This is a genomic window from Pseudomonas sp. IT-P260 (genome assembly GCF_949768395.1).
Taxonomy (GTDB): domain Bacteria; phylum Pseudomonadota; class Gammaproteobacteria; order Pseudomonadales; family Pseudomonadaceae; genus Aquipseudomonas; species Aquipseudomonas parakoreensis.
Window position 1 is genome coordinate 115,344 of the sequence record NZ_CATKPO010000022.1, and the last position, 457,238, is coordinate 572,581.

Below are 457,238 nucleotides of genomic sequence, written 5' to 3' on the forward strand. Positions count from 1 at the left end.
GCCTTGTTCGTGGTGGTGCTGACCTGGCTGCTGCTGAACAAGACCCGACTCGGCCTCAATGTCCGCGCGGTCACGCAGAACCGCAACATGGCCGCCTGCTGCGGCGTGCCCACCGGGCGCGTCGACATGCTCGCCTTTGGCCTCGGCTCGGGCATCGCCGGCCTCGGTGGCGTGGCGCTGAGCCAGATCGGCAACGTCGGCCCGGACCTGGGCCAGAGCTACATCATCGACTCGTTCCTGGTGGTGGTGCTGGGCGGTGTCGGCCAACTCGCCGGCAGCGTACTGGCGGCGTTCGGCCTGGGCATCGCCAACAAGATTCTCGAACCGCAGATCGGTGCGGTGCTCGGCAAGATCCTGATCCTCGCGCTGATCATTCTGTTCATCCAGAAACGTCCGCAAGGCCTCTTCGCACTGAAAGGACGGGTGATCGACTGATGAACCAGCCTCTACTTGTCACGGCCACGCAAAAAGCCGGGCCGAAAGTAACCCTTGCCATCGGCGCGGTGATCCTCGCGCTGTTGATCGCCCTGCCGTTGCTCTCGCTGTTGCCGGCGGACAGCGCGCTGCATGTCTCGGCCTACACCCTGACGCTGGTCGGCAAAATCCTCTGCTACGCCATCGTTGCGCTGGCGCTGGATCTGGTCTGGGGTTACGCCGGGCTGCTGTCGCTGGGCCACGGGCTGTTCTTCGCCCTCGGTGGTTATGCGATGGGCATGTACCTGATGCGCCAGGCCGCCGGTGACGGCTTGCCGGCGTTCATGACCTTTCTGTCGTGGACCGAATTGCCGTGGTACTGGAGCGGCACCAGCAGTTTTATCTGGTCGATGTGTCTGGTGGTGCTGGCGCCAGGTCTGCTGGCGCTGGTGTTCGGTTTCTTTGCCTTCCGCTCGCGGATCAAGGGCGTGTATTTCTCGATCATGACCCAGGCCCTGACTTTCGCCGGCATGCTCCTGTTTTTCCGCAACGAGACCGGCTTCGGCGGTAACAACGGCTTCACCAACTTCCGCACGATTCTCGGCTTCGGCATCACTGAACCGGGTACCCGCGCGGTGCTGTTTCTGGCCACCGTGCTGTTGCTGGTGGCGAGTCTGTTCATCGGCTGGCGTCTGGCGCAGAGCAAGTTCGGCCGGGTGCTGACCGCGCTGCGCGATGCGGAAAACCGCCTGATGTTCTGCGGCTACGACCCGCGCGGTTTCAAGCTGTTTGTCTGGGTCTTGAGCGCGGTGCTGTGCGGTCTGGCCGGGGCGTTGTACGTACCGCAAGTGGGGATCATCAACCCCAGCGAAATGTCGCCGACCAATTCGATCGAAGCGGCGGTGTGGGTCGCCCTTGGCGGACGCGGAACCTTGATCGGGCCGCTGCTCGGCGCCGGTGTGGTCAACGGCATGAAGAGCTGGTTCACCGTGGCTTTCCCCGAATACTGGCTGTTCTTCCTCGGCGCACTGTTCATCGTCGTGACCTTGTATTTGCCCAAAGGTGTGATCGGCCTGCTGAAGAAACGAGGTGAACAATGAGAGTCACTGCGAGTGCTGAATTCATGCTCGAACCGGCGTTTTTCCCCGTAGAACCGAACAAGGACGAAGGCACCAGCCGTGACTCGATCGGCCTCGGCCAACGCGTCGGCCCGGGCCTCGACACCCGCCACGGCACGATCCTGACCCTGGAAGATATCAGCGTCAGCTTCGACGGCTTTCGCGCGCTGAACAATCTGAACCTGTACATCGGTGTCGGCGAACTGCGCTGCATCATCGGCCCCAACGGCGCGGGCAAGACCACGCTGATGGACGTGATCACCGGCAAGACCCGCCCCAGTCACGGCAAAGCCTGGTTCGGCGAAACCCTCGACCTGACGCAGATGAGCGAAGTGCAGATCGCCCAGGCCGGGATCGGCCGCAAGTTTCAGAAACCGACGGTGTTCGAAGCCCTCAGCGTGTTCGAAAACCTGGAACTGGCGCAGAAAACCGACAAGTCGGTGTGGGCCAGTTTGCGTGCACGCCTGAGCGGCGAGCAGCGCGAGCGCATCAGCGAAGTGCTGGAAACCATTCGCCTGACCACCTCGGTCAATCGCCCGGCGGGCTTGCTCTCTCACGGCCAGAAGCAGTTTCTGGAGATCGGCATGTTGCTGATGCAAGACCCGCAACTGCTGCTGCTCGACGAACCGGTGGCGGGCATGACCGATGCCGAAACCGAATTCACCGCAGAGCTGTTCAAGTCGCTGGCCGGCAAGCATTCGCTGATGGTGGTGGAGCACGACATGGGCTTCGTGGGCTCGATTGCCGACCATGTGACGGTGCTGCATCAGGGCAGCGTGCTGGCGGAAGGGTCGCTGGAGCAGGTGCAGGAAAACGAGCGGGTGATCGAGGTCTACCTCGGCCGCTGATGATTGCGAATACAAAACCTGTGGGAGCGAGCCTGCTCGCGAAAGCGGTGCATCAGACGATGAACATGCTGAATGTCACACCGCATTCGCGAGCAGGCTCGCTCCCACAGGGTTCTGTGTGCAACAGAAGGAATTTGAGAATGCTGCAAGTCGACAAGCTGCACCAGTACTACGGCGGTAGCCACATCCTGCGCGGCCTGAGCTTTGACGTGAACGTCGGCGAAGTCACCTGCCTGCTTGGGCGCAACGGCGTGGGCAAGACCACCCTGCTCAAATGCCTGATGGGCCTGTTGCCGGCCAAGGAAGGCGTGGTGAACTGGGAGGGCAAGGCAATCACCACGCTCAAGCCGCACCAGCGCGTGCACGCCGGGATCGCCTATGTGCCACAGGGCCGGGAAATCTTCGGCCGGCTCACGGTGGAAGAGAATCTGCTGATGGGTTTGTCGCGGTTTCCCGGCAGTGAAGCGAAGGAAGTCCCAGATTTCATCTACGAATTGTTCCCAGTGCTGCTACAAATGAAGCAGCGCCGCGGCGGCGACCTCTCCGGCGGCCAGCAACAGCAGCTCGCTATCGGGCGCGCCCTGGCCAGTCGTCCGCGTTTGCTGATCCTCGACGAACCCACCGAAGGCATCCAGCCCTCGGTGATCAAGGAGATCGGCGCCGTAATCAAGAAGCTCGCGGCGCGGGGCGACATGGCCATTTTGCTGGTGGAGCAGTTCTACGATTTCGCTGCGGAGCTGGCCGATCAATACCTGGTGATGTCCCGGGGCGAGATCGTGCAACAGGGTCGCGGCGAAAATATGGAGGCCGAGGGTGTACGAGGTCTGGTAACAATTTAATCTGTAGCTTCCTAACGATAATCACAAACCATGAACTTACCGCTTCCCACTGCCCTGTTTACCCCGAGCTGGCACGCCGAGCTGGAACTGGCCTACGCCCGCTTCGGTGACTGCACGCGCCCGGTCAAGCGCCGGCATCTGGGACCGCTGCGGGTGCAGAAGCACCTGTACGCCGAAGGCCCCGAGGTCTGCCAACACATCATCGTCCACCCACCGGGCGGGATCGCCGGCGGAGATCGGCTGAACATCAGCGCCCGCGTCGAAGCAGACGCCTGGGCGCAGATCACCAGCCCCGGCGCCGCCAAGTGGTATCGCGCGGCAGGGCCGGCGTATCAACAGCTCGATCTGCAAGTCGCGGCCGGCGCCACTCTGGAGTGGCTGCCGCAGGAAACCATCGTCTACAGCGCCGCTCAGGCTGAACTCACCACTTCGATCGAGCTTGAGGGCGATGCGCGGCTGTTCTACTGGGACGTGGTGGCGCTGGGCCGACCGGCCAGTGGGGAGCGCTTCGACCTCGGACACTTTCAAGCGCATCTGGATATCCGCCGCGACGGGCGATTGCTCTGGCACGAGCGTCAGAGGATTACTGGCGGTGACGGTTTGCTGGATTCGCCCATCGGCCTGGATGGCCATCCGGTGTTCGCCACGCTGTTGGTCACCGGTGAAATCGACGCCGAGCTGCTGGAGCGCTGTCGTTCGCTGACGCATGCCGTGCGCGGGGATTTGACCCAGTTGCCGGGGCTGTTGGTTGCCCGCTGCCTGGCGAGCGAGGCACTGCTGGCCCGCGCCTGGCTGATCGACCTGTGGCGCCTGCTGCGCCCGGCCCTGCTCGGTCGCGAGGCCCAGCCACCACGAATCTGGAACACCTGAAATGCACTCCAATGTGGGAGCGAGCCTGCTCGCGAAAGCGCTTTATCTGTCACCTCAAATATTGAATGTGCCGGCGCCTTCGCGAGCAGGCTCGCTCCCACAGGGATCTGTGCCAACAGTCCCGACCCTTTTCAATCTGCCCTGATGGATACCCGCAATGGACCTGACCCCACGCGAAAAAGACAAGTTGCTGATCTTCACCGCCGGCCTCGTCGCCGAGCGCCGACTGGCCCGTGGTGTGAAGCTCAACTACCCGGAAGCGATGGCCTACATCTCCGCCGCGCTGCTCGAAGGCGCCCGTGACGGCCAGACCGTGGCCGAGCTGATGCACTACGGCACCACCCTGTTGAGCCGCGAGCAAGTGATGGAAGGCATTCCGGAAATGATCCCGGAGATCCAGGTCGAAGCGACGTTCCCCGACGGCACCAAACTGGTCACCGTCCACCAACCGATCGTATGAGGACTCGCCATGACCTACACCATTCGCGATGCCCTGCACGCCGACCTGCCGGCGATCCGTGACATCTACAACGACGCGGTGCTCAACACCACGGCGATCTGGAACGAGTCGGCGGTCGACCTCGGCAACCGCCAGGCGTGGTTCAGCGCCCGTCAGGCCCAGGCCTACCCGATTCTGGTGATCGTCGACGCCGACAACGTGGTGCTCGGCTACGCTTCCTTTGGCGACTGGCGGCCGTTCGACGGTTTCCGCCATACCGTCGAGCACTCGGTCTACGTCCGTAGTGACCAGCGCGGCAATGGCCTTGGCCCGCAACTGATGACTGCTTTGATCGAGCGGGCCAAAGCCTGCGACAAGCATGTGATGGTCGCCGCCATCGAAAGTGGCAATGCCGCTTCCATTCGTCTGCATGAACGCGCCGGTTTCAGCATCACCGGACAGATGCCGCAAGTCGGCACCAAGTTCGGTCGCTGGCTCGACCTGACCTTCATGCAACTGACCCTCAACCCTGGCGCGCAGCCGCCGGTCGCCAACAAGGAGTGACACGCGATGAACCCCGCCCAACTGCGACGCGTCAATGCGGAAAGTTTTGCGCACTATCGTCAGGGCCTGATTGATCTGCTGCTCGACGCCGTGGGTTATGGCGCCAGCGTCGGCTTCATGGCCGACCTCGATGCCGCGCAGGCCCGCGCCTATTTCGATGAAGTGCAGCAACAGGTGAACAAGGGCAGCGTGTTGCTCTGGGTGGTGGTCAAGGATGAAGAGGTGCAGGCCAGCGTGCAGTTGGGTCTGTGCCAGAAAGCCAACGGCCTCAATCGCGCTGAAGTGCAAAAACTGCTGGTGCGCGAACAGGCGCGGCGGCGAGGCCTCGGTCAGCAATTGATGAACGCGCTGGAACTCGAAGCGGCCAAGCACAAGCGCGGCATGCTCTACCTCGACACCGAGGCCGGCTCGCCCGCCGAAGAGTTCTACAAGGCCCTGGGCTACACCCGCGCCGGTGAAATTCCCGATTACGCCTGCGACCCGCACGGCACGTACCGTCCGACCGCCCTCTACTACAAGATTCTGCAAGGAGCCCGGCCATGATTCCCGGCCAGTACCAGATCCAGCCCGGCGACATCGAACTGAATGTCGGCCGCCGCACCCTCAGCCTGAAAGTCGCCAACAGCGGTGACCGGCCGATTCAGGTCGGTTCGCACTATCACTTTTTCGAAACCAACGATGCGCTGACCTTCGACCGCGCCGCCAGCCGTGGCATGCGCCTGAACATCCCCGCCGGCACCGCCGTGCGCTTCGAGCCGGGACAAAGCCGCGAGGTCGAGCTGGTGGAGTACGCCGGGCATCGGCGGGTGTTCGGCTTTGCCGGGCGGGTCATGGGTGATCTCTGAATTTTGCGGTGCCTCCATCGCGAGCAGGCTCGCTCCCACATTAAACCGAGTTCCTCCAGATGGAATCCGATCCCCTGTGGGAGCGAGCCTGCTCGCGAAAGTGAGCGCAGCGAACGATCTCAAAACCAATTGAATTCCAAGGCGAACACATGAAGATCTCGCGTCAAGCCTACGCCGACATGTTCGGCCCCACCGTCGGCGACAAGGTGCGCCTGGCGGACACCGAGTTGTGGATCGAAGTCGAAAAAGACTTCACCACCTACGGCGAAGAAGTGAAGTTCGGCGGCGGCAAAGTCATCCGTGACGGCCAGGGCCAGAGCCAGTTGCTCGCCGCCGAAGTGGTCGACACGTTGATCACCAATGCGCTGATCATCGACCACTGGGGCATCGTCAAAGCCGACGTCGGTCTCAAGGACGGGCGCATCGCCGCGATCGGCAAGGCCGGCAACCCGGACGTACAACCGAACGTGACCATCGCCATCGGCGCCAGCACCGAAGTGATCGCCGGTGAAGGCATGATCCTCACTGCCGGCGGCATCGACACGCACATCCACTTCATCTGCCCGCAGCAGATCGAAGAAGCGCTGATGAGCGGCGTCACCACCATGATCGGCGGCGGCACGGGGCCGGCGACCGGCACCAACGCCACCACCTGCACCTCCGGCCCGTGGCACCTGGCGCGGATGCTCCAGGCCGCCGACGCGTTCCCGATGAACATCGGCCTCACCGGCAAGGGCAACGCCAGCCTGCCGGAGCCGCTGATCGAGCAGGTCAAGGCCGGGGCCATCGGCCTCAAGCTGCACGAAGACTGGGGCACCACCCCGGCGAGCATCGACAATTGCCTGAGTGTCGCCGACCAGTACGACGTACAAGTGGCGATCCACACCGACACCCTCAACGAGTCCGGTTTCGTCGAAACCACCTTGGGCGCGTTCAAGGGCCGCACCATCCACACCTATCACACCGAAGGTGCCGGTGGCGGCCATGCACCGGACATCATCAAGGCCTGCGGTTTCCCTAACGTGCTGCCGAGCTCGACCAACCCGACCCGGCCGTTCACCCGCAACACCATCGACGAACACCTCGACATGCTGATGGTCTGCCACCACCTCGACCCGAGCATCGCCGAGGACGTGGCGTTCGCCGAAAGCCGTATCCGCCGCGAGACGATTGCCGCCGAAGACATCCTCCACGACCTCGGTGCGTTCTCGATGATCAGCTCCGACAGCCAGGCCATGGGCCGTGTCGGCGAAGTCATCACGCGCACCTGGCAGACCGCCGACAAGATGAAAAAGCAGCGCGGCCCGCTGCCCCAGGACGGCGAAGGCAACGACAACTTCCGCGCCAAGCGCTACATCGCCAAATACACGATCAACCCGGCGATCACCCACGGCATCAGCCATGAGGTGGGCTCGGTGGAGGTCGGCAAATGGGCCGACCTGGTGCTCTGGCGCCCGGCGTTCTTCGGCGTAAAACCGACGCTGATCCTCAAGGGCGGCGCCATCGCTGCCAGCCTGATGGGCGACGCCAATGCGTCGATCCCAACCCCGCAACCGGTGCACTACCGCCCGATGTTCGCCAGCTACGGCGGCTCGCTGCACGCCACCAGCCTGACGTTCATCAGCCAGGCCGCACAGGAGGCCGGGCTGCCCGAGGCATTGGGCCTGAAGAAGAAAATCGGCGTGGTCAAAGGCTGCCGCGATGTGCAGAAAACCGACCTGATCCACAACGATTACCTGCCGAACATCGACGTCGATCCGCAGACCTATCAGGTCAAGGCCGACGGTGTGCTGCTGTGGTGTGAACCGGCGGAAACCTTGCCGATGGCTCAGCGTTACTTCCTGTTCTGACACACGGCAAAAGGCCCCCGACCCGCATCTTGCGCACGGGCCGGGGGCCTTTTTCATGGGGCAGGAAAACCGATGTGCAAACGGTCGTGTATTTCCCGCCAAAGGGGCTAATATTCGATTCGCTCCGCCTATTTTCAGGAACTGCCCATGCGTCTTTCCGAGTTCATCCTGGCCAACATCGAGCCTATCGTCGATGAATGGGAACAGTTCGCCGCGACCATCACGCCGGCGGCCGACCATCTGGATTCCACTGCGCTGCGCGATCACGCCAGCGAGATTCTGCGGGCCGCCGCCCGTGACATGAGCAAGCCACAGAGCCCCGCCGAACAGGCTGCCAAAGCCAAGGGCGAGGGCCCGGAAAAGACCCCGAGTCTGGACGAGGCCGGCGCCAGCCATGGCGAACTGCGCCACACCGTCGGTTTCGATCTGGTGCAGATGACCAGCGAATTCCGCCATTTGCGCGCCTGTGTGATCCGCCTGTGGGTCCACAGCCTTGAGTCGCCGGACGTGACCTACTTCCAGGACATGATCCGCTTCAACGAAGCCATCGACGAAGCCCTCGCCGAATCCACTGCAGCCTACGCCGAGCAGGTCAACCGTTCGCGCGACATTTTCCTCGCCATTCTCGGCCATGACCTGCGAGCGCCGCTGCAGGCGGTGAGCATGTCCACCGAACGGCTGCTGCGCAAATCCAGCCTTGAGGGCGATGCGCTGGCCTGTGCCTTGCACATCAAGCGCGGTGCGCGGCACATGGCGGCGATGGTCAGCGACCTGCTGGAGCTGGTGCGCAGTCGCCTGGGCCGTAGCCTGCCGATCGAGCCGGCAGCGATGGACCTGGCCGTTGCGGCGCGGGCGGCGATTGCCGAAGCCTGCGCCGGTAATCCGCTATCCGATCCCAAGCTCACGGTGCACGGCGACACCCGTGGGGTGTGGGACGCCGGGCGAATCGACCAACTCCTGCAAAACCTCATCGGCAACGCCTTGCAGCACGGCACCAGCCAGCGCGACGTGACCCTTGATCTGCGTGGCGAGGGCGACAACGTGTACCTGTCGGTGCACAACTACGGCACACCGATTTCCGAAGAGGCGATCGGCACGATTTTCGACCCGCTGGTGCGCAGCGCCGACGAAGAACTCGGGCAGCCGTCGACCAGCCTCGGGTTGGGCTTGTTCATCGTCAAGGAAGTGGTGAGCGCCCATGGCGGGACGATCGACGTCAGCTCGAGCGAGGCTGACGGGACGTTGTTCAGTGTGGTGTTGCCGAGAAAGGTTTAAGCAGGCCAACCGCGTAATCGTTCTTCGCGAGCAGGCTCGCTCCCACAAGAGACCGCAGTCAACCTGCGGGAGCGAGCCTGCTCGCGAAGGAGCCGGCAAATACACCCATAAACAACGCTAAAACTACTCGACCACCAGCCGCCCCAAGCGCTGCCTGAGCATCCGGTTCTCCGCCCGCAACTCATGCACCTCCTCCAGCAGATTCAGGGCCAGGGCGACGCCCTCCCACTCCAGCTCCAGCTCGCGCCGCAACTTCGCGGCGCGCTTGGCCAGGCTCAGCTCGTAGTCGGTGAACCGCCATTCCCGGGGCTGCGCGCCCTGAGGTTCGAGGATGCCGTGTTCGACAATTTCGATCACGTAGACGTCCGACAGATCGGCCGCCTCACAGAATTCTGCCATGTCCAGTTGAACGATCAGGGGGCTGCTCATGATGGGCTACTCCGTCGTCGGATTCAGAAGTTCTCGCGTGGGTTGAACGCGGCTTTCTTCGCCAGTTCCTGCCACAGCGCCTTGACCTCGTCGTCCGAGGTTTTCGGCATCACGGCCTTGAGCTGCACGAACAGATAACCGCGCTCACCGGCCTTGTTTTTCAGACCATGCCCCTTGGCGCGCATGCGCTGGCCGTTCTGGCTGCCGGCCGGAACCTTGAGGTTGATCTTGCCGGTCAGGGTCGGCACGGCCACCTCGGTGCCCAGCGCCAGCTCCCACGGTGCCAATGGCAAGGTGATGATCAGGTTTTCGCCTTCGACATCGAATTTCGGGTGTGGCGCAAAGCGAATGGTCAGGTACAGATCGCCATTGGCGCCGCCACCGATGCCCGGCGCGCCCTGCCCCTTGAGGCGAATGCGCTCGCCGTCGGTCACGCCCGCCGGGATCTTCACGTTCAGGCTTTTGCTGGTGTTGCTGACGTGCTGACCATTGGCGTTGTATTGCGGGACCTGAAAGCTGACCTTCTTCGATTCGTTCGACAGCGTCTCCTCAAGGAAGATCGGCAGTTCCATTTCCACGTCTTGTCCCCGCCGTCCTGCACTGCGTTGCTGCCGACCTTCGCCGCCACCGAAACCGGCGCCGCGATTGCCGAAGATCGAACTGAAGAAGTCCGAGAAGTCGCCGGTGTCGCCACCACCGCCGCCAAAGCCACCACGGCTCTGCCAGCCCGGCGGGCCCTGGAACGGCTGACCATGCTGGCCATAACGGCGCAGGTCGTCGTACTCGGCGCGCTTGTCGGCGCTCTTCAGCGCTTCATAGGCTTCCGAGGCGTCCTTGAACTTGGCCTCGGCGTCTTTTTCCTTGCTGACATCGGGGTGGTATTTGCGCGCCAGCTTGCGATAGGCAGCCTTGATCGCCTTGTCGTCCGCTGTCGGCTCCACGCCGAGTATCTTGTAATAGTCTTTGAAGTCCATCGAAGGAATCACCATCCGTTATCGATTTCGCGCCGAGACCAGCATGCGCTCATTCGCACGTGCCGGGTTGACCGATCTCAACTTTGTGACCGGGTGGCGCAGCAGAAGTTTATCGGCAGTGGACGACGGTTCTTGCGACCGCCGGTATGTCTGCCGGCCCATGCCAGCAAGTTTGGGGCGAAGCTGCGACTTTCAAGAAGCTTAGTCGTGAAATAGCAGATGACCGGCCTTCGAATCTGCCGCGCACTGACATACACTGCGCGGCCGTTTTTTGACCGGAACCCGAAAGACATGAACAACGCCTCTCCAGCCCGTGCCTGCGGTATCGACTTCGGCACCTCCAACTCCACCGTCGGCTGGCTGCGCCCCGGCATGGAAACGATGATCGCGCTGGAAGACGACAAGATCACCCTGCCGTCGGTGGTCTTCTTCAACATCGAAGAGCGCCGTCCGGTGTACGGTCGCCTGGCGCTGCACGAGTACTTGGAAGGCTACGAAGGCCGGCTGATGCGCTCGCTCAAGAGCCTGCTGGGTTCCAAGCTGATCAAGCACGACACCAGCGTGCTCGGCACGGCGATGCCGTTCAAGGATCTGCTGGGGCTGTTCATCGGTCAGCTCAAGAGCCGTGCCGAAACGGCCGCCGGTCGCGAGTTCGAACAAGTGGTGCTCGGCCGCCCGGTGTTTTTCGTCGATGACGATCCACTGGCCGACCAGGAAGCCGAAGACACCCTGGTCGAAGTGGCCCGCAAGCTCGGCTTCAAGGACGTGTCGTTCCAGTACGAACCAATTGCCGCCGCCTTCGACTACGAGTCGACCATCGAAAAAGAAGAGCTGGTGCTGATCGTCGACATCGGCGGTGGTACCTCCGACTTCTCGTTGGTGCGCCTGTCGCCCGAGCGTCGCGGCATGGACAACCGTCACGATGACATCCTCGCCACCGGCGGCGTGCACATCGGCGGAACCGATTTCGACAAACAACTGAGCCTGCAAGGCCTGATGCCGCTGTTCGGTTACGGCAGCCGGATGAAGAGCGGCGCCTACATGCCGACCAGTCACCACATGAACCTGGCGACCTGGCACACCATCAACTCGGTGTACTCGCAAAAGTCCACCCTGGCGCTGGGCAGCATGCGCTACGACATCGAGGACACTGGCGGCATCGATCGCCTGTTCAAGCTGATCGAACAGCGCGCCGGGCACTGGCTGGCGATGGAAGTGGAAGAAACCAAGATCCAGCTGACCCACACCGACAGCCGCCATGTACCGCTGGACCGCATCGAGCCGGGCCTGAGCGTGGAGCTGAGCCGCGCCCTGTTCGAATCGTCGATCGACGCGCTGCTTGAGCGCGTGCGCGGCAGCGTCACGCAACTGTTGAACGATGCCAACGTCTCGGTGGGTCAGGTCGATACGGTGTTCTTCACTGGCGGCTCCAGCGGCATTCCGGCGCTGCGCAACAGCGTCTCGGCGATGCTGCCGAATGCGCGACATGTGGAAGGGAATATCTTTGGCAGCATTGGCAGCGGTCTGGCGATCGAGGCGATGAAGCGCTACGGCGCGACGGCCTGATCCAGAATCGGCAGTGCGCCATTCGCGAGCAGGCTCGCTCCCACAGTGGATCGCATTTCAACTGAAGGAATGCGCTCAAAATGTGGGAGCGAGCCTGCTCGCGAAGAGGCCAGCTCAAACACTAAAAATTCTGAATCAAACCATCCCGCCCAGCTTCAACTCACTCTTCAGATACGCGTAATAAATCGGCCCCGCCACCACCCCCGGCAGACCGAACGCGGCTTCGAACACCAGCATCGCCAGCAGTAATTCCCACGACTTGGCACTGATCTGCCCGCCGACAATGCGCGCGTTGAGGAAGTATTCGAGCTTGTGGATAAAAATCAGGTAACCCAGCGCCGCCACCGCCACCCAGATCGACAGCGACAGACCGACGATGGTGATCAGCGTGTTCGACATCAGGTTGCCGATCACCGGCAGCAGGCCGAGCAGGAAGGTCAGGACGATCAGGGTCTTGGTCAGCGGCAGCTTGATGCCCAGAAGCGGCAGAATCACCGCAAGGAAAATCGCGGTGAAGAAGGTGTTCAGCAGGGAAATCTTGATCTGCGCGAAGACGATGTTGCGGAAGGCTTGCACCAGCAAGTGCAGGCGATCAAACAGCGCGGCGGCCAGCGGCTTGCGCTTGGTCACATCCGGTATCCGCTGCAGGGCAATGATCGCGCCGAGGACCATGCCGATCAGCAGGGTGACGAACATGTGCGCCGCGTCCTTGCCCACCAGTTGCAGGTCAGCCAGGTGTTTGCTCGCCCACTCACCAATCGCCACGCGGAACTCCGCAGCACTGGCCGGCAGATAGGCATCGAGAAACGGCGGCAGTTGCCCGCGCGCGCGATCGACCACGCCCATGAATTTGTCGAGCGAGGCGCCCGGGTTTTCCGCTTCGTGCAGCAGGAAACTGATAGCACCGGCAAAGATCAGCGCCAGCACGCTGACCACCAGGGTGCCCAGCAGCGCCACCGCCAGCCAGCGCGCGCGCCGGCCTTCGATCAATCGTTGCAGTTGCGGGGTGAGCATGTTGACCAGCTCGAACACCAGCAGACCGGCCAGCAGGCTGGGCAACAAGCGCAGCGGCAATGCCAGCAGCAAACCGCCAAAAATAATGATGCAACTGACCCAAAACACAACATGACGCTCAGAAAACGTTGGCATACAGCCTCAAAACGAACGGCGTAAAAGGATTGGCAGTCTGCCAGCGATCCGGGGAGAGCACTAGGTATATGCAGGGGCACAGAGTCTTGTCGCGCTCAATGGCCCCTTCGCGAGCAGGCTCGCTCCCACAAGGGGTACGCATTTCAATGTGGGAGCGAGCCTGCTCGCGAAGAGGCCAGCCCGCTCACCACCAGACTCAAGTGATTACTTTTTCTTCAGGCAGTCACTCATGAAAGTCTTGCGCGCGTCGCCGGTCAGGGCCTTGGTTTTCGCGTCGGCGTTGCAGGTCTTCATTTTTTCCTGCTGCGGGGTCAGCACTTTGGCGTCGTTGGCGGCCGGTGCAGCCTTGAGGCAAGTGCTCATGAAAGTCTTGCGCTCATCGCCCTTGAGGTTCTTGGCGGTAGCGTCGGCATTGCAGGTGGTCATTTTGTTCTGTTGCGCCGTGGCGGCGAAACCCTGGGAACACAGGAGCAGACCGATCATCAACAAAGGGACACGCAACATCTTCATGGAGTTTTCTCCTTGTCGCCGCATCGATGGATGCGGCCTCCGCTGAAGTGTAGCCAAATCTTGTTACACCTTCCTGCCTTCCAGGTGGCTGCGCCGATACTGTTCCGGGGTACAACCGGCCTGACGGGCAAACATGGCGATGAAGGCCGAGCCACTGCTGTAACCCAGATCGAAGGCGATTTCCTGCACGCTCTTCGTGCTTTCCAGTGCCTCGATGGCAGCCAGGTAGCGCAGGCGCTGACGCCATTCACCGAAACTCATGCCCAACTCGCGCACGAACTGTCGGGCCAGCGTGCGCTCGCTGACGTGTACCTGCGCCGCCCAGTGCGCCAGCGGCTGGTTATTGCCGGGATCGGCCTGCAATGCATCGAGAATCGCCAGCAACCCGGGATGGCTCGCGTACGGCAGATAACATTCATGGACCGGCGCCTGTTGCAGCTGATCGACCAGCACCTGGGCCAGACGCTGATCGGCGTCGAGTTCGGGGATCTTCACGTCGCGGGCGGCGAAGTCCTTGAGAATCGCCTTGAGGATGTCGCTGATCGCCAGCGTGCAGGCGCGCTCCGGCAGATTGGCGCAGACCTTCGGATCGAGGCATACCGCGCGGTAGTTGACCGGTTGATGGCTGTAGAAACTGTGCTCGATCTGCGGCGGCACCCACACCGCGTATTGCGGCGGCGACATGAAACGGTTGCCGTCGACGTCCATGTGCAGCACGCCGTGGGCCGCGTACTCCAGCGTGCCCCACGGATGACGGTGCGGCGCCGCATATTCATGGGTGTTGAAATCGGCGTAGCGGAAGTACACCGCCGACGGCAGTTCGCTGAAATCCAGCAGATCGATATGTTTACTGTTCATGCTGTCCGGTTGCAGAGGCAGGTTGTCCGGTTCGCAGTATAGGGCTGCATCCAGACAGGGGATAATCACGGTTCATCAACGTTCTGGTTTTCACTCATGCAATACGCGTTTCCCCTGCTGGCGATTTTCATCTGGGCCGGCAATACCGTGATCAACAAACTGGCGGTCGGGGCGATCTTCCCCGCCGAGATCGGTTTCTACCGCTGGCTGCTCGCCGGCCTGCTGTTCACCCCGTTCATGCTCAAAGCGGTGATCGCCCACTGGCCGCAAATCCGCCCGAATCTGGGCAAGATCTTCGTTCTGGGCGTGCTGGGCATGGCGGTCTATCAAAGCCTGGCCTACTTCGCCGCGACCCTGACCAGCGCGACCAACATGGGCATCATCCTGTCGCTGATGCCGCTGATGTCGCTGGCCATGGCGATCATCAGCCTCGGTCAGCGCCTGACCGCCGGCGCACTGTTCGGCGCGGTGCTGTCGTTCGCCGGCGTGCTGGTGGTGGTGTCGTCCGGCAGCCTCGGCGCGCTGCTGCAACATGGAGTGAACCTGGGTGACGCGATGATGCTGATCGCCACCCTGGCCTACGCGATTTACAGCACCCTGCTGAAAAAATGGCAGCTGCGCCTGCCGCCGCTGGTGTTGTTGTACCTGCAGGTGCTGGTGGCGATTGTGGTGCTGTTTCCGCTTTATGCCGCTTCACCGAAAACCGGTTTCACCGCGCAAAATATTCCGCTGGTGCTGTACGCGTGCCTGCTGGCCTCGATGCTCGCGCCGCTGGCGTGGATGCAGGCGGTGCAGCGTCTAGGGCCGAGCCGGACCACGTTGTTCTTTAACTTGCTGCCGCTTATTACCGCGCTGATTGCAGCGGTGGTGTTGAAGGAAGAGTTGGCGATGTATCACCTGGTGGGTGGGGTGTTGACGTTGGGTGGGGTGATTCTTTCCGAGCGTTGGACCACCGTTCTAGGCCGCAACCTCAGCGTCGCCTGATCTTGCCTCTTCGCGAGCAGGCTCGCTCCCACAGTTGACCGTATTCCACCTGCATGAACTCGGTCGAATGTGGGAGCGAGCCTGCTCGCGAAGAACGATAACGCGGTGTAACTGACATTCACACGCCCGCAGCCTTCAGCCGCGCCGCATGCTCGACAAACAACCGCACCGGATCCGCGCCCTTGCCCACCAGCCCCAGCGACTGGTTGACGATATCGAAGTGATCCAGCGGATAGTCGTCGCCAATCACCGTGCCCAGGTGCGAGCTGTAGCGCCCGACCATCCCGTCACACTGCCCCGGCTCGCGCACGAAGGTTTTCGCGAACAATCGGCAGCTGCGGTTGGTGCCGTCGAACAGGTTGCCACCGCGGTCAGTCTTGCCCGGCTGCAATGTGCCTGACCACGAGTAATAACGCACGCCGTTGACCTCTTCCGGCCCATGCCCGCCCCAGGTTTCGGGCAGGCCCTGTGGATAACGCTGATTGAACAGCGCCACGCCCTCGCGGGTCAGCGATTGGTGCGAGGCGTGGATATCCACCGGCAGTTTCGGCCCGTGGTAACCGGTTTCCAGCAATGCCATCAGCCAGCCGACAACACGCAGCAGCGCTTCGAGCAGACGGCCCTTTGCAGTGTTCGCCGGGTAGTGTTTCTGGAGATAGTCGGCCAGTTCCGAACCGTGATTGGGCCCGGCCACCGACGTGACCGAAGCGACCAGATCCGGCCGTTTGGCAGCGGCATAACGGGCGGTCAGCGAGCCCTGGCTGTGGCCGAACAGATTGACCCTGGCCGCGCCGGTCTCGCGCAAAATCTCGTCGATCCGCGCCAGCAACTGCTCACCGCGCACCTCGGTGGAGTTGAGCGGCGACACCTGCACCGCAATCACCGTCGCCCCACCACGGCGCAACGCCTTGATGATCCCGTACCAGTACGGATACAGCAGCAGCCGGATAAACCCGAGCATGCCCGGCACCAGCACCAGTGGATAACGTGTCGCCGTACTTTGTGACATGGGCAAACATCCTTGTGGTCGTGAGTGGAGGCCTGACGTGCAAGACACCCGCCAAGCCTCCTCCATGATGATGACAACTGCACCCTCAGCCTACTTCAGGCCCACCACCCCCGCCACAATCAGCCCCACTGACAGCAGTTTGACCAGGGTCAGGCTCTCGCCGAGCAGGGCAAAACCGAGAAACACCGTGCCCAGCGAGCCGATCGCCGTCCAGATCGGGTAGGCAATGCTCACCGGCAACTCGCGCAGGGCCAGGGTCAGGAAGTAAACCCCGCCAATCGCCGCCACCACAGTGATCAGCGACGGCCACAAGCGGGTGAAGCCTTCGGCGTACTTCATGCCCATGGCGAAAGTCACCTCGAAGCCGGCGGCGATCAGCAGGAACAGCCAGGCCATCTAGAACCCCCGGGCGAGGTCGAGCAAACGCTGCTCGGCCTCAGCCACCGACACCGCGAAGGTGCGCTCGGCCGACTCTTCACCCTCGGCCGCGACCACCGTGACGTCGTTGATACCGATAAAGCCCAGCGCGGCGCGCAACCACGGATCGGCATGGTTCAACGCTTCCAGTTCGCCGCCGGGGCCGAAGCCGAACCCGCCGCGACTGGTGACAATCAACGCTTTCTTGCCCTGCAGCAGCGGGGTGTACTGGGCCACGCCGTTGTCGAGGGTGTGGTCGAACGTCAGGCCCAGGCGCACGATCTGATCGACCCAGGCCTTGAGGCCGCTGGGTACACTGAAGTTGTACATCGGCGTGGAAATCAGCAGCAGGTCGTGATCGAACAACTCGCCGACCAGTTGATCGCTGAGCGCCAGATCGGCTTGCATCGACAGTGGACGCGCCTCGGGCTCAGCATGAAACGCAGCAGCGACAAACGCCTCGTTGACTGGCGGGATCAGCGCGCGCCCGACTTCACGGCGGGTGACCTGCGCCTGCGGATGGCGCAATTGCCAGGCGCTGAGAAAGCTTTCCGCGAGGCGCCGTGAATGCGAACGGTCACCCCGTGGGCTGGCATGTATTGCAAGAATTTTGCTCATCTGTATTTCCTCCGGACTAGAATCAAACGGCTTGTGGCTTGCAGCTTGAATCGCGTGACCGCGTCCATTCAAATGAGCAAAAATCAGTCGGGATGAATTCATTTCATCCATGGAGTTTTCAATGTTCGCCTCGTTACCGCTGACCGCTCTGCGCGCCTTCGAATCCGCTTCGCGCCTGCTGAGTTTCAAGGCCGCCGCCGAAGAGCTGTCGGTCACGCCCACGGCAATCTCTCATCAGATCCGTACGCTGGAAGACTGGCTCGGCGTCGCCCTGTTCGAACGCTTGCCGCGTCAGGTGCGCCTGACCGAAGGTGGCGAGCGGCTGTTTCGCAGCCTGCACGGCGCGCTGCTGGAAGTGGCGCAAAGCGTCGATACCCTGCGCCCGCAACGCAGTGGCAGCAGCCTGACGCTGTCGACCACGGCCGCCTTCGCCGCGCTATGGCTGGTACCGCGCCTCGGGCGCTTTTATGCGCAGCACCCGAACATCAACGTGCGCCTCGATACCCACTGCGAAGTCATCGACTTGCATCAGGACGCCAGCGTCGATCTGGTGCTGCGCTACAGCCTTGACGACTACCCCAATCTTTACGGCTTGTGCCTGTTCGATGAGTCGTTCGGCGTGTACGGTTCACCGGAGCAGGTGGCGCTGGCCGCCCGGCGCACGCCGGCGCTGATCAGCGTGCGCTGGCACAACTCGAAGCTGTATGCCCACGGCTGGGAAGCGTGGTGCGCCCGCGCAGGTGAGAACTGGCTGAACCAGCATCCCGCAATGCGCGAATACGACGAAGAGCACTACGCCTTGCAAGCGGCAATTGCCGGGCAAGGCTTGGTCCTTGCGAGCAATATTCTGGTCTCGCAGAGCGTCGCCAGCGGTTTACTGGTGCCGTACAAGGGGCAGGTGCAGGTTGAGGGTGCCGGCTACAGCGCGCTGTGTGTGCCGGGACGGGAGCGCCATCCGCCGGTGCGGGCGTTTTTTGCCTGGTTGCAGGAGGAGGCCGTGTCGTCCGGACTGACGCCAAGATCGCAGCCTTCGGCAGCGCCTACAGGGGGGACGGCGCAAATCTCGTAAAACTTTTTGCATCGCGCAGGACTCACAACCAGGGTAAGCGATCACGCCTGTAGAGCGTGGCGCCCATTGGATTAGCCTCCTGGAGATCGAAATGAGCGATGACCTGCACTTGTCGGATGTCAAAACCCTGCGCGAACGTGCGCGGCAACACGTCGAGAACGGCGCGGTAACCGAAAGCTACAGTGCCAACCGTGAAGAGGTGCTGCGCCTGCTCAACGAATCGCTGGCCACCGAACTGGTCTGCGTGCTGCGCTACAAGCGTCACTACTTCATGGCCAACGGTCTGAAAGCCAATGTGGCCGCTGACGAATTTCTCGAACACGCCACCCAGGAAGCACAACACGCCGACCGTCTGGCCGAGCGCATCGTGCAACTGGGCGGCGAGCCGGAGTTCAACCCGGACCTGCTGTCGAAAATGTCCCACGCCCAATACGTGGCCGGGAACACCTTGAAGGAAATGGTCTATGAGGACCTGGTGGCCGAGCGGATCGCCATCGACAGCTACCGCGAGATCATTCAGTACATCGGCGAAAAAGACCCGACGACTCGGCGCATCTTCGAAGACATCCTCGCGCAGGAAGAAGAGCATGCCGATGATATGGCCGATATTCTGAAAGACTTGTAAGCCTTTCAAAACCGTCTTCGCGAGCAGGCTCGCTCCCACACTGGAATCCATTTCAAATGTGGGAGCGAGCCTGCTCGCGAAGGGGCCGCTACAGAAACAAAAAGATCGCAGCCTGGAATGGTCTTCCTGTAGGAGCTGCCGCAGGCTGCGATCTTTTGCTCTTGCCTTACTTGGTTGGCTTGACGGTCACGGGCGCCTTGCCCGCCTTCATCTGCTCAAGCAGCGGTGCACACTGGTTCGGCTCCCCGCCACTCGGCGCCACGAGCGCCAGCAGCCCCGCCGCCGGTGCAGCAATCACGCCCAACGCAACCATCCCCGCCCCGCGCAGCATCAACGGTACAGCCTTGACCCCGGCGTCCGGCTTGATGAACTTGCCGCGCACGTACAGCGGTGAACGCAGCGAAATCAGACGCCAGCCCTTGGATTCCGGGGTCACGGTCAGGTCCAGTTGCTCGGTGGCCATGTTCGCCGTGCCGTCGATATAGATGATCGCGTTCTCGGTATCGAACACAAACAACCGGGTGGTCGCCAGGCCGGTCTTGATATCAAAGTCCGCCGCCGCGCAGTTGATCTTCACTTCCTTGTCGCCAAAGATCTTGCCGACCACATAGTTACCGACGTTGAGCCCTGCCAGTTCCATCAGCTCGCGGCTGATTGCACCGTCGTTGATCAGCATTTTCAGGTTGCCGTTGGCGCCGCCTAGCAGCTTGGCCACCGAGTTGCCGCGGCCGCTGATATCGGCGTCGCCATTGAGCTCACCGAAACTGGTTTTCATCGGTTCGAAGGTCGGGAACAACTGCTTGAGCTTGAACCCGCGCGCGGTCAGTTTGGCCCGCCCTTCCAGCGGTTCGGCGCGACCGTTGAGGCGGATCTGCGCGTCCAGATTGCCGCCGGCCACGCCGAAGCGCAGCGGTTCCAGGCTGAGCTCGCCGTCGTTGAGTTTCAGGTGGGTATAAAGGTCGGTGAAGGGCAGTTTTTCGCTGTGCACGATGCGTTTGCCGGTGAACTCGACGTCGGCATCCATCGCGCGCCAGCGGTCGGTCTTGAACTCTTCAACCGGCAGCACTTTGTCGGTCGGCTGCTTGCTATCGCCGCCGCGGGCCTTTTGCTTGTCATTCGAGTCGGCGCCGATCAGCGGCGCGAGGTCGGCGAACAGCAGTTGATTGGACAGCAGCGCGCCACTGAGTTTTGGCCGAGGCTGACTGGCGACGTAGGTCAGATCGCCATGAATGTCACTGCCGCCGATCTTGCCGTTGAATTGCTCGTAGGTGAATTTCGCCCCGGCGGTGTCATGCAGTTTGGCGATCAGATGACCGTCGGTGGAATACGGCGGCGTGTCCGGCAGGGTCACGCCGGTTAGCGGGTAGAGGTTACCGAGGCTGGCACCGGCCAGTTTCAGCCGCAGATCGAGGGCACCGAGGTTGAGCGGGTCGGTCAACGTGCCGGCGAGTTCGAGGCTGGTGGCGCCGATCTTCGCCTGGGCCTGCAGCGGGAATGGTTTGTTCGCGTCCTGCAACGCCAGCAATCCACCGATTTTGCCCTGGCCGGTGAGACTCTGGCCGTGGTATTGGCCTTTGACCTTCAGCGCGAACGCATAGTCCTGCGGCGCGGTGCCTTTGTCCTGGGCCGTTTTCGCGGCTTTGTCACCGACGATTTCGCTGAACGGAATCGGTTTGCCCAGCGGGTCGATCACCACATCGAGATTGGTCTTCAGCGTCTGGTCGTCCAGCGTGACGTGGCCCTTGTCGAAACCGATGGCGCCGATGTCCACCACCCAGTTCGACGGTTCGGCGTGAGGGTCTTTCGGGTCGAACTTGAAGGTCCAGTTGGCGCGGCCATCGGCCAGGCGTTGCAGTTGCGCGTTGGGCTCGGTCAGGTCGATCCGCGGGATCGTCACCCGTTGCGCCAGCAGGGCCAGCGGCGAGATGCGCAGCTCCACGCGTTTGAGCGTGACCATCTGCGGCTGCTTCGACCAGTCCGGATTACCCAGCGTCAGGTCTTCAGCCACCACGTGCGGCCACGGCACCCAGGCCCGCCAGCCGCCCTCGTCCGGCTCGCGCTGCCAGATCACCGCGAGGTTGCCGTTGATGGCAAACGGTCGATGCAGTTCTTCCGAGACTTTGGCGTTGAGCGGCGGTTTGATCCGGTTCCAATCGAAGAACACGATGATCAGAACGAGTACCGCCAGCAGCAGTACGAGGATGGCGAAGGTCCAACTGAAGATTTTCCCGGTGCGCGTCATGCACAAAACTCCTGATGACGACCGCACGCCGACTTCGCGACGCACAGCTGAAACGGCGGGCCAAAGCGGCCCTCATGAATTCTACGACTGGCAAACAGTGCGCAGGTTTAATCGGAATATAGATTCCGTGGCAAAAAATCGCCCGAATGCTGACCGATTGGTCGAACAGCGTTACCGCCACCCGCACATTTGCGAGGCGCGAGTGAGTCGAAAATACCCACTGCGGTGCAAAACCGCCGCCCGCAAACGCCCGAGCTAGAGCGCCTCGGCAGAACAATCAATTCTGTTGATTATTACCATTGCGTTTATGAACTTTTATATCGACTTATCAAGAGTAGCATTGGCTTCGTACCCACTTTATCGCCCTCCCAAGGAGCAACCCATCATGAAACGCCAATTACTGCTCAGCCTTACCCTGTCGATGCTAGCCAGCACTGCTTTCGCCCTGCCCGCTGCCGATCAGGCTACCCCACAAGTGAAATCCAGCCACTCGGTGTTCAGCCAGACTGTGGCTGCTGATGGCGGCGACCGCACGCCACAAGGCCAGACCCTGGCTGAAAACGGCCGTAATCGTCTGGAAGAAAAAGGCCTGGTCCAAGACGGCTACGACAAGACGCCACAAGGCCAAGCTGTAGCAGAAGGCGGCCGTGATCGTCTGGAAGAGAAAGGTCTGGTGCAAGACGGCTATGACAAGACTCCACAAGGTCAGACCCTGGCTTCCGATGGCAGCGACCGCACTCCACAAGGCCAGACCCTCGCTGAAGGTGGTGGTGACCGCACCCCACAAGGCCAGACCCTTGCCGAAGACGGTTTCGACAAAACCCCACTGGGCCAAGCCGTTGCCGAAGGTGGTGGTGACCGTGTGATCGAACGCAACAGCGCTTTGAGCTAAGCCCATGGCGGCCTGGAAAAAAAGCCCAATCACCGGATTGGGCTTTTGACTTTTTCAGCACTGGCAATCTGCAAAACCCTTTTTTACCGCTGACATTCCCCCTGCCGTTCGACGCCAGCAAAGCCGATTTGCTAGAGTGCGGCGCTTGTCCCGCTCAAGAAAACGCCTTTGCGATGCTGCCCCGCGCCGAACAGAAACAACAGACCCGCAATGCCCTGATGGACGCTGCCCGCCATTTGATGGAAAGCGGCCGAGGATTCGGCAGCCTGAGCCTGCGCGAAGTGACCAAGACCGCCGGCATCGTGCCCACCGGTTTCTATCGGCACTTTGCCGACATGGACGAGCTGGGACTGGTGCTGGTCAGTGAAGTCGGCCAGACCTTCCGCGAGACCATCCGCCTGGTGCGCCACAACGAATTCGTCATGGGCGGCATCATCGATGCGTCGGTGCGGATCTTCCTCGACGTGGTCAGCGCCAACCGCTCGCAATTTCTGTTTCTCGCACGCGAGCAGTACGGCGGCTCGCTGCCGGTGCGTCAGGCGATCGGTCGTCTGCGCGAGAACATCAGCGCCGACCTCGCGGCCGACCTGACGCTGATGCCCAAGTTGCAACATCTGGATGCGGCCGGCCTGAGCGTGATCGCCGACCTGATCGTCAAATCGGTGTTCGCCACCCTGCCGGACATCATCGACCCGCCCGCCGAGGCCCTGCCGGAACATCTGACACCTCAGGCGAAGATCACCCAGCAATTGCGCTTCATCTTTATCGGCCTCAAGCACTGGCAAGGGCTGGGCAGTACCGAGTAATTCCCCTCCTATTACTGACACACCCTACTCCCCTGTGGGAGCGAGCCTGCTCGCGAAGGCGTCGTGTCAGCCAACTTCCAATTTACTGACCCACCGCTTTCGCGAGCAGGCTCGCTCCCACATTGGGTTCGGAGCCACGGCGCCGATTTGGTGCATGTAAAAATCTTCACGCACCAAAACCTTCCAAAATTCTGCAACATCTTGAAACATCCTCTACGCTCCGACAGTGATTTCCTACATCTCGGCCGGTTGGCAAGCCCCTTGCTCTAGCCCTCTCTACAGTCCACTGCTGGAAGCTTTCCGATGCTGGTGATTCATCGCAGAATCGACCCTCAACCTGTCTGGTCCGCCGAGTTGCACCTGACCTTCGAAGCGCGGAGCAAAAGCCGTCTGCGCTGTTTCAGTGCCGACGGCGAAGACGTCGGGTTGTTTCTGGAGCGCGGTCAGGCACCGTTATATGACGGCGAATGCCTGCAGGCCGAGGACGGCCGCATCGTTCGCGTCTGCGCCCGTCCCGAGCAACTGCTGCACGTCACCTGCGCCAATGCCTTCGAACTGACCCGCGCTGCCTATCACCTGGGCAACCGCCACGTCGCCTTGCAAGTCGGCGATGGCTGGCTGCGTCTGCTCGACGATTATGTGCTCAAGGCCATGCTCGAACAGCTCGGCGCGCAGGTCGAAGCGATTGAAGCGCCGTTCCAGCCGGAACACGGTGCCTACGGCGGCGGCCATCACCATTCGCGGCATGGCGACGAAGATTTCAACTACGCGCCCAAACTCCATCAGTTCGGCGTACGTCTGTGAATCCGGCCTGGGCGCTGCTGCGCCTGGCCAGTCCGCAACTGCCGATTGGCGGCTACAGCTATTCGCAAGGCCTGGAAATGGCGGTGGATAACGGCCGCGTGAATAACCCGGACAGCGCCCGCCGCTGGATCAGCGATCAACTGCTGCTCAACCTCGCCCGTTTCGAAGCGCCGCTGCTGCTCGCCCATTGTCAGGCTGCGGCCGAGGAAAACTGGCCCGAGTTGCTGCATCTCTGCGAAACCCACCGGGCCAGCCGCGAGACCCGCGAATTGCATCTGGAGAGCCGGCAGATGGGTTACTCGTTGCAGCAGTTGCTCAACGGTTTGCCGGAACTCGACGCGCCGGCCCGCCGCTTTCTTGAGCAATGCGCGGAACCGCATCTGGCCCTCGGCTGGGCACTCGCCGCCCGCGCCTGGGGCATCAGCCCGCAAGACGCCCTCGCCGCGTGGTTATGGAGCTGGTTGGAAAACCAGCTCGCGGTACTGATGAAAACCCTGCCGCTGGGCCAGCAAGCCGCCCAGCGCCTGACCAGCGAACTGCTGCCGCTGCTGCAACAGGCGCAGCAGGACGCCACGCGCATTAATCCCGAACACATCGGCAGCGCCGCGTTCGGCCTGTCCCTGGCGTGCATGGCGCATGAGCGCCAGTACAGCCGACTGTTTCGCTCTTAGGAGAACAAACCATGAACACACAACCCCTGCGCGTCGGCATCGGCGGCCCGGTCGGTTCCGGCAAAACCGCATTGACCCTGGCCCTGTGCCTGGCGCTGCGTGATCGCTACAACCTGGCCGTCGTCACCAACGACATCTACACCCGCGAAGACGCCGACTTTCTGGTGCGCAACGAAGCGCTGGCACCGGAGCGGATCATCGGCGTGGAAACCGGCGGCTGCCCGCACACGGCAATCCGCGAGGACGCCTCGATCAACCTCGAAGCCGTCGATCAGCTGAACCGACGCTTTCCGGGGCTGGACCTGATTCTGGTGGAATCCGGTGGCGACAACCTGTCGGCAACCTTCAGCCCGGAGCTGTCAGACCTGACCATTTACGTGATCGACGTCTCTGCCGGCGACAAGCTGCCACGCAAGGGCGGGCCGGGGATCTGCAAGTCCGATCTGCTGGTGATCAACAAGATCGATCTGGCGCCGCTGGTCGGCGCGTCGCTGGAAATGATGAACAGCGACACCCAGCGCATGCGCAACGGCAAGCCGTTCGTCTTCAGCAACCAGAAAACCGGCCAGGGCCTTGACGACATCATTGCCTTCATCGAACGCCAAGGCCTGCTGAACGCCGCCTGATTCATTGACCAACAAGGAAGCTTCTCCATGACACTCAAACGCATTCTCGGCGCCGTGGCGCTGCTGCTGACCCCAGCCCTCGCCTTCGCCCACCCCGGCCACGGCGACAGTGGGCTGGTCGCCGGTATCAGTCACCCGATCGGCGGCCTCGACCACTTGCTGGCGATGATTGCGGTCGGCCTGTGGGCGGCGCAGCAACAAGGTGCGGCGCGCTGGGCGCTGCCGTGCACCTTCGTCGGCACCATGCTGATCGGCGGCATGCTCGGTTTTGAAGGGCTGCAACTGCCGGCGCTGGAAAGCGGGATTGCTGCTTCGGTGCTGGCGCTGGGTCTGGCGGTAGCATTGGCGGTGCGTCCACCGCTGGTGATGGCGGTGGCGGCGACGGCGTTGTTTGCACTGTTCCATGGCGTGGCGCACGGCCTGGAGCTGCCGGACATGAGCAACCCGTGGGCGTATGCCGCCGGTTTTGTCGCGGCGACGGCAGCGCTGCATGCGGCGGGTTATGGCCTGGTGCGCGTGTTGCCTCAGGCGGCCGCGCCGCTGGTGCGACTGGCCGGTGCTGCTTCGGCGGTTACCGGCGCCTGGTTGCTGGCCGGTTGATTCTCCAGCGCCTGCCACTGGCCTCTTCGCGAGCAGGCTCGCTCCCACAGGTTTTGTGTACGCTGCAAATCCACTGTGGGAGCGAGCCTGCTCGCGAAGGCGGACTGACAGACACCGCGTCTCTAACGGGCGCCGCTCTGCTACCATGTCGCGCAATCGCCCCAGCCGTGACGACGTCCGCCAATGCCCCATGCTTGCCGCTCCACCTCCCTGCCCGAATTGACCGCCCTGTTCAGCGATGTGCAACAGCACTTTCTGAACGTGATCGTGCCGCTCTGGCAAGGCCCGGGCTGGAACGCCGACATGGCGCTGCCTTACGAGGCACTCGACGCGGCGCATCAACCCTTGCCACCGCAACGCTACCGGGCGATGGCCTGCGCACGGCAGCTGTACCTGTTTTCCAGCCTGATCGGGGTTGTGGATAACGCCGAGGTGCGCGCCGCCGCGCTGTTCCGCTCGCTGCAACGGCATTTCCACGATGCCGAGCACGGCGGCTGGTTCTACAGCATCGACGCGCAAGGCCAGCCGCTGGATCAGCGCAAAGACCTCTACACCCACGCCTTCATCCTGTTCGCCTGCGCCCATTACTGGGCCAAGTCCCGCGAGCCGTTGGTGGAATCCACGCTCAACGCTGCACTGGAAGTGATCGGCCAGCGCTTCGCCACTGGCGATGGCTTGTACGAAGCGTGCCTGGACCGCGACTGGAGCAACCTGCAAAGCGGTCCGCTGCAAAACCCGCTGATGCACCTGGCGGAAGCGTTCCTCGCCACCCTCGCCGTGCGCGAGAATGCGGCAACGCAGCACGCGCTCGTAGAGTTATGCACAGGCATGCAGCAACACTTCGTCGATCCACAGCACGGCGTGCTGATGGAGAAACCGCTGGGCGCTGTGGATAACTGGTACGAGCCGGGGCATCAGTTCGAATGGTATTTCCTGCTGGAGTCGTCATCACTGCTGCGCGGCTCGAAACTGCACGCGGCGCTGGACCGGGCGTTCGCTTTCACCGAGCAGTTCGGCGTTGAACACGCTTCGGGCGCGGTGCGGGCGATGCTCGATCTGCAACTGGATGGTCGCCCGAAAGATTCGACCCAGCGGATCTGGGCACAGGCAGAATATTTGCGCGCCCTGACCTTGCGTCCGGACAGCGAAGCCGCGGTGCTGCGCCAGTTGCAGGCGCTGCAGCAACGGTTTCTGCATGCGGGCGGGTGGCATGAGTGCCGGGATGAGCTGGGCGAGGTCAGCCGCAAGGACATGCCGTCGACCACGCCTTATCACTTGGCGACGTGCTATAGCGGGCTGGCTGAATACCTGAGCTAGCTGACTGAACTATCTGTGGCGAGGGAGCTTGCTCCCACTGGAGTGCGCAGCACTCACAAAAATCCGGGGCCGCTTCGCAGCCCAGCGCGAGCAAGCTCGCTCGCCACAGGAGCTTCAGCAACCCTGAATCAGGCAATCCACTTCTTGTCACCGGTGAAGCTGATGGTCAACCAGCGCGCCGCATCCGGCTCGCCCAACTGCGCCGAAATCTCCTCCCGCAACGCATCCAGTTGCCCAACGCTGTGCAACCGGTAATTCGCCGGCAGCACCACATGAATCTCGATAAACCGCGCCCGTCCGTGCTTCTGCACGTAGGTCACGTAATCGTCGAAACCGTGTTCGACCTTCGCCGCCTCCATGACCTGACGCACCTGGTCATCCAGCGTATCCGGGGCAATACCCAGCACATCGCGCAGCGCCGGGCCGAGGATCTTGAACGCCGGCGGCAACATGGTCAGCGCCAGGACGATCAGGATCAGCGGGTCGACAAACTTCGCCCACTCGTCGAAGCCCTGGGCCTTGAGCAGCAGCGCGGCGAGAAAACTGATCAACAGGCCGACCGAAAGCATCGCGTCCACCAGCCAGCTGATGTTGTCGAACTGGATCAGGCTGGACTTGAGTTTGCGATTGCGCCGACGCACGTAGAAGAAATAGGCGAATTCGACGACGGTAAACACCGCCGCATAAATGATCACCAGCCCCAACTCGATGTCGCGGCCGCCGTTGATGATGCCGAACACACCGTTAAGAAACGCATAGATGGCGATCAACAGCAGGAAACTGCCTTCGATCAGCAGCACCATCGGCTCCAGATGCCAGAAACCGAACTGGAAGCGATGATTGCTTTCTTTGGCGATCAGCCTGGCGGTGATCAACATCAGTACTTTGATGAACGTTGCGATCAGCGAGAAAAAACCATCGAAAAGGATGGATTGCGAACCTGAAACAAAACCGGTGACGATCCCGGCAATCGACACCGCGAACATCAGGATGGTCGATTGTTTGAGCAGCGACTGCTCACCTCGGTTACTCACTTTAACTCCTCGAAAACCTTGAAAACCGCGGGGTGCGGTGGGGTTATTGCGAGGGTAGTTTACCCTATCGTCCTGTTTTGGCCGATTTGACCTATTCGCGAGCAGGCTCGCTCCCACTTTGAAATGCATTCCAATGTGGGAGCGAGCCTGCTCGCGAAGAACGATGACGCGGTGTCAGGCTTTGTTACGCTCGATGGCGAACCCGGCCCAGGTCTGGCTCACCGGCATCAGCTCCAGGCTGTTGATGTTGATGTGTGCTGGCGCGTTGAGCACCCAGAAAATCGTTTCGGCGATATCCTGCGGCTGGATCGGCTCGGCACCGGCGTAAGTGGCGTTGTAGCGTTCCTGGTCACCGGCAAAGCGCACCAGCGAGAACTCGCTTTCGCACAGACCCGGCTCGATGTTGCTGACACGCACGCCGGTGCCCTGCAGGTCGCAGCGCAGGTTCAGCGAGAATTGCTTGACGAACGCCTTGGTCGCGCCATACACATGGCTGCCCGGGTACGGATAGTTACCGGCGATGGAGCCAAGGTTGACGATGCCGGCGCCACGGCCGTGAGCGATCAACCGTGGCAACAGCAGGCGGGTGCTGTACATCAGGCCTTTGACGTTGGTGTCGACCATGGTGTCCCAGTCGTCGAGGTCGCATTTCGGTGCCGGATCGACGCCCAGCGCCAGCCCGGCGTTGTTGATCAAGCCACGCAGCTTGGCGAACGACGGCGGCAGATTGGCAATTGCCTCTTCCATGGCCTTGCGGTCACGTACATCGAGTACCAGGCCATGCACTTCAGTCTGCTTCGACAGTTCGGCGCACAGGGCATTCAGACGCTCTGCACGACGACCGGTCAACACCAGTTTCCAGCCAGCCTCGGCGAAACGACGGGCACAGGCTTCACCAAAACCGGAGGTTGCGCCGGTAATAAACAGGGTGTTGGACATCGTGTTCTCCTTGCGTCGGCCGCCAGCGCAGCCATTGGAATAGAAAATCAGCAGCCAGCATGCCCGGCCCGGCATTTACGAGCAACACCCGCACCGGGACATATTCCGATCAAATTTTGATCAACCGTCGCTACGCCATACCTGCCGTGGCCTGTAGCCATGTGCACGCACGTTATCCACAATCCCTTCCACAGTTTCCGGGGGCAAGTAGAAACGCGCAAAGCCGCGCCACACAAGGCTTTGCGCGGGAAATAGAAAGTTTTTTGCTTGACCCTGAAGCCGCGGTTGTGCCGGAGATGGCATTTTGCACGACCGGCCGGTCAGTGCGGTGATTGCGCGAGGCCAGTAATTACGGCCCTCAGCGCGGTCTTTCCAGAGTTTAGTCACAGACTTATCCACAGGCTTGTTCACATGGAATTGCCTCTACTGCGCGGCCTAGAAAAAGGTTGACAACAGCGTCTACAGCTCCCGCAAAAACGCCTGATCAAAAAGCGATCACCCGCCTGCAAGCCACGTCAAACAAGGGCTTCAGCCAGCTACTCCCACGTTATTCACAGCCAGCTCCACAGCAAACGGGGACAAGTCAAAACTGTGGAAAAACAGCCATTTGCAGCGTCTATATGTCGCGCTTTGACAGCGATGGGAATTTGTTTTCCACAATTTCAGAATGTGCTTGATGTCCTGGCTTGATTCCATGTAGGAGCTGCCGAAGGCAGCGATCTTTTGATGTTGTTTTTCAGGATCAAAAGATCGCAGCCTTCGGCAGCTCCTACAGGGGGGATTTGTGTGGACTGGAGATGTAAAAAGCCCCGGGACTCGCGTCGCCGGGGCTGTGCATGACAACGGTTGGGTCAGTGCCCGCCCAGATAAGCGTTACGCACCTCCTCATTCACCAGCAGCTCTTTACCGGTACCGGTCAGGCGAATTTCGCCATTGACCATCACATACGCCCTGTCCGACAGCTTCAACGCATGGTTGGCGTTCTGCTCGACGAGGAAAATGGTCATGCCGGTTTTCGCCAGTTCACGCAGGGTGGCGAAGATCTGTTTCACCACGATCGGCGCCAGGCCCAGGCTCGGTTCATCGAGCAACAACAGCTTCGGCCGACTCATCAAGGCGCGGGCAATGGCGAGCATTTGCTGTTCGCCGCCGGACATGGTCATCGCCCGCTGAGTGCGGCGCTCTTCGAGCCGCGGGAACAGTTCGAACATGCGCTGCATGTCCTCTTTGGCGTACTTGTCGCCAATCGGGATGGTGCCCATCAGCAGGTTTTCCTCGACGGTCATGTCGGGGAACACCCGCCGCCCTTCCGGCGACTGCGCGATGCCGTTGGAGGCGATGTAGTGCGAGGACTTGTGGGTGATGTCGATGCCTTGATAGAGGATCTGTCCGCCCGCCGCCCGTGGCTGGCCGAAGATCGACATCAGCAGCGTCGATTTGCCCGCGCCGTTGGAGCCGATCAGGCTGACCGTCTCGCCTTCGTTGATCTCAAGCGACACGCCCTTGAGGGCCTGGATCGGGCCATAGAACACGTCCAGGTCTTTGAGTTCGAGGATCGGTTTGCTCATACCAGTTCCTCTTCGTCGGCGCCCAGGTAGGCGGCAATCACTTTTGGATCGTTGCGAATCGCATCGGGCCCACCCTCGGCGATGACCACGCCGTGATCCAGCACCACGATGTGGTCGGAAATGCTCATGACCATGCCCATGTCGTGTTCGATCAGCACCACGGTCAGATCATGCTCGTCGCGCAGCAGCCGGATCATCGCGCTCAGCGCTTCGGTTTCCTGAGGGTTGAGGCCGGCGGCCGGTTCGTCGAGGCAGATGATCTGCGGCCGCGTGCACATGGCCCGGGCGATCTCCAGACGACGTTGCTGACCGTAGGACAGCTCACCGGCCAGACGGTTGGCGCAGTCCAACAGATCGACCACTTCCAGCCAGTAGAACGCGCAGTCCAGCGCATCGCTTTCCGCTTTGCGGTAGCCCTTGGTGTTGAGGATGCCGGCGAGCATGTTGCGGTTGACCCACATGTGCTGCGCCACCAGCAGGTTTTCCAGCACCGACATTTCCTTGAACAGGCGAATGTTCTGGAAGGTCCGGGCCAGACCGGCGCGGTTCACCAGATGCGTGCCACCAAACATCTTGTAATACAGGCGACTGAGGAAGCTTTTCGGCGAGACGAAGTCGGTCGGTTTGAACGACTCGCCCAGCAACTGGATGACGTTGGTCTGCTTGCCGCGCACGTTGAGTTCGATCTTGCCGCCGGAGGCCTTGTAGAACCCGGTCAGGCAGTTGAACACCGTGGTTTTGCCGGCACCGTTCGGCCCGATCAGGGCAAAGATCGAGTTGCGTTTGACCTTGAGGCTGACATCGCTCAAGGCCTTGATGCCACCGAAGTGCATCATCAGTTTTTCCACAGAGAGTACGACTTCACTCATGGCGCAGTCCTCTCATAGTGAATGGCACCTTTGCGTGGAGTGACCCCGGTACGGCTGATGCGGATCAGCCCTCGAGGTCGCCAGATCATCATCAACACCATCAGGATGCCGAACAGCAGCACGCGATATTCAGCGAAGCCGCGCAGCAGTTCCGGAGCAACCGTGAGCACGAACGCTGCGATCACCACGCCGATGGTCGAACCCATGCCGCCGAGCACGACGATGGCGAGAATCAGCGCCGATTCGAAGAAGGTGAACGAGGTCGGGTTGACGAAGCCTTGATAGGTGGCGAAGAACACCCCGGCCAGACCTGCGGTCGACGCACCGATGGTGAACGCCGAGAGCTTGACCAGTACGTGGTTCAGGCCCATCGAGCGGCAGGCGATTTCATCTTCGCGCAAGGCTTCCCAGGCGCGACCCACCGGCATTTTCACCAGACGATGCTTGATGTACAGCACGGCCAGTACCACCAGGAACAACACCGTGTAGATGAAGTAATACTTCACGTCCGGGTTGTAGGCGATGCCGAAAAACTCATGGAACGGTACCCCGCCATCCTTGGCCCGCTTGCCGAATTCCAGGCCGAAGAACGTCGGTAAGGGCGCCGGCATGCCGTTCGGCCCGCCGGTCAGCGACAGCCAGTTGTTGAGGATCAGGCGGATGATTTCACCGAAGCCCAGGGTCACGATGGCCAGATAGTCACCGTGCAGACGCAGCACCGGAAAACCGAGGATGCAGCCGGCCAGGCCCGCGGTGATCGCCGCCAGCGGCAGAACAGTCCAGAAGCCCAGCCCGAGGTATTGATAACCGAGCGCCAGACCGTAGGCACCGATGGCGTAGAACGCCACGTAACCGAGGTCGAGCAGACCGGCCAGACCGACCACAATGTTCAGCCCCAGCCCCAGCAGCACGTAGATCAGCCCGAGGATGACCACGCCCAGCAGGTACGAGTTGGAGACAAACGGCACAATCACCGCCAGCACAATCAGCAGTGGAATGATCCAGCGCAGGCGTGATTTGTGATCGGCAGGCAGCACATGCACACCGGAACCGGTGCTCTCGAATCCGTCGAGGATCTTCAGGCCCTTGGGCGTCTGCAGAAACAGGCTCAAGGCAAAGCGGCCGATCATGACAATGCCGATGATCCAGGCCACGCGGGTTGGTTCGAGGTTGAAGCTGTAGCCGTCGAGCACGACACCGACAATCGGGCCGAACACGATCAAGGCAATAAGGCCGGCCAGAATCGCCTCAACCAGGCTTTTTTTGATATCGATGTTTTTTTGAGTGGTTGAAGACATCGCTTACACCTTCGACACAAGAGGACGGCCCAACAGGCCCTGAGGCCGGAAGACCAGAACAAGTACGAGCAGCGAGAAGCTGAACACGTCTTTGTAGTCGGAGTTGACCAGGCCCGAGAACAGCGACTCGGAGATCCCGAGAATGATCCCGCCGAGCATCGCGCCGGGCAGTGAGCCGATCCCGCCGAGCACTGCGGCGGTGAACGCCTTGATGCCGATGACGAAGCCTGCGTAGAAGTCGAACGTGCCGTAGTTCATGGTGATCAGCACGCCGGCCAGAGCCGCCATCGCTGCACCGATGATGAACACGTAGGAAATAACCCGGTCGGTGTTGATCCCCAGGATCGAGGCCATCTTGCGGTCTTGCTGGGTGGCGCGGCACATGCGGCCGAGCTTGGTGTACTTGATCACGTAGGTCAGCAGGCCCATGCCGACGAACGCGGCCACCAGAATGAAGATCTTGGTGTAGGTCAACTGGACGAAACCGCTGCCGACTTCGATGCGCCACGCACCGGTGAGCAGCGTTGGAACACCCTGTTGGCGGGCGCCCTGGCTGATCTGGGCATAGTTCTGCAGGATCAGGGAGATACCGATGGCGCTGATCAGCGGTGCCAGTCGGGTGGAGTTGCGCAGAGGTTTGTAGGCGACGCGTTCGATTACCCAGCCGTAGACGCCAGTGACGACGATGGTGAACACCAGCGTGCCGAGCATCAACAGCGGGAAGGATTCGATACCGAAGTAAGCCAGCAGAGCCAGACTGATTGCCGCCAGGTAAGCGGAAATCATGTAAACCTCGCCGTGGGCGAAGTTGATCATGCCGATGATGCCGTAGACCATTGTGTAGCCGATGGCGATCAGGCCATAGACCGACCCGAGGGTCAGGCCGTTGACCAGTTGCTGCAGGAAAATACCATCCATAACGCAATCTCACGCAATGAGAACCTGCCCGCCGGGGCGGGCGGTTCTTCTAGGAAAAATACAGATTTACGTCGGAGCAATGCAGATACGATCAGCCCATCCGACACCGTCCCTGTGGGAGCGAGCCTGCTCGCGAAAGCGGTCGATCATTCAACACATGTGTTGGCAGTCATTCCGTCTTCGCGAGCAGGCTCGCTCCCACATTGGATGAGTGGGGATCAACCGATCGCGTCAGCCCTTACTTCTGTTTTTCCAGCTGATGGTATTTGCCACTCGCGTCCCACTGGTAAACCACGTAGTCGGACACTTTCAGGTCGCCTTTCTTGTCCCAGGCCTTCTCACCCATCACGGTTTTCACCGGGTTGGCCTTGAGCCATTCGGCGGCTTTTTCGCCACTGTTGGATTTGGCGCCGTTGAAGGCGGCCGCCAGGGTCTGAACCGACGCGTAGGCGTACAGGGTGTAGCCTTCTGGTTCGGTGCCGGCCTTGCGGAACGCATCGACCACGGTCTTGCTGTCTGGCAGCAGACGTGGGTCGGCGCCGAAGGTCATCAGCACGCCGTCAACGTATTGCGGGCCACCGGCGGTGGTCACCAGTTCGTCGGTGACGATGCCGTCGTCAGACATGAACTTCACGTCTTTCAGGCCTTCGGTGCGCAGTTGCTTGACCAGCGGCCCGGCTTCCGGGTGCAGGCCGCCGAAGTAGACCACGTCGGCACCGGCCGCACGGATCTTGGTGACCACGGCGCTGAAGTCTTTCTCGCCACGCGTCAGGCCTTCATACAGCACCGGCTTCACGCCACGCTTTTCCAGTTGAGCCTTGGTCGCATCGGCCAGGCCCTGACCGTAGGTGTCCTTGTCGTGCAGCACGGCGACTTTCTTGCCCTTGAGCACATCGACAATGTAATCGCCCGCGACGATGCCTTGCTGGTCATCACGCCCGCACATACGGAACATGGCGCTCAGGCCGCGCTCGGTCACTTGCGGGTTGGTGGAACCCGGGGTGATCGCGATAACACCGGCTTCATCGTAGATTTCCGACGCTGGAATGGTGGAGGAAGAGCAGAAGTGACCGACCACACCGGCCACCTTCTGGTTGACCAGATCCTTCGCAACCGTTACTGCCTGTTTCGGTTCGCAGGCGTCATCGCCCTTGACCAGTACGATTTTCTCGCCGTTGACGCCACCCGCCGCGTTGACCGCGTCCGCCGCCGCCTGTGCACCCTTCATGTACTGCTCGCCAAATGCCGCGTTGGCGCCAGTCATTGGACCCGCTACACCGATTTTCACATCAGCTTGAGCAAACGCAGAAACACCCAACGCAGTAGCCACTGCGAGGGCCAGAAAGCCTTTCTTGTAAAACGTCTGGGACATGAGGTGGTGCTCCAAGGTTTTTTTTAGTTGGCACTGCGACTTCACTTCACTGAATGCTCTGAGCAAGCGCCGTGCCATCGGTTTTTTATTCTTCAAAAAGTCGCTGCTTTCTTGTTATTTCGACTGTTTCGTTCCCATTTTCATTGGGCGTGCAACCGTCTAAACCGCGGAAGGTGAAACCTTTTTAAATCTGAGGCGCAACCCGCTTGCGCCATCATTGCAACCGCGGCACCAAACGACGTGCAACCAGCCTGTAACAGCTCGCGTCACCGAACTGCACACTGCTGGTGCGGGACTGCTACAACCCGCACCATTACAGGCTAGTCGCTACGCGCAAAAGCGCCGTGTTACGCAACATATTTCAACACTCAGATGACGATGCGCAGGCACTGGCCCGCGTGATACAGCGAGAACCCGGCCTCGTACAGGCAACTGCGCAGGCCGACACCGGCCAGGGGCTGCATCGGTGCGAAGGGGATCGGCAAGGCTTGAGGATTTCCGTTACACAGATAGTCGGCGAAGGCTTTGCCGACCACAGTGCCAGTGGTCACGCCGCGACCGTTGTAACCGGTGACGGCCACCAGTCCCGGCGCCGGCTCGAACAGCCGCATCAGGTGATCGGGGGTAAAGGCAATGCGCCCGGTCCAGGTGCATTCCCATTCCACCGGTTTCAGGTTGGGGAAGTAATGCTGCTGCACCCGATCGGCCCAGGCCTTGAGGAACCACGTCGGTTTCTGGTTGCCGTTGCCCAGACTGCCGAGCAACAAGCGGCCGTCCTTGTCGCGACGGATACTGCTCAGCACCTGCCGCGTGTCCCACGAGCCCTGCCCGCCGGGGAGAATGTCATGGGCGGCGTCTTCGGTCAGCGGCACCGAGGCGACCTGATAGTAGTAACCGGGGAAGAAGTTGCGCTTGAGTTCGGTCCAGTCGCCCTCGGTGTAGGCGTTGGAGGCGATCACCACTTGTTCGGCGAGCACCGAACCGTGCTCGGTCTGCACTGACCATTGCTGGCCCACGCGCTCGAGACGGGTTACTGGCGAGTGATCGAACATCTGTCCGCCCAGGCCCTTCACCGCGTTGGCCAGTCCGGTGACGTAAGCCATCGGATTGAGCGTACCGGCGCGGCGGTCGAGCAGCGCGGCAGCGATCTTTTGCGTGCCGGTGGCTTGCTCGCAGGCCTTGCCGGTGAGCAACTCGACGGGCGCCCCGCGACGTTTCCATTGTTGCTCGCGACTGCGCAGATCCGCTTCGCCCTTGGCGTTGTGCGCCATGTGCAGGGTGCCTTCGCGGCGCAACTGGCAATCGATGTGGTATTTATCCACAAGGCTGAACACCAGCGCTGGCGCCGCCCCGAGCATGCGGTTGAGCTGACTGCCGACCGCTTCGCCGAACCCGGCCTCGATCTCGTCCGGCGGGATCCACATGCCGGCGTTGACCAGCCCGACGTTGCGCCCGGAGCCGCCGTGACCTGCGCGATGCGCTTCCAGCACGCAGACGCTTTTGCCTTTTTCCAACAGATGCAGCGCCGCCGACAACCCGGTAAACCCGGCGCCGATCACGCAGACATCGACTTTGACCTCGCCCCGTAGCGCGGCGTTATCCGGGCGCTGCGGCGTGAGTTTTTCCCACAGACATTCTTCGCGTAACGGCATTGCCAGACTCCAACAGAAACCTAACAAACACTGCATACCCTGTGGGAGCGAGCCTGCTCGCGAAAGCGGTATACCAGCCAACATCCATACCGACTGACACACCGCATTCGCGAGCAGGCTCGCTCCCACAGGGAAGATTTCCAGCACTCAGTCGAAGGTAATCCCCTGCGCCAGCGGCAACTCCAGCGAGTAGTTCACGGTATTGGTCTGCCGGCGCATGTACGCGCGCCAGGCGTCGGAACCCGACTCACGACCGCCACCGGTCTCTTTCTCGCCACCGAATGCGCCGCCGATTTCCGCGCCGCTCGGGCCGATGTTGACGTTGGCGATGCCGCAGTCGCTGCCGACCGCCGACATGAACTGCTCGGCCTCGCGCACGTCGGTGGTGAAGATGCACGACGACAGGCCTTGCGGCACCGCATTGTTCAAGCGCAGCGCTTCCTGGAAGTCGCTGTAGCCGACCACGTAGAGGATCGGCGCAAAGGTTTCGCTGCAGACCACATCGCTCTGCTCCGGCATTTCGACGATGGCCGGCGACACGTAGTAGGCGTTGGGGAACTGTTCTTCGAGCTGACGCTTGCCGCCGAATACCCGCCCGCCCTCGCTCAGTGCCTGTTCCAGCGCGTCCTGCATGTTTTCGAAGCTGTGTTTGTCGATCAGCGGGCCGACCAGATTGCCTTCCAGCGGATGGCCGATGCGCACCTTGGCGTACGCGGCTTTGAGGCGGGTGACGATTTCTTCCTTCACTGACTCATGGGCAATCAGCCGACGCAGGGTGGTGCAACGCTGACCGGCGGTGCCGACCGCGCTGAACAGGATGGCGCGCACGGCCATGTCCAGATCGGCGCTCGGGCCGAGGATCATCGCGTTGTTGCCGCCCAGCTCAAGAATGCTGCGGGCGAAACGCGCGGCGACTTTCGGTGCCACTTCGCGGCCCATGCGGGTGCTGCCGGTGGCGCTGATCAGCGCGACACGCGGGTCATCCACCAGCGCTTCGCCAGCGTCACGACCACCGATGATCACCTGGCACAGGTGCGCCGGCGCATCAGTGAAATTCTTCACCACGCGATCGAACAGTGCCTGACAGGCCAGTGCGGTCAGCGGGGTTTTCTCCGACGGTTTCCACACCACCGGGTTGCCGCAGACCAGCGCCAGCGTGGTGTTCCACGCCCACACTGCGACCGGGAAGTTGAACGCACTGATCACGCCGACCACGCCCAGCGGATGCCAGGTTTCACGCATGTGATGGCCCGGGCGCTCCGAGGCGATGGTCAAGCCGTACAGTTGACGCGACAGGCCGACGGCGAAGTCGCAGATGTCGATCATCTCCTGCACTTCACCGAGGCCTTCCTGAGTGATCTTGCCCGCTTCCCACGAGACCAGTTCGCCGAGGTCAGCCTTGTATTCGCGCAGCACCTCGCCGAACTGACGCACCAGCTCGCCGCGACGCGGGGCCGGCACCTTGCGCCACTGCTCGAACGCATGATCTGCGCGACTGATGTGCTGCTCGACTTCGGCCGGGCCTTCCCAGTTCACGGCGGCGATGCGGCTGCCGTCGATGGGCGAATGCACCGGCACTTTGCCGTTCTGGTACAGGGCCGGGTTCACACCAAGACGATCAAGCAATGCGGCAACCATGGGTCACTCCTCAAGCGAAAAACTGAATGTGTGCGGCCGAATGTTCACGACCGGGCAGGCCTTTAGTTGTAGCTTCCCGAAGGCAAGGCAACAAACGACCTTTACGCGAGATATCATTCCGTTTATTCATGCTGCGCATAGAAAGACAAGAAAAAGGACCACCCATGCTGAACAAACGCCACCTGCCGTCGATCACCGCGCTGCAGTGCTTCGAGGCCGTGACCCGGCACCTGAGCTTCACCCGGGCCGCCGAAGAACTGAACCTGACCCAGAGCGCCGTCAGCAAACAGGTCGCGCAGCTTGAGGAATTGTTGCAGCACTTGTTGTTCCGCCGAGTGCGTCGGCGTTTGCAGATGACTCCGGCCGGGGATTTGTACCTGGTGGAAGTCCGAAAAATCCTCACTCAGGTGGAAATGTCCACGCATTACCTGCGTTCCTACGGCGGCGAGACCGAAGTCCTGCGCGTCTCCACACCCTCGACCTTCGGTGCGCGCTGGCTGGTTCCGCGTCTGAAAGGCTGGCGTCTGCGCCACCCGTCGATCCATCTCGACCTGTGCAACGAGCAGGAGGCGGATGACTTGCTGCAGGGGCGCAGCGATCTGGCGTTCTATTTCGGCCAGGGTTCGCGCCCCGGCACCGAATGCCTGAAGCTGTTCGGCGAAGAGCTGGTGCCGGTCTGCGCGCCCGGCAGCCTGCCGGAAACGCCCTTCACCGATCCGACGCAACTGACCGATCTGGTGCTGCTGCAAAATGCCTCGCGGCCACAGGCCTGGCACGATTGGTTCGACAGTCAGGGTTACCACACCGAACACAGCTACCACGGGCCGCGTTTCGAAACCTTTTATATGTGCATCCGCGCCGCCCAGGTCGGCTGCGGCGTGGCGCTGCTGCCACGGTTTCTGGTGGAAGAGGAATTGGCCGACGGCAAACTGGTCATTCCCTGGCAGCATGCAATGCCCAGCTCCGACGCCTATTACCTGGCTTACCCGGAGCACGCGGCGGAAGTGCCGAAGGTGCGCGATTTTGTGAAGTGGATGCTGGAGCAGATCGATAGCCCGAATGCCTGACCCGATTGAAAACTGTGGGAGCGAGCCTGCTCGCGAAGAGGCCGGCACATTCAATATCAATGTCGACTGAAATGACGCCTTCGCGAGCAGGCTCGCTCCCACAAGGGTTCTGCGGTGATCTAAAAAATTGCTGGCAATCCCCACCGCTGATATGCGCCACTAGCACCATTGTTTGATACCGCGCCTTGCGCGGTGCACCTGGAGACCCCATTTATGAGCGAGAGTGTGTTTGCCGATCGCATCGTGCAGAACCTGCTCGACACCGACTTCTACAAACTGACGATGATGCAGGCGGTGCTGCACAACTACCCCAACGTCGAAGTCGAATGGGAGTTTCGTTGCCGTAACAGCGAGGATCTGCGGCCGTATCTGGCCGAGATCCGCTACCAGATCGAGCGTCTGGCCGAGCTGAGCCTGAGCGCCGACCAGTTGAGTTTTCTCGAGCGCATCACCTTCCTCAAGCCGGATTTCCTGCGCTTTCTCGGACTGTTCCGCTTCAACCTGCGCTACCTCCACACCGGCATCGAGAACGGCGAGTTGTTCATTCGTCTGCGCGGCCCGTGGCTGCATGTGATCCTTTACGAAGTGCCGCTGCTGGCGATCGTCAGCGAAGTGCGCAACCGCTATCGCTACCGCGAAATCGAACTGGTGCAGGCGCGTGAACAGCTCTATCGCAAGTTCGACTGGCTCAGCGCCAACGCCTCGGCCGACGAACTGGCGCAATTGCAGGTCGCCGATTTCGGCACCCGTCGGCGTTTTTCGTACCGCGTGCAGGAAGAAGTGGTGAACGTGCTCAAGCACGATTTCCCCGGACGCTTCGTCGGCACCAGCAACGTGCACTTGTCCCGCGAACTGGACATGAAACCGCTGGGCACCATGGCCCATGAATGGATCATGGCCCACCAGCAACTCGGCCCACGCTTGATCGACAGCCAGATCGCCGCGCTCGACTGCTGGGTGCGCGAATACCGTGGCCTGCTGGGGATTGCTCTCACCGATTGCATCACCACCGACGCCTTCCTCGGCGACTTCGACCTGTTCTTTGCCAAGCTCTTCGATGGTCTGCGCCACGACTCCGGGGATCCGGTGCAGTGGGGTGAAAAATGCATCGCCCACTACCACAAGCTCGGCATCGACCCGATGAGCAAGACCCTGGTGTTCTCCGACAGCCTGACCCTGCCCAAGTCGCTGGAGATCTTCCGCGCGCTGCACGGGCGGATCAACGTCAGCTTTGGCATCGGCACCAACCTGACCTGTGACATTCCGGGTGTCGAACCGATGAGCATCGTGCTTAAAATGACCGCCTGCAACGGCCAGCCGGTGGCGAAGATCTCCGACGAGCCCGGCAAGACTCACTGTAAAGACCCGAATTTCGTCGCCTATTTGCGACATGTGTTCCAGGTTCCTGCCGTTTCCAGTCTATCTAGCAAGGAGTGAATTCATGCAAGCCGTACAGCGTGAGATTGCTGAACAGCTCAAGGTGCAACCGCCATTCGCCGGGCATCAGGCCCTCGAAGCGGAAGTCGCCCGACGCATCACCTTTATCCAGGATTGCCTGGTCAATTCCGGCCTCAAGACCCTGGTGCTGGGCATCAGCGGCGGTGTCGACTCGCTGACCGCCGGTCTCTTGGCCCAGCGCGCCATGCGTGAGCTGCGCGAGCGCACCGGCGACAACGCCTACAAGTTCATCGCCGTGCGCCTGCCGTACGAAACCCAGTTCGATGAGCACGATGCGCAAGCGTCGGTGGATTTCATCGCCCCGGACGAACGCCACACCGTGAACATCGGCCCGGCGGTCAAATCCCTGGCCAGTGAAGTGGCGGCGTTCGAAGGCAAACACGCGGTGTCGGTGGATTTCGTGCTCGGCAACACCAAGGCGCGGATGCGCATGGTCGCCCAGTACACCATCGCCGGCGCGGCCCACGGGCTGGTGATCGGCACCGACCACGCGGCGGAAGCGGTGATGGGCTTCTTCACCAAGTTCGGTGACGGTGCCTGCGACCTGGCCCCGCTCAGCGGTCTGGTGAAAAACCAGGTTCGGGCGATTGCCCGCAGCTTCGGCGCGCCGGAATCGCTGGTGGAAAAAGTGCCGACCGCGGATCTGGAAGACCTGTCGCCGGGCAAACCGGACGAAGCGTCCCACGGCGTGACCTACGCCGAGATCGACGCCTTCCTGCACGGCGAGCCGGTGCGTCAGGAAGCGTTCGACATCATCGTCAACACCTACAACAAGACCCATCACAAACGGGTCATGCCGTTTGCGCCTTGATCGGCGACTGAATGAAAAAGCCCGCCGAGGAGCGATCCTCTGCGGGCTTTTCTTTGGCCATTGCATTCATTGATGCGGATGGCTTTTCGCGAGCAGGCTCGCTCCCACATTAACGGCGCAAACCTGTGGGAGCGAGCCTGCTCGCGAAGAACGATGACGCGGTGGCGTTGATTACTTAACAGTGATCGTGCCTTTCATCATCGAGATGTGGCCCGGGAACGAGCAGAAGAAGCCGTAGTCAGTGCCAGCGGTCAGCTTCGATACGTCGATGGTCAGCGAGTCTTTCTCGCCGGCACCGATGATTTTGGTGTGAGCGATAACGCGCTCGTCGCCGTCTTTCAGGTAGTTCTTGTCGATGCCAGCGGCCAGGCCATCGGTGGCGATCGGCTGCATGTCAGCGGTTTTGCTGACCACCAGGTTATGGCCCATGACGTTCTTCGGCAGGTTCCCGGAGTGGGTCAGTTCGACAGTGAAGGTCTTGCAGCTCTTGTCGATCACGATTTCCTTGGTGTTGAAGGACATCTGATCGGTGGAATCAACGGTGGTTTTGCACTCGGCAGCCATCAATTGGCTGCTGGCCAGCGCCAGCAGGGATACCGCAACAACTTTGGAAAACATGGTGAATCTCCAAGGCAGGGTTAACAAAAACACGAATGATGGAAAGACTGCCTGAAATCTTCGCAAGTTCCTATGACTTGAGTCAAAAATTGTATACAACTTTCAGGCTATGACACTCATCGAAACAATCTACCGGCCAGATTTCCCGGCCGGGCCTATGATCGGCGCATCTACTGAAACGGAGTGCCTGTCATGTTCTTTAACGGTCTGTTGTGCAGTTTGCTCGCCGCCTACGCCTGTGGCGCCAGCGGTACCTTTGAATCGCCAGAACGCGAAGTCTAGCCCTTGGATCGAGGCCTGCCAGCCATTACCCTGTGACGGATTGACCCAGGAGGAAGGCATGTCTCTCAAATCCGTTTGTGTATTTTGCGGTGCCAACGCCGGCACTGATCCGGCTTACACCGAAGCCGCCCAAGCCCTTGGCCGGGCCCTCGCCGAGCGCCAGCTGACGCTGGTTTACGGTGGTGGTGCCGTGGGATTGATGGGCCTTGTCGCCGACGCCGCCCTGGCCGCTGGCGGCGAAGTGATCGGGATCATTCCGCAAAGTCTGATGGACAAGGAGATCGGCCACAAAAGCCTGACGCGCCTAGAAGTGGTCGATGGCATGCACGCGCGCAAGGCGCGCATGGCCGAGCTGAGCGATGCCTTCATCGCGTTGCCCGGCGGCCTCGGCACGCTGGAAGAGCTGTTCGAAGTCTGGACCTGGGGTCAGCTCGGCTACCACGGCAAACCGCTGGGGTTGCTGGAAGTGAATGGTTTCTACAGCAAACTCACAGCTTTTCTCGACCATATCGTCGGCGAAGGCTTCGTTCGCGCGCCACACCGTGACATGCTGCAAGTGAGCGAATCGCCCCAAACCCTGCTCGACGCCCTCGATCAGTGGAAGCCGACCGTCACGCCCAAGTGGGTCGACCAAAAACCCGGCTAACCGCCAGGCACCGATACAGGGCAGAATACGCGCCGCTCAACCTCACCTTCGACCCCAGAGGATCGCCCATGGCCAAACCCAATTACTCCTTCGCCAAACGTCAACGAGACCTGGCAAAGGAGCAGAAGAAAGAGGAAAAGCTTCAGCGCAAGAAACAGATGGCTGAAGAAGCGGCACTGAACCCTGACGGGGAAGTGGCGACTGACAACGATGATGATGTTGATGCACCGAAAGACCAGGCGCCTGACGCCTGAGCCCCATCGGGTTTGATCATCGAATCAGACCCTGCGGATTTGTGACGGGGCTGGCGGTTCAGCCGCTGGCTCTCACAGCCCTCCCAAATACACCCAATTCCCATGTGGGAGCGAGCCTGCTCGCGAAAGCGGTGTATTAGCCACTTATATGCTGATTGACCTGACGCCTTCGCGAGCAGGCTCGCTCCCACCGCTGATCAGCGTTAGTCCAATGGCATCACGGTAACGCGGACCTCCGGGTCGTGAGACCCGCCCCCCAGAATCACCCCGCGCAACGGCGACACATCGGAAAAATCCCGGCCCCATGCCAGGGTGATGTGCTCCAGCGCCGGCTGCACGTTGTTGGTCGGATCGAAATCCACCCAGCCCGATACCGGACAGAACACCGACACCCACGCATGTGAAGCATCAGCGCCGATCAGCCGTGGCTGGCCCGGCGGCGGCTGGGTCAGCAGATAACCACTGATGTAGCGCGCTGCCAGCCCTCGCGAGCGCACGCAAGCGAGCATCAGATGCGCGAAGTCCTGACAAACGCCACGCCGGCGCTCCAGCACCTCGACCAGCGGTGTCGCCACTTGCGTCGCCTCGGCGTCGAAAGTGAACTCGCTGAAAATCTTCTGCATCAAAGCCTGCACGCCCAGCAACAAGGGTTTGCCCGGAGGAAAACAGCTTTCGGAGAATTCGACGAAGCTGCGCTTCAAATGCACGTAGGGCGACTGAAAGCGATAGCGACAAGCCTCCAGCATTTCGGCGGACAACGGCTGGCTGCTGTAGGTCAGCGCGTTGCGCGTCTGCTCCCACGCCGGGGACAGACTGAAATCCGCCAGTGGCCGCGCCAGCACCTCAACCGTGAGCCGGGCGTTGACCTGCAATTCGTCATGCGGGCGCTCGAAGGCCAGTCGGGTCAGCGGATTGCCGAACACATCCAGCTCATCCCGCCGCGTCGTCGGCTGCGGGCTGATCAGCAATCGCTGCTCGGTGCAGCGCTGCCATGCGCACTCACGCGGCCACAGGTGCGCCAATTGCTGTGCCAGCGACACCGGGCTGTCGTAGTGGTAACAGGTGTCGTGAAAGATCTGGTAGTGCGCGCTCATCAGACGGACACCGTGCGCTGGCTGACATCATCGACATGGGCAAAATGGCGCAGCGCCAGACGATCGGACACCTGAGCGCTGGCCTCGGCAATCGCTTGCAGCAGATCCGCCAGGCCATCGAGCGCCGCACGCACGCTGTTCTCCCCGAACAGCGGGTTCTCCAGACAGCCCAGATCGAACCGCGCCAGACGCTCGACCAATTGCGCCAGCCCGGCCTCGCGAGGCACACCGAAATCATCGTTCAAGCGTTTTAACGTGCGGGTTACCAGTTTCAACTGGAACAGCACCGCGTGCGGGTTCTGCTCATCCAGCAGCAACAGGTCGAGCACCGGAATCAACTGCGCCACCGCCAGATACCGCGAACGGTAGGTGATGCTGCTGTTGCCCAGTTCCAGCAGCCATTCCAGCCCGGCCTGATCGAACGCCCCGGCACCGCGCAGAAACGCTGCCAGACTGCTGCTGAGAAACTGCAAACGTTCGATGCGCCGGCCGATCATCAGAAAGCGCCAACCTTCGTCGCGGGTCATGTCGTCGAGGGCAAACCCGGACAACGCCGCCAGTGACATCACCAGCCGGTTGAGGAAATCCAGCAACTCGCCGAAGTCCGGCTCCTCGGTGTCCAGTTCCAGCGCCTCGCGCTGCAACTCGACCAACGCCTGCCAGTTCTCCCGCGAAAGCTTGCCGCGCACCTGCGAGGCCGCCCACTGCAAGCGCTGCAGGTTGGAGCGCAGGCTGAACGACCAGTCCTCGCCGAGCAGCGCCGCCAGCAGGCGCTCCGGCAACTCGCCCTCCTCCGGCAGCAACATCAGACGCTCGCCCAGCGCCACCGCTGCCTGCAAGGCTTGCGGATCATCACCATCGACATACCGCGCGAGCATGATCCGCAGCAGTCGCGCACTGTCGTCACAACGCTCGCAGTAACGTCCGAACCAGAACAGGTTCTCCACCACCCGCGAGGGCAGGTACGGATCGCGGCGCACCAGATCGTGCACGCCGACGTTGCGCTGGGTTTTCCATTGTTCGCCACTCGGCGCACGCTCGCCCAGCACCCAGGTGTCCTTGCTCGCGCCACCGCGCTGCATCGACACCACTTCGGCATCGGCCTCGGCGGCCACCCGGGTCAGGCCACCGGGCAGCACGCGATAGCCATCGCGACTGGCCACGGCGTACATGCGCATGCCGATGGCTCGCGGTTGCAACTGGCCGTCTTCGGCTTGCCAGATCGGCGCCTGCGACAACTGCGCCAGCTCTTGCGCGACATAAGCGTATGGCCGGGCCTGCATGCGCTCGGCGAGCGCCTGACGCTGTGGTTCACTCAGATCGCGGCCGAATACCGGCGCGAAGCTTTGTGAGGGGAATGCCGGTTTGATCAGCAGCTCCGGCAGTTTTTCCAGCGCCTGCGCCAGCACCGGCGCCTCGCCGCACCACCAGGTGGCGATGGACGGCAGCAGCAGTTCTTCGCCGAACAGGTACTGATTGATCTTCGGCAAAAATCCGAGCAATCCCGGCGACTCCAGCACGCCGCTGCCCAACGCATTGGCCACCAGCACCCGGCCCTGACGCACCGCTTCCAGTAAGCCGGGCACCCCGAGTGCCGAGTCGGTGCGCAGCTCCAGCGGGTCGCAGAAGTCATCGTCGAGCCGGCGCATGATCGCGTGCACTCGGCGCAGACCGCTGAGGGTTTTCAGGTACACCGTGGCGTCGCGCACCGTCAGGTCGCCGCCCTCCACCAGCGGATAACCGAGCTGACGCGCCAGATAAAGATGTTCGAAGTAGCTTTCGTTGAAGCGTCCCGGCGTGAGCAACACCACCAGCGGCGCGTCGTCAGCACATGGCGCCTGACGCGCGAGGGTTTCCTGCAGGGTGCGGAAGAACCCGGCCAGGTGCTGCACCTTCAGATCGCGGTACAACTCGGGAAACGCCCGTGAAACGATGGTGCGGTTTTCCAGCGCATAACCGGCGCCCGACGGCGCCTGGGTACGATCCGCCGTAACCCACCAGCGCCCGTCCGGCGTGCGCGCCAGGTCCACGGCATACAGATGCAGAAACGCCTCTTCCGGTGGCGCGATGCCCTGACAGGGCCAGAGAAAATTGTTGTGGCCGAACACCAGCTCCGCCGGCAACAGCCCTTCGCGGATCAGCCGCTGCGGCCCGTACAGATCCGCCAGTACCGCGTTGAGCAAACGCGCACGCTGGGCAATCCCTGCCGACAGGTGCTGCCATTCATCAGCAGCGATCACATGCGGCAGCAGGTCCAGCTCCCACGGGCGGTCTGCGCCCTTCGGATCGGCGTAGACGTTATAAGTGACCCCGTTTTCCTGAATCTGTCGGGCGAGCAACGCCTGCCGCTGCACGAGTTGCACCGGGGTGCTGCGCTGCAATTGATCGAACAGCCGCCGCCAGTGCGGGCGCACTTCCCCGCTGTCATCCAGCAGTTCGTGATAAGTGCCCGCAGTGCGCGGGTAGCGGTCTAGCAGGTCAGGCATGGAAAGCTCGGCAGACAGCAGGGAACGGTCAGACTAACGCAGGCACATGACGTGCGGATATACGAAAAATCCGCATGTCGTGCAGGACTTAGAAACGTCGTAAATCGAGCGTCATCGGCAACTCGTCGGAGATTGTCAGGTTGGGTATCGGAAGTTTTCCCGGCGTGTGTCCGATACGGAAAAACCGCGCCATGCGCCGGCTCTCCGCCTCGTTGGCGTTGACCGGCAACGTTTCGTAATTGCGCCCGCCCGGGTGCGCCACGTGGTACTGACAGCCCCCCAGCGAACGCTGCATCCAGGTGTCGAGCAGATCGAACACCAGCGGCGCGTGCACTGGGATGGTCGGTTGCAGACAGTTGGCCGGTTGCCAGGCCCGAAAGCGCACACCGGCGACGAACTCGCCGATGCGCCCGGTCGGTTGCAGCGGCACCGGGACGCCGTTGCAGGTCAGCAGATAACGCTGCGGCGGCAGGCCGTTGAGTTTGATCTGCAAACGCTCCAGCGACGAGTCGACATAACGCACCGTGCCGCCCGCCGTACCTTCCTCGCCCAGCACATGCCAAGGTTCCAGCGCCTGGCGCAGTTCCAGTTCGATGCCGTTGACGGCGTAATCGCCGACCTTGGGAAAACGGAACTCCAGATGCGCAGCGAACCACTCGGCGCGCAATGGATAACCGGCGTTGTTCAGTTCGACGATGACGTCGGCGAAATCCTGCTCGATAAAGTGCGGCAGCATGAAACGGTCGTGCAGCTCGGTGCCCCAGCGCGCCAGTTTTGGCGGCGCATACGGCTCGCGCCAGAAGCGTGCGACCAGCGCGCGCAGCAACAACTGCTGGGCCAGGCTCATGCGCGCGTGGGGCGGCATCTCGAACGCGCGCAGCTCCAGCAGACCAAGACGCCCGGTCGCGCCATCCGGCGAATACAATTTGTCGATGCAGAACTCGGCACGGTGAGTATTGCCGGTGACGTCGATCAGCAGATTGCGCAGCAGGCGATCCACCAGCCACGGCGCGCACTCTTGGCCCGGTTCAGGCATCTGCGCGAAGGCGATTTCCAGTTCGTACAAAGCGTCGTTGCGGGCCTCATCAACACGCGGCGCTTGCGAAGTCGGGCCGATGAACAACCCGGAAAACAGGTAGGACAGCGACGGGTGGTTATGCCAGTAGCTGATCAGGCTGCGCAGCAGATCCGGACGACGCAGGAACGGTGAGTCCGCCGGGGTCGCGCCACCGAGGACGAAATGGTTGCCGCCGCCGGTGCCGGTATGGCGCCCGTCGATCATGAATTTTTCGGTGGTCAGGCGGGTTTGCCGCGCTTGCTCATAGAGAAACTCGGTGCGTTCGACCAGTTCGTCCCACGTCGCGGACGGCTGCACGTTGACCTCGATCACCCCCGGATCCGGGGTGATGCGAAAGTTGCTCAGGCGCGGATCACTCGGCGGCTCGTATCCTTCCAGCAGCACCGGGCAACGCAGCTCTTCGGCGGTGGCTTCGATGGCCGCCACCAGTTCCAGATAGTCCTCGACCCGCTCCAGCGGCGGCATGAACAGATACAGACGCCCTTCGCGCGCTTCGGCGCAGAACGCGGTGCGGGTCAGCCAGTCGGCGGACTCGTCGATTGTAAGCGCACGTTCGTCGGTCGCGGCGGGTTCGGCATGACTGTTGAGCCGAATGGTGTCCGGCAGCTCGGGGAAGTCCTGATTCGGATCGTTGGGATGAATGAACGGATACTCGGCGGCCTTCACCCACGGCTGCGAACCGAGCGGCAGACGGTAACCCAGCGGCGAGTCCCCCGGCACCAATCGGCAATGCTCGTCGCGCAGATACCAGCGCCCGCTCTGCCATTGATCACCCTTGGCGGTGCGCGCCAGCGGCAGCACCTGACCGATCACTTTATCCAGGCCCTGATTGAAGACCTTGCGCAGACGTGCGCGCTCCAGCGGCTCTTCAAGTCGCGAATCTTCAGCGCTGACATTGCTCGGCAATGCGCCCTCGCGCCAGAGGTAATAAAAATTGTCTTCGTAGGCTGGAAACACGAAACGTGCAGGCAATTTCAGGCGTTCGGCAACACTCGCGAGAAAGCGACCGGCCAGCACGCCATCGGCGCCGTAGTCCTGCTGCTCATCGGCGATCAGCGCGCTGTTGTGCCAGATCGGCACGCCATCGCGGCGCCAATAGCAGTTGAGCGACCAGCGCGGCAATTGCTCGCCCGGGTACCACTTGCCCTGACCGAAATGCACCAGACCTTTCGGCGCATAGTGCTGGCGCATGCGCTGGAACAGTTCGGCGGAGAGGCGGCGCTTGTCCGGGCCCAGCGCGGCGGTGTTCCACTCGGCGCCGTCCGGGTCATCGATGGAGACGAAGGTCGGCTCGCCGCCCATGGTCAGGCGCACATCGCCTTCCAGCAAGTCGGCATCGATCTGCCGGCCCAGCGCCTGAATCGCCAGCCACTGCTCATCGGTGTAGGGCTTGGTCACCCGTGGCGCTTCCCAGATGCGCTCCACCGACATTTCGTGGCTGAACTGGCATTCGCACGGCTCGACCAGACCACTGATCGGCGCGGCTGAGGATGGATCAGGGCTGCAGGCCAGCGGGATATGTCCTTCACCGGCGAACAACCCGGACGTAGCATCCAGACCGATCCAGCCAGCGCCCGGCAAGTACACCTCGCACCACGCGTGCAGATCAGTGAAGTCCACTTCGGTACCGGACGGACCGTCGAGGCTCTTCACGTCGGCGGTCAGTTGAATCAGATAACCGGAGACGAACCGCGCGGCCAGCCCGAGGTTGCGCAGCAGTTGCACCAGCAGCCACGCCGAGTCGCGGCAGGAGCCGGACGCATGTTCGAGGGTGTGTTCCGGGGTCTGCACGCCCGGTTCCATGCGGATCAGGTAGCGGATGTCTTCGCTGAGGCGCTGGTTGAGCATCACCAGGAAATCCACAGCAGGCAGCGGCGTACGGTCGATCCCGTCCAGATAGGCTTTGAATGCCGGAGTCAGCGGCAGGGTTTCGAGGTACGGTGCCAGCTCTTTGCGCTCATCGGCCGCGTAATTGAAGGGGATTTTCTCGGCGTAGGGTTCGAGGAAGAAGTCGAACGGGTTGAACACCGCCATCTCGGCCAGCAGGTCGACCTCGATGCGCAACTCGTCGGTTTTCTCGGGGAACACCAGACGCGCGAGGTAGTTACCCTGCGGGTCTTGCTGCCAGTTGATGAAATGCTGCTCGGGCGAGACCTTCAGCGCATACGAAAGAATCCGCGTGCGGCTGTGGGCGGCCGGACGCAGGCGTACGATCTGCGGGCCGAGTTCGACAGCGCGGTCGTAGCGGTAATGCGTGACGTGATGCAATGCGACATGAATCGACACGGCGTGCCTCCTGCGAGCCTAAGCGTATTCGAAAGCGCGCAAGACTTATGCCATGCAGGGGCTTGGGCGCTTTCCCGGAATGCTCAGGGCAGTACAGCACCAAAATCGGGCGATGCGGGGAAATGGTTCGAGGAAGTTGCGCCTAAATGTGGCGAAGATCAAAAGATCGCAGCCTTCGGCAGCTCCTACAGGGAAACGCATGACCCGATGTAGGAGCTGCCGAAGGCTGCTATCTTTTGACCTTGAAAAAAAACGCCAACCCGAAGGTTGGCGTTTTCTGGTTTAGCGAGGAACGACGGGCTTGCGCGCCGGTTTCGGCCCCTTGCCCTTGGCCGCTTCCTTGCGCTCCTTGGCCGCCTGCTGGTTGCGGGCAAACGCCGCAGCCTTGGCTTGTTCACGCTTGTCCCAAGGATTGCCACCGTCACTGGCACGCGGCGGCAGGCCAGTATGCTGGGTGAGAATCTTGGTGGTCTTCTCTTTCGCGACCTTGTGACTGCCAGCCGGCGTCGAGTTCTTGCGACGGGCGCTCTGGTAGCTGTCGGTGGCCGGCTGATGCAGCGGGATCAACTGGTTCTTGCCCGGCCCGATCAGGTCGGCGCGGCCCATGCGGGTCAGCGCTTCGCGCAGCATCGGCCAGCCTTTCGGGTCGTGATAACGCAAGAACGCCTTGTGCAGACGACGCTGCTCCTCGCTCTTGACGATAGTCACACCGTCGCTCTTGTAGGTGACCTTGCGCAGCGGGTTCTTGCCCGAGTGGTACATCGCGGTGGCGGTGGCCATCGGCGACGGGTAGAACGCCTGCACCTGGTCGGCACGGAACCCGTTGCCCTTGAGCCACAGCGCCAGGTTCATCATGTCTTCATCGGTGGTGCCCGGGTGCGCGGCGATGAAGTACGGGATCAGGTACTGCTCTTTACCGGCTTCCTTGGTGTACTTCTCGAACATGCGCTTGAAGCGGTCGTAAGTACCGATCCCCGGTTTCATCATCTGGTTGAGCGGACCTTCCTCGGTGTGTTCCGGGGCGATCTTCAGGTAACCACCAACGTGGTGGGTCACCAGCTCTTTGACGTACTCCGGCGACTCGACCGCGAGGTCGTAACGCAGGCCGGAGGCAATCAGGATCTTCTTCACACCCGGCAAGGCACGGGCGCTGCGGTACAGCTGAATCAGCGACGAGTGGTCGGTGTTCAGGTTCGGGCAGATACCCGGGAACACGCAGGACGGCTTGCGGCACGCGGATTCGATTTCCGGGCTCTTGCAGGCGATGCGGTACATGTTCGCGGTCGGGCCGCCAAGGTCGGAGATCACGCCGGTGAAGCCAGGAACCTTGTCGCGGATCTCTTCGATTTCGCGAATGATCGACTCTTCGGAACGGTTCTGGATGATCCGGCCTTCGTGCTCGGTGATCGAGCAGAACGTGCAGCCGCCGAAGCAGCCACGCATGATGTTCACCGAGAAACGGATCATGTCGTAGGCCGGGATCTTTTCCTTGCCGTACGCCGGGTGCGGAACCCGTGCGTAAGGCATGCCGAACACGTAGTCCATTTCTTCAGTGGTCATCGGAATCGGTGGCGGGTTGAACCAGACGTCGATTTCGCCATGCTTCTGCACCAGCGCACGGGCGTTGCCCGGGTTGGTTTCCAGGTGCAGCACGCGGTTGGCGTGGGCGTACAGGACCGGGTCGTTACGCACTTTTTCCATCGATGGCAGGCGGATCACGGTCTTGTCGCGGGTCATCTTCGGGCTGGCCAGGATCTGCACGACCTTGGCTTCCTCGGGATCGTCCACCGGGCCTTTTTCCTGCTCGATGGCGCAGGCCTGGGTGTCCTGGGTGTTGACGTACGGGTTGATGATCTTGTCGATCTTGCCCGGACGGTCGATGCGCGTGGAGTCGACTTCGTACCAGCCTTGCGGCGTGTCACGGCGGATGAACGCGGTGCCGCGCACGTCGGTGATGTCTTCGATCTTGTGCCCGTAGGACAGGCGCTGGGCCACTTCGACAATGGCCCGCTCGGCGTTGCCGTACAGCAGAATGTCGGCGCTGGCGTCGATCAGGATCGAGTTGCGCACGCGATCCTGCCAGTAGTCGTAGTGGGCGATGCGGCGCAGGGAAGCTTCGATGCCGCCGAGGACGATCGGCACATGCTTGTAGGCTTCCTTACAGCGCTGGCTGTAGACCAGGCTCGCGCGGTCCGGACGTTTGCCCGCCATGCCACCCGGCGTGTAGGCGTCGTCGGAACGGATTTTCTTGTCCGCGGTGTAGCGGTTGATCATCGAGTCCATGTTGCCGGCCGCGACGCCGAAGAACAGGTTCGGCTCGCCGAGCTTCATGAAATCGTCTTTGGACTGCCAGTTCGGCTGAGCGATGATCCCGACGCGGAAGCCTTGGGACTCCAGCAGCCGGCCGATAATCGCCATGCCGAACGACGGGTGATCGACGTAGGCGTCACCGGTGACGATGATGATGTCGCAGGAATCCCAGCCAAGCTGATCCATCTCCTCCCTGCTCATCGGCAGGAATGGCGCTGGCCCGAAACATTCGGCCCAGTACTTTGGATAGTCAAATAACGGCTTGGCTGCTTGCATGTCGATAACCGGTGTTGGCTTTCATTGAATTTCGCGGGCGCGGAATATAGCACAAATTTTGACCAATTCCGACGGCCATGGTCGGAAATTGTGCTTTACCTGTGGCGAGGGAGCTTGCTCCCGCCGGGTTGCGAAGCAGCCCCCAGAATTCGACTGCTGCGCAGCCGATCGGGAGCAAGCTCCCTCGCCACAAGTGCTCGACGTTACTCGTCGTCGTCGAAGTTGTAACTGCCCGGCGCGAGGTTTTCGAAGCGGGTGTACTTACCGATAAACGCCAGGCGAATAAAGCCGATCGGGCCGTTCCGCTGCTTGCCGATGATGATTTCGGCGATGCCCTTGTGCTCGGTTTCCGGGTGATACACCTCGTCCCGGTACACGAACATGATGACGTCGGCGTCCTGCTCGATCGCTCCGGATTCCCGCAAGTCGGAGTTCACCGGACGCTTGTTGGGACGTTGTTCCAGGGAGCGGTTGAGCTGCGACAGCGCCACCACCGGGCAGTTGAATTCCTTGGCCAGGGCTTTCAGGGATCGCGAGATCTCGGAAATCTCGTTGGTCCGGTTGTCGCCGCTGGAGCCGGGAATCTGCATCAGTTGCAGGTAGTCGATCATGATCAGACCGATATCGCCATGCTCGCGAACCAGGCGCCGGGTTCGCGCACGCATTTCCGACGGGCTGATGCCGGCGGTATCGTCAATGAACAGCTTGCGGTCGTTGAGCAGATTGACCGCCGAGGTCAGGCGCGGCCAGTCGTCGTCTTCCAGCTGGCCGGAACGCACCTTGGTCTGATCGATACGCCCCAGGGACGAAAGCATACGCATGATCAGCGATTCGCCTGGCATCTCGAGGGAGTACACCAGCACCGCCTTGTCGCTGCGCAGTACAGCGTTTTCCACCAGGTTCATGGCGAAGGTGGTCTTACCCATCGACGGACGGCCGGCGACGATGATCAGGTCGGCCGGTTGCAGGCCGCTGGTCTTCTCGTCAAGGTCGGTATAACCGGTGGATAGACCGGTGATCGAGTCGGCGGTGTTGAACAGGGTGTCGATGCGATCGATGGCCTTGGTCAACAGTTCGTTGACGCCCACCGGCCCGCCGGTCTTGGGGCGCGCCTCGGCGATCTGGAAGATCTGCCGTTCGGCCTCATCGAGGATCTCTTCGGCGGTACGACCTTCCGGGTTGAACGCGGCATCGGCAATTTCGGTGCTGATGCCGATCAACTGACGCAACGTCGCCCGCTGGCGAACGATCTGCGCATAGGCCTTGATGTTGGCGACGGACGGCGTGTTTTTCGCCAGCTCGCCGAGGTAACCGAGGCCGCCGACCTGAGACGTCTGACCTTCCTTGTCCAGTTGCTCGGCAAGGGTCACGACGTCGATCGGCATGTTCTGATCGGCCAGTTTGGCGATCGCACGGAAGATCAGGCGGTGGTCATGCCGGTAGAAATCGCCGTCGGAGACTTGATCGAGCACGCGTTCCCAGGCGTTGTTGTCCAGCATCAGACCACCGAGTACAGCCTGTTCGGCCTCGATGGAATGCGGCGGCACTTTCAGCGCGGCGGTTTGCAGATCGTATTGCTCGGGAGCGGTGATTTCGTTCATGGCCACTTGGAGTCAGGGTTGAAAACGGGAGTACCAGAAAGACAAAGGGCACGACCTGTAAACAGGATCGTGCCCGATGTTACCGGCTAGCACCCGAGGGTGCCAGCCGACAAGTATTGCTTAAGCTGCTACCACGACAACGCGTACGGTGGCTTCAACTTCGGCGTGCAGGTGCACAGCCACGTCGAATTCACCCACGTTGCGGATGGTGCCGTTCGGCAGACGAACTTCGCTTTTCGCAACTTCAACGCCGGAGGCGGTCAGTGCGTCAGCGATGTCGTGAGTACCGATCGAACCGAACAGCTTGCCTTCGTCGCCAGCGGTGGCAGTGATGGTCACTTCCAGCTCGGCCAGTTGGGCAGCACGGCTTTCAGCCGATGCTTTACGGTCTGCGGCGGCTTTTTCCAGCTCAGCGCGACGCTCTTCGAACGCAGCCAGGTTGGCAGCGGTCGCAGCGGTAGCTTTGCCGAAAGGCAGCAGGTAGTTACGGCCGTAACCGGCCTTAACGTTTACTTTGTCGCCCAGGTTGCCCAGGTTGGCGATTTTTTCCAGAAGGATCAGTTGCATGTGGAAATCCTCTTAACTTTTAACCTTCACCGTTCGCGTTATCGGTGCCTTTCGACACGTGACGACCGCGAAAATCAATCAGGCTGTCGACAATGGCCAGAACCACGAGCAACGGATAGAGCAGCTGCATGAACAACAGCAGCGTGACGTACAACCCCACCAGCCAGAAACCGGCCAGTCGCTTCTGCCCGACCAGCCCGTGAATCAGGGCCAGTCCGGCGAACACCAGCGGTACGCTGCACAACGGCGTCAACATGGCCATCTGTGCACCGAGATTCGGGCCCAGAAGCATCAACGCCAGCAGCAACATCGCCGGCCCCAGCGGGATCCGGATGGCGCGAAACTCGCGACCAAAACCACCCGGGTTGTACAACAACGCCTGCCAATGACGCCCGACAATCAGGCTCAGCACGCTGACGATCTGCAACAAGGCCGCAATCAGCCCGGTCAGGACCGGTGCAATCAGGGACGCGAAACGCGCTTGCTCATCGACCGACAATTGCTTGTAGGTTTCACCAAGAAGCGCCGGCATGACCTTTATCAAGGCTTGCGCGAGCATCTCGATCTGGGCCGCAAACGCTGCCCCGAGCACCACAGAAAACACCACTCCAATCACTACGCTGACCAGCAGCGTACGGACCCAGGATTCGCTTGCGCGCAACACCAACGCAAGCCCCGAAGACCCCAGCAGCACCAGAAGTGCTCGCGGATCATCGGCATACAGCCACCAGATCAATGCCGGCAGCAGCCCCAGGGACAGGACGCCAATGGCGTCCGTCAGTCCGCGCCGCAGAAGCACCAGGCTCCCGGCGGCAGCACCCAACCAATACAACAACGGCAATGTTGCACACCCGGCCACTACGAGAGTGGCCTGCATACGGCCGCGCATGATGAACTCAGCTAAGGCACGCATGCATTCAATCCTTTGCTACTTGTCGACTGCCCGGTCTCAGCGGCCGTGGCTGTCGGTGTAGGCCAGCAGGGCCAGGAAGCGGGCGCGCTTGATAGCGGTGGCCAGCTGACGCTGATAACGAGCTTTGGTACCGGTGATGCGGCTTGGAACGATTTTGCCGGTCTCGGATACGTAGGCTTTCAGAGTGTTGAGATCTTTGTAATCGATCTCTTTCACGTCTTCAGCGGTGAAGCGGCAGAATTTACGACGACGGAAGAAACGTGCCATTTGATAGGCTCCTTAAAAGGTCCGTGGATTACTCGTCAGCGTTATCGCTGTTGTCGCTGTCATCACCCTCAACGCCATCAGCGTCGGAGTGCTCAGGACGGTCGCGACGCTCACGGCGCTCACTGCGGTTTTCTTCAGCCTTGAGCATCTCGGACTGGCCGGTAACGGCTTCGTCGCGACGGATGACCAGGTTACGGATCACAGCATCGTTGTAGCGGAAGTTGTCTTCCAGCTCGGCCAGGGCCTTGCCAGTGCACTCAACGTTCAGCATCACGTAGTGAGCCTTGTGAACATTGTTGATTGCGTAGGCCAGTTGACGACGGCCCCAGTCTTCCAGACGGTGGATTTTGCCGCCGTCTTCTTCGATCAGCTTGGTGTAACGCTCAACCATGCCGCCGACTTGCTCGCTCTGGTCAGGGTGGACCAGAAAGATGATTTCGTAATGACGCATGAATGCTCCTTACGGGTTGTAGCCTGCCGCTCAAAAACGGTCAGACAAGGAGTGAATGACACTTATGGACTTGCTGGCGCGGGGCACATGCGTGCCTGCCGTCACAGCAAGGGGCGCAATTGTAGAGAAGGGACTGCAGAGGTGCAAGGCAATTGGTGATTATTTGAACAATCACCGATCTTCGACCTGACACAAAACACTGTGGGAGCGAGCCTGCTCGCGAATGCGATATATCAGGCAACATTATTGTCGTCTGACACACCCCTTTCGCGAGCAGGCTCGCTCCCACATTTGAACCGATTTCAGCTCAAGACTACTTCTTCGCGGCAACTTTGGCCTTGGCGCCGCGTTGACGCTGCGCTTCGAACAGACACACACCGGTGGCCACGGACACGTTGAGGCTGCTGACGCTACCGGCCATCGGCAGGTTCACCAGATAGTCGCAGTGCTCGCGAGTCAGGCGACGCATGCCTTTGCCTTCGGCCCCCATGATCAGGATGGTCGGGCCGGTCAGGTCCTGGTCATAAATGCTGACCTCGGCCTCCCCCGCCGTGCCGACCACCCAAAGACCGCGCTGCTGGAGCTTTTCCAGAGTGCGCGCCAGGTTGGTCACTGCCACCAGCGGAATCACTTCCGCCGCGCCGCAGGCCACTTTACGCACCACGGGCGTCAGGGTTGCCGACTTGTCCTTGGGCACGATCACCGCCAGTGCGCCGGCAGCATCCGCCGAACGCAGGCAGGCGCCGAGGTTGTGCGGGTCGGTCACGCCGTCGAGCACCAGCAACAACGGTGCGCCTTCGGTGCGGTCGAGCAGTTCGTCGAGCATCGCCTCGCCCCAGACCTGGCTCGGGCTGACCTCAGCCACCACGCCCTGGTGCACGCCTTCAACCCAGGCGTCCATTTCGCGGCGCTCGGCCTGACCGATCTGCACACGATTTTCGTTGGCCAGCTCGATCAAGGTCTGCACGCGCGGATCATTGCGGCTTTCGGCCAGCCAGATCTGCTTGACGCGTTTCGGGTGGTGACGCAGCAACGCTTCTACCGCGTGAACGCCGTAGATTTTTTCCAACTGACTCATGACTTCGCCTTCGGTTTACGCGACCCGCCACTTTTGGCTGGAGCCGAACCCGCTTTTGGCGGGCCTTTACGGTGTTTGCTCGGTTTGGCTGGCTTGCCGCCGACGGCCTTGTCAGGCGCCGACCGCCCGGTCTTTCCCCCAGACGCCGCTTTACCACCGCTTTTGGCTTCGGCCAGCAAGGCCTTCTTCAATTCACGGCTTTTGCGCAGCTCGGCGTTTTTCGCCACGGCATCGCTCGGGCGATAGGCCTCGACGGCTTTCTCTTTGGCTGGACGACGGCTGGCGGTTTTCGCCGGAGCCTTGTCCTCCACAGCCTTGCTCGCAGGCGCTGCGGTATCGGCGCCACGTTTCTTGCGGCCGATCGGTGCGCTGATGGTTTTTTCGGCCATCTCGAAGTCGATCTTGCGCTCGTCGAGGTCGACGCGCATCACGCGCACTTCAACGGTATCGCCGAGACGGAAGCTGCGACCGGTGCGCTCGCCCGCCAGGCGGTGATGCACAGGATCGAAGTGGTAGTAATCGCCCGGCAGCGCGGTGACGTGCACCAAGCCTTCGACATAGATGTCGGTCAGCTCGACGAACAGACCAAAACCGGTCACCGCCGTGATCACGCCCGGGAACGATTCGCCGACGCGATCCTTCATGAACTCGCACTTGAGCCAGTTCACCACGTCGCGGGTGGCCTCGTCGGCACGGCGCTCGCTCATCGAGCACTGCTCGCCGAGTTGCTCCAGCGCCGCTTCGTCGTACGGATAGATGCGCGCCTTCGGAATGGTCATCGCCCCTGCGCGGCGAACGTGCGGCGTGTCCTGCTTCGAATGGATCACGCTGCGGATGGCGCGGTGCGTTAGCAGGTCCGGGTAACGACGGATCGGCGAGGTGAAGTGGGTATAGGCTTCGTAATTGAGGCCGAAGTGACCTTCGTTCTGGGCGCTGTACACCGCCTGGCTCAGGGAGCGCAGCATCACGGTTTGGATCAGATGGAAGTCCGGACGGTCCTTGATGCTCGCCAACAGGGCCTGATAGTCCTTCGGCGACGGTCCTTCCTTGCCTTTGTGCAGGGACAGGCCAAGCTCACCGAGGAAGGCGCGCAGCTTTTCCAGACGCTCCGGCGGCGGGCCGTCGTGGACACGGTACAGCGCAGGGATTTCGTGCTTCTTGAGGAATTCGGCAGTGGCCACGTTGGCCGCCAGCATGCATTCCTCGATCAGCTTGTGCGCATCGTTGCGGGTGGTCGGACGGATTTCGGCGATCTTGCGCTCGGAACCGAAGATGATCCGGGTTTCCTGCGTTTCGAAATCGATCGCGCCGCGCACGTGACGGGCAGCCAGCAACACTTTGTACAGCGCATAGAGCTGCTTGAGGTGCGGCACCACGTCGGTGTATTCGCCACGAAGCTTGCGTGCTTCGGTGGCTTTCGGGGTTTCCAGCATCGCGCTGACCTTGTTGTAGGTCAGACGGGCGTGGGAATGGATCACCGCTTCATAGAAGCAGTAGTCGGTCATTTCGCCGGACTTGGAGATGGTCATCTCGCAAACCATGGCCAGACGGTCGACGTGCGGGTTCAGCGAGCACAGGCCGTTGGACAGCTGCTCAGGCAGCATCGGCACCACGCGCTCGGGGAAGTACACCGAGTTGCCGCGCACCTGGGCTTCGTTGTCCAGCGCCGAACCGATTTTCACGTAGCTGGAAACGTCGGCAATTGCCACGTACAACTTCCAGCCGCCGGAGAACAGACGCAGTTTGCCCGGCTTGGCTTCGCAGTAGACCGCGTCGTCGAAGTCGCGGGCATCTTCGCCGTCGATGGTGACGAACGGCAGATGGCGCAGATCGACACGCTTCTCTTTGTCTTTCTCTTCGACTTCAGGCTTGAGCTTGGCGGCTTCTTTCAGCACCGCTTCAGGCCAGACGTGCGGAATGTCGTAGGTACGCAGCGCGACATCGATTTCCATGCCCGGCGCCATGTAGTTGCCGACCACTTCGATCACATCGCCTTGCGGCTGGAAGCGCGGCGTCGGCCAGTGGGTGATTTTCACCTCGACGAACTGACCGATTTGCGCGTTGGCGTTGCGACCTGAAGTCACCAGCACTTCCTGCTGAATCTTCGGATTGTCGGCCACGACGAAACCGATGCCGCCTTCTTCGAAGTAGCGACCAACGATGCTCTCGTGGGCACGGGACACCACTTCGACGATCACGCCTTCCCGGCGACCGCGACGGTCGAGACCGGAAACCCGAGCCAGGGCACGGTCACCGTCGAACACCAGACGCATTTGCGCCGGGCTCATGAACAGGTCGTCGCTGCCGTCGTCCGGCACCAGGAAGCCGAAGCCGTCACGGTGACCGCTGATGCGACCGAGGATCAGGTCGAGCTTGTCTACCGGTGCATAGGTGCCACGGCGGGTGTAGATCAGTTGAGCGTCGCGCTCCATGGCGCGCAGGCGGCGGCGCAGGGCTTCGATCTGGTCTTCTGTGGTCAGACCAAACTCTTCGACCAGTTGCTCGCGGGCAGCAGGCGAACCCCGATCAGCAAGGTGCTGAAGGATCAGTTCGCGGCTGGGAATAGGGTTTTCATATTTTTCCGCTTCACGAGCGGCCTCGGGATCGAGGGACTGCCAATCGGCCATTAGAGAGTTTTCACCTTGTCTATATGCGGGTTAGTTTGGCATAGGCGTCATCAAACGGGAAATTTCCGACTCTATAAGGCCCTTCTGAAGCCTTGTATCGACGCCTGAAAGCCCTTTTGAACACCGCCGGTAAAAAAAATCATTTTTTTTGCTGCCGGGGGTTTACAGTTAAAAAGGCGCTCCGTATAGTGCGCGCCATCGACGACGTACACACGTTGACGAGATGCCCAGGTGGTGAAATTGGTAGACACGCCAGCTTCAGGTGCTGGTGACCTTACGGTCGTGGAAGTTCGAGTCTTCTCCTGGGCACCAATTTCGAGTTTGAGACTAGAACAGTTTCAAGACTCACACAAAAACCCGCGAAAGCGGGTTTTTTGCATTCCGGGGAACGGTTTTGTCAAACCCGATTAATTAAAATTAAATCAGGGGTTTACAGATCAAAAAGCGCTCCGTATAGTGCGCCACATCAACAGCGGCAACGCTCGCGATGAATGCCCAGATGGTGAAATTGGTAGACACGCCAGCTTCAGGTGCTGGTGACCTTACGGTCGTGGAAGTTCGAGTCTTCTTCTGGGCACCAATTCAAACTCAAGGTTACGACGTTGAGTTCCCCAAAAACCCGCGAAAGCGGGTTTTTGCGTTTCTGGCGTTTGAAAACTTGCGCCCTGCCCCTGTAGGAGCTGCCGAAGGCTGCGATCTTTGCTTTTAAAAAAAGATCAAAAGATCGCAGCCTTCGGCAGCTCCTACATTTCTGCGAATACGCCGTACCAGAGCTGGCGGCAGCCCACAAGGCGCACTTGAGAAACAATATCGTTTATCATTGTTGCAAGTTTTTGCAATGCGACAGTGAGGAACCCTGCGAATGATGTTTCGAAATACCCTGCGCCGCGGCTTGACCTTCACCCTGCTCGGCCTGGCACTCGCCACTCCCCTCACCCAGGCAGCCGATGCGGTTTCCCTGACACTCTACAACGGTCAACACAAGGAAGTCGGCGATGCGATCGCCAAGGCTTTCGAGGCCAAGACCGGCATTCACGTCAACGTACGCAAGGGCAGCAGCAACCAGCTCGCCAGCCAGATCATCGAAGAAGGTGACCGCTCCCCCGCCGACGTGATCTACACCGAAGAATCCCCACCACTGAACAACCTCGGCGAGCAAGGCCTGCTGGCCAAGACCGATGACGCCACGCTGGCCGTGCTGCCGAAAGAATACGTTGCCGGCAACGGCACCTGGATCGGAGTCACCGCGCGGGTTCGCGTGGTTGCCTACAACCCGAAACTGGTCGACGAAAAAGATCTGCCGAAGTCGGTAATGGAATTCTCCGATCCGAAGTGGCAAGGCAAAGTCGGCTTCGTCCCGACCAGCGGCGCCTTTCAGGAACAGGCCGTGGCAATCATCAAGATGCACGGTCGCGACGCCGCCGAAGAATGGCTGACCGGCCTGCGCGCTTTCGGCAAGACCTACAGCAACAACATGGTCGCCCTCAAAGCCGTGGAAAATGGTGAGGTCGCCACCGTATTGGTGAACAACTACTACTGGTTCGCCCTGCAGCGCGAGAAAGGCAAACTCGACTCGAAACTGCATTACTTCACCGGCGGCGATGTCGGCGGACTGATCACCGTGTCCAGTGCTGCCGTACTGAAATCCAGCAAACATCCAAAAGAAGCTCAGCAATTCCTTGCCTACATGGCCAGCGAAGAAGGTCAGCGCGTGATCACCCAGACCACCGCCGAATACCCGCTGCACAAGGGCATGGAATCGGATCGCGGCCTCAAGCCATTCAGCGAACTGCAAGCGCCGAACGTGACCCCGGCCGATTTGGGCAACGCCGAGGAAGCCCTGGAGCTGGAACGTGAAGTTGGCCTGAACTGATGGCCGCATCGTTATCCGCCCCCGCCGCGCGCGGGGGTTACGTGCCACAACGCAAGCGGCCATCGATCTGGCTGGTGCTGCCGGTTTTATTACTAGTGGTGCTGAGCCTGTTGCCGCTGGCCTATGTGGGTCTGAAAGCCTGGCAGGCCGGTTGGGCCGAGGCGCTGCACTTGCTGTGGCGCCCCTATGTGTTTGGCCTGCTGCGCAACACGCTGGCGTTGATGGTTGGCGTGACACTGACGTGCGGCGTGATCGGCCTGTCACTGGCGTGGCTGCTGGAGCGCAGCAATCTGCCGGGACGACGCCTGTGGGGCGTGATTCTGTGCCTGCCCTTCGCGGTGCCGGCGTTCGTCAGCAGCTTTACCTGGGTGTCGTTGAGCGCGCAGTTCGAAGGCCTCGGCGGGGCGATTCTGGTGATGAGCCTGTCGAAGTATCCGTTGATCTTTCTGCCGGTCGCGGCAACCCTGCGCAACCTCGATCCATCCCTCGAAGAATCCGCCCGCACCTTGGGACAGAACCGCTGGGGCGTGTTTTTCCGCGTCACTCTGCCGTTGCTCTGGCCATCGCTGCTGGCCGGTTCGCTGCTGATTGCCCTGCACATGCTGGTCGAGTTCGGCGCGCTGTCGATCATCGGCCTGCAAACCTTCACCACCGCGATCTATCAGCAATTCGAACTGGAATTCAGCAACGCCAACGCGGCGATGCTTTCGGCGGTGCTGCTCGCGCTTTGTCTGATGCTGCTGTGGCTGGAGCTGCGTGTCCGCGGCAAGGGTCGCCATGTGCGCACTGGCCAGGGCGCGGCACGTCAGGCCGAACAAGTGCGATTGGGGCCGTGGGCTATTGTCGGTCAGTTGTATTGCCTGTTACTGGCGATTGTCGGCAGTGGAATTCCGCTGGGCATGCTCGCGTACTGGCTGGCGGTTGGCTCATCGGCAGCCTTCCCGGTCGCAGCGATCACTGAGGCGCTGCTGTCTTCGCTGGCCTTGTCGCTCGGTGGCGCGGCGCTGTGTCTGCTGCTGGCGGTGCCGGTCGGACTGCTGGTGGTGCGTTATAAGGGCCAACTGGCGATCTGGGCCGAGCGCCTGCCGTATCTGCTCCATGCCTTGCCGGGCCTGGTGATTGCGTTGACGCTGGTGTATTTCGCCCTGCATTACGTGCCGGCGTTGTACCAGACGTCGGCGCTGCTGCTGATCGCCTATGCGCTGCTGTTTCTGCCGCTGGCGCAGGCGCCAATTCGCACGGCACTGAACAAGGCTGCACCGCAGTTGGAAGAAGCGGCACGCACGCTGGGCGCATCGTCGTTCACCGCGTTTTGCCGGGTGACCCTGCCGATCATTTTCCCGGCACTGGGCGCGGCGTTTGCGCTGGTGTTTCTGGATGCGATGAAGGAACTGACGGCGACGCTGCTGCTGAGCCCTACCGGGCTTAACACGCTCGCGACCGAGGTCTGGGCGCATACCGCAAATGTCGAATTTGCGGCGGCGGCACCTTATGCGGCGCTGTTGATTGTGGTGTCGGGGTTGCCGGTGTATCTGCTGACGACGCGGATGTATCTGAGCCGCTGACACCGCTTTCGCGAGCAGGCTCGCTCCCACATTTTGATCGAGTCCCGCCAGAGGGATGCGATCGAATGTGGGAGCGAGCCTGCTCGCGAAGGGGGCAACATCAGGCCCTGAACTGTCCCAGGCTGGCCTTCAACTGCGCCGCCAACCCATCCAGCACCTTGCCGCTGGCCGTGGTTTCCACCACCGCTTGCGCCGCTTTCTCGGCCTGTGCATGGATCGTCTCGACCCGCCCGCGCACTGCCTGTGCGCCCTGCGCCTGATGCGCCGCCGCCTGCGTCGCCAGACCGATCGCCGCATGCACCTGCTCGACCGAAGCCTGCACCGACTGCTGCAACCGCGCACTGTCGCGCAACACCAGCAACCCTTCGCTGGCCTGCCGCCCGGCCTGACCAATCGCCTCGACCGCCTCACGCGCGCCTTGCTGCAACGCGACGATGTGCGCCTGGATATCGCCCGTGGAGCTTTGCGTCTTGCTCGCCAGGGCGCGCACTTCATCGGCGACCACCGCAAAACCGCGCCCGGTCTCACCGGCCCGCGCCGCTTCGATCGCCGCGTTCAAGGCCAACAGGTTGGTCTGCTCGGCGATGCCGTGAATCACCGTCAACACCACTTCAATCTGTTCGCTCTGCTGCGCCAGTCGCTCGATGACTTTCGCCCCGGTATCGACCTGCCCGGCCAGCGCCTCGATCAAACTGCCGACCTTCGCCGAGGTGCGAGTGTTTTCATCGGTGGCCTGGCGAATATCCACCACCTGCTTCAACGCCGCCTGCATGGCGTGGCTTTCCGATTGTGCCTCGTCGGCCATCTGCGACAGCGCGCGCAGGCTCTCCGCCACTTCATCACGCTGCATCCCGGCCGCGGCATCGGCACCGGCGTTGCGCAGGGTCATCGCACCGATTTCCACGCCGGTACGCTGGGCCACATCGCCCGCCTCGCGCACGATCGGCTGTAACTTATCCACAAAGCGATTGACTGCCGAGGCCATGTCGCCGATTTCGTCCTTGCTGTTGATCTGCACGCGCTTGGTCAGGTCGCCCTCGCCCGCCGCCAGATCGTCCATCGCTGCGTTGAGCATTTTCAGGCGATTGACCACTCGATGCCCGAGCACCACCGCCAGCAACAGCAACACGCCACAACCGACCAGCGCCAGGCCCATGCCGATCCGCCAGCGCAAGGTCGCGGCGGCATCCTGCACGGTGCTGCTGGTATTGGCTTTCATTTCGGCAGCGGTGGATTGCGCGGACTGCAGGCGTGCCTGCATGGCTGTCGCGCTGTCCGCTGCTGCGCCCTTGAGGCTGTCGCCCACCAGTTGATCGCTGCTGGCGATCAGCGCCGAGAAGCGCTGGTCGAGCGCCGCCAGATCGGTTTCCACCGACGCGGTCGAGACGCCCATCAGCACTTTGCCGATTTCCACGCCGTTAGGGTTGATCGACGCTTCGAGGTAGTAGACCGACGGATCGTTCTTCGCCGCATCCAGCACCTTGTCCAGCGCACGCTCGCCCTGGCCTTTTTCCAGCAGGGCTTTGTTGATCGGGTTTTCGCGATTGAGATAACGCGTCAGGTGTTGTCCGGTGGCGTCGTCGTAAACCACGAACAACACGTTGGGGTTACGCTGGGCGCGGCGGGCGAATTCCGACAGGGTTGGCACGTCGCTGTCCCACATGGCGCGCGGCGCCACTGAGGCCAGCAACTGGGCCATGTCATTGGCCGAATCCTTCAGGTCTTTTTCCAGCGTCGCACGCAGTTGTGCCTGCTCATCCTTCAGACGCGCGGACAGACCAGCGGTCAGACGTTGCCGGGTACTTGAGGAAAGGTTGTCGAGGCTGGAGGTGACTTCACGCCCGGCCTGCTCCAGCTCGCCCGAAAGCTTCTGGCTATCAGCACCCAGACGAGTGCCGAGATCGGCTTCCAGCGCCGTGACCGTGCTTCGTGTCAGGGCGACTGCCACCAGCACTTGCACCAAAAGGGCGATACCAAGGGTAACGAACACGGGCCGCAACAAACGGCTTTGTAACAGTGAGAGAACGGCCGACACTGTGAATCCCTCTACGTCTGACGCCATTAATTTGATGGCACTCTTGTAGGAAGATTTACAGCAAAGGTCATGCCGTCCAACAGGCACAAACGACAAAGGCCCCGATGAAGGGGCCTTTGTTATTTACATCAACGACTTATCAAGCGAACGGATGACGCAGAACGATGGTTTCGTTGCGATCCGGCCCCGTCGAAATAATGTCGATCGGCGCGCCGATCAACTCTTCAACGCGTTTGATGTAGGCACGAGCGTTAGCTGGCAGCTCTTCCAGGGTTTTGGCACCCACGGTCGATTCGGTCCAGCCCGGCACTTCTTCGTACACAGGCTGCAGGCCCACGTAGCTGTCAGCGTCGGTCGGCGCCACGGCATTGCCCTGCGCGTCCTTGTAGCCGGTGCAGATGTTGATGGTTTCCAGACCATCGAGAACGTCCAGCTTGGTCAGGCAGATGCCCGAGATGCTGTTCACATCGATAGCGCGACGCAGGATAACGGCGTCGAACCAGCCGCAACGACGGGCACGGCCGGTGGTCGCGCCGAACTCGTGACCTTGCTTGGCCAGGTGCGCGCCCACTTCGTCGAACAGCTCAGTCGGGAATGGACCCGAACCGACGCGAGTGGTGTAAGCCTTGGTAATGCCCAGGATGTAGTCGAGGAACATCGGGCCAACGCCCGAACCGGTCGCCACGCCACCGGCGGTGGTGTTGGAGCTGGTCACGTACGGGTAGGTACCGTGGTCGATGTCGAGCAACGAACCCTGGGCGCCTTCGAACATGATGTCCTTGCCGGCGCGACGCAGGTCGTGCAGCTCGGCAGTCACGTCGAGCATCAGCGGCTTGAGCAGCTCGGCGTATTCCTTGCACTCGGCCAGGGTCTTTTCGAACTCGATGGCCGGCTCTTTGTAGTAACCCACCAGCATGAAGTTGTGGTAATCCACCAGTTCACGCAGCTTGTCTTCGAAACGCGGCATGTTCAGCAGGTCGCCGACGCGCAGGCCACGGCGTGCAACCTTGTCTTCATAAGCCGGGCCGATGCCGCGACCGGTGGTACCGATCTTCAGCTCGCCACGGGCTTTTTCACGGGCCTGGTCCAGCGCCACGTGGAAGGACAGGATCAGCGGGCAGGACGGGCTGATACGCAGACGCTCGCGCACCGGTACGCCTTTCTCTTCCAGCTTGGTGATCTCACGCAGCAGGGCGTCAGGTGCAACCACCACGCCGTTGCCGATCAGGCACTGCACGCCTTCGCGCAGCACGCCCGACGGGATCAGGTGCAAGACGGTTTTCTCGCCGTCGATCACCAGGGTGTGGCCAGCGTTGTGGCCACCTTGGTAGCGCACTACGGCGGCAGCATGTTCGGTCAGCAGATCAACGATCTTGCCTTTGCCCTCATCACCCCATTGGGTGCCCAGGACTACGACATTCTTACCCATAACACTTGTCCTCATTCGCGCAAACTTGGTGCCGGCGATGGCCGGCAGGAAAACTCAAGAAGCCAGTGGCGATACTTGCCAAAGCCCGTTCTGCTGAATCAATTGCCGGTCGCAGTCCGCATCACGGGCGGCGGCCAAAGGTTGTCCAGGCAATGCCTGAACGACACGCTGACCCTCACTGCGCAACTGGCAAACCTGCTGCCAGAGTGCCGCATCCGTACTGTCAGGCATCCAGATACCGCCAGACGGTAGCTCGATCTCAGCACGCCCCAGGGTCACCAGGGTTTTCAAATCGGTAGAGAAGCCGGTCGCCGGACGGGCACGACCGAAGTCGGCGCCGATGTCGTCGTAACGACCGCCCTGAGCGATGGACTGACCCACGCCCGGGACAAACACCGCGAACACCACACCGGTGTGGTAGTGGTAGCCACGCAACTCGCCCAGATCGAAGTACAGCGGCAGATCCGGGAAACGCGTCGCCAGACGCTCGGCGATCGCCAGCAAATCTTCCAGCGCGGCCAGCACCGGCGCCGGCGCATTGGCCAGACGCTCACGGGCAGCGCTCAGTACTTCACGGCCACCACACAGGTCGACCAGCGCCCGCAGCATGCCGGACAGATCGGCCGGCAGGCCTTCGGTCAAGGTAATGACCTCGTCGATGGCCTTGCGTTGCAACGCATCGAACAACTGCTGCTCAACCTCACCGGACAAACCGGCGGCACGCGCCAGGCCACGGTAGATGCCGACATGGCCAAGGTCCATGTGCACATCCGGCACATCGGCCAGTTGCAGCATGGCCAGCATCAGGCTGATGACTTCCACGTCGCTGCTCGGGCTGGCATCGCCGTACAACTCGGCACCCAGTTGAATCGGGCTGCGCGAGGACGACAGCGCACGCGGCTGGGCATGCAGCACGCTGCCGGCGTAGCACAGGCGGCTAGGGCCTTCGCGACGCAGGGTGTGCGCATCGATGCGCGCCACTTGCGGCGTGATGTCGGCACGGAACCCCATCTGCCGACCCGACTGCGGGTCGATGACCTTGAAGGTACGCAGATCCAGGTCCTGGCCCGCACCGGTCAGCAGGGATTCCAGGTACTCGATATGGGGAGTCACGACAAACTCGTAACCCCAGCTCTGGAACAGATCCAACACCTGACGACGCGCGACTTCAATGCGCGCCGCTTCCGGTGGCAGTACTTCTTCGATGCCATCTGGCAGCAGCCAGCGGTCTACCGTTGCCATTACGCCATTCCCCTTTGATCCGGGCGGCCAGCCTGCGGGCGAGCCTTGAGTGAAGCAGAAAATGACCGAACCGTTCAAAACGCACGCGCATCAACGACGCGGCGAAAGGCCTGTTACCGGCTTCGCCCATCACTTTCCTCGAAAAACGCTCGGGCCATTCAACCCGATGCCTGCAACAAAAAACAGCAATCAAACGTGCAGACGCAAAAAAGCCGGGAATTTCCCGGCTGCCGCATCATACACACGTTTTCCCAAAGGATCACCCCGCCCGAGGTTTTAGCCGCCGGGCGGAATGATTCAGGTCAACGTCGTATCAAGGCTTGGACTTTTCCAGGTAACGGAAGAAGTCGCTGCTTGGGTCGAGAACCATGACGTCGGATTTGTTCGCGAAGCTTTCACGGTAGGCACGCAGGCTACGGTAGAAACCGTAGAACTCCTGATCCTGACCGTAGGCCTTGGAGTAGATCGCAGCGGCCTGGGCATCGCCATCACCGCGAATCTCTTCAGACTCACGATAGGCTTCAGCCAGCAGCACGCGGCGTTGACGATCGGCGTCGGCACGGATGCCTTCGGCCAGCTCGTTACCCTTGGCGCGGTGCTCGCGAGCTTCACGCTCACGCTCGGTGCTCATACGTTCGAACACGCTGCGGTTCACTTCTTTCGGCAGATCGATGGCCTTGACCCGGACATCGACGACTTCGATACCCAGCTCTTTTTCCGCCATCTTATTCAGCGACGCGGTGATGTCAGCCATCAGCGCATCACGCTCACCCGACACCACTTCGTGCAGGGTGCGCTTGCCGAACTGGTCACGCAGACCGGATTCCAGACGACGGGACAGACGCTCGTCGGCGATCTGCTTGAGGCCGGAAGTCGCGGTGTAGAAGCGCTCGGCATCTTTCACGCGCCACTTGGCGTAGGCATCGACCATCACGGCTTTCTTTTCCAGGGTCAGGAAGCGCTGTGTCGGTGCATCCAGCGTCATCAGACGTGCGTCGAATTTACGCACCTGGTTAACGTAAGGCACTTTCACATGCAGGCCCGGCTGGACATCGGCCTGAACCACACGACCGAATTGCAGCAGCACCGCGCGCTCGGTCTGAGCCACGATATAGAAGCAGTTCCAGCCCACCAGCACCACGACAACGCCAACGATCAGGGCGATCAGCGATTTATTGCTCATCAGCGGGCCTCCCTTGTACGTGCCTGCGGCAGGTCAGTGACATGCGGCGCGACGTCCGTGTTGTTGCTGGCGGCAGCCGAACCGGTCACCGGTGCATTGCTGCCCGAACTGTTCTGGATCATTTTGTCCAACGGCAGGTAAAGCAGGTTGCTCTGGCCGTTTTTGTTGCCGGTCACGAGTACCTTGCTGGTGTTGCTGAAGACTTCCTGCATGGTGTCCAGGTACAGACGCTGGCGGGTGACTTCAGGGGCCTTGCGATACTCGGCGACCAGTTTGGTGAAGCGGTCTGCCTCACCCTTGGCGCGCGAGACCGTTTCGTCACGGTAACCGTTGGCATCCTCGAGGATACGCTGGGCCTGACCACGGGCTTCCGGCACGACGCCGTTGGCGTAGGTTTCCGCCTGGTTGCGCGAACGCTGCTCGTCTTCCCGGGCGCGGATCACGTCGTCAAAGGCTTCCTGCACTTCGCGCGGTGCCGCTGCGCTCTGTACGTTGACCTGAGTGACGGTGATACCAGTGCGATAGGTATCGAGGAAACGTTGCAGACGCTCCTTGATTTCGCTGGCCATCAATTCACGACCTTCGGTCAGCACCTGGTCCATGGCGGTCGAACCCACCACGTGGCGCAGTGCGCTGTCGGTCGCATGCTGCAGGCTGATTTCCGGCTGATCGACGTTCAGCACGAAATCCTGCAGGTTGCTGATCTTGTACTGCACGGTCAGCGGCACTTCGACGATGTTTTCGTCTTCGGTCAGCATCTGGCCCTGCTTGGTGTAGGCACGCTCACGCGTGACGTTCTCCATGTATTTCTTGTCGATCGGCGGGAAGTAGATGTTCAGGCCGGGGCCGACAGTCTCATAGTACTTGCCGAAGCGCAGCACCACGGCTTGCTCCTGCTCGTCGACCACATAGACCGCGCTGTACAGCCAGACAGCCGCCAGCACGACAAGGCCGATGCCGAGCAGACCGCCGAAGCCGCCACCACTCCTGCCCGAACCACCGCCGTCATCACCACCGCGTTTCTTACCACCACCGAACAACCCGTTCAGGCTTTCCTGCAGCTTTCGGAAGGCCTCGTCGAGATCCGGTGGCCCCTTGCGGTCGCCGTTATTGCGGCGCTTGCCACCCCAGGGATCCTGATTATTCGAGTTGCCACCCGGCTCATTCCAAGCCATAGCGCTCTCCATCTGATAAAGCAAAGACGCACCCACGGCGCGCCGACCAATGCTACAGAATGCCTGCCGTTGCGGCACAACCGCTTTGTCAGGCTTTTATTGCAAAGTGTGTTGCTCGATGAATTCCATCGGCTGCAATCCTTCGCGGCTTACCAGTCGATTCAACTCGACCCGGGGCAAACGAACGGCCAGCAGGCAGATGCCTTCTTCGTCGTGTTCTTCTTTCTGTACAGCGCCGAGTTCGAAGAACTGCGCACGCAGTCGAGCGAACCGTTGCGGCAAGCGCAATGTGCCCACAAACAAATCACTGCCCAGCAACTCGGCAATGGCTTGCTCAAGCAATTCCAGACCCGTGCCATCACGCGCTGACAGCCAGACCCGTTGTGGCTTGCCATCGGCATCGCGCTGGATCTGTGGCTCAACGCCTTCAAGCAAATCGAGTTTGTTGTATACCTCGAGGATCGGCAAGTCCTGCGCCCCGATCTCGCCCAGCACCACCATCACCTGCTCGATCTGCAACATGCGATCCGGCTCGGCCGCGTCGATCACGTGCAACAGCAGGTCGGAGTTGCTCGACTCTTCGAGCGTAGACCGAAATGCCTCGACCAGCTTGTGCGGCAAGTGCCGAATGAATCCTACGGTGTCCGCGAGAACAATCGGTCCCAGGTCGTCCAGTTCCAGACGACGCAGGGTCGGGTCCAGCGTGGCGAACAACTGGTCGGCCGCGTACACCTCGGATTTGGTCACGTTATTGAACAGCGTGGATTTGCCGGCGTTGGTATAGCCCACCAGAGACACGGTAGGGATATCCGCACGGGAGCGGCCGCGTCGCGATTGCTCGCGCTGGCTGCGCACTTTTTCCAGACGACCCTTGATCTGACGCAGACGTACCCGCAGCAGACGCCGGTCGGTTTCGAGCTGGGTTTCACCCGGGCCGCGCATGCCGATACCGCCACCCTGACGCTCAAGGTGAGTCCAGCCGCGAACCAGGCGAGTGCTCATGTGATCAAGCTGGGCCAGTTCGACCTGGAGCTTGCCTTCATGGGTACGCGCGCGCTGGGCGAAGATATCGAGAATCAGACCGGTACGGTCGATCACGCGACACTCGAAAACACGTTCGAGGTTACGTTCCTGACTGGGCGTGAGAATGTGATTGAAAATCACCAGATCGGCCTTCTCGGCATGGACCAGGTCGCGTAACTCTTCGACCTTGCCGCTGCCAATCAGGAATTTGGCGGTTGGCCGATGACGCGGTACGTTAAAAAACGCAACGGTCTCGGCGCCCGCCGAATTAGCCAATTCCTGAAACTCCTGCGGATCTTCGCGCGCCTCAGGGTCCTGACCTTCCAAGTGAACGAGGATGACTCGCTCACCACCACCGTGGCGCTCAAAGAACAAAGGAGACTCCTATCAGGCGTTACCTGGCTCAGCGTCACCTGCATCGGATTCGGTTGCGCTAGGCAGACGAATTGGACGTACTGGCACGACTGTCGAGATAGCGTGTTTGTAAACCATCTGGCTGACGGTGTTTTTCAGCAGGATAACGAACTGGTCGAACGACTCGATCGTGCCTTGCAGTTTGATACCGTTGACCAGGTAGATGGAAACCCCAACTTTCTCTTTACGTAAAGTATTCAAGTAAGGGTCTTGTAGCGAATGCCCTTTTGACATGTGCCGCACTCCTTTAAGGATTCAATAATAAAAATAGGTAATTCAGATGGCTTTGGCCGCCACACCCCCAAGGATAGACGGCAATTGCAAGGACTCAGCTCAATATGGAGATGGTCCCAAGGTATTTCAAGGCGCGTGGCAGATTGTCGCAATCAAGACTGTCCAGCCAGTGCAGTTCTTCCCAGCTGCGCAGCCAGGTGAACTGGCGCTTGGCCAATTGACGCGTGGCAATGATGCCGCGTTCCTGCATTTCAGCTAACGACAGCTTGCCATCCAGGTAGTCCCAGACTTGGCGGTAGCCTACCGCACGTATAGACGGCAACCCGACATGCAGGTCACTTCTTTTACGCAGGGCTACGACCTCGTCGATGAATCCCTGTTCCAGCATATTTGTGAATCTTTGTTTAATGCGTTCGTGCAGTACCTGGCGATTTGCCGGAGCAATGGCCAAGTTCGCGACAGTATAGGGCAATTGTTGCCGTCCCGAAGCGGCTGCTTCAGTACTTTGCACAGATTGTTGCTGACGCAGGGCGGTCATGCTCTGGCCACTGACCCGATAAACCTCCAGCGCCCGACTCAGGCGCTGCGGATCGTTCGGGTGAATGCGTGCCGCCGACACCGGATCGATGATCGCCAGCTGCTCGTGCAGGGCTTGCCAGCCAAGGCGCGCAGCCTCTTCTTCGATCTGTGCGCGGACTTCGGGATCAGCCGCCGGCATGTCTGCCAGACCTTCAACCAACGCCTTGTAATAGAGCATGGTGCCGCCGACCAGCAGCGGAATTTTCCCGCGCGCGGTGATCTCGGCCATGGCTTGCAGGGCATCGCGACGAAAATCCGCAGCCGAATAGGCTTCAGCCGGATCGAGAATATCGATCAGCCGGTGCGGAAACTCGGCCAGCAATTCTTTGGAAGGCTTGGCGGTGCCGATGTCCATGCCGCGATAGACCAGCGCCGAGTCGACGCTGATCAGCTCGCACGGCAGGACCTTGGTCAGCTCGATGGCCAGGTCGGTCTTGCCCGCAGCGGTCGGGCCCATCAGGAAAATCGCTGGAGGGAGCTGGCTCATCAACGACCGCGCAGGAACAGTTTGTCCAGATCGTCCAGGCCCAGTTGGGTCCAGGTCGGTCGGCCATGGTTGCATTGACCGCTGCGCTCGGTGTTTTCCATGTCGCGCAGCAGGCCGTTCATTTCTGGCAGGGCCAGGCGCCGGTTGGCGCGGATCGCACCGTGGCAGGCCATGGTCCCGAGCAGTTCGTTCAGGTGTGCCTGAATCCGGTCGCTGGTGCCGTATTCCATCAGGTCCGACAACACGTCACCCACCAGCCGGTTGGCCTCGGCCTGCTTGAGCAGCGCCGGAATCTGCCGGATCGCCAACGTTTCCGGGCCCAGACGCTGCAGCTCGAAGCCCAGCTTCTGGAACCATGCAGCGTGCTCTTCGGCGCAATCGGCTTCACGCTGACTGACCGCCAGCGACTCCGGCACCAGCAGCGGCTGGCCACTGAGGCCTTCGCTGGCCATGGCGATCTTCAGGCGTTCGTACATGATCCGTTCGTGCGCGGCATGCATATCCACCAACACCAGACCCTGGGCGTTCTCGGACAGGATGTAGATGCCCTTGAGCTGCGCCAGTGCGTAACCAAGCGGCGGAATATCTTCCTGACCGGCCGGCAGCGCGTTGGCATTCGCTTCCGGCAACGGCGCGAAGAACTCGCGGTAAGCGGCTTGAGCCTCGGCGGCCGGCGGCATCGCCGACTGCGGACGTGGCGTGTACTGATACTGATAAGCGCCGCCAGCGCTGGCACCCGAAGATGTGCTGAACGCCGGTTGCGCCTGCGGTTGCTCGAGCAGCGCATTGGCTGCCAGACGCATTTCACCCTGTGGGCCGAACTCACCGGCCTCGATGCCCGTTGGCCGAACGACAGCGGTCGTCACGGAACCGGCCAATTGATCCTCGGGACGCACATCGCCCAGCGCACGGTGCAGCGTGCCGTAAAGGAAGTCATGCACCATGCGCCCGTCACGGAAGCGCACTTCGTGCTTGGTCGGGTGCACGTTGACGTCCACCGCCGCCGGATCAACCTCGAAAAACAGCGCAAACGTCGGATGACGACCGTTGAACAGCACATCGCGATAAGCCTGACGCACCGCGTGCGCCACCAGTTTGTCGCGTACCGCACGGCCGTTCACAAAAAAATACTGCAAGTCCGCCTGACTGCGGTTGAAAGTCGGCAACCCGACCCAGCCCCACAGGTGCAAGCCGTTGCGCTCGATCTCGATCGGCAGCGCCTGCTCCAAAAAGCCCGAACCGCAGATCGCCGCCACACGCCGGGCGCGGGCCGCATCATCGTGGGCCTCGTGCAGGCTGAGGATGGTCTTGCCGTTATGGCGCAGATGGAAGGCGACGTCGAAACGCGCCAGCGCCAGACGTTTGATCACTTCTTGCAGGTGATCGAATTCGGTTTTTTCGGTCTTGAGAAACTTGCGCCGCGCCGGCGTGTTGAAGAACAGGTCGCGCACTTCCACCGAGGTACCGACCGGATGCGCTGCCGGCTGTACCCGAGGCGTCATGTCGCGGCCTTCGGTTTCGACCTGCCACGCCTGATCGGCATCGCGGGTGCGCGAGGTCAGGGTCAGGCGCGCCACGGAACTGATCGACGCCAGTGCTTCACCACGGAAGCCCAGGCTCATCACCTGCTCCAGATCTTCGAGGTTGCGAATCTTGCTGGTGGCGTGACGGGCCAGCGCCAGCGGCAGGTCGTCGGCGGAAATGCCGCTGCCGTCGTCACGCACCCGCAGCAACTTGACACCGCCCTGCTCGACATCGACGTCGATGCGCCTGGCACCGGAGTCGAGGCTGTTTTCCAGCAACTCCTTGATCACCGAAGCCGGGCGTTCGACCACCTCACCGGCGGCGATCTGGTTCGCCAGCCGTGGGCTGAGCAGTTCAATGCGCGCGGCGTTCAACACCTGGTTCATTCTTTGGACGCCAGTTCGGTGCCAGGGATGGTCAGGTGCTGACCGACCTTCAGTTCATCACTGCTGAGGTTGTTGGCGCTGCGCAGCGTCGCGGGGGATACCTGATAACGCACCGCAATCATCGCCAGCGTCTCGCCCGGGCTTACGCGGTGATCACGCGGGCCTTGGGCGATCTTGCCGGAGTCACGCAGCCAGGCGATGTAGGTGCCCGGTGGCGGGTTCTGCTGGAAGAACTGGCGCACGCCGCTGCTGATCGAGCGGGCCAGCGCCTGCTGGTGGCTCGATGCCGAGAGTTTGTTCGCTTCGTTGGCGTTGGAGATAAATCCGGTTTCAACGAGGATCGACGGGATGTCCGGCGACTTCAGCACCATGAACCCGGCCTGCTCCACGCGCTGCTTGTGCAGCGGCGTCACGCGGCCGATGTTGGTCAGGACTTTCTGGCCGACGTTGAGGCTGGAAGTCAGCGAGGCGGTCATCGACAGGTCGAGCAACACACCGGCGAGCATGCGGTCCTTGTCGTCGAGGCTGACGTTGCCGGCACCACCGATCAGGTCGGAACGGTTTTCGCTGTCGGCCAGCCAACGGGCGGTCTCCGATGTCGCGCCGCGATCGGACAGGGCAAACACCGAGGCGCCGAAGGCTGCCGCGGACGGCGCGGCGTCGGCGTGGATCGAAACGAACAGGTCGGCGCCCTTCTTGCGAGCAATTTCGGTACGGCCGCGCAACGGGATGAAGTAGTCGCCGGTACGGGTCAGCTCGGCGCGGAAACCTTTCATGCCGTTGACCTGACGCTGCAGCTCGCGGGCGATCTGCAGCACCACGTCTTTCTCACGCTGGCCGCGCGAGCCGGACGCACCCGGGTCTTCGCCGCCGTGGCCGGCGTCGATCACCACAATGATGTCGCGCTTGCCGGCCGGGGCCGGTGGCAACTTGATCGCTGGTTCCGACGGTGTGACCGGCACGGCCGGCACGGTGGCGACCGATGGCGTCGGGGCTGGCGGCGGCGCCGCATCGGCCGGGTTATCGAACAGGTCGACCACCAGACGGTTACCGTATTGCGCGTTCGGCGCCAGCGAGAAACTCTTCGGGGTGACGGCTTTTTTCAGGTCGATGACCACCCGCAGGTCGGTCGGCGTACGCTGGGCCGAACGCATCGCGGTGATTGGCGTGTTGGCGGTCGAGACTTTCAGCGGCGCACCCAGGGTGGCGCCATTGATGTCGATCACCAGCCGATCCGGTGCGGTCAGGGTGAAGACGCTGTGCTGCACCGGGCCGCTCAGGTCGAAGACCAGTCGCGTGTTGTCCGGCGCCCGCCACAGGCGCACGCTGTTGACCTTTGTCTCGGCCACAGCGTTGACGGTCACTGCCATCAACATCAGTCCAACGGCAGCCACCAACGCGCGAAAGCGCATACCTAACCCCATCATTTAATTGGATTCCAATGCCAAAGCGGCACACCAGGCCTCGCCACGCGAGCCCTGGGATAAAATTTTCAGCGAACGCCCGCTGTCTTGCGGGCTAATGGTAATGGTCAGGTCAGGCTTTGGCAAAAAGCCTGCACCTTTATCGGGCCACTCGATCAAGCACAGCGCGTCATCTTCGAAATAGTCGCGGATGCCGAGAAACTCCAGCTCTTCCGGATCGACCAGGCGATACAGGTCGAAGTGGAAGGCGCGCACGTCACCGATTTCGTAGGGCTCGACCAGGGTGAAGGTCGGACTCTTTACCGCGCCAACGTGCCCCAGGCCACGAATGATGCCCCGCGACAGAGTGGTTTTGCCCATGCCCAGGTTGCCTTCGAGAAAAATCAGGCCGTGGCCCCCGGTAACGCGGGCGATCCGTGCGCCAAAGTCGCTCATGGCCTGTTCATCGGCCAGGTACAGGGTTACTTCAGACACGGTGCATGCTCCTCCAACAACTGACGAATGACTGGAATCAGATCACTGGCCGCCAGCCCACGGCCGAATTTACCTTGTTGCGCACCGGCATTGGCGTGCAGCCAGACCGCCAGACACGCGGCGTCGAAGCCGTCCATGCCCTGCGCCAGCAGCGCCCCGATCAAGCCGGCGAGTACGTCGCCCAGGCCGGCGGTGGCCATGGCCGGATGGCCTTGATGACACAGCGCCAGACGCCCATCGGGGTGGGCGATCAGGCTGCCGGCGCCTTTCAGCACGACGACGGCCGAGTATTTTTTGCTCAACGCCCGCGCGGCGGCCGGACGATCTGCCTGCACCTCAGCGGTACTGACGCCCAACAGGCGCGCCGCCTCTCCCGGATGCGGGGTGATCACACAATCCTCAGGCAGGCTGACAAATCCGCTCGCCAGCAGGTTCAACGCGTCGGCGTCCCAAATTTGTGGCAGCGGCGCATTGGCGGCCGCCGACAACAGCGCCCGCCCCCAGCTCGCCTGCCCGAGACCCGGGCCAACCACCAGCACCGAAACCTTTTCCAGCAGCCCCATCAACTGATTGGCTGACGACGTGCCGAGCACCATGACTTCCGGCATCCGCGTCAGTGCTGCCGGGACATGTTCCGCACGGGTTGCCAGCGACACCATCCCGGCGCCACTACGCAGCGCACTTTCGCTGCTGAGCAGAATCGCCCCGCCAAAACCCTGATCGCCACCGATCAGCAGCAAATGCCCGAAGCGCCCTTTGTGTGCAGCGGGCGCACGCGGGGCCAATCGTGGAAGATTAGCCGCCGAGAGACGCACAGCGCTGGCAGGAACGTCACGGTAGACGTCGGCGGCGGCTTGCAGATCGTTAAACACCAACGCCCCGACCTGATCCGCCGCATCACCGGTGAACAGGCCGAGCTTCAAGCCGATAAAGGTCACGGTAAGGTCGGCGCGAACCGCAACGCCGAGAACATGCCCGGTATCGGCAGACAGTCCGGAAGGAATATCCACCGCCACCACCGGCAGGCCACTGGCATTGATTGCCTTGATCGCGGCGACATACGGCTCGCGCACATCGCCGGTCAGCCCGGTGCCGAGCAAGGCATCGACAATCACCCCAAGCAGCTCGCTGTGCGCAGTCCAGCCCTGCACGGCGACACCATCGTTGATGGCCTGCGCATAAGCCTGCGCCGCGTCGCCCTGCAAGCGTTGCGGATCACCGACGGCCAGCACCCGCACCGCCCACCCGGCACGGTGCGCCAGCGCGGCGATCAGAAAACCATCACCGGCGTTGTTGCCATGCCCGGCAAGCACAGTCATTTGGTTCGCCGCAGGCCACTGTCGCACCAATGCGCGCCAGGTCGCATGAGCGGCGCGCTGCATCAATTCTAAGCCCGGCGTACCCGCAGCGATCAGCCGCGCATCGAGTGCTCGCACCTGCGCGGCGCCATACAGCGCGTCGGGTAATTCATCTTTCGTGTGCGGCATGCGTCTTCGGGCTCCGATGTCTGGCAGAATTATACGCACCTCAGCTCCGGTTTCTCTCGCCTCATGTCCGCCATCACCACAGATCTGCCCGCCCTCGCCCAATCGATCAAGGATTGGGGCCGCGAGCTGGGCTTCCAGCAAGTCGGCATCAGCGGTCTGGACCTGGCCGAGCACGAGCAGCATCTGCAGCGCTGGCTCGCCGCCGGCTACCACGGCGAAATGGATTACATGGGCGCCCACGGCAGCAAACGCTCGCATCCGGAGGAACTGGTTCCCGGCACATTGCGTGTGGTTTCGCTGCGCATGGACTACCTGCCCGGCGACACCCAAATGGCGCAAATGCTGGCGCAACCGGAGAAAGCTTACGTCTCGCGTTATGCCTTGGGCCGCGATTACCACAAATTGATCCGTAAACGTGTGCAGCAATTGGCCGACAAGATTCAGTCGCAGATCGGCCCGTTCGGTTTCCGTGCCTTCGTCGACAGCGCCCCGGTGCTGGAAAAAGCCATCGCCGAGCAGGCCGGGCTGGGCTGGATCGGTAAAAATACGCTCGTGCTGAACCGCAAGGCCGGCAGCTATTTCTTCTTGAGTGAACTGTTTGTCGATCTGCCGCTGCCCGTGGACGAACCGCACAGCAGCGAACATTGCGGGCGCTGCACCGCGTGTCTGGACATCTGCCCGACCAACGCCTTCGTCGGCCCCTACGTGCTGGACGCTCGGCGCTGCATCTCGTACCTGACCATCGAACTGAAAAACGCCATCCCCGAAGACCTGCGCCCGCTGATCGGCAATCGCGTGTTCGGCTGCGACGATTGCCAGATTGTCTGCCCGTGGAACCGCTTCGCCCGACCGTCCGGAGAAAGCGATTTCAAGCCGCGGCACAACCTGGACAACGCCGAACTGGCGGAGCTGTTCCTGTGGGACGAGGACAAATTTCTCAGCAGCACCGAAGGCTCACCGCTGCGCCGCGCCGGTTACGAGCGCTGGTTGCGCAATCTGGCGGTCGGCCTGGGCAACGCGCCATCGAGCATTCCGGTACTGGAAGCCTTGAAGGCGCGCCGTGACTACCCGTCCGATCTAGTCCGCGAACACGTCGAGTGGGCGCTGAAACAACACGGTCAATTGTAGGAGCTGCCGCAGGCTGCGATCTTTTGACTTTGATATTTAAAAGACAAGATCAAAGGATCGCAGCCTGCGGCAGCTCCTACAGGGGAATGCATTAATGCTCGTCGTTATAGACAAACTTGGGCATTTCCCAATGGAAACGGATGGCCAGCAACCGCAGCAGAAAACCGCCGAACAAGGTGATCAGGATCGCCTGTTCGCTCGGCACATTCAGGTACAGGCAGAGCATGTAGCACCACGCGGCGGCGAACGAGACGCTGGCGTACAGTTCGCGGCGGAAGATCAGCGGGATGTCGTTGCAGAAAATGTCGCGCAGGATGCCGCCGAACACTCCAGTGATCACGCCGCTGACCGACGCCACCAGCATGCCGTGGCCCATTTCCAGCGCAGTCATGCAGCCAATCAGGGTGAACGCCACCAGGCCGACCGCGTCGAGCACCAGAAACAGTGAGCGCAGGTGACGCATCCAGCGCGCGGTGAACACGGTGAGCATTGCGGCGGCCGAGGTCAGCACCAGATATTCCGGGTGCTTGACCCACGTCAGCGGATAGTGCCCGAGCAACACATCACGCACCGAACCGCCACCCAGCGCCGTGACACAGGCGATCAGCACCACCCCGAACCAGTCCATGCCGCGCCGTCCGGCAGACAGCGCGCCGGTCATGGCTTCGGCGGTAATGGCGATCAGATAGAGCATCAGCAACATGGTGGCGGTCCTGGCAGGAAGGCGCGCAGTCTAGCCATTTCAGCGCCGCACCAGAAGGGGGCGGTAAGCGCCCCCTCAAAACCTGTGGCGAGGGGATTCATCCCCGATGGAGCGCGAAGCGCTCCCCGCTACAGTTTCACCAAGTGGCCCGGTGCAACATCAGAACTTGATGAAATGCTTGCGGTAGTGCTGCAGCTCGGCGATCGATTCGCGGATGTCGTCCAGTGCCAGGTGCGTGCTGCCCTTCTTGAAGCTGTCGCGCACGTCCGGTGCCCAGCGTGCGGCCAGCTCCTTGAGCGTCGACACGTCGAGGTTGCGGTAGTGGAAGTAGCTTTCCAGCCCTTTCATGTGGGTATAAAGGAAGCGCCGATCCTGGCAGATGCTGTTGCCGCAGATCGGCGACTTGCCTTTCGGCACCCACTTTTCCAGGAAGGCGATGGTCTCGGCCTCGGCTTCGGCCATGCTGATGCGGCTGTCGCGTACGCGCTGGGTCAGGCCCGAGTTGCCGTGAGTGCGGGTGTTCCACTCGTCCATGCGGGCGAGCACTTCGTCACTGTGGTGAATGGCGATCACCGGGCCTTCGGCCAAGGTGTTCAGGTCACTGTCGGTGACGATGGTGGCCATTTCGATGATGACGTCGTTTTCCGGATCCAGACCGGTCATTTCCAGGTCGATCCAGATCAGGTTCTGCGGGTTTTGCATATTCGGGCTCCTAGGCAATGCTGCGCAGTTTAGCCTAGGCCGGTGCCCGGGCGTGCTAAACTCGCGGCCGTTTTACCTAATCGCTGCATTCTTCAGACGGAACACCCATGGCCAAACGCCAACTCAATCGTCGTCAAAACTGGCGCATCGAAAAGATTCAGGGCGAGCGCGCCGCCCGCGCTGCCAAACGCGAGTCCTCGGCGGTCGAAGCCCTCGAGGGCGGCGATCTGGGGCCTGAGCAACACGGCCTGGTGATCGCCCACTTCGGGGTGCAGGTCGAGGTCGAGGCCGTGGACGGCGAACTGGCCGGTCAGGTATTCCGTTGCCACCTGCGCGCCAACCTGCCGGCGCTGGTGACCGGTGATCGGGTGGTCTGGCGCGCCGGCAACCAGGGCATCGGCGTGATCGTCGCGCAACTGCCGCGCACCACCGAGCTCTGCCGCCCGGACAGCCGTGGCCAGCTCAAACCGGTGGCGGCCAACGTCGACATGATCGTCATCGTCTTCGCGCCACTGCCCGAGCCGCACGCCAACCTGATCGACCGTTATCTGGTCGCAGCGGAACATGCCGGCATCCGCCCGTTGCTGCTGCTGAACAAATTCGACCTGATCGACGAGCAGAACGCCCCGGCGCTCAATGCCCTGCTGGCGGTGTACCGCACGCTGGGTTATCCGGTGCTGGAAGTGTCCGCACATCACGGCAATGGCATGGAACAGTTGCAGAAGCAGCTCGACGGGCGCATCAGCGTATTCGTCGGCCAGTCCGGCGTCGGCAAGTCATCGCTGGTCAACAGCCTGTTGCCGGAAGTCGAGACCCGCGTCGGCCCGTTGTCGGAGCTGTCCGGTCAGGGCACGCACACCACGACCACCGCGCGCCTGTTCCACTTCCCGGGCGGCGGCGAGCTGATCGACTCCCCGGGTATTCGTGAGTTCGGCCTGGGCCACGTCAGCCGCGCTGATGTCGAAGCCGGCTTCATCGAGTTCAACGACCTGCTCGGCACCTGCCGCTTTCGCGACTGCAAGCATGACCGCGAACCCGGCTGTGCACTGCTCAAAGCCCTGGAAGATGGCCGCGTGCAGCAGCAGCGGATGAACAGCTACCGCTCGATCATCGCCAGCCTGCCGGAAAACGGCTACTAAACACCTGCACCGGCAGTCCCTCGCCCGGGGGCTGCCGGATGTCGGATCACGCCTGACAAATCCCCGATTCCGTTAAACGTCAGACTCTTCTGACGGACCCGCCCGCACCTGTTTGCAGGACATTTCTCTTTCACCGCCCAGCCCTTGTAGGCCCGCGTCAGATGCCTAGATTGGGGTCCTCCTTCGCACCTTCGCGACCTTCGAGGAACCCCATGCAGACTTACCATTTGTTCATCAGCCATTCGTGGAACTACGCCCACGCCCACGACAATCTGGTACGCCTGCTCGGCGCCAGACCGGATTTCAGTTTCAAGAATTTTTCCGTGCCGCCGCACAACCCGATCATGGGCGCGCAGACCGACAAGCAGCTCGAAGAAGCCATCGAAAACAAGATCCGTCCGTGCTCGGCGGTGCTGATCATGGCCGGGATGTATTCGACCTACAGCAAGTGGATCAACAAGGAAATCGAGATCGCCAAACGCATGGGCAAAGTGATCATCGCGATCAAGCCGTTCGGCGCCGAGCGCATTTCCACTGTCGTGCGTGAGGCGGCTCACGCCGAGTGCGCATGGAACACCAACAGCATCGTCAGTGCGATTCGTCTGCACACGGCGGTGTAACCATGCGCAAAGGACTGTTTATCGGCATCAACCACTACGACCACGTCTCACCCTTGAGCGGCTGTAACAACGACGCCATGGCCATGGCGTCGGTGCTCGAGCGTCACGCCAACGGGCGACCGAACTTCAGCAGCAAAGTGCTGACTTCCGCCGAAGAAAAACTTACGCTCGGCCACATGAAACAGCAGATCCAGAGCCTGTTCTCAGGCGACTGTGACGTGGCACTGCTGTACTTCGCCGGCCATGGTCAGTTCGACACCAGCATCGACGAAGGACTCCTGATCCCCCAGGACTATCAGCCTGGTGGAGACGGGATCCGCATCAGCGACATTCTGGAATGGGCCGACAAGGCCCCGCACATCAAGAACAAAATCATCATTCTCGATTGCTGCCAGGCCGGCGCAGCAGGCGCCATGCGCAATCTGCGTGGCGGCAGCAGTGTGATCGGCGAAGGCGTGACCATTCTCACGGCCTGCAAAAAAGAACAGTACGCCCTGGAAAGTCGCGGTCATGGCGTCTTCACGGATCTGTTGCTGCAAGCGCTGCACGGTGGCGCAGCCAACGTACTCGGCAAGGTCACCCCCGGTAGCGTTTATTCGTTTGTCGACAATGCGCTGGGCGCCTGGGAACAGCGCCCGGTGTTCAAGACCAATGTCTCGCAGTTCGTGCCGCTGCGCGAAGTCGCGCCGCTGATTGCCGAGGAAACCCTGCGCAAACTCAAAGACTGGTTCCCCGAGCCAAGTTTCGTCTTCCGGCTCGATCCCAGCTACGAGCCCACCGAAGCGCTGTTCGACCCCGAGCACGGCGACATCTTCAAGCAACTGCAAATGTGCAACCGCCACAGCCTGATCGAACCGGTGGATGCCGAACACATGTACTACGCCGCGCTTCACTCCACCGGCTGCCGCCTCACGGCGCTCGGCGCCTATTACCGCGAACTCGCCTTAAAAGGACACTTCTGATGCCCGTATTCATCAGCTACCGCCACATCGATCGTCCGCAAGCCATGGCGATCAATGCCCAATTGATGCAGGCCAACATCAAGACCTACCTCGACGTACTCGACCCGGAATCGCAGACCACCGACGACATCACCGGGGTGATCACCCGCAACATCACCGAGTGCACGCACCTGCTGGCGGTGGTTTCGGAGAAAACCGCACTGTCGTGGTGGGTGCCGTTCGAAATCGGCGAAGCGACGATCAGCAACCGGCGGATCTGCTCGTTCCGCACCGGACAAGCGCAGTTGCCGGAGTATCTGGACAAGTGGCCGAAGCTGAGCACAGCCAGTGATCTGAATTTCTTCATCGATGCCTATCGTGAAGAAGTGTCGAGCAAGCGTTCGATGACGCTGGATTCGAGCAACGAATCCTTCAGCGGCACCTATAAGCGCAATGCCGATCTGTTCCATGAACAACTGAAAAACCGGATTCGGCGCGGTTTCTGAGGCCAATCGACAGCCACAAAAAAGCCGACATCACTGTCGGCTTTTTTGTCGGTCACTGCTTCGGCGCGGGAGCCGGTGCAGCGGCTGGCGGAGCTGTTGGCGCTGGCGCCGCAGCCCCCGGCGCGGCCGGTTTCGGTGCGGCGTCGTCGAACAGGTTCAAGCGTTCGCGCAACTCGTGGGCCGGCACCGGTTGCTGGTCTGCCGGCAACGCGTTCGGATCGACCGGCGTCGCCGGAGCGGCGCCATTCTGACCTTCGGCGGCTGGCTTGGCCGCGTCGGCACCCTGCGAGCCTTCGATGGCTGCTTGCGCTTTTTTGGTCAGGACCACGATGTCGATGCGGCGGTTGACCGGGTTGAACGGGTTTTCCTTGTCGAACAGCGCCGACGAGGCATAACCGACGACCCGCGCCACCTGCGAATCCGGATAGCTGCCTGCCACCAGCGCACGCCGCGCGGCGTTGGCACGGTTGGCCGAGAGCTCCCAGTTACCGAAATCACCGGTGCCGGTGTACGGCTTGGCATCGGTGTGACCGCTGATGCTGATCTTGTTCGGCACCGCTTTGATGGTGTCGGCCATGGCCAGCAGGATGTCTTCGAAGTACGGCTTCAGACGTGCCGAGCCCGAGTCGAACATCGGCCGGTTTTCCGCGTCCATGATCTGGATGCGCAGGCCGTTCGGGGTGATCTCGAACAGGATCTGATCCTTGAACTTCTGCAGCTGCGGGTTCTCGTCGACCTTGTTCTGCAGTTCCTGCAGCAACAGTTCCAGGCGTTCTTTCTCGACCTGCTCGGCCATGCCTTCGACCTGCTCGGTGTCGACCGTGACCTTGTCCGGTTGCGGCTGCGATTTCACTTCAGGGTTGAGGGTATTTTCCGGCGCCAGGGTCGGCGTGCCGCCCAGATCAATGATGTACGGCGTGCCACTTTCGGAGAAGCCGACCGGATCCTTGAAGTAACCGGCGATGGCGATCTTCTGCTCAGGCGTTGCGGTGGACAGCAACCACAACACCAGGAAGAACGCCATCATCGCCGTGGCGAAGTCGGCGAAGGCGATTTTCCACGCCCCGCCGTGGTGCCCACCGGCTATGCGCTTGACGCGCTTGATGATTATCGGCTGATTATTTTCCATGGCTTAGCGACCGCGAACGGCTTGTTCCAGCTCGGCGAAGCTTGGACGGTGCGCCGGGTACAGAACCTTGCGCCCGAACTCCACCGCCAGCGATGGCGGCATGCCGGAAGCCGACGCCACCAGCGAAGCCTTGATGGCTTCATAGACGTTCAGCTCTTCCTTGGCATCGTGGGCCAGGGAATGCGCCAACGGGCCGAAGAAGCCGTAGGCCGCGAGAATACCGAAGAAGGTACCGACCAGAGCCGCACCCACGTGCAGACCGATGGATTTCTGATCGCCTTCGCCCAGGGACGCCATGGTCACCACGATACCCAGTACCGCCGCGACGATACCGAAACCGGGCATGGCGTCGGCGATGCCGTTCACCGCATGGGACGGGTGCTCAAGGTCTTCCTTGAGGCTGTAGAGCTCCATGTCGAACAGGCCTTCCAGCTCATGCGGAGCCATGTTGCCGGAGGACATGATGCGCAGGTAATCGCAGATGAACGCGGTCATGCGTTCGTCTTTGAGCACGGCCGGGTACTTGGCGAAGATCGGGCTCGCGGCAGCGTCTTCGATGTCGCCTTCGATGGCCATCATGCCTTCGCGGCGGCTCTTGTTGAGGATCTCGTAGATCAGGCCCAGCACTTCCAGATAGAACGTGTGGCTGAAGCGCGAACTGAACATGCTCAGGGATTTCTTGAGCACGTGCATCGTCATGTAACCGGGGTTGGCCTGGAGGAATGCACCGAGGGCCGCACCACCGATGATCATCACCTCGAAGGGCTGGATCAGGGCGGCAATTTTGCCGTGGGAGAGCACGTATCCGCCGAGCACGCTCGCGAATACGACGATGATGCCGATAATTTTAGCCATAGGTAGAAAGTACTTACTTAAGTCGGGTTCAAGGTCATATTCGGAAGTTAAAAAATCTCTTCTTCTACTTATCGGCAAAACTGCGCCAGACTATAGCCAGTTCAGGCGAAAAGCCAATTTAGCCCATGCCGGGCGCGTCTACAGTCAGTGAAGATCCCGTCCAGACATGGCTAATGAAACGAACGTCCCACACGTAAAACCGACCACCCTCGAAGGCTGGGTCAAGCTGCTCGACAGCGTCCGGCTGCCCGTGCCGCAAGAGGCTCACGACAAGGTGTGCCGCGCGATCCGTGACAACCGCAGTTCGCTGCGCGACATCGCCGACCTGATGCAGGACAGCCCGGCACTGGCCTTGAGCATCATCCGTGAGGCGAATCGTCACACCCACGGCACCCTGGCCGCACCGGCGGAAAATCTCGAGGTGGCGATCAACCGTCTGGGCCTGGCGCGTACCGAAGAATTGCTCGCGCGCCTGCCGGTCGAACCGCAGCTGCAGATCCCCAAGGCCCTGCGCCAGTTGCAAATGATCAGCCAGCACGCCACACAACAGGCCAACGGTTTTTTCGCCAGTCGCCTCGCGCGTCTGTGGCAGGACATTCATTGGGGCAGCCTGTTGTTTCTGTCACCATTATGGCCGCTGGCGCTGACGTTTCCCGAGTTGCTCGAAGAGTGGGAGCTGCGGGTGATCCACAAGGGCGAATCGGCGCTGGTGGTCGAGAAGCAATTGTTTGGCATCCGCCTGCTGAAGATCGCCGAAGCACTGGTACAGGTCTGGCACCTGCCGATCTGGGTGCAGCAGGGCTATAAACTGCTGCTCAGCGAACAGCGCGAACTGGTGAAAGTGCTGCGTATCGCCCGCGACAGCGAGCATCCGCTGCGCCAGCAGAATCGCCTCGATGACGATCCGACTTTGCGCCGCTGGCTCAATCAACCGGCCAACACCGTATTGCTGGCCAACGGTCTGGCGCTGTCGGCGCAACAGGCCTGGGACAGTCCGCACAGCGAGCGCTGGCAGTACCTGACCAGCCTTTATCTGCAAATCTCGATGGATGAAGTGCAGCAGCAGTTGCACCAGCAAGCCGCCAACAGTGCGCGCCAGCATGCCATGCCCGATCTGTGGCACCCGGCCGTTTCATTATTGTGGCCGTGGGGTACCCATCGCTTGCCGGCCGGGATGCTGCCAGCGGCCGCGCCGAATGCCGAGGACCTGACGCAATGGCGCCGACAATGCGCCGAACTGCTGGCCGAGCCGAGCCGTTTCACCAATGCCATGAGCCTGACCGTCGCCGCCCGCGATGCGCTGGTCGCCAGCGGCATGCGTCGGGTGATGATTCTGATGGCCGACCGCACGCAGTCCAATCTGCGCGTACACCAGACCTTCGGTTTGCCGAAGGAAGCCGCCGCGCTGAATTTTGTCGTCAGTCAGAGCAAAGTCCTGCAGCGGCTACTCGCGCAGCAGGCACAAGTGCGGATCAACCCCGAGAACAACGCACAGTTTTCCGCATTGTTGCCGCCGGGCCTGCGTTCGCTGTTCCGTGGCGAGCACCTGTTCCTGCGTTCACTGGTCAATAACGGCCGGGTGATCATGATCGTCGTGGCCGATCAGGGCGGCGGGCCATTCGCCGACATCACCGTGCAGGCATTCGGCAAAACTGCACAATGCATCGAGAAAGCCCTGCACAGCTTTAGCAGCCGTGGCCGATGAGGCTGCGCTACAATCCCCCCCTTTGTGCTCTGGAGACCTCACATGTCTGACTTCTCTGGCTTGCCGCTCGTCATCGAGCCGAGCGACCTGCTCCCGCGTCTCGATTCCCCTGAACTGATTCTGGTGGATCTGACCAGCCCTGCCCGCTATGCCGAAGGTCATCTTCCCGGCGCACGCTTTGTCGACCCGAAACGCACCCAGCTCGGCCAGCCGCCGGCGCCGGGACTGCTGCCGGCCAAAGCCGATCTGGAGGCGTTGTTCGGTGAGCTGGGGCATCGCCAGGATGCGGTCTACGTGGTCTACGACGACGAGGGCGGCGGTTGGGCCGGACGTTTCATCTGGCTCCTGGATGTGATCGGTCACGACAAATACCACTATGTCGACGGCGGTCTGCCGGCGTGGCTGGAAGCGGGCATGCCGATGTCGATCCAGGTGCCGCCTGCGGTGGGCGGCCCGGTGGCGCTGACCCTGCACGAAGGGCCGACCGCCACTCGCGAATACCTGCAAAGCCGTCTCGGCGCCGCCGATCTGGCGATCTGGGATGCGCGCGGACCGCTGGAGTTTTCGGGCGAGAAGGTGCTGGCCGCCAAAGGCGGACACATCCCCGGCGCGGTGAACTTCGAGTGGACCGCCGGCATGGACAAGGCGCGTCAGCTGCGGATCCGCACGGACATGCCGCAGATCCTCGAAGACCTCGGGATCACCAAGGACAAAGAAATCATTACCCACTGCCAGACCCATCACCGGTCGGGCTTCACTTATCTGGTGGCCAAGTCCCTCGGTTATCCGCGGGTCAAGGGCTACGCCGGTTCCTGGGGCGAATGGGGCAACCACCCTGATACGCCTGTCGAGATTCAAGGTTCTAAGGACAACTAATGAAAGAGCGTCTGTTTATCCTCAGCCAGTACCTGCTGCCTCATCACCTGCTGTCGCGTCTGGCCGGCTGCATTGCCGAGTGCCGCGTGCGCTGGTTCAAGAATGCCTTCACCCAGTGGTTCGCCAAGCGTTATCAGGTGGACATGTCGCAAGCGCTGGTCGAAGACCTGACCGCCTACGAGCACTTCAACGCGTTCTTCACCCGTGCCCTGAAAGACGGCGCGCGTCCACTGGACCAGACCCCGGGCGCGATCCTCAGCCCGGCCGACGGTGCGGTCAGCCAGCTCGGCCCGATCGAACACGGTCGCGTGTTCCAGGCCAAGGGCCACAGCTTCAGCGTGCTGGAACTGCTCGGCGGTGATGCGGCGAATGCCGCACCGTTCATGGGCGGCGACTTCGCCACCATTTACCTGTCGCCGAAGGATTACCACCGCGTGCACATGCCGCTGGCCGGCACCCTGCGCGAAATGGTCTACATCCCGGGCCGGATTTTCTCGGTCAACCAGACCACTGCGGAAAACGTGCCGGAACTGTTCGCCCGCAACGAACGTGTGGCGTGCATTTTCGACACCGAGCGCGGACCGATGGCTGTGGTGCTGGTGGGCGCGATGATCGTCGCTTCGATTGAAACCGTATGGGCCGGTCTGGTGACCCCGCCGAAGCGCGAGCTGAAAACCTTCCGCTACGACGAAGCTGCCCGTGCGCCGATTCATCTGGAAAAAGGTGCTGAACTGGGACGCTTCAAGCTGGGTTCGACCGCGATCGTGCTGTTTGGCCCGGACCAAGTGAAATGGGCTGAAGAGTTGGTCGCCGGTTCGCCAGTACAAATGGGCCAGGCTCTGGCACTGCCAAACGCCTGATACATCGGCGCCCCCTGTAGGAGCTGCCGAAGGCTGCGATCTTTTGACTTTGTTTTTAAAAACCAGGATCAAAAGATCGCAGCCTGCGGCAGCTCCCACCGGTTGAAGGCCGACATGCTCATTTGCTGCTATGGTTTTTGGCATGAGCCAGACCATCTCCCCCCCGCTGCTGAGCGCTCCGATTCCCACGCAGTCGCGCCTGTCGTTCTGCGAAGCCACCCCGCGCGACCTCAAGCGCTGGATCGCCGGCCTGCCCAAGGCGAACATCGGCGAAACCGCCCGCCAGTTGTACCAAGGCCTGGGCGAACTCAATCAATTGCTGACCCCTAGTGACAATCGCTTGCAACTGCTGGAGCTGTTGCGTCCCGAGGTGTATTTCGTCTGTCAGCATCTGGAGCGGCACTTCCTGCATCAGGCGATCATGCTCGATGACCGTTCGCGCAAGATCAGCAACCTGTGTCAGGCACTGCAAAGTCAGTTGGCCATCGGTTACAAACAGATCGTGCTGCGCATCGTGCCCAAATACCACAAGGATCGTGCGGCGCTGGTCAGTCAGGCCCTGCAACGCGCTGCGCATGCGCTCAAGGGACAACTGCTGCGCGCCGCGCAGCTGTATAGCCCGGCGCCGGAACAACTGTGGTTCGAGCTGCATCAGTTGTATCGCTGCGCCTGCGGCTTGCAACTGCAACAGCGTCGGGTGCACGACGACCTGGCGAGCCTGACCACCGAGCTGAGCCTGGAGCAGACCTACATCGCCACGCTGCTGCTGGGCAGCGCTCGTTGCAATCAACTGCGGCAGAACCAGATCGCCCGACTGGCTGAGGTGCTGGAGCCGTGGAGCGCCCTGCTCAGACTGCATCCCGGCAGCCCGGACGACGGGCTGTTCGCCATCAGCGCCGATCTGGACACCGGCCCGCGCTACCGCAGCATGTTTCGCCAAGAACAACAGGGCACACTGCTCGGCATCAATCCGCAGCCGCTGGTGAATGTCATCGAAGCGCATTTGCTGCATCAGGAAACATCGACGCCGCTGCCCGTCCCGTCGGGACTGAGCGTCGACACCCTGCAGCATCTGCACGCCAGTTGGGGCCAGACCGCCGAGCGCAGTTTTCAGCGCACCCCCGGCCAGGGCAACCTGACCGTGTGCGTAGGCATGAGCGCCCTGCACTTCTATTTGGGAGGCGAACGCACTTTCAGTGAGTTGCTCAAGCATCCCGGCGCCCGCGCGGCGAACTTCAGCCGCGCGGTGGCCAAGGGCGAAAAAGACAGTTGGAGCCAGGCGTTCGACGCCGCCCCGCAAAACAGCGCTGATGAATTTCTGCCGTACGAAGAGATTCAGTACGACCATATCGGCGAAGACGACAGCACAGCCGACCACACTCCGCACTACCCGACTTACACCTTGCCGGTGATCAACCATAGCCCCGGAGGTTATTGCCTGGGCTGGCCGAACGAGGTGCCCGCCGAGTTGCAGGCCGGGGAGATGGTCGGGATTCAGGACAGTTCGAATCAAGGCTGGAGCATTGCGGTGGTGCGCTGGATTCGTCAGGTACGCGGTGGCGGACCGCAAATGGGCATTGAGCTGGTGGCGCCGCACGCCGAGCCCTGCGGTTTGCAACTGGTGCGTTCGCGGGACGATCACAGCCACTACTTGCGAGGCCTGCTGCTGCCCGAGATCAGTGCCATCGACTTGCCCGCGACCTTGCTGGCCCCGCGCCTGCCGTTTCAGGAAGGCAATAAAGTGCTGATCAACACCCATGGCGAAGAACACCGCGCCGGGCTGGATCGACGAGTGGCGAGCACGCACAGTTTCAATCAGTTTGCCTATCGCTCGCTGGAGGCCGCACGCAATGGCGGGGGCGAGGAGGATTTCGACTCGTTGTGGAAATCGCTTTGAAAGCAAAAGATCGCAGCCTGCGGCAACTCCTACAGGAAAACGCGTATTCCAGTGTAGGAGCTGCCGAAGGCTGCGATCTTTTGATCTTTAATTACAACTGCCCGTCGCGATCGCGAAAGCCCAGCAGATACAGCACGCCATCCAGCCCCAGCGTGGAGATCGCCTGTTTGGCCGACTGCTTGACCAGCGGCTTGGCGCGGAATGCCACACCCAGACCGGCAATCGCCAGCATCGGCAGGTCATTCGCACCGTCGCCCACGGCGATGGTCTGCTCCAGACGCAAGCCTTCCTTGTGCGCCAGTTCTTTCAGCAGATCCGCCTTGCGCTGCGCATCGACGATCGGCTCGATCGCCACGCCAGTGCACTTGCCGTCGACCACTTCCAGTTCGTTGGCGAACACGTAGTCGATGCCGAGTTTGGCCTGCAACTGTTTGGCGAAGTACGTGAAGCCGCCGGACAGGATCGCGGTCTTGTAGCCCAGGCGTTTGAGCTCGGCGAACAGGGTTTCGGCACCTTCAGTCAGGCGCAGCGAGGCGCCAATCGAATCCAGTACGCTGACATCCAGGCCCTTGAGCAACGCCAGGCGTTCTTTGAAGCTGGCGCGGAAGTCCAGTTCGCCCGCCATCGCCCGCTCGGTAATGGCCGAGACTTGCTCGCCGACACCGGCAGCCTTGGCCAGCTCATCGATGACTTCGGCTTCGATCAGGGTCGAGTCCATGTCGAACACCGCCAGACGCCGGTTGCGCCGGAACAGCGAGTCTTCCTGAAAGGCGATGTCGACGTTCAGCTCCTGGGCGACGCTAAGGAATTCGGCACGCAGCGCCTGCGGATCAGCCGCTTCGCCACGCACGGAGAACTCGATGCAGCCTTTGCCCTTGTCCGCCGGCGTGTCCAGCGGCATGCGACCCGACAGACGGTCGATATGGTCGATGTTCAAGCCATATTTGGCGGTAATCGAGCTGACCGCCTGCAATTGGCCGGCGGTCACTTTGCGGGTCAACAGGGTGACGATGTGGCGTTTCTTGCCCTGATTGCCCACCCATTGCTGGTAGTCCTCTTCGGACACCGGGGTGAAACGCACCTGCTGGTCGAGCTCGTAGCCCTTGAACAGGATGTCCTTGAGCACGGCTTTGCCTTGCTCGGAGTCGGGAATCTCGACCAGGATGCCGAACGACAGGGTGTCGTGGATCACCGCCTGACCAATGTCGAGAATGTTCACACCACCTTGTGCCAGAACGCCAGTAATGGCCGCAGTCAGACCCGGACGGTCGACTCCCGTGATGTTAATCAGGACGATTTCGCGCAACGCGCACCCCCGCAACTGGAAAAAAACCGCATTCTACCCACTTTCAGTGACCATCGGGCACCGCGAGCGCTTTGCCGGTCTAGGGCCTGTCGCTATACTGCGCGTCAACTTCACGGACAAAAGAGCCGAGCTCAGTGAACCGGCCCACGCCAGTTAAAACCGATAACTTCTTCCTGCTGATCTTCCGTGCACTGCGTCATCGCCGTGTGCCGATTGCATTGCGCATTGCCAGCCATAACGTGATCCTGGTCGCTCTGGCCCTGGTGATCTATGCCGGGGTGATGGGCTTGCAGTTCAAGCAGGCCATGCACGAGCAGGCCGACGCGCTGGGCGAAAGCCTGACCACGCAGACTGCCACCTCCGCCACTGAGCTGTTGGTGTCCAACGACATCCTCAGCCTCAACGTGCTGCTCAACAACCTGACCAAGAACAAGCTGGTGGCCCACGCGGCCATCTATAGCGTGGACAACCGCATCCTCGCCGAATCCGGTCAGCGCCCCAAGCACAGCCTGTTGGGCGAAGCCGAAGGCATGTACGAGAGCAAGATCACCTTCCAGGACGTGACCGCCGGGCAACTGCGCATCAGCCTGGACATGGATCAGTTTCAGCAGCCGATGACCATCAGTCTGCAGAGCATGGGCATTCTCAGTGCGATCCTGTTGGCGCTGTCGCTGGCCCTGAGTCTGCGCATGGGCCGCTATCTGTCGACGCCCCTGCTGCAATTGCGCGTCTGGCTGCGCAACATCGACGAATACACCCCGGGCACCGACCGTCAGGACGAGATCGGCGATCTGGCGCGTCAGCTGCACGCCAACTTCGCCCCAGAGCCTGCGCCCAAACCCGAGCCCGAGCCGGAACCCGAGTTCGAAGAAGAGGATGAGCCAGAGTTCGAAGTGCGCAACCTGCGCGATCCGAGCTTTGACGAAACCCGCCCGATGGCTGCACAAAAACCTGCACCGCGCCATGTGGTCAGCACCGTTGAAGACGATGAAGACGACGACGCTTTTGCTGACCTGCGCGACGAATCGCTGGATGCAGCGCCGCAACCGATCACGCGCAAGGCCACGCCTAGCGTGCCCCAACACAGCGCGGTACTGGCCGTGCAACTGGGCTCGCAGGAACAACTGCGGCGCCTGCCGCGTGCCCGTCTGGAAGAGTTGCTGGAGCGCTACCGCGATTGCCTCGATCAGGCCGCTTCGCTGTATCAGGGCGAAATCGAAACCCTGAACGATGGCAGCACACTGATGCTGTTCCACACCGAAGACAGCGGTGACGACTACCTGACCAATGCGATCTGCTGCGGTGAATTGCTGCGGGCGCTGGGCCATCAATTGCAGATCGAAGTCGCCGACAGCGGCATCACCCTGCAATTGCAGTTGGGCCTGACCCTGGGTGAAGACCTGTTCGGTCTGAGCCAGATCGACCTGCTGCTGACCGATTCGGCCCAGGATGCCCTGGCCCTGTCGCAGCACAGCCGCAACCTGCTGCTGGTCGAGCGCAAGATCGGTGATGACGCGCTGATTCGCCAGCGTGCGCGGATCCGTCCGATCGCCAGCCCTGAGGGGGCCTGCTGTGTCGAGCGCTTGATGGAGCCGTATCCGTCGATGCTCGAGCGGCAACTGGCGCGGATGCATGAGCGCCGGGCGTAAGCCTTAGGCCAGATGCACAGAAGCCCGCAGACGAGTGATTATCTGCGGGCTTTTTTGTGGCCTGTTGAAAAGATCGCAGCCTGCGGCAGCTCCTACAGTGGATTGGCGTAAATCTCTGTAGGAGCTGCCGCAGGCTGCGATCTTTTGGCGTCTGTCCGGGCCTCTTCGCGCGCACTGACGGCAAAGATCTCCAGCCCCCAGACACAACAAAGCCCGCACAAGGCGGGCTCTGGTTTGACGCTGATTCAGCCTTAGAAGCGGAACACTTCCATATCGGTACGAATCGGCGAGGCCATCGGGATCTTTGGCTGTTTCTCGGCATCCGCTGCCGGCGCGGCCGGTTTTGGCGCCGCTTTGCGCGGTGCTTCGGCCACCGGCGGCTGGTTGGCCAATGGCTTGAGCGCCACCGACAACTGCTCGGCCAGACGCTGCAGCAGAATCCCCTGTGCTTGCACCTGCGAAGCCGTGGTCCCGGCATGCAACTCTTGCAGATGAACGATGCGGTTATCGCGTACCTGCCCACGACGGTCGATCAGACGCCATTGCGCATCGAGGATCGCCGGTTGTTTCTGACCGGAATCCAGTCGCGTGATGGTCAGCAATACCTGCACATCCGGCGTGAAGCCCAACGTCGCGGGTGCCAGCACCACACGCTGGCTGTCCAGATGACCCGCCACCTGTCGCATCAGCAATTGATCGATATCCGACGAAAGGCTGCCCGCCCAGCGACCATCGGTCGAGGCTTGCAGGCTGCCGTCGGGCTGACGCTGCAGCAGGGTTTCTCGTTGCAGGTAATCGGCCACGACGATCGGGCCCAACAAAACCGCCATGCCAGCGCTTTGCGCAGGCTGAACCGGACTTCCGCTGTCCAGTTGATACAGCGACACCGGCTGGTGAACGCTGCAGCCCGCCAGGCCCAAAACGCCAGCGAGCAGGAAAATAAGAGGGCGCAGAGCAGTCATCATCCCGTCCAGGTGGCCGCCACAAGGCTGACCACAGTGAAAATACTCAATAAATATGAAGAACGCTCGGCCACGCCGGCGCTTGGAAAGGCCATATCATCCGTGAATATGCGTTCCGACTCCAGCGCCAAAGCGTCGATCTACGCGTTAAATCGTAGTTCGACGCCTCTAGAGGGGCGTTTTCGCCTAATTGAGGTTTTCGACGAGCAGCGCATCCACCCGCTGAAAGCCCCTCGGGAGTTTATTCCCGCGACGTCCACGCTCACCTTTATAGTGTTCGAGATCGTCGGCCTTCAGCGACAGGGTCCGTTTTCCGGCCTGCAGCACCAAGGTAGCGCCTTCCGGAAGTACGGCGATGTCCGTGACGTATTCTTCGCGACTGGCCACACGCTCACCGGAAATACCGATGATCTTGTTGCCTTTGCCCTTCCCTAATTGTGGCAGATCGCTGATTTTGAAGATCAGCAGGCGACCTTCGGTCGTGACCGAGGCCAGCCAGTTCTGCTCACGATCGGCCACTGGGCGCGGCGCAATGACTTTGGCGTTGTTCGGCAGGCTCAACAGGGCTTTACCGGCCTTGTTTTTGGCTTGCAGGTCTTCACCCTTGACCACAAAACCGTAACCGGCATCGGAGGCGATCACGTACAACGCATCGTCTTCGGGCATCAGCACGCATTCGAATGTGGCGCCGGGCGGCGGAGTCAGACGACCGGTCAACGGCTCCCCCTGGCCTCGAGCCGACGGCAAGGTGTGCGCGGCCACCGAATAACTGCGACCGGTAGAATCGATAAACACCGCAAACTGGTTGGAGCGCCCCGCCGCCGAGGTCTTGAAGCCATCGCCAGCCTTGTACGACAGGCCGGTGGCGTCGATATCGTGGCCCTTGGCCGAGCGGATCCAGCCCTTCTCGGACAGCACGACGGTGACCTTCTCATTCGGCAGCAGATCGTGTTCAGTCAGCGCCTTGGCTTCGGCACGCTCGACGATCGGCGAACGACGATCATCACCGTAGGTTTCAGCGTCTTTCAGCAGCTCGGTACGCACCAGCTTCTTCAGCTTGGCTTCGCTGCCCAGCAAGGCTTGCAGCTTGGCCTGTTCCTTGAGCAGTTCGTCCTGCTCGTCGCGCAGTTTCATCTCTTCCAGGCGCGCCAACTGCCGCAACCGGGTGTCGAGGATGTAGTCGGCCTGGATTTCGCTGAGGGCGAAGCGCTCGATCAGCTTGGCTTTCGGATGCTCCTCGGTGCGGATGATGTGGATCACTTCATCCAGATTGAGGTAAGCGATCAACAAACCGTCCAACAGGTGCAGGCGGCGCTCGACCTTGTCGAGGCGGAATTGCAGGCGACGACGCACGGTCAGTACGCGGAATTCCAGCCATTCGACCAGCAATGCGCGCAGGTTCTTCAACTGCGGCTTGCCGTCCAGACCGATGATGTTGACGTTGACCCGGTAGGTCGACTCCAGCTCGGTACTGGCGAACAGGTGCTGCATCAGCGCTTCGTGATCGACGCGGCTGTTGACCGGAATGATCACGATGCGGCACGGGTTTTCGTGGTCGGATTCGTCACGCAGGTCGGCGATCTGCGGCGCTTTCGACGGCTTGGCCTGCATCAGCGCGGCGATCTGCTCCAGCACCTTGGCCCCGGAGACCTGATGCGGCAGCGCGGTGACGATGATGTCGCCGTCCTCGACGTGGTACACGGCGCGCATGCGCACCGAGCCCTTGCCGGTTTCGTACATTTTCAGCAGGTCGGCACGCGGCGTGATGATTTCCGCTTCGGTCGGATAGTCCGGGCCTTGAATGTGTTCGCAGAGCTGCTCTACCGTGGCTTTCGGCTCATCGAGCAGGCGCACGCAAGCAGTGGCGACTTCGCGCAGGTTGTGCGGCGGCACGTCGGTGGCCATGCCCACGGCGATACCGGTGGTGCCGTTGAGCAGGATGTTCGGCAAACGTGCCGGCAACACCAGTGGTTCCTGCAAGGTGCCGTCGAAGTTCGGCCCCCAGTCGGCCGTGCCCTGGCCCAACTCGCTGAGCAGCACTTCGGAATAGCGCGACAGGCGCGCTTCGGTATAACGCATGGCGGCGAAGGACTTCGGATCGTCCGGTGCACCCCAGTTACCCTGACCGTCGACCAGCGTGTAACGATAGCTGAACGGCTGAGCCATCAGCACCATCGCTTCGTAGCACGCCGAGTCGCCGTGCGGGTGGAACTTGCCGAGCACGTCACCGACGGTACGCGCCGATTTCTTGTGCTTGGAATCGGCGTCCAGCCCCAGCTCGCTCATGGCGTAGACGATACGCCGCTGTACCGGTTTCAGACCGTCGCCGATATGCGGCAGGGCACGGTCCATGATCACGTACATGGAGTAGTTGAGGTAGGCATTTTCGGTGAAGTCAGCCAGCGAGCGGCGTTCTACACCGTCCAGGCTGAGATCAAGGGAGTCGCTCATGCGGGCCTCATCGGTTCGTTGTCTGGCGCAGCAGCATGGTGCCACCGCGCTGGGTGAATTCAAGTTTGTTCAGAGCGCTCATGCCGAGCAGCACCTGATCGCCATGCAGCCCTGGCGCCACCAGTGCGCGGACGTCCCGCAGCACAATGTCGCCCAGCTGCAGGCGCTCGATCTTTGTCCGGTAGCCCTGGCTCAGGCCGTTGGCCGTGCTCAGGGTCACACCGAAACCTTCTTCCAGTTTCAAGCGTTTGGCCAGATCCGCCGGGATCGCCACATCGGTGGCGCCGGTGTCGAGCATGAACTCCACCGGCTCACCGTTGATCTGGCCACTGGCGACGAAATGCCCTTGGGCATTGCCCGCCAGTTTTACTTCGACCACGCCGTCATGCTGCTCGGACGTGACCACCACATTCGGATTCTGCTGACGCTCTTCCCACTGGCCGAAAAACCGTGTGGCCAGAAACAGTCCCGCGCACCAGGCCAGAATCATCAACACCCGGCCGGCGCGTTTGCCCGGCGGTTGCTGACTCACGGTTTGGCGCTCCAACCACCTTCAGGCGCGGCGAAGCGCCAGACGATCGGCCGAACCTCGCCGTCAGCCCGCGGGCCGAAATTATTGTCGACGCCGACCCACGCCCCCTCCGCATCAACGATCAGCGCCTCTTCCAACCCGAAGTTCTGCGAATAACGGCGGTTGGCCTGCAACAGTTCAGCAGCGTACGACCAGCAACGCTCGACCTTGGCGGTCTGCGCATCACGCCGACAAATCTGGAAGGCGTTGCGTTCAAGGGTAAACAATTTGCCGTTGAACAACGAAAGGTCGGAAAAGTCGCGGTCGACCGCTTTGGCGTGCGGGAACTGCGGCGGCTGCATTTCCTTGCCGCCCTCGCTGAGCAGCACGCAACGACCGTCGCAATCCCACACCGTCTGCTGACGCTTGATCAACAGCAAGCCACGGTTTTGCCGTTCGCCGGCCAGCCACATCTGATCGCCCGCCGGGTTGATCGCCAGACCTTCGAAGATCGCATTGAAATGCAGAAGCATGCCACTGGCCCGCGCTTCGCGAACCATCATCGGCGAGATCTTCAGCCAGTTGACCGGGCCGCTGACGGGTACTTGCAGGACCGCCGCGTGCCCCTCGCTGACGATGTAGCGATTGCCAGTGCTGTCGCAACTGATGCCTTCGAAATCCAGGTCGCCACCGCGCACGAACGACGCGGCCCAATTGCGCGAGCGCAATCCCCACGGCAAACCGGTCTCCGGCACTGGCGGCACGTCGATGTGCAAGGCTTCGGCCTGCCAGGCCTGATCGGCGGTATTGAGTCGGTAGATCTGATCGTCATCACGGTCCGACACCGCCCACAACTCGCTGCCACACATGGCCAGCCCCGACAGGTTGCCGCCGCGCATGCCGTCGACCGGGTGTTCGGAGAGCACCCGCAACTCCTGCAGCGGTTCGGCCGACACGCTCGTCGCACTCAGCAGCAAGGCACCCGCCAAGGCCCAGCCAAACCGCATCAGGCCAGCACCTCGGCGAGGTTGCCCTTGGATTCGAGCCAGGTCTTGCGGTCACCGGCGCGTTTCTTCGCCAGCAGCATGTCCATCATTTCCGAGGTTTGGGCAAAATCGTCGCCCAGTGTCAGCTGCACCAGACGCCGGGTGTTCGGGTCCATGGTGGTTTCGCGCAGCTGCGGCGGGTTCATTTCACCCAGGCCTTTGAATCGGGTGACCTGTGGCTTGCCGCGTTTCTTCTCGGCCACCAGACGGTCGAGAATCCCGTCGCGCTCGGCTTCGTCGAGGGCGTAGTAGATTTCCTTGCCGAGGTCGATGCGGTACAGCGGCGGCATCGCCACATAGACGTGACCGGCGTCCACCAGCGGGCGGAAATGCTGGACGAACAACGCGCACAGCAGCGTCGCGATGTGCAGACCGTCGGAGTCGGCGTCGGCGAGGATGCAGATTTTGCCGTAGCGCAGCTGGCTCATGTCCGTGGCGCCCGGATCGACACCGATGGCCACGGCAATGTTGTGCACTTCCTGGCTCGCCAGCACTTCGCTGCCGTCGACTTCCCAGGTGTTGAGGATCTTGCCGCGCAACGGCAGGATCGCCTGGAACTCCTTGTCCCGCGCTTGCTTGGCGGAACCACCGGCGGAATCACCTTCGACCAGGAACAGCTCGGAGCGCATCGGATCCTGACCCGCACAATCAGCCAGTTTGCCCGGCAGCGCAGGGCCTTGGGTGACGCGCTTGCGCTCAACTTTCTTGCTCGCCTTGAGGCGACGACCGGCGTTGTTGATCGCCAGTTCGGCCAGCGCCAGACCGGTTTCCGGATTGGCGTTGAGCCACAGGCTGAAAGCGTCCTTGACCACGCCGGAAACGAACGCCGCCGCTTCACGGGACGACAGACGCTCTTTGGTCTGGCCGGAGAATTGCGGTTCCTGCATCTTCATCGACAGCACGAAAGCGATGCGCTCCCAGACGTCTTCCGGCGCCAGCTTCACGCCGCGTGGCAGCAGGCTGCGGAATTCGCAGAATTCGCGCATCGCATCCAGCAGGCCCTGACGCAAACCGTTGACGTGGGTACCGCCCTGCGCCGTCGGGATCAGGTTGACGTAGCTTTCCTGCACCGCGTCGCCACCTTCCGGCAACCACAGCAGCGCCCAATCGACCGCTTCTTTATTACCGGCGAGGCTGCCGCAGAATGGCTCGTCCGGCAGGCGTTCGAATTCGCTGACCGCGTCTACCAGGTAGGAGCGCAGACCGTCTTCGTAATGCCACTCGACCTTTTCGCCGGTGCCCTTGTCTTCGAAGCTGACCAGCAGGCCCGGGCACAACACCGCCTTGGCTTTGAGCACGTGCTTGAGACGGCTGATGGAAAATTTCGGTGAATCGAAGTATTTCGGATCCGGCGCGAAGTACACGCTGGTGCCGGTGTTGCGCTTGCCAACGGTGCCGACGATTTCCAGCTCGGTGGCCTTGAAGCCATCCTTGAAGGTCATCTGGTATTCGTTGCCGTCACGCTTCACGCGCACCCGGACTTCGGTCGACAAGGCGTTGACCACGGAAATACCCACCCCGTGCAGACCGCCGGAGAACTGGTAGTTCTTGTTGGAAAACTTGCCGCCCGCATGCAGCTTGGTGAGGATCAGCTCGACACCCGACACGCCCTCTTCCGGGTGAATGTCGACCGGCATGCCGCGACCATCGTCGCTGACCTCCAGCGAGTGATCGGCGTGCAGAATGACCTGCACCGATTTGGCGTGGCCGGCCAGGGCTTCGTCGACACTGTTGTCGATGACTTCCTGGGCGAGGTGGTTCGGCCGACTGGTGTCGGTGTACATGCCGGGGCGTTTGCGCACCGGGTCGAGGCCCGAGAGGACTTCGATGGCGTCGGCGTTATAAGAGCTAGCGCTGGGAGTGGCCATAGGGTCTCGTCGTCAGTGATTCAATGAAAAAGGGGCAAGACTTCACAGTGCGGTGAAATCGATTGCCTGATACAAATCGGCGCCAATGCCGGCAAAACTCAACAACGCCGGCAATTGTCCGGCAAACCCTTGGAAGCCATGGTCGCCGCCGGCCTGAATGCGCAAGGCGCAGGCCCGGTAATACTGCTGGGCGAGGCGATAATCCAGTGTTTCATCGCCGGTCTGCAACCACACCTGATAGCGCTGCGCATCCACGGGTGCCGGCACTTCCAGCTCGGCCAGGGCCGTCACATGGTCGTGGGTCAATTCCCAGGTCTCATCGGTATACAGGTTTTTCTGCGTGCCCAGGTAGCCGTCGAACATCCGGTGCGGGCTGACCGCCGGGTTGACCAGCAGGGCTTTCAAGCCGTGGCGCTCAGCCAAGTGAGTCGCATAGTAGCCGCCGAGTGAGCTTCCCACCAGCAACGGCCGGCCCAGCTCGGCAATCGCCTGCTGCAACTGACCGATGGCTTCACGCGGGTGGTGATGCAGCGCCGGGACACGCAATTGCTCGCTCAAACCCAGCCGTTCCATCACCTCGACCAGCTGACAGGCCTTTTTCGAGGCCGGCGCGCTGTTGAAACCGTGGATATAGAGGATCGAACCGGACATTTGAGCTCCCTGAGTGTCGGCGAAAGATAGCGGAGTTTACAGGGAGTCGCGGTGGGATGGGCCATACAAATGATGTGCATGCCCTGCTGCAATGCTGCCCTCCCGGCCCCCGCTACCTCCTGTAGGAGCTGCCGAAGGCTGCGAGCTTTTGATCCTGTTTTTTAAAATCAAAAGATCGCAGCCTTCGGCAGCTCCTACAGGGAGTGTCAGTAACCGTTGGAGCCGTAATCGACGGTGAATTCGAAGTCGGTAACGCGCTCGACACCGGTTTCCAGCCGCCCGTCCGGCAGCAGCCGCAACCAGCGATAGCCCGGCGCCTGTTCGCCGACCTTGAAGTCGTGACTGCCCGGTTCGAACTGGATGCAGGTCGACGGTGAGGCCATCAGCCGTACGCCGTTGCGTTCGCGATCGATCTCCTGATGCACATGCCCCCACAGCACCGCGCGCGCCTGTGGAAAACGATCCAGCACGTCGAAGAATGCTTCGGGATTACGCAAGCCGATCGGCTCTGCCCAGGCACAACCCACCGGCACCGGATGATGATGGAAACACACCAGATGATGGCGCTCCGGCGCTTCGCTCAACGAACGGGCCAGCAGTTGCAGCTGATCGTCCTGCAGATAACCCGGCACCGAGCCCGGCACCGCCGAATCGAGCAAGGTCACGCGCCAGTTACCGACATCGACCACCGATTCCAGCAACGCACTTTGCACCGCGGCCTGAGCCATGATTTGCGGCTCATCGTGATTGCCGGGAATCCAGCGCGCCGGCGCATCGATCTGCGCGGTCATCTGGCGAAACAGTTGATACGACTCAAGTGTTCCGTCCTGTGACAAATCCCCCGTGGCCAGCATCAGGTCAATCCGCGGCTGCTGCTTGAGTACCTGCTCAATGACCTTTTGCAGACTCTCGCGGGTGTTCATGCCCAGCAGCGTGCCGTCCGCCTCGGCGAACAGGTGACTGTCGGATAACTGCACCAGCAACGCCGGATCGGCGGTGGTCAATGTGGATACGCTCGGCAAGGCGTTCTCCCAGGGCAAGAGCACGGAATCGGTTGAGTGCCGCAATTATGCTGGGGGATGGCGCAAAGGGGAAACCGGCGAACCGGACGCAGTTCACAACTAGCGTACGACTTCGTACTCGTGCCCCAGGGCCAGGCAATGGCTCAGCCATTCCCCCAGGAACAGATTGAGCTGGGCCTTTTCATCCGGCTGATGCATCGCGGCGTTCGGGTAAGGATAGATGCCGCGAAAGCGTCGTGCATGTTCGGCGCTGATCACCTCGGCCATACGCGCATCGTGATAGACCTGCACCTCCAGTTGCGGCACCGGCAACCACGGCAGACTGTGCTCCTGGCGCACCTGCAAAGTGGTGGTGTACGGGCAGGTCTGCAGCACTTCGAGGGCCAGCACGCCGAGCATCTGCTCGCCCTGAGTCACGGCGATGCGCCGCGCTTCGGGGTCGTTGCGCATGTCCGGCACCAGTCGCATCAGGCGCGCGTAGTTGGCCTCGCAGGCGGCTTGCAGGCCCGCAAGGTCAACTCGATAACGATCGCGCAGCTTGTTTACGACCATAACCCCCTCACTTCGGCGCGGTTCAGCGCCAGCCATTGCAAGGCGATGATGCTCGCCGCATTGGCAATGCGTCCGTCACGGACGGCCTGCAAGGCATCTTCAAAGGCCCAGACCGTAACGCGGATATCTTCTGCTTCTTCCTCCAGCCCGTGCAGGCCGCCTACGCCGTCGGTGCTGCAGTGCCCCAGGTACAAATGCACGAATTCGTTGCTGCCGCCCGGCGACGGAAAATATTTGGTCATCGGCCACAGGGCCTTGATGTCCAGTCCAGCTTCCTCCTGTGCCTCGCGGTGAGCAACTTCTTCCGGCACTTCAACTTTGTCGATCAGACCGGCGACCAGCTCAACCAGCCACGGGTTGTCGGTCTTGCCCATGGCCCCGACGCGAAACTGCTCGAGCAGCACCACTTCGTCACGCTGCGGATCATACGGCAGCAGGCACACGGCATCGTGGCGCACGAAGACTTCGCGGTTGATCTCGCGGCTCATGCCGCCGGCGAACAGCTCATGGCGCAGGTGCAAACGGTCGAGCTTGTAGAAGCCCTCGTAGCAGCGCTCGCGCTTTACGACGTCGACGTTGGCCGGAGTGGCGTTGGCAAAATCTGTCATGAGCATCCTCTCTTACTGCAAATCCCGATACGAGGTGCCTTGTGGTGACCGGCAACCTCGACTTCGCGCCATCCTAACGCGCCGGTGATGATTGATGCAGCCCCTTTACCGTCAGCGGGATGGACGGTGGCGGCGAAACCCACTCTAATTAGCTTAGTGGCGAACTGACTGCCTCGGCGAGAGTCGAAGCGGATAACTTTTTGCCTTCCCCTGTTTCAGAAAGGACGCCCATGTCGCTTTTCAAAATTGCCTCCGTGGCCGCCATCGCCCTGACCCTGGGTGCCTGCGCCAACCTGTTCCAGCCCAACTACCGCACGCCGCTGGAAACCACCCGCGACGCCTCGGAAACCCTGAAACCCGGCTGTTCCAACCCTGATTGTCCGCTGGTGAATATCGATACCGTGCACTTCGCGGCCGAGCCTGCACTGGACGGCATTATCGAAAAGCGCCTGCTGCAAATGACCCGCACCGAGCAGAACGCAGCGGTAGCGCCAACCCTGGCGGCCTATCGTGATCAATTCCTGCGCACCGCCGGCCCGCGCAACAGCAGCTATCTGCAGGCCAAGGTACGCGAGCAGCATGACGGCTTGGTGATCATCGAACTGTCGAGCTACCTCGACACCGGCGGCGCCCATGGCACCCCGGGGCGCGGCTTCATCAACTACTCGCGTCAGCAGCACAAGGTGCTGAACCTGTCGGACATGTTGCTGCCGGGTCAGGAAGACGCGTTCTGGAAGGCTGCGCAGGTGGCGCACAACAGTTGGCTGATCAGCACCAAGCTCGATCAGGAAGCGGATTTCGTGAAGAGCTGGCCGTTCGTGAAAACCCCGAACGTGGCGCTGACCTACGGTGGCGTGATCCTCAAGTACGACGTGAGCACCATCGCGCCTTACGCGCTGGGCCACGTCGAACTGAAGATTCCTTACCCGCGTCTGAACGGCATCCTCAAACCCGAGCTGTTTCCCGGCCGTAACTGAAAGCCCGGCCCAGCACCAGTTGCAACAGCCCTGCCAGCACCAGTGCCGGCAGGGTCGCGCCGACATCCGGATACAGATTCGCCAGCAAGTGGTAGGTGCTGATCCCGCCCAGCCACGCCAACAGCGCCGGCCAGCGCAATGCGGCTGACGCCACGTGGGCGCTGCGCTTGCGCAGAATGAAGTGATCCACCAGCACCACGCCGAACAGCGGCGCGAACACCGAGCCGATCAGCAACAGGAAGTTCTGGTACTGCGCCAAGGGCGCCAGCAGTGCAATCAGAGTGCAGATCACGCCGATGGCCAAGGCCAGATGCTCGACCTTCAAACGCAACAGAATCCCGCTGGAAACCGCTGCCGAATGAATGTCGGCGAAAGCGTTTTCCGACTCATCCAGCAGAATCAGCAACAGCGGAATGCCGAGACCGGCCCCGGCCAGTGCCAGCAGCAACGCATTGACCTCACCGCTTGGCGCAAACGCCAGGGTGTAGGCCACGCCGAGGCTCATCAACCAGAAGTTGCCGACGAAGAAACCGATCGCCGTGCCGCCGAATACGTTTTTCGCGCGCTTGCCGAAACGCGAGTAATCGGCGATCAGCGGCAGCCACGACAGCGGCATCGCGATGGCAATATCGAAGCCCACGGCAAACGGCATCGAACCGTCCCCGGCCCGCGCCCAGAGTGCCGCCAGATCCGCCTTGGCGAACAGATTCCAGGTCAGCCAGATGCACGCGGCGAGGATCAGCCAGATGCCCCACTTGCGCAGGATCTTGCGCACGAACGTCAGCGGCCCGCTGACCGCGAGCAGGGTCGCCAGCGCACCGAAGCACAAGGTCCAGAGCATCGGACTGGCCCACAGCGAACCCTCGCTGAACGCGCGAGTACCGAGCAGGCTGGCGGCGTCACGCATGACGATGATTTCGAACGAGCCCCAACCGATCAGTTGCAGCAGGTTGAGCAGCGCCGGCAGGCTTGCGCCTTTGCTACCGAGGCTCAGTTTCAGTGCGGCCATCGATGACAGGCCGGTGTCGCTGCCGATCACGCCGACGGCGGCCAGCAGCAACACGCCAACCAGCGTGCCAAGGAAGATCGCCAGCAGCGAGCCGGAGAGGCCCAGACCAGGCGCAAGCAAGGCGCCGGTCTGCAATACCATCAAGCCGATGCCGAGGGAGAACCACAGGGAAAACAGATCGCGACCGCCGAATACTCGCTTGTCGGCGGATACGGCGAGGTCGGGGGAATAAGTGCCGGGTTGAATGCTCAAGGTGTTATCTCAGAGGGACATTTGTTGTTGTGTGTGATCGCACACCATTCCTGTGGCGAGGGAGCTTGCTCCCGCCGGTCTGCGCAGCAGACCCAAAACCGGCCAACGCGTTCTTTCAATCAGAACGCGTTGGCCGGATTTACGACTGCTTCGCAGCCGGGCGGGAGCAAGCTCCCTCGCCACAGAGGCTCCGGTCATCCCAGAGCCTTTCAGGTCAGATCAAACCTTCTTGTACAGCTGACTGCCTTCCTTCTTGAACCGCTCGGCCTGTTCCGCCAGGCCTTGGGCGACGTCCACGTCGACCGCGTCGATCCGCTGGTTGGCCGCGTATTCGCGGACTTCCTGAGTGATCTTCATCGAGCAGAACTTCGGCCCGCACATCGAACAGAAATGCGCGACCTTGGCCGAGTCCTTCGGCAGGGTTTCGTCGTGATACGAACGCGCGGTGTCCGGGTCCAGACCGAGGTTGAACTGGTCTTCCCAACGGAATTCGAAACGCGCCTTGCTCAAGGCGTTGTCACGAATCTGCGCGCCCGGGTGTCCTTTGGCCAAGTCCGCTGCGTGGGCGGCGATCTTGTAGGTGATGATCCCGGTCTTCACGTCATCCTTGTTCGGCAGGCCCAAGTGCTCCTTCGGTGTCACGTAGCAGAGCATCGCGCAACCGAACCAGCCGATCATTGCCGCACCGATACCCGAGGTGATGTGGTCGTAACCCGGGGCGATGTCGGTGGTCAGCGGGCCGAGGGTGTAGAACGGCGCCTCGTCGCAGCACTCCAGCTGCTTGTCCATGTTTTCTTTGATCAACTGCATCGGCACGTGACCCGGGCCTTCGATCATGCATTGCACGTCATGTTTCCAGGCGATCTTGGTCAGCTCGCCGAGGGTTTCCAGTTCGCCGAATTGCGCTTCGTCGTTGGCGTCGGCAATCGAGCCCGGACGCAGGCCATCGCCCAGCGAGAAGCTGACGTCGTAGGCCTTCATGATTTCGCAGATTTCGTCGAAGTGGGTGTAGAGGAAGTTCTCTTTGTGGTGCGCCAGGCACCACTTGGCCATGATCGAACCACCACGGGACACGATGCCGGTCACGCGCTTGGCGGTCAGCGGCACGTAGCGCAACAGCACGCCGGCGTGGATGGTGAAGTAGTCGACGCCCTGCTCGGCCTGCTCGATCAGCGTGTCGCGGAACAGCTCCCAGGTCAGGTCTTCAGCGACGCCGTTGACCTTCTCCAGCGCCTGATAGATCGGCACGGTACCGATCGGCACCGGCGAGTTGCGAATGATCCACTCGCGGGTTTCGTGAATGTGTTTGCCGGTGGACAGGTCCATCACGGTGTCCGAACCCCAGCGAATGCCCCAGGTCAGTTTCGCCACTTCTTCTTCGATGGACGAACCCAGGGCGCTGTTGCCGATGTTGCCGTTGATCTTCACCAGGAAGTTGCGGCCGATGATCATCGGTTCCAGTTCGACGTGGTTGATGTTGGCCGGAATGATCGCGCGGCCGCGGGCGATTTCTTCGCGGACGAACTCAGGGGTGATTTCTTTCGGGATGCTCGCGCCGAAGCTGTGGCCGGCGTGTTGCTGAGTCAACAGGCCGGCAGCACGGGCCTCTTGCAGCTTCATGTTTTCGCGGATGGCGACGTATTCCATCTCGGCGGTGATGATGCCTTTGCGCGCGTAGTGCATCTGGCTGACGTTGGCCCCGGCCTTCGCGCGGCGCGGGTTGTTGACGTGGGCAAAACGCAGTTTGGTCAGCTCCGGATCGGCCAGGCGCTCCTGACCAAAGTTGGAGCTCAGGCCTGGCAGACGCTCGGTGTCGCCACGGTCGTCGATCCACGCCGAACGCACGTCGCCCAGACCTTTGCGCACGTCGATCACCACGTTCGGATCGGTGTACGGGCCCGAGGTGTCGTAGACGGTGACCGGCGCGTTGATTTCGCCGCCGAAGTCGGTCGGCGTCACATCGAGGGTGATTTCGCGCATCGGCACGCGGATGTCCGGGCGCGAGCCCTGAACGTAGACTTTTTGCGAACGGGTGAACGGCTGAACCGACTGCTCATCGACCTTGGCCGAGTCACTCAAGTTGATCGCGTTTTTAGATTTTGTAGTCATCACGGGCTCTCCAGACAGCATCCAGGCAGTGGATTGTCGGAGCAGAACCTGAAAGGCACGGACGCACCAGGACTGGTGCTGTGCATCGTCGTCGAGCGTTCGATTGTCGAACAATTTCCCGGACGAAGCACAAGAGGACTCGCCGGGTGACGAGAAATCTTGTTCCCTACGCAGGCGCTAACCTGATCAGGTTCAACGGGATCCGAAATTATTCGATCTCAGCCTCATAGCAAGGCACCCCGACAAGAACCCGGCCAGTCTAGACACAACCGGCAAAGAACGCCAACACCGCGGCAAACACCATGATGAATGGCGCAATTACCGGGACTTGCAGGATTGTTGCCGCACGTTTGCACAACTACACTCGCTTTGCCCTGCGCACCTTGACGCTGTCGGGGCCGCGCCGTAGCCTTGGCGCGCACATTATTTTCGTAATATTTTTGCTAGGGATCGCCTCATGCTGCGCAAACTTTCACTGGCTCTTGCCGTGTCTTGTGCGTCCAACGCAATGGCCTGGGCAGCAGAAGCGCCCTTGTCGACCAAGACCGATCTGGTCAGCGTCTATCAGGAAGCCGTCGACAACAACGCCGATCTGGCCGCCGCCCGCGCCCAGTACGGCGCGCAGAAAGAAGTGGTGCCACAGGCCCGTGCCGGCTTGCTGCCGAACCTGTCCGGCGGCGCCGAAGTGGCGGATGTGCGCACCTCGATCGACCAGCCTTCAGCCATTGCCAATCGCAGCGCACACTCCTATCAGGCGACCCTGGCCCAGCCCTTGTTCCGTGCCGACCGCTGGTTCCAGTACCAGGCCGCCAAGGACGTCAACGAACAGGCCGCCCTGCAACTCTCGGCCAGCGAACAGAACCTGATCCTGCAATCAGCCGAAAGCTACTTCAACGTGCTGCGCAGTCAGGACAACCTGGCTTCGACCAAGGCAGAAGAAGCCGCGTTCAAGCGTCAGCTCGACCAGTCCAACGAGCGCTTCGATGTCGGCCTGTCGGACAAGACCGACGTCCTGCAATCACAAGCCAGCTACGACACCGCGCGTGCCAACCGGATCGTTGCCCAGCGTCAGGTCGACGATGCCTTCGAAGCGCTGATCACCCTGACCAACCGTCAGTACAACTCGATTCAGGGCATCGTCCATACGTTGCCGATCCTGCCGCCGACACCCAACGACGCCAAGGCCTGGGTCGACACCGCCGCCAAACAGAACCTCAATCTGCTGGCGAGCAACTTTGCGGTCAGCTCCGCCGAACAGACCCTCAAGCAGCGCAAGGCCGGCCACTTGCCGACCCTCGACGCCGTGGCCAAATACGAAAAGGGTGACAACGACGCCCTCGGCTTCGCCAACCCTAACGCCTTCGGCACGCCGTACGGTGGCAACGTCGATCAACGCACGCTGGCGTTGCAACTGAACATTCCGATCTACAGCGGCGGGCTGACCAGTTCGCAAGTGCGCCAGTCCTATGCGCAACTGGATCAGAGCGAACAGCAGCGCGAAGCCCTGCGCCGGCAGATCGTCGAAAACACCCGCAACCTGCACCGCGCGGTGAACACCGATGTCGAGCAGGTACAGGCGCGGCGCCAGTCGATCATTTCCAACCAGAGCGCGGTGGAAGCCACGGAAATCGGTTATCAGGTGGGGACGCGCAACATCGTCGACGTGCTCGATGCTCAGCGTCAGCTGTACACCTCGGTGCGCAACTACAACAACACCCGTTACGACTACATCCTCGACAACCTGCGCTTGAAGCAGGCGGCGGGGACGTTGAATCCCGGTGATCTGGAAGACCTGCGACGTTATTTGAAGGCCGACTACAACCCGGACAAGGACTTCCTCCCGCCGGATCTGGCCAAGGCCGCCGAAGCACAGCTCAAGGCGCGGCCGTAAACAATCTGAATAAATCCCCTGTGGCGAGGGGATTTATCCCCGATTCGACTGCGCAGCAGTCGTAAACCCGGCTTACCCGATCTGACTGAATCACCGAGGTGAATGGTTTGGGGCTGCTGCGCAACCCATCGGGGATAAATCCCCTCGCCACAATGTTCCAGGCGACTATTTGATCAACCGGCCCAGCCCATCCAGCAGCCGCTGCAACGCTCCCTGATTACGCCGCATCACTGCCAGCCCGGCCTCGGCCATGCGCTGGGCATCGCGCGGCAATTCGAACAGGCGCTGCACTTCCACCGCCAGCCCTTCGGCATCATCCACTTCAGCCAATGCCCCGGCTTCACGCAATTGCGCGGCGATGTCGAGAAAGTTGAACAGGTGCGGGCCGCTGAGCACTGGTTTTGCCAGCGCCGCTGGCTCCAGCAGATTGTGTCCACCGTTCGGCACCAGACTGCCGCCAACGAAGGCGCTGTCCGCCAACGCGTAAAGAAACAGCAATTCGCCCATGGTGTCGCCGAGCAGCACCGCGGTGTTTGCCTCGACATTCGCACCGGTGGAACGACGCACCGTGGCAAAGCCTTCGCGCTGGCACAACTCGAACACCGAATTGAAACGCTCGGGATGACGCGGCACCAGAATCAGCAGCGCATTCGGGTAGTTCGCCAGCAGGCGACGATGGGCGTCGAGCACCACTTCGTCTTCGCCTTCGTGGGTGCTGGCGGCGATCCACACCGGGCGTTCCAGCGCCTGCCATTGGCCGCGCAACTCATGGGCGCGCTGCAGCAGTTGCGGGTCGATGGTCAGGTCGAACTTGATCGAACCGGTGACCTCGACCGTCTGCGGACGCGCGCCGAGATCTCGGAAGCGCTGGGCTTCAGCCTCGGTCTGCACCGCGAAAAAACTCATTTCAGCGAGCATCGGCGCGGTCAGCTTGCTGAAGCGCCCATAGCCCCGCGCCGAGCGCTCGGACAGACGACCGTTGGCCAACGCCACCGGAATCCCGCGTTTGGCACACTGATGAATGTGGTTGGGCCACAGTTCGGTTTCCATGATCACCGCGAGTTTCGGTTTGGCGTGATCAAGAAAACGCGCCGCTGCGCACGGCAAGTCGTATGGCAGATAGCAATGCTGGATGCGCGGCTCGTTGGCGAACAGCGCCTGTATCCGCTCCGATCCGGTCGGGGTCATGCAGGTCACGGTGATCGGCAGCTGTGGATAACGTTGCAGCAAGGCGCGAATCATCGGTGCAGCAGCGATGCTCTCTCCCACCGATACCGCATGCACCCAGATGCCTCCGGGTCGCAGTGACGGCATGCCATAAGAGAAGCGCTCGCCAATCCGTTTGGCATACGCCGGAGCCTTGCGCGAGCGCAGCCACAGCCGAATCGCCACCAATGGCAGCCCCAGGTAAAACAGCGCGGTGTAGAGAGTTCTATTCATGGCGGCGGAGTTTATCGACTTTTGTCGCCGATCGCCCGCAAGTGCACGGCAAAACGTTCCGCCAGCCAGCGCGCCGCAGGTCCAAGGGGTTCGTCGCGGCGCCAGACCAGTTCCACCACCAGCGCCGGCGGCGTCCATTCACAGTCCAGCTCAACCATCAGGCCCTGATAGGCCGAATACTGCACCACATGCCGGGGCAGCCACGCCCAGCCAAGATCCCGCACCAGCCATTCGGCCATCACATAGAAACTGTCGGCACGCCATACCTGCGGGCTGGCCGGTTCGTTGCCGGGATAGACGCTGGTTTGTGTCGACATCAGCAATTGCCGATGCTGCGCCAGCTGCTGACAGGTGACGTAGGACTGCGTCGCCAACGGATGATTGATGCCGCAGACGGTGACCATTTCCACCCGCCCCAAGACCCGACGCTCCAGCGCTTCGGGGATTTCATCGTGATAGAACAGCAGGCCCAGATCGGCCCGGCGCTCGACCAGTTTGCGCGCCACTTCGCCCTGAGCGGCGCTGGTCAGTTGCACTTCGAGGCTGGGAAATTGCCCGGCCAGCGCATCGAAGCTTTCCACCAGTGCCTGATAAGGCATGGCCTCGTCCTGGGCCACGCGCAACTGCGCCTCCTGACCGCGCATCATCGCCATCGCCCGACCGTTCAGACGCTCACATTGACGCAACACTTCTCGCGCCTCTTCGAGCAGCGCCTCGCCGGCTTCGGTGAGTCGGGGCTGGCGACCACTGCTACGCTCGAACAGGCTGACGCCCAGATCATCTTCCAGCAGGGCAATCGCGCTGCTGATCGCTGACTGCGCCTTGCGCTGCTGGCGTGCTACGGCGGAGAACGAGCGCTGTTCGGCGACGCTGACGAAGGCGCGCAGTTGTTCCAGATTCCACTGGGTATTCATCGGTCGACCCATCTTCAAAACAGATAGGTAATGACTTTACCGCATCTGGCGAATCACTAGAATGCCGCCTCAGCAAGCAACGTTTTACATGAGGATCTACACATGAACGCCTACGCCTTCCTGGCTATCGCCATCTGCGCCGAAGTGATTGCCACCGTTTCGATGAAAGCGGTCAAAGGCTTGAGCACTCCGCTGCCGCTGATCCTGGTGATCGTCGGCTACGGGATCGCCTTCTGGATGCTGACCCTCGTTGTCCGCACCGTGCCGGTGGGCGTCGCCTACGCCGTGTGGGCGGGTATGGGCATCGTCATGGTCAGCGTCGCGGCGCTGTTCATTTATGGACAAAAGCTGGACGTGCCAGCGATGCTCGGGATGGCGCTGATCGTGCTCGGCGTGGTGGTCATCCAGTTGTTCTCCAAGACCGCAGGGCATTGAAGAAAAAGATCGCAGCCTTCGGCAGCTCCTACAGGGATATGCATTTCAATGTAGGAGCTGCCGAAGGCTGCGATCTTTTTTCGCCTCTGAGCTCCGATCCCCGAGTCTGTATACTGCGCCCTCGTCTTGAACACTGAGGTCGTTGCATGCCATCCGTTATTTCCACCGACGTTCTGATTGTCGGCGCTGGTGTCGCCGGCCTCTGGCTGAACGCGCGTCTGCGCCGCCAGGGTTTTTCGACCGTGCTGGTGGAAAGCGCCAGCCTCGGCGGCGGGCAGAGTGTGAAGTCCCAGGGCATCATCCACGGCGGCGCCAAGTACGCGCTGCACGGTGCACTGACCGGCGCCTCGGAAGCCATCGCCGACATGCCGCGCCGCTGGCGTGAGGCGCTGGCCGGCAACGGCGAGCTGGACCTGTCCGGCGTGCGCGTGCTGTCCGAAGCGCATTACCTGTGGTCGCCCGGCACCCTCGCCGGCAACCTCACCAGTTTCTTCGCCAGTAAAGCCGTGCGTGGCCGAGTCGATCAGGTCAAGGGCGATCAACTGCCGCCGGCGCTGCAAGACAAGCGCTTCAAGGGCAAGGTCTATCGCCTCGCCGAGTTGGTGGTCGACGTGCCGAGCCTGATCCAGCGTCTGGCCGATCTGGCCGGTGACGGTCTGCTCGCCGGACAAACCATCGAGCCGCTGCTGGAGGCGGGCGTGCTGGTCGGCCTGAAGGTCGACGGCCGCGAGATTCGTGCCCAGCGCATCGTGCTCAGCGCAGGGGCCGGCACCGCGCAATTGCTGGAACATCTGGGCCTGACCCAACCAGCGATGCAACGCCGACCGCTGCACATGATCATCGCCAAAGGCCCAAGCCTGAAGCCGTTGTACGCCCATTGCCTGGGTGGCGGCACCAAGCCGCGCATCACCGTCACGACTCACCCGGCCGCTGATGGCAACTGGGTCTGGTACCTGGGCGGCGACATTGCCGAAAGCGATGGTGTGGCCCGCGAGCCTGCCGAACAGATCGCCACCGCGCAGAAAGAACTCGGCCAATTGCTGCCGTGGATCGACCTGAGCCAGGTGCAATGGGCGACCTTGCGGGTGGATCGCGCCGAACCGCTGCAAACCGGCCTGACCCGCCCGGACAACGCTTTCCTTGCCGAGCAGGGTCGCCTGCTTGTGGGCTGGCCGACCAAACTGGCGCTGGCACCGGACTTTGCCGACCGGGTCATCGCCTCACTGGAGCGCGACGGCATTCAGCCACAACCGACCGAACCACTGCCGACATTGCCAAAACCACCAATGGGCGTACCGGCCTGGGAGCAATTGTTGCCATGAGCGTAGCGACCCTGCACGAACTGCATCGCCCGCTGGGCAGCACCGGCCTGCTGGTGTCCCCGCTGGGCCTGGGCACAGTCAAACTGGGCCGCGACCAAGGCGTGAAATACCCCAACGGTTTCCAGATCCCCGACGATGACGCGGCACGCATGCTGCTCAATCAGGCCAAAGGTTTGGGCATCAACCTGATCGACACTGCCCCGGCTTATGGCCGCAGCGAAGAACGCCTCGGCCCGTTGCTGCGCGGCCAGCGACAGGACTGGGTGATCGTCAGCAAGGTCGGTGAAGAGTTTGCCGACGGCCTGTCGCGCCATGACTTCAGTGCGGCGCATACACGGATGTCGGTCGAGCGCAGCCTGCAACGTCTTGAAACCGATTTTATCGACCTGGTGCTGGTGCACTCCGACGGCAACGATCTGGCGATCCTTGAGCATGAAGAGGTCTACGCCACCCTTGCCGCACTCAAGGCCGAGGGCAAGATTCGCGGGTTCGGTTTCTCCGGCAAAACCGTCGAAGGCGGGCTCAAGGCGCTGGAGCAAGGGGACTGCGCGATGGTCACCTACAATCTGAACGAACAGCACGAGAAGGCAGTCATTGACTATGCTGCTGCCCACGGCAAAGCCATTCTGGTGAAGAAGGCCCTGGCCAGCGGCCATGTGTGCCTGAGCCCCGGCGTGGATCCGGTGCGCGCCAGCTTCGAGTTGTTGTTCCAGCAGCCCGGCGTGGCCAGTGCTATTGTCGGGACGATCAATCCGCTGCACCTCGCCCATAACGTTGCGACCGTTGCCCAGGTCCTTCGTGGTCACTGACGCCGCCCCGCGGCCTTAAGCAGGAGCCGACATGCCGCGTACGCTCATCAGAAAGAACCCGAGCAACTTCAAGACACTGCCGCTGTTCGTCGAGGCCACGCCCGAGGGTCTGACCTATCAGAGCGTCGGCATGCCGCTGAATTTCGCCCAGACCTTGCAGCGGCGCAAACCGGTGAGCGTGGCGGATGCCGAGCGCTTCGCGGTGGAACTGGCCAACCTCGGAGTCTCGGTGCGCCTGACCCTGCATTGGCAGAATCGCGACTACTGGGTGCTGGTGCGCCAGCGTCGGCAGGATCGCGGCGACGTGGTGCTCAAGCTGATTTCCGGTTACGTGCCAGCCCATGAGCTGAACATCCCGCTGCACACCGCGATTCAAGAGATTGCCGAAGAGTGCCTGCTGGAAACCCCGGAGGGCTGGCTCGGCGGGCGATTCAACGACACGTGGCTGCCCGCGCCCTACTCGTCCGCCCTGCATTATCGCGAAGCGCTGCCGTTTCGCCTGACGCCGTTGTCCGGCTCGGCGCGGCCGGTGCGCTGCGCCAATCTGCAATTGCTCGAACGGCCCCGGGCCTATGTGCATTTGCCCACCGCGTCGCTGCAACTGATCTACGACCTGCGCCTGGAAGTACCAAAAGAAGCCAAATCGCTGAGCCTGTTTCATGTCGATGAGCGGCTGGAGGGTGATCAACTGGTGGCGCGCCTGGACCGCAAGCGTCCGGATCTGTACCTGATGCCGTTGCAGGATGGTGAGCCGCTGGCCGAGCTGTACACCTTGAAGAAAGGTCAGCTGTCTCCGGCCGGCACGCGCGGTCTGTATCTGGCCGAAAGTTTTGCCAGACAGGATGGCTGGCTGGTGCGCGAGGAGCGGATTCGCTGGAAGGACTGGCTGCGCCAGCAAGGCCTGACGCCGCCGGAGAAACCCACGGGCCTGGCGCGGTTGCGCGGCAAGGCGAAGCAACTGCTGAAGAAGATCGTACCGCGCAAGAAAGTCAGTTCCTGAAACGCAAAAGATCGCCGCTTGCGGCACCTCCTACAATGGAATGCATTTCCCTGTAGGAGCTGCCGCAGGCTGCGATCTTTTGGCTTTATTGACCGCGAATTTTCTCCACGATCGCCGTGGTCGAGCTGTTTTCCACCAGCCCCAGCACTTTCACCGTGCCGCCGTACGCTTTGACGATGTCGGCGCCGACCACCTGGTCGATACCGTAATCACCACCCTTGACCAACACATCCGGCTTGACCTCGCGCAGCAGGTTTTCCGGGGTGCATTCCGGGAAGCTGATCACCCAGTCCACCGCGCCGAGGCCGGCGAGGACCGCCATGCGGCGGTCGACACTGTTGATCGGACGACCCGGCCCTTTCAGGCGGCTGACCGAGGCGTCATCGTTGATCGCCACGATCAGACGGTCGCCCTGGGCGCGCGCCTGCTCAAGGTAGGTCACGTGCCCGGCGTGCAGAATGTCAAAGCAGCCATTGGTGAAGACGATGCGCTCGTTATGCGCGCGAGCATCGGCCACTGCCAGTACCAGTTGCTCCAGCCCCAGCACACCGCGTTCCGAACCTTCTTCACGCTGGATCGCGCGACGCAGTTCCGGAGCGCTGATTGCTGCAGTACCGAGCTTGCCGACCACAATACCGGCGGCCAGGTTGGCCAGTGCCACCGCGTGCGGCAGTTCTTCACCGGCAGCAATTGCCGCCGCGAGGGTGGAAATCACCGTGTCACCGGCACCGGTCACATCGAACACTTCACGGGCACGGGCCGGCAGGTGCAACGCCGGATGCTCCGGACGCAGCAGGGTCATGCCGTGTTCGCCACGGGTGACCAGCAGCGCGCCGAGTTCGAGATCGTGCATCAGGGCGGCGCCCTTGCTCACCAGCTCGTGCTCATCGGCGCAACCACCGACGATGGCTTCGAATTCGCTGAGGTTCGGCGTGATCAGACTGGCGCCACGGTAGATCGAAAAATCCTTGCCCTTGGGATCGGCCAGCACCGGAATGCCTTTGGCCCGGGCCGCCTGAATCAAAGCCTGATGGTTTTTCAATGCACCTTTGCCGTAGTCCGACAGCACCAGCACCTTGATCCCTTCGAGCAGATCATCGACCTGCGAGGCCAGGGCCAGCGCATCGGTGGCAAACGGTTCTTCGAAGTCGATACGCAGCAATTGCTGGTGCCGGCTCATGACCCGCAGTTTGACGATGGTCGGCTGATGCGCGATGCGCTGGAACAGGGCACGCACGCCCGCGCCCTTGAGACTGTTGCTCAGGCTGTCGGCGGCTTCGTCATCACCGGTCACACCGACCAGCGACGCCGGCGCACCGAGCGCGGCAATGTTCAAGGCAACGTTGGCAGCACCGCCCGGACGGTCTTCGATTTGCTCGACTTTTACGACCGGAACCGGTGCCTCAGGGGAAATCCGTGAGGTTCCACCATGCCAGTAACGGTCGAGCATGACATCGCCGACCACCAAGACTGGGGCTTGATCGAATCGCGGCATGGACAACTTCATGGAGCAACCCACATACAAAATGAACAGGGGCGCGATATTAACACAGGGATGGCAAAGGCTCGCGCAGCGGCTGCAACAGGATGAAACAGAACGCTTTTGCGCTTGTTTTCTGTATGCCGCCGATCACTCGTAACCCAGCAAATCGTAATCGCGCTGGTAGATCCGCCGCACCAGCCTGCGCGTGCGTATTGTGCAGAATTCCCGGGCCGGCACGGCTCGACGCTGTTGCGAGCGATTGACGTGCGGCAGATTCACCGTTTGTCCAAGGTGTTCACACACCAGACTGAAATCACGCTGCAGATGCTCCTGATAACCGACGAAATCCAGCCCGAGACGCCCCAGCGAGTCAGTCAGGAAATCGGTTTGTGGCGCGAAGTGCAATTGCCGCGAGATCGTTTCGGGGTGCAGCCAGCGGGCGACAAAATCGTCGAAGTCGCGATAATGCCTGACCAGTTGCTGGGCGGCGTGATCACGCTCGCTCAACGCATTGCCACGCAAAAAGGCGTAGGCCGAATAGGCGCGCTCCAGCGGGTCGCGGACAAAGGCGAACTTGAAGGCGTTGGCGAACTGCTCGGGGAATTGCTCTTCGTACCAGTACAACGGCAAGTGCCCGGGACGCCAGCCGTCGAACAACGCCGTGCAAACGCTGCTGCCGGCACATTTCGGGACATGGATGAACAGGCAGGAGCGCTGCTGGAAGGGCTGGGGAAACGTCAGGTTGGCCGACATCGACTTGTTCACCACCTGCCGATCGACCACCGACAGGCGCCCGAGCAGAAAGGCTCGCTGCGGCTTGGGCAGCAGTTTCCAGAGATAGCGTTGCAACATGAAAGCACCCGCGCGACGGGGATGGCCCCCTCGATAAAAGTCAGAGTTCAGTGAGGAACCTTAACAAGCGCGGTGTCCGGATTTATTCCGGTTTGGTCAAGAAGAGTAAAGGTCTGGATACAAACGACTGTGGGAGCGAGCCTGCTCGCGATAGCGGGTGAACATGCGACACGGACGTCGTCTGTTGCAGTGCTTTCGCGAGCAGGCTCGCTCCCACAGGGCAGGGCCTGGAATCAGGCGATATCTTCGGCCGGCGCATCCAGGCCCATGGCGTTGAGGCGCGCGTAGTAACCATTTTGCGCCAGCAACTGATCATGGGTACCACGCTCGACAATCCGCCCCTGATCCATGACCAGAATCAGATCGGCCTTCTCGATGGTCGACAGACGGTGGGCGATCACCAGTGTGGTGCGACCCTTCATCACCTGATCCAGCGCGGCCTGAATATGCCGTTCGGATTCGGTGTCAAGCGCCGAGGTGGCCTCGTCGAGAATCAGCAGCGGCGCGTTCTTGAGCAGCGCGCGGGCAATTGCCAGACGCTGGCGCTGGCCACCGGAAAGCAAGACGCCGTTCTCGCCGACCTGGGTGTCCAGGCCTTGCGGCAGTTGCGAAATGAAATCCATCGCGTAGGCATCACGCGCGGCTTTCTCGATGTCTTCGCGTGGCGCACCGGCCAGATCGCCATAAGCGATGTTATTGGCCACGGTGTCGCTGAACAGGGTGACGTGCTGGGTCACCTGGGCGATATGACGGCGCAGATTGAGCAGCTTGTATTGCTCGATTTCCACATCGTCGATCAGGATTTCGCCCTTGTCGTGGTGATAGAAGCGTGGAATCAGGTTGGCCAGCGTTGACTTGCCGCTGCCGGAGCGGCCGACCAGCGCGACCATCTGTCCCGGCTGGACCGAGAAGCTGATGTCGTCGAGCACCTGACGCTCGGTGCCCGGGTAGGTGAAGCTCAGGTTGCGCACGTCCAGGCGACCGCTCACCGAATCGCGTTCGACCGTACCGGTATCGACTTCCGGCTCGACGTCCAGTTGTTCGAAAATGCTCTCGGCACCGGCCACGCCTTTCTGGATGGTCGAGCTGACTTCGGACAATTGACGGATCGGCTTGGGCAGCAGACCTGCCAGGGTGATGTAGGCGACCATGTCACCGGCCGAGGCGTCACCGCGCAGGAACAGCACGAGGAACATCAGCACCGCCATGGCGGTGTAGATCACCAGTTGCAGCATCGGCGTGTAGATCGCGCCGGTACGGGTCATGCGCAGTTGCTTGTCGGTGTTGCTCTGGCTGGCGTTGAGGAAGCGTTGCTCTTCGTAAGCCTCGCCACCGAAGCTGCGCACCACGCGATAACCCTGGATGGTTTCCGAGGCCACATGCGTGACATCACCCATCGCCAGCTGGATCTTCTTGCTCTGCTTGCGGAATTTCTTGCTCGCGGTGCGCACCATCACGGCGATCAGCGGCAGGATCGCGACCATCACCAGCGTCAGCTTCCAGTTCATGAACAGCAGCGAGGCAAACAGGAAGATCACCGTCATGCCTTCACGGATTACGACCTTGATCGCATCTGTTGCCGCCCCCGTGACCATGGTCACGTTGAAGGTGATACGCGAAATTAGATGACCGGAGTTATGCTTGTCGAAATAGCGGTTGGGCAGCACCAACAGGTTGTTGAACAGCTGCACACGCAAGTCATGCACCAGCCCAAGGGAAACCTTGGCCAGGAAATAGTTGCCCAGATAGGAACCCAACCCCTGCCACGCGGCGATCAGAATGATCAGCAGCGGTACGGCCTGCAGCAGTTGCAGGTCACGCAGGTAAGGCACGGAGGGAAACAGCACCGCTTCAGGATTGGACAGGCCATCGACAAAGTACTTGAGGATGTAGCCGAGCATCGGCTGCGTCGAGGCGAAAATCAGAAAGCCGACGATGCTAATCAGGAACAGACTGATGTACGGCCGGACGTAGCCGAGCAGGCGGAAGTAGATTTTCAAGCTCGAAGGGCTTGCGGCGGGACTGGAGTCGGTCATATCACGCGAAAGTCGATAAAAAGGACGCTGACTTTAGCACAGCTTCTTCAGGGTTCTGGCAATCGGCGAAAGGCTGTTATTGTTATGCACCTTTTCTGCATCAAATAGCCATCACTCGAATGGTCGATCAACCTCAGGAATGAATCTCACAGCATGCAACTTCGCGGCTTCAGCGGTACGTCCAATCGAGTTTTCGATTTCATTAGCCTGTGGATACTCCCCACCGGTTATTTCCTGCTCCTGTGCGCGCTGTTCTTTTTGCCCGGTCGAAGCCTGCATCACAAGTTGTTCTACGGACTGTTCAGCATCCCGACACTGATCGCACTGTGCCTGCGCCCGCGTGAGCTCAAGGAGCTGCTGCGCGAGCCGGTTTTCGTCGCGGTCCTGCTGTTCGCTGCGTGGGCGTTGCTCAGCCTCGCCTGGGGGCCGGGCGGGGAGCCGCTCGGCGGAATGTTCAAGCCGCCACTGCATACCTTGCTGCTGTTTGCCGGCTGCTACCTGCTGGTGCGCTACCGCAGCGACATCCTGCAACCCTTGCTGTTCGGCGCAGCGCTGGTCGCCCTGATTGCTACCACCATTTTCCTGTTCATGTTCGCCCGGATCTATGAACCGGGGATGCGCCTGATTGGCGGCGGCGCCTTCGATAACCCGCTGCTCAGCTCACACCTGTTCGGGTTCTTCAGCGCCTACTGGCTGAGCGTGACCATGACCTGCAAGCGCCGCCAGATGATGTGGCTCAGCGTCCCGGCGATGGCCGTCATGTTCATGGCGGTGATCGGCACCGGCTCCAGAACACCACTGGTGGCTCTGACCATGGCTGCGTTGTGGCTGTGTTTCATTTGCTGGAACCGACGCTCGGTAGGGTTACTGATCGCGCTGGTCCTGAGTGCCGCGACCGTTCTGACCCTGTTTGCGCAGATGATCATTGAACGTGGCGATTCCTACCGCCTGGAAATCTGGCAGAAAGTGCTGCACATGATTGCTGATCACCCCTGGATCGGCCATGGCTACAACGCCAGCCTGGCTGTCGACCCCGGCAATGGTGTCAGCTTTCAAGAGCCGCACAGTTTTGTCCTGGGGGTCCTGTATTACGTCGGCATCATCGGCCTGCTGCCATGGCTGTTCTTCCTGCTATGGGGCCTGCTGAGCAGTTGGCGTCAGCGTGTACAGCCCATGCTGATCATTGCTTCGACCTTGCTGATATTCGGTATCGGCGCAGGCCTGACGGAAGGTGGCGGGATCATTTCGCGGCCCAAGGAGCACTGGTTCCTGCTGTGGATCCCGCTGGCACTGATCGCGGCGCTGAGCATCAATCAACGCGCGCGTCGGCTGTTGACCCTGCCCGTGCAAAAGCTGTCGGTGACAGGCCTTGAGCAATTGAGCCGCGAGGCCCGGATCATCGAAGAAGACGGCCTGGGCCCGAAAGTCCTGTGCTTGAGCGATGGCAGCTTCCTCAAACTGTTCCGTCGCCGCCGCTGGTACACCTCCGGCAGTTTCAACCCCTACTCCGAGCGGTTCGCAGTCAACAGCGAACAACTGCGTCAGATGGGGATTCCCACCCCGCAAGTATTGAACGTTTACCGTCTCGATGATGGCAGCAGTGCCGTGCATTACGCACCGTTGCCTGGCCACACCCTGCGTCAGGTGCTGCAGAGCATTACCGCCCCGGCGGTGCGTCAGGCGTTGATCGAACGCTTCGGCAAATTCATGGCGCAATTGCATGAGAAAGGCGTGTACTTCCGCTCGCTGCACCTGGGCAACGTACTGGTACTGGAAGATGGCGAGTTCGGCTTGATTGATCTGGCCGACCTGCGCATCTACCCGACCCCGCTCAGCCTTTCGATGCGCCAACGCAATTTGCGTCATATGCAACGTTACACTGTCGACAAACGCTGGCTGTTCGAGGATCACCTCGATGCCCTGCTCCAGGGATACGCTGTGACGGCGTCCAAATCCGCAGTTGAAAACCTGCACAGGCAAGTGCTGGCCGGCAACGCCCCGGCCCGAGTTCAGTGATGATCGAAACCAATCCTCTTATTGCGCTGGCAGCCTACCTGCTGGCCATCGCCACCTCCGCCCTGCTGTTGCGCGCGGTGCCGAAAATTGCCCGGCACCTGCAGCATTCCGGCGAAAGCCGCTATGCGAGCATCGACGGTCTGCGCGGCTATCTGGCATTTGGTGTGTTCGTGCACCATTCGATCATTACCTGGATCTTCTTGCGCACCGGCGTGATCGACTTCCCCCCGAGCAACTTCTATTCGATGCTGGGCCAGGGCAGCGTCGCGCTGTTCTTCATGATCACCGGGTTCCTGTTCTGGAGCCGATTGCTCGCGCAAGGCCGCAAACATGACTGGCTGGCGTTCGGCGTCTCACGGGTATTTCGTCTGTACCCGCTGTACCTGCCATTGATGCTGCTGGTGTTCGTCTCGATCTTCCACTTGCAGAGCTGGCAATTGAAAGAGCCGGGGCTGGAAGTGCTCAAGCAGGTGCTCGCCTGGCTGACGTTCGACCGCCCGGACATCAACCAGTACCGACACTCCGGCATGCTGATATCCAACGTCACCTGGACGCTGGCCTATGAAGTGTTTTTCTACCTGGCACTGCCACTCGCCGGACTGGTGTTCATCTACCGCGGCAGTTGGTTGCAAGTGGTGCTGTGCCTGATCGGCATCTACGCGCTGTACCAGATCATCGGTTGGGAGCATTCGCTGAAGAAGCACTTTCTGGCGAGTTTCCTCGGCGGTATCGCCGCCGCGTACTGGATTCGTCGCCCGGCGCTCGTGGCATGGAGCCAGTCACGCCTGGCGAGCATCATCGCCGTGCTCGCGCTGGTGATTGCATTCACCGCGTTCAGTCGGGCGTTCAAGACTGCGCCGCTGTTTTTGCTGACGCTGTTTTTCGTGATCGTGGCGTCCGGCAACAGCCTGTTCGGCGCGCTGAAACCACGCAGCATTCGCTGGCTCGGCGAAATCAGCTACAGCACTTACCTGCTGCACGGTTTCGTCCTGTGGCTGATGGTGCAACGGCTGCCGCTGCTGCTGGATATCGATGCGCGGGAAGCTTCGGTGTACCTGCCTCTGGTGGCGGTCTGCACATTCCTGCTGATTCTGATCAGCAGCGTGACCTTCCTCTATATCGAGCAACCGGGCATGGCTGCCGGCAAGAAGGTTGTGCATTGGTTGCGCCAGCGCCAGAAGGGCGGAAAGCGCCTGCCGGAGAAAGTCGCTCGCTGAGTGCGAGCGACCATGACCTCAGTCCTTTTCCAGCGGAGAAAAGAGCAAACGCCCCAAGCCGCGCCAGGTCTTCTTGTTCCAGGCCTTGAACGGGATCTGCGCCAGCAGTTCGCGGGCCAGCTTGCGATTGCGGTTGGCGGTCTTGAGGAACATTGAGTTCAGCGCCTTGAAGCGTACTTCGTCATACAGCGGATGATCGCTGAACAGCGCATAGGTGCGCAGAATGTTCTCGATCATGAAGCGATGGTTCTTGTACGAGTTGGTGGCGTGCTTGCGGTAACGCGCCATCACCACGTTCAGACCATCGATGAAGTAACCGGCGCGGGTCACCTTCAGTTCGATGTACAGGTCTTCAAGACGAATCGTCGGATCGAACCCACCCACCTTGTCCAGCGCCTCACGGCGGATCATCAGTGTTGGCGCCGGTGGATACGGCTTGCGCTCAAGGAACATATCGTCGAAATCCAGACGGCGGAACGGCACGTCACGGCGTTGACGCTTCTCCGGGTAAAGGCTGCCATCGGCGTGCATCAATTCGATGTTGCCGGCGCAGATCCCGACTTCGGGCTTGCCGGCCATGTACGCCACCTGGGTGGCGATTCTCTCCGGGTACATGATGTCGTCGGAGCCGAATGGCACGATCAGGCTGCCCTTCGAACGGGCGATAGCGCCATTGAGGGTATTGGTCAGGCCCTGATTCTGCTGCACACGAAAATCGAAACCGTACTGCGCCTGCAACGCGCTGATGCGCTCGACACTGTCGTCCTTCGAACCGTCATCGACCACCAGCAGCTCGATGTTCTTGTAGGTCTGATTGAGGACGCTGAGGATGCTTTCCTCGATGTACGGGCCGTGGTTGTACGAGGCGATGATCACCGTAACGAGGGCGTTGGCTTCACTCATGGCTTGTACTTCGCTCACAACTGCTCCTTGCGGGCCTGTTCCAGGCCAGAATCGATCAGGTCCAGGTATTGCTGACGGAACACCTCGATGTCGTGTTGTTCCTGCAGGTAGCGATAAGCCTGCTCGCCCTTGGCCTTGAGTTCTTCATCCGATAACGCGAGATAGTTGTCCAGCGCGGCGACCAGACTCGGTACATCCTTGGGTGTAATCGCCAAGCCACCGGCGCCTTCGATCAGCGGCAACATGGCCGGCACATTCGAGGCGATCACCGGCAGGTGTCCGCTCATGCCTTCGAGCAACGCCAGACCGAGGCCTTCGGCCAGCGACGGCATGGTCCAGATGTCGAACGCACGCACGTATTGCAGGGCGTTTTCCTTGAAGCCCAGCAAGTGCGCACGCCCGCTCAGGCCCAGTTGTTCGATCTCGGCCGCCAGCGGCGCTTGCAGGCGCCCGGCTCCAATGATCGCCAATTGAGTGTTCGGGTATTTGTCTTTCAGCGCGGCAAAGGCTTGCAGCAGATAGGTGTGGCCCTTGACCGATACCAACCGCCCCAGCGCGCCAATCAAACGCACATTCGGGTCGAGGCCCAACAACTCGCGGGCTTTGTCGCGACTGTGCTGCAAGCCCTCGGCCTGCTCGATGTCGATGGCATTGGTAATGGCGTAGGTGTTCTGGTCGGTGAAGCCGCAGTCGCAATCGAGCAGGTACTGTTTGACCGCCGGTGACACGCCGACAAAGCGCCAGTGCCGATCGATCAGACGCTGGGTCTGACGACGTCGGTAAAAACGGTCGTATTCGCCGAAACCGTGGGAGATGCCAATGCACAGCGGCACCTTCAACCAGCGGTTGAGCGCCAACATCATGTTCACCGGCTTGAAGCGGTTGCAGATCACCACATCGAACTTTTCCCGACGGCAGAACTTGTACAGCTGCCACATTGCCCGCAGGCGCATGCCTTTGAGCGACTTGTCGGAAAACTCGAAGTACACCGAACGGTCAGCTCGGCTCACCGGCTCGCCCGGCCCCGGTTTGCCGCGCAGGAACGCCGCCGTGACTTCATAGCGATCAGCCGGTAACGCCTTGACGATCTGCTCGGCCAGGTCGGCGAAATCATGGGCTTTGACGTTGTAGTCGGGTTGCAGCTGCAACACCTTGGACCGTTGACTCATGACTCTCCCCGCTGATCGCCTGGTTCACCGTGCTTCAATAACCAGAACAATTCCTGGCGTCTGACCGCTTTTCGAAAAAACTCGTTTTCCCCGTATACCGAGGATGTCCGCCCGGCGAGCAGGCGCTGAATCACGCGGCGCAGGCGACGCTTGAACGGTGCCGGCGGCTGCAGGTCATGCATCATGCCCAGCGCCATGGCCTTGTCCCGCTGTTGTTCAAGGGACAGCGACAGGCACAGCGGCTGCATCGGCACCGCCGCATCGAAGGCCGGCGGCAAGGCAATGCCCTGCCCGGTGTTGCCCATCGGCCAGCGGTCGTTGTCGTGCAAATGGTTGGCATAACCGAGCAACGTCGGCTGCCAGTCGAGACTTTGGAGCGCCTGCAAAACCGCTTGCTGGGCGCAGACATGATCGGGATGCGGATCAAGAGTCGGGTGCGGCAACACAATCACGTCCGGACGGGCGCGCAGCAGCACTTCACGCAGGTCGGCCAGCAGGTTGTTCCAGGTCGGCGCACCATCGGCGTCGCCCGGCAGAGTGAACGGATTCAACTGACGAAACAGGCGCGTGTCATTCAAGTCCGCTTCGCGCGAGCCTACCGCCTGATTCGGCGCAGCTTGCATCGCGGCCAGTTGCAGGCAGAAGTAACCGAGTTGCACGCAGTGTTCCTGCGCAACCCCGGCCCAACGTGGCACGGCGAGGCTGTCCCAGGCCCGCAGGCGACCCTTGAGTCGCGCCGCTTCGACCTTGTTCAGGCCCATCTGCTGATAGTGCTCGGCTTCGATCTCGCCTGCGGTCAGGGTAACGATCCAGGCTTCGTCGGCCTGACTGTACAAGCCATAGGCCGCCAGCTCGGCGTCGTCGGCGTGCGGGGCGATGACCATCACCCGCTGACGACGGTAATCAGGCTGTTCCAGCGCCCACAACACCGGTTCGCCAGAGACCCGGCAAAAGCGCCCGCGCAGGCGCAACTGGCCTTGCGACAGAGCTTGCGCCTGACCGCTGAGATTCAGATAGCGCAGGCCATTGACCCCGCGTTCGAAGGTTTGCGCATCCGGATTCGTCCCGCCGAGCAGCTCGACGCGCGGATCGAAAAAGCGTCCCAACCAGATGCTTTTGACCTTTACCGCGAGGATCAACGTCGCCTCGTCGACCAGCATCACACCTTCATCCAGACGCAATTGTTCGCCGTTCAGATGCACCTTCGGCTGCGGTGTAAACGGCGGGAAGCTGTACTGGTAATCGTCTTTCGGCGAATAGAACAGGTGATCGGCAAACCACGCTTCATGGGCGATCCAGCCAACCACCGCGAGCACCAGCGGCAACCACCACGCGACCAACACACCGAGCGCGATCAACATGACCAGGGCGATCAGCAAGGTAATGCGCTTGTTGCGGCGATGACGCTTGAGCAGTTGCTGTTTGCGGCTCATGGGCTGACTCATACGGTGAACACCGGCACGGGATTGCACCAGCGATCCTTGTATTCACGGTCGGCGCGACCGAAGGAAAACCGCAGCGGCTTGTTCAGTGCTCGCGCCTGTTCCCAGGCGCTTTGCGTATTGAGGAAGCTCAACACGCTGCCGGGGCTGAATTCGCGGGTTTCGGGGTCGACGCCGCCGTTGATGTACTCGACGCTGATCCACTCCGGCGCTTCGACGCGGTACACCAGTTGAATGGCGATCGGCGCATCATTGAGGAAAATCACCGAGCCGATCAACAGTTCGCGCAGCAGCTCGATGACTTCCCCCATACGCGCCGCGCCGGTGGCCGGAAAGCCCCAGCGGCGCTGGAACAGATCACAGTAGATCGCCGCCAGTTCGGCACTGGAAAACTCACTGACCGGACGCACCAGTCCACCCGCCTCTTCCAGCAGGCGCAGTTCGCGGCGCTGGTTGTAGCGAAATTTCTTCGACAATTCTTCGGGGGTGCGGGCCATGGCCAGTTGTTCGGTCTGCAACTTGAGGCCACTGAAGCGGTTTTCGTTGAGCGCCGACAGATAGCGTGCGCGATGGCGCAGCGGCGCCTGGGCATCGGCGGCGGCCGGCAGGATCAACTCGGCATTGCCGAGGTCGAACAGGCCTTTCTTGCCGTTGCGCTTGAGCACGTCTTTGGACAGCGCCAAATCACGGCCCCAGGTCGGGATTGCCGCTTTGACTTCGCCGTCCTGCTCCCAGGCCAGATAACGCACCGGGATACCGGCCAGATCCGCCAGGCGTTCGACCACCAGCGGATGGGTCGCGACACTGCCGCCAAAACGCTGCCAGGCGGTGGCATAGGTGGAGGCGTCAACGGGCGACCAGCCACGTTCGCGCCAGCCTTGAAATCGGTTGAGCATCAGCCCCTCGGTGCCAGATCGGTAACTTGCGGCAGACGCCAGAAGGTGTCGCGCACCGCACGGTCGGAGAAACGCTCACGCAGGCGATCGAGCATCAGCTCGGCGCACTGCCGGCGCTGCTGATCATCCATACCGGCCAAATGTTGCAGGCCTTGTGCAAGATGTTCGGCATCGCCCAGCGGGAACAGAATCCCTACACCTTCGACCACTTCCTTGGCCCCGCCACAGGCCGTGGCGAGCAAAGGCACGCCGGCCGCCATGGCCTCCAGCAGCACCATGCCGAACGGTTCGTGATCGGAGCTCAGGGCAAACACATCGAAGGCGCGGAAGTAATTGCGCGCGTCCGGCACCTGGCCGAGAAACAGCACCCGGTCACCGATGCCCAGTTCGCGCGCCAGCTCCTTGAGGTCCTGTTCCAGACGGCCCTTGCCGAGAATCACCAGCTGACTATTGCCCGGCAGTCCGGGTAACGCCGCGGCGAAACCGTGCAGCAAGGTGGCCTGATCCTTGTCCGGGTGCAGCCGTCCGACGTTGCCGACAATGAACGCATCCGCCGCCAGACCGAGGGTCTCGCGAGCTTCGCGGGCCGACACCTGACTGGCCTGCAAGGCCGGCACATCGATGCGGTTGTACAAGGTCTGGATGCGGGTCGACGGCCATTTCGGCAGGCAGCGCCGCATGTCGTCGCGTACTGCGTCGGAGACGCCGAGCAGACTCAAACGCTTGCGGAAAATGTGCGCGAACAGCTTGCGCGTGCCGCGTTTGTAATCGTCAAACGCGTGGTGCACGCCAATCACCGGCAGCGACGTGCCGAGCAAGGCGATGTAGATCGGCTTGAAGCGATGGGCGATGCAGAAACTGAAATTGCGTGAAGCGGCGATCTTGCGCAGATCGCCGATAGCGCCCAGCTTCAGGCCACGAATGGCCTTGGAGCTGTATTCCATGAACAACACTTCATCGGAAGCACACGCTGCGGCCACCTCGCTGTCGGCGGCCCCGGTCAGAAAGACCGTGGTCACCCGATAACCGGTGCCCGCGAACAGGCTGGCGTACTGCCGTGCGCAGTCGAGGAACGGCCCGTCATAGCCGTGACAGAACTGCAGCACATGGCGTTCAGCCGAGCGAGTCATAAGCGTTTGCGCCCTCTTTGACCACCAGAATGTCTTCCATGATCAGGTACTGCAGATCGGAGCCGAAGAACATGTTCAGGGCGTCGGTCGGCGAGCAGATCATCGGCTCACCACGACGGTTCAGCGAGGTGTTCAGCGACACGCCGTTGCCGGTGAGGTTTTCCAGCGCCTTCATCATGTCGTAGTAGCGCGGGTTGTATTCGCGCTTGAGGACCTGGGCACGGGAAGTGCCGTCTTCGTGAACGACTTCCGGCACGCGGGTCTTCCACTCTTCCGCCACTTCGAAAGTGAAGGTCATGAACGGTGCCGGGTGATCGATCTTGATCATCTGCGGTGCAACGGTGTCGAGCATCGACGGGCAGAAAGGCCTCCAGCGCTCGCGGAACTTGATCTGGTGGTTGATCCGGTCAGCCACACCGGCCACGCTCGGGCAACCGATGATCGAACGACCACCGAGCGCACGCGGACCGAATTCCATGCGGCCCTGGAACCAGGCCACCGGGTTGCCATCGACCATGATCTTGGCGATCTGCTCCGGCATGTTGTCGAGCTTGCGCCAGGTCGGCTTGTTCTCGTGACGGGCGCACGCGGCGATCACGTCTTCGTTGCTGTACGACGGGCCGAGGTAGACGTGTTCCATCTTCTCGACCGGCACGCCACGGGCGTGGGACACATAGGCCGCTGCGCCGACCGCGGTGCCGGCATCGCCGGACGCAGGCTGGACGAACAGTTCCTTGATGTCATCGCGGGCGATGATTTTCTGGTTCAGCTTAACGTTCAACGCGCAGCCACCGGCGAAGGCCAGCTTGCCGGTTTCCTTGAGCACGTCGCCCAGGTAGTAGTCGATCATCTGCAGCGCCAGTTTCTCGAACAGCGCTTGCATGCTGGCGGCGTAGTGGATGTACGGCTCGTCGGCGATGTCGCCTTCACGCTTCGGACCCAGCCACTCGATCAGCTTCGGCGAGAAGTAGAAGCCTTTGCCCTTCTCTTTGTAACGACGCAAGCCGATCACGTTGGCGTAGTCGGTGTTGATCACCAGCTCGCCGTTCTCGAACGAGGCCAGACGCGAGAAATCATATTTGCTGGCATCGCCGTACGGCGCCATGCCCATGACCTTGAACTCACCGTCGAGCATCTCGAAACCGAGGAACTCGGTGATCGCGCCGTACAGGCCGCCGAGGGAGTCCGGATCGAAGAATTCCTTGATCTTGTGGATCTTGCCGTTTTCGCCATAACCGAAGAAGGTCGTGGCGTACTCGCCCTTGCCGTCGATGCCGAGGATCGCGGTTTTCTCTTTGAAACCCGAGCAGTGGTAGGCGCTGGAGGCGTGAGCGAGGTGGTGCTCGACCGGCTCGATCTTGATCTTCTTCGGATCAAAACCCAGTTGTTCCAGGCACCAGACGATCTTGTTGCGATAGCGCTTGTAGCGACGGTTGCCCATCAGAATCGCATCAAGGGCGCGATCCGGCGCGTACCAGTAGCGCTTGGCGTAGTGCCAGCGGGCCTTGCCGAACAGGCTGATCGGGGCGAACGGAATCGCCACCACGTCAACGTCGGACGGCTTGATACCGGCCTGTTCCAGGCAGAACTTCGCCGATTCGTAGGGCATGCGGTTCTTTGCATGCTTATCGCGGACGAAGCGCTCTTCTTCAGCCGCCGCCACCAGCTTGCCGTCGATGTACAAGGCGGCTGAAGGGTCATGGCTAAGGGCGCCGGACAGGCCAAGAATCGTCAATGCCACAGGGTCTAGCCTCTTTAGTCTGCATTCAGGCGCGATGCGCCTTGAAAATTGATGTGCCCTCGCACCGGGCGAGAGACAGCTAAAGGGCGGGATTATAGCGTAAACCTAGCGGGAATGACCCTGTGCGAATTGCCCCAGGTGAATCGACCCGGTGAAACCTAGCTTTCACACTCAATAACCGCCCGCGCGCCAATAGATGCCGATATTGCCATCCACGACCTGTTGATAAATCGTATACGGCAACACCACCGTATCCAGCACCCCGGACAACGGCAGATCCAGCAGCACAAATGGCAGCAGCACGCCGGTAGGGTCAGGAGGGGCATTGAGTACGCAGAAATCGAACGCCAGACCGCTGTAGATCCGTGGAATCGATTGGCAGTAGGTTTTCTGTTTGCGCATGTCGCGGGCGACGTCGGCGTCCATTTGCATTACCGAGGCGGCGGTGCCGCAGCCGGATAAAAGCCATGCGCAGGTGCTGAGTGTTAAAGCATTTTTGATGGTCAAGTCTTGCCCTCCGAAGTGGTCAGGGCAAGCTAGCATCGGGGCTGGAGCGGGCACAGTTCATGGCTTCTGGAGAAGCTGTAGGACAAGTCAGTGCAGTTTGTCCGCTATTGCTCAACGGGAGTTTTTTGGGGCTTTAAAACCCTGTTGCGAGCAGGCTCGCTCCTACAGGGAAATGCTTTCCCATGTGGGTGCCAGCCTGCTGGCGAAGGCGGGTCAGGCCGCGCTGGAGATGTCCTTGGGCAACCGCTGATCGATCACCTGATACAACGCGCTGCTCTCGGGCCAGTTGCGCATGAACCGTGCCCGATCCCGCGCATAGGCCGCTGCGAAACTTCCGACAGAGCTGTGCTGACACATCGAATCCAGATCGATCAGTGCCCAGCGATCTTCCTGCCAGAACAGGTTATGGCCCTTGAAGTCACCATGGCTGATGCGCTCGGCAATCAACCGTGCGAACAGTTGATCCAGCGCCTGCAACTCGGATTCCGGCGCCGCACCGCTTTCCACATACGGCGCAAAGCGCTCGATGATGTCCGGCCCCGGCAGGAACTCGGTCACCAGATAGGCACGACTGCGCAGCCACAGGAAGCGTTTTTCCAGCACCGCCAGCGGTTTCGGCGTGGCGATGCCGAGGAACGCCAGGCGATTGCCTTCACGCCACGAGTGCCACGCACGGCTCGGGCGCCAGAAGCGCTTGAGCCAGTGCGCAAAGCCTTTGATGTTGTAGCGCTTGATCACCAGCGTACGCCCGGCCACTTCGACCTTGCCGACGCTCGCCGCGCCGCCGGTCTTGTACAGATGGCCCTGATCGAGCAGCGCATCGGCCTGATCCAGCACCGGGAGCATCGCCGCTTCTTCCTCGCGACGGATCGCCCGCAAGGCGAACGCACCGCGCTGCACACTGAACAACGTGCACTCGCGGCCCACCTTGATCAGGTAATCCTTCAGGCGCCAGGCGCGCACCTTGGCGATCTGCTTCTGCAAGGCTTCCAGCGGCAACGCGTGCTCGCTGTTGCTCAGTAGGTAATACACCAGCAATTCTTCGGTGAACGGCTCAAGAGACTTGGGCAACTGGGCGAAAAACACCCCGAGGTTTTCCAGCACTTTCTGCCGTGACAACGGCTGGCCAGCGGTCTCGGCACAAATCCCGGCACCGTCGATCAGGTACAGCTGACCGCCCTGGCGCAGCAGGTTGTCGAGGTGCAGATCTTCCTGCCACAGGCCTTTGCCATGCAGTTGACCGATAGCGCCCAGCGCCTCGGCGAGTACCGCCGATTGTTCGTCCGCCAGCACTGGCAGCGATTCGACTTTCTGCCAGGCCTCACCGAGGCTTTCGGCACCTTCGAGAAATTCGAACAACAGCCAGCCACCCTCGCCGTCCTGCAAGCCGTCAGCCAGCAACAGTGGCGTGGTCAGACCTTGTTCGGCGAGCAACTTGACGCCCGCCAGTTCGCGCTGAAAATGCCGCGCAGCCTTGCTGCCCACCAGTAATTTGGCCAGCACCGGCCGCCCGCGCCAGACCCCGGCACCGACATAGCGCTGCCCCGGCAGCACCCGCAGCAAGCTCAACAACTGCAAATCCGCAGGACCGGCCGCGTCGGCCAGGCTGATCGTCAGCGGCAGACTCGGCGCACGTCCGGCGTTTTTCAGTTCGGACAAGCGCATCAACGGGTCTCCTTGCGACTGCGCCGCGCAGTCAGGCGCGTCACCCAGCTGTCGACCAGCGAACTGTTGACTGGCTGATCGAGATAGGCCGCGAGCAACTCGCGCAATTGCGCTTCGCTCCATTCCGGCGCACGACGCAGCAGCGGCTCCAGATCCTTGACCCGGTCGCGCATGCCGAACAGCAGGGGTCGGGTCTTTTCCAGGTCGATCAACTGCGCCTTATACGCGTCGCCATCAGCCTGCAAAAAGATGTGTTTCGGATAAAAGCAGCCGTGCACCTGACGCACGCCGTGCAGCTGGCGCGCCAGTTGTCCACAGGCCTTGAGAATGGCCGATTGCTGCGCGGCGGTCAGGTCGGACCAGCGTTGCAACAGCGAATCAAGGTCGTCCCAGCCGTCGAGGGCACGGGTCAGCAGGATCGCCTGGACTTCGCCCTTGACCTTGCGCTCACCGAAGAACGCCGCTTGCAGCGCCGGGATCCCCAACTTGTGGTAGCGGCTGATATTGCGAAACTCGCGGGCGAAACTCGGCTCGCCGAACGGCGCATGCAGGGTGCGGGTCAGGTAGTTGCTCTGGCGCTTGAGGTAGTAGGCCTGCCCTTCCAGCTCCAGGCGAAACACGCTGCTCCAGCCACCGCCATCGGTGTTCGGTTCGTCCACGGCTTCGAGCTGTTTGGCCCAGAGCGCGTCGAAAGTGCCGAGGCCATGACGCTCAAGCAGCGCCCGGTCTTCAGCAGCCAGGAAATCAGTCATTCGCGTCCCTCGAAAAATCTCACCACGTGGCGAATCCGTTTCTTGTCGGCGGCATTCAGCCGATCACGTCCGCGGTATTGCAGATAAAAGCGCAGGCGCTGGGTGTTCGACAGGTGATACTTGGCCACCTTGTCGAGACAGGCCAGATCCTTGGTGATCCGGTATTTGAGCCAGAAGCCGCGCCAGAAATCGCCATTCGGGCAGTCGATCAGAAACAGCTGCGCCTCATCGTCGATCAGCAGGTTGCGCCATTTCAGATCGTTATGGGTAAAGCGGTGGTCGTGCATGGTTCGGGTGTAGCCGGCCAGTTGGCGGCTGATGCCATCGACCCACAGGCGATCCTTGAGTTTCGGATCGTTGCGTTCGGCCAGCGCCGACAGGTCTTCGGTGCGCGGCAGCTCACGGGTGATCATGGCGCCACGGGCATAGGCCGCGCCCCGCCGTTCCAGGCCCCAGGCCACCACTTCGGCCGTGGGAATGCCCCACTTGGCGAAGCGCTTGAGGTTCTGCCACTCCATCTTCACCCGCGGCTTGCCCAGGTAGCGGCGCAAACCTTTACCGGCGCCGACGTAGCGCTTGACGTAGTAATTGACGCCGTTGCGCTGCACGCGGATGACTTCGGACAGCGGATCACGGGTCAGGCGCTCGCCCTGCAGAGCAAACACCGCTTCGAGGCTGCCGAAATCTTCGCTCAGTTCGCTGTATTGCGGCTCAAGAGTCCAACCCGCCATCAGAGCGCATCCCCGTATCGCTGTTTGCGCGCATAAAGCTTGTTGGCCTTGCCTTCGAGCCAGCTCAGCAGCGGCGCTTCTTCGGCGAGGATCTGCCGCAGCGGCTGCTGGAAGTAGCCCTTGAGGAAACGCAGTTTGTCGCGACGGGTCAGGCCGATGTCCAGCGCCGAAAAATACAGCGCGGCCAGGTCCTTGTTGCGCCAGCGTTGCGTGATCTTTGCACGGGTTTGGGCGCGGTGCAGGTCGATCACCGAGAGCTTGAAATCGTCCGGCGCGACCGGCTTGTCGGTGTGCAGCAGGAAATGGCAGATGTAGCAGTCGCGGTGGTTGACCCCGGCGCGGTGCATCATACCGGTCATGCGTGCCACTTCAGCGATCAGCGCGCGCTTGAGTTTCGGCTGCGGCGGGTTCTTGACCCAATCGATACTGAAATCTTCGAGGCTGACGGTCGGCGCCAGCTCTTCAGTGACGATGAACGAATGTTGGTCCGCCGGGTTGCTGCCCTTCTCGCCGTAAGCCACGGCGGTCATGGTCGGCACGCCGACTGCCTGCAAACGCTGGATTGCCTGCCATTCCTGACCCGCGCCGAGCACCGGCAGCTTGGCGGTCAGCAGGTTCTTGAAGATCTCGCCCCAGCCGATGCCCCGGTGGATCTTGACGAAAAATCCGTTGCCGTCGACTTCCGTGCGCAGCGTGCGTCGAGCTTCCAGCTCGCGATAGACCTCGCCCTGCAAGCCTTCGACTTCGGCGAACGGGTCGCGCCCGGCCCACAGGCTCTTGAACGGTTCAGCCAGCATCAACTTCATTTAAGCGTGCTCCGCCAGAATCACATCGGCCGCGTGCTGCGGCATGCTGTAGAGGTCGGCCGTCTCGGCGAAAGCCAGACCATTGCGGCTCCAGGCCGCGCGTGCAGCGTCGTCATTCAACATGTCAGTCAGGTACTGCGTCAGTTGCGCCTGATCGAACGGCTCGTCCAGCACTCGCCCGGCGTCCGCCTCGGCAATGTAATGGGCGTAACCGCAGACCGCGCTGACCAGCACCGGCAAACCGGCCACCAGCGCTTCGAGCAGCACCGTACCGGTGTTTTCGTTGTACGCCGGATGGATCAACAGATCGGCGCCAAGCAGAAAACGCGGGATATCGCTGCGGCCCTTGAGGAACATCACGTTATCGCCCAGACCCAAAGTCGTACTCTGCATCTGGAACAATTTGGGGTCATCCTGGCCGATTACAAACAGCCGGGTGCGTTTCTTCAGCTCGGCGGGCAATGCGGCCAGTGCCTTGAGGCTGCGATCGACGCCCTTGGTCTTGAACCCGGAGCCGATCTGCACCAGCAGCAGTTCGTCGTCCTTGAGGCTGAATTCGGCGCGGAAACCGGCGCGAATCTGGTCGGCATCCGCCGGCCGGCGACGATCCTGGGCGATACCCGGCGGCAGCAGGTGGAAGCGCTCCAGCGGCGTGTCGTAGTGCTTGATGAACAGCGGCTGCTGCACTTCGGAAATCATCAGCACTTCGGTTTTCGCGTCTTTGGCGAACACCGCGCGCTCGTACTCGGCGAAGTGGCGGTAGCGGCCCCAGCGGCGGTACAGCGAATGGCGCAGGTTCTGCGCCTTGTCTTCGAAGCAGCCGTCGGCGGCGTAATAGACGTCCAGCCCCGGCATCTTGTTGAAGCCGATCAAGCGGTCCACCGGACGCTTGGCCAGATCCGCTTCCATCCACGCCGTGAGTTTCTCGTTGCGACGGTGGTTGAAGAACGCCTTGACCGGCGCCACCAGCACTTCGAAACCGGGCGGCACGTCGCCTTCCCAGATCAGCGTGTAGACGCGGATCTGATGGCCGCGCTTCTGGCATTCGAGCGCGATGCGCATGAAGTCGCGCTGCAAGCCACCGAACGGGAAATATTTGTACAGGACAAAAGCCAATTGCATCAGCGCAGCTCCTCAGCCATTAACAACGTGCTCAGTCGGCTGGCGACACGCTCGGGATTCAGACGCGTGAAGCACAGGGGCTGCTCGCGTTTCAGGTCAAACTGACGGGCATCCTGCGCGGTCGGTTGATACGTGCATTTCTTTTGCAGGCAAGGGGCGCAGGGGAAATCACTGGCCATGTGAATCTGCACCTTGCCGTAGGCGCCAGTCAGGCCCGGATTGGTCGGGCCGAACAGCGAAATCGTCGGCACATCCAGCGCGGCTGCAAGGTGGCCGAGACCGGTGTCCACCGCAACGCAAGCCTGGGCGCCAGCCAGCACTTTGCCGACCCCGGCCAGATTCAGCCTCGGTAGCACTTCGGCGTGCTTGAAACCGGCGGCAATCCGTTCGGCACGGGCCTTCTCCAGCGGGTTGCCCCACGGCAGTTTGACCCCGACGCCCAGATAGCCGACGCGCTCTGTCAGCTCGCGCCAGTAGGCTTCCGGCCAGTGCTTGGTGTCCCACGTGGTGCCATGCAGGAACACCACGAACGCACTCTTGCGTGGCAATTCCACCAGACGCTCGACGTTGAGGCCGTAGTCGCCCAGCCCTTTGGGCAGGTCATAGCCGAGGGCGATAGCGAACAACTGACGCACCCGTTCGACCGCATGCTGCCCACGGGCCACCGCCAGCTTGCGGTCGTAGAAACGTGCGGCGATCGGCTCGCGCGCCGAGCCTTTGTCGAGGCCGGCCACCGGGGCTTTGACGTAGCGCGTCAGCCAGGCACTTTTCAACAGACCCTGAGCGTCGATCACCAGATCGTATTGGCTGGCACGCACGCTTTGCTTGAAGCGCTTCCACTCGCCGCTCTTGATGGTCTGCCAGAGGTTCTTGCGCCAACGACGGATCGCCACCGGAATCACCTTGCCGACGGCCGGGTGCCAGGTCGGAATTTCGGCGAAGCCTTCTTCCACCACCCAGTCGAACTTGATCCCGGGGATGGCCCGGGCCGCGTCGGTCAGCGCCGGCAACGCGTGAATCACGTCGCCCAGCGATGAAGTCTTGATCAGCAATACCCGCAACTTAATGAACCTCGACCACAGTGCCCTGCAATTTCTGCAAGGCATCGTTGACCGCGTCCGGCATCAGCTGGCGCAGGCAGTTGTAATGGCCGAACCGGCAGGTACGGTCGAAGCACGGGCTGCAATCGAGACCCAGCCGAACGATTTCCACGTGCTCGGCCAGCGGCGGGGTGAAACCCGGCGACGTCGAGCCGTAGACCGCCACCAATGGACGGTTCAACGCCGCCGCCACGTGCATCAGGCCGGAGTCGTTGGACACCACCGAATCGGCACAGGACAGCAGGTCGATGGCCTCAGCCAGCGAGGTGCCGCCGCTGAGGTTGACCGATTCTTCACGCAGGCCGGGAATCAGCCGTGCGCGAATGTCTTCGCCTACCGCGTGGTCGTTTTTCGAGCCGAACAGCCACACCTGCCAGCCTTCGCGAATCCGCGCTTCGGCGACCTTGGCGTAATGCTCGGACGGCCAGCGCTTGGACTCGCCGAATTCGGCACCGGGGCACAGCGCCAACACCGGACGGTCGAGGGTCAGGCCGAACTTGGCCAGTGCCGCTTCGCGGGTCACCGGATCGATTTGCAGGCTCGGACGTGGATACGGTTTCGGCAGCTCGGCGTTCGGCTCGTAAGCCAGGGCCATGAAGCGCTCGATCATCAGCGGATAACGTTCTTTATCCAGCGTGCGCACGTCATTGAGCAGGCCGTAGCGGAATTCGCCGCGCCAGCCGGTGCGTTGCTTGATGCCAGCAAAAAAAGGCACCAGCGCCGACTTCAGCGAATTCGGCAGCAGGATCGCCTGATCGTACTGGCCGGCCAGGGATTTGCCGATGCGCCGACGCGTCGCCAGTTCCAGCGCGCCATGGCCGAGCGGAAAGCTCAAGGCCTTGCGCACTTCGGGCATGCGTTCAAGGATCGGCCGGCTCCACTCGGGGGCCAGCACGTCGATTTCGCATTGCGGGTGGCGCTGTTTGAGACACTGAAACAGTGTCTGCGCCATCACCATGTCACCGACCCAACTGGGCCCAACGATCAGAATATTCATGTGGTTTCCATAAACGAACCGGGGAGGCATTTACGCCTCCCCGCCTCGAGAATCACTGAGGGAGCGGCGCTGCTTGCGATGGGTCATTAACTTCAACATGACTGTCGACTGTCACTCCGCTATCGCGAGCAGGCTCGCTCCTACATGGTTTTGCATCTGTTCACATATCTGCGACTCACCGCAGATCACTGTGGGAGCGAGCCTGCTCGCGAAGGGGCCGAATCATTCAGCATTGATATTGACTGACACTCCGCATTCGCGAGCAGGCTCGCTCCCACCTTTTGAATCTCATTGCCTTCACTGGCGCGTTTCAGCTTAGCCCCAGCTCTTTCCAGATCCGCAATACCTGCCGGCGTTCCTCGACAAACTGGTCGCCTGCAATCACCCCGGCGTCCTTCTGCAAGGCCTGCCGGTGGGCGGCGGAGCGGTAAGCCTTATAGGCTTCGCGCAACAGGCTGGCGTCTTCGGCGGGCATCAGCCCTTCGTGTTCCAGCTCTTCCAGAATGCGGATGTTATCGGTCCAGCGCAGCAATGGCGGGTGGCTGTGCGACCACGCCAGGGCCGCGTATTGCACCATAAATTCAATATCGACGATACCTCCGGCGTCCTGCTTGAGGTCGAACGGCGCCGTGGCCTCGAAGGCATTAGCCGCCGTACCGGCTGCGGTGCCCTTGGTGCCGAGGTTGTCGCGCATCTTGGCGCGCATCTCGCTGACTTCCTGTTGCAATTTCGCCAGATCCCGCGCTTTGCCCAAAACCTGCGCGCGGACTTTCTCGAAGGCCTGGCCGACATCCTGACTGCCCACCAACACCCGCGCCCGCACCAGCGCCTGATGCTCCCACGTCCAGGCTTCATTTTCCTGATAGCGCTCGAAGGCACCGAGTGAACTGACCAACAGCCCCGACGCGCCGGACGGGCGCAAACGCATGTCCACTTCGTACAGCTGACCAGAGTTGGTCTGCGCCGTCAGCAAGTGAATGATCCTCTGCCCCAGCCGGGTGAAGAACTGCGCGCCATCAATTGGCTTCGGCCCATCGGTTTCCGCCTGCGGATCGCCGTCATGGATGAACACCAGATCCAGGTCCGAACCATGCCCCAGTTCCAGCCCGCCGACTTTCCCATAACCGACAATGATGAAGCCCGGATCGCACAAACTGCCATCGGTGCGCAGCGGCGTGCCGTACTTGGCCACGGTCTGGCGCCAGGCCAGCGCCAGCACTTGCTCGAGAATCGCTTCGGCCAGCCAGGTCAGGTAATCGCTGACTTTCATCAACGGCAGGCTGCCGGCGATTTCCGACGCGGCAACCCGCAAACGGTGCGCGAGTTTGAAGTGACGCAGCGCCTCCATCTGCTGTTCGAGGTCGTCTTCGGGAATCCGCGTCAGCCGTTCGCGCAGCTCGGCGGCCAGTTCCGGCGCCAGTGGCGGCTTGAACAGGCGACCTTCATTGAGCAACTCGTCGAGCAGCAATGGAAAACGGGTGATCTGCTCAGCAATCCACGGACTGGCCGCGCACAGCGTCAGCAAGCGCCGCAGGGCGCCGGGGTTTTCCGTCAGCAACACTAAATAAGCCGAACGTCGGGCCACGGCTTCGACCAGTGGCAGCACCCGTTCCAGCACCAGATCCGGGTTGTCATGCTCCACCGCCTGGGCCAGCAGGCGCGGGATAAACGCATCAAGACGCTCGCGACCCAGCCGCTGCATCGCGCGCAATTGCGGACTGCCGCGCAGGCTCGCCAGCGCTTTCAGGGCCTTGGTCGCATCGGCGAAACCGCCCTCTTCGAGCTGCCGGCAAGCGGCCTCTTCATCCTGCGCCTCTTCCCACAGCGGCAACCACTCACCGCCCACCACCACTTCGCAGTCGGCGCCCTCTTCTTCATCGGGATCGGCGATCACCTGCGCAAAGTGCCAGGCCACCCGACCACGCCAGAACATCAGCTTTTCGTGGAAGGCATGCCAATCGGCGAAACCAAGCATGAACGCGATCCGCGCCTGATCCTGAGCGCCGTCCGGCAACATCTGGGTCTGGCGATCGGCAATCGCCTGGATCGCATGCTCGGTGTAACGCAAAAATTCATAGCCTTCGCGCAATTCACTGATCACTGCCGGCGGCAGATAGCCTTGCCCTTCCAGCGTGCTCAATACCTTTAATAGAGGACGCTGCTGCAGACTCAGGTCGCGCCCGCCGTGGATTAACTGGAAAGCCTGGGCGATGAACTCGACTTCGCGGATGCCGCCGGAACCCAGCTTGATGTTGTCGGCCATGCCCTTGCGCCGCACTTCTTGCTGGATCAACTGCTTCATGGTGCGCAGCGCTTCGATCGCCGAGAAATCCAGATAACGCCGATAGACGAAGGGGCGCAGCATGTCGAGCAACTGCGCGCCAGCAGTCTGATCGCCGGCCACCACCCGCGCCTTGATCATCGCGTAGCGTTCCCAGTCGCGGCCCTGATCCTGGTAATACTGCTCCAGCGCATTGAAGCTCAGCACCAGCGCGCCGGACGAACCGTACGGGCGCAGGCGCATGTCGACGCGGAACACGAAGCCGTCGACGGTCATCGGGTCGAGGGCCTTGATCAGGCGCTGACCGAGGCGAATGAAGAATTCCTGATTATCCAGCGCGCGTTTCACGCCGACGGTTTCGCCGCCCTCGGGGTAGGCAAAGATCAGGTCGATGTCCGACGACAGGTTCAGCTCCACCGCGCCGAGCTTGCCCATGCCGAGGATGACCATCTGCTGCGGCAGACCGCTGCGCCGACCGGTCGGCGTGCCGAACTGCTGGCAATGGCGGCTGTACAGCCATTGATAAGCCTGATCGATGGTGGCGTCGGCCATGTCTGAAAGATCGCGGCAGGTCTGTACCAGATCGGCCTGGCGGTTCAAGTCACGCCAGATGATCCGCACTTGATGGCGTGCGCGCTGGCGGCGCAGGACGCGCCCGAGTTCGTCTTCGCTTTGCGCGGTGTTCACGGCGGCGGCAATCTGCGCGCACAATTCACCCGGTGCGAACGGCCGGTCGAGTTCGCCGGACTGCACCAGTGACAACAACATCAAAGGGTCACGAACGCTCTGTTCAATAACGAAATCGCTGCCGGCACTGACGCGGGCGAATTGCGCCCAGCGTTCCGGGGTCCAGTTGGAGAAGCCGTGATCGTCTTCCAGCGCGGCGACGGCCGTACGGAACGACTGCTCGGATCGAGTGACCAACGGCAGGAGAATGGCGGGGAGTTCGGCAAGCACGGGCAGGGTCATGGTCTATCCTTGATCGGCGTGTAAATGGCCGCTTGTAGTGTTTGATGAAAACCCGCTACGTGAAGGACTGTCGAACAAAAGTTAGAAATAGCTGAAATTTCTTCTTCTTTGGCATCCAGCATCAAACTTTCACCTTTTTCGGATGGTAATCGACCAACCTTAACGATTATTCTCACAACGCAGTCGGAGGCCACAAGCCTTTCCTCTGTAGTTTTACTACTCGTCTATACAGGCGAAAGGCTGAAATGCTCAAAGATTTGTAGTAAAACTACACGCCGCCGGAACAACCTGTCGGCAATCCAAGAATTTTAAATCGTCTGCCCACAAGGCCAGTCGCAAACTCAGGCAACCGATTCTGGAAGCCTTTCCGCCCTGGAGCAAGCCATGCAAGACCTCGATCCCGTCGAAACCCAGGAATGGCTGGACGCCCTGGAATCGGTTCTCGACAAAGAAGGCGAAGACCGTGCTCACTATCTGATGACCCGTATGGGTGAACTGGCGACCCGCAGCGGTTCGCAGCTCCCTTACGCGATCACCACGCCTTACCGCAACACCATCCCGGTAACCCACGAAGCACGCATGCCTGGCGACCTGTTCATGGAACGCCGCATTCGCTCGCTGGTGCGCTGGAACGCGATGGCCATGGTAATGCGTACGAACCTGAAAGATTCTGACCTGGGTGGTCACATCTCCAGCTTCGCTTCCAGCGCGACCCTGTATGACATCGGCTTCAACTACTTCTTCCAGGCCCCGACCGACGAACACGGCGGCGACCTGATCTACTTCCAGGGCCACACCTCGCCAGGCGTTTACGCCCGTGCGTTCATGGAAGGCCGCATCACCGAAGACCAGATGAACAACTTCCGCCAGGAAGTCGACGGTCAGGGCCTGTCGTCCTATCCGCACCCTTGGCTGATGCCTGACTTCTGGCAGTTCCCGACCGTATCCATGGGTCTGGGTCCGATCCAGGCGATCTACCAGGCACGCTTCATGAAGTACCTGGAACACCGCGGTTTCATCCAGCCGGGCAAACAGAAAGTCTGGTGCTTCCTGGGCGACGGCGAGTGCGACGAGCCGGAATCCCTGGGCGCGATCTCCCTGGCCGGCCGCGAGAAGCTGGACAACCTGATCTTCGTCATCAACTGCAACCTGCAGCGCCTCGACGGCCCGGTTCGCGGTAACGGCAAGATCATCCAGGAACTCGAAGGCGTGTTCCGCGGTGCACAGTGGAACGTGACCAAAGTCATCTGGGGCCGTTTCTGGGATCCACTGCTGGCCAAGGACGTCGACGGCATCCTGCAACGTCGCATGGACGAAGTCATCGACGGCGAGTACCAGAACTACAAAGCCAAAGACGGCGCGTTCGTTCGCGAGCACTTCTTCAACACGCCTGAACTCAAGGCGATGGTTGCCGACCTGTCCGACGACGAGATCTGGAAACTCAACCGTGGCGGCCACGACCCGTACAAGGTCTACGCGGCGTACCACGAAGCGGTCAACCACAAAGAACAACCTACCGTCATCCTGGCCAAGACCATCAAGGGTTATGGCACCGGTGCCGGCGAAGCGAAAAACACCGCGCACAACACCAAGAAAGTCGACGTCGACAGCCTGAAGCTGTTCCGCGACCGCTTCGACATCCCGGTCAAGGACGAAGAGCTGGAGAACCTGCCGTTCTTCAAGCCAGAGCCAAACAGCGCCGAAGCCCGCTACCTGAGCGAGCGCCGTGCCGCACTGGGCGGTTTCGTACCGCAGCGCCGCGCGCAGAGCTTCAGCGTACCGACCCCGGACCTGGACACCCTGAAAGCCATCCTCGATGGTTCGGGCGACCGTGAAATTTCCACCACCATGGCCTTCGTGCGGATCCTCGCGCAACTGGTCAAGGACAAGGAAATCGGCCCGCGCATCGTGCCGATCATCCCGGACGAAGCCCGTACCTTCGGTATGGAAGGCATGTTCCGTCAGTTGGGCATCTACTCCTCCGTCGGCCAGCTCTACGAGCCAGTCGATAAAGACCAGGTGATGTTCTACAAGGAAGACCAGAAAGGTCAGATCCTTGAAGAAGGCATCAACGAAGCAGGCGCCATGAGCTCCTTCATCGCTGCCGGTACTTCGTACTCCAGCCACAACCAGCCGATGCTGCCGTTCTACATCTTCTACTCGATGTTCGGCTTCCAGCGTATCGGTGACCTGGCGTGGGCCGCTGGCGACAGCCGTACCCGTGGCTTCCTGATCGGCGGCACCGCCGGCCGTACCACCCTGAACGGTGAAGGCCTGCAGCACGAAGACGGTCACAGCCACCTGCTGGCCGCGACCATCCCGAACTGCCGCACCTACGATCCGACCTACGGCTACGAGCTGGCGGTGATCATTCAGGACGGCATGAAGAAGATGACCGAAGAACAACAGGACATCTTCTACTACATCACCGTGATGAACGAGTCGTACCAGCAGCCAGCCATGCCGGCCGGTGCCGAAGAAGGCATCAAGAAAGGCATGTACCTGCTCGAAGAAGACACCCGCGATGCAGCGCATCACGTGCAACTGATGGGCTCCGGTACCATCCTGCGTGAAGTGCGTGAAGCGGCGAAGATTCTGCGTGAAGAGTTCAACATCGGCGCCGACGTATGGAGCGTCACCAGCTTCAACGAACTGCGTCGCGACGGCCTGGCCGTAGAGCGCAGCAACCGTCTGAAGCCTGGCCAGAAGCCCAAGCAGAGCTACGTTGAAGAGTGCCTGAGCGGCCGTAAGGGTCCGGTGATCGCCTCTACCGACTACATGAAACTGTTCGCCGAGCAGATCCGTCAGTGGGTACCGTCCAAGGAATTCAAAGTCCTGGGCACCGACGGTTTCGGCCGCAGCGACAGCCGCAAGAAACTGCGTCATTTCTTCGAAGTCGACCGTCATTTCGTGGTGTTGGCAGCCCTGGAAGCACTGGCTGACCGTGGTGATATCGAACCTAAAGTGGTGGCCGAGGCCATCGTCAAGTTCGGCATCGACCCGGAAAAACGCAACCCACTGGACTGCTGAGGAGACATTTTGTGAGCGAACTCATTCGCGTACCTGACATCGGCAGCGGTGAAGGTGAAGTAATTGAACTGTTTGTAAAGGTCGGCGACCGTATCGAAGCCGACCAGAGCATCCTGACGCTGGAATCGGACAAGGCCAGCATGGAAGTGCCGGCTCCGAAAGCCGGCGTCATCAAGAGCCTGAAAGTGAAGCTGGGCGACCGCCTGAAAGAAGGCGACGAACTGCTTGAGCTGGAAGTCGAGGGCGCCGCGCAAGCGGCACCTGCGCCTGCTGCTGCACCGGCCAAAGCCGAAGAAAAACCGGCTGCTGCCGCTCCTGCTGCTGCCGCGCCAGCCGCTGCCCCTGCTGCCGCTTCGGTGCAGCAAGTGCACGTGCCGGACATCGGTTCGTCGGGTAAGGCCCAGATCATCGAGATCCAGGTCAAGGTTGGCGACAAGGTCGAGGCTGATCAATCTTTGATCACTCTCGAATCCGACAAGGCGAGCATGGAAATCCCGTCGCCTGCCGCGGGCGTGGTCAAGGCCATCAGCGTCAAGCTCAACGACGAAGTCGGCACTGGCGACCTGATTCTGGATCTGGAAGTGGCGGGTGCTGCGTCCCCGGCTGCGGCCGCTCCGGCTCAGGCTGCTGCGCCGGCCGCTGCCGCTGCGCCTGCTCCGGCTGCCGCTCCAGCCGCCCCGGTCGCCGACAGCGTTCAGGACATCCACGTTCCGGACATCGGTTCGGCCGGCAAGGCCAAGATCATCGAAGTGCTGGTCAAGGCTGGCGACAGCGTTGAAGCCGACCAGTCGCTGATCACCCTCGAATCCGACAAGGCGAGCATGGAAATCCCGTCGCCTGCCGCGGGCGTGGTGGAAAGCGTTTCGATCAAGCTGGACGACGAAGTCGGCACCGGCGATCTGATCCTCAAGCTGAAAGTCAAAGGTGCGGCCCCGGCTGCTGCCCCGGCTCCAGCTGCCGCTGCGCCAAGCGCTCCGGCACCGGCCGCTGCTGCTCCGGCTGCCGCTGCCCCTGCTGCTGCCGCTCCGGTTGCTGCGCCGGCCAAGCCTGGTGCCAAAGTTCACGCCGGCCCGGCCGTGCGTCAACTGGCCCGTGAGTTCGGCGTCGAGCTGAGCGCTGTTGGCGCCAGCGGTCCGCACGGTCGCATCCTCAAGGAAGACGTGCAGGTTTACGTCAAGGCGATGATGCAGAAGGCCAAGGAAGCGCCAGCTGCTGGCGGCGCAACCGGCGGCGCGGGCATCCCGCCGATCCCGGTGGTGGACTTCAGCCGCTTCGGCGAAATCGAAGAAGTGCCGATGACCCGTCTGATGCAGGTCGGCGCGGCCAACCTGCACCGCAGCTGGCTGAACGTGCCGCACGTGACGCAATTCGACTCGGCGGACATCACCGAGCTGGAAGCCTTCCGTGTTGCGCAGAAAGCCGTCGCGGAGAAGGCCGGCGTCAAGCTGACCATCCTGCCGCTGCTGCTCAAGACCTGCGCGCACCTGCTCAAGGAACTGCCGGACTTCAACAGTTCGCTGGCACCAAGCGGCAAGGCGATCATTCGCAAGAAGTACGTCAACATCGGTTTCGCGGTCGACACCCCGGATGGCCTGCTGGTGCCGGTCATCAAGAACGTCGACCAGAAGAGCCTGCTGCAACTGGCCGCAGAAGCTGCTTCGCTGGCTGAAAAAGCCCGTACCAAGAAGCTCTCTTCGGACGAGATGCAAGGCGCCTGCTTCACCATTTCCAGCCTCGGTCACATTGGCGGCACCGGTTTCACGCCGATCGTCAACGCGCCGGAAGTGGCGATCCTCGGTGTTTCCAAGGCAACCATCCAGCCAGTCTGGGACGGCAAAGCCTTCCAGCCGAAACTGATGCTGCCACTGTCGCTGTCCTACGATCACCGTGTGATCAACGGCGCCGCTGCTGCACGCTTCACCCAGCGTCTGGGCAGCCTGCTGGGCGACATCCGCACCATCCTGCTGTAAAGCGGTTCGGCCCTCCGGCAACGGAGGGCCGACTGCGTTCCACGTTTTCGAGCGCCACACGCTCGTACCTCAACCCCGTCAGTTTGACGGGGCTTTTTTTTGCCCTGAGAAAAGTGCAGCGGCTCTTCCTACAAGTTGGGTTTACTTGAACTACGACTGCAGTCGAATTCGTCTCGATATTTTTCATCGACAGGCAACTAATCTCTGCCCTCGGATTAAATAACGATTTTCCTGCGTTATTTATAAAAAACGAAACTTACTCGAACGGACTCGAATATGTTCAAGCCAACTATTGGCCCGATTATCGGCCACACGACAACTCATCACGCGCATATATTCATGCGCGCCGACAAGCAAGGCAACGCACCGGTATTTTCCGCCATTCGCTATCGGAAGTCTGGAACACAACAGTGGTCAGCTAGTACTTTCGCCGAACCCAGTGCGCTGCGCGACATGACCGAAGTGTTCACCCTCAACAACTTGAGCAGTGACACCGAATATGAATACCAGACCGGCTGGTTCAGCCCGATGAATCCGGTCCATACAATGGACAGTGTCGCCGAACTGCCGCTGCAGTGGCCGCGGGAAATCTATCGATTGCGTACCCGCTCAAGCAATGCCCTGCAGCCAAAGGCCTATATCGTCGGCTCTTGCCGCTATTTGCGCATGACGGCGGGGCTGCCGGTGCTGCCCCATCTGGGTGACCGGATCTTTGCCTCCATCAATCAATTGATCGAAGGTGCGCAGCCGCCGATCAGTGCCACCCTGATGACGGGTGATCAGATTTATGTCGACGACCTTAATCTGTTTGCACCTGATCGTGAATATAAGGACATCCTCAGCAAGTACCGTGCGGCCTTCTCTCAGCCGAACATTCAGCGTTTGATGTCCGGCACGTCGACTTACATGATCCTGGATGATCACGAAATCGAAGACAATTGGCCAGCGAATGCCGAACAATCAGATCAAGTGCTATATCGCAACGCCATGGCCGCCTATGAAATCTATCAAGTCAGCCACAGCCCGGCGCATGAACTTACAACTAACGAAAAGGTGAATCGGGCAAAACTCGAGCACTACTGGTATCAATTCAGTGACGGTGATATCGAATGGTTTGTGACCGACAGCCGCACCCGCCGCAACCTGTCAGCCGATGATCGCCGCATACTTGATGAGGCGCAGGAACAGGCATTGATCGCATGGCTGATCAATAGTCCAGCGCGGGTGAAATTCGTCGTGACCAGCGTAATGTTCTACCCGGATCGCCAACTGCTGGGCGACGACGCCTGGAAAGCTTTCCCGGAGCAGCGCCTGCGCCTGCTGGAAACCATCCGCACCCGACGCATCAGGAATGTCGTGTTTGTCTCGGGCGATGTGCATGGCTCGCTGACCTCGCGCCTGACGCATAGTGAAGACCCGGATTTCGAAGTCCACACCATCGTTTCCTCGCCGCTGTGCAACAGCAAGCTGTTGCCCTATGCCAAGGCGTCAACGTTCATCCTCGATCGACCGCTGGCGCGCACGGCGACGGGTGATTATCAGCATGAGTTGACCAGCCCGGTCATCAGCGAAGACAACTTCGCCCATGTAGTCGTCGAGACTGATCAGATTCTGGTCAATTACCATGATCGTGATGGCAAGAAGCTGCAATTGATCAGCCTGAAATTACGTTGAAATCTTGAAAGATCGCAGCCTTCTGCAGCTCTTGCATTGGCATGCATCCCCTGTAGGAGCTGCCGCAGACTGCGATCTTTCGCTCTTTTCAACCACCTACTGGAGAAATGCTCTGAGCGGCCGACACATTCTTATAGCACTTGGCCTTCATCTCTCTTGTCAGTCGGTGCCGCAATGATGCAACCTTGCCGCAGGCAACAGTAAAGAGGGCGCGAGCCCGGCGCGTTCAGCATATTTCCAAGCGAGTTCCTTCATGAAGAGCCAACCCGATGCCGCCAGCCGTATGGCGGCCGAGGTAGTGACGCAGTTGCCTGTGCCCTCGCGGCTCGGCATGCTGCGTTTCGAGCGCTTGAATGAAGCCAGTTGGGCGATGCTGTTTCTCGATCCCAACTGCGAACGCCAGTTCGGCCAGCCGGCAGTCGAGCTCTGTGCACTGGTCGGTTCACCGTATGCCAGTCTGATGGAGCCGGAAGCGCGCTATCAGTTGCACGACGCGATCCAGCAGCAACTGCGCGACAGCCCGCATTATCTGGTGCGTTACACCTTGCACACCGCCGCCGGCGTGTTGAGCATCCTCGAGCTCGGCGAAGCTTATAAGCAGCACAATCGGCACTTGCTGCGCGGTTATTTGCTGGCGGTCGATGATGTCTTCGACGAAGCGCCCGCGTTGCCCTCGGTCGACCTCGAAACCCAGAACTCGCGCCTGCAGATCGCTCTCGAACTCAACCAGCGCGCCCAGCAAGAACAACTGCAGCACCTTGATCGGGTGCGCGCCCAGCAGGATCTGATTCTGCTGCTCGCCCGCCAGCGCTACAGCAGCCACAACTCGCTGCAGGAAGCCGCCGAACTGATCACCCGCTGCGCCTGCGACATCTATGAAATCGACTGCGCCAGCCTGTGGAACCTCGAAGGCAATCTGCTGGTGCCAATTTCCGCGTATCACCGCGCAACGCAGGAATACCTCCTGCCGGAGGTGATCGACATCAGCGGCTTCCCCGACTACATGGAAGCGCTGCACGGCAGCCGCGCCATCGACGCGCACAATGCGATGCGCGACCCGCGCACCCGCGAGATGGCTGAGGCCCTGCGCCCGCGCGACGTCAACGCGATGCTCGACGCCAGCATCCGCGTCGACGGCCAAGTGGTCGGCGTGCTCTGTCTGGAGCAGACTGGCGTGACCCGCGCCTGGCAGTCCGATGAAATCGCCTTTGCCGGTGAGCTGGCGGATCAATTCGCCCAAGTCATCAACAACCACAACCGCCGCACCGCCACCAGCGCCCTGCACCTGTTCCAGCGCGCAGTGGAGCAAAGCGCCAACGCCTTTCTGCTGGTCAATTGCGACGGCGTGGTCGAGTACGTCAACCCGAGTTTCACCGCGATCACCCAGTACTCCACCGAGGAAGTCCACGGCCAGCGCCTGTCGGAACTGCCGGCCTTGGAAAACCTCAGCGAGCTGCTGTTTGACGCGCCGTCGGCGCTGGCCAAGAGCAACAGCTGGCAGGGCGAATTCAAAAGCCGGCGCAAGAACCTCGAACCGTACTGGGGCCAGTTGTCGATCTCCAAGGTGTATGGCGACAACCGCGAACTGACGCACTACATCGGCATCTACGAAGACATCACCCAGACCAAACTGGCGCAGCAGCGCATCGAGCGTCTGGCGTACACCGACAATCTGACCAACCTCGGCAACCGTCCGGCGTTTATCCGCAATCTGGACGAGCGCTTCGCCCGCGATAGCGATACGCCGATCAGCCTGCTGCTGGTGGACATCGACAACTTCAAGCGGATCAACGACAGCCTCGGTCACCAGACCGGTGACAAGTTGTTGATCAGCCTCGCCCGGCGCCTGCGCAACAGCCTCAGCCCGAGCGGCAGCCTCGCGCGGTTCGCCAGTAACGAGTTCGCCGTACTGCTCGACGACACGGATCTCGCCACCGGCCAGCAGATCGCCAACCAGTTGCTGGCGACCCTCGACAAACCGATGTTCGTCGACAACCAGTTGATCAGCGTCACCGGCTCCGTGGGCCTGGCCTGCGCGCCTCTGCACGGACGCGATCCGCAAACCCTGATGCGCAACGCCGGCCTCGCGCTGCACAAGGCCAAGGCCAACGGCAAACACCAGGTGCAAGTCTTCACCGAGGCGCTGAATGCCGAGGCCAGCTACAAGCTGTTCGTCGAGAACAACCTGCGCCGCGCCCTGACCCAGAACGAGCTGGACGTGTTCTACCAGCCCAAGCTTTGCCTGCGCAGCGGTCGCCTGCTGGGCATGGAAGCACTGCTGCGCTGGAACCACCCGGAGCGCGGAATGATCCGCCCGGATCAGTTCATCAGCGTTGCCGAAGAAACCGGCCTGATCATTCCGATCGGCAAGTGGATTGCCCGCCAGGCCTGCCGCATGAGCAAAGCGCTGACCGCCGCGGGCATGGGCAACCTGCAAGTGGCGATCAACCTGTCACCCAAGCAATTCTCCGATCCCGACCTGGTCGCGTCCATCGCCAACATCCTCAAGGAAGAAGCGCTGCCGGCCAGTCTGCTCGAACTGGAGCTGACCGAAGGCCTGCTGCTGGAAGCCACCGAAGATACGCACTTGCAGCTCGATCAGCTCAAGCGCCTGGGCCTGACCCTGGCCATGGACGACTTCGGTACCGGTTACTCGTCGCTCAGTTACCTGAAGAAATTCCCGATCGACATCATCAAGATCGATCGCAGCTTCATCCACGAAATCCCCGACAACCAGGACGACATGGAAATCACCTCCGCGGTGATCGCCATGGCGCACAACCTGAAGCTCAAGGTCGTGGCCGAAGGCATCGAGACCGCCGAGCAGCTGGCGTTCCTGCGTCGCCACCGTTGCGACGTCGGCCAGGGCTACCTGTTCGACCGGCCGATCCCCGGCGGCGAGCTGATTCAGGCGCTCAAGCGCTACCCGCGCGGCCCGCTCTGCCTGTAGCCCTCGCCGCCCTTTCATGTAGGAGCAGCCTGCGGCAGCTCCTACATTGAATAGTGCGAAATCCGGCATCATTCGGCACACTGGCGGTCTGATTTTTTACATCCCATCCTGACTGAGAGGAACGATCATGGTTCTGCGCTCGGAAATTCTGGTGAACAAAAACGTGCTACCGACCAAAGACCAAGCTCTACCCGGCCGCGAAACCGCGATGGCCCTGCCTGAAAAGCATTTCGTCTTCGAAGAAACCCCGTTGCTCGGCCCGTTTTTCCAGGACGTCGACTTCGCGATCTTCGGTCTGGGTTGCTTCTGGGGCGCGGAGCGCCGTTTCTGGCAGCGCGAAGGCGTGGTCAGCACCGTGGTCGGTTACGCTGGCGGCTACACGCCGAACCCGACTTACGAAGAAGTGTGCTCGGGCCTGACCGGCCACGCCGAAGTGGTGCTGGTGGTGTATGACAAAGCCAAGGTCAGCTACGAAGAGCTGCTGGCGATGTTCTGGGAACTGCATAACCCGACTCAAGGCATGCGTCAGGGCAATGACATCGGCACTCAATACCGCTCGGTGATCTACGCGACCTCGCCAGAGCAACTGGACGCGGCGCTGAAGAGCAAAGCGGTGTATCAGGCTGAACTGTCGAAGGCAGGCCTGGGCGAAATCAGCACCGAAATCGAACAGGCGCCGACCGTGTATTTCGCCGAGGCCTATCACCAGCAATACCTGGCGAAAAACCCTGAAGGTTATTGCGGGATCGGCGGCACCGGCGTGTGCATGCCACCGAGCCTGGCGGGTAACTGACCCTTAAAAGCAAAAGATCGCAGCCTTCGGCAGCGCCTGCAGAAAATCAGTGATCGTCCGCACATTGGTGGACGACACTAAATCCTGTAGGAGCTGCCGCAGGCTGCGATCTTTTGATCTTGCCGTTGATCAGCTCTCGGCAATCAACCAATCCATCTGCCATCCACCCTGAGTCTGCCCAAGCTTCTTCGACAACCACGGCAACAACTCGCGCAATTCTTCTTCCAGCCCCCACGGCGGATTGGCAATCGCCATGCCGGAGCCGTTCAGGCTGTTCGGCGTGTCCAGCGGATGCACCAGCAGTTCCACGCGCAGCAACTTCGGCGCGCCGGTACCGGCCAGATCCTGATAGAAACGGCGCAACGCACGCTGATCCTTTACCGGATACCAGATTGCCGCCACGGTCTGGCGCATCCGGCCAATCGCTTCTTTCAGCGACGCCGCACACTTTTGCATCTCGTCGAGCTGTTCGAACGGCGGATCAATCAACATCACCGCGCGTTTCTCCTGCACCGGCAGCATCGCCCGCGCCACATGCCAGCCCTCGCCTAGATGCACCTTGACCCGACGATCGCCGGCCATGTTCTCCTTGAGCTGCACGCCGTCTTCCGGGTGCTTCTCATTGAGCATCACCCGATCCTGCGGCCGGGTCAGACGCCGCGCCAACTCCGGCGAGCCCGGGTAGTAGCGCAACTGGCCATCCGGGTTCATCTCGTGCAGCACCTTCATGTAGTCGGCGATCAGCGCCGGCAGATCCGGCTGATCCCACAACCGCGCGATGCCTTCCAGGTACTCGCCGGTACGGTTGGCCTGATCGCCCCGCAGGTCATACAGACCGATACCGGCGTGCGTATCGAGATAGGCAAACGGCTGTTCCTTGCGCGACATCAGGGCGATGAGGCGGGTCAAGGTCAGGTGTTTGAACACATCGGCGTGATTGCCGGCATGGAAGGCGTGACGATAATTCATGGCTGCTCCTGCGAGGGCCGTGAAGTTTACCTTTTACCGGGCGGCAAGTCAGGGGTTGGGGGCTGAGTGGGTGGTCCAGGCGTTACACTGGCCGCAACCACCTGACAGGAAGTCTGAAAATCATGTACCGCCGGATCATTGCCCTCCTGTGTCTGCCGGGCTCATTACACGCCTTCGCTGGCGAAGAACACACCGAACAAGCACGCCAGAATCTAAAGAACTACGGTTTGAGCCACTGCATCCTGGCGCAATTCAAAGAACAGTCTGCACTGGAAAAGGACATCAAACTGTCCGCCGGAGCCTACTCGTTCATGGGCAAAGGCCTGCACACCGTTGTTCAGAATGAGGACACGCTGCAAGTCGTACATGATCCGTACAGGGAAACCGAAGACTACATACTGACTGCTTACGACCAGACACCCTCGGCCAGCCAGCACTCGAATCGGAAAGTTGTGTTTTACGCGTGCCTTGAGGTTTACAACTCCCAGGCTTTCGACAGCTTCATCAAGACCCAAGACGCCTACATCTCGGAATGACCACCAAACGATAGAGCGGGCGATCCTTTGAGTTCGCTGTTTTGGCCAGGGAGTTTGCAGGGACTGTCAGGCCTGCGTGCGTAGGCGCTTGCCAATCACATCCAACACATCACAGCCATCACGCAACGGAATCACGCAGAGCTGGGCGAAGTCGCTGAGGATGACCGAGTCGCACTCGACCGAGCCGCGCATGCACATGTTTTCCAGAACCTGAATCACGGCGCGGATGCGGTAGTTGGCGGCGTCCATCAGGATGTCGAGCGGGGCGTGCGTATCGATGAACAGGGTGGGCATGTCGTTGCAGTTGCTGGTCAGCGCCATGAGGCGGTTTGTGGGGTGGGGGATAAAGGGTTCGTAGGGTGGATCGGGTTTCAATGTTGGCACTGGAATGACTCCTAACGTATTGGGTGGTGCCGCCAACTCTCACTTCCACGCATTAGGTGGCGGCTGTACGCAGGTGTGGAAGACCGGGACGTTAGGCACCCGGCGCACTCGAAAGCGCCCCGCGCACAGCCACCAAAAACTCAAACGACAAAAACGTCTGACTGGTGCAGCTTGACGCGCCTAACGATAAAAGGGCTTCCACGCCCTGTCACCGAATTTGCGGTGACAGCCAAAAGACTATCCCCGCATCTCCGCGCCCACCAGTTCACGCAAACCGCCGCAACTCGCAGGAAACGTCCGAAGCCTTTGCCCGGAAATTTCACTCTGACTCGTCCCGCAAGTAGTCCAGCAACGCCGAAGCCGACGATTCGTCCGACGCCGAAACTGCAAAAAACCTGACGACCTTGCAGCGCAAGACATCGGCAGGGAATGCTTCGAACAACGCTGGTTGCTCCTCGCTCAACCACTGCAAGGCGTTGTTGATCCGGGCATCATCGCCGAATTGCGCCAGCAGCTTTTCCGGCACCGACCACCAAGGAAACTCCCGCCCCGAGACCCGCGCCCTGCCCCCGATCTCGACGGCCTGACCGTTGATCAAGCCTCGCGTGAGGACCGGCAGCAACTGCCCGGCTTCCACCCCTGACGACTCAAGGATCGGCAACAAATACCGCCCATCCCAAAACCGGAAGAACACGGCTTTCCCGTCCGGCATCAGCACCTGGGTCAAACTGCGAAAGTGCTCGACCACCGCTTCAAGTTTCGCCGGAGAAACCGTTAGCCAGCCCCAATCGCCAGACTCTGTGGCCGCCACCCAATCCAGAAACTCACTGCCCTTTTCGACGATTCCCACGTAGGGCATCACCGCATCCCACGCGGCATAAATCGTTTCCGCCCAGACCGGTGTCGGCATCTGCGCATTCGAAGGCCAGGCCTTCAGTGGCTCTGCCGCGCTGGCGCTACTGAAAACCGCGAACAACTGCTCCGAAGATTTCAGCGGCTCATCCTTCAACCATTGATCAGGCTGCACAGACACCATCCTTGCAGCGTTCACACTCTTCGCAGAACGGCGCGTCTCCCTTAAAGCTCATGATTTGCGCGGCAGTCAGGATCGCGGCAGGCGCTGCCGCCAGTTTTTCCGGCAACCCCGGCACACCGGGTGCCGCGCTCATTGCCGCCATCGGCGCGCCACCGACCTGAATCGGCACGCTACTGAAGATGCCGCCGGGCCCGATGTTGATCCACTGCCCACCGGCCTGAATCGTGGCGCTCGCGCCGCCGTCGATCACCACTTGCTGCCCGGCACTGACGTGGATTTGAGCGCTGGCGCTGGTGGCCTGGTTGCTCACCCGAATATGTCGATCGCCGACCACCGTCAGGTGATCGTCCTGTTTGACTTCGATCTGGCGCTGGCCGTGGGTGATGCGTTGTTCGTCGGCCTTCAACTCATGTTTGGCGGTGCCGGTGACGACGATGCTGCGCTGGTTGTCGACCTGCACCTGCTGGTCGTGCAGTACATGCTGGGTCCAGTTGCGCTGGGCGCGCAGGTAGATTTCTTCGGCGCCCTTTTTGTCCTCGATGCGCAGCTCGTTGTAACCACCGCCACCCGGGCTGCTGTGGCTGCGGAAGATGCTGCGGGTCTTGTCCGCCGGGAGGTCCAGCGGTACCGGGGTCGCGGCATTCGGCAGGCACCCCATCACCAACGGTTTGTCGGCATCGGCGTCGATGAAACCGACCAGCACTTCCATGCCGACTCGCGGGATCAGCACGCTGCCGTAGTGGTCATGTGCCCAACCGGTTGCCACACGCAGCCAGCAACTGGAATGCTCGTTGAGCTCGCCGTCGCGATCCCAGGCCAGTTGCACCTTGACCCGACCGTACTCGTCGCAGTGGATTTCCGCGTCGTGCGGCCCGGTGACGACGGCAGGTTGATAGCCAAGCATCCGTGGCTTTTCCGGGCCGAGGGCCGGGCGGAAGAATACGTCCCACGGCGTAGCAAGAAAGGTATTACGGTAACCCTGGAATGTTTCCCCATCGCTGGTGACCGATTCCTCCAGCACCTGCGGCTGTCGCCCACGGTGTTCGATGGCGGTGAGCAGCCACAGGTCATTCCAGTCCCGGCGCGGGTGTTCGGTCAGTTGCAGGAAATGTCCGCACACCAGTGCAGATACGTCGCTGATGCCTTCGGCCTGACGGTAATCGGCGACATGTCGCTCAAGCGTGCGCTGCGCCAGATGCTTGCCGGTCTCGCGATCGTTGAACTGGCCGGGAAAACGATAATCCTCCAGCACCGGGCGCTGCTCGCTGTCGCTGCGGCTTTGCAGTTGCAAGTGCGGTTTTTCAAAGTTGTAGTCGCGCCGGGTGACGACGCTGGTGCGGGTTTCGACCCGGACATTGAAACGCTGGATGGCGGGTGCACCAGCCGACATGCCGCTCCCCGGCAAATACAGCGTCGGCTCGGCCAGGCGCGGGAACACCGTTTGATCGTCGCCGAACACAAGTAGATGCCCATCGGGGCTGTGCTGAAAATGGAAATGAATGCCGACTTCGGCACACAGCCGTTGGATGAACGCCAGATCGCTCTCGGCGTACTGCACGCAATATTCGCGCACCGGGTAATCACTGCCGAGACGAAACTCGAAGGCGTCGCGCAGGATCGCGTGGTCTTTGAGGATCCGCGTCACGATCTGCGGCACCGTCTGATGCTGAAAAATCCGCTGGTTGATGCGATGCCCGAGGTACGTCAGACGCGGTACCAGGCTCAGGTGATAGCGCGTCAGACGTTTCCCGGAATCACCCTGCCCGACTCGATAAATCTGACCATGGACACCGGAACCTTCTGCATCGAAGCTCAGAAACGCCTGACGATGCAGCAGGCTCTCGAGGTCCAGATCGGGCCGTTCACTGACCAGTTCCAGCTCGAAACGAAAGGGTTGGCTGATGGCTTCCTTGCCCGTGAACTCAAGGACTTTGAGATCAAATTGGGCGCCTTCAAGGGTCAACGTGAAACGCGGTTGATTGGCAGGCGCGAACATCCGATGTGTCTCTGCAGATTGAGGGCGGGCGATTCTGCATGAGGGGCAAGGGGTGTTGGACGGGTGACGGGAAAATCAGATTTGCCCTACTTTTTCTGGCGAAAAAGCCTTCGGATATTGGCGCAATCGACTACAGACAACTCTCTCAAAATCACCACCGAACAACTGTGGGAGCGAGCCTGCTCGCGAATGCGGCATGTCAGTCGACACATTCATTGAATGATCAATCGCATTCGCGAGCAGGCTCGCTCCCACATTGGATCTCCACAGGATTCGAGAAATCACGGGCATAAAAAAACAGCCCGCCTCCTTGTAGGAAACGGGCCGTTTTTCTGTGAGCCGAAGCTCAGTGCATCACTTGTTCAGGTGGAAATCTTTTTCCGCCGCTTCGAAGCGCTGCACCATGCCTTTGGTTGGCTCGCCCATTTTGCTGACGATGTAGATCGCCAGGCTGGCGAAGATGAAGCCCGGGATGATTTCGTACAGACCCATCACCTCGAAATGCTTCCACACCACCACGGTGATGGCGCCGACCAGGATGCCGGCCAGTGCGCCGTTGCGGGTCATGTCTTTCCAGATCACCGAGATCAGCACCACTGGACCGAACGCGGCACCGAAACCGGCCCAGGCGTAGGACACCAGGCCCAGTACGCGGTTTTCCGGGTTGGCGGCCATGGCGATAGCGATCAGTGCCACCAGCAACACCATCGCGCGGCCGACCCAGACCAGTTCCACCTGGGAGGCGGATTTGCGCAGGAAGGTTTTGTAGAAGTCTTCAGTCAGGGCGCTCGAGCACACCAGCAGCTGGCAACTCAGGGTGCTCATGACCGCGGCGAGAATCGCCGACAACAGGACACCGGCGACCCACGGGTTGAAGAGGATTTTCGCCAGTTCGATGAACACCCGCTCGTGGTTCTCGGTCACCGGACCGGCCACTTCCGGGTGCGCCGAGAAGTAAGCGATGCCGAAGAAGCCCACGGCGACGGTGCCGCCCAGGCACAGGATCATCCAGGTCATGGAGATGCGACGGGCGTTGGCAATCGACTTCACCGAGTCAGCGGCCATGAAACGCGCGAGGATGTGCGGCTGACCGAAGTAACCCAGACCCCAGCCCATCAGCGAGATGATGCCGATGAAGGTGGTGCCCTTGAGCATGTCGAAGTTGCTTGGGTCCTGGGCTTCGATGGCGAGGAACGTGGTATCGACGCCACCGGTGGCCAGCAGCACGATGATCGGCGTCAGCAGCAGGGCGAAGATCATCAGCGTGGCTTGTACGGTGTCAGTCCAGCTTACCGCGAGGAAACCGCCGACGAAGGTGTAGGCAATCGTCGCCGCGGCACCGGCCCACAGCGCCGTCTCGTAGGACATGCCGAAGGTGCTTTCGAACAGACGGGCACCGGCCACAATGCCGGAAGCGCAGTAAATGGTGAAGAACACCAGAATCACCACCGCCGAGATGATGCGCAGCAGGCCGCTTTTGTCTTCGAAACGGCTGGAGAAGTAGTCCGGCAGGGTCAAGGCATCACCGTTGTGCTCGGTCTGCACGCGCAGACGGCCGGCGACGAACAGCCAGTTCAGGTAGGCGCCGACGATCAGACCGATGGCGATCCAGCTTTCGGACAGACCAGACATGTAGATGGCACCTGGCAGGCCCATCAACAACCAGCCGCTCATGTCGGAAGCACCGGCGGACAATGCCGTCACCACGCTGCCGAGGCTGCGGCCGCCAAGAATGTAGTCAGAAAGGTTGTTAGTGGAGCGATAGGCCATGAAGCCGATCAGCACCATTGCTGCGATGTAGATCACGAACGTGATCAGTGTTGGATTGCTTACGCTCATTAAGTTACGCCCTGGCTTTGTTTTTATGTAGCAGCGGTGATCAATCGCACACAAACGACGATGTTTGGCAGACGAATCGGGATCCCGCGCATTTAGGACTGATGTTTCCCCAGGAAAGCCACCAGCCGATGCACCGGGTATTCCCGGTTGCACCTTGGGCGCGAATGCTATGCAACAAAGTAAAAAAGGTGCAACCAGTTTCTGGCGATTAAGTTGCACCTAGTCGGATATACCGATAAATACGCCGTTTTTGCTCCTTTTTAGCGCAGTCACGGCGCTCCGCTAGAAGTAAAAGCACCAAGCAGGAGCGGCACTTCAGTACCAGAAAATAATTCCTGACGAAGCGTTTATTTTTCCGACAAAAAAAGGGTTGCACCCGGTTGCACCTCTTTCGGCGCACGGCTAATCTTGCCGCCAGCTGATGCCACGCAACTGTGGCAACCATGAGGATAAAAATATGGCTACCACCACCCTTGGGGTCAAACTCGATGACCCGACCCGCGAGCGCCTGAAGGCTGCCGCGACCTCGATTGATCGCACACCGCACTGGCTGATCAAGCAGGCAATTTTCAATTACCTGGAAAAACTCGAGGGTGGTGCAACCCTGACCGAGCTGAACGGTTTGACCGCCAAGGACAGCGACGACGCCGGTGAAGTCCACACCGATCACGCGCACCAATGCTTCCTCGAATTCGCTGAAAGCATCCTGCCGCAATCGGTACTGCGCGCCTCGATCACTGCCGCCTACCGCCGCCCTGAGCCGGAAGTGGTGCCGATGCTGATCGAGCAGGCGCGCCTGCCGGCTCCGATGGCCGAAGCCACCAACAAACTCGCCGCGACCATCGCGGAAAAACTGCGTAACCAGAAAAGTGCCGGCGGTCGTGCAGGCATTGTTCAGGGCCTGCTGCAGGAATTTTCCCTTTCGTCCCAGGAAGGCGTGGCACTGATGTGCCTGGCCGAAGCGCTGCTGCGCATCCCGGACAAAGGCACTCGCGATGCACTGATCCGCGACAAGATCAGCACTGGCAACTGGCAGCCGCACCTGGGCAACAGCCCGTCGTTGTTTGTCAACGCGGCGACCTGGGGTCTGCTGCTGACCGGTAAACTGGTGTCGACCCACAACGAAGCCGGCCTGACTTCGTCACTGAGCCGGATCATCGGCAAGAGCGGCGAGCCGATGATCCGCAAGGGCGTCGACATGGCCATGCGTCTGATGGGCGAGCAGTTCGTCACCGGCGAAACCATCGCCGAAGCACTGGCCAACGCGAGCAAGTTCGAAGCCAAGGGCTTCCGCTATTCCTACGACATGCTCGGTGAAGCGGCACTCACCGAACACGACGCGCAGAAGTACCTGGCATCGTACGAGCAAGCCATTCATTCGATCGGCAAAGCCTCCCACGGCCGTGGGATTTATGAAGGCCCGGGCATTTCCATCAAGCTCTCGGCCCTGCACCCGCGCTACAGCCGTGCGCAGTACGAGCGCGTGATGGATGAGCTGTACCCGCGCCTGCTGTCGCTGACCCTGTTGGCCAAGCAATACGACATCGGCCTGAACATCGACGCCGAAGAAGCCGACCGCCTGGAACTGTCGCTGGATCTGCTCGAGCGCCTGTGCTTCGAACCGCAACTGACCGGCTGGAACGGCATCGGTTTCGTGATTCAGGCTTACCAGAAGCGTTGCCCGTACGTGATCGACTACGTGATCGACCTGGCCCGCCGCAGCCGTCATCGCCTGATGATCCGTCTGGTGAAAGGCGCGTACTGGGACAGCGAAATCAAGCGCGCCCAGGTCGAAGGCCTGGAAGGCTATCCGGTCTACACCCGCAAGGTGTACACCGACGTTTCCTACATCGCTTGCGCGCGCAAACTGCTGTCGGTGCCGGAAGTCATCTACCCGCAGTTCGCCACGCACAACGCCCACACCCTGTCGGCCATTTATCACATTGCCGGTCAGAACTATTACCCGGGCCAGTACGAATTCCAGTGCCTGCACGGCATGGGCGAACCGCTCTACGAGCAGGTTGTCGGCAAAGTGTCCGAAGGCAAGTTGAACCGTCCATGCCGCGTGTATGCACCGGTCGGTACTCACGAAACCCTGCTGGCGTACCTCGTGCGTCGTCTGCTGGAAAACGGCGCCAACACCTCGTTCGTCAACCGCATCGCCGACCAGTCGATTTCGATTCAGGAACTGGTGGCCGATCCGGTGGCACAGATCGAGCAGATGGCGACTGTGGAAGGTGGTTTCGGCCTGCCGCACCCGCGCATTCCGCTGCCGCGTGACCTGTACGGCGCCGAGCGCGCCAACTCCGCCGGCATCGACATGGCCAACGAACATCGTCTGGCCTCGCTGTCCTGCGCCCTGCTCGCCACTGCGCACAACAACTGGAAAGCCGCGCCAATGCTCGGTTGCACTTCCAGCAACGAAGCCCCGGCGCCAGTGCTGAACCCGGCGGATCACCGTGATGTGGTCGGTCACGTGCAGGAAGCTACCGTCGAAGACGTCGACAACGCGATCCAGTGCGCGCTGAATGCTGCGCCCATCTGGCAGGCCACCCCGCCAGCCGAGCGCGCGGCGATTCTGGAGCGTGCCGCCGACCTGATGGAAGGCGAGATCCAGCCACTGATGGGCCTGTTGGCCCGTGAAGCCGGCAAGACCTTCGCCAACGCCATCGCCGAAGTGCGTGAAGCGGTCGACTTCCTGCGTTACTACGCGGTGCAGGCGCGCAACGATTTCAGCAATGACGCCCACCGCCCACTGGGCCCGGTGGTGTGCATCAGCCCGTGGAACTTCCCGCTGGCCATCTTCAGCGGTCAGGTCGCTGCCGCACTGGCGGCCGGCAACCCGGTACTGGCCAAACCGGCCGAGCAGACGCCGCTGGTCGCCGCGCAAGCCGTGCGTTTGCTGCTGGAAGCCGGGATTCCCGAAGGCGTGCTGCAACTGCTGCCGGGTCGCGGTGAAACCGTCGGTGCCGGTCTGGTCGGTGATGAGCGCGTCAAAGGCGTGATGTTCACCGGTTCCACCGAAGTCGCGCGTCTGCTGCAGCGCAATATCGCCGGTCGCCTCGACAATCAGGGTCGTCCGATTCCGCTGATCGCTGAAACCGGCGGGCAGAACGCGATGATCGTCGACTCTTCGGCACTGACCGAACAAGTGGTGATCGACGTGGTGTCCTCGGCCTTCGACAGCGCCGGTCAGCGTTGCTCGGCCCTGCGCGTGCTGTGCCTGCAGGAAGATTCCGCCGACCGCGTCATCGAAATGCTCAAAGGCGCAATGGCTGAAAGCCGTCTCGGTAACCCTGAGCGCCTGTCCGTGGACATTGGCCCGGTGATTGACGCCGAAGCCAAGGCCGGTATCGACAAGCACATCCAGGCCATGCGCGACAAAGGTCGCAGCGTGTACCAGGTGGCTATCGCCGACAGTGAAGAAGTCAAACGCGGCACCTTCGTCATGCCGACCCTGATCGAACTGGAAAGCTTCGACGAGTTGCAACGCGAGATTTTCGGCCCGGTGCTGCACGTGGTGCGCTACAAGCGCAAGGACATCGACCAGTTGATCGGCCAGATCAATGCCTCCGGTTATGGCCTGACCCTCGGCGTGCACACCCGTATCGACGAGACCATCGCCAAGGTGATCGACAACGTCAACGCCGGTAACGTCTACGTCAACCGCAACATCGTCGGTGCCGTGGTCGGCGTGCAGCCGTTCGGCGGCGAAGGCCTGTCGGGTACGGGCCCGAAAGCCGGTGGTCCGCTGTACCTCTATCGTCTGCTGTCGACGCGTCCTACGGACGCCATCGAACAATCCTTCGCTCGCGGTGATGCGCTCGTCGCCCCGGACGTGCGTCTGCGTGAGGCCATGAGCAAACCGCTGAACGCTTTCAAGGCCTGGGCCGAGAGCAACCAATACGCCGAACTGAGCACCCTGTGCGTGCAATACGCCGCGCAGTCGCAAAGCGGTATCACCCGCGTGCTGGCCGGCCCGACCGGCGAGAAAAACAGCTACGCGATCCTGCCGCGTGAACACGTGCTGTGCCTGGCGGACGTCGAAGGCGATCTGCTGACCCAACTGGCGGCGGTATTGGCGGTCGGCGGTTCGGCGGTATGGCCGGAATCCGACATCAGCAAGGCCTTGTTCGCACGCCTGCCGAAGGACGTTCAGGCGCGGATCAAACGGGTTGCCGACTGGCACAAGGATGAAGTGGTGTTTGATGCCGTGCTGCATCACGGTCATTCCGACCAGTTGCGTGGCGTCTGCCAGCAGATTGCCAAGCGTGCCGGTGCGATCGTGGGCGTTCAGGGCCTGTCCCAGGGCGAGACCAACATCGCGCTGGAGCGCCTGGTGATCGAGCGCGCGTTGAGCGTCAACACGGCGGCGGCGGGTGGTAATGCCAGCCTGATGACTATCGGTTAAACCGATTAACCGGGCAGCCGCAATGGCTACCCGTTACGCAATACCCTGTGGGAGCGAGCCTGCTCGCGAAGAAGGAGTGTCAGTCGACATCAATGTTGCCTGACCCACCGCTTTCGCGAGCAGGCTCGCTCCCACAGTTGTTTTAAGGTGTTTGTTAAGTCGGTGCTCGGCTCCAACATCACCGTCATCAATCATCCTGTTCAGCCTTTATCAGCACGCCTAGACTCGGCCCAACCCCAATTTACAGGTAGGCCGCCATGTCCGAGACGCTGCTCAGTTCCCGCAATCTGGCTTTCGAGCTGTACGAAGTCCTCGATGCCGAGGGCCTGACCCGGCGTGAGCGCTTTGCCGAGCACAACCGTGAAACGTTCGATGCGGCTATCGGCACGGCGCGCAACATCGCCGAGAAATACTTCGCGCCGCACAACCGCAAGGGCGACGAGAACGAGCCGCGCTACGAGAACGGCCAGGCGGTTCTGATCCCGGAAGTCAAACCGGCGGTGGACGCGTTTCTTGAGGCGGGCTTCCTGAATGCCGCGCGCAGTTTCGAAGCGGGCGGCATGCAATTGCCGACGCTGCTGTCGCAAGCGTGTTTTGCGCACTTTCAAGCGGCGAACGCGGCGACCACTTCCTACCCGTTCCTGACCATGGGCGCGGCCAACCTGATCGAAAGCTTCGGTAGCGACGAGCAGAAACAGCGCTTCCTGCAACCGATGATCGACGGCCGTTTCTTCGGCACCATGGCCCTGACCGAACCGCACGCCGGCTCGTCGTTGTCGGATATTCGTACCCGCGCCGAGCCGGCGTCTGACGGCACCTATCGCCTCAAGGGCAACAAGATCTTCATTTCCGGCGGCGATCATCCGCTGTCGGAAAACATCGTGCACATGGTCCTGGCCAAGCTGCCGGACGCACCGCCAGGGGTGAAGGGGATTTCGCTGTTCATCGTGCCGAAATTTCTGGTCAACGCTGACGGCAGCCTCGGTGCGCGCAACGATGTGCTGCTGGCCGGGCTGTTCCACAAGATGGGCTGGCGCGGCACCACCTCGACGGCACTGAACTTCGGCGATAACGGCGAGTGTGTCGGCTATCTGGTGGGCAAGCCGCATCATGGCTTGAGCTACATGTTCCAGATGATGAACGAGGCGCGGATCGGCGTCGGCATGGGCGCGGTGATGCTCGGTTACGCCGGCTACCTGTATTCGCTGGAATACGCCCGCGAACGCCCGCAAGGGCGGGTGCCGGACAGCAAGGATCCAACCACCGCGCCAGTGGCGATCATTCAGCACGCCGATGTCAGACGCATGCTGTTGACGCAAAAGTCCTACGTCGAAGGGGCGTTTGACCTCGGTTTGTACGCGGCGCGACTGTTCGATGACACCACGACGCTGGAGACCGAAGCCGAGCGCAAACAGGCCCATGAGTTGCTGGATCTGCTGACGCCGATCGTCAAATCCTGGCCGTCGGAGTTCTGCCTGAAGGCCAACGAATTGGCGATCCAGATTCTCGGCGGCCACGGTTACACCCGCGAATACCCGGTTGAGCAGTATTACCGCGACAACCGTCTGAACCCGATCCACGAAGGCACCCACGGCATCCAGTCGCTGGATTTGCTCGGGCGCAAACTGGCGCAGAACGGCGGCGCCGGATTGAAGCAACTGATCCGCCTGATCGCCAACACCGCCGAGCGCGCGACCGCGTATGAATCGTTGACCGCACTGCGTGAGCCACTGGAGCAACTGGTAGCGCGCCTGCAAACAGTCACCATCGGTTTGCTCACCGATCTGGCGCAGGGCAAGGTCAACAGCAGCCTGGCGAATTCGGCGCTGTACTTGAAGGTATTCGGGCACACGGTGATTGGCTGGCGCTGGCTGGAACAGGCGATCCGCGCCGAGGAAGGTCTGGCCAAAGGCAATGCGGCAGATGCTGACTTCTATCAGGGCAAGCTGCAGGCGGCGCGGTACTTCCTGACGTGGGAAGTGCCGGGCTGTCACCATGAGCTGGCGTTGCTGGAGGCGCGGGATGATACGTGCCTGGCGATGCAGGATGGGTGGTTCTGAGAGCCAACCCTCACCCCAGCCCTCTCCCGGAGGGAGAGGGGGCGGAACAGGGTATGCTTGAATACTCCATCGACCTGAAAGAGGTCTACCGAATCCATAATCGACCGGCGTTTTCAGGTCGATGTATAGCGAGAGACGGCTCGGTCAGTCCCCTCTCCCTCGGGGAGAGGGCTAGGGTGAGGGGCTTTCAGACTCAGCACTCAGCTCAACTTGAACCCACCCATCTGCCGCGCCAGATCATCCGCCAACCGCTGCAACATCTGACAATCCTCACGACACGCCCGCACCTCTCCGGCCGTGGCCCGGGCCAGATCGGAAATCCCCTGCACGTTGCGGTTGATCTCTTCAGTCACCGCCGACTGTTCTTCTGTCGCGGTTGCCACTTGCTGGTTCATGTCGCTGATGCGCTCGACCTGCCCGGTAATCGCGGTCAGGGAGGCGCCGGTACGCTGACTCGACTCAACCCCGGTGCCGGTCGCCGCCTGCCCGGTACGCATCGATGACACCGCATTCTCCGCGCCTTGCTTGAGGCTGCCGATCATCTGTTGGATCTCGTCGGTAGACGCCTGAGTCCTGCGCGCCAAGGTGCGTACTTCATCGGCCACCACGGCAAACCCACGACCCATGTCCCCGGCCCGCGCGGCTTCGATGGCAGCGTTGAGCGCCAGCAGATTGGTCTGCTCGGACACCCCGCGGATCACCGCCAGCACCGAATCGATCGACGCCACCTGATGCGCCAGTTCACCCACCGCGCCCGCCGCCACACCAATCTCATCGGACATGCTTTCGATATGACGAATCGAACCGCCAACCACTTCCCGCGCCTGCAGCGCTTCATCCCGGGCGGTCTGTGAGGCGAGTGCGGCGTTGCCGGCGTTCTGCGCGATTTCCTGCACGGTCAGGCCCATCTCGTGCACCGCCGTGGCAACCATGTCGGTCATTTCCTGCTGGCGCCCGGAACGTTCGGCGGTGTTTTCCACCACCTTCGCCACTTGGCCGACCGCCGTGCGCAAGCGTTCGCTGGTGGTCAGGACTTCGCCGATCAGCCCGCGCTGGCTGTCGAGGAAACGGTTGAAGCCTCGCGCCAGATCGCCCAGCTCATCGGCGCGGCTGGAATCTAACCGATGGGTCAAATCTCCACCGCCGCTACCGATCGCTACCAGCGCGGCTGTTACTTGACGAATCGGTCGCACCAGCCCTTGAGCCAGCCACACCACCAGCGCCAGACACACCAATGCCACCGCCAGACCGATACCGCCACTCATCCACATCGCCTTGCGGGCTTCGGCGTAGATCTGCGCTTGCGGCACTTCGGCCACCAGCGTCCAGCCCAGATCGCGCAGCGGCAGGCTGAAGGCGAGGAAGTCTTCGCCATCGCGCTGGAACGAGCTGTTGGTGGCGACTTTTTGACCCATGACCGCTTGCGCCGCCGACGCACCGATTTGCTCCGTGAGGGTGCGCTTGCCGCTGAACTGCGCCTCGGGATGGACCTGGATCAAACCGTCGGAACGCACGAGATAGACCTTGCCGCGCTCGCCAAAGCTGAAGTTGTGAATCAGCTCCGACAGCTCTTTCATGCTCAAGCCCAGCCCGGCGACACCGACCACTTTGCCGGCCTGCTCGACCTTCAAGTCGATGAACAGCGCCAATTCTCCAGTGGCGCCATCGTTGTCGATGTTCAGGGTGCGCGGCTGGTTGCTGTCGAGGAAGGAATAGAACCAGGCATCGGCTGGTTTGGTCCGGCTGAGCGTGCGATCCAGGCCTTTTTCGGTGATGTAGTGATTGGAGTCACTGCCGATGATCAACGCAGTGAAGGCTTTATGTTCGGCGCGGATGCCTTCCAGATACTGCGCGAAGGCCGCTGTTTTGCTGCTGTCTTCACCCGAGGCCAGCCAGTCGCGCACCATGCTGTTGCTGGCGATGTCTTTGGCGGCGGTCAGCGGCTGGACGAGGATGCGTTCGATGTCGTTGCGCGTCGCTTCGATGCTCGACGGCAGCGCTTGTTCGACCAGATAGCTCTGGGCGAGGCGGTTGACCACCAAGGTATAAATGCCAACCACGATCAGGATGCTGACCAGCAGGGCGGTGCCCATGCTGAGAATCAGCTGCCATTGAATACTGCGTCGCCACAACTGCATGGAGCACCCCCAAAGAATAAGTGCCGAAACAATGCAACAGCCGTGCCGATTGTATACAACCCGATCGACAATCTATTCTTTGGTTGTGCGCAACCCCATCAGCCCTGATTGATGGTCTTGGCGATGGTGTCGACCGTGGCGCTGACTTGCTCTTGGTAACGGTCGAGTTCCTGCTGGTGCTGCTTCTTCATTTCGATCTGCTGCGAGCACAGGTTCATCGCTGCCAGCACCAGCAAACGGTCACCGATCAGCGTCGGGTATTTGCGTTTGGTGTCGGCCAATGCGGCCTTGAGCATCAGTGCGGCGTCCAGCAGGGTCTGTTCTTCCCCGGCCGGTGCCTTGATCGAATAGTCCTCCCCGAGAATGGAGATGACTTTTACCCCTGCGGTGCCGTGGTTCATGCGCTGACAGGACCTGCGTTGACGCGATCAACCAGGGCCTGGATGCGCGCTGCGGTGGCGCCATGCTTCTCTTCCTGTTCCATCAGGCTCAGTTGCAGGCTTTCGTTTTCATCCTTGGCCTGGGCCAGTTCCGTGGACAGGGTCTGGTTGGTTTGCGCGAGGGTCTGGTTCTGTTGCACCAGGTCGCTGACGAGCTGTTCCAATTGGCTGAGGGATGCTTCCAACATTTTGATCTTCCAGGCGTTTTTCAAAGGGCGCGTACGATAAAGAAAAGTCACTGCGGATGCCAGGGCTATACCGGCGCAAGGCCTTGATTTTCCTGGCGGCCGACCGTTCTCGCGAGTTTAAAAGACTGTGATCTGCCGATCTGGTTCCTGCACTTCGTCGCTCAGGCCCCTATGCGACAAATACGCACAGTGCCTCAAGACTTTAGTCGTATGACCGATAAGTCATCCATACAGCAGTCTCAGCCCGCATGGATGCGGCCCTTTCTGGTATCCGCGCCATGTCCCTTCGCAATATGAATATCGCCCCCCGGGCGTTCACCGGTTTCGCCCTGATCGGCGGCCTGATGCTGATTCTCGGCGTGTTCGCCCTGAACCAGATGAGCAAAATCCGTGGCGCCGCCGAGGACATCACGTCCAGCAGCGTGCCAAGCATCAAGAACCTCGACGAGTTCACCCAGCTGACCTTGCGCCTGCGGGTGCTGTCGTATCGCTTGCTGGTCAATCGCGAGCCGGACGTGCAGCAGAAGACCATGGAATTGCTGGACACCCGCAACCAGCAGATCCGCGCCGCCCAATCGGCCTATGAGCCGTTGATCAGCGGCCCGCAGGAACGCGCGGCCTACGATCAATATGTGCAGTTGCTGGGCCAGTACCGGCAGATCGAAGACCGGATGAAAACGCTGTCGCGCAACAATCAGGTGGATGAACTGCGCAACCTGCTCAACACCGAGTTGCTGAACAACTCCGAAGCGATGAACACGGTGCTCAACCGCCTGATGCAGATCAACGGCGAGCAGATCAGCCAGACCAACCAAGAGGCTGCCGAGCAGTATGCCTCGGCGTTCAATCTGGTGGTCACCCTGCTGGTGGTGGCGACCGGTCTGACCTTTCTGTTCGCCTGGTTGCTGACCATCAGCATCACCAAGCCGATTTCCAAAGCGCTGGACGCGGCGGAAACCATCGCCGAGGGCAACCTGACCCAACCGATCCACGTCGACGGCAGCGACGAAGCCGGGCGTCTGCTGGCGGCCATGGCCAAGATGCAATCGAAACTGCGCGACACCTTGCAGCGCATCTCCGGCTCGGCCACCCAGCTTGCATCTGCGGCGGAAGAACTGAACAGCGTCACCGACGAAAGCGCCCGTGGCCTGACCCAGCAGAACAACGAAATCGAACAGGCCGCCACCGCCGTCAACGAGATGACCAGCGCCGTGGAAGAAGTCGCCCGCAACGCAGTGAGCACTTCGGAAGCCTCGAAGAACGCCACCACCTCGGCGGGCGACGGCCGCGACCTGGTGCAGGAAACCGTCAGCGCTATCGAGCGCATGAGCGCCGATGTACAGAGCACGGCAAGCCTGATCGGCGATCTGGCGAATGAGTCCCGTGACATCGGCAAGGTGCTGGACGTGATTCGTGGACTGGCGGATCAGACCAACCTGCTGGCCCTGAACGCGGCGATTGAAGCGGCACGTGCCGGTGAAGCCGGGCGTGGTTTTGCCGTGGTGGCGGACGAAGTGCGTGCGCTGGCGCATCGCACCCAGCAGTCGACCAGCGAAATCGAACGCATGATCGGCAGCATCCAGAGCGGCACCGAACACGCCGTAGACTCGATGCGCAACAGCACCGAGCGTGCCGAATCGACGCTGAACATTGCGCGTGGCGCCGGGATGTCGCTGGACACCATCAACAGCGCGATCGTCGAGATCAACGAGCGCAACCTGGTGATCGCCAGCGCCGCTGAAGAGCAGGCACAAGTGGCCCGCGAAGTGGATCGCAACCTGGTGAACATCCGCGACCTGTCGGTGCAATCGGCGACCGGCGCGAATCAGACCAGTGCGGCAAGTAACGAGCTGTCACGGTTGGCGCTGGACCTGAACAATATGGTCGGGCGGTTCAGCCTGTAACTTTTAAAAGCAAAAAGATCGCAGCCTGCGGCAGCTCCTACAGGGAAACGCAAATCCCTATGTAGGAGCTGCCGCAGGCTGCGATCTTTTGATCTTGAAAAAACCTTTTTGACAGCATCACATTTCAACAGGTTAGAATCGCTGGCACGCAGACTGCATGGTCAGTTTGCGCCCGTCTTTACGCTTCTGGAGTACTGCCTTTGAATGCGACGACCATCAACAGCCTGTTCTTGATCGGCGCGTTGCTGGTAGGTGCGAGCATTCTTGTCAGCTCACTGTCCTCCCGTCTCGGCATTCCCATTCTGGTGATCATCCTCGCGGTCGGCATGACCGCCGGGGTCGATGGCGGCGGGATCATCTTCGATAACTACCCGACGGCCTATCTGGTCGGCAACCTCGCACTGGCGGTGATCCTCCTCGACGGTGGCTTGCGCACCCGGGTTTCGAGTTTCCGCGTGGCCTTGTGGCCGGCGCTGTCACTGGCGACGGTCGGGGTCTTGATTACCACCGGGCTGACCGGCATGGCCGCCGCGTGGCTGTTCGACCTGAACCTGATTCAGGGCCTGCTGATCGGTGCCATCGTCGGTTCGACTGACGCCGCTGCGGTGTTCTCACTGCTCGGCGGCAAGGGCCTCAACGAACGGGTGACCGCCAGCCTGGAAATCGAATCCGGCAGCAACGACCCGATGGCGGTGTTCCTCACCGTGACCCTGATCGACATGCTCGCCAGCGGCCAGACCGGCCTGCACTGGAGCCTGCTGACGCACCTGATCCGCGAGTTCGGCATCGGCGGCGTGATCGGTCTGGGCGGCGGCTGGCTGATGCTGCAACTGGTCAACCGGATCAACCTCGCCACCGGCCTGTACCCGATTCTGGTGATCGCCGGCGGTCTGGTGGTGTTCGCCCTGACCAACGCCCTGCACGGCAGCGGCTTCCTCGCGGTGTACCTGTGCGGCCTGGTGATCGGCAACCGCCCGGTACGCAGCCGTCACGGCATTCTGCACATGCTCGATGGTATGGCGTGGCTGGCACAGATCGGCATGTTCCTGGTGCTGGGGCTGCTGGTCACTCCGCATGATTTGCTGCCGATCGCCCTGCCCGCCCTCGGTCTGGCGCTGTGGATGATTCTGTTCGCCCGCCCGCTGTCGGTGATCGTCGGCCTGCTGCCGTTCAAGGCGTTCCATGGTCGCGAGAAAGCGTTTATTTCCTGGGTCGGTCTGCGCGGCGCGGTACCGATCATTCTCGCAGTGTTCCCGTTGATGGCCGGGCTGCCGAATGCGCAGCTGTACTTCAACCTCGCGTTCTTCATCGTGCTGGTGTCGCTGCTGGTGCAGGGCACAAGCCTGCCGTGGGTCGCCAGACTGCTCAAGGTGACAGTGCCGCCGGAGCCGGCGCCGATCTCCCGATCGGCGCTGGAAGTGCACATCACCAGCGAGTGGGAACTGTTCGTTTACAAGCTCGGCGCCGAGAAATGGTGCATTGGTTCACCGCTGCGCGAGCTGAAAATGCCCGAGGGCACACGTATCGCCGCGCTGTTTCGTGGCCAGCAACTGCTCCATCCGTCGGGTAGTACGGTGCTGGAAGTCGATGATTTGCTGTGTGTTATCGGCCATGAACACAACCTCCCGGCCCTCGGCAAACTGTTCAGCCAGGCGCCACAACGCGGTCTGGATCTGCGTTTCTTCGGTGACTTCGTTCTCGAAGGAGACGCCCAGCTTAAAGCGGTTGCAGCGCTGTACGGGTTGCCGGCCGAGGGCATTGATCCGGACATGACCCTGGGCGCGTTCATTGCCCAGAAGGTTGGCGGTGCGCCGATCGTTGGCGACCAGGTGGAGTGGAACAACACCCACTGGACGGTCGCGGTCATGGACGGGAACAAGATCGGCAAAGTGGGCGTCAGATTCCCCGAAGGAAGTCGCCCGGGTCCCGGTCTCTTCCTCTAAACTGCGTCCACTCTCACTTGCTTGACCGGTCTCTATGCCTACCCTGCGCTCTTTCTTTTTCGCGGCCCTGCTGGGCCTGAGTCTTTCCGTCGGCCCGCTGTATGCCGCTGAACCGCCGTCCAGCGAAGCCGTGCAGGCCAGCCTGGACAAACTGGCCGACAGCAAACTGCCGGATGCCGACAAAAAGACCCTGCAAACGGTCCTGCAAACCACGCTCAACCAGCTCAACAGCCGGCGTGATTACGAGCAGAAGCTGATCGACCTCAAGCAGCAACTGGCCTCCGCCCCGCGGCAGACCATCGAGAACACCCGTGAACTCACGCGCCTCAAGGCCACGGCAGTGGTGCCGGTGGCGCAGCGTTTCAGCAAAGAGTCGATCCAGCAGCTGGAGCAGATCCTCACCGATCGCTCGACCCAGCAAAGTGACCTGCAAAAAGCCCTGGCCGATGCCAACAGCCTGATCATCACCGCCCAGACTCGCCCAGAGCGTGCGCAGGCTGAAATCTCTGCCAGCCAGACGCGCATCCAGCAGATCAACAACATCCTCAAGTCCGGCAAGGACAGCGGCAAGACCGTCAGTGCCGAGCAACGCGATCAATTGAACGCCGAGCTCGCCGCGTTGAACGCACTGATCCCGCTGCGCCGCCAGGAACTGGCCGGCAACAGCCAGTTGCAGGATCTGGGCAACAGTCAGCACGACCTGCTCACGGAAAAGTCCGACCGACTCGATCGCGAAATCCAGGAACTGCAGACGCTGATCAACCAGAAGCGCCTGGCACAGTCGCAGGAAACTGTCACTCAGCAGTCGATCGAGGCACAGAAGGCCGGCGGCAGCAGCCTGCTCGCCACTGAAAGCGCCGCCAACCTCAAACTTTCCGATTACCTGCTCAAAAGCACCGACCGCCTCAACGAAGTCACCCAACAGAACCTGCAGACCAAACAGCAACTCGACAGCCTGACCCAGAGCGACTCAGCCCTCGACGAGCAGATCAACGTGCTCAAGGGCAGCCTGTTGCTGTCGAAGATTCTCTATAAGCAGAAGCAGGCGTTGCCGCGGCTCAAGGTCGACCGCGATCTGGCGGACCAGATCGCCGACATTCGCCTGTATCAGTTCGAAGTCAGTCAGCAGCGCGAACTGCTGAGCAACCCGGCGACCTACGTCGACAACCTGCTTTCCACCCAGCCACCGGAACAAGTCACCCCGCAACTGCGCAAAAGCCTGATGGAACTGGCCAACACCCGCGCCGACCTGCTGGAACGTCTGAACCGCGAGCTGAGCGCGGTGCTCAACGAATCGATCACCCTGCAACTCAACCAGAAACAACTGCTGAGTACCGCGCAGAGCCTGCGTGCGACCCTCGACGAGCAAATGTTCTGGATCCCCAGCAACAAACCACTGGACGCGGAATGGCTTCGCGGCGTGCCGGAGCGGCTCAAGCGGCAGATCGATACCCTGCCGCTGGCCTCAAGCCTGAGCGAGCTGACCGACGGTCTGACCCAACGTCCGCTGCTGTTTCTGCCGCTGGCCCTGCTGATCGGCGCTCTGCTGTGGCGGCGCAAGGCGCTGTATGCGCGGCTGAACAAGGTTCACCAGGACATCGGTCACTTCAAGCGTGACAGCCAGTGGCATACCCCGCAGGCGATCCTGATCAACATTCTGCTGGCGATGCCGGTGGCCCTTGGCCTGGCGCTGTGCGGGCTGGCCCTGCAGATCGACGCCCGCGGGCAGAACGCCAACATGGGCGCGGCGCTGCTGCAAATGGGTCAGGCGTGGCTGGTGTTCTACACCGCTTACCGGATTCTCTCGCCAGGCGGCGTGGCCGAGTTGCATTTCCGCTGGGACAAGCCGCAGGTCGAGTTCCTGCAGGGCTGGATCCGCCGCCTCGGGCTGGTGGTGATGGCGCTGGTGACCGTGGTGGCGGTGGCCGAATTGCAACCGGCGGCGCTGGCCGACGACGTCATCGGCATGCCGGTGGTGCTGACCTGCTACGCGCTGATGGCATGGCTGCTCAGCCGCCTGCTGATCAGCAGCCCGGCCCACGAAAACACCTCGCTGTTCCGCAAGGCCGTGGGCGTGATGTTCACTCTGTTGCCAATCGCCCTGTTCGTCGCGGTGTGCTTCGGCTACTACTACACCGCGCTGAAACTCAGCGACCGGTTGATCAACACCCTGTACCTGCTGATGTTCTGGCTGGTGATCGAGGCCACATTCGTGCGCGGTCTGGCGGTCGCTGCACGCCGTCTGGCCTATCAGCGCGCCCTGGCCAAACGTCAGGCGGCCAAGGAGGCCGGCGACGGCGAAGCGGTGATCGAAGAGCCGACCCTGGACATCGAGAAGGTCAACGAACAGTCCCTGCGCCTGATCCGTCTGGCGCTGCTCGGTGGCTTCATCGCCGCGCTGTACTGGGTCTGGGCTGACCTGATCTCGGTGTTCTCGTACCTCGACAACATCACCCTCTACGAGTACACCAGCGGCACCGGCGCGAACATGAGCATGGTGCCGATCAGCATCGGCGACATGCTCGGCGCACTGATCATCATCGGCATCACCTTCGCCCTGGCGCGCAACTTGCCGGGTCTGCTGGAAGTGTTCGTGCTGTCGAAACTCAATCTGGCGCAGGGCAGCGCTTACGCGACCACGACGCTGCTGTCCTACGTGATCGCCGGCGTCGGTTTCGTTTCCACGCTGTCGACCCTCGGCGTCAGCTGGGACAAGTTGCAGTGGCTGGTGGCGGCGCTGTCGGTCGGTCTCGGTTTCGGTATGCAGGAGATCTTCGCCAACTTCATCTCCGGCATCATGATCCTGTTCGAACGCCCGGTGCGGATCGGTGACACCATCACCATCGGCAACCTGTCGGGCACGGTCAGCAAGATCCGCATCCGCGCCACCACCATCACCGATTTCGACCGCAAGGACATCATTGTCCCGAACAAGACGTTCATCACCGGGCAACTGATCAACTGGTCGCTGACCGACACCATCACCCGCGTCACCCTGAAACTCGGTGTGGATTACGGCTCCGACCTGGATCTGGTCAAGGAACTGCTGCTCAAGGCTGCCCGGGAAAACCCGCGCGTGCTCAAGGAACCCGAGCCGCATGTGTACTTCCTCAACTTCGGCGAAAGCACCCTCGATCACGAACTGCGCATGCACGTGCGTGACCTCGGTGACCGCAACCCGGTAATCGATGAAGTGAACCGCTTCATCAACCGCGAGTTCAAGAAGCAGCACATCAACATCTCGTTCCGCCAGATGGAGGTGTACCTGAAAAACCTTCATGGCCAGGAATACAAGCTGGTACCCATCGAAGACGAGAACAAAACCATCGTCCCGATCGGCGCGGAGCAAAAGCCGCTGCAAGAGCCGCCGCCGGCCAAACTCGACTAACCGGTCTGATCCCAGCAGAATGCTCGGACATTCTGCTGGAGCCGGCCCTTGAAAGCCCTCGACGAACTGACCTTCGACAATCGCTTCGCCCGCCTCGGCGATGCGTTCTCCGCCCATGTGCTGCCCGAGCCGATCGACAACCCGCGTCTGGTCGTCGCCAGCCCGGCGGCGCTGGCCCTGCTCGATCTCGAGCCGACGACGGCGGACACTCAGGAATTTGCCGAACTGTTCGGCGGCCACAAGCTGTGGGCCGATGCCGAGCCGCGGGCGATGGTCTATTCCGGGCACCAGTTTGGCGGCTACACGCCACAACTGGGCGATGGTCGCGGGCTGTTGCTCGGCGAGGTGTATAACCAGGCCGGCGAACACTGGGATCTGCATCTGAAGGGCGCCGGGCAGACGCCGTTTTCGCGCATGGGCGATGGTCGGGCGGTGCTGCGCTCATCGATCCGTGAATTTCTCGCTTCCGAAGCGCTGCACGCGCTGAACATCCCGTCTTCACGCGCGGCCTGTGTGATCGGCTCCGACACTCCGGTGTGGCGTGAAAAGCAGGAACGCGCGGCGATGGTGCTGCGTCTGGCACCGAGCCACATTCGCTTCGGCCACTTCGAATATTTCTATTACACCAAGCGTCCCGAGCAGCAGAAATTGCTCGGCGAACACGTATTGGCGATGCACTATCCCGAATGCCTGGAGCAGCCGGAGCCGTATCTGGCGATGTTCCGCGAGATCGTCGAGCGCAATGCCGAACTGATTGCCAAATGGCAGGCGTACGGCTTCTGCCACGGGGTGATGAACACCGACAACATGTCGATCCTCGGCATCACCTTCGACTTCGGCCCGTTCGCCTTCCTCGACGATTTCGACGCCCACTTCATCTGCAACCACTCGGATGATCAGGGCCGCTACTCGTTCAGCAACCAGGTGCCGATCGGCCAGTGGAACCTCAGCGCCCTGGCCCAGGCGCTGACGCCGTTCATCAGCGTCGAAGCCCTGCGCGAAACCCTCGGCCTGTACCTGCCGCTGTTTCAGGCGCACTACCTCGACCTGATGCGCCGACGTTTCGGCTTTACCAGCGCCGAGGATGACGACCAGAAACTGCTCGAAGACCTGCTGCAACTGATGCAGAACAGCGGCGTCGACTACACCTTGTTTTTCCGCCGCCTCGGCGAAGACTCAGCAGAACAGGCTGTCGCCCAATTGCGCGATGACTTCGTCGACATCAAAGGCTTCGACGCTTGGGGCGAGCGTTACGTGGCGCGGGTTGCCCGCGATGGTGACAGCAGTCAGGAACAACGCCGTACGCGGATGCACGCGGTCAATCCGCTGTACATCCTGCGCAACTACCTGGCGCAAAAGGCCATCGATGCCGCCGAACAAGGCGACTACTCCGAGGTGCGCCGGCTGCATGCGGTGTTGAGCAAACCGTTCGACGAACAGCCGGGAATGGAAGGTTATGCCGAACGGCCACCGGAGTGGGGCAAGCATCTGGAGATCAGTTGTTCGTCTTGAGGCAGACTAGATGAATACGTCTACAGGCACCTTGAAGTAGTCGGCCAGCCAGCGAACTTGCCGCAAGTTCAACTTGCGCTTGCCGTTCAGAATTTCCGAAACAACGGATTGAGTACCCACACCCGGCAGGTCGCTCTGAGTCAGTCCATGTTCGCGCATCAGGTAGCCAAGCACCTCTTCGCCGCTCGCCTCGGCCATCGGATGGTGTGTGCGATCCCACTCCCCAATCCAGTCACTGATGATGTCCACCAGACTCGCGAGTGGATGCGAGCCATCATCACCGGTTATCTCAAGGATCTCGTCAACGGCCTGAACCAAGGCGTCGTAATCCTCTTCATTTTTCGGTTTTCGCAGCAACGGAGAGATAAACTCCCAGTGCTCGGCAACTGTCTTGATCAAACTACTCATACCTTTCCCTCCTTCCATTTGCCCCGATCGTATTCGCGGTGGTCGAGCACATGCTTGATGTAGAGCCTTTGTGACCGATAACTGACAAAAGCAATTAGCCTCAGTTTGTTGCCACCAATGTCGAAAACGTGGAGATCACCCACCTTGTCAGTGGCAGGAAATATCGACTTCATTGCCGCGAAGTCCTTTGGATAACTCCTGCTTGCCAGACGAAACCATTGCGCTAACGCGCTTGCTGCCTGTGGCCACTGCTCCTTGGCCTCTCGAATGGGTTTTTCACTGAACACATGCATGCAACATCCTTATCGCATTCTGCTATGGGGAGTTAATCACAAAACAAAATTATCGCAACTTGCGATACACCGAGGCAGACCAACGGTCTGCCTCGGTACGACTCAGCCTAGATCCAACATTGAAATCCGCATGATTGAAAATATGAGCAAACGTCTCCAACTAGGGTTTATCGCCCTTCACTGGACCTCGCTCATGACCACCCAATTGCTGATCCCCTGCCCCGCCTGCAACGGCCTCAACCGCATCCCCGCCGAACGCCTCGCCGACGAGCCAAAATGCGGGCGCTGCAAGTCCGCGGTGCTGCTGAGCAAGCCGTTCGAACTCAAGCAAGGTGACTACGCCAGCCAGATCAAGGGTGATCTGCCGTTGTTGGTGGATGTGTGGGCGGACTGGTGCGGGCCGTGCAAATCGTTTGCGCCGGTATTCGAGCAGGCGGCGGCGCAGTTGGCAGGCAAGTGCCGGCTGGCCAAGCTCGACAGCGAAGCCAATCAGCAGTTGTCGGCGCAGTTGGGGATTCGTTCGATTCCGAGTTTGATTCTGTTCAAGAACGGCCGGGAAGTGGCGCGCCAGAGCGGGGCGTTTCCGTTGCCGCAGTTGCTGGCGTGGCTGCGTAGCCAGGGCATCTGACCCTCCACAGGACCCCATGTGGGAGCGAGCCTGCTCGCGAAGGCGCCCGTTCAGTCAACCGAGATGTTGAACGTGCTGGCCGCTTCGCGAGCAGGCTCGCTCCCACAGGAGGGTGGGGCGCAATCCGGAAATCAGTGATCTTCGAGCAGATCGTGCAGTTCAACGAACTGCTGCGTCAGTTTGTGCCGTGGGTCGAGGTGGATCAGCGGGGTGCTGGCCTGGTGCGACTCGCGCATGCGCACCGAGCTGTTCAGATACACCGGCAGCACCGGCAAGCCCTCGGCAATCAACTCATCGAGAATCTGTTGCGGCAGGCTGGCCCGGGCCTGGAACTGGTTGACCACAATGCCTTCGACTTCCAGGCCGTCGTTGTGGTCTTCCTTCAACTCTTCGATCTCCGCCAGCAGCCCGTACAGCGCCTGGCGCGAGAAGCTGTCGCAATCGAAGGGAATCAGCACACGATCGGCGGCGATCAATGCTGACACCGCATAGAAATTCAGCGCTGGCGGCGTATCGAGATAAATCCGGTCGTATTCGCCATCCAGCTCATCGAGCAATTTGCGCAGCTTGTTGATCTTGTGCTTGGCCTCAAGCTTGGGCTGCAGATCGGCCAGCTCGGCGGTGGCGGTGATGATGTGCAGGTTGTCGAACGGGGTTTCGTAGATGTCGGCCTGGTTTTTCTTCGAAAACGGCCCGGAAGACAGGGTCTGTTTGAAGAAGTCGGCAATGCCCATGGGAATGTCATCACCAGTGAGCCCGGTCAGATACTGAGTGGAGTTGGCCTGGGCATCGAGGTCGACCAACAGCGTGCGATAGCCCTCGCTGGCACTCACTGCCGCCAGATTGCAGGCAATGCTGGATTTGCCCACACCACCTTTCTGATTGAACACCACGCGCCGCATGACAAAACCTCCGTGTATCAAAGAATGACCGAGTGTAGTTGCCTGTGCGTGCGCTTCGCTACCTTCAACGACGCGGACTACAGAATCAGGTGCAAAAATCAGCGGGCACAGAGGGCAAAAACCTGCCGTGTGCGCTGACAGGCCCGACAGACAAATCCGGCACGATCCGGATAATGGCCAAGTGACAGTTTTTCTGCGGACCACTCGGTACATTTTGCTGCGCAAAACGTAACCAACATTTGCTACACACTCGTCGCACCGGGATAATGCGCGCCACCCGGCGCCAAGCGCCACATCAGGTCAGCCGCGGCTTTGGCGACTCAAAGCGTCATAAAAAGCCCGCAGGGGCGGGATGAACATCCGTGATCAACTTCAACATCGCCCAATGGCGCGCGTGGGCCCCGGGGCTCGACAGCGTGGACGCGTGGCAGGCCTGGAGCCGACAACCGGTCGTACTCCCGGACAGCGATGCCGCGCCCGATGTGTCGTTTCTGCCCGCCATGCAGCGCCGGCGCCTCAGCCGTCTGGCGCGGATGGCGTTCAGTGTCGGCTGGCCACTGGCCGACGGACGGGAAAACCTGCCGCTGGTGTTTGTTTCACGACACGGCGAAACCCCGCGCACCTTCGAGATCCTCAGTGACCTGGCCAAGGACGAGCCGTTGTCGCCGACGCAGTTCAGCCTGTCGGTGCACAACGCGATCATCGGTCTGTGGTCGATCATGCGCGGCGAAACCAGCGAAATGACTGCCCTTGCGGCAGCAGGCGATGGCCTGGAACATGGCATTCTCGAAGCGGCCGCCCTGCTCGGTGAAGGCGCTCCGGCGGTGCTGCTGATCATCACCGAAGAGCAGCCGCCGCAAGCCTATTCGCAGTGGATCGACGACGTGCCGTTCCCTTATGCGGTCGGTTTGCTGCTCACCCCCGGTACCGGCTGGCGGCTGACCCTGAACAGCGGCCAGGAAGCAGTGTCCAAAGCGCACTGGCCACACGCACTGAACCTGTTGCGAACCCTGCTCGGTCAGCAAACCCATTGCCAACATGCCTGGAAAAATCGTGTATGGACCTGGCAACGCAACCCGTGACCGAGAAAAACCGCGACGCCTACTACTGGCGCCTCCTGGCCACTGCCGCAAGTTTCGCGCTGTTCGGGCTGGGCGGGTTGTGCCTGCGCCTGCTGGTGTTTCCGCTGCTCGGTTGCCTGCCCGGCGATGCGTTGAAACATCGTCAGCGCGCACGGCAGACCGTCAGTCGGCTGTTCTGGTTTTTCGTCCGCTTCATGGCCCGCACCGGTGTGCTGACGTATGACATTCAAGGGGCGGAACGTCTCGGTCGCCCGGGGCAAATGATCATCGCCAACCACCCGTCGCTGATCGACGTGGTGTTCCTGATCGGCCTCGTGCGTCAAGCCAATTGCGTGGTGAAGAAAAGCCTCTGGGAAAACCCGTTCACCCGTGGCCCGTTGCGCCGCACCGAATACATCAGCAATGACGGCAGCATGGACATGCTCGACGCCGCCGCCGAGTCCCTGCAAAACGGCCAGACCCTGATCATTTTCCCCGAAGGCACGCGCACACAGCCCGGTCAGGCGCCCGCCTTTCATCGGGGGGCGGCGGCGATTGCCCTGCGCGGTGCGAAAATCCTTACGCCAGTGGTCATCAAGGTCAATCCGACCACCTTGACCAAGGCCGAACCCTGGTATCGGATCCCCCACCGCCGCGTGCACTTCAGTTTTCGTGTCGGGGCCGATATAGACCCACAGACTTTCGCCACGCAAGGTCCGGCACCGCAGGCCTCGCGCAAGCTCAACGATTATTTGCACTCTTACTTCATTAAGGAGCTCGCCGAAGATGAGCGATCTGAATAACCCTGGCCTGGTGCGCGACATCAAACGGCTGATCATCGATGCCTTGGGCCTCGAAGACATCAGCGTCGACGATATCGGTGACGAACAGACGCTGTTCGGCGAAGGCCTGGGCCTGGATTCTGTCGACGCGCTGGAACTGGGTCTGGCGATCCAGAAAAAATACGGCATCAAGATCGACGCCGACGCCAAAGACACCCGTAACCACTTCACCAACGTGGCGAGCCTTGCGGCATTCGTCACGGCAAAACAGGCAGCTTGAGACCGGACCATGCAAACTCGTGACGACATTTTCAACACCCTGCGCGATGCCTTGGTCGAGCTGTTCGAACTGGATCCGGGGCGCATCAGCCTGGAGTCCAACCTGTATCAGGATCTGGAGATCGACAGCATCGACGCGGTCGATCTGATCGATCACATCAAACGCCAGACCGGCAAGAAAATCGCCGCCGAGGAATTCAAGTCGGTGCGCACCGTCGGTGACGTGGTCGAGGCGGTCTACCGTCTGGTTCAACCGGCCGCATGAGCCGATTGATCGGCCTCGGCCTGCTGCTGGCGGGGCTGCTGTACCCCTTTGCGGTGTATTTCGGCATGGAGCACTTCGCCCCGTGGCAGTTCGGGCTGCTGCTGGGTAGCCTGTGGCTGGCGCGCGCCCTGACTGGCGAGCGCAAGCCAGGCAGTCTGTGGATGGCCTGCGCGGCGATCGTGTTCTGCCTGCTGCTGGCGCTGTTCGACAGTCCGCTGTTGCTGCGCTGGTATCCGGTGCTGATCAGCGGCTTCATGCTGGTGCTGTTCAGCCTGAGCCTGAAATACGGGCCGCCGATGGTCGAGCGCCTGGCGCGGATCCGCGAGCCGCAACTGCCGCCCGAGGCGATCCGTTACACGCGTCAGGTCACCGTGGCCTGGAGCGTGTTTTTCTTCTGCAACGGTTTGTGCGCCGCGCTCCTGACCCTGTGGGCGCCGCTGCATTGGTGGATGTTGTACACCGGCCTGATCTCCTACGGATTGATCGGCCTGATGTTTGCCATTGAATGGCTGATACGACAACGGGTAAGAGGCCGTAAATGAACTGGATAAAACTTGAGCAACTGTTGCTCAAGGCCCTGCCGGGGCGAGCGATCACCGACACCCCGGCCCTCGACCATGCACAACTGCGCGAGCAGGCGCTGCGCTTTGCCGCCGGCCTGCAGGCACGCGGCGTGCAGCGCGTGGCGGTGCATCTGGAAGATGCCGCCGACCTCGCCATCGCCCTGCTCGGGGCCTGGCGCGCCGGCGTCAGCGTCCTGTTGCCCGCGGACCTGCAAGCGCAGACCCGCCAGCGCTGGTCGAGCGAAGTCGATTTGTGGCTGAGCGATCACTCCGATGATTCACACCTGAGCGATCTGTTGCAGCCTGCCCTGCCCGGCGCCGAACTGGATCTCGAACAGTGCCGCCTGAGCCTGTGCACCTCCGGCTCCAGCGGCGAGCCCAAGCGTATCGACAAGACCCTGCGCCAACTGGACAACGAGGTCGAAGCGTTGGAGCAACTGTGGGGCGCAGATCTCGGTGAAGCCTGGATCATCGGCAGTGTCGCCACCCAGCACATCTACGGTTTGTTGTTCCGGGTGCTGTGGCCGCTGTGTGCCGGCCGTCCGTTCGTGCGCAAGCAACTGGCGTTTCCGGAAGACCTGCAGCGCGCCAGCCGCGAACACCCGGCCTTCGCCTGGGTCGGCAGCCCGGCGTTGCTCAAGCGCATGGGCGACAACCTCGACTGGCCGGCCCTGAGCGCCGTGCGCCGGGTGTTTTCCTCCGGCGGCGCGTTACCCACAGACGCGGCGCAGAGCCTGCAGCAACGTTTGCAGCAGTGGCCGACCGAAATCCTCGGCAGCTCGGAAACCGGCGGCATCGCCTGGCGTCAGGGCTCCAGTCTGTGGCAGCCCTTCGCCGGGGTTGAACTGAGCCAGGACAGCAACGGCGCCATGCTGATCGCTTCCCCCTATTTGCCGGCGGGGCATGTCGAACACACCGCCGACGCTGCGTGCATCGCTGCCGACGGGCGTTTCGAGCTGCTCGGGCGGCTGGACCGTATCGTCAAACTCGAAGAGAAGCGTATCTCCCTGCCGATGCTCGAACAGGCATTGGTCGCCCACGACTGGGTCGCCGACGCACGGCTGGGCGTGGTTCAGGAAAACCGCGCAGTACTCGGCGCCCTGCTGGTGCTCAGCGACGCCGGCCTGTTTGCCTTGCGCGAACACGGCCGCCGCAGCCTGACCGAAGCCCTGCGCAAGCACCTGAGCCAGCATTGCGAAGCGCTGGCCTTGCCCCGGCGCTGGCGTCTGGTGCGGCAACTGCCGCTGAACAGCCAGGGCAAACTGATCCAGGCCGACATCGAAGCACTGTTGCTGGCGCCACGGCCGAAAGCGCCAGAAGTGCTGGAGCAAGTTGAAACCGACGGCGAGTGGAGCCTGCAATTGAGTGTTCCACCGGATCTGGCCTACTTCAGCGGCCACTTCCCCAAAGCCCCGGTGCTGCCCGGCGTGGTGCAGGTCGAATGGGCACTGAACCTCGGCCGACAACTGCTGAACCTGCCCGATAAATTCGCCGGTATGGAAGTGCTGAAATTCCAGCAACTGGTGCGCCCGGGCGATGAAGTCCAACTGCATCTGCGTTTCGATCCCGAGCGCGGCAAGCTGTATTTCGCCTACCGCAATGACACCGCAACCTGCTCCAGCGGACGCATCCTGCTAGGAGCCGCCGATGCATGACCTGTGGCGAGGGAGCTTGCTCCCGCTGGACTGCGCAGCGGCCCCAAACCCGGTTCACGCAAAACTGCGAGCGAGTGCTGTGCACTCGAGCGGGAGCAAGCTCCCTCGCCACAGTGGGGATGTGTTCAATGCATAAGCCTTGCGCCGTGATTCCGGTCTACAACCATGAAACCGCGATCGGCACCGTGGTCGACGCGCTGCTCGCCCAAGACCTGTCGTGCATTCTGGTGGACGACGCCAGCACCCCGTCCTGCGCGCGCGTGCTGGATGCGCTGGCCGAGCGCGATAACGTGCATCTGGTGCGCCTGACCCTCAATCAGGGCAAGGGCGGCGCGGTGATGACCGGCCTGCGCGAAGCGGCGCGTCTGGGCTTCACCCACGCCCTGCAAGTGGACGCCGACGGCCAGCACGACCTGCACGACGTCGCGCGTTTCGTCGAGGAATCCCGCGCCCATCCGGACGCCATGATCTGCGGTTATCCGCTGTTCGACGAGAGCGTGCCCAAGGGCCGCTTGTACGCGCGTTATCTGACTCATGTGATGGTCTGGATCAACACGCTGTCGCTGCAGATCCGCGATTCGATGTGCGGCTTTCGCGTCTACCCGCTGGCTCCGACGCTGGCGGTGATCGACTCGGCGCGGGTCGGCAAGCGCATGGATTTCGACTCCGACATCCTCGTGCGCCTGTCGTGGCGCAATCAGCCGATGCGCTGGCTGCAGACCAGCGTGCATTACCCGCTGGACGGCGTCTCGCACTTCCGTCTGCTGCACGACAACGCGCTGATTTCCAGCATGCACACCCGGTTATTCTTCGGCATGCTGCTGCGCCTGCCGCTGATCCTCTGGCGCCGGTGGCGCACATGAGCGTCGAGACCGACAAGAAGCACTGGGCCGACCGTGAAGAACGCGGCAGCTTCCTGCTGATGAAATTCACCGCGTTCGCCGCCAAGGTGCTTGGCCGGCGTCTGCTCAGTCCGCTGCTGTACGGCATCGTCCTGTACTTCTTCCTGTTCGGCCGTACCGCGCGCAACAGTGCCTGGCAATACCAGCAACGGTTGGCCGACTGGAGCCAGCGTGCCGAATTGCGACCGAGTTACTGGCGGGTGTTCCGCCAGTTCATGGCGTTCGCCGATTCGCTGCTCGACAAGCTCGACGTGTGGAACGGTAAGCTGCGCATCGAGCAGATCGAAATCATCGACCCGGCACTGCTGCGCAATCAGTTGCGCGGCAGTCGCGGGCAACTGCTGGTCGGCGCGCACCTGGGCAACCTTGAGGTATGCCGGGCGCTGGCGGAGATCGGCGAAAAGGTCACCATGAATGTGCTGGTGCACACCAAGCACGCCGAGCAGTTCAACCGCTTGCTGGGCGAGGCCGGGGCGACCAATCTGCGCCTGATTCAGGTCAGCGAACTGGATCCGGTGATCATGCTGCAACTGCACGAACGCCTGGAGCGCGGCGAATGGCTGGCGATTGCCGGCGACCGCGTGCCGTTGCATGGCGGGCGCAGCGTCAGCGTGGATTTTCTCGGCCACCCGGCAGCGTTTCCGCAAGGCCCGTGGTTGCTGGCCGGTTTGCTCAAATGCCCGGTCAATCTGCTGATGTGCCTGAAACAACCGGACGGTCACTATCGCCTGACCCTCGAACCGTTTGCCGACAGCGTGACCTGGACGCGCCGCGAGCGCGAGCAGGTCATTCATCAGTGGGCCACCCGCTATGCGCAGCGCTTGAGTCACTATTGCCTCGAAGCCCCGCACCAATGGTTCAACTTTTACCCTTTCTGGAAGACCGATGACGACGCCAACCCATGAGCCGGTAACCTTCGGCGAACGCCCTTTGCGCATCGAAGACGTGCTGGCCCTGGCCAACCGTCAGGCGCCCGTGCAGTTGCAGAGTGACGCCGACTACCGTGAGCGCATCGCCAAGGGCGCGCGTTTTCTCGATTCGCTGCTGGACAAGGAAGGCGTGATCTACGGCGTGACCACCGGTTACGGCGATTCCTGCGTGGTCGCGGTGCCGCTGCATCACGTCGAGGCACTGCCGCGTCATCTCTACACCTTCCACGGTTGCGGGCTGGGCAAGCTGCTCGACGCCCAGGCCACCCGCGCCGTGCTGGCCGCGCGCTTGCAGTCGCTGTGCCACGGCGTGTCCGGGGTGCGCATCGAACTGCTGGAGCGCCTGCACGCCTTCCTTGAGCACGACATTCTGCCGCTGATCCCCGAAGAAGGTTCGGTCGGCGCCAGCGGTGATCTGACGCCGCTGTCCTACGTCGCCGCGACCCTGTCCGGCGAGCGCGAAGTGTGGTTCCGTGGCGAGCATCGCCAGGCGGCCGACGTGCATCGTGAACTCGGCTGGACGCCGCTGGTGCTGCGCCCGAAAGAAGCGCTGGCGTTGATGAACGGCACTGCGGTGATGACCGGTCTGGCCTGCCTCGCCTTCGCCCGCGCCGACTATCTGCTGCAACTGGCCACGCGCATCACCGCGCTCAACGTGGTCGCGCTGCAAGGCAATCCGGAACACTTCGACGAGCGTCTGTTCGCCGCCAAGCCGCATCCGGGACAGATGCAAGTCGCCGCGTGGCTGCGCAAGGATCTGGCGATCGACGCGCCGACCGCGCCGCTGCATCGCCTGCAGGATCGCTACTCGCTGCGCTGCGCCCCGCACGTGCTCGGGGTGCTGGCCGACAGCCTGAACTGGCTGCGCTCGTTCATCGAGACCGAACTCAACAGCGCCAACGACAACCCGATCATCGACGCCGAAGCCGAACGCGTGCTGCACGGCGGGCACTTCTACGGCGGGCACATCGCGTTCGCCATGGACAGCCTGAAAAATCTGGTGGCCAACGTCGCCGACCTGCTCGACCGGCAGCTCGCGCTGCTGGTCGACGAGCGCTACAACCACGGTTTGCCGAGCAACCTGTCCGGCGCTCCGGCGGAGCGCGCCATGATCAACCACGGCTTCAAAGCCGTGCAGATCGGCACCAGTGCCTGGACCGCCGAAGCGCTGAAAAACACGATGCCGGCTAGCGTGTTCTCACGCTCCACCGAGTGCCACAACCAGGACAAGGTGAGCATGGGCACCATCGCCGCCCGTGACGCGATCCGCGTGCTGGAGCTGACCGAACAGGTCGCCGCCGCCACGTTGCTCGCGGCCAATCAAGGCGTGTGGTTGCGCGGTCGCGATGAAGACGCGCGTGCGCTGCCACCTTCGCTGGCCGCCATGCACGAAGAGCTGGCCAAGGACTTCCCGCCGGTGATCGAAGACCGTGCACTCGAGGGCGAACTGCGCCTGTGCCTGCAACGCATCGCCGAGCAACACTGGAGGCTGCATGCGTAGCGCCGGAGTGCTGCACGCCGACACGGAAATCCTCGTGCCGTTCTTTGACGTCGACACTATGCATGTGGTCTGGCACGGGCATTACGTCAAATACCTGGAAGTGGCGCGCTGCGCGCTGCTCGACCAGATCGGCCACAACTACACGCAGATGTCCGAGTCCGGTTACGCGTGGCCGATCATCGACCTGCAACTGCGTTATGTGCGCGGCGCGGTGTTCGGCCAGCGCCTGAACGTACGCGCCAGTCTGGTGGAGTGGGAGAACCGCTTGAAGATCAATTATCTGATCACCGACTTGCAGACCGGCGAACGCCTGACCCGCGCCAGCTCGGTGCAGGTAGCGGTCGAGATCAGCAGCCGCGAGATGCAACTGGCTTCCCCCAAAGTGTTCACCGATGCGGTGCAAAGGATGCTGCGATGAACCTGTTCTGCAAAGGCCTTGGCGCGCTGGCGCTGCTCGCCGTGTCGATGCTGGCCAACGCCTTCGACCTGCAACAGCTCAGCGAGCAACTGGCGAAACCGGAAGTGATCCACGGCCAGTTCATTCAGGAAAAACACCTGCGCGCCCTGCCCCAGCCGCTGATCAGCAAGGGCAACTTCGTGCTGGCAAAAAATCACGGCCTGCTCTGGCTGCTCAAGACCCCGTTGCAACAGGATTACCGCATCACCGCCAAAGGCATCGCGCGACGCGATGGCAACGCTTGGCAACTGCTGCCGAACAAGAGCGCCGGGGCCGAACAGAACCGCTTGTTCCTCGCCGTGCTGCAAGGTGACAGCAGCGGCTTGCAGCGGGATTTCGAGCTGGCCCTGAGCGGCGATGCACAGCAGTGGAAGCTCACCCTGACCCCGCGCTCGGTGCTGCTCAAGCAAGTGTTCAATCAGATCAATATCAACGGTGGTGAGCTGGTACAGACCATCGAACTGCTGGAAACCCAGGGCGACAGCACCGTGCTGCGCATGCAGGACAGCATTGCAAACCAGCCGTTGAGCGAAGCGGAGCAACATGACTTTGCCGAGTGAACGCAGGCTGCCGTGGCTGTTCCTGATCCTGCTGCTGGCGGTCATCGCGCTGGCCGGGTGGCAGTGGCGCGACGGTGCGCCGCTGTCGGCCAACCTCATGGAACTGGTGCCCGGAACCAACCCTGACGCCCTCGAACTGCGCGCCGAACAGCGCATGCAGGAGCCGCTCAATCGGGAAATGCTGGTGTTGGTCGGGCACGCCGATCGCCAGCAAGCTCTGGCCATGGCGCAGACCCTCGGCGAGCAATGGCAGGCCAGCGGTCTGTTCGAAAAGGTCCAGTGGAATCTGCAGGCAGACCTCCCGGCGCTGCGCACGCAACTGCTGCAAGGGCGGCTGGCGATGCTCTCGGCGGATGACCGGCAACTGCTGACCGAGCATCCCGATGCGTTCATTCAGCAACGGGTGCAGGCACTGTTCGACCCGTTCAACGGTTTCACCTTGGTACCGAGCCAGGACGACTGGCTGGGCCTGACCGGACGCATTCAGAACAGCCAGCCGAAACACGGCGCGGTGCAACTGGACATCGGCAGCGGCGCACTGGTCGCCGATGCGGACGGAAAAAGCTGGGTGCTGCTGCGCGCGCGCACCACTGGCAATGCCTTCGACATGAACCTGCCGCTGAAAGTCGCCGATCTGCTGCAGCACAGTCGCGAGCAAGCGGCGAAAGCCGACGTGCAACTGTTGGCCGCCAGCGGTCTGCTGTACGCCGCCAACGGTCAGCAGCAAGCCACCCGCGAAATGACCTGGGTCGGCGGCGGCGCCACCCTCGGTATTCTGCTGTTGCTGCTGTTGGCGTTCCGCCGCTGGCGGGTGCTGCTGGCGTTCGTGCCGGTGCTGGTGGGCATGCTGTTCGGCGCGGTGGCCTGCGTCGCGGTGTTCGGCCACATGCATGTGATGACGCTGGTGCTCGGCTCCAGCCTGATCGGCGTGGCGGTGGATTACCCGCTGCACTATCTGTCGAAAAGCTGGAGCCTCAAGCCGTGGCGCAGTTGGCCGGCGCTGCGCCTGACCCTGTCCGGGCTGACGCTGAGCCTGATCACCAGCGCCATCGGTTATCTGGCGCTGGCCTGGACGCCCTTTCCGGCGCTGACGCAAATCGCGGTGTTCTCCGCTGCCGGCTTGCTCGGCGCGTATCTGTCGGCGGTGTGCCTGCTGCCGGCCCTGTTGAAAAACGTTGAGCTGCAACCGGCGCAATGGCCGCTACGCCTGGCCGAGCGCTTGGTGCAACTGCGCGAAAACCTGCTCGAACACGTGCGCACCCCGGTGCTGCTGGCGCTGTTGATCGCGTTCTGCGCCGGTGGTCTGGTGCAGTTGCAAAGCAAGAATGACATTCGCCAGTGGGTCGGTGCGCCACAACGCCTGACCGATGAAGCCCAGACCATCGCGCGCATCACCGGTTATCAGCCGACCAGCCAGTTCTTTCTCGTGCGTGGCGCCAATCAGCAGGAATTACTGGAGCGTCAGGCCGCGTTGAGCGAGCGTCTGCAACAACTGGTCAACCTCGACAAGCTGCAAGGCTATCTGGCCCTCGACCAACTGCTCAGTCCGCCGAGCCAGCAACAGCAGGTTCGCGAAGCGCTGAGCAACCTGCCGCAACACTGGCAGCCGTTGCTCGACCTCGGCGTACCGCTCGCGGCGTTGCAAACCGAACTGCAACAGTTGCAGAGCCTGCCTGCCGAAGACATCGACGCGGCACTGGCCGGGCCCTTGGGCGAACCCTATCGCACGCTGTGGCTCGGCCCGACTGAAGACGGCGTGGCGGCGATGACCAGCCTGCAAGGCCTGAACAATCCGTCACTGCTGCGGGTGCAGGCGCTGGACTTGCCGGGGGTGATGCTGGTCGATCGGCTCGGTGAATTGAACAACGTGTTTGCCGCGACCCAGATCAGCGCCGCCGAACTGAAGCTCGCCTCCTGCGTATTGATTGTGCTGGTGCTGATCGTGCCGTTCGGCTTCGGCGGCGCGTTGCGCATCGTCGCCCTGCCGCTGCTGGCGGCGCTGTGCAGCCTGGCCAGCCTCGGATGGCTCGGCCAGCCGCTGACCCTGTTCAGCCTGTTCGGCCTGCTGCTGGTGACGGCGATCAGCGTCGATTACGCGATCCTGATGCGTGAACAGGTTGGCGGTGCGGCGGTGAGTCTGCTGGGCACCCTGCTGGCGGCGCTGACGACTTGGCTGTCGTTCGGTCTGCTGGCCGTTTCCAGTACGCCGGCGGTGAGCAATTTTGGCCTGGCAGTGAGCCTCGGTCTGGCCTTCAGCTTCATTCTCGCACCATGGGCCGGACGTCACGCCCACAGCACCAGCGTCGCGGAGCCGGTAGCGTGATCGTCGTCGGCTTCTGGTTCATGGCCCTGGCGCTGTTCGCCGTGGCGACCCGTGTCGGTCGGCACTTCGGCCTGATCCCGATCGTCAGCCAGTTGCTGCTGGCCAGCTTCGGTTTGCCGCTGCTGGTGTATTTCTGGATCGAACCGGACTGGCAGCTCAGCGGCGCCGAACTGATTGCGCCGGGGTGGTTGAAAGACCTCTACAGCCTGAGTTTCGCGCTGTTGCTCGGGCACATTCTCAGTGATGTGATCGACCTGCGTCTGGATCGCCAGAGCGTGAAAATCGCCGTGCCGAGTTTTGTTGTGCCATTCGCCTGCGGTCTGGCCGTCGCCTGCTGGCTGCTGCCGGCGCAACCGTGGCTGAACTCGCTGGCAATCGGTCTGGTGTTCGCGATCACCGCGATCCCGGTGCTGTACCTGTACCTGCGCCACATCGACTATCCGCCCGCCGCCACCCGGCGTCTGGTACAAACCGCAATCCTCATCGACCTGACCTGCTGGACCCTGTTCGGCCTCGCTCAAGGCAGCCTGCATCTGAGCAGTCTGTTGCTGCCGCTGGGACTGGCCTGCGTGCCGCTGCTGTTGCATCTGTTGCGCGTGCGCCGACCGCTGACCTACAGCCTCGGCTTCTTTGCGCTGCTGGTGTTGGCCGAGCACTACAAACTCAACGCGCTGATTTTCGGCATCGGTTATCTGCTGTGCATGGCCTTGCTGAAAGTGCCGTTGGTGCTGCCATTGCCGGCGCGGTGGATGAGCCGTTTGCAGACGTGGATCGCGATCCCGCTGATCCTGACCTTCGGCATCGTGCAGATCGACGTGCACAGCGCCCTCGCCAGCCTTGGCGTGGTGCAATGGGCGGCGCTGCTGCTGTTGCCGATTGCCAGTAAACTGCTCGGCAACTGGCTCGGGCTGGGCTGGGCCGGTGCATCGTTCGAAGGCGCCAGCCGCTGGCGCGAAAGCGTGCTGCTGAACATTCGCGGGCTGAGCGAAATCGTCTTTCTCAACCTGTTGCTGCAACAACAGCTCATCAGCCCGGCGCTGTACTTCGCGCTGATGCTGATGGGCCTGATCGCGACGCTGTTGCCGGCTCTGATCGGCCTGCACCGCGCGCCTATGAAAACCAGCGCCACTGCGCCCGGGAGCTCACGTGCCAATCGTTGAAATGGAATCCCGTCAGGTCGTGATCATTGGCGCGGGCCCCTCCGGGGCCATCGCCGCCGCCTTGCTCAAGCGCCAGGGCCACGATGTGCTGGTGATCGAGCGCCAGCATTTCCCGAGGTTTTCCATTGGTGAAAGCCTGCTCAGCCATTGCCTGGATTTCGTCGAAGAGGCCGGCATGCTCGACGCCGTCAACGCCGCCGGCTTCCAGCGCAAGACCGGTGCTGCGTTCGCCTGGGGCGAGCGCTACAGCGCCTTCGATTTCAGCGACACCTTCACAGCAGGCAAGCCGACCACGTTCCAGGTGCTGCGCGCCGATTTCGACAAGCTGCTGGCTGATCAGGCTGAATTGCAGGGTGCCGAATTCCGTTACGGCGATGCCATCGTCCGCGTCGATTTCGACCGGGCCAGACCGCAGCTCGACGTGCTGCGCGAGGACGGCAGCGAGTACCGCGTCGAAGCGGATTTCGTACTCGACGCCAGCGGTTACGGGCGGGTGCTGTCGCGTTTGCTCGAACTGGAAGCGCCGTCGAATTTCCCGGTGCGCCAGGCAGTATTCACCCACGTTGAAGATCACATCGACAATCCGGCCTTCGACCGCGAGAAAATCCTCGTCACCACCCACCCCGAGCACCGCGACATCTGGTTCTGGACGATCCCGTTCAGCAACGGGCGCTGCTCGGTGGGCGTGGTCGCTGATGCCGAGCACTTCAAGGGGCGCGACAGCGATCTGGATGCCTGTCTGCGCGGTTTCATCGGCGAAACGCCGAGCCTCGCCGCTGTATTGAACAACGCGGTGTGGGACACCCCGGCGCGCACCCTCGGCGGTTATGCGGCCAATGTGAAAACCCTGCACGGCCCGGGCTTCGCCCTGCTTGGCAACGCGGCGGAATTTCTCGACCCGGTGTTCTCCTCCGGCGTGACCATCGCCATGCGTTCGGCGAGCATGGCCGCCGCTGTCCTGCACCGGCAGTTGCAGGGGGAAATCGTCGATTGGCAGCACGAGTTCGCCGAGCCGCTCAAACGCGGGGTCGACACCTTCCGCTGCTACGTCGAGGGCTGGTACGCCGGTACCTTCCAGGATGTGATTTTTTATCAAGACAGCCAGGCAGACATCCGCCGGATGATCTGCTCGATCCTCGCCGGTTACGCCTGGGATGAGCGCAACCCGTTCGTCAGCGAAGCGCGTCGCCGGTTGAAGATGATTTCCGAACTTTGTGCAAAGGACGCCCCATGAATTACTTGAGCGACAGCTACGTCGAGGAAACCCGTTTCGGTTTCTGGTTCCTGCGCAGCCACACCTGGCAGCACCATGTGTTGCGCGTGGCGATCAACGACTTGCGCGGGTTGTTCAGCGAGTCGCTGCCGGCCAATCCGGTGCTGCTGGATGCCGGTTGTGGTCAGGGCAAATCGTTCCGCCATCTGCGCCAGACCTTCGCCCCGCAGCGTCTGATCGGCGTCGACGCCGACCCGCACAGCCTGCAATTGAGCGCCGAAGAAGCGGCGCGGCAGGGCTTCGACGTCGAGCTGATCGGCAGCGACTGCGCGACGCTCAATGTGGCCGATGCCAGTGTCGACCTGCTGTTCTGCCACCAGACCTTTCACCATCTGGTGGAGCAGGAAAAAGCCCTCGCCGAGTTCTACCGCGTGCTCAAACCGGGTGGTTATCTGCTGTTCGCCGAGTCCACCGAGGCTTACATTGATACCTGGGTGATCCGCTGGCTGTTCCGCCATCCGATGCAGGTGCAAAAGAGCGCGGCGCAGTACCTGGAAATGATTCGCCAACAGGGTTTCGAGTTCGGCGAGCGCAATGTTTCGTACCCGTATTTGTGGTGGAGCCGGTCGAAGGATTTCGGACTGCTGGAGCGATTCGGATTGCGCCGGCCGAAGCCGTTTGGCGAGCGTGAGGAAACGTTGGTGAACGTTGTCGCCCGCAAGCCATTCGCAGAGGTTTCCTGATGCAACTCTTAACCTGTGGGAGCGAGCCTGCTCGCGAAAGCGATGGGTCAGCCAGCCTCTTTGTTGAATGTGCCGGCGTCTTCGCGAGCAGGCTCGCTCCCACAGTGTCCGCGGTGTGGCGACTTTTTGTGGTCAGCATGATGCTTCTGTTAAGCGCCTGCGCCAGCCAGGCCCCGCTGCCCGCGAGCGACCCGACGCTGCCGTTACCGCTGCAACTGCACATCGAACGCCAACAGGCCGATCAGCGTCAGGACTGGCTGTTGGTGATCCAGCGCGAAGGCCCCGGCATCCGCTGGTCGATGATGGATCCGCTGGGCATTCCCCAGGCCCGTCAGCAACTGATCGACGGGCGCTGGCAGGCCGACGGGCTGCTGCCGCCCAATGCCGAAGCCCGGGAGCTGTTTGCCGCGCTGCTGTTCGCCCTGACCCCGTCCGGCGAACTGGCGCGCACTTACCCCACCGCGCAGCAGCAGGGCGAGCAACGCACGCTGGCGCCGCGCTGGACGATCCGTTATGCACAACCGTTGAGTTTCCAATTGAATCTGCCCCAAGGCCCGCACTATCGGGTTTCTCCTCTCGGTGAACCGACGCCATGACTGCCTACCTCAATGCCCTCGGCGTGATCTGCGCGCTGGGCCGCGACAAGCAACAGGTCGCGCAGAACCTGTTTGCCGGTGACTGCTCGGGCATGCGCCGCGAGTCCGGCTGGGTTGCCGAGCGTGAATTGCCCGTGGCGGCGGTGCATGGTGAGCTGGCGCCTGTTCCGGCCGAACTGGCCGACCAGCGCAGCCGCAACAATCAACTGCTGCTGGAAGCCGCGCTGCAGATTCGCGAGGACATCGACCGGGCCATCCAGACGTATGGTCGCGAGCGCATCGGCGTGGTGCTCGGCACCAGCACCTCGGGGATCGACGAGGCCAGCCGCGGGCTGGCGCACTACCTTCGCGAGCAGCAGTTCCCTGGCGAGTACGACTATCGGCAACAGGAACTCGGCGCGCCGGCGAATTTTCTCGCCGATTGGCTGCAACTCAGCGGCCCGGCCTACGTGATTTCCACCGCCTGCACGTCCAGTGCGCGGGCGTTGATGAGCGCACAGCGCCTGCTTGATCTGGGCCTGTGCGATGCGGTGCTGTGCGGCGGGGTCGACAGCCTGTGCAAACTGACGCTCAACGGTTTCAGCGCGCTGGAAGCGGTGTCCGACCAGCGCTGCAATCCGTTCTCGGCCAACCGTAACGGCATCAACATCGGCGAAGCGGCGGTGCTGTTTCTGATGAGCCAGCAGCGCAGCGACGGCCCGGCCATTGCCCTGCTCGGCAGCGGCGCCAGCTCCGACGCGCACCATATTTCCGCGCCGGAACCGAGCGGTCGCGGCGCCCTGCAAGCCATGCAGAAAGCCTTGAGCCGCGCACAGTTGCAAGCGGCGCACATCAGCTACCTGAACCTGCATGGCACCGCGACCCAGCACAACGATGCGATGGAAAGTCTGGCAGTCGCCACACTGTTTCCCGACGGCGTGGCCTGCTCGTCGACCAAGCCGATGACCGGTCACACCCTCGGCGCGGCCGGTGCGCTGGAAGCAGCGTTCTGCTGGCTGAGCCTGAGCGCCGACAACCCGCAACAAGCCTTGCCGCCCCACGTCTGGGACGCCCAGCCCGACCCCGACTTGCCGGCGCTGAAGTGGGTGACCGCGAGCGAACGCCTGTCGTCCATTGCACCCCGCTACCTGATGAGCAATTCGTTTGCCTTCGGCGGCAACAACGTCAGCCTGATTATCGGAGACGCTCCATGAATGACTGGCCGCTCGCCGAACTGCTGCCCCACGCTGGCGACATGATCCTGATCGACCGCATCCTCAGCTTCGACGAAGAGCAGATCCACACCCGCCTCACCGTCAAGCCCGACGGTTTGTTCAACCTGCCAGACGGCAGCCTGCCGGCGTGGGTCGGCATCGAGTTGATGGCGCAAAGCGTAGCCGCCTTCGCCGGTTGCCACGCACGGCAGAAGGGCAACCCGGTCGCGCTGGGTTTCCTCCTCGGGACACGTAAATTCGAGTGCAACGTCGAAGCGTTTCCGGCCGGCAGCGAACTGACCATCCACGGCATCCGTTCGCTGGAAGACGACAACGGCATGGGTGTTTTCGAATGCCATATCAACGCCCCCGGCATTGAGGCCAGCGCACGTTTGAACGTGTTCCGCCCGCCGCAGCCCAGCCAATATCTTGAACAAACCAGGGAGTCGAACGATGACTGAATCCGTACTGGTCACCGGCTCCAGCCGTGGTATCGGCCGCGCCATTGCCTTGCGTCTGGCACAGGCCGGGCACGACATCGTCCTGCATTGCCGCAGCGGCGTTGCCGAAGCGCAAGCGGTGCAGGCCGAGATCGAAGCGCTGGGCCGTCACGCGCGCATCCTGCAATTCGACGTCGCCGACCGCGAAGCCTGCAAAACCATCCTTGAAGCTGACGTCGAAACCCACGGCGCTTATTACGGCGTGGTGCTTAACGCCGGCCTGACCCGCGATGGCGCTTTTCCGGCGTTGAGCGATGACGATTGGGACGTGGTGCTGCGCACCAACCTCGACGGTTTCTACAACGTCCTGCACCCGGTGATGATGCCGATGATCCGTCGTCGCGCCGCTGGTCGGATCGTCTGCATCACCTCGGTGTCGGGTTTGATCGGCAACCGGGGCCAGGTCAACTACAGCGCCTCCAAGGCCGGAGTGATCGGCGCTGCGAAGGCGTTGGCGATCGAACTGGGCAAGCGCAAAATCACCGTTAATTGCGTCGCGCCGGGCCTGATCGACACAGCGATGCTGGATGAAAACGTGCCGGTGGAAGAGCTGATGAAAATGATCCCCGCACAACGAATGGGCACCCCGGAAGAGGTCGCTGCTGCGGTGAATTTCCTGATGTCGGCGGAAGCCTCGTACATCACCCGCCAGGTCCTGGCGGTCAACGGAGGCTTGTGCTGATGAAGCGCGTCGTCGTCACCGGCATGGCCGGCATCACTTCGCTTGGCAGCGACTGGCAGACCATCGCCGGCAACTTCGCGGCCAACCGCAGCGGCATTCGCCGCATGCACGAGTGGGACCGTTTCAGCGAACTCAACACCCGTCTGGCCGGACCGATCGATGATTTTCTCGTCCCGGCGCACTGGACCCGCAAGCAACTGCGCAGCATGGGCCGGGTCTCGCGTCTGGCCGTAGGCGCGGCAGAACAGGCACTGGCCGACGCCGGCCTGCTCGGCGATGAATCGATCAAGGACGGGCGCATGGGCGTGGCCTGTGGTTCGTCCACCGGCAGCACCGACGAGATCAAGGCCTTCGGCAACATGCTGCTCAACTCGGTGGCCGAAGGCCTCAACGCCAACTCCTACGTGCGGATGATGCCGCACACCACCGCGGCCAACATCAGCATCTTCTTCGGCCTCACCGGGCGCCTGATCCCGACGTCCAGCGCCTGCACCAGCGGCAGTCAGGGCATTGGCTACGCGTATGAGGCGATCAAGTTCGGACGGCTGCCGCTGATGCTCGCCGGCGGCGCCGAAGAGCTGTGCCCGACCGAAGCGATGGTCTTCGACGCGCTCTACGCCACCAGCCTGAAAAACGATGCGCCACAGACCAGTCCGCGTCCGTACGACAAGGGCCGCGACGGTCTGGTGATCGGCGAAGGCGGCGGCATGCTGGTGCTCGAAGAGCTGGAGCATGCGCTGGCTCGCGGTGCGCGGATCCACGCCGAGATCGTCGGCTTCGGCAGCAACGCCGACGGCCAGCACACCACGCGCCCGGAACAGGTCACCATGCGCCGCGCCATGGAGCTGGCGCTGGAAGACGCCGGGCTGACGCCGGACGCCATCGGTTACGTCAATGGTCATGGCACCGCTACAGAACAGGGCGACATTGCCGAAACACTGGCGACCAGCAGCCTGTTCGGCGAACACATGCCGATCAGCTCGCAGAAGAGTTTCCTCGGCCACACACTGGGGGCCTGCGGCGCGCTGGAGTCGTGGTTCAGCATCGAAATGCTCAATCGCGACCTGTATGTGCACACGCTCAACCTCGACGAGGTCGATCCGCACTGCGGCAAACTCGATTACCTGCGCGGCGAATTCCGCCAGATGCATCACGACTACGTGATGAACAACAATTTCGCTTTTGGTGGCGTCAACACCTCGTTGATTTTCCGCCGCTGGCACTGACCGCAACACGTTTGGAGTGAAGGGAATGACTCAGTTTCACCGCATCGCCGCCCTGCTGGCCCTGGCCTTGGCCTTGGTGCTCGGCGGTTGCACCAGCAAACCGGTTTACAACGCCAAGGAAGAATTTTCGCCCAACCTCGGTTTCACCCAGGCGCAGATGAGCCGCGCCATCGTCACCGCGCTCAACGACCGCCAGTGGGTGGTGCAGTCGGTTCGCCCGGGCATGATCAAAGCGGCGATCACGGTACGCGGCCGCCACCACGCCGAGGTCGACATCCCGTTCAGCCCGACCTCGTTTGAAATCGACTACCGCAGCAGCTACGGCCTCGACGCCAAGGACGGCAAGATCCACGGCAACTACAACCGCTGGGTCAACCGCCTGCGCGACAACGTGCTCAAGGAGTTGTCGATCAACCCGGACATCGAGTTCGTCAACGACCTGGGCATCGTCAAGCAAGGCGCCGACGAGCCGACCTACCTGAGCTTTCGCGAGGGCGTCAAACGCGCCACCGACGCCGGCCTGCTCGACGGCAGCGTGAAGTTCTACCTGGCCGGCGAAACCCTGCCAAAACAGGTGCGCAAACTCGACACCGTGAGCAGCAGCCGCAAAACCAACGGCTCGAACAAATCCGACACCGACGCCTGCTTCTGGGCCCTGCAATCAGCCCTCGCCACCCTGCAGAACGCCGCGAAAAAAGCCGACGCCAACGCGGTGATCAACATCGCCAGCGTCGACCAGCGCGACCTGTACAAGGACACCGAGAAATTCCAGTGCCGCGCCGGGCTGGTGGTGTCGAGCGTGGCGTTGCGTGGGGATTTGGCCCACGTTGATTGATTGACAGTAGAAACGACAAAGGGCGCCTTGCGGCGCCCTTTGCTATTCAGTTCAGCTCAAGTGCTGGCATGTAACTTCAAGCCCAACGCCTTCACCACTTTCAGAATCGTTCCAAACTCAGGATTTCCTTCACCTGACAGTGCACGGTAGAGACTTTCTCGAGACAGCCCGGCGTCACGTGCGACTTGGGTCATGCCTCGCGCTCTAGCAATGGTGCCCAGTGCCTTGGCGATAAAGGCAGGATCATCTCCAGCCTCCTCCATGCAGGCATCCAGATAATTGGCCATGTCCTCTTCTGTCTTGAGGTACTCGGCTGAGTCCCAACGAGTGAATTGTTCGGTCATGGGTTTTGCTCCTGCCAAGACTCCGCGATGAGTCTGGCTTGCTTGATATCTCGGGGTTGGCTGCTCTTGTCTCCACCACAAAGGAGGATGACCACTTGCCGACCTTGTTGCATGAAATAGACTCGATATCCGGGGCCATAGTCAATTCTGACGTCGCTGAGCCCCTCACCGACGGCTTTGACATCACCAAAATTCCCATCGGCCATACGATCAATGCGCACCTGAATACGCATCCTGGCGCGGCTGTCAGCCAGCTTCAAAAGCCAGCTGGAGAATGTTGAACTTCGAATGATCTCGGGCATGACCGAGAGTGTAGCCCTTGAGCTACGCACGTACCAGACGGTTTTTTCTGCACCGACGTACGGTGTCTACACTCCATAAATCGTTGAATGCTGACTCGCAAAGTCAAGGAGATGACCATGCAAGTGAAAGCCCTGATCGCCGCCGCACTCCTCGGGCTATTGCCCGGCGCCAGCCACGCCACCAACCTGATGTACATGCCGTTCGAAACCGTGCTCTCGGATGCGATTCGCGCCGGGCGACTGGATGGCAGTGTGAAGTTCTATCTGATCGGCAACGGGCCGCAGGGCACGCAGCAGTTGTTGCGCCGGGATGTGGTCAGTGATTTGCGCACCAACGGCTTCAACAAGAGTGATCACGATTCCTGCGAGTGGGTGCTGCAGTCGAACCTGATCAAGTTGCAGGCCGACGCCAAGCGGGTCGGGGCGAATGCGGTGGTCAATATCGTCAGTTATTACGACCAACATGTGCGCAAGGATTTGAATACCTATGAGTGTCGGGCCGGGGTGTTTGTGACGCGGGTGGCGTTGAAGGGGGATCTGGTGCGGTTGCCCTGAAATATGCGGTGTTCGGGCGAGCGTCTTCGCGAGCAGGCTCGCTCCCACCTTGAAATGCGTTCCCCTGTGGGAGCGAGCCTGCTCGCGATTTGATTGCGCAGCAATCAAGCGTTTGACGGTTCGACTTTACGCGTCAGCAGTTCGACAAACGCCTTGGCCATTGGCGATTTCTGATCCTTGCGCTGCACCAGCCACACCGCCGACACCGCCTCCGGATCGAGCAGCGGTCGATAGACCACGCCGTCGATGCGCATCCGTTGGTAGGACGCCGGCAATACCGAAACCCCAAGCCCCGCTGCGACCAATCCGATGATGGTCATCGCCTCACCGGCCTCCTGGGCGAAATGCGGGCTGAACCCGGCATCGCGGGCCAGACTGAGCAGTTGCGCATACAGCCCGCTGCCGTAGCTGCGTGGAAAGAACACGAACGGCTCCAGCGCCAGCGCCGACAGAAACAGCCCCTCTTCACTGCCTTGGGCCAGCGGATGCTTGGAGCTGAGCACCGCCACCAATGGCTCGCGCATCAGCTCAACCACGCTCAGCGAATCCGGCAAACCCAGCGGACGCATGATGCCGACTTCGATCGACTCATCCACCAGCGCGTCCGCGACCATGGTGCTGCTCATCTCCCGCAGGTTCAGGTGCACTGCCGGGAAACGCTGACGAAAGGAAAAAATCGCTTGGGGAATGGTCGAGTTGAACGGCGCTGACGAGGTGAAGCCAATTTTCAATTCGCCCAGTTCACCGAGTTGCGCACGCCGGGCGACGTCCGCCGCTTTGTCGACCTGCGCCAGCACCCGCCGCGCCTCCTCCAGAAACAATCGGCCGGCCTCGCTCAACTCGACCCGACGATTGGTGCGTTCGAACAACCGCGCGCCGACCTCTTGCTCCAGCGCCTGAATCTGCTGGCTCAGCGGTGGCTGAGAGATCCCCAGCACCTGTGCGGCGCGGCCGAAATGCAATTCTTCGGCGACGGCGATGAAGTAGCGCAGATGACGCAATTCCATGGACACCCCATTAGGTCGTTAAAGCTATCAAACAGGTCGAACAATATATTGGATAGAAACATTAGCCAGCTATATGATTTTTTCATCGCCTGCCTGGCCGTGCCCTCCGAGGTCTGATGTGAAAACCGCCGCCGCCCCTCTTGCCCATGAAGTTCCGCCTGCCGCGGCGGACGATGTGATCGCCGAGCTGCAGGAGATTTACATCGAAAAAGGCACGCCGATGTTCATGCGTACAGTACTCGCGCTGTTCAGCGGCGGCTTCGCGACCTTCGCTTTGCTGTATTGCGTGCAGCCGATGATGCCGCTGCTGTCCCACGAGTATGGAATCAATGCGGCGCAGAGCAGCCTGATTCTGTCGGTGGCGACCGGCATGCTGGCCTTCGGTCTACTGATCACCGGGCCGATCTCTGACCGTATCGGGCGCAAACCGGTGATGGTCGCGGCACTGTTCGCCGCCGCGCTGTGCACCATCGCCAGCTCAATGATGCCGAGCTGGCACGGCGTGCTGATCATGCGCGCACTGATCGGCCTGTCGTTGAGCGGCCTGGCGGCGGTGGCGATGACCTACCTGAGCGAAGAGATCCACCCGCAACACATCGGCCTGGCGATGGGCCTGTACATCGGCGGCAACGCGATTGGCGGGATGAGCGGACGGTTGATCACCGGAGTGTTGATCGACTTCGTCAGCTGGCACACGGCGATGTTGGTGATCGGTGGCCTGGCGCTGGTCGCGGCGGTGGTGTTCTGGAAGATCCTCCCCGAATCGCGCAACTTCCGCTCACGCTCGCTGCATCCGCGCAGCCTGCTCGACGGCTTCACCATGCACTTTCGCGACGCCGGCCTGCCGCTGCTGTTTCTTGAAGCCTTTGTGCTGATGGGCGCGTTCGTCACTCTGTTCAACTACATCGGCTATCGCCTGCTGGCCGCGCCGTACAACCTCGATCAGGTGTTCGTCGGCTTGCTGTCGGTGGTGTACCTGTCGGGCATCTACAGTTCGGCCAAAATCGGTTCGCTGGCGGACAAACTGGGACGGCGCAAAGTGCTGTGGGCGACCATCGCGCTGATGTTCGCCGGCCTTGCGCTCACGATGTTCACACCGCTGTTGCTGGTGATCGTCGGCATGCTGATCTTCACGTTCGGCTTCTTCGGCGCGCACTCGGTGGCGAGCAGCTGGATCGGCCGGCGCGCGACCAAGGCCAAGGGCCAGGCGTCGTCGTTGTACCTGTTCAGTTATTACGCAGGCTCCAGCATTGCCGGTACGGCGGGTGGGGTGTTCTGGCATTTGGGCGGCTGGAATGGCATCGGCCTGTTTATTGGTGCGCTGTTGCTGGTGGCACTGCTGGTGGCGTTGAAACTGGCGAAGTTGCCGCCACTTGGTGGTGTGAAAGCTTAAAAGCAAAAGATCGCAGCCTGCGGCAGCTCCTACAGGGAAACGCGAATCCCAATGTAGGAGCTGCCGCAGGCTGCGATCTTTTGATCTTGTACAAAAACGCCCGGCATTGGCCGGGCGTTTTTTATTGGGCGTCGATCACTCGTGATACTGCGCTGACAACTCGTGCACCGCACGCAGGAACGCGCCCGCATGCTCCGGATCGACCTCAGGGGTGATGCCGTGGCCGAGGTTGAACACATGGCCGCTGCCCTTGCCGTAGCTGGCCAGAATGCGCCCGACTTCGGTGCGGATCGCTTCCGGTTTGGCGTAGAGCACGGTCGGGTCCATGTTGCCTTGCAGCGCGACCTTGTCGCCAACACGGGCGCGGGCGTTGCCGATGTCGCAGGTCCAGTCCAGGCCCAGTGCGTCGGCGCCGGCCTCGGCGATGCTTTCCAGCCAGAGGCCGCCGTTCTTGGTGAAGAGGATCACCGGCACCTTGCGCCCGTCGTGTTCGCGAATCAGGCCGCTGACGATTTTCTTCATGTAGGCCAGGGAGAATTCCTGATACGCCGCCGCCGACAGGTTGCCGCCCCAGGTATCGAAGATCTGTACCGCTTGCGCGCCGGCCTGGATCTGGCCATTGAGGTACGAGGTCACCGACTGCGCCAGCTTGTCCAGCAGCAGGTGCATGGCTTGCGGGTTGTCGTAGAGCATGGCCTTGGTCTTGCGGAAGTCTTTCGACGAACCGCCTTCGACCATGTAGGTCGCCAAGGTCCACGGGCTGCCTGAGAAGCCGATCAGCGGCACACGGCCGTTCAGCTCGCGGCGGATGGTGCTGACCGCGTCCATCACGTAGCCGAGGTCTTTGTGTGGATCAGGGATCGGCAACGCTTCGATGTCGGCCAGGGTGCTGACGACTTTCTTGAAGCGCGGGCCTTCACCGGTCTCGAAGTACAGGCCCTGGCCCATGGCATCGGGGATGGTGAGGATGTCGGAAAACAGGATCGCCGCGTCCAGTTGCGGGTAGCGGTCGAGCGGTTGCAACGTGACTTCGCAAGCGAATTCCGGATTCATGCACAGGCTCATGAAATCACCGGCCTGGGCACGGCTGGCGCGGTATTCAGGCAGGTAGCGGCCGGCCTGGCGCATCATCCACACCGGGGTGACGTCAACGGGTTGCTTGAGCAGGGCGCGGAGGAAACGGTCGTTCTTCAGGGCAGTCATGTCGGCATCCGGAAAAAAAGTGCGGGCATTTTCTCAGAGCGCGACGCAAAAGGCACGGATGCAGGTCAGCCTTTTGTCTATCGGGTCAATTTATTGCGTTGAGAATGAGCCATCAGCAACACCGAGAAACAACTGTGGGAGCGAGCCTGCTCGCGAATAGGCCGGTACATCCAACAGTGAAGTTGGCTGACAGACCGCTTTCGCGAGCAGGCTCGCTCCCACAGGGTTATTGCGTTTGGTTCAGGATCCGAAGTTAGACGCCCAGGTAGTCGAGGATCCCTTCAGCCGCATTGCGCCCTTCGAAGATAGCCGTCACCACCAGGTCGGAACCGCGCACCATGTCGCCACCGGCGAAGATTTTCGGGTTGCTGGTCTGGTGCTTGTACTGACCTTGCTCAGGCGCGACGACGCGGCCCTGGCTGTCGGTCTGGATTTCGAACTGTTCGAACCACGGTGCCGGGCTCGGGCGGAAACCGAACGCGATGACCACGGCGTCGGCCGGGATGATCTCTTCGGAGCCCGGGATCGGCTCGGGGCTGCGGCGGCCACGGGCGTCCGGTTCGCCGAGACGGGTCTCGACCACCTTCACGCCTTCGACCTTGTCTTCACCGACGATCGCGATCGGCTGGCGGTTGTAGAGGAATTTCACGCCTTCTTCCTTGGCGTTCTTCACCTCTTTGCGCGAGCCGGGCATGTTCGCTTCGTCACGACGATAGGCGCAGGTCACCGACTTGGCGCCCTGGCGGATCGAGGTGCGGTTGCAGTCCATCGCCGTGTCGCCACCACCGAGCACCACAACCTTCTTGCCTTTCATGTCGACGAAATCTTCCGGCGACTTTTCAAAGCCCAGGTTGCGGTTGACGTTGGCAATCAGGAAATCCAGCGCGTCGTAGACGCCCGGCAGATCCTCACCGGCAAAACCGCCCTTCATGTAGGTGTAGGTGCCCATGCCCATGAACACCGCATCGTATTCGGCAAGCAGTTGCTCCATGGTCACGTCCTTGCCGACCTCGGTGTTGAGGCGGAATTCGATGCCCATCCCGGTGAAGACTTCGCGCCGATTGCTCAGCACGGTCTTCTCAAGCTTGAACTCGGGAATGCCGAAGGTCAGCAGACCGCCGATTTCCGGGTTCTTGTCGAACACCACCGGGGTCACGCCGCCACGCACCAGCACGTCGGCACAGCCCAGACCCGCCGGGCCGGCACCGATGATCGCGACACGCTTGCCGGTCGGCTTAACCTTGGACATGTCCGGGCGCCAGCCCATGGCGAATGCGGTATCGGTGATGTACTTCTCGACCGAACCGATGGTCACCGCACCGAAACCGTCGTTGAGGGTGCAGGCACCCTCGCACAGACGATCCTGCGGGCAGACCCGGCCGCAGACTTCCGGCAGGGTGTTGGTCTGGTGCGACAGCTCGGCAGCCTGGAGGATGTTGCCCTCGGCCACCAGCTTCAGCCAGTTGGGAATGAAGTTGTGCACCGGGCACTTCCATTCGCAATACGGGTTGCCGCAACCCAGGCAGCGGTGGGCCTGGTCGGCCGACTGCTGGGGTTTGAACGGTTCGTAGATCTCGACGAACTCTTTCTTGCGCTGACGCAACAGTTTCTTCTTCGGATCCTTGCGCCCGACATCGATGAACTGGAAGTCGTTATTCAGACGTTCAGCCATTGTTAAAACCTCATCAAACTCTTCAGGCGCATATCACTGCGGGTTGGCACGAGTGCTGGAAAGCAACGATTTCAGGTTGGCAGCCTTAGGCTTCACCAGCCAGAAACGACGCAGGTAGTCATCAAGGTTCTCGGCGAGTTCACGACCCCACTCGCTCTCGGTTTCCTTGACGTACTCGTTCAGCACGTTCTGCAAGTGGCTGCGGTAGGCTTCCATCGCCTCGCCGCTGATCCGCTGGATTTCCACCAGTTCGTGGTTGACCCGGTCAACGAAGGTGTTGTCCTGGTCGAGCACGTAGGCGAAACCACCGGTCATGCCAGAGCCGAAGTTGTAACCGGTCTTGCCCAAAACGCAGACGAAACCACCGGTCATGTACTCGCAGCAGTGATCGCCAGTGCCTTCCACAACCGTGTGGGCACCGGAGTTACGCACGGCAAAACGCTCGCCTGCGGTGCCGGCAGCGAACAGCTTGCCGCCGGTGGCGCCGTACAGGCAGGTGTTGCCGATGATGGCGCTGTTCTGAGTCTGATAGACGCTGCCCTTTGGCGGCACGATGACCAGTTTGCCGCCGGTCATGCCTTTGCCGACGTAGTCGTTGGCGTCGCCTTCCAGGTACATGTTCAGACCGCCGGCGTTCCACACGCCGAAGCTCTGACCGGCCGTCCCTTTGAAGCGGAAGGTGATCGGCGCATTGGCCATGCCCTGATTGCCGTGCTTGCGCGCGATTTCGCCGGAGATCCGCGCACCGATCGAACGGTCGCAGTTGCAAATGTCCAGATCGAACTCGGCGCCGCTGAGGTCATTGATCGCCGATGTCGCCATGTCGACCATTTTCTCGGCCAGCAGGCCCTGGTCGAACGGCGGGTTGCGCTCAACGCCGCAGAATTGCGGTTTGTCCGCCGGGATGTGATCGCTGCCCAGCAGCGGCGTCAGATCCAGGTGATGCTGCTTGGCGGTCTGGCCTTCGAGGACTTCCAGCAGATCGGTGCGGCCGATCAGCTCCTCGAGGGAACGCACACCCAGTTTGGCCAGCCACTCACGGGTCTCTTCGGCGACGTAGGTGAAGAAGTTCACCACCATGTCGACGGTGCCGATGTAGTGATCCTTGCGCAGCTTCTCGTTCTGCGTCGCAACGCCGGTGGCGCAGTTGTTCAGGTGGCAGATGCGCAGGTATTTGCAGCCCAGCGCGATCATCGGCGCAGTACCGAAGCCGAAGCTTTCGGCGCCGAGGATCGCGGCCTTGATCACGTCGAGGCCGGTTTTCAGGCCACCGTCGGTCTGCACCCGGACCTTGCCGCGCAAGTCGTTGCCGCGCAGGGTCTGGTGGGTTTCAGCCAGGCCGAGTTCCCACGGAGCGCCCGCGTATTTGATCGAGGTCAGCGGCGAAGCACCGGTGCCACCGTCGTAGCCGGAAATTGTGATCAAGTCCGCGTAGGCCTTGGCCACACCGGCGGCGATGGTGCCGACGCCTGCTTCCGCGACCAGTTTCACCGAGACCAGCGCCTTCGGGTTGACCTGTTTCAGGTCGAAGATCAGCTGCGACAAGTCTTCGATCGAGTAGATGTCGTGGTGCGGCGGTGGCGAAATCAGGGTCACGCCCGGCACTGCGTAACGCAGCTTGGCGATCAGCCCGTTGACCTTACCGCCCGGCAGTTGCCCGCCCTCGCCCGGTTTGGCGCCCTGAGCGACCTTGATCTGCAGCACTTCGGCGTTGACCAGGTATTCCGGGGTCACCCCGAAACGGCCGGTCGCGACCTGCTTGATTTTCGAACTCTTGATGGTGCCGTAACGTGCTGGATCCTCACCGCCTTCGCCGGAGTTGGAACGCGCACCGAGGCGGTTCATGGCTTCGGCCAGGGCTTCGTGCGCTTCCGGCGACAGGGCGCCCAGCGAGATACCGGCGGAGTCGAAGCGCTTGAGCACCGATTCCAGCGGCTCGACTTCACTGATGTCCAGCGGCTTGTCGAGGGTCTTGACCTTGAACAGGTCACGGATCATCGACACCGGACGGTTGTCCACCAGCGAGGTGTATTCCTTGAACTTGGCGTAGTCGCCCTGCTGCACAGCGGCTTGCAAGGTGTTGACCACGTCCGGGTTGTACGCGTGATATTCGCCACCGTGGACGAACTTCAGCAGACCACCCTGCTGGATCGGCTTGCGCGGACTCCAGGCTTCGGTGGCCAGTGCTTTCTGCTCGGCTTCGATGTCGACGAAACGCGCACCCTTGATGCGGCTCGGCACGCCACGAAAGCTCAGCTCGCACACTTCTTCGGACAGACCGATGGCTTCGAACAGCTGTGCACCCCGATAGGACGCGATGGTCGAGATGCCCATCTTCGACAGGATCTTCAACAGACCTTTGGTGATGCCTTTGCGGTAATTCTTGAATACCTCGTAGAGGTCACCCAGCACTTCACCGGTACGGATCAGGTCGCCCAGCACTTCGTAGGCCAGGAACGGATAGACCGCCGAGGCGCCGAAACCGATCAGCACCGCGAAGTGGTGCGGATCGCGGGCGGTCGCGGTTTCCACGAGGATGTTGGAGTCGCAGCGCAGGCCTTTTTCGGTCAGGCGGTGGTGCACCGCGCCGGTGGCCAGCGAAGCGTGGATCGGCAGCTTGCCCGGAGCAATATGGCGGTCACTCAGGACGATCTGGGTACGCCCGGCACGCACGGCTTCTTCAGCCTGATCGGCAACGTTGCGGATCGCCGCTTCGAGGCCGACGCTTTCGTCGTAGTTGAGGTCGATGATCTGCCGCTCGAAACCCGGGCGGTCGAGGTTCATCAGCGAGCGCCACTTGGCCGGCGAGATCACTGGCGAGCTGAGGATCACGCGCGAGGCGTGCTCCGGCGATTCCTGGAAGATGTTGCGCTCGGCACCGAGGCAGATCTCCAGCGACATCACGATCGCTTCACGCAGCGGGTCGATCGGCGGGTTGGTCACCTGCGCGAACTGCTGGCGGAAATAGTCATATGGCGTGCGCACGCGCTGCGACAGCACGGCCATCGGCGTGTCGTCGCCCATCGAACCCACGGCTTCGTAGCCCTGTTCGCCAAGCGGACGCAGCACCTGATCACGCTCTTCGAACGTGACCTGATACATCTTCATGTATTGCTTAAGCTGATCGACGTCGTAGAACGCCGAACCGTGGTCGTTGTCTTCCATGGTCGCCTGGATGCGCAGGGCGTTCTTGCGCAGCCATTGCTTGTACGGATGACGTGACTTCAGACGGTTGTCGATCGCGTCGGTGTCGAGGATCTGCCCGGTTTCGGTGTCCACGGCGAGGATCTGGCCCGGGCCGACACGGCCCTTGGCGATCACGTCTTGCGGCTGGTAGTTCCAGACGCCGATTTCCGACGCAACGGTGATGAAGCCGTTGGTGGTGGTAACCCAGCGTGCCGGACGCAGACCGTTACGGTCGAGCAGGCACACCGCGTAACGACCATCGGTCATCACCACGCCGGCCGGGCCATCCCACGGTTCCATGTGCATCGAGTTGTACTCGTAGAACGCACGCAGATCCGGGTCCATGGTTTCAACGTTCTGCCACGCAGGCGGAATGATCATCCGCACGCCACGGAACAGGTCGATGCCACCGGTAACCATCAGTTCGAGCATGTTGTCCATGCTCGAGGAGTCGGAACCGACACGGTTGACCAGCGGGCCGAGTTCTTCCAGATCCATCAGATCGTTGGTGAACTTGGTCCGACGGGCCTGCGCCCAGTTGCGGTTACCGGTAATGGTGTTGATCTCGCCGTTGTGCGCGAGGAAGCGGAATGGCTGAGCCAGCGGCCATTTCGGCAGGGTGTTGGTGGAGAAGCGCTGGTGGAACACGCAGATCGCGGTTTGCAGGCGCTGATCACCCAGGTCCGGATAGAACGCGGCCAGGTCAGCCGGCATCATCAGGCCTTTATAGATGATGGTCTTATGCGAAAAGCTGCAGATGTAGTGGTCGGTGTCGGCGGCGTTGGCCACCGACGAGCGACGACGGGCGCTGAACAGCTTGACCGCCATGTCCTGATCGCTCAGGCCTTCACCGCCGATGTACACCTGCTCGATTTGCGGCAGACGCTCAAGGGCCAGACGGCCGAGGACGCTGGTGTCGATCGGCACTTTGCGCCAGCCGATCAGTTGCAGGCCTTCAGCGAGGATCTCGCGGTTCATGTTCTCGCGAGCGGCTTCGGCCTTGGCCGGGTCCTGATTGAAGAAGACCATGCCCACGGCATATTGCTTGGGCAGCTCGACGCTGAAGTTTTCCTGGGCCATCGCCCGCAGGAAGGCATCGGGCTTTTGAATCAGCAGACCGCAACCGTCACCGGTCTTGCCGTCGGCATTAATCCCACCGCGGTGGGTCATGCAGGTCAGGGCCTCGATGGCCGTTTGCAAAAGGGTATGACTGGGCTCGCCCTGCATATGGGCTATCAGGCCGAAACCGCAGTTATCCTTGAATTCATCTGGTTGGTACAGACCTGCTTTCATAGACACTTTCTCACCAGGCTGCCTCTTTACGAGGCAAATTTCTTTTCAATTCAACCACTTGCTTGCCGCGCCGAACGTACGCCGGCTTTGCGGGGGGCAAAAGGGTGGTCATTGTACACAGCGACACAGACGCTCACAAATTTGACGACGAAATGTCGCAAATCTATGTCGCATTTATGAAAGGTTTAAAGCGATCTGCTGTGCTAGTCAAAACTTTTTTAATTCTGACTGCAACGACTCAAAGACTACTGTGACGCAGACACCACAAGGCACGCGGTCTGTAGAGACGGCGCGCACTTGTAGAAATTTTGAGGTGCTTGGAGAGGCGGCCTGGGTAAGGCCGCCGAATCTTCAGCGAGTTGTTGCCAGTTCCTGTTGGACGCTGGCGACAGTGCGAGGCCAAGGTTTACCAGCCTGAACCTTCGCTGGCAAGGCCTTGATGGCAGAAACGGCTGCATCACGATTGGCGAAGTTGCCGTAGGTGATCACATAGAGTGGCTTGCCGTTGAGGACTTTCTTGAAATAACGGTACTCACCGCCCTGCTCCTTGACGAAGTTTTGCGCGGTCGCTTCGGAGCTGGTGCCGAGGATCTGCACCACATAGTTGCTGGTCGGCTGACCGGCGTACCAGTTGCCACCGGCAGCCTTGGCCACGGTAACCGGCTTCTCGGCCGGTTTGGCTGCAGCAACAGGCTTGGCCGGCGCCGGGACCGGTTTGGCCGCTGGCGCTGCCGGAGCAGGCTTGGCGGTGGCGACCTGAGTCGGTGCCGGGGTCGGCTTGGCCGCCGGAACAGGCACTGGCGTCGGCGCTGGGCCGGCCGGAACACCTGCCGGTGGTGCGGAAGTCGTTACGGTTGGCGGCGTCGCGCTGGAACCTTCAACCGGCACGCCGTCGTCACCTTCGGTGATGCCGCCTGCGGCCTCAGCCAACGGGCCGCGCATTACCGGCTGCGAGTTGCCGACCAGCGGCAGCGGCATCGGCTGGGTATTGCCGGCGAACTCGACGTTCGGCGCGCCACCCTTGGCGCCTTGGCCCAACGGCAGTTGTGCCTGTTCGTTGGCAGGTGCGCCGGTGGTTGGTGCCTTGTTGCGACCCGGCATCAGCCAGGCGGCGGCGACCGCGACCACAACGACGGCGGAAATCGCCAATACGTGTTTCTTCGGCATGTTGAACCCCATACTTGGACGCTTGACCGCAGAGCGGCTGGCAATCATGACTTCGATCAGTGCATCGCGAGCGACCTGGTTGATGTTGCCAGGCCAACCCTCCGAGCTTTCGTGAATCTCAGAGATCTGATCCGCGGTAAAAAGTTCGACACCCCGGCCCGCACCTTCGAGCCGTTGGTCGAGATATTCGCGGGTCTCTTCTTCGGTGTACGGCTGCAATTCGATGACGTGGAAGCGCTCTTCCTCAAGGTGCAAGGCCTCGAGCTGCGCGATCAGCGACGACTCACCGAACAGGAACACGTGCGGACGCCCTTCCGGTGCACCGGCACCCAGCGCCATCAGCGCTTCGAGCGCGGATTCGTCGAGCTGCTCGGCGTCATCCACCAGCAGATAGACTTCCTGACCAGTGAGCGCCAGTTGTACCACCTGCGCCAGAATCGCGCCGACCTCGGCCTGCCCAACATCCAGCGCCTGAGCAACCTGACGCAGCACGCCGGCGGCATCGCCCGCTCCACGGGCCGACACGACAACGCTTTGCACCGATTGCTTGTTGGTGCTGGCTACCAGCGCCTGGCGCAGCAGGGTCTTGCCGCTGCCTTGCGGGCCAGTGACCACCAGCAGCAACTGGCTGTAACGCGCCAGGTGGTGCAATTGCCCCAGCACCGGCTTGCGCTGGGCCGGGAAGAATTTGAAGCCCGGCACCCGCGGCGCGAAAGGGTCGTGACTTAACTGGAAATGGCCGAGGAACGCCTCGTCGGCATGCAAACTAGTCATCGGAATCTTATTAACCTTTAAGCTGAGCCAGAGCGCGGTAATCCGCTCCCAGCGTGGCCTGTAGAACCTCTTTCGGATAATCGGCGGTCACCACCGCTTCGCCCATCCGGCGCAGCAGCACCAGGCGCAGACGACCGTCGATCACTTTTTTATCAATTGCCATGTGTTCGAGAAAATCGGCTTCGGTCATTTCTTCCGGCGGAATGACCGGCAGACCGGCACGCTGGAACAGACGAATGCCGCGGTCACGTTCCTGCTCGCTGATCCAGCCCAGGCGCGCGGACATGTCCAGCGCCATCACGGTGCCAGCGGCGACCGCCTCACCATGCAACCAGACACCATAGCCCATGTGGGTCTCGATGGCGTGGCCGAAGGTGTGGCCGAGGTTGAGCGTGGCACGCACGCCGGTTTCCTTCTCATCGGCACCGACCACCGCAGCCTTGGCCGCGCAGGAACGCTCGATGGCGTAGGTCAGGGCCTTTTGGTCGAGGGCGCGCAGGGCGTCGATGTTTTCTTCAAGCCAGCTCAGGAACGGCTCGTCGCAGATCAGCCCGTACTTGACGACTTCGGCCAGACCGGCCGACAGCTCACGCGCCGGCAGGGTTTTCAGCGATGCGGTATCGATCAGCACGAGGTTCGGCTGATAGAACGCGCCAACCATGTTCTTGCCCAACGGATGGTTGATACCGGTCTTGCCGCCCACCGACGAATCGACCTGGGACAGCAGCGTGGTAGGAATCTGGATGAAATCGACGCCGCGCTGATAGCAGGCGGCGGCAAAACCGGCCATGTCACCGATGACCCCGCCGCCGAGGGCGATGATCGTGGTGCGACGGTCGTGACGGGCGGTCAGCAGGCCGTCGAAGATCAGTTGCAGGGTTTCCCAGTTCTTGAAGGCTTCGCCGTCCGGCAACACCACGGAAATCACCGAGAACGGCGCAAGACTGCGGGTCAGACGTTCGAGATAGAGCGGCGCAACGGTCTCGTTGGAGATGATTGCCACCTGCCGCCCGTGGATATGCGGCGCCAGCAACTCGGGCTGATCCAACAAACCTTCGCCAATATGAATCGGGTAGCTGCGCTCGCCTAGATCGACCTTGAGTGTCTGCATGTGTCCCCACAGTGAAGATGGAAGCAGGCGTCCTGCCTTGAATTATTGGATGTCCGCGACCTTTAGCTGATGTGACGCCGCTCGCACGCCATCCGCCACAACCTCGACGGCGGTGACCGGACGCCGAGGATAGCGCATTTCCGGCGGCGCTTTAACGGGGTGGAAGCTGTGCCAGACGGTCGAGAATGTCGAGCACCACCATGCGCGGTGGCCGTTCGTCGGTTTCCACCACCAGATCGGCGATCTCTCGATAGAGCGGATCGCGGATCTCCAGCAGGTCTCGCAGGGTTTTCGCCGGATCGGCGGTGCGCAGCAAAGGACGATTGCGATCGCGCGACGTACGCCCGACCTGCTGCTCGACGGAGGCGTGCAGATACACCACCCGTCCGCCCGCGTGCAGGGCCTTGCGGTTGGCATCGCGCATCACCGCACCGCCGCCGGTCGCCAGCACCACACCGTCGAACGCGCACAGCTCGGCGATCATCGCCTGCTCACGGTCACGAAAGCCGGGCTCGCCTTCCTTGTCGAAGATCCACGGGATATTGGCGCCCGTGCGCAGTTCAATTTCCTTGTCGGAATCTTTGAACGGCAGGCGCAGCTCTTTGGCCAGCAACCGGCCGATGGTGCTTTTTCCAGCGCCCATCGGTCCTACAAGAATCAAATTTCGCACAGAATCAACGACTCACAGCAATCGCCTGGTTATTCATGATACGCGGAGTGAGAAATACCAGCAGCTCGGATTTTTTCTCCGAAACCACATCACGCCGGAAAAGGCGGCCAAGATACGGCACATCGCCAAGAAATGGCACCTTATCTACGACCTTGCTTTGAGTATTTGAGAAAACGCCCCCAATCACGATGGTCTCGCCGTCGTTTACCAGCACTTTGGCGTTGACTTCGTTTTTCTTGATCGGCGGCACATCCTGCACCTTGTTCAGGTAGTCCGGCTCGTCCTTGGTGACCTTGACCTCCATGATGATGCGGTTGTCGGGGGTGATCTGCGGCGTCACTTCCAGCGACAGCGAAGCCTCCTTGAACGACACCGACGTCGCACCGCTGGAGCTGGCTTCCTGGTACGGAATCTCGGTGCCTTTGAGGATTTTCGCGGTCTCCTTGTCGGAGGTAACCACTTTCGGCTGGGAGACGATTTCACCATTGCCGGTCTTTTCCATGGCGGTCAGCTCAAGATCGAGCAGCACATTGTCGGTGATGAAGGCGATGCCGATCCCGGATGTGTTACCGACCGTGCCCATGTCGACGAACGGCGAGTTGGTGCTGGTACTGCCCGGTGTACCGATGGTGGTCGAGGTGCCGTTACTGACGCCGGAGGTGTTCCAGTTACCCTTGTTCTGGATCGAACCGCCCCAGCGCACGCCCAGGCTCTTGTCGTAATCGACGTTGGCTTCGACGATCCGCGCTTCGATCATCACCTGACGCACCGGGATATCCAGCTGCGCCACGATCCGCCGCAGTTCGTCGAGGCGATCCTGGGTCTGGTAGGCAATGATGTTGTTGGTCCGTTCATCGACCGTGATCGAGCCGCGTTCATCGATTTTCGCTTCGGCGCTGGTCACCGACTGGAACAGCTTGGCAATGTCCGCCGCTTTGGCGTAGTTCACTTGCAGCAGCTCGCGACGCAGCGGCGCCAGTTCGGCGATCTGTTTCTGCGACTCCAGCTCCTGGCGTTCGCGGGCGGCGATTTCGTCGGCCGGCGCCACCAGCAACACGTTGCCGATCTTGCGCTTGTCCAGACCTTTGGTCTTCAGCACCAGGTCCAGCGCCTGGTCCCATGGCACGTTTTGCAGACGCAGGGTGATCCCGCCCTGCACCGTATCGCTGGCCACCAGATTGAGGTTGGTGAAATCGGCGATCAGTTGCAGCACCGAGCGCACGTCGATGTCCTGGAAATTCAGCGAAAGTTTTTCGCCGCTGTAGCTGTTGCGGTCGGCGTTGCGCTTTTGCAGATCATCGACAGTCATCGGGCGAATGCTGACGGTCAGCTTGTTGTCGGTCTGGTAGGTGGAATAGTCGAACGTGCCGCTGGGCTCGACGGTGATGACCGCGCGATCGCCAGTGGCGGCGGCATTGACGAACTGCACCGGGGTGGCGAAGTCCTTGACGTCGAGGCGTACCCGCAGCCTGTCGGGCAACTGGGTGCGGGCAAAGCCGAGAATGATCTTGCCGTCATGCTCCTGGATGTCCGGGGCGATGGTCGGGTCCGACAGGTCGATGACCACGTTCCCCTCCCCTGCAGTACCGCGCTGGAAATCGACGCCACGAATGGTTTTGGCGACAGGGGTGTAAGCCTTCGCCGGAGCCGCAACCGGTCGCGGCGCAGCAGCGGCAGGCTTTGGCGCAGCAGGCTTGGCGCCCTGCCCGACCACCACGAACAGATTGTTGCCCTCGACCCGTGAGGTATACGGCGTCAGTTGCGTCAGGTTGATGATCAGACGCGTGCGGTCGCTGGCTTCGACCACTGTCGCACTGCGGGCGTTGCCGCTGCCCAGATCGCGGGTCTTGTTCGTCAGTTGGCTGGCGACACCCGGCAGGTCCAGGGCGATCCGCGCCGGCGATTCGGTGGTGTAGCCCTTGGGTTGCGGTGGCGGACTATCAAACGCCAGCTTCAACTCGACACGGTCACCCGGTAACGCCGCGACATCCAGCGCCTTGAGACTGGCCGCCTGAACCATCGGTGAAAGCAGCGCTATCCATAGCGAAAAACCGAGGGTGGAGAAAATCCTGTTCATTGTTCGACTTCCACTATGAGTGCTCTTTCAAAGGAATGGTGCGCGGACGTTCCAGCCAGGCGCCTTCGCCGTCGGGCACGATCTCGACCACATCGACCTGAGTGGCGCTGATGGCGACGATGCGCCCATCGTTGCGCCCCAGGTAGTCGCCGACTTTCAACCGATGCACCCCGCCCGCCCCGCGCAGCAGCGCAAAGGAGCCGGAGGCATTGGAGATCGTGCCGACCATTTCAAACTGCTCGATGTTGAACCCTTCGAGGTATTGCTTGACCCGGCTCGGATCGGGTTTGACGTTGCGCGAGCCGCGCTGGTGCCCGGCCAGATCGACTCGCACCTGACGCGAGAACGGGCTGCGCAGGTTGGCCGCGCTGTAGGTGAACGTGGGATAGGAATGAAACGTCGGCGTCGGCTCGATACGGCCGGCCGGCCGCAGACGTGCTTCGTTCATGTATGCGTCGAGGTCACTGAACTCGTCACTGCTGCCGCAACCACTGAGGCCGAACAACAGCACTGACAGGGCGAAAAAACGAAACGGGGTCATTTGTCCAACCCCTTGTCGTTGTAGCGGTAAGTCTTGGCGAGGATGTTCATGCGCAGCTTCGTCCCGCCGTCGGGGCTGGCAGGTGCCAGTTCGAAATCGTGCAAGGTGACGATCCGTGGCAACCCGGCAACCCCACTGACGAACGTCGCAAGGTCGTGGTAAGCCCCGGTGACGGTGATCTGGATCGGCAACTCGATGTAGAACGGCTGAGTCACTTCCGGCAGCAGTTTGATCTCTTCGAATTCGAGACCGCTGCCCAGCCCGGTGCGGGTGATGTCTTCGAGCAATCCCGGGACTTCGGTATCGCTGGGCAACTGCCGCAGGAGTACGCCAAAAGTGTTTTCCATCTCCTTCATCTGCTGGGTGTACAGCTCCAGGTTGGCGGCCATGCGCGCCTTGCTGGCGAATTGCTCTTTCAAGGTGTCTTCTTCCTGACGCCTGGCTTCCAGCTGGTTTTCCATGTCGCTGATGAAAAAGTTGTAGCCAAGCGCCAGCACCAGCACCGCCAGGAACACTCCCGCGATGCTTTTCACCGCAGCCGGCCAGGAGCCGATATTGCTGGTGTCCAGATCGTTGAAGTCGATATTGCGCAGACTTTGCAGCCATTCGGACGGTTTCATTTGTCGCCCTCCGTCACGGCCGGCTGGGTCTGACGAACGGTCAGTTGAAAGACGTTGGCCTGGTCCACCTGACCGGCAGTCGTCGCTTTCACTTCATTGAGACTCGGCGCGTCGAACCAGTCTGAGGCGTCCAGATTGCGCATCAGCTCCGAAACGCGATTGTTCGACTCCGCCGCGCCGCTGATCGACAGCGTCTTGCCGGCCAGTTTCACGCTGGTGAAATACACCCCGTCCGGCAGCGTGCGCGCCAGTTGGTCGAAGATCCGCCCGCTGATCTGCCGGTTGCCCTGCAAGTCCTGGATGATGCGCATGCGCTCGACCAGTTGCTGGCGCCGTGCCTTGAGTTCGCTGATCTGCTTGATTCGTTCATCGACCACGGCAATCTGTTTGCCGATGTAGGCATTGCGCGCGGCCTGCCGCTCGATGGCGGTGCTGACGATCTGATCGGCGATGAACACCGCACCCACCGAGCCGACGAAGACCCCGATCAGGATCAGCAGGAAACGCTTGCGCCGCTCTTCGCGGCGTTCTTCACGCCAGGGGAGAAGGTTGATCCGCGCCATCAGTCGAAACTCCTGAGCGCGAGCCCGCAGGCGATCATCAGGGCCGGCGCGTCACTGGCCAGGGCCCCGGCATTGACCTTGCTGCTCAAGGCCATGTCGGAAAACGGGTTGGCGACCTGGGTCGGGGTGCCCAGACGCTGCTCGATCAGGCGATCCAACCCCGGCACCGACGCTGTGCCGCCGGCCAGCAGAATGTGATCGACCGAATGGTACTGCCCGGAGGCAAAGAAGAACTGCAACGAGCGCGAGACCTGCTGCACCAAGGCATCACGGAATGGCTGCAACACCTCGCTGACATAGTCATCCGGCAGACCGCCCTGTTTTTTCGCCAGTCCGGCCTGCTCGACGGTCAGACCGTAGCGGCGCTGGATTTCCTCGGTCAGTTGCCGGCCACCGAACAGTTGCTCGCGGGTATAAATGATACGGCCGTTGTGCAGGACGCTGAGGGTGGTCATGGTGGCGCCGATGTCCACCACGGCAACAGTCAGGCGCTCCTGCGAAGCGGCCAATTGAGTGGCGAGCAGGCCGAACGAGCGCTCCAGCGCGTAGGCCTCGACATCGACCACGCGCGCAGTCAGCCCGGCCAGCGCCAGCGCTGCCTCGCGAACTTCGACATTTTCCTTGCGACAGGCGGCCAGCAGCACGTTGACCCGCTCCGGGTTGCGTGGCGACACACCCTGGACCTCGAAATCGATGGCGACCTCGTCCAGCGGATAGGGGATGTATTGATCGGCCTCGATCTTGAGCTGGTTTTCCAGTTCGTCATCGGTCAGCCCGGCATCCATCTCGATGATCTTGGTAATCACCGCTGAACCGGCTACCGCCACCGCCACGCTTTTGAGCCCGGTGCGCGCCTTGACCAGTACACGGGACAAGGCATTGCCCACGCCTTCAAGCTCGGCGATGTTCTTTTCGACCACCGCGTTGGGCGGCAGCGGCTCCACCGCGTAGGCCTCGACCCGGTAGCGGTCGCCCTGACGGCTGAGTTCCAGCAGCTTCACCGAAGTGGAGCTGATGTCGATCCCCAGTAACGTATCGGTCTTTTTATTGAAGAGTCCCAGCACTACCAATTCCCTATGACTTTCCGTGAGTTACGGACTCTGTAATACGTCTTGCGTTCCTTCATCACGCCTTGACAGAAGCGCAAATGACGCCCCCAGCAGAAAAGTGCTTATAATGCCCAGCGTTTTTTTCCGCTTTTTATTGCCGGCGCGGGCCGTTCTGTGTGTTACCGGAACCCTGTCGCCACCTTCATTCTTTGCCCTGGATGCTTAAAAGCCTTGATTCGTCTGCTGAAATTTTTCGGTTGGTCCATCGTCGCCGTTTTCTGCGGACTGCTTTTAGGTCTCAGTGGCGCGTTTCTTTACCTTAGTCCGGGTTTGCCGTCTGTGGAGGCGCTGAGAAGCATTCAGTTGCAGATTCCGCTGCGGGTCTACAGCAGCGACAACAAGTTGATCGCAGAATTTGGCGAAATGCGCCGTACTCCGATCCGTTTCGCCGACATTCCACCCAATTTCATTAATGCGTTACTAAGTGCTGAAGACGACAATTTCGCCAACCACTATGGCGTCGATCCGAGCAGCCTGATGCGTGCCGCGACCCAACTGGTCAAAAGCGGGCACATCCAGTCCGGCGGCAGCACCATCACCATGCAGGTGGCGAAGAACTTCTTCCTGACCAGCGAACGCAGCTTCTCGCGCAAAACCACGGAAATTCTCCTGGCCCTGCAAATCGAGCGACAGCTAACCAAGGACGAGATCCTTGAGCTGTACGTGAACAAGATTTATCTGGGTAACCGCGCCTATGGCATCGAGGCGGCGGCGCAGGTGTATTACGGCAAGTCGATCCGCGACGTCAGCCTGGCGCAGATGGCGATGATCGCCGGCCTGCCAAAAGCCCCGTCGCGCTTCAACCCGCTGGCCAACCCGGCGCGCAGCAAGGAACGCCGTGACTGGATCCTCGGGCGCATGTACAAGCTCGGGAAGATTTCCGAGGCCGACTACACCGCCGCGATCAACGAGCCGCTGAACGCCAGCTATCACGTACCGACCCCGGAAGTGAACGCACCGTACATCGCCGAAATGGCCCGTGCGGAAATGGTCGGCCGCTATGGCAGCGACGCCTACACAGAAGGCTTCCGCGTCACCACCACCGTGCCGAGCAACCTGCAGGAAATGGCCAACACCGCGTTGCACGAAGGCTTGATGACCTACGATCAGCGCCATGGCTACCGCGGACCCGAGTCGCGCCTGCCGGGCAAGACCCGCGAAGCGTGGGCCACCGAACTGACCAAGCAGCGCACCATCAGCAGCCTGGAGCCGGCCATCGTTACCCAGGTCGACAAGAATGGCTTGCAGGTGCTGACCCGTACCGGCGAAGAACACGTCGCCTGGGACACCATGAAATGGGCGCGGCCGTTCCTCAATACCAACAGCATGGGCGCCGCACCGCGTCAGCCGTCGGACGTGGCGCAGGTCGGCGACCTGATTCGCGTGCAGCGTCAGCCGAACAACTCGCTGAAGTTCAGCCAGATCCCGCAGGCGCAAGGCGCGCTGGTGTCGCTGGATCCGCAGAACGGCGCGATTCGCTCGCTGGTCGGTGGTTTCGCCTTCGAACAGAGCAACTACAACCGCGCCCTGCAGGCCAAGCGTCAGCCGGGTTCGAGCTTCAAGCCGTTCGTCTACAGCGCTGCGCTGGACAGCGGTTACACCGCCGCGACCCTGGTCAACGACGCCCCGATCGTGTTCGTCGACGAGTACCTGGACAAAGTCTGGCGGCCGAAGAATGACACCAACACCTTCCTCGGCCCGATCCGTCTGCGCGAGGCGCTGTACAAGTCGCGTAACCTGGTGTCGATCCGCCTGTTGCAGGCGATGGGTGTCGGCAAGACCATCGACTACATCACCCGCTTCGGTTTCAACAAGCAGGACCTGCCGCCGAACCTGTCGCTGGCGCTGGGTACCGCGACCCTGACCCCGATGGAGATCGCTACCGGCTGGAGCACCTTCGCCAACGGCGGCTACAAGATCACCCCGTACATCATCGACAAGATCGAAAGCCGCAACGGCGACACGCTGTTCGTCGCCAACCCGCCGACCGTGCCACAGGGCGGCTCGGCGACCGATGGCATCGCAGCGCCGACGCCTCAGCCGATTACCGTCAACACCGCTGCGGTTCCGGGCGAAGCCCCGGGCGCTGCGGCTGCGCCACAAGTGCCTGCGGTGGCTGAGCGAATTGTCGATGGCCGCACCACGTACATCCTCAACAGCATGCTGCAGGACGTGATCAAGCTCGGCACCGGTCGCCGCGCGCTGGCCATGGGTCGCAGCGACATCGCGGGCAAGACCGGTACCACCAACGAATCGAAGGATGCGTGGTTCTCCGGTTACAACGCCGATTACGTGACCACCGTGTGGACCGGTTTCGACCAGCCGGAAAGCCTCGGTCGCCGCGAGTTCGGTGGCACCGTGGCGCTGCCGATCTGGATGAACTACATGTCGGCGGCACTGAAGGACAAGCCACCGCATGTGCAGCCTGAGCCGGAAGGTATCCTCAGCCTGCGTGTGGATCCGGTCAGCGGTCGTGCAGCAACGCCGAGCACACCGGGTGCCTACTTCGAGCTGTTCAAGGCCGAAGACACGCCGCCTTCGGTGAATGAACTGGGCAACGGTGCCGTACCGGGCAGCCCGCTGCCAGCGGATGAGCAGGCGCCGATCGATCTGTTCTGATCCAGCCCAAGCAAAAAGCCCCGCCTTCGTGAGAAGCGCGGGGCTTTTTTGTGCTTCAAAGCAAGATCAAAAGATCGCAGCCTGCGGCAGCTCCTACAGAATCGGCGCCGATCCGCGAAATCGGCGGCCACCAAGGCCAACTGTAGGAGCTGCCGCAGGCTGCGATCTTTTGATCTGCCAAACAAAAAGCCCCGACTCTCACAAGCCGGGGCTTTCGTTGAAGCGCTACAACGGCTTAGCCGTTGAACACGTCATCCACGCTTTTCAGCGGGTAGTTCTTCGGATACGGCAGGGTCGCCACACCGGTCTCGATCGCAGCTTTCGCCACAGCATCGGAGATCAGGGTGATCAGGCGCTTGTCCATCGGCTTCGGAATGATGTACTCACGACCGAATTCCAGCGGCGCACCACCGTAGGCGTCGCACACGTCCTGTGGCACTGGCAGTTTGGCCAGTTCGCGCAGGGCGTTGGCCGCAGCCACTTTCATTTCTTCGTTGATGCGCTTGGCGCGAACGTCCAGGGCACCACGGAAGATGAACGGGAAGCCCAGAACGTTGTTGACCTGGTTCGGGTAGTCGGAACGACCGGTGGCCATGATCACGTCGCTGCGGGTGGCGTGCGCCAGTTCCGGGGAGATTTCCGGATCCGGGTTCGAGCAGGCGAAGACGATCGGGTTGGCCGCCATCGACAGCAGGCCTTCAGCGCTCAGCAGGTTCGGGCCGGACAGACCAACGAACACGTCAGCGCCTTGCAGAGCATCAGCCAGGCTGCGCTTGTCGGTGGTGTGAGCGAATACCGCTTTGTACTGGTTCAGGTCGTCACGGCCGGAGTGGATCACACCGGTACGGTCAACCATGAAGATGTTTTCGATTTTTGCGCCCATGCTCACCAGCAACTTCATGCAGGAGATGGCCGCAGCGCCAGCGCCGAGGCAGACGATCTTGGCTTCCGGCAGGGTTTTGCCGGCGATTTCCAGGGCGTTGATCATGCCGGCAGCGGTCACGATCGCGGTGCCGTGCTGGTCATCGTGGAATACCGGAATGTCGCACTGCTCGATCAAAGCGCGCTCGATCTCAAAGCACTCAGGCGCCTTGATGTCTTCCAGGTTGATGCCACCGAAGGTGATGGAGATGCGTTTTACGGTGTCGATGAAGGCTTGCGGGCTTTCGGAGTCGACTTCGATGTCGAACACGTCGATGCCGGCGAAGCGCTTGAACAGTACGCCTTTACCTTCCATTACCGGCTTGGAAGCCAGCGGGCCGAGGTTACCCAGACCCAGAATCGCGGTGCCATCGGAAATGACTGCAACCAGGTTGCCCTTGCCGGTGTATTTGTAGGCCAGTTCAGGATCGCGGGCGATCTCGCGCACTGGTTCAGCTACGCCGGGGCTGTAGGCCAGCGACAGGTCGCGGGCGGTAGCAGTGGCCTTGGTGAGCTCGACACTCAGCTTCCCTGGACGAGGATTGGCATGATATTCGAGAGCGGCAGTTTTCAGATCAGACATTTTGGCATTCCGCTTTTTACTGTTGGACAGACTGGTCAGCGAGGATACGCGCCTCGCAAAGTCCCCACAAGACTGAGCGGTCACCCCTGTCAAGCGCCCTGTCCTACGACTTTGGGCCAAGAGCCACGGCGCACAAGGGCTGGACTGTTCACAATCGATAGAAAAAATGTCTACAATTTTTCTTCAGCGCGCACTTTGCAGCATCGACGGATCGGTCAATGGCAGTAGCCAACGCGGCTGATCCGGTTTCAACCCACCACGCCGCTTACGATCAACGACCCAGCCGCGAGCCTCGACCTGCCTGTCTTTGAGCGATTGCAACCGGGCACTGTCAAATTGTCCGAGCAGATTGGGTGCAACGCGCAGTACAACCGAGCCCTGCAACTCGATCCAGATTCCGCCGCGATTGCGCTGAACCTTGCTCACACGCCCACTGAGCACGGCGAAACCCGAAGTGCGGATCTGCTCCGCTTTCAGTACAGGTGACTGGCGCCAGACCCCGCGCCCAGCGGTTCGTGCGCGCTGTTCGGCGGCTTGCTGACAGGCAACCAGGTCGACGTTCGGCGCCACCGCCACTTGAAAACCCAGGCCGTCGGCAAGCATTTGCGCTTCAAGATTGGCGCCACTTGAACTGTAGACATGCGCGAGGGTGCGACCGTAATGGTCTTTGTCCTGCTTGCCCGGCAGCAAACCGACCCGACCACCGCTGTCCGCCACCAGTGCTTCAAGACGCTTGCGCGCCGCCACGGCGAAGGGCTCATCACTGCGCCCCTGCTTGCCCAGCTCCGGGGTGTTGAGACCGATCATCCGCACGCTGCGTCCATCGCTCAGGCGCAGGGTGTCGCCGTCGACCACGCGCTGTACCGCAACGCTGCTCAGGCCGCCCGGCGCCGGGCAAAACGCCTGGGCGCCGGACAGCCAAATCGCGGACACAAAAAAGGCGCCCACAAGGGACGCCTTTTTCATCAGCCTTGAAAAACCGTAGAGGCTTTCCAGGATGACCAATCTTACTTCTTGGCGCCGAAGGCACCGAAACGGTCGGCGAACTTCTGAACGCGACCACCGGTGTCCAGAGTCTTCTGCTTACCGGTGTAGAACGGGTGGCACTCGTTGCAAACGTCGATCGCCAGGGCTTTGCCGAAGGTCGAACGGGTTTCGAACTTGTTGCCGCAGCTGCAGGTAACAGCAACTACTGGGTAATCCGGGTGGATATCAGCTTTCATGGTGTATTCCTCAGGCTAGCGTGCCGCCACCCAACACTATTGTTGAATACCGCACGTAATTAGGCCGCGGATTCTACCAGACAATGTCAATCGCGCAAGCTGTCCCTGAGACCGACCGTCTGCTAGGCTCCCGGCCCATTGCGCTGTCCCTGTGGGAGCGAGCCTGCTCGCGAAGACGATCTATCAGCCAGCCTATCAGCCGCCTGACACACCGCTTTCGCGAGCAGGCTCGCTCCCACAGGTTATGTACGCAGTCCTTTTAATCGCCTGCTGATCGAGATCCCCCCGCGTGCCCGACGCCATTCTGCGCCTCGCCCTGCCTTCGCCCCTGCGCCGCCTGTTCGACTATCGGGCCCCGGCCGGGGTGCAGCGCGCCCAGTTGCAACCGGGCATGCGCCTGCGGGTGCCATTCGGGCGACGGGAGATGATCGGGATTCTGGTCGAGGTGGCCGACACCAGCGACGTGCCGCTGGAGAAACTCAAACCGGCGCTGGCCCTGCTCGATGTCGAACCGCCGTTGCCACCCGCACTGTTCAAGCTGTGCCTGTGGACGTCGCAGTATTACCAGCACAGCCTGGGCGACACCTTGAGCTGGGCGCTGCCGGTGCTGCTGCGTCAGGGCGAACTGGCGGAGGCCCGTCAGGAGCGCTTCTGGTCCGTCGCGCCCGGCGCCAGCCTTGATGATCCGCGCATCGCCCGTGCGCCACGGCAACGGGAAGCGCTGGCGACGCTGGCACAGCACCCGCACGGTGTGGCTCATCAGTTATTGAGCAAGCTGATGCTGAGCAAGGACAGCCTCGACCTGCTGCTGGCCAAGGGCCTGGTGCAAGTGGAAATCCGCCGGCATGCGCCCGGCGTGCGCCATGAACACTGGCTGGCCCAGCCGGAGTTGCCACTCAACACCGAACAACGCGCCGCTTACGAGGCGATCCGCGCCGGGTTCGACAGTTATCACGCGTTTCTGCTGGCGGGCGTCACCGGCAGCGGCAAGACCGAAGTCTATTTGCAACTGATCCGCGAAACCCTCGAAGCCGGCAAGCAGGCGCTGGTGCTGATTCCCGAAATCAATCTCGGCCCACAGACCCTGGCGCGTTTCGAGCAGCGCTTCAACGCACGCATCGCCCTGCTGCATTCGGCGGTCAACGACCGCGAGCGCCTCGACGCCTGGCTCGCTGCCCGCGACGGCGAGGCCGACATTATTATCGGCACGCGCTCGGCGCTGTTCACCCCGATGAAGAACCCGGGGCTGATCATCATCGACGAAGAGCACGACGGCTCCTATAAACAGCAGGAAGGCCTGCGCTACCACGCCCGGGATCTGGCGCTGGTGCGCGCGAGACAGGAAAACATCCCGATCGTCCTCGGCTCCGCCACGCCGTCGCTGGAAAGCCTGCACAACGCCTACACCGGTCGTTATGGCCTGCTGCGCCTCAACGAGCGGGCCGGCGGCGCCAGGCAACCACGTTTCCTGCGGCTGGACGTGAAAAGCCGTCCGCTGGACAGCGGCATTTCCGGGCCGATGCAACAAGCCATCGGCCAGACCCTCGCCGCCGGCCAGCAGGTGCTGGTGTTCCTCAACCGGCGCGGCTTTGCGCCGACGTTGCTGTGCCACGATTGCGGCTGGATGTCCGAGTGCTCGCGCTGCGACGCGCGAATGACCGTGCACCAACGCTACGGCGAACTGCGCTGCCATCACTGTGGCAACGTCGAGCGCACGCCGCGCCAATGCCCCAAGTGTAATAAAGTCGATCTGCGGCCGGTGGGCGCCGGCACCGAACGTGCGGAGGAACGACTGGCGATTCTGTTCCCGGATTACCCGGTGCTGCGCGTCGACCGCGACAGCACCTCGCGCAAGGACGCGATGAATCAGTTGTTCGCGACGATTCAGAAGGGCCAGCCGTGCATTCTGGTCGGCACGCAAATGTTGGCCAAGGGGCATCACTTCCCCCGGGTCACGCTGGTGTCGATTCTGGATGCCGACGGCGGGCTGTTCTCCGGCGACTTCCGCGCCAGCGAGCGTATGGCGCAATTGATCGTGCAGGTGGCCGGGCGCGCCGGACGGGCGGAAGAGCCGGGCAAGGTGATCATCCAGACCCACCTGGCCGACCATCCTTTATTGGTGCAATTGACCGAGCAGGGCTACTTCGCCTTTGCCGAACAGGCGCTGAGCGAGCGCCGCGCTGCGGGACTGCCGCCGTTTTCACACTTGGCCCTGTTGCGTGCCGAAGCGCACAAACCGGGGCAGGCCGAAAGTTTTCTCGATGAGGCATGCAGCGCCGCCGAGCGCTTGCTGGCCGAGCAGAATCTGGGCGGGATCGAACTGCTCGGGCCGGTACCGGCGCCGATGGAGCGCCGCGCCGGTCGCTATCGGGCGCAGCTGTTGGTGCAGGCGGCAGCGCGGGCACCGCTGCATCGGTTGCTCGCCAGCTGGTTGCTGGAGCTGGAGCAGATGCCGAGCGGGCGGGCCGTGCGCTGGTCGCTGGATGTCGATCCGGTGGATTTGTACTAGCAGATCAAAAGATCGCAGCCTGCGGCAGCTCCTACAGAATCGAGCGTGTTCCCCTGTAGGAGCTGCCGCAGGCTGCGATCTTTTGCTTTTAATGTCACCACATATCCACATCCTGCCTGCTAAGGTTGGCAAGCCCGTCTTCGCAACGGATAATGCCCAGTTTTTCCACCCGCGCATCGATGCGCCGCCGCGCTTGCGGTCGAAAGAGAAGACCATGAAAGACACCATTCGCCAGCTGATCCAACAAGCCCTCACCCAACTCGTCAACGAAGGTGTGTTGCCTGAAGGCCTGTCGCCGGCGATTCAGGTGGAGAACGCCCGTGACAAGACCCACGGCGACTTCGCCAGCAACATCGCCATGATGCTGGCCAAGCCTGCGGGCATGAAGCCGCGCGATCTGGCGGAGAAAATCATCGCTGCGCTGCCGGCCGACGACAACGTCACCAAGGCCGAAATCGCCGGCCCCGGCTTCATCAACTTCTTCCAGAACACCCAGGCCCTCGCCTCGCGCCTCGACGCCGCGCTGGCCGATGCTCACGTTGGCGTGCGCAAGGCCGGCCCGGTGCAGCGCACTGTGGTCGACCTGTCGGCACCGAACCTGGCCAAAGAGATGCACGTCGGCCACCTGCGCTCGACGATCATCGGCGACGGCGTGGCCCGTGTTCTCGAGTTCCTCGGCGACGAGGTGATCCGCCAGAACCACGTGGGCGACTGGGGCACCCAGTTCGGCATGTTGATGGCTTACTTGCAGGAAAACCCGATCACCAGCGACGAGCTGTCCGATCTGGAAAACTTCTACCGCGCCGCCAAACAGCGTTTCGACGAATCCGAAGAGTTCGCCGACCGCGCCCGTGGTCTGGTGGTCAAGCTGCAGGCCGGCGATGCCGAATGCCTGGCGCTGTGGACCAAGTTCAAGGACATCTCGCTGTCGCACTGCCAGAAGATCTACGAACTGCTCAACGTCAAACTGACCATGGCCGACGTGATGGGCGAAAGCGCCTACAACGACGACCTGATCAACGTGGTCAACGACCTGAAAGCCGCGGGCATGCTGGTCGAAAGCAACGGCGCCCAGTGCGTGTTCCTCGACGAGTTCAAGAACGCCGACGGCGATCCGCTGCCAGTGATCATCGTCAAGGCTGACGGCGGCTACCTGTACGCCACCACTGACCTGGCAGCCGTGCGCTACCGTTCTGGCAAACTGAAAGCTGATCGCGCGCTGTACTTCGTCGACCAGCGTCAGGCCCTGCACTTCCAGCAAGTGTTCGCCGTGGCGCGCAAGGCCGGTTTCGTGACCCATCCGATGGAAATGGAACACATGGGCTTCGGCACCATGAACGGCGCCGATGGCCGTCCGTTCAAGACCCGTGATGGCGGCACCGTGAAGCTGATCGACCTGCTGACCGAAGCGCAGGAACGTGCCTACAACCTGGTGAAAGAAAAGAACCCGGAGCTGGCCGAAGACGAACTGCGCAACATCGCCAAAGTCGTTGGCATCGGCGCGGTGAAATACGCCGACCTGTCCAAGCACCGCACCAGCGACTACAGCTTCAACTTCGACCTGATGCTGAATTTCGAAGGCAACACCGCGCCGTATCTGCTGTACGCCTACACTCGCGTGGCTGGCGTGTTCCGCAAACTGGGCAAGGACTTCAGCGAAGTCGACGGCCACATCGTTCTCGAAGCCGAGCACGAACAAGAGCTGGCGGCGAAACTGGCGCAGTTCGGCGAAGTGCTGAACAACGTCGCGGAAAAAGGCACGCCGCACATCCTCTGCACTTATCTGTATGACGTCGCCGGTCTGTTCTCCAGCTTCTACGAGAACTGCCCGATCCTCGCCGCCGAGACGCCGGCCCAGATGCAGAGCCGTCTGCGTCTGGCCGCGCTGACCGGTCGTACTCTCAAGCAAGGCCTGGAACTGCTGGGCCTGGAAACTCTGGAGCGCATGTAAGTTGGCTGCCAAGAAAAAACCTGCACCCAAGCGTGGCGCCAGCCGTTACCAAGCTCCTGCAAAGCAACCGATTCCTGGCTGGCTGTGGATGGCCATCGGCCTGACGGTCGGTGCGTTCATTGTGTTTCTGATGAAACTGGAGCCGGGCAAGGGCAGCGACACGGTCAAGCGCGAGAAAGTCGAGCAGGCGCAGCAGCAGAAAGCGTCGAAGATCGCCGAGGCCAACAAGACCCCGCCGAGCCCGACGCAACCGGTGAAGCCGAAGTACGACTTCTACACCCTGCTGCCGGAATCGGAAGTGATCGTGCCGCCGGACGCCGTGCCGGAGAAAACCCTGCCGACGCCGCAAGTGCCGACCACGCCGGTCACCCCGGCGGAAGCGGCGAAAATCGATACTGCTCGGGCGCAGGCTGCGCTGTCGGGCATCACCCCGCCGCCAGCGCCACCAGTGGCGAAAGCGGCGCCGGTGACCAAGTTCTTCCTCCAGGCCGGTTCGTTCCGCAAAGAGGCGGACGCGGACAAGGTGCGGGCGCAGATCATTCTGCTGGGCCAGGCTGTTTCGGTTGAGTCGGGCACGGTGAAGGATGAAACCTGGTACCGCGTATTGGTCGGCCCGTTCAGCAACCGCGAACAGCTGACGACTGCGCAGAAACAACTGGCCGGTAGCGGCTTCAGCAATCTGCTGTTACAACAACGCCAGAGCCGCTGACCTCTCGCCGAACGTAATCGTTCGGCGGACTTTGTGGCGAGGGAGCTTGCTCCCGCTGGGGTGCGAAGCGCCCCCAAACCCTGTGAATCCGGTGCATCAGACAGACCGGGGTTGCAGGTTTTACGACTGCTGCGCAGCCGAGCGGGAGCAAGCTCCCTCGCCACAGGGATTTGCATCCCCCTCCATCACCGCTCGTCCCCTCTCCCGCGCCGTGGTTGAAATCCTATCCAGCACCCCCATATGAATGGGCATAAGGCATTTTCGCCCCGCTGCGTGGAGACTCTTCCCTTGACCACCATCGTTTCAGTCCGCCGCCACGGCAAAGTCGTCATGGGCGGCGACGGCCAGGTTTCTCTCGGCAATACCGTGATGAAAGGCAACGCGAAGAAAGTTCGTCGCCTGTACCACGGTCAGGTCATCGCCGGTTTCGCCGGTGCCACCGCCGACGCCTTCACCCTGTTCGAACGTTTTGAAGGCCAGCTCGAGAAACACCAGGGCCACCTGATCCGCGCCGCTGTCGAACTCGCCAAAGAATGGCGCACCGACCGCTCCCTGAGCCGCCTCGAAGCCATGCTCGCGGTCGCCAACAAGGACGCCTCGCTGATCATCACCGGCAACGGTGACGTGGTCGAACCCGAAGACGGCCTGATCGCCATGGGTTCCGGCGGCGCCTACGCACAAGCTGCGGCCAGCGCGCTGCTGAAAAAGACCGACCTGTCGGCCCGTGAGATCGTCGAAACCGCCCTCGGTATCGCCGGCGACATCTGTGTATTCACCAACCACACTCAGACCATTGAGGAGCAGGATCTCGCTGAATAAGCCTGACGCGGCCTAAGTGCCACGGCTTGTTTCTGCTTGAGGACCGTCAATTACTATGTCCATGACTCCCCGCGAAATCGTCCACGAACTCAACCGCCATATCATCGGCCAGGACGATGCCAAGCGCGCCGTCGCGATTGCCCTGCGCAACCGCTGGCGCCGCATGCAGCTGCCTGAAGAACTGCGCGTTGAAGTGACCCCGAAAAACATCCTGATGATCGGCCCGACCGGTGTCGGTAAAACCGAAATCGCCCGTCGCCTGGCGAAACTGGCCAACGCGCCGTTCATCAAGGTCGAAGCGACCAAATTCACCGAAGTCGGCTACGTCGGCCGTGACGTCGAATCGATCATCCGTGATCTGGCCGACGCCGCGATCAAGATGCTCCGCGAGCAGGAAATGACCCGCGTGCGTCACCGCGCCGAAGACGCTGCCGAGGACCGCATCCTCGACGCACTGCTGCCACCGGCACGCATGGGCTTCAGCAACGAAGAAACCCCGAGCAGCGATTCCAACACCCGTCAGCTGTTCCGCAAGCGCCTGCGTGAAGGTCAGCTGGACGATAAGGAGATCGAGATCGAAGTCGCTGAAGTGGCCGGCATCGAGATCGCTACGCCACCTGGCATGGAAGAGATGACCAGCCAGTTGCAGAACCTGTTTGCCAACATGGGCAAGGGCAAGAAGAAAGCCCGCAAGCTCAAGGTCAAAGAAGCGCTGAAACTGGTGCGCGACGAAGAGGCCGGGCGTCTGGTCAACGAAGAAGAGTTGAAGGCCAAGGCGCTGGAAGCGGTCGAGCAACACGGCATCGTGTTCATCGACGAAATCGACAAGGTCGCCAAGCGCGGCAATGTCGGCGGCGCCGATGTCTCCCGTGAAGGCGTACAGCGCGACCTGCTGCCGCTGATCGAAGGCTGCACCGTCAACACCAAGCTGGGCATGGTCAAGACCGACCACATCCTGTTCATCGCCTCCGGTGCGTTCCACCTGAGCAAGCCGAGCGATCTGGTGCCTGAGCTGCAAGGCCGTCTGCCGATCCGTGTCGAACTCAAGGCCCTGAGCCCGGAAGACTTCGAGCGCATCCTCAGCGAGCCGCACGCATCGCTCACCGAGCAATACTGCGCGCTGCTGAAGACTGAAGGCCTGAACATCCAGTTCCAGCCGGAGGGTATCAAGCGTCTGGCGGAGATCGCCTGGCAGGTCAACGAGAAGACCGAGAACATCGGTGCCCGTCGTTTGCACACGCTGCTTGAGCGTCTGCTGGAAGAGGTGTCGTTCAGTGCCGGCGACCTGGCCAGCGCGCATGACGACCAGCCGATCCTGATCGACGCTGCGTACGTCAACAGCCATCTGGGCGAATTGGCGCAGAACGAAGACCTGTCCCGTTATATCCTGTAGGTCACTCTTACAGATGTAATGGAACTGTGGGAGCGAGCATGCTCGCGAAGACGGCAGTACATTCAACCGTTGCGTTGACTGAACCACCGCATTCGCGAGCAGGCTCGCTCCCACAAGGTTCCGCACAAGACGGAAACCTGCTCATGATCCCCACCGACATCAAACTGCACAAAGCCTCGAAAACCCTGACGCTCAAGTACGCGTCCGGCGAGGAGTACACCCTGCCCGCCGAATTTCTGCGCGTGCACTCTCCCTCCGCCGAGGTCCAGGGCCACGGCAAACCGATCCTGCAATTCGGCAAGCTCAATGTCGGCCTCAGCGGCCTGGAACCGGCCGGTCACTACGCACTGAAACTGACCTTCGACGACGGTCACGACAGCGGCTTGTTCACCTGGGATTACCTCTACGAGCTGGGGCGACGTTATGACGCACTCTGGGCCGATTATCTGGCCGAGCTCAAAGCCGCCGGAAAAACCCGCGATCCGGACCAGTCGATTGTCAAGCTGATGCTCTAGTCCGAGACTCTTGCTCTTTAGAGGGCATTTTCTAAATTCATCTGTTTGAATGCTGCGCCTGGCGGTCGAGGATCGGCTGCTTGCGAAAAAAATTAAACTCGGGTAACCAATGGAGCTGGCAAGTTCCCTGCAGTGCTCTATGAACTGTAAAGCAGCTATGCAGAATTAACGGTCACCCGAGCAGTAGTACCTGGCATTCGCTGTGGAACTGCACAGCAGAAAACGGGTACTCGTCTCAGGACAATGGAGCGTCGTAGATGAGTAACAAGAATAACGATGACCTGAAGTACCAAGCCTCGGAAAACACCCTGGGGCTTAATCCCGTCGTTGGGCTACGCGGAAAGGATCTGCTGGCCTCTGCTCGAATGGTGCTGACCCAGGCCATCAAACAACCGATCCATAGCGTCAAGCACGTCACACATTTCGGCCTCGAACTGAAGAACGTGCTGTTCGGCAAATCCGAACTGCAACCGGCCAGCGATGATCGTCGCTTCGTTGACCCGGCGTGGAGTCAGAACCCGCTCTACAAACGTTATCTGCAAACTTACCTGGCGTGGCGCAAGGAGCTCCATTCCTGGATCGACGACAGCAGCCTGTCCCCCAAAGACATCGCGCGCGGCCACTTCGTGATCAACCTGATGACCGAAGCCATGGCCCCGACCAATACCGCAGCCAACCCGGCGGCGGTCAAACGCTTCTTCGAGACCGGCGGCAAAAGCCTGCTCGATGGCCTCTCGCATCTGGCCAAGGATCTGGTGCACAACGGCGGCATGCCGAGCCAGGTCAACATGGGCGCGTTCGAGGTCGGCAAGAGCCTGGGCGTGACCGAAGGCGCGGTGGTGTTTCGCAACGACGTGCTGGAGCTGATCCAGTACAAACCGATCACCGAGCAAGTCCACGAGCGCCCGCTGCTCGTGGTGCCACCCCAGATCAACAAGTTCTATGTATTCGACCTGAGCCCGGACAAGAGTCTGGCGCGCTTCTGCCTGCGCAATAACGTGCAGACCTTCATCGTCAGCTGGCGCAACCCGACCAAGGCCCAGCGCGAGTGGGGCCTGTCGACTTACATCGATGCGCTCAAGGAAGCCGTCGACGTGGTCACCGCCATCACCGGCAGCAAAGACGTGAACATGCTCGGCGCCTGCTCCGGCGGCATTACCTGCACCGCCCTGCTCGGCCACTACGCCGCGATCGGCGAGAACAAGGTCAACGCCCTCACGCTGCTGGTCAGCGTGCTCGACACCACGCTGGACAGCGACGTCGCCCTGTTCGTCGACGAGCAGACCCTGGAGACCGCCAAGCGCCATTCCTATCAGGCCGGTGTGCTCGAAGGCAAAGACATGGCCAAGGTCTTCGCGTGGATGCGCCCCAACGACCTGATCTGGAACTACTGGGTCAACAACTACCTGCTCGGCAACGAGCCGCCGGTGTTCGACATCCTGTTCTGGAACAATGACACCACCCGGTTGCCCGCGGCGTTCCACGGCGACCTGATCGAGATGTTCAAAAACAACCCACTGATTCGGCCCAATGCACTGGAAGTGTGCGGCACGCCGATCGACCTCAAGCAGGTCACTGCCGACATTTTCTCGCTGGCCGGCACCAACGACCACATCACCCCGTGGAAGTCCTGCTACAAGTCGGCGCAGCTGTTTGGCGGCAAGGTCGAGTTCGTGCTGTCGAGCAGCGGGCATATCCAGAGCATCCTGAACCCGCCGGGCAACCCGAAATCGCGTTACATGACCAGCGAAGGCATGGCCGCCAATGCCGATGACTGGCAAGAGAACTCGACCAAGCACACCGATTCCTGGTGGCTGTACTGGCAGGCGTGGCAGGCCGAGCGCTCGGGCAATCTGAAAAAAGCACCACTGAAACTGGGCAACAAGGCTTATCCGGCAGGCGAAGCATCGCCGGGCACTTACGTACATGAGCGGTAACTGACACCTCGCCCTCCCTGTAGGAGCTGCCGAAGGCTGCGATCCTTTGATCTTGTTTTCAGAATCAAAGTCAAAAGATCGCAGCCTTCGGCAGCTCCTACAGAGGGAGCGGGGATGAATTAATCCACAGGGCCTGAAGCATGCCGCAACCGTTCATTTTTCGTACCGTCGATCTGGATGGGCAGACCCTCCGCACCGCGGTACGCCCCGGCAAGCCTCATTTGACGCCCTTGCTGATTTTCAACGGCATCGGCGCCAACCTGGAGCTGGTGTTTCCATTTGTCGCGGCGCTGGACCCGGATCTGGAAGTGATCGCCTTCGACGTGCCCGGTGTCGGCGGCTCGTCGACGCCCAACCGGCCGTATCGCTTTCCCGGGCTGGCGAAGCTGACCGCGCGGATGCTCGACTACCTCGATTACGGTCAGGTCAACGTCATCGGCGTGTCCTGGGGCGGCGCGCTGGCACAACAGTTTGCTCACGACTACCCCGAGCGCTGCAAGAAACTGGTGCTGGCAGCGACCGCCGCCGGTGCGGTGATGGTGCCGGGCAAACCGAAAGTGCTGTGGATGATGGCCAGTCCGCGGCGCTACATTCAGCCATCGCACGTGATCCGTATCGCCCCGCTGATCTACGGCGGCTCGTTCCGCCGCGACCCGACGCTGGCCGCCAGCCATGCCGCCAAGGTGCGTTCGGCGGGCAAGCTCGGCTACTACTGGCAGCTGTTCGCAGGCCTGGGCTGGACCAGCATTCACTGGCTGCACAAGATCCATCAGCCGACGCTGGTACTGGCCGGCGACGACGATCCGCTGATCCCGCTGATCAACATGCGCATGCTTGCCTGGCGGATTCCCAACGCCCAGTTGCACATCATCGACGACGGCCATCTGTTCCTGATCACCCGCGCCGAAGCCGTGGCGCCGATCATCATGAAATTCCTTGAGGAGGAACGCCAGCGCGCCGTGATGCATCCGCATCCGACCCCGCTGGGCGGCTGAATCACTGCGGCAGGCTTTATGCAGGGTTTTGAACAAAGTGCGCGGCAGGACGCCGCGCGGGCAGCAACCCGTAACAGCGACTATGGTGTTCTGGTTCGGTGAGTTTGTTTTTGACCTGAAGACGAAGGAGTGTTGAGTCATGCGCGACAAACCAGCGACGGGCGTTGTGCCCAGCCCCGCCGTGTTCATCAACGCACAAAGTGCGATCACCGGCCTGCGCGGCCGGGACCTGATCTCGACCTTGCGCAGCGTCGCCGCCCACGGTCTGCGCAACCCGATTCACAGCGCGAAGCACGCCTTGAAACTCGGTGGCCAACTCGGTCGCGTGTTGCTCGGCGAAACCCTGCACCCGACCAACCCGAACGACAGCCGCTTCGCTGATCCGGCATGGAGTCTCAATCCGTTCTACCGGCGCAGCCTGCAGGCCTATCTGGCCTGGCAAAAACAGGTCAAGAGCTGGATTGATGAAAGCAACATGAGCGATGACGATCGCGCCCGCGCGCACTTCGCCTTCACCTTGCTCAACGACGCGGTGGCACCGTCGAATACGCTGCTCAACCCGCTGGCAGTCAAGGAGCTGTTCAACTCCGGCGGGCACAGTCTGGTGCGCGGCCTGAGTCATCTGTTCGATGACCTGCTGCACAACGACGGCCTGCCACGCCAGGTCACCAAGCAGGCATTCGAGGTCGGCAAGACCGTCGCCACCACCTCTGGCGCCGTGGTGTTTCGCAACGAGATGCTTGAGCTGATCCAGTACAAGTCGATGAGCGAAAAGCAATACGCCAAGCCGCTGCTGGTGGTGCCGCCGCAAATCAACAAGTACTACATTTTCGACCTCAGCCCGCAAAACAGCTTCGTCCAGTACGCGCTGAAAAATGGCCTGCAGACGTTCATGATCAGTTGGCGCAATCCAGACGTGCGCCATCGCGAATGGGGCCTGTCGACCTACGTCGAAGCGGTGGAAGAAGCGATGAACATCTGCCGGGCGATCACCGGCGCCCGCGACGTCAACCTGATGGGCGCCTGCGCCGGTGGCCTGACCATTGCCGCGCTGCAGGGGCATTTGCAGGCCAAGCGGCAGCTGCGACGTGTTTCCAGCGCGACCTATCTGGTCAGCCTGCTCGACAGTCAGATTGAAACCCCGGCCACGCTGTTCGCCGACGAGCAAACCCTCGAAGCCGCCAAGCGCCGCTCCTATCAGAAAGGCGTGCTCGACGGGCGCGACATGGCCAAGGTGTTTGCCTGGATGCGCCCCAACGATCTGATCTGGAGCTACTTCGTCAACAATTACCTGTTGGGCAAAGAGCCGCCCGCGTTCGACATCCTTTACTGGAACAACGACAACACCCGCCTGCCCGCCGCGTTTCACGGCGACCTGCTGGACTTCTTCAAGCACAACCCGCTGACCCATCCGGGCGGGCTGGAAGTCTGTGGCACGCCGATCGACCTGCAGAAAGTCACCGTCGACAGCTTCAGCGTGGCCGGCATGAATGACCACATCACGCCGTGGGACGCGGTGTACCGCTCGACCCTGTTGCTTGGCGGGGAGCGGCGCTTCGTGCTGTCCAACAGTGGCCACGTGCAAAGCATCCTCAACCCGCCGAGCAACCCGAAAGCCAACTACGTCGAGAACGGCAAGCTCAGCAGCGATCCACGCGCCTGGTACTACGACGCCAAACGCGTCGACGGCAGCTGGTGGCCACAGTGGCTGGAGTGGATTCAGCAACGCTCCGGCGCCCAGCGCGAAACCACGTTCACGCTCGGCAACCCGAACTATCCACCGATGGAGGCAGCACCCGGCACCTACGTGCATGTGCGCTGACGCTTAACCGAACTTTTCTAAGAAGACTGGATGAAAACCCGCGACCGGATTCTCGAATGTGCCCTGCAACTGTTCAACGAAAAGGGTGAGCCCAACGTTTCCACCATGGAGGTTGCCAACGAAATGGGGATCAGCCCCGGCAACCTCTACTACCACTTCCACGGCAAGGAGCCGCTGATTCTCGGCCTGTTCGAGCGTTTCCAGAATGAACTGACGCCACTGCTCGACCCACCGTCGGACGTCGAGCTGGCGCCGGAGGATTACTGGCTGTTTCTGCACTTGATCGTCGAGCGCCTGGCGCAATACCGGTTTCTGTTCCAGGACCTGTCGAACCTTGCCGGGCGGCTTCCGAAACTGGCCAAAGGCATTCGTCATCTGCTCAATGCGCTCAAGCGCACCCTGGCGTCATTGCTGGCGCGGTTGAAGGCGGCAGGGCAGTTGGTCAGTGATACCCAGGCATTGGGGCAACTGGTGGAGCAGATCACCATGACCCTGCTGTTCTCGCTGGACTATCAACGGATACTCGATCGCGAGGGTGAGGTCAGGCTGGTCGTGTATCAGATCATGATGCTGGTGGCGCCGCATCTGCTGCCGCCAGTGAAAGTCGCCACCGAACGCATGGCCCTGCAATACCTCGAAGATCACGACTGAGCCACCTATTTCTGCCAGACCAACACCCGATGTGAGAGCGAGCCTGCTCGCGAATGCAACCTGTCGGTTGATGTCCATGTAGCTGATACACCGCTTTCGCGAGCAGGCTCGCTCCCACAGAAATCCAGGGTGGTTTGGAGATTGTCTGCACAAAACAAAAACGCCCGACCTTCACAGGCCGGGCGTTTTGTTTTGCCCTGAAAAATCAGGACTGACTGGTGGGTGTCGACGGCGTCGATGCAACAGTCGGGGTCGCTACCGGGGTCGGTGCAGCGGCGGAGTTCGACGCGCTGGCCGGGGTTGCCGGGGTAGCAGGTTTGGCCGCCGGAGCGGCCGGTTTTGGCGCGGCAGCTTTCGGCGCGGCCGGTTTTTTCACTGCCGGTTTTTTCGCCGCAGCCGGTTTCGCGGCTGGCTTGGCAGCAGGTTTTGCCGCTGCGGTTTTCGCTGCTGGCTTGGCGGCTGGTTTTGCCGCCGGTTTCGCAGCGGCTTTGGCGGCTACCGGTTTGGCTGCAGCTTTTGCTGCCGGCTTGGCGGCGGCGGTTTTAGCGGCAGGTTTGGCTGCTGCGGTTTTGGCTGCAGGCTTGGCCGCTGCTTTGGCAGCGGGTTTCGCCGCCGCTTTGGCCAGTGGTTTGGCGGTCGATTTGGCTGCCGATTTGGCTGCCGGTTTGGCCGCTGCAGTTTTCGCCGCGACCGGTTGGGTTTTCAGACCGGTGAGTTTCTCGATCTGCTTGGTCAGGGTTTCAACCTTGCTGTGCAGCGCTTTGACTTCATTGCGGCTTGGTACACCCAGGCGCGAAATCGCGCTGTTCAGGCGCTTGTCGAAAGCCCCTTCCAGCTCGTCCCACTTGCCCAGTGCGCGATCTTTCACGCCGCTGATGCGCGACTTGGCCGACGAAGCAGAGTCCTTGGCGGCATCGACTTTCTTGCCGACTGCCGACTTGGTGAGCTTCTCGGCTTTCTCGCCGTCTTTGACCAGTGACTCGAAGAGCTTGCTGCCGTCAGTGTCGATCTTCGAGTACACGCCTAAACCAGCCAGCCAGATTTTGCGGGAGTAGTCTTCGACTTTCCCAATCCACGAGCTGCCTTCTTTATCGGTGTTCTTTTTACCAGCCATCCCGTTCTCCTTAAGATTTACGCGCGACGCGTTCGAGCAATGCCGTCAGCTCATCGAGCTTAGCAGAGAGTGTCTCAACGTCATGTTTAGACGGAATGCCGATACGATTCAAGGCGCTTGCCACACGGGAGTCGAACGCCTTCTCGACCTTGTCGAGCTGAACTTCGACACGACCTTTGAACGAGCTGACTTCGCCCTTGGCTTCATCGATCTCGGCGTTAGCGGCTTCAAGTTTTTCGGTAACGGCTTTTTTGCCTTTCTTTTCAACAGTTTGACCAGCCTTGATCAACTCCTGAAAGTAGTCGCTGCCCTCTTGGCCGACCTTGGCGTAGGCACCCAGGCCTGCCAGCCAGATCTTGCGGGCATAGGATTTGACGTCGCTCAGAGCAGAAGTCGAAGCGTCGATTTTTTTCTTCAGAATGACTTTGGCCATGGTGCACCTCACGCGCAGAAGGTTTGAGGAACTGCCCGCAGATGTGTCGGGCTCAGGCACAAAGTAGGGAGAAAAATTAGAAACGGCACCCTAACAACTGACATAAACAGCGGGAGCACCACCAAACAAATGTGGGAGCGAGCCTGCTCGCGAATAAGGTGTATCAGTCAATATTCGAGTCGACTAACACACCGCTTTCGCGAGCAGGCTCGCTCCCACAAGGGATCTCGGGTTACCGAAAAATTGCGATCAGACCAGCGCTTTGTCCAGCGCCTTCTCGATCTCGGCTTTGATCATGCCGCTCATGGCCGACATCATGATGCCCAGCTCCACATCGACACGGATCGAATCGTCAGCCACATGCACCGCGCCTTTCACGCCCGAGCGCTTGAGGTTGAGCGTGTCGCCCAACCACTGCGGCTCCAGGCCATATTGATCGGAGAGTTTCTGCGCCAGCTTGTCGGCCTTCTCGCGGGCGGCTTCCTTGCCCAGGCTGTGGGCACGCTCAACACTGATTTTGGCCATTGAATGACTCCTGCTTGATGAATGGGTGTCGGTAAATCTTGACCGCGTCTGCGGCAAATCGTCCCGAAGGTTGCCCATCTTACCTTTAGCCATTCCAAGACAAAGCATGGCTTGGGGATTAGAATGTCGCGCATTCTCTTTTGGTGACAGCGATATGACTGATCAGCGCAAAGGCAGCGATGCCGAACCCACCACTCACTTCGGCTTCAAAAACGTTCCGGAAAGCCAGAAAGCGGAAAAAGTCGCTGAGGTTTTCCACTCGGTAGCCGCGAAATACGACCTGATGAACGACCTTCTGTCGGGCGGCATGCACCGTCTGTGGAAGCGTTTCGCGATCGAACTGTCCGGTGTGCGTGCAGGCAACCGCGTGCTCGACATCGCCGGCGGCACCGGTGACCTGACCAAAAAGTTCTCGCACCTCGTAGGCCCGACCGGCCAGGTGGTGCTGGCCGACATCAACGAATCGATGCTCAAGGTCGGTCGTGACCGCCTGCTGGATCTGGGTGTGTCGGGCAACGTCGAATTCGTCCAGGCCGATGCGGAAAAGCTGCCGTTCCCGGATAACCACTTCGACTGCGTGACCATCGCCTTCGGCCTGCGCAACGTGACGCATAAAGAAGACGCCCTGCGTTCGATGCTGCGCGTGCTCAAGCCCGGCGGCCGCCTGTTGGTGCTGGAGTTCTCCAAGCCGACCAACGCACTGATGTCCAAGGCGTACGACGCCTACTCGTTCGCCTTCATGCCACTGATGGGCAAGCTGATCACCAACGACTCGGAAAGCTATCGCTACCTGGCCGAATCGATCCGCATGCACCCGAATCAGGAAACCCTGAAGTCGATGATGGTCGACGCCGGTTTCGACCGCGTGACCTATCACAACATGACCGCAGGCATCGTCGCCCTGCACCGCGGCATCAAGCCCTGATGTTGCTCACCGGGCTGCTCGCCAGCGTCGAACTCGGTCTCAACCGGGTGCTGCGTCTCGACAGCACGGCGCTGCCGCGGCTGGCGCATCTGACTGGCAAAGTGATTGCCGTGGATTGCCGCAGCCCGGCGCTGCGACTGTTCATCCTGCCCAGCGATGAGGGCCTGATGCTTGCTTCAAACTGGGAAACCGGCGTCGACTGCACCCTGCGCGCACCCGCTTCCAGCCTGGTGAAACTGGCCGTGAGCAAAGACAAGACCGCGGTGCTGCACGCCCCGGAAGTCGAGCTCGATGGCGACAGTGGCGTGTTGCTGGAACTGGCCGGCGTGTTGCAGGACCTCGAGCTGGACTGGGAGTACGAACTCTCGCGCTGGCTCGGCCCGGTCGCCACGCAATTGGTCGGTGGCCATCTGCGCAGCCGCGCGCGCTGGTATCAACAAGGATTTGCCAGCCTCAACCAGAACCTCGCCGAATACCTCGCCGAAGAATCGCGCACCCTCGTCGGCCAGCGCGAAGCCGAAGCGCGGTTCAGCGAACTGGACCGGATCAAACTTGATCTGGAACGTCTCGAGGCGCGTTTCGAGCGCCTTTCCCGATCCCTCGACCCAAGCGATAACGCATGAAGCTGCTTGCCGTCCGCCGTCTGTTGCGCATCCAGCGCGTCGTGATCCGCTACCGCCTCGATGACCTGCTGTTCGAGCTGCCGTTGCCCTGGTTTCTCCTGGCGCTGCGCTACGTGCTGCCGTGGCGCTGGTTCCCGCGCAAACCGCTGGAGCTGAACCGTGGCGCGCGCCTGCGTCTGGCACTGCAGGATCTGGGGCCGATCTTCATCAAGTTCGGGCAGATTCTTTCGACCCGCCGTGACCTGCTGCCGGAAGACATCGCCGATGAGCTGATGCTGCTGCAGGACCGTGTGCCGCCGTTCGATTCGCAGCTGTCGATCAAACTGATCGAAGAACAGCTGGGCAAGAAAATCAGCGAAGTGTTCAGCCGTTTCGACGTCGAGCCGCTGGCCTCGGCCTCGGTGGCGCAGGTGCATGCTGCACAGCTGAAAAACGGCGAAGAAGTGGTGGTCAAGGTGATCCGCCCAGGCCTGAAACCGGTGATTGCCCAAGACCTGGCGTGGTTGTTCATCCTCGCCCGCGCCGCCGAAAAGATCTCCGCCGACGCCCGCCTGTTGCACCCGGTGGACGTGGTGCAGGACTACGAAAAAACCATCTACGACGAACTCGACCTGTTGCGTGAGGCGGCGAATGCCAGCCAGCTCAAGCGCAACTTCGAAGGCTCGCCGCTGCTTTACGTGCCGCAAGTCTATTGGGACTGGTGCCGGCCGAAAGTGCTGGTGATGGAGCGCATCTACGGGATTCAGGTAACGGATCTGGCGACCCTCGCCGACCAGCGCACCGACATGAAAATGCTCGCCGAGCGCGGCGTGGAGATCTTCTTCACCCAGGTGTTCCGCGACAGTTTCTTCCACGCCGACATGCACCCGGGCAACATCTTCGTCAGCACCGTCAACCCGTGGAGCCCGCAGTACATCGCGATCGACTGCGGCATCGTCGGCAGCCTGACCCCGGAAGACCAGGACTACCTGGCGCGCAACCTGTTCGCCTTCTTCAAGCGCGACTACCGCCGCGTCGCGCAATTGCACATCGATTCGGGCTGGGTGCCGGCGGAAACCAAACTCAACGAATTCGAAGCGGCGATCCGTACCGTGTGCGAGCCGATCTTCGAAAAACCGTTAAAAGATATTTCATTTGGCCAGGTGCTGATGCGCCTGTTCCAGACCGCGCGACGCTTCAACATGGAAGTGCAGCCGCAACTGGTGCTGCTGCAAAAGACCTTGCTGAACATCGAGGGCCTCGGGCGTCAGCTGTACCCGGATCTGGATCTGTGGAACACCGCACAACCGTTTCTCGAACGCTGGATGCGCGAGCGCGTCAGCCCGAAAGCCTTGATCGGCAACGTGCAGAGCCAGTTCGAACAGCTGCCGCACCTGGCCAACATGGCCCGCGATCTGCTCGAACGCATGTCCCAACCGCACGCCTACGACCCGCCGCCACCGTGGCACAAACGCAAGGACGACTGGTTCCTGCGCCTGCTCGGCAGTGCGCACCTGGCGGGCGGTACCATCCTCGCCGCCGGCGGCCCGCTGCACGAACTGGGGCATTGGCCGGCGGGCATCATGGTGGCCGTCGGCTTGTATCTGGTCGTTCGCCGATAGCCAGTTCGCTGATCGGCTGGCACACTGTTTCAACGCCTGAACCCGACTATTGAAGTGCGGGTTCGCTGTCGGAGTCGAAGATGAAAAACTGGCTGGACGAGATCAAGTGGGACGCCGATGGCCTGGTGCCGGCGATTGCCCAGGATCACAAGACCGGACGCGTGCTGATGATGGCCTGGATGAACCGTGAAGCGCTGGAACTGACCGCTGCGGAAAACCGTGCAATCTACTGGTCACGTTCCCGTGGCAAGCTGTGGCGCAAGGGCGAAGAGTCCGGCCACGTACAGACCCTGCATGAAATGCGTCTGGACTGTGACGCCGACGTGATCATCCTGATGGTCGAACAGATTGGCGACATCGCTTGCCATACCGGCCGTCAAAGCTGCTTTTACCGCGTCTTCGAAAACGGCGACTGGAAAACGGTCGATCCGGTTCTGAAAGACCCGCATGCAATCTACTCCGCAGGACACAAACATGAGTGACACCCTGACCCGCCTGGCCGAAGTGCTTGAAGAGCGCAAAGGCGCAGCGGCCGACAGCTCATATGTAGCTAGTCTGTATCACAAGGGCCTGAACAAGATTCTGGAGAAAGTCGGCGAAGAGTCGGTCGAAACCATTATTGCCGCCAAGGACGCCGCCATCAGCGGTGACTGCAGCGATGTGATCTACGAGACTGCCGACCTGTGGTTCCACAGCATGGTCATGCTCGCCCAACTGGGGCAGCATCCGCAGGCCGTGCTGGATGAACTGGATCGTCGCTTCGGCTTGTCCGGACACGTCGAGAAAGCCTCGCGTCCGTCCGCCTGAACAATTTTTAGAGAGGAACAGCAACATGGGCATTTTTGACTGGAAACACTGGATCGTCATTCTGGTAGTCGTGGTGCTGGTGTTCGGCACCAAGAAACTGAAAAACCTCGGCACCGACGTCGGCGAGTCGATCAAGGGCTTTCGCAAAGCCATGAACGATGACGAAAAGCCGGCCGCCGATCCGACCGTGACGCCTGCGCAGCCAGTACCACCGGTGCAGACGCAAGCCACCGCTCAGGCCAACCCGCCGCACACCATCGACGTGCAGGCGCAGAAAGTCGAAGAGCCGATCCGCAAAGACGTGTGAGCACTGACTAATGTTTGGTATCAGCTTCTCTGAACTGCTGCTCGTCGGCCTCGTCGCCCTGCTGGTGCTGGGCCCCGAGCGTCTGCCGGGCGCTGCGCGCACCGCCGGCCTGTGGGTCGGCCGGCTGAAGCGCAGCTTCAACGCGATCAAACAGGAAGTTGAACGTGAAATCGGTGCCGACGAGATTCGTCGGCAACTGCACAACGAGCACATCTTGTCGTTGGAGCAGGAGGCGCGGAAGATTTTCACGCCGGTTCAGCAGGAGCCGACCCCGGTTGAGCATGTGGGTGAGCAGACGATTCATGCGCCAGCCGCGCCAGCTGTAACAGCTCCGACACCTGCACCTGCCGCCGCTGTAGCGCCGCCAACCCCCGTGCAGGCTGCTACAGAAACCTCGGTTGAACACGTATCTCCAACCGCCGCGCCGATCACACCAGCGCCTCACGACTCTACTCTGCCGCCGCGAGCCCCATGAGCGATCTCCCCGAAAACGACCAGCACATGCCGCTGGTATCGCACCTCACCGAGTTGCGCACCCGTCTGCTGCGTTGTGTGGCGGCGGTGTTCATCATCTTCGCCGGGTTGTTCGCGTTCACCCAGCAGATCTACACCTTCGTCTCGACGCCGCTGCGCCAGTACCTGCCGGCCGGTGCGACGATGATCGCCACGGATGTGTCGTCACCGTTCCTCACGCCGCTGAAGCTGACGATGATGGTCTCGCTGTTCCTCGCGATTCCGGTGATCCTGCACCAGATCTGGGGTTTCATCGCGCCGGGCCTGTACAAGCATGAGAAGCGCGTCGCCGTGCCGCTGCTGGTGTCGAGCATTCTGCTGTTCTACACCGGCATGGCGTTCGCCTATTACTTCGTGTTCCCGCTGATCTTCAAGTTCTTCGCCGCGGCCACCCCGGCCGGCGTGGAAATGATGACCGACATCACCAGTTACCTCGACTTCGTGATGACGCTGTTCTTCGCCTTTGGCGTCGCGTTCGAAATCCCGGTGGCCGTGGTGCTGCTGGTGTGGATCGGCGTGGTCGACGTCAAATACCTGAAGAAGATCCGTCCGTACGTGATCATCGGCTGCTTCGTGGTCGGCATGATCCTCACCCCGCCGGACATCTTCTCGCAGACCCTGCTGGCCGTGCCGATGTGGATGCTGTTTGAAATCGGCATTCTGTTCGGCAGCCTGGTCAGCAAACGCGAACGCCCGGACGAAACGCCGGCTGACGATCACAACGACCAGCCGCCAGCGACCCAGGCATGAACCTGCTGTTGCTCGAAGAGGCCGACTTCATCGCGGCCGACCGCGTCGTGCTGCGCGACCGGCGGCTGACGCATATGCAGGAAGTGCATCGATCCGAAGTCGGCGACAGCCTGCGTGTCGGGCGCATCAATGGGCTGATGGGTTCGGCTGAACTGTTGCGCCTTGAGGCCGGTGAAGCCGAGTTGCGCGTCAGCCTCGATCAACCGCCACCGGCCAAGCTGCCGCTGACGCTGGTACTGGCCCTGCCGCGGCCGAAGATGTTGCGTCGGGTGTTCCAGACCGTGGCGACCATGGGCGTGTCGAAGGTGATTCTGGTCAACAGCTATCGCGTCGAGAAGAGCTTCTGGCAGACGCCGTTTCTGGAGCCGGAAGCGATTCGCGAGAATTTGATCCTCGGCCTCGAACAGGCCCGCGATACCGTGCTGCCGGACATCATCATCGAGAAGCGCTTCAAGCCGTTCGTCGAAGATCGACTGCCTGCGATAACCGAAGGCACCCTCGGCCTGGTCGGCCATCCCGGCAATTATCCGCCGTGCCCGCGCGCGTTGAGCGAACCGGTAACGCTGGCGATCGGCCCCGAAGGTGGCTGGATTCCTTACGAGATCGACTTGCTTGCCAAGTCCGGCCTGCAACCGGTGCAACTGGGCGAGCGCATCCTGCGCGTCGAAACCGCCGTCACCGCCCTCCTCGCCCGCCTGTTCTGACACACCTCTCCCTGTAGGAGCTGCCGCAGGCTGCGATCTTTTGATCTTGTTTTTTTAACAGCAAGATCAAAAGATCGCAGCCTGCGGCAGCTCCTACACAAGGGCGGTGTCGGACAATTCGGGTTACAGATTGCCATCACCCCGCCGATACAGTCCCCATAAGTCCAATTAGTGGTCCGAGGGGAGTCGTCGCATGTACCGTTGGTTAGCCGAGAATCTTGGAAACGTCAGCGTCAAACGCAAGCTGGGTATCGGTTTCGGCCTGGTGCTGTTGCTCACCCTGCTGATCACCTTCACCGGCTGGACCGGCATGAGCGGCATTATCAGCCGTGGCGACAAGCTCGGCTTCATCTCCAGCCTCAATGAACTGACCAAGGACCTGCGCCTGGCGCGTTTGGACTATGAAGCGCGTCGTGGCGAACAAGGCCCGGGCGCGGTCAACGAGTTGCTGACCAAACTCGCCAGCGGCTTGCAAACCGCGCGCGGCCTGATCGAGCAGCCCTCAGATGCGGCCATGGTCGATCAGCAACTGGCCGCTGTCGCCGAGTACAAACGCGCCTTCGCCGATATGACACAGGCCACCGTGCAGCGTGAGGACGCGCGCAGCAAGCTTGGCGCCAGTGCCGACAATGCCGTGGCCAAAGTCTCGGAAGTCGAGAAATCCATGCTGCAGGGTGACAGCGTCGCGCAATTCAACAGCGTGATCGAACTGAGCAAACTGTTGCAGCAAGCGCGCTATCAGGTGCGCGGCTACACCTACAGCGGCAAGGCCGAGGCGGAGCAACCAGCGCTGGACGCCATCGACAATGCACTGAAAAACCTCGACAGCCTGCCGGCGAAACTGCCCGAACAGCACATCGCCAACCTGCAACAGGCCACCGACTCGATCAAGGCTTATCGCGCGGCGGTCGCTCAGTTCCGCGACTCGCAGGTGAACAATGCCAAGGCCGGGGCAACCATGACGGCTCAGGGCGACATCCTCCTCGACGTCAGCAAGAAGCTCACCGAATCGCAAACCGTGGTGCGCGACACCGATGCCGCGCACGCCAAGAACCTGCTGATCATCGCCACCTTGCTCGCCTTAGCCTTCGGCTTGCTGGCCGCATGGGCGATCACCCGGCAGATCATCATTCCGCTGAACCAGACCCTGAAAGTCGCCGAACAAGTGGCCGCCGGCGACCTGACGCATAATCTGGTGTCGCAGCGCCGCGACGAACTCGGCCAGTTGCAGCGCTCGATGCAGAGCATGACCCAAGGCCTGCGCGAGTTGATTGGTGGCATCAGCGACGGCGTCACACAGATCGCCAGTGCCGCCGAAGAACTGTCGGCGGTGACCGAACAGACCAGCGCCGGGGTCAACAATCAGAAAGTCGAGACCGACCAGGTCGCCACTGCCATGAACGAAATGGCTGCCACGGTGCAGGAAGTCGCGCGCAACGCCGAGGAAGCTTCGGAAGCGGCCGTCGCTGCTGACCAGCAGGCCCGCGAAGGCGACAAGGTGGTCGGTGAAGCCATCGCGCAGATCGAGCGCCTCGCGGCCGAGGTTGGCCACTCCACCGAGGCCATGGGCGAACTCAAGCGCGAGAGCGACAAGATCGGCAGCGTGCTCGACGTGATCAAGTCGGTGGCCCAGCAAACCAACCTGCTTGCGCTCAACGCCGCCATCGAGGCGGCGCGTGCCGGTGAAGCCGGGCGTGGCTTTGCGGTGGTCGCCGATGAAGTGCGCAGCCTCGCCCAGCGCACGCAGAAGTCCACCGAAGAGATCGAAGAGCTGATCGTCGGCCTGCAGACCGGCACCCAGCAAGTGGCGACGATCATGGACAACAGCCGCAGCCTGACCGACAGCAGCGTCGAACTGACCCGCCGTGCCGGTGGCTCGCTGGAAAGCATCACCCGTACCGTGTCGGCGATTCAGGCGATGAACCAGCAGATCGCCGCGGCGGCAGAGCAGCAGAGCGCCGTGGCTGAAGAGATCAACCGCAGCGTGCTGAATGTGCGGGATGTGTCGGATCAGACGTCGGCGGCGAGTGAAGAGACGGCGGCTTCCAGCGTTGAGCTGGCGCGCTTGGGGACGCATCTGCAGATGCTGGTGGGGCGGTTCAAGGTCTAACCGTCACAGCAAAAGATCGCAGCCTTCGGCAGCTCCTACAGGTGTACACATGACTCTGTAGGAGCTGCCGAAGGCTGCGATCTTTTTTGCTTTACAGGACCTGACGCAGGAAAGCCTGAGCCCGCGGATCCTTCGGCGCATCGAAGAACTCCGCCGGGGACGCATCTTCCAGCAATTTGCCGTGATCGAAGAACAGCACCCGATCCGCCACTTCCCGGGCGAAGCCCATTTCGTGCGTGACGCAGACCATGGTCATGCCTTCCACGGCCAGGTTCTTCATCACGTCCAGCACTTCACCGACCATTTCCGGGTCGAGGGCCGAAGTCGGCTCGTCGAACAGCATCACTTTCGGGTCCATCGCCAGCGCCCGGGCAATCGCCACGCGCTGTTGCTGACCGCCGGACAGACGTGACGGGTATTCGCGGGCTTTTTGCGCGATACCGACCTTCTCCAGCAACGCCAAAGCCTTGGCCTCACTTTCCTTCTGCCCGCGCTTGCGCACGACTTTCTGCGCCAGGCAGAGGTTTTCCAGCACGGTCATGTGCGGGAACAGGTTGAAATGCTGGAAGACCATGCCGACTTCGCGGCGGTAGGCGTTGACGTCGGTTTTCGGGTCGGCCAGTTGCAGGCCGTCGATGCTCACCGAACCCGAGTCGAACGCTTCCAGGCCATTGAGGCAGCGCAGGAAGGTCGATTTACCGGAGCCGGACGGGCCGATCACCACCAGCACTTCGCCCTTGGCCACCGTGGTGGTGACGTTATCCACCGCCCGCACTACCTGACCACGGGTGTCGAAGACTTTTACCAGATCGCGGACTTCAATCACTTTGCGCGAGCCTCCGCTCAAGCCGGCTGGCGATTTTCGACAGCGGCAGGTTGATCAACAGGTACAGGCCGGCAACGCAGAACAGGATTTCAAACGGCGAGAACGAGGTGGTGATAACTTCACGGCCGCTTTTCAGCAGCTCGGTAATCGCGATCACCGACACCAGCGAGGTGTCCTTGACCAGACTGATGAACTGCCCGGCCAGCGGTGGCAGCACGCGTTTGAACGCTTGCGGCAGCACCACATGGCGCATCGACTGGCCAGCACTCAGACCCAACGAGCGGGCCGCTTCGTTCTGGCCACGGGCAATCGACTGCACACCGGAGCGGATGATCTCGGCCACGTAGGCACCGGTGAACAGCGACAACGCGGCGATCCCGGCGAACTCCCGGGACAGGTTCATCACCGTGCCGATGAAGAAGTAGAAAATGAAGATCTGCACCAGCAGCGGCGTGCCGCGCACCAGTTCGACGTAGATGCTCGACAGGTCGCGCAGGGTCGGGTTGCTCGACAAGCGGCACAGCCCGGTGACCAGACCGATCAGCAGACCGAGTACGCCGGACACCACCGACAGCCACAGCGTGGTCCAAAGGCCCCACAGCAGCGGCCCTGCCGCCCAATGCCGGGTCACGCCTACGACGTCACCTTCGGCCACATCGTCGCCCTGAGCGAATTGCAGGCTGTTTTCGTCGACGGTCAGGTGCTGCTCGTCACCGGCGTCGTTGCGCAGGGTGACCTGCGCGCTGCCGCCCTTGCGCACCAGTTCGGTGACGGTGGAGATGTCGCTGGCGCGCTGGGACTCTTCGGCCTGATAGGCGAAGTACTGCGGCACGCGGTTCCAGCGCCATTCGTAGGACATCAGCGACGTGGCGTAATACAACGCGCCCGCCAGGCCGACCAGCACCAGCACGGTCAGGACGTGCCAGGGCCATTGGGCTTTTTTCTGTTTCATTGCAGGTTCCGGAATTTTTGTTGCTCTGGGGGACCTCTTCGCGAGCAGGCTCGCTCCCACAGCGGAATGCATTCCAATGTGGGAGCGAGCCTGCTCGCGAATGGGGCAACTCGGTCTATGCGACCGGGCTTATTCCATGTCCTTGAGCCACTCGGTGCTCTTGAACCACTTGTCATGGATGCGATCGTAAGTGCCGTCTTCGTGGATCTGGTGCAGGAAGTTATTGATGAAGTTGAGGCTGTCGTAATCACCCTTCTTCAGACCGAAGGCCAGCGGCTCGTAGGTGAACGGCTTGTCGAGGAACACCAGTTTGCCGGCGCCGACCTTGTTCACCGCGACCACGTTGTACGGCGCGTCGTAGATGAACGCGTCGGCCTTGCCGTTGACCACGTCGAGCACGGCTTCCTGCTCGTTGTCGTAGCCGTGGTACTTGGCTTTGGCGATCAGCTTCTTGGCGACCATCTCACCGGTGGTGCCGAGCTTGGAGGTGATGCGGTAGTCGGCGGTGTTCAGGTCTTTATAGGACTTGATGGTGCCTTCCAGCTCCTTGCGGATCAGCAGGGTCTGGCCGACCACGATGAACGGTTCGCTGAAGTTCAGGCGCAGGTTGCGTTCCTGAGTCAGAGTCATGCCGCTGCCGATCATGTCGAACTTGTCGGTCATCAGCGCCGGGATGATCCCGTCATAACCGGTGGAGACCAGTTCCAGCTTGACGCCCATGGCCTTGGTCATGGCTTTGAGGATGTCGACTTCGAAGCCGATGATCTCGCCGCGCTTGTTGGTCATTTCGAACGGCATGTAGGTCGGATCCATACCGACTTTCAACGTGCCGCGCTTGACCGCGTCATCGATTGCACCGGCGTGCGCCGCATTGACTGCAACCAGTGCCGTGACGCCGACCAGCAGCATCGACAGATACTTCTTCATCTTCAAGTCCCCAAAACCATTGCATGTGCGGCGCGAAAAACAGCCGTGATGAGCAAAAATGCCCAGGTGCGCCAATTCGGGGACGGATGCTAACGCACTCGTCCGTTTGCACAAGGTTTTTTGCGGCGATTTGTTGTTGCGGGGAGGGTTTTAAAAGCAAAAGATCGCAGCCTTCGGCAGCTCCTACAGGTGTACACATAACCCTGTAAGAGCTGCCGAAGGCTGCGATCTTTTAAAAAAAAGCCCCGCATTGGCGGGGCTTTTTCTTAAGCCGGTTGCGCCTGCAAGCTCACAGGCTTGAGCGGCAGCAGCGGCGCGTGGGGATCGGCTTTCACCGAAGCGCGCCAGGCATCCAGCCACTCGGCGTGACCTTCGGCCCACACCTGCTCGTGCAGACGGGCCAGGGCCACCGGATCGCTCAGCAGTTGCAGGCGATCATGGTTGTTCAGCCCGGCCGGACCGACCTTGATCGCGTGACGCACACGCTCCTGACGCAGCCACTCGATCGGCTCGGCCTGACCGTGACGGGCCGTCGCCAGCGAACACGCCAAAGCGTTCTGCTGTGGATCGACCACCGCACGAATAAAGCCGTCGTTCAGTGCGTGCCAGCGGTTCTCGTGGGTGTACTGGTCGGTCGCCAGCAGCGCCTGTGGCGGATTGTATTCCTCAGGGATGAGGAACAGGCTCTCGTCACGGGACTTGAGGCCCAGACCGACACGACTGGAAATCACCGACACCGGAATCGACAGCATCAGCGAACCGACGATCGGCACCAGCCACCACAGGAAGCTCGGGTTCAGCCAGATCACCAGCAGCGCCCAGCAGAAACCCAGCAAGGTCTGCGGACCGTGGCGCTTGACCGCCTCGCTCCATGGCGTGGAGTCGTCGTCACGCTGCGGCGAGTTCCAGGTCGCGGCCCAGCCGAGGAACGCGGCCAGGACGAAACGGGTGTGGAAAATCATCCGCACCGGTGCCAGCAGCATGGAGAACAGCATCTCCAGCAGCATCGACAGGGTCACCTTGAACTTGCCACCGAACTCTTTCGCGCCCTTGGCCCAGATCAGGATGATGCTCAACAGTTTCGGCAGGAACAGCAGCACAATGGTCGTCGAGAACAGCGCGATCGCCTTGTCCGGGTGCCATTGCGGCCACAGCGGATAAAGCTGACGCGGTTCAAGGAAGTACTGTGGCTCCATCAGCGTGTTCACCGCCAGCAGCGCAGTCGACAGCACCAGGAAGAAGAACCACAACGGCGCCGACAGGTACGACATCACGCCAGTCAGGAACACCGCACGGTGCACCGGGTGCATGCCCTTGACCAGGAACAGGCGGAAGTTCATCAGGTTGCCGTGGCACCAGCGACGGTCACGCTTGAGTTCGTCGAGCAGGTTCGGCGGCAGTTCTTCGTAGCTGCCCGGCAGATCGTAGGCAATCCACACGCCCCAACCGGCACGACGCATCAGCGCGGCTTCAACGAAGTCGTGAGACAGGATCGCCCCGGAGAACGCACCTTTGCCCGGCAACGGCGCCAGGGCGCAGTGGTCGATGAACGGCTTCATGCGGATGATCGCGTTGTGACCCCAGTAGTGGGATTCACCCAACTGCCAGAAGTGCAGACCGGCGGTAAACAGCGGACCGTACACGCGGGTGGCGAACTGCTGCATGCGCGCATACAGCGTGTCCATGCCCGACGCACGTGGCGCGGTCTGGATGATCCCGGCGTCCGGCGTGGCCTCCATCAGGCGTACCAGACTGGTCAGGCACTCGCCGCTCATCACCGAGTCGGCGTCGAGCACGACCATGTACTTGTAGTCACCGCCCCAACGACGGCAGAAGTCGTCGAGGTTGCCGCTCTTGCGTTTCACACGACGGCGACGGCGGCGATAGAAGATCTTGCCGAAGCCCTTGGCTTCGCGGCAGACGTCCAGCCAGGCCTGTTGCTCGGCGACGCAGATATCGGTGTCGTTACTGTCGCTGAGGACGAAGAAGTCGAAGCGATCCAGATCACCGGTGGCCGCGACCGATTCGAAGGTGGCGCGCAGACCGGCGAATACCCGGGGCACGTCTTCGTTGCAGATCGGCATCACCAGCGCAGTACGGGCGTCCTTCGGAATCGGCTCGTTGCCAGCGCTTTTGCCGGAGATACGGTATTTGTCGTGACCGGTGAGCAACTCGAGGAAGCCCATCAGCGCCGTCCAGAAGCCGGCCGACACCCAGCAGAACAGAATCCCGAACAGAATCAGGATGCTGGTTTGCAGCGCATACGGCAGCACTTGCGTGGCGGTTTGCAGCAGCGGCTGGTGCAGGACCTCTTCAAGATCGACAAACGACCAGCCCTGGTACGGCATGATGCCTTTCATGTACCAGCCGGCGACGATGGTCTGGCCGAGCATCAGCAGCAACAGAATGTAGCGGCGGATCGAACCGACCGTGCGCCAGCGCGCGGCCGGCAACACGTTCGCATCTTTCGGCGGCTGTGGCGGGTTGGTGCGCCCGGTCAGGCGGCGCCAGCCACGCACCAGAATATTGGTGCGCCATGGCTCCGGCACGACTTTGGTCCGACGGATGGGCGGCGTCGCCTTCATGCTGACCCGACCGCTGGCGTCGAGCACCAGCATTTCCGCCTCTTCCAGTTCCTCGGCGGTGCTCAGGGTCAGGCGCTTGCCCACCGAAGCCTGGGCGGCTTCGGCAGGGGCGTCGAACGTTGGCGACGACAGGCGCTGGTGCAGTTCGCTGAAAGACTGGCAGCCCGCGAGTTCCGCGCGCTGCTCGTCGGTCATCGGCAGATGCGCCAGATACTCCGACAGAGTTTCTGGCTGTACTTGAGAGTTACTCATCGGCAGGCAACTGATAGCTCCAGGTCTCGGTCAGGACTTCTTCAGTCGGTGCCGATTCCGGTGTGGCTGGGGCCGCGTTCGCAGCCGCTGGCTGCTTGGCGTCTTTGGTGGCCTTGTCCTTGGCATCTGCGGCGGGCTTGGCGTCGGCCTGTTTGGCTTCAGCGGCCTTGGCTTCCTTGTCTTCCTTCTCTTGTTGCTTGGCGGCGATCTTGTCAGCCTTGGCCACCGACGAATTCGACGCCGGTACCGAAGATTTGGCCAGATCAGCGGTAACCACTGGCTGGACCAGGGCAGCACGCATCTCGGTGGACTTGCTCGCGTCCTTGATCTTCATCCGCAGGGTCAGGCGCCAGCCCTTGGTTTCCGGGTTGTAGCGCACGCTGTTCTCGACCAGCTCGGCGTTATCGCCAACGCTGACCTGACTGCGTACGTCGGCATCCGGCGCCAGGGCTGCCAGCGATGGACCTTCGAAGTCGACCAGGTAGGCGACACTGCCGTCCGGCTGACGGATCAGGTTCGACTGCTTGACGTCACCGGTCGAACGCAGGGTCTGCTTGACCCAGGCGCTGTCCGGGGCGTGAATCGCCGCTTCGTCCATGGTCCAGTGCAGACGGTAGGCGAAGTCCAGCGGCTTGCCTGGCTCCGGCATGGTTTCCGGGCTCCAGAACGCAACGATGTTGTCGTTGGTTTCGTCGGCGGTCGGAATCTCTACCAGATCAACGGTGCCCTTGCCCCACTCGCCCTTCGGCTCGATCCAGGCGCTTGGGCGCTTGTCGTAGCGGTCGTCGAGGTCTTCGTAGTGGCTGAAATCACGGCCACGCTGCAGCAGACCGAAACCACGCGGGTTCTCGACGCTGAAGTTGCTCACGGCCAAGTGTTTCGGGTTGTTCAGCGGACGCCAGATCCACTCGCCGTTGCCGGCATGGATCGACAGACCACTGGAATCGTGCAGTTCACGACGGTAGTTAAGGACTTTCGACGGCTGGTTGGCGCCGAACAGGAACATGCTGGTCAACGGCGCGATGCCCAGTTTGCCGACCTTGTCACGCAGGAACATCTGCGCCTTGACGTCGACAATGGTGTCGCTGCCCGGACGCAGGATCAGACGGTAGGCACCGGTGGCACGCGGCGAATCGAGCAGGGCGAAGATCACCAGATGCTTGTCGCCCGGTTTCGGCTGCTGAATCCAGAACTCGCGGAAACGCGGAAACTCTTCGCCCGACGGCAGCGCGGTGTCGATCGCCAGACCACGGGCCGACAGACCGTAGGTGTGACCCTTGCCGACGACGCGGAAGTAGCTCGCGCCAAGCATGGTCATGATTTCGTCTTGCTTGTCGGCCTTGTTGATCGGGTACAGCACACGGAAACCGGCGTAGCCCAGCTGCTCGGTGGCCTTCGGATCGAACTTGAGGTCGCCGAAATCGAAACGGGTCGGATCGTATTTGATCTCTTCGACGGTGTTCGCCGTGATTTCGTTGATTTTCACCGGCGTATCGAAGTGCATGCCCTGGTGATAAAAGGACAGCTTGAACGGGGTCTTCTGATCGGCCCACTCAGCCTTTTCGGTGAGGAAGCGGATTTTCTGATAGTCCGCGAATTTCATGTCGCGGAATTCGTTCGGCAGGTTGCTGCGCGGGGCTTCGAATTTCTGCCCGGCGAGCTCTTTAGCCTTGGCTGATACATCGTCAAGATTGAACGCCCAAAGCTGGCCGGCGCTGAGCAGGCACAGGAGCGCCGAACCCGCTACCAGGGCACTTCGCATGCGTTTGGCAGACATTTTTGCTGCATTACAGGGACTAACAATCACGAGCAACCCTCGCCGAAAACAGATCAAAAAACCAACGGCCAGCTATCTATATGCCAGGTTGGCGAGCATTGTTCCGACTCCGCTGGGGCAAAATGATTCCCCAATCGGATCCAGACAAGTCTCTACCTAAGTCAAAAATGGACCAGCGAACGCTGATCCCCATAGCGCGCGATTATCTAGTAGCCCGCGTGACAACGCATCAGGGGTAACAAAGTATTTATCGCGAAAAACGCCTGTTTTCAGTCGAAAAGCCCTAGAAAAGATGTTTCAAGCGCTTTCATGTCTGTAACAGGAAGGTTACCGGGCCATCGTTGACCAGGTGCACCTGCATATCCGCGCCGAATCTACCTGATGCCACAGTGCCATGCATCTGTTTCGCTTTGCTGAATAGATAGTCGAACAATTCCTCGCCCAATGCCGGAGGGGCTGCGGTCGAGAAACTCGGACGCAACCCGCTCTTGGTGTCGGCAGCCAGGGTGAACTGAGAGACCAGCAGCAACCCGCCGCCCACATCCGCCAGGGACAGATTCATCTTGCCCTCGGCGTCACTGAATACCCGATAGTTAAGCAGCTTATGCAGAAGTTTGTCGGCACTGGCACGGGTGTCGTCGGGTTCGACCGCCACCAGCACCAGCAAACCCTGATCCACCGCGCCGACTATTTCTCCCGCGACTTCGACCCGCGCACCGCGCACGCGCTGTAGCAGCCCCTTCATGCTTCTTCAGGCGGCAGATCGAGCAGGCGGCGGGCCATGTTGCTCGCGGCACGCACCAGCGCGTCGGTAATGCCTGGCTCGGAGGCGGCGTGGCCAGCATCGCGAATCACCTGCAGCTCGCTGTTCGGCCAGGCCTGATGCAATTCCCAGGCGTTGTCCAGCGGACAGATCACGTCGTAGCGACCGTGAATGATCACCCCCGGCAGATGAGCGATCTTGCCCATGTCGCGGATCAGCTGGTTCGGCTCGAGGAACGCATTGTTGGTGAAGTAGTGGCATTCGATCCGCGCGATCGACAGGGCGCGCTGCGGCTCGGAGAAACGGTCGACCACCAGCGGGTTCGGCCGCAGGGTCGCGGTGCGCCCTTCCCACGTCGACCAGGCCTTGGCCGCGTGCATCTGGGCGATCTGATCATTACCGACCAGGCGCTTGTGGAAAGCGCTGAGCAGATCGTCGCGCTCGTCCAGCGGGATCGGCGCGATGTAGTCCTGCCAGTAATCAGGAAACAGACGGCTGGCACCGGCCTGATAGAACCACTCGATTTCCTGCGGACGGCAGAGAAAGATCCCACGCAGGATCAGACCGTGAACACGCTCCGGGTGGGTTTGCGCGTAGGCCAGCGCCAGGGTTGAACCCCACGAACCGCCAAACAGCACCCATTTGTCGATGCCCAAGTGCTTGCGGATACGCTCGAGGTCGGCGACCAGATCCCAGGTGGTGTTGTTTTCCAGGCTGGCGTGGGGCGTGGAGCGTCCGCAGCCGCGCTGGTCGAAGGTGACAATGCGATACAGATTCGGGTCGAAATAGCGACGGCTCTGCGCGTCGCAACCGGCGCCGGGACCACCGTGGATGAACACCACCGGCAAGCCTTCCGGCGAACCGCTTTCGTCGACGTACAGCGTGTGGGTGTCATCGACAGCCAGATCGTGCCGGGCATGGGGTTTGATCTGCGGAAACAATGTCTGCATTGCGTGCTCCGTAAGGGGTCGAGGTCATCCCTGGGGGGACTTCTATTATTCTGCCGTCCGGCATCATAAACCCGATTTACATCAATGAGCATGCCCGCACGCAGTCACAATTTGTCAGCCATGAACCTCAACAGGTTTTCGTAGAGCCGGTCGACCTCGGCGACCTGACCTCGCGCACGCAAACAACCGTGCACCAACCCTTCGCCGTAATAGAGCGAAGCGTCTGTGCCGGCGCTGGCCAGTCGTTCGGCGTAGCGCACGCCGTCGTCGCGCAGCGGATCGAATTGCGCCACGGCGATCCAGGCTGGCGGCAATCCACTGAAATCGTCAGCGAGCAGCGGCATGGCATAAGCATCCGGCCGAGGGCTGCCGCGCAGGTATAAAGCGTGATAGCTGTGCACATCATGGCTGCCGAGCAACGGTGCATCGGCGCATTCGCTGCGTGACGGCAACCGGTCGTCACCGCCAAGGCCGGGATAGATCAGCACTTGAGCCGCCGGCATCGCCTCGTCGGCATCGCGCAACGCCAGGCACAACGCGGCGGCGAGATTGCCACCGGCACTGTCGCCGGCTACCAGCAGTTTCTGCGGGTCAAACCAGAACGGCCCGCTGCGCAACGCGCGCCAGACACTCAGGCAATCTTCGAACCCCGCCGGGTATGGCTGTTCTGGCGCCAGCCGATAATCCACCGCCACCACCATCGCACCCAGCGCCATGGCCAGCTCGAAACAGATGAAGTCGTGAGAGTCGAGCCCACCGACGACCCAACCACCGCCATGCAAGTACAACACGCAAGGCCAGCCGCTGGCCGGTGGCTTGAGCGGCGGTCGGTAGGAGCGCACCGGTACGCCGCTCAACTGGAAGTCAACGACCTCCAGCCCAGCGGGCCGTTCAGGGGTGAAGGCCCGACACATGGCGTCATAGGCATGGCGCAGTCCTGCGAGACTACTGTCATCACTGACGAAACTTTCGGTTCGGGTAACGAAGGCCGCCATGGCCGGCGTCAGCGGATAATGGCTCATCAGTTTTTCAGACTGGCCTGAACCGCGCCCACGCCATCCTTGCCATCGAAACTGCTGACCCCGGCCAGCCAGCGCTGCAGATCCTCGGGGTGTTCACGCAGCCAGTTCTTTGCCACGTCCTGCGGCGTCTTGCGTGCCATGATCGGTACCATCAGTTGGCTTTCCTGGGCGGCAGTGAACGTCAGGTTTTGCAGCAGGCGATGGACGTTCGGGCAGCGTTCGGCGTAATCCGGCGCGGTCACGGTGGACACGGTGGCGGCGCCTTCGTTGGGGCCGTAGACGTCTTCGCTGCCGGTCAGGTAGGTGATCTTCATGTTGATGTTCATCGGGTGCGGGGTCCAGCCGACGAACACCACAAACTCTTTGCGATTCACCGCGCGTTGCACAGCGGCGAGCATGCCTGCCTCACCGGACTCGACGATCTTGAAATCCTTCAGACCGAAGTGGTTGGTCTCGATCATGTTCTTGATGGTGGTGTTGGCCCCACTGCCCGGCTCGATGCCGTAGATCTTGCCGCCCAATTGATCCTTGAACTTCGCGATGTCGGCGAAGGTTTTCAACCCGGCCGCCGCCACGTAATCCGGCACCGCCAGCGTCGCCTGAGCATCTGCCAGACTCGGCTTGTCCAGGACTTTGACCTGGTTGGCAGCGAGGAAGGGTGCAATGTTGTTGTCCATCGCCGGTTTCCAGTAGCCGAGGAAGATGTCCAGACGCTTGTCGCGAATGCCGGCAAAGATGATCTGCTGCACCGCGCTGGTCTGCTTGCTGTCGTAGCCGAGACCATTGAGCAACACATCGGCCATGCCGCTGGTGGCGATCACGTCGGTCCAGTTGACCACGCCCATGCGCACGGCTTTGCAGGAGGCGTCGTCATTGGCCATGACGCCAGCGCTGAACAGCGCGCTGCCGGTGAGGATTAACGCACAACGAGTGAAGAGCTTTTTCATTCGGGGGTTCTCGTGCGGCAGCGGATTATTGTCAGGTCGGTGTCTGGTGCACCGTGGCCGCAACATTACGCAGGCGACGAGAGGGAAAGATGAACGGTGGCGACTGTGTTTTGCACAGCGGCGACCCGGACGGACCACCGCCCCCTCGTGGGAGCGAGCTTGCTCGCGAATGCGGTGAATCAGTCACCTCATAATCGACTGACACGATGCTTTCGCGAGCAAGCTCGCTCTCACAGGGGGGTGTGGGTCTGTGTTCAGGATGAGTAGTGGCTCTCGCCCCAGGCGAGCAAACCCTGCAGCAACGCCTTGAGCACCACCCGCGTCGGCTCCGCCAGATCGGCGCGGTAGCGGAACGGTTCGAACTCTTCCATGTAGGTGCTCTGGCACAGCTCCAGTTGCACGGCGTGGATGTGCTCGGCCGGGTTGCCGTAATGGCGGGTGATGTGGCCGCCCTTGAAGCGCCCGTTGAGCACGTGGCTGTAAGGGTCGTGACGGGCGCAGATGGCTTCCAGTTGCCTCGCCAGTTGTGGATCGCAACTGGCGCCGTTGAAGGTGCCGAGGTTGAGATCCGGCAGTTTGCCGTCGAACAGGTGCGGGATGACCGAGCGGATCGAGTGCGCGTCGAACAGCAGCGCATAGCCGAATTCAGCCTTCAGCCGCGCCAGCTCTTGCTGCAGGGTGCGGTGATAGGGCGTCCAGATCTGTTCCAGATAGGTCGCCCGCTCGGCTTTGGAGGGCTCGAGCCCTTCGCGGAACAACGGAATGCCATCGAACAGCGTCGCCGGGTACAGCCCGGTGGTGGCGCCGGCGTACAGCGGTTTGTCGTCGGACGGGCGGTTCAGGTCGATGACAAACCGCGAGTACTCGGCGGCCAACGTGCTGGCGCCCAACGCCTCGGCAAAATCGTAAAGCTGCGGAATGTGCCAGTCGGTGTCCGGCAGGCTTTTCGCGTCCGGGATCAATCCGGCCTCGACCGCCGGGGTCAGACGTACGCCAGCGTGAGGCATGCTGATCAGCAGCGGCACGCGACCTTGTTTGAAGTTCAGAACCTTATCCACAACCGCTCTCCTACAGACTTGATTCAACGCCGTGACGCACGACGCGTTTGTCCAGATCGCCCCCGAGCCAATAGGCCAGGTCCGCCGGGCGGTCGATCTGCCAGGCGACAAAATCCGCGACCTTGCCGACTTCCAGCGAACCGTGGGTGTCGGCCATGCCCAGCGCTTGCGCCGCGTGGAGGGTCGCACCGGCCAGGGCTTCTTCCGGGGTCATGCGGAAGCAGGTGCAAGCCATGTTCAGCATCAGGCGCAACGACAGCGCCGGCGAGGTGCCGGGGTTGAGGTCGCTGGCGATGGCGATTTTCACCTTGTGCTTGCGCAGGGCGTCCATCGGTGGCAACCGGGTTTCGCGAAGGAAATAGAACGCGCCCGGCAACAGCACGGCGACGGTGTCGGCTTTGGCCATGGCGATGGCGTCGTCTTCATCCATGAACTCCAGATGATCGGCGGACAACGCCTTGTAGCGCGCGGCCAGGCTGGAGCCATGCAGCGACGACAATTGTTCGGCGTGCAGCTTTACCGGCAGACCGAGTTTCTGTGCGGTGATGAACACCCGCTCGACCTGCTCCGGCGAGAACGCCAGGTACTCGCAGAACGCATCCACGGCGTCGACCAGACCTGCGGCGGCCAAAGCGGGAAGCATCTCGGCGCAGATGTGCTCGATGTAGTCGTCAGCGCGATCCTTGTACTCCGGCGGCAAAGCGTGGGCGGCCAGACAGGTGCTGCGCACGCTGATCGGCAGTTGCGCGGCGAGCCGGCGAATGACCCGCAGGATCTTGCGTTCGCTGGCCAGATCCAGACCGTAGCCGGACTTCATCTCGACCGTGGTCACGCCGTCGCGCATCAGGCTTTTCAAACGCTTGGCGGCGCTGGCGAACAGCTCGTCTTCGCTCGCTTCACGGGTGGCGCGCACGGTGCTCGCGATACCGCCGCCCTGCGCTGCGATCTCGGCGTAGCTGACGCCTTGCAGGCGTTTCTCGAATTCGCCGCTGCGGTTGCCACCGAACACCGTGTGGGTGTGGCAGTCGATCAGGCCGGGGGTGACCCACGCGCCTTGCAGGTCGTTGACCGCCGGGTACTCGCCAGAGGGCAATTGATTGCGCGGGCCGATCCACTCGATGTGCGCACCGGACGTCACGATGGCCGCATCCTCGATGATCGAGTAGACGCCTTGCGCCATGGTTGCGACGTGGCAGTGTTGCCAGAGGGTTTTCATCCCTTAGTCTCCACAGTATTCAAAATCGATTTCGCGAGCAGGCTCGCTCCCACAGTTGAAATGCATTCCCCTGTGGGAGCGAGCCTGCTCGCGAAGAGGCCATTACAGGCTAGGCAGTAATTTCGCCGGAACCCATTCGCTCAAGCACCGCGAAGCCAACAACTCGGTCGCCGCATTGATGTCCGGCGCAAAGAAGCGATCCTTCTCATAAAACGGCACTTCGCGACGCAGAATCGCCCGCGCCTGTTCCAGCTTGGCCGAGGTCTTCAGACCGTTACGCAGATCCAGCCCCTGCACCGCCGCCAGCCATTCCACCGCGAGAATCCCGCGGGTATTCTCGGCCATTTCCCACAGGCGCTTGCCGGCGGCCGGGGCCATCGACACGTGGTCTTCCTGGTTGGCCGAGGTCGGCAGGCTGTCGACTGAATGCGGATGGGACAGCGCCTTGTTCTCGCTGGCCAATGCTGCGGCGGTCACCTGAGCGATCATGAAGCCCGAGTTGACGCCGCCATTGGCCACCAGGAACGGCGGCAGTTGCGACATGTGCTTGTCCATCATCAGCGAGATACGGCGTTCGCTCAGCGAGCCGATTTCAGCGATGGCCAGGGCCATGTTGTCGGCGGCCATGGCCACCGGCTCGGCGTGGAAGTTACCGCCGGAAATCACATCGCCTTCAGCCGCGAACACCAACGGGTTGTCGGAGACGGCGTTGGCTTCGATGGCCAGCACTTCGGCGGCCTGACGGAACTGGGTCAGGCAAGCGCCCATGACTTGCGGCTGGCAGCGCAGCGAATACGGATCCTGGACCTTCTCGCAGTTCTGGTGCGAATCGGAGACTTCGCTGCGCTCGCCGAGCAGATCGCGATATGCGGCGGCTGCATCAATCTGGCCTTTCTGACCGCGAGCGGCGTGAATACGTGCATCGAACGGCGAGCGAGAACCGAGCACCGCTTCCACCGTCAGACCGCCGATTGCCAGCGCACCGGCAAACAGGTCTTCACCTTCAAACAGACCACGCAGGGCAAATGCGGTGGACACCTGAGTGCCGTTGAGCAGCGCCAGACCTTCTTTCGCCGCCAGGGTCAGCGGGGTCAGACCGGCGACTTTCAGCGCTTCGGTCGCCTCCATCCATTCACCCTTGTAGCGCGCCTTGCCCTCGCCGAGCAGCACCAGCGACATGTGCGCCAGCGGTGCCAGGTCACCGGAGGCGCCGACCGAACCTTTGAGCGGAATGTGCGGGTACACCTCGGCGTTGATCAGTGCGATCAGCGCGTCGATCACCACGCGGCGGATGCCGGAGAAACCACGGCTAAGGCTGTTGACCTTGAGCACCATGATCAGCCGCACCAGTTCATCGCTGATCGGCTGACCGACGCCGGCGGCATGCGACAGCACCAGCGAACGCTGCAGGTTTTCCAGGTCTTCGCTGGCGATGCGGGTCGACGCCAGCAGGCCGAAACCGGTGTTGATGCCGTAGGCGGTACGGTTCTCGGCGAGGATCTGCTCGACACACGCAACGCTGGCCTCGATCTGCGCGGAGGCGCTGTGGTCGAGGGTCAGTTTGACCGGTTGCTGATAAACGTCACGCAGTTGGGCCAGGCTCAATTGGCCGGGAATCAGGTTCAGCGCAGTCATTTAAATGCTCCTGTTTAGGCATTGTTATTAACTACCAGTCGCTCCGGAGCATTCCGTTATCCGTCGTTTCTCGTCTTGTGGACGATCCGCGCCTTGGCACGCTGGTATGGGTATTGTCAGTGCAGATTCGGTAATACGTTGTGCAGCGAATCCGGGTGTTTCAGAACGCTTGCGGCGGCAGCGATGTCCGGCGCCAGCCAGCGATCCTGATCGTAGGGCGGGACGGTTTCACGCAGCAGGCGCCACGCCCGGTCGGTGCCTGCGCCAAAGCGCTGCGCCTTGAGAAATTCAAAGGCCTGCGCCGCCAGCAGGTACTCGATGGCGAGGATCTGCGTGCAGTTTTCGAGGGCACGGTGCAGCTTCAGCGCAGCGCTGGTGCCCATGCTCAAGTGGTCTTCCTGCAGGCCCGAGGTGACGTAGTTGTCGAGCACCGCCGGTTGCGCCAGTTGGCGGTTCTCGGCACATAGCGAGGCGGCGACGTATTGCACGATCATCATCCCGGAGTTCACCCCCGGATTGGCCACCAGAAACGCCGGCAGACCGCTGACATGCGGGTTGACCAGGCGATCGAGACGACGCTCGGCAATCGAGCCGATTTCGGCCATGGCAATCGCCAGCAGATCCGCTGCCATCGCCACTGACTGGCCGTGCGGGTTAGCCTGCGACATCACCCGGAAGTTGTCCGGCGTGCCCAGCAGCAACGGGTTATCGGTGCAGCCATTGAGTTCGGCTTCCACCTGTTTGATTGCATGTTCCAGTTGATCGCGCGCTGCGCCGTGCACTTGCGGGATCGAGCGGATGCTCAGTGCATCCTGAGTGCGAATGCCTTTGCTGGTCGCGATCACTTCACTGCCATCGAGTAACGCACGCAGATTGCTCCCGACCTGCTGCATGCCCGGGTGGGGCTTGAGCGCGATGATCTCGGCGTCGAACGCGGCGATCTGGCCGCGCTGGGCTTCGAAGCTCATGGCGCCGATCACGTCGGCCCATTGCACCAGTCGCGTCGCATCGGCAATCGCCAGGCAGCTGAGGCCGGTCATGCACGGCGTGCCGTTGACCAGGCACAAACCATCCTTTGCGCCGAGCTGCACCGGTTGCAGGCCTTCTTCGGCCAGCGCCTGCTGCGCCGAGATGATTTGCCCGCGATAGCTGACATTGCCCACGCCCAGCAGCGCGATGCCGATGTGCGCCATGTGCGTCAGGTAACCCACCGAGCCTTGCGCCGGCACCTGCGGGGTGATGCCACGATTGAGCAGCGCCAGCAACGCTTCGACCACGCGGCGATGAATACCGGATTTGCCGTGACTGTAGTTGCGAATCGCCGCGCAGATGATCGCGCGGGTCTGCTCATCGGGCAGCACCGGGCCGACACCGCAAGCGTGACTGAGCAAGGTGTTGCGTGAGAGCTGGCTGAGTTGTTCGTCCTTCAGCGAGACATTGGACAAACCACCCAGGCCGGTATTGACGCCATAAGCGCGCTCGCCGCTTTCGACGATGCGCTGGACGATGCCCTGAGCGTTTTCGATGCGTGCCCAGGTCTCGCTCGACAGTTCCAGTTGCGCGCCATGACGGGCGACGGCGACCACGTCCTGCCAATGCAGGGGGCTGCCGGTGATGATGATTTTTTCAGCCTGGGACATCTTTAACCTCATCCGAACATTGATGCAGCTTTACCGACGCCTTCGCGAGCAGGCTCGCTCCCACATTTGGAATGCGTACCCCCTGTGGGAGCGAGCCTGCTCGCGAAGAGGCCAGCCCAGCCAACACAAATCTACCTAAACCACCGCCGCCCGCCGCTGCACGAACCGGTCAACATATTCATCCGCCGGCGAATGCAGGATCTCTCTCGGGGTGCCGACCTGAATCAGGCGGCCGTCCTTGAGGATCGCGATGCGGTTGCCGATGCGCACGGCCTCGTCGAGGTCGTGGGTAATGAAGACGATGGTTTTATGCAGGGTCTTTTGCAGCTCCAGCAACTGGTCCTGCATCTCGGCGCGGATCAGCGGATCCAGCGCACTGAACGCTTCGTCCATCAGGATGATGTCGGTGTCCGCCGCCAGCGCGCGGGCCAGGCCGACACGCTGACGCATGCCGCCGGAGAGCTGGTGCGGGTATTTGTTTTCGTAGCCTTTGAGGCCCACGGTGTTGATCCAGTGCAGCGCACGTTCGGCGCACAGTTGCTTGCTCTCGCCGCGCACTTTCAGGCCGTAGGCGACGTTCTCGATCACGGTCTTGTGCGGCAGCAGGCCGAAGCTCTGGAACACCATGCTGATCTTGTGCCGGCGAAATTCGCGCAGCGCTTCCATGTCGTATTGCAGGATGTCCACGCCGTCGACCAGGATCGCGCCGCTGGTGGGGTCGATCAGGCGATTGAAGTGGCGCACCAGCGTCGACTTGCCCGAGCCGGACAGGCCCATGATCACGAAGATCTCGCCAGTGCCGATGCTCAGCGACAGGTCGTTGACCCCGACCACACAACCGGTTTCGTTCAGCACCTGATCCTTGGTCTTGCCCTGGCCGACCATCGCCAGTGCGTCCTTGGCGCGGTTGCCGAAAATCTTGAAGACGTTTTTGACTTCGATCTTGCTCACGGTTGCGTTGTTCATTTGCTCACCTCATGCCGTGGCCGACCGTACGCCTGAGTAATGCGGTCGATGACCACTGCGAGAATCACGATCGCCAGACCGGCTTCGAGGCCGCGTCCGACGTTGAGGGTCTGAATCCCCACCAGTACGTCTTCACCCAGGCCACGGGCGCCGATCATCGAGGCGATTACCACCATCGACAGGGCCATCATGGTGGTCTGGTTGATCCCGGCCATAATGCTCGGCAGGGCCAGCGGCAGTTGCACACCGAACAGTTGCTGCCAGCGGTTGGCACCGAAGGCATTGATCGCCTCCATCACTTCACCGTCGACCTGGCGAATGCCCAGATCGGTCAGGCGGATCAACGGCGGCGCGGCATAGATCACCGTGGCGAAAATCGCCGGTACCTTGCCCAGACCGAACAGCATCAGCACCGGAATCAGGTACACGAAGCTGGGCATGGTCTGCATGATGTCGAGCAGCGGCATCAGCACCGAACGCAGGCGATTGCTGCGCGCCGAGAGAATCCCCAGCGGAATGCCGATCAGCACCGAAATGATCGTCGCGACCATCATCAGCGCCAGCGTCTGCATGAGTTTGTCCCACAGGCCGACAGCGCCCACCAGGAACAGCAGACCGACGATGACGGCAGTGGTCACGACTTTACGCGTGGCGTGCCAGGCGACGACGCCAACGATCGCCAGCATCAACCACCACGGCGCGGCACGCAGCAGGCCTTCGAGGTTGACGATGGCCCACAGCAGCTTGTCGGAGATATGGCGGAACACATCACCATAATTGGTGACCAGCGAATCGACCCAACCGTTGACCCAGTCGGCGATGGAAAAGGTAAAGCTTTCGGGAAACATAAGCGGCTCTCAATCAGAAATCTCAATCAAGCGATGACGGCATATCTCCCGGCCAGCCTCACGGTTGACCGGGAGGTATCGACCTACAGCGCCGCGTCGATTTTCTTGGCTGCGTCGTCACTGACCCACGCGTGCCAGACCTCAGGATGTTCCTTGAGGAAGATTTTCGCCAGTTTTGGCGACTCGATACGTTCCTTCGCCATGCGGCCCAGGTTCTGGTTCAGCAGATCGATCGGCAGATTGACCTTTTCCAGCACGGCCACCAATTCCGGCGCCTGTTCGTGGAAGGTTTTCGACAGACCGACCTTGATGCTCACGCTCTTGTCGACGCCCGGTTTTTCTTCAAGTTTGACCGCGTCGATCTGGCCCATCAGCGGGGTTGGCGACCAGTAGTAGAACAGGATCGGCTCGCCACGCTTGTAGCTCGACAGCACCGCCGCATCCAGCGCCGGGCCGGTGCCCGGACGGAAGTTGGTGTAGCTGTTTTCCAGGCCGTAGCTCTTGAGCATTTCGCTGTTGTCCAGCTCACAGGTCCAGCCCGCCGGGCAGTTGTAGAAACGGCCCTTGGACGGCTCTTCGGCGTCCTTGAAAATCGTCGCGTATTTGCCCAGATCGGCAATGTTTTTCAGGTCCGGGGCTTTTGCCTCGATCTTGCGTTTGGCGTCGCCTTCGATCACGTAGCGCGGCACGTACCAGCCTTCGATAGCGCCGACGATCGGGGCGCCGACACCGACGACTTTGCCGGCCTTCTCAGCCTTGTTCCAGACTTCGCTGCGGCCGACCCACTCTTCGGCGAACACTTGAATGTCGTTGCTGCTCAAGGCGTTCTCCATGGTGATGGAGTTGCCCGGCAGGCTGTCGGTCTTGCAGTCGTAACCTTTCTCCAGCACCACTTGCAGCACGTCGGTCAGCAACATGCCGCTTTCCCAGTTCAGGCCGGCGAATTTCACCGGTTTACCGGACTCGCACCAGCCGGCAGCCTGGGTGGCGCCGGCACTGGCCAACAGGCCCATGGACAGCAGTGTGGTGAGCAGGGTCTTGTTCGATTTCATTATTGCGACGCTCCTAATCATGAATTGGCTTACGGCAGTCAAGAGGCATCCAGCCCTGTCCACGTCCAATCAGGCCTGCGCCGCAGCGCGCCCGGCCCCACTTTTTTCAGGTTGTACAACACTGTTCTGCTCGAGCGGCAAAATCAGCTGATCAGGCACCGAGCCGTGCCATTTTTTCGCGCAGAGGTAATACAGCGCGGCAGGCAGCACCAGGCCGATGATCCAGGAAATATCCACGTCACCGAGGGCAGCCACCAGCGGGCCGGTGTAGAACTTGGTGGAGATGAACGGCAGCTGCACCAGCACACCGAACACATAGACGCTGATCCCGAGCAGGTTCCAGCGGCCGTAGCGACCATTCGGATCGGCCAGCGCCGGTACGTCATAGCGTTCACGAGTGATGCAGTAGTAGTCGACCAGGTTGATCGCGCTCCATGGCGTGAAGAACGCCAGCAGAAACAGGATGAACGACTTGAACGCACCGAGGAACGAGTGCTGGCCAAGCAGTGCGATCAGGGTCGCCGCACCGACAATCACCAGCACGAACACCAGACGCTGCAGGCGGGTGACCGTCAGATGCCCACGGAAACCGCTGATGATCGTGGCGATGCACATGAAGCTGCCGTACGAGTTCAACGTCGAGATGGTGACCTTGCCGAAGGCGATGCTGAAATACAGCAGCGCCGCCGTGGCACCGGTGCCGCCGAGCCCGACGATGTAGGCCACTTCATGCCCGGCGAACTGGCCGTTGGCCGACGCCGCGGCGAACACGCCAAGGACCATCGCCACCTGCGCGCCGATGACCGAACCTGCGCCAGCGGCAAAGAAGGTTTTCACCGAGGAAACCTTGCTCGGCAAGTAACGCGAATAGTCCGCCACATACGGGCCGAACGCGATCTGCCAGGACGCCGCGAGCGACACCGCCAGCAAGAAGCTGCTCCAGCTGAAGTGGCGGATCTGCAACAGGGCGCCCACATCCACCTGACTCAGCAGGCGGCTGAACAGATACACAAAGGCAATCACGCCAATGACGCTGGCGACCCGCCCGATCCAGTGGATCACCCGATAACCGAGCACGGTGACCACCACAATGACACTGGCAAACAACAGGATGCCGACGGTGTCGCTGACGCCGAACAACTGCCCCAGCGCCTGTCCGGAAAGCACCGTACCGGTGGCGGTGAAACCCAGGTACATCAGGCACACCAGCACGATCGGGATCGCCGCGCCATACACGCCGAACTGCACCCGGCTGGAAATCATCTGCGGCAGGCCAAGCTTCGGCCCTTGCGCCGCGTGCAGCGCCATCACGCCGCCGCCGAGCAGTTGACCGATCAACAGACCGATCAACGACCAGAACACATCACCGCCCAGCACCACGGCCAGGGCCCCGGTAACAATCGCGGTGATTTGCAGATTCGCACCCATCCACAGGGTGAACTGGCTCAACAGACGACCGTGTCTTTCCGCTTCCGGGATGTAGTCGATCGAACGCCTTTCGATCAACGGTTTGTTACCTGCACGATCGGGGGTTACAGCCATGATTCAACCTCTGTGGATTGTTATTCGAGTTCACTGAGCGTCTTGCGCACTAGTGTGGGAGCGAGCCTGCTCGCGAAGGCGTCAGCACATTCAACATGTGTGGTGGCTGACAGACCGTATTCGCGAGCAGGCTCGCTACCACAGGGTTGTGCGTTTATTTGCCGGTAATCATCGGCAGGTTCAGCCCCTGCTCCTTCGCGCAGTCGATGGCGATCTGGTAACCGGCATCGGCGTGACGCATGACGCCAGTGGCCGGGTCGTTGTGCAGCACGCGCGCAATACGCTCGGCCGCTTCGTCAGTGCCGTCGCAGACAATCACCATGCCCGAGTGCTGCGAGAAGCCCATGCCCACACCACCGCCGTGGTGCAGGGAAACCCAGGTCGCGCCGCTCGCGGTGTTCAACAGCGCATTGAGCAGTGGCCAGTCGGACACGGCGTCGGAACCGTCCTGCATCGATTCGGTTTCGCGGTTCGGGCTGGCGACCGAGCCGGAGTCGAGGTGGTCGCGACCGATCACGATCGGTGCCGACAGCTCGCCGCTGCGCACCATTTCGTTGAACGCCAGACCGAGCTTGGCGCGCAGGCCCAGACCGACCCAGCAGATCCGTGCCGGCAGACCCTGGAAGCTGATGCGCTCGCGGGCCATGTCCAGCCAGTTGTGCAGGTGCGCGTCGTCCGGGATCAGCTCTTTGACTTTGGCGTCGGTCTTGTAGATGTCCTGCGGATCACCCGACAGTGCCGCCCAACGGAACGGGCCGATGCCACGGCAGAACAGTGGACGAATGTAGGCCGGGACGAAGCCCGGGAAGTCGAACGCGTTTTCCACGCCTTCTTCCTGCGCCATCTGACGGATGTTGTTGCCGTAGTCGAAGGTCGGGATGCCTTGCTTCTGGAAGTCCAGCATCGCTTTGACGTGGACCGCCATCGATTGCTTGGCGGCTTTGATCACGGCAGCCGGCTCGGTCTTGGCGCGGGCGCGGTACTCGTCCCAGGTCCAGCCCGCCGGCAGGTAGCCGTTCAGTGGGTCGTGGGCACTGGTCTGGTCGGTGACCATGTCCGGACGCACGCCGCGCTTGACCAGTTCCGGAAGGATTTCTGCGGCGTTACCCAGCAGGGCGATGGAGATCGCTTTGCCTTCGGCGGTGTATTTGGCGATGCGCGCCAGGGCGTCGTCGAGGTCTTTGGCTTGCTCGTCGACATAACGGCTTTTCAGGCGGAAATCGATGCTCACCTGCTGGCATTCGATGTTCAGCGAGCAGGCGCCAGCCAGAGTTGCAGCCAGCGGCTGAGCACCGCCCATGCCGCCCAGACCCGCGGTCAGGACCCACTTGCCTTTGAGGTTGTCGTTGTAGTGCTGACGACCGGCTTCGACGAAGGTTTCGTAGGTGCCCTGAACGATGCCTTGGCTGCCGATGTAGATCCAGCTGCCGGCGGTCATCTGGCCGTACATGGCCAGGCCTTTGGCGTCGAGTTCGTTGAAGTGTTCCCAGCTCGCCCAGTGCGGCACCAGGTTGGAGTTGGCGATCAGTACACGCGGGGCGTTGCTGTGAGTCTTGAACACGCCGACCGGTTTGCCGGATTGCACCAGCAGGGTTTCGTCGTCGTTCAGATTGGTCAGGCTTTCGACGATCTTGTCGTAGCACTCCCAGTTACGCGCAGCGCGACCGATACCACCGTAAACCACCAGCTCTTTCGGGTTCTCGGCCACTTCCGGGTCGAGGTTGTTCATCAGCATGCGCAGCGGCGCTTCGGTCAGCCAGCTCTTGGCGGTCAGCTTGTTGCCGCGTGCAGCGCGGATCTCGACGTCACGGTACTTAGTAGGTTTTGTGTCAGTCACGAAAAAGACTCCTCAGCGATCAATTCAAACCAACCCTGGCAGTGGGCAAGCAGCCTGTGCGCCTCAATGCGCGACAAGCGAATCAGTGGACGCTGCGGACTTATACGCATACGTCTTTACTTGTACATACAAGCATATGCAATCAAGCGGCCAACTTGCTGGAGGGGCGTTCAAGAAAAATCGCGGACAGGGCTGCAGAGCGCCTGAGACAAGGGTTGCGGCGTGAATGAAAATTTTTGCGGAGGTCTATGGGGGAAGTGTGCGGCTGTTACGAAAGCGTGGTTTTTGCGCCACGCTGGGGCGTTCGGTAACAAGTTGGTGCGTGGGTTGGGAACACCCCAAAAGCAAAAGATCGCAGCCTTCGGCAGCTCCTACAGGGTGGACATCAATTCCACTGTAGGAGCTGCCGAAGGCTGCGATCTTTTAAGTTTTTTAATCAGCGCGCAGTCAGCTCGATCACGCAGCACGCGGCGTTTACCGCGACTTCAAGCAGGCCGGTGTTACCGTCCAGTTGCAGGCAATCATGGCGGCCGAGTTGCGCAGTGTTGTCAGCAACCTGCACTTGCAGCAGCTCGCTGACACTGAACACCAGCACCGTCGAGGCCGAGCTGAAAAACCGCTGTTCACCGTCCAGCCACTGCAACCGCGCGTGGTAACGCTGTGGTGCGTAAATCAGGTTGAAGTCGCGTATCGCGCCGCCGAGCAAGGTGCAGGACACCTGGCTTTCGCCGCTGAACGCAAACGGGTCCAGCGGTAACAATGGACGCGTGTCATCACCATCGACGCACAAGGTCATGCCGTCACCCTGCAACACGGTGATCACTCGCTGGTAACCGGCAAAGGTCGAGAAACCGCCCGACTCGGCAATGTCGGCAATCGACAGACGCCAGCCAAAACCATCCAGGCCAGCACCCGCATCACGGGTGATCTCTTCGGTGCTGCCGCCGCCGTTTTTCCACGGCATGCGCGGGTAACCTTCGGCGCGTAAGACTTTCACTTCACTGCTCATTTATGAAAGCGTCCTTCCAGACGATGACGAGAACCGGGATGAATCAGGCGCGCCGCCGTCACCGGCTGACGGCCCGACCACGTACGACGACGGATCAACAGGCACGGCTCGCCTTTTTCGATCTGCAGCAACTTGCACTCGGACGGCTCGGCGAGGATCGCTTCGACCACGTGCTCGCCTTCAGTCAACGGCGCGACCTGGTTGAGATAGGCGTACGGGGTTTGCAGGGTGAAATCCTGCTTGAGGTATTCCGGAGCGACCAGCGCGTTGACGAAACGGTCTTCGATTTGCACCGGAATGTCGTTTTCGTAATGCACGATCAGCGAATGGAAGACCTTCTGCCCTTCGCGCATGTCCAGCGCCAACGCCCGCTCGGAGCCGGCGGCCTCTTCTTCGAGGGTGATCACCTGGCAGGTGTGGCGATGGCCGCGGGAGGCGATTTCGTCGGCGATGTTGTGCACTTCGAACAGCGCGGACTGGCTCTTCGGTTCGGCGACAAACGTACCGACACCTTGCATGCGCACCAGCAGGCCGTCGGCAGTCATTTCGCGCAGCGCACGGTTGATGGTCATGCGGCTGAAACCGAGCTGGCTGACCAGCTCGCTTTCCGATGGCACGCGGTAGTGCGGTGGCCAGTTACCGCTGTCGATCTGCTGGGTGATCATCTGTTTGACGCGGGCGTACAAGGGCGCCGGACTGTCGCCCAGGTTCGCGGCCAACGGGGAGACTGGGGGCGGAGTCGGCACGGTTGATCCCTGTTCATTGGATGAAGGTTGCTAGCTTGCCGGAGTTTACCGGGCAGGCAAACGTCTGTATATGTATATACAAATAACACACGATGGGGTGCTGAACCATGTCCGCCTTCTTTGCCGAACGCGCGCTGCTGCCTAACGGATGGGCCAACCATGTACGTCTCGAAGTCAGTGCCGATGGCATGCTGACCCGAATCCAGGCCGATTCCACCGCAGACGGCGCCGAGCGGCTGAGCGGTCCGCTGCTGCCGGGCATGCCCAATCTGCACTCCCACGCCTTCCAGCGCGCGATGGCGGGACTGGCCGAAGTGGCTGGCAATCCCAACGACAGCTTCTGGACCTGGCGTGATCTGATGTATCGGCTGGTCGGAAAAATCAGCCCCGAGCAACTCGGCATCATCGCCCGTCAGCTGTACATCGAAATGCTCAAGGCCGGTTACACCTCGGTTGCTGAATTCCACTATGTGCACCACGACAACAACGGTCAGCCGTATGCCGATCTGGCCGAACTGGCACTGCGCATCAGCCAGGCAGCGAGCGACAGCGGCATCGGTCTGACCCTGTTGCCGGTGCTTTACAGCCATTCCGGATTCGGCGGCCAAACGCCCAATGACGGGCAGCGCCGCTTTATCAACAGCACCGAAAACTACCTGAACCTGCAAGCGCGCCTGCAGCCGCTGCTGGCTCAGCACAAAGCGCAATCGCTGGGGCTGTGCTTCCACTCGTTGCGCGCGGTCACCCCGCAACAGATCAGCGAAGTGCTGGCGGCGAGCGACAAGCAGTGCCCGGTGCACATCCACATCGCCGAACAGCAGAAGGAAGTCGATGACTGCCTGAGCTGGAGCGGTCGCCGGCCGCTGCAATGGCTCTATGAAAACACCGAAGTCGATCAGCGCTGGTGCCTGGTTCACGCGACCCACGCCAATCCCGAGGAAGTCACGCTGATGGCCAAGAGTCGCGCCATCGCCGGTCTGTGCCTGACCACCGAAGCGAATCTGGGCGACGGGATTTTCCCGGCGGTAGATTTCCTCGCCCAGGGCGGGCGCATGGGCATCGGTTCCGACAGCCATGTGTCGCTCAGCGTGGTCGAGGAGTTGCGTTGGCTGGAGTACGGCCAGCGTCTACGCGACCAGCGGCGCAACCGTTTGTATGGGGCGGATCAGCCGATGGTCGGGCGCACGCTGTATGACGCGGCGCTGGACGGCGGGGCGCAGGCTTTGGGGCAGCCGATTGGTGCGCTGGAAGTCGGCAAGCGTGCCGACTGGATCGTGCTCGATGGCAATGATCCGTATCTGGCCACGGCCAGTGGTGACGGGATTTTGAATCGCTGGTTGTTTGCTGGCGGCGATCGTCAGGTACGCGATGTATTGGTCAATGGCCAGTGGGTGGTGCGCGATGGCCGGCATGCAGGCGAAGAGGAAAGCGCACGCGCCTTCACCCAGGTTCTGCGCGAACTTTTAGGCTGACACAAAACAAAAATGTGGGAGCGAGCCTGCTCGCGAAAGCGGTGTATCAGCAACATTTTCGTTAACTGACACACCCTCTTCGCGAGCAGGCTCGCTCCCACATTTGATTTGTGGTGGTCTTTAATTCGAAGTCTTCGCCATCTGCCGATCCGACGCTCGCCAGATCAGTCGCGTGGTGTCGTAACCCTGCTGACGCGCCTTGCTCAGCAACTCCTCACGCACCACACCGTTGACGGTCGGCGTGCGGGACAGCAACCACATGTACTTGCGGCTCGGGTCGCCGACGATGGCGGTCTTGTAGTCGTCGCTGACGTACAACACCCAGTATTCGCCTTTCGCCACACCCGGAATCAAACGCGAGAACCAGGTATCGAATTCGACCCACAGCTTGTCGGTCTTGCCCGGCACCTGTGGATAAGCCTTGCCTTTGGCTTCTTCCCATTGCCAGTCGGCGGTCAGGCAGCGATTGAGCACATCGACATTGCCGTCCGGCCTGAGCGAATAATGGGCTTCGGATTGCGCGCAGTTGCGCTGGAAGTACATCGGCAGGCGCGCCAGTTCATACCAGGTGCCCTGATAACGCTTGAGGTTGACACTGTGAGCCGTCTTGGGCGCCAGCGGATCTTCACCGTGAGTGGCGCAGCCGGCCAGTACCAGGCCGGCAAAAAGGACGAACAATAACCGCTTCATTATTTTTCTCCCGTGGGCGCTTGGCCCCGGTTTACTTCAGGCCTTGGCCAGAAAACATCAGCACTTTGTCACCGGCGTACTGCACGCTGATAAAGCTGTTTTTGTCGCCCCAGGTGCAACTGGACATGCCGAGCGCACCCGAACAGTCGGTGGGTTTGCCGAGCAGCGTCTCAACCTCGGCCTTGGCCATGCCGGCCGAAAGCTTGGAATAGTTTTCCTGATTGACCTTGCTGCACGCGGCCAACAGCACGCAAAAAGTCAGAAGGGCGATAGATCGCAGCGACATGAAGTAACTCCTGGAGCGGAAGGGGGATGGCATGGTGCCAACCAGAAGCTTAGAAGAGAAAACCCTCATCTGGTTCCCTTCAGAAATGGCTATTTATCGCTCCGCTCGTCTGGCATTTACCGGCAAATCAGACACTTTCTGCGGCTATTGAGCATTTCGTCGCATTTCACCAAAGACGCCTAATCTTTGGCGCACTGCGGTCGAAATAAGAGCAGCGCAAAGCCCCCGAGTGTGGCAAATTGCCGCCCTTTCTCGACCAGCCCCTTCGCGGTAGTTCATTCGATGACCAGAAACATGAAATTCAGCCACAAGATCTTGTTGGCTGCCGCCCTCGTGGTGGCCGTTGCATTCGCCTGTTTCATTTTGTTCAACGACTATCGACAACGCGAAGCCCTGAGCAGCAGCACCGAAGCCTCGATGCAGGAGCTGGGGAGTCTGACGACCAGCAACATCCAGACCTGGCTGGAAAGCCGCATCCAGTTGCTGCAATCGCTGTCGCAGCAGGTCGCCGCCGACGGCAGCGCGCCGGCCAGCCTCAAGCGCATCATCGACCTGCCCGCCTACACCGGCAATTTCCAGCTCAGCTATTTCGGCGGCGCTGACGGCGTGATGTTCTCGGTACCCGCCGGCAACCGCGCGCCGGATTACGACCCGCGCGCCCGTGGCTGGTACAAGGCCGCCAATAGCGCGCAGCAGACCATCGTCACCGAACCCTACATCGCCGCTTCGTCGGGCAAACTGGTGATCACCGTCGCCACCCCGGTGCAGCGTCAAGGCCAGATGATCGGTGTGGCCGGCGCGGATATCGACCTGACCAGTGTCAGCGCGATCATCAACTCGCTCAACTTTGGTGGCCACGGCCATGCGTTCATCGTCAGCGCCGATGGCAAGATCCTGATTCACCCGGACAGCAAACTGGTGCTGAAAACCCTTGCCGAGGCTTATCCGAACGGCGCACCGAAAGTCAGCCCGGGCCTGAAAGAAGTCGAATTCGACGGCAAGACCCAACTGATTTCGTTCACCCGCGTCAACGGCGTGCCATCGGCTGACTGGTACGTGGCGCTGGTGCTGGACAAGGACACCGCGTTCTCGATGCTCAGCGAATTCCGCACCTCGGCGCTGATCGCCATGGTCATTGCCGTGGTGATCATCATCGCCCTGCTCGGCATGCTGATCCGCGTGCTGATGCAACCGCTGCTGACCATGGGTCGCGCCATGCACGACATCGCCGAAGGCGAAGGCGACCTGACCAAGCGGCTGGTGATCCACGGCCACGACGAGTTCGGCGCGCTGGGCCTGTCGTTCAACCGCTTCGTCGAGCGTATTCATACCTCGATCCGCGAAGTGTCGTCGGCCACCGGGCAGGTCAACGAAGTCGCCCTGCGTGTGGTCGCCGCATCGAATTCGTCGATGTACAACTCCGATCAGCAGGCCAGCCGCACCAACAGCGTGGCCGCGGCGATCAACCAGCTCGGCGCTGCCGCCCAGGAAATCGCCCAGAACGCCGCCCTCGCCTCGCAGCACTCCAGCGATGCGCGCAGCCTGGCGGTCGACGGTCAGCAGGTTGTGGATAAAACCATTCACGCGATGCAGCAGTTGTCGGCAAAAATCAGCGACTCCTGCGGCAACATCGAAACCCTCAACAGCAACACGGTGAACATCGGCCAGATTCTGGAAGTGATCACCAGCATCTCGCAGCAGACCAACCTGCTGGCACTCAACGCCGCGATCGAAGCGGCCCGCGCCGGTGAGGCTGGCCGAGGTTTCGCCGTGGTCGCTGACGAAGTGCGTAACCTCGCGCACCGCACTCAGGATTCGGCGCAGCAAGTGCAGAAGATGATCGAAGAGCTGCAAGTCGGCGCGCGTCAGGCAGTGAGCATCATGACCGAGAGCCAGCGCGAGAGCGAAAGCAGCGTCGGGATCGCCAATCAGGCCGGCGAACGCCTGGGCAGCGTGACCCAGCGCATCGGCGAGATCGACGGGATGAACCAGTCGGTGGCTACCGCAACAGAGGAGCAAACCGCTGTGGTCGAGTCGATCAACGTCGACATCAACGAGATCAACACGCTGAATCAGGAAGGTGTCGAGAACCTGCAGGCGACCTTGCGTGCTTGCTCGGATCTGGAGCAGCAGGCGGCGCGCTTGAAGCAGCTGGTAGGCAGCTTCAGGATCTAAGGCGCGGCCACCGGCGTCTTCGCGAGCAGGCTCGCTCCCACAGGTATTTATGAACGACACATATCCCCTGTAGGAGGCCGCCTGCTGGCGATGACGGCGTTAGCGACGATTGAACTTTGAGTTGAAATACGCTGGTCAGCTCGCACTGACGATGGACTGAATTAAGACTAAACTCAGTCCTATTCAATTTGGGCGAGAATCAAACATGAAGCTTTCATCGCAAATCAAACCGATCAGCTACCTCAAAAGCCATACAGCGGAGATCGTCAAGTCGATCACTGAAAGCCGTGAGCCATTGGTCATTACCCAAAATGGTGAAGCCAAGCTTGTCGTTATGGACGTGAAAAGCTTTGAGGAGCAGGAAGACACAATGGCTTTGCTGAAGCTATTGGCAATGGGCAATCGGGAGATTGAGGAAGGCAAGTATCGAGACGCTGAGGACGTTTTCGCGGACTTGGACAGGGCCGACCATCAATGAGTTTAAAGGTCGTTATTCTTCAGTCCGCACAAACAGATCTCAAAGAACTCCGTACCTACCTTATCAAACAGTTCTCGAGTCAGACGTGGCAGAGTACCTACGCTGATCTCAAGATCGCCATTCTTGGTCTCGCAGACCTTCCTTATTCCGGTTCAATCCCCGAGGAAATCGAGAAGCTCAATCTTGGTCAATACCGACAAATCATTTCCGGGATGAACCGAGTCATTTATGAAGTCAGGGAAAAAACCGTCTTCGTTCATATCATTGCCAACTCAAGAAAAAGCCTGCCTTCACTTTTGATGAAGAGACTGTTGAACGGCAATCCTTGAATTCAACAAATCAGAACCGTGACCCAGGCTGACTGAGAAACGCCAACTCCTCAGCCGTCGACTCCCGCCCCAACACCGCATTGCGATGCGGAAACCGTCCAAACCGTGCAATCACCTTCTGATGCCGCTCGGCATAGTCCAGGTTATCGGCAAACACCGCCCGCTCGGCTTCCGGCTGTTCAGCCAGCAGACCGATAAAGCGCGAAACGGCTTCGTTCTGCACCGCGAGGTTTTCGCAGTGTTCGAACACCAGATAAATGAATACCCGTTGAATCGGCTTCAGTTGCCGATCGAAATCCGCAGCAATACCTTGCGCGACAAGTTTCTGCGCGCGCAGATCACCGGAAAAGGCTTTGGGTGTATGGCGAAAGATCATGCGTGGCAGTTGATCGAGCAGCAGCACCACCGCCAGCCAACCTTCGGGACGTTGCGTCCACTCGGTCAATTCACCAGCGAGGGCCTGATCGACAAAGACCCCGAAACGCTCACGCGCTTCGAGGTCTTGGCGGTCTTTCTTGCCGAACCACAACGTGCCCTTGTCAGCCGATATCTCGCGCGGTGATTCGGCGTGTCCGAACCACCAATCGAGCAACGGCTGCCAGGGCGCGGTCATGGTTTATTCCTTGTGGTAGGCCGTAGCGCGGGCGACTTCTTCTTTCGAGCCGAGGAACACCGCTACGCGCTGGTGCAGGCCTTCGGGCTGAATGTCGAGGATGCGCTGGTGACCGTCGGTGGACGCGCCGCCGGCCTGTTCCACCAGGAACGACATCGGGTTGGCTTCGTACATCAGACGCAGTTTGCCCGGCTTGGATGGCTCGCGGCTGTCGCGTGGGTACATGAACAGACCACCACGGGTCAGGATGCGGTGCACGTCAGCCACCATCGCCGCGACCCAGCGCATGTTGTAGTTCTTCTTCAGCGGGCCTTCTTCGCCGGCCAGCAGTTCGCTGACGTAGCGTTGTACCGGGGCTTCCCAGTGGCGCTGATTGGACATGTTGATCGCGAATTCCTGGGTGGTTTCAGGAATGGTGATGTCTTCGTGGGTCAGCACGAAGCTGCCCATTTCGCGATCGAGGGTGAAGCCTTTGACGCCGTCGCCCAGGGTCAGAACCAGCATGGTCTGCGGGCCGTAGATCGCGTAACCGGCAGCAACCTGCTGGGTGCCTGGCTGCAGGAAGGCTTTTTCGTTCAGCGGCTCGTTCTGGCTCAGGTATTCGTTCGGGCAGCGCAGTACCGAGAAGATGGTGCCGACCGGGGCGTTGATGTCGATGTTCGACGAGCCGTCCAGTGGGTCGAACACCAGCAAGTAGGCGCCTTTCGGGTATTTGCCAGGGATCTGGTAGGCATTGTCCATTTCTTCGGACGCCATGCCGGCCAGGTGACCGCCCCATTCGTTGGCTTCGAGCAGGATCTCGTTCGACAGGACGTCGAGCTTCTTCTGCACTTCGCCTTGGACGTTTTCAGTGCCCATGCTGCCCAGAACACCGCCCAGGGCGCCTTTGGACACGGCGTGGCTGATCTCTTTGCAGGCACGCGCCACCACTTCGATCAGGAAGCGCAGATCGGCAGGAGTGTTATTGCTGCGGGTCTGCTCAATCAAATAGCGACTCAGGGTAACGCGGGACATGGACGGCTCCGGTGGAATGGGGGGCTAAAAACCCGCGCAGTTTACAGGGAGTCTGAAAACCTAGCGAGCGATGACGCCCGGTAACGTGCGTTGGGGCGCAATTGCTTGTATCAGACGTGATCGGGTCGAGAGAGTTCAGGCACCGGATTGAGCGTAGTTGGAAATCGGACGGGGGGCTGGGGGGTTCATTGATCAGTTCAGAATCTGTATTGGTCGACACGCCGCTTTCGCGAGCAGGCTCGCTCCCACAGGGAATCGGGGTGACCGCTGAATGGGCGCCCATTGAAGATCCACTGTGGGAGCGAGCCTGCTCGCGAATGGCGCGCAGCGCCAGCCATTCTCAGGAATTGGTTGGCGGCTTGCGCAACAGACTTGCCGCCATCACCCCGAGGAACACCACACTCACCAGCAACACCGCCCACAAGCCGATTTTCTTCCAGTTGGTTTCGGCCACCGCCGCTGTGGTGGCCGGGGCGGTCGGCGTGGTGACCACGTCGCCCTGCACCGTCGCCTTGCCCAGCGTCGCGAGCTTCTGCGGTTTGAAATCCGGAATCAGCGTGCTCAGCGGCAAGTTCGCGGTTTTCACCGTCGGATTGCCCAGCGCCAGGCTGTAAGGCCCGTCACCCCGTGCGAGGAAAATCACCTGGGTCGCCCGCACCGCGTACTTCAGGCTCGGTGCCTGTTCACCCAGACCGCCGCCGCGCTCGTCCACGCTCAGTTTCAACTGCTGCACGGTTTGCCCGTACAACTGTAATTCGTTTTGCACCACGTCCTGACCGTTCTGGGTCAGGCGATACAGCAAACCGTTGCTCAGGGGCTGCCACGGCAGGCTGCTTTCGCGGCGGCCCGCGAGGGTGACCGGCGCCAGACTGTTCGGTTGTTTCAACTCGACCTGCACCCGCTCGACATTCAGCCCCATCGGCAACTGCCAGGTGTACTCGCCGGATTGGGTGCTGCTGCCCGTCAACGCTTGCGACCAGACCAACGGCAGCGGCACGTTGCGTGGATCGCTGCTTTTCAATTGCACCGCAGTGAGGATGGGTGCCGAGGTGGACGCCTCCCACAGCAGACGCAGATAACGCGCGGATTGCCCCGGCAGCGTCACCTCATGCTGCTCGATGCGCTCGTCGGAAAACGTCAGGCGCGCCACCTGCCCTTCGCCCCACGCCTGCCAATGCTGCAGGTCATCACTGGCCTCGATGCTGAAGCGCTGGAAGCCGTCGCGCTCGCTGGTCCAGTCGAGGATCAACTGCTGCAGCGGCGCCTTGATCGCGCTGGCATCGAGCAGCCAGCCACGCAACACCTCTTCGCCGGCCTCCAACTGAGTTGACGGCTGCACTTCCACCAGCGTGCCGGTGGTGGTCGATTGCACGCGCACGTTCGGCGCCCGCTCGCTGGCGTCGGCGGCGTTGTACAACGGAAACCACTTCACTTCATGCAACTGCCCGTCGTCGCGGGTCTGCGCCGATTCCCGGGCCAGGGCGTAGGCCTGCGGCTCGCCAGCAGCGTTGAACACGCGCAGGTCGCTGAGATCGGTCTGGCGTGCCTGCAATTGCGCGCTCAGCGGCAGGTCGAGGCGATACCACGGGCCGTTACCGCTCACCGCCAGCGGCACCTGCGTGGCGAAGTCCGCCGGTTTTTCCTGCGCGCCGGCAGCCATCACTACGCCCAGCGCCAACCACCCCAGATTCAGCATGCGACTCAAGATGAAACTCCTTCGGTATCCGGCACGGGTTTGTCCGCCTCCGGTTCGGCTTCGACACGCTTAGGCGGCAGCGGCGCAAAGTAGCCCACCACCAACAGCAACACGCCGACGCCGATAAACGAGACGATCCGGGCGAGGCCGCCACGGTTGCTCAATTCGACAAAAATCAGTTTGGCCACCACCAGCGCAATCAGCGCCGCGCCGATCAGCCACACTTCGCGCCGGTGACGCAAATGCCCGCCGATCATCAGACCCAATGCCATCAGGGTCCAGACGATGGACAACCCGGCCTGCACCAGCATCGATTCGAGCAGCAGATCCAGCTCGAACGGGATCCCCGCCCAATGGTGAGCGGCGCGGGTCACCAGCGCGGTACAAAAGGCGAACAGCGAAACCCCGGCGACCAGTTGCGTGGCGTACTCGGCGTAATCCTTGCGCAGGGCAAACTGCGTCACCGCATGGCGCGACCACACGTACACCCCGAACAGGGCAAACAGCAGGCCCAATTCCAGCGGGTTGACCAGCGGTACGTACGGCAGCGGTTCGGCATTGCCGTCGCTGAAGCCGTTGGCCAGCCAGAACCACGCCAGCATCAGCACTGCCAACGGCGCAGCGGCATACAAACGATATTCGCGCGAGAACGCGGCCACCGGCCAAGGCCAGTTGCGTGGAGCCGCCGCCAGCAACAGATACAGGCTCGGCAGGATCGCCCAGCCGAGCCAGCGCCAGGCGTTGTATTGCTCGGACAACAGCAACAGGCCGTAACGCAATTCCAGCGCCAGCACGCCGATCAGCAGCCAGCAACCCAGCACATGCGCCGTGCTCAAGGCCCGTGCCGGCAACATCGGCGCCAGACGCCGCAAGCTGAAGAAGTGCACGATGAACACCAGCACCCACGCCAGCCAGCCGACATTTGCTGCCGGGTGATAACGCGAATGCCACGCCGCCAGCAGCACCAGCCCCGCCGCCGGAATCAGCAAGGTGCAGAGCAGACCCAGCGCCGGCCATTTCAAACGCAGCGACAACAATGTCCACAGCACCACACTCAGCGCAGCGACCAGCAGCAACAGCGGCGCCTGCAGATTCAACGGCGCAAAACGCAGCACCTCACTGACCCACGCCAACGCCCACCAACCGGCGCCCCACACCAAAAGCACTTCAGACAGACGCTGCAAACTCAACGCATCGAACGCCGAGGCATGATTGCCCAGTTGCAGGCGCCAGGCACCGACCAGCGCGGCCAGCCCCAATACCAGCGGCGTCCAGAAACCGCCATGGGCCAACGGCCGCAGACCTTCGCTGGACAGCGGCCCGAGCAACTCGGGGCCGGCCAACAAGAACGCCGCGCCGCCGATCAACTGCAACAACAGACCGAAAACAAAACTCACGCGCTGCTTGAGGTACAGGCTCAGCCAGATGATCAGCAAGCCGCTGGCCGCCCACACCGCACTCGCGGTTTGCCACGGCAGCACGAACAGCACCGCCAGATTGATCAGCACCAACCCCGCCAGCAACACCACCGACAACCCGCGCAGCAGCCGCACATCACCGCGCACCATCTCGTCCCGTGCCGCCAGCAACATCCCGGCGATCAACGCCAGACCGATCAGCGATGCGCTGAGCAACCCGCTCCACCCGGCGCTGAACACCGCCGCCGAATCCTCGCCTGCGCCTTGCAGACGTAACAGGAACAACGCACCACCCAGCAACTGCACGGCAAACGCGGTGAACAGGAACGTACGCGATTGCAGGCGCAGGCCGACAAACAGGGTCACCAATCCGGCCAAGGCCCAACTGATCGCTGTCGCCTGAACAAAGAAAAACAGCGGCGCCAGCAAATACAGGAAGGTCAGGCCCAGCGCCGCCAGCACCGGCAAACCCTGGCGCTCCCACGGCGAAGCCTGTTCCGCCGAGGCTTTGCGCAATTGATAGAAACTGAACAGCAGCGCGAGGCCGAGCATCAACGCGCCCAACGGTGCGCCGTCGAGCAGGCTGCTTTCGCCGACCCGCAGCTGACTGAGGAACGCCAGCGCCGAACCCAGTTGCAGCAACAGGGCAAACGCTCGGGCGAACGGCCGCTGCTGACGCAGGCCGAGCCAGAAAATCCCCGCGCCCTCCACTGCCCACGCTGCTGAGGTCCAGCGTGCATCGAGGCCTAGCGGGATCGCCAGACTGGCGAAAATCACCCCCAGCGCCAGACAGGTTTCACCCAGCAACAAAGCGCGACCACCCATCAGTAACCGGGCCAGGCCCATGTAGATCACGCCCAGTGCGAGTGCGCTGAACGCAGCGGCGAATTCCAGGTGCTGCACCAGCGCAAACTGCAAACCGAAGCCCACGAGCGGCGGGCCGAACAGCATTGTGCCGTCGACGTAGTCGCCCTTGCGCGCCGACCAGTGCAGCAGTGCTTCGCGATCGCCGTCTGCCGGCGCATCGGGCATGTCGAGCAACTTGCGCCGGGCAAACAACAGGCCGATGGCCAGGTACATCAGGAAGAACAGAATCAGGAACGGTTCGGTGCTCCACAGCAACTCGGGCGCATACGAACGCTGCCCCCAGGCGAAACCGATGCCGAACGTGCCAACGAATCCGATCAGGTTCAGCAGGCGCCAGGCCTTGAACCAGGCGATGGCGAGAATGCCGGCATTGAGCAACGCGAAATAGCTGAACAGCGCGACGTGATTGCCCTCCCCGGTCGAGGTCAGGATCGGCGCGGCGAACCCGCCCAATGCTGCAGCCGCCGCCAATCCCAGCGCATCCTGGGTGATGGCGAGAATGGCCGAAAACACCGTGACCGCCACCAGCAACCCCAGCGCGGCGGACGGATCAAGCAACGGATGCAGACGCATCGCCGCAAACACCGTCAGGTACAGCACCGCGATCCCGGTGCCCTGCAGAATCAGCGCGTAGCTGCTGTTGCGCCGACGCAACCACCAACCCAGCGCCAGCAGGGCCAACGCCGCCGCCGCGACGCCGGCATAACGCAATTCGATCGGCACCACCATGCCTTCGGTGGCATAGCGCAGCAGGAACGCCAGACCGAAAAACAACAGCACCACGCCGACCCGCAACACCGTGTTGCCGCCGAACAGCCAGTTGCGCGCAGCGCTGATGCCGCGCTCGATCAGGTTCGGGCCACGGGGTTCGGCCGGTTGTGTGGGGACTGCAGGCTCGTCGGTGACGGCGTCCAGACGCCAGACATCGGCCGGCAGCGGCTGGCTGGTTTCGCTGGCAACGGCAGAGATCGGTTCGAGTTCGGGCGGCAGTTCCCAGACCAGCTCAGGGGTGGCGGCGGATGCTTGTTCGGCAACGATGACGGGGTCGACGGCAGCGTCCGGCGTCGGCGCCATGCTCGGCGGCGTAGTGCGCACGCCGGCACCTTCAAGCAGGAACAGACGCTGCTCGACAGCCTGCAAGGCGACTTTGGCCTGCTCCAGTTGGCGCTGTTGTTCGGAGGCCTGCGAGCCAAGACGGGCGATGCGCAGCGTTTGCCCGATCGCCAGCCCAAGCAGTGCACCCAGCAGCGCGGCACTGAACGACTCATCGAGTAGCCAGCCGAGCAGCAGCCCGATCAACATGAACATCCATTGCATGGTCGATATCCCTAAGCAGCCCCGAGGCGGGGCAATCCCGGCAATTGCTTCAGTCTAGGCACAAACCCTGTGGGAGCGAGCCTGCTCGCGAAAGCGGTTTGTCAGCCAACATTTCTGTTTAACATGACAACCGCTTCGCGAGCAGGCTCGCTCCCACATTGGATTGGTGGTGACTGGCGCTGCCGGTAACCGGCGCTCAGTATATCGATCCGGCCCAACAAACGTTGGGCCTTGCGCACATTTGTTGCAGAAAATTACTCCAGTGCCTTCCAGATATCCGTGGCGTACTCACGAATGGTCCGGTCAGAGGAAAACCAGCCCATCCGCGCCGTGTTGAGCACTGCCGAACGCCACCAGTTGTTGGCGTCGTGCCAGTGCGCATCGACGCGTTTTTGCGCTTCCCAGTAGGAATCGAAGTCGGCGCAGACCAGGAAGCGGTCGTAGTCCACCAGCGAATCAATCAGCCCGGTATAGCGCGACGTGTCATCCGGCGAGAACACGCCACTGCGGATCGCTTGCAGCACGTCGCTCAAACGATGCGACGCGGCGATGTCCGGCGCGGCGCTGAACTCGTGGTTCTGTTTGCGCGCTTCAACCTGCTGCGCACTGAGGCCGAAGATGAACATATGCTCGGCGCCGATCTGCTCGCACATTTCCACATTGGCACCGTCGAGGGTACCGATGGTCAGCGCACCGTTGAGGCCTAACTTCATGTTACTGGTGCCCGACGCTTCGAAGCCGGCAGTGGAAATCTGCTCGGACAAGTCCGCCGCTGGAATGATGCTCTCGGCGAGGCTGACGTTGTAGTTGGGCAGGAACACCACCTTCAGCAAACCACGCACGGTCGGGTCGTTGTTCACTACCCGGGCGATGTCGTTGGTCAGCTTGATGATCAGTTTGGCCTGGTGATAACTCGCGGCCGCTTTACCGGCGAAGATCTTCACCCGCGGCACCCAGTCCACTTCCGGCTCGGCACGAATCGCCTGATACAGCGCCACCGTGTGCATCAGGTTGAGCAACTGGCGCTTGTATTCGTGGATCCGTTTGACCTGCACGTCGAACATCGCCGCCGGATTGACCGCGATCCCCAGCCGCTCGTGAATCAGGTAGGCCAGGGCCTTTTTGCTGTGCAGGCGCTGTTCGGCGAAGGCTTTGCGGAAGGCGGGTTGCTCGGCGAACGGTTCGAGGTCGAGCAAGCGCTCTTCCGGGTTATCCAGCACCTGCGGGCCGAGGGAGTCGACCAGCATCGAGGTCAGTTCGGAGTTGGCCTGGAACAACCAGCGGCGGAAGGTGATGCCGTTGGTTTTGTTGTTGATCCGCTCCGGGTAGAGCTTGTGCAGTTCGGCGAACACGGTCTTGCGCATCAATTGCGTGTGGAGCCCGGAAACGCCGTTGACGCTGTGCGAACCGAGGAACGCGAGGTTGCCCATGCGCACCCGACGACCGTTGTCTTCTTCGATCAGCGACACCGCGCGCAGCACGTCGAAATCATGAATGCCCTTGGCGCGCAGCGAGTCGATGTGCTGCGCGTTGATCAGGTAAATGATCTGCATGTGCCGCGGCAGCATGCGCTCCATCAGGCCGACCGGCCAGGTTTCCAGCGCCTCGGGCAACAGCGTGTGGTTGGTGTACGACAGTGTGTCGACGGTGACTTGCCACGCCGCATCCCAGGCCACGTCGTAGACGTCGACCAGTTGCCGCATCAGTTCAGCGACGGCAATCGAGGGGTGGGTGTCGTTGAGCTGAATCGCTGCGTGGTCGCCCAGGGTCAGCACCGAGGTGTGCATGTTGCGATGGCGACGCAGCAAATCCTGCAGCGAAGCCGCGACGAAGAAATATTCCTGACGCAGGCGCAGTTCCTGCCCCGCTTCGGTGCTGTCCGCCGGGTAAAGCACCCGGGAAATACTTTCGGCGCGGGCTACCTCAGCCACCGCGCCCAAGTGGTCACCGGCGTTGAAGCGCTCAAGGTGCAAGTCTTCCATGGCGCGGGCACGCCACAGGCGCAAGGTGTTGACGCTCGCCCCACGCCAGCCGACCACCGGCGTGTCGTAGGCAATCGCCCGTACGGTTTCTGCCGGCGACCAGACCTGTTTGGTCTTGCCACTGGCATCGGTGACGGTTTCGACGCTGCCGCCGAAGCCGATGGTGTACACCACTTCCGGACGCTCGAATTCCCACGGGTTGCCGAAATCCAGCCAGTGTTCGGTCTGCTCCTGCTGCCAGCCATCGACGATGGCCTGGCGGAACAACCCGTGTTCATAACGAATGCCGTAACCGTGCCCGGCAATGCCGAGGGTCGACATGCTTTCCATGAAGCACGCGGCCAGACGCCCGAGACCACCGTTGCCGAGCGCCGCATCGGGTTCCAGCAGGCGAATGCGTTCCAGATCGACACCCAGTTCGGTCAGCGCTTCACGGGCGACGTCGAGCAGGCCGAGGTTGCTCAGGCTGTCGTAGAGCAAACGGCCGATGAGAAATTCCAGCGAGAGGTAATACACCCGCTTCTGGCCTTTGCGGTAGATCTGCCGGGTGTGGTCCATCCAGTGTTCGACCATGTGGTCGCGTGCCGCCAGGGCAATGGCTTCGAACCAGTCATGGTCAAAGGCGTGATCCGGGTCTTTGCCCACCGCATAGGTGAGCTTGGTCAGGACGGCATCGCGGAATGCGGCCACCTCTGCTTCGCGAACTAGTGGTTCTTGAGTCATCGATAGGACCTCGAGCGAGCGGGGAATTGTCTGAGCCTAGACGGTCTGACCGACGGTAGGGGCGCAGGTTCGGCAGTTTTTCCGAAGACGGTGAGATAGCCCGGCATTACCTTGGCGAGTGGACTAATGAATGCAGGGGCCGTGCCGGACTGAATGGCATTTACACGGCGTTTGCAAAAATCTGGCGAAAGGTTGTTCAAAAATCCACCAGTCCCGGTATGATCGCGCGCCCTGATGCACACACGCCTGGTAACCCCCGATGATGAAGCCCAACCTGATTGCCGCCGCCGAGATCGACCGTCTCGATACGTGGGCCAAATATTCGGCCCCGATGTGCGGCTCTTGTGTCTCCAGCTGCTGCACCCTGCCGGTCGAGGTCAAGATCAAGGACCTGGTACGCATCGGCGTGGTCGACGAGTTCGAGCTGGGCGATCCGCCGAAGAACATCGCCAAGCGCCTGCAAAAGGAAGGGCTGGTCGAGCGCTTCAACCAGAAATCGGGGATCTTCACCCTGCAGCGCATGAGCAACAACGATTGCTACTACCTGGATCGTAAAAGCCGCCTGTGCACCATTTATGACAAGCGCCCGGACACCTGCCGCAACCACCCGAAAATCGGCCCGCGGCCAGGGTATTGCGCGTACAAGCCGAAAGAAGTCGAGCGGGTGCAGAATTCGCGGTCGATCGAGAAGTTCTGACCTTTCCTGAAATTTGTGGTGGCTGATCCGCCGCCTTCGCGAGCAGGCTCGCTCCCACATGGGAATGTGTTCCCCCGTGGGAGCGAGCCCGCTCGCGAAGGGGCCAACACAAACCCCGGACAAAGCCCAGACAAACAAAAACGCCCCCGGTCTCGCGACCGGGGGCGTTTTTTTCAAGCTCGGGCTGAATTACGCCTTGGCTTTCTTGGCAGCGCGGGTACGCTCGCTTTCGTCCAGGATCTTCTTGCGAAGACGGATGGACTTAGGAGTGACTTCGCACAGCTCGTCTTCCTGGATGTATTCCAGAGCCTGTTCCAGAGTGAAGCGAACAGGTGGTACCAGAGCGATGGTTTCGTCTTTACCCGAAGCACGCATGTTGTCGAGCTTCTTGCCTTTGGTTGGGTTCACACCTAGGTCGTTGTCGCGGCTGTTCTGACCAACGATTTGACCGTTGTAGATCTCCTGGCCGTGTTCTACGAACAGCTTGCCACGAGCCTGCAGGGTTTCCAGCGAGTAGGTCAGTGCCTTGCCGGTTTCAACCGAAACCAGAACGCCGTTCTGACGGCCGGACATGTGGCCCGACTTCACTGGCGCGTAACGGTCGAAGATCGAGGTCAGGATGCCAGCACCGTTGGTCAGGGTCAGGAACTGGTTACGGAAACCGATCAGACCGCGAGCAGGGATGTTGTATTCCAGACGAACACGGCCCTTGCCATCCGGCACCATGTTGCTCAGGTCGCCTTTACGCAGACCCATCTCTTCCATGACCTTGCCCTGGGATTCTTCAGGGATGTCGATGGTGACGTTTTCGAACGGTTCCTGCTTCACGCCGTCAACTTCACGGATGATCACTTCAGGACGGCCCAGGGCCAACTCGAAGCCTTCGCGACGCATGGTTTCGATCAGTACCGAGAGGTGCAGTTCACCACGGCCGGAAACCTTGAACTTGTCAGCCGAGTCGCCTTCTTCAACGCGCAGTGCAACGTTGTACAGCAGCTCTTTGTCCAGACGATCCTTGATGTTACGGGAGGTCACGAACTTGCCTTCTTTACCGCAGAATGGCGAATCGTTTACCTGGAAGGTCATGGAAACGGTTGGCTCGTCAACGGTCAGCGGCTTCATCGCCTCGACGGTGTTGATGTCGCACAGGGTGTCGGAGATGAACAGCTCGTCGAAGCCGCTGATGCAGACGATGTCGCCGGCTGCTGCTTCTTCAACGTCAATGCGGTGCAGACCGTGGTGACCCATCAGCTTCAGGATACGACCGTTGCGGCGCTTGCCGTCGGCGCTGATTGCGACAACCGGAGTGTTCGGCTTGACGCGACCACGAGCGATACGGCCAACACCGATAACACCCAGGAAGCTGTTGTAGTCCAGAGCGGAGATCTGCATCTGGAACGGACCGTCACGGTCAACAGCCGGAGGCGGAACGTGGTCGACCACTGCCTGGTACAGCGCAGTCATGTCTTCGCCCATGGCGGTGTGGTCCAGACCGGCGATGCCGTTCAGGGCCGAAGCGTAAACAACCTGGAAGTCCAGTTGTTCTTCGGTCGCACCGAGGTTGTCGAACAGGTCGAAGATCTGGTCCAGAACCCAGTCCGGACGCGCGCCTGGACGGTCAACCTTGTTGATCACCACGATTGGACGCAGGCCGGCTTCGAACGCCTTCTTGGTCACGAAACGGGTTTGCGGCATAGGGCCGTCTTGAGCGTCAACCAGCAGCAGAACGGAGTCAACCATCGACATTACGCGTTCTACTTCGCCGCCGAAGTCGGCGTGGCCCGGGGTGTCCACGATGTTGATGTGGTAGCCGTTCCAGTTGATGGCGGTGTTTTTCGCCAGGATGGTAATACCGCGCTCTTTTTCCTGGTCGTTGGAGTCCATCACGCGCTCGTCGTTGAGCTCGTTGCGCTCCAGGGTGCCGGATTGACGCAGGAGTTTGTCTACCAGGGTGGTCTTACCATGGTCAACGTGGGCAATGATGGCGATGTTACGTAGATTTTCGATCACTTGTGTATCTCGATCAGAGGATTCGGTTTGCTGACAAGTCTTGGCAGCGATTAACAGTAGTGTCCGGCATGGCCGTTACAGCTTGACGGCGGTGTCGGGGGGCCGGTGACGCAGGCCACAGGCAAACAGCCCCGGGCACTTAGCTCGGTCGATAAACGCGCACATTGGCATGCCCCTCACTGAGCAAATGGTGAGCATGCAGGCGACTCATCACGCCTTTGTCGCAATACAGCAGGTACTGGCGAGTCGGATCCAGCTCCTTGAAACGAGCGTTCACTGCGTAGAACGGCATCGTCTGTACTTCTATGCCGGCGAGTTCCAGCGGGTCATCCTCGGCCGCATCCGGGTGACGGATGTCGATGACGATCTGACCGGCCAGCGCTTCGCCGACTTCTTCGATCTGCAAGTCCTGGCCCAATTCGTCGATCACTCGATCGATCGGCACCAGTTTGGCGTTTTCGAGCGCACGCTCGAGGACCGCCATGTCGAATTCTTTCTCTTCGTGCTCAACACGGTGGCGCTTGGCGGCGGTCTTCGGATTGACCGAGATGACCCCGCAGTACTCCGGCATGTGCCGGGCGAAATCGGCGGTGCCGATCTCGATGGCCGTGTCGATGATGTCCTGCTTGTGCGCGACGATCAGCGGGCGCAGGACCAGTTTGTCGGTCACGCAGTCGATCACCGACAGGTTCGGCAGCGTCTGGCTCGATACCTGGGAAATCGCTTCGCCGGTGACCAGCGCGTCGATGTGCAGCCGGTCGGCGATGGCCGACGATGCGCGCAACATCATACGCTTCAATACGACGCCCATATGACTGTTATCGACTTTGCCGAGAATTTCGCCCAACACTTCTTCGAACGGAACACTGACAAATAGCACGCGTTGCGAGCTGCCGTACTTCTTCCAGATGAAATGCGCGACTTCCATCACGCCCAATTCGTGGGCACGTCCGCCCAGATTGAAGAAGCAGAAATGCGCCATCAGGCCGCGGCGCATGATCTGGTACGCGGCAACCGTCGAGTCAAAGCCGCCGGACATCAATACCAGCGTCTGCTCCAGGGCGCCGAGCGGGTAACCGCCGATGCCATTGTGCTGGCTGTGGATGACAAACAACCGTTGGTCGCGAACTTCGATGCGAACTTCGATTTCCGGATCTTTGAGGTCGATTCCGGCCGCCCCGCACTCGCGACGCAGCTTGCTGCCGACGTATTTTTCGACGTCCATCGAGCTGAACGGATGCTTGCCTGCACGCTTGCAGCGCACCGAGAAAATCTTCCCGGCCAGCACATCGCCGTAGTGCTGTTTGCACTTCTCGGTGATGTCGTCGAAGTCGCCCAGCGGGTATTCGTCGATCTGCAGAAAGTGCGCGACACCCGGGGTGCAGGTCAGGCGCTCACCCATCTCTTTCAAGGCTTTGGGGTCGGTAACGCGGGTTTCCAGCTCGAGATTGTCCCACACACCGTTCACCACCACGGCCGGGTCCAGATCGCGGAGCACGGCGCGGATGTTCTTGGCCAGCTGGCGGATGAAACGCATCCGGACAGGGCGGCTTTTGATGGTGATCTCGGGGAAGACTTTTACGATTAGTTTCATGAAAACAGCGCGCGCAGGGCCAGCCGAAAAAGGGGGGCGCGGATTATAGCGGAAATTGCTCAAGGTTTAACCAGTTAATATGCAGAAGGTTTCACTTGCACCAAAACGGGTCATTTCTGATTTGAAGCGCTACATTAAGGGGCGACAATTTCGCCTTTATGGCGCTTTCTTGCTTTGAAAGCGTGAAATTGGGGCAAAAAACCCATGCTGGGGCACTGGCATGCAATTTGCTCCCTTGTGAGGCAGGTTGCCTTGGCAGAGTATCTGCGCCGGCATCACCCAAATTAAGGGCATCCACTACCAAGCCCTAAGCCACCCGGAGGACACTATGTCGAAGTCGGTTCAACTCATCAAAGATCATGACGTCAAGTGGATTGATCTGCGCTTCACGGACACCAAAGGCACTCAGCACCACGTGACCATGCCGGCTCGCGATGCGCTGGAAGACGACTTCTTCGAAGTCGGCAAGATGTTCGACGGTTCCTCCATCGCTGGCTGGAAAGGCATCGAAGCCTCCGACATGATCCTGCTGCCGGACGACGACACTGCCGTTCTCGACCCGTTCACCGAAGACGCGACCCTGATCCTGGTTTGCGACATCATCGAACCTTCGACCATGCAAGGTTACGATCGCGACCCGCGCGCCATTGCGCACCGCGCCGAGGAATACCTGAAGACCACCGGTATCGGTGACACCGTCTTCGCCGGTCCAGAACCAGAATTCTTCATCTTCGACGAAGTGAAGTTCAAGTCCGACATCTCCGGCTCGATGTTCAAGATCTACTCCGAGCAAGGTTCGTGGATGTCCGACCAGGACATCGAAGGCGGCAACAAAGGCCACCGTCCTGGTATCAAAGGCGGCTACTTCCCGGTTCCGCCGTTCGACCACGACCACGAAATCCGTACTGCCATGTGCAACGCACTGGAAGAGATGGGCCAGACCGTTGAAGTTCACCACCACGAAGTGGCGACTGCCGGTCAGAACGAAATCGGTGTCAAGTTCAACACCCTGGTGAAAAAAGCTGACGAAGTTCAGACCCTGAAATACGTTGTCCACAACGTTGCCGACGCTTACGGCCGCACTGCGACCTTCATGCCGAAGCCACTGTACGGCGACAACGGCTCGGGCATGCACGTACACATGTCCATCGCCAAAGACGGCAAGAACACCTTCGCTGGCGAAGGCTATGCCGGCCTGTCCGAAACCGCCCTGTACTTCATCGGCGGTATCATCAAGCACGGTAAGGCCCTGAACGGCTTCACCAACCCGGCCACCAACTCCTACAAGCGTCTGGTGCCAGGTTTCGAAGCACCGGTGATGCTGGCCTACTCGGCTCGCAACCGTTCCGCCTCGATCCGTATTCCGTACGTCAACAGCCCGCGCGGCCGTCGTATCGAAGCTCGCTTCCCGGATCCGGCTGCCAACCCGTACCTGGCTTTCGCAGCACTGCTGATGGCCGGTCTGGACGGCATCCAGAACAAGATCCACCCAGGCGATGCCGCTGACAAAAACCTGTACGACCTGCCGCCTGAAGAGGCGAAAGAGATCCCACAAGTTTGCGGCAGCCTGAAAGAAGCCCTGGAAGAGCTGGACAAGGGCCGTGCGTTCCTGACCAAGGGCGGCGTATTCTCCGACGACTTCATCGACGCTTACATCGCGCTGAAATCCGAAGAAGAAATCAAGGTCCGTACCTTCGTACACCCACTGGAATATGAGCTGTACTACAGCTGCTGATCCGGTAGCGCTGCGTGACAAAAGAGGCCTCCTTCGGGAGGCCTTTTTATTGCCCACGATTTATGGAGCTACACAAATCCCCTGTGGGAGCGAGCCTGCTCGCTCCCACAGGGGATTTTGGCGTCTGAATGATCTCCGGATATGTCCCGGGCTGGGCCAACCGCCGCACCCTGGCCTATGCTGCACCCCATCGCTTTCTTTCCCGGTCGATTTCATGGGTCGCACCTTTCTCTACATTCTGCTGCTGATCGCCTTTCCCGCCGCCGCGCAGATCTACAAGTACACCGACGCCAACGGCAACACGGTCTACAGCGATCACTCGCCGGATGGCGTCAAAGCGCAACCGCTTGAGTTGCCGCCACTTAACAGCGTCGAGCCGCAAGCATCGGGCTCAGCGACGCCCGCCAGCACCGACAACCGACCACCTGCACGCAGCGCCTACGAGGTGCTGGAGCTGACCGGCCTGCCCAGCGAAGAAGCGCTGCGCGCCAACAACGGCACCTTCACTGTCAATGTGCTGATCAAGCCGCGCCTGCAGGCGCCGCACCAATTAAGGCTGGTGCTGGACGACACACCTTACGGCCAGCCGAGCAACGTGCCGATCCTGCAATTGGTGAATGTCGATCGCGGCGAGCATCATCTCGCGGTGCAGGTGATCAACGGCGAAGCGATCATCCAGCAGAGTCCGGGGGTGGTGTTCACCGTGCAGCGGGTGCACAAGCCATGAGGATTTTCTGGATGATCCTGTGGCTGTTGGCCCTGCCCGTATCGGCGGAGGTCTTCACCTACGTCGATGCGCAGGGTAATCGCGTCTACACCGATCAGCCGCGCGGCAACGCCAAGCGCGTACCTGTCGCGACCAGCAATCGCATGTCGGCCAACCCCACGACTGCAGCACCGATCAGCACTGCAAAAAAGGTCGCAGAACAACCGCTGTTCCACTACGACATGCTGCGCATCCTGATCCCCGAGCCGGACGCGACCCTTCGCAGCAGCGCGGGCGAGGTGATCGTCAGCGTCACCAGCGAACCGGGTCTACAGCAGGGTCACCGCTATCGCCTGCTGCTGGACGGACAAGCCACTGGCGAGCCGGGCCTGAGTCCTGTTTTCCCGCTGAGCAACATTGATCGCGGCAGCCATAACCTGTCAGTGGAAATCCTCGATGAGCAGGGTCGCACCGTCGAACGCACCGCCAACCAGCCGTTCCACATGCTGCGCATCTCGCTGGCACAGAAACGCCAGGTCAAACCCTGCGTCAGCGAGGACTACGGCGTGCGCCCGGAATGCCCATTGAAAGACAAACCCGCCGAAGAAAAAAATCCCTTCCTGCGCTTCTTCTAACGCTGTTCAGCTTTGCGCACTATATTGGTGCACAAGACTGCACCGTACTCACATTTCAACCCAATTTGGTTCGAAACTTCCCGCCCTGAGCACATTGGCGCCACGCAAGCGAGCGTCAAACGCCTGTTTCAGGGGACGAACGCTTCTTTTCGGAGCCTTGGTTTGGTTTTTGCATTTTCCGTGTAACGACGCCTGCTTCTTGCGCACGCTCCGCCCCCAAAAGAGGCTCCGATGACTATTAGCGACGCAATCCACCGTTTGCTGCTCGACAACCTGACCACCGCTACCATCCTGCTCGACGCGGAATTGCGCCTTGAGTACATGAACCCGGCGGCCGAGATGCTGCTGGCCATCAGCGGCCAGCGTAGCCATGGGCAGTTCATCAGCGAGTTGTTCACCGAGTCCACCGAGGCGCTCAACTCGCTGCGTCAGGCGGTCGAACAAGCACACCCGTTCACCAAGCGCGAAGCAATGCTCACCGCCCTCACCGGCCAGACCCTGACCGTGGACTACGCTGTGACGCCGATCCTCAGCAACGGCGCAACCATGCTCTTGCTGGAAGTGCACCCGCGTGACCGCCTGCTGCGGATCACCAAGGAAGAGGCGCAGTTGTCCAAGCAGGAAACCAGCAAAATGCTGGTGCGTGGCCTGGCCCATGAGATCAAGAATCCGCTCGGCGGCATCCGTGGCGCCGCGCAATTGCTGGCCCGCGAGTTGCCGGAAGACAGCCTGCGCGACTACACCAACGTGATCATCGAAGAGGCCGACCGCCTGCGTAATCTGGTCGACCGTATGCTCGGCTCGAACAAGCTGCCGTCGCTGGCGCTGTGCAACGTCCACGAAGTGCTCGAACGCGTCTGCCAACTGGTCGAGGCGGAAAGCCAGGGTTGCATCACCTTGGTGCGCGACTACGACCCGAGCATTCCCGACGTATTGATCGACCGCGAACAAATGATTCAGGCCGTGCTGAACATCGTGCGCAACGCGATGCAGGCGATCAGCAGCCAGAACGAGCTGCGTCTGGGGCGCATCAGCCTGCGCACCCGGACCATGCGCCAGTTCACCATCGGCCACGTCCGCCATCGCCTGGTGACCAAGATCGAGATCATCGACAACGGCCCGGGGATCCCGGCGGAACTCCAGGAAACCATCTTCTTTCCCATGGTCAGCGGCCGCCCGGACGGTACCGGGCTGGGCCTGGCCATCACCCAGAACATCATCAGCCAGCACCAGGGCCTGATCGAGTGTGACAGCCACCCCGGCCACACCACGTTCTCGATCTTTCTGCCACTGGAACAAGGAGCCACATCGACATGAGCCGTAGTGAAACCGTGTGGATCGTCGATGACGACCGTTCTATCCGTTGGGTTCTGGAAAAAGCCTTGCAGCAGGAAGGCATGACCACGCAGAGCTTCGACAGCGCCGATGGCGTGATGAGTCGCCTGGCCCGTCAGCAGCCTGATGTGATCATTTCCGACATCCGCATGCCGGGCGCCAGTGGCCTCGATCTGCTGGCGCGCATCCGCGAACAGCACCCACGGTTGCCGGTCATCATCATGACCGCTCACTCCGACCTGGACAGCGCCGTCGCCTCCTATCAGGGCGGCGCGTTCGAGTACCTGCCCAAGCCGTTCGACGTTGACGAGGCGGTGTCGCTGGTCAAGCGCGCCAATCAGCATGCGCAGGAACAGCAAGGCCTGGAAGTGGTACCCGCGCTGACCCGCACCCCGGAAATCATCGGTGAAGCACCGGCGATGCAGGAAGTGTTTCGCGCCATCGGCCGCTTGAGCCACTCCAACATCACGGTGTTGATCAACGGCGAATCCGGCACCGGTAAAGAACTGGTGGCCCACGCCCTGCATCGCCACAGCCCGCGCGCGGCCTCGCCGTTCATCGCGCTGAACATGGCGGCGATCCCCAAAGACCTGATGGAATCCGAGCTGTTCGGCCACGAGAAAGGCGCGTTTACCGGCGCGGCCAACCTGCGCCGTGGACGTTTCGAACAGGCGGACGGCGGCACGCTGTTCCTTGATGAAATCGGCGACATGCCAGCCGATACCCAGACCCGTTTGCTGCGGGTGCTGGCCGACGGCGAGTTCTATCGCGTTGGCGGGCATGTGCCGGTCAAGGTCGATGTGCGGATCATTGCCGCGACCCACCAGAACCTGGAAACCCTGGTGCACGCCGGCAAATTCCGTGAGGACTTGTTCCACCGCCTCAACGTGATCCGCATCCATATTCCGCGCCTGTCGGACCGTCGCGAAGACATCCCGACCCTGGCCAAACACTTCCTCAGCCGCGCCGCGCAAGAACTGGCGGTGGAGCCGAAGCTGCTGAAAAGCGAGACCGAGGAATACCTGAAGAACCTGCCATGGCCGGGCAACGTGCGGCAGTTGGAGAACACCTGCCGCTGGATCACCGTGATGGCCTCCGGTCGCGAAGTGCACATCAGTGACCTGCCGCCGGAACTGCTGAGCCTGCCACAGGACTCGGCGCCAGTGACCAACTGGGAGCAGGCGCTGCGTCAGTGGGCCGATCAAGCCTTGGCCCGTGGCCAGTCGAGCCTGCTCGACAGCGCAGTGCCGGCTTTCGAACGGATCATGATCGAGACCGCGCTGAAGCACACGGCCGGACGCCGGCGTGATGCGGCGGTATTGCTCGGCTGGGGGCGTAATACCCTGACCCGCAAGATCAAAGAATTGGGGATGAAAGTGGACGGTGGGGATGATGATGAGGGGGATGAGGGTTAAGCCCCTCCTCTAATCGTCCGCGAAAAGATCGCAGCCTTCGGCAACTCCTGCAGAGAACGCATATCCCTGTAGGAGCTGCCGAAGGCTGCGATCTTTTTTTGTGTGCACCGCCACAAGGCACGGCGAACCGCAATTGGGCATAACTCACTGATCAAAAAAACACCATCCAGGTTCAAAGCTCCAGCCACGCAGAAGCATCAAAGCCCAGATTTACGGGGCTTTCGCGCATCTGAAGCTTTTTTCTGTTTCGAAATACTAAAACTGGCACGCCGCCTGCAATATCCCTCACAGGTGATTCGATTCACCAACCGTTTCGGGGGCCTTGGTACAGGCAGGCCGGGGATTCCCCTCTTTACACCGGGTTCAAACCGCAACGCGGCGAACCCACCCTTTTGGGATCCTTGGTACAGGCAGGCCGGGGGTTCCCTCTTTACACCGGACCGACGCTCTCAGCGAAGTCCACCCCGTTTTGGGAACCCTGGTACAGGCAGGCCGGGGATTCCCGCTTTTATTGCTCCCGGAGATGGATCTCCAGCCGCCAGCGGTCATCGACCTTGCTCCCGGCCCATTCCCCTTGCAGCGGCCGCGCCGCCAGCAGTGTCAACAACAGCCCACCGTCACTCACTCGCGTACGCCAGTTGACGTCCTTGCCGTTGAGTTTCAACTGACCTTTCTGCGCGCGGCCTTCAGCCTGAAACAACAAGGCCACGGTACCGTCGATGATCTCGCCGTGCAGCTTCGGCTCATTGTTGAACCACACCACCAGGCCGTCAGCGGTCACGTCGACCTGCTGCAGCACGCTGGGGTCCGGCGTGGTCAGGCGGCCGATCATCAAACCGACCATCAAGCCGAAAATCGCCAGCGAACCGATCACCCGCGGGAATAGTTTCGAACGCGGGTCGGCTGGCGGCGTAGAATGCGCGTCATCTTTACCTTCGGAGCCGTGCATGTTTCACGTCATCCTTTTTCAACCAGAAATTCCGCCGAACACCGGCAACGTTATCAGGCTGTGCGCCAACAGTGGCTGCCACCTGCATTTGATCGAACCGCTGGGTTTCGAGATGGACGACAAGCGCTTGCGCCGGGCCGGTCTCGACTACCACGAATATGCCACGTTGCAGCGCCACGCCGACCTCGCCAGTTGCCTGGAGAGCCTCGGCCACCCACGGTTGTTCGCGTTCACCACCAAGGGCTCGCGGCCGTTTCACGATGCCGCGTTCGTCCCGGGCGATGCGTTCATCTTCGGCCCGGAAAGCCGTGGCCTGCCGCCGGAAGTGCTCGACGCCCTGCCCGCCGAACAGCGCCTGCGCCTGCCGATGCGTGAAGGCTGCCGCAGTCTGAACCTGTCCAACACCGTGGCGGTGGCCGTGTACGAAGCGTGGCGGCAGAACGACTTCAAATAACATGCAAAACAACTGTGGGAGCGAGCCTGCTCGCGATTACGGTCTGTCAGTAACATTGATGTCACTGACAAACCGCTTTCGCGAGCAGGCTCGCTCCCACAGGGGTATAGCTAAACCGCTTATTGAACGGTCGGCGTCTCGCCCGCAGCCTGCATGCGCTGCAGCTCTTGCGCGTACAGGGCGTCGAAGTTCACCGGCGCCAGCATCAGGGCCGGGAACGAACCGCGGGTCACCAGGCTGTCCAGGGTTTCGCGAGCATACGGGAACAGGATGTTCGGGCAGAACGCACCCAGGGTGTGGCTCATCGAAGCCGCGTCCAGGTTCTTGATCAGGAAGATACCGGCCTGCTGCACTTCAGCGATGAAGGCCACTTCGTCGCCGTTTTTCACGGTCACGGACAGGGTCAGCACGACTTCGTAGAAATCGCCTTCCAGTTCTTTCTGACGGGTATTGAGGTCCAGACCGACGGTCGGGTCCCACTGCTGGCGGAAGATCGCCGGGCTTTTCGGGGCTTCGAAGGACAGATCGCGTACGTAGATGCGCTGCAAGGAGAATTGCGGTGCGGTTTCTTCTTCGCTGGCTGCAGTGTTCTGTTGGTCAGTCATCTCAGATCCTTTCTGATCTTGGGTCTTTTAGGGATTGCTGTACGTGGGTGCAGCCGTTCAGGCCTTGAGCAGCGCGTCGAGCTTGCCGGCGCGCTCCAGGGCATACAAATCATCACAACCGCCGATGTGCTTGTCGCCGATCCAGATCTGCGGCACGGAGGTGCGTCCGGCCTTCTGGCTCATGGCAGCACGAATCTGCGGCTTGCCATCGACCTTGATCTCTTCGAAGGCCACACCTTTGTTCGCGAGCAATTGCTTGGCTCGCATGCAATAAGGGCAGTAATCGCTGGAGTAGACGATGACTTCGCTCATATCACTTCACCAACGGCAGGTTGTCGCCTTTCCAGCTGGAGATCCCGCCGGACAGCTTGGCGGCGGTGAAGCCGGATTTCATCAGCTCGCGAGCGTGGGTACCAGCGGTCTGGCCCAGGGCGTCCACCAGAATGATGGTCTTGGCCTTGTGCTTTTCCAGCTCACCGGCACGCGAAGCCAGCTTGTCTTGAGGAATGTTGATCGCGCCAACGATATGACCGGCGGCGTAATCTTTCGCCGGACGGATGTCCACCACTACGCCTGCGTCCTTGTTGACCAATGCGGTCAGCTCGCCAGTGCTCAGGCTTTTACCGCCGCCCTGCATCGTGTGCGCCAGCAGCAGAGCCAGCAGTACGACGAAGATACCGACAAGAATGTAGTGGTTAGTGGCAAATTCAATCAGGTGAGCAACCATCGAAGGAGGTTCCAGGGCGTTAAAATGTCGGCCAGTATACACAGCCACTATGGTGGGCCAAACCCCGTCCGGCGGTGACGCCGCAGGAACTTCGCTTTAAACTGCCACTCCCTTTTCCATCGCCCTCTTCTTTATTAGCCACGAGTGGATTCCATGACTACCACGCCTAAACCTTTGGTCCTGATGATTCTCGACGGCTTCGGTCACAGTGACAGCCACGAATCCAATGCCGTGTATGCGGCGAAGAAGCCAGTGCTCGATCGCCTGTGGGCCACGGTGCCGAACGGCCTGATCTCGGGCAGCGGCATGGACGTCGGTCTGCCGGACGGCCAGATGGGCAACTCCGAAGTCGGCCACATGAACCTCGGCGCCGGGCGCGTGGTGTATCAGGACTTCACGCGCGTGACCAAAGCGATCCGCGACGGCGAGTTTTTCGAGAACCCGACCATCTGCGCCGCTGTCGATAAAGCCGTGGCCGCCGGCAAAGCCGTGCATTTCATGGGCCTGCTGTCCGATGGTGGCGTGCACAGCCACCAGGATCACTTGATCGCCATGGCCGAATTGGCGTTCAAGCGCGGCGCCGAAAAAATCTACCTGCACGCCTTTCTTGATGGCCGTGACACGCCGCCAAAGAGCGCCGCTTCGTCGATCGAACTGCTCGATGCGACGTTCCAGGCGCTCGGCAAGGGCCGCATCGCCAGCCTCATCGGTCGCTATTACGCGATGGACCGTGACAACCGTTGGGACCGTGTATCACAGGCCTACAACCTGATCGTCGACGGCAACGCCGAATTCAACGCCGCTAGCGCTCAGGAAGGCCTCGACGCTGCCTACGCCCGTGGCGAGAGCGACGAATTCGTCAAAGCCACCACCATCGGCGAGCCGGTCAAGGTCGAAGACGGCGACGCCGTGGTGTTCATGAACTTCCGCGCCGACCGTGCCCGCGAGCTGAGCCGCGTGTTCGTCGAAGACGATTTCAAGGAATTCGAGCGCGCGCGCCAGCCAAAAGTGCAGTACGTCGGCTTGACCCAATACGCGGCCAGCATCCCGGCCCCGGCCGCCTTCGCTCCGGGCAGCCTGGAAAATGTACTTGGCGACTACCTGGCAAAAAACGGCAAGACCCAGCTGCGCATCGCCGAAACCGAAAAATACGCACACGTCACTTTCTTCTTTTCCGGTGGCCGTGAAGAACCGTTCCCGGGCGAAGAGCGCATTCTGATCCCGTCGCCGAAAGTCGCCACCTACGACCTGCAGCCGGAAATGAGTGCACCGGAAGTGACTGACCGAATCGTCGACGCCATCGAACACCAGCGTTACGACGTGATCGTGGTCAACTACGCCAATGGCGACATGGTCGGCCACAGCGGCGTGTTCGACGCAGCAGTGAAAGCCGTGGAGTGCCTGGACACCTGCGTCGGGCGCATCGTCGAGGCGCTGGAAAAAGTCGGCGGCGAAGCGCTGATCACCGCTGACCACGGCAACGTCGAAAAAATGGCCGATGAAGAAACCCACCAGGCGCACACCGCGCACACCACCGAGCCGGTGCCGTTCATTTATGTCGGCAAGCGTGACCTCAAGGTCCGTGACGGCGGCGTACTGGCGGACGTGGCTCCGACCATGCTGATGCTGCTGGGCCTGGAAAAACCGGCGGAGATGACGGGTACATCGATTCTGGTGTAATTCACCAGATCAAACACCGCCAAACCCTGTGGGAGCTGGCTTGCCAGCGATAGCAATCTGACAGCCAACAGCTATGTTGAAGGTGCAGACGCCATCGCTGGCAAGCCAGCTCCCACAGTGGTTTATGGGGTTTTCGAAATGGAAATGGGCCTCTGCGCCGCTCCAGTTATCACACAAGCCCAATTGGGCGTTTTTTTTGCAGCCCCGGGCGGGCATACTAGGCCGTCCATTACCCTGGTGCCGCCCGCCTCTATGCTCCGCGTCCTGATCGCCCTCGCTCTGACCTGCCTGCTCCAACCGGCCTTCGCTGACGAGCGCGCGCAAACCCAACAGCAGTTGGATGCCACGCGTCAGGACATTGCCGAGCTGAAAAAGCTGCTGGGCAAGCTGCAGGAAGAAAAATCCGGTGTGCAGAAAGAGCTGAAGGGCACTGAAACCGAGATGGGCAAGCTCGAGAAGCAGGTCGATGCCCTGCAGAAAGAGCTGAAGAAGAGCGAATCCGAGCTGCAGCGACTCGATGCGGAGAAAAAAAAACTCCAGAGCGCCCGCACTGAACAGCAGCGACTGATCGCCATCCAGGCCCGCGCGGCCTATCAGAACGGCCGTCAGGAATACCTCAAGCTGCTGCTCAACCAGCAGAATCCCGAGAAATTCGCCCGCACCCTCACCTATTACGATTACCTGAGCCAGGCCCGCCTGGAGCAGTTGAAGAACTTCAACGAAACCCTGCGCCAACTGGCCAATGTCGAAAAAGACATCGCCACGCAGCAGGCGCAATTGCTGGTGCAGAAAAGCAGCCTCGACAGCCAGCGCGACGAGCTGGAAAAAGTCCGCAAGGAGCGCCAGCAAGTCCTCGCCAAACTCAACGATGACGTGAAAGCCCGCGACCAGAAACTGGCCGCCCGCGAGCAGGATCAGGCAGACCTGTCTAAAGTCCTTAAAACCATTGAAGAAACCCTGGCCCGTCAGGCCCGTGAGGCAGAAGAAGCGCGGCAGAAAGCGCTGATCGCCCAGCAGGAAGCGGAAAAAAAGCGTTTGCGTGAGGCGCAGGCTGACACCAGCGACGCCCCACGAAAACCAGTCAAGTCAACGCCAGGCGCGCTGGTATCCAGCAGCGGCGAGACCTTCGGTGGCCCTTTTGCTGCAACCCGGGGAAAACTTCCGTGGCCGGTTGATGGTCGATTGCTGGCACGCTTCGGCGAAAGCCGTGGCGACGATGCCCGCACCAAGTGGGATGGCGTGATGATCAGCGCCGCTGCCGGCAGCCAAGTGCATGCCGTGCACGGCGGGCGCGTGGTGTTCGCCGACTGGTTGCGTGGCGCCGGGCTGCTGGTGATCCTTGATCACGGCAATGGTTATCTGAGTCTTTACGGTCACAACCAGACACTGCTCAAGTCGGCCGGTGACGTGGTAAAAGCCGGTGAGTCGATCTCCACTGTGGGTAACAGTGGCGGTCAGGACACACCAGCGCTGTATTTCGCAATTCGTCAGCAGGGTCACCCGAGTGATCCGGCGCAATGGTGTCACGCGCAAGGATAAGCGCGTCGCCTAATTCAGGAGTTCGTTCGACATGCTGCATTTGTCCCGCCTTACCTCGCTGGCCCTGACGATCGCTCTGGTGATCGGCGCGCCTCTGGCGTTCGCCGCTCAACCGGCCCCGGCCGTCGCTCCGGCAGGCACTGCCGCGACCGCCAAAGCACCGTTGCCGCTGGAAGAGTTGCGCACCTTTGCCGAGGTGATGGACCGGATCAAGGCCGCCTATGTCGAGCCGGTGGACGACAAGACCCTGCTGGAAAACGCGATCAAGGGCATGCTCAGCAACCTCGATCCGCACTCCGCCTATCTCGGCCCTGAAGACTTCACCGAATTGCAGGAAAGCACCAGCGGCGAATTCGGCGGCCTGGGCATCGAAGTCGGCTCCGAAGACGGTTTCATCAAGGTCGTCTCGCCGATCGACGACACCCCGGCGTCGAAGGCCGGCATTCAGGCCGGGGACTTCATCGTCAAGATCAACGGCCAGCCGACCCGTGGCCAGACCATGACCGAAGCCGTGGACAAAATGCGCGGCAAGATCGGCCAGAAAATCACCCTGACCCTGGTGCGCGATGGCGGTACGCCGTTCGACGTGACTCTGGCCCGCGCCGTGATTCAAGTGAAGAGCGTCAAGGCGCAACTGCTGGAATCGGGCTACGGCTACATCCGCATCACCCAGTTCCAAGTCAAGACCGGCGAAGAGGTCTCCAAGGCCCTGGCCAAGTTGCGCAAGGATAACGGCAAGAAGCTCAACGGCATCATCCTCGACCTGCGCAACAACCCGGGCGGCGTGTTGCAGGCCGCCGTGGAAGTGGTCGACCACTTCATCAAGAAAGGCCTGATCGTTTACACCAAAGGCCGGATCGCCAACTCCGAACTGCGCTTCTCTGCCACCGGCAAGGATGAAAGCGAAGCGGTACCAATGGTCGTGTTGATCAACGGTGGCAGCGCTTCGGCTTCGGAAATTGTCGCCGGCGCCCTGCAGGACCAGAAACGCGCCGTGGTCATGGGCACCACCAGTTTCGGCAAAGGCTCGGTGCAAACCGTGCTGCCACTGAACAACGATCGCGCACTGAAGATCACCACGGCGCTGTACTTCACGCCGAACGGTCGCTCGATCCAGGCCCAGGGCATCGTCCCGGACATCGAAGTGCGCAAGGCCAAGATCACCAACGAAGCCGACGGCGACTACTTCAAGGAAGCCGACCTGCAAGGTCACCTGGGCAACGGCAACGGCGGCGCGGACAAGCCGACCGGTTCCGGCGCCAAGGCCAAGGCCATGCCGCAGGATGACGATTACCAGTTGGCCCAGGCGCTGAGCCTGCTCAAAGGGCTGAGCATCACGTCCGGCCGTTGAGGATGTCGTTGCGTTTCTTCTTCGTCCTGCTGTGCTGTCTGGCGGGTGCTGCTCACGCAGAACCTGCCAGAACCACCCCGCCAAAAGCCTACCTGACGCTGATCATCGACGACCTGGGGCAGAACCTGCCCCGGGATCGCCGCGTGCTGGCCCTGCCCGGCCCGGTGACCACAGCGATCATGCCCGACACTCCGCACGCTACCGAATTCGCCCGCGAAGCCCATCGCGCCGGCAAGATCGTGATTCTGCACATGCCGATGGACCCGGCCACCGGACCGTACGCCTGGCATCCCGAACTGCCGCTCGAGGAACTGCAAAAGCGCCTCGACGCCGCCTTCAAAATGGTCCCCTACACCGCGGGCATCAACAACCACATGGGCAGTCGCATGACCGCCCAGCCGGTGGCAATGGCGTGGCTGATGGGTGAGTTGCAGCGCCGGCACAAATTCTTCGTCGACAGCCGCACCAGCGCCCAGACCGTCGCAGCGCAGCAGGCGCAGAAGATCGATCTGGCGAGTGTCTCGCGGGATGTGTTCCTCGATGACGAGCGCACCGAAGCCGCCATCTTCACCCAACTGCAGACCGCCATCAGCCTGGCGCGCAAGCAGGGGTCAGCGGTGATGATCGGTCACCCGTATCCGCAGACCCTGGCAGTCCTGGAACGTGAATTGCCGAAGCTCAAGGCACAAGGCATCGAGTGGATCGACATCAAGCAGATGATCAGCGTGCGCAGCAATCGCGCCACCGCCGCCCATGGCAAGGACGGCGTCTACCGTTGAACAGCCTCGCCCGCTATACATAATTACCGCCAAACGGCCCCCCCATTGGCCGGATAGTAAGCCTGCAACTGTGACGACTCTTCCCGAGTCGTCTTTCACTATCAGGGCTGATTATGAATACCGAAGACAAGGACGCAGGCGTCCCGCAACAGGCAAAACCGATCACGCTGGACAATCTGCTGATCAACTTCACGACTGATTTCCAGCGAATCTGGGACAGCAGCGGATCGAAAGCGGCACCCGGGAGCTTTTGGCGCCCGACGCCCTCTCCCGAGATGCTGCCGGGCTACTTTCCTTTAGGCGATGTCGTGGTGGGCAGCCACGACAACATCAACGCAAAACACGTCGTGGCCGTTGTCAGCGAGCGCGAGACCGACCCGACAAAAGCCAAAGCCCTCAGCGCGCCCCTCGACTTTGAACAAGTCTGGAAAGATACCGGCTCGGGCGCCAAAACCAACTGCACGGTCTGGCGACCGCTGCCCCCGGCCGGCTACGTTGCCTTGGGCCAGGTTTGCTCCAGCGGCGACGACAAGCCACTGCTCAGTAGCGTGCGCTGCGTCCGGGCCGACCTGGTGATCGCTTCAACGGTCGGCAATATGCTCTGGAGCGACAAGGGCAGCGGTGCACGGCAGAGTTTCAGTGCATGGAGCGTCACGCCGCCCAGCGCACCGCTGGGAGACATTCACTTCGCGCCGGGCACCTTCATTGCGGCAGACAGCTTCAACCGACCACAGGCCGATGTCAGTGTCTTTGCCCTGCGGATGCAGATCGCGCCGCTGATCAAATCATCGCCAGTGTTGCCGACGCTCCACGCAGCGGACGCTCCGCAAACCAACGGAGCGGCCACCCTCGCTCAAGTGGTGGAACTTCCGTGGTTCGTGGTCAAGGATGACCTGTCACCGCTCGAACAATTACGCACCACGCCCTTTTATCGCCTGGAAAGAACCGACCAGTATTATCTGGTCGGGAGCGGACACAACACGGGCGACAAGGCGCGGGCATTCAAGTGGACTGCGCAACGGCTGCAGAATCCGAAGGTGCTGCGCCTGTTCACCCAGGTTACCGCCATCAGTTTTGTGAGCGCCTGGGCAACGAAGGGCGACGTCCATCCGTCACTGCCATTCTCGGCGAGACTCGACAGCCAGTTCACGCACTGCGAAACCTCAACCAGCGGCTGGCTGACACCGTTCGTCAGCCACGTCCTCGCCATGGCCGGCAAAGGCAAATTTGTCGCGGCCTATCAGCAGGAAAGCTTCTACGAGTTGCTCCGTGCAGACGGCTCGCAAGCCGGCATCAACCTCGGCTACACCCAGTACGAGAGCCTGGAACTGCTGCAGTATCCGCCGCACGAATGCATCCATGAAGCCGCGGACAAGGCGTTGCCGACAGCTACAGATAGCGCCCCATGATTTCGTCGACCACACCGTCCTTGCGCATCTGATCCAGCGCCGCCTGCAGCCTGGCGACCGTTGCATCCGACACGTCCTTGTTCAGCGCCAGGTACAACTCGGCGCTGTTGAAGCGCAATACGGTCTTGAGTCCGGTCACCCCGTCCTGCCGCGCCAGATAACGTCCGGCAGGATCACCGGTGGCCCACAGGTCGATCTGGCCGTTGACCAGTTTTTTCGCGTTGTCCTGATCGCGCAACACCACCATTGGCTTCAAGCCCTGCTTGGCCAGGGTCTCGGCAATTGCGTCGCCCTTGTAGGCACCGATCTTGTATTTGCGCGCATCGTTGAGGGTTTCGAGGGTGATCTTGCTGTCGGCCCGGGCCAACATGATCCAGTCGTCCGGACCGATCGGGCCGACCCATTTGAACAGGTTTTCGCGATCCGGCAGGCGCGCCATCACGAAAGCACCGTAACCGGGATTTTCCAGTGCCAGTTTGTAGACCCGCTCCCAGGGAAAGCGCAGCGTCAGGCTGTAGGTGAGCCCGGCGCGCTTGAACATTTCACGCACGATGTCGGCGGCAATGCCGTTGATGTTCTCGCCCTTGGCGAAATTCTTGCCGTCTTTCGCCATGTTGTAGGGCGGAAAGTTTTCGGTAAGGAGCACCAGATCGGTGTCGGGACTGTTTTCGGCCCGCGCCGTGTTGAGCAACAACACAGAAGCACTGGCGAGAACAAGAAGCAGGCGTTTGATCATGTCGGGCTACCGGAATCCATGGCGTGCCCAAGAGTGCCTTGGGTACGCCATGCTGTCCACTGGCCTGTACGGTTTAGCGCATCACAATGCCGCGTTTGGCCATGTACGCTTTCGCTTCCTGCACGGTGTATTCGCCGAAGTGGAAAATACTCGCCGCCAGCACCGCGCTGGCGTGGCCTTCGAGGATGCCGTCGGCCAGATGCTGCAGGTTGCCGACGCCGCCGGAAGCGATCACCGGAATGCCCAGCGCATCGCTGATCGCGCGAGTCACGCCAAGGTCGAAGCCGTTTTTCATGCCGTCCTGATCCATGCTGGTCAGCAGGATCTCACCGGCACCCAGGCCTTCCATCTTCTTCGCCCACTCGACTGCATCGAGACCGGTCGGTTTGCGCCCGCCGTGGGTGAAGATTTCCCAGCGTGGGGTTTCACCCGGGCCGGAGACCTTCTTCGCGTCGATAGCGACGACGATGCATTGCGAGCCGAAATGCTGCGCCGCTTCACCGACGAATTCCGGGTTGAACACCGCCGCGGTATTGATCGAGACCTTGTCCGCACCGGCGTTGAGCAGATTGCGGATGTCCTGCACGGTGCGCACGCCGCCGCCGACGGTCAGCGGAATGAACACCTGGCTGGCCATGCGCTCGACGGTATGCAGCGTGGTGTCGCGGCCATCGACGCTGGCGGTGATGTCGAGAAAGGTAATCTCGTCGGCACCCTGCTCGTCATAACGACGGGCGATTTCCACCGGATCGCCGGCATCGCGGATGTTCTCGAACTTCACACCTTTGACGACCCGGCCGTTGTCCACGTCCAGGCAAGGGATGATGCGTTTGGCCAGCGCCATGGTCAGTCCTCAGCCTTGGTACGAATCGCAGAAAGCTTGCGCTTCGGCGACGTCGAGGGTGCCTTCGTAGATCGCCCGGCCAGTGATTGCGCCAATGATGCCCGGCGCCTTGGCGTCGAGCAGCGACTTGATGTCACCCAGATTGTGGATACCGCCGGAGGCAATTACCGGGATCTTCGTCGCTGCCGCCAGCGCAGCGGTGAACGGTACGTTGCAGCCCTGCATCATGCCGTCTTTGGCGATGTCGGTATAAACAATCGACGAGACGCCGTCGGCTTCAAACTGCTTGGCCAGGTCGATGACCTGCACGGTGCTGATTTCCGCCCAGCCGTCGGTGGCGACGAAACCGTCTTTGGCATCCAGACCGACGATGATCTTGCCCGGGAACGCACGGCAGGCTTCAGCGACGAACGCCGGATCCTTCACCGCTTTGGTGCCGATGATCACATAGCTCACGCCCGCCTTGACGTAGTGCTCGATGGTTTCCAGCGAGCGAATGCCGCCGCCGATCTGGATCGGCAGGTTCGGGTAGCGTTTGGCAATCGCGGTCACCACTTCGCCGTTGACCGGCTGGCCTTCGAACGCGCCGTTCAGATCGACCAGATGCAGACGACGGCAACCGCCCTCCACCCACTTGGCAGCCATGCTCACCGGGTCATCGGAGAACACTGTGGAATCTTCCATGCGGCCCTGGCGCAGACGTACGCAGGCACCGTCTTTAAGATCGATAGCGGGAATAATCAGCATCTGGCAAACCTTCAAATTTGAATGTTCAGCTTGGCTCGGAAATCAGTTTTTCTCGAGCGCCCACAGGTCGCTTTCGATGCTTTCAAACCGCTCTTTGAGGTGGGTCTGCACATCGAAAATCGCCCTGTTGTAATAGTGCGGAGCAATTTCGCGGGTAAACAGCTCAAGGATTTCCGCCGCTTCGAACGAACCCAGGTCGAGTTCGAACCGATCCTCCATGAACCGCTGAATCTTGCGATTGGCCTCGCTCTCCTGTTCGGGAGTGAGGGTCAGGATCGGCGGCCTGGATTTCCTGGCAGCCATTTACCAGCGACCGTCCCACGCGGCGAAGTTCTGCAGCAATTGCAGGCCATGGGTATGGCTCTTCTCCGGGTGGAACTGCACGGCGAAACGCGAGCCATCGGCCAGCGCGGCAGCGAAATCGAGCCCGTAATGACCGCTACCGACTACCTGCCGCGCGTTGGCGGCGGCGATGTAGTAGCTGTGCACGAAGTAGAAACGCGCCATGTCCGGAATGTCGTGCCACAGCGGGTGGCTGACCTTCTGCTGCACCTCGTTCCAGCCCATGTGCGGGACTTTCAGATGCTCGCCGTCTTCATGCAGGTCTTTGCCGAAGAACTTCACCGCGCCCGGGAACAGGCCGATGCAGTCGACGCCGTCGTTCTCTTCGCTGCTGTCGAGCAGGGCTTGCATGCCGACGCAGATGCCGAGGAACGGACGATCCTGGCTGACTTCACGTACCAGCGAATCGAAACCGAGGCGACGGATCTCCGCCATGCAGTCGCGAATCGCGCCAACGCCCGGGAATACCACGCGGTCCGCTTCACGGATCACGTCCGCATCGCTGGTGATCAGCACCTTGCCGGCGCCCACGTGCTCGAGGGCCTTGGCCACCGAGTGCAGATTGCCCATGCCGTAGTCGATAACTGCAACCGTCTGCATTACAGAACGCCTTTGGTCGATGGCATTTGCCCGGCCATGCGCTCATCCAGCTCGACGGCCATGCGCAGCGCGCGGCCGAATGCCTTGAACACGGTTTCGATCTGGTGGTGGGTGTTGGTGCCGCGCAGGTTGTCGATGTGCAGGCTGACCAGTGCGTGGTTGACGAAGCCCTGGAAGAATTCCTGGAACAGGTCGACGTCGAAGCCGCCCACGGTGGCGCGGGTGTACGGCACGTGCATCTGCAGGCCCGGGCGGCCGGAGAAGTCGATCACCACGCGCGACAGCGCTTCATCGAGCGGCACGTAGGCGTGGCCGTAGCGACGGATGCCTTTCTTGTCGCCGATGGCTTTGGCGAAGGCCTGGCCGAGGGTGATACCGACGTCTTCCACGGTATGGTGGTCGTCGATATGCAGATCGCCCTTGCATTCAATATCCAGGTCGATCAACCCGTGACGGGCGATCTGATCCAGCATGTGCTCAAGAAAAGGAACACCGATATCGAATCGGGCCTTTCCGGTGCCATCAAGGTTGATCGAGGCTTTGATCTGGGTTTCCAGAGTGTCGCGCTCGACAGACGCCTTACGTTCGGCCATCACCAGCTCCGCAAAATCATTGGGCGAAAAAGGCAGCCATTATAGGCACGCGGGGCCGAAACAGAAACACGCGACGTGATATGCCTGACGGACAGAAGCCCCGGCTGTCGCGGGTAGACATGTCCATACAAGCCATTACAGGCACCCCGAAAACAAATGTGGGAGCGAGCCTGCTCGCGAATGCGGTGAGTCAGCCAACACTTATGGCAACTGACAGTCCGTCTTCGCGAGCAGGCTCGCTCCCACAGGGGTACTGCGTTTTACCCATTACTTAGTGAAACAGTACCGCCGTCTTCTGCAGGGTCACCCACACACCCCACGCCAACGGAATGCCCACCACCAGCCACGCGGCGATTGCCAGCGGCTTGCTGCCCGGCGCGGCTTTCCACTCCAGCACAGTACTTGCATCAGCACCTTTGTCGTGGCCCAGCGCCTGTTCGGCGGCGAGTTCGGCGTCGGTCATGAAGTACTTGTCAGCTACCGGACGCACCATCAGGTTGCACAGGAAGCCCAGCACCAGCAGACCGGCGAGGATGTACAGGGTGATGTCGTAAGCCGCCGCGCGTTCAACGCCGATGCTCAACTGATACTCACGCAGGTAGTTCACCAACACCGGACCGAGCACGCCAGCCGCAGCCCAGGCAGTCAGCAGGCGACCGTGGATCGCGCCGACCATTTGCGTACCGAACAGGTCGGCCAGATACGCCGGAACGGTCGCAAAACCACCGCCGTACATCGACAGGATGATGCAGAACGCCGCCACGAACAGTGCAACGTTGCCCAGATGGCCCATGTTCGGGATCAACGCGTACAGGGCAAAACCGAGGGCGAAGAACACGAAGTAAGTGTTTTTGCGACCCAGGTAGTCCGAGAACGAGGCCCAGAAGAAACGGCCACCGATGTTGAACAGGCTCAGCAGACCGGTGAAGCCGGCGGCAATCGCGGCGATCGAAGCCAGTTGCCCGGCGTCCAGTTGACCAAACGGCACGTCAACGCCCAGCAGCTTGCCGCCGAACACTTCCTGCAGAAGTGGCGAAGCCATGCCGAGGATGCCGATACCGGCCGATACGTTCAGGCACAGCACCAGCCACACCAGACGGAACTGCGGGGTTTTCCACGCCACATTCACGTGGACGTGACGGTGAGTGATCATCGAGTTCGAGGCTTTTTTCGCCGGAGCGGTCCAGCCTTCAGGCTTCCACCCGGTTGGCGGCACGCGGTAGGCCAGCGCGCCACCGATCATGAACACGAAGTAGATCGCGGCCATGGCCACGAAGCTCTGCCAGACGCCGACTCCGGCAGGCGAAGCGAAGTGGCTCATCAGCGCAGTCGCCAACGGTGCACCGACCATCGCACCGCCGCCGAAACCCATGATCGCCATGCCGGTCGCCATGCCGCGCTTGTCCGGGAACCACTTGATCAGGGTCGATACCGGCGAGATATAGCCCAGGCCCAGACCGATACCGCCGATCACGCCGGAGCCGATCCACATCAGCCAGATCTGGTGGGTATAAATCCCCAGTGCCGAGATCAGCAGACCGCCGCACCAGCACAATGCCGACACAACGCCAGCCTTGCGAGGCCCGGCGTGTTCCAGCCAGCCACCCCAGATCGCGGCCGAGCAGCCGAGGAAGATGAAGAACAGGGTGTAGATCCAGCCGAGCATAGAGATCGGCCAGTCGCATTGCGAAGAGAAGATCTGAGCGATGAAGCTCATGTCCGGCGCGCAAGCCACTGGCGCGGTGATGCCCAGCGCCTTGGACAACGGCAACCAGAACACCGAGAAGCCATAGGCCATGCCGATGCACAGGTGAATGGCCAAAGCGGCCGGTGGAACCAGCCAACGATTGAAACCGGGCTTGGCGATAATGCGTTCCTTGGACAGGAACGCAGGCTGGTCGGCGCGAAGGCCGTCCGCCGTGATGCTCGTGCTCATTGTGTATCCCCCAATTATTAGTATGGTTCGCCAGCCACTGCTCACCCTCGGCCTTTATGCACGCAGGCATGACCGTTTTTTCGGGTGAAGCTCCTTGAAGGCGCGACGTTAAGTCGCAGAAGGACGGGCGAACCGGCGAAGGTTACCATTTGCGCGTGACAGAAAAACCAAACTGATATCACCTTTTTCACGTCATCTGATCTCGTCCCCCACAGGAAAAAGCCATGCCGATCGTTGTCCAAGCGCTGCACGATGCCAGTTACCAGGATCAACAGGATCTGCAGAAAATCTATCGTGACGCCCCGCAATGGCTGTTCGCACCGTATTCCGGGGACGCTCAACTGATCGAAAACAGCCTGGCTGACAGCTCTTTGATTGCAGGACGTTTCAACGATCGCCTGCTCGGTGCAGCACGCCTGACAAGGCACGACCGGGTTTGGTATTTGTCACATTTGTGTGTACGAAAAGTCACCCGGCGCCGTGGGGTGGCCGAGCGACTGGTGAACCAAGCGCAGAAAATGGCGTCGCAAGCGGGTGCACAACTGCACCTGCTGGCACCGGCCGGGCACCTTGAAATCCAGGCGCTGGCCATCAAATTGCAAGTGCCGCTGGACGTCCTTGCGACATGACTACGCCCCGAACCGGGCGGATCCAGCGCTATACTCCCCGGCTAAATTACGAATTCGACTAACTACAAGGACTCGCCCATGAAAGCGTTCGGCAAAATCCTGGGTCTGGTACTTCTCGGGCTGTTGCTGATCATTGTGGCGGCGGGCTTCGCCCTGACCCACCTGTTTGATCCCAACGACTACAAAGACGAGATTCGCCAGATAGCCCGCGACAAGGCCCACATCGAGCTGACGCTCAATGGCGATATCGGCTGGAGCCTGTTTCCGTGGCTTGGCCTGGAACTGCATGAAGCCAGCATCGCCACCCTGATCAATCCGACCGAGCCGTATGCCGATCTGCAGATGCTCGGCCTGTCCGTGCGCGTACTGCCATTGCTGCGCCGCGAAGTGCAGATGAGCGACGTGCGTGTCGAAGGCCTGAACCTGCGCCTCAAACGCGACAAGTCCGGCCACGGCAACTGGGAAGACATCGGCAAGCTGCCGCCTCCTGCCGTGCCTGCCGGCAGCCCTGCGCCAGCCAGCCCGCCTGTCGCAGAGGCCACCGCCCAGCCGGAAAAACCGCCGCAGCCGATCCGCCTCGACATCGACAGCCTGACCGTCAACAACGCCCGGGTTGAATACACCGACGAGCAGACCGGCAAACAGTACAGCGCCGAAAGCATCCAGCTGAGCACCGGTGCGGTACACGACTCGACCAACATTCCGCTGAAAGCCACGGCGTTCCTCAGCACCAATCAGCCTGTGCTGCGCGTGCGTACCGAACTCAATGGCGAGCTGCGCATCGAGCGTGCATTGCAACGCTACAAGTTCGAAGACATGAAGTTGTCCGGCGAGCTGACTGGCGATCCACTGCAGGGCAAGGCCATGACCTTCTCCGCCCAAGGGCAGATCTTGCTGGACAAGGCAGCGAACGTCGCCGAATGGACCGGGATCAAGATATCTGCCAACCAGTTGCGCGCCTTGGGTGAGCTGAAAGCCAACGACCTCGACAAGACTCCGCAGATCACTGGCGGCATCTCCATCGCCCAGTTCGATCTGGCGAAATTTGTCGACAGCATCGGCCAGACACTGCCAGCGATGGCGCCCGGCAGCCTGAGCAAGGTCGAGCTGGTCAGCCGCGTGGCCGCCACGCCCAGCAGCGTTGCCTTCGACAATATCAACCTGAAACTCGACGACAGCAGCTTCAGCGGACGCATTGCCGTTGAGGACTTCGCCAAGCAGTCGCTGCGGGCGATCCTCAAGGCTGACACATTCGACGTCGACCGCTACCTGCCGCCGAAATCGGAAAAAGCCAAAAACGCCACGCAAGTGCGTCAGGCCGAAGTCGCCAGCACCGAAGCCGATGCCATGGCCGGTGCCGGCAGCACACCGCTGCCGGACAAGCCGAGTAAAAGCGCCTGGAGCACTGAGCGCCTGTTGCCAGTCGAGCGCCTGGCCAAACTCGACGTTGATGCCGATCTGAGCTTCGGCCAACTGACCCTCGATAAACTGCCGATCCAGAACGCCGCGCTCAAAGCCACCGGCCAGGGCGGCTTGCTGACTCTGGAAAACCTGCGCGGCGGGCTGTACAACGGCGACTTCGAAGCCAAGGGCACCCTCGATGTGCGCCCGAGCGCGCCAGTGTTGAATCTGCAAACCCGGATCAACCGCGTGCCGGTGGAGAAAATCCTCGAAAGCCAGGGCAAGAACCCGCCAGTCAAAGGCCTGGTCACACTGACCAGCAGTCTCACCGGCAGCGGCAACAGCCAGCAGGCGCTGATCGAAACCCTCAATGGCAACGCCAGTTTCGTGATCAACAACGGCGTACTGCTCAACGCCAACCTTGAACAGCAACTGTGCAAAGGCATCGCCACGCTTAACCGCAAAACCCTCAGCGGCGAGCCACGGGGCAAGGACACGCCGTTCCAGGAACTCAAGGGCAACCTGACCTTCCGCAACGGTATCGCCAGCAACCCGGACCTGAAAGTGCGCATCCCCGGCATGACCGTCAACGGCGATGGCGACATCGACTTGCGGGTGCTGGGCATGGATTACCGCGTCGGCATCATCATCGAAGGCGACACCAGCGCGATGCCGGACCCGGCCTGTCAGGTCGGCGAGAAGTTTGTCGGCATCGAGTGGCCGCTGCGCTGCCGTGGTCCGCTGGAGCTGGGCGCCAAGGCCTGCCGCGTGGATAACGAACGCCTCGGCCAGGTCGCGACCAAAATGGCCGGAGACAAACTCAGCGAGAAGATCGATGAAAAACTCGGCGACAAGGTCAGCCCGGAATTGAAAAACGCATTGAAAGGGCTGTTCAAGCGATGAGAGCGGAGCAGTTTTCCACGGCGGTGCTGGAATGGTTCGACCGCCACGGCCGCCACGATTTGCCTTGGCAGCAGGACATCAATCCGTATCGGGTGTGGGTCTCGGAGATCATGTTGCAGCAGACCCAGGTCAGCACCGTGCTCAATTACTTCGACCGCTTCATGACCGCGCTGCCAACGGTGCAAGCGCTGGCCGAGGCGCCGGAGGACGAAGTGCTGCACCTGTGGACAGGGCTGGGTTACTACACCCGTGCGCGCAATTTGCAGAAGACCGCGAAGATCGTCGTCAGCCAGTACGGCGGCGAGTTTCCGCGGGACGTTGAAAAGCTCACCGACTTGCCGGGCATCGGCCTGTCCACCGCCGGGGCCATCGCCAGCATCAGCATGGGCCTGCGCGCGCCGATCCTCGATGGCAACGTCAAACGCGTCCTGGCGCGTTTTACTGCGCAAGAGGGTTACCCGGGTGAACCGAAGGTTGCCAAACAGCTGTGGGCCAACGCAGAGCGTTTCACGCCGCATGATCGAGTCAACGCCTACACCCAGGCGATGATGGATCTCGGCGCCACGCTGTGCACCCGAAGCAAACCGAGCTGCCTGCTGTGTCCACTGGAAAAGGGCTGCGAGGCGCACATGCTCGGCCTGGAAACGCGCTACCCGATCCCCAAACCGCGCAAAGCGATACCGCAAAAACGCACACTGATGCCGATGCTCGCCAATGACGACGGCGCGATTCTGCTTTATCGCCGTCCCTCCAGCGGTCTGTGGGGCGGTTTGTGGAGCTTGCCGGAACTCGACGATCTCGACGACCTGCAACATCTGGCCGATCAACATTCGCTGACCATGGGCGAGCAGCAGGCACTGCCAAGCCTCGTTCACACCTTCAGTCATTTCCAGCTGTCCATCGAACCGTGGCTGGTTCAGGTACAGGAGGCCACCCATCACGTGGCCGAGGCCGACTGGCTCTGGTATAACCTCGCCACCCCGCCGCGCCTGGGCCTTGCTGCCCCGGTCAAAACCTTGCTCGAGCGCGCGGCTGCCGTATTGAACGCAGGAGAGTCGTCATGACCCGCACCATCATGTGCCGCAAGTACAAAGAAGAATTGCCCGCGCTGGAACGCGCTCCTTTCCCGGGCGCCAAAGGTCAGGACATTTTTGACCACGTCTCGGCCAAGGCCTGGGCTGACTGGCAGAAACACCAGACCCTGCTGATCAACGAAAAGCGCCTGAACATGATGAATGCCGAAGACCGCAAATATCTTCAGGGCGAAATGGACAAGTACTTCTCCGGCGAGGAATACGCCAAGGCCGAAGGCTACGTTCCGCCTGCAGAGTAAACCTGCAAAATCGGGGGTCGGATCGTAAGCGACGGAATTAATTTAAGAAATTTTAAAAAAGTCGTTGACGTAAATCCGAAAAACCCTTTTAATGCGCCCCGTTGCCCAGATAGCTCAGTCGGTAGAGCAGGGGATTGAAAATCCCCGTGTCGGCGGTTCGATTCCGTCTCTGGGCACCAAATACCGAAAACCCTGAATCGCAAGATTCAGGGTTTTTTTATGCCTGCGATTTGATGGCGGCTCACTCCAGCCTTTTTTCTGGGCTGCGCAAATGCGCGACGGGTTTCGAACAAAGGCGATCCGCGCTACTTTGGCCGCACCTTATGGAAGAGGGTCATCCGCTCGATGAACCAGAAAAGAACCCGCGTGCCCCTGCCCCATCCGCCAGCCTATCGCCAGAGCCGGATTGCATTCTGGCTGATGATACTGGTCGGCATACTGATCGCCTTCCTCATCGCCGCGTCGACTTATCTGATCATCCACAGCTTGCTCAGCGGCTCCATCACCACCTGGAACCGATCCGGCCCACGCCATACCTACACCCTGGCGCAGCAACCCCGAATGTTCTGGTTCGAGATCGTGTCGCAGTGCGTCGGCACTCTGTTCCTGATAGCCGTCGGCTGGATTGGATTGTGGATTCACCGAATGGCGCGCGAGCCCGGTGACAAGCAGAAGGCCAAGCGCAAGCGGGCGTAAAGGAAGGCGCGGGATTTTACCCGCGCCTCGACGTTCAATTACACCCAACGTTATCCAGCGTCATTCCAATGGAACACCAGATTGCGCGCAGTGCCGCTGCCAACGTCTGTCACGTCACGCCGTGTTTCGCCATTGCGCGTGGCGACCACGGTGTACTTACCGGGTGGCAGTTGCACGTACACCAGCGGCCCCGTTTGGGTGAGGGTCAGCACGGTTTGCCCCGGTGACTTTTGAATCGTCACATCGACATCAGCGGTGTACTGGTCTTGCGCGCCCACCGCGAACGTCATGTGCAGGTTGTAGCCAGGTGTTTGCTGAATGGCTTTTGACTCGTCCAGGCCAATCCCGCCAGACAGGTAGTTGATGCCGTTTTGCTGTTGTTGCTGGACTTGCACGCCGGCACTGTCGATCGGGTCCAGGTTAGCCGCCTGCAACATCGCCGGAAAAGCCAATGCAGCCACCGCCGCGATGGGCAGCAGGAATGAAAGAACGCGTTTCATGATGACAACTCCCGGGCTCTTGTAGAGCCCAACCGTTACTCCTTATTTGATCCGGCCAAGGAAGCACGTGTTTTAGAATGATTGGCACTTGGCCAGGGTGCGAAAGGGACTAATTCGAGACGCACTGCGGCTCGAATTTACAGAGTCGCTAACCTTCAATCCGGAGCGCACTGCGTTCCGAGTGATTGCGCAGGCCGGCGTTGAAGCTCATTCTCGATCCGTCTTCGCCAAGGACAGGTCCATATGAATTCACGCAGTCCCGCGTTTACGCCCGACACAGCAACCGTGAGCGAACCTTTCAAAGAAGCTGCCGCAGATGGCTTTATGCTCGGCGGCTTCACCTGGCGTCACGCCCTGCCCGGTGCGCAACGCCCGGTAGTCATCATCAACGCCGCCACCTCGGTACGCTGCCGACATTACTCGCGCTTCGCCGGCTACCTGTTCGACAACGGCTTCGACGTGATCACCTACGACTACCGAGGCATCGGCGAATCGCGTCCGGCGACGCTAAGAGGCCTTGAGGCTTCATGGACCGACTGGGGCGCGCTGGATTTCGAGGCGATGCTCAAGCGCGCGCAACGGGAATTTCCCGGCCAGCCAATCGATGTGGTCGGCCATAGCTTCGGCGGTTGCGCGGCGGGACTTGGCGAGTCCGGGCAGGTCATTCGTCGGCTGGTGACGGTCGGCGCGCAGTTCGCTTACTGGCGCGACTATGCGCCGGCACAGCGCTGGCGCATGTTTGGTAAATGGCATTTGCTGATGCCGCTGCTGACGCGGCTCTGCGGCTATTTTCCGGGCAAACGCCTCGGTTGGCTGGAGGACACGCCAGCAGGCGTCGTACGCGACTGGAGCACGCCTACCGCGCGCTACGAGCAGCGTCCGAGCGGCCGCCGACTGCTTAAGGCAAGCGGTCGCTTGCCCTTCGCCAATGTCCGCGCGCACATCCTGGCGATCAGCATCAGCGACGACCCGTACGGCACCGTTCCCGCCATCGAACGCCTGCTCGACTACTTCAGCCATGCGCACAAAACCCACTTGCGCATCGAGCCGCAGGACATCGGCGAACAACAAGTCGGACATTTCGCCTTTTTTCGCAGCGCATACCAAGCCACACTATGGCCCATCGCTCTGACCTGGCTGCAAACCGGCGAACTGCCCCCCGACACACCCGGGCGGACAGTGCCGCGCAGCTGAGCCCTTCCCACGCACGACGGAACACACCATGGCCTCCGCCAACAAGCAGCAAAAACGCGCCGCCCGGGCCAAAACCAAGGCCAAGCAGAACCGCACCAAACGCGCCGAGGCGCCGCTCGAACTGGACCCGAACGATGACCGTATCGACTTCGAGTCGGTGGACCTGACCGAGCTGTTCAAGAAAATGATCGACGCCGAGAAGATCAGCCAGCAAGCCATGTGCAGCGCATTCCTCGAAGACCCGCTGCTGGAACTGGTCTACGAGCAGGAAGGCGAAGAAGGCGCAATGGATTTCATCCTCGCCGCGCTGATCGAGTATCGCCAGTGGTCGCAAGAAACCGACGAAGCCGGTGCCCTGGCGTGGATCGAATCCCCGGCCTTCCAGGCCGACTATGTGGCGGCCTCCGACGCGATCGCCGCACACACCCAACAGAAGAACTGAGTTCCCATGGCATCCCTGAACAAGCAACAGAAACGCGCCAAACGCGCCAAGGCCAAAGCCAAGCACATCCGCATGGTCGGCCGTAAGCCGCTGGACCAGGACGACAACCTCGGGCATCTGGACGAGCCGATCCCGGAATACACCCTGGCGATGTTCAGCAAAATGCGCGACGCCGAAGCCGTCAGTCGCAACGAAATGCTGCTGACCCTGCTGCGCGAACTGGCGTTCATCATCGTTGACCATCCAGAGCTGCTGGACATGGAAAACGCCGAGAACGAAGGCATGGCCGCCACTCACCTGGCCGCCGACATGCTGATCGACTACCGCATGCGGGCCGACGGCATGGACATCGAAACCGCCCAGGCCTGGCTGACCGAGCCACAGTTCATCACCGATTTCGGGATTGCGCTGGATACTTACGGCAAGTCGGTTGAAGCGCAGGAAGACAAGAGCGAATAAACCTCGCGCACAAACAAAAACGGCCGCTCGTCATCACTGACAGCGGCCGTTTTTGTTTGAGCGATTCAAAAGCCCTCCATCCGAGAATGGTGTATATCCCGTTGACATATCCCATTCGCAACCTATTCTTGCTTCATTGCAGGCGCAGACCTTGGAGGCCGAATATGGAACAAACGACAATTTTCATGAGCAATAGAAGCCAGGCTGTTCGACTGCCAAAGGCAGTCGCAATGCCCGGCGATGTCAAACGAGTTGAAGTGATCGCCATCGGCAGAACACGCGTCATCACACCTGCCGGAGAAAGCTGGGATAGTTGGTTCGATGGAGAAAACGTTTCAGCTGATTTCATGGCTGAACGAGAGCAACCAGACGATCAGGAGCGTGAGTCGTTCTGATGATCAAGTACATGCTGGATACCAACATCTGCATTTTCACCATCAAGAACAAACCACAAATTGTCCGAGAATCGTTCAACCGACATTCCGGACAGTTGTGCATCAGCGCTATCACGCTCATGGAGCTTATCTACGGCGCTGAAAAATCGGCAGCCCCTGAAAAGAATCTTTCGGTTGTCGAGGGATTCGTTGCTCGACTGGAAGTCTTGGCTTTTGACAATGACGCAGCAGCACAGGCCGGAATGATTCGATCTGAACTGGCTAGAGCAGGAACACCTATTGGCCCCTACGACCAAATGATCGCCGGTCATGCACGCTCACAAGGCCTTATCGTGGTGACGAACAATGTACGGGAATTCGAACGTGTTTCCGGATTACGCATTGAAGATTGGGTGCACCCAGGCTAATGCACCGCTCCCAAGCAAAAACGGCCGCTCGTCATCACTGACAGCGGCCGTTTTGCATTACGCGTTACGGATCAGTTCAACACCACCGCACCACGCTTTTCCAGCTTGCGGCGGCGTGCCACCAGCAGGCCGGCGGCAACGACCATGAGGCTCAGCAGGCCGGTTGCGAGGATTTCCACGCGGTGGGCTTCCTGGAACAGCATGATGGTCAGGGCCGCGACGATGAAGATGATCACCGCGTAGGTCAGGCCCGGGAACAGCCACATGCTGAAGACGATTTTCTCGCCGCGGGCCATGCGTTGTTTCCGCATGCGCAGTTGCGAGAACGCGATCACCAGGTACACCAGCAATGCGATGGCGCCGGAGCTGGCCAGCAGGAATTCGAACACGGCAGCCGGGGCCACGTAGTTGGCGAAGGTGCAGAGGAACGCCGCGCCGGTCGACAGCATCACCGCCCAGTAAGGCGTGCCGCTTTTGTTGACCCGAGTCGACATCGCCGGTGCATCGCCGCGCTTGCCGAGGGAGAACAGCATGCGCGACGAGGTATACAGCGCCGAGTTCAGGCAACTGGTGACCGCGACCAGAACCACGATGTCGACGATCATTTTCGCGTTCGGAATGCCCATGCGCTCAAGCACGGTCTGGTAGGAACCGAGGTTGGCCAGCGTAGGATCGTTCCACGGCACCAGGGCCACAACGATGAAGATCGAGACGAGGTAGAACAGGCCGATCCGCCAGATCACCGAGTTGGTGGCCTTGGAAATCTGCTTGCCCGGGTTCTTCGATTCCGCAGCCGCGATGGTCACGATTTCGGTACCCATGAACGAGAACATGGTGGTCAGGATCGCACCCAGTACCGCACCCATGCCGTTTGGCAGGAAGCCGCCGGAGTCGAACAAGTGCGAAACGCCGCTGACCTGACTGTTCGGCAGGAAGCCGAAGATCGCCGCGAGGCCGAGGATGATGAAGCCGATGATCGCCAGGACTTTGATCAGGGCAAACCAGAATTCGAATTCACCGTAGTTTTTCACGCTGAACAGGTTGGTCACCGTAAGCAACATGGTGATGACCAAGGCGAAGGCCCAGATCTCCACGCTCGGGAACCAGGCATGCAGGATGGTCGCGGCGGCGTTGGCTTCCAGTGGAATCACCAATACCCAGAACCACCAGTACAACCAGCCGATGGTGAAACCGGCCCAGTGCCCGATGGCACGGTCGGCGTACGTCGAGAACGAGCCGGTGTCGGGCGAAGCGACAGCCATTTCACCGAGCATGCGCATCACCAGCACCACCAGGGTACCGGCGGCGGCGTAGGCCAGCAGCACGGCAGGGCCGGCGGCAGCGATGGCGTGGCCGGAGCCAACGAACAGACCGGCGCCGATCACACCGGCGATCGACAACATGGTCACATGACGCGGTTTGAGCCCCTGTTCGAGGCCATTGGAGCTTGGGGTACTGCTCATCGGAACTACCTTTGCGAGGAAAGCGATTGCGTCCGACCTGCCTGATTTTCCTTTTCGTAAAAAGAAACCAACAGGGCGTTCCAGATTCTGCACGCAATAAATGCGCCAAAATGTTTCAAACTCTTCTGGCCCGCGGCTTTGAACGCGACCGGACAGTCATCGCAAGTCCTTAAAATTAATGGCAATTCGCCAGAGCGTTACTGTGCGACTCACTTTTCAAGCGAACAGGCGCACCAGAAACACACTGAAAAAGTGTGGGATGCACAATAAAAGGGCGAATCAGGAACGTTCGGCCGGATAGCGCTTCCAACACCCCGCCAAAGCTGGCAACATCGCGCCTTTTTTTACGCAACACCCACGGGTTTGCACGTTCAAACACCCGTTCGGTTGTTGATGGGGCGACAGTCTGCTGTGCCGATGCGACAACCCGCCACACGCCATCCGCTTACCGCCCGTAGCGCTGTTGGCTGCCATTGAAACGCTATGCTAGCTTGGCCGCCTCGCCAGGAAGGCCCGCCAACAGCAGGAGCGCAACATATATGAGGAACGCACATGGCTGAGGCCACGCCCGCGCTTGAAATCCGCAACTTGCACAAACGCTACGGACAGCTTGAGGTGCTCAAAGGCATCTCGCTGACCGCCCGCGACGGCGATGTGATCTCGATCCTCGGTTCCTCCGGTTCCGGCAAGTCCACGTTCCTGCGTTGCATCAACCTGTTGGAAAACCCGCACCAGGGTCAGATTCTGGTGGCCGGTGAAGAACTCAAGCTCAAGCCCGCCAAGAACGGCGAACTGGTTGCTGCTGATGGCAAACAGATCAACCGCCTGCGTTCCGAGATTGGTTTTGTATTTCAAAACTTTAATCTGTGGCCACACATGAGCGTGCTCGACAACATCATCGAAGCCCCGCGCCGCGTGCTCGGCCAGAGCAAGGCCGAGGCGATCGAGGTCGCCGAAGCGCTGCTGGCCAAGGTCGGCATCGCCGACAAGCGCCACGCCTACCCGTCGCAATTGTCCGGTGGTCAGCAACAACGCGCGGCGATTGCCCGCACGCTGGCGATGCAGCCGAAGGTGATTCTGTTCGACGAGCCCACCTCCGCGCTTGACCCGGAAATGGTTCAGGAAGTACTTAGTGTCATCCGCGCACTGGCCGAAGAAGGCCGCACCATGCTGTTGGTGACCCACGAAATGGGCTTTGCCCGTCAGGTCTCCAGCGAAGTGGTGTTCCTCCACCAGGGGCTGGTGGAAGAGCAAGGATCGCCTCAGCAGGTGTTCGAAAACCCGCTTTCGGCGCGCTGCAAACAATTCATGTCCAGCAACCGCTAACGGAGCAACATGCATGCAGAATTTTAAAAAGGTCTTCCTGGCCGCCGCCGTCACCCTCGCGTTCAGCGCCGGAGCCATGGCCGAGACCCTGAAGATGGGCATCGAAGCGGCGTACCCGCCGTTCAACAACAAAGACGCCAGCGGCAACGTGGTCGGCTTCGACAAAGACATCGGCGACGCCCTGTGCGCCAAGATGAAAGTCGAGTGCTCGGTGGTCACCTCCGACTGGGACGGCATCATCCCTGCGCTGAACGCCAAGAAGTTCGACTTCCTGGTGTCCTCGCTGTCGATCACCGAAGAACGCAAGGGCGCGGTGGACTTCACCGACCCGTACTACTCGAACAAGCTGCAGTTCATCGCACCGAAAGATAAAGAGTTCAAAACCGACAAGGACTCGCTCAAAGGCAAGATCATCGGTACCCAGCGCGCCACCCTCGCGGGCACCTGGCTTGAGGACACTTACGGTAGCGATATTGAAGTCAAACTCTACGACACCCAGGAAAACGCCTACCTGGACCTGACCTCCGGTCGTGTCGACGCCATCCTCGCCGACAAGTACGCCAACTACGACTGGCTGAAAACCGATGCAGGCAAGGCCTACGAGTTCAAAGGCGACCCGGTCGTGGAAAGCGACAAAATCGGCATCGCCGTGCGCAAAGGTGACCCGCTGCGCGAGAAGCTGAACGCCGCACTGAAGGAAATCGTCGCCGACGGTACCTACAAGAAGATCAACGACAAGTATTTCCCGTTCAGCATCTATTGATCTGACCTGCGGGACCAGCGCCATCCACCGACGGCGCCGGCTCCCGGCCTTGCCTGCCGCGATTTGAAAAGAAATCCATGATTATCGACCTCTACGGATTCGGCCCGGCCCTCGCCGCCGGTGCGCTGATGACCGTCAAACTGGCGCTGACGGCCCTGTGCCTGGGACTGGTGCTCGGTCTGCTCGGCGCCTTGGCCAAGACTTCCCCGTACAAGCCGCTGCAGTGGCTTGGCGGCACTTATTCGACCCTGGTGCGTGGCGTCCCGGAATTGCTCTGGGTGCTGTTGATCTACTTCGGTACGGTCAACCTGATGCGCAGCCTCGGTGAGTTTTTCGGTAACCCCGACCTGCAACTCAGCGCCTTCGCCGCCGGCGTAATCGCGCTGGGTCTGTGCTTCGGCGCCTACGCCACCGAAGTGTTCCGCGGCGCGATCCTCGCCATTCCCAAGGGCCACCGTGAAGCCGGTGTGGCGCTGGGCCTGTCGAAATGGCGGATCTTCACCAAGTTGATCATGCCGCAGATGTGGCGCATCGCCCTGCCGGGCCTGGGCAACCTGTTCATGATCCTGATGAAAGACACCGCGCTAGTCTCGGTAATCGGCCTGGAAGAAATCATGCGTCACGCACAGATCGGCGTGACCGTGTCGAAACAACCGTTCACCTTCTATCTGGTGGCCGCAGTCATGTACCTCGGCCTCACCGTGCTGGCGATGACCGGCATGCACTTCCTGGAAAAACGCGCCGCTCGCGGCTTTGCGAGGAGCGCTTCATGAACTGGGAAGTGATCATCAAGTGGCTGCCGAAACTGGCGCAGGGCGCGACTTTGACCCTCGAACTGGTGGCGATTGCCGTGATTGCCGGCCTGCTGCTGGCGATTCCGCTGGGCATCGCCCGCTCGTCGAAGTTGTGGTACGTGCGCGCCTTGCCCTACGCCTACATCTTCTTTTTCCGTGGCACGCCGCTGCTGGTGCAACTGTTCCTCGTCTATTACGGCCTGGCGCAGTTCGATGCGGTGCGCAGCAGCGCGCTGTGGCCGTACCTGCGCGATCCGTTCTGGTGTACCACCGCGACCATGACCCTGCACACGGCGGCCTACATCGCCGAGATCCTGCGCGGCGCGATCCAGGCGATTCCGCCGGGCGAAATCGAAGCGGCGCGAGCACTGGGCATGTCCAAGCCCAAGGCGATGTTCTACATCATGCTGCCGCGTGCAGCGCGCATCGGCCTGCCGGCCTACAGCAACGAAGTGATCCTGATGCTCAAGGCCAGCGCACTGGCGAGCACCGTGACCCTGCTGGAACTGACCGGCATGGCCCGCACGATCATCGCCCGCACCTACCTGCCGGTGGAAATCTTCTTCGCCGCCGGCGTGTTCTATCTGCTGATGTCCTACGTGCTGGTGCGCGGCTTCAAGCTGCTGGAGCGCTGGCTGCGCGTCGATGCCTGCCAAGGGCGTTGAAACTTCCCACGTGCTGACGGGCGAGGAGTTACTCGCCCGTTTCACCGCGCTGGATGATTTTCTTACAGCGCATCAGGCGCTGTGGAAACCTCGTCCGTTCACTCATCTTTCTCTCCCGTGGGAAACGGCCTACCCGCAATTGTCTTCCTGGCTACGCAGACGGTCACTGGAAGATGCAGAGCGGGCGCACAACCATCCTGCCGATCTCGTCGATGCCCCGGAGCCGTTCGCCTCTTTGGCGGCGTTATCGGCTGAGCTGAGCGCAGTGGGTGAGTTGCCGGGACATGCGCTGGAAACTGCAGGTCATCAATTGAATGTCGACGTGCCGGGACGCAAGTGGCAGCAGATTGAAGCGTTCGGCAGCCGTTTGTCTTTCGCCTCGCCGCCAACGCATTGGCTGGACTGGTGTTCCGGCAAAGGGCATTTGGGCCGGCGCCTGTTGAGCGCCGGGCAACAGCTGACCTGTGTGGAATACGATCCGGCGTTGGTCGCCAGCGGTCAGGCCCTGAGTCAGCGTCATCATTTGCATGCCCTGCATGTCGAGCAGGATGTGCTGGCCGCAGACGCGGCGAACGTGTTGAGCGCTCACCACACCCCGGTCGCCCTGCACGCCTGCGGCGACCTGCATGTGCGCCTGATGCAACTGGCGAGTGCTGCCGGATGTCAGCAGATGGCTATCGCGCCGTGCTGTTACAACCGGATCAATCGCAGCGAATACCAGGCATTGTCCTCAGCGGGTTTGCGATCCGCCCTACAGCTCTCGCTCGAAGATCTGGCGCTGCCCATGAGCGAAACTGTCACCGCCGGTGCAAGAGTCCGACGTCAGCGCGACACCTCCATGGCCCGGCGCCTGGCTTTCGATTTGCTGCAACGGCAAGTGCGTGAAGTAGACGAATACCTGCCCACCCCGTCCCTGCCCAGTGCCTGGCTGGACAAACCTTTCGCCGATTACTGCCGCGACCTGGCAGTGCTGAAAGAGTTATCCACAATCGGCACGCCGGATTGGCAGGCACTGGAAGCTGCCGGTTGGCAGCGATTGGCCGAAGTTCGCAACCTGGAATTACTGCGCGGACTGTTCCGACGACCGCTGGAGCTTTGGCTGAATCTTGATCGAGCCATTTTCCTCGCCGAGCAGGGGTACGTCGTACGACTCGGCACCTTCTGCGACAGCTCGCTGACGCCGCGTAATTTTCTGCTGCTGGCCGAGCGCGCCTGAAACCTTCACAACCTGTGGATAACTCTGTTGATGGTTTTCCCGTGGATCCAATATCCACGGCCATTGCATGACCAAAACAGCATTGGTCATTTTTTGTTCATATTGATAAAAAACCTGTAAAACAGGGCTTTGCACACAAAATGAGAACGTGTCCACAAAATACCCTGCAACGCCGCCTTAGCGCCGATCCGTTGTGCATAAGCTTCCAATCAAAAGGACATAAACGGGTGAAATTGGTGCTCGAACAGCGCAGAAATCCTGCCAACACTCGCCTGGTGGATTGACGTCGAACAGCCCGATTTTGCGGCTTAACACCCAATGACACAGCCCATGCCGCGCCCGATCCAGCGCCTGCGTAAAAATAGTCTGAATTCAGGGGTTTACAGAACCAACCCAATCGCTATAATCGTCGCCCACACGCCGGTATAGCTCAGTTGGTAGAGCAACTGACTTGTAATCAGTAGGTCCCGGGTTCGATTCCTGGTGCCGGCACCATACAAAACAAGGGCTTGCAGCAATGCAGGCCCTTTTTTTATGGGGATGACGTAACAAGCGACGTAATAACCACCGCATATAGCCGTGTGGTGCAGAGATCCTGGCCGTGATCGCATCTGACGAGCGTGCCTGCCCCCATCGATATCAGTTGTGCTAACAAGGGAATTGTTATGACCGCTACCCTGACGACTATCGCGCTAACAAGAGCTCTTACTCCATTATGCGCTGACCTTTACAAAGGGGCGAAAGGCGTCGTTCAGGGCGGACTGGATCGATGGAAGACAAATGCCGGCATTAAAAAAGCGTGCATTGCCTTGGGACGAATTGAGAAAGTCAAGACCATCTGGTCTCCAGAGACAGAGGTCTCGCTCCGACAATTCTACTTTCCCTCTAAACTTCAGACAAAGCCGGGTTCAGGCGAGCATCCACTACTGATCTCTACTGATGACATCACATGTCTTCCGCCAGGTAACCTAGTTATCGAGGGCATTGTAGGCCAAGGCAAATCTATTTTTATGAGGCACTTGGCTAGCTCTGCACTGAATCTCGCTAACAGTGTTTTGATTCCTGTGTTTATTGAACTTCGAACCATCACACCGAAACGCTCACTCCCGGATGCAATATCCGCCTTCTTAGAGACGTTAGGCGTCGACGGTGCCCAGACGACTTTCGACTATCTCGCAGACTCCGGAAAAATCATTTTATTACTCGATGGGTTTGATGAAATTCCTAGTGAATGTGTCGGAGACGTAATCTATGAGTTGGGCAACATACAAACCCGAAATCCAGAACTCAAGATTATAATTTCCAGCCGACCAAGAAACCATATTCAGAATACTAACGGCTTCCAAGTACTTAAGCTGGTCAAACTTACCCAAGACGATTACGATCCGTTTATCTCGAAGTTAATAACTTCAAGTAGCAAGCGATTAGATGTTGTCCAAGCTTTGCAGGATTGCACCGAAAACATCAAAGGTGTAATCAGCACTCCATTGATGCTTACCCTAGTGGTCATCGTCTATCAAACTGAAAAAGAGATCCCTTCGACTCTTTCAGATTTTTTTGAAAAACTTTTTGGAGTCGTTTTCACTAAGCATGATCGCCTAAAAGCGGGTTTTAATCGCCAGCATCATAGCGGGTTATCTGAGCGGAAATTGAAACAACTGTTCGATACATTCTGCTTCATGGTCGTCCGGCTAGGTGGCACCAGATCTTTGGAAAACGCTAGCTTCGATACAGCCTTCGAAGATGCCATAAGCTACGCGCCGGAGTGCTTTTGCGATCTAGATTCGTTTAGACATGACATTGTGAAAGTCGCCTGCCTCATGGTGGAGGAAGGGCTGGATACAACAACATTTTTACATAAAAGCATCTTGGACTATCACGCTGCTTCTTTTGTTAAAAACTTAAAAGAAAATATATCCATAGACTTTTATGAAAGCGCATTTAGCAATCATCGACTGTGGACAAACGTCATTGAGTTCTTAAAATCAATTGATTCCTCAAGATATTACCGACATTACGTTATTAAGTTTTTAAAGAAGCCTTCCGCTCAGTTACGTAAAGTCATGAACACCCGCGACCTCTCAGTACTTACAGCATACCTTGAAGAATTATTTCCAAACTTCACATTTGACTTCAACAATTATGGACTCGATACCTTCGGCCCTTTTGCCAATGCAAATATTGAAATATATGATCGAATCGGCGATGCAATAACTGCGAGCATGCCTTATGAATTCGATGTATCCCCAGCACACGACGAAATTGATCGAGCTGTCAAATTAAGCAAAAAGGAAAATCCGAATATAGCGGGACAATCCATAACTTTGCGTCAGTACATTGCCAATTTCGATATGTCTACACTCTGGGCGGAGCTCGCGAATATCGATGACGAGTACTACATGACATGCAATCTTGCGCAGGCAACACTTACCGATGAGAAAGCTAAGGCAGGAATGTTTAGAGAGATGCTCAGTTCGACACCTAGCCATGACCACCTGCATCCTTTTGGGGACTCTATTGAAGAGTGAGTTCAACCAAGCGGATGGAAGGATTCGACCAGTGGACCAAAGCGTTTGCTAATGGCGAAGTCGACCGTATGCGTGCAAGTGCGCCGATGTCAGTGCGAGGATCTATCACATGCCAAGCTCACCGCCGCACCATTTTTATGTTGACCCATGGGAAACCGGTATTTTTGGTAAGTTTTTCCATAATCGCTTTGAAAGCCTTACGACACAAGGCTTCTAGATTATTGGGCTAGGTAAGTTTTAAGTAATATATAGACATAACATTACCTTTTACCTAGGTCAGAAACTGAAAATAAAATATCTATGAAAATCATATAGTTAGCAAAAAATTACTCCCCTCCTTACTCCAAAAAGCCAGTGCAAAGTAAGTGCTCAACACCGCATCGCACGCGGGCTCCAGCCTATTCCTTACCTGTACATACCTAAATTACTTGTTTCCCATGGGTCACCTGAAAAAGGGTCTCAGAAACGAGTTCATGGTCGCTCGAAAAAGCAGTGGGGTGTGCAGGGTTTTGCAGGGTTTTTCTCTACCCATTTTCGCGCAGGAGAAGCCCGGCGGGCGCTGCTGGTGGATGGCTGCAGGTGCGCAGTAATTGAGACCTATCTAGCCCGCAGGCGTGGCGGGGGGACGACGGCGCGCGCCAGGTGCAGACCCCCCTAGAGCCTCCGATCGCCCCACAATGGTGCGCGAACAGCCCCCGGCCACCCACCATCGGTCACCGATGGACCGCCACCTACCATCGGCCACCCGCCACCGGCCACCTACCACCGGTTGCCAATCACCGGCCTTTGGTGGTGACCACCACAACAGAACGACGGCCTGCGGCGGCTGCAACGTACAGTGATATGAAATATTGTCCGGGGACACTTGATCCCCGTACATTGAGAGGCGTACAGTGCGGTCGTCGCTGCCAATTCAGCGACCGGGCTTGGTAACCCGACATGCAAAAGGCGCAACAGCGCCCATCTTCACAACTGCAGGCGCTTTTTTTGTGCCCGCAGTTCCGTGTTATGGCGGCTGTGCGTGGGAGGTCTTCGGGCCTGCCGGGTTCCTTTTGCCCCGGTTTACCAACCTGCGTACAGCTGCCACCATTCGCTTGGTAACGAACGTGGCAGCTCCTGTCAGCAAAAGGAGCTTCACTATGACCGCCCTCATTCCGTCCAAAATCCGCGCACTTGCCCATCGCCGCATGGCTCTCGCCGCGTTGCACGCCAACTCCTCCCTCGCTACTCGCCTCAAGCGCTACAACCATCACATGCACCAGGTGCGCGTTCTTGAAACGCACGGCGGTGCCGTATGAGAAAGCCCTACTGCCTCTCTGACGACGATCTGTTTGATTTGGAACGGTTGCGGGATTCGCTTGCCCTGGTGCATGCGCTCGCCCAGCAGGCTGACCACCCAGGTCTGTACACACCACAAATGCTGGCCGGTTTCTTGGACCGGATCTGCGTTGACCTGAACAACGTCATTCGCTCCGCCAACAACAACCATCGCCGGATCTGATCGTGAAAAGGGAGGGGTGTAGTACCCCCCCTTCGCCCCGCCAAATATTGAATAGGTAAAGAAAATGAAGACGCCTTCGCTTTTTGAATTCGAAACGCAGCCGGTCCGGATCCTTGACGAAAAAGATGGTGAAACGTGGTTTGTTGCTGCGGATGTATGCAGGGTTTTAGAGATCGCGAACCCACGCAATGCATATACGCGCTTGGAAGAGGACGAAAAGGAGGTCCGCACTATGGACACCCTTGGCGGACAGCAGGAAATGATGATCGTCAACGAGGCAGGCCTATATAACTTGCTGTTCAGCAGTCGCAAGCCCCAAGCGAAACGGTTCAAACGCTGGGTAACTCACGACGTCCTCCCTTCGTTGCGAAAAACCGGCAGCTATTCGCTCAGCGAGAAGCTCACGGTCAATCAGCAGATCAGCATGTCGAAGCATCGTCTTGGGCTGGTGAAGGAGTTGATGCGCACCCGTAATCGGACTGTGCGTGATTTGCTCGGTATCGAGATCACGAAACTGTCCACCGCAATGGGTTTGCCGGTACCGGATCTCGAAACCATAGGCACTGTCGAGCCTCCCCAGGCCGATCTTGTTGCCGACTTCTGGGCCGCGCTCCTGCAGCTGGACTCCAAGGGCATCGCGTACAACCACTCCAAGGACTCGCAACTGATCGCATTGAACATGCCACATTTGGTCGAACTGTTTGCCGCAAATAGCATCCCGACTGTGATCAGCACCGAGGTGACGAACGCCTTGAAGCACTGCATCGAGCCCCAATTCGTTGGGATAAAGGCGGTGGACAGCAATATTCGCAAGACTACGACCAAGTGCTGGGTATTCAAGAAGGCGGCCCGAACTCATGTGCAGTGAGTTGAGGGCTACTTGCCGTCTCGGTAAGTCCCGAACGTAAAAGAACGCCCAGCGGCCCAGCCTATACGCTACGCTGGCCGGGCCGTCACGGCGCAATCACAAGGAGTGAGACGGATGCAAATGAGTGAAACTGCAGAAGTGGTGCAGGTGGCCGGTGTCGACAATGCCAACACGCTGCTGGCTGTGGTACCGAGCGCGAACAACGAAGGCAAGGTGCATGTGGCCTATGTGTTGGGCAAAACGGCCGAGAAACCGAAAACCGATTGGAAGAAGATGAGCGAGTGACCGCCGCGTTACAAATAACGGCGCTTAGGTCAAATTAGCCCTCACACTGCGAGAGCGTGGGGGACTTTTTTATTTGAGAGGCACCTACTAAAAGCAGTCCTTACCGCGTAGGTAAGCAGGCGGTAAGGATGATCTAGCCGCATCTCGCGTATGCGGAAGCGAGCTATCAATTGGCCATCATCGACCGTAGGATATGGCGCTTGGGACATTCAAGTTGGTCAGATGGAGCACAAGCAGTGACAGAATTCGACTGGAAAAAATATCAGTTCATTACCGAAGTCCAGACAGCATTGATCGCCAACGCCATCAATACCGCCAAACATGACGATGAAGGTACGGAGAGGCACGACTATTCCGGTACCGGCCTGATGATCAGCATGGATAACGCGTTCTTTGCTGCAGAAAGAATCCCAGCAAAGCTGTCCGCGCACGAGGCGGCTTCTCAGTTCTACGGTGGCTGCAAAGGTGAGAAGTGGCCTACCTGGGCACTGCGGGGTTGACCCAGTGGCTGCACGCTGGCTTACCATCTAGATAACTGAGCGGTAAGGGTTATACCTTCCTTATTTTTATGAGTAAGGCCGAAATGAATGACGAGTTGGTAGTCTTCGATCCAATAACCCTTACTCTTGCCACCACCACGGGTGCTTCTGCAGGCGAGTTTTTTGACGGAGGCTGAGACGTCTGCGCTCGCTCACTTCGTGAAACGCGTCGGCTGATTCGAGTTCAACAGCCACTCGGTAAACTAAGATGAGAACCACTTTGTAAAGCAAGCCGTCGATAAGCTGCAGAACGTCATTTCACGCTCCGGCTTCGATCCGCTCTGATTACCACCAGATTCAACCACCACGCCCCCCCTATTTTTTTCTGAAAACCGGGGGTTTGTTGCTTTGGGCGTCCGGAAATGGCTACATCGGGCAGACATACGCCAGAAGCTCCATTTCGGAGCGGGATAGTCATCAAGAGGGAAAAAGCTTGAGCTAATCTGATTTGGCAAGCATGAGCTACCCTTTCGGAAGCTTTCGCTCAAGGACGACCCAAATGCCAAACAATGCAGATTCAAATATCGCCACCGCCGACGCGTTGACTTTGCTGCTGCACAATCAGCATGCGCTGGGTGCGGCGATAGAAGAGATTACTCACTGGATCTCAGGGGTTGGGGCAGGAGAAATTGCCGACAACGCCGTTGGCGCGCTGGAGACGCTGGATACGAACGCGAAGGCGATTTCAGGTGCAATCACGCGATTACGGCAATGCTAGGCAATCACGATTGCTGAGCAATTTTGACGTAACGGGCGCCGATCATCGGAAATTTGGTGTCCGAGGTGAATTTGCCCCCATCTAAACCAGCAACGTGAGATCTATCAATCGACTCCACACTCACACCGTATAAGCTATCGTTATCGTGGAATCGGATTGATATTAATAAGCCATCACCTGTATAAAAGGGACTGGCTAGGACGTCACCAAGGGAGTCAAGACGTTGAAAGGCGAAACAAACCTAAAGATACAAGTTTCTTTATTTGGGGATTATTCTAATATCACCCCGACAGAAGAAATTATTAAAAATTGCATAAGTGCATTCTTCCAGCATGGAATGCTTCCGTCTGGTAACGTTCAGGAGATGGACCCGAACACCAATCGCTTAGAGCCTAGACTATCACTCCAATCGATGCGAAACGGTGTTTCAGTTAACTTCCTCTCTAACCGTATCGATTTCTTAGTTATGCCTGTACCAAACTCTCCAGGTGCAGCTGTTACATCGGAATTGTTTTTTGACCAAGTAAACCAAATAACATCATCACTAACAACAGTTTTGGGCATAACATTTAATAGAATCGGCTTCGTAAGCGAGAAGTTCTTAGCCCCAATGAGCACTGAAAAACTTGAAGAACTGAGAAAAAAATTCATTACAGAAGCTTTTACTTTGTTCCCCGACAAGTCTGTTACGGAATGGAACGTTCGTAACGTAGTAGCCGATCACTTCGACAAAAACATCGACCAAGAAGTCAATGTTATTTACAATATATCGAAAGTAAAAGTACAGTTCGGTGATAGCAATGGTGTACGCGAATTTGAAACCTTACATCTAACCACTGATATAAATACCCCTCTTGAAAAGCGCGTTACGGCTTCGTTAGCGACGTTATCTGACTTCCTACAGCAATCACTGGATAGAGAGCGGGCTATTTACAAAGGCCTTACGGCGGTGGCATATGATTAAAACAATAGAAGTGGATAGCTCCATTAAATCAGTTACTGCCTCTATCCTTTCCCAAGGAGCTTTGTCTTTAAAAAACGCCAGCCTTACATTAAGAACTGCGCCTAAAACTATTAGCGAGAAGCAAAACGAAACTACTAACACTCCGCTAAATATTCGGCTGGAGGGTGCCTCTACAACTACAAGCTCCGGGGATGCGGTTCGTACTAGCAAGACGGAAGCCGATAGGTTCAGAAAAGGGCTAGAGGATTGTTTAGACAACGATTTTTTCGAGCCCGGCACTAAGTCCGCTGCAGATCATTACGTAGAAAGATGGTTGTCTTTACGCCCGTTGATGACTCAAGTTGAAACTGGAAAAGTCTTTCTAGCGAGTCGTGGAAATGATCGCCGCCTAATCGGCATACTCAACCTCATCACTCATATGGATATGAAAACATTCCATCCAATGAATGAGATGATCGCACTCTCAGCACTCTCTCATCGTTCAACGGAAATCAAGGAGTGCGCGGTTCGAGCATTTGAATATTGGGAAGACGTTGACTTAATTCGAAGTCTGACACACCACACTCTTACACCTAAGTGGCTCGACGACTACAGATTGGAAGTAATTTCTGACTTTTGCGGGATTTGATAATGGCTTATCTCGTTCGTAAAATTGCGATGGGCAAGTGGTGCGTAAGCGATGAAGTTCTACCAATCAACGCTGACGCAATTACCCAGTGTTTAAAAACTGACGACAATACACTTTCAGTCTGGCGAATTGAGGATGAGAAAGAAATAAGCCAAGGCGTTTTAGCTATGGCCGCGAGCAACGACTTTCTTTCTAAAATAGATGTGGTCGTGGTCGATGAAGCTGAGCTTGAAACTGGCAGCATCACAATCACGGCGACTCCAGGCAAAACACCGTGCACTGATTTAATTAATACCCATCGCGACCTTTCGAGCCTGAACGTTAATAATCTAGCTTTTATTTCAGACTCTATTGCCGCGCAGATAAGAGCAGATAAGGTGCATCGATTTACAGTAACGAAGATCAAAGCGCTATTGCTCGACGCGATAAACAAAGGTTCTTTGGACCCTGAACTTTTATCGGACAGTGTTAGGGCAAAAATTTTAAAATCGGTCAGTTAGTTAGCCAGCAAACATTCCGACTTAGTCAAATGGTCGGAATGCGACGACTTCTTCTCCCACCCATTCATTCACTTGCCGCAAGCGTGCCTGGATGGGTTCAAGCTCGTTCATAGCCCAGACCTGTGCGGCTTCTTTGATTGAGCCGAAACCGCCGGCGTTTTGTGGCACGATTCCCATCAGTTGAGGAGGAATGCGCAACGCCGCGAGCATGTCATCGCGGCTGATGTTCTTGATTGAGCCGAATTCATCCTTCGCAGCCACCTCGCTGACGGGGATCAGCTGAATGCCGTCTTTTTTGCCGCCTGGGGCGTACATGAACAGGTTTCGGAAATTGCCAGGCCCTTTGGCGGATTTGAGCGCAGCGCGCAAGGCGCCTACGTCGGTTTCGTTCTGCGCGGTGTCGGTCATGTACATGATGAAACCGGCGTGACTGCCGTTGTTGTAGTACTTGCGTCGGAACAAGGTGGCGGACTCGTTGAGCAGTGCGCTCTGCAGAGCCGGCAACCACTCCGGAAGGCCGTAAATCTCCTGATTGATGTCCGCCTCACGCTGGTGATAAACCGTACCGCGCTTGAATTCGTGCTCATCGCGCCATCCGCGTACCTGGTAGTAGGTTTCGAGATCCTCGCCGCGTCGCATGTATTTGCCCAAGGCAGGCTGCAGGCCGAGCGTGCCGCGCAGCATGTTCTCGCGCTTTTCCAGATAGCCGTTGCCGCACCAGAGAAAGTCCAGGGCAAATTGCTCGAAGGTCTGCCGAGTCAACAACTTATGGGGGATGAAAGTGCGGGCCAGCATGTTGCGTTTGAAATTCAAACCCGACTGCAGGAACACGCTGGCCCGGGAGGACTTGGCCAGCCCATCTAGCGACATTGGCGGCTCATACCAGCGACCGTTCAGCCAGCATTCCAAGTAGTCCAGAATCCCCCGCTCATCGAGCACCGGCGTAGGGTCTCCGAAGGTGAAAGCCTCAATCTTGCCGCCCGTTAACGGCGGCAGCTGTCCCTGGGCCGCAGCCAGGGCTGGAGTGGACGATTGCGTGGTTTCGCTGCCGCTGTTGCTCATCAATAAATCTCCATGAAGCCGGTATTCGTTGAGGTTTGGCCCTCAAGCGGTTCGTTCTGCAATGCGTGGAAAAGAGCCCATGCGAGATCCGCGTGCCCTGTCTCGTCGGTTCGGCCTGCCGTGTAGGTGAATTGCCGGCCGCTGGCCGTGATGGTCTTGCGGATCGCCATGAGCGACTGCGCCATGTCGATCCAGCCGGCGTCGAACTCCAAGCGCCCTTTGTGAATCACGTCGTAGGCCTTGAGCACCAGGCGCGTCTTGACCTCGGGGGAATAGCTGAACGTTGTCACGTTGGGGAAGAATTGGCGCACCAGCTGGGCCACGCCAGAGCCCATGCCCGTGATGTCGATGCCGATGTATGTCACCCAGTAGCGCATCGTGACCAAGCGGATCGCCTCGGCCTGGGCGGCGAAGTCCATCCCACGGAATTGGTGGCGCTCGAGCACCCGGAACTTCCCACCGGGCACGGTTGGCGGAGCCACGACCACCAGGCCGGAGCTATCACCGGTTTCCGCCGGATCGTAACCAATCCAAACCTGCCGATCGGCGAACGGCCGCGCGGCGAAGGGTTTGTAGTCCTCGGACCATTCAACCCAGCTGTCGACCATGCAAGGCTGCAGAACGTTGAGCGGGAATATGCTCGCCCCGTCGTCGACGAACTGGCACATCAACAGGTTGGCAAAGGCGTCCGCGTTGTACTCGAGGCGTAGCTCTTCAAGGTCAAACAGGTCGCAACCGCGCTGCTCCGCATCCAAGATGGTGACGATCTGGCGCCAGATCCTGTCCTCGCAGAGTCGGCCCTGCTGCAGCGCGTCGTGCGACACGTCTAGTTTCAACCGCTGGGCGACAGGCTTGCCCTTGTTGAAGCGTTCACCGGTCCAGAACGTGTAGGCCTCATGCGCCATGCTCGATGGCGTGGAAAAGTAGGTGCGCCGGTATTGCTTCTGCATCGCCATGCCGCTGGCGACCTTGTTCAGCTCGTTGAATTTGAACGTCCAGAAGAACTCGTCGAAGTAGAAATTACCATGGTAACCCTGAGCGGTTCGGGCGTTGGTACCGAGGAAATGCAGCTCGGCGCCATTCGCCAGAATGATCGGGTCACCGGTGAGCTCGACACCGCAAACTTCGCGGGCGAACCCTTGGATGTAGGCCTTGAAGATGTGCGCCTGATTCTTCGACGCTGAGAGGAAAATCTGGTTTCGCCCGGTGACCAGAGCGTCAATGAACGCCTCGCGAGCAAAGTAGTAGGTGGCACCGATCTGCCGGCTTTTGAGGATCGCCCTGGTGCGCTGATTACTCGCCCGGTACCAGTCCAGTTGATAGCCAAAGCAACCGTCTTTAAATGCCTCAGTGAGCAGCTCGATCTGGTCTTCGCTGAACTCATTGCGAGCCGCTTTCTTCTTCGGGCCTTCGTTGCGTTTGCCCAGATTGGGGTTGAGGTCGGTGTCGGTGCCACCGGACTTGTAACGCTCGATCCGCGCTTGCCGTTCCAGCTGACGATGCAGCAGGTCGATCTCCTTGAAGTCGCCGCCGGTTTTGCCGTCTTTAAGGATCAGTTGTACCAGCCGCGCTTCCAGCGCACCGCCGATACGCTCCACGTTATCGGCTCGATCCCACTCGTCCCGCGTTTTCCACGCATGAACGGTCTTTTCCTTTTCATCTAGCATTTCTGCGATCGCGCAGATCCGCAGGCCAGTCCAGTAGAGGAACTTGGCCTGACGGCGGTTATCGCGGATGGGAGTGGCTGCGGCTGTAGTCATGGCGGCGATGCTGACGCCTCGCGCGCGTGAAGGCGTAGCGATGTGCCATGTAGCGCACGGGCCTACAACTGGCGTCGATTGCCCGTGATCGCGCGACTGCCGAGGATGTACCTCAACGTAACTGCACCCAGCAGCACAGCTTTGAGGGATTCCCGACATGAAGAAATTTCGCAGCAACTGGTTCCGTGTCGCCGTTGAGGGCGCTACCTCGGACAAGCGCACCATCAAACGCAGCTGGCTGGAACAGGCTGCCAAAAACTTCAACCCGACTACCTACGGCGCTCGGATCTGGCTGGAGCATTTCCGCAGCTTGCTGCCAGACGGCCCGTTCAAAGCCTACGGTGACGTGACAGCAGTCAAGGCTGAAGAGGTCGAGATCAACGGCCAGACCAAACTGGCTCTTTTTGCCCAAATCGAGCCTACCGCGGATCTGATCGCCCTGAACAAGGCGAAACAGAAGATTTACACGTCCATCGAAATCGACGACAGCTTTTCCGACACCGGCGAAGCTTACATCGTCGGTCTCGCTGTAACCGACTCCCCGGCCAGTCTCGGCACCGACGTGCTCGCGTTCTCCGCTCAGAAACCTGAATCCAGCCCATTCAAAGACCGCCACTACTCCGCGACCTCGATGTTCACCGAGGCGGTGGAAACCGAGCTGACCTTCGAAGAAATCGAAGACAAGCCCGGTTTAGGCGCCCAACTTTTCAGCAAGGTGCAAGCGTTGCTCTCCGGTAAACAGGCCAAGGATGACGGCGAGTTCGCCCAAATCAGCCAGGCCGTCGAAGCTGTCGCCGAGCACGTCAAAGATCTGCCAGACCAACTGGCGGCCGAGAAAAAATTCTCCGCAGACCTGAAGACCAGCGTCGACATGCTCAGCAATGACCTCAACGAACTGGTCAAGCGCCTGGGCGATACCCAAGACCACAGCCAAACCCAACGCCCTCCCGCGACCGGCGGCGACGGCGCTGTGCTGACCGCCTACTGATCACCGGCCCCTACAAGCTCCTCAGGAGAACACCATGCGTAACGAAACACGGCTTGCTTTCAACGGCTTCACCAAACAGATCGCGGCGATCAACTCTGTCGGATCCGTGGCGGAAAAATTCACCGTCACCCCGTCGGTGCAGCAGAAGCTGGAAACGGCCATTCAGGAATCCAGCGCTTTCCTGAAAAAGATCAACGTGCTGGGCGTCGACGAAAAAGACGGTGAGGCCATCGTTTTGGGCGTAGGCTCGACAATCGCCGGCCGGACCGACACCAACCAGGCTGCCCGCAGTCCTCGCGGCGTCGGCTCGCTCAAAAACGACACTTACAGCTGCAAGAAGACTGACTTCGATACCGCGATTCCGTATGCGTTGCTCGATGCCTGGGCGAAATTCCCGGACTTTCAGGCTCGTCTGTCCGGTGCGATCGTCGAGCGCCAAGCCCTCGACCGCATCATGATCGGATTCAACGGCACCAGTGCGGCCGCGACGACCGATCGCGCGACCAATCAGCTTCTGCAGGACGTGAACGTCGGTTGGCTGGAGAAGTACCGCACCAAGGCTCCTGAACGCGTGCTCAACAGCGGCAAGGTTGCTGGCAAGGTCACCATCGGCCCGAACGGCGATTACAAGACTCTCGACGGCCTGGTGTACGACGCTATCCAGCTGCTGGACCCGTGGCACCGCAAGCGTCCGGATCTGGTAGTCCTGGTCGATCGCAACCTGTTGCACGCGAAGTTCCTGGCCAACATCGAAGGCGCTGCAGACAACGAAAATGAGCTGGCAGCTGCGCGGATCCTCGCCAACGGCACGCTGGGCGGCCTGCCGATCGAAGATGCTCCTTTCTTCATCGACGGCGGCATCATGATCACCACGCTGAAAAACCTCTCGATCTACTTCCAGATCAGCAGCCGTCGCCGTATGACCCGGGACGAGCCGGAGCGCGATCGCATCGCCGACTATCAGTCGTCGAACGAGGACTATGTGATCGAGGACTTCGGTCTCGGCGCTCTGGTCGAAAACATCGAAGAGGCCGCATGACTATGGCCCTCTCGCTCGCCCAACGTCACCGGCTGAAAGCGCTTGCCTCGCAAGAGGCTGCCGCTGCGTCGCCCGCTGTTTCGATGGCGGGCGGGACGGCCTATGAAATGCAGCTGGCGCAGCTGCTTCAGCACCGTCTGCGCCTCAAGCAAATTCAGTCGAACGAAGGCAAAGCCGCGCTGAAGTCGCAGCTCCTGCCGGAGTACGTGCCTTACGTCGACGGGGTTCTCGCTGCCGGCAACGGCGCCCAGGACGAAGTACTCACCACCATCATGATCTGGCGCATCGACGCTGGTGATTACACCGGTGCGCTCGATATCGCAGCGTATGTGTTGCAGCACAACCTGCTGATGCCTGATCGCTTCGAGCGGACTACCGGCTGCCTGGTGGCCGAGGAAATCGCCGAAGGCGCGCTGATCTCTCAGAAAGCCAGCGGCGGATTCGACCTGGCTGTTTTGCACCGCACCATGGAGCTGACAGCGGAGCAGGACATGCCAGACGAAGTCCGCGCAAAGCTGTACTTGGCTACGGGACGCGCCACGGTGGCGGGGCTCACCGCTGATAACCCGGGCCAACCCGGTCAGGTAATGGCCGGTATCGAACTGCTGAAACGCGCCATCGAGCTCAACGGCAGCTGCGGCGGCAAAAAGGATCTGGAAGGCGCAGAGCGCCTCCTGAAAAAGATTGCTCCTCCATCAGGGAGCTGAAAGAGCGTACCCCGCAACCCCGGCGGCCCGGGGCTGAACAGCAGGTTTCTCCTTTCCTTGCTGTGACGCCCCGGCCACCGCCGACTTAGGGCTGAACCATGAGCGGATTTATTGCCACCGGCAACAACGACGAGCCATTCGTCATTACCAATGATGGATTCTGGCCTGACATCGATGTCGTCCACTTACGCGAATCCATCCGTCTTGATGGCAGCATCACTGACGCGCGGATTGAAGTCGTCACCGTCAACGCTTTGATTCAGGTGAATGGCGAACTGGCCAAGGTGAAGGCAAATCATCTGGCCAACGGACACACCACAATCGCGGCGGTGCCAGCTTTCGAAGTCAATGGCGAAAGCCACTTCGTCCACCTGTACCGCCGCTCCATTTATTGCAGCGTCGGCGCTGAACTGGCTGAGCGCTATCGCAGCTACGACACCAGCGTCGAAGGCAACAAGAACGCCGACGAACTTACGCCTTCTGTCGATGAGTACCGGCGTGACGCCCGCTTCGCCATCCGCGACCTGCTGGGCGTCGGGCATTCAACAGTGGAGCTCATCTGATGGCGACCTCCGTGTATGCCGCTCAGGGCGACACCGTCGACGCCATTTGTTGGCGAATCTACGGCCGCACCGCCGGCATCACGGAGGCGGTGCTCGAGGCAAACCCTGGACTTTCGGATCTCGGCACGATCATTCCTCACGGCACCTTGGTGTCGCTACCGGATATCGCGCCCCAAGCCCCGGAACTGCAAATGGTGAACCTATGGGATTGAGCCACCGAACCAACCAAACAGACGTACCCCCAACTTCAACCTTGGACAGCGGAATCACGCGCATGCCTGACAAACCGGATACATGGGCCTGGTTAGCTGCCTGGCTCGAACTGAACTGGCCAGCCATTTACTCAGGCGGACTCGCCTGCGTGATCGCTGCGCTGCGGATCATTTATGGCGGCGGTACCTGGCGCCGAGTTCTGCTTGAAGCGCCTCTGTGCGGCACCCTCGCGCTTTCGGCAAGCCACGGGCTTTTTCTGCTGGGCATTCCCGCGACAACCGGGCCGTTCTTCGGCGGCGTGATCGGGTTGCTCGGCGTTGAGGGAACTCGCGCACTCGCCAAGCAGTTTTTTAACCGCAAGGTGGACCAGCTATGAGTACTTTGCGCCACGGCGATCGCGGGCAAGCGGTTCGCACGCTGCAGCAGCGCCTCAACTTACACGGCGCTGGTTTGAATCCAGACGGCGACTTCGGTGATGCCACCGAGTTGGCGGTGCGTGATTACCAACGAAAAGTTGGCTTGGTAATTGATGGTATCGCGGGCTCGAAAACCGCCCTGGCATTGGCCGGCGCGGATTGTTCGAACCTGCTGCAGCACGCCTTGTTGGTGAGCGCCGCCACACGTCTGGGCGTTGAGCTCGCCGCGATCATGGCCGTCAACGAAGTAGAGAGCCAGGGCAGCGGTTTCCTGGACAACGGCAAGCCGAAGATTCTTTTCGAACGCCACATCATGTATCGCCAGCTGGGCACGCCTCGCCTGCCAGGTGATGACGCAGCCGAGCTGAAGGCCCAGGCCGATCAATTGGCAGCTGAGCAGCCCAGCCTGGTCAACCCAATACCCGGTGGTTATGCGGGTGGCACGGCTGAGCACCAGCGCTTGGCCAACGCTCGATTGATCGATGACCTTTGCGCATTGGAGTCGGCTAGCTGGGGCGCTTTCCAAGTGATGGGCTATCACGCTGAGCGCCTCGGCTACACGAGCGTGACGGATTTTGCCGATCGAATGGCCCGCGACGAAAACGAGCAATTCGAAGCGTTCGTGCGCTTTATCGAAGCGGATCCCGCGCTGCTGAAGTCGCTGAAGGGTAAAAAATGGGCAGCGTTCGCAAAGGCCTATAACGGCCCCAACTTCGCCCGCAATTTGTACGACATCAAGCTGGAGCGTGCCTATCAGCGTCACGCTGAAGGCTGTCCTGTGCCGGAGGCGTCATGATTGATCAAGTGCAAATCCGAAAATTCAGACCCGCCGATGGCGATCTTTTCGTAGTACCCGAAGATACTCCAATCGACCTGGTGAAAGCCTTGGCAGAGGCGATCGCTGTCGCGGCCCCCGGCGTCAAAGCCATGGTATTCCGGGGCGACTTACAGCGGCTCACGGTAGCGGAGATGAATGCCGCAGGCTGGTACCGCGCATGAGCACGTTGCGCCAGGCGCTCTACGGTTTCGCCTTGCTCGCCTCGATCGCGCTTCTGATCTGGGGCCAGTCGAAGCGGATCGAGGTCGCCGATATGAAGGCTGATCTGGCCGATCAAGCGGCCTCAACCGCTCGCGATCGAGCGACGCGAAGCGAGGAGACGGCCGCTCAACTCCAGACCTCCCTGCAAGAAGAGCGGGCCGCTCAGGCCACGTTGCGCAGCGCTCAAGACCAACTGCGCCAAGGGCTGACCGCCCGTCAACGAATGATCGAGGATTTGAAATATGAGAATGCCGAACTTCGCCTGTGGGCTGACCAGCATCTGCCTGACGCTGCTCGCCGGATGCGCGAGCGCCCCGCCATCACAGGAGCCGCAGCTTATCGCGACTGGCTGTCCAGCCGTGGTGCCATGCACCCTGTCGGCAACCAAACCAGACAAGAATGGAGCGCTGCTCAACGACCAAGAGGTGATCGAGAATGATTGGGCCCAATGTGCAGCCCAAGTAGACATGGTCTACCAGCATCAGCAGGCACAGGCGCGTAAACCATGAATAAACCAGAGTCGCTACGCGCTCACCTGCTCGCCTCGGTACCGGAATTAAAGAAAAACCCCGACCGCCTGATGGTGTTCATCGACAACGGCACCATGCGCAGTACCGCTGCCTTTGGCCTGTCATTCGAATACAGCTACACGCTAAATCTGATTTTCACGGATTACGCTGGCCACCCCGATGCGATCGCCATTCCGCTGTTCGCATGGATCCTGGTGAATCAGCGTGAGCTGATGGAAAACGTCGAGCGCAGCAAAACCGCCGTCGCTTTCGAGGCAGATGTCCTGGACAACAGCAAAGTCGACCTGTCGATCAAGTTGCCGCTCACCGAGCGGGTTATCGTCAAGCGCCAAGACGAGGGCAAACTGGTCGTCAGCCATCCGCCAGAGCCTGTGGTCGACGACGATCCGTTCACCATGCCCGGGCTCGAGTTATGGACCGCCGACGGCGAGTTCATTACACGGTGGGAGGCGCCATGAGCAACGACCTGCAGGTCTTGGAAACTTGGGTCGCAGCATTGCTCGCGAAACTCGATGAGGGCGAACGCCGCAAGCTGCTCGGTACTGTCGCCCGGGACTTGCGCCGTAGCCAGTCGAAGCGCATCACGACACAGCGCAATCCGGACGGCTCCGCGTTCACCCCGCGCAAACCGAAAGAACTGCGGGGGAAGAAGGGTCGGATCAAGGGGAAAATGTTCAGCAAATTGAAGACAGCCCGCTACCTGCGCACCGAAAGCGCAGCAAATGGTATGTCTGTAGGATTCATTGGCCGGGTGAGTCGCATAGCCCGGGTTCACCAGTACGGCCTCAAGGACCGACCAGAACGCGGCCAAGCGGACGTGCAGTACGAAAAACGCCAGTTACTGGGATTCAGCGGCGACGAGCTGGAGAACATCCGAAACCTGCTCATCGACCACCTCGCTGGCTAACTCTCCCCTGTACAAACACGCCCTACAGCCCACCGTCGATGCGCCTCGCACGCGCGACCTGCAACATCGGCGGCATGGACTCTCTTACTGAACTGACCCGACGCCTCGAAAACCTGATCCGTGCTGGCACTATCGCCGAGCTCGACCCGGCAAAACCGCGTTGCCGTGTGAAAACCGGCGGCCTGCTTACTGACTGGCTGCCGTTCTTCGCCCTGCGTGCCGGCGAAGATAGCGACTGGGATCCGCCCTGCGTGGACGAGCAGTGCCTGGTGCTTTCGCCATCAGGCAACCCGGCTCACGGTTTTGTCATTTTCGGTCTGTACAGCGATCGCTTCCCGGCTCCAGACAACGTGCCAACTCGACGCCGGCGCAAGTACCGCGACGGGGCGATTGTCGACTATGACACCGCTAGCCACACGCTGACCGCCACGCTGCCTGGGGGCGGCAAAGCCAATCTCATTGCACCAGGTGGCGTACATGTCACCGGTGATGTCGTGATTGATGGCCTGGTGACCGTCACTGAGGACGTCGTCGCGGGCGCCCAGAAAATCAGCCTGGTAAATCACCGCACATCTGGCGTTCAGGCAGGTAACGGCACCTCACAGGGGCCTGTCCCATGATCGGCATGAACAGCAAGACCGGCCGCAGCATCGTTGGGAACAATCACCTGGTGCAATCGATCGCCGACATTCTGACCACCCCCATCGGCACGCGCGTTATGCGGCGTGAATACGGCAGCCAGCTTGCCGACCTGATTGATTGGCCGCTTAACAACGCAACCCGCCTGCAGGCGTATGCGGCGACCACCATCGCGCTCATGCGCTGGGAGCCGCGCATACGCTTGAGTCGTGTCCAGCTCACGCTTGGCGATATCGCTGGCCAGGCGATGCTCGATATCGAGGGCAGCCTGGTGGACACAAATGAACCATTGAGCCTTCGCGTTCCGCTGAGCTTGGGAGCAACAGCATGAAAACTTTCACTCCCATCGACCTGGCCCAGCTTCCGGATCCGGACGTCGTTGAGCAGATCGATTACGAGCAAATCCTCGCCGAACGCAAGGCGTACGCGGTCAGCCTCTGGCCGGTAGAACAGCAAGCCGAAATCGCCGCCACATTGGCCCTAGAGTCGGAACCTCTGACAAAGCTCCTGCAGGAGAACGCCTATCGCGAAATGCTGCTGCGTCAACGCGTGAACGAAGCATCGCTGGCCAACATGCTGGCCAAAGCCAAGGGCAAAGACCTCGAGCAGCTCGCAGCCAATGTCAACGTCGAACGCTTGGTTGTGACCCCGGGTAACAGTGCCGCTATTCCGCCGATCGTCGCAGTGATGGAATCGGATGAATCACTGCGTGAACGTGCGCAGATGGCATGGGAAGGCCTTTCCACGGCTGGCCCTCGCAACAGCTACATCCTGCACGCCCGCAGCGCAGACGGCCGTATCGCCGATGCGACGGCGGAGAGCCCATCGCCGGCGGTGGTGGTCGTCACTGTTCAAGGCTTGACCGGAGATGGGAGCGTCGACCAGGCGTTACTGAACATCGTAAGCCAATACCTCAGCGACGATGACCGTCGTCCGGTAGCCGATCGGCTCACGGTGCAGTCGGCAACTGTGCTGCCCTACCAGGTCGACGCCGTTCTCTATCTCGCCACGACGGGACCAGAAGCGGAGCCCATACGCGAAGCGGCACAAGCGCGCCTGGTCACGTTCATCAACCAGCGCCGGCGCCTCGGCGTGGAGATCTCCGAGTCAGCTATTCACGCTGCACTTCACGTCGAGGGCGTGCGAAAGGTGGTCCTGCACGACTGGGCAGATATCACCCCCAGTGAGGCCGAGGCCGCATTTTGCACCAGGTATAGCGTGACCATTGGTGCACTGACATGACGATCCTGCTGCCGCCGAACGCACAGCCGCTCGAGCAACTGGCGGTCGAGGCACTGGCCCAGATTGAGCGGGTGCCGGTACCGATCAGGGATTTGCTGAATCCCGATCGGTGCCCGGTCCTGATGCTGCCCTATCTGGCTTGGGCATTCTCGGTCGATCGATGGGACAGCTCCTGGTCAGAGTCCACCAAACGACAGGTCATTAAAGGCTCGTACTTCATTCACTCCCGGAAAGGAACGATCGGTGCGCTCAGGCGTGTAGTCGAGCCATTGGGATACCTGATCGAGATCGTGGAATGGTTCAAGACCATGCCGGAGGGCGAGCCGGGCACCTTTGCCTTGAAAGTCGGCGTGCTAGACACCGGTATCACCGAGGAGATGTATCAGGAGCTGGAGCGCCTGATCGATGACGCCAAACCAGTTTCACGCCACCTGACGGGGCTGGCGATAAGCCTCGAAACGCAAGGCGACTTCAATGTCGGTGTTTCTCTGTATGACGGTGACACGATCGACATCTACCCGCCCGCAACGCTCGATATCGACATCACCGGAACGTTCGGTGTTGTCGGTCGCGAGCACTCAATTGACACTCTGGACATATATTCATGATCGATGCGGATTCCAAATTTTTCGCGATCCTGACGGACGTCGGGGCGGCCAAGCTGGCGAATGCCAACGTCCTAGGCATTCCTTGGAACATCTCACAAATGGGGTTGGGTGATGCCAACGGCACTGACCCCCAGCCGAGCGCCAAGCAAAGCAAACTCATCAACGAATGGCGGCGCCGGCCACTCAACCAGCTGGTAATTGACCCGGTTAACCCGGCGGTGATCATCGCCGAGCAGATTATCCCAGCAGACGAAGGCGGACACTGGATCCGTGAGGTCGGCTTGTACGACGCAGACGGCGACCTGGTAGCCGTCGCCAACTGCGCTCCGAGCTTTAAACCGATCCTGTCGCAGGGTTCGGGCCGTACCCAAGTGGTGCGCATGAACCTGATCGTTTCCAGCACGGCCAACATCACCCTAAAGATCGACCCCGCTGTGGTGCTGGCGACGCGTGAGTATGTCGACTCGCGCATTCTGGAAGAACTGAGCAAGCTCGACATTAAGCAGTCAGTGCGCGCGGCGACCACTGGCAATATCGCCCTGGTCGGCTTGCAGGTCGTTGACGGTGTTTCGCTGAATGCCGGCGACCGTGTGTTGGTGAAGAATCAGGCAGCCGCCAAAGACAACGGCCCTTATGTGGTGGCTGTGGGAGCTTGGACGCGGGCCAAGGATGCCGACAACAACGCGAAGGTCACGCCGAATCTGACAGTTGCGGTCGAAGTGGGTGCTACGCAGGCCGACACAATCTGGCAACTGGTGACCGATGCCCCTATTGTCGTGGGCGCCACGGCGCTGACGTTCAAGGACATCACTGATGGCTTTGCCCGGTTGTTTTCGCCAAGTTTCTCGGGCAACCCAACGGCCCCGACCCCGGCGCGGTTCGATAGTAGTAAGTCGCTCTCAACGACTGAATATGTGAAGCTGCGCGGTGTTGAGTTCTCCGGCTTTACAACGAACAGCGCGAGTCTGGTTATGTCGGCTTCGCATGTCGGCGGGATTCACAGTTTCTCCGACGCTGCTCAGCTCACCGCAACCTTGCCAGCCACGGCAGGAGTCGCCCAGGCAGCCACTATTACCCTTGCGTGCGCTGGTTCGGGTGGGCTGAAGGTCGTAGGGACTGGGACTGATGTGGTTTATACCTCGACCGGCGTTGCTGGGCCGTTGGTGCTGGCCTTGGGCGATACGGCTGAATTCATCCGTCTGCAGGATCAGTGGCGCTTGGTAGGAGGAACGATCGCCCTGCGCTTTGCCGGGGTCATGGCGGGCGAAAACTTCACCACTCGGCCGCTGTTCGACAATAGCAAGGCACTGGCGACCACTGAGTTCGCGCAGCGCGCCCAGGGAAATTTTGGCGGCCGTTTCGATATCGCGGCGCTGCCGGCGACATTGAGTGTTGCGGCTGCAGGCCAGCGTATTGTGCTTGCAGCATCGGGGACATTGACCCTGCCGCCGGTTAATTCGGTGCCCACTGGCACTAATTTTTTCCTCTTCAACACCACACCGGGCGTGGTCAACATTGTCCGGCAGGGTACAGACCTTATTACCGCGATGTCCGTTAATTCCATGACCTCTGTGCCCCTTCAGTCCTTGTCCACCATCGTGATCACCGCAGGCAATGGGCAATGGGTTGTTGAGAGCGGTATGTCCGCTTTGAAATATGCGCCTGAGTTCGGCAGCTCTTTTGGGAATAGTGGTTACCAACGATTGCCATCCGGTGCGATTGAGCAATGGGGTACAGGCGTTACGGACGCGAACGGTTACGTCTACGTGACTTTTCCAATTCCGTTCCCTAACGCGCCGCGCAACATCACGCTCACGCACGTCGGGTCAATGTGTTTGATGCACGCGCTCATGGGGGCGGGCCTAGGTGCATCCGGCTGTACGTTGCGCGTGCAAAATGCGGCGGGTACTGCCCAGGCGCTCTGGTCTGTTCAATGGCGAGCAGTAGGTAATTGATGATGAACAAAGTCGTGTTTTTTAGTCCGTCTACGTGCGGGGCTTATGTCCCTGAGATTCATGGCACGAACATGCCGACGGACGTTGTCGAAGTGTCGGAAAGTGTTTGGCAGTCGCTACTCAAGGAGCTGTCGACCAGTCCAAAAATGATGTCGTCCCGGCCAGATGGACAGCCGGTGCTGATCGATCCGCCTCCATTGGATGCTGAAGCGTTGGCCGCTGTTGAGCGTGCTTGGCGTGATGCGCAATTGGCGATGACGGATCCGCTGGTTTCTCGGCATCGCGACGAGGTCGAAGAAGGTGGCGAAACTTCGCTCACCCCCGATCAATATGCCGAACTCCAATTTTATCGCCGGCAGTTGCGCGATTGGACGCAAGATTTGGATTTCCCCTCAACTGAGCACCGTCCTGTCGCCCCTTCCTGGTTAATGTAGACCTCCCTGAAAACGCCCTCCGTGGGCGTTTTTTGTTTTGGCGCACCTGTAGCGCCGCTCCGCACAACCGCTAGTGCTCGTCCGATTAACGCGCGCGCGTCACCCTGCGCTTCATTGTCACCAACGCGCAGGTTCTCCCATGGCCACTGATTACCACCACGGCGTCCGAGTTGTAGAGATCAACGAAGGCACCCGTCCCATCCGCACCGTAGCAACCGCCGTCGTAGGCATGGTCTGCACCGCCGAAGATGCTGATCCGGTCGCGTTTCCGCTCAACCGCCCAGTACTGCTAACCGACGTGCTTACCGCCAGCGGTAAGGCGGGTGTTAAAGGCACGCTTGCGAAAAGTCTGGATGCCATCGCTGATCAAGCGAGCCCGGTTACCGTCGTCGTTCGTGTCGCCGAGGGGCAGGACGCAGCGGAGACCACTACCAATGTTATTGGTGGTGTAACCGCCGGTGGTCAGTACACGGGCATGAAAGCTCTGCTGGCCGCAGAAGCGCAGTTGGGAGTGCGGCCGCGCATCCTCGGTGTGCCTGGCCTCGACTCGTTGCCGGTGGCAACTGAACTGGTACTCACCGCACAAAAACTGCGCGGCTTCGCATATGCCAGCGCTTGGGATTGCAGCACCGTCTCCGAGGCCACCGCCTACCGAGAAAACTTTGGCGCGCGCGAGCTGATGACCATCTGGCCCGACTTCGTGAACTGGGACACCACCCTGAACGCCGATGCGCCGGCGTCGGCGATCGCCCGCGCATTGGGTCTGCGCGCCAAGCTCGATGAGCAGGTGGGCTGGCACAAAACACTGTCCAACGTGGCCGTAAACGGTGTGTCTGGACTGAGCTGCGATATCTACTGGGATCTGCAGAATCCCGCCACCGATGCGGGCCTGCTGAACGCGGCGGACGTCACCACACTGATTCGTCGCGACGGTTTCCGCTTCTGGGGCTCGCGCACTTGCAGCGACGACCCTTTGTTCGCGTTCGAAAACTACACCCGCACCGCTCAGGTGCTGGCTGACACCATGGCAGAGGGGCAATTTTGGGCGATCGACAAACCGATGCACCCGAGCCTGGTGCGCGACATTGTCGAGGGTATCAATGCGAAATTCCGCGAGCTGGTACGCCTTGGCTACCTGATCGGTGGCGAGTGCTGGTACGACGAAGCCGCCAACGACAAGGACACCCTCAAGGCCGGCAAGCTGTACCTCGATTACGACTACACGCCAGTGCCGCCACTGGAGAATTTGGGGCTTCGCCAGCGCATCACCGACCGTTACCTGGTCGACTTCGCAAGCCGCGTAAACGCCTGATCATTCATCCGCGCGGCAATGGCCGCGCCTTTAGGAGAGCGCCCATATGGCTCTGCCCAAAAAACTCAAGAACATGAATTTGTACAACGACGGCGTCAGCTACGTCGGTGAGTGCAAGAGCGTCACCCTGCCCAAGCTCGCCCGTAAGCTTGAGGCCTTCCGGGGCGGCGGTATGGACGGCGCGGTGAAGGTCGACCTCGGCCATGGCGACGACGGGATTCAGCTCGAATGGACTCTCGGTGGCTGGGATCTGACGGCGCTGCGTCAATACGGCGCGGTATCGGCCAGCGGCGTGATGCTGCGCTGGGCGGGATCGATCCAGCGAGACGACACCGCCGAGGTTTCGGCTGTCGAGGTGGTTGTGCGCGGCCGGCATGAAGAGATCGACATGGGCGACTCGGAAAGCGGTGAAGACACCGAGCACAAGTTCACCACCACCTGCAGCTATTACAAGCTGACCATTGATGGCAATGAAGAGATCGAGATCGACTTGCTCAACTTCATTTTCAAGGTCAACGGCAAAGACATGCTGGCAGAACATCGTAAGGCGATCGGCCTGTAATCCCTGCCATCCCCGCCGGCTCCGCCGGCCCCTATCCATTGAAGGAATTCAACATGAGCACCAACCAAAAGAACGAAGCTGCAGAAGCACCAGTAGTGAAGAACCCAAACCGCCCAGTCATCACCCTGGACACGCCGATCATCCGAGGCTCGACCGAAATCACCGAGGTGACACTCCGCAAACCCGTCTCAGGTGAACTGCGCGGCGTTTCGCTGACCGATCTGCTGCAGATGGACGTGCTCGCGTTGCGCAAGGTGCTGCCGCGAATCACCACACCGACCCTGACCGATCACGATATCGGCCAAATGGATCCGGCTGACCTGGTGCAGATGGCCACCGAGGTTGCCGGTTTTTTGCTGCCGAAGTCGGCGAAGGTGGATGCATCCCTCGTTGCGTAGATGACGCCATGGCGGACATCGCCGTGATTTTTCACTGGGGGCCAGTGGAGATGGATCCCCTCCCCCTGACCGAACTGATGGATTGGCGCGAACGCGCTCGCAAGCGAAGTGGGGCGAAAGATGACTGACAAGCTGCGGCTGGAATTTATGCTGTCGGCGATCGACAAGGTCACCGCGCCTCTCAAGCAAATCAGCGCTGGGAGCACTGCGACCTCTCGTGCCTTGAAGGCGGCGCGGGATCAGCTGAAAGAGCTCAACGCCCAGCAGTCCAATATTTCCAGCTTCACCCGCCAGCGCGAAGCCGTCCGCCAGTCCTCTGAGGAGCTGGCAAAGGCGCAAGACAAATTGCGCGGCCTGCGGGAGCAACTGCAGAAGATGGACGCCCCCACAGCGGCCTTTCAGAAGGCGTTCGTTAATGCTTCCGCCTCTGTCGAAAAGCTGACAAGCAAACACACTGCCCAGCGATCAGAACTGCAGCGCTTGATACCCCTCATGAAATCGACCGGTGCGGACACCCGCAACCTCGGCAGCACTGAGCGCCGCTTGAAAACCGAGATCGAGGCGGCGAACAAAGCCATCCAAACTCAGCGAGAACGACTCGCAGCCCTTGCCAAACAGCAGGAACGGGTCTCGAAAGCACAGCGGAACTATTCCAAGGGAAGAGAGCTTGCTGGTAATGCCGCCGTCGCCGGCGCAAGTGCTGGAGCAGTGGGAGCTGCGACAGGCATGCCCATCCTCGGGATGATCAAGAACTACTCACGCTTCGAAGACGCAATGGCAGGCGTAGCGAAGCAAGTCGCCGGCGCCCGCGACGATAACGGTCAACTCACCCAGACGTATTACGAAATGGGAGACGCGATCAAAAAGATGTCCGAAACAATCCCGATGGCTACTACCGACATCGCCGCCCTGGTAGAAGGCGGCGCGCGAATGGGCATCCAGGGTAAAGATGACTTGCTGGAATTTGCGCGCGTCGCGGCAACTGCAGCGACCGCGTTTGAACTGCCGGCAGATCAGGTCGGTGAAAGCCTGGCGCGCATCGCCAACCTCTATAAATTGCCAATCAAAAACGTGAGCCAGCTCGGGGACGCGATCAACTACCTTGACGACAATGCGATGTCGAAAGGCGGCGACATCATCGACGTCATGCAGCGCACGGCAGGCATTACAGCGTCAGTGGGAATGTCGTTTAAAGACGCCGCTGCGTTGGGCTCGACATTCCTGACACTCGGGGCTTCATCAGAAATCGCTGCCACCGCTACGAACGCGATGATTCGTGAATTGGCTATCGCTACTCAGCAGCCAAAGCGATTTGTCACAGGCCTGAAATCGATCGGTTTAGAGGCGAAAGCGGTTCAGGACGGAATGAGCAAGGACGCAACGGGCACCATTCAGAAAGTGCTCGAGGCGGTGAACAAGCTGCCGAAAAATCAGCAGCTCGGTGTGATGACCCAGCTCTTTGGCAAAGAATATGGCGATGACGCGGCAAAGCTCGCGTCTAACATCGAGGAGTATCGTCGGCAGCTTGACCTGGTAAACGGCGCCGACAACGCTCCGAAGCGCGAAGGCTCGATGCAGCGCGAAGGAGACATCCGTGCGGACCAGTTGTCGGCTCGATGGGAGATGTCCCAGAACCGCATGTTCAACCTGAGCAGCGCACTAGGAGCCACTCTGCGACCCGCCCTGATACAGCTCGTCACCGGATTAAACGGTGTCCTGGAGCGAGTTAATGCTTGGGCGACCGCTAACCCGGGTTTAGTGTTGGGCATTCTCAAAGTTGCCGCCGGCATTGCGGCACTGTCGATCGGCTTCAGCACTGTCGCTTTGGCGCTGGCCACCACTCTTGGCCCCTTTCTCGCCGTTCGGTACGGACTTTCCCTGATAGGCATCCGTCTGCCATCTGTAATCGGCCTGCTGTTCAACCTGGGCTCCAAGGTATTGCCCTTCGTCGGTCAGGCGTTTATGTGGTTGGGAAGATTGTTCCTGACCAATCCAATCGGCTTGGCTATTACTGCGATCGCAGCGGCGGCTTACCTGATCTACGCAAATTGGGACAAGGTGAAGGCTTACTTCGTCAGCGCCTGGGCAGAGATAAAACTCGGCTTCAGTGGCGGCATAAGCGACATCCTGCGCACGATCGTCAACTTCAGCCCCATTGGGCTGTTCTACCAAGCGTTCTCGGCTGTGATGAATTACATGGGCATTGAGCTTCCGAGCAGGTTCACCGAGTTCGGCGGAATGATCATTTCAGGGCTCGTCAATGGCATCACCGGGGCGATGGGCTCGGTTAAGACCGCGATCTCGGAAGCTGGCAGCAGCACTGTGGACTGGTTCAAGGAAAAGCTCGGTATCCACAGCCCCTCCCGTGTCTTTGCCGAGCTAGGCGGCTTCACGATGGCCGGATTGGCACAGGGTGTAAATGACGGCCAAAGCGGCCCGATGGAAGCCGTCAAAGCCGTGGGCGAGCTTATGACCCAGGCGGGAACAGTGACCATTGGTGCCATTACCAATGCTGGAGCGTTGCTAAACCCAGCCTCTGCTGTGCCTGGAGTGACTGCTTCGGCGCTGACACCCGTCGCAGCCGTGCCCGGAGCAGCGGCCGCAGCACTCGAGCCCGCCGCATCCGTGGTGGGAGCGAAGCCTGAAAGTGGCGGCATGCTCGAATCAATTGTCGGAATGGGCAAAAAACTGGCTCAAGCAGGCGCAATGGCTGTCGGTATCGGCAGCGCTCAGCAAGCGATCGCTATCGACAACCGCCCACCTATCGCTACCGCTGCAGCTCCTGCAGCGGTGCAGATGGCCCCACAACAAATCGTCATCAATATTCACCCAGCCCCGGGGATGGACGCGGCGGCGATCGCACGTGCGGTGTCTGCTGAACTGGACAAACGCCAACACGCAAAACAAGCCAAGGGGCGCAGTGCCCTCTTTGACCAGGAGTAGACGGCAATGATGATGGCTCTCGGCATGTTCATCTTCAGTCTGGAAAGCTTGGCGTACCAGGAACTGCAGCGACAGACAGAATGGCGTCACGGCTCGACGTCGCGTATAGGCACCAACCCATCCCGCCAGTTTCTTGGCCGCGGTGAAGACTCAATCAGCATGCCAGGCATCCTATTGCCGGCACTCGCAGGCACCCCGCTGAGCCTGGACACACTCCGCGCTATGGCCGATACCGGCAAGGCATGGCCGTTGATCGAAGGCACCGGCAGGATCCTGGGCATATGGGTGATCGACAACATTACCGAGAACAAAACTTTGTTCTTTTCGGACGGCGCAGCACGCCGCATCGAATTCACCATCGCGCTCAAACGGATCGATGACGGTCGGGTTGATCTGCTCGGCGCCGGTGTGAGCACAGCCGGCAATATCCTGAGGAAAATCCTGTGATCGACCAAGCACTCAGCCGGGTCGACGGCTATCTGAACGACGCGCAGGCATCCATCCGCGAGGCGAGAGCCTACCCTCGTCCAATCTGTCGGCTGGAGGTCGACGGACGCGACATCACAGCGGCGATCGAGAAGCGCCTGATGAGCATCGAGCTCACCGACAACCGCGGACTCACAGCGGACCAGCTCGACGTCACCCTGTCGGATCATGACGGTCGCCTGGCAATCCCACCGAAAAGCGCGACCCTGCGGCTGTGGCTTGGCTGGAGCGACACCGGGCTGGTCGACAAAGGCACATACACAGTCGATGAAACCGAGCACAGCGGGGCGCCAGATCAGTTGAACATCCGGGCTCGCAGCGTGGATCTGACTGCAGGGTTGAAAGCCAAACGGGAGCGAAGCTGGCATGACGAGACGATCGAAACCGTGGTGCAAGCCATTGCCGGTGCCTATGGTCTCGGCCCTTTAGTCAGCGCCGCGCTCAGTGCCATCCAGGTGGTTCACCTTGATCAGGCCAATGAGTCTGACGCGAACCTGCTTTCACGCTTGGGACAAGAGCACGATGCGATCGCGACGGTGAAAGCGGGCAAACTGCTGTTCATGCCGATCGGCAATGGCACGAGTGCTAGCGGCCTGGCACTGCCACACATCACCCTGACCCGCCGGGATGGCGATCAGCATCGATTCCTGCAGGCGAACCGTGACAGCTACACGGGTGTTCGGGCGTTCTATTACGACGTCAACAGTGCTGAGAAAAAGGAGGCAATCTCTGGAGGCGGCGACAACATCAAGGATTTGCGTCACGCCTACACGGATCAGCATAGCGCTCTGGTGGCTGCTCGGGCCGAGTGGAACAAGCTGCAGCGTGGAAGCGCGACGCTCAGTTACTCGCTGGCGCGCGGCCGTCCAGACCTCACACCGGAGCTCACCTATTCACTGATCGGCATCAAGCAGGAAATAGCGGACGTCATCTGGTTGGGCGGCAACGTGAAACACAGCTTCACTTCGGATTCGTTCACCACGAGTCTTGAACTCGAATCAATGCTGCCAGACGGTGACGAGGTAGCCGAACTGGCGGACGATAGCGGCGATTACACAGGAGTTTTGGCGTGGTATCGAGATGCGAAAAGCGGTAAGCAGCAGAAGTTGAGCGAGGGTGATCATAGCAATCCTAAGCGGTTGACCCACCTTTATGAGAGCAAGGCGTCGGCACAACGGGCGGTGGATAGGGAATATAAGCGGCTGCAGGCCAAGAATGGGGCAGATGCCCCAGGCACCCCGACATGATGAGCCGGGGTGAGGTGAAAGGGTCGGAGATCAATCCATCTGGGCCATCATCTCCGCAATACGAAGGATATGGCTTTGATCGGTCTGCGACATTTTCCGGTACAAGCTCAACAGAATGCATTCCAACTGTGTCAGCTGAGAAGCGGCAGACTCCACGGCCCGAACGTCCTGCTCAAGTTGCTCCAAAACGCCTCGATCCAACATGCTCACTACTCCTAAAAGCCGCAGAGCATCGTCTAAATCGCGACTTTCCGAAGCCCCAAGCGAGCACTCATTCATTTGGCTGGGCTGCCTCGTCCTACGAGAGGTCATTCCAGTGGGAGGTTGTCCTGCGACTTTTTCGCCGCCGCTTCGGCCAAGCCTGTAGCGACGCGGTGAACCACGATCTGATCGCCAGGACTCAGCGAACGAAAGCAGTTCAAAACCTCATTTTCGACGGTGGTTTGTGTTCCAGCCACCGTGTCTCGCCGGCCGAAAAGAACATACATCACGTCCACGCCAATTTTCGAAATTGCCAACAGGTAAGCCGTGTCCGGTCTCTGTCGATCGTTCTCGTAATTGCCTTGGGAGTTCCTTTTCACACCGCCTATATCTGCGAAATCGTTTTGATTGATTCCAAGCCGGTCGCGCTCTTCCCGGAGCCGCTCGCCCAAAGTTTTTTCCAAGGATTCTCCGGTTACACAAATTTTTGGCATGCATCGCTTTACACAGCCAATTTCTTGGGCATAATGATGGCACACACAACACGATTGAACACACATGAACACTATGCCCGTCCTCCTTACAGCCGAGCAAGCCCGCGCAGAACTTGACCGCAACGGGATAACCATTGCGCATTTCTGCCGCGAACACGGCCTGAACAAAAATTTGGTCAGCGATTTGTTGAACGGTCGCAAGAAGGGCGTGCGAGGCGAGGCCCGACGTGCAGCTGTGCTTCTAAAAATCAAAGACGGCGTAATTCCAAATTAATTGCATTAGGCCAGGCGAGAAACCAGAAGATGAAACGCACCGTTCTAGAAACCCGCAGGCAGGTCGTAAGCGCAGTGATTTGCGCGTATCCGGGCGGTCGTGATTGCGCCGCTCCGCGCTTGGGTATGTCGGTTAAAAAGTTCGACAACCATGCTTATGAGAACGCGGGCAGCCGCCCACTTACTGACGAGCAGATCTGCCTGCTGGAGTCACAGACCGGGACCACTCACCTGCCCGACTTCGTCTGCAACCTGTACGGCGGCGTATTCGTTCCGGTTGCCGAAGCCGAGCAGTTGGACAACCTCGACCTCTACGCCCGCTCGATCAACACAGCGGTGAAGCGCGGCCTGGTCGACGCGATCATTTCCAAAGCATTGCAAGACGGCGTCATCGACGACGATGAAGTGCAGGCCATTCTTGCCGCGCACCGTGCGCACGTAGCCGCCAGACACGAAGAGATCACTGCGGTGATCGTTCTGCATCGGGAAAACCCGGGCAGCCTGGAATCGAAATAGGCGCTGGAAGCGTCGCCATTTTTTCGGCGTCAGCCGAGGGCCGCGATTAGCGGCGGGGAGAAAAAAGTGAGCACTTATAAGCTGGTATGTCCGCACTGCCGGGAGCGAATGCGCATCCGGACCAGCGAGGGCACGCATATCTTTTTGCGTATTGCCTACCTGCAATGCATCAACGAGGCCTGCGGTTGGTCGGTGCGGGCTCAGTTTGAAATGACTCACGAAATGAGCCCATCAGGTATGCCGAACCCGGCTGTTTGTTTGCCAGTGGCTCCCGTCGCTATTCGCCGGCAGGCAATGAAAAAGGAAGGCGAGCAGCAAATGGACCTACTTGGACTGGAGACGGCCTGATGAACACATTGATCAGCGAGCAAAATCCCGAGCGCGAGTATCGCGCCGCCATGCAAGACGCCGCGCTCTGCTACATGCAGCGCCACCAGGCAGAGCACCTTGGCAACGACCAACAGCTCTTTACCCGAACCGTTGCCCATCTGCAGACAACTCTGGAGGTACCTATTTTCCTTGCCGAGAATCTGACGGGCTTGGCATACGGACAACTGTGCGCCGGCGCTGGCCAGCGACGCCTCGATCTGAAAAACAGCAGTGAATCGGTTGCTGTCTTTGCCGATCCAGCCAGCGGCAAATCTTACGCCATCCCCGTCGCGCTGATCTTCCAGTACTTGGTCGAGGCCCCAGAGCCCCGACCGACCTCCCTCAACAACTGACCGAATCGCTCCACCGTTTGCGTGTGGGTTTGGGTGAATTGCGCCCGGAATAAGGGAAAAAGCCATGAACACAGCACTTTCCATACAAATGAGCCTGAGCGAAAGCCTCGCCGAAGCCTTGCAGCAGGAGCTCCGCGAGCGGCTGCGACTGGGCATTCAGGAGCACTGGTACTCGGATCGGTTTCGCTGCGTTCCTGATGGTCTGCGCACCACTGCCATTCTCTCGGCCTACCCCGCACTGGCGGCTCAAAAGACAACTCTCGGCGCCCTCCGGGTCGCCATCAGAAAGCAGGCATGAAGATGGAAGAGAAAATCCGGGGCGACGTATTGACCCGACTTGAGTTCGATTACGGCCTGAAACACCGGGTCGGCACCGATTTCATGCGAGGTGGCACCTGCCCGGCCTGCAACAAAAAAGAGCTGTACTCCAGCTTTGCAAACCCGTTCTTCATCAAGTGCGGCCGCGAGAGCAAATGCGGTCAGCAGTGGCACGTCAAAGAGTTGTATGCCGATCTGTTTGATGACTGGAGCAAACGTGCGCCGGCAACAGATGACCAACCGACCGCAAGCGCCCGCGCCTACATGGAGTTCGCTCGCGGATTCAAGATTGAGCTGGTGGCGGGTCTGTTCACCCAGGAGAACTACTTCGATCGCATTTTAAATATCGGCTCGGCCACAGTGCGGTTTGCGCTCGAGCACGGCGGGTATTGGGAACGCTTGATCGACCAGCCTCAGCGCTTCGGTAAGAAGAAGGCACGCTTTAAGCCGGGCGAATCATACAAAGGCTATTGGTGGTGCTCCCCCCACGTCGACCTCACACAGACCTCTGAACTGTGGATCGTTGAGGGGATCTTCGACGCGATCGCTCTGCAGCACAACGAGATCGACGCGGTAGCGGCGATGTCGTCAAACGCCTTTCCCGAGGCATCACTCAAAGCACTAGCCGCTGATCGGGCCGGCAACTTGCCAAGACTGGTCTGGGCTCTGGACAACGAGCCTGGCGCGCACCGCTACACGCGTAAATGGGTCGTCATGGCTAGAGCCATGGGCTTTGAATGCACCGCTGCGCAGATACCGCAGCGCGACGCGCGGAAAGTGGATTGGAACGACCTGCACCAGCGATGGGCCTTTATTGGTGACGAAACCGAACGACGCAAGCGCACAGAAGCGGATCTGAACGAGGCTCGCCACCATGGCGCCCTGCTGATTGCTGAAAGCGCCTCAGAGAAAGCGCTGCTGATGTACAACTGGCGCGAGCGCGAAGAATTCCACTTCGGGTTTGAGTCTCGCCTGTACTGGTGGAAGCTGGACATCAGCAAATTCAACAATGCCATGCAGGCGCTCGAAACGAGCGAGAACCACGAAGAGCAGCAGCTGAACAACAAGGCGATGCGAGAAAAAGCGTTGCGCATGTCCGGCTGTGTGGTTGAGATCGCCAACTGCTATCCCCAGGCGCTGTACTTCCAGCGCAATGAGATCACGGACGAATCCTGGTATTTCTTCCGCGTCGACTTCCCCCACGACGGTGGCTCAGTGAAGAACACTTTCACCGGTGGCCAGGTCGCGGCCGCGAGCGAATTCAAGAAGCGCCTGCTCGGCATGGCCGCCGGCGCAGTGTTCACCGGCAGCGGCCAACAGCTCGACAAAATCATGAAGGACCAACTGTTCGCGATCAAAACGGTCCAGACGATCGACTTCGTCGGCTACAGCAAGGAGTACGCCTGCTACGTGTACGGCGACCTGGCCGTAAAAGATGGTCAGGTGGTCGACGTCAACGATGAAGAATTTTTCGAGTTCGGCAAGCTGCGCTTGAAAACCCTGCAACGTGCCGTGCCGGTGCGGATCCAGCGCGACCCGAAGGAATACAGCGACGATTGGATAAAACTGCTGTGGACGTGCTTCGGCGCGCAGGGCGTTGTCGCGCTGACATTCTGGTTCGGCTCGCTGTTCGCCGAGCAGATCCGGGCTCGCTATCAGTCCTTTCCCTTCCTTGAAGCGACCGGTGAGGCCGGCGCCGGTAAAACGACCCTGCTCAATCTGCTTTGGAAGTTGCTCGGCCGCGCCGGCTACGAAGGTTTCGACCCGTCCAAATCCACTAAAGCCGGCCGCAGCCGGTTGATGGGCCAGGTATCCGGCATGCCTGTGGTTTTGCTTGAGTCGGATCGGAGCGGCGACGACAAATCACACGCAAAAAACTTTGAATGGGACGAACTGAAAGACTACTTCGGCGGCGGCACACTGGCGACCAAAGGCGTTAAAACCGCCGGCAACGAAACCTACGAGCCACCGTTCAGAGGCACGATCGCTATCAGCCAGAACGCGCCCGTGATTGCGTCAGAAGCCATCATGACGAGGATCGTAAAACTGCATTTTGTGCGGCCGAACGTGACACCAGAGAGCCGAGCGGCAGCTGATCGACTGACAGCCTTAGATGGCTCCAAGTTGAGCTACTTCCTACTACAGGCGGTGAAGCGCGAGAGCGACGTCATGTCCATCCTTGCCGATAAGATCCCGGCCCACGAAGCACGCCTGCGCCGGCTACACACCCACTGCGTCAGCTGCGACACCGAATACCCAGCGAATAACGAAAAAGCGGCATGCCAGCACTGCGGCAATCAGTTGCGAGGCTACATCCGCGTTGAGCGAATCGTGAAAAACCACGCACAGCTGCTCGGCCTGGTGGACTGCATTCGCTCGCTGGTACCGCTGACCGATGCCCAGATCAGCGCAACCCAGCGCTGCATTGTCTCGATGGCCATCGAGCGCCAGAGCTCGATTAGCGCAGACCACCCGGTTGTCGCGGAATTCTGGGAAGTCTACGAATACCTGCAGGGCCTTGATGCCGACGGGCCGGTGGTCAATCACAGCAAGAAAGACAACGTCATCGCTATCAACCTCAACGAGTTTGTCGAGCGCGCTGCAGAACATCGCCAGAAGCTAGCCGACGTCAGCGAATTGCGCGATCGCCTGAAGGAATCCCGCTGCCGCAAATTTCTGGAATCGAACAAAGCCGTCGACAGCGCGGTGCGCGCCTACCAGGCCACGCGCAATAACAACACGATCACCAAGTCACCCACGGTCAAGTGCTGGATGTTCCAGGCGTAGGGCTGCAACCCGCGTCGACAGCCAGAAAAGGAGAGAGCCATGCAGATTCAAGTCGTCGCCGGCACCGATCGTAGTGATACGCATAGCCTGCAGGATCGCATCACCCAACTACTGAACGAGCTTGGGAACACGGTGCAGGCGGAAGCCTACGGTGCGAACGGATTGGTCGACATTTTGGAGGTACGGGCTACGGATGGTCAGCGCGAGATCTTGGTGCTGAATTGCTCTCGGCTGCAAATCCAAGCGGTTTTGGACTGGCAGTCATGTAGCGAAGACACGAACGAATTCGAAGACCTGGTGCTGCACCTGGTGCGATCGCCAGACAGCTACCAATAACGCCGGCTGCAACCGGCACATTTGAAAGGAGAGAACCATGCGCAACACAGAGCAGCTTGAACAAACCGAACGCGGAACACTGATTGGGCAGTCGCTAGGCGCCGTCGTGACGGTGGTGTTGATTGCCATCGTCGCGGTGCAGGTACCGGATTTGATGATCTGGATTCTCAGCTAAGCGACCGAGAAGTCGGTGCCATGGGGCTGCAACCCCATGGCACCTGCTACCCCTGAAAGGAGAGAACCATGCAAGACCAATCCCACAACGGCAGCGTCGCCGAGGCTAACGCACCTCGTCTACGGCCGACAATGGCCAGCCACCGGCTCGATCTGCCGAGCATTTGCGATATCTGCGGAAAAGCGCGATCGACGCGCACACATCGAAGCTGTAGCCGCATTCGACAGAAACGGAAAGCTGATGAATGGGCTGCGTTAATGGCGGAAAGAATTGCTGCACGGATGTCGCGAGCAAAACGCTACTCACGCTGAAGCATTGCTAGTAGATGGACAGCAATGTTCTAACCACAACGCCTCAGCGCAAGAACTACACTAGCTAAGGCGTCACCAAACCGAAGGATGACCATGTCGAGCAATGTCTTGATTTTTGAAGACCTGCAGCGCATCACCGGATACCAGCGCCGATCAGACGTAGAGAAGACGCTGATCGAGCAAGGTGTCCGGCTTTTTCGCGGCCGTACAGGACCGTGGACGACGCTAGATCTAATTAACCAAGCTGCCGGCATGAAGCCGGTCGCAGCAGAGCGATACGAAGCCAATATCCTATGAGGAAAGCTCGGAAGCGGAAGTACAATCCGCATATCCCCACCCACATCGACCAGGCCGCTCTTCCAGCGGCCGTTTACTTTGATCACCGAAAAGGTCGAGTTTGGTACACGTTGCACTATGACGAGACGGGAAAACAACGCCGGCGCAACATCGCTCCGGCGGACGTTTCGCTAGCCGAGCTGCACCAGATCATGGACGAGGCATCCAACGTAGACCGTGGCACGCTGCGCTACGTTTGCAGCCAGTTTCATGAAAGTGATCGGTATAAGAAGCTCAGTCCGAAAACCCACGATGACTACTGCTACTCGCGTGACGTTCTGCTGACCCTGCCGACAAAGCTGGGAAAGCCGCTGGGAGACCTGGCGGTACGCAAGTTCACTTCTGCCCTGGTGCAGCGCATCGTCGATCGACTTGCAGACGAGGGGACTCCGTCGAAAGCTGCACACGCTCTCCGCTACTTGCGGCGCGTACTGCAGTGGGGTCGCAACCGCGGTTTTCTGGATGTGAATCCTGCGCTGGGCATCGAAGCGCCTGTTGAACGAAAACAACGTCGCCTGCCAAATCATCAAGTCATGGACACCCTCATCGATCGAGCAATTGCCCGAGGCCTGTTGATCAGGGGCGAAAAAGGCGGCTGTCCGGAGTACCTCGGCTACGTGATGGAGCTTGCCTATCTCTGCAGGCTACGCGGAATCGAAGTGGTCACTCTGACCGACGCGAACGAGCTGGAGAGCGGCATTCTCACTAACCGCCGCAAAGGCAGCCGCGACAACATCGTTCGCTGGACACCTCGACTGCGCAAAGCCTGGGATCACGCCAAAGCTTATCGAGCAAAGGTCTGGGCCAAACGCAAAACGGCGATACCGATCGCACCGTCACGACGGCCCATCATCGTGGCCAGTCACGGCGGGCCGCTACGCAAGTCGAGCCTGGACACGGCGTGGCAACGATTTATCACGTTGGCATTGGCAGACGAGATCATCACGCCCGAGCAACGGTTTGCACTTCACGATTTGAAACGGCGTGGCATCACCGACACGGCAGGTACGCGAGCGGATAAACAGGAGGCGAGCGGCCACCGCGACCCGAAGATGATGGACGTCTACGACCACAGCGTGCCGACCGTTTCCCCTTCTGCAGAATGAGCAAACCGGACGTAACAAGCGACACAGGGCCCGCTTTCCACGCGGGCCTTGGCGTATCTGGACGTAATAAGGAATCGCGTAAGTGCTTGATTCCTATGCTTGAAGCACCTTCCTTGTAATCAGTAGGTCCCGGGTTCGACTCCTGGTGCCGGCACCATACAAAACAAAGCCCCTGCAGAAATGCAGGGGCTTTGTTGTTTCTGGCGTTTGAATATGAAAAGCGCAACAGCTGAGTGTTCATGACTTTGACCCTGAGGTTATGAGCGCTCACCCTATCTAAAAGATCTTTGCTGTAGATCGCGGCAACCCACACAAGACCGCCTGACTTCATCAGCGCAAAAGGCCTCCCCATGGAGCAAAGCCAACAATCTGCAGACACGCCATTCAGCACCTTGTCAGCAGTTGAGATATCGAACTCCCCCACCGACAAAATTCAAATAAGCGAGCGCTGAAGGTCCGTCACAAGTTGATACGCGAAGTTGATTTTGACGCAGAGCTTTGCGCATAAACTCGCCGCCGACAACATGGAACAGGGAGTCAACTGATGTCTACATGCAAAAAAGCCTTGGAAACCCGCGAAGCATTTGAGGAGGCCGGAAACGCACTCTCGTTATTCATCGATCTGTGCACATCTGATATTCAACTCACCCAACGCAGCATACTGGCCTTGTCGGCTTATGGCAGAACCTGCATGAACACCTTTGAGGACGCCGAACGCTGGTTGCGCAGTCAAGACGAGGCACGAGCCAACGTCCTCCCTGAACAGACCAAAGCAGGGAAATAAGGGACAGACCACTTTTTGAGCTGAGACTGTGGTCTGACTCTATTTTTCCCCACCTTATTTGCTCGTGTCACTACGGAGCTTAGGTTGGCGAAAACGCTTTGAGAAACCCCGGCCTTCCTTTGCTCTTCAGTGGCCGCCGAGAGCGGCAGCAGCGTTACGCGCGAGGCCTTTCCAGCCTTCATCTGACGTACTGATTCCATCAAGTCCGTCTGAAATCGCTCTAGCTCATTTGCCATGCCTTTTCTTCGCCTTCAGCTATTTTCTCCAACGCTCGCTTGCTGAACTTATGCAGCTTGAACCGAAAGCGAAATCCGCCTTCCAAGTTGCTGCAACGCACGCTCAACATTCTCGATTTTGGAGTGATGCAGAAAATCTACCAAGCGATCGACCTGGGGCCGTTGTACGCCGAGACGACGTGCCAACTCGGCCTTGCTTAAACCTGACTCCAAAAGCGTATTCCACAGAGCAACCTTTGCTGCAGTCAGCGCAGGCAGACGCAATACGACGTCACTTGCCTGTTCTCCTGCCTGCCCGGTCGGAATCAACCGGCGATCATCAACGTATATCGAGAGCGCCGTCTCGATTGCATCAATGGCGGTGTCCAACGCTTGCTCGAGGGTGTCGCCAACGGCGTGCATCTCAGGAATTTCTGCGCAGGTCAGCCAGACACTGCCCGGCTCTTCGTGAACTTCCAACGCATATTCGAACATCACACTTCCTCAGATGGGTACAGCCGGGTCTCAATCCTTGAGGCCCAGCTGCTTGATTATCGATTTTCTCAACCCTTCGCCCATTTCCTTGGCTCCATGGTCGGGAAACACAGTTGATTTGCCATTCAAGGAAACCTTGAAGTGACTGCCCTTGCCGGTTTGAAACTCAACGCCTTGGGCTTTCAACCATCGCCGAAACTCGCTGTACTTCATGTGCATCACTCGCCGTTTCGGTAAAGCGAATGTGCAACATATTTGCTGCGATCGCAACATAAGTGTTGCACTACACAGAGATGGCAACGGCCACCACCTGGCCACGATTGCGCACCCGTCCTCCGCAAGCTACCGTCAAACTCGTCGCTGCCAATTCAGCGACCGGGCCTGAGAACCCGAGTAAGATACAGGCGCACCAGCGCCCAAAATCACGATTGCCGGCGCTTTTTTGTGTCCGCACTCACGTGTAATGGCGGCTGTGCGTGGGAGACCTTCGGGTCTGCCGGGTTCCTGTATCTCCGGTTTCTCAGCCTGCGCATAGCTGCCACCCTTTCGCCTGAGAACGAAAATGGCGGCTCTCATTTGATACAGGGAGTTCACAAATGAATGCCATTGATCCATCCGTAATCCGCCGCGCTGCCACGCCGGTCATCTCACTCCACGCCTTACGTAGGGCAGGTGAAGCGAAATGACTAACTACCTCGATTTGAAAACCCCAGGCCTTACGCACTTTTCCTTCCAGGCCAATCAAGCGCTGTTCCACACCAATCGTGGTGTGCCGGTAATAGCCGCCCTTTCTCACGCCTCCCACTTGCTTCACATCTCAAGATTGCTCACTGCGGACACTTCAGTCTCGCGCGATCCGGATCTTCACGCTTATGCCTCTCAGTACCTGCAGGAGTTAAGCAAGGCGCTGATCGACGATGTGGTGAAAGTACTGGATGCGCCAACAGCAAGCCATTGACGTAAACCGCCAATAAAAAGCCCTCGCGGTACTGCGAGGGCTTTTTGCGCTTCAAACCTGACTGATCTCAAACACATACGAAATCCTGCGCTGACTCGCACTCCACACATAACGCAAATGCTTGCCCTGTTTCGGAATCGACACCGCCGGCGGCCGAAACGCGGCGACGCATTCATGGCCGGGCAGACGAACGCTGTTGTAGAGCAGTCCCCACGATTCAGACTCGCGCAGTTGTCGGGCAAACGTCTGGGACGGGCCATAGGCCTCCGGATCGGGTTGATGCAAATGTGCAAAACCATCACGAACATCATGCAGTGGCTTAACCACACGATTGACGTAAGTGCGCATGGTCAACTCAAGATCCGCTTCGTGGGTGGCCGCGAGGAAACGTTCCTGGTGATAGCGGGTTTCGGCGATGGCCGCGGCCTGGCTGCTGGCGGCGTAGTAGACGCCGAAGGTGCCATCGGTGAAGCGGCTGCTTTTGCCGATGTGGGTAAACGCCGCCATCACCGGGGTTGAACCGGGGCCGGAGAGCCGGTCCTCGGGGCGCACGCGGGCGAGGACGCCGGCCTGTTCGATCAGGCGATCATTGGTCAGTGCTTCCAGCGCGTAGGCGATTTCCAGGTCTTCGGGGTCGAGCACGTCTTCGAACAACGCAATCGGCGGGAAGCTGCTGTTGACGATCCGGTAGGCCTTGGGCCATTGCGGCTCAGCCAGCGGCGGGGCCTTCAACCGCGCACCCCGTCGAGGTAGCGGCGTACGTCGGCGATGTCGACCACCCTCCCCGCCAGCATGTAATCCAGCGCGGTCCGGCCATTGAATGGCGCAGCCGTATTGGGGCTGCTGACCCACGTATAAGCGCGCTCGTGGCTGTTGCTGAAGATGATGCTCAAGGCCTTGTGAATGCCCATCAGATACGAGATGCGCTCCAGCGTGTCGTGCGGCAGGCGAATGTTTGGCGGCAGGTGCTTGTATTTGTAAAACGTGGTGTTGCCCACGCCGCCCAACAACGTGCGCTGCTGCTCGGCGCTGCAGCCCCAGCGCTCCATGAGATTGAAGAAAAACTTCAGCGCGACGCGCCCGGCTTCGGGGACGTCGAGTTGTTCGCGTGGGGTGAGGGCTGGGGATGAGGTAGGCACAGCTGCCTCCTTTGCTGAGTGACATGCTTTTCAAGCCTAGTACAGATACGAATTTTTGGTTTCTTTTAATCCGTAAATGAATCAATTCGTTCCTTTGAACAGATCCCAGAAAAAGCCTCGAATTGTTATTCCAAGTCAGTATTTTTTGACCTTCATCACCCCCACGTCATCAAAAATCCCGATCCTGTGTCAGCTTCCAGCCATCGGCAGGGACATCAATTCGCTACTAAACCCGCGACAACTATGCTCAGGTGCTGGAATATAGCCGGCATATGACGCCGGATCGGCAGTCTCGTAAACAACAATACCCAGCCCACTTCAGAGGGCATTACCCATGGATAGCAGAACCTTACGCAACCTCATGCGCATCGTGCAGACCGGCTCGTTGTCGGCCGCAGCCGAGCATTCGTGCCTGACTGTGCAGGCCCTGGCCGCGCAGTTGAACAAGGTCGAAGAGCAGTTCGGTTTCCGCTTGTTTCGACGTTCCAACAAAGGGCTGACGCTGACGCCGCAAGGCACGGAGCTGACGCCCTACATGGACAAAGTGCTGATCGCCACGCGACAGATGGAAGAAAAGGTCGAGGCGCTCAAGGTGCCTGGCCAGCGCACGTTGAAGGTTGCGTTGAACAACACGTTGTCGTCTGACTTCAACCGGCGAATGATCGGACGCCTGATCGAGGTGTTTCCCGATTACCAGATGGAATTCAGCTACGCCGAATCGATGGAAAACCTCAGCAAGCTGAAGAATGAGGACTTTGACCTCGCGGTGCTGATCGGCCCGCAGCGGCCGGGTTTGCCGAGCATTGTTTTGCCGGATGTGCAGGTGCAGGTGGTCGGTGCCCATTGCGGGCAGGAAAACGATCCACTGACGTTGCTGGGCAACAAGTTTCAGGTGCGCCCTGCGGAAGATTGTCCGTATTCCCACAGCTTCCTGCGTTTTCTCGACGCCGGACTGGGCAATCACGAGAACGGTCAGCGCATGGTCTATTCCTGCAGCGAGACCCTGACGCTGTCGTTGATCACGCAGATGGACGCGGTCGGCATGGTGTCGCGTGAGGCCGCGCAAAAGAACGGCCTGACGATCTTCCCCGGTTTCGAGGATTTTCTCGAAGTGCGTCTGGCGGTGAACAACCCGAACCTGTCAGGCCAGGCCCTGAACGACGTGGTCGATCTACCGCTACATGAACGAGCCGAGCGCAATGTACGCAGCCGTCCCAACCGCCACACTGAGAAAGAGGTTTTTGCTGAAATACGCACATAACAACGTCGGAATGGCTGCATAAAATTCCGGGCGATCGAGCTGTATGTGCTGATCCTTGATCAACAAGGGTGTCAGGCTGATCGCAGCGACGATCGCCACCGGCAGGTATTCCAGCGCCCGCGCAACGAATGGCGGCCAGTGCTCGGTGTTGACTTGCAGCGGCAGCGCGCGTGGCAGGAAGGTCACGGCCATCATCAGCGCGACCACCAGGATCAGGAACGTTTGGTCAGGCATACACCCACTCCGCAGCCCACAAACGTGGCGATGAATACGTTGAATGGCGAAGTGCCGACCAGGCTCAGCGCGCCCATGCAAACGACGGCAGCCGCAGCGGCGATGAGTTTGTTGCGGGTGTTGCACAGCGACACCAGCACGTAAAGCATCATCGCGGTCAGTGCGTAGTCGAGCTGATATTTGATCAGGTGCGATGCATATTGCGCGCAGACGGCGCCCAACAATCCGCCCAGCACCCATGAGGTGTGGCAGAACAGGTTGAAGCCGATCAGGTAACGGATGTTGACCGGCGCGCCGGTGCCCAGTTTGACGCTGTGGAACGCAAAGGATTCGTCGGTCAGGCCACCGGCGTAGGCCCAGCGCTCCATGCGGCTGAGCCCCAATGCGCGCAGGGCCTTGGCCATGTACACCGACATCAGCATGTGCCGCGCATTGATCAGGAAGGTAGTCAGCACGATGGTGGTCAGCGACGCACCACTGGAGATCAGCGCCAGCGCGGCGAATTGCGAAGCGCCGGCGTAGACGAATAAACACATCGCCACCGGCAGCCACATCGGCAGCCCGGCATTGACGGCCATCAGCCCGAACACGAATGACACCGTGAAGTAACCGGCCACCACCGGGCTGGCTTCGGCAAACGTGCGCGATGGCTGATGGGCAGCCATCAGCGGCGCACTGCCGGACGTTTCATTCATAGATCCCTCTCAAATGTCCGCTCGCCGTGGGGTTCGCAAAAACCCTGGGCAGTCCAGAATCGCTTGCCCGCGAGGTTAGCATCGTCGACGAACAGAAACATCCGTAATACACCGACCCGTTTCATGTCGGACGACGCCGCTTCCACCAGCCGCTGGCCGACGCCCTGGCTGCGATAGCGTGGGCTGACCGCCAAGTGGTTGATGGTGCCGCGACTACCAAGCATGCCGCCGAGTACCGCACCGACGATCTCGCCCGCGACATCGAAGGCCAAATAGGCCGTGGTGGTCTTCTGGATCAACACGCCGCGCAAGCATTTGGCATCTTGCCACTCACAGAAGGACACTTCGTCGAACTGGCGGAAAAAGCGCTCCATGCGCTGCGCGTCCTTGGCGGTGGCGCGTCGCAGCACCACCGGCGTCGAGCACTCGACGCCGTCGATTGGGGTGATCTGATTAGCGAACAATGTCGAAAGCGGTCCCGGGCCGCGAGAAGGAAATCGCCAGAATCTGCCGGTACGCCATGGCATGCGTGTGGGGGTTGCGCGCGGGGGTCACGTAGTGGCGCATGTCGCGGTCAAGGAAGTAAGTGGTGTCGAGAATTTCCTGGTAGGTGGTCGACGCCAATTGATGCTCGTGAATATCGTAAAGACGACTCTCCGCCCCCTCGACATTGTTGCGTCCCCAGAAGTGCACGCCGCTGAACGGATAACCGTCGCAGTGAATCCCTTCCGGGGTGATTTCCAGTTGCTTGCCGGGTTTGATCTCGATGCGGATCTGATGGATCTGGCATTGCCAGATTTCATCGTGCAGTTCTTCCGGCAGCACGCTTTTGTACACTTCAAAATCGGTGTCGATCAGGCTGCGCATCACCGGCGAAGTGATCACTTCATCGGAGAAATCCTGAAAGTGCCGCACAACACCGCCCACGTAGGCGTTGTTTTCCTTGGACTGCACGTAGGCGCGATGCTCGAGTTGCTTGAGCTCACGTGTTTTCGGGTTGTATTCAAAGTCGCTGTAACGACGGTAACGCATGCCGGCTTCGGCCTGACCGTAGTAACTGTCTGGCTCCATGTTTTCCCAACTTTTGGTCAGTCTGACGAAGTCGGCAAAATGACCGTAGAGATTGAAGTCACCACCCTGGACGTTGACATATTTGTCGCGCCGTAGCGATTCGCCCACTTCTCTGTTCAAAACGATCATTACCAAATTCTCCGCTGCGTTGAGCGGCTTAATCTATTAGGTGGAGAATTTGCGTCCATGAGAAAGAATTTCAGGCATTTAAAGCCCTGTTTGAAACGGTACTTGAAGGCGCTTGAAAACCACTTTTAGATGACAAAAACACGGGGTTTTTCCGGTTTTCGCAGAAAAGACCTCGAAAAAAAACCCCGAGCCAGTCGGGGTTTTTCTCATGTTTCTTACACCGGATCGTTCATCAGAAGATGTTGATCGGGTAGTCCACGAATACACGCAGCTCGTTGCCGCTGACGTTGTACTCGCTGGATTTCTGCGACACGCGCAGGATCGAGCTGCGCAATTTCACGCTCAAGTCTTTCGCCGGACCACTTTGTACGACGTATTTGACTTGGTTGAAAATCTCGCGCTCGGTGCCGCCTTCGCTGGTGGAGGTGGTGATGTTGTCGCCACGCACATAAGCGAAGTTGTAGCTCAGACCCGGTACGCCGAATGCGCCGAAGTCCAAGCCGTAGCCCAACTGCCAGCTGCGCTCATCTTCTGCGTTGAAGTCCGACCAGTAGGAGTTGGCCAGGTAAATGGTGTTGCCACCGTCACCGACACGACCTTGCTCTTTCTGATAGCCGCCGTAGGCGTAGCCCAGGTTGCTGTCTCCGGTGGAGCGCTGATGCGCCACGGTGAACGAGTGCGGGCCGGTGGCGAACGTTGCTGCCAGGCTCCAGATCTTGTTGTCATCACCGGTAGCGCCACTTTCGCGGACGTAGGAGTCGTCCAGTTTGGTGCGATAGCCGTTGAAGTCCAGGGTCAGTGACTGATCCTTGTCGATCGGGAACACGTAGTTGGCGTTCACGTATTGCTTCTTCAGCACGTCTTCGACGTCGGAAGCGTACAGCGCCGCCTTGAATTGTTCGGTGAACTGATAGCTGCCGCCCAACACGTTGATCGCCTTCAGACCACCGCTGTCACGGCCTTCAGCGCTTTTGCGCGACTCGGCAGTGAAACGACCGGCGTCCAGTTGCAGGCCTTTGATCTCTTTGGAAGTGATCAAGGTACCGGTGTAGCTTTCCGGCAGCAGACGCGAATTGTCATAGTTCAGCACCGGCAAGGCCGGCATCTGGTCACCGTAGGTCAGCACGGTGTTGGACAGACGGAATTTGACCGCAGCGCCGCCCTTGGACAGGTCATTGGCAGGCTTGCCGCTGTCGCCACGTTTGAAGAAGTCGATACCGCCGGCACCGCTGCGATCTTCGCTGCGTTCCAGGTTCAGGGCGTACAGGCCGAAAGCATCGACACCGACACCGATGGTGCCTTGGGTGAAGCCGGACGAGAACGTACCGATAGCCGCTTGGCCCCACTCGGATTTGTCCGCGTTGCCGTCTTTGTAATCACGGTTGATGTAGGCATTGCGCAGCAGCACTTTGAGGCTGCTGTCTTCTACAAAACCCTTGGACTCGGCCTGGCCGTCAGCCATGGCCTGTGTGGCACTCAACATCCCCAGTGCGATCAGACTGATTCGCTTGTTCAACATTTTGTTTTCCTTATTACGGGTTGAAACGCGCTGTGTCGAACGGCTGAAACGGCGCTATTGCACTCTTTTTTCACCCCGAAACAAAAAGACCCGCCCACGGTAAAACCGTGTCGGGCCCTTTTATTATTTTGAGTCATGGCGGTTGGCCACAGGCGTTGGGCCGAATCGTAGCCGCGCCCTCAATAATGTGTCAATTTCAAGAATCGTCTTTAAATAGGTAAAAATCGTCTAAGAATCGTAAATTTTGCGATAGCGCATTGCTCGGAAAAGCGCTTAACCAGTGAATCCGGCGCGATTACGCGCAGCCATCTAGATCGCATAGCGTGGGGGATTGAGCCGGCTCATCGGCCACAACCGCTTGCCCCAACCAATCAGCAAACGCCTTCGGTTTACCTAACCACGGGCTGATGTCGATCAAGGTGAATTGCCCGTCCTGCTCCAGCGCCAAGGTCGGAAAGCCCTGGCCGCCGAGTCGGGCCAGCAACGCGCGACTGGCTTTGACATGCGCCTGGGGATCAACGGACTTAAACACCGTCACGAAAGTTGTCTGTACGTAACCCATCTGCGCCGCGACATCGAACAGTACAGACTCATCGGCAATCCGCCGCCCCTCCACGTAATGAGCGGTCTGCAAACACCCGAGCATCTGCAAACCGCGACCGTCGATGGACTCTGCCGCCATTACCGCAGCGATGGGTGGCGTTGAATCGAACACCGCCGAGTGATCACGCAGCAGACCTTCGAAATACGCTTCGCCAAACGGCTGACCGGTGTATTCGGCAATGCGCCGGTCGTGAGGCATGACGTAATCGCGCAGTTGCGGCGAAACACGCTGGCGATTCGCGCCGCTCATCATTCCGCCCGCATGGGCAACGACCGGCAGCACTTGCTGCGCCGCTTGCACCAGCGGTTTGGCGCCGTAGCACCAGCCGCACAATGGATCGTAAATGTAGTGAAGGATCATGAGAGAACTCCGGCAACCAAACGGGGAAAATCGATGGCGGCAGATTATCCCTGCGGGCATTGGGGAAAAACGCCGGAATGGCTCTCAGACTGTTTCGCGAATCGGTCGAATGGGTTGCCCTGTTCGGCTACCGCTTCAAGCCCCCTCCCACAGGTTCAATGTTCGCCATGGTTTTCCATCGCGCATAAAAAAGCGCCGCCATCCCGGCAGCGCCTTCAGCAATCCTTGTTGTTTTTTCTTATCCCTGCATTACAGCCCATAACGCTTCCAGTTCGGCCTCGCTGAACAGGTCAGCGGGATAGCGCTCAATCATCATCCGGCGCGGATCAGGTTCCCTGATCTGACGCGTTCCATTGGACTTCAAAAAGTGCGCGACAATCTGGAGCGATTCGCCGTTTACGGCCATGGGATGCAAATTCCGCTCGCTGATTACGTTCACTTCGGCGTTCATTTCAGCGCTCTCTCCCCGTTCGTGAGCGGCTAAGTTATCCAAGGTATATGACAGAACTGTTGAAGTTCCCCCCCTCCCTAGTGCGCGTTATCCGATACAAGAGCTATGCCAAGGTTTCCGATTTGTCGACAGGCGGATACAAAGAAGCCCGCGGTCCAACAGGACCGCGGGCTTCCTCGCAACCATCGAAAAAAACTTGCTGCCCGGTGATTTATTAATCAACTCAGGCTGTTACGTCTCAACTCACTCTTTGTGCGGGGCTGGTTGCTGTTGGGTAAGGCAGTGAATATTGCCGCCGCCCAGTAACAATTCGCGGCCCGGCACCATCACCACTTCGTGCTGCGGGAACAGCTTCTGCAGGATTTCCCGCGCAGGCGCGTCCATCGGATCGTCGAAGCTCGGCGCGATGATGCCGCCGTTAACGATCAGGAAGTTCACGTAGGAACCGGCCAGGCGCACCGACGGGTTGCGCTCCTGCGTACCGTCCACCGGATCGACACCGGCGCACTCTTCTTCGGTGGCGTACAGCGGCCCGGGAATCGGCATCTTGTGCACCGTGAATGGGCGACCCTTGGCGTCGGTGCTGCTTTGCAGCACGTTCATTGCGGCCTGGCAGCGCGGGTAATTCGGATCCTGCGGATCATCGGTCCACGCCAGCAATACTTCGCCCGGACGCACGTAGCAGCAGAAGTTATCCACATGGCCGTCGGTTTCGTCGTTGAACAGGCCATCCGGCAACCAGATGATCTTATCCACCGCCAGATTGTCACGCAGCACCGCTTCGATCTCTTCGCGACCCAGATGCGGATTGCGGTTGTGATTGAGCAGGCACTCTTCGGTGGTGATCAGCGTGCCTTCACCGTCGACATGAATCGAGCCGCCTTCCAGCACGAAACCTTCGGTGCGATAACGCGGGCTGCGCTCGATTTCGAGGATCTTGCCACCGACCTGCGAATCACGGTTCCACGGCGAATACAGACCGCCTTCAAACCCGCCCCAGGCATTGAAATCCCAGTTCACACCGCGCACTTCGCCGCTGTTGTTGATGACGAAAGTCGGGCCGCTGTCACGCACCCAGGCGTCATCGCTGGACATCTCGACCACCCGAATATTCGGTACATCGAGGCGTGCACGAGCGTTCTCGTACTGACCGGCCGACACCGCGACCGTCACCGGCTCGAACCGCGCGATGGCTTTGGCCACGGCCGCATGCGCGGCTTGCGCCGGCTTGCCACCCAGGCGCCAGTTGTCCGGACGCTCGGGCCAGATCATCCAGGTCTGGGTCTGCGCCGCCCACTCGGCCGGCATGTAGAAGCCATCGTCACGCGGGGTACTTTTCAAGGTGGTCATCGGATCAGGACTCCAGGGAACCGTCGAGGGGATGCGAAGCAATGGTGACTTTATAACCGATAAATATCGACATTAGAAGCTAACAAACATCCATACATCTAAAATCACACAACTATTATCGATATAAATCTGAATCTCTGTAGGAGCTGCCGCAGGCTGCGATCTTTTGATTTTGAAGAGCCAGATCAAAAGATCGCAGGCTGCGGCAGCTCCTGCAGGGGTCTGGTTTAGAGGCCTTCCTCAAGTACCCGATCCAGCATGTCGACAAAGAAATCCACACTGCGCCGCGAGGTGACCATCGGCGGTTTGATCTTGAGAATGTTCAGGTCATCCCCGGTCGGTTGCATGAAGATCCCCAGCTCGCGCAGGCGATCGCACAACAGCGTGGTCTCCTCGGTGGCCGGCTCCAGCGTCTCGCGGTTGCGGACCAGCTCCACCCCCAGATAGAACCCGGAACCATGCACCGCGCCCACCAGCGGATGTTTATCGATCAGTGCCTCCAGCCGCGCCTTGAAATGCCCGCCCACCACCCGGGCGTTTTCCCAGAGCTTTTCTTCTTCCATCACATCCAGCACCGCCATGCCGATCTGGCAGCTCACCGGACTGCCGCCGGCCGACGAGAAGAAATAACCTTCCGCTTCCAGTGCCTCGGCGATTTCCCGACGCGTGATCACCGCGCCCAGCGGCTGACCGTTGCCCATGCCCTTGGCCATGCAGATGATGTCCGGCACCACGCCTTGCTCTTCGAAGCCCCAGAAGAAGTGGCCCATGCGCCCGTAACCGACCTGTACTTCGTCGGCGATGCACACCCCGCCCTGGGCCCGCACCAGCGCATAGACCTGTTTCAGATAAGTCGGCGGCAGCGAGATACCGCCAGCGTTGCCATACACCGGCTCGCAGATGAACCCGGCCAGTTGGCGCCCCTGCGCGGCGATATGCGCCAGTTGCGTTTCGACGCTGCGTACATAATCCGGCGCAGAATCCAGGCCACGGAATTCGCCACGATAGAGGTTCGGCGCAGTCACCGGATGTACCCAGTCCGGGCGGCTTTCCAGCGCTCGCGGGTTGTCGGCAACCGACGTCGACACCGCATCGGCGCCGACCGTCCAGCCGTGATAGGCCTCCAGCACGCTGAGCATGTCGCGGCCGCCGCTGTAGGCCCACGCCAGCCGGATCGCCAGGTCGTTGGCCTCGCTGCCACTGTTGACCAGAAACACCCGGTCCATGCCTTCCGGCGCCAGCCTCAGCAAGCGTTCGGAGAACTGCGCCACCGCCGCATAGTTGAAGCGCGAGTTGGTGTTGAGCAGCGACCACTGCCGCGCCGCCACCTGCGCCATGCGCGGATGACCATGGCCGAGCACCGCGACGTTGTTGAGCATGTCGAGGTAGGAGCGACCCTGCATGTCGATCAGGTGATTGCGCCAGCCACGCTCGATGCGCGGCGGGTCGACGTAATAATGTTTTTGCGTGCGGGCGAAACTGGCGTCACGTCGTTCGAGCAGGGTTTTGGCGTCCAGCTCCGGTTCGGCATCGCAGGCCAGCCCGAGCAGCGTGGCTGGCGAAGGACACAACGCCTGCCACGCGGCCGCGCGCGAAGGGCTGCAGAACAACGGCGCATCCAGCGACGCAACGCGGCTCAACTGCACCTTCAACGGGCCATCGACCGACCCCAGCACCTGACCTTTGACCAGCGCCGCGCCACTGTGCAGCGAGGCGCTCACACCCCACAGGCGCACGCTGAGCCGGGGTCCGTCGAGTTGCAGCACACCGTCCGCCGCGTGATGCAGCACACCGGCAAACGGCGCTTCCACCGCCGAACCCTGCGGCACGCGCAACTCAACGTGCAGCGGGAACGTCTGGGGCTCGACCGCACTGTCGGGTCGCGTCTGCGACAGGCGATATTGTCCGTAACGGCTCGCCGCCAGACCATGCGCGGCAGCGGCTTCGGTCAGCAACCGTTGATCGATGCCCGGTTGCTCCCAGTTGCCCGCTTCGAAGTGCGGACTCAGGACGCCAAGATCGATCAGCGCAAACTCCCGCCCGACCAGTTCCGGCAGCAGCGGCGCGAAACCTTCACCGCCAATGGCCGGCAGCGGCTGGCCGACCGCCGTGAGAATCGCCGCCTCCATCAGCGCCAGCGGCACCGAAGTCGCTACGTGGAAGATTTCCCACTCATGTTCAAGGTTGTCGCGGCTGTAGGTGTTGCCCGGATCGATGCTGACCTGTTGCTCGCCACTGAGCACCAGCACCGCCGCCCGCGCCACGATCAACGGCCACAACGCCAGCAATTCTTCATGTTGCAGCGGATTGACCGCGTGATAAGCCTGCACCGCTGGCAGAATCACAAACGGATCGCCGCCGGCATGGTGCAGCAGCGCCGCGCACGTCACCGACAGGTCAGTGATGCGCCAGGTGCGCACCAGATCACCGAAGTCGATCACGCCCTGCAATTGCCAATGACGCTTGGCATCGCGTTGCCAGACGGCATTATCGTCGGTGATGTCCATGTGGATCGCCTGCACCGGCAGCTTGTCCTGCAGCGGCTGCAAGCGACGTTCGGCCTGCTCGGCGGCGCCCGCGATCAGTGCGCGCTGGCGTTCATCCTTGATCACCGGCAGCAGGTGGCTGATCAGCGCACTGGCATGGCGCGCGTCCCATTGCAGCGTGCGCTGCAGGCCCGGGTGATCGAAGCCGGCCAGGGCCAGATCCATCTCGCCACACAGCTGACCGAAACCGGCCACCACGTCGTGGCCCAAGTGATCAAGATGCGTCAGCGGCTGACCTTCGATGTAGTCCAGCAGCCGCACGTGCACCGGCTCGCCATCGGAGTCCAGCGACAGCAGATCCGCGCCATTGCCGGCCGGGATCACCCGGGGTACGTGCACTGACGAGTGTTCGCCAAGGTACTTGAGGCCTGCATGCTGAGCCTGCAACTCGACCAGTGCATAGTCGCCGCGGCAGATTTTCAGGACAAAGCGCCCACGCTCGCTGTCGACCCGATAGTTCAGATCCTGCTGACTGCCCAGCGCCTGTAACGTGCCGCTGAGCCCGTAATGCTCCGCCAACCACTGCCGGGCCTGCGCCTCAGAGACCTGTGGGCTGGGCAAACTGGCGCGATGAATCAACGTGGCGAGCGGCATGGGACGACCCCTGAAATTTTATTAGGCGCCTATATCGCCATTGCTACAGACGATGCGCAACCCCCGACCGGAGATATTCAAGCGCTCGCATTCGCCGGCACTTTGCGCAAGAATGTCGGCCACTCACATCTATCTGGAAAAAAACCTCATGAATGTAATCACCACCGATCTGCCCGGTGTTCTGATCATCGAACCCAAGGTATTTGGTGACGAGCGCGGCTTCTTCTACGAGAGTTTCAACGCCAAGGCGTTCCAGGAAGCGACCGGTCTGGACACCCAGTTCGTGCAAGACAACCACTCACGCTCACAGAAAGGCGTGCTGCGCGGCCTGCATTACCAACTGCAGAACACTCAAGGCAAACTGGTTCGGGTCACTGCCGGTGAAGTGCTTGATGTGGCGGTGGACATTCGCCGCAGCTCGCCGCACTTCGGCAAATGGGTTGCCGTACGCCTGTCGGCCGAGAACCACCGCCAATTGTGGGTGCCGGAAGGCTTCGCCCATGGTTTCGTGGTACTGAGCGAGTTCGCTGAATTCCTCTACAAGACCACCAACTACTACGATCCATCGTCCGAGCGCAGCATTCGCTGGGACGACCCTGCTCTGGGCATCGACTGGCAACTGGACGAAGCGCCGAAGCTGTCGGCCAAGGATCAGGTCGGTGCACTGCTCAAGGACGCTGACGTCTTCGCCTGAGCCTAGGCATAATGCGCCTGTCACTACAGGCGCATTCGGCTCATGAAACCTACCCTTCCCCGCAGACCACGCTGGCGCAGCCTCGCCCTGCTGGCCCTGTGTCTGGCGCCGCTGCTGTGGCCGCTGGAGCATCTGGCCGAGCGCTATTACCGCAGTGAACTGGCCGGACAAAACCGCCAGACCCTCGACCTCTACGTCGCCAACCTGCTGGGTACCCTGCACCGTTATGAAGTGTTGCCGCAGATCCTCGGCGACCTTCCGGCCCTGCGCGCCGTACTCGGGGCACCGGACGACGGCGTCACCCAGGGCAACGCCAATCGCCTGCTGAAAAACATCGCCGCACAGACTGGCGCAGAAGTCATGTACCTGATGGACACCAGCGGCCAGACCCTGGCGGCGTCGAACTGGGACAAACACGACAGTTTCGTCGGACGCAATTTCGCTTTCCGTCCGTATTTCAGCGAGGCCATGGCTGGGCGTCTGGGACGCTTCTTCGGCCTCGGCACTACGTCGGCCAAACGCGGTTATTTCTTCGCCGCCGCCGTGCGCAATGGCGAAAAAATCATCGGTGTGCTGGTGATCAAGGTCGACCTCGATCACACCGAAAGCCTGTGGGGCAAAACCCCGGAACAACTGTTGGTGACCGACCATAACGGCGTGGTCATCCTTACCTCGCGCCCGGAGTGGCGTTTCCGATCGACCCGGACGTTGAGCGAAACCGAGCGCTCGGCGATCACCGCGATCCTGCCCTATCCGACCCGCGAGCCGCGCCCTCTGAACCTCAGCGAAAACGCCTGGCTGACGCAGACCGTGAACATCGCCGAAACCGGCTGGAGCGTCAGCATCCTTGCCCCGCGCACGCTGATCGATCGTCCGGTGCGCACCGTTGTCGCCATCGGTGGTGCCACGCTGTTGGTGGTGATGCTCCTGCTCGGTTTGATGATGCAGCGCCGTCGGCATTATCTGGAACGTATTGCCTTCGAAGCCAAGGCCCGTCGTGAACTCGAAGGCCGGGTGGCGGAGCGGACCAGTGATCTGGAAGGCCTCAACCGCCGCCTCAAGCAGGAAGTGCTGGAGCGCGAACAGGCGCAGCAGGAACTGGTACGGGCCCAGGATGATCTGGTCCAGGCCGGCAAACTCTCGGCACTGGGCACGATGTCGGCGAGCATCAGCCACGAGCTCAATCAGCCGCTGGCGGCGATCCGCAGCTACGCGGAAAACGCCGAAGTGCTGCTTGATCACCAACGCACCGAAGACGCCCGTGGCAACCTCAAACTGATCAGCGAACTGACCGGGCGCATGGCCTCGATCATCGCCCACCTGCGTGCCTTCGCCCGCCGCGACCGCCATGCTCCGGAAAGCGTGGCCCTGCAACCGGCGCTGGATGATGCGCTGGCATTGCTGGCCAAACGGCGCCGCAGCATGGAAGTCGAGCTGATCCGCGACCTGCCCGCCGCCACCCTGTGGGTCGAGGCCGGGGAAACCCGACTGCGCCAGGTGCTCGGCAATCTGCTGGCCAACGCCCTCGATGCGCTGACCGAAAAAGGCCCGCCGCGCAAACTGTGGCTGAGTGCCGAATCCACGGCCGAAGGCGTCAATCTGTACATTCGCGACAACGGCCCGGGCTTTTGCATGGAAGCCCTCGGCCGCGCCAGCGAGCCCTTCTACACCACCAAGACCCGCACTCAGGGCCTTGGTCTGGGGCTGGCGATTTGTGAAACCCTGATGCGCGCCTTCGGCGGTGAACTGTCGTTCGCCAACCACAAGCAAGGCGGCGCCTTGATCACCCTGCGGCTGCGCGCCGGCGCACCCGGGGTCAGCCTGCAACCGTCCGAGGATCGAAGTGCATGACCATCGACAATCGCATTCAGGTGGTGTTGATCGACGACGATCCGCACCTGCGTCAGGCCCTCGGCCAGACCCTGGACCTGGCCGGGCTGAAAATCCTCCCGTTGTCCGAGGCCAAAGGTCTCGCCGCGCAACTGGAGCGTGACTGGCCCGGTGTGGTGGTCAGCGACATCCGCATGCCGGGCATGGACGGCCTGGAGCTGTTGAGCGAATTGCACGCTCAGGATCCGGAGCTGCCGGTGCTGCTGATCACCGGCCACGGCGACGTTCCGCTGGCGGTGCAGGCAATGCGTGCCGGCGCCTATGACTTTCTGGAAAAACCGTTCGCCAGCGATGCCCTGCTCGACAGCGTGCGCCGCGCCCTCGCCCTGCGCCGGCTGGTGCTGGACAACCGCAGCCTGCGTCTGGCCCTGAGCGACCGTAACGAATTGAGCGCGCGACTGGTCGGCCATTCGGCGCCGATGCTGCGCTTGCGCGAGCAGATCGGCGCACTGGCGGCGACCAAGGCCGACGTGCTGATTCTCGGTGAAACCGGCGCCGGCAAAGAGGTCGTGGCCCGTGCGCTGCACGATTTGTCGAGCCGGCGTAACGGGCCGTTCGTGGCGATCAACGCCGGGGCGCTGGCCGAATCGGTGGTCGAAAGCGAGCTGTTCGGCCATGAGCCGGGCGCGTTCACCGGCGCGCAGAAACGCCGGATCGGCAAGTTCGAATTCGCCAATGGCGGCACACTGTTCCTCGATGAAATCGAAAGCATGAGCATGGACGTGCAGGTGAAACTGCTGCGCATGCTGCAAGAGCGTGTGGTTGAACGATTGGGCGGCAATCAGTTGATCCCGCTGGACATCCGCGTCATCGCCGCGACCAAGGAAGACCTGCGGCAAGCCGCCGATCAAGGACGCTTCCGCGCCGACTTGTATTACCGTCTGAACGTGGCGCCGCTGCGCATTCCGCCACTACGCGAACGCGGCGAAGATGCGCTGGTGCTGTTCCAGCATTACGCCGACGAAGCCAGCGCCCGCCATGGTCTGCCGCCTCACGAACTGCAACCGGCGCAACGCGCTTTACTCTTGCGCCATAGCTGGCCCGGCAATGTGCGCGAACTGCAGAACGCCGCCGAGCGTTTCGCCCTCGGTCTGGAGCTGGCGCTGGACAACAGTGGAAGTGAAGGCGGCGGCACCGCCGTCGAAGTCATCAGTGGCGGGCTCAGCGAGCAAGTGGAAAACTTCGAGAAATCGTTGATTGCCGCCGAACTGGCGCGCTCCCACAGTTCGGTGCGCAGCCTTGCCGAAGCCCTGGGCATTCCGCGCAAGACCCTGCACGACAAACTGCGCAAGCACGGCTTGAATTTCGCCGACAGTAACGCCCATGGAGACGAAGCCGAATGAGCCGCGACAGTCGCTATCTGGAATCGGTGCTGCATCACGACATTCCCCTGACCCGCGAGATGGGCCTCAAGGTCCTCGGCTGGCACGAGCAGCAATTGAGTCTGCACTTGCCGCTGGAGCCGAACGTCAATCACAAGAGCACCATGTTCGGCGGCAGTCTCTACTGCGGCGCGGTGCTGGCGGGTTGGGGCTGGCTGCATCTGCGCCTGAAGGAAGAAGGCATTGAAGACGGGCACATCGTGATTCAGGAAGGCCAGATCAGCTATCCGTTGCCGGTAACCGGCGATGCCACGGCCATTTGCCCGGCCCCGCAGGCAGCCGTCTGGAAGAAGTTTCTGGCGATGTATCAGCGCTATGGACGCGCGCGATTGACCCTCGATACGCGAATCGTCAACACCGGCAGTGATGAGGATGCAGTGACGTTTCGCGGGCAGTACGTTTTGCACCGCTGAAGCAAAAGATCGCAGCCTTCGGCAGCTCCTACAGGGAAATGCTAAATCCTCCGTAGGAGCTGCCGCAGGCTGCGATCTTTTGATCTTTTGATCTTATGAGCGGGCCAGCTCCAACAGTCTTGAACGCCAAGCCGCTTTCGCCGGCAACGCCAGAAAGAACTCATTGAGCAGCGATTCCCGCGCCGGGTAACAGAACGCGTCGCCCTGCAGATCCAGCACCTCGCCGCCTGCACCTTCGAGCACGCCCTGCGCTGCCGCAGTGTCCCATTGCGAAGTCGGCGCCAATCGCGGATAACAATCCGCCGCCCCTTCAGCCAACAGACAAAACTTCAGCGAACTGCCGATGTTTGCCAGTTGCAACTCGCCCAGGCTAGCGCTCAAACCGGCGAGCAGACGTTCCTGCTCCGCACTGGAGTGGCGACGGCTCGCCACCACGGTAAACGCTTCACCGGGCGCGAGCACGTCACGCACCTGAATCGCCACCGGCGAACCACCCTTGTCCCCACGCCACGCGCCGAGACCGGCACCGCCAACATAGAACCGGCCATTGGTCGGCATCGACACCACGCCAAACACCACCCGCCCGTTTTCGATCAGGGCGATATTGACGGTGAATTCTTCGCTGCCGCTGATGAACTCCTTGGTGCCATCCAGCGGGTCCACCAACCACCAGCGCTGCCACCCGGCGCGCACGCTCTGCGGGATGCTGGCATCTTCCTCGGACAGAATCGGAATACTGGAGTCCAGAGCGGTCAGCCCGGCGACGATCACGTGGTGCGCGGCCATGTCCGCTGCGGTCACCGGTGAATCATCAGACTTGGCGGTGACCTCCACGCCAGAGCGCCAGAACGGCAGAATCGCCTCGCCAGCCTGCAAGGCCAACGTAACCACCGGCGCCATTAACGGATGGGGAAACTTCATCGATATCTCACTCATGACTGAAAATACCCGCGCTGTCCCAGCAGATCGCGGGTCAGGTACAACGCCGCCAAGGCGCGTCCCTCGGAAAATTGCGGATTCTGCGCCAGCGCCGCCAGTTCACGCAGGTTGACCTTGTCGACCCGCATCGGCTCGGGCTCGTCGCCCTCCAATCGCTCTTCATACAGGTCGGTGGCCAGCACCACCTGAATCTTCTGACTCATGTAACCGGGCGATAACGACAATTCGGTCAGATGCTCCAACTGACGAGCGCCATAACCGGCCTCTTCCTTGAGCTCGCGCTCGGCCGCGGCCAGCACATCCTCACCCGGCTCGATCAAGCCTTTGGGCAAGGACAATTCGTATTCATCAGTGCCGCCGCAGTACTCCTCGACCAGCACCGCATGTTCACTATCGAGCATTGCCACGATCATCACTGCGCCATAGCCCGCGCCTTTGCCGACCAGACGCTCGTAGGTGCGTTCCACGCCATTGGAAAAACGCAACTTCAGTTCTTCGACGCAAAACAGGCGACTGGTGGCGACAATCTCGCGGGCGAGTACAGTGGGTTTCTGGCGCATGCAAAGCTCCTTGGCGTGAACGCGCTACTATAACGCGGCTTTCCCGATTGTTTGTGTCGGATATCTTTCTACCGCTCGAGACGTTGCCATGCCTTCTTTACCATGGTCTGACATCGATACCGTTCTGCTGGACATGGACGGTACCTTGCTGGACCTGCACTTCGACAACCACTTCTGGCTGGAACACCTGCCACAACGCTACGCCGATCTGCACGGAGTGAGCCGGGCCATGGCCGACATGGAGCTGCAGCCGTTGTTCGAGCGCCATGCCGGACAGCTGCAGTGGTACTGCCTGGATTTCTGGAGTGCCGAACTGAAGCTCTCGGTACGTGAACTGAAACGGGAGACCGCGCACCTGATCGCGCTGCGTCCGGATGCCGACACCTTTCTGCAGGCGATCAAAGAGGCCGGCAAACGGGTGATCATGATCACCAACGCGCATCGCGATTCACTGTCGCTGAAACTGGAGCGGATCGAACTGGCGCCCTATTTCGAACGGCTGATCAGCTCACACGATTACGGTTATCCCAAAGAGAACCCGCAGTTCTGGGATGCCTTGCAGGCGGATATCGGTTTCGATCCGGCGCGCAGTCTGTTCATTGACGATACGTTGCCGATTCTGCGCAGTGCGCGGGAATTTGGTGTGACGCATTTGTTGGCGGTGAAAGAGCCGGACAGTCGCAAGGGGCCGAAGGACACGGCTGAGTTTGCGGCAGTTGAAGATTACCGCGATTTGATTCAGGGACTCTGATTTCCTGCAGGAGCTGCCAAAGGCTGCGATCTTTTGACTTTGATTGTTTAAAAAACAAGATCAAAAGATCGCAGCCTTCGGCAGCTCCTACGGGATGTTGTGTTACTCGGGGATACGCAGGGTCTGGCCCGGGTAGATTTTGTTTACATCCTTGAGCATTGGTTTGTTGGCCTCAAAGATCTTGTTGTACTGGTTGGCGTTGCCATACACCGCCAGGGAAATCGCGCTGAGGGTGTCGCCCTTTTTCACCACTACAAAACGTGCTGCAGCCACAACCGGACCGGTCACGGTGATCTGATCATCAACGCTGCCCACGCCTTCGATGTTACCCACCGCCAGCAGAATTTTTTCCTTCTCCTCCTGGCTCGCTACCTCACCGGTAACAGTCACCTTGTCGCCATCCACGGTTGCCTGAACATTCGGATTGCCCAGCCCGACCTTGCTGATGTGTTCCTTCAACTGCTCGCTGGCATTGGCATTACCAGGGGTCAGCAGATCGATCAGTTTCTCACCGGCCTCTTTCACAAAGCTCAACAGACTCATGGCGCACACTCCTTGATTTGGATTCCAGACGTCCAAGCCTAGACCACGTTTGCCGGACCCGGTTCCAGCCCGACCAATGACCCGGCTCCGCCGCTGGCTCAAGCGTCTGGCGCGCGTCCCGCAGATCGCGGTCCCTTGCTTGATCGACGGCGTCTATCAATAGATCGACAGTAGCGATTAGACGCGACAAGTTGCCGCGCCTAGTCTTAGCGTTGATCAATCCGTCGGTGATGCCATGAACGCCAAGCGCCCAACTTGCGCGGCGCCTGCACTTCAAACGCCCGCGCCCGCCGCCAGCCAGACCTACAGTTACAGCGATCTGCCCCTTGTGGAATCGGCCAGCACCGCGCTCGCCGAGGAAGTCGCGCTGGCGATCGCCTACAACGGCATCAGTCAGGCGGTGATGCTGGTGACGCCGACGGATCTGGAAGATTTCATCGTCGGTTTCAGCCTCGGCAGCGGCATCATCGCAGACGCCAGCGACATTTATGACCTGCAACTGACCGGCTCGGGCTCGGCGCAATACGCGCAAGTGACCATCGCCAACCGCGCCTTCTGGAACCTCAAACAACAGCGCCGACAACTGGCCGGCACCAGCGGCTGCGGTCTGTGCGGCGTTGAAGCGGTCGAGCAAGCCCTGCCCGATCTGCAAGTCCTGCCCGGCGCACCGCTGCCGCCCGCCGCATGGCTCGACGGTCTGCGCCAGCGCATCGGCGCGTTCCAGCCCCTCGGCCAGCACTGCGGTGCGGTACACGCCGCAGTGTTCATGAACGCCAGCGGTGAATTGCTGCTGGGCCGTGAAGACATCGGTCGGCACAACGCCCTCGACAAGCTGATTGGCGGGCTGATCCGCCAGAAGATTTGCACCGACGGCGGCCTGGCGATTGTCACCAGCCGGTGCAGTCTCGAATTGATCCAGAAAGTGTTGCGCGCCGGGATCCAGACGCTGGTCAGCCTGTCCGCGCCCACGGGCCTTGCCGTGCAATGGGCCCGTCGCCACAACCTCAATCTCATCCACCTGCCGCAGAAGAATGCGCCGCGGGTCTACAGCCCAGCGATGGAGAACCAAGCGTGAGCCAACATCATCAAGCCGACCAGAAACCTGTCCCGCGCTACAAGCCTTACAAGGGCCCTGCCGGCGGCTGGGGTGCACTGATCAGTGTGGCTCAGGCCTGGTTGACCAGCGACAACGCGCTGAAAAACCTGCGCATGATGCTCAAGACCAACCAGAACGGCGGCTTCGACTGCCCAGGCTGTGCCTGGGGCGATTCGCCGGAAAGTGGCATGGTCAAGTTCTGCGAGAACGGCGCCAAAGCGGTGAACTGGGAAGCGACCAAGCGTCGAGTGGACGGCAAGTTCTTCGCCAAACACAGCGTCACGTCGTTGCTGGAGCAGAGCGACTATTGGCTTGAATACCAGGGCCGCCTGACCGAGCCGATGGTCTACGACGCGCAGACCGACCGCTACAAGCCGATCGCCTGGGATGACGCCTTCGCTCTGATCGGCAAGCACCTGCAAGCGTTGTCGAGCCCGGATCAAGCCGAGTTCTACACTTCGGGCCGCGCCAGCAACGAAGCGGCGTACCTGTATCAACTGTTCGTGCGTGCCTACGGCACCAACAACTTCCCCGACTGCTCGAACATGTGCCACGAGGCCAGCGGTGTGGCATTGGCGCAGAGCGTTGGCGTCGGCAAAGGCACGGTCACTTTCGACGACTTCGAACACGCCGATGCGATTTTCGTCTGGGGCCAGAACCCCGGCACCAACCACCCACGGATGCTCGAACCGCTGCGCGAAGCCGTGAAGCGCGGCGCACAAGTGGTGTGCATCAACCCGCTGAAAGAGCGCGGTCTGGAACGTTTCCAGCATCCACAGCATCCGCTGGAAATGCTCACCAATGGCGACAAACCGACCAACACCGCGTACTTCCGTCCGGCACTGGGCGGCGACATGGCGGTGCTGCGCGGCATGGCCAAGTTTCTTCTGCAGTGGGAGCGCGATGCGCAGAAGGCCGGTGAGCCTGCGGTGTTCGATCACGACTTCCTCAATGCCCACAGCACCAACGTGCTGGAGTATCTCGGCGTGGTGGATGACACGCCGTGGGAGCAGATTGTCGCGCAATCCGGCCTGACCCTGGTCGACATCGAACAAGCGGCGCGCATGTACGCCAAAGGCAAGAATGTGATCATGTGCTGGGCGATGGGTATCACCCAGCATCGTCACTCGGTGCCGACCATCCAGGAAATCGCCAACCTGATGCTGCTGCGCGGCAACGTCGGCAAACCCGGTGCCGGCCTGTGTCCGGTGCGCGGTCACAGTAACGTGCAGGGCGACCGCACCATGGGCATCAACGAGCGCCCACCGGTGGCGTTCCTCGACGCTCTTGAGCGGCGTTTCCAGTTCAAGGTGCCGCGTGACAACGGGCACAACGTGGTCGAGGCGATCCATGCCATGGCCGAGGGCCGCGCCAAGGTCTTCATCGGTCTGGGCGGCAACTTCGCCCAGGCCACGCCGGACAGCCCGCGCACCTTCGCGGCGCTGAGCAACTGCGACCTCACGGTGCAGATCAGCACCAAGCTCAACCGCAGCCACCTGGCCCACGGCAAGGACGCGCTGATCCTGCCGTGCCTCGGCCGCACCGACATCGACATCCAGACCGAAGGCCCGCAGGCAGTCACCGTGGAAGACTCTTTCAGCATGGTCCACGCCTCCAATGGTCAGTTGCAGCCGCTGTCGAACCAGATGCGCTCGGAACCGGCGATCATTGCCGGGATCGCCGCCGCCACGCTGGGCAGCAAACCGGTGGACTGGAACTGGCTGGTGGCCGATTACGGGCGCATCCGCGACCTGATCGCCGATACCATTCCGGGTTTCAAGGACTTCAACGAGAAGGTCAAGAATCCAGGTGGGTTCTACCTCGGCAACAGTGCTGGCGCACGCAAGTGGAACACCCCGTCGGGCCGGGCCAATTTCCGCGCCAACCGGCTGCCCAAGGATCTGGTGCACGAACGCACCCGCGCCACCGGGCAACTGCCGGACCTGATCCTGCAATCGATGCGCTCCCACGATCAGTACAACACCACCATCTATGGCCTCGACGACCGTTATCGTGGGGTCAAGGGCCAACGCGACGTACTGTTCGCCAACGAGGCCGACATCATTCGTCTGGGTTTCCGTCCCGGGCAGAAGGCGGACATTGTGTCGCTGTGGGACGATGGCCGTGAACGTCGGGTGAAGGGCTTTACCTTGCTGGCGTTTGATATTCCGGCGGGTCAGGCGGCGGCTTACTATCCGGAAGTGAATCCGCTGGTGCCGCTGGAGAGCACCGGCGATGGCAGCCATACGCCGACGTCGAAGTTCATTGCGATCCGTCTTGAGGCGGCGAGCGAGACGGGTTTGATCATGGCCAAGTCTGCTTGAACACGCTGCCCTGTGGCGAGGGAGCTTGCTCCCGCTGGAGGCCGCAGGACTCCCTCCGTTTTGCATTTTTTGGGGCCGCTTCGCGGCCCGACGGGAGCAAGCTCCCTCGCCACAAGATTTGTGTTGAATCTCTGTCCTGAAGCTTTCATACGCCCACAAAAAAGGCCGCTTTTGCATAAAAGCGGCCTTTGTGAAGTAGCTAAAGACCGGCGAAAATCGCTTAAGTTCCGCATACAAAACAGCAACTTGCAGAATTGTATACAGGTCGTGTTATTCGTCGGATTTCGATTGTCAGTCTTGGTACAGAGCCTCAGGATCGCGCCGTCATCCCTTTGAGGCTCCTCTATGAAGTTCTCCTCGATTCTCTTGTTGTCCCTTGGCCTGGTCAGTGGCTTCGCTTCTGCCGGAGGCACCACCGAAGCAGGTGTGGGCGGCGCATTGGGCGGGGTTCTTGGCTCGGTCGTCGGTCAGTCTTTAGGCGGCAATACAGGTTCAACCATTGGCGCAGCCCTGGGCGGCGCGGGTGGTAGCGCGGTCGGCGCCAACAAGCACAGCCGTGGCGAAGCGGCCATCGGTGGTGCGCTGGGCGCAGCCGGCGGTAACGTGGTCGGCCGCAGCATGGGCGGCACCACCGGCAGCCTGATCGGCGCCGCAGCAGGTGGCGGCGCCGGTGGCGCGCTGGGCAACTACATGGGTAACGAAAGCCGTGACGAAGGTCGTCATTACGATCGTGGCCGCGACGACCGTCGCTACTACCGCGACCGTCATCCTGGCCGTGGCCACGCTTATGGTCACCGCAAGCATCACCGCTACTATCGCGACTAATCCGTTGCGTTAAGCGGGAAAGCAAAAATCGCAGCCCAAGGGCTGCGATTTTTTTTGCCCTGGTTCAAACCACCAGACGCTCCAGCGCTTCACGCAATCTGCCTGGAATCGACACCGGCTGATTGCTCGTTCGTTCCACGAATACATGGACGAAACGCCCCGCCGCACAGGCCTCAGTTTCACCGACCTTGAACACCGCCAGTTCGTATTGCACCGAACTGTTGCCCAGCTTGCCGACCCGCAGACCGATCTCGATCAAGTCCGGAAAAGCGATCGAGGCAAAGTAGTCACAGGCCGAACTGACCACAAACCCCACCACCTCGCCGTCATGAATATCCAGGCCGCCGACCTGGATCAGGTAGGTATTCACTGCAGTGTCGAAGAAGCTGTAATAGGTGACGTTATTCACATGCCCGTAGACGTCGTTGTCGTGCCAGCGCGTGGTGACCGCCTGGAAATGCGGGTAATCGGAGCGTTGTGGCATCGGGTTGGACATCAGCATTGATCCAGGAAGTTTTGCGAGCAGTCTAAAGGCGAAACCGTGGTGGCTCTAGCAATCAGCGTTCGGCAAACCCCTTGCCCTGAGCCGCCAGCTCGCCAATCAAGCGCGCCGGTTGCCACTGATCACCCTGCCGCGTTTGCAGTGCCAGCAAGCGCTGATGAATGTCCGCCAGCCCCTGCTGATCCGCCCAGGCCATCGGACCGCCCTTGTCGGCCGGGAAGCCGTAGCCGTTCAGGTACACCAGATCAATATCATGGGCCGACCCGGCAATGCCTTCCTGAAGAATCTTTGCGCCCTCGTTGACCAGCGCCAGCAGGCAACGCTCCAGAATCTCCTCCGGACCGATCGCGCGGCGCTGGAAGCCCAGCCCTTCGCTGACCCGCAGCACCAGTGCATCGACTTCGGGATCAGGCTCGGCCTGTCGACTGCCCGGCTCATAGTGATAATAACCATTGCCGGATTTCTGCCCGAAGCGGCCCATCTCGCACAAACGGTTGTCCACCTGAACCTCCGGCGCATCCTGCCCCTTGCCGGCCAGCTCGCGTGCGCGCCATTCCAGATCAATACCGACGACGTCATACATGCGGAACGGCCCCATGGCGAAACCGAACCCCTGCAGCGCCGCATCCACCTGTTGTGGATAAGCGCCCTCAAGCAGCATCTTGCGCGCCTCCAGCACATACGGATGCAGCATGCGATTGCCGATAAAGCCGTGGCAGTTGCCCGACACCACACTGACCTTGCCCATGCGCTTGCCCAGCGCCAGCGCCGCTTCCAGTGCAGGCGGCGAAGTCTGTGCCCCACGGACGATTTCCAGCAGTTTCATGATGTGCGCGGGGCTGAAGAAATGCAGGCCGAGCACTTGCGACGGACGTCGAGTCGCAGCAGCAATCGCGTCGATATCCAGCGCCGAAGTGTTACTCGCCAACAACGCCTCAGGCTTGAGCAGGCCATCCAGCTCGCGAAAGATCTTCTGCTTGAGCTCAAGGTTTTCGTATACCGCTTCGATCACCAGATCGACATTGCGAATCGCCGGGTAATCCGCCGCCGCGCTGATCCGGGCAAGGCGTGCGTCGGCTTCGACCTGATCGATCCGGCCCTGGCGCACATTGTGTGCATAGGTGTCGGCCACCGTCGCCAGTGCCTGCTCAAGCATTTGTGGATTGTTATCAACCCACTGCACGGCGATGCCAGCATTGGCCAGGCACATGACAATGCCGCGGCCCATGGTGCCCGCGCCGATCACGGCAGCTTGCTGAATATCGAAGGATGTCTGGCTCATGTTGTTCTCTTGTTGGCGATCCAAAGACAGCCTTCACCATAGTCAGGCACCGGACGTTTTTGAAGTTTATTACCGTGATGAGCGACATTCAGCGCATTGATAAACCCCAATCGCCCTGAAATCGCACACTGCAGGAGCTACCGACCTATCAGAGATGTTCTTGAGCCCAACTGCGAACCTCGGCGTACGGATACTCCTCCAGCGCCGCATACCCCGAAATCGTCCGTGCCTTTAACCTGGTGAACAACGGCACACTGATCCCGCACAGAAACCGCGTCAGCCGATCCGCCGTCGGCACACTGCCAGTGTGCTGTTCGTGCCTGTGGATAAAATCACCGCACAGCGTCGCGAAGTTTTTATCCACAAGCGCTGGCAACTCGGGAGGCGCCGGAAGGCGCGCGACATCACCGTGGCACACCGAACAGTGCCCGCATCGCTCGGGGGCGTTGTGATCGCCGAAGTGTTCGGCCAGGCGATGGCCCAGGCAGCGCTCAGTGCCGAACAGTTCGAGCATGGCGTGAATCCGTGCTATTTCAGTCTGTTCATGCCGGGTGAAATACGCATGCAATTCGGCGCTCAAAACAGCGCTGTCGAAATCACTGTGCAGCACGGTGTAGACCTCGGTCATCTGCTTGCTCTCAAGCTCGACCCAGCCCTTCTCCTGAAAGTAATCCAGCGCCTTCACCACCCGGTTGCGCTCAGCCGAATACTGCGTGTACATCGCTTCGAAATTCACCGTGGCCCAGGTGCGTGCGCGACTGGAGGTGTGGATGATGGCCGCGACGAAATCCCTGCGCTCACCGTCGAAACGCTCAAGCAAGGCTTCCGGCTCCAGCAGGTATTTGAAACGGTATTCGGCGTAATAGGCATAGCGCGGCGCGATCAAACCGCGCAGCTCCATTTGCACCAGTAAAGTTTTCAGCGGCAACGCGCGAATGTTGCTCTGATCGGCCAGCGGCCCGAGCAGAAACTCCCACTGCCCTTCGGCTGCGGCAGCCTGCATTTCTTCCAGCACACAACGAATCCCTTCACACTCCGGGGTATCGCCGTAGACGAAGTTTTCCAGCACGTTGACGCTGTCGCGGTTGGCCAGCACCAGGCAATCCGACGGCTGCCCGTCGCGTCCGGCACGACCGATTTCCTGACTGTAGTTCTCGATGGATTTCGGCAGATCGAAATGCACTACATTGCGGATGTCGCTCTTGTCGATCCCCATACCGAAGGCAATGGTTGCGACGATGCAATTGGACTGCCCGGCCATGAACCCCTTCTGAATCGCCTCGCGCTGATCATTGGGCAAACCGGCGTGATAGGCCTGGGCCTGTATGCCGTTGCGCCCCAGATGCTCGGCGATGTGTTCGGCGGTTTTCTGCAGCGTCACGTAGACAATGCTCGGCTGACCTGGACGCTCGCTCATCCACTCCACCAGGCGCCGGCGCTTGTCCTCGCCGCGTACCGGTTCCACCAGCAGATTGAGGTTGGGTCGATAGAAGCCGGTGGTCACCACATCAGCGGCGGCGATGGCGAATCTGGCCTGCATGTCGGCGACGACTTTCGGCGTCGCCGTAGCCGTCAGCAGCAGGGTTTGCGGGATGTTGAACTGGTGCTGATAGTCCGGCAGCTTCAGATAGTCGGGGCGGAAGTTGTGGCCCCATTCCGAAATACAGTGCGCTTCATCAATCACCAGCAACGAGATCGGCACCTGCTGCAAAAAGTTGCGAAAACGCTCGTTCTTCAGACGCTCCACCGAAATCATCAGAATCTTCAATTCACCCGAACGGGCGCGGGCCATCACGTCATTGGCATCATCGCGACTTTGCGCCGAATCGATGCTGCCGGCACTGATACCGTGACGTTTGAGGAATGCCAGTTGATCCTGCATCAACGCCAACAGCGGCGACACCACCAATGTCAGATGCGGCAGCAACAGTGCCGGCACTTGATAGCACAGTGACTTGCCGGATCCGGTGGGGAAAATCGCCGCCGCCGAGCGCCCGGCCAGTACAGCGCTGATTGCCGCTTCCTGTCCGGGTCGAAACTGTGGATAACCGAAAACCTGTTCCAGGGTGTGGTGCATGCGCTGTCACTCCGTTGACCGCTGTGATGCCAACAGCCTAGCGGGCGATCACAGCGAGTCGAGAAAAGGTCGGGGTCAATTCGATACGGAATGATACAGCGCCGGGGCGGATGCCACCGGATCAAACAAGGAAACAATTTGCCTCTCGCCGGCCTGACCGCAAGGCAGGTAACGTGCGCCGCATCCACGAAACGAGCGTCGTGCCAGGACGGCCGACACCCGTGGATCAACTCAAGGAATAAACATGTCCGACAGACTGAAACTGCTCCTCACCCTGACGCTCGCATCGCTGTTGCTGGGCGGATGCATGCAACTCCCCGATGACATTCCGCCCCTCGCCATGTGCGCCACCGCAGGCCACGCAATCACATAGTTCTCGCCGCAACGACGACCCTAGGGACGCAGCACCGCCACGCGAAGTTGCGCATTCAGTTCCTGTTCATGCACACCCTGGCTCTTGCTCGCCCACTGTGCATGGGCCGGACTGATATCGCCGGTAAACGCCGCCGCCAGTTGTCGCAGGTCCGCCACACTGCGCACTCGTGCACAGAACAGCTGTTCGCCACAGTCCTGACTGGCGTTGCGATAAATGCCCAGCAAACGCTCCCACAGTCCCTCGCGCACCTGCCGGATCGGTTTGAGCCGCACATGCGGCACATCCAGTTGCCGTTGCAGTGCGCCTGCATCCAGCGTTTCACTCGCCAGCAGGACTTTGGCGAACATCAACACTTCGGCACGTGAAGCAGTATCGATGCGGGCCTGGCTGGACAGCGCGTCGGGCCAGCCGGTGCGTTGCAGATCGACAAACATCCAGCCGTTGCCGGCATCAGCAGCTACGGCCAAGCGGCAACCACTGGTCCACAGCAATAAAATCGAGGCTATTCGTAGCCACCGCATACTCAATTCCCTTTAAGCGCGCATCGGACGTTTGGCAACGTCCTACAGTTTCTGGCGCGCACCATACAGAGGATTCTCAAGAAACGCCTGTGAATCCCGTGGGAAATTTCTGCGCTAAGGGTTTTACCTCGAAAAAGCTGCAAAACCTTGTAGGGCAATTGCCCGAGTCCCGGAAAAACCCCTACGAACTCCGTCCATCACGGCGGTCTTGTGACCCCTTGCCACGCACTTCTATAGTGGCCGGCGCGGCTGCAACCACTGGAGCGACTTCGTACAGGACACGTCTGAACATGAACATGCATAACCCGCTGGCCAATCGTTATCGCCCGCTCAAAAGCACCGGCGGCGATCATCCGGTGCTGACCATAGATACCCAAGCCAGCCACGGCGAACTGCTCGATGCTGCGCATCAACGCCTGCGTGCCGCCAGCGATTTGCTGGAGACTCTTTACTGTTTGTGTTTCAAACAGGCCGATGTCAAAGACATCCCGAACATCGTCAACGCCCTGTATTTATTGACCCAGGACGGCTGCGAACTTCTGGAAGTAGCAAAACTTCAACTTGCAAACGCTTTATAAAATCACGCGCACAAACAACGCAACAACTAACCACTTCATATCCGCAATATAAAAAACTAGCCTGCTTGCTCTTAATTCATTCAAGAGCAACATGATGAGCACATTGACTATTTTCTTTTGCGGCACGGGTTCCACCAAGTTCGACACCAGCAACAACAACTATTGGAACGGCGAGTTGGTGTCCACTCTCGCTTCGCACCACGCGGGCCGCGAGTTCGCCGAATGGATTGTCGTCGACGGCCCCGGCTCCAGTAACCTGCAGGCCGATGAGCTGTTCACCAAATCTGCCGACTACGGTCTCAGCGGCACGTTGTTCGGCAAGGGCTGGGAGGAAAACGTGCTGCACGCAATGAACATCATCAAAGGCAAGTGCGACTGGCAACGCCAGCAACTGACCGAAGCGGAATACAACCGTCTCAAAGCGGCCGGCATTCCCATTGAAGATGTAAAAATCGAAGGCTCCTGGTTTTGGCGTAAATACAACTATGGAGAACGCAGCGTGACCCAGCAGAAGTTGCAGGAGCAAATCATTAAAACGTTCCGCAAGGACGGCATTCTTCCCACTCAGGTCAACTTGGTCGGCTGGAGTCGAGGCGGTATAAGTTGCCATATGCTGGCCAACGCCATGTTCAATGACAGTGCTTTGAAAAGCATTCCGGTGAAGATCCTCGCCATTGATCCGGTGCCCGGTATCGGCAACTTCCAGGAACATCGGGTCAAACTCAACAGCAACGTCAAAGAATACGTTGGCTTCTATGCCCGCGACGAGCGTTCGAAAGGTTTCAGCTGCGTTATCCCGCAAACGGCTACCGGTACACGCACGCACGTCTTCCCGATCCCTGGCCGCCACGCCACCCTGGTCGGCAACGCTGCCGCTGACGGCAACGCCGGCCCGAAGGTCCTCGCCGAACCCGGCCAATTTGTGCGCCACTTCGCCGAAACCTGCCTCAAGCGCTGGGGCACCCCACTGACCAACACCCTGAACCTGAGCGAGGCCGCCCTGAAGCAATGCGGCGATGCGATGGTCAGGGACGCCGCGAAATACAAGGCCATGGAAAAGTACTCCTACACCTGGTTCACCGAACTGGACCAAGGCGAACGCTACGTTTCGCTGGGCAGCAGAGGTTTGCCTTTCTCGTCGGTGAAGGGCGGGATCTACGCGCCGGATAGTGGATTGACCACCAGCGTGCTGGACTTGGCGGCATACCGGCATATCCGTTGAGGCCGGTGGGGTGGTGATCGGCGTAACGCGAAAAACCTACAGCAACATTCTGCGGGAATAATGGCAGTTGAACCGATAACAACAGCTAAGCCATGACCCACAAAAAAGCCGCCCCTAGAGGCGGCTTTTCAGTTCACAACAAACCACTCTTACAACTTAGGACCCGCAGCCTTGATCGCGTCGCTCACTTCGAACTTTTTGAAGTTCTCGATGAACAGACCGGCCAGGGCCTTGGCCGCTTCGTCGTAGGCAGCCTTGTCAGCCCAGGTGTTGCGTGGGTTGAGCAGGTTGGTTTCAACACCCGGTACGGCCAGTGGCACGTCGAGGTTGATGGTGTCCAGGTGCTCGGTGGCGGCACCGATCAGTGCGCCGCTCTGGATCGCGGCGATCACCGCACGGGTGGTCGGGATGTTGAAGCGTTTGCCGACGCCGTAGCCACCGCCGGTCCAGCCGGTGTTGACCAGGTAGACCTTGGAGCCGAAGCCGCGGATGCGCTTGATCAGCAACTCGGCGTATTCACCAGCCGGACGCGGGAAGAACGGTGCGCCGAAGCAGGTGGAGAAGGTCGACTTGATGCCGCTACCCGAACCCATTTCAGTCGAGCCCACCAGTGCGGTGTAGCCGGACAGGAAGTGGTAGGCCGCTTGTTCTTCGTTGAGGATCGACACTGGCGGCAGGACGCCGGTCAGGTCGCAGGTCAGGAAGATCACCGCGTTTGGCTCGCCGCCCAGGTTCTTCGCGGAACGCTTGGCAACGTGCTCCAGCGGGTAGGCCGCGCGGCTGTTCTGGGTCAGGCTGACATCGGCGTAGTCGGCGTGCTTGGCATCGTCGATGACCACGTTTTCCAGGACGGCGCCGTGCTTGATGGCTTTCCAGATGACCGGTTCGTTCTTCTCGGACAGGTCGATGCACTTGGCGTAGCAGCCGCCTTCGATGTTGAAGACAACGCCTTCGCCCCAGCCGTGTTCGTCGTCACCGATCAGGTAACGGCTTTCATCGGCCGACAGGGTGGTTTTACCGGTGCCCGACAGACCGAAGAACAGGGTCACATCGCCTTCTTCGCCGATGTTGGCAGCGCAGTGCATTGGCAGCACGTCAGCGGCCGGCAGCAGGAAGTTCTGCACGGAGAACATGGCTTTCTTCATCTCACCGGCGTAACGCATGCCGGCAATCAGCACTTTCTTCTGCGCGAAGTTGATGATCACGCAACCGTCGGAGTTGGTGCCGTCACGCTCAGGCACGCACTCGAAGTTGGCCACGTTGAGCACTTGCCACTCTTCACGACCGGCCGGGTTGTACTGGGCCGGGTTGATGAACAGGCAACGACCGAACAGGTTCTGCCAGGCAGTCTGGGTGGTCATTTTCACGGCCAGGTAGTGATCTTCAGCCGCGCCTACATGCACGTGGGAAACAAAGTGCTCTTGCGCGTTGTTGAACGCCTCGACACGAGCCCACAGCGCGTCGAACTTGTCGGCCGGGAACTTGCGGTTGATCGGGCCCCAGGCGATAGCGGCCTGGGTGGAAGGCTCTTCAACGATGAAACGATCGACTGGCGAACGGCCGGTGCGGTGACCGGTGCGAACAACCAGAGCGCCGGTATCGGCAAGCTCGCCCTCACCGCGTTGCAGGGCTTCTTTTACCAGATCATCAACACTCAGATCGGTGTACACGGCGTTATTGGCTTGCGTCATGAGGTTCCCCGTCGGCCAGTGGCCGAGTGTGCTCCAAACGTTTTGTAGTAGAAAGTCGTGCACTACTACCGCGAAAAAAGTGGGCCGGATTATGCCAGAAAAGCCCAAAAAGAGTAGGGTCCTCCCGTCGTAACGGCGAAATTCCGTCGTTACGCAGTGAATTTACCTGCGCTGAACCGTTTTAGTGCCGGGTATCTGACGGCGTGTCGACGCCTGCGCCAGCGAACAATTGAGCAATATCGGCCGCATCGAACACGTAACGCTGGTTGCAGAACTGGCAATCGATCTCGACTTCGCCACCGCGTTCGGCCACCAGTGCCTGCGCGTCTTCCAGACCCAGGCTGACCAGCGCATTACCCGAGCGTTCCCGCGAGCAGCTGCAGCGGAAGCGCAGGTTTTGCACATCAAATAGGCGCACCTGCTCTTCGTGGTAAAGGCGATGCAGGACGGTTTCGTTGTCCAGGCTGAGCAATTCATCGGCGCTCAGAGTGCTGGCCAGCGCGGTGATGTGCTGCCAACTGGCGGCACGATCTTCTTCGTCTTTCAGACGGTCGGCCGGCAGTTGTTGCAGCAGCATGCCGCGGGCACGACGGCCGTCGGCGAACAACTTGAAGCGGGTGCCAACCTGCTGAGACATGACGAAATAATTGGTGAAGCATTCCGACAGGGTTTCACCGTCGAGGTCGACGATCCCCTGGTAACGCTGGCCAATCGTCGGGTCGACGGTCAGGGTCAGGTCACCGCCCGGCATCAGGTCGGCAAGGGTCGCATCCGGGGCGATCTGCTCGGCGTTATAACGCGCCAGACCACGGATCTCGCGCTCGCTGGAGCATTCGATCATCAGCAGCGGAATCGGGCCTTCGGAGCGCGCCTGCAGAATCAGCAAGCCGTCGAATTTCAGGGTGCCCACCAGCAACGAAGCGGCGGCCATCAATTCGCCGAGCAATTGCGCGACCGGCTCCGGGTACGGGTGCTTGGCGAGGACTTCGGCGTAGCTGCGCTCAAGCGCAACCAGTTCGCCGCGAGTGTCGCTGTCATCGAAGATGAAACGTTGGGTGAAATCGGTATCCGCTAGGTCGGTCATAATTTTGGGTATCTGAATGTGGTGACAAAATGGTTACAAGACGTGAAAATTTGCGCTTCTTGGCACCCTTTTTGGTGCCAGCGCTAAGCCATGGGAGGCATTTTATGAACAATCCGGGTTTGTTCCAATCAAGGTGGAACCTCGGCCGGCTGGTTCTGTGTAACGTAGTGCCCTTGGCGCTACTGGCTTTCTGGTTATGGCCTACGGGCCAAATGCTGTGTGTGATTTTCGACGAGTGGCTGTTCCGCTCACTCAATGCACCACTGGCCAGCAACCCCATATGGCTCCACATCTGGGCAATTGCAAGTCTGCGCCCGTTCGACATCGTTGTAGGTCTGATTCTGCTGACGCTGCTGATCAAGGGTGACTGGGTGTTCAAGGCGATTGATGTACGTCGCGCCTTTTTCGGTTTTTTCTCGATTCTGCTGCTGATGGTGGTGATTCGCGCGCTGTTTTCCAAATTCGCCGATCACATGGACTGGCAGCACAGCAGCCCATCGATGGTGCTGGAAGGCGCGGTGCACCTGAGTGACTACTTCCCGCACCTGGAAAAAGCCTGGGAGCTGAAGGATCGCTCGAGTCAGAGCTTCCCCGGTGACCACGCTTCGGTGTTGCTGATCTGGGCGCTGTTCATGGGCGTATTCAGTCGCTCGATCGGCCAGTTCCTCACAGTCTGGGCCCTGGCACTGCTGTTCATGCTGCCGCGTCTGGTGGCCGGCGCGCACTGGGGCCAGGACGATTACATCGGCGGCATGCTGCTGGCGGTGTGGGCGTTGGGCTGGGGTTATTACACACCGTTCGCTTATCACGCCGCCAACTTCTGGCTGAAGGTGACTGCGCCGGTTTTCAATCTGCTGGGCAAGCTGCCGGTGGTTTCGCGGATGAGTGTGGTGTCTGCCGCGAACTGACAGTTGTGTGAAGACCTGTGGCGAGGGAGCTTGCTCCCGCTCGGCTGCGTAAGCAGTCACAGAACCAGTCGACCCGGTTTTACTTTGAAATACATGATCGACTGGATAGGGAGTCCTTCGGCCTCCAGCGGGAGCAAGCTCCCTCGCCACAATGGTGTGCTGTGTCTGTCAATCGCTGTTGCTGTTCCCACGAAATTTGAACAGATCCCGCCGCTGCTTCTTGCTCGGCTTGCCGTCGGTGCTCACGCCCAGCGCCCCGGCCTTGCGCATCGCCGCTGCCGCTTCACGTTTGGCAATACTCGCCTCAGTCTCGGAATACAGCGTCTGCGCCTCGGGTGCGCCGCGACGCACGATCGACAAGGCGTCGACCCTCACCGTGCGCTCTTCAAAACCGGTACGAATCTCGAATTCATCGCCAATGCGTGGCTCTTTGCCAGGCTTGCAGCGCTCCCCTCGGCAGTGCACCTTGCCACTTTCGATGGCCGCTTTGGCCAGCGCCCGGGTTTTATAAAAGCGCGCCGCCCACAACCACTTGTCGAGACGGACCTTGTCGTCCTCTTCGCTTTTTTGTGCCATGGAATTTCCTCATTCTGAAATATTGATGAACTGTACTACCGTTTCTGTCGTGCCATGAATGACGCCGCCGCGGATTACAATGCGCACCATCCGACACCCGCTTGAGGCGTCGGCGATCCGGGCCGTAGAAATCTGTCGCCTTTTAACCCTTATTCTGCGTGAATACCGCGAATCCGGCCCTTGCGGGCTGAGCGGTTGCCACGGTTGAGCATTTTTTTGAAGACATTTGACCATTTGACCGTTGTCGGTCTGCGCGAGTGGGTGGCGCTCCCGGATCTGGGAGTCGCGGGCCTGCGGGCGAAAATCGACACCGGCGCCAGCACCTCCAGCCTGCACGCCACCGACATCGAACCGTTCGAGCGCGATGGCGAGAAGTGGGTGCGTTTCACTGCGCACCTGGGCACGGTGGTGCAGTTGCGTCATCGGCGTTGCGAAGCACCGCTGGTGACGCGCAAAACCATCAAAAGCTCCAACGGCCAGGCCCAGGTGCGCTACGTGATCAGCACCACCCTGGCCCTCGGTGATCGGGTCTGGCAGGTCGAGTTCACCCTCGCCTGCCGCAAGTCCATGCGCTATCGCCTGTTGCTCGGGTCCAAAGCCTTGATCGACGGCCAGCTGGTGGTCAATCCGGGCATCAAATATGTACAAGACAAGCCGGTGTTCCCGGTATCTACCTCCTCCACAGGTGTTGCATGAAGATCGCTGTGCTGTCGCGGAATCCGCGTCTGTATTCCACCCGTCGCCTGGTCGAAGCCGGCACCGAGCGCGGGCATGAAATGGTCGTGATCGACACCTTGCGCGCCTACATGAACATTGCCAGCCACAAGCCGCAGATCCACTATCGCGGCAAACCGCTGGAAGGCTTCGACGCGGTGATCCCGCGAATCGGGGCGTCGGTAACGTTCTACGGTTGCGCCGTGTTGCGCCAGTTCGAAATGATGGGGGTGTTTCCGCTCAACGAATCGGTGGCCATCGCCCGCTCGCGAGACAAATTGCGTTCGCTGCAACTGCTGTCGCGTCGCGGCATCGGCCTGCCGGTCACCGGCTTCGCTCACTCGCCGGACGACATTCCCGACCTGATCGACATGGTCAACGGCGCGCCGCTGGTGATCAAGGTGCTGGAAGGCACTCAAGGTATCGGTGTGGTGCTGTGCGAAACCGCAACCGCAGCAGAATCGGTGATCGAGGCGTTCATGGGCCTGAAGCAGAACATCATGGTTCAGGAATACATCAAGGAAGCCGGCGGTGCGGATATCCGCTGTTTCGTGGTCGGCGACAAGGTGATCGCAGCCATGAAACGTCAGGCCAAACCGGGCGAGTTCCGCTCCAACCTGCACCGTGGCGGCAGCGCCAGCCTGATCAAGATCACCCCGGAAGAACGCATGACCGCGTTGCGTGCGGCCAAGGTCATGGGCCTGGCGGTGGCGGGTGTGGATATCTTGCGTTCGAACCACGGGCCATTGGTGATGGAAGTGAACTCGTCGCCGGGCCTGGAAGGCATCGAGACCACCACCGGCAAGAACGTGGCGGGGATCATCATCGAACACCTTGAGAAGAATGGCGGGCCGAACATGACCCGGACCAAGGGCAAAGGTTAAAAGCAAAAGATCGCAGCCTTCGGCAGCTCCTACAGGGTTCGGATTACCATGTAGGAGCTGCCGAAGGCTGCGATCTTTTTTTCAACTGTTAGACCGCATCCCGCGGCAACATCAACCCCAACGGCAACCTTACCCGCGCTTCCAGTCCGCCCCCGGAGCGGTTGCGCAGCTCGACATTGCCGCCATGCATCGAAGCAATCCGCTTCACAATCGCCAACCCCAACCCGGTACCTTTACCACCCCGGGCACGGTCGCCACGGGTGAACGGGTTGAAGATCGCCTCAAGCTCTGACGGATCAATACCCGCGCCACGGTCCATCACGCTCAACACCACGTACGGCGCGCTGGTATCGCCAGACACATAAGCCGCGACCTCGACGCCACTACCGGCATGGTTCAGGGCGTTGCCGATCAGGTTGTTCAGCAGGCGCTTCATCGACACCCGGCGCAGTGGAAACGGCTGGATCGGTTCCAGTCGCAAGCGCACTTTTTCTTCGCTCTGGTTATAGGGTGCGGCCACCTCACGCACCAGATCGCTCAGGTCCACTTCTTCCACCGACTCGTCACGACCGTCACGAATGAACGCGAGAAACTGGTCGAGAATCGCGTCCATGTCTTCGATGTCGCGGACCATGTCGTCAGTCAGGTCATTGCGGTCGCCCATCAGCTCCAGCGACAGCCGCAAACGGGTCAGCGGCGTACGCAAGTCATGGGATACCCCGGCCAGCATCAGCTCGCGCTCGCGACCAGCCTGTTCGACGTCTTCGGCCATCTGGTTGAAGGCGCGATACACCTCGGTCATCTCGCTCGGTGTATCACTGATCGGCAGACGCACGCTGCGGCCCTGACCAAGTTGTCGGGCGGCATATACCAGGCGTTTCAACGGCTGGTTGAGCTGACTGACGAAAATCCATGCCGACGCGGTCGACAACAAACCGATGGCGAGGAACCAGCCGAGCACGTTCCAGATTTTCTGGCCGCGCAATGGATGCGGGTACAGCGGCACTTTCAGCCAGCCATCGCCGAGGCTCGGTGCACGCACCCACAGCGCCGGCGGCGAGTGCATGCGCAAACGCACTTCGGTATCGGCGCCCAGCTCCGCCTGCATCTGCCGCTGATAGATTTCACTGTACGGCCAGTGCTGTTCGCCCTCGGGTACACCGGCGCCGACCACCCGGATCAGCGTCGCGGCATCGGCGATCTTCGCGCGGTTTTCTTCATCGGCCGCCCAATAGGCACGCAGCGTCAGGGCGACGCCGTGGCTGTATTGGCGATCCACCAGCACGTCCTCGTTCATCAACAGATAAACCAGGGTCAGCGCCTTGGAAAACAGCACGACGATGAGCACCAGCCAAAGGGTGCGGGAGAAAAAACTTTGGGGGAACCAGACGGGGGTTTTCATCGATAACCGTTACACACTTGCAGGAGCGAGCCATGCTCGCATATTGCGGATTGCGAGTCTGCGTAGAGAGTCGATCAACCCGATCTGCGCAGACCCGCTCCTACAAATCGCCGATCACTTGGTAGCGGCGCCATCCGGCACGAACACGTAGCCCACGCCCCAGACCGTCTGGATATAGCGCGGTTTCGACGGATCCGGTTCGATCATCCGGCGCAGACGGGAGATCTGCACATCGATGGAACGCTCAAGGGCATCCCACTCGCGACCACGGGCCAGGTTCATCAGCTTGTCGCGAGTCAGCGGCTGACGCGCGTTCATCACCAGCGCCTTGAGCACCGCAAACTCACCGGTGGTGAGCATGTGCACTTCTTCGCCACGTTTCAGTTCGCGAGTCGCCAGCGACAGCACGTAATCACCGAAGGTGACGTTTTCGTCTTCGCTGCCCGGCGCGCCCGGCACCGGTGCGGCCTGACGACGCAGAACCGCCTTGACCCGAGCCATCAGCTCGTCCGGGTTGAACGGCTTGGCCAGGTAGTCATCGGCGCCCAGTTCCAGGCCCTTGATGCGGCTCATCTCATCGCCCTTGGCGGTGAGCATGATGATCGGAATCTGGTTGTTCGCGGCCCGCAGGCGACGACATGCGGTCAGGCCGTCTTCGCCCGGCAGCATCAGGTCGAGGACCACCAGGTTGAACACTTCACGCGACAGCAGGCGGTCCATTTGCTCGGTGTTCGGTACGGCACGGGCGCGGTAGCCCTTGCTGACGAAGAAACGTTCCAGCAGGCTGCTCAGCCCCGGATCGTCGTCAACAATAAGAATTTTTTCGCCTTCAGCATTGTTTGCAGTGCTGCTCATTGGATGCTCCTTTTAGCTCGGCGCGCATTATGGCGTAGCTGCCGTTATACGCACCGTGTGCATTGTTAGCAGATTTTTCCTTCACTGCCAGAAAACCGGGGTTTGTGCCTACAGACTGCTACACCCCCGAATGACAGAACGCTGGTTATAATGCGCGGCGTTTTGTGCCAGGCAACGTCTGAATCGTTACCGCAGGTGGCCGGGCTTTTTTCCCAGTGGCCGCAGTAATTGTTCGATTTCACGGGTCAATGGGGAGCCTTTTGACCCAGGCAGCGGCAATTTTCTAGCCGCTCAACCAGACTCCGGGCCTTTATTTCCGTGCCTGCGAGCCTGCTTTCACACTATGTCAGGTGGTTTTATGGACAGTATCAACAGCCGCATCGCCGAGGAACTCGGCGTACGCCCGCAACAGGTCGAAGCGGCCGTCGCGCTACTCGATGAAGGCTCTACCGTTCCCTTCATCGCCCGTTACCGGAAAGAAGTCACCGGCAGCCTCGATGACACCCAGTTGCGTCATCTGGAAGAGCGTCTGCGTTACCTGCGAGAACTCGACGAACGGCGCATCAGCATCCTCGCCAGCATTCAGGAGCAGGGCAAACTCACCCCCGCTCTCGAGCGTGACATCAAACTCGCCGACACCAAAACCCGTCTCGAAGACTTGTACCTGCCGTACAAGCAGAAGCGCCGCACCAAGGGCCAGATTGCCCTGGAAGCCGGCCTCGGCGAGCTGGCCGACGGCCTGTTCAACGACCCGAATCTGTCGCCGGAAACCGAAGCCGCACGCTTCGTCGACGCCGAGAAAGGCGTAGCCGACGTGAAAGCTGCGCTGGAAGGCGCCAAGTACATCCTGATGGAGCGCTTCGCCGAAGACGCCAGTCTGCTGGAGAAGCTGCGTAACTTCCTCAAGCAGGAAGCGACCATCAGCGCCCGCGTGATCGCTGGCAAGGAAGAAGAAGGCGCCAAGTTCCGCGACTACTTCGAACACGACGAGCCGCTGAAAAGCATGCCGTCGCACCGCGCGCTCGCGATTTTCCGTGGCCGCAACGAAGGCATCCTCAGCTCCGCGCTGAAAGTCGGCGACGAACTGCCGGGCACCATGCACCCGTGCGAAGGCATGATCGGCCAGCAATTCGGCATCCAGAACCAGAACCGCCCCGCCGACAAATGGCTCGGTGAAGTGGTGCGCTGGACCTGGAAGGTCAAGCTTTACACCCACCTCGAAACCGACCTGCTCGGCGAGCTGCGCGACGGTGCCGAAACCGAGGCGATCAATGTCTTCGCCCACAACCTGCATGACCTGCTGCTGGCGGCGCCGGCCGGCCCGCGCGCCACTCTGGGCCTCGACCCGGGCCTGCGTACCGGCTGCAAGGTCGCGGTGGTCGACTCCACCGGCAAGCTGCTCGATCACGCCACGGTTTATCCGCATGTGCCGCACAACAAGTGGGATCAGACCATCGCGATCCTGGCCGCCCTGTGCGCCAAGCACTCGGTTGACCTGATCGCCATCGGCAACGGCACCGCCAGCCGCGAAACCGACAAACTGGCGATCGAGCTGATCAAAAAATACCCGGCGATGAAGTTGACCAAGGTCATGGTCTCCGAGGCCGGCGCCTCGGTGTACTCGGCATCGGAACTGGCAGCCAAGGAATTCCCGGATCTGGACGTGTCGATCCGTGGTGCGGTATCGATTGCCCGTCGCTTGCAGGATCCACTGGCCGAGTTGGTGAAGATCGATCCGAAATCCATCGGTGTCGGCCAGTACCAGCACGACGTGTCGCAGCTGAAACTGGCGCGCGGTCTGGATGCGGTGGTCGAGGACTGCGTGAACGCCGTCGGCGTCGATGTGAACACCGCTTCGGTGGCACTGCTGGCACGGATCTCCGGCCTTAACGCGACTTTGGCGCAGAACATTGTTGCCCACCGCGATGAACACGGCGCCTTCAAAACCCGCGCAGCGCTGAAGAAAGTCGCGCGTCTGGGCGAGAAAACCTTCGAACAGGCAGCAGGTTTCCTGCGCGTGATGAATGGCGACAACCCGCTGGATTCCTCGGCCGTTCACCCGGAAGCCTATCCGCTGGTGCAGCGTATTGCCGCTGAAACCGACCGCGATATTCGCTCGCTGATCGGCGACGCCGCGTTCCTCAAGCGTCTGGATCCGAAGAAATTCACCGACGAGACCTTCGGTCTGCCCACCGTCACCGACATTCTGCAAGAACTGGAAAAACCGGGCCGCGACCCGCGTCCGGAGTTCAAGACTGCCGAGTTCCAGGAAGGCGTCGAAGACCTGAAAGACCTGCAACTGGGGATGATCCTCGAAGGCGTCGTCACCAACGTGACCGCGTTTGGCGCGTTCGTCGACATCGGCGTGCATCAGGACGGTCTGGTGCACATCTCGGCGCTGTCGGAGAAGTTCATCAAGGACCCACGCGAAGCGGTGAAGGCCGGTGACGTGGTGAAAGTGAAGGTCATGGAAGTCGACATCCCGCGCAAACGCGTCGGCCTGTCGATGCGCATGAGTGACACCCCGGGCGAGAAAATCGACGGTGCCCGTGGTTCGCGTCCAGGCTCGGCACCGCGCCAGTCGTCGAACAACGCGCCGCGCAAGGAAACGGCCACGGCCGCTCCGGTGAACAACGCCATGGCTTCGCTGTTCGCCAACGCCAAGCAGTTGAAGAAACGCTGATGGAGATTCCGGCCGGGCTCGTCGAGAGCGCGTTTTTCCAGCTGTTGGGCTGCCGCCTGCACAGCCTGGAAACCGGGGTGGCGCAAGTCGCCCTGGTGCTGGAACCGCAACTGCGCAATCGCGGCGGCAAATTGCACGGTGGCGCACTGTTCAGTCTGGTCGATATCGCCATGGGGCTGGCCTGTTCCAGCACCCACGGCTTCGACCAGCAGAGCGCGACCATCGAGTGCAAGATCAACTACATCCGCGCCGTATCCGACGGCGAGGTGCTGTGCACGGCGCGGGTGATCCACCCGGGCCGCCGCACGCTGGTGGTCGAGGCCGACGTGATGCAGAGCGACAAACTGGTCGCAAAAGCGCAAGGCACGTTCGCTGTCCTGTAGATGTTGTTCATCATTTTGAGTTAATTTCGGCGCAACGAATCCTGTGGGAGCGAGCCTGCTCGCGAAGACGGTGTGTCAGTCGACGGTGATGTTGGCTGCAATACCCTCTTCGCGAGCAGGCTCGCTCCCACAGGGATTGTGCAGTTCCTGACTGACCGGCAAATGGCCTGCCGCTACAAAACCAGGCGAAAACGCCAGTTTCAACTTCACCCTTGTAGACCGTCCTGCCCACCCCCATATTGGGGCGACTGACGCGTGAAGGAATCCAAATTGAGCGAACTTCTCAACCGCCGCCTGGCTCTGCTCGGCGAGCGCGCCAACCTCTCTCTGCTCGAACAGTGCCTCCACGGTATCGAACGTGAATGCCTGCGCGTGACCAGTGAAGGTCGTCTGGCGCAAACGCCGCACCCGGAAGCCTTGGGTTCCGCGCTGACCAATGAACAGATCACCACCGACTATTCCGAGTCGCTGCTGGAATTCATCACCCCTGCCCTGCCCGACCCGGCCGATACGCTGGCGAGCCTGGACAAGATTCATCGCTTTGCCTACAGCAAGCTCGGCAACGAGTACCTGTGGAGTCCGTCGATGCCGTGCCCGTTGCCGGCCGAGGAAGACATCCCGATCGCCTATTACGGCACCTCCAACATCGGTCAGCTCAAATACGTCTACCGCAAGGGCTTGGCCCTGCGTTACGGCAAGACCATGCAGTGCATCGCCGGGATCCACTACAACTTTTCCCTGCCGGAAAAGCTCTGGCCGCTGCTGCGCGAAGCCGAAGGTTTCGTCGGCACCGATCGCGACTTCCAGTCGTCGTCCTACATCGCGCTGATCCGCAACTTCCGTCGTTACAGCTGGCTGCTGATGTACCTGTTCGGTGCTTCGCCAGCGCTGGACGCAGGCTTCCTGCGCGGCCGTTCGCATCAGTTGGAACAGCTGGACCCGGACACCCTGTATCTGCCGTACGCCACCAGCCTGCGCATGAGCGACCTCGGTTACCAGAGCAACGCCCAGGCCGGCCTGACGCCGTGCTACAACGACCTGGCGAGCTACACCGACAGCCTGCGCAAGGCTGTGGCCACGCCGTATCCGCCGTATGTGGAGGTCGGCACACACAAGGATGGCGAGTGGGTTCAACTGAACACCAACATCTTGCAGATCGAAAACGAGTACTACTCCAACATCCGCCCGAAACGCGTGACCTATACCGGCGAGCGGCCGATCCAGGCGCTGATGGCCCGCGGCATTCAGTACGTCGAAGTGCGTTGCCTGGACATCAACCCGTTCCTGCCGATGGGCATCGACGTCACCGAATCGCGCTTCCTCGACGCGTTCCTGCTGTATTGCGCGCTGAACGACAGTCCGCTGCTGACCAACACTTCGTGCGGCAATGCCACTTCGAACTTCCTCAGCGTGGTCAAGGAAGGCCGGCGTCCGGGCCTGCAGTTGCAGCGTGACGGCGAAGCGGTCGAGCTGAAGGTTTGGGCAGCCGAGCTGCTGGAAAAAATCGCACCGCTGGCGGCGTTGCTTGATCAAAGCCACGGCGGCGACACGCATAGCAAGGCGCTGGATGCGCAACTGGCCAAAGTCAGCGACCCGTCCCTGACCCCGTCGGCGCAGGTGCTGGCCGCGATGGCCGAGCACAAGGAAAGCTTTGCGCAATTCTCCCTGCGTCAGAGCCAGGCCCACGCCGAGTTCTTCCGCCGCGAGCCGTTGACGGCGGATGAGCAGGCGAAGTTTGAGGAGCTGGCGCGCTCGTCGCTGGCGCAACAGGCGGAGCTGGAGCAGAACGAGGTCGGTGATTTCGATGTGTTTGTCGGGTCGTATCAGGCAAGCATTCTGGCGATCAGCAACTAAGCGCCGCCTTTGAAAAGATCGCAGCCTGCGGCAGCTCCTACAGGGTGTACGCCTATCCCATGTAGGAGCTGCCGCAGGCTGCGATCTTTTGATCTTTAGATTTTTCCGCTCATAAGCTAAGTCTAAAAAGTTATTTATTTTTAGTTTCTTAGATCATTTAGTCTCCTTTCACGCCGATCGTCGGTCGCCTGATTTGGAGCACTCCCCATGAAACTGAATTTCCCGCTTCGCCTGCTGGCCGTGGCCTCTCTGGCTGCTGCGAGCTTTCTGGCGCAGGCCGCCGACCTCACCGTCGCTTACCAGACCACCGTCGACCCGGCGAAAGTCGCCCAGGCCGATGGCGCCTACGAGAAAGCCACCAAAGCCGACATCAACTGGCGCAAGTTCGACAACGGCGCCGACATCATCGCCGCCATTGCTTCGGGTGATGTGCAGATCGGCTACCTCGGTTCCAGCCCGTTGACCGCTGCGATCACCCGCAAAGTCCCGGTGGAAACTTTCCTCATCGCCACCCAGATCGGCGCCGCCGAAGCACTGGTCGCCCGCGACGGTTCCGGGATCAAGACCCCGCAGGATCTGGTCGGCAAGAAAATCGCCGTGCCGTTCGTGTCCACCGGTCACTACAGCCTGCTCGCCGCGCTGAAGCACTGGAACATCGATCCGTCGAAAGTCACCGTGCTCAACCTCGCCCCGCCAGCGATCATCGCCGCGTGGAAACGCGGTGATATCGACGCCACTTACGTGTGGGATCCGGCCCTCGGTGTGGCCAAGGAAAACGGCAAAGTGTTGATCACTTCCGGTGAACTGGCCAAGTTCGGCGCGCCGACCTTCGATGCGTGGATCGTGCGCAAAGACTTCGCCGAGAAGCACCCGGAAATCGTCACCGCGTTCGCCAAGGTCACCCTCGACGCCTACGCCGATTACCGCAAGGATCCAAAAGCCTGGCTCGCCGACCAGTCCCACGTCGACAAACTGGTGAAGCTCTCCGGCGCCAAGGCCAGCGACATTCCATTGCTGCTGCAGGGTAACGTCTACCCGCTGGCGGCTGATCAAGTGATCACACTCGGCGCGCCGACCACCCAAGCCATTACCGACACCGCCGCGTTCCTCAAGGAACAAGGCAAGGTCGAAGCCGTACTGCCGGACTACGCGCCGTACGTCAGCGCCAAATACATCACCAACTGATCGGGAGTTGACTGCGATGGCCTTGCTACAGCTGGAGCGCATCAGCGCACAGTACCCGGGCAGCCCGGAACCGGTGCTGGCGGACATTTCCCTGACCCTCGGGCCTCAGCAATTGCTGGTCGCCCTCGGCCCGTCCGGCAGTGGCAAGACCTCGCTGTTGAACCTGATCGCCGGCTTCGTCGAACCCAGCGCCGGGCGCATCACCCTCGACGGCGTGCCGGTCAAAGGCCCGAGCGCCGAACGCGGCGTGGTGTTCCAGGATGACGCGCTGCTGCCCTGGCAGGATGTGTTGGCCAACGTCGCGTTCGGTCTGGAACTGGCCGGCGTCGCCAAGGACAAGCGCGAAACAATCGCCCGGGAAATGCTTGCACTGGTCGACCTCAGAGGTTTTGAACACCGCCGGATCTGGCAGCTCTCGGGCGGCCAGAAACAGCGCGTCGGCCTGGCCCGCGCCCTCGCCGCCGACCCGCGCGTGCTGCTGATGGACGAGCCCTTCGGCGCCCTCGATGCGTTCACCCGCGAGCAGATGCAGGAGCTGTTGCTGCAAGTCTGGCAGCGCACCGCCAAACCGGTGTTCCTGATTACCCACGACATCGAAGAAGCGGTATTCCTCGCCACTGACCTGATTCTGCTGGCGCCGAATCCGGGGCAGATCGTCGAGCGTCTGCCTCTGGATTTCGGCCAGCGCTACGCCGCCGGTGAGTCGGCGCGAGCGATCAAATCCGACCCGCGTTTTATCGAAACCCGCGAGCACGTGCTGAGCAAAGTGTTCTCGCAACGCAGCGCCGTGCAACGGCAGGAGCGCGCATGAGCAGTTACGACGTTTCCGCCCCCGCAGTGAAAACCCCGTCGGTGGCGATTCCAGTCCGGCGCAGCCTCAGCACCCGCTGGATCAGCCTGCTGACCCTGTTCGCCTTGCTGGTGATCTGGTGGGCCGTGACTGCCAGCGGTTTGATCGAACCGCTGTTCCTGCCACCACCCTCTGCCGTGCTGCAAAAAGGCTGGTTGCTGGCGACTACCGGTTACATGGATTCGACCCTGTGGCAGCACCTGGGCGCGAGCCTGAGCCGCATCGGTCTGGGCCTCGGTTTCGCGATTCTGACCGCAGTGCCGGTGGGCATCGCCATCGGCGCCAACCGTATTGCCCGTGGTGTGCTTGACCCGCTGATCGAGTTCTACCGGCCGATTCCGCCGCTGGCGTATCTGCCGCTGATCGTGATCTGGTGTGGTATCGGCGAGTTGTCGAAAGTGCTGCTGATCTATCTGGCGATTTTCGCGCCGATTGCCATTGCCACCGCGACCGGCGTGCGCACTGTAGACCCGGCGAAATTGCGCGCTGCTCAGTCGCTCGGTGCAACCCGCGCACAACTGATCCGCCACGTGATTTTGCCCAGCGCCCTGCCAGATATTCTGACCGGTGTGCGCATTGGTCTGGGTGTTGGCTGGTCGACCCTGGTCGCCGCCGAACTGATCGCCGCCACCAGCGGTCTGGGTTTCATGGTGCAGTCGGCCGCGCAATTTCTGGTCACCGATGTGGTGGTGCTGGGGATTCTGGTGATCGCCCTGATTGCCTTCGCCATGGAAATGGGCCTGCGCGCCCTGCAGCGCAAACTGGTGCCGTGGCACGGCCAAATCCACTAAAGCATTTGTGAATCCTCCCGCGTAGGAGCTGCCGCAGGCTGCGATCTTTTGATCTGCTTTTAAAAAACAAATCAAAAGATCGCAGCCTGCGGCAGCTCCTACAGGGGCGCGGTTACCCGGAATTGAAGAGAACCATCATGAGCAGCCTGACCATCACCCCATTAAGCTCGGCTCTCGGCGCGCAGATCAGCGGCGTCGACGTCAGCCAGCCGTTGAACCTGGAACAGCGCAATGCCATCGAGCAGGCGCTGCTCAAGTATCAGGTGCTGTTCTTCCGCAACCAGCCGATCGAGCCTGCGCAACAGGCGCGTTTCGCCGCGTACTTTGGCGACCTGCACATCCATCCGATCTACCCGAACGTGCCGGAGCAGCCCGAGGTGCTGATCCTCGACACCGCCGTCACCGACGTGCGCGACAACGCGATCTGGCACACCGACGTGACCTTCCTGCCAACGCCGGCGATGGGTGCAGTGCTCAGCGCCAAGCTGCTGCCGGAGTTCGGCGGCGATACGTTGTGGGCCAGCGGGATTGCCGCCTACGAAGCACTGTCGGCGCCGATGAAAACCTTGCTCGAAGGGTTGACTGCAACTCACGATTTCACCCGCTCGTTTCCGCTGGAGCGTTACGGCAACACGCCCGAAGCGCTGGCACAGTGGGAAGAGGCACGGCGCAAGAACCCACCGTTGTCACATCCAGTGATCCGCACTCACCCAGTGAGCGGACGCCGTTCGTTGTTCGTCAACGAAGGCTTCACCTCGAAGATCAACGAGCTATCGGACACCGAGAGTGAAGCGATTCTGAAATTCCTGTTCGCCCACGCAACGCGGCCCGAATTCACCATTCGCTGGCGCTGGCAGAAGGATGACATTGCGTTCTGGGATAACCGCGTGACCCAGCATTACGCGGTGGATGATTACCGCCCGGCGCGGCGGGTGATGCAGCGGGCGACGGTGTTGGGGGATGTGCCTTACTTTTAAGATCAAAAGATCGCAGCCTGCGGCAGCTCCTACATTGGGATTCGCATTTCCCTGTAGGAGTTGCCGTAGGCTGCGATCTTTTGCTTTGCCCATTACTCCGCGGTCGACGGCTTCTCCCAAAGATTGATCCCGCCCTCCTGAGCAAAGCGATCGATCTCCGCCAGTTCCTCAGCACTGAAGCTCAGATTCTTCAACGCCCCGACGTTCTCGATGATCTGCTCCGGCCGGCTCGCGCCGATCAGCGCCGAGGTCACTCGCGGATCACGCAGGGTCCAGGCCAATGCCAGCTGCGCCAGGCTCTGGCCACGACGCTTGGCAATCTCGTTCAGCGCTCGCACGTGGGCAATGTTGGCCTCGGACAGGTGCGACGCCTGCAGCGAACCACCGCCCGGACGATTGACCCGCGCATCCGCCGGCACGCCGTTGAGGTACTTGTCGGTCAGCAGACCTTGCGCCAGCGGCGTGAACGCAATGACGCCAGTGCCGAGTTCGTCGGTGGTGTCGAGCAGGTCTTTTTCCACCCAGCGATTGAGCAGGTTGTACGCCGGCTGATGAATCAGCAGCGGCACTTTCCACTCCTTGAGCAGCGCAGCGATCTCGCGAGTTTTTACCCCGGAGTACGACGAGATACCGATGTACAACGCCTTGCCCTGCTGCACGGCGGTGGCGAGGGCGCTGGCGGTTTCTTCCAGCGGGGTATCCGGGTCAAAGCGGTGCGAATAAAAGATATCCACGTAGTCCAGACCGAGGCGCTGCAGGCTCTGGTCGAGGCTGGCCAGCACGTATTTGCGCGAACCGCCGCCCTGGCCGTAGGGGCCGGGCCACATGTCCCAACCGGCCTTGCTGGAGATGATCAGCTCATCGCGGTACGGCTTGAAGTCTTCGCGCAGCAGGCGACCGAAGTTGATCTCGGCGCTGCCGTATGGCGGGCCGTAGTTGTTGGCCAGGTCGAAGTGGTTGATGCCCAAATCGAACGCGGTGCGCAGCAGGGCGCGCTGGGTGTCGATCGGCGTGCTGTCGCCGAAGTTGTGCCACAGGCCCAGCGACAGCGCCGGCAGCACCAGACCGCTGCGGCCGACGCGGCGGTAAGGGATGGAGTCGTAGCGGTTTTCGGCAGCGGTGTAAGTCATCGAATCCTCTCTTGTCTGTTTTGAAATGGGTGTCGACTTCTTCGCGAGCAGGCTCGCTCCCACATTTGGAATGCACTCCCCTGTGGGAGCGAGCCTGCTCGCGAAGGGTGTTACACAAATCTGTTGCCGGGTCGGGCCAGGCCCAGGTTGTCGCGCAAGGTCCGGCCCTCATACTCGGTTCTGAACAGCCCGCGTCGCTGCAGTTCCGGGACCACACCACGGGCGAAGTCTTCGAGCCCGCCCGGCAGGTGCGGCACCAGCACGTTGAAGCCATCCGCCGCGCCCTGTTCGAACCACGCCTGCAAGCGGTCGGCGATCTGCTTCGGCGTGCCCACCAGGCTGTAATGCCCGCGTCCGCCAGCAATCCTGCGGCCCAATTCGGCGAGGGTCAGGTTCTCCCGGCCCGCCAGCTCAGTCAGCAGTTTCTGCCGGCTCTGCTGGCCGCTGTCGGTCAGTGGCAAATCCGGTAGCGGGCCGTCCAGCGGGTACTTCGACAAGTCGAAGTTGCCCAGCATACGCCCAAGCAACGCCACGCCAACCTCCGGTTCGACCAATTGCTGAAACGTTTCACATTTTTCCTGCGCTTCGGCTTCTGTCTGCCCGACGACAACAAACACCCCCGGCATGATTTTCAGCGAATCGGCACTGCGTCCGTACTTGGCCAGACGTCCCTTGAGGTCGGCGTAGAACGCCTGCGCGCCGGCCAGTGAAGTCTGCGCGGTGAACACCACTTCAGCAGTTTGTGCCGCCAGCTCACGCCCGGTTTCGGACGAGCCGGCCTGCACAATCACCGGTTGCCCCTGTGGCGAGCGTGCGACGTTCAGCGGGCCTTTCACTCGAAAGTGCTCACCGACGTGATCCAGCACGTGAAGCTTCGACGGGTCGTAATAGGCGCCATTGGCCTTGTCGCGGACAAACGCATCATCCTCCCAACTGTCCCACAGCCCGCTGACCACCTGATGAAACTCCCGGGCACGGCTGTAGCGTTCGGCGTGGCCGATGTGCTCGTCGCGACCAAAATTCAGTGCCTCGGCGGCGTTGTCCGAGGTCACCAGATTCCACCCGGCGCGGCCGCCCGACAGATGATCGAGCGAGGCGAATTTGCGCGCCACGTGATACGGCTCGTTGTAGCTGGTGGTCGCCGTGGCGATCAGGCCGATGTGTTCGGTCACCGCGCTCAGGGCCGAGAGCAAGGTCAGCGGTTCGAAGTGATCGGAGCGTGCCATGCGGCTGGCGATGTCCTGGGTCGGCGCGGCGACGCTGTCGGCGACGAACAGCGTGTCGAACTTCGCCGCTTCGGCAATCTGCGCCAGACGCTTGTAGTGGGCGAAATCCAGCCCGGCATTGGCCGGTACCTGCGGGTGCCGCCACGCAGCGACGTGGTGCCCGGTGGCCATGAGAAACGCGCCGAGTTTCAACTGTCTGCTCATCTCAGAAATCCTTGCGCAGTTGTACGCCGAAGTAGCGCTCGTCATCCCGTGGCACGGCGCGATAGATATAGTTGCCGCCGCTGGCCAGCAACGGTGAGTAGGACTTGTCGGCGAGGTTTTTGCCCAGCAGCGCCACACGCCAGCCGTTGCTGTAATCGGCGAGCGCTACGCTGGCGTTCCAGATGCCGTAGGCGCCTTGTTTGGTGTCGGCGTTCTGGCTGATGTCGTACTGCACTTCGCTCTGCCAGCTGTAGTCGGTGCCGAGTTCGATATCGAGGCCGTTGTCCAGCGGGATGCTGTAGTCGGCGCGCACGTAGCTTTTCCAGTCCGGACTGAACGGCAATGGCTTGCCATTAACGTTGCACGACGCCGCCGCGCCCGCCGGGCAGCTGAATTGGTCGATGCGCGCGCGGGTGTAGGCCAGTGCACCGGAGAACTTCAATTGCTGGGTCACCTGCAAGGCGTAATCGAGTTCGACGCCTTCGGTGCTGACGCTGCCGGCGTTGATCAGGCGCGTTACCACTTGCCCGGCAACGGTGTCGAAAAAGTTCGCCTGATAGTTGTCGTAATCGCTGTGGAACACCGCGAAGTTGGTGGTCAGCCGGTTGTTCCAGCTGGTGGCCTTGATCCCCGCCTCCCAGGTATTGGAGGTCTCCGGTTTCAGCGCTTCGGTGTCACGCGGCTGCATGTTGAAGAACACGTTGTACGCCGGGCCTTTGTAGCCACGCGAATAGGTCAGATACGTGGTGACCGCAGCGCTCAGGTCGTACTGCACGCCGAGGCGGCCGGACCAGCCGTCCTCGTCCACCGAACCGGAACTGCTGGTGGCCGTTTGAATGCCGCTGACCGTGGTCGCCGAGGTCGAGACACGACGGTGATCGTATTCCAGATCATCGTGGGTGTAGCGCAGGCCAGCGATGCCACGAAAGTCCGAGGTGAAGTTCAGCGTGGCTTCGCCGAACGCGGCGTAGCTGTCGCTGGTGGTGCTGTAATCGGCGACGCCACGGTCGGTGCGCGTGGTGGTGGTCAAGGTGCGCTGATAGGTCTCGTCATCCTTGCCGTGCATGTAAAACAGGCCGCCAACGTACTCGAGGAACTCACCTTTCGGCGAGGCCAGGCGCAGCTCTTGCGAGTACTGGTCGAAGGCCAGATCGCCTTTGTCGGCGGTGCCGGGGAACGCCGGGGTGATCGTGCTCAGCCGATCGCCGTCCTGATACTGCGTGTTGTCCCAGCCGCGCCACGCGGTGATCGAGGTCAGGGTGTAATCGCCCAGTTGCCAGTCGAACTGGCCGGACAGGCCTTTGTTGGTGTCCTCGACGTGGCTGCGGGTGTCGGTGTTGATGTCGCGGTTGTGGCCGCTGGCGTAGACCGGGCTCAACGCGTTGGCGAATGCCGGGGTCAGCGACTTGCTGACCACGCCGTTGGGGCCGTCGTCGTGGGACTGCATGTAGTCGGCGATCAGGGTGAAGGTCACGTCATCGTTCGGGGTGAACTCGAGTTTGCCGCGCACCCCGCGATGGTTGTAGCCGTTGACCTCCTGGCCGTTGTGCTGGTTATCGACGTTGCCGTCGTAAGTGCCGAACAGGGTGCTGATCGAACCCTTGAGCGTGTCCGGAATCAGGCTGCCGCCAATGCCGAAGCGGGTTCGGCTTTCGTTGCCGCTGTAGTACGACTGGTCGATGTAACCGTGGGTCTCGTTAGTCGGCGCCTTGCTGGTGATGTTGAGCACACCAGCCGAGGCGTTCTTGCCGAACAGCGTGCCTTGCGGGCCACGCAGCACTTCGACGCGCTCCAGATCCAGCAGATCAAGGGTCGCTTGACCTGGACGCGCATAGACCACGCCATCGATCACCGTGGCCACCGTTGGCTCGACGCCGGGCGAGGTGGAAATCGTGCCGACGCCACGCACGAACAACGAGGTGTCCTTGTTCGACGCACCGGTACGGAAATTCAGCGACGGCACTTGCTGAACGATGCTCGCCACGCCGTTGCGGTTGTCGCGCTCCAGTTGTTCGCCGTCGATCACCGACACTGCCACCGGCACCTTCTGCAGCGACTCTTCGCGGCGGGTGGCGGTGACCGTGACGGACTTGAGGGTCGGCTCTTGATCGCTGCTGTCGGCGGCGAAAGCATCGGGCAGCGGCAACACCGCCAGCCCGGTAAAGATCCAGCCAGCGGCGCGAATCGACTGCGCCAGTTTGTGTGTCGCCCCAGGAATGTTGTGCATGGTTGCCCGCTCGAAATTGGCCCTGAACCGCTGCCGTTCTGCGACGACAGCGCCTGAATCGGTGTCTTGGGCATTCGCTCGAGCGAGTAGCAGACAATGCGCTTTGTTAGCGCTAACATCGCCAGTATTGGCAAGCTCGGCATAGAGCGTCCAATACTGAAAAATTACTTTTATATGCGTTTTGGTTTTTAAGAGAGAGCAAGCCTTGAGCCAGGAAAATCCCCGCAAACGCCGTGGCGCCGGACGTGTGACCCTGAATGCAGTGGCGCGCGAGGCTGGCGTCTCGGCGATTACCGTGTCGCGCTATTTCAATCAGCCGGAAACCGTCTCGCCCGAGCGCCGCGAGCGGATCGCGGCGGTGGTGGCCGAGCTGGGTTACGTGCCGAATCTGGTGGCCGGCGGCCTGGCCTCGGCGCGGGGCAAAATCGTCGGCATGGTGATTCCGAATATCTCCGGACCGATTTTTGCCAACACCATTCAGGGCTTCAGCGACACCCTCAGCCGCCACGGTTATCAGTTGCTGCTGGCGTCGAGTTACTTCAGTACCGAACAGGAAGAAAACGCCGTGCGCGCATTTCTCGGCTGGTCGCCGGCAGCGCTGGTGCTGACCAGCCACTTCCACAGTGCGGGCACGGAAAAGATGATCGCCGAAGCGGATGTTCCGGTGATCGAAACCTGGGATTACCAGCCGGACCGCGAACCGATGCAGATTGGTTTTTCGCACTATGAAGTCGGTGTGACCGCTGCCCGCTATCTGCTCGACAGAGGCTATCGCCGCATCGCTTTCGTGCAGAACAGCGCACTCGGTGACCTCAGTGCCCTCGAACGTCGCGACGGTTATGCCGCCACCGTGCGCGAGTTCGGCCTTGAGCCTTGGGTATTCGCCCCCGACGCCGACCGCGCGCCGTTCGAAGCCGGCAAGCAAGCGATGGAAGCGCTGATGAACGCCGCTCCCCGCCCCGACGCGATCATCTTCGCCAACGACAACCTCGCCGCCGGCGGCCTGCTCGCCGGGCAACGCGCAGGCCTCAAGATTCCCGCAGACTGCGCCGTGCTCGGCTTCGGCGATTACCCGTTCGCCGAGATGCTGTTGCCGAGCCTGAGCACGATCAAGCCACCGGCACTGGAGATCGGCGTGCTGGCGGCAACGCGGGTATTGGAAAGCCTTGGGGTGCTGTCGAGCGATGATGTGCAGCGGTTGAACCTGTTGCAGTGCAACGTGATCGAGCGCGAGAGCACCTGACGAACATGCTTCTGTAGGAGCTGCCGCAGGTTATGCCGACAATTCGCGTAACGCAGCGGCGGCCAGAAATCCGGAGCGGGAACTGTAGCGTTGATCACGCCTGACTGTTTGATCAATACGCTCCAGCAGTTGCTCGGGCAACGTGGCGTTGAAGCGTACCGACTTGCCGAAATAGGGTGTGATATCAAAGTCGACGACACCCCAGATTCCACCCGCATAATCCGGGTTGTCGAGATGTGCATCAATGTCCCGAACTCGAGGCAACGGTGCACCATCAGCCACCAGCCCCTCATAGTGCAGGGCCAGAGCCTCCTGAGTGTTTTCAAAAGCTTCGGCTACCGTGGTACCTGCGGAGAAGCACCCCGGTACATCCGGGATAATCACTCCGTAGTCCGAGTCGGCATCCTTGTGCAAAACGACCGGGAATTTCATAAACGTGAATCCTTCGTCTGACGTGTCCATAAAAGGACTTTCACTTCCAATAACGGGCTTCATTTCAACCCCGCCTGTTTCAAAATGCTGTTGATCGTCCCTTTGGGAAAGTCTGAATCCGGATGCTTGATCGTCACCCGACCCGGCTTGCGCGGATGCTTGTACTGATGGTGACTACCCTTCACTGCAACCAGATACCAACCATCCTCCTCGATCATCCTGATCATTTCCCGACTACGCATTTCCTTAGCCCTGTTCGACAGCAAGAGCGGGTCACTTTAGGGCGTAAGCAACCGATTTATACACACGATACACACTCTGAGAAATATTAGCTGGGTGAACAAACGCTCGGTATTTGGTTCGACCAACGGCAGGCGCGAGCCAGCGAGAAAGGGTCTTGCCGTCCAGATATATTTGAATGCGTCGCGAAATGTGTCTGATCGAAAATGGTTGGCTTGTATTGATGCGGGCTGACTTGGCTATGCTCTTAATGACACCGAGGTGGCCCTTTCGCGGGCAAGCCCGCTCCCACAGGATTTTGGTTGTACACAAATCTGTGAATGACCGAGATCACTGTGGGAGCGGGCTTGCCCGCGAAGGCGTCCGATCAAGCACCACATAACCCGCAGGCACACCCATGCACACCGCCATCATTATCTTCTTCGGCCTGGTCCTGCTCGCCCTGATGCTCTACATCGGCGAGCGCATCGGCTTCAGCCGACAAACTCTGGCCTACAGTTTCGCCGCGTTGTGGCTGGCATTGACGGTGATCAATGGTGCGGTGGGGGTGGTGCATGCCGGGCAGCCGCTGGGTTCGGAGATCGCGGTGGGCAGCGCAGTGTTCGGAGTGCCGATGGCGGCGATGGTGTTGTTCATGGTGCTGAGCGCCGAGTCGTGAGACGTCCCGGCGCTCAGTTGCCGATCAACGCACCAGATGCAGGAACTGCATGTGGCGTTCGTACTGGTCGAGGATGTCGTTGATGATCTGTTCCTTGGTGTAGCCGACCAGATCGTAGTCCTGACTGCCCTCGCTCAAGTGCACTTCAGCGCGGTAGTAGCGGCGGTTGTTGAGTTGCTTGGAACCCATGCCACCCCGGGCAAACGACGGCGTGAAGTAGCCGCGCATCTGCACCTGGTAGATGAACGGATGCTGCTCACCGTGGCCGATTTCCAGGCTGATGTTGTCGTGCGCCGGATCCGGCTGGGTGACCACGTTCAAGCCTTTCTCGACGAAGACCGCCGTCACTTCCTCAATCGCCGGACGCACCGTGGTGTCCATGAAGCGGTACACCTCGTCGCGCGACGGGAAGTGCACCGCCTGACTCAGACGCTGGCGCCAGCCGCCCGTGCCACGCCGCGAACCGGAGACCGGTGCCAGCGAATGCAGTTGCGCGATCTGCTTCTGCGATTCCAGATAGAACGCCTTGTGCAGGCCCCACATCATCAGCAGCAAAATCATCGAGAACGGCAGCGAGGTCAGCACCACCGCCGATTTCAGCGCATCGATACTGCCGGAGAACAACAGCGCACTGGTCACCAGCGCGGTCATCGCGCCCCAGAACACTCGCAGCCATTTCGGCCCGTCTTCGTCCGGGTTGCCGCCCTTGGCCGACAGGGTCGAAAGCACCACTGTGCCGGAGTCGGCGGAAGTGACGAAGAACACGAAGCTGATGAACACCGTCACCGCGATGACAGTCTTGCTCCACGGGTAGGTTTCAAGCAGCAGATAAAGGCTCATCGACGGGTTGTCGAGGGCCGACATGCCCAGCGCCGACATACCGTGGTTGAGCACCTGATCGATCGCACTGTTGCCGAAGATCGACATCCACGCCAGGGTGAAACCGAGCGGGATCAGCAGCACGCCGAAGACGAATTCGCGGATGGTGCGGCCACGGGAAATCCGCGCGATGAACAGGCCCACGAACGGCGACCATGCGATCCACCAGGCCCAGTAGAACACGGTCCAGCCGCCGAGCCAGTCGCTTGGTTTGTCGTAGGCGTAGAGGTCGAAACTCTTCATCGGCAACGCGCCGAGGTAGTCGCCGAGGTTCTGGATCAGGGTGTTGAGCAGGTGCTGGGTGGGACCGGCGAACAACACGAACAGCAGCAGCGCACAGGCCAGCAGCATGTTGATGTCGGACATCACCCGCACGCCCTTGTCCACACCAGAGACGGCGACGATGATCGCCGCGCCCATCATCAGCGTGATCAGGCCGACCTGAATCCATTGGGTGTGGGCGATGCCGAACAGGTAGTCCAGACCCGAGTTGAGGTGCAGCACACCAAAACCCATGTCGGCACCCAGGCCGAACACCGTAGCGATAATGCCGAAGCCGTCTACCGCGTAACCGATGGGGCCGTTGATGCGCTTGCCGATCAGCGGGTACAGCGCCGAACGCAAGGCCAGCGGCAGGTTATGCCGGTAGGCGAAATAGGCCAGCGCCATGCCGACAAAGGCGAACACGCCCCAGCCGTGCAGGCCCCAATGCAGAAACAGAATCTGCATCGCCTGCCGCGCTGCATCGGCAGTGCCGGCCTCGCCTTGCGGCGGTTGCAGCATGTGGGTCAGCGGTTCGGACACGCAGAAGAAGAACAGCGTGATGCTGATCCCGGCGGCGAACAGCATGCCGGCCCAGGACAGGTAACTGAACTCGGGTTCGTCGTGGTCGGCACCGAGTTTGATCTTGCCGTAGCCCGATAACGCGGTGACCACCACGAAGACCAGATACAGCGTCATCGCGAGCATGTAGTACCAGCCGACCGTATTGGCCGCCCAGTTTTGCGCAGCCAGCAACCAGGCTCCTGCCTGCTCCGGCATGGCGATGACAACCAGACCAAACAGCAGAATGACCGTCGCGGCGAAGTAGAACACCGGCGGATTCATGCGCACCAGACCGCTGGCGGGGGTAGACGATGCACTCATGAAACGTGCACCTCGAGGGGTTGAATCGTGGCTGAAATGATCGGACTCAGCAAAGGCAAGCCTCCTGTTGTGAGCGGGCAGCGAACCACCGGTTTAACTTGAATGAACGTTCAAGTTAAACATGGATAGGGTGGTAAGGACTAATCGCAGGGCCAGGCGGTAGTTTTCGTACAGCAGCCCAAGGAGGGGTATGACGCGGGTTTGAGGGGATTCGTTCAATGGAGAATTGGCTGAATGCCATTATCTCGATCTGACCCAAAAAACCATTCGCGAGCAGGCTCGCTCCCACATTTGAAACGCATTCCAGTGTGGGAGCGAGCCTGATCGCGAAGAGGCCTGACGCGGCAACGCAGATTCAGGAACTTACTTCTGCGTCCCGTCATCATGCTGCAGATTGGCCTGAGTCAGGTTGCTCCCCGCCGGCACACTGCGGGTCAGCCACACATTGCCGCCAATGGTCGAACCCTGGCCGATGGTGATCCGCCCCAGAATCGTCGCCCCGGCGTAAATCACCACGTCATCCTCGACAATCGGATGCCGTGGATGGCCCTTCTGCAACTGCCCGTCTTCATCGGCCGGGAAGCGCTTGGCGCCCAAGGTCACGGCCTGATAAATCCGCACCCGCTCGCCGATGATCGCGGTCTCGCCGATCACCACACCGGTACCGTGGTCGATGAAGAAGCTGCGGCCGATCTGCGCGCCGGGGTGGATATCGATGCCGGTGGCCGAGTGCGCAATTTCCGCGCTGATCCGCGCCAGTAACGGCAACCCGGCGCGATACAGATGGTGCGCCAGACGATGGTGAATCACCGCCAGAATCCCCGGATAGCACAACAGCACCTCATCGACGCTGCGCGCCGCCGGGTCACCGTGATAGGCCGCCAGCACGTCGGTATCGAGCAGGCTGCGCAGGCCCGGCAAGGCCAGGGCAAAATCCTGAATGATGCGGATCGCCTGCGCTTCGACATCAGCATCGCCTTGAGCGCTGTGCCGGGCGACATACCGCAATTCCAGCCGCGCTTGCGCCAGCAAGGCATTCAACGCGGTATCGAGGGTGTGGCCGACATAGAAGTCTTCGCTTTCCTCACGCAGGTCCACTGGCCCCAGCCGCATCGGGAACAACGCACCACACAGCGCCTCGAGAATCTCGGCCATCGCCGCGCGGGACGGCAACTCGCGACCACCCTGCTCGCCGCTGGCCCGGCCATTCTGGGTACGCCACTGATCCCGCGCGGTACGCAGTTGGCTGACGATGGTCTGCAATTGCCAATGGCTGGAACGCTCGCTCACGGTAAAGACTCCTCACGGGCGGCCGGACGGTCTGGCCGCGTCAACGGCGACTACTTTACGGCATGCCCGTGAGGGCGAATTAAGAACCGATAGTGCTGGACTAAGCACATTTGGCTATAAGCGATTCACGGTTGCCCCGGTAAAACGGCGTGCCTATAGTCCTGTCATCTTTCTCCGCCAGTACGGACTCATGATCAAACAACAGCTGGATCGCTTTAACCGTCTCGACTTGCTCGGCCAACCAACGCCTCTGGAAAAACTCGAACGCCTGTCCGCCTGGCTGGGCCGCGATGTGTACATCAAACGCGATGACCTGACGCCGCTGGCCATGGGCGGCAACAAGCTGCGCAAACTCGAATACCTCGCCGCCGACGCCATCGCCCAGGGCGCCGACACGCTGATCACCGCCGGTGCCTTGCAATCGAACCACGTACGCCAGACCGCCGCGCTGGCGGCCAGACTCGGCCTGGGTTGCGTGGCGCTGCTGGAAAATCCGCTGGGCACCGATGACAGCAATTACACCGGCAACGGCAACCGTCTGCTGCTCGATCTGTTCGACACCAAGGTCGAGTTGGTGGACAACCTCGACAACGCCGACGAACAACTCGCCGCACTCGCCGTGCGCCTGCGCAGCAATGGCAAGAAACCGTATCTGGTGCCAATCGGCGGTTCCAATGCACTGGGAGCGCTGGGCTATGTGCGTGCCGGTCTGGAACTGGCGGAGCAAATCAAGGACACCGGCCTGGAATTCGCCGCCGTGGTGCTGGCCTCGGGCAGCGCCGGGACCCACAGTGGTCTGGCGCTGGCGTTGAGCGAAGCGCTGCCGCAATTGCCGGTAATCGGCGTGACGGTATCGCGCAGCGAAGAAGATCAGCGCCCGAAAGTGCAAGGTCTGGCCGAACGTACGGCGGACCTGCTGGGTGTGAAATTGCCAGTGAACTTCAAGGTCGAGTTGTGGGACGAATACTTCGGTCCGCGTTACGGCGAGCCGAACGCCGGGACACTGGCAGCGGTGAAGCTGTTGGCCAGTCAGGACGCGGTGTTGCTCGACCCGGTGTATACCGGCAAGGCCATGGCTGGTCTGCTCGACGGGATCGGCCGCCAGCGTTTCGACGATGGCCCGATCATCTTCCTGCATACCGGTGGAGCGCCGGCGTTGTTTGCCTACAGGGATTCGCTGACAAGCTGATCCTCACTGCTGCAAGAATTTCTGTGGTGAGGGGATTTATCCCCGTTGGACTGCGCAGCAGTCCCCTGCTCTTCAAGTCAGAAGAGAGGGCCGCTTCGCGCCCCATCGGGGATAAATCCCCTCGCCACAATTGATCATATATATTCGATATTGGAATAACAGAAAGATCATTAAGTATTTTCAAGTCTAAAGCAGACATCTTATAGTTTCGCCGCAGGCGAATTTCGGGCAAGACGCATAAGCTGCTTTAGGGCACGATAACGCAGTCGTTCAACTCCCGGATTCGCCAACTTTCCTTAAGCGTCTTCCATAAGAAAACACAGGGGCTTGTCATGAATTTTTCCGCACTACGTCGCACTCTGCTGGTAGGTTCGCTGGGCCTTGCACTGAGCGCCGGCCTGATCGGCCAGGCAACCGCCGGTGAGCAGCTGCAACAGATCAAGGACAAAGGCGTCATCAACGTCGGCCTGGAAGGCACTTACCCACCGTTCAGCTTCGTTGACGAGAACGGCAAACTGTCCGGTTTCGAAGTCGAGCTCTCCGAAGCCCTGGCGCAGAAACTCGGCGTCAAAGCCAAGATTCAGCCGACCAAGTGGGACGGTATCCTCGCTGCGCTGGAATCCAAGCGTCTGGACGTCGTGGTGAACCAAGTGACCATCTCCGACGAGCGCAAGAAGAAATATGACTTCTCCGAGCCGTATACCGTTTCCGGGATCCAGGCACTGGTGCTGAAGGACAAGGAAGCCAAGTTGAACATCAAGACCGCTGCCGACCTGTCCGGCAAGAAAGTCGGTGTCGGCCTGGGCACCAACTACGAACAATGGGTTCGCGCCAACGTGCCGGGCGCTGACGTGCGCACCTACGACGATGATCCGACCAAGTTCGCCGACCTGAACAACGGCCGCACCGACGCCATCCTGATCGACCGTCTGGCCGCACTGGAATACGCCAAGAAAGCCCCGAAAACCGTGGCTGCCGGTGAAGCGTTCTCCCGTCAGGAATCCGGTATTGCCCTGCGCAAGGGCGAGCCTGAGCTGCTGGCTGCGGTGAACAAGGCGCTCGACGAGCTGCGTGCCGACGGTACCCTTGAGAAGCTGTCGAAGAAATACTTCAACGCTGACGTCACCAAATAATGGAAGAAGCTTTCCAACTCGCACTGGACTCCGCGCCCTTTCTGCTCAAGGGCGCGTACTACACGGTTATCCTCAGCCTGGGCGGCATGTTTTTCGGCTTGCTGCTGGGCTTCGGCCTGGCCTTGATGCGCCTGTCGCGCTTCAAACTGGTGAGCTGGATTGCCCGCATCTACGTGTCGTTCTTCCGCGGCACGCCGTTGCTGGTTCAACTGTTCGTGATCTATTACGGCTTGCCGCAACTGGGTCTGGAACTGGATCCGCTGCCGGCGGCGCTGATCGGCTTCTCGCTGAACATGGCCGCCTACGCCTGTGAAATCCTGCGTGCGGCGATCGGTTCGATCGAACGTGGTCAATGGGAGGCCGCTGCGAGCATCGGCATGACCCGTGCGCAAACCCTGCGCCGGGCCATCCTGCCGCAGGCCATGCGCACGGCGCTGCCGCCGTTGGGCAACAGCTTCATTTCACTGGTCAAGGACACGGCACTGGCCGCCACCATTCAGGTGCCGGAACTGTTCCGCCAGGCGCAGCTGATTACCGCCCGGACTTTCGAAGTCTTCACCATGTATCTTGCCGCCGCGCTGATCTACTGGATTCTGGCCACGGTGCTGTCGCACCTGCAGAACAAGCTGGAAGAGCGGGCCAATCGGCACGACCAGGAGTCCTGACCCATGATTGTCGTGGAAAAACTGACAAAGCAGTTCAAGGGTCAAGAGGTGCTCAAAGGCATCGATCTTGAAGTAAAGGAAGGCGAGGTCGTGGCCATCATCGGCCCTAGCGGTTCGGGTAAAACCACGTTCCTGCGCTGCCTGAACTTCCTTGAAGAGCCCACCAGCGGCCGGATCAAGGTCGGCGATATCGAGATCGATACCCGCCGTCCTCTGAGCCAGCAACAAAGCCTGGTGCGCAACTTGCGCCAGCACGTAGGTTTCGTGTTCCAGAACTTCAACCTGTTCCCGCACCGCACCGCCCTGGAAAACGTCATCGAAGGGCCGATCGTGGTCAAGAAGATGCCGCGCGAGCAAGCCGTTGCCCTGGGCATGAAGCTGTTGGCCAAGGTCGGTCTGGCCGGCAAGGAAGATGCGTATCCGCGTCGTCTGTCCGGTGGTCAGCAACAGCGCGTGGCGATTGCCCGGGCGCTGGCGATGGAGCCGGAGGTGATCCTGTTCGACGAACCGACCTCGGCGCTCGACCCGGAGCTGGTCGGCGAAGTACTGGCGACCATTCGTGGTCTGGCTGAAGAAAAACGCACCATGGTCATCGTCACTCACGAAATGGGGTTCGCCCGCGATGTGGCCAACCGTGTGGTGTTTTTTGACAAGGGCGTGATCGTCGAGCAAGGCGAAGCCAAGGCCTTGTTTGCGAACCCGAAAGAAGAGCGTACCAAACAGTTTCTCAGCAAGTTTCTGAATCACGCCTGAGAAGCTTATTGCTTTGAGTCATTAACTTCCACGGATGGAAGTTATACTTTTCCTGCCTACACAAACATCTAAGCCCCTCCATTCTAAAACCTGTCAAAACAATACATACATGTTCTGCAGCCGTTGGACTTAATCCGTTGCGCATTTCTTTGCCTGCGAAACGATCAAAACTCGCCTGCACTAAAACAATAAAAACTGCCAAAAAACCGTAGTTCCATTCGCCATTGCGGCTAGGCAGCGTGACCGTACAACGTAGGAATCTTCTGATTAATCGGTAATTCACGGATTAACTAAGACACTCTATTGACACTCTTTCCCGCACACTCTTATCTAGTCGTCAACCGGCACCCACTAGTTGAATCAATTCGCACTCAGCCCGAACAAAAGTTCAGGCTGCATTACCGATTCATCACGCCTTTTGTTTTTTCAAGAAACGGAATTCGCCGCAAGATTTCAAGGAGAGAACCCGATGATCCGCACTTCGCATACCCCCGAACTGGCAGCCCCGCACCTGGCAGCCGCGCAAAAAAACGCCGTCAACCTGGCCGCGGCCGCGCATTTGCTGATCGATGTTCTGCCGTACCCCGGCATGGACGCCGGCGATCTGATTGAACTGTTCTGGAACAACTGCTACGTCGCCTCACGCGTCCTGACCAGTGAAGACCTCGGCACATCGGTCAGTCTGCGAGTGCCGGAGAGCTTCATCGCCAGCGGTACCGCACGGATTCACTATCGGGTCATGCAAATCGGGCAGGGACCGGCGCTGTCGGCGGCAACCCGGGTTCAAGTCAAGCTCGACTGCCCAGGCGGCCAGCCTTCGGCGTTGTGCGGTGACGAGAATCAGCAACTGGCGCCGGTCGCGGTACCCGATACCATCCGCCGCCAGGGCGTGAACCCCAATCAGATCAAACGCGGTGTGCCCCTGACCATCGAACCCTACCTGAACATGGCCGAGGACGACGCCATCACCTTGCGCTGGGGCGATGTGCGCATGGATCTGGCCCGAATCACCGCTGCCGATGTCGGCCTGCCGATTCAGGTCTGGGTGCCACCGGCAGTGATCCTCGAGGGCGGCGAGGATCTGCGCCTCGACGTGACCTACTGCGTCATCGACTGGGTCGGCAACAACTCACGCTGGGCACCGCCACGGACGCTGAAGATCGGTTGCGTGAATCCTTATCTGAAGGTGCCGCTGCGCCAAGCGCTGAAGGCTGCTGAATCGACCAAGGATTGATGCCGCATTCCTGTGCTCATGGAGCTTTGTAGTGAGGTGATTTAGCGAAACGTCGCACCGCCCCGATGGACTGCGAAGCAATCCCGTTTTTTATGATTCAGAAAGGGCCGCTGCGCGGCCTGTCGGGGATAAATCCCCTCACCACAGGTTGTACCACCGCGGCTGGGAGCCTGTTAACCAACCCGACCACCGCCCCTTCTATACATATTCCTAAAAGTTAGTTTATTTAATATTTATACACGCTTAGGGTATATGAACCGGACCACCGGACATTCTTTCGTTCGCCGCACTTTTGCGGCGTTTTTCATGAGATGTGAGGTAGGTAGTATGGTCCGGAACACAATCACCCCAGTGCAGATCGCCAGGGCATTGCGTGCAGCCAGGGAGCGGCACTGATGTCCAGTCTGGCCGATGCAAACGTCCAGTCGGATCTGGACATCGCCCCGTTGTTGTTGCCCGCGCAGGTCTTGCGCAACGACGCCCAAGCCATCAAGGCTGCCAACGAACTGGCGCAGGTTGCCCGTGTGCAGGCCGCCAAACGCGACCGCCAGCGCAAGCTGCCGTGGTCGGAAATCGAACAGTTCACCCGCAGCGGTCTGGGCAGCATTGCCATCCCCCGTGAATACGGCGGCCCACAGGTTTCGTTTGTCACGTTGGCCGAGGTGTTCGCGATCATTTCCGCGGCTGACCCGGCGCTGGGACAGATCCCGCAGAACCAGTTCGGCATCATCAATCTGGTACTCGGCAGCGCCACCGAAGCGCAGAAAAAACAGCTGTTCCAGAGTGTTCTGGAAGGCTGGCGCATCGGCAACGCCGGCCCTGAGCGCGGCACCAAAAACACCCTGGAATTGAAAGCGCGTATCACCGCCGACGGCGATGACTACGTGATCAACGGCCAGAAGTTTTATTCCACCGGCGCGCTGTTCGCGCACTGGGTGGCGGTCAAGGCGCTCAATGACGACGGCAAGCAAGTGCTGGCCTTCGTCCGCCGTGGCACCCCGGGCCTGCGCATCGTTGATGACTGGTCGGGCTTCGGGCAGCGCACCACCGCCAGCGGCACGATTGTGCTGAACAACGTGCGCGTCGAGTCGAGCCTGGTGGTCGACAACTGGAAGATCAACGAGAAGCCGAATACCCAAGGTGCCGTGTCGCAGCTGATTCAAGCGGCCATCGACGCTGGTATCGCCCGAGGTGCCATCGACGACGCCATCGATTTCGTCAAAACCCGCGCACGGCCGTGGATCGACGCCAAGGTGGAACGCGCCAGCGATGACCTCTACGTGATCGCCGACATCGGCAAACTGAAAATCGAACTGCACGCCGCCGAGGCATTGCTGCGCAAGGCCGGGCAAGTGCTGGATCAGGTGCACGCCGCACCGCTCACCGCCGAGTCCGCCGCCCGCGCCTCGATTGCCGTGGCCGAGGCCAAAGTGCTGACCACCGAGATTTCACTGCTGGCCAGCGAAAAGCTTTTCGAACTGGCCGGCAGCCGCGCAACCCTCGCCGAATTCAACCTCGACCGCCACTGGCGCAACGCCCGGGTGCACACCCTGCACGACCCGGTGCGCTGGAAATATCACGCGGTCGGCGCCTATCGCCTCAACGGTACTTTGCCGGCCCGCCATTCCTGGATCTGACGACCGCACACTTTCTCAAAGGCATTGGAGAGAACCATGACTTTTTCCCACCCCGTCGCGGTCATCACCAGCGATGAGCAAGCCCTGATCGTCGCCAGCGACCTGGCCGAAGATTTCAAACGCGACAGTGCCGTGCGTGACCGTGAACGTCGTCTGCCACTGCCGGAACTCGACGTATTCTCCCGCTCCGGCCTGTGGGGCATCAGCGTGCCCAAGGAATACGGCGGCGCTGCTGTGTCCAACGTGACCCTGGCCAAAGTCATCGCCCTGATCGCTCAGGCTGACGGCTCGCTCGGGCAGATTCCGCAGAACCATTTCTACGCCCTCGAAGTGCTGCGCGTTAACGGCAGCCACGAGCAGAAACAACGGCTGTACGCCGAGGTGCTGGCCGGCCAGCGCTTCGGCAACGCCCTGGCGGAACTCGGTACCAAAACCGCCCACGACCGCGTCACCCGCCTCGAGCGTGACGGCAACGGCTATCGCATCAACGGGCGCAAGTTTTATGCGACCGGCGCGATCTACGCGCAGCGCATCCCGACGTCGGTGGTTGATGAAAATGGCGTGCAGCAACTGGCCTTCGTCCCGCGCGACAGCCAAGGCCTGACGGTCATCGACGACTGGAGCGGTTTCGGCCAGCGCACCACCGGCAGCGGTTCGGTGGTGTTCGAAGACGTCTACGTTGCCGCCGAGGACGTGGTCCCGTTCCAGAGTGCTTTCGAGCGTCCGACCACGGTCGGCCCGCTGGCGCAGATCCTTCACGCCGCCATCGACACCGGCATCGCTCGCGCCGCTTACGAAGACGCGCTGCACTTCGTACGCAGTAAAACGCGGCCGTGGATCGACTCCGGTAATGACAAGGCCACCGAAGACCCGCTGACCCTGAAGAGTTTCGGTCACTTGAGTATTCGCCTGCACGCCACTGAAGCACTGCTGGAACGCGCCGGCGAATCCCTCGATAAGGCCCAGGCCGAGACCAACGCCGAAACCGTCGCTGCTGCCTCGATTGCCGTCGCCGAAGCGCGGGCGATCAGCACTGAAATCTCGCTGGCTGCTGGCAGCACGCTGTTCGAACTGGCCGGCAGCCAGGCGACCCTGATCGAACACGGCCTCGACCGTCACTGGCGCAACGCCCGGGTGCACACCCTGCACGACCCGGTGCGCTGGAAATATCACGCGGTGGGCAATTACTACCTCAACGATGAAAAGCCGCCACTGCGGGGCACCATTTGATGAGCAAGAAAAAGATTCTGCTCAATGCGTTCAACATGAACTGCATTGGCCATATCAACCACGGTTTGTGGACACACCCGCGCGACACCTCGACGCGCTACAACACTCTCGAGTACTGGACCGAACTGGCGCAGTTGCTGGAGCGCGGGCTGTTCGATGGGCTGTTCATCGCCGACATCGTCGGAGTGTACGACGTCTATCAGAACTCGGTGGATGTCACGCTGAAAGAGTCGATCCAGTTGCCGGTCAACGACCCGCTGCTGCTGGTATCGGCCATGGCTGCGGTGACGAAAAATCTCGGCTTCGGCCTCACCGCCAACCTCACCTATGAACCGCCCTATCTGTTCGCCCGCCGCATGTCCACGCTCGATCATCTGAGCCGTGGTCGGGTCGGCTGGAACATCGTCACCGGTTACCTCGACAGCGCCGCCAAGGCCATGGGCCTGCGTGAACAGGTCGAGCATGACCGCCGTTACGATCAGGCCGACGAATACCTCGAAGTGCTCTACAAACTCTGGGAGGGCAGTTGGGAAAACGGCGCGGTGCTCAATGACCGCGTGCAGCGCATCTACGCCCAGCCGGAGAAGGTGCACAAGGTCGAGCACCACGGCGAATTCTATCAAGTCGAGGGTTATCACCTCTGCGAGCCGTCGCCGCAGCGCACGCCTGTGCTGTTCCAGGCTGGCAGTTCCGATCGCGGTTTGCTGTTCGCCGGACGTCACGCCGAGTGCGTATTCATCAGCGGCCAGAACAAGCCATCGACCAAAGTGCAGGTGGACAAGGTCCGCGCCAGCGCCGTCGAGGCCGGGCGCAATCCCGAAGACATCAAGGTGTTCATGGGCCTCAACGTGATCGTCGGCGCCACCGAAGAAGCCGCGTGGGCCAAGCACGCCGAGTACTTGAGTCATGCCAGTGCCGAGGCCGGCGTGGCGCACTTCTCGGCGTCCACCGGCATCGATTTTTCCCAATACGAAATCGACGAGCCGATCCAGTACGTCAAGAGCAATGCCATCCAGTCCGCGACCAAGAACCTGCAGAACAACGACTGGACCCGACGCAAATTGCTCGATCAGCACGCCCTCGGTGGCCGCTACATCACCGTGGTGGGCTCGCCTGAGCAAGTGGCCGATGAACTGGAATCGTGGATCGCCGAAACCGGGCTGGACGGCTTCAACCTTACGCGCATCGTGACCCCGGAAAGCTATGTCGATTTCATCGAGCTGGTGATTCCGGAGTTGCAGCGGCGTGGGTCGTACAAGACTGCGTATGACAGCGGCAGCTTGCGCGAAAAGCTGTTTCACGGTGAGGCGCATTTGCCCGAGCAACACATCGGCTCTTCATACCGACATTAAAAGCTTCGCGAGCAGGCTCGCTCCCACATTGGGAACGCATTTCCTCTGTGGGAGCGAGCCTGCTCGCGAAGAGGCCCGACCAGACACCACAAAATTCATGCACTGACTGGAAAAACCACCATGACCAAGAAACTCCTGTCCCACCCAGTCAAAGCACTGGCCCTGGCCTTCGGCCTGTTCAGCTCGGCGGTGTTCGCCGCCGATGCACCACTGAAAATCGGCACCACCGCCGCCTTCGCCATTCCACTGGAAGCCGCCGTCGAAGAGGCCTCCAAACAAGGCCTGAAAGTCGAGCTGGTGGAGTTCACCGACTGGATCGCACCGAACGTCAGCCTCGCCGCCGGCGACATCGATGTGAATTACTTCCAGCACATCCCGTTCCTCGAAAACGCCAAGGCGGCCTCCGGTTTTGACCTGGTGCCGTTCGCCCCGGGGATCATCAACAACGTCGGCCTCTATTCGAAAAAATACAAAAGCTTCGACGAGTTGCCTGAAGGCGCCAGCGTCGCCATCGCCAACGACCCGATCAACAGCGGTCGCGGTCTGCAACTGCTGGCCAAGGCCGGTCTGATCACCCTCAAACCTGGAGTCGGCTACAAGGCCACCGAAGACGACATCGTCGCCAACCCGAAGAAGATCAAGATCCTGCAAGTCGAAGCCGTGCAACTGGTGCGCGCCTACGATGACGCCGATCTGGTTCAGGGCTACCCGGCCTACATCCGTCTGGCGAAAACCTTCGATGCCGGCTCGGCGCTGCTGTTCGACGGTCTCGACCACAAGGAATACGTGATCCAGTTCGTGATCCAGCCGAAGAGCAAGGACGACCCGCGCCTGATCAAATTCGTCGACATCTACCAGCACTCGCCGGCCGTTCGCGCCGCGCTGGATAAGGCTCACGGCAAGCTGTATCAGGCCGGTTGGGAAAGCTGAACATGACGGCCGCGATCCAACGGCGACTGGAGATTCCAGAGCCAAAAAATGCTGAAAAAACCGAACTGCATCCCGAGCTGAATCGCGCCCACGTGCGCTTCATCGGCCTGGGTAAAACCTACGAGGGTCGGCAAGGCCCGGTGGCGGCCCTGCAAGGCATCGACCTGGCGATTCAGCGCGGCGAGGTGTTCGGCATCATCGGCCGCAGCGGCGCCGGCAAGTCGTCGCTGATCCGCACGATCAATCGTCTGGAGCAACCGACGGCGGGACGGGTGCTGATCGATCAGGTCGACATCGGCGAGTTCGATGAGGATCGCCTGGTCGCGCTGCGCCGAAGGATCGGCATGATCTTCCAGCACTTCAACCTGATGTCGGCCAAGACCGTGTGGCAGAACGTCGAACTGCCGCTGAAAGTCGCGGGCGTGCCGAAGGCGCAACGCGAGCAGAAGGTTCGTGAGCTGCTCGAACTGGTCGGCCTGCAAGCCAAGCACAAGGCTTACCCAGCGCAGCTTTCCGGCGGGCAGAAACAGCGTGTCGGCATCGCCCGCGCATTGGTGCATGACCCGGACATTCTGCTGTGCGACGAAGCCACTTCGGCGCTCGATCCCGAGACCACTCAGTCGATCCTCGGCCTGCTGCGCGAGATCAACCGGCGCCTCGGCCTGACCATCGTGTTGATCACCCATGAAATGGCGGTGATCCGCGAAATCTGCGACCGCGTGGTAGTGCTGGAACACGGGCGGATCGTCGAGCAAGGCCCGGTCTGGGAAGTGTTCGGCAATCCGCAACACGAGGTCAGTCAGACCTTGCTCGCGCCGCTGCAGCACGCACTGCCGGAAGAACTGCAGAGTCGCCTGCATGCCCAGCCGCCCTCCCCGGGCGCGACGGTGGTATTGCGTTTGCAGTTCACTGGCAGTGCCAACGACGAGCCGGATCTGGCCGCGTTGTTTGCCGCCCTCGGCGGACGCGTGAAATGGCTGCAGGGCGGCGTCGAACGGATTCAGGGCCACGCGCTGGGACAACTGTTGCTGGCGGTCAGCGGCTCATCCTTGAGCGCCGAACAGTTGCGCGAGCGCGCCGGGCAGTGGGCGCAACGGGTGGAGGTATCGGGTTATGTGGTTTGATCGCTTGCTCCAGGGTTTCATTGACACCTTCCTGATGGTCGGCGTGTCGTCGCTGATCGCGTTGCTGGTGGGGATCCCGATGGCGGTGATTCTGGTCACCAGCGACAAGGGCGGGATCTATCAGGCGCCGCTGCTCAACCGGGCGCTGGGCGCGTTCGTGAATCTGTTCCGCTCGATCCCGTTTCTGATTCTGATGGTCGCGCTGATTCCCTTCACCCGGCTGATTGTCGGCACCACGTACGGTGTGTGGGCGGCGGTGGTACCGCTGACCATTGCCGCGACGCCGTTCTTTGCGCGGATTGCCGAAGTGAGTCTGCGTGAGGTCGATCACGGCTTGATCGAAGCCGCGCAGGCCATGGGCTGCCGGCGCTGGCACATCGTCTGGCATGTGCTGTTGCCGGAAGCGCTGCCGGGGATCGTCGGCGGGTTCACGATTACGCTGGTGACGATGATCAACTCGTCAGCCATGGCCGGGGCGATCGGTGCCGGTGGTTTGGGCGATATCGCTTACCGCTACGGTTATCAACGTTTCGACAGCCAGATCATGCTGACGGTGATTGTGTTGCTGGTGGCGTTGGTGGCGGTGATTCAGTTGGGCGGCGATCGCCTCGCCAGAGGTCTGAACAAGCGCTGAAGCAAGATCAAAAGATCGCAGCCTTCGGCAGCTCCTACAGGGGAATGCGATCTTCTGTAGGAGCTGCCGAAGGCTGCGATCTTTTAAAGCGCGAAAGCGCTTATAGTCTGCTCAACTCCCCCAAACAGTCCGCCCCATGAAACAGACTCCCACCGATCTGGAACAGATCACCGCCACCACCCTCGGCCACTACAACTCGGTGGCCGAAGACTTCCGCGAAGGCACCCGCGATCACGATGTCAGCCAGAACATCGACGCCTTGCTTCGCCACATCCAGGGTCCGGCGCCGTTCACCTTGCTCGATTTCGGCTGCGGCCCCGGCCGTGATTTGCAGACGTTCACCCGCATGGGCCATGTCGCGGTCGGCCTTGATGGCTCAGAGGAATTTGCGCGCATGGCCCGCGAAGACAGCGGTTGCGAGGTCTGGCAGCAGGACTTTCTGAAACTCGATCTGCCGGCCGAGCACTTCGACGGCATCTTCGCCAATGCGGTGCTGTTTCATGTGCCGTTGCAGGAGTTGCCGCGTGTGCTCAAGCAGTTGCATGGCACGCTGAAGCCGGGTGGGGTGTTGTTCAGTTCCAATCCGCGCGGGGATAACCGTGAGGGCTGGAATGGGCCACGCTACGGCTCATATCACGACTTGGACGCGTGGCGCGGGTTGCTGACGGCGGCGGGGTTTGTCGAGCTTGAGCATTACTACCGGCCGGCGGGATTGCCGCGCGAGCAGCAGCCTTGGCTGGCGAGCGTCTGGCGGCGGGTTGGCTGAAGATCAAAAGATCGCAGCCTGCAGCAGCGCCGACATGGGATTTCCTGTAGGCGCTGCCGCCGGCTGCGATCTTTTGCTTTTGCCTTATGCGGTCTCCTTCTTCGGCTCGCGAATCTTGTACCAGGCCACATACAACGCCGGCAGAAACAGCAGGGTCAGCAACGTCGCGACCACGATCCCGCCAATCATCGCGTAGGCCATCGGCCCCCAGAACACTTCCCGGGCAATCGGAATCATGCCCATGCTCGCCGCCGCAGCCGTCAGCAGGATCGGCCGACGCCGGTGCTCGGTCGCTTCCACCACCGCATCCCACGGCGTATAGCCCTTCTGCTCGAACTCATCGATCTGCGTCACCAGAATCACCGAGTTGCGGATGATGATACCGATCAGTGCAAGGATCCCCAGGATCGCCACGAAGCCCATCGGCGTACCGGTCGGCACCAGCGCCAGCACCACACCGATCAGACCCAGCGGCGCGACACTTGCCACCAGGAACATCTTCTGCACGCTGTGCAACTGGATCATCAGGAAGGTCGCCATCAAAAACAGCATCAACGGCAGGACCTTGGCGATCGGTCCCTGGGCCTTGCCGCTTTCCTCGACCGTACCGCCCGTGGCGACTTTGTAGCCGACCGGGAGTTTTTCAGCGAACGCATCAATCGACGGCTTGAGCAGTTTCACCAGGTCGGTCGGCTGGATCTCATCGCGCACCGAAGCCTTGATGGTGATGGTCGGCAGACGGTCACGACGCCACACCAGCGGTTGCTCCAGCTCATACCGCACGGTGGCAAAGGCCAGCAGCGGAATCGACGTGCCGTTGGGTGTGACGATCTGCAGGTTCTGCAGGGTTTCCGGGGTGCCGCGTTCGGAATCCACCGCGCGGCCGACGACATTGATCAGGTAGATATCGTCATCGACCTGGGTCAAGGGCGAGCCGCTGACGATGCTATTCATCAGCTTCGCCACGTCTTCCGAGGACAGCCCGAGCTGACGCGCCTTGTCCTGGGCAATGTCGATGCGCAGCACTTTGCCCGGCTCGTTCCAGTCGTAAATGATCTCGCCGATGTGCTCGTTCTTGTCCAGCTCGGTCGCCAGGTCGATAGCGTGCTTGCGCACCTGATCAATGTCCTTGCCGCTGACCCGGTACTGGATCGGACGTCCCACCGGCGGGCCCATTTCCAGCGCCTGCACGTAACTGCCGATGCCGACGAAGTCCTTGTGCAAGCGTTCACGCAGGCGTTGGCTGAGGGCTTCGCGGGCCTCGAAGTCTTTGCTGACGATCACCAGTTGCGCGTAGTACGGGTTCTGCAATTGCTGGTCGAGCGGCAGATAGAAACGGATCGCGCCCTGACCGATGTAAGTGCTCCAGCGCACGATGTCCGGATCGCCCTTGAGCGTGGCTTCGAGCTTGTCCACGGCCTTGCGGGTTTCATCGATCGAGGCGTTTTGCGGCAGGTTCAGATCGACGAGGATTTCCGGGCGATCGGAGGACGGGAAGAACTGGTTCTGTACAAAGCGCATGCAGAACACCGCCAGCACGAAGCACAACACGGTGATGCCGATCGCCCACCAGCGGTTGCGCATCGACCACAGCAAACCGTGGTTGAATGCCCGACCAATGCGTCCCGGCTCGCCCTCGTGAGGTTTCACATTGGTGCTGAGGATGTGCACGCCGATCACCGGTGCGAACAGCACCGCGACGATCCACGACACCAGCATGGCCACCGCGATCACCGCAAACAGGGTGAAGGTGTACTCACCGGCGGAGCTGGCGTTGAGGCCGATCGGCACGAAGCCGGCAACGGTCACCAGCGTACCGGTGAGCATCGGGAACGCCGTCGAGGTGTAGGCAAACGTGGCTGCCTGCTCCTTGGTCTCACCCATTTCCAGGCGCGTGACCATCATCTCCACGGTGATCATCGCGTCGTCCACCAGCAGGCCGAGGGCGATGATCAGCGCTCCGAGGGAAATCCGCTGCATGGTGATGCCGCTGTATTCCATGAACACAAACACCATCGCCAGCACCAGCGGAATCGAGCACGCCACCACCAACCCGGCGCGCACGCCAAGACTGATGAAGCTGACCACCAGGACGATGATCACCGCTTCAAACAGCGCGCTGGTGAAGCCACCAACCGCCTCTTCCACCACCACTGCCTGATCGGACACCGTATGGACGCCGACGCCAACCGGCAGATCAGCGGTGATCTGGTCGATCCGCTGGTGCAACGCCTTGCCGAATTCCTGAACGTTGCCGCCCTTCTGCATGGCAATCGCCAGACCGATTGCCGGCTTGCCGTCGAAACGGAATTCCGGCGTGGCCGGGTCAACATAACCGCGACTGATGTCGGCGATATCGGCCAACCGATAGAAGCGCTCATTGAGTTTGAGATTGACCTCGGCCAGATCCTTCTCCGACGCGAACTGTCCTGAAGTACGCACCGAGATACGCTCAGGCCCGGCCTCGATCACACCCGCCGGAGTCACGGCGTTCTGCGATTGCAGGCTCTGCACCACCTGACGCTGGTCGATGCCCAGTGCCGCGAGCTTGCGGGTGGAGAAGTTCAGGTAAATCACTTCGTCCTGCTGGCCGATCATCTCGATCTTGCCCAGACCCGGCACGTTGCGGATCTCGGCGCGGGCCTGTTCCACGTAGTCACGCAACTGGCGCATGGTCAGGCCGTCGGCGGTAAACGCGTAGACCGAGCCGTAGACGTCACCGAACTCATCGTTGAATCCGGGCCCCTGAATTCCTTGGGGAAACTGTCCGCGAATGTCATCGATCTTCTTGCGCACCTGGTACCAGATTTCCGGAATGTCCTTGGCGCTGGTGGTGTCGCGCAAGTACACGTAGACCGTCGATTCACCGGGGCGCGTGTAACTTTTCACGTAGTCGAGAGAATCGAGCTCCTCGAGTTTTTTCTCGATGCGGTCGGTGACCTGCTTGAGGGTTTCCTCCTGGGTCGCACCCGGCCATTTGGTCTGGATGACCATGGTCTTGATGGTGAACGAAGGATCTTCTTCACGCCCCAGATTGAAGTAAGAGAACACCCCCATCAGCAACGCGACGAACATCAGGTACCAGACGAACGACTGATGCTTGAGGGCCCATTCGGAGAGATTGAAAGAGCCTTTCATTGACTGTCCTCGTCGAGTTTCACGGCTTGTCCGGGTTTAAGACTGTTGACGCCTGCGCTGACCACGCGCTCGCCGGATTTGACGCCGTCGGCCAGCACCACGGTGCCGTCGGTACGGCTGATCACGCTGACGTCACGGGGCGCGACGGTTTTGCCGGAGGTGTCGACCACCCAGATGCGGGTCTTGCCATCGGCTTCCTGCAGGGCAGTGGCAGGCAACTCGATACGCGGCTTGATCGCCGAACTGAGGGTCACGCTGATCGCCGTACCGAGACGAAACCCCTCCGGGGTGCTGGCCAGGGTCAGCCGCGCGCGGCGGGTGCGCGTGGCGCTTTGAGCCTGCGGTTCGATCTCGCGAATGGTCGCGGTGGTATTGATCCTCGGGTCGAGTTGCCCGGCCACCAGAAACACCACGTCGGCGGGGATCTGATCAACCAGTGTGTCCGGCAGGTCGATCACCGCTTCCTTGATGTCCGGTTGCGCCAGAGTCACCACTTGCTGGCCGGCAGTCACCACCTGGCCGGCTTCGGCATTCCATGCGGTGACCACGGCTTTGTGGTCGGCACGCAGTTCGGTGTAGCCGAGCTGATCCTTGCTCTGATCGACCGCCGCCCGGGCCTGATCGAGCGAGGCCTGGGTGGTTTTCAGATCGGTGATGGCGATGTCCAGTTGTGCCTGCGCGCCAACTCCACGATCAAACAGCGCCTGCTGACGCCGGGCGTTGGCCTGGGCGTTGATCAGTTGCGCCTGCACCTTGGCCAGATCGCCCTGGGCCGAGCGCAACTGGTTCTGTTGATCGGAGGGGTCGAGCGTGGCGAGCAACGTACCCTTTTGCACCTCGGTGCCGACATCGACGTTACGGCTGGCAATACGTCCACCGACGCGGAAACCGGTGTTGCTCTCGTAACGCGCCTGAATGCTGCCGGCGAAACGCCCGAGGGTTTCCTCGTTCAGCGCCTGTACCTTGATCGACAGCACAGGCCGTACCGGCTCCGGAGGCGGCTCGCTTTTCGAGCAGGCGGCCAGCAACACACTGATGGATAACAGCCCCAGACGCTTCATGGCTGTGCTCCCGGTTGCAGATCCTTGTAGGTGTTTTCGGCGATCTCGACTTTCATGCCCGGATGCAACAACTGCCCACCCGCGACAATGACCTTTTCCCCGCCTAGGAGACCGTCGCTGATGATCACCTTGCCGATCAGGTAGCGGCTGACAGTGACGTTATGCAACTGCGCCTCGCCCTTGTCGTCAACCATCCACACGGCCGGCTCGCTGATATTTTTGGTCAGCGCCGACCATGGCAATTCCACCGCCGACTTGCCGCTGCCCTTGGCCGTGGCGCTGACCACCGAGCCGAGCTGCATGCCCTGCGGCAGGCTGTCGAGGGTGACTTTGACTTGCACCGTGCCGGACTGCGCCGACACCGCCGGGGTGATTTCACGCACCGTGCCGGTGGTCTTGATCGCGGGATTATCGAGCAGGCTGACGACAATCGAGCGATCGTCAGGGCGTTCGGCCAGCAGCGATTCGTAGACGTTGAACACCGCGTCGCGATCGCCATCGCGGGCCAGTTTGAAAATCGGCGCGGTGGCCTGGACCACTTGGCCGACCTCGGCCTGGCGCTCGGTGATAATCCCCGGGGCATCGGCGATCAGTGCGGTGTAGCTCAGTTGATCCTTGGCATTGGCCAGTTGCGCCTGCGCCGCGCTCAGGGCGCTCTGGCTGCTGCGCAAGGCGGCTTGGGCGGAGTCGAATTCGCTCTGGCTGGTGTAACCCTTGGGCAACAGTTTCTGCTGACGCACGAACGCTGCGGCGCTCTGTTTGACCCGTGCCTGCTCGGCGATGACCTGGGCCTGAGCGGAATCGACGTTGGTCTGCAAATCCTTGGGATCGAGTTTGGCCAGCACTTGCCTGGCGCTGACCCGGTCGCCGACATCGACCATGCGCTGGATGATCTTGCCACCGACCCGGAACGACAGTTCGGTCTGCACCCGGGCCTGCACATCGCCGGTCAGGGTCACGGCAGCCGCGTAATCGGCGGGTTTGACCTCTTGCACAAAGACCCGTGGCAGGTACTCCGCCGGGGCTTCTTTCTTGCCGCAAGCGGTCAACAACGTGAGCAGGCTCAGCACGACAACTGTTTTCAATCCGGGACTCGCCATGCAGACTCCTTCCTGTGTACGAACGTGCAAGTGACGATACGACTGTGAGCTTAGAACAGGGTTCAACGTTCGCCTGCGTGATCTCTATTTTTCCCGTGTAGGAGCTGCCGCAGGCTGCGATCTTTTGACTTTACAAAAGCAAGATCAAAAGATCGCAGCCTTCGGCAGCTCCTACAATGGTCGCCTCAAGAGAAGGATTTTCATGCTCAAGACCCTCGCGGTGGCCAATTACCGCTCGATCAACAAACTGGTGATCCCGCTGGGCCGGCTGAACCTGATCACCGGCCCCAACGGCAGCGGCAAGTCCAATCTCTACCGCGCCTTGCGCCTGCTGGCGGAGACCGCTCAGGGTGGCGTGGTCAATGCACTGGCCCGCGAGGGCGGGCTGGACTCGACGTTCTGGGCCGGGCCGGAAACCATCAGTCGGCGCATGCGCAACGGCGAAGTGGCGATCGAGCCGACGGTGCGTCAGGGCGCCAAACGGCTGCGCCTGGGGTTTGCCGGAGAGGATTTCAGCTACTCCATCAGCCTCGGCCTGCCCGACTCTAACGGCCACTTCATGTTGCCGGGAGACACTCAGCCCAGCCCCTCGCGCTTCAGCCTCGATCCGCAGATCAAGCGCGAATGCATCTGGGCCGGCCCGCTCTACCGCCCGGCCAGCCTGCTGGTGGATCGCAACGGTGCGATGATCCGCGCCCGCGAAGCCCGCAGCTGGGACGTGCTGGCGCAACACACGCCGAACTTCGACAGCCTGTTCGACCAGATCGGCAGCTTGCGCAGTTCGCCGGAAGTGTTTCAGATGCGCGAGTTCATCCGCCGCTGGCGCTTCTACGATCACTTTCGCAGCGACGCCGACGCCCCGGTGCGCCAGCCGCAACTGGGCACGCGCACGCCGGTGCTGCACCACGACGGCCGCGATTTGGCCGCCGCGTTGCAGACCATCAATGAAATCGGCGACCCCGAGGCCTTGCAGGCGGCGATCAGCGATGCGTTTCCCGGCGCACGGCTGAACATCGCACCGCTGGCCGGTGGACGCTTTGCCATCGAGTTTTTCCAGGAGGGGTTGCTGCGACCCTTGTCGGCGGCGGAGCTGTCGGACGGGACGTTGCGTTATCTGTTGCTGATTGCCGCATTGCTGACGCCACGACCACCGTCATTGATGGTGCTCAACGAACCGGAAACCAGCCTGCACCCGGATCTGTTGCCGGCGCTGGCGCGCTTGATCATTCGCGCGTCGGAACAGTGTCAGGTGTGGGTGGTGTCCCATGCACGGCGGTTGATTTCGGCGTTGCAGGAGGATCCGGAGTGCAACTGCATCGTGCTCGAAAAAACGCTGGGGCAGACCGGAATTGTCGGGCAGCGGGTGCTGGATGAGCCGGCGTGGCACTGGCCGGATTGAAAGCGAAAAGATCGCAGCCTGCGGCAGCTCCTACAGGTTTCGCGTCGCGCCGTGATAGGGCGACAGGCGCTGTCCATGTAGGAGCTGCCGCAGGCTGCGATCTTTTGCGCCTTAATTAATCAACCCTGCCACTTGCCACCCTCGACAATCACACTCTCAGGCCGGGTGTCATCGCTCAGCTCTTTGCGCACGTATTGGTCGTACAGCTTGAGCAGGTACTTCTCTTCACCCAGCTTCGCCAGTCCGCTGTTCACCCAGTCACGCAGCTCGACATTGCCCTTCTTCACCGCCGGGGCAATCGGTGCTTCGGCGCCGAGTTTTTCCTCCAGCACACGGTAGCCCGGGTTCTGTTTGGCCCAGCTGAACAGCACCAGATTGTCCTGCGCGTAGGCATCGCCACGGCCATTGGCCAGGGCTTGCAACGACTCGGAGTTTTTCTCGAACTTCAGCAGTTTCCAGTCCGGATGGTTCTTGGTCAGCCAGATATCGGCGGTAGTCCCGGTGGTGACGATGGTGGTGCGGGTGGCCAGGTCATCCAGGTTTTTCACCGCACTGCTTTGCGGCACCAATGCCTGCACCGCAACCTTGAGGTTCGGGTTGGTGAATTCCACCGCTTCCTTGCGCTCCGGAGTCACGGTCATGTTGGCGAGGATCAGGTCGACCTTGTCGCTCTGCAGGAACGGAATGCGGCTCGCCGGCTCCACGGCAACAAACTCGACTTTGTTCTCGTCACCGAGCAGATCCTTGGCGAAACGCCGACCGATGTCGGTGTCGAAACCGACGTAGCGCCCGGCCTCATCGACGAAACCGAACGGTGGCTTGTCGGTGAACACGCCGACGATCAGTTTGTCGCGGGCCTTGATCTTGTCCAGATAGCCGGCTGGCGCGGCGCTTTCGCTGGCGACTTTCGGCTTCGGCGGTTCTTCGGTTTTGCTGCAACCGGCAAGCAAGGCAAGGCTGAGCAGAGGCAGTAAAAAAGCGGCAGTTTTCATGGCGGTTCCAGTTCCTTTGTCGGATTCGTTTTTGGCAGTGTTGCAACGAAGGAGAACTTCTCCAGGAACTGCTGCGCGCGTGCGGTTTGCGGGTTCGTAAAGAAAATCTCGGGCGGGTTCTGTTCAAGGATGCGCCCTGCATCCATGAACACAATGCGGTCGGCCACCGCGCGGGCGAAGGCCATTTCGTGGGTGACGATCAGCAGGGTCATGCCCTCGCGGGCCAGGCCCTGAATCACTTGCAGCACTTCCTTGACCATTTCCGGGTCGAGGGCCGCGGTGACTTCATCGAACAGCATGACCCGTGGGTTCATGCACAACGAGCGGACGATGGCGATGCGTTGCTGCTGACCACCGGAGAGCTGGCGCGGGAAGGCATCGCGCTTGTCCGCCAGGCCCACGCGTTCGAGCAGCGCTTCGGCTTGCTGCTGCGCTTCACGGCGCTGACGTTTTTGCACCTTGAGCGGGCCAAGCAATAAATTGTCGAGCACGCTCATGTGCGGAAACAGGTGATAACTCTGAAACACCATGCCGATCTGTTGGCGCACTTCGCGCCAGTCGGTGGCCTTGTCCAGCAGTTCACGACCGACAAATTTCAGGCTGCCGCCGTGCGCGCTTTCCAGACCGTTGAGGCAGCGCAGCAGCGTGCTTTTACCGCAGCCGCTGGGGCCGAGGATGACGATCACTTCACCGCTGCGCACCTGCAGGTCGATGCCCTTGAGCACCTGCTGCTCGCCATAGAATTTGTTGAAACCCTGAAACTCGATCAATGCGCTCATGCTTGCGTCCAGCGCCGCTCCAGCACGCGCGAGGCGGCCGACAGCGGGTAGCAGATAAAAAAGAAAAACAGGAACAGCGCGCCGTAGATCAGCACCGATTCGTAAGTGCGCTCGATGATCTGCTGGCCGACCTTGATCACATCGACCACGCCAATCAGCACCGCCAGCGAACTGGTCTTGATGATCCGTGTGTAGACGTTGATGGTCGGTGGCGTCATGCGTTTCAGCGCCTGCGGCAGCAGCACATAGCCGTACAGTTGCGCCGCATTGAGGCCGATCGACAGCCCCGCTTCACGCTGCCCGCGCGGCAATGAATGCAACGCACCGCGCGCCACTTCGCCGACCTCGCTGGCGCCCCACAGCGACAGCACCAGCACCGCGCACCAGAAGCTCGGCAGGCTCAGGCCGAAGAAAATCGGCAAGCCGAAAAACAGCAGGTACAGCCAGACCAGCACCGGAATCGCCCGGAACAGTTCCAGATAGATCCGCAGGATCGCGTTCAGCCACGTCACGTTGAGCGTGCGCAATACGCCGTAGAGCACCCCGCCAATGGTGCTGATGGCGATGCTCAGAAACGAGATCGACAGGGTTTGCCCGGCGCCTTTTGTCAGTTGCGGCAACGACACCCAGAGCAGCTCAAGACCCGAACTGGCCATGCTGGAGCCTCCTTTCCAGACGGCTGAGCAACAGCGACAGCGGCAAGAACAACAGCACGCAGATCAGCGTCAGCACGGCGAGCATTTCGTAGGTTTTGTAGTAGAGCGCGATGTAGCTTTTGGTGGTGTAGAGGATTTCCGGCACCGCCACCGCCGAGACCACAGTAGTTTCCTTGAGCAGGAAAATGAAATTGGCGAACAGCGACGGCAGGCTGAGAATCCCCGCCTGCGGCAGGATCACGTAGCGCAGCAACTGACCGTGGGACAGGCCGATGGAGCGCCCCGATTCCAGTTGCGCCTGCGGCACCGCATCGATGCCGGCGCGCAGTACCTCGGTGAGGTAGGCACCGCCAAGGAAAGTCATGGTAATGATCGCTGCGGTGAATCCGGAAACCTTGATCCCCAGCGCCGGCAAGGCGAAGTAGACGAAGAACAGTTGAATCAGCAGCGGCGTGTTGCGCGCCAGCTCCACATACAGGCCGACGACGCGTTGCAGGTAAGGCGTGCGGAACACCAGAATCGTCGCGTTGAGCAGGGCCACCAGCAGCGACGTGCCGATGGCAATGAACCCGACTTGCAGCGTCACGCCCACGGCTTTGAGAAAGGCCGGCAGGGTACTGAGGATAAAGGCGTAGTCGAAAGTCATGAAGCATCCTGGACGTCGCTCGGTAAGCGACGGTCATGCAGTCCATGGACAGCGGGTAACTGTCCGGCAGGTGCTGACTTTATAGGTATAAAAAAAAGAATTTAAATACCGTTAAAGCATATTGATATCACTCAAAAAACTACCCTGTGGGTTTGCCGGGAAGGAATAAGAAGGCTATTTTCCCTTGCGCTGTAGGAAGGATCTTTTTTGCGTGAAAGCCCTCCAAGGACGAACAGCTTTTGGCCAGACTCCCCCGGCCAAACCATTACAAGGAAGACAACATGGACGTAAAAGTGCCGCAGCGACTGGATCCGCAGGACATCGTGAAATTGCTCGTGGCGTTGCGCCGGGCGTTGAAGGCTCAGGTGGCCTGAGTTACCACACATCAAGATCAAAAGATCGCAGCCTGCGGCAGCTCCTACAAAAGATCGCTTTCCCCTGTAGGAGCTGCCGCAGGCTGCGATCTTTTGATTCTGGCTTTAGATCCTGTGGCGATCCCATAAATCGAGCACACACAAAAACGCCGATGACCCACTGGCCATCGGCGTTTTCATACCTTGAAGGGGTGGTTCAAGCGGCGGATCAGAACGCCGGCAGTACCGCGCCGTTGTACTTCTTCTCGATGAACGCTTTGACTTCAGGGCTGGTCAGGGCAGCGGCCAGTTTCTTGATGGCGTCGCTGTTCTTGTTGTCCTCACGGGCCACCAGGAAGTTCACGTAAGGCGAGTCAGCGCCTTCGATCACCAATGCATCCTTGGTCGGGTTCAGCTTGGCTTCCAGCGCGTAGTTGGTGTTGATCATGTCCAGATCAACTTCCTTCAGCACGCGTGGCAGCAGGGCCGATTCCAGTTCCTTGAACTTGAAGTTATGCGGGTTCTTGGCGATGTCTTTCGGGGTTGCCAGGGCGTTTTTCGGATCTTTCAGTTCGATCAGGCCCGCCTTCTGCAGCAGGATCAGGGCGCGACCGCTGTTGCTGCCTTCGTTCGGGATGGCGATGGTCGCGCCGTCAGGCAGATCAGCCAGTTTCTTGTACTTGCTCGAGTAGCCACCGAACGGTTCAACGTGCACGCCTTGCACGGTCACCAGGTACTTGGCCTTGTCGTCCTTGTATTTGCCGGCATTGAAGCTGTCCAGGTAGGGCTTGGTCTGGAAGTAGTTGGCATCCAGACGCTTCTCGCCCACCTGCACGTTCGGCTGCACGTAGTCGGTGAAGACCTTGATTTCCAGATCCACGCCTTCTTTGGCCAGGGTCGGTTTGATCAGCTCGAGAATTTCCGCGTGCGGCACCGGAGTCGCCGCCACCACCAGTTTCTCGCCGGCCTGGGCCAGGGAAGCAGTCAGAGCAGCCGCCAATGCGGTAAACAACAGAACCTTTTTCATGCAGTGTCCTTATCGAGAATCACGGTCGCGAATGGCGACGGCTATTAATACGAGTGCCAGTGAAGTGCTATCTCTGGCGTGAAGCGGACAATACCGGGATTTTTTATTCCCGGACAATAACGTTTATTCACTTTGATATTCCATTTCGTTCATACAGAACCAAACGGCTACAACTGCTGGCTCAAACCAATCAGCAGATCTTTCAAAGCCTTACGTTCGTCAACGCTACCGCCAATATTGATTTGTGCTACCAGTCGTTCGATCTGAAGCTGCGGCCCAGACACCTCGGGCAGGTTCAGGTGCTCCGGCAGGATTTCATCGCCGGTGCTGACCAGCAGCGCGAAGTGAATGACGTTTTCCAGCTCGCGGGTGTTGCCCGGCCAGCTGTGGCGTTCCAGCAGGTGCTGCGCCGCTTCGCTGATCAACGGCACCGGCAGATCAAGGCGCTGGCTGTAGATGCCGAGAAAGTATTCGGCCAACGACAGGATGTCGCCGATCCGCTCGCGCAGGGCCGGCAACTCCAGCTGACCTTCGCTGAGGTAGTGATAGAGCCGTTCGTGGAATTTCCCCGCGTCCACCGCTTGCGCCAGATCGATGCTGGTTGCCGCCACCAGCCGCACATCCACCGGGCTTGGCTGATGGGCGCCGACGCGGGTGACTTCATGATTTTCCAGGGCGGCGAGCAGTTTGATCTGAATCGGCAGCGGCAAGTCGCCAATCTCGTCCAGATACAACGTGCCGCCGTTGGCCGAACCGAACCAGCCGGCACGACTGCTGGCCGAACCGGTGTAACTGCCGGCGGCATAGCCGAACAGTTCGGCATCGGCATAGGTCGGGCTGATCGCGCCGCAGTTGACCGAGACGAACAGACCGCTGCGGTCGCTGGCGCGGTGGATGTGGCGCGCGAGCAACTCTTTACCGGTGCCGGTCTCGCCACGGATCAATACCGAGATTGTCCGCGGTGCCAGGTGCTCCAGCTCTTCACGCAGTTGCCGCGAACGTGGATCAACGAAGACCAGCGCCTTGGCGCGGATGCTCAGGGGGCTTTTTTCCGCATCGGGAAAGGTCAGCAACGGCTGACCGAACGCTTCAAAACTCATGGCAGACTCCCGCCCACAACCGCCGGGAGACGGGGGCGATCAAAAAAGAAAAAGGTTCAAGCGCGACGCCGGGCGTGGTGTTCCAGGCGGTTTTGCAGGCGATACAGATAAGCGAAACCCTGCTCCCAACGCTGGTGCCCGGACTTGACGTTGATGTGCCCGGCCCCGGCGAGAATCCCCGCCTCGGCGCCCCAATCGCGCGCCAGCTCCAGGGCACGCGGAGCGCTGACGGCGGCGTCGTTGTCGGAGGCCACGACCTGACTGGGGAACGGCAGCAGGTCAGTCGGGATCGGTGCGAAGTTACGCAGCGCTGGTGCGCAGGTCGGGCGCTCGACGTCGGCCGGCGCGACCAGCAACGCGCCGCGCACCTGCCGCAGGTATTGCACGGGCGCGGTAGCCGCCCAGTGCGCAACGGTGACGCAACCCAGGCTGTGAGCAATCAGGATCACTGGCGTGCTGTCGGCGGCAATCGCTTCGGCCAGCGCCGCAACCCAGTCTTCACGGCGCGGCGTCAGCCAGTCGGCCTGCTCCACCCGGGCGCTGTTGGGCAGGCTGTTCTGCCAATGAGTTTGCCAATGATCTTCTGGCGATCCTTGCCAGCCCGGCACAATCAGGTAGCGGATTGATTCGTTGCGCATGGGGGAGCTCTCCTGCGTCGTGTCTGTTCCTGATCGAGTATAGGGACGGGATTTATATTCGTTAAGGAATAAGAAGCTATTTATTAAGACTCAAAAGAAATATGGTTGGCTTCGTGTAGGAGCTGCCGAAGGCTGCGATCTTTTGATTTTGATTTTAAGAACAAGAGCAAAAGATCGCAGCCTTCGGCAGCTCCTACAGGGATCGGGTGTGGGTTCAAATCGAGATAAAAAAAGGGCCGCACCCTGCCAAGGAGACGGCCCCGGAAAAACGTAAATCCTGTTACCGCGCCGTGATCACCGACAACTTGGTAATCCCGGCTCGCTCGATCGAAGCCATGGCCCGCGCCACTTCGCCGTAGTTCACCCCGTCGTCGGCCTGCAGTTGCACGCGGACTTCCGGGTCTTTCGCCTTGGCCGACTTGAGGTTGAATTCCAGCAGGTCCGGCTGGATTTCATCCTTGTTGATAAACAGTTTGCCGGCACCGTCGATACTCACCACCAACGGGTCTTTCTGCTCGACCGGCGCCACGGCTTCGGTCTTCGGCAAATTGATCGGGATCGCATTGGTCAGCAGCGGTGCGGTGACGATAAACACCACCAGCAGCACCAGCATCACATCCACCAGCGGCGTCACGTTGATCTCGCTCAGCACCTCGTCGCTGTCTTGCGTGGAGAAGGCCATATCAGGACGCCTCCTTCACTTTTGTCGCGTTGCCCGGTGCCGACACCTTGTTTGCAGTCGGGTGGATCAACACGCGGAACGCACTCTTCTGCGCCAGGCTGTAGAAGTCGTGGGCGAAGTCATCCAGATCCGCTGCCGTCAGTTTCAGACGCCGCAAAAAGTAGTTGTAAACCAGCACCGCCGGTACCGCGACGGCGATCCCCACACCGGTGGCGACCAGTGCCGCACCGATCGGACCGGCGACTGTTTCCAGGCTCGCCGAGCCTGCCGCGCTGATGCCTTTGAGCGCTTCCATGATTCCCCACACCGTGCCGAACAGGCCAATGAACGGCGAGGTACTGCCAATACTCGCGACCACCGCCAGACCGGTTTCCAGCGAACGCCGTTCGCGCACGATCTGCTGGCGCAAGGCACGTTCGAGGCGATCTTGATGGTTGATTGCCTGGCTCAGGTCATTGGCCTGCGGCGCCTCACCCACCTGAATCGCCGCGTAACCGGCCTGTGCCACCCGGGCCGCAGCGCCGGGTTGGGTTTCGCTCAACTCAGCGGCGGAGTCGAGACTCGACGCCGCCCAGAAGCGTTTATGAAACTTGCGATCCTGCGCCTTCAGACGACCGAACTGCACAGCCTTGAGCAGCGCCAGTCCCCAGGTGGCAACGGAAAAAACCACCAGCAGCCAGATCACCGCACTTTCGATGGATTCCAGTGGAGAGGCCAGTAACGTCATGATGTGTTCCCTCGTGTAAACATTTAGCGCGAATAGGTTTCGGTTTAATGAATCTTGAAATCGATGGGCACGCTGACCCAGCCGTCCTGGGCGACATCACCCTGCTTGGCCGGCACGAAGCTCCACTGTTTGACGGCGTTGAGCGCTGCGTCGTCGAGCTGCTGCCGGCCACTGCTTTTCTGAATCTGGATCTCGCCCGGCTTGCCATTGGCCAACACATGCACCCTTAACATCACCGTGCCTTCCCAGCCGCGACGCTGAGCCAGCGACGGGTATTCCGGCGCCGGGTTCTTCAAATACGCGGCGTTGGCCGAGGCCGGCGTTACCGGAGCCGGAGCCGCGGGTGCAGGTGGCGCTGGCGCAGCGACCGGGGCGGCCGGTTGCGGCGGCGCCGGTGGTTGCTCCACGGCTTTGGGTGCTGGCTTCGGCACCGGTTTAACCACCGGTTTCGGCTTGGGTTTGGGGATCGGTTTGGGCGGTGGCGGCTTCACCGCCAACTCGTCTTCAACCGGTGGCGGAGGTTCGACCACCGGCGCGGGCGGCGGCGGTTCAACCACGGGCGGCGCGGGTGGTGCCGGCCGCGAAAACTCGATGGTCATCGGTGGAATTTCCGGCGGCACGATCGGCAACGCCGGCGTCGGATGCTGATTGATCCAGTAGATCACCGCACCATGCACCAGCAGCGCCAGCACGCCGAGCAGGATCGCTTCACGACGGCTCAGAATGCCCTTGGGCGCGCGCTGCAAACGCAACTGCCCCAACGGCACACGATGGGGCCGGCCGAGATCGACCAGTTCGCCACTTGGTGTCTGACGCCACAGCAATTCCTGTGCGCTGGCGGCGGTCTGGACATTGCCCATTGATTTACTCCCTGCGGTCTCTTTGCGTTCTTTCGCTTGGCCGATCCGTCGTTTGTTGAATCCCCCACGGCGTGATCGATGGGTCAATCATTGGGCCAGCGGCTTATCTCCGAAAGTAATCTTTCATGTTATGGATAGACATTTATGGAATATGAAAAACGGTCATTTCCGCCAAAGCCACGGGCTGCAAGGCTTCCAGCGATTCGCCGAAATCGACATGCTTTCCCGGCATAAAAAGTATTCATCCAAGGCATCGGGTTATCGATGACCCGGGATTCAGTGACAACTAATACCAACGTGATATTTGAAAAACTTTTCAAAAGGCAAACAAAAAGGCCGATGCACTTTTAATGCATCGGCCTTCGATTTACGGAATTTTTTATTGCTTCACAAACTCTCCTGCCAGCCCCACAACATCACCATCAAAGTTAGTACGCGAACCCACCGCACGAACTTTCGAATAGTTGTGGTCCGGCGAGAACAGCGTCCAGGACTGATAGCCAGTCCCATCATTCAGCGCCGCAAACGTGATGATCGTCGGCTGCCCGGTACTGTTCTGGAAATGGTAATGCCCGTAGGCGATGTCGTAGTTCACGCCGTTCTGGCTGAACTTGCCGCTGAAGGTGCCGTTGGAATCGTTACCATCGGTGATCGTCAGTTTGGCGCCAGCGTTAGCGTTTACATAATTGCCATTAATGCTCGACATAACGTGATTTCCTTTATCGTTGGATAAGTGTCTTCCGATGAGAGCAAGTTTCCTCCTGGAAACTCACGACACACAGGATGGTTGTCCATTGACTTATTGTCCACGACAGTTATCAACGATATTGCTATATGCACTATTCATGTCGTTCATAACTTATTTCGATTCCGAAGAACCTTAATAACTAACGGCTGACTTGGGTTTGTTGCACACCGATGGCCGGCACCAGAACTGCCGTCTCTGAACGCGGCGTTCCCGCCGGAACCCAGTCATAACTCACAGGCAGCGCGCGATAGACCCAGTTGCTGATTGCATCACTGCCCGGCGCCTTGCCCAGATACGGGCTGACATATTCCCAGACGTTTTCACCGCTGGCCGTGACCTGGAAAAACCGCCCGTTCATGCCTTCGTCGATCAGCGTATTGCCATTGGGCAAGCGTCGCGCGCTGCTGATGAATGAACTGTAGAAGGCCCAACCCGGCTGCTTCGAATTCGCTGCGCTGTATTGCCAGACGATTTGATTTTTCTGCGGGTCGATTTCCAGCACCCGCGAACCGGAAATCAGCCCGAGGGGGACGTTTGGATAGCCCGCCGAACCCTGGTTATCGAACACCAGCAGATTGCCCGCACCGGGGAGCCCGGCGGGGATGATGTGCGCGTCGTGCTGACCGACGAACTGATCCACCGGACGCGGTAATGTCTGCGCGGTTTTCGGGCTGATCAGCGGCAGGTTCGGGCCGAGACGCCACACCACTTTGCCGCTGTGTTTGTCGATGATCGCGATGAAGTTGGCGTTGCGCGAATCGAGCAACAGGTTGTCCGGATTGAAGCGTTTGTCGCCGGCATCGAACCACTTGTTCGGCCCGACCACGCTGAGGTTGTTGATGTGCAAGTAATCCGGATTATCACTGGCGCGCACCAGTTTCAATTGCTCCGGGGTGAAGCCGAATTCGTTCAGGTGCTCCGAGGCCAGCCACTGCCATTTCACCGCACCGTCAGGACTGACTTCATAGATCACATCGTCGATCACCTCAGGCACTTTGAAGCCTTTGACCTTATGCACCTTGTTCGCCAGCACCACCGTGTTGCCGTTGCTCAACCGGCGCTGATCGTGGTGTTGCTGTGCTGCGCCGCCAGGGGCCTTGTCACCCCACTGCCAAACGACTTTGCCGCTCCAGTCCAGTTCGCCGACGCTCTGATTGCCCAGACCGTTACCGGCGGAGCCGAGCTTGCCCGGATCCTTGTCACTCAGTTGCAACAGCACATGCCCGCGCGCGCCGCCGACCAGTTGCGGGTCGATGATCGCCGACGGGAAACCCGCCTGTGGCCAGGTTTTCACCTCGTTGCCGTTCATGTCGATCAAGTGGGTCTGCTTGTCGGCGCCACTGAAGATCACGTACTGGTTGAACGCTTTGTTCGGGTCATAGCGGGTGACGCCGGTCGGGTACACGCTGGGGGCGGCGAACACCCCGGTGCTTGAAACTGCGCCGGATAACAACAGGGCTAAAGCGGTTTTGCCTGGCAACATGATGCAGCTCCTTGAATGACGGATCAGAAGTCGTAGCGACCGGTTACGCCGAGGGTGCGCGGCGTACCGAGCAGGCCTTCATAACCGCCGTTGCCGCCGGTCCACAGCGTCGTGTAATAGGTCTTGTCGAAGGCGTTCTTCAGCCACAGCGAAACGTCCCACTGGCCCTGATTGAAATCGCCACGCAGACCGGTGGACAGGTTGACCACCGCATAACTCGGGATCTGCCCGTAGTCGGAATCCTCGACCGTGCCCACCGCTTTCGAGCGGAACGCGTAGCTGGCAGTGACGTAGGGTTCGAAGCCGTTGGCCAGATTCCATTTGTATTCGCCGTTGGCGTTGCCGATCCATTTCGACGCGCCGACCACCTGGTGGCCGCTGAGGTCGCAGGACGCCGGTGCGCCCGGTGCCTGGCTGACTTCCGGCGGGCACGGTGCATCTTTGTACGAGAGGTAGCTGACGTCGTTGTACGAGCCGTTGAAGTTCAGGGTCAGGCCGCGCAACGGGATCACGGTGCTTTCGAATTCGACGCCGCGCGAGCGCACCGAGCCGGCGTTAGTCAGGTATTGCACGCGGTTGACGTCGTCGTAGGCGTTGGTCTGATAGGCGTTGACCTGAGTCCAGAAAACGTTGGCGTTGAGCTGCAGACGCCGATCCCACAGCGTGCTTTTGAAGCCGAGTTCGGCGTTGTTGGCCCGTTCGGTGCCAATCAGCAGCGAGTCGGCGCCGGCGGTTGGCGCCGACCCCACCGCGAGGTTCACGCCACCGGATTTTTCCCCGTGGGACAGCGTGGCGTATCCGAGCAGGTCATCGGTGATGCGATAGCTGAGGTTGAGCAGTCCGGACGGGCTGGAGCTGTACTGATTCAGATCGCCGGAGTCGTAGGCACCCGTGCGTCCGCGTCGTGCGGTGGCCGCTGCGCCGGTGACCGTGGCACCACCAACCGGCGCATCGCGGGTGACCCAGGCGTTCTTCTCTTCGTAGGTGCCACGCACCCCGGCAGTGAAGTCCAGGCGCTCGGTCAGGTGCCAGGTGCCTTGGGCGAACAGGGCGAAGCTGTCGGTCTTGATGTGGCCGTTGCCGACACTGCCGACGTTGGCCAGCGCACCGCGTGGCGTGCCGTTCCAGATGTCGGCCTGCGGGCCGTAATAGGCGAAGGACTTGTTGTCGAGATCCGAGCCGAAGTAATACGCGCCCACCACGTAATCGAAGAACTCGCCCTTGGGCGAGGCGAGGCGAAATTCCTGCGAGTACTGTTTATCTTCGACCGAAACCCCGGCGTTGTAAGTCGCGGCGACGTTGAGTCCGTCGTCGTTGGCCGGGGTGAAGTTCCAGAAGCGATACGAGCTGATCGAGGTCAGGGTGAAATCGCTCGGCAGCGTCCAGTTGGCCTCCACCGACGTGCCGCCCTGATGCACGGTGACGTGCTGGTCGTTGTCCAGATTGACCTTGCGGTGCGAACCGTTGACCAGCGTCGCGCCGGCGGCATTGGCCCGCGACTGGTAGAGGTTGACGCCGTTGATGGTCGGCCCGGTGTTGTACAGCACCCGGGTGCCGGCGCTGGAATCCTCTTCGTTGTAGTCGCCGATCCAGCGCAGGTTGAAGTCTTCGTTGGGCTTGAACAGCAACTGCGCACGGAAGCCATCACGCGAGCCACCGTTCAGGTCATGACCGTTGTATTCGTTCTTGATGTCGCCGTCGCTGCGGGTGCGATAGGCCGAAAAACGTCCGGCCAGTTCATCGTTGAGCGGCCCGGAAATGGTGCCCTTGGTCTGGAAATACCCGTCCTCGCCAACCGAGGTTTCGATGCTGCGTTCCGGGGTAAAGGTCGGCGCGCGGGTACTGATGTTGATCACCCCGGCGGTGGTGTTCTTGCCGAACAGCGTGCCCTGCGGCCCGCGCAGGACTTCGAGCTGTTCGATGTCCATCAGGTCGAACACCGCCATCCCCGGACGGCCCAGATAGACGTTGTCGATGTACAGACCGACGCTGCCTTCCAGACCGTCGCTGGCCGGGTTGTTGCCCAGGCCACGAATCGACACGCTGGACTGACGCGCGTGCATGTAGGCAACGTTGACGCTCGGCACCAGTTGCTGCAAATCCTGAATCCGGTAGACCCGCTGCGTCTCCAGCGTCTGACCGCTGACCACGCTCATCGGCGTCGGCACGTCTTGCGAACTTTCTTCGCGCCGGCGGG

General features: G+C 60.7%; 419 protein-coding genes, 4 tRNA genes, 5 pseudogenes and 1 riboswitch (2 of these 429 cut by a window edge). Of the genes and pseudogenes, 225 read left to right on the forward strand and 203 right to left on the reverse strand.

What is annotated here, in order from left to right; genetic code table 11:
- The 11 genes from urtB to ACM6HV_RS11360 all read left to right on the forward strand — a co-directional run.
- Positions 1 to 435, forward strand: partial view of an urea ABC transporter permease subunit UrtB gene (urtB, locus tag ACM6HV_RS11310; RefSeq protein WP_414904224.1) — the final stretch only. The gene continues 1,068 nt to the left of window position 1, outside the view; the window shows 435 of its 1,503 coding nt (coding positions 1,069–1,503); its start codon lies beyond the left edge, outside the window; it ends in the stop codon at positions 433 to 435.
- A complete protein-coding gene (urtC, locus tag ACM6HV_RS11315) occupies positions 435 to 1,514 on the forward strand; it encodes an urea ABC transporter permease subunit UrtC (RefSeq protein ID WP_330207421.1) in 1,080 nt (359 codons plus the stop codon). Before urtB ends, urtC begins: the two co-directional genes overlap by 1 nt.
- On the forward strand, positions 1,511 to 2,380 hold the full coding sequence (urtD, locus tag ACM6HV_RS11320; protein WP_103368047.1) for an urea ABC transporter ATP-binding protein UrtD: 870 nt from the start codon (positions 1,511 to 1,513) through the stop codon (positions 2,378 to 2,380). The genes urtC and urtD overlap by 4 nt, the downstream gene beginning before the upstream one ends.
- Before the next feature lie 140 nt (positions 2,381 to 2,520).
- Positions 2,521 to 3,219, forward strand: a complete 699-nt coding sequence (gene urtE, locus ACM6HV_RS11325) for an urea ABC transporter ATP-binding subunit UrtE (RefSeq protein ID WP_414904225.1) — start codon at positions 2,521 to 2,523, stop codon at positions 3,217 to 3,219.
- Positions 3,220 to 3,249: 30 nt separating this feature from the next.
- Positions 3,250 to 4,089 carry an urease accessory protein UreD gene (locus ACM6HV_RS11330; RefSeq protein ID WP_414904226.1) on the forward strand — a complete coding sequence of 280 codons (840 nt, stop codon included), beginning with the start codon at positions 3,250 to 3,252 and terminating at the stop codon, positions 4,087 to 4,089.
- A 157-nt stretch (positions 4,090 to 4,246) separates the two neighbouring features.
- Positions 4,247 to 4,549 carry an urease subunit gamma gene (gene ureA, locus ACM6HV_RS11335; RefSeq protein ID WP_003221215.1) on the forward strand — a complete coding sequence of 101 codons (303 nt, stop codon included), beginning with the start codon at positions 4,247 to 4,249 and terminating at the stop codon, positions 4,547 to 4,549.
- A 9-nt stretch (positions 4,550 to 4,558) separates the two neighbouring features.
- A complete protein-coding gene (locus ACM6HV_RS11340) occupies positions 4,559 to 5,092 on the forward strand; it encodes a GNAT family N-acetyltransferase (protein ID WP_041065554.1) in 534 nt (177 codons plus the stop codon).
- Between the two features lie 6 nt (positions 5,093 to 5,098).
- Positions 5,099 to 5,635 carry a GNAT family N-acetyltransferase gene (locus ACM6HV_RS11345; RefSeq protein ID WP_047291019.1) on the forward strand — a complete coding sequence of 179 codons (537 nt, stop codon included), beginning with the start codon at positions 5,099 to 5,101 and terminating at the stop codon, positions 5,633 to 5,635.
- A complete protein-coding gene (locus tag ACM6HV_RS11350; RefSeq protein ID WP_098966985.1) occupies positions 5,632 to 5,937 on the forward strand; it encodes an urease subunit beta in 306 nt (101 codons plus the stop codon). Before ACM6HV_RS11345 ends, ACM6HV_RS11350 begins: the two co-directional genes overlap by 4 nt.
- Before the next feature lie 149 nt (positions 5,938 to 6,086).
- Positions 6,087 to 7,787: an urease subunit alpha gene (gene ureC, locus ACM6HV_RS11355; protein ID WP_198759479.1), complete on the forward strand. Its 1,701-nt coding sequence runs from the start codon at positions 6,087 to 6,089 to the stop codon at positions 7,785 to 7,787.
- A gap of 147 nt (positions 7,788 to 7,934) precedes the next feature.
- Positions 7,935 to 9,062: an ATP-binding protein gene (locus ACM6HV_RS11360; protein WP_414904227.1), complete on the forward strand. Its 1,128-nt coding sequence runs from the start codon at positions 7,935 to 7,937 to the stop codon at positions 9,060 to 9,062.
- A gap of 123 nt (positions 9,063 to 9,185) precedes the next feature.
- Here the strand turns inward: ACM6HV_RS11360 and ACM6HV_RS11365 are convergent, their stop codons facing one another.
- Together ACM6HV_RS11365 and ACM6HV_RS11370 are read right to left on the reverse strand one after the other, a co-directional pair.
- Entirely contained in the window at positions 9,186 to 9,491 is a 306-nt protein-coding gene (locus tag ACM6HV_RS11365) for a chaperone modulator CbpM (RefSeq protein WP_003221201.1), read from the reverse strand.
- Between the two features lie 23 nt (positions 9,492 to 9,514).
- Positions 9,515 to 10,465: a DnaJ C-terminal domain-containing protein gene (locus ACM6HV_RS11370; RefSeq protein WP_041065895.1), complete on the reverse strand. Its 951-nt coding sequence runs from the start codon at positions 10,463 to 10,465 to the stop codon at positions 9,515 to 9,517.
- 291 nt (positions 10,466 to 10,756) lie between these two features.
- Here ACM6HV_RS11370 and ACM6HV_RS11375 point away from each other — a divergent pair, with 291 nt between their 5' ends.
- On the forward strand, positions 10,757 to 12,031 hold the full coding sequence (locus ACM6HV_RS11375; RefSeq protein WP_145596174.1) for an Hsp70 family protein: 1,275 nt from the start codon (positions 10,757 to 10,759) through the stop codon (positions 12,029 to 12,031).
- Between the two features lie 135 nt (positions 12,032 to 12,166).
- Here the strand turns inward: ACM6HV_RS11375 and ACM6HV_RS11380 are convergent, their stop codons facing one another.
- From ACM6HV_RS11380 to ACM6HV_RS11390, 3 genes are all read right to left on the reverse strand, one after another.
- Positions 12,167 to 13,180 carry an AI-2E family transporter gene (locus ACM6HV_RS11380; protein WP_047291014.1) on the reverse strand — a complete coding sequence of 338 codons (1,014 nt, stop codon included), beginning with the start codon at positions 13,178 to 13,180 and terminating at the stop codon, positions 12,167 to 12,169.
- 204 nt (positions 13,181 to 13,384) lie between these two features.
- Positions 13,385 to 13,690: a PsiF family protein gene (locus ACM6HV_RS11385; RefSeq protein ID WP_041065573.1), complete on the reverse strand. Its 306-nt coding sequence runs from the start codon at positions 13,688 to 13,690 to the stop codon at positions 13,385 to 13,387.
- 63 nt (positions 13,691 to 13,753) lie between these two features.
- Positions 13,754 to 14,548, reverse strand: a complete 795-nt coding sequence (locus ACM6HV_RS11390; RefSeq protein ID WP_414904228.1) for an AraC family transcriptional regulator — start codon at positions 14,546 to 14,548, stop codon at positions 13,754 to 13,756.
- A 96-nt stretch (positions 14,549 to 14,644) separates the two neighbouring features.
- On the opposite strand from ACM6HV_RS11390, the gene ACM6HV_RS11395 reads away from it, so the two are divergent.
- Complete coding sequence (locus ACM6HV_RS11395) at positions 14,645 to 15,532, forward strand: DMT family transporter (protein WP_414904229.1); 888 nt, start codon at positions 14,645 to 14,647, stop codon at positions 15,530 to 15,532.
- 118 nt (positions 15,533 to 15,650) lie between these two features.
- Here the strand turns inward: ACM6HV_RS11395 and ACM6HV_RS11400 are convergent, their stop codons facing one another.
- The 3 genes from ACM6HV_RS11400 to ACM6HV_RS11410 all read right to left on the reverse strand — a co-directional run bounded on the left by ACM6HV_RS11400 (position 15,651) and on the right by ACM6HV_RS11410 (position 17,576).
- Positions 15,651 to 16,541 (reverse strand): alpha/beta fold hydrolase, encoded by an 891-nt coding sequence (locus tag ACM6HV_RS11400; RefSeq protein ID WP_414904230.1) that lies wholly within the window; start codon positions 16,539 to 16,541, stop codon positions 15,651 to 15,653.
- Between the two features lie 90 nt (positions 16,542 to 16,631).
- On the reverse strand, positions 16,632 to 16,937 hold the full coding sequence (locus ACM6HV_RS11405) for a DMT family transporter (protein ID WP_145596163.1): 306 nt from the start codon (positions 16,935 to 16,937) through the stop codon (positions 16,632 to 16,634).
- Positions 16,938 to 17,576: an FMN-dependent NADH-azoreductase gene (locus tag ACM6HV_RS11410; protein WP_414904231.1), complete on the reverse strand. Its 639-nt coding sequence runs from the start codon at positions 17,574 to 17,576 to the stop codon at positions 16,938 to 16,940.
- Between the two features lie 109 nt (positions 17,577 to 17,685).
- Here ACM6HV_RS11410 and ACM6HV_RS11415 point away from each other — a divergent pair, with 109 nt between their 5' ends.
- Positions 17,686 to 18,645: a LysR substrate-binding domain-containing protein gene (locus tag ACM6HV_RS11415; protein ID WP_186448482.1), complete on the forward strand. Its 960-nt coding sequence runs from the start codon at positions 17,686 to 17,688 to the stop codon at positions 18,643 to 18,645.
- A 91-nt stretch (positions 18,646 to 18,736) separates the two neighbouring features.
- Positions 18,737 to 19,270 carry a ferritin-like domain-containing protein gene (locus tag ACM6HV_RS11420; protein ID WP_003221186.1) on the forward strand — a complete coding sequence of 178 codons (534 nt, stop codon included), beginning with the start codon at positions 18,737 to 18,739 and terminating at the stop codon, positions 19,268 to 19,270.
- Between the two features lie 166 nt (positions 19,271 to 19,436).
- Here ACM6HV_RS11420 and ACM6HV_RS11425 read toward each other — a convergent pair whose 3' ends face one another.
- A complete protein-coding gene (locus ACM6HV_RS11425) occupies positions 19,437 to 21,512 on the reverse strand; it encodes an AsmA family protein (protein WP_414904232.1) in 2,076 nt (691 codons plus the stop codon).
- A gap of 385 nt (positions 21,513 to 21,897) precedes the next feature.
- Here ACM6HV_RS11425 and ACM6HV_RS11430 point away from each other — a divergent pair, with 385 nt between their 5' ends.
- The 7 genes from ACM6HV_RS11430 to ACM6HV_RS11460 all read left to right on the forward strand — a co-directional run bounded on the left by ACM6HV_RS11430 (position 21,898) and on the right by ACM6HV_RS11460 (position 27,228).
- Complete coding sequence (locus ACM6HV_RS11430; RefSeq protein ID WP_041065594.1) at positions 21,898 to 22,404, forward strand: hypothetical protein; 507 nt, start codon at positions 21,898 to 21,900, stop codon at positions 22,402 to 22,404.
- A gap of 173 nt (positions 22,405 to 22,577) precedes the next feature.
- A complete protein-coding gene (locus tag ACM6HV_RS11435; RefSeq protein ID WP_007966952.1) occupies positions 22,578 to 23,210 on the forward strand; it encodes a TetR family transcriptional regulator in 633 nt (210 codons plus the stop codon).
- Between the two features lie 303 nt (positions 23,211 to 23,513).
- A complete protein-coding gene (gene ureE, locus ACM6HV_RS11440) occupies positions 23,514 to 24,014 on the forward strand; it encodes an urease accessory protein UreE (RefSeq protein ID WP_003221180.1) in 501 nt (166 codons plus the stop codon).
- Positions 24,011 to 24,685 (forward strand): urease accessory protein UreF, encoded by a 675-nt coding sequence (locus ACM6HV_RS11445; RefSeq protein WP_041065598.1) that lies wholly within the window; start codon positions 24,011 to 24,013, stop codon positions 24,683 to 24,685. The genes ureE and ACM6HV_RS11445 overlap by 4 nt, the downstream gene beginning before the upstream one ends.
- Positions 24,686 to 24,696: 11 nt before the next feature.
- Complete coding sequence (gene ureG / locus ACM6HV_RS11450; RefSeq protein WP_047291004.1) at positions 24,697 to 25,311, forward strand: urease accessory protein UreG; 615 nt, start codon at positions 24,697 to 24,699, stop codon at positions 25,309 to 25,311.
- A gap of 27 nt (positions 25,312 to 25,338) precedes the next feature.
- Positions 25,339 to 25,911: a HupE/UreJ family protein gene (locus ACM6HV_RS11455; protein ID WP_414904233.1), complete on the forward strand. Its 573-nt coding sequence runs from the start codon at positions 25,339 to 25,341 to the stop codon at positions 25,909 to 25,911.
- 183 nt (positions 25,912 to 26,094) lie between these two features.
- Positions 26,095 to 27,228, forward strand: coding sequence for an AGE family epimerase/isomerase (locus ACM6HV_RS11460; protein ID WP_414904234.1), 1,134 nt, complete (start codon positions 26,095 to 26,097; stop codon positions 27,226 to 27,228).
- A 128-nt stretch (positions 27,229 to 27,356) separates the two neighbouring features.
- On the opposite strand, the gene ACM6HV_RS11465 is transcribed toward ACM6HV_RS11460, so the two are convergent.
- The 9 genes from ACM6HV_RS11465 to ACM6HV_RS11505 all read right to left on the reverse strand — a co-directional run bounded on the left by ACM6HV_RS11465 (position 27,357) and on the right by ACM6HV_RS11505 (position 38,516).
- Complete coding sequence (locus tag ACM6HV_RS11465) at positions 27,357 to 28,262, reverse strand: cation diffusion facilitator family transporter (protein WP_414904235.1); 906 nt, start codon at positions 28,260 to 28,262, stop codon at positions 27,357 to 27,359.
- A gap of 174 nt (positions 28,263 to 28,436) precedes the next feature.
- Positions 28,437 to 29,201, reverse strand: coding sequence for an SDR family oxidoreductase (locus ACM6HV_RS11470; protein WP_041065617.1), 765 nt, complete (start codon positions 29,199 to 29,201; stop codon positions 28,437 to 28,439).
- Positions 29,202 to 30,052: 851 nt separating this feature from the next.
- On the reverse strand, positions 30,053 to 30,769 hold the full coding sequence (locus ACM6HV_RS11475) for an ABC transporter ATP-binding protein (RefSeq protein ID WP_041065619.1): 717 nt from the start codon (positions 30,767 to 30,769) through the stop codon (positions 30,053 to 30,055).
- Complete coding sequence (locus ACM6HV_RS11480) at positions 30,766 to 31,638, reverse strand: ABC transporter ATP-binding protein (protein WP_414904236.1); 873 nt, start codon at positions 31,636 to 31,638, stop codon at positions 30,766 to 30,768. Before ACM6HV_RS11480 ends, ACM6HV_RS11475 begins: the two co-directional genes overlap by 4 nt.
- Positions 31,635 to 32,936: a high-affinity branched-chain amino acid ABC transporter permease LivM gene (gene livM / locus ACM6HV_RS11485; RefSeq protein WP_041065627.1), complete on the reverse strand. Its 1,302-nt coding sequence runs from the start codon at positions 32,934 to 32,936 to the stop codon at positions 31,635 to 31,637. Before livM ends, ACM6HV_RS11480 begins: the two co-directional genes overlap by 4 nt.
- Before the next feature lie 3 nt (positions 32,937 to 32,939).
- A complete protein-coding gene (locus ACM6HV_RS11490; protein ID WP_414904237.1) occupies positions 32,940 to 33,854 on the reverse strand; it encodes an ABC transporter permease subunit in 915 nt (304 codons plus the stop codon).
- Between the two features lie 238 nt (positions 33,855 to 34,092).
- Positions 34,093 to 35,226 (reverse strand): ABC transporter substrate-binding protein, encoded by a 1,134-nt coding sequence (locus tag ACM6HV_RS11495; protein WP_041065631.1) that lies wholly within the window; start codon positions 35,224 to 35,226, stop codon positions 34,093 to 34,095.
- 368 nt (positions 35,227 to 35,594) lie between these two features.
- Entirely contained in the window at positions 35,595 to 36,878 is a 1,284-nt protein-coding gene (locus ACM6HV_RS11500) for an NAD(P)/FAD-dependent oxidoreductase (RefSeq protein WP_414904238.1), read from the reverse strand.
- A gap of 147 nt (positions 36,879 to 37,025) precedes the next feature.
- Entirely contained in the window at positions 37,026 to 38,516 is a 1,491-nt protein-coding gene (locus ACM6HV_RS11505) for an aldehyde dehydrogenase family protein (RefSeq protein WP_182403595.1), read from the reverse strand.
- A gap of 164 nt (positions 38,517 to 38,680) precedes the next feature.
- Between ACM6HV_RS11505 and ACM6HV_RS11510 the strand changes: the two genes are divergently transcribed.
- From ACM6HV_RS11510 to nadE, 3 genes are all read left to right on the forward strand, one after another.
- The gene (locus ACM6HV_RS11510; protein WP_414904239.1) at positions 38,681 to 39,583 is read left to right on the forward strand and encodes a LysR family transcriptional regulator; all 903 of its coding nucleotides are present in this window, start codon (positions 38,681 to 38,683) and stop codon (positions 39,581 to 39,583) included.
- A 213-nt stretch (positions 39,584 to 39,796) separates the two neighbouring features.
- Positions 39,797 to 41,020 (forward strand): nicotinate phosphoribosyltransferase, encoded by a 1,224-nt coding sequence (pncB, locus tag ACM6HV_RS11515; protein ID WP_041065644.1) that lies wholly within the window; start codon positions 39,797 to 39,799, stop codon positions 41,018 to 41,020.
- 4 nt (positions 41,021 to 41,024) lie between these two features.
- Positions 41,025 to 41,852 carry an ammonia-dependent NAD(+) synthetase gene (gene nadE, locus ACM6HV_RS11520; protein ID WP_047290995.1) on the forward strand — a complete coding sequence of 276 codons (828 nt, stop codon included), beginning with the start codon at positions 41,025 to 41,027 and terminating at the stop codon, positions 41,850 to 41,852.
- 171 nt (positions 41,853 to 42,023) lie between these two features.
- Here nadE and azu read toward each other — a convergent pair whose 3' ends face one another.
- Positions 42,024 to 42,470, reverse strand: coding sequence for an azurin (gene azu, locus ACM6HV_RS11525; protein WP_414904240.1), 447 nt, complete (start codon positions 42,468 to 42,470; stop codon positions 42,024 to 42,026).
- A gap of 340 nt (positions 42,471 to 42,810) precedes the next feature.
- Between azu and ACM6HV_RS11530 the strand changes: the two genes are divergently transcribed.
- Both ACM6HV_RS11530 and ACM6HV_RS11535 read left to right on the forward strand, forming a co-directional pair.
- The gene (locus ACM6HV_RS11530) at positions 42,811 to 43,398 is read left to right on the forward strand and encodes a TIGR00730 family Rossman fold protein (protein ID WP_095138130.1); all 588 of its coding nucleotides are present in this window, start codon (positions 42,811 to 42,813) and stop codon (positions 43,396 to 43,398) included.
- Positions 43,399 to 43,466: 68 nt separating this feature from the next.
- A complete protein-coding gene (locus ACM6HV_RS11535; RefSeq protein ID WP_025111839.1) occupies positions 43,467 to 43,652 on the forward strand; it encodes a hypothetical protein in 186 nt (61 codons plus the stop codon).
- A gap of 203 nt (positions 43,653 to 43,855) precedes the next feature.
- Here ACM6HV_RS11535 and ACM6HV_RS11540 read toward each other — a convergent pair whose 3' ends face one another.
- From ACM6HV_RS11540 to rnr, 11 genes are all read right to left on the reverse strand, one after another.
- On the reverse strand, positions 43,856 to 44,746 hold the full coding sequence (locus tag ACM6HV_RS11540) for a transglutaminase family protein (protein ID WP_414904241.1): 891 nt from the start codon (positions 44,744 to 44,746) through the stop codon (positions 43,856 to 43,858).
- A complete protein-coding gene (locus ACM6HV_RS11545) occupies positions 44,746 to 47,232 on the reverse strand; it encodes a circularly permuted type 2 ATP-grasp protein (RefSeq protein WP_414904242.1) in 2,487 nt (828 codons plus the stop codon). The genes ACM6HV_RS11540 and ACM6HV_RS11545 overlap by 1 nt, the downstream gene beginning before the upstream one ends.
- Before the next feature lie 88 nt (positions 47,233 to 47,320).
- Positions 47,321 to 50,596, reverse strand: coding sequence for a DUF2126 domain-containing protein (locus ACM6HV_RS11550; RefSeq protein WP_414904243.1), 3,276 nt, complete (start codon positions 50,594 to 50,596; stop codon positions 47,321 to 47,323).
- Between the two features lie 282 nt (positions 50,597 to 50,878).
- The gene (locus ACM6HV_RS11555; RefSeq protein ID WP_041065663.1) at positions 50,879 to 53,182 is read right to left on the reverse strand and encodes a YgiQ family radical SAM protein; all 2,304 of its coding nucleotides are present in this window, start codon (positions 53,180 to 53,182) and stop codon (positions 50,879 to 50,881) included.
- Between the two features lie 203 nt (positions 53,183 to 53,385).
- Positions 53,386 to 54,783, reverse strand: a complete 1,398-nt coding sequence (gene dnaB, locus ACM6HV_RS11560) for a replicative DNA helicase (RefSeq protein ID WP_041065665.1) — start codon at positions 54,781 to 54,783, stop codon at positions 53,386 to 53,388.
- Between the two features lie 120 nt (positions 54,784 to 54,903).
- Positions 54,904 to 55,350, reverse strand: coding sequence for a 50S ribosomal protein L9 (gene rplI / locus ACM6HV_RS11565; protein ID WP_003186385.1), 447 nt, complete (start codon positions 55,348 to 55,350; stop codon positions 54,904 to 54,906).
- A 19-nt stretch (positions 55,351 to 55,369) separates the two neighbouring features.
- Positions 55,370 to 56,263, reverse strand: coding sequence for a hypothetical protein (locus ACM6HV_RS11570; protein ID WP_145596121.1), 894 nt, complete (start codon positions 56,261 to 56,263; stop codon positions 55,370 to 55,372).
- A gap of 36 nt (positions 56,264 to 56,299) precedes the next feature.
- The gene (gene rpsR / locus ACM6HV_RS11575; RefSeq protein WP_002551829.1) at positions 56,300 to 56,530 is read right to left on the reverse strand and encodes a 30S ribosomal protein S18; all 231 of its coding nucleotides are present in this window, start codon (positions 56,528 to 56,530) and stop codon (positions 56,300 to 56,302) included.
- A gap of 28 nt (positions 56,531 to 56,558) precedes the next feature.
- Positions 56,559 to 56,981: a 30S ribosomal protein S6 gene (gene rpsF, locus ACM6HV_RS11580; protein WP_003221133.1), complete on the reverse strand. Its 423-nt coding sequence runs from the start codon at positions 56,979 to 56,981 to the stop codon at positions 56,559 to 56,561.
- A gap of 313 nt (positions 56,982 to 57,294) precedes the next feature.
- Positions 57,295 to 58,059 (reverse strand): 23S rRNA (guanosine(2251)-2'-O)-methyltransferase RlmB, encoded by a 765-nt coding sequence (gene rlmB / locus ACM6HV_RS11585; protein WP_047290988.1) that lies wholly within the window; start codon positions 58,057 to 58,059, stop codon positions 57,295 to 57,297.
- Positions 58,056 to 60,686, reverse strand: coding sequence for a ribonuclease R (gene rnr / locus ACM6HV_RS11590; RefSeq protein ID WP_414904244.1), 2,631 nt, complete (start codon positions 60,684 to 60,686; stop codon positions 58,056 to 58,058). The genes rlmB and rnr overlap by 4 nt, the downstream gene beginning before the upstream one ends.
- 225 nt (positions 60,687 to 60,911) lie before the next feature.
- Between rnr and ACM6HV_RS11595 the strand changes: the two genes are divergently transcribed.
- The 4 genes from ACM6HV_RS11595 to ACM6HV_RS11610 all read left to right on the forward strand — a co-directional run bounded on the left by ACM6HV_RS11595 (position 60,912) and on the right by ACM6HV_RS11610 (position 64,124).
- Positions 60,912 to 60,998: transfer RNA gene (locus ACM6HV_RS11595), tRNA-Leu, on the forward strand.
- A 181-nt stretch (positions 60,999 to 61,179) separates the two neighbouring features.
- Positions 61,180 to 61,266: transfer RNA gene (locus tag ACM6HV_RS11600), tRNA-Leu, on the forward strand.
- 282 nt (positions 61,267 to 61,548) lie between these two features.
- Positions 61,549 to 62,559 (forward strand): extracellular solute-binding protein, encoded by a 1,011-nt coding sequence (locus ACM6HV_RS11605; RefSeq protein WP_414904245.1) that lies wholly within the window; start codon positions 61,549 to 61,551, stop codon positions 62,557 to 62,559.
- Positions 62,559 to 64,124 (forward strand): ABC transporter permease, encoded by a 1,566-nt coding sequence (locus tag ACM6HV_RS11610; RefSeq protein ID WP_414904246.1) that lies wholly within the window; start codon positions 62,559 to 62,561, stop codon positions 64,122 to 64,124. Before ACM6HV_RS11605 ends, ACM6HV_RS11610 begins: the two co-directional genes overlap by 1 nt.
- A gap of 100 nt (positions 64,125 to 64,224) precedes the next feature.
- Here the strand turns inward: ACM6HV_RS11610 and ACM6HV_RS11615 are convergent, their stop codons facing one another.
- The 12 genes from ACM6HV_RS11615 to ACM6HV_RS11670 form a co-directional block, all read right to left on the reverse strand.
- On the reverse strand, positions 64,225 to 66,159 hold the full coding sequence (locus tag ACM6HV_RS11615; RefSeq protein WP_041065689.1) for a methyl-accepting chemotaxis protein: 1,935 nt from the start codon (positions 66,157 to 66,159) through the stop codon (positions 64,225 to 64,227).
- Positions 66,160 to 66,298: 139 nt separating this feature from the next.
- A complete protein-coding gene (locus tag ACM6HV_RS11620; RefSeq protein ID WP_085711159.1) occupies positions 66,299 to 67,588 on the reverse strand; it encodes an adenylosuccinate synthase in 1,290 nt (429 codons plus the stop codon).
- 54 nt (positions 67,589 to 67,642) lie between these two features.
- A complete protein-coding gene (locus ACM6HV_RS11625; RefSeq protein ID WP_414904247.1) occupies positions 67,643 to 68,830 on the reverse strand; it encodes an ATP phosphoribosyltransferase regulatory subunit in 1,188 nt (395 codons plus the stop codon).
- Between the two features lie 313 nt (positions 68,831 to 69,143).
- The gene (hflC, locus tag ACM6HV_RS11630; protein ID WP_027611416.1) at positions 69,144 to 70,013 is read right to left on the reverse strand and encodes a protease modulator HflC; all 870 of its coding nucleotides are present in this window, start codon (positions 70,011 to 70,013) and stop codon (positions 69,144 to 69,146) included.
- Complete coding sequence (gene hflK, locus ACM6HV_RS11635; protein ID WP_414904248.1) at positions 70,013 to 71,188, reverse strand: FtsH protease activity modulator HflK; 1,176 nt, start codon at positions 71,186 to 71,188, stop codon at positions 70,013 to 70,015. The genes hflC and hflK overlap by 1 nt, the downstream gene beginning before the upstream one ends.
- Positions 71,189 to 71,284: 96 nt before the next feature.
- Positions 71,285 to 72,586: a ribosome rescue GTPase HflX gene (gene hflX, locus ACM6HV_RS11640; protein WP_003221114.1), complete on the reverse strand. Its 1,302-nt coding sequence runs from the start codon at positions 72,584 to 72,586 to the stop codon at positions 71,285 to 71,287.
- A 12-nt stretch (positions 72,587 to 72,598) separates the two neighbouring features.
- Entirely contained in the window at positions 72,599 to 72,859 is a 261-nt protein-coding gene (hfq, locus tag ACM6HV_RS11645; protein WP_003221112.1) for an RNA chaperone Hfq, read from the reverse strand.
- Between the two features lie 94 nt (positions 72,860 to 72,953).
- A complete protein-coding gene (gene miaA / locus ACM6HV_RS11650; protein WP_414904470.1) occupies positions 72,954 to 73,925 on the reverse strand; it encodes a tRNA (adenosine(37)-N6)-dimethylallyltransferase MiaA in 972 nt (323 codons plus the stop codon).
- Entirely contained in the window at positions 73,925 to 75,826 is a 1,902-nt protein-coding gene (gene mutL, locus ACM6HV_RS11655) for a DNA mismatch repair endonuclease MutL (RefSeq protein ID WP_414904471.1), read from the reverse strand. Before mutL ends, miaA begins: the two co-directional genes overlap by 1 nt.
- A 5-nt stretch (positions 75,827 to 75,831) precedes the next feature.
- On the reverse strand, positions 75,832 to 77,211 hold the full coding sequence (locus ACM6HV_RS11660) for an N-acetylmuramoyl-L-alanine amidase (RefSeq protein WP_373557748.1): 1,380 nt from the start codon (positions 77,209 to 77,211) through the stop codon (positions 75,832 to 75,834).
- A 51-nt stretch (positions 77,212 to 77,262) separates the two neighbouring features.
- Positions 77,263 to 77,733, reverse strand: a complete 471-nt coding sequence (tsaE, locus tag ACM6HV_RS11665) for a tRNA (adenosine(37)-N6)-threonylcarbamoyltransferase complex ATPase subunit type 1 TsaE (RefSeq protein WP_145596101.1) — start codon at positions 77,731 to 77,733, stop codon at positions 77,263 to 77,265.
- On the reverse strand, positions 77,721 to 79,220 hold the full coding sequence (locus tag ACM6HV_RS11670; RefSeq protein ID WP_414904249.1) for an NAD(P)H-hydrate dehydratase: 1,500 nt from the start codon (positions 79,218 to 79,220) through the stop codon (positions 77,721 to 77,723). The genes tsaE and ACM6HV_RS11670 overlap by 13 nt, the downstream gene beginning before the upstream one ends.
- A gap of 63 nt (positions 79,221 to 79,283) precedes the next feature.
- Here ACM6HV_RS11670 and queG point away from each other — a divergent pair, with 63 nt between their 5' ends.
- A complete protein-coding gene (queG, locus tag ACM6HV_RS11675; RefSeq protein WP_414904250.1) occupies positions 79,284 to 80,348 on the forward strand; it encodes a tRNA epoxyqueuosine(34) reductase QueG in 1,065 nt (354 codons plus the stop codon).
- A gap of 91 nt (positions 80,349 to 80,439) precedes the next feature.
- On the opposite strand, the gene ACM6HV_RS11680 is transcribed toward queG, so the two are convergent.
- Both ACM6HV_RS11680 and orn read right to left on the reverse strand, forming a co-directional pair.
- Positions 80,440 to 81,051, reverse strand: a complete 612-nt coding sequence (locus tag ACM6HV_RS11680) for a trimeric intracellular cation channel family protein (protein WP_047290974.1) — start codon at positions 81,049 to 81,051, stop codon at positions 80,440 to 80,442.
- A gap of 159 nt (positions 81,052 to 81,210) precedes the next feature.
- On the reverse strand, positions 81,211 to 81,753 hold the full coding sequence (gene orn, locus ACM6HV_RS11685; RefSeq protein WP_025110157.1) for an oligoribonuclease: 543 nt from the start codon (positions 81,751 to 81,753) through the stop codon (positions 81,211 to 81,213).
- A 107-nt stretch (positions 81,754 to 81,860) separates the two neighbouring features.
- Between orn and rsgA the strand changes: the two genes are divergently transcribed.
- From rsgA to ACM6HV_RS11705, 4 genes are all read left to right on the forward strand, one after another.
- Positions 81,861 to 82,892, forward strand: a complete 1,032-nt coding sequence (gene rsgA, locus ACM6HV_RS11690; protein ID WP_039766628.1) for a small ribosomal subunit biogenesis GTPase RsgA — start codon at positions 81,861 to 81,863, stop codon at positions 82,890 to 82,892.
- A gap of 212 nt (positions 82,893 to 83,104) precedes the next feature.
- Positions 83,105 to 83,512, forward strand: coding sequence for a TIR domain-containing protein (locus ACM6HV_RS11695; RefSeq protein WP_041065719.1), 408 nt, complete (start codon positions 83,105 to 83,107; stop codon positions 83,510 to 83,512).
- Positions 83,513 to 83,514: 2 nt separating this feature from the next.
- Positions 83,515 to 84,474 (forward strand): caspase family protein, encoded by a 960-nt coding sequence (locus tag ACM6HV_RS11700; protein WP_414904251.1) that lies wholly within the window; start codon positions 83,515 to 83,517, stop codon positions 84,472 to 84,474.
- Positions 84,474 to 84,959 (forward strand): toll/interleukin-1 receptor domain-containing protein, encoded by a 486-nt coding sequence (locus ACM6HV_RS11705; RefSeq protein WP_222016999.1) that lies wholly within the window; start codon positions 84,474 to 84,476, stop codon positions 84,957 to 84,959. The genes ACM6HV_RS11700 and ACM6HV_RS11705 overlap by 1 nt, the downstream gene beginning before the upstream one ends.
- Positions 84,960 to 85,011: 52 nt before the next feature.
- On the opposite strand, the gene motB is transcribed toward ACM6HV_RS11705, so the two are convergent.
- On the reverse strand, positions 85,012 to 86,088 hold the full coding sequence (gene motB / locus ACM6HV_RS11710) for a flagellar motor protein MotB (protein ID WP_007967412.1): 1,077 nt from the start codon (positions 86,086 to 86,088) through the stop codon (positions 85,012 to 85,014).
- 3 nt (positions 86,089 to 86,091) lie between these two features.
- Entirely contained in the window at positions 86,092 to 86,943 is an 852-nt protein-coding gene (gene motA, locus ACM6HV_RS11715; RefSeq protein ID WP_007952169.1) for a flagellar motor stator protein MotA, read from the reverse strand.
- Positions 86,944 to 87,109: 166 nt separating this feature from the next.
- On the opposite strand from motA, the gene ACM6HV_RS11720 reads away from it, so the two are divergent.
- The 4 genes from ACM6HV_RS11720 to ACM6HV_RS11735 all read left to right on the forward strand — a co-directional run bounded on the left by ACM6HV_RS11720 (position 87,110) and on the right by ACM6HV_RS11735 (position 92,281).
- A complete protein-coding gene (locus ACM6HV_RS11720) occupies positions 87,110 to 88,648 on the forward strand; it encodes an HDOD domain-containing protein (RefSeq protein ID WP_414904252.1) in 1,539 nt (512 codons plus the stop codon).
- A gap of 42 nt (positions 88,649 to 88,690) precedes the next feature.
- Entirely contained in the window at positions 88,691 to 89,524 is an 834-nt protein-coding gene (rhdA, locus tag ACM6HV_RS11725; RefSeq protein ID WP_414904253.1) for a thiosulfate sulfurtransferase, read from the forward strand.
- A complete protein-coding gene (gene asd / locus ACM6HV_RS11730; protein WP_041065746.1) occupies positions 89,524 to 90,384 on the forward strand; it encodes an archaetidylserine decarboxylase in 861 nt (286 codons plus the stop codon). The genes rhdA and asd overlap by 1 nt, the downstream gene beginning before the upstream one ends.
- 142 nt (positions 90,385 to 90,526) lie before the next feature.
- Positions 90,527 to 92,281: a molecular chaperone gene (locus ACM6HV_RS11735; RefSeq protein WP_414904254.1), complete on the forward strand. Its 1,755-nt coding sequence runs from the start codon at positions 90,527 to 90,529 to the stop codon at positions 92,279 to 92,281.
- A 91-nt stretch (positions 92,282 to 92,372) separates the two neighbouring features.
- Here ACM6HV_RS11735 and serB read toward each other — a convergent pair whose 3' ends face one another.
- Entirely contained in the window at positions 92,373 to 93,587 is a 1,215-nt protein-coding gene (gene serB, locus ACM6HV_RS11740) for a phosphoserine phosphatase SerB (RefSeq protein ID WP_007967407.1), read from the reverse strand.
- 134 nt (positions 93,588 to 93,721) lie between these two features.
- On the opposite strand from serB, the gene ACM6HV_RS11745 reads away from it, so the two are divergent.
- Complete coding sequence (locus ACM6HV_RS11745) at positions 93,722 to 95,236, forward strand: AhpA/YtjB family protein (protein ID WP_145596082.1); 1,515 nt, start codon at positions 93,722 to 93,724, stop codon at positions 95,234 to 95,236.
- A 251-nt stretch (positions 95,237 to 95,487) separates the two neighbouring features.
- Here the strand turns inward: ACM6HV_RS11745 and ACM6HV_RS11750 are convergent, their stop codons facing one another.
- The 9 genes from ACM6HV_RS11750 to ACM6HV_RS11790 form a co-directional block, all read right to left on the reverse strand.
- Complete coding sequence (locus tag ACM6HV_RS11750) at positions 95,488 to 96,198, reverse strand: membrane integrity-associated transporter subunit PqiC (protein WP_041065754.1); 711 nt, start codon at positions 96,196 to 96,198, stop codon at positions 95,488 to 95,490.
- A 186-nt stretch (positions 96,199 to 96,384) separates the two neighbouring features.
- Entirely contained in the window at positions 96,385 to 98,649 is a 2,265-nt protein-coding gene (gene parC / locus ACM6HV_RS11755) for a DNA topoisomerase IV subunit A (RefSeq protein WP_003221074.1), read from the reverse strand.
- Positions 98,650 to 98,656: 7 nt separating this feature from the next.
- The gene (locus ACM6HV_RS11760) at positions 98,657 to 99,181 is read right to left on the reverse strand and encodes a TIGR02281 family clan AA aspartic protease (RefSeq protein WP_041065757.1); all 525 of its coding nucleotides are present in this window, start codon (positions 99,179 to 99,181) and stop codon (positions 98,657 to 98,659) included.
- Positions 99,178 to 100,167, reverse strand: a complete 990-nt coding sequence (locus ACM6HV_RS11765) for an esterase-like activity of phytase family protein (protein ID WP_414904255.1) — start codon at positions 100,165 to 100,167, stop codon at positions 99,178 to 99,180. The genes ACM6HV_RS11760 and ACM6HV_RS11765 overlap by 4 nt, the downstream gene beginning before the upstream one ends.
- Complete coding sequence (parE, locus tag ACM6HV_RS11770; protein WP_414904256.1) at positions 100,167 to 102,074, reverse strand: DNA topoisomerase IV subunit B; 1,908 nt, start codon at positions 102,072 to 102,074, stop codon at positions 100,167 to 100,169. The genes ACM6HV_RS11765 and parE overlap by 1 nt, the downstream gene beginning before the upstream one ends.
- Positions 102,075 to 102,116: 42 nt before the next feature.
- Positions 102,117 to 102,725 carry a YqiA/YcfP family alpha/beta fold hydrolase gene (locus ACM6HV_RS11775; RefSeq protein WP_047290961.1) on the reverse strand — a complete coding sequence of 203 codons (609 nt, stop codon included), beginning with the start codon at positions 102,723 to 102,725 and terminating at the stop codon, positions 102,117 to 102,119.
- 206 nt (positions 102,726 to 102,931) lie between these two features.
- Complete coding sequence (gene cpdA / locus ACM6HV_RS11780; protein ID WP_414904257.1) at positions 102,932 to 103,747, reverse strand: 3',5'-cyclic-AMP phosphodiesterase; 816 nt, start codon at positions 103,745 to 103,747, stop codon at positions 102,932 to 102,934.
- 99 nt (positions 103,748 to 103,846) lie between these two features.
- Positions 103,847 to 104,299 carry a DUF1249 domain-containing protein gene (locus ACM6HV_RS11785; RefSeq protein WP_007967395.1) on the reverse strand — a complete coding sequence of 151 codons (453 nt, stop codon included), beginning with the start codon at positions 104,297 to 104,299 and terminating at the stop codon, positions 103,847 to 103,849.
- Positions 104,290 to 104,907 (reverse strand): NUDIX domain-containing protein, encoded by a 618-nt coding sequence (locus ACM6HV_RS11790; RefSeq protein ID WP_041065772.1) that lies wholly within the window; start codon positions 104,905 to 104,907, stop codon positions 104,290 to 104,292. The genes ACM6HV_RS11785 and ACM6HV_RS11790 overlap by 10 nt, the downstream gene beginning before the upstream one ends.
- 230 nt (positions 104,908 to 105,137) lie before the next feature.
- Here ACM6HV_RS11790 and ACM6HV_RS11795 point away from each other — a divergent pair, with 230 nt between their 5' ends.
- A complete protein-coding gene (locus tag ACM6HV_RS11795; protein ID WP_041065775.1) occupies positions 105,138 to 105,884 on the forward strand; it encodes an RsiV family protein in 747 nt (248 codons plus the stop codon).
- Here ACM6HV_RS11795 and cytX read toward each other — a convergent pair.
- Complete coding sequence (gene cytX, locus ACM6HV_RS11800) at positions 105,853 to 107,145, reverse strand: putative hydroxymethylpyrimidine transporter CytX (RefSeq protein WP_108181499.1); 1,293 nt, start codon at positions 107,143 to 107,145, stop codon at positions 105,853 to 105,855. The two genes, ACM6HV_RS11795 and cytX, sit on opposite strands and share 32 nt — an antisense overlap.
- Positions 107,146 to 107,364: 219 nt before the next feature.
- Positions 107,365 to 109,254 carry a phosphomethylpyrimidine synthase ThiC gene (gene thiC / locus ACM6HV_RS11805; RefSeq protein ID WP_041065780.1) on the reverse strand — a complete coding sequence of 630 codons (1,890 nt, stop codon included), beginning with the start codon at positions 109,252 to 109,254 and terminating at the stop codon, positions 107,365 to 107,367.
- 146 nt (positions 109,255 to 109,400) lie between these two features.
- Positions 109,401 to 109,506: riboswitch (TPP riboswitch) on the reverse strand.
- A 205-nt stretch (positions 109,507 to 109,711) separates the two neighbouring features.
- Here thiC and ACM6HV_RS11810 point away from each other — a divergent pair.
- Positions 109,712 to 111,145, forward strand: a complete 1,434-nt coding sequence (locus ACM6HV_RS11810) for a TolC family outer membrane protein (RefSeq protein ID WP_041065783.1) — start codon at positions 109,712 to 109,714, stop codon at positions 111,143 to 111,145.
- A 165-nt stretch (positions 111,146 to 111,310) separates the two neighbouring features.
- On the opposite strand, the gene waaA is transcribed toward ACM6HV_RS11810, so the two are convergent.
- Both waaA and ACM6HV_RS11820 read right to left on the reverse strand, forming a co-directional pair.
- Complete coding sequence (waaA, locus tag ACM6HV_RS11815) at positions 111,311 to 112,585, reverse strand: lipid IV(A) 3-deoxy-D-manno-octulosonic acid transferase (RefSeq protein WP_414904258.1); 1,275 nt, start codon at positions 112,583 to 112,585, stop codon at positions 111,311 to 111,313.
- Positions 112,586 to 112,596: 11 nt separating this feature from the next.
- Positions 112,597 to 113,499 (reverse strand): LysR family transcriptional regulator, encoded by a 903-nt coding sequence (locus tag ACM6HV_RS11820; RefSeq protein WP_145596074.1) that lies wholly within the window; start codon positions 113,497 to 113,499, stop codon positions 112,597 to 112,599.
- 102 nt (positions 113,500 to 113,601) lie between these two features.
- Here ACM6HV_RS11820 and ACM6HV_RS11825 point away from each other — a divergent pair, with 102 nt between their 5' ends.
- The 4 genes from ACM6HV_RS11825 (at position 113,602) to ACM6HV_RS11840 (ending at position 117,065) form a co-directional block, all read left to right on the forward strand.
- Positions 113,602 to 113,934 carry a DMT family transporter gene (locus tag ACM6HV_RS11825; protein WP_003221050.1) on the forward strand — a complete coding sequence of 111 codons (333 nt, stop codon included), beginning with the start codon at positions 113,602 to 113,604 and terminating at the stop codon, positions 113,932 to 113,934.
- 146 nt (positions 113,935 to 114,080) lie between these two features.
- Positions 114,081 to 115,256, forward strand: a complete 1,176-nt coding sequence (locus tag ACM6HV_RS11830; RefSeq protein ID WP_414904259.1) for an NAD(P)/FAD-dependent oxidoreductase — start codon at positions 114,081 to 114,083, stop codon at positions 115,254 to 115,256.
- Positions 115,253 to 116,065 carry an aldo/keto reductase gene (locus tag ACM6HV_RS11835; RefSeq protein WP_414904260.1) on the forward strand — a complete coding sequence of 271 codons (813 nt, stop codon included), beginning with the start codon at positions 115,253 to 115,255 and terminating at the stop codon, positions 116,063 to 116,065. Before ACM6HV_RS11830 ends, ACM6HV_RS11835 begins: the two co-directional genes overlap by 4 nt.
- 31 nt (positions 116,066 to 116,096) lie before the next feature.
- Positions 116,097 to 117,065 carry a metal ABC transporter ATPase gene (locus ACM6HV_RS11840; RefSeq protein WP_086794230.1) on the forward strand — a complete coding sequence of 323 codons (969 nt, stop codon included), beginning with the start codon at positions 116,097 to 116,099 and terminating at the stop codon, positions 117,063 to 117,065.
- A gap of 85 nt (positions 117,066 to 117,150) precedes the next feature.
- Here ACM6HV_RS11840 and hldE read toward each other — a convergent pair whose 3' ends face one another.
- From hldE to msbA, 3 genes are all read right to left on the reverse strand, one after another.
- Positions 117,151 to 118,572, reverse strand: coding sequence for a bifunctional D-glycero-beta-D-manno-heptose-7-phosphate kinase/D-glycero-beta-D-manno-heptose 1-phosphate adenylyltransferase HldE (hldE, locus tag ACM6HV_RS11845; RefSeq protein ID WP_414904261.1), 1,422 nt, complete (start codon positions 118,570 to 118,572; stop codon positions 117,151 to 117,153).
- Positions 118,573 to 118,695: 123 nt separating this feature from the next.
- Positions 118,696 to 119,400, reverse strand: coding sequence for a sulfotransferase family 2 domain-containing protein (locus tag ACM6HV_RS11850; RefSeq protein WP_145596068.1), 705 nt, complete (start codon positions 119,398 to 119,400; stop codon positions 118,696 to 118,698).
- Between the two features lie 233 nt (positions 119,401 to 119,633).
- On the reverse strand, positions 119,634 to 121,436 hold the full coding sequence (gene msbA, locus ACM6HV_RS11855) for a lipid A export permease/ATP-binding protein MsbA (RefSeq protein ID WP_041065811.1): 1,803 nt from the start codon (positions 121,434 to 121,436) through the stop codon (positions 119,634 to 119,636).
- Between the two features lie 153 nt (positions 121,437 to 121,589).
- Between msbA and ACM6HV_RS11860 the strand changes: the two genes are divergently transcribed.
- Both ACM6HV_RS11860 and ACM6HV_RS11865 read left to right on the forward strand, forming a co-directional pair.
- Positions 121,590 to 123,452 carry an O-antigen ligase family protein gene (locus ACM6HV_RS11860; protein WP_414904262.1) on the forward strand — a complete coding sequence of 621 codons (1,863 nt, stop codon included), beginning with the start codon at positions 121,590 to 121,592 and terminating at the stop codon, positions 123,450 to 123,452.
- Positions 123,452 to 124,669: an acyltransferase family protein gene (locus tag ACM6HV_RS11865; RefSeq protein ID WP_414904263.1), complete on the forward strand. Its 1,218-nt coding sequence runs from the start codon at positions 123,452 to 123,454 to the stop codon at positions 124,667 to 124,669. Before ACM6HV_RS11860 ends, ACM6HV_RS11865 begins: the two co-directional genes overlap by 1 nt.
- Positions 124,670 to 124,687: 18 nt before the next feature.
- Here ACM6HV_RS11865 and ACM6HV_RS11870 read toward each other — a convergent pair whose 3' ends face one another.
- The 16 genes from ACM6HV_RS11870 to ACM6HV_RS11945 form a co-directional block, all read right to left on the reverse strand.
- Entirely contained in the window at positions 124,688 to 125,572 is an 885-nt protein-coding gene (locus tag ACM6HV_RS11870) for a glycosyltransferase (RefSeq protein ID WP_041065906.1), read from the reverse strand.
- Between the two features lie 14 nt (positions 125,573 to 125,586).
- Entirely contained in the window at positions 125,587 to 126,741 is a 1,155-nt protein-coding gene (locus ACM6HV_RS11875; protein ID WP_414904264.1) for a glycosyltransferase family 4 protein, read from the reverse strand.
- Positions 126,738 to 128,174, reverse strand: a complete 1,437-nt coding sequence (locus ACM6HV_RS11880; RefSeq protein WP_414904265.1) for a PIG-L deacetylase family protein — start codon at positions 128,172 to 128,174, stop codon at positions 126,738 to 126,740. The genes ACM6HV_RS11875 and ACM6HV_RS11880 overlap by 4 nt, the downstream gene beginning before the upstream one ends.
- 8 nt (positions 128,175 to 128,182) lie before the next feature.
- Positions 128,183 to 129,079: an antimicrobial resistance protein Mig-14 gene (locus ACM6HV_RS11885; protein WP_145596059.1), complete on the reverse strand. Its 897-nt coding sequence runs from the start codon at positions 129,077 to 129,079 to the stop codon at positions 128,183 to 128,185.
- Positions 129,079 to 130,209: a glycosyltransferase gene (locus tag ACM6HV_RS11890; RefSeq protein WP_027611372.1), complete on the reverse strand. Its 1,131-nt coding sequence runs from the start codon at positions 130,207 to 130,209 to the stop codon at positions 129,079 to 129,081. The genes ACM6HV_RS11885 and ACM6HV_RS11890 overlap by 1 nt, the downstream gene beginning before the upstream one ends.
- On the reverse strand, positions 130,193 to 131,950 hold the full coding sequence (locus ACM6HV_RS11895; RefSeq protein WP_007967355.1) for a carbamoyltransferase: 1,758 nt from the start codon (positions 131,948 to 131,950) through the stop codon (positions 130,193 to 130,195). Before ACM6HV_RS11895 ends, ACM6HV_RS11890 begins: the two co-directional genes overlap by 17 nt.
- A gap of 171 nt (positions 131,951 to 132,121) precedes the next feature.
- Positions 132,122 to 132,457 (reverse strand): YceK/YidQ family lipoprotein, encoded by a 336-nt coding sequence (locus ACM6HV_RS11900; RefSeq protein ID WP_414904266.1) that lies wholly within the window; start codon positions 132,455 to 132,457, stop codon positions 132,122 to 132,124.
- A gap of 213 nt (positions 132,458 to 132,670) precedes the next feature.
- Positions 132,671 to 134,122 carry a lipopolysaccharide kinase InaA family protein gene (locus ACM6HV_RS11905; protein WP_414904267.1) on the reverse strand — a complete coding sequence of 484 codons (1,452 nt, stop codon included), beginning with the start codon at positions 134,120 to 134,122 and terminating at the stop codon, positions 132,671 to 132,673.
- A complete protein-coding gene (locus ACM6HV_RS11910; protein ID WP_414904268.1) occupies positions 134,122 to 134,874 on the reverse strand; it encodes a lipopolysaccharide kinase InaA family protein in 753 nt (250 codons plus the stop codon). Before ACM6HV_RS11910 ends, ACM6HV_RS11905 begins: the two co-directional genes overlap by 1 nt.
- Positions 134,871 to 135,605 carry a lipopolysaccharide kinase InaA family protein gene (locus tag ACM6HV_RS11915; RefSeq protein ID WP_414904269.1) on the reverse strand — a complete coding sequence of 245 codons (735 nt, stop codon included), beginning with the start codon at positions 135,603 to 135,605 and terminating at the stop codon, positions 134,871 to 134,873. The genes ACM6HV_RS11910 and ACM6HV_RS11915 overlap by 4 nt, the downstream gene beginning before the upstream one ends.
- Positions 135,605 to 136,411, reverse strand: coding sequence for a lipopolysaccharide core heptose(I) kinase RfaP (rfaP, locus tag ACM6HV_RS11920; protein ID WP_145596051.1), 807 nt, complete (start codon positions 136,409 to 136,411; stop codon positions 135,605 to 135,607). The genes ACM6HV_RS11915 and rfaP overlap by 1 nt, the downstream gene beginning before the upstream one ends.
- The gene (locus ACM6HV_RS11925) at positions 136,412 to 137,533 is read right to left on the reverse strand and encodes a glycosyltransferase family 4 protein (RefSeq protein WP_414904270.1); all 1,122 of its coding nucleotides are present in this window, start codon (positions 137,531 to 137,533) and stop codon (positions 136,412 to 136,414) included.
- Positions 137,533 to 138,594 carry a lipopolysaccharide heptosyltransferase I gene (gene waaC, locus ACM6HV_RS11930; RefSeq protein ID WP_414904271.1) on the reverse strand — a complete coding sequence of 354 codons (1,062 nt, stop codon included), beginning with the start codon at positions 138,592 to 138,594 and terminating at the stop codon, positions 137,533 to 137,535. The genes ACM6HV_RS11925 and waaC overlap by 1 nt, the downstream gene beginning before the upstream one ends.
- Position 138,595: 1 nt before the next feature.
- Complete coding sequence (waaF, locus tag ACM6HV_RS11935) at positions 138,596 to 139,630, reverse strand: lipopolysaccharide heptosyltransferase II (protein ID WP_222017048.1); 1,035 nt, start codon at positions 139,628 to 139,630, stop codon at positions 138,596 to 138,598.
- A 310-nt stretch (positions 139,631 to 139,940) separates the two neighbouring features.
- A complete protein-coding gene (gene glnE, locus ACM6HV_RS11940) occupies positions 139,941 to 142,880 on the reverse strand; it encodes a bifunctional [glutamate--ammonia ligase]-adenylyl-L-tyrosine phosphorylase/[glutamate--ammonia-ligase] adenylyltransferase (protein WP_414904272.1) in 2,940 nt (979 codons plus the stop codon).
- Positions 142,877 to 143,002 (reverse strand): hypothetical protein, encoded by a 126-nt coding sequence (locus tag ACM6HV_RS11945; protein WP_257012623.1) that lies wholly within the window; start codon positions 143,000 to 143,002, stop codon positions 142,877 to 142,879. Before ACM6HV_RS11945 ends, glnE begins: the two co-directional genes overlap by 4 nt.
- Positions 143,003 to 143,264: 262 nt before the next feature.
- Between ACM6HV_RS11945 and aceE the strand changes: the two genes are divergently transcribed.
- The 5 genes from aceE (at position 143,265) to msrA (ending at position 153,297) form a co-directional block, all read left to right on the forward strand.
- A complete protein-coding gene (gene aceE / locus ACM6HV_RS11950; RefSeq protein WP_003220999.1) occupies positions 143,265 to 145,910 on the forward strand; it encodes a pyruvate dehydrogenase (acetyl-transferring), homodimeric type in 2,646 nt (881 codons plus the stop codon).
- An 11-nt stretch (positions 145,911 to 145,921) separates the two neighbouring features.
- Entirely contained in the window at positions 145,922 to 147,880 is a 1,959-nt protein-coding gene (gene aceF, locus ACM6HV_RS11955) for a dihydrolipoyllysine-residue acetyltransferase (protein WP_414904273.1), read from the forward strand.
- Positions 147,881 to 148,156: 276 nt separating this feature from the next.
- Positions 148,157 to 149,554, forward strand: coding sequence for an alkaline phosphatase D family protein (locus tag ACM6HV_RS11960; protein WP_414904274.1), 1,398 nt, complete (start codon positions 148,157 to 148,159; stop codon positions 149,552 to 149,554).
- A gap of 253 nt (positions 149,555 to 149,807) precedes the next feature.
- A complete protein-coding gene (locus tag ACM6HV_RS11965) occupies positions 149,808 to 152,504 on the forward strand; it encodes a putative bifunctional diguanylate cyclase/phosphodiesterase (RefSeq protein ID WP_041065866.1) in 2,697 nt (898 codons plus the stop codon).
- 127 nt (positions 152,505 to 152,631) lie between these two features.
- The gene (gene msrA / locus ACM6HV_RS11970) at positions 152,632 to 153,297 is read left to right on the forward strand and encodes a peptide-methionine (S)-S-oxide reductase MsrA (protein ID WP_145596038.1); all 666 of its coding nucleotides are present in this window, start codon (positions 152,632 to 152,634) and stop codon (positions 153,295 to 153,297) included.
- A gap of 129 nt (positions 153,298 to 153,426) precedes the next feature.
- On the opposite strand, the gene ACM6HV_RS11975 is transcribed toward msrA, so the two are convergent.
- The gene (locus ACM6HV_RS11975; protein ID WP_414904275.1) at positions 153,427 to 154,266 is read right to left on the reverse strand and encodes a 23S rRNA (adenine(2030)-N(6))-methyltransferase RlmJ; all 840 of its coding nucleotides are present in this window, start codon (positions 154,264 to 154,266) and stop codon (positions 153,427 to 153,429) included.
- 122 nt (positions 154,267 to 154,388) lie between these two features.
- Between ACM6HV_RS11975 and ACM6HV_RS11980 the strand changes: the two genes are divergently transcribed.
- Complete coding sequence (locus ACM6HV_RS11980; RefSeq protein ID WP_145596036.1) at positions 154,389 to 154,802, forward strand: hypothetical protein; 414 nt, start codon at positions 154,389 to 154,391, stop codon at positions 154,800 to 154,802.
- A gap of 66 nt (positions 154,803 to 154,868) precedes the next feature.
- Here the strand turns inward: ACM6HV_RS11980 and ACM6HV_RS11985 are convergent, their stop codons facing one another.
- The 4 genes from ACM6HV_RS11985 to putP all read right to left on the reverse strand — a co-directional run bounded on the left by ACM6HV_RS11985 (position 154,869) and on the right by putP (position 160,057).
- Entirely contained in the window at positions 154,869 to 155,186 is a 318-nt protein-coding gene (locus ACM6HV_RS11985) for a hypothetical protein (RefSeq protein WP_145596034.1), read from the reverse strand.
- Between the two features lie 319 nt (positions 155,187 to 155,505).
- Entirely contained in the window at positions 155,506 to 156,222 is a 717-nt protein-coding gene (locus ACM6HV_RS11990; protein ID WP_145596032.1) for a DUF4123 domain-containing protein, read from the reverse strand.
- Positions 156,203 to 158,218 (reverse strand): type VI secretion system tip protein VgrG, encoded by a 2,016-nt coding sequence (locus tag ACM6HV_RS11995; RefSeq protein WP_414904276.1) that lies wholly within the window; start codon positions 158,216 to 158,218, stop codon positions 156,203 to 156,205. Before ACM6HV_RS11995 ends, ACM6HV_RS11990 begins: the two co-directional genes overlap by 20 nt.
- Positions 158,219 to 158,572: 354 nt before the next feature.
- Positions 158,573 to 160,057, reverse strand: a complete 1,485-nt coding sequence (gene putP / locus ACM6HV_RS12000; protein WP_086794202.1) for a sodium/proline symporter PutP — start codon at positions 160,055 to 160,057, stop codon at positions 158,573 to 158,575.
- A 457-nt stretch (positions 160,058 to 160,514) separates the two neighbouring features.
- Here putP and putA point away from each other — a divergent pair, with 457 nt between their 5' ends.
- A complete protein-coding gene (gene putA / locus ACM6HV_RS12005) occupies positions 160,515 to 164,468 on the forward strand; it encodes a trifunctional transcriptional regulator/proline dehydrogenase/L-glutamate gamma-semialdehyde dehydrogenase (protein ID WP_414904277.1) in 3,954 nt (1,317 codons plus the stop codon).
- Positions 164,469 to 164,725: 257 nt separating this feature from the next.
- Entirely contained in the window at positions 164,726 to 166,528 is a 1,803-nt protein-coding gene (locus tag ACM6HV_RS12010; protein ID WP_414904278.1) for an acyl-CoA dehydrogenase, read from the forward strand.
- Between the two features lie 200 nt (positions 166,529 to 166,728).
- Here the strand turns inward: ACM6HV_RS12010 and ACM6HV_RS12015 are convergent, their stop codons facing one another.
- From ACM6HV_RS12015 to ACM6HV_RS12025, 3 genes are all read right to left on the reverse strand, one after another.
- Positions 166,729 to 168,666, reverse strand: a complete 1,938-nt coding sequence (locus tag ACM6HV_RS12015; protein ID WP_414904279.1) for a methyl-accepting chemotaxis protein — start codon at positions 168,664 to 168,666, stop codon at positions 166,729 to 166,731.
- A 98-nt stretch (positions 168,667 to 168,764) separates the two neighbouring features.
- On the reverse strand, positions 168,765 to 169,067 hold the full coding sequence (locus ACM6HV_RS12020) for a cell division protein ZapA (protein ID WP_007967308.1): 303 nt from the start codon (positions 169,065 to 169,067) through the stop codon (positions 168,765 to 168,767).
- Positions 169,064 to 169,294, reverse strand: coding sequence for a hypothetical protein (locus tag ACM6HV_RS12025; protein WP_007967306.1), 231 nt, complete (start codon positions 169,292 to 169,294; stop codon positions 169,064 to 169,066). Before ACM6HV_RS12025 ends, ACM6HV_RS12020 begins: the two co-directional genes overlap by 4 nt.
- Before the next feature lie 344 nt (positions 169,295 to 169,638).
- Here ACM6HV_RS12025 and ACM6HV_RS12030 point away from each other — a divergent pair.
- The 5 genes and pseudogenes from ACM6HV_RS12030 to selO form a co-directional block, all read left to right on the forward strand.
- Positions 169,639 to 170,295: pseudogene (locus ACM6HV_RS12030) on the forward strand (MCP four helix bundle domain-containing protein); the annotation flags it as partial.
- A 303-nt stretch (positions 170,296 to 170,598) separates the two neighbouring features.
- Positions 170,599 to 171,198, forward strand: a pseudogene (locus ACM6HV_RS12035) (methyl-accepting chemotaxis protein); the annotation flags it as partial.
- A gap of 200 nt (positions 171,199 to 171,398) precedes the next feature.
- Positions 171,399 to 173,141: a potassium/proton antiporter gene (locus ACM6HV_RS12040; RefSeq protein WP_041074130.1), complete on the forward strand. Its 1,743-nt coding sequence runs from the start codon at positions 171,399 to 171,401 to the stop codon at positions 173,139 to 173,141.
- 34 nt (positions 173,142 to 173,175) lie between these two features.
- The gene (gene mscK / locus ACM6HV_RS12045) at positions 173,176 to 176,529 is read left to right on the forward strand and encodes a mechanosensitive channel MscK (protein ID WP_047290922.1); all 3,354 of its coding nucleotides are present in this window, start codon (positions 173,176 to 173,178) and stop codon (positions 176,527 to 176,529) included.
- A gap of 48 nt (positions 176,530 to 176,577) precedes the next feature.
- Positions 176,578 to 178,041: a protein adenylyltransferase SelO gene (gene selO / locus ACM6HV_RS12050; RefSeq protein WP_145596021.1), complete on the forward strand. Its 1,464-nt coding sequence runs from the start codon at positions 176,578 to 176,580 to the stop codon at positions 178,039 to 178,041.
- Positions 178,042 to 178,047: 6 nt separating this feature from the next.
- Here the strand turns inward: selO and ACM6HV_RS12055 are convergent, their stop codons facing one another.
- Both ACM6HV_RS12055 and ACM6HV_RS12060 read right to left on the reverse strand, forming a co-directional pair.
- Positions 178,048 to 178,449: a helix-turn-helix domain-containing protein gene (locus tag ACM6HV_RS12055; protein WP_414904280.1), complete on the reverse strand. Its 402-nt coding sequence runs from the start codon at positions 178,447 to 178,449 to the stop codon at positions 178,048 to 178,050.
- Complete coding sequence (locus tag ACM6HV_RS12060; protein WP_047290919.1) at positions 178,446 to 178,742, reverse strand: type II toxin-antitoxin system HigB family toxin; 297 nt, start codon at positions 178,740 to 178,742, stop codon at positions 178,446 to 178,448. The genes ACM6HV_RS12055 and ACM6HV_RS12060 overlap by 4 nt, the downstream gene beginning before the upstream one ends.
- A 193-nt stretch (positions 178,743 to 178,935) precedes the next feature.
- Here ACM6HV_RS12060 and trxC point away from each other — a divergent pair, with 193 nt between their 5' ends.
- Positions 178,936 to 179,370 (forward strand): thioredoxin TrxC, encoded by a 435-nt coding sequence (gene trxC / locus ACM6HV_RS12065; protein WP_414904281.1) that lies wholly within the window; start codon positions 178,936 to 178,938, stop codon positions 179,368 to 179,370.
- A 131-nt stretch (positions 179,371 to 179,501) separates the two neighbouring features.
- Here trxC and ACM6HV_RS12070 read toward each other — a convergent pair whose 3' ends face one another.
- The gene (locus ACM6HV_RS12070; RefSeq protein ID WP_414904282.1) at positions 179,502 to 180,272 is read right to left on the reverse strand and encodes a ParA family protein; all 771 of its coding nucleotides are present in this window, start codon (positions 180,270 to 180,272) and stop codon (positions 179,502 to 179,504) included.
- 362 nt (positions 180,273 to 180,634) lie between these two features.
- On the opposite strand from ACM6HV_RS12070, the gene ACM6HV_RS12075 reads away from it, so the two are divergent.
- The 21 genes from ACM6HV_RS12075 to ACM6HV_RS12175 all read left to right on the forward strand — a co-directional run bounded on the left by ACM6HV_RS12075 (position 180,635) and on the right by ACM6HV_RS12175 (position 199,697).
- On the forward strand, positions 180,635 to 181,354 hold the full coding sequence (locus ACM6HV_RS12075) for a beta-ketoacyl synthase chain length factor (RefSeq protein ID WP_414904283.1): 720 nt from the start codon (positions 180,635 to 180,637) through the stop codon (positions 181,352 to 181,354).
- Positions 181,330 to 182,136 carry a lysophospholipid acyltransferase family protein gene (locus tag ACM6HV_RS12080; RefSeq protein WP_041074863.1) on the forward strand — a complete coding sequence of 269 codons (807 nt, stop codon included), beginning with the start codon at positions 181,330 to 181,332 and terminating at the stop codon, positions 182,134 to 182,136. The genes ACM6HV_RS12075 and ACM6HV_RS12080 overlap by 25 nt, the downstream gene beginning before the upstream one ends.
- Positions 182,120 to 182,395, forward strand: coding sequence for a phosphopantetheine-binding protein (locus ACM6HV_RS12085; protein ID WP_041074865.1), 276 nt, complete (start codon positions 182,120 to 182,122; stop codon positions 182,393 to 182,395). Before ACM6HV_RS12080 ends, ACM6HV_RS12085 begins: the two co-directional genes overlap by 17 nt.
- Positions 182,396 to 182,404: 9 nt before the next feature.
- The gene (locus ACM6HV_RS12090; RefSeq protein WP_041074867.1) at positions 182,405 to 182,659 is read left to right on the forward strand and encodes an acyl carrier protein; all 255 of its coding nucleotides are present in this window, start codon (positions 182,405 to 182,407) and stop codon (positions 182,657 to 182,659) included.
- Positions 182,656 to 183,201: a hypothetical protein gene (locus ACM6HV_RS12095; RefSeq protein WP_414904284.1), complete on the forward strand. Its 546-nt coding sequence runs from the start codon at positions 182,656 to 182,658 to the stop codon at positions 183,199 to 183,201. Before ACM6HV_RS12090 ends, ACM6HV_RS12095 begins: the two co-directional genes overlap by 4 nt.
- Complete coding sequence (locus ACM6HV_RS12100) at positions 183,198 to 184,877, forward strand: AMP-binding protein (RefSeq protein WP_414904285.1); 1,680 nt, start codon at positions 183,198 to 183,200, stop codon at positions 184,875 to 184,877. Before ACM6HV_RS12095 ends, ACM6HV_RS12100 begins: the two co-directional genes overlap by 4 nt.
- A gap of 128 nt (positions 184,878 to 185,005) precedes the next feature.
- Positions 185,006 to 185,740: a glycosyltransferase family 2 protein gene (locus tag ACM6HV_RS12105; RefSeq protein WP_414904286.1), complete on the forward strand. Its 735-nt coding sequence runs from the start codon at positions 185,006 to 185,008 to the stop codon at positions 185,738 to 185,740.
- Entirely contained in the window at positions 185,737 to 186,684 is a 948-nt protein-coding gene (locus tag ACM6HV_RS12110; protein ID WP_166495971.1) for a glycosyl transferase, read from the forward strand. The genes ACM6HV_RS12105 and ACM6HV_RS12110 overlap by 4 nt, the downstream gene beginning before the upstream one ends.
- The gene (locus ACM6HV_RS12115) at positions 186,665 to 188,209 is read left to right on the forward strand and encodes an HAL/PAL/TAL family ammonia-lyase (RefSeq protein ID WP_414904287.1); all 1,545 of its coding nucleotides are present in this window, start codon (positions 186,665 to 186,667) and stop codon (positions 188,207 to 188,209) included. Before ACM6HV_RS12110 ends, ACM6HV_RS12115 begins: the two co-directional genes overlap by 20 nt.
- Positions 188,202 to 188,627, forward strand: coding sequence for an acyl-CoA thioesterase (locus tag ACM6HV_RS12120; protein WP_047290910.1), 426 nt, complete (start codon positions 188,202 to 188,204; stop codon positions 188,625 to 188,627). The genes ACM6HV_RS12115 and ACM6HV_RS12120 overlap by 8 nt, the downstream gene beginning before the upstream one ends.
- Positions 188,624 to 189,226 (forward strand): outer membrane lipoprotein carrier protein LolA, encoded by a 603-nt coding sequence (locus ACM6HV_RS12125; RefSeq protein ID WP_414904288.1) that lies wholly within the window; start codon positions 188,624 to 188,626, stop codon positions 189,224 to 189,226. Before ACM6HV_RS12120 ends, ACM6HV_RS12125 begins: the two co-directional genes overlap by 4 nt.
- Positions 189,210 to 191,549 (forward strand): MMPL family transporter, encoded by a 2,340-nt coding sequence (locus tag ACM6HV_RS12130; RefSeq protein ID WP_414904289.1) that lies wholly within the window; start codon positions 189,210 to 189,212, stop codon positions 191,547 to 191,549. Before ACM6HV_RS12125 ends, ACM6HV_RS12130 begins: the two co-directional genes overlap by 17 nt.
- Positions 191,546 to 192,709: a sodium:proton antiporter gene (locus ACM6HV_RS12135; RefSeq protein ID WP_414904290.1), complete on the forward strand. Its 1,164-nt coding sequence runs from the start codon at positions 191,546 to 191,548 to the stop codon at positions 192,707 to 192,709. Before ACM6HV_RS12130 ends, ACM6HV_RS12135 begins: the two co-directional genes overlap by 4 nt.
- Positions 192,696 to 193,943, forward strand: a complete 1,248-nt coding sequence (locus ACM6HV_RS12140; RefSeq protein ID WP_414904291.1) for an NAD(P)/FAD-dependent oxidoreductase — start codon at positions 192,696 to 192,698, stop codon at positions 193,941 to 193,943. Before ACM6HV_RS12135 ends, ACM6HV_RS12140 begins: the two co-directional genes overlap by 14 nt.
- Positions 193,940 to 194,665 carry a class I SAM-dependent methyltransferase gene (locus tag ACM6HV_RS12145; RefSeq protein ID WP_414904292.1) on the forward strand — a complete coding sequence of 242 codons (726 nt, stop codon included), beginning with the start codon at positions 193,940 to 193,942 and terminating at the stop codon, positions 194,663 to 194,665. Before ACM6HV_RS12140 ends, ACM6HV_RS12145 begins: the two co-directional genes overlap by 4 nt.
- Positions 194,665 to 195,261, forward strand: coding sequence for a hypothetical protein (locus ACM6HV_RS12150; RefSeq protein ID WP_414904293.1), 597 nt, complete (start codon positions 194,665 to 194,667; stop codon positions 195,259 to 195,261). Before ACM6HV_RS12145 ends, ACM6HV_RS12150 begins: the two co-directional genes overlap by 1 nt.
- Positions 195,258 to 196,454, forward strand: coding sequence for a beta-ketoacyl-[acyl-carrier-protein] synthase family protein (locus ACM6HV_RS12155; protein ID WP_414904294.1), 1,197 nt, complete (start codon positions 195,258 to 195,260; stop codon positions 196,452 to 196,454). Before ACM6HV_RS12150 ends, ACM6HV_RS12155 begins: the two co-directional genes overlap by 4 nt.
- Positions 196,451 to 196,915, forward strand: a complete 465-nt coding sequence (locus tag ACM6HV_RS12160; RefSeq protein ID WP_041074889.1) for a hotdog family protein — start codon at positions 196,451 to 196,453, stop codon at positions 196,913 to 196,915. The genes ACM6HV_RS12155 and ACM6HV_RS12160 overlap by 4 nt, the downstream gene beginning before the upstream one ends.
- Entirely contained in the window at positions 196,908 to 197,636 is a 729-nt protein-coding gene (gene fabG / locus ACM6HV_RS12165) for a 3-oxoacyl-ACP reductase FabG (RefSeq protein WP_108181455.1), read from the forward strand. The genes ACM6HV_RS12160 and fabG overlap by 8 nt, the downstream gene beginning before the upstream one ends.
- A complete protein-coding gene (locus tag ACM6HV_RS12170; protein WP_095667740.1) occupies positions 197,636 to 198,862 on the forward strand; it encodes a beta-ketoacyl-ACP synthase in 1,227 nt (408 codons plus the stop codon). The genes fabG and ACM6HV_RS12170 overlap by 1 nt, the downstream gene beginning before the upstream one ends.
- A gap of 25 nt (positions 198,863 to 198,887) precedes the next feature.
- Entirely contained in the window at positions 198,888 to 199,697 is an 810-nt protein-coding gene (locus tag ACM6HV_RS12175; RefSeq protein ID WP_041074895.1) for a hypothetical protein, read from the forward strand.
- A 56-nt stretch (positions 199,698 to 199,753) separates the two neighbouring features.
- On the opposite strand, the gene ACM6HV_RS12180 is transcribed toward ACM6HV_RS12175, so the two are convergent.
- Entirely contained in the window at positions 199,754 to 200,041 is a 288-nt protein-coding gene (locus ACM6HV_RS12180; protein ID WP_007943750.1) for an addiction module antidote protein, read from the reverse strand.
- Complete coding sequence (locus ACM6HV_RS12185) at positions 200,038 to 200,343, reverse strand: type II toxin-antitoxin system RelE/ParE family toxin (RefSeq protein ID WP_414904295.1); 306 nt, start codon at positions 200,341 to 200,343, stop codon at positions 200,038 to 200,040. Before ACM6HV_RS12185 ends, ACM6HV_RS12180 begins: the two co-directional genes overlap by 4 nt.
- 117 nt (positions 200,344 to 200,460) lie before the next feature.
- On the opposite strand from ACM6HV_RS12185, the gene ACM6HV_RS12190 reads away from it, so the two are divergent.
- A complete protein-coding gene (locus ACM6HV_RS12190; RefSeq protein ID WP_414904296.1) occupies positions 200,461 to 200,898 on the forward strand; it encodes an excinuclease in 438 nt (145 codons plus the stop codon).
- 104 nt (positions 200,899 to 201,002) lie between these two features.
- On the opposite strand, the gene ACM6HV_RS12195 is transcribed toward ACM6HV_RS12190, so the two are convergent.
- Positions 201,003 to 201,905: a LysR family transcriptional regulator gene (locus tag ACM6HV_RS12195; RefSeq protein WP_145595984.1), complete on the reverse strand. Its 903-nt coding sequence runs from the start codon at positions 201,903 to 201,905 to the stop codon at positions 201,003 to 201,005.
- Between the two features lie 118 nt (positions 201,906 to 202,023).
- Between ACM6HV_RS12195 and ACM6HV_RS12200 the strand changes: the two genes are divergently transcribed.
- The gene (locus ACM6HV_RS12200) at positions 202,024 to 203,298 is read left to right on the forward strand and encodes an MFS transporter (protein WP_108181451.1); all 1,275 of its coding nucleotides are present in this window, start codon (positions 202,024 to 202,026) and stop codon (positions 203,296 to 203,298) included.
- Positions 203,299 to 203,433: 135 nt separating this feature from the next.
- Here ACM6HV_RS12200 and hemE read toward each other — a convergent pair whose 3' ends face one another.
- The 11 genes from hemE to ACM6HV_RS12255 form a co-directional block, all read right to left on the reverse strand.
- Positions 203,434 to 204,501, reverse strand: a complete 1,068-nt coding sequence (gene hemE, locus ACM6HV_RS12205) for a uroporphyrinogen decarboxylase (protein ID WP_007968321.1) — start codon at positions 204,499 to 204,501, stop codon at positions 203,434 to 203,436.
- A 253-nt stretch (positions 204,502 to 204,754) separates the two neighbouring features.
- Complete coding sequence (locus tag ACM6HV_RS12210; RefSeq protein WP_007909438.1) at positions 204,755 to 206,173, reverse strand: FAD-dependent oxidoreductase; 1,419 nt, start codon at positions 206,171 to 206,173, stop codon at positions 204,755 to 204,757.
- A gap of 33 nt (positions 206,174 to 206,206) precedes the next feature.
- Positions 206,207 to 210,652, reverse strand: a complete 4,446-nt coding sequence (gltB, locus tag ACM6HV_RS12215) for a glutamate synthase large subunit (RefSeq protein ID WP_086793884.1) — start codon at positions 210,650 to 210,652, stop codon at positions 206,207 to 206,209.
- Between the two features lie 351 nt (positions 210,653 to 211,003).
- Positions 211,004 to 212,593: an AAA family ATPase gene (locus ACM6HV_RS12220; protein ID WP_414904297.1), complete on the reverse strand. Its 1,590-nt coding sequence runs from the start codon at positions 212,591 to 212,593 to the stop codon at positions 211,004 to 211,006.
- A 10-nt stretch (positions 212,594 to 212,603) separates the two neighbouring features.
- A complete protein-coding gene (gene aroB / locus ACM6HV_RS12225) occupies positions 212,604 to 213,704 on the reverse strand; it encodes a 3-dehydroquinate synthase (RefSeq protein ID WP_414904298.1) in 1,101 nt (366 codons plus the stop codon).
- Positions 213,705 to 213,855: 151 nt separating this feature from the next.
- The gene (gene aroK, locus ACM6HV_RS12230; RefSeq protein ID WP_027611316.1) at positions 213,856 to 214,374 is read right to left on the reverse strand and encodes a shikimate kinase AroK; all 519 of its coding nucleotides are present in this window, start codon (positions 214,372 to 214,374) and stop codon (positions 213,856 to 213,858) included.
- Between the two features lie 4 nt (positions 214,375 to 214,378).
- Positions 214,379 to 216,451 carry a type IV pilus secretin PilQ gene (gene pilQ / locus ACM6HV_RS12235; protein WP_414904299.1) on the reverse strand — a complete coding sequence of 691 codons (2,073 nt, stop codon included), beginning with the start codon at positions 216,449 to 216,451 and terminating at the stop codon, positions 214,379 to 214,381.
- A 13-nt stretch (positions 216,452 to 216,464) separates the two neighbouring features.
- On the reverse strand, positions 216,465 to 216,992 hold the full coding sequence (locus ACM6HV_RS12240) for a pilus assembly protein PilP (RefSeq protein ID WP_414904300.1): 528 nt from the start codon (positions 216,990 to 216,992) through the stop codon (positions 216,465 to 216,467).
- On the reverse strand, positions 216,989 to 217,612 hold the full coding sequence (pilO, locus tag ACM6HV_RS12245) for a type 4a pilus biogenesis protein PilO (RefSeq protein WP_047290892.1): 624 nt from the start codon (positions 217,610 to 217,612) through the stop codon (positions 216,989 to 216,991). The genes ACM6HV_RS12240 and pilO overlap by 4 nt, the downstream gene beginning before the upstream one ends.
- Positions 217,609 to 218,175, reverse strand: coding sequence for a PilN domain-containing protein (locus tag ACM6HV_RS12250; RefSeq protein WP_145595975.1), 567 nt, complete (start codon positions 218,173 to 218,175; stop codon positions 217,609 to 217,611). Before ACM6HV_RS12250 ends, pilO begins: the two co-directional genes overlap by 4 nt.
- Positions 218,175 to 219,239, reverse strand: a complete 1,065-nt coding sequence (locus tag ACM6HV_RS12255; protein ID WP_041074920.1) for a pilus assembly protein PilM — start codon at positions 219,237 to 219,239, stop codon at positions 218,175 to 218,177. The genes ACM6HV_RS12250 and ACM6HV_RS12255 overlap by 1 nt, the downstream gene beginning before the upstream one ends.
- Positions 219,240 to 219,455: 216 nt before the next feature.
- Here ACM6HV_RS12255 and ACM6HV_RS12260 point away from each other — a divergent pair, with 216 nt between their 5' ends.
- Entirely contained in the window at positions 219,456 to 221,903 is a 2,448-nt protein-coding gene (locus tag ACM6HV_RS12260; RefSeq protein ID WP_145595974.1) for a penicillin-binding protein 1A, read from the forward strand.
- A 235-nt stretch (positions 221,904 to 222,138) separates the two neighbouring features.
- On the opposite strand, the gene ACM6HV_RS12265 is transcribed toward ACM6HV_RS12260, so the two are convergent.
- The 3 genes from ACM6HV_RS12265 to rpmE form a co-directional block, all read right to left on the reverse strand.
- Positions 222,139 to 223,407 (reverse strand): malic enzyme-like NAD(P)-binding protein, encoded by a 1,269-nt coding sequence (locus ACM6HV_RS12265; RefSeq protein WP_145595971.1) that lies wholly within the window; start codon positions 223,405 to 223,407, stop codon positions 222,139 to 222,141.
- Positions 223,408 to 223,590: 183 nt separating this feature from the next.
- A complete protein-coding gene (locus ACM6HV_RS12270; protein ID WP_414904301.1) occupies positions 223,591 to 224,373 on the reverse strand; it encodes a thermonuclease family protein in 783 nt (260 codons plus the stop codon).
- Positions 224,374 to 224,414: 41 nt separating this feature from the next.
- Entirely contained in the window at positions 224,415 to 224,630 is a 216-nt protein-coding gene (gene rpmE / locus ACM6HV_RS12275; RefSeq protein WP_041074926.1) for a 50S ribosomal protein L31, read from the reverse strand.
- 289 nt (positions 224,631 to 224,919) lie between these two features.
- Between rpmE and ACM6HV_RS12280 the strand changes: the two genes are divergently transcribed.
- The 10 genes from ACM6HV_RS12280 to ACM6HV_RS12325 all read left to right on the forward strand — a co-directional run bounded on the left by ACM6HV_RS12280 (position 224,920) and on the right by ACM6HV_RS12325 (position 237,931).
- Positions 224,920 to 227,139: a primosomal protein N' gene (locus tag ACM6HV_RS12280; protein WP_414904302.1), complete on the forward strand. Its 2,220-nt coding sequence runs from the start codon at positions 224,920 to 224,922 to the stop codon at positions 227,137 to 227,139.
- Positions 227,140 to 227,353: 214 nt separating this feature from the next.
- Positions 227,354 to 229,090, forward strand: a complete 1,737-nt coding sequence (gene argS, locus ACM6HV_RS12285) for an arginine--tRNA ligase (RefSeq protein WP_414904303.1) — start codon at positions 227,354 to 227,356, stop codon at positions 229,088 to 229,090.
- A gap of 1 nt (position 229,091) precedes the next feature.
- Positions 229,092 to 229,799, forward strand: coding sequence for an SPOR domain-containing protein (locus ACM6HV_RS12290; protein WP_041074932.1), 708 nt, complete (start codon positions 229,092 to 229,094; stop codon positions 229,797 to 229,799).
- A 288-nt stretch (positions 229,800 to 230,087) separates the two neighbouring features.
- On the forward strand, positions 230,088 to 230,618 hold the full coding sequence (gene hslV / locus ACM6HV_RS12295) for an ATP-dependent protease subunit HslV (protein WP_007968352.1): 531 nt from the start codon (positions 230,088 to 230,090) through the stop codon (positions 230,616 to 230,618).
- Positions 230,619 to 230,673: 55 nt separating this feature from the next.
- Positions 230,674 to 232,011 carry an ATP-dependent protease ATPase subunit HslU gene (gene hslU, locus ACM6HV_RS12300; RefSeq protein WP_047290886.1) on the forward strand — a complete coding sequence of 446 codons (1,338 nt, stop codon included), beginning with the start codon at positions 230,674 to 230,676 and terminating at the stop codon, positions 232,009 to 232,011.
- A gap of 143 nt (positions 232,012 to 232,154) precedes the next feature.
- On the forward strand, positions 232,155 to 232,526 hold the full coding sequence (locus tag ACM6HV_RS12305; RefSeq protein ID WP_186448480.1) for a gamma-butyrobetaine hydroxylase-like domain-containing protein: 372 nt from the start codon (positions 232,155 to 232,157) through the stop codon (positions 232,524 to 232,526).
- A gap of 257 nt (positions 232,527 to 232,783) precedes the next feature.
- The gene (gene phaC, locus ACM6HV_RS12310; RefSeq protein ID WP_041074938.1) at positions 232,784 to 234,463 is read left to right on the forward strand and encodes a class II poly(R)-hydroxyalkanoic acid synthase; all 1,680 of its coding nucleotides are present in this window, start codon (positions 232,784 to 232,786) and stop codon (positions 234,461 to 234,463) included.
- 140 nt (positions 234,464 to 234,603) lie between these two features.
- On the forward strand, positions 234,604 to 235,458 hold the full coding sequence (phaZ, locus tag ACM6HV_RS12315) for a poly(3-hydroxyalkanoate) depolymerase (protein ID WP_041074940.1): 855 nt from the start codon (positions 234,604 to 234,606) through the stop codon (positions 235,456 to 235,458).
- Between the two features lie 139 nt (positions 235,459 to 235,597).
- A complete protein-coding gene (phaC, locus tag ACM6HV_RS12320) occupies positions 235,598 to 237,280 on the forward strand; it encodes a class II poly(R)-hydroxyalkanoic acid synthase (RefSeq protein ID WP_047290884.1) in 1,683 nt (560 codons plus the stop codon).
- A 30-nt stretch (positions 237,281 to 237,310) separates the two neighbouring features.
- The gene (locus tag ACM6HV_RS12325) at positions 237,311 to 237,931 is read left to right on the forward strand and encodes a TetR/AcrR family transcriptional regulator (protein ID WP_145595962.1); all 621 of its coding nucleotides are present in this window, start codon (positions 237,311 to 237,313) and stop codon (positions 237,929 to 237,931) included.
- A 205-nt stretch (positions 237,932 to 238,136) separates the two neighbouring features.
- Here the strand turns inward: ACM6HV_RS12325 and ACM6HV_RS12330 are convergent, their stop codons facing one another.
- The 3 genes from ACM6HV_RS12330 to ACM6HV_RS12340 form a co-directional block, all read right to left on the reverse strand.
- Positions 238,137 to 239,045 (reverse strand): phasin family protein, encoded by a 909-nt coding sequence (locus ACM6HV_RS12330; protein ID WP_414904304.1) that lies wholly within the window; start codon positions 239,043 to 239,045, stop codon positions 238,137 to 238,139.
- A gap of 10 nt (positions 239,046 to 239,055) precedes the next feature.
- On the reverse strand, positions 239,056 to 239,478 hold the full coding sequence (locus tag ACM6HV_RS12335) for a phasin family protein (protein ID WP_041074948.1): 423 nt from the start codon (positions 239,476 to 239,478) through the stop codon (positions 239,056 to 239,058).
- A 249-nt stretch (positions 239,479 to 239,727) separates the two neighbouring features.
- Positions 239,728 to 240,003, reverse strand: coding sequence for a polyhydroxyalkanoic acid system family protein (locus ACM6HV_RS12340; protein WP_414904305.1), 276 nt, complete (start codon positions 240,001 to 240,003; stop codon positions 239,728 to 239,730).
- Between the two features lie 154 nt (positions 240,004 to 240,157).
- Between ACM6HV_RS12340 and ubiE the strand changes: the two genes are divergently transcribed.
- The 11 genes and pseudogenes from ubiE (at position 240,158) to ACM6HV_RS12395 (ending at position 248,343) form a co-directional block, all read left to right on the forward strand.
- Positions 240,158 to 240,928, forward strand: coding sequence for a bifunctional demethylmenaquinone methyltransferase/2-methoxy-6-polyprenyl-1,4-benzoquinol methylase UbiE (ubiE, locus tag ACM6HV_RS12345; protein ID WP_007961779.1), 771 nt, complete (start codon positions 240,158 to 240,160; stop codon positions 240,926 to 240,928).
- Positions 240,928 to 241,551 (forward strand): SCP2 domain-containing protein, encoded by a 624-nt coding sequence (locus ACM6HV_RS12350; RefSeq protein ID WP_414904306.1) that lies wholly within the window; start codon positions 240,928 to 240,930, stop codon positions 241,549 to 241,551. Before ubiE ends, ACM6HV_RS12350 begins: the two co-directional genes overlap by 1 nt.
- Entirely contained in the window at positions 241,548 to 243,152 is a 1,605-nt protein-coding gene (gene ubiB / locus ACM6HV_RS12355) for a ubiquinone biosynthesis regulatory protein kinase UbiB (RefSeq protein WP_414904307.1), read from the forward strand. Before ACM6HV_RS12350 ends, ubiB begins: the two co-directional genes overlap by 4 nt.
- An 80-nt stretch (positions 243,153 to 243,232) precedes the next feature.
- A complete protein-coding gene (gene hisI, locus ACM6HV_RS12360) occupies positions 243,233 to 243,634 on the forward strand; it encodes a phosphoribosyl-AMP cyclohydrolase (RefSeq protein WP_007909357.1) in 402 nt (133 codons plus the stop codon).
- Positions 243,627 to 243,959, forward strand: coding sequence for a phosphoribosyl-ATP diphosphatase (locus ACM6HV_RS12365; RefSeq protein ID WP_007909355.1), 333 nt, complete (start codon positions 243,627 to 243,629; stop codon positions 243,957 to 243,959). Before hisI ends, ACM6HV_RS12365 begins: the two co-directional genes overlap by 8 nt.
- Positions 243,960 to 243,984: 25 nt before the next feature.
- Entirely contained in the window at positions 243,985 to 244,266 is a 282-nt protein-coding gene (locus ACM6HV_RS12370; RefSeq protein WP_414904308.1) for a twin-arginine translocase TatA/TatE family subunit, read from the forward strand.
- Between the two features lie 10 nt (positions 244,267 to 244,276).
- Entirely contained in the window at positions 244,277 to 244,741 is a 465-nt protein-coding gene (gene tatB / locus ACM6HV_RS12375) for a Sec-independent protein translocase protein TatB (protein ID WP_414904309.1), read from the forward strand.
- Entirely contained in the window at positions 244,738 to 245,529 is a 792-nt protein-coding gene (gene tatC, locus ACM6HV_RS12380) for a twin-arginine translocase subunit TatC (RefSeq protein ID WP_047290879.1), read from the forward strand. The genes tatB and tatC overlap by 4 nt, the downstream gene beginning before the upstream one ends.
- Positions 245,526 to 246,233 carry a 16S rRNA (uracil(1498)-N(3))-methyltransferase gene (locus tag ACM6HV_RS12385; protein ID WP_414904310.1) on the forward strand — a complete coding sequence of 236 codons (708 nt, stop codon included), beginning with the start codon at positions 245,526 to 245,528 and terminating at the stop codon, positions 246,231 to 246,233. Before tatC ends, ACM6HV_RS12385 begins: the two co-directional genes overlap by 4 nt.
- Before the next feature lie 310 nt (positions 246,234 to 246,543).
- Positions 246,544 to 247,488 (forward strand): annotated as a pseudogene (locus ACM6HV_RS12390) (methyl-accepting chemotaxis protein); the annotation flags it as partial.
- Between the two features lie 141 nt (positions 247,489 to 247,629).
- Positions 247,630 to 248,343, forward strand: coding sequence for a methyl-accepting chemotaxis protein (locus tag ACM6HV_RS12395; RefSeq protein WP_414904472.1), 714 nt, complete (start codon positions 247,630 to 247,632; stop codon positions 248,341 to 248,343).
- 91 nt (positions 248,344 to 248,434) lie between these two features.
- Here ACM6HV_RS12395 and ACM6HV_RS12400 read toward each other — a convergent pair whose 3' ends face one another.
- From ACM6HV_RS12400 to hutC, 20 genes are all read right to left on the reverse strand, one after another.
- The gene (locus ACM6HV_RS12400) at positions 248,435 to 249,169 is read right to left on the reverse strand and encodes an amino acid ABC transporter ATP-binding protein (RefSeq protein WP_041071506.1); all 735 of its coding nucleotides are present in this window, start codon (positions 249,167 to 249,169) and stop codon (positions 248,435 to 248,437) included.
- On the reverse strand, positions 249,162 to 250,121 hold the full coding sequence (locus ACM6HV_RS12405) for an amino acid ABC transporter permease (protein ID WP_041071503.1): 960 nt from the start codon (positions 250,119 to 250,121) through the stop codon (positions 249,162 to 249,164). The genes ACM6HV_RS12400 and ACM6HV_RS12405 overlap by 8 nt, the downstream gene beginning before the upstream one ends.
- A 129-nt stretch (positions 250,122 to 250,250) precedes the next feature.
- Entirely contained in the window at positions 250,251 to 251,048 is a 798-nt protein-coding gene (locus ACM6HV_RS12410) for a transporter substrate-binding domain-containing protein (RefSeq protein ID WP_095667758.1), read from the reverse strand.
- Positions 251,049 to 251,314: 266 nt separating this feature from the next.
- Positions 251,315 to 253,885: a glucans biosynthesis glucosyltransferase MdoH gene (gene mdoH / locus ACM6HV_RS12415; RefSeq protein ID WP_145595950.1), complete on the reverse strand. Its 2,571-nt coding sequence runs from the start codon at positions 253,883 to 253,885 to the stop codon at positions 251,315 to 251,317.
- Complete coding sequence (locus tag ACM6HV_RS12420) at positions 253,878 to 255,662, reverse strand: glucan biosynthesis protein G (RefSeq protein ID WP_414904311.1); 1,785 nt, start codon at positions 255,660 to 255,662, stop codon at positions 253,878 to 253,880. Before ACM6HV_RS12420 ends, mdoH begins: the two co-directional genes overlap by 8 nt.
- A gap of 307 nt (positions 255,663 to 255,969) precedes the next feature.
- Entirely contained in the window at positions 255,970 to 256,407 is a 438-nt protein-coding gene (dtd, locus tag ACM6HV_RS12425; protein WP_041071491.1) for a D-aminoacyl-tRNA deacylase, read from the reverse strand.
- Positions 256,404 to 257,375: a prolyl aminopeptidase gene (gene pip / locus ACM6HV_RS12430; protein WP_003220824.1), complete on the reverse strand. Its 972-nt coding sequence runs from the start codon at positions 257,373 to 257,375 to the stop codon at positions 256,404 to 256,406. Before pip ends, dtd begins: the two co-directional genes overlap by 4 nt.
- 104 nt (positions 257,376 to 257,479) lie before the next feature.
- Complete coding sequence (locus tag ACM6HV_RS12435) at positions 257,480 to 258,397, reverse strand: alpha/beta hydrolase (protein WP_414904312.1); 918 nt, start codon at positions 258,395 to 258,397, stop codon at positions 257,480 to 257,482.
- Positions 258,397 to 259,344, reverse strand: a complete 948-nt coding sequence (locus tag ACM6HV_RS12440; RefSeq protein ID WP_414904313.1) for a choline ABC transporter substrate-binding protein — start codon at positions 259,342 to 259,344, stop codon at positions 258,397 to 258,399. Before ACM6HV_RS12440 ends, ACM6HV_RS12435 begins: the two co-directional genes overlap by 1 nt.
- Positions 259,345 to 259,598: 254 nt before the next feature.
- Entirely contained in the window at positions 259,599 to 260,402 is an 804-nt protein-coding gene (gene hutG, locus ACM6HV_RS12445) for an N-formylglutamate deformylase (RefSeq protein WP_414904314.1), read from the reverse strand.
- 10 nt (positions 260,403 to 260,412) lie between these two features.
- Positions 260,413 to 261,618 (reverse strand): imidazolonepropionase, encoded by a 1,206-nt coding sequence (hutI, locus tag ACM6HV_RS12450; RefSeq protein WP_414904315.1) that lies wholly within the window; start codon positions 261,616 to 261,618, stop codon positions 260,413 to 260,415.
- 102 nt (positions 261,619 to 261,720) lie between these two features.
- Positions 261,721 to 263,253: a histidine ammonia-lyase gene (hutH, locus tag ACM6HV_RS12455; protein WP_414904316.1), complete on the reverse strand. Its 1,533-nt coding sequence runs from the start codon at positions 263,251 to 263,253 to the stop codon at positions 261,721 to 261,723.
- A 116-nt stretch (positions 263,254 to 263,369) separates the two neighbouring features.
- Positions 263,370 to 264,893: a histidine ammonia-lyase gene (gene hutH, locus ACM6HV_RS12460; protein ID WP_414904317.1), complete on the reverse strand. Its 1,524-nt coding sequence runs from the start codon at positions 264,891 to 264,893 to the stop codon at positions 263,370 to 263,372.
- A 135-nt stretch (positions 264,894 to 265,028) separates the two neighbouring features.
- Positions 265,029 to 265,859, reverse strand: a complete 831-nt coding sequence (locus ACM6HV_RS12465) for a quaternary amine ABC transporter ATP-binding protein (RefSeq protein ID WP_047601084.1) — start codon at positions 265,857 to 265,859, stop codon at positions 265,029 to 265,031.
- Positions 265,856 to 266,707: an ABC transporter permease gene (locus ACM6HV_RS12470; protein WP_414904318.1), complete on the reverse strand. Its 852-nt coding sequence runs from the start codon at positions 266,705 to 266,707 to the stop codon at positions 265,856 to 265,858. The genes ACM6HV_RS12465 and ACM6HV_RS12470 overlap by 4 nt, the downstream gene beginning before the upstream one ends.
- Before the next feature lie 83 nt (positions 266,708 to 266,790).
- Positions 266,791 to 267,759 carry an ABC transporter substrate-binding protein gene (locus tag ACM6HV_RS12475; RefSeq protein WP_041071468.1) on the reverse strand — a complete coding sequence of 323 codons (969 nt, stop codon included), beginning with the start codon at positions 267,757 to 267,759 and terminating at the stop codon, positions 266,791 to 266,793.
- Between the two features lie 69 nt (positions 267,760 to 267,828).
- Entirely contained in the window at positions 267,829 to 269,301 is a 1,473-nt protein-coding gene (locus tag ACM6HV_RS12480; protein ID WP_145595936.1) for a cytosine permease, read from the reverse strand.
- A gap of 154 nt (positions 269,302 to 269,455) precedes the next feature.
- A complete protein-coding gene (gene hutU, locus ACM6HV_RS12485) occupies positions 269,456 to 271,138 on the reverse strand; it encodes a urocanate hydratase (RefSeq protein WP_115988393.1) in 1,683 nt (560 codons plus the stop codon).
- 436 nt (positions 271,139 to 271,574) lie between these two features.
- On the reverse strand, positions 271,575 to 272,147 hold the full coding sequence (locus tag ACM6HV_RS12490) for a HutD family protein (protein WP_414904319.1): 573 nt from the start codon (positions 272,145 to 272,147) through the stop codon (positions 271,575 to 271,577).
- Positions 272,144 to 272,812: a histidine utilization repressor gene (gene hutC / locus ACM6HV_RS12495; protein ID WP_230679353.1), complete on the reverse strand. Its 669-nt coding sequence runs from the start codon at positions 272,810 to 272,812 to the stop codon at positions 272,144 to 272,146. The genes ACM6HV_RS12490 and hutC overlap by 4 nt, the downstream gene beginning before the upstream one ends.
- A 188-nt stretch (positions 272,813 to 273,000) precedes the next feature.
- Between hutC and ACM6HV_RS12500 the strand changes: the two genes are divergently transcribed.
- Positions 273,001 to 274,365: a formimidoylglutamate deiminase gene (locus ACM6HV_RS12500; RefSeq protein ID WP_414904320.1), complete on the forward strand. Its 1,365-nt coding sequence runs from the start codon at positions 273,001 to 273,003 to the stop codon at positions 274,363 to 274,365.
- Between the two features lie 120 nt (positions 274,366 to 274,485).
- Here the strand turns inward: ACM6HV_RS12500 and ACM6HV_RS12505 are convergent, their stop codons facing one another.
- Entirely contained in the window at positions 274,486 to 275,055 is a 570-nt protein-coding gene (locus ACM6HV_RS12505; protein WP_041071454.1) for a lipocalin family protein, read from the reverse strand.
- Positions 275,056 to 275,086: 31 nt separating this feature from the next.
- Positions 275,087 to 275,341: a hypothetical protein gene (locus ACM6HV_RS12510; RefSeq protein WP_003220802.1), complete on the reverse strand. Its 255-nt coding sequence runs from the start codon at positions 275,339 to 275,341 to the stop codon at positions 275,087 to 275,089.
- Positions 275,342 to 275,635: 294 nt separating this feature from the next.
- On the opposite strand from ACM6HV_RS12510, the pseudogene ACM6HV_RS12515 reads away from it, so the two are divergent.
- The 4 genes and pseudogenes from ACM6HV_RS12515 to ACM6HV_RS12530 all read left to right on the forward strand — a co-directional run.
- Positions 275,636 to 276,658 (forward strand): annotated as a pseudogene (locus ACM6HV_RS12515) (cache domain-containing sensor histidine kinase); the annotation flags it as partial.
- A gap of 93 nt (positions 276,659 to 276,751) precedes the next feature.
- Positions 276,752 to 277,516, forward strand: coding sequence for a methyl-accepting chemotaxis protein (locus ACM6HV_RS12520; RefSeq protein WP_371260421.1), 765 nt, complete (start codon positions 276,752 to 276,754; stop codon positions 277,514 to 277,516).
- A 205-nt stretch (positions 277,517 to 277,721) separates the two neighbouring features.
- The gene (locus ACM6HV_RS12525) at positions 277,722 to 277,994 is read left to right on the forward strand and encodes a type II toxin-antitoxin system Phd/YefM family antitoxin (protein ID WP_047290864.1); all 273 of its coding nucleotides are present in this window, start codon (positions 277,722 to 277,724) and stop codon (positions 277,992 to 277,994) included.
- Positions 277,991 to 278,323, forward strand: coding sequence for a type II toxin-antitoxin system RelE/ParE family toxin (locus ACM6HV_RS12530; protein WP_145595928.1), 333 nt, complete (start codon positions 277,991 to 277,993; stop codon positions 278,321 to 278,323). The genes ACM6HV_RS12525 and ACM6HV_RS12530 overlap by 4 nt, the downstream gene beginning before the upstream one ends.
- Positions 278,324 to 278,333: 10 nt before the next feature.
- Here the strand turns inward: ACM6HV_RS12530 and ACM6HV_RS12535 are convergent, their stop codons facing one another.
- From ACM6HV_RS12535 to ACM6HV_RS12555, 5 genes are all read right to left on the reverse strand, one after another.
- On the reverse strand, positions 278,334 to 278,936 hold the full coding sequence (locus ACM6HV_RS12535) for a DUF924 family protein (RefSeq protein WP_414904321.1): 603 nt from the start codon (positions 278,934 to 278,936) through the stop codon (positions 278,334 to 278,336).
- A gap of 3 nt (positions 278,937 to 278,939) precedes the next feature.
- Complete coding sequence (locus ACM6HV_RS12540; protein ID WP_007961744.1) at positions 278,940 to 279,950, reverse strand: class 1 fructose-bisphosphatase; 1,011 nt, start codon at positions 279,948 to 279,950, stop codon at positions 278,940 to 278,942.
- Between the two features lie 340 nt (positions 279,951 to 280,290).
- Positions 280,291 to 281,655: a DUF3999 domain-containing protein gene (locus tag ACM6HV_RS12545; protein WP_145595923.1), complete on the reverse strand. Its 1,365-nt coding sequence runs from the start codon at positions 281,653 to 281,655 to the stop codon at positions 280,291 to 280,293.
- Positions 281,652 to 285,248, reverse strand: a complete 3,597-nt coding sequence (locus ACM6HV_RS12550; protein WP_414904322.1) for a DUF2339 domain-containing protein — start codon at positions 285,246 to 285,248, stop codon at positions 281,652 to 281,654. Before ACM6HV_RS12550 ends, ACM6HV_RS12545 begins: the two co-directional genes overlap by 4 nt.
- Positions 285,249 to 285,502: 254 nt before the next feature.
- The gene (locus tag ACM6HV_RS12555) at positions 285,503 to 287,953 is read right to left on the reverse strand and encodes a glycogen/starch/alpha-glucan phosphorylase (protein ID WP_414904323.1); all 2,451 of its coding nucleotides are present in this window, start codon (positions 287,951 to 287,953) and stop codon (positions 285,503 to 285,505) included.
- A gap of 259 nt (positions 287,954 to 288,212) precedes the next feature.
- Between ACM6HV_RS12555 and ACM6HV_RS12560 the strand changes: the two genes are divergently transcribed.
- Complete coding sequence (locus ACM6HV_RS12560; protein WP_007961740.1) at positions 288,213 to 288,650, forward strand: YkgJ family cysteine cluster protein; 438 nt, start codon at positions 288,213 to 288,215, stop codon at positions 288,648 to 288,650.
- Between the two features lie 189 nt (positions 288,651 to 288,839).
- Here ACM6HV_RS12560 and typA read toward each other — a convergent pair whose 3' ends face one another.
- Together typA and thiI are read right to left on the reverse strand one after the other, a co-directional pair.
- Positions 288,840 to 290,660 (reverse strand): translational GTPase TypA, encoded by a 1,821-nt coding sequence (typA, locus tag ACM6HV_RS12565; protein WP_007961739.1) that lies wholly within the window; start codon positions 290,658 to 290,660, stop codon positions 288,840 to 288,842.
- Positions 290,661 to 290,799: 139 nt separating this feature from the next.
- Entirely contained in the window at positions 290,800 to 292,254 is a 1,455-nt protein-coding gene (thiI, locus tag ACM6HV_RS12570; RefSeq protein WP_414904324.1) for a tRNA uracil 4-sulfurtransferase ThiI, read from the reverse strand.
- A 328-nt stretch (positions 292,255 to 292,582) separates the two neighbouring features.
- Between thiI and glnA the strand changes: the two genes are divergently transcribed.
- The 5 genes from glnA to ntrC all read left to right on the forward strand — a co-directional run bounded on the left by glnA (position 292,583) and on the right by ntrC (position 298,080).
- Positions 292,583 to 293,989 (forward strand): glutamate--ammonia ligase, encoded by a 1,407-nt coding sequence (gene glnA / locus ACM6HV_RS12575; protein ID WP_003220788.1) that lies wholly within the window; start codon positions 292,583 to 292,585, stop codon positions 293,987 to 293,989.
- A gap of 214 nt (positions 293,990 to 294,203) precedes the next feature.
- Complete coding sequence (locus ACM6HV_RS12580; protein ID WP_414904325.1) at positions 294,204 to 294,716, forward strand: DUF4124 domain-containing protein; 513 nt, start codon at positions 294,204 to 294,206, stop codon at positions 294,714 to 294,716.
- Complete coding sequence (locus ACM6HV_RS12585; RefSeq protein ID WP_414904326.1) at positions 294,713 to 295,330, forward strand: DUF4124 domain-containing protein; 618 nt, start codon at positions 294,713 to 294,715, stop codon at positions 295,328 to 295,330. The genes ACM6HV_RS12580 and ACM6HV_RS12585 overlap by 4 nt, the downstream gene beginning before the upstream one ends.
- 231 nt (positions 295,331 to 295,561) lie before the next feature.
- On the forward strand, positions 295,562 to 296,647 hold the full coding sequence (gene glnL, locus ACM6HV_RS12590) for a nitrogen regulation protein NR(II) (protein ID WP_007961730.1): 1,086 nt from the start codon (positions 295,562 to 295,564) through the stop codon (positions 296,645 to 296,647).
- A complete protein-coding gene (ntrC, locus tag ACM6HV_RS12595; protein ID WP_007961729.1) occupies positions 296,644 to 298,080 on the forward strand; it encodes a nitrogen regulation protein NR(I) in 1,437 nt (478 codons plus the stop codon). Before glnL ends, ntrC begins: the two co-directional genes overlap by 4 nt.
- 508 nt (positions 298,081 to 298,588) lie before the next feature.
- On the opposite strand, the gene ACM6HV_RS12600 is transcribed toward ntrC, so the two are convergent.
- Positions 298,589 to 299,029, reverse strand: a complete 441-nt coding sequence (locus ACM6HV_RS12600) for a hypothetical protein (RefSeq protein WP_414904327.1) — start codon at positions 299,027 to 299,029, stop codon at positions 298,589 to 298,591.
- Between ACM6HV_RS12600 and ACM6HV_RS12605 the strand changes: the two genes are divergently transcribed.
- Entirely contained in the window at positions 299,028 to 299,483 is a 456-nt protein-coding gene (locus tag ACM6HV_RS12605; protein WP_041071426.1) for a tRNA (cytidine(34)-2'-O)-methyltransferase, read from the forward strand. The genes ACM6HV_RS12600 and ACM6HV_RS12605 overlap by 2 nt on opposite strands.
- 119 nt (positions 299,484 to 299,602) lie before the next feature.
- On the opposite strand, the gene secB is transcribed toward ACM6HV_RS12605, so the two are convergent.
- Genes secB through ACM6HV_RS12620 form a run of 3 tightly spaced genes read right to left on the reverse strand, consistent with a single transcriptional unit; the run spans position 299,603 to position 300,815 of the window.
- Positions 299,603 to 300,088: a protein-export chaperone SecB gene (gene secB, locus ACM6HV_RS12610; protein WP_025110924.1), complete on the reverse strand. Its 486-nt coding sequence runs from the start codon at positions 300,086 to 300,088 to the stop codon at positions 299,603 to 299,605.
- 57 nt (positions 300,089 to 300,145) lie between these two features.
- Positions 300,146 to 300,400, reverse strand: a complete 255-nt coding sequence (gene grxC / locus ACM6HV_RS12615) for a glutaredoxin 3 (RefSeq protein WP_041071421.1) — start codon at positions 300,398 to 300,400, stop codon at positions 300,146 to 300,148.
- 1 nt (position 300,401) lies between these two features.
- Positions 300,402 to 300,815 carry a rhodanese-like domain-containing protein gene (locus ACM6HV_RS12620; protein ID WP_414904328.1) on the reverse strand — a complete coding sequence of 138 codons (414 nt, stop codon included), beginning with the start codon at positions 300,813 to 300,815 and terminating at the stop codon, positions 300,402 to 300,404.
- Positions 300,816 to 300,968: 153 nt separating this feature from the next.
- Between ACM6HV_RS12620 and gpmI the strand changes: the two genes are divergently transcribed.
- The 5 genes from gpmI to ACM6HV_RS12645 all read left to right on the forward strand — a co-directional run bounded on the left by gpmI (position 300,969) and on the right by ACM6HV_RS12645 (position 307,573).
- The gene (gene gpmI, locus ACM6HV_RS12625) at positions 300,969 to 302,495 is read left to right on the forward strand and encodes a 2,3-bisphosphoglycerate-independent phosphoglycerate mutase (RefSeq protein ID WP_145595907.1); all 1,527 of its coding nucleotides are present in this window, start codon (positions 300,969 to 300,971) and stop codon (positions 302,493 to 302,495) included.
- Positions 302,496 to 302,747: 252 nt separating this feature from the next.
- Positions 302,748 to 304,034, forward strand: a complete 1,287-nt coding sequence (locus ACM6HV_RS12630) for a murein hydrolase activator EnvC family protein (RefSeq protein WP_041071412.1) — start codon at positions 302,748 to 302,750, stop codon at positions 304,032 to 304,034.
- Positions 304,035 to 304,065: 31 nt separating this feature from the next.
- Positions 304,066 to 305,385, forward strand: coding sequence for a S41 family peptidase (locus ACM6HV_RS12635; RefSeq protein ID WP_041071409.1), 1,320 nt, complete (start codon positions 304,066 to 304,068; stop codon positions 305,383 to 305,385).
- Positions 305,386 to 305,387: 2 nt separating this feature from the next.
- Positions 305,388 to 306,164: a divergent polysaccharide deacetylase family protein gene (locus ACM6HV_RS12640; RefSeq protein ID WP_041071406.1), complete on the forward strand. Its 777-nt coding sequence runs from the start codon at positions 305,388 to 305,390 to the stop codon at positions 306,162 to 306,164.
- 113 nt (positions 306,165 to 306,277) lie between these two features.
- Positions 306,278 to 307,573, forward strand: a complete 1,296-nt coding sequence (locus ACM6HV_RS12645) for a Vps62-related protein (RefSeq protein ID WP_414904329.1) — start codon at positions 306,278 to 306,280, stop codon at positions 307,571 to 307,573.
- On the opposite strand, the gene ACM6HV_RS12650 is transcribed toward ACM6HV_RS12645, so the two are convergent.
- From ACM6HV_RS12650 to ACM6HV_RS12680, 7 genes are all read right to left on the reverse strand, one after another.
- The gene (locus ACM6HV_RS12650; RefSeq protein ID WP_108181410.1) at positions 307,554 to 308,309 is read right to left on the reverse strand and encodes a substrate-binding periplasmic protein; all 756 of its coding nucleotides are present in this window, start codon (positions 308,307 to 308,309) and stop codon (positions 307,554 to 307,556) included. The two genes, ACM6HV_RS12645 and ACM6HV_RS12650, sit on opposite strands and share 20 nt — an antisense overlap.
- A 73-nt stretch (positions 308,310 to 308,382) precedes the next feature.
- The gene (hisF, locus tag ACM6HV_RS12655) at positions 308,383 to 309,153 is read right to left on the reverse strand and encodes an imidazole glycerol phosphate synthase subunit HisF (protein WP_007909211.1); all 771 of its coding nucleotides are present in this window, start codon (positions 309,151 to 309,153) and stop codon (positions 308,383 to 308,385) included.
- A 9-nt stretch (positions 309,154 to 309,162) separates the two neighbouring features.
- Positions 309,163 to 309,900: a 1-(5-phosphoribosyl)-5-[(5-phosphoribosylamino)methylideneamino]imidazole-4-carboxamide isomerase gene (hisA, locus tag ACM6HV_RS12660; RefSeq protein WP_095137961.1), complete on the reverse strand. Its 738-nt coding sequence runs from the start codon at positions 309,898 to 309,900 to the stop codon at positions 309,163 to 309,165.
- A gap of 42 nt (positions 309,901 to 309,942) precedes the next feature.
- Positions 309,943 to 310,203: a DUF2164 domain-containing protein gene (locus ACM6HV_RS12665; protein ID WP_145595897.1), complete on the reverse strand. Its 261-nt coding sequence runs from the start codon at positions 310,201 to 310,203 to the stop codon at positions 309,943 to 309,945.
- Positions 310,204 to 310,842 carry an imidazole glycerol phosphate synthase subunit HisH gene (gene hisH, locus ACM6HV_RS12670; protein WP_145595894.1) on the reverse strand — a complete coding sequence of 213 codons (639 nt, stop codon included), beginning with the start codon at positions 310,840 to 310,842 and terminating at the stop codon, positions 310,204 to 310,206.
- A complete protein-coding gene (gene hisB, locus ACM6HV_RS12675) occupies positions 310,842 to 311,435 on the reverse strand; it encodes an imidazoleglycerol-phosphate dehydratase HisB (RefSeq protein WP_007909204.1) in 594 nt (197 codons plus the stop codon). Before hisB ends, hisH begins: the two co-directional genes overlap by 1 nt.
- Positions 311,436 to 311,706: 271 nt before the next feature.
- Positions 311,707 to 313,371 carry an OFA family MFS transporter gene (locus ACM6HV_RS12680; RefSeq protein WP_414904330.1) on the reverse strand — a complete coding sequence of 555 codons (1,665 nt, stop codon included), beginning with the start codon at positions 313,369 to 313,371 and terminating at the stop codon, positions 311,707 to 311,709.
- Between the two features lie 224 nt (positions 313,372 to 313,595).
- Here ACM6HV_RS12680 and ACM6HV_RS12685 point away from each other — a divergent pair, with 224 nt between their 5' ends.
- From ACM6HV_RS12685 to ACM6HV_RS12710, 6 genes are all read left to right on the forward strand, one after another.
- A complete protein-coding gene (locus tag ACM6HV_RS12685) occupies positions 313,596 to 314,000 on the forward strand; it encodes an acetyl-CoA sensor PanZ family protein (RefSeq protein ID WP_414904331.1) in 405 nt (134 codons plus the stop codon).
- Between the two features lie 78 nt (positions 314,001 to 314,078).
- Entirely contained in the window at positions 314,079 to 316,304 is a 2,226-nt protein-coding gene (locus tag ACM6HV_RS12690) for an AsmA family protein (protein WP_414904332.1), read from the forward strand.
- Entirely contained in the window at positions 316,301 to 317,368 is a 1,068-nt protein-coding gene (mutY, locus tag ACM6HV_RS12695; RefSeq protein WP_145595879.1) for an A/G-specific adenine glycosylase, read from the forward strand. Before ACM6HV_RS12690 ends, mutY begins: the two co-directional genes overlap by 4 nt.
- Complete coding sequence (locus ACM6HV_RS12700) at positions 317,365 to 317,637, forward strand: oxidative damage protection protein (RefSeq protein WP_008024947.1); 273 nt, start codon at positions 317,365 to 317,367, stop codon at positions 317,635 to 317,637. Before mutY ends, ACM6HV_RS12700 begins: the two co-directional genes overlap by 4 nt.
- Positions 317,638 to 317,740: 103 nt before the next feature.
- A tRNA-Phe gene (locus ACM6HV_RS12705) sits at positions 317,741 to 317,816 on the forward strand.
- A 166-nt stretch (positions 317,817 to 317,982) separates the two neighbouring features.
- The gene (locus ACM6HV_RS12710) at positions 317,983 to 318,333 is read left to right on the forward strand and encodes a hypothetical protein (RefSeq protein WP_414904333.1); all 351 of its coding nucleotides are present in this window, start codon (positions 317,983 to 317,985) and stop codon (positions 318,331 to 318,333) included.
- A gap of 50 nt (positions 318,334 to 318,383) precedes the next feature.
- Here ACM6HV_RS12710 and ACM6HV_RS12715 read toward each other — a convergent pair whose 3' ends face one another.
- Positions 318,384 to 318,833 (reverse strand): carboxypeptidase regulatory-like domain-containing protein, encoded by a 450-nt coding sequence (locus ACM6HV_RS12715; protein WP_414904334.1) that lies wholly within the window; start codon positions 318,831 to 318,833, stop codon positions 318,384 to 318,386.
- A gap of 243 nt (positions 318,834 to 319,076) precedes the next feature.
- Between ACM6HV_RS12715 and ACM6HV_RS12720 the strand changes: the two genes are divergently transcribed.
- The 5 genes from ACM6HV_RS12720 (at position 319,077) to vapC (ending at position 321,730) form a co-directional block, all read left to right on the forward strand.
- Positions 319,077 to 320,027: an alpha/beta fold hydrolase gene (locus tag ACM6HV_RS12720; RefSeq protein ID WP_414904335.1), complete on the forward strand. Its 951-nt coding sequence runs from the start codon at positions 319,077 to 319,079 to the stop codon at positions 320,025 to 320,027.
- Positions 320,028 to 320,055: 28 nt separating this feature from the next.
- The gene (locus ACM6HV_RS12725) at positions 320,056 to 320,469 is read left to right on the forward strand and encodes a hypothetical protein (RefSeq protein ID WP_041071360.1); all 414 of its coding nucleotides are present in this window, start codon (positions 320,056 to 320,058) and stop codon (positions 320,467 to 320,469) included.
- Between the two features lie 6 nt (positions 320,470 to 320,475).
- Positions 320,476 to 320,928 (forward strand): hypothetical protein, encoded by a 453-nt coding sequence (locus ACM6HV_RS12730; RefSeq protein ID WP_414904336.1) that lies wholly within the window; start codon positions 320,476 to 320,478, stop codon positions 320,926 to 320,928.
- Positions 320,929 to 321,092: 164 nt separating this feature from the next.
- Positions 321,093 to 321,323: a type II toxin-antitoxin system VapB family antitoxin gene (vapB, locus tag ACM6HV_RS12735; RefSeq protein WP_108181398.1), complete on the forward strand. Its 231-nt coding sequence runs from the start codon at positions 321,093 to 321,095 to the stop codon at positions 321,321 to 321,323.
- Positions 321,323 to 321,730 carry a type II toxin-antitoxin system tRNA(fMet)-specific endonuclease VapC gene (gene vapC, locus ACM6HV_RS12740; protein ID WP_108181397.1) on the forward strand — a complete coding sequence of 136 codons (408 nt, stop codon included), beginning with the start codon at positions 321,323 to 321,325 and terminating at the stop codon, positions 321,728 to 321,730. Before vapB ends, vapC begins: the two co-directional genes overlap by 1 nt.
- A gap of 71 nt (positions 321,731 to 321,801) precedes the next feature.
- Here the strand turns inward: vapC and gabP are convergent, their stop codons facing one another.
- On the reverse strand, positions 321,802 to 323,193 hold the full coding sequence (gabP, locus tag ACM6HV_RS12745; RefSeq protein WP_047290843.1) for a GABA permease: 1,392 nt from the start codon (positions 323,191 to 323,193) through the stop codon (positions 321,802 to 321,804).
- A 552-nt stretch (positions 323,194 to 323,745) separates the two neighbouring features.
- Between gabP and ACM6HV_RS12750 the strand changes: the two genes are divergently transcribed.
- The 16 genes from ACM6HV_RS12750 (at position 323,746) to ACM6HV_RS12825 (ending at position 336,488) form a co-directional block, all read left to right on the forward strand.
- The gene (locus ACM6HV_RS12750) at positions 323,746 to 324,519 is read left to right on the forward strand and encodes an ABC transporter ATP-binding protein (RefSeq protein WP_041071351.1); all 774 of its coding nucleotides are present in this window, start codon (positions 323,746 to 323,748) and stop codon (positions 324,517 to 324,519) included.
- A 13-nt stretch (positions 324,520 to 324,532) separates the two neighbouring features.
- Positions 324,533 to 325,282, forward strand: coding sequence for an ABC transporter substrate-binding protein (locus tag ACM6HV_RS12755; RefSeq protein ID WP_041071347.1), 750 nt, complete (start codon positions 324,533 to 324,535; stop codon positions 325,280 to 325,282).
- A 77-nt stretch (positions 325,283 to 325,359) separates the two neighbouring features.
- A complete protein-coding gene (locus ACM6HV_RS12760) occupies positions 325,360 to 326,055 on the forward strand; it encodes an ABC transporter permease (protein ID WP_007961693.1) in 696 nt (231 codons plus the stop codon).
- Positions 326,052 to 326,741, forward strand: a complete 690-nt coding sequence (locus ACM6HV_RS12765) for an ABC transporter permease (protein WP_003220713.1) — start codon at positions 326,052 to 326,054, stop codon at positions 326,739 to 326,741. Before ACM6HV_RS12760 ends, ACM6HV_RS12765 begins: the two co-directional genes overlap by 4 nt.
- Entirely contained in the window at positions 326,722 to 327,957 is a 1,236-nt protein-coding gene (locus ACM6HV_RS12770; RefSeq protein ID WP_414904337.1) for a methyltransferase, read from the forward strand. Before ACM6HV_RS12765 ends, ACM6HV_RS12770 begins: the two co-directional genes overlap by 20 nt.
- A gap of 419 nt (positions 327,958 to 328,376) precedes the next feature.
- Positions 328,377 to 328,452, forward strand: a tRNA-Thr gene (locus ACM6HV_RS12775).
- A 170-nt stretch (positions 328,453 to 328,622) separates the two neighbouring features.
- Positions 328,623 to 330,485, forward strand: a complete 1,863-nt coding sequence (locus ACM6HV_RS12780) for an NACHT domain-containing protein (protein WP_414904338.1) — start codon at positions 328,623 to 328,625, stop codon at positions 330,483 to 330,485.
- Between the two features lie 1,139 nt (positions 330,486 to 331,624).
- Positions 331,625 to 331,783 (forward strand): hypothetical protein, encoded by a 159-nt coding sequence (locus ACM6HV_RS12785; RefSeq protein ID WP_243241464.1) that lies wholly within the window; start codon positions 331,625 to 331,627, stop codon positions 331,781 to 331,783.
- Positions 331,780 to 331,986 carry a hypothetical protein gene (locus tag ACM6HV_RS12790; RefSeq protein ID WP_414904339.1) on the forward strand — a complete coding sequence of 69 codons (207 nt, stop codon included), beginning with the start codon at positions 331,780 to 331,782 and terminating at the stop codon, positions 331,984 to 331,986. Before ACM6HV_RS12785 ends, ACM6HV_RS12790 begins: the two co-directional genes overlap by 4 nt.
- A 64-nt stretch (positions 331,987 to 332,050) precedes the next feature.
- Positions 332,051 to 332,854, forward strand: a complete 804-nt coding sequence (locus ACM6HV_RS12795) for a Bro-N domain-containing protein (protein WP_414904340.1) — start codon at positions 332,051 to 332,053, stop codon at positions 332,852 to 332,854.
- A 114-nt stretch (positions 332,855 to 332,968) separates the two neighbouring features.
- A complete protein-coding gene (locus ACM6HV_RS12800) occupies positions 332,969 to 333,139 on the forward strand; it encodes a hypothetical protein (RefSeq protein ID WP_414904341.1) in 171 nt (56 codons plus the stop codon).
- Between the two features lie 236 nt (positions 333,140 to 333,375).
- Positions 333,376 to 333,639 (forward strand): hypothetical protein, encoded by a 264-nt coding sequence (locus ACM6HV_RS12805; protein ID WP_414904342.1) that lies wholly within the window; start codon positions 333,376 to 333,378, stop codon positions 333,637 to 333,639.
- A gap of 538 nt (positions 333,640 to 334,177) precedes the next feature.
- A complete protein-coding gene (locus ACM6HV_RS12810) occupies positions 334,178 to 334,396 on the forward strand; it encodes a hypothetical protein (protein WP_414904343.1) in 219 nt (72 codons plus the stop codon).
- A 223-nt stretch (positions 334,397 to 334,619) separates the two neighbouring features.
- Complete coding sequence (locus tag ACM6HV_RS12815; RefSeq protein WP_414904344.1) at positions 334,620 to 335,360, forward strand: hypothetical protein; 741 nt, start codon at positions 334,620 to 334,622, stop codon at positions 335,358 to 335,360.
- Positions 335,353 to 335,988, forward strand: coding sequence for a hypothetical protein (locus ACM6HV_RS12820; protein WP_414904345.1), 636 nt, complete (start codon positions 335,353 to 335,355; stop codon positions 335,986 to 335,988). Before ACM6HV_RS12815 ends, ACM6HV_RS12820 begins: the two co-directional genes overlap by 8 nt.
- 2 nt (positions 335,989 to 335,990) lie before the next feature.
- Positions 335,991 to 336,488, forward strand: a complete 498-nt coding sequence (locus ACM6HV_RS12825; RefSeq protein ID WP_414904346.1) for a hypothetical protein — start codon at positions 335,991 to 335,993, stop codon at positions 336,486 to 336,488.
- Positions 336,489 to 336,509: 21 nt separating this feature from the next.
- Here ACM6HV_RS12825 and ACM6HV_RS12830 read toward each other — a convergent pair whose 3' ends face one another.
- On the reverse strand, positions 336,510 to 337,550 hold the full coding sequence (locus tag ACM6HV_RS12830) for a phage portal protein (RefSeq protein ID WP_414904347.1): 1,041 nt from the start codon (positions 337,548 to 337,550) through the stop codon (positions 336,510 to 336,512).
- Positions 337,550 to 339,310, reverse strand: coding sequence for a terminase ATPase subunit family protein (locus ACM6HV_RS12835; RefSeq protein ID WP_414904348.1), 1,761 nt, complete (start codon positions 339,308 to 339,310; stop codon positions 337,550 to 337,552). The genes ACM6HV_RS12830 and ACM6HV_RS12835 overlap by 1 nt, the downstream gene beginning before the upstream one ends.
- Positions 339,311 to 339,467: 157 nt before the next feature.
- On the opposite strand from ACM6HV_RS12835, the gene ACM6HV_RS12840 reads away from it, so the two are divergent.
- The 25 genes and pseudogenes from ACM6HV_RS12840 to ACM6HV_RS12960 all read left to right on the forward strand — a co-directional run bounded on the left by ACM6HV_RS12840 (position 339,468) and on the right by ACM6HV_RS12960 (position 357,538).
- Positions 339,468 to 340,298: a GPO family capsid scaffolding protein gene (locus tag ACM6HV_RS12840; RefSeq protein WP_414904349.1), complete on the forward strand. Its 831-nt coding sequence runs from the start codon at positions 339,468 to 339,470 to the stop codon at positions 340,296 to 340,298.
- 34 nt (positions 340,299 to 340,332) lie between these two features.
- The gene (locus tag ACM6HV_RS12845) at positions 340,333 to 341,337 is read left to right on the forward strand and encodes a phage major capsid protein, P2 family (protein ID WP_414904350.1); all 1,005 of its coding nucleotides are present in this window, start codon (positions 340,333 to 340,335) and stop codon (positions 341,335 to 341,337) included.
- 2 nt (positions 341,338 to 341,339) lie between these two features.
- On the forward strand, positions 341,340 to 342,044 hold the full coding sequence (locus ACM6HV_RS12850) for a terminase endonuclease subunit (protein ID WP_414904473.1): 705 nt from the start codon (positions 341,340 to 341,342) through the stop codon (positions 342,042 to 342,044).
- Positions 342,045 to 342,142: 98 nt separating this feature from the next.
- Positions 342,143 to 342,607, forward strand: coding sequence for a head completion/stabilization protein (locus tag ACM6HV_RS12855; protein WP_414904351.1), 465 nt, complete (start codon positions 342,143 to 342,145; stop codon positions 342,605 to 342,607).
- Positions 342,607 to 342,819 carry a tail protein X gene (locus ACM6HV_RS12860; protein WP_243241477.1) on the forward strand — a complete coding sequence of 71 codons (213 nt, stop codon included), beginning with the start codon at positions 342,607 to 342,609 and terminating at the stop codon, positions 342,817 to 342,819. Before ACM6HV_RS12855 ends, ACM6HV_RS12860 begins: the two co-directional genes overlap by 1 nt.
- A gap of 62 nt (positions 342,820 to 342,881) precedes the next feature.
- Positions 342,882 to 343,196 carry a phage holin, lambda family gene (locus tag ACM6HV_RS12865; protein WP_222017203.1) on the forward strand — a complete coding sequence of 105 codons (315 nt, stop codon included), beginning with the start codon at positions 342,882 to 342,884 and terminating at the stop codon, positions 343,194 to 343,196.
- Positions 343,193 to 344,032 carry an N-acetylmuramidase domain-containing protein gene (locus ACM6HV_RS12870; RefSeq protein ID WP_414904352.1) on the forward strand — a complete coding sequence of 280 codons (840 nt, stop codon included), beginning with the start codon at positions 343,193 to 343,195 and terminating at the stop codon, positions 344,030 to 344,032. Before ACM6HV_RS12865 ends, ACM6HV_RS12870 begins: the two co-directional genes overlap by 4 nt.
- The gene (locus ACM6HV_RS12875) at positions 344,029 to 344,235 is read left to right on the forward strand and encodes a hypothetical protein (protein WP_414904353.1); all 207 of its coding nucleotides are present in this window, start codon (positions 344,029 to 344,031) and stop codon (positions 344,233 to 344,235) included. Before ACM6HV_RS12870 ends, ACM6HV_RS12875 begins: the two co-directional genes overlap by 4 nt.
- Positions 344,232 to 344,591: pseudogene (locus ACM6HV_RS12880) on the forward strand (LysB family phage lysis regulatory protein); the annotation flags it as partial. The gene ACM6HV_RS12875 and the pseudogene ACM6HV_RS12880, both read left to right, overlap by 4 nt.
- A complete protein-coding gene (gene lysC / locus ACM6HV_RS12885; protein ID WP_414904354.1) occupies positions 344,518 to 344,784 on the forward strand; it encodes an Rz1-like lysis system protein LysC in 267 nt (88 codons plus the stop codon). The pseudogene ACM6HV_RS12880 and the gene lysC, both read left to right, overlap by 74 nt.
- The gene (locus ACM6HV_RS12890) at positions 344,781 to 345,263 is read left to right on the forward strand and encodes a phage tail protein (protein WP_414904355.1); all 483 of its coding nucleotides are present in this window, start codon (positions 344,781 to 344,783) and stop codon (positions 345,261 to 345,263) included. The genes lysC and ACM6HV_RS12890 overlap by 4 nt, the downstream gene beginning before the upstream one ends.
- Complete coding sequence (locus ACM6HV_RS12895) at positions 345,260 to 345,712, forward strand: phage virion morphogenesis protein (RefSeq protein WP_414904356.1); 453 nt, start codon at positions 345,260 to 345,262, stop codon at positions 345,710 to 345,712. The genes ACM6HV_RS12890 and ACM6HV_RS12895 overlap by 4 nt, the downstream gene beginning before the upstream one ends.
- A 38-nt stretch (positions 345,713 to 345,750) precedes the next feature.
- Positions 345,751 to 346,332, forward strand: a complete 582-nt coding sequence (locus ACM6HV_RS12900; protein WP_414904357.1) for a phage baseplate assembly protein V — start codon at positions 345,751 to 345,753, stop codon at positions 346,330 to 346,332.
- Positions 346,329 to 346,682 (forward strand): GPW/gp25 family protein, encoded by a 354-nt coding sequence (locus tag ACM6HV_RS12905; RefSeq protein ID WP_414904358.1) that lies wholly within the window; start codon positions 346,329 to 346,331, stop codon positions 346,680 to 346,682. The genes ACM6HV_RS12900 and ACM6HV_RS12905 overlap by 4 nt, the downstream gene beginning before the upstream one ends.
- Positions 346,679 to 347,593 (forward strand): baseplate J/gp47 family protein, encoded by a 915-nt coding sequence (locus ACM6HV_RS12910; RefSeq protein WP_414904359.1) that lies wholly within the window; start codon positions 346,679 to 346,681, stop codon positions 347,591 to 347,593. Before ACM6HV_RS12905 ends, ACM6HV_RS12910 begins: the two co-directional genes overlap by 4 nt.
- Positions 347,590 to 348,201 (forward strand): phage tail protein I, encoded by a 612-nt coding sequence (locus ACM6HV_RS12915; RefSeq protein WP_414904360.1) that lies wholly within the window; start codon positions 347,590 to 347,592, stop codon positions 348,199 to 348,201. The genes ACM6HV_RS12910 and ACM6HV_RS12915 overlap by 4 nt, the downstream gene beginning before the upstream one ends.
- Entirely contained in the window at positions 348,198 to 350,156 is a 1,959-nt protein-coding gene (locus ACM6HV_RS12920) for a phage tail protein (protein ID WP_414904361.1), read from the forward strand. The genes ACM6HV_RS12915 and ACM6HV_RS12920 overlap by 4 nt, the downstream gene beginning before the upstream one ends.
- Before the next feature lie 2 nt (positions 350,157 to 350,158).
- On the forward strand, positions 350,159 to 350,590 hold the full coding sequence (locus ACM6HV_RS12925) for a hypothetical protein (protein WP_414904362.1): 432 nt from the start codon (positions 350,159 to 350,161) through the stop codon (positions 350,588 to 350,590).
- A 139-nt stretch (positions 350,591 to 350,729) separates the two neighbouring features.
- On the forward strand, positions 350,730 to 351,902 hold the full coding sequence (locus ACM6HV_RS12930; protein ID WP_414904363.1) for a phage tail sheath protein: 1,173 nt from the start codon (positions 350,730 to 350,732) through the stop codon (positions 351,900 to 351,902).
- Positions 351,903 to 351,948: 46 nt separating this feature from the next.
- The gene (locus ACM6HV_RS12935; RefSeq protein ID WP_222017226.1) at positions 351,949 to 352,464 is read left to right on the forward strand and encodes a phage major tail tube protein; all 516 of its coding nucleotides are present in this window, start codon (positions 351,949 to 351,951) and stop codon (positions 352,462 to 352,464) included.
- 53 nt (positions 352,465 to 352,517) lie between these two features.
- Entirely contained in the window at positions 352,518 to 352,862 is a 345-nt protein-coding gene (locus ACM6HV_RS12940) for a phage tail assembly protein (protein WP_222017228.1), read from the forward strand.
- A gap of 8 nt (positions 352,863 to 352,870) precedes the next feature.
- Entirely contained in the window at positions 352,871 to 352,990 is a 120-nt protein-coding gene (locus tag ACM6HV_RS12945; protein ID WP_222017230.1) for a GpE family phage tail protein, read from the forward strand.
- Positions 352,983 to 355,805, forward strand: a complete 2,823-nt coding sequence (locus ACM6HV_RS12950; protein WP_414904364.1) for a phage tail tape measure protein — start codon at positions 352,983 to 352,985, stop codon at positions 355,803 to 355,805. Before ACM6HV_RS12945 ends, ACM6HV_RS12950 begins: the two co-directional genes overlap by 8 nt.
- A gap of 6 nt (positions 355,806 to 355,811) precedes the next feature.
- Positions 355,812 to 356,252, forward strand: a complete 441-nt coding sequence (locus ACM6HV_RS12955; RefSeq protein WP_414904365.1) for a phage tail protein — start codon at positions 355,812 to 355,814, stop codon at positions 356,250 to 356,252.
- Positions 356,249 to 357,538 carry a phage late control D family protein gene (locus ACM6HV_RS12960; protein WP_414904366.1) on the forward strand — a complete coding sequence of 430 codons (1,290 nt, stop codon included), beginning with the start codon at positions 356,249 to 356,251 and terminating at the stop codon, positions 357,536 to 357,538. Before ACM6HV_RS12955 ends, ACM6HV_RS12960 begins: the two co-directional genes overlap by 4 nt.
- A 308-nt stretch (positions 357,539 to 357,846) precedes the next feature.
- On the opposite strand, the gene ACM6HV_RS12965 is transcribed toward ACM6HV_RS12960, so the two are convergent.
- Positions 357,847 to 358,203: a helix-turn-helix domain-containing protein gene (locus ACM6HV_RS12965; RefSeq protein WP_222017241.1), complete on the reverse strand. Its 357-nt coding sequence runs from the start codon at positions 358,201 to 358,203 to the stop codon at positions 357,847 to 357,849.
- Positions 358,204 to 358,306: 103 nt separating this feature from the next.
- Between ACM6HV_RS12965 and ACM6HV_RS12970 the strand changes: the two genes are divergently transcribed.
- The 11 genes from ACM6HV_RS12970 (at position 358,307) to ACM6HV_RS13020 (ending at position 365,897) form a co-directional block, all read left to right on the forward strand.
- Positions 358,307 to 358,507: a DNA-binding protein gene (locus ACM6HV_RS12970; RefSeq protein WP_114886542.1), complete on the forward strand. Its 201-nt coding sequence runs from the start codon at positions 358,307 to 358,309 to the stop codon at positions 358,505 to 358,507.
- Positions 358,508 to 358,536: 29 nt separating this feature from the next.
- Complete coding sequence (locus ACM6HV_RS12975) at positions 358,537 to 359,022, forward strand: YmfL family putative regulatory protein (protein WP_414904367.1); 486 nt, start codon at positions 358,537 to 358,539, stop codon at positions 359,020 to 359,022.
- A gap of 66 nt (positions 359,023 to 359,088) precedes the next feature.
- A complete protein-coding gene (locus tag ACM6HV_RS12980; protein WP_114881047.1) occupies positions 359,089 to 359,370 on the forward strand; it encodes an ogr/Delta-like zinc finger family protein in 282 nt (93 codons plus the stop codon).
- On the forward strand, positions 359,370 to 359,744 hold the full coding sequence (locus ACM6HV_RS12985) for a hypothetical protein (protein WP_414904368.1): 375 nt from the start codon (positions 359,370 to 359,372) through the stop codon (positions 359,742 to 359,744). The genes ACM6HV_RS12980 and ACM6HV_RS12985 overlap by 1 nt, the downstream gene beginning before the upstream one ends.
- Positions 359,745 to 359,808: 64 nt before the next feature.
- Positions 359,809 to 360,042 carry a hypothetical protein gene (locus tag ACM6HV_RS12990; protein WP_414904369.1) on the forward strand — a complete coding sequence of 78 codons (234 nt, stop codon included), beginning with the start codon at positions 359,809 to 359,811 and terminating at the stop codon, positions 360,040 to 360,042.
- 2 nt (positions 360,043 to 360,044) lie between these two features.
- Positions 360,045 to 362,849: a toprim domain-containing protein gene (locus ACM6HV_RS12995; protein WP_414904474.1), complete on the forward strand. Its 2,805-nt coding sequence runs from the start codon at positions 360,045 to 360,047 to the stop codon at positions 362,847 to 362,849.
- Positions 362,850 to 362,888: 39 nt separating this feature from the next.
- The gene (locus tag ACM6HV_RS13000) at positions 362,889 to 363,185 is read left to right on the forward strand and encodes a hypothetical protein (RefSeq protein WP_414904370.1); all 297 of its coding nucleotides are present in this window, start codon (positions 362,889 to 362,891) and stop codon (positions 363,183 to 363,185) included.
- A 37-nt stretch (positions 363,186 to 363,222) separates the two neighbouring features.
- Complete coding sequence (locus tag ACM6HV_RS13005) at positions 363,223 to 363,360, forward strand: hypothetical protein (RefSeq protein ID WP_414904371.1); 138 nt, start codon at positions 363,223 to 363,225, stop codon at positions 363,358 to 363,360.
- A gap of 398 nt (positions 363,361 to 363,758) precedes the next feature.
- Positions 363,759 to 363,968: a hypothetical protein gene (locus ACM6HV_RS13010; RefSeq protein ID WP_414904372.1), complete on the forward strand. Its 210-nt coding sequence runs from the start codon at positions 363,759 to 363,761 to the stop codon at positions 363,966 to 363,968.
- Positions 363,965 to 365,113 carry a site-specific integrase gene (xerC, locus tag ACM6HV_RS13015; RefSeq protein ID WP_414904373.1) on the forward strand — a complete coding sequence of 383 codons (1,149 nt, stop codon included), beginning with the start codon at positions 363,965 to 363,967 and terminating at the stop codon, positions 365,111 to 365,113. The genes ACM6HV_RS13010 and xerC overlap by 4 nt, the downstream gene beginning before the upstream one ends.
- Positions 365,114 to 365,657: 544 nt before the next feature.
- A complete protein-coding gene (locus tag ACM6HV_RS13020) occupies positions 365,658 to 365,897 on the forward strand; it encodes a hypothetical protein (RefSeq protein WP_186448479.1) in 240 nt (79 codons plus the stop codon).
- Positions 365,898 to 366,181: 284 nt separating this feature from the next.
- On the opposite strand, the gene ACM6HV_RS13025 is transcribed toward ACM6HV_RS13020, so the two are convergent.
- Complete coding sequence (locus ACM6HV_RS13025; RefSeq protein WP_041071336.1) at positions 366,182 to 366,607, reverse strand: type II toxin-antitoxin system HicB family antitoxin; 426 nt, start codon at positions 366,605 to 366,607, stop codon at positions 366,182 to 366,184.
- A gap of 30 nt (positions 366,608 to 366,637) precedes the next feature.
- Complete coding sequence (locus ACM6HV_RS13030) at positions 366,638 to 366,820, reverse strand: type II toxin-antitoxin system HicA family toxin (RefSeq protein WP_041071532.1); 183 nt, start codon at positions 366,818 to 366,820, stop codon at positions 366,638 to 366,640.
- Between the two features lie 469 nt (positions 366,821 to 367,289).
- Here ACM6HV_RS13030 and ACM6HV_RS13035 point away from each other — a divergent pair, with 469 nt between their 5' ends.
- Positions 367,290 to 367,565, forward strand: a complete 276-nt coding sequence (locus tag ACM6HV_RS13035; RefSeq protein ID WP_414904374.1) for a DUF3077 domain-containing protein — start codon at positions 367,290 to 367,292, stop codon at positions 367,563 to 367,565.
- A gap of 51 nt (positions 367,566 to 367,616) precedes the next feature.
- Here ACM6HV_RS13035 and ACM6HV_RS13040 read toward each other — a convergent pair whose 3' ends face one another.
- Positions 367,617 to 368,297: an RES family NAD+ phosphorylase gene (locus ACM6HV_RS13040; RefSeq protein ID WP_414904375.1), complete on the reverse strand. Its 681-nt coding sequence runs from the start codon at positions 368,295 to 368,297 to the stop codon at positions 367,617 to 367,619.
- Positions 368,294 to 368,704, reverse strand: a complete 411-nt coding sequence (locus ACM6HV_RS13045) for an MbcA/ParS/Xre antitoxin family protein (RefSeq protein ID WP_145595861.1) — start codon at positions 368,702 to 368,704, stop codon at positions 368,294 to 368,296. Before ACM6HV_RS13045 ends, ACM6HV_RS13040 begins: the two co-directional genes overlap by 4 nt.
- Positions 368,705 to 369,038: 334 nt before the next feature.
- Between ACM6HV_RS13045 and ACM6HV_RS13050 the strand changes: the two genes are divergently transcribed.
- Positions 369,039 to 369,965 (forward strand): LysR family transcriptional regulator, encoded by a 927-nt coding sequence (locus ACM6HV_RS13050; RefSeq protein ID WP_007961685.1) that lies wholly within the window; start codon positions 369,039 to 369,041, stop codon positions 369,963 to 369,965.
- Here ACM6HV_RS13050 and ACM6HV_RS13055 read toward each other — a convergent pair.
- From ACM6HV_RS13055 to ACM6HV_RS13095, 9 genes are all read right to left on the reverse strand, one after another.
- Positions 369,882 to 370,199, reverse strand: a complete 318-nt coding sequence (locus tag ACM6HV_RS13055; RefSeq protein ID WP_007952614.1) for an AzlD domain-containing protein — start codon at positions 370,197 to 370,199, stop codon at positions 369,882 to 369,884. The two genes, ACM6HV_RS13050 and ACM6HV_RS13055, sit on opposite strands and share 84 nt — an antisense overlap.
- Positions 370,178 to 370,894, reverse strand: coding sequence for an AzlC family ABC transporter permease (locus tag ACM6HV_RS13060; protein ID WP_027611235.1), 717 nt, complete (start codon positions 370,892 to 370,894; stop codon positions 370,178 to 370,180). Before ACM6HV_RS13060 ends, ACM6HV_RS13055 begins: the two co-directional genes overlap by 22 nt.
- Positions 370,891 to 371,268 (reverse strand): GNAT family N-acetyltransferase, encoded by a 378-nt coding sequence (locus ACM6HV_RS13065; RefSeq protein ID WP_008080517.1) that lies wholly within the window; start codon positions 371,266 to 371,268, stop codon positions 370,891 to 370,893. Before ACM6HV_RS13065 ends, ACM6HV_RS13060 begins: the two co-directional genes overlap by 4 nt.
- 79 nt (positions 371,269 to 371,347) lie before the next feature.
- On the reverse strand, positions 371,348 to 372,094 hold the full coding sequence (locus ACM6HV_RS13070; RefSeq protein ID WP_041071315.1) for a 2OG-Fe dioxygenase family protein: 747 nt from the start codon (positions 372,092 to 372,094) through the stop codon (positions 371,348 to 371,350).
- A 232-nt stretch (positions 372,095 to 372,326) separates the two neighbouring features.
- Entirely contained in the window at positions 372,327 to 373,613 is a 1,287-nt protein-coding gene (locus ACM6HV_RS13075) for an OprD family porin (RefSeq protein WP_041071313.1), read from the reverse strand.
- A gap of 295 nt (positions 373,614 to 373,908) precedes the next feature.
- Positions 373,909 to 374,577: a DsbA family protein gene (locus tag ACM6HV_RS13080; protein WP_414904376.1), complete on the reverse strand. Its 669-nt coding sequence runs from the start codon at positions 374,575 to 374,577 to the stop codon at positions 373,909 to 373,911.
- A 238-nt stretch (positions 374,578 to 374,815) separates the two neighbouring features.
- Complete coding sequence (locus ACM6HV_RS13085) at positions 374,816 to 375,028, reverse strand: hypothetical protein (RefSeq protein WP_041071305.1); 213 nt, start codon at positions 375,026 to 375,028, stop codon at positions 374,816 to 374,818.
- Positions 375,029 to 375,271: 243 nt separating this feature from the next.
- Positions 375,272 to 376,378, reverse strand: a complete 1,107-nt coding sequence (gene aguA, locus ACM6HV_RS13090; protein WP_414904377.1) for an agmatine deiminase — start codon at positions 376,376 to 376,378, stop codon at positions 375,272 to 375,274.
- A 227-nt stretch (positions 376,379 to 376,605) separates the two neighbouring features.
- Complete coding sequence (locus ACM6HV_RS13095) at positions 376,606 to 379,518, reverse strand: aminotransferase (protein WP_414904378.1); 2,913 nt, start codon at positions 379,516 to 379,518, stop codon at positions 376,606 to 376,608.
- A gap of 148 nt (positions 379,519 to 379,666) precedes the next feature.
- Here ACM6HV_RS13095 and rfbC point away from each other — a divergent pair, with 148 nt between their 5' ends.
- Genes rfbC through ACM6HV_RS13115 form a run of 4 tightly spaced genes read left to right on the forward strand, consistent with a single transcriptional unit; the run spans position 379,667 to position 383,897 of the window.
- Positions 379,667 to 380,212 (forward strand): dTDP-4-dehydrorhamnose 3,5-epimerase, encoded by a 546-nt coding sequence (gene rfbC, locus ACM6HV_RS13100; RefSeq protein ID WP_047290831.1) that lies wholly within the window; start codon positions 379,667 to 379,669, stop codon positions 380,210 to 380,212.
- 42 nt (positions 380,213 to 380,254) lie between these two features.
- Positions 380,255 to 382,063, forward strand: coding sequence for an ATP-binding protein (locus ACM6HV_RS13105; RefSeq protein ID WP_145595854.1), 1,809 nt, complete (start codon positions 380,255 to 380,257; stop codon positions 382,061 to 382,063).
- The gene (locus ACM6HV_RS13110) at positions 382,060 to 383,445 is read left to right on the forward strand and encodes a sigma-54-dependent transcriptional regulator (protein WP_145595853.1); all 1,386 of its coding nucleotides are present in this window, start codon (positions 382,060 to 382,062) and stop codon (positions 383,443 to 383,445) included. The genes ACM6HV_RS13105 and ACM6HV_RS13110 overlap by 4 nt, the downstream gene beginning before the upstream one ends.
- Positions 383,442 to 383,897: a thioesterase domain-containing protein gene (locus tag ACM6HV_RS13115; protein ID WP_041071291.1), complete on the forward strand. Its 456-nt coding sequence runs from the start codon at positions 383,442 to 383,444 to the stop codon at positions 383,895 to 383,897. The genes ACM6HV_RS13110 and ACM6HV_RS13115 overlap by 4 nt, the downstream gene beginning before the upstream one ends.
- A gap of 93 nt (positions 383,898 to 383,990) precedes the next feature.
- Here the strand turns inward: ACM6HV_RS13115 and cysQ are convergent, their stop codons facing one another.
- Together cysQ and nudE are read right to left on the reverse strand one after the other, a co-directional pair.
- Entirely contained in the window at positions 383,991 to 384,818 is an 828-nt protein-coding gene (gene cysQ / locus ACM6HV_RS13120) for a 3'(2'),5'-bisphosphate nucleotidase CysQ (protein WP_414904379.1), read from the reverse strand.
- An 11-nt stretch (positions 384,819 to 384,829) separates the two neighbouring features.
- Complete coding sequence (gene nudE, locus ACM6HV_RS13125; protein ID WP_041071285.1) at positions 384,830 to 385,396, reverse strand: ADP compounds hydrolase NudE; 567 nt, start codon at positions 385,394 to 385,396, stop codon at positions 384,830 to 384,832.
- A gap of 88 nt (positions 385,397 to 385,484) precedes the next feature.
- On the opposite strand from nudE, the gene yrfG reads away from it, so the two are divergent.
- Positions 385,485 to 386,147 (forward strand): GMP/IMP nucleotidase, encoded by a 663-nt coding sequence (yrfG, locus tag ACM6HV_RS13130; protein ID WP_414904380.1) that lies wholly within the window; start codon positions 385,485 to 385,487, stop codon positions 386,145 to 386,147.
- 102 nt (positions 386,148 to 386,249) lie between these two features.
- On the opposite strand, the gene lysM is transcribed toward yrfG, so the two are convergent.
- Positions 386,250 to 386,690, reverse strand: coding sequence for a peptidoglycan-binding protein LysM (lysM, locus tag ACM6HV_RS13135; RefSeq protein ID WP_027611221.1), 441 nt, complete (start codon positions 386,688 to 386,690; stop codon positions 386,250 to 386,252).
- 235 nt (positions 386,691 to 386,925) lie between these two features.
- On the opposite strand from lysM, the gene fdhD reads away from it, so the two are divergent.
- The 3 genes from fdhD (at position 386,926) to ACM6HV_RS13150 (ending at position 390,935) form a co-directional block, all read left to right on the forward strand.
- On the forward strand, positions 386,926 to 387,765 hold the full coding sequence (gene fdhD, locus ACM6HV_RS13140; protein WP_145595843.1) for a formate dehydrogenase accessory sulfurtransferase FdhD: 840 nt from the start codon (positions 386,926 to 386,928) through the stop codon (positions 387,763 to 387,765).
- Positions 387,762 to 390,110, forward strand: a complete 2,349-nt coding sequence (locus ACM6HV_RS13145) for an FdhF/YdeP family oxidoreductase (RefSeq protein ID WP_414904381.1) — start codon at positions 387,762 to 387,764, stop codon at positions 390,108 to 390,110. Before fdhD ends, ACM6HV_RS13145 begins: the two co-directional genes overlap by 4 nt.
- A 345-nt stretch (positions 390,111 to 390,455) precedes the next feature.
- Positions 390,456 to 390,935: a glycine zipper domain-containing protein gene (locus ACM6HV_RS13150; RefSeq protein WP_047290823.1), complete on the forward strand. Its 480-nt coding sequence runs from the start codon at positions 390,456 to 390,458 to the stop codon at positions 390,933 to 390,935.
- Between the two features lie 64 nt (positions 390,936 to 390,999).
- On the opposite strand, the gene ACM6HV_RS13155 is transcribed toward ACM6HV_RS13150, so the two are convergent.
- The 4 genes from ACM6HV_RS13155 to ACM6HV_RS13170 all read right to left on the reverse strand — a co-directional run bounded on the left by ACM6HV_RS13155 (position 391,000) and on the right by ACM6HV_RS13170 (position 395,693).
- Positions 391,000 to 391,431, reverse strand: a complete 432-nt coding sequence (locus ACM6HV_RS13155) for an acyl-CoA thioesterase (RefSeq protein ID WP_145595838.1) — start codon at positions 391,429 to 391,431, stop codon at positions 391,000 to 391,002.
- A gap of 61 nt (positions 391,432 to 391,492) precedes the next feature.
- Positions 391,493 to 392,719, reverse strand: a complete 1,227-nt coding sequence (locus ACM6HV_RS13160) for a 3-hydroxyacyl-CoA dehydrogenase (protein WP_047290822.1) — start codon at positions 392,717 to 392,719, stop codon at positions 391,493 to 391,495.
- A gap of 148 nt (positions 392,720 to 392,867) precedes the next feature.
- Positions 392,868 to 394,796 (reverse strand): ATP-dependent DNA helicase RecQ, encoded by a 1,929-nt coding sequence (locus tag ACM6HV_RS13165; RefSeq protein WP_145595836.1) that lies wholly within the window; start codon positions 394,794 to 394,796, stop codon positions 392,868 to 392,870.
- Between the two features lie 393 nt (positions 394,797 to 395,189).
- Positions 395,190 to 395,693 carry a polysaccharide deacetylase gene (locus ACM6HV_RS13170; protein WP_414904382.1) on the reverse strand — a complete coding sequence of 168 codons (504 nt, stop codon included), beginning with the start codon at positions 395,691 to 395,693 and terminating at the stop codon, positions 395,190 to 395,192.
- Positions 395,694 to 395,983: 290 nt separating this feature from the next.
- Between ACM6HV_RS13170 and ACM6HV_RS13175 the strand changes: the two genes are divergently transcribed.
- Together ACM6HV_RS13175 and ACM6HV_RS13180 are read left to right on the forward strand one after the other, a co-directional pair.
- A complete protein-coding gene (locus ACM6HV_RS13175) occupies positions 395,984 to 396,271 on the forward strand; it encodes a hypothetical protein (protein ID WP_414904383.1) in 288 nt (95 codons plus the stop codon).
- Positions 396,272 to 396,365: 94 nt separating this feature from the next.
- Positions 396,366 to 397,493: a hypothetical protein gene (locus ACM6HV_RS13180; protein ID WP_414904384.1), complete on the forward strand. Its 1,128-nt coding sequence runs from the start codon at positions 396,366 to 396,368 to the stop codon at positions 397,491 to 397,493.
- 149 nt (positions 397,494 to 397,642) lie between these two features.
- On the opposite strand, the gene ACM6HV_RS13185 is transcribed toward ACM6HV_RS13180, so the two are convergent.
- Positions 397,643 to 399,184 carry a phosphoenolpyruvate carboxykinase gene (locus ACM6HV_RS13185; protein ID WP_041071255.1) on the reverse strand — a complete coding sequence of 514 codons (1,542 nt, stop codon included), beginning with the start codon at positions 399,182 to 399,184 and terminating at the stop codon, positions 397,643 to 397,645.
- Between the two features lie 181 nt (positions 399,185 to 399,365).
- The gene (gene hslO, locus ACM6HV_RS13190; RefSeq protein ID WP_145595830.1) at positions 399,366 to 400,268 is read right to left on the reverse strand and encodes an Hsp33 family molecular chaperone HslO; all 903 of its coding nucleotides are present in this window, start codon (positions 400,266 to 400,268) and stop codon (positions 399,366 to 399,368) included.
- Positions 400,269 to 400,372: 104 nt separating this feature from the next.
- Here hslO and ACM6HV_RS13195 point away from each other — a divergent pair, with 104 nt between their 5' ends.
- Entirely contained in the window at positions 400,373 to 401,176 is an 804-nt protein-coding gene (locus tag ACM6HV_RS13195) for a phosphatase PAP2 family protein (protein ID WP_414904385.1), read from the forward strand.
- 168 nt (positions 401,177 to 401,344) lie between these two features.
- On the opposite strand, the gene ACM6HV_RS13200 is transcribed toward ACM6HV_RS13195, so the two are convergent.
- Positions 401,345 to 401,752 (reverse strand): S4 domain-containing protein, encoded by a 408-nt coding sequence (locus ACM6HV_RS13200; RefSeq protein ID WP_145595826.1) that lies wholly within the window; start codon positions 401,750 to 401,752, stop codon positions 401,345 to 401,347.
- A gap of 234 nt (positions 401,753 to 401,986) precedes the next feature.
- On the opposite strand from ACM6HV_RS13200, the gene ACM6HV_RS13205 reads away from it, so the two are divergent.
- Together ACM6HV_RS13205 and rimK are read left to right on the forward strand one after the other, a co-directional pair.
- A complete protein-coding gene (locus tag ACM6HV_RS13205) occupies positions 401,987 to 402,448 on the forward strand; it encodes an ATP-dependent zinc protease (protein WP_174377334.1) in 462 nt (153 codons plus the stop codon).
- A complete protein-coding gene (gene rimK / locus ACM6HV_RS13210) occupies positions 402,445 to 403,350 on the forward strand; it encodes a 30S ribosomal protein S6--L-glutamate ligase (RefSeq protein ID WP_007949201.1) in 906 nt (301 codons plus the stop codon). The genes ACM6HV_RS13205 and rimK overlap by 4 nt, the downstream gene beginning before the upstream one ends.
- 88 nt (positions 403,351 to 403,438) lie before the next feature.
- Here the strand turns inward: rimK and ACM6HV_RS13215 are convergent, their stop codons facing one another.
- Together ACM6HV_RS13215 and ompR are read right to left on the reverse strand one after the other, a co-directional pair.
- On the reverse strand, positions 403,439 to 404,752 hold the full coding sequence (locus tag ACM6HV_RS13215; protein WP_027611205.1) for an ATP-binding protein: 1,314 nt from the start codon (positions 404,750 to 404,752) through the stop codon (positions 403,439 to 403,441).
- Between the two features lie 114 nt (positions 404,753 to 404,866).
- On the reverse strand, positions 404,867 to 405,607 hold the full coding sequence (gene ompR, locus ACM6HV_RS13220; RefSeq protein WP_003220637.1) for a two-component system response regulator OmpR: 741 nt from the start codon (positions 405,605 to 405,607) through the stop codon (positions 404,867 to 404,869).
- A gap of 358 nt (positions 405,608 to 405,965) precedes the next feature.
- Here ompR and ACM6HV_RS13225 point away from each other — a divergent pair, with 358 nt between their 5' ends.
- The 7 genes from ACM6HV_RS13225 (at position 405,966) to tauD (ending at position 414,330) form a co-directional block, all read left to right on the forward strand.
- Positions 405,966 to 408,290: a Tex family protein gene (locus tag ACM6HV_RS13225; RefSeq protein WP_145595824.1), complete on the forward strand. Its 2,325-nt coding sequence runs from the start codon at positions 405,966 to 405,968 to the stop codon at positions 408,288 to 408,290.
- Entirely contained in the window at positions 408,290 to 408,673 is a 384-nt protein-coding gene (locus ACM6HV_RS13230; RefSeq protein ID WP_414904386.1) for a PaaI family thioesterase, read from the forward strand. The genes ACM6HV_RS13225 and ACM6HV_RS13230 overlap by 1 nt, the downstream gene beginning before the upstream one ends.
- 270 nt (positions 408,674 to 408,943) lie before the next feature.
- Positions 408,944 to 410,527, forward strand: coding sequence for a glutamate--cysteine ligase (gene gshA / locus ACM6HV_RS13235; RefSeq protein ID WP_414904387.1), 1,584 nt, complete (start codon positions 408,944 to 408,946; stop codon positions 410,525 to 410,527).
- A gap of 207 nt (positions 410,528 to 410,734) precedes the next feature.
- Complete coding sequence (gene tauA / locus ACM6HV_RS13240; RefSeq protein WP_414904388.1) at positions 410,735 to 411,712, forward strand: taurine ABC transporter substrate-binding protein; 978 nt, start codon at positions 410,735 to 410,737, stop codon at positions 411,710 to 411,712.
- A gap of 16 nt (positions 411,713 to 411,728) precedes the next feature.
- The gene (gene tauB, locus ACM6HV_RS13245; protein ID WP_414904389.1) at positions 411,729 to 412,523 is read left to right on the forward strand and encodes a taurine ABC transporter ATP-binding subunit; all 795 of its coding nucleotides are present in this window, start codon (positions 411,729 to 411,731) and stop codon (positions 412,521 to 412,523) included.
- Positions 412,520 to 413,353, forward strand: coding sequence for a taurine ABC transporter permease TauC (gene tauC, locus ACM6HV_RS13250; RefSeq protein ID WP_414904390.1), 834 nt, complete (start codon positions 412,520 to 412,522; stop codon positions 413,351 to 413,353). Before tauB ends, tauC begins: the two co-directional genes overlap by 4 nt.
- Positions 413,354 to 413,490: 137 nt before the next feature.
- Positions 413,491 to 414,330, forward strand: a complete 840-nt coding sequence (gene tauD, locus ACM6HV_RS13255; protein WP_414904391.1) for a taurine dioxygenase — start codon at positions 413,491 to 413,493, stop codon at positions 414,328 to 414,330.
- Positions 414,331 to 414,422: 92 nt separating this feature from the next.
- On the opposite strand, the gene mgrA is transcribed toward tauD, so the two are convergent.
- The 3 genes from mgrA to ACM6HV_RS13270 all read right to left on the reverse strand — a co-directional run bounded on the left by mgrA (position 414,423) and on the right by ACM6HV_RS13270 (position 419,117).
- Positions 414,423 to 415,460 (reverse strand): L-glyceraldehyde 3-phosphate reductase, encoded by a 1,038-nt coding sequence (mgrA, locus tag ACM6HV_RS13260; protein WP_086793993.1) that lies wholly within the window; start codon positions 415,458 to 415,460, stop codon positions 414,423 to 414,425.
- Between the two features lie 110 nt (positions 415,461 to 415,570).
- On the reverse strand, positions 415,571 to 416,890 hold the full coding sequence (locus tag ACM6HV_RS13265) for an LLM class flavin-dependent oxidoreductase (RefSeq protein WP_414904392.1): 1,320 nt from the start codon (positions 416,888 to 416,890) through the stop codon (positions 415,571 to 415,573).
- Position 416,891: 1 nt separating this feature from the next.
- The gene (locus ACM6HV_RS13270) at positions 416,892 to 419,117 is read right to left on the reverse strand and encodes a TonB-dependent receptor (RefSeq protein WP_414904393.1); all 2,226 of its coding nucleotides are present in this window, start codon (positions 419,115 to 419,117) and stop codon (positions 416,892 to 416,894) included.
- Positions 419,118 to 419,322: 205 nt separating this feature from the next.
- Between ACM6HV_RS13270 and ACM6HV_RS13275 the strand changes: the two genes are divergently transcribed.
- The gene (locus tag ACM6HV_RS13275) at positions 419,323 to 420,360 is read left to right on the forward strand and encodes a LacI family DNA-binding transcriptional regulator (protein WP_414904394.1); all 1,038 of its coding nucleotides are present in this window, start codon (positions 419,323 to 419,325) and stop codon (positions 420,358 to 420,360) included.
- 30 nt (positions 420,361 to 420,390) lie between these two features.
- Here the strand turns inward: ACM6HV_RS13275 and ACM6HV_RS13280 are convergent, their stop codons facing one another.
- Both ACM6HV_RS13280 and ACM6HV_RS13285 read right to left on the reverse strand, forming a co-directional pair.
- Positions 420,391 to 420,792, reverse strand: a complete 402-nt coding sequence (locus ACM6HV_RS13280) for a type II toxin-antitoxin system HicB family antitoxin (protein WP_414904395.1) — start codon at positions 420,790 to 420,792, stop codon at positions 420,391 to 420,393.
- 59 nt (positions 420,793 to 420,851) lie between these two features.
- On the reverse strand, positions 420,852 to 421,034 hold the full coding sequence (locus ACM6HV_RS13285) for a type II toxin-antitoxin system HicA family toxin (protein WP_414904396.1): 183 nt from the start codon (positions 421,032 to 421,034) through the stop codon (positions 420,852 to 420,854).
- Between the two features lie 395 nt (positions 421,035 to 421,429).
- On the opposite strand from ACM6HV_RS13285, the gene ACM6HV_RS13290 reads away from it, so the two are divergent.
- Positions 421,430 to 421,690 (forward strand): hypothetical protein, encoded by a 261-nt coding sequence (locus tag ACM6HV_RS13290; protein WP_025110994.1) that lies wholly within the window; start codon positions 421,430 to 421,432, stop codon positions 421,688 to 421,690.
- A gap of 24 nt (positions 421,691 to 421,714) precedes the next feature.
- Here ACM6HV_RS13290 and betT read toward each other — a convergent pair whose 3' ends face one another.
- On the reverse strand, positions 421,715 to 423,676 hold the full coding sequence (gene betT / locus ACM6HV_RS13295) for a choline transporter BetT (RefSeq protein WP_174377299.1): 1,962 nt from the start codon (positions 423,674 to 423,676) through the stop codon (positions 421,715 to 421,717).
- 402 nt (positions 423,677 to 424,078) lie between these two features.
- Positions 424,079 to 425,005, reverse strand: a complete 927-nt coding sequence (epsC, locus tag ACM6HV_RS13300) for a serine O-acetyltransferase EpsC (RefSeq protein WP_041071188.1) — start codon at positions 425,003 to 425,005, stop codon at positions 424,079 to 424,081.
- 190 nt (positions 425,006 to 425,195) lie between these two features.
- Here epsC and ACM6HV_RS13305 point away from each other — a divergent pair, with 190 nt between their 5' ends.
- The 12 genes from ACM6HV_RS13305 to ACM6HV_RS13360 all read left to right on the forward strand — a co-directional run bounded on the left by ACM6HV_RS13305 (position 425,196) and on the right by ACM6HV_RS13360 (position 437,652).
- Complete coding sequence (locus ACM6HV_RS13305) at positions 425,196 to 426,194, forward strand: D-cysteine desulfhydrase (RefSeq protein ID WP_145595798.1); 999 nt, start codon at positions 425,196 to 425,198, stop codon at positions 426,192 to 426,194.
- Between the two features lie 332 nt (positions 426,195 to 426,526).
- Complete coding sequence (gene tcyJ, locus ACM6HV_RS13310; RefSeq protein ID WP_086794003.1) at positions 426,527 to 427,327, forward strand: cystine ABC transporter substrate-binding protein; 801 nt, start codon at positions 426,527 to 426,529, stop codon at positions 427,325 to 427,327.
- Positions 427,327 to 427,992, forward strand: coding sequence for a cystine ABC transporter permease (tcyL, locus tag ACM6HV_RS13315; protein WP_003220607.1), 666 nt, complete (start codon positions 427,327 to 427,329; stop codon positions 427,990 to 427,992). Before tcyJ ends, tcyL begins: the two co-directional genes overlap by 1 nt.
- Before the next feature lie 3 nt (positions 427,993 to 427,995).
- On the forward strand, positions 427,996 to 428,745 hold the full coding sequence (tcyN, locus tag ACM6HV_RS13320; RefSeq protein WP_047290800.1) for an L-cystine ABC transporter ATP-binding protein TcyN: 750 nt from the start codon (positions 427,996 to 427,998) through the stop codon (positions 428,743 to 428,745).
- A gap of 469 nt (positions 428,746 to 429,214) precedes the next feature.
- Positions 429,215 to 429,979 carry a hypothetical protein gene (locus ACM6HV_RS13325; protein WP_414904397.1) on the forward strand — a complete coding sequence of 255 codons (765 nt, stop codon included), beginning with the start codon at positions 429,215 to 429,217 and terminating at the stop codon, positions 429,977 to 429,979.
- Between the two features lie 395 nt (positions 429,980 to 430,374).
- On the forward strand, positions 430,375 to 431,616 hold the full coding sequence (locus ACM6HV_RS13330) for an SfnB family sulfur acquisition oxidoreductase (RefSeq protein WP_414904398.1): 1,242 nt from the start codon (positions 430,375 to 430,377) through the stop codon (positions 431,614 to 431,616).
- Between the two features lie 36 nt (positions 431,617 to 431,652).
- The gene (locus ACM6HV_RS13335; RefSeq protein ID WP_414904399.1) at positions 431,653 to 432,846 is read left to right on the forward strand and encodes an SfnB family sulfur acquisition oxidoreductase; all 1,194 of its coding nucleotides are present in this window, start codon (positions 431,653 to 431,655) and stop codon (positions 432,844 to 432,846) included.
- Positions 432,846 to 434,198 (forward strand): LLM class flavin-dependent oxidoreductase, encoded by a 1,353-nt coding sequence (locus ACM6HV_RS13340; protein WP_414904400.1) that lies wholly within the window; start codon positions 432,846 to 432,848, stop codon positions 434,196 to 434,198. The genes ACM6HV_RS13335 and ACM6HV_RS13340 overlap by 1 nt, the downstream gene beginning before the upstream one ends.
- 120 nt (positions 434,199 to 434,318) lie before the next feature.
- Positions 434,319 to 435,128, forward strand: coding sequence for a MetQ/NlpA family ABC transporter substrate-binding protein (locus tag ACM6HV_RS13345; RefSeq protein ID WP_098966650.1), 810 nt, complete (start codon positions 434,319 to 434,321; stop codon positions 435,126 to 435,128).
- A 2-nt stretch (positions 435,129 to 435,130) separates the two neighbouring features.
- The gene (locus ACM6HV_RS13350) at positions 435,131 to 436,252 is read left to right on the forward strand and encodes a methionine ABC transporter ATP-binding protein (RefSeq protein WP_414904401.1); all 1,122 of its coding nucleotides are present in this window, start codon (positions 435,131 to 435,133) and stop codon (positions 436,250 to 436,252) included.
- The gene (locus ACM6HV_RS13355) at positions 436,242 to 436,886 is read left to right on the forward strand and encodes a methionine ABC transporter permease (RefSeq protein ID WP_027611182.1); all 645 of its coding nucleotides are present in this window, start codon (positions 436,242 to 436,244) and stop codon (positions 436,884 to 436,886) included. The genes ACM6HV_RS13350 and ACM6HV_RS13355 overlap by 11 nt, the downstream gene beginning before the upstream one ends.
- A gap of 136 nt (positions 436,887 to 437,022) precedes the next feature.
- The gene (locus tag ACM6HV_RS13360) at positions 437,023 to 437,652 is read left to right on the forward strand and encodes a class I SAM-dependent methyltransferase (RefSeq protein WP_414904402.1); all 630 of its coding nucleotides are present in this window, start codon (positions 437,023 to 437,025) and stop codon (positions 437,650 to 437,652) included.
- Between the two features lie 84 nt (positions 437,653 to 437,736).
- Here ACM6HV_RS13360 and ACM6HV_RS13365 read toward each other — a convergent pair whose 3' ends face one another.
- The 3 genes from ACM6HV_RS13365 to ACM6HV_RS13375 are packed head-to-tail and all read right to left on the reverse strand — an operon-like array spanning position 437,737 to position 442,951.
- Positions 437,737 to 440,790 carry an efflux RND transporter permease subunit gene (locus ACM6HV_RS13365; protein WP_041071156.1) on the reverse strand — a complete coding sequence of 1,018 codons (3,054 nt, stop codon included), beginning with the start codon at positions 440,788 to 440,790 and terminating at the stop codon, positions 437,737 to 437,739.
- A complete protein-coding gene (locus ACM6HV_RS13370) occupies positions 440,787 to 441,851 on the reverse strand; it encodes an efflux RND transporter periplasmic adaptor subunit (RefSeq protein ID WP_414904403.1) in 1,065 nt (354 codons plus the stop codon). Before ACM6HV_RS13370 ends, ACM6HV_RS13365 begins: the two co-directional genes overlap by 4 nt.
- Entirely contained in the window at positions 441,848 to 442,951 is a 1,104-nt protein-coding gene (locus tag ACM6HV_RS13375; RefSeq protein WP_414904404.1) for an efflux RND transporter periplasmic adaptor subunit, read from the reverse strand. The genes ACM6HV_RS13370 and ACM6HV_RS13375 overlap by 4 nt, the downstream gene beginning before the upstream one ends.
- A 202-nt stretch (positions 442,952 to 443,153) precedes the next feature.
- On the opposite strand from ACM6HV_RS13375, the gene ACM6HV_RS13380 reads away from it, so the two are divergent.
- Positions 443,154 to 444,350 carry an AAA family ATPase gene (locus ACM6HV_RS13380; RefSeq protein WP_414904405.1) on the forward strand — a complete coding sequence of 399 codons (1,197 nt, stop codon included), beginning with the start codon at positions 443,154 to 443,156 and terminating at the stop codon, positions 444,348 to 444,350.
- Positions 444,351 to 444,469: 119 nt separating this feature from the next.
- On the opposite strand, the gene ACM6HV_RS13385 is transcribed toward ACM6HV_RS13380, so the two are convergent.
- From ACM6HV_RS13385 to ACM6HV_RS13445, 13 genes are all read right to left on the reverse strand, one after another.
- Entirely contained in the window at positions 444,470 to 445,342 is an 873-nt protein-coding gene (locus tag ACM6HV_RS13385; RefSeq protein ID WP_414904406.1) for a transporter substrate-binding domain-containing protein, read from the reverse strand.
- Positions 445,339 to 446,121 (reverse strand): amino acid ABC transporter ATP-binding protein, encoded by a 783-nt coding sequence (locus ACM6HV_RS13390; protein ID WP_414904407.1) that lies wholly within the window; start codon positions 446,119 to 446,121, stop codon positions 445,339 to 445,341. Before ACM6HV_RS13390 ends, ACM6HV_RS13385 begins: the two co-directional genes overlap by 4 nt.
- Positions 446,118 to 446,777, reverse strand: a complete 660-nt coding sequence (locus tag ACM6HV_RS13395) for an amino acid ABC transporter permease (RefSeq protein ID WP_222017325.1) — start codon at positions 446,775 to 446,777, stop codon at positions 446,118 to 446,120. Before ACM6HV_RS13395 ends, ACM6HV_RS13390 begins: the two co-directional genes overlap by 4 nt.
- Complete coding sequence (locus ACM6HV_RS13400) at positions 446,758 to 447,423, reverse strand: amino acid ABC transporter permease (RefSeq protein WP_145595768.1); 666 nt, start codon at positions 447,421 to 447,423, stop codon at positions 446,758 to 446,760. Before ACM6HV_RS13400 ends, ACM6HV_RS13395 begins: the two co-directional genes overlap by 20 nt.
- A 582-nt stretch (positions 447,424 to 448,005) precedes the next feature.
- A complete protein-coding gene (locus tag ACM6HV_RS13405) occupies positions 448,006 to 448,803 on the reverse strand; it encodes a MetQ/NlpA family ABC transporter substrate-binding protein (RefSeq protein WP_041071133.1) in 798 nt (265 codons plus the stop codon).
- Positions 448,804 to 448,970: 167 nt separating this feature from the next.
- A complete protein-coding gene (locus tag ACM6HV_RS13410) occupies positions 448,971 to 449,903 on the reverse strand; it encodes a sigma 54-interacting transcriptional regulator (RefSeq protein ID WP_414904408.1) in 933 nt (310 codons plus the stop codon).
- Between the two features lie 56 nt (positions 449,904 to 449,959).
- Positions 449,960 to 450,541, reverse strand: coding sequence for an alpha/beta hydrolase (locus ACM6HV_RS13415; RefSeq protein ID WP_041071127.1), 582 nt, complete (start codon positions 450,539 to 450,541; stop codon positions 449,960 to 449,962).
- Positions 450,542 to 450,821: 280 nt separating this feature from the next.
- Positions 450,822 to 451,223 (reverse strand): ExbD/TolR family protein, encoded by a 402-nt coding sequence (locus tag ACM6HV_RS13420; protein ID WP_003220570.1) that lies wholly within the window; start codon positions 451,221 to 451,223, stop codon positions 450,822 to 450,824.
- Position 451,224: 1 nt separating this feature from the next.
- Positions 451,225 to 451,950, reverse strand: coding sequence for a MotA/TolQ/ExbB proton channel family protein (locus tag ACM6HV_RS13425; protein WP_041071117.1), 726 nt, complete (start codon positions 451,948 to 451,950; stop codon positions 451,225 to 451,227).
- A gap of 44 nt (positions 451,951 to 451,994) precedes the next feature.
- Positions 451,995 to 452,810, reverse strand: a complete 816-nt coding sequence (locus ACM6HV_RS13430) for an energy transducer TonB (protein ID WP_414904409.1) — start codon at positions 452,808 to 452,810, stop codon at positions 451,995 to 451,997.
- A 379-nt stretch (positions 452,811 to 453,189) separates the two neighbouring features.
- Positions 453,190 to 453,516 carry a hypothetical protein gene (locus ACM6HV_RS13435; protein ID WP_007952780.1) on the reverse strand — a complete coding sequence of 109 codons (327 nt, stop codon included), beginning with the start codon at positions 453,514 to 453,516 and terminating at the stop codon, positions 453,190 to 453,192.
- 181 nt (positions 453,517 to 453,697) lie between these two features.
- Positions 453,698 to 455,041, reverse strand: coding sequence for an aryl-sulfate sulfotransferase (locus ACM6HV_RS13440; RefSeq protein WP_414904410.1), 1,344 nt, complete (start codon positions 455,039 to 455,041; stop codon positions 453,698 to 453,700).
- Between the two features lie 23 nt (positions 455,042 to 455,064).
- Positions 455,065 to 457,238, reverse strand: the 3' portion of a protein-coding gene (locus tag ACM6HV_RS13445) for a TonB-dependent receptor (protein ID WP_414904411.1). The gene runs 187 nt beyond the window's last position; 2,174 of the gene's 2,361 nt are visible here — the last part of the coding sequence; its start codon lies off the right edge, out of view; it ends in the stop codon at positions 455,065 to 455,067.

Bases quoted from the DNA above. Each gene is read 5' to 3' on its own strand.
- ACM6HV_RS11990 (WP_145596032.1), bottom strand. From the start codon at position 156,222: ATGGTGTCTGTGCAGCCTGATCAATGGTTGAAGGATGAGCCGCTGAAA.
- ACM6HV_RS12145 (WP_414904292.1), top strand. From the start codon at position 193,940: ATGAATTACTTGAGCGACAGCTACGTCGAGGAAACCCGTTTCGGTTTC.
- hisF (WP_007909211.1), bottom strand. From the start codon at position 309,153: ATGGCGCTGGCCAAACGCATCATCCCTTGCCTGGACGTGGACAACGGC.
- ACM6HV_RS13420 (WP_003220570.1), bottom strand. From the start codon at position 451,223: ATGGCCTTCTCCACGCAAGACAGCGACGAGGTGCTGAGCGAGATCAAC.
- ACM6HV_RS12800 (WP_414904341.1), top strand. From the start codon at position 332,969: ATGCAAATGAGTGAAACTGCAGAAGTGGTGCAGGTGGCCGGTGTCGAC.
- ACM6HV_RS12680 (WP_414904330.1), bottom strand. From the start codon at position 313,371: ATGAGCACGAGCATCACGGCGGACGGCCTTCGCGCCGACCAGCCTGCG.
- ACM6HV_RS12420 (WP_414904311.1), bottom strand. From the start codon at position 255,662: ATGTCTGCCAAACGCATGCGAAGTGCCCTGGTAGCGGGTTCGGCGCTC.
- ACM6HV_RS11430 (WP_041065594.1), top strand. From the start codon at position 21,898: ATGAAACGCCAATTACTGCTCAGCCTTACCCTGTCGATGCTAGCCAGC.
- ACM6HV_RS11925 (WP_414904270.1), bottom strand. From the start codon at position 137,533: ATGCAATTGGCTTTTGTCCTGTACAAATATTTCCCGTTCGGTGGCTTG.
- ACM6HV_RS12780 (WP_414904338.1), top strand. From the start codon at position 328,623: ATGACCGCTACCCTGACGACTATCGCGCTAACAAGAGCTCTTACTCCA.
- ACM6HV_RS12490 (WP_414904319.1), bottom strand. From the start codon at position 272,147: ATGAGCAGTGAAGTGAAAGTCTTACGCGCCGAAGGTTACCCGCGCATG.
- ACM6HV_RS12825 (WP_414904346.1), top strand. From the start codon at position 335,991: ATGGCTTATCTCGTTCGTAAAATTGCGATGGGCAAGTGGTGCGTAAGC.
- mdoH (WP_145595950.1), bottom strand. From the start codon at position 253,885: ATGAGTAACTCTCAAGTACAGCCAGAAACTCTGTCGGAGTATCTGGCG.
- ACM6HV_RS13390 (WP_414904407.1), bottom strand. From the start codon at position 446,121: ATGAGCGCATTGATCGAGTTTCAGGGTTTCAACAAATTCTATGGCGAG.
- ACM6HV_RS13050 (WP_007961685.1), top strand. From the start codon at position 369,039: ATGGATAGCAGAACCTTACGCAACCTCATGCGCATCGTGCAGACCGGC.
- ACM6HV_RS11365 (WP_003221201.1), bottom strand. From the start codon at position 9,491: ATGAGCAGCCCCCTGATCGTTCAACTGGACATGGCAGAATTCTGTGAG.
- ubiB (WP_414904307.1), top strand. From the start codon at position 241,548: ATGAAGCTGCTTGCCGTCCGCCGTCTGTTGCGCATCCAGCGCGTCGTG.
- ACM6HV_RS11785 (WP_007967395.1), bottom strand. From the start codon at position 104,299: ATGGTCGTAAACAAGCTGCGCGATCGTTATCGAGTTGACCTTGCGGGC.
- ACM6HV_RS11870 (WP_041065906.1), bottom strand. From the start codon at position 125,572: ATGAGTGAAGCCAACGCCCTCGTTACGGTGATCATCGCCTCGTACAAC.
- gltB (WP_086793884.1), bottom strand. From the start codon at position 210,652: ATGAAAGCAGGTCTGTACCAACCAGATGAATTCAAGGATAACTGCGGT.
- rplI (WP_003186385.1), bottom strand. From the start codon at position 55,350: ATGCAACTGATCCTTCTGGAAAAAATCGCCAACCTGGGCAACCTGGGC.
- ACM6HV_RS11385 (WP_041065573.1), bottom strand. From the start codon at position 13,690: ATGAAGATGTTGCGTGTCCCTTTGTTGATGATCGGTCTGCTCCTGTGT.
- pilQ (WP_414904299.1), bottom strand. From the start codon at position 216,451: ATGAACAGGATTTTCTCCACCCTCGGTTTTTCGCTATGGATAGCGCTG.
- ACM6HV_RS13215 (WP_027611205.1), bottom strand. From the start codon at position 404,752: ATGAAAACCCCCGTCTGGTTCCCCCAAAGTTTTTTCTCCCGCACCCTT.
- ACM6HV_RS12970 (WP_114886542.1), top strand. From the start codon at position 358,307: ATGCCCGTCCTCCTTACAGCCGAGCAAGCCCGCGCAGAACTTGACCGC.
- ACM6HV_RS12270 (WP_414904301.1), bottom strand. From the start codon at position 224,373: ATGAAAAAGGCGTCCCTTGTGGGCGCCTTTTTTGTGTCCGCGATTTGG.
- ACM6HV_RS12600 (WP_414904327.1), bottom strand. From the start codon at position 299,029: ATGCACGGCTCCGAAGGTAAAGATGACGCGCATTCTACGCCGCCAGCC.
- ACM6HV_RS12015 (WP_414904279.1), bottom strand. From the start codon at position 168,666: ATGCAGTTGTGGCGACGCAGTATTCAATGGCAGCTGATTCTCAGCATG.
- ACM6HV_RS13265 (WP_414904392.1), bottom strand. From the start codon at position 416,890: ATGAGCAGACAGTTGAAACTCGGCGCGTTTCTCATGGCCACCGGGCAC.
- ACM6HV_RS12010 (WP_414904278.1), top strand. From the start codon at position 164,726: ATGTCCGAGACGCTGCTCAGTTCCCGCAATCTGGCTTTCGAGCTGTAC.
- ACM6HV_RS12690 (WP_414904332.1), top strand. From the start codon at position 314,079: ATGAAAGCGTTCGGCAAAATCCTGGGTCTGGTACTTCTCGGGCTGTTG.
- ACM6HV_RS12175 (WP_041074895.1), top strand. From the start codon at position 198,888: ATGACTCAGTTTCACCGCATCGCCGCCCTGCTGGCCCTGGCCTTGGCC.
- ACM6HV_RS11390 (WP_414904228.1), bottom strand. From the start codon at position 14,548: ATGAACAGTAAACATATCGATCTGCTGGATTTCAGCGAACTGCCGTCG.
- ACM6HV_RS12335 (WP_041074948.1), bottom strand. From the start codon at position 239,478: ATGGCCAAAGTCATTCTGAAGAAAAAAATCGACGCTTCGACTTCTGCT.
- fdhD (WP_145595843.1), top strand. From the start codon at position 386,926: ATGAACGCCAAGCGCCCAACTTGCGCGGCGCCTGCACTTCAAACGCCC.
- betT (WP_174377299.1), bottom strand. From the start codon at position 423,676: ATGAATCCGCCGGTGTTCTACTTCGCCGCGACGGTCATTCTGCTGTTT.
- ACM6HV_RS13430 (WP_414904409.1), bottom strand. From the start codon at position 452,810: ATGGGCAATGTCCAGACCGCCGCCAGCGCACAGGAATTGCTGTGGCGT.
- fabG (WP_108181455.1), top strand. From the start codon at position 196,908: ATGACTGAATCCGTACTGGTCACCGGCTCCAGCCGTGGTATCGGCCGC.
- ACM6HV_RS11540 (WP_414904241.1), bottom strand. From the start codon at position 44,746: ATGAGCGCGCACTACCAGATCTTTCACGACACCTGTTACCACTACGAC.
- thiI (WP_414904324.1), bottom strand. From the start codon at position 292,254: ATGAAACTAATCGTAAAAGTCTTCCCCGAGATCACCATCAAAAGCCGC.
- waaF (WP_222017048.1), bottom strand. From the start codon at position 139,630: ATGAATATTCTGATCGTTGGGCCCAGTTGGGTCGGTGACATGGTGATG.
- ACM6HV_RS13410 (WP_414904408.1), bottom strand. From the start codon at position 449,903: ATGAGTTTTGAAGCGTTCGGTCAGCCGTTGCTGACCTTTCCCGATGCG.
- ACM6HV_RS13425 (WP_041071117.1), bottom strand. From the start codon at position 451,950: ATGACGTTACTGGCCTCTCCACTGGAATCCATCGAAAGTGCGGTGATC.
- ACM6HV_RS12155 (WP_414904294.1), top strand. From the start codon at position 195,258: ATGACTGCCTACCTCAATGCCCTCGGCGTGATCTGCGCGCTGGGCCGC.
- ACM6HV_RS12940 (WP_222017228.1), top strand. From the start codon at position 352,518: ATGAGCACCAACCAAAAGAACGAAGCTGCAGAAGCACCAGTAGTGAAG.
- ACM6HV_RS12985 (WP_414904368.1), top strand. From the start codon at position 359,370: ATGAACACATTGATCAGCGAGCAAAATCCCGAGCGCGAGTATCGCGCC.
- glnA (WP_003220788.1), top strand. From the start codon at position 292,583: ATGTCGAAGTCGGTTCAACTCATCAAAGATCATGACGTCAAGTGGATT.
- ACM6HV_RS12640 (WP_041071406.1), top strand. From the start codon at position 305,388: ATGTCGTTGCGTTTCTTCTTCGTCCTGCTGTGCTGTCTGGCGGGTGCT.
- ACM6HV_RS12115 (WP_414904287.1), top strand. From the start codon at position 186,665: ATGACGACGCCAACCCATGAGCCGGTAACCTTCGGCGAACGCCCTTTG.
- ACM6HV_RS11350 (WP_098966985.1), top strand. From the start codon at position 5,632: ATGATTCCCGGCCAGTACCAGATCCAGCCCGGCGACATCGAACTGAAT.
- ACM6HV_RS11420 (WP_003221186.1), top strand. From the start codon at position 18,737: ATGAGCGATGACCTGCACTTGTCGGATGTCAAAACCCTGCGCGAACGT.
- ACM6HV_RS12540 (WP_007961744.1), bottom strand. From the start codon at position 279,950: ATGTCCCGCGTTACCCTGAGTCGCTATTTGATTGAGCAGACCCGCAGC.
- ACM6HV_RS12475 (WP_041071468.1), bottom strand. From the start codon at position 267,759: ATGAAATCGAACAAGACCCTGCTCACCACACTGCTGTCCATGGGCCTG.
- pncB (WP_041065644.1), top strand. From the start codon at position 39,797: ATGAGCGAGAGTGTGTTTGCCGATCGCATCGTGCAGAACCTGCTCGAC.
- rnr (WP_414904244.1), bottom strand. From the start codon at position 60,686: ATGGCCGATTGGCAGTCCCTCGATCCCGAGGCCGCTCGTGAAGCGGAA.
- ACM6HV_RS13030 (WP_041071532.1), bottom strand. From the start codon at position 366,820: ATGAAGTACAGCGAGTTTCGGCGATGGTTGAAAGCCCAAGGCGTTGAG.
- ACM6HV_RS11610 (WP_414904246.1), top strand. From the start codon at position 62,559: ATGGCCGCATCGTTATCCGCCCCCGCCGCGCGCGGGGGTTACGTGCCA.
- ureE (WP_003221180.1), top strand. From the start codon at position 23,514: ATGCTGGTGATTCATCGCAGAATCGACCCTCAACCTGTCTGGTCCGCC.
- hfq (WP_003221112.1), bottom strand. From the start codon at position 72,859: ATGTCAAAAGGGCATTCGCTACAAGACCCTTACTTGAATACTTTACGT.
- ACM6HV_RS12340 (WP_414904305.1), bottom strand. From the start codon at position 240,003: ATGGCCAAAATCAGTGTTGAGCGTGCCCACAGCCTGGGCAAGGAAGCC.
- tcyJ (WP_086794003.1), top strand. From the start codon at position 426,527: ATGAATTTTTCCGCACTACGTCGCACTCTGCTGGTAGGTTCGCTGGGC.
- motB (WP_007967412.1), bottom strand. From the start codon at position 86,088: ATGGAAAATAATCAGCCGATAATCATCAAGCGCGTCAAGCGCATAGCC.
- ACM6HV_RS13180 (WP_414904384.1), top strand. From the start codon at position 396,366: ATGAGCACATTGACTATTTTCTTTTGCGGCACGGGTTCCACCAAGTTC.
- ACM6HV_RS11490 (WP_414904237.1), bottom strand. From the start codon at position 33,854: ATGGATGGTATTTTCCTGCAGCAACTGGTCAACGGCCTGACCCTCGGG.
- ACM6HV_RS11905 (WP_414904267.1), bottom strand. From the start codon at position 134,122: ATGCGCTTGTCCGAACTGAAAAACGCCGGACGTGCGCCGAGTCTGCCG.
- ACM6HV_RS12090 (WP_041074867.1), top strand. From the start codon at position 182,405: ATGCAAACTCGTGACGACATTTTCAACACCCTGCGCGATGCCTTGGTC.
- tatC (WP_047290879.1), top strand. From the start codon at position 244,738: ATGAGCGATCTCCCCGAAAACGACCAGCACATGCCGCTGGTATCGCAC.
- ACM6HV_RS13160 (WP_047290822.1), bottom strand. From the start codon at position 392,719: ATGAGCCAGACATCCTTCGATATTCAGCAAGCTGCCGTGATCGGCGCG.
- ACM6HV_RS12120 (WP_047290910.1), top strand. From the start codon at position 188,202: ATGCGTAGCGCCGGAGTGCTGCACGCCGACACGGAAATCCTCGTGCCG.
- ACM6HV_RS11945 (WP_257012623.1), bottom strand. From the start codon at position 143,002: ATGCTGGATGCCAAAGAAGAAGAAATTTCAGCTATTTCTAACTTTTGT.
- ACM6HV_RS12645 (WP_414904329.1), top strand. From the start codon at position 306,278: ATGAATACCGAAGACAAGGACGCAGGCGTCCCGCAACAGGCAAAACCG.
- ACM6HV_RS11875 (WP_414904264.1), bottom strand. From the start codon at position 126,741: ATGAGTCAACGGTCCAAGGTGTTGCAGCTGCAACCCGACTACAACGTC.
- ACM6HV_RS12025 (WP_007967306.1), bottom strand. From the start codon at position 169,294: ATGTTGGAAGCATCCCTCAGCCAATTGGAACAGCTCGTCAGCGACCTG.
- ACM6HV_RS13365 (WP_041071156.1), bottom strand. From the start codon at position 440,790: ATGAAAGGCTCTTTCAATCTCTCCGAATGGGCCCTCAAGCATCAGTCG.
- ACM6HV_RS13115 (WP_041071291.1), top strand. From the start codon at position 383,442: ATGAGCCGCGACAGTCGCTATCTGGAATCGGTGCTGCATCACGACATT.
- ACM6HV_RS12085 (WP_041074865.1), top strand. From the start codon at position 182,120: ATGAGCGATCTGAATAACCCTGGCCTGGTGCGCGACATCAAACGGCTG.
- ACM6HV_RS12935 (WP_222017226.1), top strand. From the start codon at position 351,949: ATGGCTCTGCCCAAAAAACTCAAGAACATGAATTTGTACAACGACGGC.
- azu (WP_414904240.1), bottom strand. From the start codon at position 42,470: ATGTTTTCCAAAGTTGTTGCGGTATCCCTGCTGGCGCTGGCCAGCAGC.
- ureC (WP_198759479.1), top strand. From the start codon at position 6,087: ATGAAGATCTCGCGTCAAGCCTACGCCGACATGTTCGGCCCCACCGTC.
- rfbC (WP_047290831.1), top strand. From the start codon at position 379,667: ATGAATGTAATCACCACCGATCTGCCCGGTGTTCTGATCATCGAACCC.
- hutH (WP_414904316.1), bottom strand. From the start codon at position 263,253: ATGACTGCGCTGAACCTGATTCCCGGCCAATTGAGCCTGGCCCAACTG.
- hslO (WP_145595830.1), bottom strand. From the start codon at position 400,268: ATGACCGACCTAGCGGATACCGATTTCACCCAACGTTTCATCTTCGAT.
- ACM6HV_RS12410 (WP_095667758.1), bottom strand. From the start codon at position 251,048: ATGAAGAAGTATCTGTCGATGCTGCTGGTCGGCGTCACGGCACTGGTT.
- ACM6HV_RS13165 (WP_145595836.1), bottom strand. From the start codon at position 394,796: ATGCACCACACCCTGGAACAGGTTTTCGGTTATCCACAGTTTCGACCC.
- ACM6HV_RS11620 (WP_085711159.1), bottom strand. From the start codon at position 67,588: ATGGGTAAGAATGTCGTAGTCCTGGGCACCCAATGGGGTGATGAGGGC.
- ACM6HV_RS12915 (WP_414904360.1), top strand. From the start codon at position 347,590: ATGACGATCCTGCTGCCGCCGAACGCACAGCCGCTCGAGCAACTGGCG.
- hutI (WP_414904315.1), bottom strand. From the start codon at position 261,618: ATGAAAACCCTCTGGCAACACTGCCACGTCGCAACCATGGCGCAAGGC.
- ACM6HV_RS13400 (WP_145595768.1), bottom strand. From the start codon at position 447,423: ATGACTTTCGACTACGCCTTTATCCTCAGTACCCTGCCGGCCTTTCTC.
- ACM6HV_RS12810 (WP_414904343.1), top strand. From the start codon at position 334,178: ATGCCAAACAATGCAGATTCAAATATCGCCACCGCCGACGCGTTGACT.
- ACM6HV_RS11375 (WP_145596174.1), top strand. From the start codon at position 10,757: ATGAACAACGCCTCTCCAGCCCGTGCCTGCGGTATCGACTTCGGCACC.
- aceE (WP_003220999.1), top strand. From the start codon at position 143,265: ATGCAAGACCTCGATCCCGTCGAAACCCAGGAATGGCTGGACGCCCTG.
- lysM (WP_027611221.1), bottom strand. From the start codon at position 386,690: ATGAGTCTGTTGAGCTTTGTGAAAGAGGCCGGTGAGAAACTGATCGAT.
- tauD (WP_414904391.1), top strand. From the start codon at position 413,491: ATGAGCAGCCTGACCATCACCCCATTAAGCTCGGCTCTCGGCGCGCAG.
- phaZ (WP_041074940.1), top strand. From the start codon at position 234,604: ATGCCGCAACCGTTCATTTTTCGTACCGTCGATCTGGATGGGCAGACC.
- ACM6HV_RS11425 (WP_414904232.1), bottom strand. From the start codon at position 21,512: ATGACGCGCACCGGGAAAATCTTCAGTTGGACCTTCGCCATCCTCGTA.
- ACM6HV_RS12620 (WP_414904328.1), bottom strand. From the start codon at position 300,815: ATGGTTGCTCACCTGATTGAATTTGCCACTAACCACTACATTCTTGTC.
- ACM6HV_RS13440 (WP_414904410.1), bottom strand. From the start codon at position 455,041: ATGTTGCCAGGCAAAACCGCTTTAGCCCTGTTGTTATCCGGCGCAGTT.
- ACM6HV_RS13150 (WP_047290823.1), top strand. From the start codon at position 390,456: ATGAAGTTCTCCTCGATTCTCTTGTTGTCCCTTGGCCTGGTCAGTGGC.
- ACM6HV_RS13155 (WP_145595838.1), bottom strand. From the start codon at position 391,431: ATGTCCAACCCGATGCCACAACGCTCCGATTACCCGCATTTCCAGGCG.
- vapB (WP_108181398.1), top strand. From the start codon at position 321,093: ATGGAACAAACGACAATTTTCATGAGCAATAGAAGCCAGGCTGTTCGA.
- ACM6HV_RS13330 (WP_414904398.1), top strand. From the start codon at position 430,375: ATGTCCAGTCTGGCCGATGCAAACGTCCAGTCGGATCTGGACATCGCC.
- ACM6HV_RS13435 (WP_007952780.1), bottom strand. From the start codon at position 453,516: ATGTCGAGCATTAATGGCAATTATGTAAACGCTAACGCTGGCGCCAAA.
- ACM6HV_RS11460 (WP_414904234.1), top strand. From the start codon at position 26,095: ATGCCCCATGCTTGCCGCTCCACCTCCCTGCCCGAATTGACCGCCCTG.
- ACM6HV_RS11570 (WP_145596121.1), bottom strand. From the start codon at position 56,263: ATGCGTGCCTTAGCTGAGTTCATCATGCGCGGCCGTATGCAGGCCACT.
- ACM6HV_RS11790 (WP_041065772.1), bottom strand. From the start codon at position 104,907: ATGACAGATTTTGCCAACGCCACTCCGGCCAACGTCGACGTCGTAAAG.
- ACM6HV_RS11360 (WP_414904227.1), top strand. From the start codon at position 7,935: ATGCGTCTTTCCGAGTTCATCCTGGCCAACATCGAGCCTATCGTCGAT.
- ACM6HV_RS13225 (WP_145595824.1), top strand. From the start codon at position 405,966: ATGGACAGTATCAACAGCCGCATCGCCGAGGAACTCGGCGTACGCCCG.
- ACM6HV_RS11410 (WP_414904231.1), bottom strand. From the start codon at position 17,576: ATGAGCAAAATTCTTGCAATACATGCCAGCCCACGGGGTGACCGTTCG.
- ACM6HV_RS11995 (WP_414904276.1), bottom strand. From the start codon at position 158,218: ATGTTCGCGCCTGCCAATCAACCGCGTTTCACGTTGACCCTTGAAGGC.
- ACM6HV_RS12720 (WP_414904335.1), top strand. From the start codon at position 319,077: ATGAATTCACGCAGTCCCGCGTTTACGCCCGACACAGCAACCGTGAGC.
- queG (WP_414904250.1), top strand. From the start codon at position 79,284: ATGTCCGCCATCACCACAGATCTGCCCGCCCTCGCCCAATCGATCAAG.
- glnE (WP_414904272.1), bottom strand. From the start codon at position 142,880: ATGACCCTGCCCGTGCTTGCCGAACTCCCCGCCATTCTCCTGCCGTTG.
- ACM6HV_RS12080 (WP_041074863.1), top strand. From the start codon at position 181,330: ATGGACCTGGCAACGCAACCCGTGACCGAGAAAAACCGCGACGCCTAC.
- ACM6HV_RS12125 (WP_414904288.1), top strand. From the start codon at position 188,624: ATGAACCTGTTCTGCAAAGGCCTTGGCGCGCTGGCGCTGCTCGCCGTG.
- ACM6HV_RS12055 (WP_414904280.1), bottom strand. From the start codon at position 178,449: ATGAGTAGTTTGATCAAGACAGTTGCCGAGCACTGGGAGTTTATCTCT.
- rsgA (WP_039766628.1), top strand. From the start codon at position 81,861: ATGGCCAAACGCCAACTCAATCGTCGTCAAAACTGGCGCATCGAAAAG.
- ACM6HV_RS11820 (WP_145596074.1), bottom strand. From the start codon at position 113,499: ATGAATACCCAGTGGAATCTGGAACAACTGCGCGCCTTCGTCAGCGTC.
- hisI (WP_007909357.1), top strand. From the start codon at position 243,233: ATGAAAAACTGGCTGGACGAGATCAAGTGGGACGCCGATGGCCTGGTG.
- putP (WP_086794202.1), bottom strand. From the start codon at position 160,057: ATGAGCGTAAGCAATCCAACACTGATCACGTTCGTGATCTACATCGCA.
- ACM6HV_RS11535 (WP_025111839.1), top strand. From the start codon at position 43,467: ATGGCCAAACCCAATTACTCCTTCGCCAAACGTCAACGAGACCTGGCA.
- ACM6HV_RS11980 (WP_145596036.1), top strand. From the start codon at position 154,389: ATGTACCGCCGGATCATTGCCCTCCTGTGTCTGCCGGGCTCATTACAC.
- ACM6HV_RS11810 (WP_041065783.1), top strand. From the start codon at position 109,712: ATGCTGCGCAAACTTTCACTGGCTCTTGCCGTGTCTTGTGCGTCCAAC.
- ACM6HV_RS13095 (WP_414904378.1), bottom strand. From the start codon at position 379,518: ATGCCGCTCGCCACGTTGATTCATCGCGCCAGTTTGCCCAGCCCACAG.
- livM (WP_041065627.1), bottom strand. From the start codon at position 32,936: ATGTCTTCAACCACTCAAAAAAACATCGATATCAAAAAAAGCCTGGTT.
- ACM6HV_RS11700 (WP_414904251.1), top strand. From the start codon at position 83,515: ATGCGCAAAGGACTGTTTATCGGCATCAACCACTACGACCACGTCTCA.
- ACM6HV_RS13290 (WP_025110994.1), top strand. From the start codon at position 421,430: ATGCACACCGCCATCATTATCTTCTTCGGCCTGGTCCTGCTCGCCCTG.
- ACM6HV_RS13195 (WP_414904385.1), top strand. From the start codon at position 400,373: ATGAACAATCCGGGTTTGTTCCAATCAAGGTGGAACCTCGGCCGGCTG.
- ACM6HV_RS13010 (WP_414904372.1), top strand. From the start codon at position 363,759: ATGACCATGTCGAGCAATGTCTTGATTTTTGAAGACCTGCAGCGCATC.
- ACM6HV_RS12950 (WP_414904364.1), top strand. From the start codon at position 352,983: ATGACTGACAAGCTGCGGCTGGAATTTATGCTGTCGGCGATCGACAAG.
- ACM6HV_RS12710 (WP_414904333.1), top strand. From the start codon at position 317,983: ATGAACCAGAAAAGAACCCGCGTGCCCCTGCCCCATCCGCCAGCCTAT.
- ACM6HV_RS13395 (WP_222017325.1), bottom strand. From the start codon at position 446,777: ATGGCCAGTTCGGGTCTTGAGCTGCTCTGGGTGTCGTTGCCGCAACTG.
- ACM6HV_RS12925 (WP_414904362.1), top strand. From the start codon at position 350,159: ATGAACAAAGTCGTGTTTTTTAGTCCGTCTACGTGCGGGGCTTATGTC.
- pilO (WP_047290892.1), bottom strand. From the start codon at position 217,612: ATGAAACCGTCCGAATGGCTGCAAAGTCTGCGCAATATCGACTTCAAC.
- mscK (WP_047290922.1), top strand. From the start codon at position 173,176: ATGCCTACCCTGCGCTCTTTCTTTTTCGCGGCCCTGCTGGGCCTGAGT.
- ACM6HV_RS13385 (WP_414904406.1), bottom strand. From the start codon at position 445,342: ATGAAAACTGCCGCTTTTTTACTGCCTCTGCTCAGCCTTGCCTTGCTT.
- ACM6HV_RS12110 (WP_166495971.1), top strand. From the start codon at position 185,737: ATGAGCGTCGAGACCGACAAGAAGCACTGGGCCGACCGTGAAGAACGC.
- ACM6HV_RS12635 (WP_041071409.1), top strand. From the start codon at position 304,066: ATGCTGCATTTGTCCCGCCTTACCTCGCTGGCCCTGACGATCGCTCTG.
- pip (WP_003220824.1), bottom strand. From the start codon at position 257,375: ATGCAGACATTGTTTCCGCAGATCAAACCCCATGCCCGGCACGATCTG.
- ACM6HV_RS12765 (WP_003220713.1), top strand. From the start codon at position 326,052: ATGAACTGGGAAGTGATCATCAAGTGGCTGCCGAAACTGGCGCAGGGC.
- ACM6HV_RS11890 (WP_027611372.1), bottom strand. From the start codon at position 130,209: ATGACTCGCTCGGCTGAACGCCATGTGCTGCAGTTCTGTCACGGCTAT.
- aroB (WP_414904298.1), bottom strand. From the start codon at position 213,704: ATGCAGACACTCAAGGTCGATCTAGGCGAGCGCAGCTACCCGATTCAT.
- grxC (WP_041071421.1), bottom strand. From the start codon at position 300,400: ATGAGCGAAGTCATCGTCTACTCCAGCGATTACTGCCCTTATTGCATG.
- ACM6HV_RS11380 (WP_047291014.1), bottom strand. From the start codon at position 13,180: ATGCCAACGTTTTCTGAGCGTCATGTTGTGTTTTGGGTCAGTTGCATC.
- ACM6HV_RS12795 (WP_414904340.1), top strand. From the start codon at position 332,051: ATGAAGACGCCTTCGCTTTTTGAATTCGAAACGCAGCCGGTCCGGATC.
- ACM6HV_RS12530 (WP_145595928.1), top strand. From the start codon at position 277,991: ATGAGTTTAAAGGTCGTTATTCTTCAGTCCGCACAAACAGATCTCAAA.
- ACM6HV_RS13305 (WP_145595798.1), top strand. From the start codon at position 425,196: ATGATCAAACAACAGCTGGATCGCTTTAACCGTCTCGACTTGCTCGGC.
- ACM6HV_RS12365 (WP_007909355.1), top strand. From the start codon at position 243,627: ATGAGTGACACCCTGACCCGCCTGGCCGAAGTGCTTGAAGAGCGCAAA.
- xerC (WP_414904373.1), top strand. From the start codon at position 363,965: ATGAGGAAAGCTCGGAAGCGGAAGTACAATCCGCATATCCCCACCCAC.
- ACM6HV_RS12480 (WP_145595936.1), bottom strand. From the start codon at position 269,301: ATGGCTGTAACCCCCGATCGTGCAGGTAACAAACCGTTGATCGAAAGG.
- ACM6HV_RS11340 (WP_041065554.1), top strand. From the start codon at position 4,559: ATGACCTACACCATTCGCGATGCCCTGCACGCCGACCTGCCGGCGATC.
- hldE (WP_414904261.1), bottom strand. From the start codon at position 118,572: ATGAAGTTGTCCATGCCGCGATTCGATCAAGCCCCAGTCTTGGTGGTC.
- ACM6HV_RS13360 (WP_414904402.1), top strand. From the start codon at position 437,023: ATGAAACAGACTCCCACCGATCTGGAACAGATCACCGCCACCACCCTC.
- ACM6HV_RS13075 (WP_041071313.1), bottom strand. From the start codon at position 373,613: ATGTTGAACAAGCGAATCAGTCTGATCGCACTGGGGATGTTGAGTGCC.
- ACM6HV_RS13405 (WP_041071133.1), bottom strand. From the start codon at position 448,803: ATGAAAAAGGTTCTGTTGTTTACCGCATTGGCGGCTGCTCTGACTGCT.
- cysQ (WP_414904379.1), bottom strand. From the start codon at position 384,818: ATGAAGTTTCCCCATCCGTTAATGGCGCCGGTGGTTACGTTGGCCTTG.
- ACM6HV_RS11500 (WP_414904238.1), bottom strand. From the start codon at position 36,878: ATGCCGTTACGCGAAGAATGTCTGTGGGAAAAACTCACGCCGCAGCGC.
- mutY (WP_145595879.1), top strand. From the start codon at position 316,301: ATGAGAGCGGAGCAGTTTTCCACGGCGGTGCTGGAATGGTTCGACCGC.
- msbA (WP_041065811.1), bottom strand. From the start codon at position 121,436: ATGACCGACTCCAGTCCCGCCGCAAGCCCTTCGAGCTTGAAAATCTAC.
- tcyN (WP_047290800.1), top strand. From the start codon at position 427,996: ATGATTGTCGTGGAAAAACTGACAAAGCAGTTCAAGGGTCAAGAGGTG.
- ubiE (WP_007961779.1), top strand. From the start codon at position 240,158: ATGACTGATCAGCGCAAAGGCAGCGATGCCGAACCCACCACTCACTTC.
- rpmE (WP_041074926.1), bottom strand. From the start codon at position 224,630: ATGAAAGCTGATATCCACCCGGATTACCCAGTAGTTGCTGTTACCTGC.
- ACM6HV_RS13110 (WP_145595853.1), top strand. From the start codon at position 382,060: ATGACCATCGACAATCGCATTCAGGTGGTGTTGATCGACGACGATCCG.
- ACM6HV_RS13200 (WP_145595826.1), bottom strand. From the start codon at position 401,752: ATGGCACAAAAAAGCGAAGAGGACGACAAGGTCCGTCTCGACAAGTGG.
- gpmI (WP_145595907.1), top strand. From the start codon at position 300,969: ATGACTACCACGCCTAAACCTTTGGTCCTGATGATTCTCGACGGCTTC.
- ACM6HV_RS12920 (WP_414904361.1), top strand. From the start codon at position 348,198: ATGATCGATGCGGATTCCAAATTTTTCGCGATCCTGACGGACGTCGGG.
- ACM6HV_RS11965 (WP_041065866.1), top strand. From the start codon at position 149,808: ATGAAGAGCCAACCCGATGCCGCCAGCCGTATGGCGGCCGAGGTAGTG.
- ACM6HV_RS12835 (WP_414904348.1), bottom strand. From the start codon at position 339,310: ATGACTACAGCCGCAGCCACTCCCATCCGCGATAACCGCCGTCAGGCC.
- ACM6HV_RS12405 (WP_041071503.1), bottom strand. From the start codon at position 250,121: ATGAAACAGAAAAAAGCCCAATGGCCCTGGCACGTCCTGACCGTGCTG.
- aguA (WP_414904377.1), bottom strand. From the start codon at position 376,378: ATGACCACCTTGAAAAGTACCCCGCGTGACGATGGCTTCTACATGCCG.
- ACM6HV_RS11850 (WP_145596068.1), bottom strand. From the start codon at position 119,400: ATGTTGCAACGCTATCTCTGGAAACTGCTGCCCAAGCCGCAGCGAGCC.
- ACM6HV_RS12195 (WP_145595984.1), bottom strand. From the start codon at position 201,905: ATGGAATTGCGTCATCTGCGCTACTTCATCGCCGTCGCCGAAGAATTG.
- ACM6HV_RS13340 (WP_414904400.1), top strand. From the start codon at position 432,846: ATGAGCAAGAAAAAGATTCTGCTCAATGCGTTCAACATGAACTGCATT.
- ACM6HV_RS12265 (WP_145595971.1), bottom strand. From the start codon at position 223,407: ATGTCTGATCTGAAAACTGCCGCTCTCGAATATCATGCCAATCCTCGT.
- ACM6HV_RS11835 (WP_414904260.1), top strand. From the start codon at position 115,253: ATGAGCGTAGCGACCCTGCACGAACTGCATCGCCCGCTGGGCAGCACC.
- hflK (WP_414904248.1), bottom strand. From the start codon at position 71,188: ATGGCTTGGAATGAGCCGGGTGGCAACTCGAATAATCAGGATCCCTGG.
- vapC (WP_108181397.1), top strand. From the start codon at position 321,323: ATGATCAAGTACATGCTGGATACCAACATCTGCATTTTCACCATCAAG.
- ACM6HV_RS13415 (WP_041071127.1), bottom strand. From the start codon at position 450,541: ATGCGCAACGAATCAATCCGCTACCTGATTGTGCCGGGCTGGCAAGGA.
- ACM6HV_RS11915 (WP_414904269.1), bottom strand. From the start codon at position 135,605: ATGGCGGGTTGGACTCTTGAGCCGCAATACAGCGAACTGAGCGAAGAT.
- hslU (WP_047290886.1), top strand. From the start codon at position 230,674: ATGTCCATGACTCCCCGCGAAATCGTCCACGAACTCAACCGCCATATC.
- ACM6HV_RS12770 (WP_414904337.1), top strand. From the start codon at position 326,722: ATGCCTGCCAAGGGCGTTGAAACTTCCCACGTGCTGACGGGCGAGGAG.
- ACM6HV_RS12945 (WP_222017230.1), top strand. From the start codon at position 352,871: ATGGCGGACATCGCCGTGATTTTTCACTGGGGGCCAGTGGAGATGGAT.
- ACM6HV_RS12730 (WP_414904336.1), top strand. From the start codon at position 320,476: ATGGCATCCCTGAACAAGCAACAGAAACGCGCCAAACGCGCCAAGGCC.
- ACM6HV_RS13350 (WP_414904401.1), top strand. From the start codon at position 435,131: ATGACGGCCGCGATCCAACGGCGACTGGAGATTCCAGAGCCAAAAAAT.
- ACM6HV_RS12830 (WP_414904347.1), bottom strand. From the start codon at position 337,550: ATGAGCAACAGCGGCAGCGAAACCACGCAATCGTCCACTCCAGCCCTG.
- ACM6HV_RS11880 (WP_414904265.1), bottom strand. From the start codon at position 128,174: ATGAGCCGCAAACAGCAACTGCTCAAGCGTCATCGCCGCAACAAGCGC.
- tatB (WP_414904309.1), top strand. From the start codon at position 244,277: ATGTTTGGTATCAGCTTCTCTGAACTGCTGCTCGTCGGCCTCGTCGCC.
- rpsF (WP_003221133.1), bottom strand. From the start codon at position 56,981: ATGCGTCATTACGAAATCATCTTTCTGGTCCACCCTGACCAGAGCGAG.
- ACM6HV_RS12525 (WP_047290864.1), top strand. From the start codon at position 277,722: ATGAAGCTTTCATCGCAAATCAAACCGATCAGCTACCTCAAAAGCCAT.
- ACM6HV_RS12520 (WP_371260421.1), top strand. From the start codon at position 276,752: ATGTACAACTCCGATCAGCAGGCCAGCCGCACCAACAGCGTGGCCGCG.
- ACM6HV_RS12755 (WP_041071347.1), top strand. From the start codon at position 324,533: ATGCAGAATTTTAAAAAGGTCTTCCTGGCCGCCGCCGTCACCCTCGCG.
- ACM6HV_RS11625 (WP_414904247.1), bottom strand. From the start codon at position 68,830: ATGGCAACGGTAGACCGCTGGCTGCTGCCAGATGGCATCGAAGAAGTA.
- ACM6HV_RS12465 (WP_047601084.1), bottom strand. From the start codon at position 265,859: ATGAACAACGCAACCGTGAGCAAGATCGAAGTCAAAAACGTCTTCAAG.
- ACM6HV_RS11830 (WP_414904259.1), top strand. From the start codon at position 114,081: ATGCCATCCGTTATTTCCACCGACGTTCTGATTGTCGGCGCTGGTGTC.
- ACM6HV_RS12820 (WP_414904345.1), top strand. From the start codon at position 335,353: ATGATTAAAACAATAGAAGTGGATAGCTCCATTAAATCAGTTACTGCC.
- ACM6HV_RS12305 (WP_186448480.1), top strand. From the start codon at position 232,155: ATGATCCCCACCGACATCAAACTGCACAAAGCCTCGAAAACCCTGACG.
- orn (WP_025110157.1), bottom strand. From the start codon at position 81,753: ATGCAAAACCCGCAGAACCTGATCTGGATCGACCTGGAAATGACCGGT.
- thiC (WP_041065780.1), bottom strand. From the start codon at position 109,254: ATGACTACAAAATCTAAAAACGCGATCAACTTGAGTGACTCGGCCAAG.
- hemE (WP_007968321.1), bottom strand. From the start codon at position 204,501: ATGACTGCCCTGAAGAACGACCGTTTCCTCCGCGCCCTGCTCAAGCAA.
- ACM6HV_RS11735 (WP_414904254.1), top strand. From the start codon at position 90,527: ATGAGCCAGACCATCTCCCCCCCGCTGCTGAGCGCTCCGATTCCCACG.
- ACM6HV_RS12180 (WP_007943750.1), bottom strand. From the start codon at position 200,041: ATGACCGAACAATTCACTCGTTGGGACTCAGCCGAGTACCTCAAGACA.
- ACM6HV_RS11545 (WP_414904242.1), bottom strand. From the start codon at position 47,232: ATGCCTGACCTGCTAGACCGCTACCCGCGCACTGCGGGCACTTATCAC.
- hisH (WP_145595894.1), bottom strand. From the start codon at position 310,842: ATGCAGACGGTTGCAGTTATCGACTACGGCATGGGCAATCTGCACTCG.
- phaC (WP_041074938.1), top strand. From the start codon at position 232,784: ATGAGTAACAAGAATAACGATGACCTGAAGTACCAAGCCTCGGAAAAC.
- ACM6HV_RS13065 (WP_008080517.1), bottom strand. From the start codon at position 371,268: ATGGAGCGCTTTTTCCGCCAGTTCGACGAAGTGTCCTTCTGTGAGTGG.
- ACM6HV_RS12100 (WP_414904285.1), top strand. From the start codon at position 183,198: ATGAACTGGATAAAACTTGAGCAACTGTTGCTCAAGGCCCTGCCGGGG.
- ACM6HV_RS11695 (WP_041065719.1), top strand. From the start codon at position 83,105: ATGCAGACTTACCATTTGTTCATCAGCCATTCGTGGAACTACGCCCAC.
- ACM6HV_RS12095 (WP_414904284.1), top strand. From the start codon at position 182,656: ATGAGCCGATTGATCGGCCTCGGCCTGCTGCTGGCGGGGCTGCTGTAC.
- ACM6HV_RS11750 (WP_041065754.1), bottom strand. From the start codon at position 96,198: ATGACTGCTCTGCGCCCTCTTATTTTCCTGCTCGCTGGCGTTTTGGGC.
- ACM6HV_RS11975 (WP_414904275.1), bottom strand. From the start codon at position 154,266: ATGAATTATCGTCACGCCTTCCATGCCGGCAATCACGCCGATGTGTTC.
- dnaB (WP_041065665.1), bottom strand. From the start codon at position 54,783: ATGAACGAAATCACCGCTCCCGAGCAATACGATCTGCAAACCGCCGCG.
- hutH (WP_414904317.1), bottom strand. From the start codon at position 264,893: ATGTCCCAGGCTGAAAAAATCATCATCACCGGCAGCCCCCTGCATTGG.
- ACM6HV_RS13370 (WP_414904403.1), bottom strand. From the start codon at position 441,851: ATGAAGCGTCTGGGGCTGTTATCCATCAGTGTGTTGCTGGCCGCCTGC.
- ACM6HV_RS11530 (WP_095138130.1), top strand. From the start codon at position 42,811: ATGTCTCTCAAATCCGTTTGTGTATTTTGCGGTGCCAACGCCGGCACT.
- ACM6HV_RS12855 (WP_414904351.1), top strand. From the start codon at position 342,143: ATGAGCGGATTTATTGCCACCGGCAACAACGACGAGCCATTCGTCATT.
- ACM6HV_RS12070 (WP_414904282.1), bottom strand. From the start codon at position 180,272: ATGCGGCGCGTGGTGTTCAATCAGAAAGGTGGTGTGGGCAAATCCAGC.
- ACM6HV_RS12840 (WP_414904349.1), top strand. From the start codon at position 339,468: ATGAAGAAATTTCGCAGCAACTGGTTCCGTGTCGCCGTTGAGGGCGCT.
- ACM6HV_RS13055 (WP_007952614.1), bottom strand. From the start codon at position 370,199: ATGCCTGACCAAACGTTCCTGATCCTGGTGGTCGCGCTGATGATGGCC.
- ACM6HV_RS11475 (WP_041065619.1), bottom strand. From the start codon at position 30,769: ATGAGCAAACCGATCCTCGAACTCAAAGACCTGGACGTGTTCTATGGC.
- ureA (WP_003221215.1), top strand. From the start codon at position 4,247: ATGGACCTGACCCCACGCGAAAAAGACAAGTTGCTGATCTTCACCGCC.
- ACM6HV_RS12370 (WP_414904308.1), top strand. From the start codon at position 243,985: ATGGGCATTTTTGACTGGAAACACTGGATCGTCATTCTGGTAGTCGTG.
- ACM6HV_RS12790 (WP_414904339.1), top strand. From the start codon at position 331,780: ATGAGAAAGCCCTACTGCCTCTCTGACGACGATCTGTTTGATTTGGAA.
- secB (WP_025110924.1), bottom strand. From the start codon at position 300,088: ATGACTGACCAACAGAACACTGCAGCCAGCGAAGAAGAAACCGCACCG.
- rimK (WP_007949201.1), top strand. From the start codon at position 402,445: ATGAAGATCGCTGTGCTGTCGCGGAATCCGCGTCTGTATTCCACCCGT.
- ACM6HV_RS11345 (WP_047291019.1), top strand. From the start codon at position 5,099: ATGAACCCCGCCCAACTGCGACGCGTCAATGCGGAAAGTTTTGCGCAC.
- ACM6HV_RS12845 (WP_414904350.1), top strand. From the start codon at position 340,333: ATGCGTAACGAAACACGGCTTGCTTTCAACGGCTTCACCAAACAGATC.
- ACM6HV_RS11455 (WP_414904233.1), top strand. From the start codon at position 25,339: ATGACACTCAAACGCATTCTCGGCGCCGTGGCGCTGCTGCTGACCCCA.
- ACM6HV_RS12060 (WP_047290919.1), bottom strand. From the start codon at position 178,742: ATGCATGTGTTCAGTGAAAAACCCATTCGAGAGGCCAAGGAGCAGTGG.
- ACM6HV_RS12900 (WP_414904357.1), top strand. From the start codon at position 345,751: ATGCGCCTCGCACGCGCGACCTGCAACATCGGCGGCATGGACTCTCTT.
- ACM6HV_RS12860 (WP_243241477.1), top strand. From the start codon at position 342,607: ATGGCGACCTCCGTGTATGCCGCTCAGGGCGACACCGTCGACGCCATT.
- ACM6HV_RS13230 (WP_414904386.1), top strand. From the start codon at position 408,290: ATGGAGATTCCGGCCGGGCTCGTCGAGAGCGCGTTTTTCCAGCTGTTG.
- ACM6HV_RS13000 (WP_414904370.1), top strand. From the start codon at position 362,889: ATGCAGATTCAAGTCGTCGCCGGCACCGATCGTAGTGATACGCATAGC.
- ACM6HV_RS13005 (WP_414904371.1), top strand. From the start codon at position 363,223: ATGCGCAACACAGAGCAGCTTGAACAAACCGAACGCGGAACACTGATT.
- ACM6HV_RS11720 (WP_414904252.1), top strand. From the start codon at position 87,110: ATGGCTAATGAAACGAACGTCCCACACGTAAAACCGACCACCCTCGAA.
- dtd (WP_041071491.1), bottom strand. From the start codon at position 256,407: ATGAAGGGGCTGCTACAGCGCGTGCGCGGTGCGCGGGTCGAAGTCGCG.
- ntrC (WP_007961729.1), top strand. From the start codon at position 296,644: ATGAGCCGTAGTGAAACCGTGTGGATCGTCGATGACGACCGTTCTATC.
- ACM6HV_RS13085 (WP_041071305.1), bottom strand. From the start codon at position 375,028: ATGAACGCCGAAGTGAACGTAATCAGCGAGCGGAATTTGCATCCCATG.
- ACM6HV_RS12185 (WP_414904295.1), bottom strand. From the start codon at position 200,343: ATGCCCGAGATCATTCGAAGTTCAACATTCTCCAGCTGGCTTTTGAAG.
- msrA (WP_145596038.1), top strand. From the start codon at position 152,632: ATGGTTCTGCGCTCGGAAATTCTGGTGAACAAAAACGTGCTACCGACC.
- ACM6HV_RS12330 (WP_414904304.1), bottom strand. From the start codon at position 239,045: ATGGCTGGTAAAAAGAACACCGATAAAGAAGGCAGCTCGTGGATTGGG.
- ACM6HV_RS12350 (WP_414904306.1), top strand. From the start codon at position 240,928: ATGTTGCTCACCGGGCTGCTCGCCAGCGTCGAACTCGGTCTCAACCGG.
- ACM6HV_RS11765 (WP_414904255.1), bottom strand. From the start codon at position 100,167: ATGCGGTTTGGCTGGGCCTTGGCGGGTGCCTTGCTGCTGAGTGCGACG.
- ACM6HV_RS12875 (WP_414904353.1), top strand. From the start codon at position 344,029: ATGATTGATCAAGTGCAAATCCGAAAATTCAGACCCGCCGATGGCGAT.
- ACM6HV_RS11415 (WP_186448482.1), top strand. From the start codon at position 17,686: ATGGAGTTTTCAATGTTCGCCTCGTTACCGCTGACCGCTCTGCGCGCC.
- ACM6HV_RS12560 (WP_007961740.1), top strand. From the start codon at position 288,213: ATGATGAAGCCCAACCTGATTGCCGCCGCCGAGATCGACCGTCTCGAT.
- ACM6HV_RS12910 (WP_414904359.1), top strand. From the start codon at position 346,679: ATGAAAACTTTCACTCCCATCGACCTGGCCCAGCTTCCGGATCCGGAC.
- parE (WP_414904256.1), bottom strand. From the start codon at position 102,074: ATGGCCACTCCCAGCGCTAGCTCTTATAACGCCGACGCCATCGAAGTC.
- ACM6HV_RS13080 (WP_414904376.1), bottom strand. From the start codon at position 374,577: ATGATCCTTCACTACATTTACGATCCATTGTGCGGCTGGTGCTACGGC.
- hisA (WP_095137961.1), bottom strand. From the start codon at position 309,900: ATGCTGATTATTCCCGCTATCGATCTTAAAGACGGTGCCTGCGTACGT.
- ACM6HV_RS12585 (WP_414904326.1), top strand. From the start codon at position 294,713: ATGAGGATTTTCTGGATGATCCTGTGGCTGTTGGCCCTGCCCGTATCG.
- ACM6HV_RS11910 (WP_414904268.1), bottom strand. From the start codon at position 134,874: ATGACTGATTTCCTGGCTGCTGAAGACCGGGCGCTGCTTGAGCGTCAT.
- ACM6HV_RS12160 (WP_041074889.1), top strand. From the start codon at position 196,451: ATGAATGACTGGCCGCTCGCCGAACTGCTGCCCCACGCTGGCGACATG.
- asd (WP_041065746.1), top strand. From the start codon at position 89,524: ATGAAAGAGCGTCTGTTTATCCTCAGCCAGTACCTGCTGCCTCATCAC.
- ACM6HV_RS12470 (WP_414904318.1), bottom strand. From the start codon at position 266,707: ATGTTTCCCGAAAGCTTTACCTTTTCCATCGCCGACTGGGTCAACGGT.
- ACM6HV_RS12905 (WP_414904358.1), top strand. From the start codon at position 346,329: ATGATCGGCATGAACAGCAAGACCGGCCGCAGCATCGTTGGGAACAAT.
- ACM6HV_RS12505 (WP_041071454.1), bottom strand. From the start codon at position 275,055: ATGAAGCGGTTATTGTTCGTCCTTTTTGCCGGCCTGGTACTGGCCGGC.
- ACM6HV_RS12700 (WP_008024947.1), top strand. From the start codon at position 317,365: ATGACCCGCACCATCATGTGCCGCAAGTACAAAGAAGAATTGCCCGCG.
- ACM6HV_RS11555 (WP_041065663.1), bottom strand. From the start codon at position 53,182: ATGCAAGCAGCCAAGCCGTTATTTGACTATCCAAAGTACTGGGCCGAA.
- miaA (WP_414904470.1), bottom strand. From the start codon at position 73,925: ATGAGCCAGCTCCCTCCAGCGATTTTCCTGATGGGCCCGACCGCTGCG.
- ACM6HV_RS11865 (WP_414904263.1), top strand. From the start codon at position 123,452: ATGATCGAAACCAATCCTCTTATTGCGCTGGCAGCCTACCTGCTGGCC.
- nadE (WP_047290995.1), top strand. From the start codon at position 41,025: ATGCAAGCCGTACAGCGTGAGATTGCTGAACAGCTCAAGGTGCAACCG.
- ureG (WP_047291004.1), top strand. From the start codon at position 24,697: ATGAACACACAACCCCTGCGCGTCGGCATCGGCGGCCCGGTCGGTTCC.
- rpsR (WP_002551829.1), bottom strand. From the start codon at position 56,530: ATGGCACGTTTCTTCCGTCGTCGTAAATTCTGCCGCTTCACCGCTGAA.
- ACM6HV_RS12170 (WP_095667740.1), top strand. From the start codon at position 197,636: ATGAAGCGCGTCGTCGTCACCGGCATGGCCGGCATCACTTCGCTTGGC.
- ACM6HV_RS12685 (WP_414904331.1), top strand. From the start codon at position 313,596: ATGCCGATCGTTGTCCAAGCGCTGCACGATGCCAGTTACCAGGATCAA.
- ACM6HV_RS11510 (WP_414904239.1), top strand. From the start codon at position 38,681: ATGCTGAACAAACGCCACCTGCCGTCGATCACCGCGCTGCAGTGCTTC.
- ACM6HV_RS12440 (WP_414904313.1), bottom strand. From the start codon at position 259,344: ATGAAAAAGCTCTTCACTCGTTGTGCGTTAATCCTCACCGGCAGCGCG.
- ACM6HV_RS13345 (WP_098966650.1), top strand. From the start codon at position 434,319: ATGACCAAGAAACTCCTGTCCCACCCAGTCAAAGCACTGGCCCTGGCC.
- ACM6HV_RS13070 (WP_041071315.1), bottom strand. From the start codon at position 372,094: ATGATCGTTTTGAACAGAGAAGTGGGCGAATCGCTACGGCGCGACAAA.
- ACM6HV_RS11605 (WP_414904245.1), top strand. From the start codon at position 61,549: ATGATGTTTCGAAATACCCTGCGCCGCGGCTTGACCTTCACCCTGCTC.
- waaA (WP_414904258.1), bottom strand. From the start codon at position 112,585: ATGAATAGAACTCTCTACACCGCGCTGTTTTACCTGGGGCTGCCATTG.
- ACM6HV_RS12760 (WP_007961693.1), top strand. From the start codon at position 325,360: ATGATTATCGACCTCTACGGATTCGGCCCGGCCCTCGCCGCCGGTGCG.
- ACM6HV_RS12105 (WP_414904286.1), top strand. From the start codon at position 185,006: ATGCATAAGCCTTGCGCCGTGATTCCGGTCTACAACCATGAAACCGCG.
- nudE (WP_041071285.1), bottom strand. From the start codon at position 385,396: ATGCGCCAGAAACCCACTGTACTCGCCCGCGAGATTGTCGCCACCAGT.
- ACM6HV_RS11795 (WP_041065775.1), top strand. From the start codon at position 105,138: ATGTCGCTTTTCAAAATTGCCTCCGTGGCCGCCATCGCCCTGACCCTG.
- ACM6HV_RS11495 (WP_041065631.1), bottom strand. From the start codon at position 35,226: ATGTCCCAGACGTTTTACAAGAAAGGCTTTCTGGCCCTCGCAGTGGCT.
- ACM6HV_RS11705 (WP_222016999.1), top strand. From the start codon at position 84,474: ATGCCCGTATTCATCAGCTACCGCCACATCGATCGTCCGCAAGCCATG.
- ACM6HV_RS11660 (WP_373557748.1), bottom strand. From the start codon at position 77,211: ATGTTGATGGCAGTGACCGTCAACGCTGTGGCCGAGACAAAGGTCAAC.
- ACM6HV_RS11400 (WP_414904230.1), bottom strand. From the start codon at position 16,541: ATGTCACAAAGTACGGCGACACGTTATCCACTGGTGCTGGTGCCGGGC.
- ACM6HV_RS12650 (WP_108181410.1), bottom strand. From the start codon at position 308,309: ATGATCAAACGCCTGCTTCTTGTTCTCGCCAGTGCTTCTGTGTTGTTG.
- ACM6HV_RS13280 (WP_414904395.1), bottom strand. From the start codon at position 420,792: ATGAAATTCCCGGTCGTTTTGCACAAGGATGCCGACTCGGACTACGGA.
- ACM6HV_RS11670 (WP_414904249.1), bottom strand. From the start codon at position 79,220: ATGCCGCACACGAAAGATGAATTACCCGACGCGCTGTATGGCGCCGCG.
- mgrA (WP_086793993.1), bottom strand. From the start codon at position 415,460: ATGACTTACACCGCTGCCGAAAACCGCTACGACTCCATCCCTTACCGC.
- ACM6HV_RS12895 (WP_414904356.1), top strand. From the start codon at position 345,260: ATGAGCAACGACCTGCAGGTCTTGGAAACTTGGGTCGCAGCATTGCTC.
- parC (WP_003221074.1), bottom strand. From the start codon at position 98,649: ATGAGCGACTCCCTTGATCTCAGCCTGGACGGTGTAGAACGCCGCTCG.
- ACM6HV_RS13325 (WP_414904397.1), top strand. From the start codon at position 429,215: ATGATCCGCACTTCGCATACCCCCGAACTGGCAGCCCCGCACCTGGCA.
- ACM6HV_RS12555 (WP_414904323.1), bottom strand. From the start codon at position 287,953: ATGACTCAAGAACCACTAGTTCGCGAAGCAGAGGTGGCCGCATTCCGC.
- rhdA (WP_414904253.1), top strand. From the start codon at position 88,691: ATGTCTGACTTCTCTGGCTTGCCGCTCGTCATCGAGCCGAGCGACCTG.
- ACM6HV_RS12210 (WP_007909438.1), bottom strand. From the start codon at position 206,173: ATGGCTGAACGTCTGAATAACGACTTCCAGTTCATCGATGTCGGGCGC.
- ACM6HV_RS12630 (WP_041071412.1), top strand. From the start codon at position 302,748: ATGCTCCGCGTCCTGATCGCCCTCGCTCTGACCTGCCTGCTCCAACCG.
- ACM6HV_RS12750 (WP_041071351.1), top strand. From the start codon at position 323,746: ATGGCTGAGGCCACGCCCGCGCTTGAAATCCGCAACTTGCACAAACGC.
- ACM6HV_RS12240 (WP_414904300.1), bottom strand. From the start codon at position 216,992: ATGACCCCGTTTCGTTTTTTCGCCCTGTCAGTGCTGTTGTTCGGCCTC.
- ACM6HV_RS11885 (WP_145596059.1), bottom strand. From the start codon at position 129,079: ATGCTCAACCGATTTCAAGGCTGGCGCGAACGTGGCTGGTCGCCCGTT.
- motA (WP_007952169.1), bottom strand. From the start codon at position 86,943: ATGGCTAAAATTATCGGCATCATCGTCGTATTCGCGAGCGTGCTCGGC.
- rfaP (WP_145596051.1), bottom strand. From the start codon at position 136,411: ATGAAGTTGATGCTGGCTGAACCGTTCAAGAGCCTGTGGGCCGGGCGC.
- ACM6HV_RS11680 (WP_047290974.1), bottom strand. From the start codon at position 81,051: ATGTTGCTGATGCTCTATCTGATCGCCATTACCGCCGAAGCCATGACC.
- ACM6HV_RS12785 (WP_243241464.1), top strand. From the start codon at position 331,625: ATGACCGCCCTCATTCCGTCCAAAATCCGCGCACTTGCCCATCGCCGC.
- urtC (WP_330207421.1), top strand. From the start codon at position 435: ATGAACCAGCCTCTACTTGTCACGGCCACGCAAAAAGCCGGGCCGAAA.
- ACM6HV_RS11330 (WP_414904226.1), top strand. From the start codon at position 3,250: ATGAACTTACCGCTTCCCACTGCCCTGTTTACCCCGAGCTGGCACGCC.
- ACM6HV_RS12930 (WP_414904363.1), top strand. From the start codon at position 350,730: ATGGCCACTGATTACCACCACGGCGTCCGAGTTGTAGAGATCAACGAA.
- ACM6HV_RS13375 (WP_414904404.1), bottom strand. From the start codon at position 442,951: ATGGCGAGTCCCGGATTGAAAACAGTTGTCGTGCTGAGCCTGCTCACG.
- ACM6HV_RS12535 (WP_414904321.1), bottom strand. From the start codon at position 278,936: ATGACCGCGCCCTGGCAGCCGTTGCTCGATTGGTGGTTCGGACACGCC.
- ACM6HV_RS12250 (WP_145595975.1), bottom strand. From the start codon at position 218,175: ATGGCGCGGATCAACCTTCTCCCCTGGCGTGAAGAACGCCGCGAAGAG.
- ACM6HV_RS13175 (WP_414904383.1), top strand. From the start codon at position 395,984: ATGAACATGCATAACCCGCTGGCCAATCGTTATCGCCCGCTCAAAAGC.
- gabP (WP_047290843.1), bottom strand. From the start codon at position 323,193: ATGAGCAGTACCCCAAGCTCCAATGGCCTCGAACAGGGGCTCAAACCG.
- lysC (WP_414904354.1), top strand. From the start codon at position 344,518: ATGAGAATGCCGAACTTCGCCTGTGGGCTGACCAGCATCTGCCTGACG.
- urtE (WP_414904225.1), top strand. From the start codon at position 2,521: ATGCTGCAAGTCGACAAGCTGCACCAGTACTACGGCGGTAGCCACATC.
- ACM6HV_RS12550 (WP_414904322.1), bottom strand. From the start codon at position 285,248: ATGCAATGGATGTTCATGTTGATCGGGCTGCTGCTCGGCTGGCTACTC.
- ACM6HV_RS13355 (WP_027611182.1), top strand. From the start codon at position 436,242: ATGTGGTTTGATCGCTTGCTCCAGGGTTTCATTGACACCTTCCTGATG.
- ACM6HV_RS13285 (WP_414904396.1), bottom strand. From the start codon at position 421,034: ATGCGTAGTCGGGAAATGATCAGGATGATCGAGGAGGATGGTTGGTAT.
- ACM6HV_RS12325 (WP_145595962.1), top strand. From the start codon at position 237,311: ATGAAAACCCGCGACCGGATTCTCGAATGTGCCCTGCAACTGTTCAAC.
- ACM6HV_RS11435 (WP_007966952.1), top strand. From the start codon at position 22,578: ATGCTGCCCCGCGCCGAACAGAAACAACAGACCCGCAATGCCCTGATG.
- phaC (WP_047290884.1), top strand. From the start codon at position 235,598: ATGCGCGACAAACCAGCGACGGGCGTTGTGCCCAGCCCCGCCGTGTTC.
- ACM6HV_RS12605 (WP_041071426.1), top strand. From the start codon at position 299,028: ATGTTTCACGTCATCCTTTTTCAACCAGAAATTCCGCCGAACACCGGC.
- tcyL (WP_003220607.1), top strand. From the start codon at position 427,327: ATGGAAGAAGCTTTCCAACTCGCACTGGACTCCGCGCCCTTTCTGCTC.
- ACM6HV_RS13035 (WP_414904374.1), top strand. From the start codon at position 367,290: ATGACTAACTACCTCGATTTGAAAACCCCAGGCCTTACGCACTTTTCC.
- ACM6HV_RS12020 (WP_007967308.1), bottom strand. From the start codon at position 169,067: ATGAACCACGGCACCGCAGGGGTAAAAGTCATCTCCATTCTCGGGGAG.
- ACM6HV_RS12890 (WP_414904355.1), top strand. From the start codon at position 344,781: ATGAATAAACCAGAGTCGCTACGCGCTCACCTGCTCGCCTCGGTACCG.
- ACM6HV_RS12580 (WP_414904325.1), top strand. From the start codon at position 294,204: ATGGGTCGCACCTTTCTCTACATTCTGCTGCTGATCGCCTTTCCCGCC.
- ACM6HV_RS13170 (WP_414904382.1), bottom strand. From the start codon at position 395,693: ATGCGGTGGCTACGAATAGCCTCGATTTTATTGCTGTGGACCAGTGGT.
- hflC (WP_027611416.1), bottom strand. From the start codon at position 70,013: ATGAGCAATAAATCGCTGATCGCCCTGATCGTTGGCGTTGTCGTGGTG.
- ACM6HV_RS11840 (WP_086794230.1), top strand. From the start codon at position 116,097: ATGCCGCGTACGCTCATCAGAAAGAACCCGAGCAACTTCAAGACACTG.
- ACM6HV_RS12385 (WP_414904310.1), top strand. From the start codon at position 245,526: ATGAACCTGCTGTTGCTCGAAGAGGCCGACTTCATCGCGGCCGACCGC.
- ACM6HV_RS11395 (WP_414904229.1), top strand. From the start codon at position 14,645: ATGCAATACGCGTTTCCCCTGCTGGCGATTTTCATCTGGGCCGGCAAT.
- ACM6HV_RS12715 (WP_414904334.1), bottom strand. From the start codon at position 318,833: ATGAAACGCGTTCTTTCATTCCTGCTGCCCATCGCGGCGGTGGCTGCA.
- ACM6HV_RS13025 (WP_041071336.1), bottom strand. From the start codon at position 366,607: ATGTTCGAATATGCGTTGGAAGTTCACGAAGAGCCGGGCAGTGTCTGG.
- rlmB (WP_047290988.1), bottom strand. From the start codon at position 58,059: ATGAGTCAGTTGGAAAAAATCTACGGCGTTCACGCGGTAGAAGCGTTG.
- yrfG (WP_414904380.1), top strand. From the start codon at position 385,485: ATGCCTTCTTTACCATGGTCTGACATCGATACCGTTCTGCTGGACATG.
- ACM6HV_RS12665 (WP_145595897.1), bottom strand. From the start codon at position 310,203: ATGGCTGCCAGGAAATCCAGGCCGCCGATCCTGACCCTCACTCCCGAA.
- hutC (WP_230679353.1), bottom strand. From the start codon at position 272,812: ATGATCACCCAGCAGATCGACAGCGGTAACTGGCCACCGCACTACCGC.
- tauB (WP_414904389.1), top strand. From the start codon at position 411,729: ATGGCCTTGCTACAGCTGGAGCGCATCAGCGCACAGTACCCGGGCAGC.
- ACM6HV_RS11405 (WP_145596163.1), bottom strand. From the start codon at position 16,937: ATGGCCTGGCTGTTCCTGCTGATCGCCGCCGGCTTCGAGGTGACTTTC.
- ACM6HV_RS13060 (WP_027611235.1), bottom strand. From the start codon at position 370,894: ATGAATGAAACGTCCGGCAGTGCGCCGCTGATGGCTGCCCATCAGCCA.
- ACM6HV_RS13270 (WP_414904393.1), bottom strand. From the start codon at position 419,117: ATGCACAACATTCCTGGGGCGACACACAAACTGGCGCAGTCGATTCGC.
- ACM6HV_RS11480 (WP_414904236.1), bottom strand. From the start codon at position 31,638: ATGAGTGAAGTCGTACTCTCTGTGGAAAAACTGATGATGCACTTCGGT.
- ACM6HV_RS12130 (WP_414904289.1), top strand. From the start codon at position 189,210: ATGACTTTGCCGAGTGAACGCAGGCTGCCGTGGCTGTTCCTGATCCTG.
- tauC (WP_414904390.1), top strand. From the start codon at position 412,520: ATGAGCAGTTACGACGTTTCCGCCCCCGCAGTGAAAACCCCGTCGGTG.
- ACM6HV_RS13185 (WP_041071255.1), bottom strand. From the start codon at position 399,184: ATGACGCAAGCCAATAACGCCGTGTACACCGATCTGAGTGTTGATGAT.
- ACM6HV_RS12150 (WP_414904293.1), top strand. From the start codon at position 194,665: ATGCAACTCTTAACCTGTGGGAGCGAGCCTGCTCGCGAAAGCGATGGG.
- ompR (WP_003220637.1), bottom strand. From the start codon at position 405,607: ATGAGCAGCACTGCAAACAATGCTGAAGGCGAAAAAATTCTTATTGTT.
- ACM6HV_RS12500 (WP_414904320.1), top strand. From the start codon at position 273,001: ATGTCCGCCTTCTTTGCCGAACGCGCGCTGCTGCCTAACGGATGGGCC.
- ACM6HV_RS12725 (WP_041071360.1), top strand. From the start codon at position 320,056: ATGGCCTCCGCCAACAAGCAGCAAAAACGCGCCGCCCGGGCCAAAACC.
- tauA (WP_414904388.1), top strand. From the start codon at position 410,735: ATGAAACTGAATTTCCCGCTTCGCCTGCTGGCCGTGGCCTCTCTGGCT.
- ACM6HV_RS13380 (WP_414904405.1), top strand. From the start codon at position 443,154: ATGCTCAAGACCCTCGCGGTGGCCAATTACCGCTCGATCAACAAACTG.
- ACM6HV_RS12435 (WP_414904312.1), bottom strand. From the start codon at position 258,397: ATGAGCCATTATCCGCTGACGCCGGCCATGGCGGCCTTCGTTACCCGA.
- ACM6HV_RS11370 (WP_041065895.1), bottom strand. From the start codon at position 10,465: ATGGACTTCAAAGACTATTACAAGATACTCGGCGTGGAGCCGACAGCG.
- hisB (WP_007909204.1), bottom strand. From the start codon at position 311,435: ATGGCCGAACGTAAGGCGTCTGTCGAGCGCGACACTCTGGAAACCCAG.
- ACM6HV_RS13020 (WP_186448479.1), top strand. From the start codon at position 365,658: ATGTCTACATGCAAAAAAGCCTTGGAAACCCGCGAAGCATTTGAGGAG.
- putA (WP_414904277.1), top strand. From the start codon at position 160,515: ATGGCTACCACCACCCTTGGGGTCAAACTCGATGACCCGACCCGCGAG.
- ACM6HV_RS12850 (WP_414904473.1), top strand. From the start codon at position 341,340: ATGGCCCTCTCGCTCGCCCAACGTCACCGGCTGAAAGCGCTTGCCTCG.
- ACM6HV_RS11470 (WP_041065617.1), bottom strand. From the start codon at position 29,201: ATGTCCAACACCCTGTTTATTACCGGCGCAACCTCCGGTTTTGGTGAA.
- ACM6HV_RS12220 (WP_414904297.1), bottom strand. From the start codon at position 212,593: ATGACTAGTTTGCATGCCGACGAGGCGTTCCTCGGCCATTTCCAGTTA.
- ACM6HV_RS12510 (WP_003220802.1), bottom strand. From the start codon at position 275,341: ATGTCGCTGCGATCTATCGCCCTTCTGACTTTTTGCGTGCTGTTGGCC.
- trxC (WP_414904281.1), top strand. From the start codon at position 178,936: ATGACCACCCAATTGCTGATCCCCTGCCCCGCCTGCAACGGCCTCAAC.
- ACM6HV_RS13105 (WP_145595854.1), top strand. From the start codon at position 380,255: ATGAAACCTACCCTTCCCCGCAGACCACGCTGGCGCAGCCTCGCCCTG.
- ACM6HV_RS12190 (WP_414904296.1), top strand. From the start codon at position 200,461: ATGCAAGTGAAAGCCCTGATCGCCGCCGCACTCCTCGGGCTATTGCCC.
- ACM6HV_RS12865 (WP_222017203.1), top strand. From the start codon at position 342,882: ATGCCTGACAAACCGGATACATGGGCCTGGTTAGCTGCCTGGCTCGAA.
- ACM6HV_RS12870 (WP_414904352.1), top strand. From the start codon at position 343,193: ATGAGTACTTTGCGCCACGGCGATCGCGGGCAAGCGGTTCGCACGCTG.
- ACM6HV_RS11960 (WP_414904274.1), top strand. From the start codon at position 148,157: ATGTTCAAGCCAACTATTGGCCCGATTATCGGCCACACGACAACTCAT.
- ACM6HV_RS11775 (WP_047290961.1), bottom strand. From the start codon at position 102,725: ATGTCCGGTTCGATCCTCTATATCCACGGTTTCAACAGCGCGCCGGCC.
- ACM6HV_RS12995 (WP_414904474.1), top strand. From the start codon at position 360,045: ATGGAAGAGAAAATCCGGGGCGACGTATTGACCCGACTTGAGTTCGAT.
- argS (WP_414904303.1), top strand. From the start codon at position 227,354: ATGAAAGACACCATTCGCCAGCTGATCCAACAAGCCCTCACCCAACTC.
- ACM6HV_RS12955 (WP_414904365.1), top strand. From the start codon at position 355,812: ATGATGATGGCTCTCGGCATGTTCATCTTCAGTCTGGAAAGCTTGGCG.
- ACM6HV_RS12395 (WP_414904472.1), top strand. From the start codon at position 247,630: ATGAACGAAATGGCTGCCACGGTGCAGGAAGTCGCGCGCAACGCCGAG.
- ACM6HV_RS13335 (WP_414904399.1), top strand. From the start codon at position 431,653: ATGACTTTTTCCCACCCCGTCGCGGTCATCACCAGCGATGAGCAAGCC.
- glnL (WP_007961730.1), top strand. From the start codon at position 295,562: ATGACTATTAGCGACGCAATCCACCGTTTGCTGCTCGACAACCTGACC.
- ACM6HV_RS11505 (WP_182403595.1), bottom strand. From the start codon at position 38,516: ATGGTTGCCGCATTGCTTGATCGTCTTGGTGTGAACCCGGCCCTGTAC.
- ACM6HV_RS11825 (WP_003221050.1), top strand. From the start codon at position 113,602: ATGAACGCCTACGCCTTCCTGGCTATCGCCATCTGCGCCGAAGTGATT.
- ACM6HV_RS11860 (WP_414904262.1), top strand. From the start codon at position 121,590: ATGCAACTTCGCGGCTTCAGCGGTACGTCCAATCGAGTTTTCGATTTC.
- ACM6HV_RS12975 (WP_414904367.1), top strand. From the start codon at position 358,537: ATGAAACGCACCGTTCTAGAAACCCGCAGGCAGGTCGTAAGCGCAGTG.
- urtD (WP_103368047.1), top strand. From the start codon at position 1,511: ATGAGAGTCACTGCGAGTGCTGAATTCATGCTCGAACCGGCGTTTTTC.
- ACM6HV_RS12990 (WP_414904369.1), top strand. From the start codon at position 359,809: ATGAACACAGCACTTTCCATACAAATGAGCCTGAGCGAAAGCCTCGCC.